Source organism: Microbacterium kyungheense, from assembly GCF_006783905.1.
GTDB classification, from domain to species: domain Bacteria; phylum Actinomycetota; class Actinomycetes; order Actinomycetales; family Microbacteriaceae; genus Microbacterium; species Microbacterium kyungheense.
In genome coordinates this window covers 1,090,833-1,477,500 of record NZ_VFPE01000001.1, presented here as the reverse complement: position 1 = coordinate 1,477,500, position 386,668 = coordinate 1,090,833, and the positions used below count along the sequence as shown (strand labels likewise).

The 386,668-nt window shown below is 70.8% G+C and carries 360 protein-coding genes, 1 tRNA gene, 3 rRNA genes and 1 pseudogene (1 of these 365 running past the window's edge); 102 read left to right on the top strand and 263 right to left on the bottom strand.

Annotation, left to right across the window (positions count from 1 at the left end; translation table 11 throughout):
* The coding region (locus tag FB391_RS06600) for an ATP-binding cassette domain-containing protein (protein WP_141893581.1) at positions 1–553 on the bottom strand (553 nt) is incomplete at its 3' end.
* Positions 554–715: 162 nt separating this feature from the next.
* Here FB391_RS06600 and FB391_RS06595 point away from each other — a divergent pair.
* The 6 genes from FB391_RS06595 to FB391_RS06570 all read left to right on the top strand — a co-directional run bounded on the left by FB391_RS06595 (position 716) and on the right by FB391_RS06570 (position 6,559).
* Positions 716–1,399 carry a DedA family protein gene (locus FB391_RS06595; protein WP_141893580.1) on the top strand — a complete coding sequence of 228 codons (684 nt, stop codon included), beginning with the start codon at positions 716–718 and terminating at the stop codon, positions 1,397–1,399.
* Entirely contained in the window at positions 1,396–2,697 is a 1,302-nt protein-coding gene (locus FB391_RS06590) for a sensor histidine kinase (RefSeq protein WP_141893579.1), read from the top strand. Before FB391_RS06595 ends, FB391_RS06590 begins: the two co-directional genes overlap by 4 nt.
* Positions 2,694–3,365 carry a response regulator gene (locus FB391_RS06585; protein WP_141893578.1) on the top strand — a complete coding sequence of 224 codons (672 nt, stop codon included), beginning with the start codon at positions 2,694–2,696 and terminating at the stop codon, positions 3,363–3,365. The genes FB391_RS06590 and FB391_RS06585 overlap by 4 nt, the downstream gene beginning before the upstream one ends.
* A gap of 109 nt (positions 3,366–3,474) precedes the next feature.
* Positions 3,475–4,818, top strand: coding sequence for an acyltransferase family protein (locus FB391_RS06580; RefSeq protein WP_141893577.1), 1,344 nt, complete (start codon positions 3,475–3,477; stop codon positions 4,816–4,818).
* Positions 4,819–4,827: 9 nt separating this feature from the next.
* A complete protein-coding gene (locus tag FB391_RS06575) occupies positions 4,828–5,475 on the top strand; it encodes a biotin transporter BioY (protein ID WP_141893576.1) in 648 nt (215 codons plus the stop codon).
* A 175-nt stretch (positions 5,476–5,650) separates the two neighbouring features.
* Positions 5,651–6,559 (top strand): siderophore-interacting protein, encoded by a 909-nt coding sequence (locus tag FB391_RS06570; RefSeq protein WP_141893575.1) that lies wholly within the window; start codon positions 5,651–5,653, stop codon positions 6,557–6,559.
* A gap of 28 nt (positions 6,560–6,587) precedes the next feature.
* On the opposite strand, the gene FB391_RS06565 is transcribed toward FB391_RS06570, so the two are convergent.
* From FB391_RS06565 to sufB, 8 genes are all read right to left on the bottom strand, one after another.
* On the bottom strand, positions 6,588–7,958 hold the full coding sequence (locus FB391_RS06565) for an MFS transporter (protein ID WP_141893574.1): 1,371 nt from the start codon (positions 7,956–7,958) through the stop codon (positions 6,588–6,590).
* Entirely contained in the window at positions 7,955–9,121 is a 1,167-nt protein-coding gene (locus FB391_RS06560) for a MalY/PatB family protein (protein WP_141893573.1), read from the bottom strand. Before FB391_RS06560 ends, FB391_RS06565 begins: the two co-directional genes overlap by 4 nt.
* Positions 9,122–9,164: 43 nt before the next feature.
* Complete coding sequence (locus FB391_RS06555) at positions 9,165–10,760, bottom strand: serine hydrolase (protein WP_141893572.1); 1,596 nt, start codon at positions 10,758–10,760, stop codon at positions 9,165–9,167.
* 61 nt (positions 10,761–10,821) lie between these two features.
* Positions 10,822–11,151, bottom strand: a complete 330-nt coding sequence (locus tag FB391_RS06550) for a metal-sulfur cluster assembly factor (protein ID WP_045298811.1) — start codon at positions 11,149–11,151, stop codon at positions 10,822–10,824.
* Between the two features lie 9 nt (positions 11,152–11,160).
* Positions 11,161–11,955 (bottom strand): Fe-S cluster assembly ATPase SufC, encoded by a 795-nt coding sequence (sufC, locus tag FB391_RS06545; protein WP_141893571.1) that lies wholly within the window; start codon positions 11,953–11,955, stop codon positions 11,161–11,163.
* Between the two features lie 15 nt (positions 11,956–11,970).
* Entirely contained in the window at positions 11,971–12,300 is a 330-nt protein-coding gene (locus FB391_RS06540; protein ID WP_141893570.1) for a non-heme iron oxygenase ferredoxin subunit, read from the bottom strand.
* Positions 12,297–13,484, bottom strand: coding sequence for a Fe-S cluster assembly protein SufD (sufD, locus tag FB391_RS06535; protein WP_141893569.1), 1,188 nt, complete (start codon positions 13,482–13,484; stop codon positions 12,297–12,299). The genes FB391_RS06540 and sufD overlap by 4 nt, the downstream gene beginning before the upstream one ends.
* Entirely contained in the window at positions 13,485–14,903 is a 1,419-nt protein-coding gene (gene sufB / locus FB391_RS06530) for a Fe-S cluster assembly protein SufB (RefSeq protein WP_141893688.1), read from the bottom strand.
* A gap of 277 nt (positions 14,904–15,180) precedes the next feature.
* Here sufB and FB391_RS06525 point away from each other — a divergent pair, with 277 nt between their 5' ends.
* Positions 15,181–16,125, top strand: coding sequence for a COX15/CtaA family protein (locus tag FB391_RS06525; protein WP_141893568.1), 945 nt, complete (start codon positions 15,181–15,183; stop codon positions 16,123–16,125).
* Positions 16,126–16,235: 110 nt separating this feature from the next.
* Positions 16,236–16,694, top strand: a complete 459-nt coding sequence (locus tag FB391_RS06520; RefSeq protein ID WP_141893567.1) for a dinucleotide-utilizing enzyme — start codon at positions 16,236–16,238, stop codon at positions 16,692–16,694.
* A 67-nt stretch (positions 16,695–16,761) separates the two neighbouring features.
* Here FB391_RS06520 and FB391_RS06515 read toward each other — a convergent pair whose 3' ends face one another.
* The 5 genes from FB391_RS06515 to FB391_RS06495 form a co-directional block, all read right to left on the bottom strand.
* Positions 16,762–17,352 (bottom strand): hypothetical protein, encoded by a 591-nt coding sequence (locus tag FB391_RS06515; RefSeq protein WP_141893566.1) that lies wholly within the window; start codon positions 17,350–17,352, stop codon positions 16,762–16,764.
* Between the two features lie 218 nt (positions 17,353–17,570).
* The gene (locus FB391_RS06510) at positions 17,571–18,095 is read right to left on the bottom strand and encodes a hypothetical protein (RefSeq protein WP_141893565.1); all 525 of its coding nucleotides are present in this window, start codon (positions 18,093–18,095) and stop codon (positions 17,571–17,573) included.
* Complete coding sequence (locus FB391_RS06505; protein ID WP_141893564.1) at positions 18,092–19,381, bottom strand: RNA polymerase sigma factor; 1,290 nt, start codon at positions 19,379–19,381, stop codon at positions 18,092–18,094. The genes FB391_RS06510 and FB391_RS06505 overlap by 4 nt, the downstream gene beginning before the upstream one ends.
* A gap of 3 nt (positions 19,382–19,384) precedes the next feature.
* Positions 19,385–19,738: a YciI family protein gene (locus tag FB391_RS06500; RefSeq protein ID WP_141893563.1), complete on the bottom strand. Its 354-nt coding sequence runs from the start codon at positions 19,736–19,738 to the stop codon at positions 19,385–19,387.
* A gap of 86 nt (positions 19,739–19,824) precedes the next feature.
* Positions 19,825–20,772 (bottom strand): heme o synthase, encoded by a 948-nt coding sequence (locus tag FB391_RS06495; RefSeq protein WP_141893562.1) that lies wholly within the window; start codon positions 20,770–20,772, stop codon positions 19,825–19,827.
* A gap of 334 nt (positions 20,773–21,106) precedes the next feature.
* Between FB391_RS06495 and tkt the strand changes: the two genes are divergently transcribed.
* The 6 genes from tkt to pgl are packed head-to-tail and all read left to right on the top strand — an operon-like array spanning position 21,107 to position 29,306.
* Positions 21,107–23,209 carry a transketolase gene (tkt, locus tag FB391_RS06490; RefSeq protein WP_141893561.1) on the top strand — a complete coding sequence of 701 codons (2,103 nt, stop codon included), beginning with the start codon at positions 21,107–21,109 and terminating at the stop codon, positions 23,207–23,209.
* 17 nt (positions 23,210–23,226) lie between these two features.
* Positions 23,227–24,348 carry a transaldolase gene (gene tal / locus FB391_RS06485; RefSeq protein ID WP_141893560.1) on the top strand — a complete coding sequence of 374 codons (1,122 nt, stop codon included), beginning with the start codon at positions 23,227–23,229 and terminating at the stop codon, positions 24,346–24,348.
* Positions 24,345–25,967, top strand: coding sequence for a glucose-6-phosphate isomerase (locus tag FB391_RS06480; protein ID WP_141893559.1), 1,623 nt, complete (start codon positions 24,345–24,347; stop codon positions 25,965–25,967). Before tal ends, FB391_RS06480 begins: the two co-directional genes overlap by 4 nt.
* Positions 25,968–25,983: 16 nt before the next feature.
* The gene (zwf, locus tag FB391_RS06475; protein WP_141893558.1) at positions 25,984–27,534 is read left to right on the top strand and encodes a glucose-6-phosphate dehydrogenase; all 1,551 of its coding nucleotides are present in this window, start codon (positions 25,984–25,986) and stop codon (positions 27,532–27,534) included.
* Positions 27,531–28,490 carry a glucose-6-phosphate dehydrogenase assembly protein OpcA gene (locus FB391_RS06470; RefSeq protein WP_141893557.1) on the top strand — a complete coding sequence of 320 codons (960 nt, stop codon included), beginning with the start codon at positions 27,531–27,533 and terminating at the stop codon, positions 28,488–28,490. The genes zwf and FB391_RS06470 overlap by 4 nt, the downstream gene beginning before the upstream one ends.
* Before the next feature lie 36 nt (positions 28,491–28,526).
* Positions 28,527–29,306, top strand: a complete 780-nt coding sequence (pgl, locus tag FB391_RS06465; RefSeq protein ID WP_141893556.1) for a 6-phosphogluconolactonase — start codon at positions 28,527–28,529, stop codon at positions 29,304–29,306.
* A 78-nt stretch (positions 29,307–29,384) separates the two neighbouring features.
* On the opposite strand, the gene FB391_RS06460 is transcribed toward pgl, so the two are convergent.
* The 17 genes from FB391_RS06460 to FB391_RS06380 all read right to left on the bottom strand — a co-directional run bounded on the left by FB391_RS06460 (position 29,385) and on the right by FB391_RS06380 (position 48,180).
* Entirely contained in the window at positions 29,385–29,741 is a 357-nt protein-coding gene (locus FB391_RS06460) for an RNA polymerase-binding protein RbpA (protein ID WP_141893555.1), read from the bottom strand.
* Positions 29,741–29,989 (bottom strand): preprotein translocase subunit SecG, encoded by a 249-nt coding sequence (gene secG / locus FB391_RS06455; protein WP_141893554.1) that lies wholly within the window; start codon positions 29,987–29,989, stop codon positions 29,741–29,743. Before secG ends, FB391_RS06460 begins: the two co-directional genes overlap by 1 nt.
* 106 nt (positions 29,990–30,095) lie before the next feature.
* Positions 30,096–30,908 (bottom strand): triose-phosphate isomerase, encoded by an 813-nt coding sequence (gene tpiA / locus FB391_RS06450; RefSeq protein WP_281286412.1) that lies wholly within the window; start codon positions 30,906–30,908, stop codon positions 30,096–30,098.
* On the bottom strand, positions 30,905–32,119 hold the full coding sequence (locus tag FB391_RS06445) for a phosphoglycerate kinase (RefSeq protein WP_141893552.1): 1,215 nt from the start codon (positions 32,117–32,119) through the stop codon (positions 30,905–30,907). Before FB391_RS06445 ends, tpiA begins: the two co-directional genes overlap by 4 nt.
* 9 nt (positions 32,120–32,128) lie before the next feature.
* Positions 32,129–33,139 carry a type I glyceraldehyde-3-phosphate dehydrogenase gene (gene gap, locus FB391_RS06440; RefSeq protein WP_141893551.1) on the bottom strand — a complete coding sequence of 337 codons (1,011 nt, stop codon included), beginning with the start codon at positions 33,137–33,139 and terminating at the stop codon, positions 32,129–32,131.
* Positions 33,140–33,241: 102 nt separating this feature from the next.
* Complete coding sequence (locus tag FB391_RS06435) at positions 33,242–33,868, bottom strand: superoxide dismutase (RefSeq protein ID WP_141893550.1); 627 nt, start codon at positions 33,866–33,868, stop codon at positions 33,242–33,244.
* A gap of 166 nt (positions 33,869–34,034) precedes the next feature.
* Positions 34,035–35,012 (bottom strand): DNA-binding protein WhiA, encoded by a 978-nt coding sequence (gene whiA, locus FB391_RS06430; RefSeq protein ID WP_141893549.1) that lies wholly within the window; start codon positions 35,010–35,012, stop codon positions 34,035–34,037.
* 73 nt (positions 35,013–35,085) lie between these two features.
* Complete coding sequence (rapZ, locus tag FB391_RS06425; RefSeq protein WP_141893548.1) at positions 35,086–35,970, bottom strand: RNase adapter RapZ; 885 nt, start codon at positions 35,968–35,970, stop codon at positions 35,086–35,088.
* Positions 35,971–35,995: 25 nt separating this feature from the next.
* Positions 35,996–37,933 carry an excinuclease ABC subunit UvrC gene (gene uvrC / locus FB391_RS06420; protein WP_141893547.1) on the bottom strand — a complete coding sequence of 646 codons (1,938 nt, stop codon included), beginning with the start codon at positions 37,931–37,933 and terminating at the stop codon, positions 35,996–35,998.
* 5 nt (positions 37,934–37,938) lie between these two features.
* Entirely contained in the window at positions 37,939–40,866 is a 2,928-nt protein-coding gene (uvrA, locus tag FB391_RS06415) for an excinuclease ABC subunit UvrA (protein WP_141893687.1), read from the bottom strand.
* Positions 40,867–40,908: 42 nt separating this feature from the next.
* Positions 40,909–41,490: a hypothetical protein gene (locus FB391_RS06410; RefSeq protein WP_141893546.1), complete on the bottom strand. Its 582-nt coding sequence runs from the start codon at positions 41,488–41,490 to the stop codon at positions 40,909–40,911.
* The gene (locus FB391_RS06405; protein ID WP_141893545.1) at positions 41,487–42,803 is read right to left on the bottom strand and encodes a DUF58 domain-containing protein; all 1,317 of its coding nucleotides are present in this window, start codon (positions 42,801–42,803) and stop codon (positions 41,487–41,489) included. The genes FB391_RS06410 and FB391_RS06405 overlap by 4 nt, the downstream gene beginning before the upstream one ends.
* On the bottom strand, positions 42,800–43,789 hold the full coding sequence (locus FB391_RS06400) for an AAA family ATPase (protein ID WP_141893544.1): 990 nt from the start codon (positions 43,787–43,789) through the stop codon (positions 42,800–42,802). Before FB391_RS06400 ends, FB391_RS06405 begins: the two co-directional genes overlap by 4 nt.
* Positions 43,789–44,259 (bottom strand): hypothetical protein, encoded by a 471-nt coding sequence (locus tag FB391_RS06395; protein ID WP_141893543.1) that lies wholly within the window; start codon positions 44,257–44,259, stop codon positions 43,789–43,791. Before FB391_RS06395 ends, FB391_RS06400 begins: the two co-directional genes overlap by 1 nt.
* Positions 44,256–44,996 (bottom strand): DUF4129 domain-containing protein, encoded by a 741-nt coding sequence (locus FB391_RS06390; RefSeq protein WP_141893542.1) that lies wholly within the window; start codon positions 44,994–44,996, stop codon positions 44,256–44,258. The genes FB391_RS06395 and FB391_RS06390 overlap by 4 nt, the downstream gene beginning before the upstream one ends.
* A 144-nt stretch (positions 44,997–45,140) precedes the next feature.
* Positions 45,141–47,567, bottom strand: a complete 2,427-nt coding sequence (locus FB391_RS06385) for a 5'-nucleotidase C-terminal domain-containing protein (RefSeq protein ID WP_141893541.1) — start codon at positions 47,565–47,567, stop codon at positions 45,141–45,143.
* 169 nt (positions 47,568–47,736) lie between these two features.
* Complete coding sequence (locus FB391_RS06380; protein WP_141893540.1) at positions 47,737–48,180, bottom strand: MarR family winged helix-turn-helix transcriptional regulator; 444 nt, start codon at positions 48,178–48,180, stop codon at positions 47,737–47,739.
* Positions 48,181–48,219: 39 nt separating this feature from the next.
* On the opposite strand from FB391_RS06380, the gene FB391_RS06375 reads away from it, so the two are divergent.
* Positions 48,220–48,480, top strand: a complete 261-nt coding sequence (locus FB391_RS06375; protein ID WP_141893539.1) for a hypothetical protein — start codon at positions 48,220–48,222, stop codon at positions 48,478–48,480.
* A 59-nt stretch (positions 48,481–48,539) separates the two neighbouring features.
* Here the strand turns inward: FB391_RS06375 and uvrB are convergent, their stop codons facing one another.
* The 3 genes from uvrB to coaE all read right to left on the bottom strand — a co-directional run bounded on the left by uvrB (position 48,540) and on the right by coaE (position 52,024).
* Complete coding sequence (gene uvrB / locus FB391_RS06370; RefSeq protein ID WP_141893538.1) at positions 48,540–50,621, bottom strand: excinuclease ABC subunit UvrB; 2,082 nt, start codon at positions 50,619–50,621, stop codon at positions 48,540–48,542.
* 72 nt (positions 50,622–50,693) lie between these two features.
* Positions 50,694–51,347, bottom strand: a complete 654-nt coding sequence (locus FB391_RS06365) for a hypothetical protein (protein WP_141893537.1) — start codon at positions 51,345–51,347, stop codon at positions 50,694–50,696.
* A gap of 53 nt (positions 51,348–51,400) precedes the next feature.
* A complete protein-coding gene (coaE, locus tag FB391_RS06360; RefSeq protein WP_141893536.1) occupies positions 51,401–52,024 on the bottom strand; it encodes a dephospho-CoA kinase in 624 nt (207 codons plus the stop codon).
* Positions 52,025–52,331: 307 nt separating this feature from the next.
* Here coaE and FB391_RS06355 point away from each other — a divergent pair, with 307 nt between their 5' ends.
* Positions 52,332–53,129, top strand: coding sequence for a response regulator transcription factor (locus tag FB391_RS06355; RefSeq protein WP_141893535.1), 798 nt, complete (start codon positions 52,332–52,334; stop codon positions 53,127–53,129).
* A gap of 32 nt (positions 53,130–53,161) precedes the next feature.
* On the opposite strand, the gene FB391_RS06350 is transcribed toward FB391_RS06355, so the two are convergent.
* The 16 genes from FB391_RS06350 to FB391_RS06280 all read right to left on the bottom strand — a co-directional run bounded on the left by FB391_RS06350 (position 53,162) and on the right by FB391_RS06280 (position 68,666).
* Complete coding sequence (locus FB391_RS06350; RefSeq protein ID WP_141893534.1) at positions 53,162–54,325, bottom strand: hypothetical protein; 1,164 nt, start codon at positions 54,323–54,325, stop codon at positions 53,162–53,164.
* On the bottom strand, positions 54,322–55,920 hold the full coding sequence (locus FB391_RS06345; RefSeq protein ID WP_246093375.1) for a sensor histidine kinase: 1,599 nt from the start codon (positions 55,918–55,920) through the stop codon (positions 54,322–54,324). Before FB391_RS06345 ends, FB391_RS06350 begins: the two co-directional genes overlap by 4 nt.
* 117 nt (positions 55,921–56,037) lie before the next feature.
* Entirely contained in the window at positions 56,038–56,571 is a 534-nt protein-coding gene (locus tag FB391_RS06340; protein ID WP_141893686.1) for a GIY-YIG nuclease family protein, read from the bottom strand.
* A 150-nt stretch (positions 56,572–56,721) separates the two neighbouring features.
* Positions 56,722–58,170, bottom strand: a complete 1,449-nt coding sequence (gene rpsA / locus FB391_RS06335; RefSeq protein WP_141893532.1) for a 30S ribosomal protein S1 — start codon at positions 58,168–58,170, stop codon at positions 56,722–56,724.
* A gap of 246 nt (positions 58,171–58,416) precedes the next feature.
* On the bottom strand, positions 58,417–59,184 hold the full coding sequence (locus FB391_RS06330; RefSeq protein ID WP_221886279.1) for a PH domain-containing protein: 768 nt from the start codon (positions 59,182–59,184) through the stop codon (positions 58,417–58,419).
* A gap of 2 nt (positions 59,185–59,186) precedes the next feature.
* Positions 59,187–59,354, bottom strand: a complete 168-nt coding sequence (locus FB391_RS19660; RefSeq protein ID WP_185842967.1) for a hypothetical protein — start codon at positions 59,352–59,354, stop codon at positions 59,187–59,189.
* A 115-nt stretch (positions 59,355–59,469) separates the two neighbouring features.
* Positions 59,470–60,519, bottom strand: coding sequence for a zinc-dependent alcohol dehydrogenase family protein (locus FB391_RS06325; RefSeq protein ID WP_141893530.1), 1,050 nt, complete (start codon positions 60,517–60,519; stop codon positions 59,470–59,472).
* Between the two features lie 27 nt (positions 60,520–60,546).
* Positions 60,547–61,188, bottom strand: a complete 642-nt coding sequence (locus FB391_RS06320; protein WP_141893529.1) for an SDR family oxidoreductase — start codon at positions 61,186–61,188, stop codon at positions 60,547–60,549.
* Between the two features lie 47 nt (positions 61,189–61,235).
* A complete protein-coding gene (locus tag FB391_RS06315; RefSeq protein ID WP_141893528.1) occupies positions 61,236–62,336 on the bottom strand; it encodes an NAD(P)-binding domain-containing protein in 1,101 nt (366 codons plus the stop codon).
* A gap of 59 nt (positions 62,337–62,395) precedes the next feature.
* Entirely contained in the window at positions 62,396–63,172 is a 777-nt protein-coding gene (locus FB391_RS06310; RefSeq protein ID WP_141893527.1) for an isocitrate lyase/PEP mutase family protein, read from the bottom strand.
* Between the two features lie 39 nt (positions 63,173–63,211).
* A complete protein-coding gene (locus tag FB391_RS06305) occupies positions 63,212–63,667 on the bottom strand; it encodes a YchJ family protein (protein WP_185842966.1) in 456 nt (151 codons plus the stop codon).
* The gene (locus FB391_RS06300) at positions 63,668–64,033 is read right to left on the bottom strand and encodes a TraR/DksA family transcriptional regulator (protein ID WP_185842965.1); all 366 of its coding nucleotides are present in this window, start codon (positions 64,031–64,033) and stop codon (positions 63,668–63,670) included.
* A gap of 259 nt (positions 64,034–64,292) precedes the next feature.
* Positions 64,293–65,657: a DUF6716 putative glycosyltransferase gene (locus tag FB391_RS06295; RefSeq protein WP_141893525.1), complete on the bottom strand. Its 1,365-nt coding sequence runs from the start codon at positions 65,655–65,657 to the stop codon at positions 64,293–64,295.
* Positions 65,654–66,526, bottom strand: a complete 873-nt coding sequence (locus tag FB391_RS06290) for an N-acetylneuraminate synthase family protein (RefSeq protein WP_141893524.1) — start codon at positions 66,524–66,526, stop codon at positions 65,654–65,656. Before FB391_RS06290 ends, FB391_RS06295 begins: the two co-directional genes overlap by 4 nt.
* Positions 66,523–67,731: an acylneuraminate cytidylyltransferase gene (locus FB391_RS06285; RefSeq protein ID WP_141893523.1), complete on the bottom strand. Its 1,209-nt coding sequence runs from the start codon at positions 67,729–67,731 to the stop codon at positions 66,523–66,525. The genes FB391_RS06290 and FB391_RS06285 overlap by 4 nt, the downstream gene beginning before the upstream one ends.
* Positions 67,728–68,666 carry a hypothetical protein gene (locus FB391_RS06280; RefSeq protein WP_141893522.1) on the bottom strand — a complete coding sequence of 313 codons (939 nt, stop codon included), beginning with the start codon at positions 68,664–68,666 and terminating at the stop codon, positions 67,728–67,730. The genes FB391_RS06285 and FB391_RS06280 overlap by 4 nt, the downstream gene beginning before the upstream one ends.
* Before the next feature lie 169 nt (positions 68,667–68,835).
* Between FB391_RS06280 and FB391_RS06275 the strand changes: the two genes are divergently transcribed.
* From FB391_RS06275 to FB391_RS06260, 4 genes are all read left to right on the top strand, one after another.
* Entirely contained in the window at positions 68,836–69,768 is a 933-nt protein-coding gene (locus tag FB391_RS06275; protein ID WP_246093374.1) for a 5'-3' exonuclease, read from the top strand.
* Positions 69,769–69,856: 88 nt separating this feature from the next.
* Positions 69,857–71,101 (top strand): sensor histidine kinase, encoded by a 1,245-nt coding sequence (locus FB391_RS06270; RefSeq protein WP_185842964.1) that lies wholly within the window; start codon positions 69,857–69,859, stop codon positions 71,099–71,101.
* The gene (locus FB391_RS06265; protein ID WP_141893683.1) at positions 71,098–71,751 is read left to right on the top strand and encodes a response regulator; all 654 of its coding nucleotides are present in this window, start codon (positions 71,098–71,100) and stop codon (positions 71,749–71,751) included. The genes FB391_RS06270 and FB391_RS06265 overlap by 4 nt, the downstream gene beginning before the upstream one ends.
* 156 nt (positions 71,752–71,907) lie before the next feature.
* Complete coding sequence (locus FB391_RS06260; RefSeq protein ID WP_141893520.1) at positions 71,908–72,201, top strand: SHOCT domain-containing protein; 294 nt, start codon at positions 71,908–71,910, stop codon at positions 72,199–72,201.
* 16 nt (positions 72,202–72,217) lie between these two features.
* On the opposite strand, the gene FB391_RS06255 is transcribed toward FB391_RS06260, so the two are convergent.
* From FB391_RS06255 to trpD, 3 genes are all read right to left on the bottom strand, one after another.
* Positions 72,218–73,225 carry a PHP domain-containing protein gene (locus FB391_RS06255; RefSeq protein WP_141893519.1) on the bottom strand — a complete coding sequence of 336 codons (1,008 nt, stop codon included), beginning with the start codon at positions 73,223–73,225 and terminating at the stop codon, positions 72,218–72,220.
* Positions 73,226–73,235: 10 nt separating this feature from the next.
* Positions 73,236–73,739 (bottom strand): aromatic ring-opening dioxygenase LigA, encoded by a 504-nt coding sequence (locus FB391_RS06250; RefSeq protein ID WP_141893518.1) that lies wholly within the window; start codon positions 73,737–73,739, stop codon positions 73,236–73,238.
* Positions 73,740–73,825: 86 nt separating this feature from the next.
* Positions 73,826–74,887: an anthranilate phosphoribosyltransferase gene (gene trpD / locus FB391_RS06245; RefSeq protein WP_141893517.1), complete on the bottom strand. Its 1,062-nt coding sequence runs from the start codon at positions 74,885–74,887 to the stop codon at positions 73,826–73,828.
* A 186-nt stretch (positions 74,888–75,073) separates the two neighbouring features.
* On the opposite strand from trpD, the gene ctaE reads away from it, so the two are divergent.
* From ctaE to FB391_RS06220, 5 genes are all read left to right on the top strand, one after another.
* Positions 75,074–75,715, top strand: coding sequence for an aa3-type cytochrome oxidase subunit III (ctaE, locus tag FB391_RS06240; RefSeq protein ID WP_141893516.1), 642 nt, complete (start codon positions 75,074–75,076; stop codon positions 75,713–75,715).
* Positions 75,716–75,735: 20 nt separating this feature from the next.
* Positions 75,736–76,539: a cytochrome bc1 complex diheme cytochrome c subunit gene (gene qcrC / locus FB391_RS06235; RefSeq protein ID WP_141893515.1), complete on the top strand. Its 804-nt coding sequence runs from the start codon at positions 75,736–75,738 to the stop codon at positions 76,537–76,539.
* Between the two features lie 40 nt (positions 76,540–76,579).
* The gene (gene qcrA, locus FB391_RS06230) at positions 76,580–77,659 is read left to right on the top strand and encodes a cytochrome bc1 complex Rieske iron-sulfur subunit (RefSeq protein WP_141893514.1); all 1,080 of its coding nucleotides are present in this window, start codon (positions 76,580–76,582) and stop codon (positions 77,657–77,659) included.
* On the top strand, positions 77,656–79,506 hold the full coding sequence (qcrB, locus tag FB391_RS06225; protein WP_141893513.1) for a cytochrome bc1 complex cytochrome b subunit: 1,851 nt from the start codon (positions 77,656–77,658) through the stop codon (positions 79,504–79,506). The genes qcrA and qcrB overlap by 4 nt, the downstream gene beginning before the upstream one ends.
* A gap of 170 nt (positions 79,507–79,676) precedes the next feature.
* Positions 79,677–80,096 carry a rhodanese-like domain-containing protein gene (locus tag FB391_RS06220; RefSeq protein WP_141893512.1) on the top strand — a complete coding sequence of 140 codons (420 nt, stop codon included), beginning with the start codon at positions 79,677–79,679 and terminating at the stop codon, positions 80,094–80,096.
* Positions 80,097–80,115: 19 nt separating this feature from the next.
* Here the strand turns inward: FB391_RS06220 and FB391_RS06215 are convergent, their stop codons facing one another.
* The 6 genes from FB391_RS06215 to FB391_RS06190 form a co-directional block, all read right to left on the bottom strand.
* Positions 80,116–80,922: a PP2C family protein-serine/threonine phosphatase gene (locus FB391_RS06215; protein ID WP_185842962.1), complete on the bottom strand. Its 807-nt coding sequence runs from the start codon at positions 80,920–80,922 to the stop codon at positions 80,116–80,118.
* 55 nt (positions 80,923–80,977) lie between these two features.
* Positions 80,978–81,412, bottom strand: coding sequence for a cytochrome c oxidase subunit 4 (locus FB391_RS06210; protein WP_141893511.1), 435 nt, complete (start codon positions 81,410–81,412; stop codon positions 80,978–80,980).
* Complete coding sequence (gene ctaD / locus FB391_RS06205; RefSeq protein WP_141893510.1) at positions 81,413–83,140, bottom strand: aa3-type cytochrome oxidase subunit I; 1,728 nt, start codon at positions 83,138–83,140, stop codon at positions 81,413–81,415.
* Positions 83,140–84,039 carry an aa3-type cytochrome oxidase subunit II gene (gene ctaC / locus FB391_RS06200; protein ID WP_141893509.1) on the bottom strand — a complete coding sequence of 300 codons (900 nt, stop codon included), beginning with the start codon at positions 84,037–84,039 and terminating at the stop codon, positions 83,140–83,142. The genes ctaD and ctaC overlap by 1 nt, the downstream gene beginning before the upstream one ends.
* Before the next feature lie 169 nt (positions 84,040–84,208).
* Entirely contained in the window at positions 84,209–84,574 is a 366-nt protein-coding gene (gene erpA, locus FB391_RS06195) for an iron-sulfur cluster insertion protein ErpA (protein ID WP_141893508.1), read from the bottom strand.
* A 103-nt stretch (positions 84,575–84,677) separates the two neighbouring features.
* A complete protein-coding gene (locus tag FB391_RS06190; RefSeq protein WP_141893507.1) occupies positions 84,678–86,078 on the bottom strand; it encodes a dipeptidase in 1,401 nt (466 codons plus the stop codon).
* Positions 86,079–86,127: 49 nt separating this feature from the next.
* Here FB391_RS06190 and FB391_RS06185 point away from each other — a divergent pair, with 49 nt between their 5' ends.
* Positions 86,128–86,727 (top strand): DUF3043 domain-containing protein, encoded by a 600-nt coding sequence (locus tag FB391_RS06185; protein ID WP_141893506.1) that lies wholly within the window; start codon positions 86,128–86,130, stop codon positions 86,725–86,727.
* A gap of 24 nt (positions 86,728–86,751) precedes the next feature.
* On the opposite strand, the gene FB391_RS06180 is transcribed toward FB391_RS06185, so the two are convergent.
* From FB391_RS06180 to FB391_RS06140, 9 genes are all read right to left on the bottom strand, one after another.
* Positions 86,752–87,777, bottom strand: coding sequence for a quinone-dependent dihydroorotate dehydrogenase (locus FB391_RS06180; RefSeq protein WP_141893505.1), 1,026 nt, complete (start codon positions 87,775–87,777; stop codon positions 86,752–86,754).
* Between the two features lie 27 nt (positions 87,778–87,804).
* Positions 87,805–88,299 (bottom strand): transcriptional regulator NrdR, encoded by a 495-nt coding sequence (gene nrdR / locus FB391_RS06175; protein ID WP_141893504.1) that lies wholly within the window; start codon positions 88,297–88,299, stop codon positions 87,805–87,807.
* A 12-nt stretch (positions 88,300–88,311) separates the two neighbouring features.
* On the bottom strand, positions 88,312–89,661 hold the full coding sequence (hisD, locus tag FB391_RS06170) for a histidinol dehydrogenase (protein ID WP_141893503.1): 1,350 nt from the start codon (positions 89,659–89,661) through the stop codon (positions 88,312–88,314).
* A gap of 30 nt (positions 89,662–89,691) precedes the next feature.
* Positions 89,692–90,918, bottom strand: coding sequence for a hypothetical protein (locus tag FB391_RS06165; protein ID WP_141893502.1), 1,227 nt, complete (start codon positions 90,916–90,918; stop codon positions 89,692–89,694).
* A gap of 113 nt (positions 90,919–91,031) precedes the next feature.
* Positions 91,032–94,502, bottom strand: coding sequence for a DNA polymerase III subunit alpha (gene dnaE, locus FB391_RS06160; protein WP_246093390.1), 3,471 nt, complete (start codon positions 94,500–94,502; stop codon positions 91,032–91,034).
* A 137-nt stretch (positions 94,503–94,639) separates the two neighbouring features.
* Positions 94,640–95,686 carry a hypothetical protein gene (locus FB391_RS06155; RefSeq protein WP_141893500.1) on the bottom strand — a complete coding sequence of 349 codons (1,047 nt, stop codon included), beginning with the start codon at positions 95,684–95,686 and terminating at the stop codon, positions 94,640–94,642.
* Between the two features lie 22 nt (positions 95,687–95,708).
* Complete coding sequence (locus FB391_RS06150; RefSeq protein WP_141893499.1) at positions 95,709–96,332, bottom strand: RNA polymerase sigma factor; 624 nt, start codon at positions 96,330–96,332, stop codon at positions 95,709–95,711.
* A gap of 57 nt (positions 96,333–96,389) precedes the next feature.
* Positions 96,390–96,839 (bottom strand): DinB family protein, encoded by a 450-nt coding sequence (locus FB391_RS06145; RefSeq protein WP_141893498.1) that lies wholly within the window; start codon positions 96,837–96,839, stop codon positions 96,390–96,392.
* 9 nt (positions 96,840–96,848) lie between these two features.
* A complete protein-coding gene (locus tag FB391_RS06140) occupies positions 96,849–97,418 on the bottom strand; it encodes a GNAT family N-acetyltransferase (RefSeq protein ID WP_141893497.1) in 570 nt (189 codons plus the stop codon).
* An 89-nt stretch (positions 97,419–97,507) separates the two neighbouring features.
* Between FB391_RS06140 and FB391_RS06135 the strand changes: the two genes are divergently transcribed.
* A complete protein-coding gene (locus FB391_RS06135; protein ID WP_141893496.1) occupies positions 97,508–97,981 on the top strand; it encodes an NUDIX hydrolase in 474 nt (157 codons plus the stop codon).
* A gap of 13 nt (positions 97,982–97,994) precedes the next feature.
* Here the strand turns inward: FB391_RS06135 and FB391_RS06130 are convergent, their stop codons facing one another.
* The 9 genes and pseudogenes from FB391_RS06130 to murC all read right to left on the bottom strand — a co-directional run bounded on the left by FB391_RS06130 (position 97,995) and on the right by murC (position 105,664).
* Positions 97,995–98,915, bottom strand: a complete 921-nt coding sequence (locus tag FB391_RS06130) for an RluA family pseudouridine synthase (protein WP_141893495.1) — start codon at positions 98,913–98,915, stop codon at positions 97,995–97,997.
* Between the two features lie 250 nt (positions 98,916–99,165).
* Positions 99,166–99,735 (bottom strand): annotated as a pseudogene (lspA, locus tag FB391_RS06125) (signal peptidase II); the annotation flags it as partial.
* A 3-nt stretch (positions 99,736–99,738) separates the two neighbouring features.
* Positions 99,739–100,311 (bottom strand): DivIVA domain-containing protein, encoded by a 573-nt coding sequence (locus FB391_RS06120; RefSeq protein ID WP_141893494.1) that lies wholly within the window; start codon positions 100,309–100,311, stop codon positions 99,739–99,741.
* A gap of 141 nt (positions 100,312–100,452) precedes the next feature.
* On the bottom strand, positions 100,453–100,752 hold the full coding sequence (locus tag FB391_RS06115; protein ID WP_141893493.1) for a YggT family protein: 300 nt from the start codon (positions 100,750–100,752) through the stop codon (positions 100,453–100,455).
* A gap of 9 nt (positions 100,753–100,761) precedes the next feature.
* Positions 100,762–101,226 (bottom strand): cell division protein SepF, encoded by a 465-nt coding sequence (locus FB391_RS06110; protein ID WP_141893681.1) that lies wholly within the window; start codon positions 101,224–101,226, stop codon positions 100,762–100,764.
* Between the two features lie 32 nt (positions 101,227–101,258).
* On the bottom strand, positions 101,259–101,942 hold the full coding sequence (locus FB391_RS06105; protein WP_141893492.1) for a YggS family pyridoxal phosphate-dependent enzyme: 684 nt from the start codon (positions 101,940–101,942) through the stop codon (positions 101,259–101,261).
* On the bottom strand, positions 101,943–103,094 hold the full coding sequence (gene ftsZ / locus FB391_RS06100) for a cell division protein FtsZ (protein ID WP_141893491.1): 1,152 nt from the start codon (positions 103,092–103,094) through the stop codon (positions 101,943–101,945). It abuts the gene before it with no gap.
* A gap of 157 nt (positions 103,095–103,251) precedes the next feature.
* A complete protein-coding gene (locus tag FB391_RS06095) occupies positions 103,252–104,232 on the bottom strand; it encodes an FtsQ-type POTRA domain-containing protein (RefSeq protein WP_141893490.1) in 981 nt (326 codons plus the stop codon).
* Positions 104,233–104,239: 7 nt separating this feature from the next.
* On the bottom strand, positions 104,240–105,664 hold the full coding sequence (gene murC, locus FB391_RS06090; protein ID WP_141893489.1) for a UDP-N-acetylmuramate--L-alanine ligase: 1,425 nt from the start codon (positions 105,662–105,664) through the stop codon (positions 104,240–104,242).
* Positions 105,665–105,781: 117 nt separating this feature from the next.
* Between murC and FB391_RS06085 the strand changes: the two genes are divergently transcribed.
* Entirely contained in the window at positions 105,782–106,705 is a 924-nt protein-coding gene (locus FB391_RS06085; protein WP_141893488.1) for a hypothetical protein, read from the top strand.
* On the top strand, positions 106,702–107,073 hold the full coding sequence (locus FB391_RS06080; protein ID WP_141893487.1) for a GntR family transcriptional regulator: 372 nt from the start codon (positions 106,702–106,704) through the stop codon (positions 107,071–107,073). Before FB391_RS06085 ends, FB391_RS06080 begins: the two co-directional genes overlap by 4 nt.
* 119 nt (positions 107,074–107,192) lie before the next feature.
* Here FB391_RS06080 and FB391_RS06075 read toward each other — a convergent pair whose 3' ends face one another.
* The 10 genes from FB391_RS06075 to FB391_RS06030 all read right to left on the bottom strand — a co-directional run bounded on the left by FB391_RS06075 (position 107,193) and on the right by FB391_RS06030 (position 118,336).
* Positions 107,193–108,278, bottom strand: coding sequence for a UDP-N-acetylglucosamine--N-acetylmuramyl-(pentapeptide) pyrophosphoryl-undecaprenol N-acetylglucosamine transferase (locus FB391_RS06075; RefSeq protein WP_141893486.1), 1,086 nt, complete (start codon positions 108,276–108,278; stop codon positions 107,193–107,195).
* Positions 108,279–108,390: 112 nt separating this feature from the next.
* On the bottom strand, positions 108,391–109,584 hold the full coding sequence (ftsW, locus tag FB391_RS06070) for a putative lipid II flippase FtsW (RefSeq protein ID WP_141893485.1): 1,194 nt from the start codon (positions 109,582–109,584) through the stop codon (positions 108,391–108,393).
* Between the two features lie 121 nt (positions 109,585–109,705).
* Entirely contained in the window at positions 109,706–111,277 is a 1,572-nt protein-coding gene (gene murD / locus FB391_RS06065; RefSeq protein WP_141893484.1) for a UDP-N-acetylmuramoyl-L-alanine--D-glutamate ligase, read from the bottom strand.
* Positions 111,274–112,386 carry a phospho-N-acetylmuramoyl-pentapeptide-transferase gene (mraY, locus tag FB391_RS06060; RefSeq protein WP_141893483.1) on the bottom strand — a complete coding sequence of 371 codons (1,113 nt, stop codon included), beginning with the start codon at positions 112,384–112,386 and terminating at the stop codon, positions 111,274–111,276. The genes murD and mraY overlap by 4 nt, the downstream gene beginning before the upstream one ends.
* The gene (locus tag FB391_RS06055) at positions 112,383–113,795 is read right to left on the bottom strand and encodes a UDP-N-acetylmuramoyl-tripeptide--D-alanyl-D-alanine ligase (RefSeq protein ID WP_141893482.1); all 1,413 of its coding nucleotides are present in this window, start codon (positions 113,793–113,795) and stop codon (positions 112,383–112,385) included. The genes mraY and FB391_RS06055 overlap by 4 nt, the downstream gene beginning before the upstream one ends.
* A 45-nt stretch (positions 113,796–113,840) precedes the next feature.
* Positions 113,841–115,625: a peptidoglycan D,D-transpeptidase FtsI family protein gene (locus tag FB391_RS06050; RefSeq protein WP_141893481.1), complete on the bottom strand. Its 1,785-nt coding sequence runs from the start codon at positions 115,623–115,625 to the stop codon at positions 113,841–113,843.
* 40 nt (positions 115,626–115,665) lie between these two features.
* A complete protein-coding gene (ftsL, locus tag FB391_RS06045) occupies positions 115,666–116,265 on the bottom strand; it encodes a cell division protein FtsL (protein ID WP_141893480.1) in 600 nt (199 codons plus the stop codon).
* Positions 116,262–117,215 carry a 16S rRNA (cytosine(1402)-N(4))-methyltransferase RsmH gene (gene rsmH / locus FB391_RS06040; RefSeq protein WP_141893479.1) on the bottom strand — a complete coding sequence of 318 codons (954 nt, stop codon included), beginning with the start codon at positions 117,213–117,215 and terminating at the stop codon, positions 116,262–116,264. Before rsmH ends, ftsL begins: the two co-directional genes overlap by 4 nt.
* Positions 117,216–117,327: 112 nt before the next feature.
* Positions 117,328–117,759, bottom strand: coding sequence for a division/cell wall cluster transcriptional repressor MraZ (mraZ, locus tag FB391_RS06035; RefSeq protein WP_141893478.1), 432 nt, complete (start codon positions 117,757–117,759; stop codon positions 117,328–117,330).
* Positions 117,760–117,970: 211 nt separating this feature from the next.
* Positions 117,971–118,336 (bottom strand): DUF3040 domain-containing protein, encoded by a 366-nt coding sequence (locus FB391_RS06030; RefSeq protein ID WP_141893477.1) that lies wholly within the window; start codon positions 118,334–118,336, stop codon positions 117,971–117,973.
* A 64-nt stretch (positions 118,337–118,400) separates the two neighbouring features.
* Between FB391_RS06030 and FB391_RS06025 the strand changes: the two genes are divergently transcribed.
* Entirely contained in the window at positions 118,401–119,495 is a 1,095-nt protein-coding gene (locus FB391_RS06025; RefSeq protein ID WP_141893476.1) for a polyprenyl synthetase family protein, read from the top strand.
* 54 nt (positions 119,496–119,549) lie between these two features.
* On the opposite strand, the gene FB391_RS06020 is transcribed toward FB391_RS06025, so the two are convergent.
* The gene (locus FB391_RS06020; RefSeq protein ID WP_185842961.1) at positions 119,550–119,909 is read right to left on the bottom strand and encodes an Rv2175c family DNA-binding protein; all 360 of its coding nucleotides are present in this window, start codon (positions 119,907–119,909) and stop codon (positions 119,550–119,552) included.
* A gap of 192 nt (positions 119,910–120,101) precedes the next feature.
* On the opposite strand from FB391_RS06020, the gene FB391_RS06015 reads away from it, so the two are divergent.
* Both FB391_RS06015 and pknB read left to right on the top strand, forming a co-directional pair.
* Complete coding sequence (locus tag FB391_RS06015) at positions 120,102–121,322, top strand: LysM peptidoglycan-binding domain-containing protein (protein ID WP_141893680.1); 1,221 nt, start codon at positions 120,102–120,104, stop codon at positions 121,320–121,322.
* Positions 121,323–121,430: 108 nt separating this feature from the next.
* Positions 121,431–123,386 carry a Stk1 family PASTA domain-containing Ser/Thr kinase gene (gene pknB / locus FB391_RS06010; protein WP_141893474.1) on the top strand — a complete coding sequence of 652 codons (1,956 nt, stop codon included), beginning with the start codon at positions 121,431–121,433 and terminating at the stop codon, positions 123,384–123,386.
* A 162-nt stretch (positions 123,387–123,548) separates the two neighbouring features.
* On the opposite strand, the gene FB391_RS06005 is transcribed toward pknB, so the two are convergent.
* From FB391_RS06005 to FB391_RS05995, 3 genes are all read right to left on the bottom strand, one after another.
* Positions 123,549–124,886 carry a class II 3-deoxy-7-phosphoheptulonate synthase gene (locus tag FB391_RS06005; RefSeq protein WP_141893473.1) on the bottom strand — a complete coding sequence of 446 codons (1,338 nt, stop codon included), beginning with the start codon at positions 124,884–124,886 and terminating at the stop codon, positions 123,549–123,551.
* A gap of 69 nt (positions 124,887–124,955) precedes the next feature.
* Positions 124,956–125,645, bottom strand: a complete 690-nt coding sequence (locus FB391_RS06000; RefSeq protein WP_141893472.1) for a lysophospholipid acyltransferase family protein — start codon at positions 125,643–125,645, stop codon at positions 124,956–124,958.
* A gap of 7 nt (positions 125,646–125,652) precedes the next feature.
* Entirely contained in the window at positions 125,653–126,588 is a 936-nt protein-coding gene (locus FB391_RS05995) for an ROK family glucokinase (RefSeq protein ID WP_141893471.1), read from the bottom strand.
* Positions 126,589–126,741: 153 nt separating this feature from the next.
* On the opposite strand from FB391_RS05995, the gene FB391_RS05990 reads away from it, so the two are divergent.
* The gene (locus FB391_RS05990; RefSeq protein ID WP_141893470.1) at positions 126,742–128,568 is read left to right on the top strand and encodes an AMP-dependent synthetase/ligase; all 1,827 of its coding nucleotides are present in this window, start codon (positions 126,742–126,744) and stop codon (positions 128,566–128,568) included.
* 69 nt (positions 128,569–128,637) lie between these two features.
* Here FB391_RS05990 and FB391_RS05985 read toward each other — a convergent pair whose 3' ends face one another.
* From FB391_RS05985 to FB391_RS05975, 3 genes are read right to left on the bottom strand one after another with little or no spacing between them, the layout of a single operon-like run.
* Positions 128,638–129,129 carry a peptide deformylase gene (locus FB391_RS05985; RefSeq protein WP_141893469.1) on the bottom strand — a complete coding sequence of 164 codons (492 nt, stop codon included), beginning with the start codon at positions 129,127–129,129 and terminating at the stop codon, positions 128,638–128,640.
* Positions 129,129–131,084 (bottom strand): nucleotide-binding protein, encoded by a 1,956-nt coding sequence (locus tag FB391_RS05980; RefSeq protein ID WP_141893468.1) that lies wholly within the window; start codon positions 131,082–131,084, stop codon positions 129,129–129,131. Before FB391_RS05980 ends, FB391_RS05985 begins: the two co-directional genes overlap by 1 nt.
* Positions 131,085–131,133: 49 nt before the next feature.
* On the bottom strand, positions 131,134–134,541 hold the full coding sequence (locus FB391_RS05975) for a pyruvate carboxylase (protein WP_141893467.1): 3,408 nt from the start codon (positions 134,539–134,541) through the stop codon (positions 131,134–131,136).
* A gap of 97 nt (positions 134,542–134,638) precedes the next feature.
* Between FB391_RS05975 and FB391_RS05970 the strand changes: the two genes are divergently transcribed.
* Together FB391_RS05970 and FB391_RS05965 are read left to right on the top strand one after the other, a co-directional pair.
* Positions 134,639–135,448, top strand: a complete 810-nt coding sequence (locus tag FB391_RS05970) for a ParA family protein (RefSeq protein WP_141893466.1) — start codon at positions 134,639–134,641, stop codon at positions 135,446–135,448.
* 137 nt (positions 135,449–135,585) lie between these two features.
* Positions 135,586–136,800: a trans-sulfuration enzyme family protein gene (locus FB391_RS05965; protein WP_141893465.1), complete on the top strand. Its 1,215-nt coding sequence runs from the start codon at positions 135,586–135,588 to the stop codon at positions 136,798–136,800.
* Between the two features lie 15 nt (positions 136,801–136,815).
* Here FB391_RS05965 and FB391_RS05960 read toward each other — a convergent pair whose 3' ends face one another.
* From FB391_RS05960 to FB391_RS05950, 3 genes are all read right to left on the bottom strand, one after another.
* Positions 136,816–137,358 carry a MerR family transcriptional regulator gene (locus tag FB391_RS05960; protein ID WP_141893464.1) on the bottom strand — a complete coding sequence of 181 codons (543 nt, stop codon included), beginning with the start codon at positions 137,356–137,358 and terminating at the stop codon, positions 136,816–136,818.
* Positions 137,359–137,478: 120 nt separating this feature from the next.
* Positions 137,479–138,171 carry a transcriptional regulator FtsR gene (ftsR, locus tag FB391_RS05955; RefSeq protein ID WP_141893463.1) on the bottom strand — a complete coding sequence of 231 codons (693 nt, stop codon included), beginning with the start codon at positions 138,169–138,171 and terminating at the stop codon, positions 137,479–137,481.
* Positions 138,171–138,674 carry an FHA domain-containing protein gene (locus tag FB391_RS05950; protein ID WP_018170535.1) on the bottom strand — a complete coding sequence of 168 codons (504 nt, stop codon included), beginning with the start codon at positions 138,672–138,674 and terminating at the stop codon, positions 138,171–138,173. The genes ftsR and FB391_RS05950 overlap by 1 nt, the downstream gene beginning before the upstream one ends.
* A 202-nt stretch (positions 138,675–138,876) precedes the next feature.
* Between FB391_RS05950 and FB391_RS05945 the strand changes: the two genes are divergently transcribed.
* On the top strand, positions 138,877–139,224 hold the full coding sequence (locus tag FB391_RS05945; protein ID WP_185842960.1) for a hypothetical protein: 348 nt from the start codon (positions 138,877–138,879) through the stop codon (positions 139,222–139,224).
* Positions 139,225–139,227: 3 nt separating this feature from the next.
* Here the strand turns inward: FB391_RS05945 and FB391_RS05940 are convergent, their stop codons facing one another.
* Positions 139,228–139,629, bottom strand: a complete 402-nt coding sequence (locus FB391_RS05940) for a four-helix bundle copper-binding protein (RefSeq protein WP_141893462.1) — start codon at positions 139,627–139,629, stop codon at positions 139,228–139,230.
* 154 nt (positions 139,630–139,783) lie between these two features.
* Here FB391_RS05940 and FB391_RS05935 point away from each other — a divergent pair, with 154 nt between their 5' ends.
* On the top strand, positions 139,784–140,437 hold the full coding sequence (locus tag FB391_RS05935; RefSeq protein ID WP_246093372.1) for a copper resistance CopC family protein: 654 nt from the start codon (positions 139,784–139,786) through the stop codon (positions 140,435–140,437).
* A 9-nt stretch (positions 140,438–140,446) separates the two neighbouring features.
* The gene (gene lpdA / locus FB391_RS05930; protein WP_141893461.1) at positions 140,447–141,847 is read left to right on the top strand and encodes a dihydrolipoyl dehydrogenase; all 1,401 of its coding nucleotides are present in this window, start codon (positions 140,447–140,449) and stop codon (positions 141,845–141,847) included.
* A gap of 58 nt (positions 141,848–141,905) precedes the next feature.
* Here lpdA and FB391_RS05925 read toward each other — a convergent pair whose 3' ends face one another.
* Both FB391_RS05925 and FB391_RS05920 read right to left on the bottom strand, forming a co-directional pair.
* Positions 141,906–142,556, bottom strand: a complete 651-nt coding sequence (locus tag FB391_RS05925; RefSeq protein WP_141893460.1) for a CYTH domain-containing protein — start codon at positions 142,554–142,556, stop codon at positions 141,906–141,908.
* Positions 142,546–142,773 carry a response regulator gene (locus tag FB391_RS05920; protein WP_141893459.1) on the bottom strand — a complete coding sequence of 76 codons (228 nt, stop codon included), beginning with the start codon at positions 142,771–142,773 and terminating at the stop codon, positions 142,546–142,548. Before FB391_RS05920 ends, FB391_RS05925 begins: the two co-directional genes overlap by 11 nt.
* 66 nt (positions 142,774–142,839) lie before the next feature.
* On the opposite strand from FB391_RS05920, the gene glgP reads away from it, so the two are divergent.
* The 3 genes from glgP (at position 142,840) to FB391_RS05905 (ending at position 148,920) form a co-directional block, all read left to right on the top strand.
* Complete coding sequence (gene glgP, locus FB391_RS05915) at positions 142,840–145,395, top strand: alpha-glucan family phosphorylase (RefSeq protein WP_141893458.1); 2,556 nt, start codon at positions 142,840–142,842, stop codon at positions 145,393–145,395.
* A gap of 164 nt (positions 145,396–145,559) precedes the next feature.
* Positions 145,560–148,112, top strand: a complete 2,553-nt coding sequence (locus tag FB391_RS05910; protein ID WP_141893457.1) for a rhamnogalacturonan lyase — start codon at positions 145,560–145,562, stop codon at positions 148,110–148,112.
* 76 nt (positions 148,113–148,188) lie between these two features.
* Positions 148,189–148,920: a glutamine amidotransferase gene (locus FB391_RS05905; protein ID WP_141893456.1), complete on the top strand. Its 732-nt coding sequence runs from the start codon at positions 148,189–148,191 to the stop codon at positions 148,918–148,920.
* Positions 148,921–148,972: 52 nt separating this feature from the next.
* On the opposite strand, the gene FB391_RS05900 is transcribed toward FB391_RS05905, so the two are convergent.
* The 4 genes from FB391_RS05900 to FB391_RS05885 all read right to left on the bottom strand — a co-directional run bounded on the left by FB391_RS05900 (position 148,973) and on the right by FB391_RS05885 (position 152,161).
* The gene (locus FB391_RS05900) at positions 148,973–149,734 is read right to left on the bottom strand and encodes an NAD(P)H-hydrate epimerase (RefSeq protein WP_141893455.1); all 762 of its coding nucleotides are present in this window, start codon (positions 149,732–149,734) and stop codon (positions 148,973–148,975) included.
* A complete protein-coding gene (locus FB391_RS05895) occupies positions 149,731–150,825 on the bottom strand; it encodes a YihY/virulence factor BrkB family protein (protein WP_141893454.1) in 1,095 nt (364 codons plus the stop codon). Before FB391_RS05895 ends, FB391_RS05900 begins: the two co-directional genes overlap by 4 nt.
* An 82-nt stretch (positions 150,826–150,907) precedes the next feature.
* Positions 150,908–151,654 carry a prepilin peptidase gene (locus FB391_RS05890; RefSeq protein ID WP_246093371.1) on the bottom strand — a complete coding sequence of 249 codons (747 nt, stop codon included), beginning with the start codon at positions 151,652–151,654 and terminating at the stop codon, positions 150,908–150,910.
* 81 nt (positions 151,655–151,735) lie between these two features.
* A complete protein-coding gene (locus tag FB391_RS05885; protein ID WP_185842958.1) occupies positions 151,736–152,161 on the bottom strand; it encodes a type IV pilin protein in 426 nt (141 codons plus the stop codon).
* Between the two features lie 275 nt (positions 152,162–152,436).
* Here FB391_RS05885 and FB391_RS05880 point away from each other — a divergent pair, with 275 nt between their 5' ends.
* Positions 152,437–153,711 (top strand): Fic family protein, encoded by a 1,275-nt coding sequence (locus FB391_RS05880; RefSeq protein WP_141893452.1) that lies wholly within the window; start codon positions 152,437–152,439, stop codon positions 153,709–153,711.
* A gap of 30 nt (positions 153,712–153,741) precedes the next feature.
* Here the strand turns inward: FB391_RS05880 and FB391_RS05875 are convergent, their stop codons facing one another.
* From FB391_RS05875 to FB391_RS05865, 3 genes are read right to left on the bottom strand one after another with little or no spacing between them, the layout of a single operon-like run.
* On the bottom strand, positions 153,742–154,038 hold the full coding sequence (locus FB391_RS05875; RefSeq protein ID WP_141893451.1) for a DUF1905 domain-containing protein: 297 nt from the start codon (positions 154,036–154,038) through the stop codon (positions 153,742–153,744).
* On the bottom strand, positions 154,035–154,466 hold the full coding sequence (locus tag FB391_RS05870; RefSeq protein ID WP_141893450.1) for an SRPBCC family protein: 432 nt from the start codon (positions 154,464–154,466) through the stop codon (positions 154,035–154,037). Before FB391_RS05870 ends, FB391_RS05875 begins: the two co-directional genes overlap by 4 nt.
* A 48-nt stretch (positions 154,467–154,514) precedes the next feature.
* Positions 154,515–155,324: a glycosyltransferase family 2 protein gene (locus FB391_RS05865; protein WP_246093370.1), complete on the bottom strand. Its 810-nt coding sequence runs from the start codon at positions 155,322–155,324 to the stop codon at positions 154,515–154,517.
* Between the two features lie 148 nt (positions 155,325–155,472).
* On the opposite strand from FB391_RS05865, the gene FB391_RS05860 reads away from it, so the two are divergent.
* The gene (locus FB391_RS05860; RefSeq protein WP_141893449.1) at positions 155,473–157,359 is read left to right on the top strand and encodes a pectate lyase family protein; all 1,887 of its coding nucleotides are present in this window, start codon (positions 155,473–155,475) and stop codon (positions 157,357–157,359) included.
* A gap of 125 nt (positions 157,360–157,484) precedes the next feature.
* On the opposite strand, the gene FB391_RS05855 is transcribed toward FB391_RS05860, so the two are convergent.
* Positions 157,485–158,489 carry an aldo/keto reductase gene (locus tag FB391_RS05855; protein WP_141893448.1) on the bottom strand — a complete coding sequence of 335 codons (1,005 nt, stop codon included), beginning with the start codon at positions 158,487–158,489 and terminating at the stop codon, positions 157,485–157,487.
* A gap of 145 nt (positions 158,490–158,634) precedes the next feature.
* Here FB391_RS05855 and FB391_RS05850 point away from each other — a divergent pair, with 145 nt between their 5' ends.
* The 3 genes from FB391_RS05850 (at position 158,635) to FB391_RS05840 (ending at position 161,601) form a co-directional block, all read left to right on the top strand.
* Positions 158,635–159,720 (top strand): FUSC family protein, encoded by a 1,086-nt coding sequence (locus FB391_RS05850; protein WP_246093368.1) that lies wholly within the window; start codon positions 158,635–158,637, stop codon positions 159,718–159,720.
* Positions 159,721–159,790: 70 nt separating this feature from the next.
* Positions 159,791–160,840, top strand: coding sequence for an LLM class flavin-dependent oxidoreductase (locus tag FB391_RS05845; RefSeq protein WP_141893447.1), 1,050 nt, complete (start codon positions 159,791–159,793; stop codon positions 160,838–160,840).
* Entirely contained in the window at positions 160,837–161,601 is a 765-nt protein-coding gene (locus FB391_RS05840) for an NADPH-dependent F420 reductase (RefSeq protein WP_246093366.1), read from the top strand. Before FB391_RS05845 ends, FB391_RS05840 begins: the two co-directional genes overlap by 4 nt.
* Here FB391_RS05840 and FB391_RS05835 read toward each other — a convergent pair.
* From FB391_RS05835 to FB391_RS05810, 6 genes are read right to left on the bottom strand one after another with little or no spacing between them, the layout of a single operon-like run.
* Positions 161,591–162,418, bottom strand: coding sequence for a L,D-transpeptidase (locus FB391_RS05835; protein WP_246093388.1), 828 nt, complete (start codon positions 162,416–162,418; stop codon positions 161,591–161,593). The genes FB391_RS05840 and FB391_RS05835 overlap by 11 nt on opposite strands.
* A complete protein-coding gene (locus FB391_RS19890) occupies positions 162,345–162,911 on the bottom strand; it encodes a ribosomal maturation YjgA family protein (protein WP_246093364.1) in 567 nt (188 codons plus the stop codon). Before FB391_RS19890 ends, FB391_RS05835 begins: the two co-directional genes overlap by 74 nt.
* A 40-nt stretch (positions 162,912–162,951) precedes the next feature.
* Positions 162,952–163,917, bottom strand: coding sequence for an agmatinase (gene speB / locus FB391_RS05825; RefSeq protein WP_141893445.1), 966 nt, complete (start codon positions 163,915–163,917; stop codon positions 162,952–162,954).
* Complete coding sequence (locus tag FB391_RS05820) at positions 163,914–165,566, bottom strand: thiamine pyrophosphate-binding protein (RefSeq protein WP_141893444.1); 1,653 nt, start codon at positions 165,564–165,566, stop codon at positions 163,914–163,916. Before FB391_RS05820 ends, speB begins: the two co-directional genes overlap by 4 nt.
* A gap of 13 nt (positions 165,567–165,579) precedes the next feature.
* Complete coding sequence (locus FB391_RS05815; protein WP_141893443.1) at positions 165,580–167,250, bottom strand: amidohydrolase; 1,671 nt, start codon at positions 167,248–167,250, stop codon at positions 165,580–165,582.
* 42 nt (positions 167,251–167,292) lie between these two features.
* Entirely contained in the window at positions 167,293–168,618 is a 1,326-nt protein-coding gene (locus FB391_RS05810) for an MFS transporter (RefSeq protein WP_141893442.1), read from the bottom strand.
* Between the two features lie 220 nt (positions 168,619–168,838).
* Between FB391_RS05810 and FB391_RS05805 the strand changes: the two genes are divergently transcribed.
* The gene (locus FB391_RS05805; RefSeq protein WP_141893441.1) at positions 168,839–169,765 is read left to right on the top strand and encodes an Lrp/AsnC family transcriptional regulator; all 927 of its coding nucleotides are present in this window, start codon (positions 168,839–168,841) and stop codon (positions 169,763–169,765) included.
* Between the two features lies 1 nt (position 169,766).
* On the opposite strand, the gene FB391_RS05800 is transcribed toward FB391_RS05805, so the two are convergent.
* Both FB391_RS05800 and FB391_RS05795 read right to left on the bottom strand, forming a co-directional pair.
* Entirely contained in the window at positions 169,767–171,323 is a 1,557-nt protein-coding gene (locus FB391_RS05800; protein ID WP_246093363.1) for a multicopper oxidase family protein, read from the bottom strand.
* On the bottom strand, positions 171,310–171,789 hold the full coding sequence (locus FB391_RS05795) for a hypothetical protein (protein ID WP_141893440.1): 480 nt from the start codon (positions 171,787–171,789) through the stop codon (positions 171,310–171,312). Before FB391_RS05795 ends, FB391_RS05800 begins: the two co-directional genes overlap by 14 nt.
* 82 nt (positions 171,790–171,871) lie before the next feature.
* On the opposite strand from FB391_RS05795, the gene FB391_RS05790 reads away from it, so the two are divergent.
* On the top strand, positions 171,872–173,143 hold the full coding sequence (locus FB391_RS05790; RefSeq protein WP_221886278.1) for an MFS transporter: 1,272 nt from the start codon (positions 171,872–171,874) through the stop codon (positions 173,141–173,143).
* A gap of 6 nt (positions 173,144–173,149) precedes the next feature.
* Here the strand turns inward: FB391_RS05790 and FB391_RS05785 are convergent, their stop codons facing one another.
* The 5 genes from FB391_RS05785 to pdxR all read right to left on the bottom strand — a co-directional run bounded on the left by FB391_RS05785 (position 173,150) and on the right by pdxR (position 180,796).
* A complete protein-coding gene (locus tag FB391_RS05785) occupies positions 173,150–176,500 on the bottom strand; it encodes an ATP-binding protein (protein WP_141893439.1) in 3,351 nt (1,116 codons plus the stop codon).
* The gene (locus FB391_RS05780) at positions 176,497–177,309 is read right to left on the bottom strand and encodes a DUF4194 domain-containing protein (RefSeq protein WP_141893438.1); all 813 of its coding nucleotides are present in this window, start codon (positions 177,307–177,309) and stop codon (positions 176,497–176,499) included. Before FB391_RS05780 ends, FB391_RS05785 begins: the two co-directional genes overlap by 4 nt.
* On the bottom strand, positions 177,302–178,774 hold the full coding sequence (locus FB391_RS05775) for a DUF3375 domain-containing protein (protein WP_141893437.1): 1,473 nt from the start codon (positions 178,772–178,774) through the stop codon (positions 177,302–177,304). The genes FB391_RS05780 and FB391_RS05775 overlap by 8 nt, the downstream gene beginning before the upstream one ends.
* Before the next feature lie 47 nt (positions 178,775–178,821).
* Complete coding sequence (locus FB391_RS05770) at positions 178,822–179,319, bottom strand: carboxymuconolactone decarboxylase family protein (RefSeq protein ID WP_141893436.1); 498 nt, start codon at positions 179,317–179,319, stop codon at positions 178,822–178,824.
* Between the two features lie 79 nt (positions 179,320–179,398).
* Positions 179,399–180,796, bottom strand: a complete 1,398-nt coding sequence (gene pdxR, locus FB391_RS05765) for a MocR-like pyridoxine biosynthesis transcription factor PdxR (RefSeq protein WP_141893435.1) — start codon at positions 180,794–180,796, stop codon at positions 179,399–179,401.
* A 64-nt stretch (positions 180,797–180,860) separates the two neighbouring features.
* Between pdxR and FB391_RS05760 the strand changes: the two genes are divergently transcribed.
* The gene (locus tag FB391_RS05760; RefSeq protein ID WP_141893434.1) at positions 180,861–181,358 is read left to right on the top strand and encodes a winged helix-turn-helix transcriptional regulator; all 498 of its coding nucleotides are present in this window, start codon (positions 180,861–180,863) and stop codon (positions 181,356–181,358) included.
* Between the two features lie 13 nt (positions 181,359–181,371).
* Here FB391_RS05760 and FB391_RS05755 read toward each other — a convergent pair whose 3' ends face one another.
* Complete coding sequence (locus FB391_RS05755) at positions 181,372–182,049, bottom strand: hypothetical protein (RefSeq protein WP_141893433.1); 678 nt, start codon at positions 182,047–182,049, stop codon at positions 181,372–181,374.
* A gap of 87 nt (positions 182,050–182,136) precedes the next feature.
* Between FB391_RS05755 and FB391_RS05750 the strand changes: the two genes are divergently transcribed.
* The gene (locus FB391_RS05750) at positions 182,137–182,730 is read left to right on the top strand and encodes a TetR/AcrR family transcriptional regulator (protein ID WP_141893432.1); all 594 of its coding nucleotides are present in this window, start codon (positions 182,137–182,139) and stop codon (positions 182,728–182,730) included.
* A gap of 34 nt (positions 182,731–182,764) precedes the next feature.
* Here the strand turns inward: FB391_RS05750 and FB391_RS05745 are convergent, their stop codons facing one another.
* Both FB391_RS05745 and FB391_RS05740 read right to left on the bottom strand, forming a co-directional pair.
* On the bottom strand, positions 182,765–183,556 hold the full coding sequence (locus tag FB391_RS05745; RefSeq protein WP_141893431.1) for an SDR family NAD(P)-dependent oxidoreductase: 792 nt from the start codon (positions 183,554–183,556) through the stop codon (positions 182,765–182,767).
* A 1-nt stretch (position 183,557) separates the two neighbouring features.
* On the bottom strand, positions 183,558–184,358 hold the full coding sequence (locus FB391_RS05740; protein WP_141893430.1) for an alpha/beta hydrolase: 801 nt from the start codon (positions 184,356–184,358) through the stop codon (positions 183,558–183,560).
* 139 nt (positions 184,359–184,497) lie between these two features.
* Here FB391_RS05740 and FB391_RS20075 point away from each other — a divergent pair, with 139 nt between their 5' ends.
* A complete protein-coding gene (locus FB391_RS20075) occupies positions 184,498–185,457 on the top strand; it encodes a LysR family transcriptional regulator (protein WP_141893429.1) in 960 nt (319 codons plus the stop codon).
* A 261-nt stretch (positions 185,458–185,718) separates the two neighbouring features.
* Here FB391_RS20075 and FB391_RS05725 read toward each other — a convergent pair whose 3' ends face one another.
* Positions 185,719–186,438, bottom strand: a complete 720-nt coding sequence (locus FB391_RS05725) for a PDDEXK-like family protein (protein ID WP_141893428.1) — start codon at positions 186,436–186,438, stop codon at positions 185,719–185,721.
* Between the two features lie 185 nt (positions 186,439–186,623).
* A tRNA-Pro gene (locus tag FB391_RS05720) sits at positions 186,624–186,697 on the bottom strand.
* Between the two features lie 153 nt (positions 186,698–186,850).
* Between FB391_RS05720 and FB391_RS05715 the strand changes: the two genes are divergently transcribed.
* A complete protein-coding gene (locus tag FB391_RS05715) occupies positions 186,851–187,435 on the top strand; it encodes a GNAT family N-acetyltransferase (protein WP_141893427.1) in 585 nt (194 codons plus the stop codon).
* On the opposite strand, the gene FB391_RS05710 is transcribed toward FB391_RS05715, so the two are convergent.
* On the bottom strand, positions 187,425–188,606 hold the full coding sequence (locus FB391_RS05710; RefSeq protein WP_185842957.1) for a low temperature requirement protein A: 1,182 nt from the start codon (positions 188,604–188,606) through the stop codon (positions 187,425–187,427). The two genes, FB391_RS05715 and FB391_RS05710, sit on opposite strands and share 11 nt — an antisense overlap.
* Before the next feature lie 37 nt (positions 188,607–188,643).
* Here FB391_RS05710 and FB391_RS05705 point away from each other — a divergent pair, with 37 nt between their 5' ends.
* From FB391_RS05705 to FB391_RS05695, 3 genes are all read left to right on the top strand, one after another.
* Positions 188,644–189,324: a lysoplasmalogenase family protein gene (locus tag FB391_RS05705; RefSeq protein WP_141893426.1), complete on the top strand. Its 681-nt coding sequence runs from the start codon at positions 188,644–188,646 to the stop codon at positions 189,322–189,324.
* Entirely contained in the window at positions 189,321–189,695 is a 375-nt protein-coding gene (locus tag FB391_RS05700; protein ID WP_141893425.1) for an RNA-binding S4 domain-containing protein, read from the top strand. The genes FB391_RS05705 and FB391_RS05700 overlap by 4 nt, the downstream gene beginning before the upstream one ends.
* 179 nt (positions 189,696–189,874) lie before the next feature.
* A complete protein-coding gene (locus FB391_RS05695) occupies positions 189,875–191,242 on the top strand; it encodes an N-acetylmuramoyl-L-alanine amidase (protein ID WP_141893424.1) in 1,368 nt (455 codons plus the stop codon).
* Positions 191,243–191,296: 54 nt separating this feature from the next.
* Here the strand turns inward: FB391_RS05695 and FB391_RS05690 are convergent, their stop codons facing one another.
* Positions 191,297–192,196: an NUDIX hydrolase gene (locus FB391_RS05690; RefSeq protein WP_141893423.1), complete on the bottom strand. Its 900-nt coding sequence runs from the start codon at positions 192,194–192,196 to the stop codon at positions 191,297–191,299.
* A gap of 83 nt (positions 192,197–192,279) precedes the next feature.
* Here FB391_RS05690 and FB391_RS05685 point away from each other — a divergent pair, with 83 nt between their 5' ends.
* Positions 192,280–192,708, top strand: a complete 429-nt coding sequence (locus FB391_RS05685; protein WP_141893421.1) for a GNAT family N-acetyltransferase — start codon at positions 192,280–192,282, stop codon at positions 192,706–192,708.
* A 6-nt stretch (positions 192,709–192,714) separates the two neighbouring features.
* Here FB391_RS05685 and der read toward each other — a convergent pair whose 3' ends face one another.
* The 31 genes from der to tyrS form a co-directional block, all read right to left on the bottom strand.
* Complete coding sequence (der, locus tag FB391_RS05680; protein WP_141893419.1) at positions 192,715–194,253, bottom strand: ribosome biogenesis GTPase Der; 1,539 nt, start codon at positions 194,251–194,253, stop codon at positions 192,715–192,717.
* A gap of 1 nt (position 194,254) precedes the next feature.
* Positions 194,255–194,995, bottom strand: a complete 741-nt coding sequence (cmk, locus tag FB391_RS05675) for a (d)CMP kinase (protein ID WP_141893417.1) — start codon at positions 194,993–194,995, stop codon at positions 194,255–194,257.
* On the bottom strand, positions 194,988–196,094 hold the full coding sequence (locus FB391_RS05670; RefSeq protein WP_141893415.1) for a prephenate dehydrogenase: 1,107 nt from the start codon (positions 196,092–196,094) through the stop codon (positions 194,988–194,990). The genes cmk and FB391_RS05670 overlap by 8 nt, the downstream gene beginning before the upstream one ends.
* Positions 196,087–196,899 carry a pseudouridine synthase gene (locus FB391_RS05665; protein ID WP_141893413.1) on the bottom strand — a complete coding sequence of 271 codons (813 nt, stop codon included), beginning with the start codon at positions 196,897–196,899 and terminating at the stop codon, positions 196,087–196,089. Before FB391_RS05665 ends, FB391_RS05670 begins: the two co-directional genes overlap by 8 nt.
* Positions 196,896–197,513, bottom strand: coding sequence for an SMC-Scp complex subunit ScpB (gene scpB, locus FB391_RS05660; RefSeq protein WP_141893411.1), 618 nt, complete (start codon positions 197,511–197,513; stop codon positions 196,896–196,898). Before scpB ends, FB391_RS05665 begins: the two co-directional genes overlap by 4 nt.
* Positions 197,503–198,351, bottom strand: a complete 849-nt coding sequence (locus FB391_RS05655; RefSeq protein WP_141893409.1) for a segregation and condensation protein A — start codon at positions 198,349–198,351, stop codon at positions 197,503–197,505. Before FB391_RS05655 ends, scpB begins: the two co-directional genes overlap by 11 nt.
* Positions 198,335–199,225, bottom strand: coding sequence for a ParA family protein (locus FB391_RS05650; protein WP_141893408.1), 891 nt, complete (start codon positions 199,223–199,225; stop codon positions 198,335–198,337). Before FB391_RS05650 ends, FB391_RS05655 begins: the two co-directional genes overlap by 17 nt.
* Positions 199,226–199,279: 54 nt before the next feature.
* Positions 199,280–200,185 (bottom strand): site-specific tyrosine recombinase XerD, encoded by a 906-nt coding sequence (gene xerD, locus FB391_RS05645; RefSeq protein WP_141893405.1) that lies wholly within the window; start codon positions 200,183–200,185, stop codon positions 199,280–199,282.
* A gap of 15 nt (positions 200,186–200,200) precedes the next feature.
* Complete coding sequence (locus FB391_RS05640; RefSeq protein WP_141893403.1) at positions 200,201–200,773, bottom strand: NUDIX domain-containing protein; 573 nt, start codon at positions 200,771–200,773, stop codon at positions 200,201–200,203.
* Entirely contained in the window at positions 200,773–202,488 is a 1,716-nt protein-coding gene (locus tag FB391_RS05635) for a CTP synthase (RefSeq protein ID WP_141893401.1), read from the bottom strand. Before FB391_RS05635 ends, FB391_RS05640 begins: the two co-directional genes overlap by 1 nt.
* 17 nt (positions 202,489–202,505) lie before the next feature.
* Entirely contained in the window at positions 202,506–204,197 is a 1,692-nt protein-coding gene (recN, locus tag FB391_RS05630) for a DNA repair protein RecN (protein ID WP_141893399.1), read from the bottom strand.
* Positions 204,194–205,165, bottom strand: coding sequence for an NAD kinase (locus FB391_RS05625; protein WP_141893397.1), 972 nt, complete (start codon positions 205,163–205,165; stop codon positions 204,194–204,196). The genes recN and FB391_RS05625 overlap by 4 nt, the downstream gene beginning before the upstream one ends.
* 182 nt (positions 205,166–205,347) lie before the next feature.
* Positions 205,348–206,451 carry a hypothetical protein gene (locus tag FB391_RS05620; RefSeq protein WP_141893395.1) on the bottom strand — a complete coding sequence of 368 codons (1,104 nt, stop codon included), beginning with the start codon at positions 206,449–206,451 and terminating at the stop codon, positions 205,348–205,350.
* Positions 206,448–207,485, bottom strand: coding sequence for a hypothetical protein (locus tag FB391_RS05615; RefSeq protein ID WP_141893394.1), 1,038 nt, complete (start codon positions 207,483–207,485; stop codon positions 206,448–206,450). Before FB391_RS05615 ends, FB391_RS05620 begins: the two co-directional genes overlap by 4 nt.
* A gap of 1 nt (position 207,486) precedes the next feature.
* Positions 207,487–208,545 (bottom strand): hypothetical protein, encoded by a 1,059-nt coding sequence (locus FB391_RS19655; protein ID WP_185842956.1) that lies wholly within the window; start codon positions 208,543–208,545, stop codon positions 207,487–207,489.
* A gap of 347 nt (positions 208,546–208,892) precedes the next feature.
* On the bottom strand, positions 208,893–210,572 hold the full coding sequence (locus FB391_RS19650; RefSeq protein ID WP_185842955.1) for a hypothetical protein: 1,680 nt from the start codon (positions 210,570–210,572) through the stop codon (positions 208,893–208,895).
* 15 nt (positions 210,573–210,587) lie between these two features.
* Positions 210,588–212,882 carry a hypothetical protein gene (locus FB391_RS05600; RefSeq protein ID WP_141893392.1) on the bottom strand — a complete coding sequence of 765 codons (2,295 nt, stop codon included), beginning with the start codon at positions 212,880–212,882 and terminating at the stop codon, positions 210,588–210,590.
* Between the two features lie 30 nt (positions 212,883–212,912).
* Positions 212,913–215,351, bottom strand: coding sequence for a hypothetical protein (locus FB391_RS19645; RefSeq protein ID WP_185842954.1), 2,439 nt, complete (start codon positions 215,349–215,351; stop codon positions 212,913–212,915).
* A 17-nt stretch (positions 215,352–215,368) separates the two neighbouring features.
* Positions 215,369–215,920 (bottom strand): hypothetical protein, encoded by a 552-nt coding sequence (locus FB391_RS19640; protein WP_185842953.1) that lies wholly within the window; start codon positions 215,918–215,920, stop codon positions 215,369–215,371.
* Positions 215,921–215,924: 4 nt separating this feature from the next.
* Positions 215,925–218,210 (bottom strand): hypothetical protein, encoded by a 2,286-nt coding sequence (locus tag FB391_RS19635; RefSeq protein WP_185842952.1) that lies wholly within the window; start codon positions 218,208–218,210, stop codon positions 215,925–215,927.
* Between the two features lie 9 nt (positions 218,211–218,219).
* Complete coding sequence (locus FB391_RS05580; RefSeq protein ID WP_141893390.1) at positions 218,220–220,538, bottom strand: hypothetical protein; 2,319 nt, start codon at positions 220,536–220,538, stop codon at positions 218,220–218,222.
* Positions 220,539–220,657: 119 nt separating this feature from the next.
* Positions 220,658–221,449, bottom strand: a complete 792-nt coding sequence (locus FB391_RS05575) for a TlyA family RNA methyltransferase (RefSeq protein WP_141893388.1) — start codon at positions 221,447–221,449, stop codon at positions 220,658–220,660.
* A complete protein-coding gene (locus FB391_RS19630) occupies positions 221,446–221,604 on the bottom strand; it encodes a hypothetical protein (RefSeq protein ID WP_185842951.1) in 159 nt (52 codons plus the stop codon). The genes FB391_RS05575 and FB391_RS19630 overlap by 4 nt, the downstream gene beginning before the upstream one ends.
* 51 nt (positions 221,605–221,655) lie before the next feature.
* On the bottom strand, positions 221,656–222,705 hold the full coding sequence (locus tag FB391_RS05570) for an HAD-IIA family hydrolase (RefSeq protein WP_141893386.1): 1,050 nt from the start codon (positions 222,703–222,705) through the stop codon (positions 221,656–221,658).
* On the bottom strand, positions 222,705–224,342 hold the full coding sequence (locus FB391_RS05565; protein WP_141893384.1) for a tetratricopeptide repeat protein: 1,638 nt from the start codon (positions 224,340–224,342) through the stop codon (positions 222,705–222,707). Before FB391_RS05565 ends, FB391_RS05570 begins: the two co-directional genes overlap by 1 nt.
* A 94-nt stretch (positions 224,343–224,436) precedes the next feature.
* Positions 224,437–224,553: ribosomal RNA gene (rrf, locus tag FB391_RS05560) — 5S ribosomal RNA — on the bottom strand.
* A gap of 125 nt (positions 224,554–224,678) precedes the next feature.
* Positions 224,679–227,783 (bottom strand): 23S ribosomal RNA (locus FB391_RS05555).
* Between the two features lie 423 nt (positions 227,784–228,206).
* Positions 228,207–229,728, bottom strand: a 16S ribosomal RNA gene (locus tag FB391_RS05550).
* Together the 16S, 23S and 5S rRNA genes form the textbook arrangement of a ribosomal RNA operon.
* A 540-nt stretch (positions 229,729–230,268) precedes the next feature.
* Positions 230,269–230,901, bottom strand: coding sequence for a UdgX family uracil-DNA binding protein (locus FB391_RS05545; protein WP_141893382.1), 633 nt, complete (start codon positions 230,899–230,901; stop codon positions 230,269–230,271).
* A gap of 87 nt (positions 230,902–230,988) precedes the next feature.
* Positions 230,989–231,822: a DUF4184 family protein gene (locus tag FB391_RS05540; RefSeq protein ID WP_141893380.1), complete on the bottom strand. Its 834-nt coding sequence runs from the start codon at positions 231,820–231,822 to the stop codon at positions 230,989–230,991.
* A gap of 9 nt (positions 231,823–231,831) precedes the next feature.
* Positions 231,832–233,154: a tyrosine--tRNA ligase gene (gene tyrS, locus FB391_RS05535; RefSeq protein ID WP_141893378.1), complete on the bottom strand. Its 1,323-nt coding sequence runs from the start codon at positions 233,152–233,154 to the stop codon at positions 231,832–231,834.
* Between the two features lie 92 nt (positions 233,155–233,246).
* Here tyrS and FB391_RS05530 point away from each other — a divergent pair, with 92 nt between their 5' ends.
* Positions 233,247–233,837: a hypothetical protein gene (locus tag FB391_RS05530; protein ID WP_141893376.1), complete on the top strand. Its 591-nt coding sequence runs from the start codon at positions 233,247–233,249 to the stop codon at positions 233,835–233,837.
* Positions 233,838–233,841: 4 nt separating this feature from the next.
* Here the strand turns inward: FB391_RS05530 and FB391_RS05525 are convergent, their stop codons facing one another.
* On the bottom strand, positions 233,842–234,477 hold the full coding sequence (locus FB391_RS05525) for a SatD family protein (protein WP_141893374.1): 636 nt from the start codon (positions 234,475–234,477) through the stop codon (positions 233,842–233,844).
* Positions 234,478–234,537: 60 nt separating this feature from the next.
* Positions 234,538–235,968 (bottom strand): argininosuccinate lyase, encoded by a 1,431-nt coding sequence (gene argH, locus FB391_RS05520; protein WP_141893372.1) that lies wholly within the window; start codon positions 235,966–235,968, stop codon positions 234,538–234,540.
* Between the two features lie 96 nt (positions 235,969–236,064).
* Between argH and FB391_RS05515 the strand changes: the two genes are divergently transcribed.
* Positions 236,065–237,705, top strand: a complete 1,641-nt coding sequence (locus tag FB391_RS05515; RefSeq protein ID WP_141893370.1) for a sulfite exporter TauE/SafE family protein — start codon at positions 236,065–236,067, stop codon at positions 237,703–237,705.
* Here the strand turns inward: FB391_RS05515 and FB391_RS05510 are convergent.
* Genes FB391_RS05510 through argC form a run of 6 tightly spaced genes read right to left on the bottom strand, consistent with a single transcriptional unit; the run spans position 237,696 to position 244,129 of the window.
* Positions 237,696–238,835 (bottom strand): DUF418 domain-containing protein, encoded by a 1,140-nt coding sequence (locus FB391_RS05510; RefSeq protein WP_141893368.1) that lies wholly within the window; start codon positions 238,833–238,835, stop codon positions 237,696–237,698. The two genes, FB391_RS05515 and FB391_RS05510, sit on opposite strands and share 10 nt — an antisense overlap.
* Positions 238,836–238,850: 15 nt before the next feature.
* The gene (gene argF, locus FB391_RS05505; protein WP_141893366.1) at positions 238,851–239,774 is read right to left on the bottom strand and encodes an ornithine carbamoyltransferase; all 924 of its coding nucleotides are present in this window, start codon (positions 239,772–239,774) and stop codon (positions 238,851–238,853) included.
* A complete protein-coding gene (locus tag FB391_RS05500) occupies positions 239,771–241,003 on the bottom strand; it encodes an acetylornithine transaminase (RefSeq protein WP_141893364.1) in 1,233 nt (410 codons plus the stop codon). Before FB391_RS05500 ends, argF begins: the two co-directional genes overlap by 4 nt.
* Positions 241,000–241,899: an acetylglutamate kinase gene (gene argB / locus FB391_RS05495; protein ID WP_141893362.1), complete on the bottom strand. Its 900-nt coding sequence runs from the start codon at positions 241,897–241,899 to the stop codon at positions 241,000–241,002. Before argB ends, FB391_RS05500 begins: the two co-directional genes overlap by 4 nt.
* Positions 241,896–243,053, bottom strand: coding sequence for a bifunctional glutamate N-acetyltransferase/amino-acid acetyltransferase ArgJ (gene argJ / locus FB391_RS05490; protein ID WP_141893360.1), 1,158 nt, complete (start codon positions 243,051–243,053; stop codon positions 241,896–241,898). Before argJ ends, argB begins: the two co-directional genes overlap by 4 nt.
* Positions 243,050–244,129 carry an N-acetyl-gamma-glutamyl-phosphate reductase gene (argC, locus tag FB391_RS05485; RefSeq protein WP_141893358.1) on the bottom strand — a complete coding sequence of 360 codons (1,080 nt, stop codon included), beginning with the start codon at positions 244,127–244,129 and terminating at the stop codon, positions 243,050–243,052. The genes argJ and argC overlap by 4 nt, the downstream gene beginning before the upstream one ends.
* Before the next feature lie 270 nt (positions 244,130–244,399).
* Between argC and FB391_RS05480 the strand changes: the two genes are divergently transcribed.
* Genes FB391_RS05480 through FB391_RS05465 form a run of 4 tightly spaced genes read left to right on the top strand, consistent with a single transcriptional unit; the run spans position 244,400 to position 246,987 of the window.
* Positions 244,400–245,059: a hypothetical protein gene (locus tag FB391_RS05480; RefSeq protein ID WP_141893356.1), complete on the top strand. Its 660-nt coding sequence runs from the start codon at positions 244,400–244,402 to the stop codon at positions 245,057–245,059.
* The gene (locus FB391_RS05475) at positions 245,052–245,351 is read left to right on the top strand and encodes a transcriptional regulator (RefSeq protein WP_141893354.1); all 300 of its coding nucleotides are present in this window, start codon (positions 245,052–245,054) and stop codon (positions 245,349–245,351) included. The genes FB391_RS05480 and FB391_RS05475 overlap by 8 nt, the downstream gene beginning before the upstream one ends.
* Positions 245,348–246,235, top strand: a complete 888-nt coding sequence (locus FB391_RS05470; RefSeq protein ID WP_141893352.1) for an ABC transporter ATP-binding protein — start codon at positions 245,348–245,350, stop codon at positions 246,233–246,235. Before FB391_RS05475 ends, FB391_RS05470 begins: the two co-directional genes overlap by 4 nt.
* Positions 246,235–246,987 (top strand): ABC transporter permease, encoded by a 753-nt coding sequence (locus FB391_RS05465; RefSeq protein WP_141893349.1) that lies wholly within the window; start codon positions 246,235–246,237, stop codon positions 246,985–246,987. Before FB391_RS05470 ends, FB391_RS05465 begins: the two co-directional genes overlap by 1 nt.
* On the opposite strand, the gene FB391_RS05460 is transcribed toward FB391_RS05465, so the two are convergent.
* The 11 genes from FB391_RS05460 to infC form a co-directional block, all read right to left on the bottom strand.
* A complete protein-coding gene (locus FB391_RS05460; protein ID WP_141893347.1) occupies positions 246,978–247,976 on the bottom strand; it encodes an NAD-dependent epimerase/dehydratase family protein in 999 nt (332 codons plus the stop codon). The genes FB391_RS05465 and FB391_RS05460 overlap by 10 nt on opposite strands.
* Before the next feature lie 77 nt (positions 247,977–248,053).
* Entirely contained in the window at positions 248,054–250,588 is a 2,535-nt protein-coding gene (gene pheT, locus FB391_RS05455) for a phenylalanine--tRNA ligase subunit beta (protein ID WP_141893345.1), read from the bottom strand.
* The gene (gene pheS / locus FB391_RS05450; RefSeq protein WP_141893343.1) at positions 250,588–251,637 is read right to left on the bottom strand and encodes a phenylalanine--tRNA ligase subunit alpha; all 1,050 of its coding nucleotides are present in this window, start codon (positions 251,635–251,637) and stop codon (positions 250,588–250,590) included. Before pheS ends, pheT begins: the two co-directional genes overlap by 1 nt.
* Before the next feature lie 70 nt (positions 251,638–251,707).
* Positions 251,708–252,619, bottom strand: coding sequence for an amino acid ABC transporter permease (locus FB391_RS05445; protein ID WP_141893341.1), 912 nt, complete (start codon positions 252,617–252,619; stop codon positions 251,708–251,710).
* Positions 252,616–253,263, bottom strand: a complete 648-nt coding sequence (locus FB391_RS05440) for an amino acid ABC transporter permease (RefSeq protein ID WP_141893339.1) — start codon at positions 253,261–253,263, stop codon at positions 252,616–252,618. The genes FB391_RS05445 and FB391_RS05440 overlap by 4 nt, the downstream gene beginning before the upstream one ends.
* Before the next feature lie 63 nt (positions 253,264–253,326).
* The gene (locus tag FB391_RS05435) at positions 253,327–254,244 is read right to left on the bottom strand and encodes a glutamate ABC transporter substrate-binding protein (RefSeq protein WP_141893337.1); all 918 of its coding nucleotides are present in this window, start codon (positions 254,242–254,244) and stop codon (positions 253,327–253,329) included.
* A gap of 61 nt (positions 254,245–254,305) precedes the next feature.
* Complete coding sequence (locus FB391_RS05430) at positions 254,306–255,109, bottom strand: amino acid ABC transporter ATP-binding protein (RefSeq protein ID WP_141893334.1); 804 nt, start codon at positions 255,107–255,109, stop codon at positions 254,306–254,308.
* 83 nt (positions 255,110–255,192) lie between these two features.
* Positions 255,193–255,993, bottom strand: a complete 801-nt coding sequence (locus tag FB391_RS05425; protein WP_141893332.1) for a TrmH family RNA methyltransferase — start codon at positions 255,991–255,993, stop codon at positions 255,193–255,195.
* Between the two features lie 72 nt (positions 255,994–256,065).
* Positions 256,066–256,449, bottom strand: coding sequence for a 50S ribosomal protein L20 (gene rplT, locus FB391_RS05420; protein ID WP_045297244.1), 384 nt, complete (start codon positions 256,447–256,449; stop codon positions 256,066–256,068).
* Positions 256,450–256,481: 32 nt separating this feature from the next.
* Positions 256,482–256,676 carry a 50S ribosomal protein L35 gene (gene rpmI / locus FB391_RS05415; RefSeq protein ID WP_045297246.1) on the bottom strand — a complete coding sequence of 65 codons (195 nt, stop codon included), beginning with the start codon at positions 256,674–256,676 and terminating at the stop codon, positions 256,482–256,484.
* 71 nt (positions 256,677–256,747) lie between these two features.
* Entirely contained in the window at positions 256,748–257,398 is a 651-nt protein-coding gene (infC, locus tag FB391_RS05410; protein WP_141893669.1) for a translation initiation factor IF-3, read from the bottom strand.
* A gap of 256 nt (positions 257,399–257,654) precedes the next feature.
* On the opposite strand from infC, the gene FB391_RS05405 reads away from it, so the two are divergent.
* The gene (locus FB391_RS05405) at positions 257,655–258,023 is read left to right on the top strand and encodes a DUF1844 domain-containing protein (protein WP_141893668.1); all 369 of its coding nucleotides are present in this window, start codon (positions 257,655–257,657) and stop codon (positions 258,021–258,023) included.
* 16 nt (positions 258,024–258,039) lie between these two features.
* On the opposite strand, the gene FB391_RS05400 is transcribed toward FB391_RS05405, so the two are convergent.
* The 7 genes from FB391_RS05400 to FB391_RS05370 all read right to left on the bottom strand — a co-directional run bounded on the left by FB391_RS05400 (position 258,040) and on the right by FB391_RS05370 (position 263,877).
* On the bottom strand, positions 258,040–259,425 hold the full coding sequence (locus FB391_RS05400) for a pyridoxal phosphate-dependent decarboxylase family protein (protein ID WP_141893330.1): 1,386 nt from the start codon (positions 259,423–259,425) through the stop codon (positions 258,040–258,042).
* 85 nt (positions 259,426–259,510) lie between these two features.
* Positions 259,511–260,302: an SseB family protein gene (locus FB391_RS05395; RefSeq protein WP_141893328.1), complete on the bottom strand. Its 792-nt coding sequence runs from the start codon at positions 260,300–260,302 to the stop codon at positions 259,511–259,513.
* Positions 260,286–261,032, bottom strand: coding sequence for a bifunctional 1-(5-phosphoribosyl)-5-((5-phosphoribosylamino)methylideneamino)imidazole-4-carboxamide isomerase/phosphoribosylanthranilate isomerase PriA (gene priA, locus FB391_RS05390; protein ID WP_141893326.1), 747 nt, complete (start codon positions 261,030–261,032; stop codon positions 260,286–260,288). Before priA ends, FB391_RS05395 begins: the two co-directional genes overlap by 17 nt.
* A gap of 76 nt (positions 261,033–261,108) precedes the next feature.
* Positions 261,109–261,765, bottom strand: a complete 657-nt coding sequence (hisH, locus tag FB391_RS05385; RefSeq protein ID WP_141893324.1) for an imidazole glycerol phosphate synthase subunit HisH — start codon at positions 261,763–261,765, stop codon at positions 261,109–261,111.
* Entirely contained in the window at positions 261,762–262,370 is a 609-nt protein-coding gene (gene hisB / locus FB391_RS05380; RefSeq protein WP_018172224.1) for an imidazoleglycerol-phosphate dehydratase HisB, read from the bottom strand. Before hisB ends, hisH begins: the two co-directional genes overlap by 4 nt.
* On the bottom strand, positions 262,367–263,461 hold the full coding sequence (locus FB391_RS05375; RefSeq protein WP_185842950.1) for a histidinol-phosphate transaminase: 1,095 nt from the start codon (positions 263,459–263,461) through the stop codon (positions 262,367–262,369). Before FB391_RS05375 ends, hisB begins: the two co-directional genes overlap by 4 nt.
* A gap of 44 nt (positions 263,462–263,505) precedes the next feature.
* Complete coding sequence (locus FB391_RS05370; protein WP_141893320.1) at positions 263,506–263,877, bottom strand: LysM peptidoglycan-binding domain-containing protein; 372 nt, start codon at positions 263,875–263,877, stop codon at positions 263,506–263,508.
* Positions 263,878–264,139: 262 nt separating this feature from the next.
* Here FB391_RS05370 and lexA point away from each other — a divergent pair, with 262 nt between their 5' ends.
* A complete protein-coding gene (lexA, locus tag FB391_RS05365) occupies positions 264,140–264,820 on the top strand; it encodes a transcriptional repressor LexA (protein WP_141893318.1) in 681 nt (226 codons plus the stop codon).
* A 110-nt stretch (positions 264,821–264,930) separates the two neighbouring features.
* Complete coding sequence (locus FB391_RS05360) at positions 264,931–266,487, top strand: hypothetical protein (protein ID WP_141893316.1); 1,557 nt, start codon at positions 264,931–264,933, stop codon at positions 266,485–266,487.
* A 62-nt stretch (positions 266,488–266,549) separates the two neighbouring features.
* Here the strand turns inward: FB391_RS05360 and metE are convergent, their stop codons facing one another.
* Both metE and FB391_RS05350 read right to left on the bottom strand, forming a co-directional pair.
* The gene (metE, locus tag FB391_RS05355) at positions 266,550–268,880 is read right to left on the bottom strand and encodes a 5-methyltetrahydropteroyltriglutamate--homocysteine S-methyltransferase (RefSeq protein WP_141893314.1); all 2,331 of its coding nucleotides are present in this window, start codon (positions 268,878–268,880) and stop codon (positions 266,550–266,552) included.
* Between the two features lie 85 nt (positions 268,881–268,965).
* Positions 268,966–269,928: a methylenetetrahydrofolate reductase gene (locus FB391_RS05350; protein WP_141893312.1), complete on the bottom strand. Its 963-nt coding sequence runs from the start codon at positions 269,926–269,928 to the stop codon at positions 268,966–268,968.
* Positions 269,929–270,194: 266 nt separating this feature from the next.
* Between FB391_RS05350 and FB391_RS05345 the strand changes: the two genes are divergently transcribed.
* Positions 270,195–272,108, top strand: coding sequence for a prolyl oligopeptidase family serine peptidase (locus FB391_RS05345; protein WP_141893310.1), 1,914 nt, complete (start codon positions 270,195–270,197; stop codon positions 272,106–272,108).
* A gap of 3 nt (positions 272,109–272,111) precedes the next feature.
* On the opposite strand, the gene hflX is transcribed toward FB391_RS05345, so the two are convergent.
* The gene (gene hflX, locus FB391_RS05340; protein WP_141893308.1) at positions 272,112–273,632 is read right to left on the bottom strand and encodes a GTPase HflX; all 1,521 of its coding nucleotides are present in this window, start codon (positions 273,630–273,632) and stop codon (positions 272,112–272,114) included.
* A gap of 119 nt (positions 273,633–273,751) precedes the next feature.
* On the opposite strand from hflX, the gene FB391_RS05335 reads away from it, so the two are divergent.
* Together FB391_RS05335 and FB391_RS05330 are read left to right on the top strand one after the other, a co-directional pair.
* Positions 273,752–274,396: a class I SAM-dependent methyltransferase gene (locus FB391_RS05335; protein WP_141893306.1), complete on the top strand. Its 645-nt coding sequence runs from the start codon at positions 273,752–273,754 to the stop codon at positions 274,394–274,396.
* Between the two features lie 15 nt (positions 274,397–274,411).
* Positions 274,412–275,365 (top strand): Dyp-type peroxidase, encoded by a 954-nt coding sequence (locus tag FB391_RS05330; RefSeq protein ID WP_141893304.1) that lies wholly within the window; start codon positions 274,412–274,414, stop codon positions 275,363–275,365.
* A gap of 7 nt (positions 275,366–275,372) precedes the next feature.
* Here the strand turns inward: FB391_RS05330 and dapF are convergent, their stop codons facing one another.
* From dapF to FB391_RS05235, 19 genes are all read right to left on the bottom strand, one after another.
* Entirely contained in the window at positions 275,373–276,245 is an 873-nt protein-coding gene (gene dapF / locus FB391_RS05325) for a diaminopimelate epimerase (RefSeq protein WP_141893302.1), read from the bottom strand.
* A 35-nt stretch (positions 276,246–276,280) separates the two neighbouring features.
* On the bottom strand, positions 276,281–276,703 hold the full coding sequence (locus tag FB391_RS05320; protein WP_141893300.1) for a GNAT family acetyltransferase: 423 nt from the start codon (positions 276,701–276,703) through the stop codon (positions 276,281–276,283).
* Positions 276,700–277,644 (bottom strand): tRNA (adenosine(37)-N6)-dimethylallyltransferase MiaA, encoded by a 945-nt coding sequence (gene miaA, locus FB391_RS05315; RefSeq protein WP_141893298.1) that lies wholly within the window; start codon positions 277,642–277,644, stop codon positions 276,700–276,702. Before miaA ends, FB391_RS05320 begins: the two co-directional genes overlap by 4 nt.
* A 7-nt stretch (positions 277,645–277,651) precedes the next feature.
* Entirely contained in the window at positions 277,652–279,202 is a 1,551-nt protein-coding gene (gene miaB, locus FB391_RS05310) for a tRNA (N6-isopentenyl adenosine(37)-C2)-methylthiotransferase MiaB (RefSeq protein WP_141893296.1), read from the bottom strand.
* Positions 279,203–279,264: 62 nt separating this feature from the next.
* Positions 279,265–280,257 (bottom strand): phosphotransferase family protein, encoded by a 993-nt coding sequence (locus FB391_RS05305; RefSeq protein ID WP_141893294.1) that lies wholly within the window; start codon positions 280,255–280,257, stop codon positions 279,265–279,267.
* A gap of 73 nt (positions 280,258–280,330) precedes the next feature.
* Positions 280,331–281,032, bottom strand: a complete 702-nt coding sequence (locus FB391_RS05300; protein WP_141893291.1) for a regulatory protein RecX — start codon at positions 281,030–281,032, stop codon at positions 280,331–280,333.
* A gap of 34 nt (positions 281,033–281,066) precedes the next feature.
* The gene (gene recA, locus FB391_RS05295; protein ID WP_141893289.1) at positions 281,067–282,125 is read right to left on the bottom strand and encodes a recombinase RecA; all 1,059 of its coding nucleotides are present in this window, start codon (positions 282,123–282,125) and stop codon (positions 281,067–281,069) included.
* Between the two features lie 245 nt (positions 282,126–282,370).
* Positions 282,371–282,595: a DUF3046 domain-containing protein gene (locus FB391_RS05290; RefSeq protein WP_141893287.1), complete on the bottom strand. Its 225-nt coding sequence runs from the start codon at positions 282,593–282,595 to the stop codon at positions 282,371–282,373.
* 31 nt (positions 282,596–282,626) lie between these two features.
* Complete coding sequence (locus FB391_RS05285) at positions 282,627–282,935, bottom strand: helix-turn-helix domain-containing protein (protein ID WP_018172206.1); 309 nt, start codon at positions 282,933–282,935, stop codon at positions 282,627–282,629.
* A gap of 166 nt (positions 282,936–283,101) precedes the next feature.
* Positions 283,102–283,599, bottom strand: coding sequence for a CinA family protein (locus FB391_RS05280; protein WP_141893285.1), 498 nt, complete (start codon positions 283,597–283,599; stop codon positions 283,102–283,104).
* On the bottom strand, positions 283,596–284,168 hold the full coding sequence (gene pgsA / locus FB391_RS05275; RefSeq protein ID WP_141893283.1) for a CDP-diacylglycerol--glycerol-3-phosphate 3-phosphatidyltransferase: 573 nt from the start codon (positions 284,166–284,168) through the stop codon (positions 283,596–283,598). The genes FB391_RS05280 and pgsA overlap by 4 nt, the downstream gene beginning before the upstream one ends.
* 26 nt (positions 284,169–284,194) lie before the next feature.
* Positions 284,195–286,918 (bottom strand): FtsK/SpoIIIE family DNA translocase, encoded by a 2,724-nt coding sequence (locus FB391_RS05270; protein ID WP_141893281.1) that lies wholly within the window; start codon positions 286,916–286,918, stop codon positions 284,195–284,197.
* 65 nt (positions 286,919–286,983) lie between these two features.
* Entirely contained in the window at positions 286,984–287,478 is a 495-nt protein-coding gene (locus FB391_RS05265; protein WP_141893279.1) for a GNAT family N-acetyltransferase, read from the bottom strand.
* An 87-nt stretch (positions 287,479–287,565) separates the two neighbouring features.
* On the bottom strand, positions 287,566–289,242 hold the full coding sequence (locus tag FB391_RS05260) for a ribonuclease J (RefSeq protein WP_141893277.1): 1,677 nt from the start codon (positions 289,240–289,242) through the stop codon (positions 287,566–287,568).
* 72 nt (positions 289,243–289,314) lie between these two features.
* Complete coding sequence (gene dapA, locus FB391_RS05255) at positions 289,315–290,292, bottom strand: 4-hydroxy-tetrahydrodipicolinate synthase (RefSeq protein WP_141893274.1); 978 nt, start codon at positions 290,290–290,292, stop codon at positions 289,315–289,317.
* A gap of 65 nt (positions 290,293–290,357) precedes the next feature.
* Positions 290,358–291,740, bottom strand: a complete 1,383-nt coding sequence (locus FB391_RS05250; protein WP_185842949.1) for a collagen-binding domain-containing protein — start codon at positions 291,738–291,740, stop codon at positions 290,358–290,360.
* 230 nt (positions 291,741–291,970) lie between these two features.
* Positions 291,971–292,735, bottom strand: coding sequence for an SDR family NAD(P)-dependent oxidoreductase (locus FB391_RS05245; RefSeq protein WP_141893270.1), 765 nt, complete (start codon positions 292,733–292,735; stop codon positions 291,971–291,973).
* A gap of 30 nt (positions 292,736–292,765) precedes the next feature.
* The gene (locus tag FB391_RS05240; protein WP_141893268.1) at positions 292,766–293,308 is read right to left on the bottom strand and encodes a dihydrofolate reductase; all 543 of its coding nucleotides are present in this window, start codon (positions 293,306–293,308) and stop codon (positions 292,766–292,768) included.
* Positions 293,305–294,114: a thymidylate synthase gene (locus FB391_RS05235; RefSeq protein WP_141893266.1), complete on the bottom strand. Its 810-nt coding sequence runs from the start codon at positions 294,112–294,114 to the stop codon at positions 293,305–293,307. Before FB391_RS05235 ends, FB391_RS05240 begins: the two co-directional genes overlap by 4 nt.
* Positions 294,115–294,242: 128 nt before the next feature.
* Between FB391_RS05235 and FB391_RS05230 the strand changes: the two genes are divergently transcribed.
* The 4 genes from FB391_RS05230 (at position 294,243) to FB391_RS05215 (ending at position 296,755) form a co-directional block, all read left to right on the top strand.
* A complete protein-coding gene (locus tag FB391_RS05230) occupies positions 294,243–294,680 on the top strand; it encodes a TlpA family protein disulfide reductase (RefSeq protein ID WP_141893264.1) in 438 nt (145 codons plus the stop codon).
* The gene (locus tag FB391_RS05225) at positions 294,673–295,293 is read left to right on the top strand and encodes a DUF4395 domain-containing protein (RefSeq protein WP_141893262.1); all 621 of its coding nucleotides are present in this window, start codon (positions 294,673–294,675) and stop codon (positions 295,291–295,293) included. Before FB391_RS05230 ends, FB391_RS05225 begins: the two co-directional genes overlap by 8 nt.
* A gap of 117 nt (positions 295,294–295,410) precedes the next feature.
* Positions 295,411–295,836, top strand: a complete 426-nt coding sequence (locus FB391_RS05220) for an OsmC family peroxiredoxin (protein WP_141893260.1) — start codon at positions 295,411–295,413, stop codon at positions 295,834–295,836.
* Positions 295,829–296,755: a TIGR01777 family oxidoreductase gene (locus FB391_RS05215; protein WP_141893258.1), complete on the top strand. Its 927-nt coding sequence runs from the start codon at positions 295,829–295,831 to the stop codon at positions 296,753–296,755. The genes FB391_RS05220 and FB391_RS05215 overlap by 8 nt, the downstream gene beginning before the upstream one ends.
* Positions 296,756–296,763: 8 nt before the next feature.
* Here FB391_RS05215 and FB391_RS05210 read toward each other — a convergent pair whose 3' ends face one another.
* Together FB391_RS05210 and dapB are read right to left on the bottom strand one after the other, a co-directional pair.
* Positions 296,764–297,213 (bottom strand): tetratricopeptide repeat protein, encoded by a 450-nt coding sequence (locus tag FB391_RS05210; RefSeq protein WP_141893256.1) that lies wholly within the window; start codon positions 297,211–297,213, stop codon positions 296,764–296,766.
* Positions 297,210–298,040, bottom strand: coding sequence for a 4-hydroxy-tetrahydrodipicolinate reductase (gene dapB / locus FB391_RS05205; protein WP_141893254.1), 831 nt, complete (start codon positions 298,038–298,040; stop codon positions 297,210–297,212). The genes FB391_RS05210 and dapB overlap by 4 nt, the downstream gene beginning before the upstream one ends.
* 96 nt (positions 298,041–298,136) lie before the next feature.
* Here dapB and FB391_RS05200 point away from each other — a divergent pair, with 96 nt between their 5' ends.
* Positions 298,137–298,610, top strand: coding sequence for a GNAT family N-acetyltransferase (locus tag FB391_RS05200; protein ID WP_141893251.1), 474 nt, complete (start codon positions 298,137–298,139; stop codon positions 298,608–298,610).
* A 12-nt stretch (positions 298,611–298,622) separates the two neighbouring features.
* Here the strand turns inward: FB391_RS05200 and FB391_RS05195 are convergent, their stop codons facing one another.
* The 3 genes from FB391_RS05195 to FB391_RS05185 all read right to left on the bottom strand — a co-directional run bounded on the left by FB391_RS05195 (position 298,623) and on the right by FB391_RS05185 (position 303,001).
* Positions 298,623–299,225 (bottom strand): histidine phosphatase family protein, encoded by a 603-nt coding sequence (locus tag FB391_RS05195; protein ID WP_141893248.1) that lies wholly within the window; start codon positions 299,223–299,225, stop codon positions 298,623–298,625.
* A gap of 136 nt (positions 299,226–299,361) precedes the next feature.
* The gene (locus FB391_RS05190) at positions 299,362–300,438 is read right to left on the bottom strand and encodes an aldo/keto reductase (RefSeq protein WP_425462937.1); all 1,077 of its coding nucleotides are present in this window, start codon (positions 300,436–300,438) and stop codon (positions 299,362–299,364) included.
* A 283-nt stretch (positions 300,439–300,721) separates the two neighbouring features.
* Positions 300,722–303,001, bottom strand: coding sequence for a polyribonucleotide nucleotidyltransferase (locus FB391_RS05185; protein ID WP_141893246.1), 2,280 nt, complete (start codon positions 302,999–303,001; stop codon positions 300,722–300,724).
* 309 nt (positions 303,002–303,310) lie between these two features.
* Between FB391_RS05185 and FB391_RS05180 the strand changes: the two genes are divergently transcribed.
* The 3 genes from FB391_RS05180 to FB391_RS05170 are packed head-to-tail and all read left to right on the top strand — an operon-like array spanning position 303,311 to position 304,409.
* A complete protein-coding gene (locus tag FB391_RS05180; RefSeq protein WP_018172185.1) occupies positions 303,311–303,493 on the top strand; it encodes a DUF5302 domain-containing protein in 183 nt (60 codons plus the stop codon).
* 17 nt (positions 303,494–303,510) lie between these two features.
* Complete coding sequence (locus FB391_RS05175; protein WP_141893244.1) at positions 303,511–303,696, top strand: hypothetical protein; 186 nt, start codon at positions 303,511–303,513, stop codon at positions 303,694–303,696.
* Between the two features lie 38 nt (positions 303,697–303,734).
* Positions 303,735–304,409, top strand: a complete 675-nt coding sequence (locus FB391_RS05170; RefSeq protein ID WP_246093361.1) for a YrhK family protein — start codon at positions 303,735–303,737, stop codon at positions 304,407–304,409.
* Here the strand turns inward: FB391_RS05170 and FB391_RS05165 are convergent, their stop codons facing one another.
* On the bottom strand, positions 304,410–306,410 hold the full coding sequence (locus FB391_RS05165) for a glycosyltransferase (RefSeq protein WP_141893242.1): 2,001 nt from the start codon (positions 306,408–306,410) through the stop codon (positions 304,410–304,412).
* Positions 306,411–306,549: 139 nt separating this feature from the next.
* Here FB391_RS05165 and FB391_RS05160 point away from each other — a divergent pair, with 139 nt between their 5' ends.
* Positions 306,550–307,152: a DedA family protein gene (locus FB391_RS05160; protein ID WP_141893240.1), complete on the top strand. Its 603-nt coding sequence runs from the start codon at positions 306,550–306,552 to the stop codon at positions 307,150–307,152.
* 35 nt (positions 307,153–307,187) lie between these two features.
* Positions 307,188–308,036, top strand: a complete 849-nt coding sequence (locus FB391_RS05155; protein WP_141893238.1) for a DNA/RNA non-specific endonuclease — start codon at positions 307,188–307,190, stop codon at positions 308,034–308,036.
* A gap of 3 nt (positions 308,037–308,039) precedes the next feature.
* On the opposite strand, the gene FB391_RS05150 is transcribed toward FB391_RS05155, so the two are convergent.
* The 5 genes from FB391_RS05150 to FB391_RS05130 form a co-directional block, all read right to left on the bottom strand.
* On the bottom strand, positions 308,040–308,711 hold the full coding sequence (locus tag FB391_RS05150; RefSeq protein WP_141893236.1) for an FMN reductase: 672 nt from the start codon (positions 308,709–308,711) through the stop codon (positions 308,040–308,042).
* 1 nt (position 308,712) lies between these two features.
* On the bottom strand, positions 308,713–309,918 hold the full coding sequence (locus FB391_RS05145) for an LLM class flavin-dependent oxidoreductase (protein WP_185842985.1): 1,206 nt from the start codon (positions 309,916–309,918) through the stop codon (positions 308,713–308,715).
* Positions 309,919–310,033: 115 nt separating this feature from the next.
* Complete coding sequence (locus tag FB391_RS05140) at positions 310,034–310,915, bottom strand: alpha/beta fold hydrolase (RefSeq protein WP_141893232.1); 882 nt, start codon at positions 310,913–310,915, stop codon at positions 310,034–310,036.
* Between the two features lie 13 nt (positions 310,916–310,928).
* Positions 310,929–312,425 (bottom strand): carboxylesterase/lipase family protein, encoded by a 1,497-nt coding sequence (locus FB391_RS05135; protein WP_141893230.1) that lies wholly within the window; start codon positions 312,423–312,425, stop codon positions 310,929–310,931.
* A 125-nt stretch (positions 312,426–312,550) separates the two neighbouring features.
* On the bottom strand, positions 312,551–313,663 hold the full coding sequence (locus tag FB391_RS05130; protein WP_141893228.1) for a hypothetical protein: 1,113 nt from the start codon (positions 313,661–313,663) through the stop codon (positions 312,551–312,553).
* 201 nt (positions 313,664–313,864) lie between these two features.
* Here FB391_RS05130 and FB391_RS05125 point away from each other — a divergent pair, with 201 nt between their 5' ends.
* Together FB391_RS05125 and FB391_RS05120 are read left to right on the top strand one after the other, a co-directional pair.
* Positions 313,865–315,058, top strand: coding sequence for an acyltransferase family protein (locus FB391_RS05125; protein WP_185842947.1), 1,194 nt, complete (start codon positions 313,865–313,867; stop codon positions 315,056–315,058).
* Positions 315,059–315,228: 170 nt separating this feature from the next.
* Positions 315,229–316,428 carry an oxygenase MpaB family protein gene (locus tag FB391_RS05120; protein ID WP_221886277.1) on the top strand — a complete coding sequence of 400 codons (1,200 nt, stop codon included), beginning with the start codon at positions 315,229–315,231 and terminating at the stop codon, positions 316,426–316,428.
* Between the two features lie 82 nt (positions 316,429–316,510).
* Here the strand turns inward: FB391_RS05120 and efeB are convergent, their stop codons facing one another.
* From efeB to FB391_RS05100, 4 genes are all read right to left on the bottom strand, one after another.
* On the bottom strand, positions 316,511–317,824 hold the full coding sequence (gene efeB / locus FB391_RS05115; RefSeq protein ID WP_141893224.1) for an iron uptake transporter deferrochelatase/peroxidase subunit: 1,314 nt from the start codon (positions 317,822–317,824) through the stop codon (positions 316,511–316,513).
* Positions 317,821–319,047 (bottom strand): iron uptake system protein EfeO, encoded by a 1,227-nt coding sequence (gene efeO, locus FB391_RS05110; protein ID WP_141893222.1) that lies wholly within the window; start codon positions 319,045–319,047, stop codon positions 317,821–317,823. The genes efeB and efeO overlap by 4 nt, the downstream gene beginning before the upstream one ends.
* Complete coding sequence (gene efeU, locus FB391_RS05105; RefSeq protein WP_141893220.1) at positions 319,044–320,042, bottom strand: iron uptake transporter permease EfeU; 999 nt, start codon at positions 320,040–320,042, stop codon at positions 319,044–319,046. Before efeU ends, efeO begins: the two co-directional genes overlap by 4 nt.
* A gap of 133 nt (positions 320,043–320,175) precedes the next feature.
* The gene (locus FB391_RS05100) at positions 320,176–321,126 is read right to left on the bottom strand and encodes a helix-turn-helix transcriptional regulator (RefSeq protein ID WP_141893218.1); all 951 of its coding nucleotides are present in this window, start codon (positions 321,124–321,126) and stop codon (positions 320,176–320,178) included.
* A gap of 71 nt (positions 321,127–321,197) precedes the next feature.
* Between FB391_RS05100 and FB391_RS05095 the strand changes: the two genes are divergently transcribed.
* The 4 genes from FB391_RS05095 (at position 321,198) to surE (ending at position 325,381) form a co-directional block, all read left to right on the top strand.
* Positions 321,198–322,340: an epoxide hydrolase family protein gene (locus tag FB391_RS05095; RefSeq protein WP_141893216.1), complete on the top strand. Its 1,143-nt coding sequence runs from the start codon at positions 321,198–321,200 to the stop codon at positions 322,338–322,340.
* A gap of 138 nt (positions 322,341–322,478) precedes the next feature.
* Positions 322,479–323,519: an isopenicillin N synthase family dioxygenase gene (locus tag FB391_RS05090; RefSeq protein WP_141893214.1), complete on the top strand. Its 1,041-nt coding sequence runs from the start codon at positions 322,479–322,481 to the stop codon at positions 323,517–323,519.
* A gap of 93 nt (positions 323,520–323,612) precedes the next feature.
* The gene (locus FB391_RS05085) at positions 323,613–324,620 is read left to right on the top strand and encodes a 1-phosphofructokinase family hexose kinase (RefSeq protein ID WP_141893212.1); all 1,008 of its coding nucleotides are present in this window, start codon (positions 323,613–323,615) and stop codon (positions 324,618–324,620) included.
* Positions 324,617–325,381, top strand: a complete 765-nt coding sequence (surE, locus tag FB391_RS05080; RefSeq protein ID WP_141893210.1) for a 5'/3'-nucleotidase SurE — start codon at positions 324,617–324,619, stop codon at positions 325,379–325,381. Before FB391_RS05085 ends, surE begins: the two co-directional genes overlap by 4 nt.
* 74 nt (positions 325,382–325,455) lie before the next feature.
* Here surE and rpsO read toward each other — a convergent pair whose 3' ends face one another.
* Entirely contained in the window at positions 325,456–325,725 is a 270-nt protein-coding gene (gene rpsO / locus FB391_RS05075) for a 30S ribosomal protein S15 (protein ID WP_005048780.1), read from the bottom strand.
* Between the two features lie 244 nt (positions 325,726–325,969).
* Between rpsO and FB391_RS05070 the strand changes: the two genes are divergently transcribed.
* Together FB391_RS05070 and FB391_RS05065 are read left to right on the top strand one after the other, a co-directional pair.
* Complete coding sequence (locus tag FB391_RS05070; RefSeq protein ID WP_246093386.1) at positions 325,970–327,208, top strand: MFS transporter; 1,239 nt, start codon at positions 325,970–325,972, stop codon at positions 327,206–327,208.
* Positions 327,209–327,316: 108 nt separating this feature from the next.
* Positions 327,317–328,261, top strand: a complete 945-nt coding sequence (locus FB391_RS05065; RefSeq protein ID WP_141893206.1) for a DMT family transporter — start codon at positions 327,317–327,319, stop codon at positions 328,259–328,261.
* Between the two features lie 110 nt (positions 328,262–328,371).
* Here the strand turns inward: FB391_RS05065 and FB391_RS05060 are convergent, their stop codons facing one another.
* Positions 328,372–328,935: a YceI family protein gene (locus FB391_RS05060; RefSeq protein WP_141893204.1), complete on the bottom strand. Its 564-nt coding sequence runs from the start codon at positions 328,933–328,935 to the stop codon at positions 328,372–328,374.
* A 110-nt stretch (positions 328,936–329,045) separates the two neighbouring features.
* Positions 329,046–329,993, bottom strand: a complete 948-nt coding sequence (locus tag FB391_RS05055; RefSeq protein WP_141893202.1) for an AraC family transcriptional regulator — start codon at positions 329,991–329,993, stop codon at positions 329,046–329,048.
* Positions 329,994–330,111: 118 nt separating this feature from the next.
* Here FB391_RS05055 and FB391_RS05050 point away from each other — a divergent pair, with 118 nt between their 5' ends.
* Complete coding sequence (locus FB391_RS05050) at positions 330,112–330,759, top strand: NAD(P)-dependent oxidoreductase (protein ID WP_141893200.1); 648 nt, start codon at positions 330,112–330,114, stop codon at positions 330,757–330,759.
* 81 nt (positions 330,760–330,840) lie between these two features.
* Here FB391_RS05050 and FB391_RS05045 read toward each other — a convergent pair whose 3' ends face one another.
* Entirely contained in the window at positions 330,841–331,209 is a 369-nt protein-coding gene (locus FB391_RS05045; RefSeq protein WP_141893198.1) for an FKBP-type peptidyl-prolyl cis-trans isomerase, read from the bottom strand.
* A 202-nt stretch (positions 331,210–331,411) separates the two neighbouring features.
* Complete coding sequence (locus FB391_RS05040; protein ID WP_141893196.1) at positions 331,412–332,635, bottom strand: PrsW family intramembrane metalloprotease; 1,224 nt, start codon at positions 332,633–332,635, stop codon at positions 331,412–331,414.
* 94 nt (positions 332,636–332,729) lie between these two features.
* Between FB391_RS05040 and FB391_RS05035 the strand changes: the two genes are divergently transcribed.
* Positions 332,730–333,593 (top strand): fumarylacetoacetate hydrolase family protein, encoded by an 864-nt coding sequence (locus FB391_RS05035; protein WP_141893194.1) that lies wholly within the window; start codon positions 332,730–332,732, stop codon positions 333,591–333,593.
* Between the two features lie 76 nt (positions 333,594–333,669).
* Here FB391_RS05035 and FB391_RS19625 read toward each other — a convergent pair whose 3' ends face one another.
* The 5 genes from FB391_RS19625 to FB391_RS05005 all read right to left on the bottom strand — a co-directional run bounded on the left by FB391_RS19625 (position 333,670) and on the right by FB391_RS05005 (position 338,702).
* Positions 333,670–334,332 (bottom strand): DUF4190 domain-containing protein, encoded by a 663-nt coding sequence (locus tag FB391_RS19625; RefSeq protein WP_185842946.1) that lies wholly within the window; start codon positions 334,330–334,332, stop codon positions 333,670–333,672.
* 104 nt (positions 334,333–334,436) lie between these two features.
* Positions 334,437–335,915, bottom strand: a complete 1,479-nt coding sequence (locus FB391_RS05020; protein WP_141893190.1) for an aspartate ammonia-lyase — start codon at positions 335,913–335,915, stop codon at positions 334,437–334,439.
* 137 nt (positions 335,916–336,052) lie between these two features.
* Positions 336,053–336,961: a metallophosphoesterase gene (locus FB391_RS05015; protein ID WP_141893188.1), complete on the bottom strand. Its 909-nt coding sequence runs from the start codon at positions 336,959–336,961 to the stop codon at positions 336,053–336,055.
* A 47-nt stretch (positions 336,962–337,008) separates the two neighbouring features.
* Complete coding sequence (locus FB391_RS05010; protein ID WP_141893186.1) at positions 337,009–337,341, bottom strand: peptidase; 333 nt, start codon at positions 337,339–337,341, stop codon at positions 337,009–337,011.
* On the bottom strand, positions 337,338–338,702 hold the full coding sequence (locus tag FB391_RS05005; RefSeq protein ID WP_141893185.1) for an inorganic phosphate transporter: 1,365 nt from the start codon (positions 338,700–338,702) through the stop codon (positions 337,338–337,340). Before FB391_RS05005 ends, FB391_RS05010 begins: the two co-directional genes overlap by 4 nt.
* Before the next feature lie 204 nt (positions 338,703–338,906).
* On the opposite strand from FB391_RS05005, the gene FB391_RS05000 reads away from it, so the two are divergent.
* Positions 338,907–341,003, top strand: coding sequence for a S9 family peptidase (locus FB391_RS05000; protein ID WP_141893664.1), 2,097 nt, complete (start codon positions 338,907–338,909; stop codon positions 341,001–341,003).
* 283 nt (positions 341,004–341,286) lie between these two features.
* On the opposite strand, the gene FB391_RS04995 is transcribed toward FB391_RS05000, so the two are convergent.
* From FB391_RS04995 to coaBC, 6 genes are all read right to left on the bottom strand, one after another.
* On the bottom strand, positions 341,287–342,315 hold the full coding sequence (locus FB391_RS04995) for an ATP-dependent 6-phosphofructokinase (RefSeq protein WP_141893183.1): 1,029 nt from the start codon (positions 342,313–342,315) through the stop codon (positions 341,287–341,289).
* A gap of 112 nt (positions 342,316–342,427) precedes the next feature.
* Positions 342,428–343,507, bottom strand: a complete 1,080-nt coding sequence (locus FB391_RS04990; protein WP_141893181.1) for a hypothetical protein — start codon at positions 343,505–343,507, stop codon at positions 342,428–342,430.
* An 84-nt stretch (positions 343,508–343,591) separates the two neighbouring features.
* Positions 343,592–345,745 (bottom strand): DEAD/DEAH box helicase, encoded by a 2,154-nt coding sequence (locus tag FB391_RS04985; protein ID WP_141893179.1) that lies wholly within the window; start codon positions 345,743–345,745, stop codon positions 343,592–343,594.
* 237 nt (positions 345,746–345,982) lie between these two features.
* On the bottom strand, positions 345,983–346,624 hold the full coding sequence (locus FB391_RS04980; protein WP_246093360.1) for a hypothetical protein: 642 nt from the start codon (positions 346,622–346,624) through the stop codon (positions 345,983–345,985).
* 103 nt (positions 346,625–346,727) lie between these two features.
* Complete coding sequence (locus FB391_RS04975; protein ID WP_141893175.1) at positions 346,728–347,624, bottom strand: glycerophosphodiester phosphodiesterase; 897 nt, start codon at positions 347,622–347,624, stop codon at positions 346,728–346,730.
* 80 nt (positions 347,625–347,704) lie between these two features.
* A complete protein-coding gene (gene coaBC, locus FB391_RS04970) occupies positions 347,705–348,943 on the bottom strand; it encodes a bifunctional phosphopantothenoylcysteine decarboxylase/phosphopantothenate--cysteine ligase CoaBC (RefSeq protein WP_141893173.1) in 1,239 nt (412 codons plus the stop codon).
* A 64-nt stretch (positions 348,944–349,007) separates the two neighbouring features.
* Here coaBC and FB391_RS04965 point away from each other — a divergent pair, with 64 nt between their 5' ends.
* Complete coding sequence (locus FB391_RS04965) at positions 349,008–349,724, top strand: NRDE family protein (RefSeq protein WP_141893171.1); 717 nt, start codon at positions 349,008–349,010, stop codon at positions 349,722–349,724.
* A 219-nt stretch (positions 349,725–349,943) separates the two neighbouring features.
* Positions 349,944–350,474 carry a hypothetical protein gene (locus FB391_RS04960; RefSeq protein ID WP_141893169.1) on the top strand — a complete coding sequence of 177 codons (531 nt, stop codon included), beginning with the start codon at positions 349,944–349,946 and terminating at the stop codon, positions 350,472–350,474.
* On the opposite strand, the gene FB391_RS04955 is transcribed toward FB391_RS04960, so the two are convergent.
* The 10 genes from FB391_RS04955 to FB391_RS04910 all read right to left on the bottom strand — a co-directional run bounded on the left by FB391_RS04955 (position 350,471) and on the right by FB391_RS04910 (position 358,924).
* Positions 350,471–351,334: an aldehyde dehydrogenase family protein gene (locus FB391_RS04955; protein WP_141893167.1), complete on the bottom strand. Its 864-nt coding sequence runs from the start codon at positions 351,332–351,334 to the stop codon at positions 350,471–350,473. The genes FB391_RS04960 and FB391_RS04955 overlap by 4 nt on opposite strands.
* Positions 351,331–352,848 carry an aldehyde dehydrogenase family protein gene (locus tag FB391_RS04950; RefSeq protein WP_246093359.1) on the bottom strand — a complete coding sequence of 506 codons (1,518 nt, stop codon included), beginning with the start codon at positions 352,846–352,848 and terminating at the stop codon, positions 351,331–351,333. Before FB391_RS04950 ends, FB391_RS04955 begins: the two co-directional genes overlap by 4 nt.
* Positions 352,849–352,862: 14 nt before the next feature.
* Positions 352,863–353,870 (bottom strand): deoxyribose-phosphate aldolase, encoded by a 1,008-nt coding sequence (gene deoC, locus FB391_RS04945; protein ID WP_141893165.1) that lies wholly within the window; start codon positions 353,868–353,870, stop codon positions 352,863–352,865.
* A 47-nt stretch (positions 353,871–353,917) separates the two neighbouring features.
* Entirely contained in the window at positions 353,918–354,862 is a 945-nt protein-coding gene (locus FB391_RS04940) for a sugar-binding transcriptional regulator (protein WP_141893163.1), read from the bottom strand.
* Positions 354,863–354,981: 119 nt separating this feature from the next.
* Positions 354,982–355,362, bottom strand: coding sequence for a hypothetical protein (locus tag FB391_RS04935; protein WP_141893161.1), 381 nt, complete (start codon positions 355,360–355,362; stop codon positions 354,982–354,984).
* A gap of 43 nt (positions 355,363–355,405) precedes the next feature.
* Positions 355,406–356,416: a bifunctional riboflavin kinase/FAD synthetase gene (locus FB391_RS04930; RefSeq protein WP_141893159.1), complete on the bottom strand. Its 1,011-nt coding sequence runs from the start codon at positions 356,414–356,416 to the stop codon at positions 355,406–355,408.
* Positions 356,413–356,856 carry a hypothetical protein gene (locus tag FB391_RS04925; RefSeq protein WP_141893157.1) on the bottom strand — a complete coding sequence of 148 codons (444 nt, stop codon included), beginning with the start codon at positions 356,854–356,856 and terminating at the stop codon, positions 356,413–356,415. Before FB391_RS04925 ends, FB391_RS04930 begins: the two co-directional genes overlap by 4 nt.
* A 123-nt stretch (positions 356,857–356,979) precedes the next feature.
* Positions 356,980–357,348 (bottom strand): hypothetical protein, encoded by a 369-nt coding sequence (locus FB391_RS04920; RefSeq protein ID WP_141893155.1) that lies wholly within the window; start codon positions 357,346–357,348, stop codon positions 356,980–356,982.
* Positions 357,345–358,250, bottom strand: a complete 906-nt coding sequence (truB, locus tag FB391_RS04915; RefSeq protein WP_141893153.1) for a tRNA pseudouridine(55) synthase TruB — start codon at positions 358,248–358,250, stop codon at positions 357,345–357,347. Before truB ends, FB391_RS04920 begins: the two co-directional genes overlap by 4 nt.
* Positions 358,250–358,924, bottom strand: a complete 675-nt coding sequence (locus FB391_RS04910) for a nucleoside/nucleotide kinase family protein (protein ID WP_141893151.1) — start codon at positions 358,922–358,924, stop codon at positions 358,250–358,252. Before FB391_RS04910 ends, truB begins: the two co-directional genes overlap by 1 nt.
* A gap of 117 nt (positions 358,925–359,041) precedes the next feature.
* Here FB391_RS04910 and FB391_RS04905 point away from each other — a divergent pair, with 117 nt between their 5' ends.
* Positions 359,042–359,929, top strand: coding sequence for an HhH-GPD family protein (locus FB391_RS04905; protein ID WP_185842945.1), 888 nt, complete (start codon positions 359,042–359,044; stop codon positions 359,927–359,929).
* 105 nt (positions 359,930–360,034) lie between these two features.
* Here the strand turns inward: FB391_RS04905 and rbfA are convergent, their stop codons facing one another.
* The 5 genes from rbfA to FB391_RS04880 all read right to left on the bottom strand — a co-directional run bounded on the left by rbfA (position 360,035) and on the right by FB391_RS04880 (position 366,806).
* Positions 360,035–360,469 (bottom strand): 30S ribosome-binding factor RbfA, encoded by a 435-nt coding sequence (gene rbfA, locus FB391_RS04900; protein WP_141893149.1) that lies wholly within the window; start codon positions 360,467–360,469, stop codon positions 360,035–360,037.
* A gap of 66 nt (positions 360,470–360,535) precedes the next feature.
* Positions 360,536–363,364, bottom strand: a complete 2,829-nt coding sequence (gene infB, locus FB391_RS04895) for a translation initiation factor IF-2 (RefSeq protein ID WP_246093357.1) — start codon at positions 363,362–363,364, stop codon at positions 360,536–360,538.
* A 92-nt stretch (positions 363,365–363,456) separates the two neighbouring features.
* Positions 363,457–363,708 (bottom strand): YlxR family protein, encoded by a 252-nt coding sequence (locus FB391_RS04890; protein WP_141893148.1) that lies wholly within the window; start codon positions 363,706–363,708, stop codon positions 363,457–363,459.
* A gap of 36 nt (positions 363,709–363,744) precedes the next feature.
* Entirely contained in the window at positions 363,745–364,734 is a 990-nt protein-coding gene (gene nusA, locus FB391_RS04885) for a transcription termination factor NusA (protein WP_141893146.1), read from the bottom strand.
* Between the two features lie 128 nt (positions 364,735–364,862).
* Positions 364,863–366,806: a lipase family protein gene (locus FB391_RS04880; RefSeq protein ID WP_141893143.1), complete on the bottom strand. Its 1,944-nt coding sequence runs from the start codon at positions 366,804–366,806 to the stop codon at positions 364,863–364,865.
* Between the two features lie 376 nt (positions 366,807–367,182).
* Between FB391_RS04880 and FB391_RS04875 the strand changes: the two genes are divergently transcribed.
* A complete protein-coding gene (locus FB391_RS04875; RefSeq protein ID WP_141893141.1) occupies positions 367,183–368,010 on the top strand; it encodes a DUF1206 domain-containing protein in 828 nt (275 codons plus the stop codon).
* A gap of 29 nt (positions 368,011–368,039) precedes the next feature.
* Here FB391_RS04875 and FB391_RS04870 read toward each other — a convergent pair whose 3' ends face one another.
* On the bottom strand, positions 368,040–369,089 hold the full coding sequence (locus FB391_RS04870) for an LOG family protein (RefSeq protein WP_141893139.1): 1,050 nt from the start codon (positions 369,087–369,089) through the stop codon (positions 368,040–368,042).
* 160 nt (positions 369,090–369,249) lie between these two features.
* Between FB391_RS04870 and FB391_RS04865 the strand changes: the two genes are divergently transcribed.
* Positions 369,250–369,891, top strand: coding sequence for an acetate uptake transporter family protein (locus FB391_RS04865; protein ID WP_185842944.1), 642 nt, complete (start codon positions 369,250–369,252; stop codon positions 369,889–369,891).
* A gap of 59 nt (positions 369,892–369,950) precedes the next feature.
* Positions 369,951–370,454 (top strand): pyridoxamine 5'-phosphate oxidase family protein, encoded by a 504-nt coding sequence (locus FB391_RS04860; protein WP_141893137.1) that lies wholly within the window; start codon positions 369,951–369,953, stop codon positions 370,452–370,454.
* A 33-nt stretch (positions 370,455–370,487) separates the two neighbouring features.
* On the opposite strand, the gene FB391_RS04855 is transcribed toward FB391_RS04860, so the two are convergent.
* The gene (locus tag FB391_RS04855) at positions 370,488–372,284 is read right to left on the bottom strand and encodes a proline--tRNA ligase (protein ID WP_141893135.1); all 1,797 of its coding nucleotides are present in this window, start codon (positions 372,282–372,284) and stop codon (positions 370,488–370,490) included.
* A gap of 37 nt (positions 372,285–372,321) precedes the next feature.
* On the opposite strand from FB391_RS04855, the gene FB391_RS04850 reads away from it, so the two are divergent.
* Positions 372,322–373,794: an RNB domain-containing ribonuclease gene (locus tag FB391_RS04850; RefSeq protein ID WP_141893134.1), complete on the top strand. Its 1,473-nt coding sequence runs from the start codon at positions 372,322–372,324 to the stop codon at positions 373,792–373,794.
* A gap of 9 nt (positions 373,795–373,803) precedes the next feature.
* Positions 373,804–374,436: a pyroglutamyl-peptidase I gene (pcp, locus tag FB391_RS04845; protein ID WP_141893131.1), complete on the top strand. Its 633-nt coding sequence runs from the start codon at positions 373,804–373,806 to the stop codon at positions 374,434–374,436.
* 10 nt (positions 374,437–374,446) lie between these two features.
* Here the strand turns inward: pcp and FB391_RS04840 are convergent, their stop codons facing one another.
* The gene (locus FB391_RS04840) at positions 374,447–375,049 is read right to left on the bottom strand and encodes a TetR/AcrR family transcriptional regulator (protein WP_141893129.1); all 603 of its coding nucleotides are present in this window, start codon (positions 375,047–375,049) and stop codon (positions 374,447–374,449) included.
* A 115-nt stretch (positions 375,050–375,164) separates the two neighbouring features.
* Between FB391_RS04840 and FB391_RS04835 the strand changes: the two genes are divergently transcribed.
* Positions 375,165–375,434 (top strand): putative antibiotic biosynthesis monooxygenase, encoded by a 270-nt coding sequence (locus FB391_RS04835; protein WP_141893127.1) that lies wholly within the window; start codon positions 375,165–375,167, stop codon positions 375,432–375,434.
* Positions 375,435–375,449: 15 nt separating this feature from the next.
* Here the strand turns inward: FB391_RS04835 and FB391_RS04830 are convergent, their stop codons facing one another.
* Both FB391_RS04830 and FB391_RS04825 read right to left on the bottom strand, forming a co-directional pair.
* Positions 375,450–376,667 (bottom strand): benzoate/H(+) symporter BenE family transporter, encoded by a 1,218-nt coding sequence (locus FB391_RS04830; RefSeq protein WP_141893125.1) that lies wholly within the window; start codon positions 376,665–376,667, stop codon positions 375,450–375,452.
* The gene (locus tag FB391_RS04825; protein ID WP_141893123.1) at positions 376,664–377,410 is read right to left on the bottom strand and encodes a metallophosphoesterase family protein; all 747 of its coding nucleotides are present in this window, start codon (positions 377,408–377,410) and stop codon (positions 376,664–376,666) included. Before FB391_RS04825 ends, FB391_RS04830 begins: the two co-directional genes overlap by 4 nt.
* Before the next feature lie 51 nt (positions 377,411–377,461).
* Between FB391_RS04825 and FB391_RS19620 the strand changes: the two genes are divergently transcribed.
* Positions 377,462–378,058 carry a YdcF family protein gene (locus FB391_RS19620; RefSeq protein ID WP_246093355.1) on the top strand — a complete coding sequence of 199 codons (597 nt, stop codon included), beginning with the start codon at positions 377,462–377,464 and terminating at the stop codon, positions 378,056–378,058.
* 168 nt (positions 378,059–378,226) lie between these two features.
* On the opposite strand, the gene FB391_RS04815 is transcribed toward FB391_RS19620, so the two are convergent.
* Both FB391_RS04815 and ispG read right to left on the bottom strand, forming a co-directional pair.
* The gene (locus FB391_RS04815) at positions 378,227–379,090 is read right to left on the bottom strand and encodes a phosphotransferase (RefSeq protein WP_246093354.1); all 864 of its coding nucleotides are present in this window, start codon (positions 379,088–379,090) and stop codon (positions 378,227–378,229) included.
* Positions 379,091–379,092: 2 nt separating this feature from the next.
* Positions 379,093–380,244, bottom strand: coding sequence for a flavodoxin-dependent (E)-4-hydroxy-3-methylbut-2-enyl-diphosphate synthase (gene ispG, locus FB391_RS04810; protein WP_185842942.1), 1,152 nt, complete (start codon positions 380,242–380,244; stop codon positions 379,093–379,095).
* Between the two features lie 206 nt (positions 380,245–380,450).
* On the opposite strand from ispG, the gene FB391_RS04805 reads away from it, so the two are divergent.
* Complete coding sequence (locus tag FB391_RS04805) at positions 380,451–382,421, top strand: anthranilate synthase family protein (protein ID WP_141893120.1); 1,971 nt, start codon at positions 380,451–380,453, stop codon at positions 382,419–382,421.
* A gap of 9 nt (positions 382,422–382,430) precedes the next feature.
* Here FB391_RS04805 and FB391_RS04800 read toward each other — a convergent pair whose 3' ends face one another.
* From FB391_RS04800 to FB391_RS04790, 3 genes are all read right to left on the bottom strand, one after another.
* Complete coding sequence (locus FB391_RS04800; RefSeq protein WP_141893118.1) at positions 382,431–383,654, bottom strand: RNA polymerase sigma factor; 1,224 nt, start codon at positions 383,652–383,654, stop codon at positions 382,431–382,433.
* Between the two features lie 63 nt (positions 383,655–383,717).
* Positions 383,718–384,086, bottom strand: a complete 369-nt coding sequence (locus tag FB391_RS04795; protein ID WP_141893116.1) for a YciI family protein — start codon at positions 384,084–384,086, stop codon at positions 383,718–383,720.
* Positions 384,087–384,177: 91 nt separating this feature from the next.
* On the bottom strand, positions 384,178–385,503 hold the full coding sequence (locus FB391_RS04790) for a M50 family metallopeptidase (RefSeq protein WP_141893114.1): 1,326 nt from the start codon (positions 385,501–385,503) through the stop codon (positions 384,178–384,180).
* A 91-nt stretch (positions 385,504–385,594) separates the two neighbouring features.
* On the opposite strand from FB391_RS04790, the gene FB391_RS04785 reads away from it, so the two are divergent.
* Both FB391_RS04785 and FB391_RS04780 read left to right on the top strand, forming a co-directional pair.
* Positions 385,595–386,191 carry a hypothetical protein gene (locus FB391_RS04785; protein WP_141893112.1) on the top strand — a complete coding sequence of 199 codons (597 nt, stop codon included), beginning with the start codon at positions 385,595–385,597 and terminating at the stop codon, positions 386,189–386,191.
* 98 nt (positions 386,192–386,289) lie between these two features.
* Positions 386,290–386,668 carry the 5' portion of a YcnI family protein gene (locus FB391_RS04780; RefSeq protein WP_141893110.1) on the top strand. 341 nt of this gene lie beyond the right edge of the window, so 379 of the gene's 720 nt are visible here — the first part of the coding sequence; its start codon is at positions 386,290–386,292; its stop codon lies off the right edge, out of view.

Genomic DNA, 386,668 nt, shown 5'->3' with positions numbered 1-386,668 from the left:
GCTCGTCGAGGATCATCGTCTGCGCGTCCGAGAACAGGATGCGCGCGAGCTCGATGCGACGCCGCTGACCGCCCGACAACGTCTTGAGCGGCTGATCGAGGATGCGGTCCGGCAGCGACAGGTTGTGCGCGATCGAGGCCGCCTCGGCCTCGGCCGCGTAGCCGCCCAGCGCCTCGAAGCGCTCGGTGAGGTTCGCGTATTTGCGCATGGCGCGGGCCGCGGCATCCACATTGTCCGAAGCCATCGCGAGGGATGCCTCGTGCATGCCGATCGCGAGCGAGCCCAGCCCGCGCGCGTCGAGGATGCGGGTGCGTGCCAGCATCTCGGGGTCGCCGGATCGCGGGTCCTGCGGCAGGTAACCCAGCTCTCCGGAACGCTCGACCTTGCCGTCCGCGGGGATGAGGTCGCCCGCGAGCACCTTGGTCAGCGTGGTCTTGCCGGCGCCGTTGCGACCGACGAGCCCGATCTTGTCGCCGTCGGACACGCGGAACGAGACGTCCGACATCAGTACGCGGGCGCCCACGCGGATCTCAAGGTCGTGCACGGCGAGCACAGCGGATGTCCGTTCCGTCGATGGTGAGAAGCGGCCGAATGGCCAGCCATCCAGTATACGGGCGCGGGGTGGCCGCCGGCGGCGCCAAATACCCCCGCAGAGGGATGCGGGTGGTACTTGAGGGCGATGTGCCCGATCGCACCGTGTTTCTACCGTCGCAGTGTGGACTTCCTCAACGAGCTCATCCTGCAGGCCGCCGCGTCGCCGTGGCTGCTCCTGGTCATGTTCGGCACCGCCGTGATCGACGGGTTCTTCCCGCCGATCCCGAGTGAGACGGTGCTCGTCGCCGCCGCGGCGGTGACCGCGTCGGCCGGCGTCGGGAACATCGTGCTGCTGTGCGCCGTCGCGGCGATCGGCGCCGTCATCGGCGACAACATCGCGTACGCGATCGGCCGGGCGGTCGGCGTCGGTCGGTGGGGCTGGATGCGGCGCCCGCGTGTCGCCGCCGCGGTGGAACGGGCGCAGCGGGCGCTGGAGCACCGGGGTGCGCCGCTCATCCTGGCCGCGCGCTACATCCCCGTGGGCAGGGTCGCGGTCAACATGACGGCCGGAGCGCTGCGGTACCCCTGGCGCCGGTTCCTTCCGCTGAGCGTCCTCGCCGGGATCACGTGGGCCGCGTACAGCGCGGCGATCGGCCTGCTGGCCGGCGCGTGGCTGGAGGGCCAGCCGCTGCTGAGCGCCGTCATCGGCATCGTCTTCGCCCTCGTGATCGGATTCGCGGTCGAGCGCATCGCAGCCGTGCGGCGGCGCCGCACGGCTGCCGCGACCGGGGCCGGCGAGACGGCCGCGCGCGAGACGGCCGCGCGCGAGGTGCCCGAGCCGTGCCCGGCCGAGGTGGCAGGATGACACCCGTGGCGGTGAAGGCGGAGCAGACCCGGTCGAAGCGGAAGCTGCGGGACGCGTGGCCGGCCGACCGGCGAGGTCGGATGATCGCGGTCCTCGCGCCGATCGCGCTGGTGCTGTTCAGCGTGCTCGTCCCCGTGCACGCTGCCGCGTACGGGACGCCGGTCGCCCTCGCGCTGCTGCTCGGCGCTGCGGCCGTGACGGCACCGCTCGCCGCGCTGTGGTACCCGAAGACGGCGATCGCGCTGTTCACCGCCGCCGCGGCCCTGCTCCCGCTGGTGGTCCCGCGCGACAGCGCCCTCTCGGCCCCGTGGCCGTGGTCGGTGCCGATGCTGATCGCGTTCGTGGTCATGGTGGCCGCCGTCACCCTCGAGTACGGCTGGCGCGTCGGGCTGGCGCAGTACGCGCTCGGCAGCGCCGCGGGCGTCGCTGCCGCCATCGTGTTCCCCGCCGTGCCGAGCGCCAACACCCTGATCGTCACCACGGCGGTGGTCGGTGGCGTCTACCTGCTCGCCGTGCTGCTGGCGGGCCGCATGCGGGTCGGCGCGGAGCTCACGCGCGAACGTGAGCTCACCGCGCTGGAGCAGTCCCGCCGGCTCGTGGTCGAGGAGCGCACGCGCATCGCGCGGGAGCTGCACGACGTCGTCGCGCACGGGATGTCGCTCATCCAGGTGCAGGCATCCACCGCGAAGTACCGCGTCCCCGGGCTGCCCGACGAGGCCGCCCGCGAGTTCGACGAGATCGCGCAGACGGCGCGCACCGGACTGGCCGAGATGCGGCGCCTGCTCGGTGTGCTGCGCACCGACGACCAGTCGGCCGACCTCGTGCCGCAGCAGGGGCTTCGCGACATCCCTGGCCTCGTCGAGACCGTCCGGCGCGCCGGTGCCGACCTCGACGCGACGATCGCCGTGCCGGACTCGCCGGTGCCCGGCGCCGTCGACATCGCGGCCTTCCGGATCGTGCAGGAGGCGCTGAGCAACGCCGTGCGCCACGCGCCCGGTGCGCCGATCGTCCTCCGCGTCGACGTGGATGCCGTCGCCGTGCGCCTGCTCGTGCGCAACGGGCCGTCACCCGATGGGGACGCCGCCTCCGCGCCGGCGTCCGCCGTCGCAGGACACGGGCTCGTCGGCATGGCCGAGCGCGCGGCGCTGGTGGGCGGTAGCGTGGACGCCGCGCCGGATGCCGACGGCGGCTGGACGGTGAGCGCGGTCCTTCCGGTGCCGCCACCCCCGCCGGAGCCTCCCCGCAACCCTCATCCCCGCGACAACCCTCATCCCCGCGACAACGGAGAGTCCACGTGACGATCAGCGTCCTCATCGCCGACGACCAGGCGATGGTGCGTGCCGGCTTCGCGGCGCTGCTGGACGCGCAGGACGACATCCGCGTCGTCGGTCAGGCGGCCGACGGCGCTCAGGCGGTCACGCTCGCCGCGCGCACAGACCCCGATGTCGTGCTGATGGACGTGCGGATGCCCGAGCTCGACGGCATCGCGGCGACACGGCGCATCCTCGGCCCGTCGTACCCGGCGGCGCATGTCCCGCGCATCCTCATGCTGACGACCTTCGACATCGACGACTACGTCTACGACGCGCTGGAGGCCGGCGCGAGCGGGTTCCTGCTGAAGGACGCGCTCCCCGAGGATCTCGTCCACGCCGTGCGCGTGGTGGCCGGGGGCGACGCCCTCCTCGCGCCGAGCGTCACCCGTCGCATGATCGAGCACTTCGCCGCGCGCCGGCCGCGCGCGAGCCGGGCCGCCGCCGGGCTGCACGAGCTCACCGAACGGGAGCGCGAGGTGCTGACCCTCATCGGGCGCGGCCGCTCCAACGGCGAGATCGCCACCGAGCTGTTCATCTCCGAGCAGACGGTGAAGACCCATGTGGGCAAGGTGCTCGCCAAGCTCGGCGCGCGCGATCGCGTGCAGGCCGTGATCTTCGCCTACGACGCGGGCCTCGTCGAGCCGGCCTCCTGACGGGCCGCGGCATCCCCCCACGGGGTGAGGCGACGACGGCACCACGGTGCGATGACGCGGCGGACACCGCCCGCTTAGCCTTCCGGGACCGACGTCCCGAGGAGGACCCATGACCGTCGCAACGGCCGCACCCGCGGCATCCGCTCTCCGCCCTCGCGGCCGGGACCGAGCCGTCGATCTCGTCCGGGCCGCCTGCATCCTCGGCGTGGTCGTGCTGCACGCCATGATGGTCGGCGTCGCCGTGCCGGACGGCGCCCCGTCCTTCGTCAACGCGAGCGACGGCACCTGGTGGATCGTGCCGCTCAGCTGGGTGCTCCAGGTGATGCCGCTGTTCTTCGTCATCGGAGGGTTCTCGGCCGCCACCGCCTACCGGCGGTCGCGCGAGCGGGGATCGGATGCCATCGCGTTCGTGGCGGGCCGCGTGCACCGGCTGCTGCGACCGGCGATCGTCACGATCGGGGTCGTCGGGCTGCTCCTGGCGGTCCTCGCCACCGCCGGGGTCCCGGCCGATCTCGTGTCGCTGGCAGGCTTCCGCTTCTCGCAGCCACTGTGGTTCCTGGGCGTGTTCCTCGTCTGCCAGGCACTCGTGCCGGCGCTGCTGCGGTGCCACGAGCGCGCGCCGCTGCTCACGATCGGGCTGCTCGCAGCGGCCGCGGCGGGCATCGACGCCGCCCGCCTGGTCTCGGGAGTCGACGCGCTCGGCTTCCTGAACCTCGCGTTCGTCTGGCTCGCGCTGCAGCAGCTGGGGTTCTTCCTCGCCGACGGCCGGATCGACGCGCTCTCGCGTCGCACCCGCGTCATCGCCGCCGTCGGAGCGGTCGCCGGCCTGGCGGCGTCGTTCGTGAGCGGCATCCACTCCCCCGATCTCGTCGCCAACATCAACCCGCCCACGACGGCTCTGCTGCTGGTCGGCGTCGCCCACACCGCTCTGTTCACGCTGCTCCGCGAGCCGATCGCCCGGTTCGCGGACCGGCGGGCAGTGAGCAGCTTCACCGACTTCGTGACGCCTCGTGCGATGACGGTGTACCTGTGGCACATGCCGGTGCTGCTGAGCCTGGCCGGGGTGACGGCGGTGTGGGGGCTCAGCACCGGCCTGCCGCTGCCCGCGATCGGCGGACCGGCCTGGTGGCTGACCCGGCCGGCATGGCTCGCCCTCGCGCTCGCGGCGACGGCGGCGGTCGCGATCACCGCCGCGCGCATCGAAGCGGCCGCGCCGCCGGCGCCGACCGGCTCGCCGCGCCGCGTCACCCTGGCCGTGCTCGCGGGAACCTCGGCGGTGGCGCTGCTGCTCGTCGTGGGCACGACCGTGGCCACCGCGGCGATCGCCGTCGCGCTGCTGGCGGGGGCACTGCGGATCGCCTCTCTCCCGGTCCCGGCGCGTGTAGGGGTCGGACAGCGGATCGGCGGATCATTCGTGGACGGCGTCCAAGTTCCCGCGCCGGTGGCCCCCTAGGCTGAGGCCATGTCATCCATCGCCGCCGCCCCGGCCGCCTCCGCCGGCACCCGTCGCGTGCTCGCCGACGTCATCGCCCGCCCCTCCTCGCGCGCTCGCGCGTTCGCCCTCGACGCCGGTCTCGTCATCGCCGGCGCCGCGATCGTCGCGCTCCTGGCGCAGGTCGAGATCCCCCTGTGGCCCGTCCCGATCACGGGCCAGACCCTCGGCGTCATCGTCGTAGGCGCGGCCCTCGGAGCCGGGCGCGGAGCCGCGGCTCTCACGACCTACATGCTCGTCGGCCTCGCCGGCCTGCCCGTGTTCGCCGGCTTCACCGGCACGGTGGCCGCTGTCGGCAAGCCGAGCTTCGGCTTCGTCATCGGATTCATCTTCTCGGCGTTCGTCGCCGGATGGTTCGCGGAGCGCGCCTGGGATCGCCGGCCGGCACTCGCCTTCGTCGGCTTCGCCCTCGCGAGCATCGTCCCCTTCCTCTTCGGCATCCCGTACATGGCGTTCATCCTCAACGTCGTGATGGGCCTCGACCTGTCGTTCGCCGAGATCCTGCAGGCGGGTCTGCTGCCCTTCATCGTGGGCGGGCTCATCAAGGCGGGCCTCGCCGCGGCGATCATCCCGGGCGCGTGGGCGCTCGTGCGCAAGGTCGACCAGACGAAGGACTGAACGGGATGCCGCGGCTCGCGGCATCCCCCTCACGAGAGCCCCGGTCATTCGGCCGGGGCTCTCGCCTTCACCGGGCCGGGATGCCGCGCCTGATTGGCGATCCGGCGCGGCGCTCGGTAACGTGGACTCTGCGCTCGATTAGGGCACCCTTACCTAACTTCTCCCGGAGTCCCCCATGGCTGAGACCGACGTGCCCTACCGCTTCTTCCGCGCACGCGTGACGGCCGTCACCGATGTCACGCCGAGCTTCCGCCGCTTCACGTTCGGCGGCGCCGACCTCGCAGAGTACGGCGACCCCGGACTCGACCAGCGCGTGAAGATCGTCTTCCCGGCGCCGGGCGCACCGCTGGACGCCATGCCCACCGACGACGACTGGTATGCGCAGTGGCGCGCGCTCCCCGAGGAGCGGCGCCCGCCGTTCCGCACCTACACCACCCGCTACGTGCGCAACCACGTCAGCGAGGTCGATGTCGACATGGTCTCGCACGATGTGATCGGGCCGGCCTCGGAGTGGATCGCCAACGCCCGCCCCGGCGACGAGGTGCTGATCCTCGCTCCCACGACCGGGCACCACGGCGTCAGCTTCGGCATCGACTTCGTGCCGCCGGCGCAGGTCGACGCGATCCTGCTCGCCGGCGACGAGACCGCAGCGCCCGCCATCGCCGCGATCCTCGAGCAGCTCCCGCGCGACGCGCGCGGCGTGGTCGCGGTCGAGCTGCCGCACCCGGACGACGCGGCGTATCTGCCGCGGCATCCCGGGTTCGAGTACCGCATCGGGGCGCGCACCGCCGGCGAGCGGCACGCGCACCTGATGGCTGCGGTCGAGGACGCCGCGGCCGCGCTGGCTCCGGCCGGCGCGGGAGCGGACGTCGAAGAGATCGACATCGACACCGACATCCTGTGGGAGGTCCCGCGCACCGCGAAGGGCGGGGCCGCGCTGAAGAGCGCGCGGCTCTACGCGTGGCTCGCGGGCGAGGCGGGCGCGATCAAGGCGCTGCGCCGCCACCTCGTCGCCGAGCACGGTGTCGACCGCCGCGCTGTCGCCTTCATGGGCTATTGGCGACTGGGGCGCGCCGAGAACTAGGTGCGCCGAGAACGGGGTGCACCCTGCGTCAGCGCACCGTGGCGGCCTCGTGCGCGTGCCCGAGCCGAAGCCCCGGCACGAGTGCCGCGAGCGCCAGCACGCCGGTGATGGCGAACACGGCCGGGAACCCGGCTCCGCTCCCCGCGAGCGCAGTGAACACGAGTCCCGCCACGGCGATCGCCGATGCGGACCCGACCGAGTCCGAGATCGACAGCGCAGACGAGTTGAAGCCCTGGTTCTGCGGCGTGGAGTACGCGAGAGTCAGCACCGTGAGGCGCGGATACATGAGACCCATGCCGGCGCCTGCGAGTCCCCACCCCGCGATCAGCACGGCCGGGTGCAGCCCCAGCAGCGCCGTCAGCAGGGCGAAGCCGAGCGCCGCCACGAGCAGCGCCGTGCCGATCAGGGTGATGCGGGTGTTGCCGATGCGGTCGCCGAACCGACCCTGCACGTCGGCGGCCGCCGCCCACGCCAGCGCGGCGGCGGTGAGTCCTAGGCCGGCGAACGTCGGCGAGAAGTCGTAGTCGTCGATCAGCAGGTACGGCACGTAGATCTCGGCGCCGAAGAGCGCGCCCGCGATGAGGCCGCGCATGAGCACGACGCTCGGCAGCCCGCGCGCGGCATGCAGCGTGCCCCGCGGCAGCAGGGGCCTCGCCGCCAGCGCGATGACGAGGATGGATGCCGCCACCCCCACCCACGCCCATGCCCCCAGCTCTCCCGCGAGGCTGAGTCCCAGAGCTCCGACGGCGACAGCGACAGCGCACGCCACGCGCGGCACGATGCGCCCGGTGGCCGGCTCGTCCGTGTGCAGCGGGAGGCCGTACAGGCGCGCGACCACCATCGCGAAGGCGATCACCGTGAGCCCGGCGACGCCCAGGAACACCCAGCGCCAGTGCAGGAACTCCGTCACCGCACCGGCGAGGAAGGGCCCGATGAGCGACGGGACGACCCACGCCGCCGAGAACGCCGCGAACACGCGACCGTGCAGCATCCCGGGATACACCCTGGCCACCACGACGTACAGCGCGACCGTCTGCCCGCCGGTGCCGAGGCCCTGCACGAGACGTCCGGCCACCAGCACGGGCATCGTCAGCGCGACGCCGGCGATGACGAGGCCGACGACGAACAGCGCCACGGCGGTGGTCAGCGGCGCGAGCACTCCTCCCCTGTCGCACCAGGCGCCGACCACCACCATGCCGATCACGCTCGTCGCGAGCGTGCCCGCGAACGCCACGGCGTAGAGCCGATCTCCGTTCAGATCAGCGCTCACCACGGGCATCACGGTCGTGACGGCGAGCGACTGGATCGCCGCGAGGAAGATCAGCGCGACGGCGCCGATCGTGACCCAGACGTAGCGGGCGTGCCAGATGCTGGGGGCGGGTTCGGATGCCGTCGTCACGAGCTCGCGAGCGCGCCGAGTCGCACGATCGCCTCGCGGAGGACTTCGGGAGAACAGCCGAAGTTGAGCCGGACGTGCCCCTTGCCCTCTTCGCCGAAGTGCGGCCCGAAGTGCAGGGCGACCTTCGCCTCCCGGAGGATCTTCGCAGCCGGGTTGTCGCCCCAGCCGAGTGCGCTCACGTCGATCCAGGCGAGGAACCCGGCATCGGGGATGCGGTAGCGGGCGCCGGGCACGTGCTCGGCGAGCAGTGCGGCGAGCAGCACGCGGTTCTCGTCGAGCGCCGCGAGCTGCGCGTCGAGCCAGGCATCGCTCTCGGGCGAGAAGGCCGCCACCGCCGCAAGGGCGCCGAAGAGGCCGGTGCGCCACTCGACCTCGGCCGGGAGCGCCCGGACGACGGCCGTGGTCGCGTCGTCGGCCGTCACCATGAGCGCGCACTTCAGGCCTGCGGTGTTGAACGCCTTGCTCGCGCTCGCGACGGCGTAGCCGACGCGGGCGGCGGCGGGCGAGGCATCCAGGAACGGCGTGAACACGACGCCGCGGTTCACGAGCGGTGCGTGGATCTCGTCGCTGATGACGACGGCCCCGTGGGCTTCGACGAGCTCGGCGAGGGCGGCGAGGCTCTCACGCGAGTGCGCGGTGCCGGTCGGGTTGTGCGGGTTGCACAGCAGCACGGCCCGTGCGCCCGCGCCGAGAGCCGCCTCGATGCCCTCGAGATCGAGCTCCCAGGCCGTGCCGGTGTCGCGCAGCGGCACGCGCTCCACGACGGCTCCAGCCTCGGGGATGCAGTCGTAGAACGGCGGGTAGACCGGCGGCGTGACGATCACCCGGGCACCGGGCTCGGTCACCTGCCGCAGCAGCTCGACGACGCCCATCATGACGTCGCACGTGGTGCGGATGCGGGCGGGATCGACCGTCCACCCGAAGCGCCGGTCCGCGAAGCCGACGTAGGCGTCGCGGATGCCCGGGTCCGGCGGCGTGTAGCCCGTGTCGCCGAGCTCGATCGCACGCGTCAGCGCGGCGGTCACCGTGGGCGCCGGCAGGAAGTCCGTCTCGGCCACGAACAGCGGCAGCACGTCCTCGGGGTACGTGCGCCACTTCGTGCTGGTGCGCTGCCGGAGCTGCTCGATCGGGAGGGCCTGCAGGGGGGTGACGGTGACGCTCACCGTTCGAGCCTACCGAGACGGCGGCCCGGGGTCGCCGAGTGAGTCAGCGTGTGAAGGTGCCGAGGCCGTGCTGGTCGAAGTACTCGAGCACGAGCGTGTCGCCGTCGAACGTCGCCTTCGAGATCGATCCCGGCGGTGCGTTCTCGCTGAACGGTCGGAAGACGAACTCGTCCCCCGTCCAGTGCTCGAGCGCCCATCGCCCGGCCGGGCCGAGCGAGAGCTCCAGCCCGCCGTCGACGACGGCCACCGTCGCCGCGCCGAAGTAGTCGTTGGCGTACGTCCCCGCATATGTGTCGAGTGCCTGTGCCGGGGCGGCGTCGGCAGGGGGCTTCTCTCCGACGAGCGTCCCGAAAGGCTCGGACTCCCCTTCGAACACGCCCATGAACAGCGGCAGCCAGTCGCGGCGCTGCGCCCCGTACTGCGCGATGTCGAGGAACCGCGCGGCGATGCTCTCGGGCACGCCGTTGGCGGAGGCGTTCGAGAGCACGACGATGCCGAGGCCCGCCTCGGGCAGCAGCTTGAACACCGTGCCGGTGCCGAGCAGGAACGCCCCGGAATGGTTGACGTCGACGAGGCCGCCCGCCGTCGTGCCCACGTTGAACCCGTAGCCGTAGTAGCCGGCGCGCGACCCGAACGAGGACGGCGGTGATCCGACGATCTGCGGCGACATCGCGGGCACGAGCAAGGATGCCTGGATGAAGGGCTCGCCGTCGTGCTCTCCTGCGGCGAGCAGCATCGAGAGCCACGTCGTGAGGTCGGTCACGTTCGAGCTCACCCCGCCCGCCGGGGACTGCTGGTCGGGCTGACGCTGGTCGGGCGTCACGACCCACTCGCCGTCCAGCTGCATGTGCCCCTTCGCGCGGTTGTCGCGGGACTCCAGGTCGGCGAACCGGGAGCTCGTCGAGGTCATGCCGAGCGGCTCGTACAGGAGTCGCTCGGAGAGGTCCGCCCAGTCCTCCCCCGCGGCCCGGGCGACCGACTCCCCCGCCGCGGTGATGTCGAAATTGCCGTACGCGTACGTCGACCGCCACGGCGCGAGCGGGATCAGCCGCAGCCGGTCGAGGATGGCGGCACGGTCGTACCCGATCTCTTCCAGCTCGTCACCCGCGTGCTTGGAGAGTCCCGATCGATGCGCGTACATGTCGGCGATCGTCACGTGCGCGCCGACGTACGGGTCCGACAGCGTGAAGCCGTCCAGGTGATCGGCGACCGGCGTGTCCCACGTCACGTAGCCCTCGTCGATGGCGCGGGCCACGACGCTCGCGCCGATCGACTTCGAGACCGACGCGAGGGCGAACACCGTGTCGGCGTCGACGGGCTCGCCGCTGTCGAGATCGCGCACGCCGAAGCCGTCGGCGTACAGCACTTCTCCCTGATAGACGACGCCGACCGCGATCCCCGGCGTGCCCGAGGCCTCCATCGCCGTCCACACCGACGCGGAGAGGTCGTCGACCGCCGCCTCCACCTGGGCGCGCGTGACCGTCGCGAGGGCGTCCGCGCCGGGGTCCGGATCGACGGTCGACGTGGGTGCAGCGGTCGGCTCGGTGGCGACGTCGGCGAACGTGCAGCCTGTCGCACCGGAGAGGATCAGGACGGCGACGCCGACCGCAGACACGACACGTCTCTTGTTCCCCGACATGTGCCGAGTGTGGCACACGCCCGCGGGGCCGCGTCAACGGACGCGAGGAGTCCGGAAAGTGTCAGATCGCGAAGCCGAGCGCGCGCATCATGTCGCGCCCGTCGTCGGTGATCCGCTCGGGTCCCCACGGCGGCATCCACACCCAGTTGATGCGGAACCGCTCCACGATGTCGTCGAGCGCCTGCGCCGTCTGCTCCTCGAGCACGTCGGTGAGCGGGCAGCCCGCCGACGTCAGCGTCATGTGGATGACGAGCGCGTCGTTCTCGTCGTCCCACGCGAGGTCGTAGATGAGGCCGAGGTCGACGACGTTGATCCCGAGTTCGGGGTCCATGACGTCCTTGAGCGCCTCGGTGACCTCGTCGTACTTCTCGGGCGTGAGAGTAGCGGTCATGGGAAGATCCTACGCTTCGCTGCCGACGGGGGCGTCGGCGGTGTCTTCCTCGCCCTCGGGCAGGAAGCGGTCGTAGCCCTCGTCCTCCAGGCGCTCGGCGAGCTCGGGGCCGCCCTCCTCGACGATGCGGCCCTTCACCATGACGTGCACGAAGTCGGGGTGGATGTAGCGGAGGATGCGGGTGTAGTGCGTGATGAGCAGCACACCGAGGTCGGTCTCGGCCTTGGCGCGGTTGACGCCCTCCGAGACGATCTTCAGCGCGTCGACGTCCAGGCCCGAGTCGGTCTCGTCGAGCACGGCGATCTGCGGCTTGAGCAGCTCGAGCTGGAGGATCTCGTGGCGCTTCTTCTCGCCGCCCGAGAAGCCCTCGTTGACGTTGCGCTGCGCGAACTTCGGGTCCATGCGCAGGTTCTTCATCGACGACTTGACGTCCTTCGTCCACGTGCGGATCGACGGCGCCTCGCCGTCGATCGCGGTCTTCGCGGTGCGCAGGAAGTTCGTGACGGTGACGCCGGGGATCTCGACCGGGTACTGCATGGCCAGGAACAGGCCGGCACGCGCGCGCTCGTCGACGGACATCGCGAGGACGTCCTCGCCGTCGAGCGTGATCTCGCCGCTGGTCACGTTGTACTTGGGGTGACCGGCGATCGTGTACGCGAGCGTCGACTTGCCCGAGCCGTTGGGGCCCATGATGGCGTGGGTCTCACCCGTGCGGATCGTGAGCGACAGGCCGTTGAGGATGGGCGTGGTGCCGGCATCCGTCTCGACCGTCACGTGGAGGTCGCGGATCTCGAGAACAGACATTCTTCGTTACCTTCTTCAGTTCACATCGAGCGTGACGGACGGATCGATGAGCACGTCATCGCCGTCGAGAGTGACCGCGTACACCGGGACCGGCTCGTACGCGGGGAGGTTGAGGGGCTTGCCGGTGCGCAGCGAGAACGCCGAGCCGTGCGCCCAGCACTCCAGCGAGTCGCCGTCGACGAAGCCCTCGGACAGCGAGATGTCGCCGTGCGTGCAGGTGTCGCCGATGGCGTGCACCTCGCCGTTGGAGTCGAGCACGACCGCCATCGGCACGCCGTCGATCTCGACCCGGCGCGCCTCGTCCTGGACGAGGTCGCTGAGGCCGCACGCGCGCTGGGCGGTCATGCCAGGTCCTCCTTGGCGAGCTCTTCCTCTATGGCGGCGAACAGCTCGGTCTCGAGGTCGGCCACGCCGATCTTCTGGACGATCTCGGCGAGGAAGCCGAGCACGACCAGGCGCCGCGCCTCGGCCTCGGGGATGCCGCGAGCCTGCAGGTAGAACAGCTGCTCGTCGTCGAAGCGACCCGTGGCGCTGGCGTGGCCGGCGCCGCGGATGTCGCCGGTCTCGATCTCGAGGTTCGGGATCGACTCGGCGCGCGCACCCTCGGTCAGCACCAGATTGCGGTTCGCCTCGTACGAGTCGGTCGCGACGGCATCCGGTCCGATGAGCACGTCGCCGATCCAGACGGTGCGCGCCGCGGCGCCCTGCAGCGCGCTCTTGTACAGCACGTCGCCGGTCGTCTCGGCGCCCTTGTGGTGCAGGTAGACCTGGCTCTCGAGGTGCTGCCCCGAGTCCGAGTAGCTGAGGCCGTAGAGCTCGGCGCGCGAGCCGGTGCCCGCGAGCTCGACGCTCGGGTTCACGCGAACGACACCGCCGCCGAAGCTGACGACCACGTGACGGAGGGTCGCGTCGCGCTCGACGCGGGCCTGGTGGGATGCCGCGTGCACCGCGTCGTCGTCCCAGCGCTGCACCGTCACGAGCTCGAGGTGTGCGCCCTCGCGGACGATGATCTCGACGTTCTGGGCGAACTGGGCGCTGCCCGCGTGGCGCAGGACGACGGTCGCGCGGCTGTGACGGGATGCCTCGACCACGACGTGGGAGTGCCCGACGAGGTCTGCTCCCCCGCCGGTCGCCTCGATCACGACGGGCTCGTCGAGCTCGGCCTCGGCCGGGATCGACACGTACAGCGCCTCGGCGGAACGGCTCCACGCCACGGCGGCGGGCAGATCCTCGGGGACGAACACCTCGCCGCGCGGCGCCTGGCCGGCGGTGAGACCTGCGGTCGCCACCGGGCCGGTGACGCTCAGCGAGACGGCGCCGGCGTCGCCGGCGGCGTCCGCGAACAGGCGCTGCAGGCGCTGCACGGGCGTGTGCTTCCAGTTGACCTCGCGACCCGTGGGCGCCTCGAAGGCGGCGGGATCGGTGGAGCGGAAGCGCTCGGAGCGAGTCTGAACCGGTACGAACGCACCGGCGCCATCGGTGTGGCCCTTCGCGCCGGGGACGGTGGGGGCCTCAGTCGTGGGGCTCATCTAGCCGACGGATCCTTCCATGCCCATCTCGATGAGCTTGTTGAGTTCGAGCGCGTACTCCATGGGCAGTTCGCGGGCGATCGGCTCGATGAAGCCGCGCACGATCATGGCCATGGCCTCGTCTTCGGGAAGACCGCGGCTCATCAGGTAGAACAGCTGCTCTTCGCTGACCTTCGACACCGTGGCCTCATGGCCGAGCTGCACGTCGTCGACGCGGATGTCGATGGCGGGGTACGTGTCGGAGCGCGAGATCGTGTCGACCAGCAGGGCGTCGCAGCGGACCGTGTTGGCCGAGTGGTGCGCGTTCGCGTCGACGCGGACCTCACCTCGGTAGCCGGCGCGGCCGCCCCCGCGGGCGATCGACTTCGAGACGATCGAGGACTGCGTGTACGGCGCCATGTGGATCATCTTCGCGCCGGCGTCCTGGTGCTGGCCGGGACCGGCGAAGGCGACCGACAGGGTCTCGCCCTTGGCGTGCTCGCCCATCAGGAAGATCGACGGGTACTTCATCGTGACCTTCGAGCCGATGTTGCCGTCGATCCACTCCATGGTCGCGCCCTCGTGCGCCACGGCGCGCTTGGTGACCAGGTTGTAGACGTTGTTCGACCAGTTCTGGATCGTCGTGTAGCGCACGCGGGCGTTCTTCTTCACGATGATCTCGACGACGGCCGAGTGCAGCGAGTCCGACTTGTAGATCGGGGCGGTGCAGCCCTCGATGTAGTGGACGTACGAGCCCTCGTCGGCGATGATGAGCGTCCGCTCGAACTGGCCCATGTTCTCGGTGTTGATGCGGAAGTAGGCCTGCAGCGGGATCTCGACGTGCACGCCCGGGGGCACGTAGACGAACGAGCCGCCCGACCACACCGCGGTGTTGAGCGCGGCGAACTTGTTGTCGCCGGCGGGGATCACGGTGCCGAAGTACTCCTCGAAGAACTCCGGGTGCTCGCGCAGCGCCGTGTCGGTGTCCATGAAGATGACACCCTGCTTCTCGAGCTCCTCGTTGATCTGGTGGTAGACCACTTCGGACTCGTACTGCGCCGCGACGCCGGCGACCAGGCGTGCGCGCTCGGCCTCGGGGATGCCGAGCTTCTCGTACGTGTTGCGGATGTCTTCGGGGAGGTCCTCCCACGACTGCGCCTGCTTCTCGGTCGAGCGCACGAAGTATTTGATGTTGTCGAAGTCGATCTCGCTGAGGTCGGCGCCCCACGTGGGCATCGGCTTGCGGTCGAATAGCTGCAGCCCCTTGAGGCGGGTCTTCAGCATCCACTCCGGCTCTACCTTGAGGGCCGAGATGTCGCGGACCACCGCGTCGCTCAGGCCGCGCTTGGCGCTGGCTCCGGCGGCATCGGGGTCGTGCCAGCCGAACTCGTAGACCCCCAGACCTTCCAGCTCGGGGCGATCGATCAGCACATCAGTCATCGTCACGTTCTCCTCCGGGTCCTGCGGTGTCATCCGCCCCGGCATTCCGGTTCCCCCGGTGGAGTTACCAGGGGTGGATGCCGCTCGTCGGGCCCTCTCAAAGCGGCGCAGAGATCGCGCCTAGACTGTCGGTGGTGCGCTGCGCCCCACATCTGTCATGAACAGACGTGAGCCGTTTGCGACCGACCCCTCGATTCTACAGGTTCCACCCCGTCACGGACGCGCGTCGTCCGTCACACGCGGCGTCCGGAGCCTCTCCCAGGAGGCGATCACCAGCATGTCCGCGGACCCGTCGACGACCACAGCACCCGGCGTGTGGCAGCGATTCCGGCAGTGGCTCCCCGACCACGTCGACGCCCGCGTGCGCGTGGCGGCGTGGATCTCGCTCATCCTCGAGATCGCGATCGTCGGCACGGGCGGTGCTGTGCGCCTGACGGATTCGGGACTCGGATGCGAGTGGCCGCTGTGCACCGCGGACTCGCTGTTCCCCACCGAGGCGCAGAGCTATCACAGCCTGATCGAGTTCGGGAACCGCGGTCTGTCGTTCTTCGTCGGCCTGGCCGCCGTCGCCGTCATCGTGTTCGTCTCGCGCATCCGTCACCAGCGACGCGACCTGTGGACCATGGCGTGGATCGTCTTCGCGGGCGTGCTCGTGCAGGCCGCGGTCGGCGGCATCCTGGTCCTGTTCGATCTGCACCCGAACCTGGTGTCGTTCCACTACATCGTGTCGCTCGTGCTCGTGGGCGTCTCGGCGGCGTTCGTCGCGCGCATGGGCCAGCCCGCCGGCCCGCGCGAGCTCGCGGTGCCGCGGTGGCTCGCCGTCGTCACGCACATCAGCTCGTTCGTGCTCGCCATCACCGTGCTGATCGGCGTGCTCACCACGGGAGCGGGCCCGCACTCGGGCGACCCCGAGGTCACGCTGCGCAACGGCTTCGATGCCACGGTGCTCGAGCACGTCCACTCGTGGCCCGCCTACGCGATGTTCGCCCTCACGCTGGTGATGGTGATCGGCGCGTGGGTCGTCGGCGCGACGAGGTTCCGCGGGTGGGCGATCGCGCTGCTCGCCGTCGAGCTCGTGCAGATCGCCGTGGGCCTGTACCAGGCGCGCAACGACCTGCCCCCGCTCGCGGTCGGCGTGCACATGGTGCTCGCCGCGATCGCCGTGGCGGTGATGACCGCCGTCGTCATGCACGTCAAGCGGCCCGTCGCGGCCGCCGCGTGATCCCTCCCCGCACAGGGAACGCATAGGGTTCGCATTGCGGGGCCACTGCCTCTGCTGTCAAGGTGGATGCCGCGACCACCCGGGTCGCGCCTTCGAGGAGTGATCGACACATGTCCACCCGTCCCCCTCTCGCCCGCAGCATCCCGTTCTGGGGTCTTCTCATCGTGTCGCTGGGCACCGCCGCCGGCGGCGCGTACCTGCTCACGTCCAAGCTGGGCTCCATGACGACCGTCCTCACGGACAACACCGCGACGCCGGTCGACGTCTACGTCGGGCAGTCCGTCGCCGTCGCGGGCGCCGTCCTGCTCGGCGCCGGCATCGTCGGCATCTTCCTGACCCTCGCTGTCGCCGCCCTCGCGACGCTGCGCCCCGAGCCGGCCGTCGAGGTCGTCGAGCCCGTCGCGGCGACGCCCGAGGCCGACGAGTTCCTTCCCGCCGCGGCGCCTGTCGTCCCGGCCGCGCCGGTCGCAGAGACTGCGCCGGTCGTCGAGGCCGCGCCCGTGGCCGAGGCCGCGCCCGTCGTCGAGGCCGCGCCGGCCGCCGAGACCGAGGACGGCCCCGCCCGCTGATCGGTACCCATCGAGGCCGCAGGGCTGAGCACGATCCGCTCACCCTGCGGCTTCGTCGTTCCCGGCGTCAGCAGCCCGGACCACGGGGGTCCTCCGCGCACGTGCGCTCCACGAGGGCGGTCCGCGCCTCGACGACCTGCACCGGGTAGTCGCCCGTCCGGGCCGTCACCACACCGTCGACCGCCCGCCATCCGGCGCCGAAGTTCACGGCCGCAGAGTACTCGGTCGCGACGCTCGACAGGTAGACGCCTCGCTCCTGGTACGCGTGACTCGTGTCGGTCGGCGTGAACTGCGGGCTGCCGGATGCCGCCCACGCGACGCCGCTCGACGCCGCCCGCAGCGACTGCCCGTCGCCGTACGAGAACACATAGGCGACCGGCGTGAACCGCACGGTCACCGGATACCCGAGCAGCACGCCGGGGATGTCCTGCGCAGAGGCCGTGGCCACGAAGTTCGTCGGCATGTGGACCACGCCGAACCCCGCCGGCTCACCGGTGAGCTGAGGCGTCGCCGGCCGGAACGACGCAAGATCCGCGAGCGTCACGGCGGGGAAGCCCGCGTCCACCGGCTCCGCCGCAGGATCCTTGCGAACGCATGACTCGTCGGACGAGTCGCAGGTCAGACCGGGTACGAACTCGTCGTAGATGATCTCGGGCACGTGACCATCCCCAGGAGGCGAGGCTGACGATGCTCCCGGTGAGCTCGGACCGCCGCCGTAGTCCTCTGAAGCACGAATGTCTACCTGCTGGCCGTTGTTGGTTGCGCTTCGACAGACTCCGGTCACGTAATCAGCTTCTGAGCAACTCACACTCGATGCGGCCATCGGTGTAGCAACGACGAACGACGTTCCAACCGCAAGCGCGAGAAGCACCGAGCTCAGCATGGGTCTCCTTCAACCGGCGACATCGACTCGATGATCTGCCGATCCCCCATGCGAACACTCTCGATGCTGATCATCACCGTGGCATCACGATCGGCTGGTGTGACATCCACTCCTGTTTTGTCGATTACCCGCGCGCCGCCCGAGTCGTAGCAAGCCTGAATCACAACATCACCTGTGGATACGTCCGCCGAGATGAAGCTCATATCCGTTACCGACGACGATCCGACAAGCTGAAGGCCGAGCTCCGCCAACTCGCGCCTCGAATCCACGTCGCGTTCCAGCGCATCGCCAACCAGAAAGCTCTGCGGATCGGGCTCGGAGTCAGGATCCTCACGCCTCGCGTTCGCGGCATCCACATACGCCCGGTACGTCTCCTCCGCGGCGGCGAACGCCTCGTCCTCGCTCGCGAACACCGCCGTGGGCGTGGGCGTGGGCTCCGGCGCCGGGGCGAGGCATCCACACAGCATCACGGCGGCCGCCGCAAACCCGAGGGTCACCGTCGTCGCACGCAGGATCATCCGTCAACCGTAACGGGACCCCCGGCACCGTCTTCCGAGTTATCCACAGCCGCGCGCGCCCGTGCGTCGGCGGTCTGGGCCTCCAGCCGTCCCCGTTCGGCGGCACTGCCGGCCAGGGCTGCGGCCGCCGCGTAGGCGTCCGCGGCCTCGTCCCACCGGCCGAGCTCGCCGAGGAACGCGGCGCGGGCCGCCGGCAGGTACGGGTAGCGGTCGAGGACCGGGTCTGTCGCCACCTCGTCCACCGCGGCGAGACCGGCGGCGGCGCCGTCGCGCATGCCGAGCGCGACGGCGCCGTTCAATGCGACGACGGGGCTCGGCCACGTGCGGTCGAGCAGGCCGTACAGCTCGACGATGCGGGCCCAGTCGGTATCGGGCCACGTCGGCGCCTGCGCGTGGACCGCGGCGATGGCGGCCGAGATCGCATACCTGTCGGCGGAGCCGGCGGTGGCCTCGGCGAGCAGGGCGAGACCCTCGTCGATGAGCGCACGATCCCAGCGGGCCCGGTCCTGGTCGGGCAGCAGGTCGTCGCGTGTGCCGCGGCGCGCATCGGTGAGCAGCATGAGGGCGAGGAGTCCCGTCACTGCACGGTTCTTCGGCAGCAGACCGTGCAGCATGCGGGTGAGCGCGATCGCCTCGTCCACGAGATCCGCGCGGACGACCGCATCCCCCGACGGCGGTGCGTGGCCGACCGTGAACACCAGGTACAGCACGTCGCACACGACGTCGACGCGCGCCGGCAGCTCCGCCGCGTCCGGGACCCGGAACGGGATGCGCGCGGCGGCGATCTTGCGCTTGGCCCGGGTGACCCGCGCCGCCATCGTGGGCTCGCTCACGAGGAAGGCGGCGGCGATGTCGCCGGTCGAGACGCCGCACACGAGCCGCAGCGTGAGCGCGACCTGCGCCTCCTTCGCGAGCGCCGGGTGGCAGCACGTGAAGACCAGCCGCAGCCGGTCATCGGCGTGCCAGGACGCCTCGTCGTCGGGCGGGTCCTCGCGCACGAGCAGTGGCAGCCGCCGGCGCAGCGCCGTCCGCCGCCGCAGCTCGTCGCGCGCCCGGTTCGCGGCGACCGTCGTCAGCCATGCACCGGGACGATCCGGGATGCCGCGCACCGGCCACACCTCGACGGCCCGCGCGAAGGCCTCCTGGGCGCTCTCCTCCGCGAGGTCGAGGTCTCCGGTCAGCCGCGCGGTCGTCGCCACGACCGCGGCCCACTCCTCGCGGTGCGCACGGCCGAGGGCGGCGTCGACGGCGTCAGCGGCCGGGCGCGGCGCGGTGGCGGCATCCATTCGTCAGCCGTGGTTCACGAGAGGCTGGACCTGAACGCCGGCGTGCCCTTCCGTGGTCTCGTGCAGGAGCGCGGCGAGGGCGAGGGCCTCATCGAGATCGGGCACGTCGACCAGGTAGAAGCCGCCGAGCACCTCCTTCGTCTCGAGGAACGGCCCGTCCGTGATCAGCGGCCGGTCCTTTCCGGCGCGCAGCGTCGTGGCGGTGCTGATGGGCTCGAGCTCGCCCGAGGCGAGGATCGCCTGCCCCGCCCGCTCGGTGAAGGCCCGATGGCCCGCATCGGTGGCACGCACGCCCTCGTCCGTGCGGGCGTCCCACTGCGCCTCGTCGCCGTAGATCAGGATCATGTACTGCGCCATCGTTCACTCCTTCGTCGTCGAGAGGCATTGTGCCCCTTCATCCTTCCGACGAACGAGCCCCCGCCGGAATCGACAGGGGCTCAGGATCAGAACGGCAGCAGCGGATCGATCGCGATCGCGACGAACAGCAGCGTCAGGTACGTGATCGAAGCGTGGAACACGCGCATGGGCCGCGGCTCGGTGCCACGGACGGCGCGGTTGTAGAGCACGTGCGACTCGTAAATGAACCATCCGCCGAAGACGACGGCCGAGACGGTGTAGACGAGGCCCATGTCGGCGACGGGGATCAGCAGCAGCGAGCACACGACGGTCGCCCACGCGTACAGGATCACCTGCAGGCCCACCTGCGAGCCGGCGCGCGTGGCGCCCAGCATCGGCACGTCCACGTTCTCGTACTGGTCCTTGTACTTCATCGACAGCGGCCAGTAGTGCGGCGGCGTCCACAGGAAGACCAGGGCGAACAGGATGACCGGCGGCCACGCGAGCGAACCGGTCACGGCCGTCCAGCCGATCAGCACCGGGAAGCACCCGGCAATGCCGCCCCACACGATGTTCTGCTCGGTGCGGCGCTTGAGGATCATCGTGTAGATCACGACGTAGAAGAAGATGGCGACGGCCGACAGCGTCGCGGCGAGCCAGTTCGTGGTGAGCCACAGCCACACCGTCGAGAACACCGCGAGCGACCACGCGAAGACGAGCGCGCCGCGCGGGGAGACCTCGCCGGTGACCAGCGGACGGTTCACGGTCCGCTGCATGTGCGCGTCGATGTCGCGGTCGAGGTACATGTTGAACGCCGCGGCGGAGCCTGCGCTCGCGGTGCCGCCGATGACGGTCGCGATGATGAGCCACAGGCTCGGGAACCCGCCCTGGGCGAGGATCATCACGGGCACGGTCGTCACGAGCAGCAGCTCGAGCACCCGCGGCTTCATCAGGGCGACGTACGCCTTGACGGTGCGGCCGATCCCCTGGCGAGCCGGGCGGGGTGCGTCGACGGAACTGGATGCCTCGTCCCCGGCCGTCCTGGTGATGTCCATGGCCCCCGCTATCGCCGCCTGCAGAATCTCCACAAGTCTAGGGCATAGGCCCGTGCCCACCCTGCCGGAGCCGGACGCCGCCGCGGCTGTTACCGATCACATCGGAGCGGACGAAGGAGTGAGCGGATCGTGACGAATGCGTCACCCGCCGGTGACCGTGGGCGCAATCGCGTCCGAAAGACTCTGTCACATTGACGGCTCGCATGGCCTGGGCGGCATACCGCTTCGCTATGCTGAACACACGCGCGCCCGCCGCCGATCTCCCCTTCTCCATCCGGACAAGGGCCGCGAATCGGCCATCTGCCGGGCGCACCTCCTCGAGAAAGGCGCCTGGGTGTCGGAACTGCGTTGGGAAGAGATCGATCGGCGCGCGGTGGACACCGCCCGCGTCCTCGCGGCGGACGCCGTGGAGAAGGTCGGCAACGGCCACCCGGGAACGGCGATGAGCCTGGCTCCCGCGGCATACCTCCTCTACCAGCGCGTGCTGCGCCACGACCCGGCGGACACCCACTGGGTGGGCCGTGACCGGTTCATCCTGTCGGCCGGGCACTCCTCGCTGACCCAGTACGTGCAGCTGTACCTCGGCGGCTTCGGGCTCGAGCTCGACGACCTCAAGGCGCTCCGCACGTGGGGCTCCCTCACCCCGGGCCACCCCGAGTACGGCCACACCAAGGGCGTCGAGATCACCACGGGACCGCTCGGCCAAGGCCTCGCGTCGTCGGTGGGCTTCGCATACGCCGCCCGCTACGAGCGCGGCCTGTTCGACCCGGACGCGGCGGCCGGGACGTCGCCGTTCGACCACTTCGTGTACGTCATCGCGGGCGACGGCGACCTGCAGGAGGGCGTGACCTCCGAGGCCTCGTCGCTCGCCGGCCACCAGGCACTGGGCAACCTGATCGCGATCTACGACTCGAACCAGATCTCGATCGAGGACGACACGAACGTCGCCTTCACCGAGGACGTCGCCAAGCGCTACGAGGCGTACGGCTGGCACGTGCAGGTGGTCGACTGGAAGAAGACCGGCCAGTACGTCGAGGACGTGGCCGAGCTCTACACCGCGCTCGAGGCTGCGAAGGGCGAGACGGCCAAGCCGTCGCTCATCATCCTCCGCACCATCATCGGCTGGCCCTCGCCCGGCAAGCAGAACACCGGCAAGATCCACGGCTCCGCCCTCGGCGCCGACGAGCTCGCCGCCACCAAGAAGGTGCTCGGCTTCGATCCCGAGCAGACCTTCGTCGTCGCCGAGGACGTCATCGCCCACACCCGCGCCCTCGCCGAGCGCGCCGCCGAGGACCGTGCCGTGTGGCAGGAGTCGTTCGACGCGTGGGCGGCCGCAAACCCCGAGCGCAAGGCGCTGTTCGACCGGCTCGAGGCGGGCGAGCTGCCTGCGGACCTGGCATCCGCCCTCCCCTCGTTCGAGGCGGGCAAGGACGTCTCCACGCGCGCCGCGTCGGGTGTCGTCATCAACGCGCTGGCCGCCGAGCTGCCCGAACTGTGGGGCGGATCGGCGGACCTCGCCGAGTCGAACCTGACGACGATCAAGGACGCGAAGTCGTTCATCCCGTCGGAGTGGTCCACGCACGAGTGGGCGGGCGACCCGTACGGGCGCGTGCTGCACTTCGGCATCCGCGAGCACGCGATGGGCGCGATCGTCAACGGCATCAAGCTGCACGGACCGACGCGTCCGTTCGGCGGCACCTTCCTGATCTTCAGCGACTACATGCGCCCGTCGGTGCGTCTGGCCGCCCTCATGGACATCCCGTCGGTCTTCGTGTGGACGCACGACTCCGTCGCCCTCGGCGAGGACGGCCCCACCCACCAGCCGGTCGAGCAGCTCGCGACGCTGCGCGCCATCCCCAACTTCACCGTCGTGCGCCCCGCGGACGCGAACGAGACTTCGGCCGCGTGGCTGGAGATCCTCCGACGCCAGGGCGGGCCCTCGGGCATCGCGCTGACGCGCCAGAACATCCCGGTGTTCGAGCGTGGCGACGGTGAGGCCTCCGGTGACGTGTTCGCCTCGACCGACGGCGTCGCCAAGGGCGCGTACATCCTCGCCGAGGCCCCGGGCGGCACGCCCGACGTGATCCTCATCGCGACCGGCTCCGAGGTGCAGCTCGCCGTCGCTGCGCGCGAGACCCTGGTCGCCGAGGGCGTGGGCGCCCGCGTCGTGTCGGCACCCTCGCTGGAGTGGTTCGCCGAGCAGGACGAGGCGTACCGCGAGAAGGTGCTGCCCGCCGGCGTCAAGGCACGCGTGTCGGTCGAGGCCGGCTCGGCGCTCACATGGCGCGGGATCGTCGGCGACGCCGGCCGCTCCGTCGCGATCGACCACTTCGGCGCGTCCGCCGACTACAAGACCCTGTTCCAGAAGTTCGGCATCACCGCCGAACACGTCGTCGAAGCCGCCCGCGAGACCATCGCGGCCGCGTCGGCCGAGTAACACGAGGAGAACGCAGCATGAGCACCCCCACTGAGAAGCTGGTCGCCGCGGGCGTGAGCATCTGGCTCGACGACCTGTCCCGAGAGCGCATCACGTCCGGCAACCTGACCGAGCTCATCTCGACGCGCAACGTCTCGGGCGTCACGACCAACCCGACGATCTTCCAGGGCGCGATCGGCGGCGGCGGACACTCGTACGCCGCCCAGATCGCCGAGCTCGCCGCCGCCGGCGCCTCCGTCGACGACGCGATCTTCGCAGCGACGACCGATGACGTGCGGGATGCCGCCGACATCTTCCGCCCCGTCTACGAGGCGACTGACGGCGTCGACGGCCGCGTGTCGATCGAGGTCTCGCCCGACCTCGCGCACGACACGGATGCGACCATCGCCCAGGCCAAGGAGCTGTGGGCCACGGTCGACCGCCCGAACGTGCACATCAAGATCCCCGCGACCAAGGCCGGCCTGCCCGCGATCACCGCCGTTCTCGCCGAGGGCATCTCGGTCAACGTCACGCTGATCTTCAGCCTGGAGCGCTACGCCGAGGTCATCGAGGCGTTCCTCGCCGGCATCGAGCAGGCCCAGGCGAACGGCCACGACATCTCGAAGATCCACTCGGTCGCCTCGTTCTTCGTGTCGCGCGTCGACACCGAGGTCGACAAGCGCCTCGCGGCGATCGGCACGGAGGAGGCCACCGCGCTGAAGTCGCTGGCGGGTGTCGCGAACGCACGTCTGGCGTATGAGCTGTTCGAGCAGCAGTTCGCCAGCGACCGCGCGAAGGCGCTGACGGACGCCGGGGCACACGCCCAGCGCCCGCTGTGGGCCTCGACGGGCGTCAAGGACCCCTCGCTGCCCGACACGCTGTACGTCACCGAGCTCATCGCCCCCGGCACCGTCAACACGATGCCTGAGAAGACGCTCGAGGCCACCTTCGACCACGGTCAGGTCGCCGGCGACGCCGTGACCGGCACCTACGCCGCTGCGCACGAGGTGTTCGACAGCCTGGCCGCGGTCGGCGTCGACTTCGCCGATGTCACCCAGGTGCTCGAGGACGAGGGCGTGTCCAAGTTCATCGCCTCGTGGCACGACCTGCAGGGCACCGTCAAAACGGCGCTCGAGGACGCCGTCCAGGCCGCGCGATGAGCTTCGAGATCCACCTCAGCGGACACGTCAAGTCCGTCGTCGACGCGACACTGCCCGGACTGGTGGCAAGCCTCGTCGCCTCCGGCATCACCGCCGGCGACGCCTCGCTGTGGGGCCCCGCGGCCGAGTCCGAGGCGTCTCAGCGCCTCGGATGGGTCGAGGCGGTCAGCGTCTCACGCCCGCTGGTGCCCGAGATCCTGGCGCTGCGCGAGCGCCTGCGCGCTCAGAACGTCACGCGGGTCGTGCTCGCGGGCATGGGCGGCTCGTCGCTCGCGCCCGAGGTGATCGCGCAGACGGCCGGCGTGCCGCTCGTGATCCTCGACTCGACCGCGCCCGGCCAGGTGCTGGCCGCGATCGACGGCGACGCCGAGAGCGGCGACCTCACGCGCACCGTGCTGGTCGTCTCGTCGAAGTCCGGGTCGACCGTCGAGACCGACTCGGCCAAGCGCGCGTTCGAGGCGGCGTTCCGCGACCTCGGCATCGACCCCGCCGAGCGCATCGTCGTCGTCACCGACCCCGGCTCGCCGCTGGACCAGTCCGCGCGCGCCGACGGCTACGCGGTGTTCAACGCCGACCCGACGGTGGGCGGGCGCTACTCGGCGCTCACGGCGTTCGGGCTCGTGCCCGCCGGCCTCGCCGGCGCCGACATCTCGGAGCTGCTCGACGAGGCCGAGGCGTCGCTCCTCGAGCTCGCGATCGACAGCCCCGACAATCCGGCGCTCGTGCTGGCGGCGGCGATCGCCGGCGGCGAGCCCCGCCGCGACAAGCTGGGTCTCATCACCGACGGCACGCACATCGTCGGCCTGCCGGACTGGATCGAGCAGCTCGTCGCGGAGTCGACGGGCAAGCAGGGCACCGGCATCCTTCCGGTCGGCCTGCTGCCGGTCTCGCCCGAGGTCGACGCGAAGCCCGCCGATCTGCAGATCGTCCGGTTCGTCGACGAGGCGAAGCAGTTCCACCTCTTCGAGCACCACGAGGGCGAGGTGCTCGTCAGCGGCTCGCTCGGCGCGCAGTTCGTGGTGTGGGAGTACGCGACGGCGATCGCGGGACGGATGCTGGGCATCAACCCGTTCGACCAGCCTGACGTCGAATCCGCCAAGGTCGCCGCCCGCGGGCTGCTCGATGCGCGCCCCGAGTCCACTCCCCCGGCGTTCGCCGTCGAGGGCGTCGAGGTGCGTGTCTCGGATCCTGCGCTGGCGGCATCCGGAACCGTCGCCGGCGTGCTCGACGCGCTGTGGGCGCGTCTTCCCGAGGACGGCTACGTCGCCATCCAGGCGTACGTGAACCGTCTGGAGCTGCCGCAGCTCGAGGGCCTGCGCGAACTGGTCGCCGCCGACTCCGGCCGGCCCGCCACGTTCGGCTGGGGCCCGCGCTTCCTGCACTCGACCGGCCAGTACCACAAGGGCGGTCCGGCGAACGGCGTGTTCCTGCAGATCCTCGAGCAGACCGACGTCGACCTCGAGATCCCCGACCGTCCGTTCACGTTCGGGCAGCTCATCCAGGCGCAGGCCGCGGGCGACGCGGCCGTGCTCGCCGACGGCCACGGCCGTCCCGTCGTGACCCTCACCCTGACCGACCCGCAGATCGAAGTGCTGTCGCTCTTCGAAGCGGCCCAGTAGGAGTTCAAGCCCCCTCATGACCGTCGAGATCACGCGCGGGCACAACCCGCTGCGCGACCCCGAAGACCGTCGCCTCAACCGCATCGCGGGTCCGAGTGCGCTCGTCATCTTCGGTGTCACGGGAGACCTCTCCCGCAAGAAGCTCATGCCCGCCGTCTACGACCTCGCCAACCGCGGTCTGCTGCCCCCGGGTTTCGCCCTGGTCGGGTTCGCACGCCGCGACTGGGAGGACCAGGACTTCGCGAAGGTCGTCTACGACGCCGTTCGCCAGCACGCGCGCACGGAGTTCCGCGACGAGACCTGGCAGCAGCTGCTCCAGGGCATCCGGTTCGTCTCGGGCGAGTTCGGCGACCCGGACGCGTTCCGCCGCCTGCGTGAGACCGTCGACCGGCTCGACACCGAGCGCGGCACGATGGGGAACCACGCGTTCTACCTGTCGATCCCGCCGAAGGACTTCGCGGTGGTCGCCGAGCAGCTGAAGTCTTCGGGCCTGGTCGACGACACCGCCGACCAGCCCGACCGCTGGCGCCGCGTCGTCATCGAGAAGCCGTTCGGTCACGACCTCGAGTCGGCCCGTGCGCTCAACGACGTGCTGCGCTCGACCTTCCCGACCGACTCGATCTTCCGCATCGACCACTACCTCGGCAAAGAGACGGTCCAGAACATCCTGGCGCTGCGCTTCGCGAACGAGCTGTACGAGCCGATCTGGAACCGCAACTACGTCGACCACGTGCAGATCACGATGGCCGAGGACATCGGCGTCGGCGGCCGTGCCGGGTACTACGACGGCGTCGGCGCGGCGCGCGACGTCATCCAGAACCACCTCCTGCAGCTGCTCGCGCTCACCGCGATGGAGGAGCCCATCTCGTTCGACGCGAAGGACCTGCGCGCCGAGAAGGAGAAGGTGCTCGCCGCCGTCACGCTCCCGGCCGACCTGGAGCGCTCGACCGCGCGCGGCCAGTATGCGGGCGGCTGGCAGGGCGGCGAGAAGGTGCTCGGCTTCCTCGAAGAGGACGGGATGAACCCGAAGTCGACGACCGAGACGTACGCCGCCGTCACGCTGGAGATCAACACCCGCCGCTGGGCGGGCGTCCCGTTCTACCTGCGCACCGGCAAGCGCCTCGGTCGCCGCGTGACCGAGATCGCGGTCGTCTTCAAGCGCGCACCCGAGATGCTCTTCCGTCAGGGGCAGACCGCGGGTCAGGGGCAGAACGCCCTTGTCATCCGCGTGCAGCCAGATGAGGGCGTCACGATCCGCTTCGGGTCGAAGGTGCCGGGCGCCGGCGCCCAGGTGCGCGACGTGACGATGGACTTCGGATACGGCCACGCGTTCACCGAAGCCAGCCCCGAGGCCTACGAGCGGCTCATCCTCGACGTGCTGCTCGGCGACCCGCCGCTGTTCCCTCGGCACGAAGAGGTCGAGCTGTCGTGGAAGATCCTCGACCCGATCGAGAAGTTCTGGGATGCCCAGGGCGGACCGCTCGAACAGTACTCGCCCGGGTCCTGGGGCCCGGACTCCGCGGACGAGATGCTCGCCCGCGACGGCCGTACCTGGAGGCGCCCGTGATCGTCGACCTGCCCGACACCACCGTCAGCAAGATCTCGCGCGCGCTCGTCAACGTGCGCGAAGAGGGCGGCGCCGTCGCGCTCGGCCGTGTGCTGACGCTCATCATCCTGACGCGCGAGGCCGCCGTCGAAGAGGTCATCGAGGCCGCCAATGACGCCTCGCGCGAGCACCCGATGCGGGTCATCGTGGTGATGCTGCAGGACGGCTACGACGAGGAGTCTCGCCTCGACGCGCAGATCCGCGTCGGCGGCGACGCCGGCGCGAGCGAGGTCGTGACGCTGCGCGCCTTCGGCGACGCCGGGCGCTCGAACCTCGAGAGCCTTGTCACCGGACTGCTGCTGCCCGACGCCCCCGTGGTGGTGTGGTGGCCGAACCGCACGCCCGAGAACATCTCGAAGACCTCGATCGGCCGCATCGCGCAGCGCCGGATCACGGATGCCGCGGCCCAGTCCGATCCGTCGGCCTTCGTCGCGGGCCTGGGCGCCCAGTACGCCCCCGGCGACACCGACCTCGCCTGGACCAGGCTGACCCGCTGGCGCGAGCAGCTGGCCGCGATCCTGGACCAGCCGCCGTACGAGCCCGTCCTGAGCGTGCGCGTGCGCGGAGCAGGAGACTCGCCGTCCACCGCGCTGCTGGCAGCCTGGCTGCGCCTCACGCTCGACGTGCCGGTGGACTGGGCATACCTGGACGACGACGAGTGGCCGCACGGCATCAAGTCGGTCGCCCTCGTGCGCGCCAGCGGAGAGGTGCTGCTGGAGCGTCCCACGCCGGGCGCCGCGATCCTCACGCAGCCGGGTCAGCCCAGCCACGAGCTCGCTTTCCCGCGGCGCACGCTGCGCGAGTGCCTGGCCGAGGAGCTCCGCCGGCTCGATCCGGACGTCCTGTATGGTCGAGTCATCACCGAGGGCTGGCAGCTCCTCGACTCGCCTTCGACGAAGGAGACGCAGGACCGATGAGCGCGGCGCAGGGCCTCGGGACACGGGTGGTCCGACATGGTTGAAGGCTGGGCCGAGAAACGTGTCGTCATCGCTCCGGACCCCGCGACCCTCGCCGATTCGGTCGCGGCCCGCTTCCTGAGCCGGGTCTCCAAGCGCGTCGACGAGGGCAAGCTCGCGCACATCTCGCTCACGGGCGGATCGATGGGCTCGCGCGTGCTGGCCTCGGCGGCGCGCAGTCCGCGCGCCGAGCGCATGGACTGGTCGCGCGTCCACTTCTGGTGGAGCGACGAGCGGTGGCTCCCCCGCGGTGACGCCGAACGCAACGACCGTCAGGCACGTGACGCGTTCCTGGACGGCATCGACATCCCCGCCGGCAACATCCACGCCACGCTCGCGAGCGACGACGGTGCCGATCTGGATGCCGCTGCCGCCGCGTACGCGCAGGAGCTCGCGGGGTTCCCCGGCGCCGAAGGCCCGTGGCCGTCGTTCGACGTCTGCTTCCTGGGTGTCGGCCCCGACGGGCACATCGCATCGCTGTTCCCCGACCGCGATGAGATCCAGATCACCGACCATTCCGTCGTCGGGGTGCGCGACTCGCCCAAGCCTCCGCCGGAGCGCATCACGATGACGCGGCCGGTCATCAACAGCTCGAAGCGCGTCTGGATGGTTCTGTCAGGACCCGACAAGGCCTCCGCGCTCGGCCTCGCCCTGGCGGGCGCCAGCTACGCGAGCGTGCCCGCCGCGGGCGCCAAGGGGCGCAAGCGCACGATCTTCTTCGTTGACGAGGCCGCCGCGGCACAGGTTCCGCCGGACCTCATCGACCGGGAGTACTGAACCCGGACGGCGTGCCGCCGAAATGACGAAGAGCGGATGCCGACGGCATCCGCTCTTCGTCTGTCTGTGTGACCCGGCTCAGTCCTGGCCGCGCCGCTCGCGCAGCTGCTGCAGCGCATCGTCGAGAAGCTGTTCGGCCTCTTCTTCGGTGCGGCGCTCCTTCACGTAGGCGAGGTGCGTCTTGTACGGCTCGGTCTTGGCGAGGGCCGGCGGGTTCTCTTTGTCACGACCGGCCGGCAGGCCCGAGTGGGGCGAGTCGATCGTGTCGGGGATCTCTTCTTCGGGGATGCCGGCCGCGAAGTAGCGGACGGTCTCGTTGCCGAGGGCGTCCCAGTACGAGACCGCCACGCGCTCGGCGTGGAAGCCGTGGTCCTGCTCGCCCATGGGTCCGGCACCGACGCGGGTGCCGCGGATCGCGTTGCCTCCGGTCGCCATCAGATGGCCTGGAACTTCGTGATGAGGCCGAGGGCCACGATCGCCGCGAACCACACCAGCGCGAGGATCACGGTGAACCGGTTGAGGTTGCGCTCCGCCAGTCCCGATGAGCCGAGCGCCGAGGTCATGCCGCCGCCGAACATGTCGGACAGGCCGCCGCCGCGCCCCTTGTGGAGCAGGATGAGGAGGGTCAGCAGGAGACTCGTGATGCCGAGAAGCACCTGCAGGACGAACTCGATGATCTGCACAGTCGTTGAAGCCTTTCGGTGCGATCATTCGCCGATCGCACAAGGGACAAGTATACGTGTAGGCCGGCGGGCGGCGAGGAATCCTCGCCGCCCGCCGGAAACGGCGTCAGACGCCGACGTGCTTCTGGTACCGGATGATCGCCGCGAACTCGTCCACGACGAGGCTCGCGCCGCCCACCAGGGCGCCGTCGACATCGGGCTCGCGCATGAAGCTGGCGATGTTCGCCGACTTCACCGAGCCGCCGTACAGCACGCGGGTGCGGGCCGCCGCGTCGGCGCCGAGCTTGGCGGCGATGACCTCACGGAGCGCGGCGCAGACCTCCTGGGCCTGCTCGGGCGACGCGACCTGACCGGTCCCGATCGCCCAGACCGGCTCGTACGCCACGACGATGTCGGCATCGGCGGCGACCCCCTCCAGGGCGACCTCCAGCTGACCGACCGACACCGCGGTGGGGCCGGACTCCTCACGCTGCTCCAGTGTCTCGCCCACGCAGATCACCGGCACAAGGCCGTGCTTGATCGCCGCCTTGACCTTCGACGCCACGACCTCGTCGGTCTCGGCGTGGTACTGCCGGCGCTCGGAGTGCCCGATGATGACGTAGCGTGCGTCGAGCTTCGCCAGGAACGCACCCGACACCTCGCCCGTGTAGGCACCGGAGTCGTGCGCCGACACGTCCTGCGCGCCCAGGGCGAACGGGATCTTGTCGGCGTCGAGGAGCGTCTGCACGGTGCGCAGGTCGGTGAACGGCGGGAAGACCGCCACCTCGACCGAGCCGTCCTCGTGCTTGGCGTCCTTCAGCGTCCAGTGCAGCTTCTGCACGAACGCGACCGCCTGGAGGTGGTCGAGGTTCATCTTCCAGTTGCCCGCGATGAGCGGGGTGCGCCTGCGGTGCTCCGCACTCGCTTCGGGCCTGCTCACTGCCATCCGAGGACCTCCAGTCCGGGGAGCTTCTTGCCCTCGAGGAACTCGAGGCTCGCGCCGCCGCCCGTCGAGATGTGACCGAACTGGTCGTCGGTGAACCCGAGCTGACGCACCGCCGCGGCCGAGTCGCCGCCGCCGACGACCGACAGGCCATCGACCGCCGTGAGGGCCTTGGCGACCGCCTTGGTGCCGGCAGCGAAGGCGGGCATCTCGAACACGCCCATCGGACCGTTCCAGAACACGGTGGTCGACGAGCGGATCGCCGCGGCGAACAGCTCGGCCGTCTGCGGGCCGATGTCGAGGCCGAGGCCGTCGGCGCCGAAGGCGGTGTCTTCGAGCGCGTCCGCCGGGGCGACGACGTGGTCGGCGTCCGCGGCGAATGCCGAGGCCATGACCGCGTCGACCGGGAGGATCAGCTCGACGCCGCGCTCGGCGGCATCCGCGATGTATCCCTTGACCGTGTCGATCTGATCGACCTCGAGGAGGCTCTTGCCCACCTTGTAGCCCTGCGCCGCGAGGAACGTGAACAGCATTCCGCCGCCCACGAGGATCTTGTCGGCGCGCGGGAGCAGGTGCGCGATGACGCCGAGCTTGTCACTGACCTTCGAGCCGCCGAGCACGACCGTGTACGGGCGCTCCGGGTTCTCGGTGAGGCGGTCGAGGACGTCGACCTCCTTCTCGATCAGGAATCCGGCGGCAGAAGGCAGGATCTCGGCAAGGTCGTAGACCGACGCCTGCTTGCGGTGCACGACGCCGAACCCGTCCGAGACGAGCACGTCGCCCAGAGCGGCGAGCTCCTGCGCGAACGCACGACGCGCGGCGTCGTCCTTGGCGGTCTCGCCGGGGTTGAAGCGGAGGTTCTCGATGACCGCGACATCGCCGTCTTCGAGGGCGGCGACGGCCTCCTGGGCCGACTCGCCCACCGTGTCGCGCGCGAACGCGACGGGCTTGCCGAGCAGCTCCGACAGTCGCTGCGCGACGGGCTCGAGGCTGTACTTCGGGTCGGGCGCGCCGTCGGGCCGCCCGAGGTGCGAGCAGACGATGACGCGGGCGCCCTGGTTGATCAGGGCGTTGAGCGTGGGGAGCGTGGCCCGCACACGGCCATCGTCCGTGATGACCGCGTCCTTGAGGGGGACGTTGAGGTCAGCACGGACGATGACACGCTTGCCGGCCAGCGGACCCAGGGTGCTGAGGGTGCGCAGAGCCATGGCGACGGGTTACAGGCGCTCGGCGACGTACTCGGTGAGGTCGACGAGGCGGTTCGAGTAGCCCCACTCGTTGTCGTACCACGCCGAGACCTTGACGAGGTTGCCGCTGACGTTCGTCAGCTCCGAGTCGAAGATCGACGAGTGCGGGTCGAGCTGGATGTCGCTCGAGACGATCGCGTCGGCGTTGTACTTGAGGTAGCCCTGGAGGCGCCCGTCTGCGGCGGCGGCCTCGTACGCGGCGTTGACCGTCTCCTTGGTGAGGCCCTCGGTGTTCGTGACGATCGTGAGGTCGACGATCGAGCCCGTGGGAACCGGGACGCGGTACGACGAGCCGCTCAGCTTGCCGTTGAGCTCGGGCAGCACGAGGCCGATGGCCTTGGCGGCACCGGTCGAGGCCGGGACGATGTTGATCGCGGCCGCGCGAGCGCGGTGCAGGTCGCTGTGCGGGCCGTCCTGCAGGTTCTGGTCGGCCGTGTAGGCGTGGGCGGTCATCATGAAGCCGCGCTCGATGCCGAACGCGTCGTTGAAGACCTTGGCCAGCGGGGCGAGGCAGTTCGTGGTGCACGACGCGTTCGAGATGATGTTCATCGTCTCGGCGTCGTACGTGTCCTCGTTCACGCCCATGACGAACGTGCCGTCGACGTCGGTGCCCGGTGCCGAGATGATGACCTTCTTGGCACCGCCCTCGATGTGCTTCTTGGCGTCCACGGCCTTCGTGAAGCGGCCGGTCGACTCGATCACGACGTCGACGCCCAGCTCGCCCCAGGGGAGGTTGGCGGGGTCGCGCTCTTCGAAGACCTTGATGGCCTTGCCGTTGACGGTGATCGAGTCCGCGTCGTACGAGACGTCGGCGTCGAGGCGGCCGCCGACCGAGTCGTACTTGAGCAGGTGCGCCAGAGTCTTGTTGTCGGTGAGGTCGTTCACCGCCACGATTTCGAGGTCCGCACCCTGCGCGAGAGCCGCGCGGAGGAAGTTGCGTCCGATCCGGCCGAAGCCGTTGATGCCGATCTTGACAGTCACGGAGTTTCTCCTGAGATGTGTCGTGCGCGAATGCGCGGTTGTTGCGATGCAGACAGAGACAACGGCGTCCCAGCGGGGCGGCCCGCTGGGACGCCGCGCTTGCTATGACAGTACCAGCAGGCCCGAGGTCTTCTCGCGGGCGGCATCGAGACGCTGCGCGACGTTCTGCCAGTTGGCGATGTTCCAGACGGCCTTGACGTAGTCCGCCTTGACGTTCAGGTAGTCCAGGTAGAAGGCGTGCTCCCACATGTCGAGCTGGAAGATCGGGATCGTGCCCTGCGCCGTGTTGGACTGCTGGTCGAAGAGCTGCTGGATGATCAGCTGCTCACCGATCGCGTCCCAGCTGAGCACGGCCCAGCCGGAGCCCTGGATGCCGGTCGCCGCGGCGGTGAAGTGCGCCTGGAACTTGGCGAAGTCGCCGAAGAACTCGTCGATGGCCGCCTTCAGCTCGCCCTCGGGCTCGCCGCCGCCCTCCGGCGACAGGTTGGTCCAGAAGATCGAGTGGTTCACGTGCCCGCCGAGGTTGAAGGCGAGGTCCTTCTCGAGCTTGTTGACGTTCGCGAGGTTGCCCGTCTCACGGGCCTCGGCGAGCTGCTCGAGGGCGGTGTTGGCCCCGGTGACGTACGCCTGGTGGTGCTTGTCGTGATGCAGCTGCATGATCTTGCCGCTGATGTGCGGCTCGAGCGCGGCGTAGTCGTAGGGGAGGTCGGGCAAGGTGTACTTCGCCATGTTCTCTTCTTCCTGTCGGCGCGCGCCGTGAAGACCTCGGCGCAGCGAGGGTGACGGATTCATCCTACTGAGCGGCAACGCCCGCGGGCGGGGGTTGCTTCCCACTGTGACGTGTGGAAAAGGGGATGCCGCGACTCGCGGCATCCCCTTCCAGACGGTCTCGGCGTCAGTCCTCGATGCCCGCCGGCACAGCGGACTCGGTTCCGGGCAGCCCCTCGGTCTCGGCCTTCTTGTCTGCCATCGCGAGCAGGCGGCGGATGCGGCCGGCCACGGCGTCCTTGGTGAGAGGCGGGTCGGCGTGGTGACCGAGCTCGTCCAGGCTCGCGTCACGGTGCGCGAGGCGCAGCTCGCCGGCCTGGCGGAGGTGTCCGGGGACGTCGTCGCCCAGGATCTCGAGCGCGCGCTCCACGCGCGCGCACGCGGCCACCGCGGCCTGCGCCGAGCGGCGCAGGTTGGCGTCGTCGAAGTTGACGAGCCGGTTGACGCCGGCGCGCACTTCGCGACGCTGACGCATCTGGTCCCAGTCGGCGGCGGCCTTGACGGCGCCCATCGCGGCGAGGGCCGCGCGGATCGCCTCTCCCTCGCGGACCACGACACGCGGGATGCCGCGCACCTCGCGCGCCTTGCCGGCGATGTCGAGGCGGTGTGCCGCGCCCACGAGCGCCATGGCGGCCTCGGACGACGGGCACGTGATCTCGAGTGCGGCCGAACGGCCCGGGTCGCTCAGCGTGCCGGCGGCGAGGAAGGCGCCGCGCCAGATGGCGGCGAGATCGCCGCGGGAGCCCGTGGTGAGCTTGTTCGGCAGGCCCCGGACGGGGCGACGGCGCTGGTCGAGCAGCCCGGTCTGGCGGGCCAGGGTCTCGCCGCCGTCGATCACGCGCACGGCGTAGTGACCGCCCGCACGGGCGCCGGACCCCTGCACGTGCACGAGCTCGGGCCGCACGCCGTACAGCTCGACGAGGTCGCGTGCGGTGCGCCGGGCGAGGACGCTGGAGTCCAGCTCCGCCTCGACCGCGACGCGGTTGGCGATGGAGTGCAGCCCGCCCGAGAACCGCAGCAGCGACGTGAGCTCGGCCACCCGCGCCGTCGGGCGCGGGTCGCGCACGGTGATCAGCTCGGCCTTCACGTCAGCGGTCAGCGACACGGGTCTCCTTCGGGTTGGTTCGGGAACGACGGTCCAGCCTACTCGGCCGGATCGCTCGGCGCCCCGCGTCGGGTCACTCGCGACCGAGGTCGCGGTCGCTCACGCGCACCGCGACACCGGGCACCGAGGCCAGCCGCTCGGCGAGCTCGCGGACCATGACGACCGATCGGTGCTTGCCCCCGGTGCAGCCGATGGCGACGACCGAGTGGCTCTTGTTCTCGCGCTGGTAGCCCTCCAGCACGGGCCGCAGCGCCTGCGTGTAGGCGTCCAGGAACTCGCGTGCGCCCTCCTGTGCGAGGACGTACTCGCGCACCTCGGCGTCCTCGCCGGTGAACGGCCGCAGGCGCTCGTCCCAGAACGGGTTCGGAAGGAACCGCATGTCGGCCACGAGGTCGGCGTCCGGCGGCAGCCCGTACTTGAACCCGAAGCTCAGCAGCGTCAGCGTGTGACGGGCGGCACCGGCCGCGGTGAACAGGTCCGTGACCTGCGTCGCGAGCTGGTGGATGTTGTACGCCGAGGTGTCGATGATGACGTCGGCGCTCTCGCGCACGGCCGCGAGGCGCGCACGCTCGAGACGGATGCCGTCCACCAGCGTCCCGCCGCCTTGCAGCGGGTGCGGGCGCCGCACGGCCTCGAAGCGACGCACGAGCACGTCGTCGGAGGCGTCGAGGAACATGAGCCGGATCTGCCGCCGCTCGCGCAGCGCGCGCATCGCCTCAGGGAGATCCGAGAAGAGGTCGCGCCCCCGCACGTCGACGACGACGGCGACCCGGGGCAGCACTCCCCCGGCCATCTCGGTGAGATCCAGCAGCGGCTTGAGCATCTGGGGCGGCAGGTTGTCGACCACGTACCACCCGAGGTCTTCGAGCGCATTCGCCGCGGTCGAGCGTCCTGCGCCCGACATCCCGGTCACGATCAGCACTTCACCGGCCGCCTCGTGACGCGTCCCCTCGCTCATGACCACCCCCGTCGTCGAGCCCAGCCTACCCATCTGCGGGCGCGGCGAGATGCGCGTGCACGGCGGCGGCGAGCTTCGGGCCCACCCCCGGCAGCTGCGCGATCTCGTCGGGCGTCGCCTGCTTGAGCGCCGAGACCGAGCCGAAATGCCGCAGCAGCGCCTTGATGCGCGCCTCGCCGAGGCCCGGCACCTCGGCCAGCACGCTCTGGATGTCGCGGCGACGGCGGCGACGCTGGTGCGTGATGGCGAACCGGTGCGCCTCGTCGCGCAGCCGCTGCAGCAGGTACAGCGCCTCGGACGTGCGCGGCAGGATCACCGGGTACTCCTCGTCCGGGAGCCACACCTCCTCCAGGCGCTTGGCGATGCCGCACAGGGCGACCTCTTCGTGACCGGCGTCGCGCAGGGCCCGCGCCGCGGCCGCCACCTGCGGCTGGCCGCCGTCGACGACGAGCAGCTGCGGCCGGTAGGCGAAGCGGGGCTTGCGGGGCGACACAACCGGTTCCTGAGCCCGCCGAAGGGCGCCGTCCGCGGTCGCGTCGGGTGCGGCATCCGCTTCGTTCTCTTCGGGACGATCGAGGTACGCGAGGCGCCGCATCAGCACCTGGTACAGGGAGTCGGTGTCATCGGTGGTCTCGGCGACGCCGAACGAGCGGTACTGGTCCTTGCGGGGCAGTCCGTCCTCGAAGACCACCATCGACGCCACCACGTTCGTGCCGCTCAGGTGCGAGACGTCGAAGCACTCGATGCGCAACGGCGCTTCGGCCAGGCCCAGGGCCTCCTGCAGGTCGGTCAGCGCCTGCGTGCGCGCCACGTAGTCGCTCGTGCGCCGGGTCTTGTGCAGCATGAGGGCCTGCTGCGCGTTGAGGCTCGCGGTGCGCATGAGGTCGGCCTTGGCGCCGCGCTGCGCGACCTGGATCGTGACGTTCTTGCCACGGCGCTCGCGCAGCCACTCTTCGAGGTCGGCGGCGTCGTCGGGCATCGCCGGCACCAGCACCTGCTTCGGGATGTCGGCGGCCGCGGCGTTGCCGTACGTGCGCTGCAGCACCTGATCGACGAGATCGCCGCCGGTGATGTCGATCTCTTTCTCGATCGTGGTCGCCCGCACGCCGCGGACACGCCCGCCGCGGATCACGAAGTGCTGCACGGTCGCGGCCAGCTCGTCCTCTGCGATGCCGAAGAGATCGGCGTCGGTGTCGGCCGCCAGTACGAGCGCGCTCTTGTTGAGCACCGCGTCGATCGACTGCAGCTTGTCGCGGTAGACCGCCGCCGCCTCGTAGTCCATGGCGGCGGATGCCTCCCGCATGCGCGCGGTCAGGGCCCGGGTGAACCGCTGGTCGCCGCCCGACATGAACGCGATGAAGTCCTCGACGATCGCGCGGTGCTCCTCGATCGTCACCTTCATCGAACACGGCCCGCCGCAGCGCCCGATCTGTCCGGGGAAGCAGGGCCGCCCGCTGGCCATCGCCTTCTTGTACGAGGAGTCGCTGCAGGTGCGGATCGGGAACACCTTGATCATCAGATCGATGGTGTCGTGCACCGCCCAGACCTTCGGGTACGGGCCGAAGTACTTTGCCCCGGGGATGCGGCGGTTTCGCGTCACGATCACGCGCGGCGCCTCGTCCGCGAGCGTGATCGCCATGAACGGGTACGACTTGTCGTCCTTGTAGCGGACGTTGAAGGGCGGGTCGAACTCCTTGATCCACTGGTACTCGAGCTGCAGCGAGTCGACATCGGTGGCGACGACCGTCCACTCCACGGACGCCGCCGTCGTCACCATGCGCCGCGTGCGCTCGTGCAGCGTGTGCAGCGGGGCGAAGTAGTTCGACAGCCGCGCCCGCAGGTTCTTCGCCTTGCCCACGTACAGCACGCGGCCATTCGCGTCGCGGAAGCGGTAGACCCCGGGATTGGTGGGGATCTCCCCCGGCTTCGGCTTGTACGGGACGGTCGGAGCGGATCGTGCCATGCCGCTCAGCCGGCCTTGCGGGCCCCGACGAGCTCGGGCACCGCGTGCGTCGGCGTGCTCAGGCCGAGCACCTCGGCGAGGAACGCGCCGGTGTGGCTTCCCTCGGCGCGTGCGACCTGCTCGGGCGTTCCGGTCGCGATGACCTGCCCACCGCCGGCGCCGCCCTCGGGACCGAGGTCGATGACCCAGTCGGACGACTTGATCACGTCGAGGTTGTGCTCGATCACGATGACGCTGTTGCCCTTGTCGACGAGCCCGTTGAGCACTTCGAGCAGCTTGCGGACGTCCTCGAAATGCAGACCCGTCGTCGGCTCGTCGAGCACGTAGATCGACCGGCCGTTCGTGCGGCGCTGCAGCTCGGTCGCGAGCTTGACGCGCTGCGCCTCGCCGCCCGAGAGTGTCGTCGCCGACTGGCCCAGGCGCACGTAGCCGAGTCCGACGTCGACCAGCGTCTTGAGGTAGCGGTGGATCGCCTGGATCGGCTCGAAGAACTCGGCCGCCTCGGCGATCGGCATCTCGAGCACCTCGGCGATGTTCTTGCCCTTGTAGTGCACGGCGAGGGTGTCGCGGTTGTACCGCTTGCCGTGGCACACCTCGCAGTCGACGTACACGTCGGGCAGGAAGTTCATCTCGATCTTGATCGTGCCGTCGCCCGAGCACGCCTCGCAGCGGCCGCCCTTGACGTTGAAGCTGAAGCGGCCCGGCTGGTAGCCGCGCACCTTCGCCTCCGGCGTCTCGCTGAAGAGGGTGCGGATGCGGTCGAACACGCCGGTGTAGGTGGCCGGGTTCGAGCGCGGGGTGCGGCCGATGGGCGCCTGGTCGACGTGCACGACCTTGTCGAGGTTCTCGAGGCCGGTCACGCGCGTGTGCTTGCCGGCGACGCGACGCGCGCCGTTGAGGCGCGTGGCGAGGACCTGATAGAGGATGCCGTTGACGAGCGACGACTTGCCCGAGCCGCTCACTCCCGTGACCGCCGTCAGCACCCCGAGCGGGAAGTCGACGGTGACGTTCTTGAGGTTGTTCTCGCGCGCGCCGACCACGGTCACCTGGCGCTTCTTGTCGATCTTGCGGCGCTTCTTGGGCGTCGCGATCGCGCGGCGGCCCGACAGGTAGTCGCCCGTGATCGAGTCGGTGTCGGCGAGGAGCTCGCCGATCGGGCCCGAATGCACGACCTCGCCGCCGTTGACGCCGGCGCCCGGTCCGATGTCGACGACCCAGTCGGCCGCGTGGATGGTCTCTTCGTCGTGCTCGACGACGATGAGCGTGTTGCCGAGGTCGCGCAGCGCCACGAGCGTCTCGATGAGGCGCCGGTTGTCGCGCTGGTGCAGACCGATCGACGGCTCGTCGAGCACGTACAGGACGCCCGTGAGGCCCGAGCCGATCTGCGTCGCGAGACGGATCCGCTGCGCCTCGCCGCCCGACAGGGTCGCCGCGGCGCGGCTCAGGCTGAGGTAGTCCAGCCCGACGCGGATGAGGAAGTCCAGGCGCAGCCGGATCTCGCGCAGGACGGCGGCCGCGATGGTCGCCTCGCGGTCGGTCAGCGTCAGCTTCGCGAAGTACTCGCGCGCCTCGCCGAGGCTCAGGCGCGAGGCATCCGCGATGGAATGCCCGTGGACGAGCACCGCCAGCACCTCGGGCTTCAGCCGGTCGCCGTCGCACACGGGGCACGGCACCTCGCGGAGGTACTCGGACCACCGCTGGCGCTGCGTGTCGGACTCGGCCTGCGTGTACTGGCGCTCGATGTAGGGCACCACGCCCTCGAAGCCCGACGAGTACCGCATCTCACGGCCGTAGCGGTTCTTCCACCGCACCGTGACCTTGTAGTTCTCCCCGCGCAGCACGGCCTCGCGCACCGCTTCGGGCAGCATGCGCCACGGCGTGTCGAGCGAGAAGCCGAGATCGCTCGCGAGTCCCTCAAGCAGTCGCTCGTAGTACTGGAAGAGGCCCTTGCCCTGCGTCGTCCACGGGATGATGACACCCTCGCGGATCGAGAGGTCCTCGTCGCCGAGCATCAGGTCGACGTCCACCGACATGCGCGTGCCGAGGCCCGAGCAGGCCGGGCACGCACCGAAGGGCGCGTTGAACGAGAAGGTGCGCGGCTCGATCTCGGTCAGCTGCAGAGGGTGGCCGTTCGGGCACGCGAGCTTCTCGGAGAACGACTGCCACGCGTCGTCGCCCTCTTCGTCGACGAAGTTGACCTGCATGACGCCACCCGCGAGCGACAGCGCCGTCTCGACCGAATCGGTGACGCGATCGAGGATGCCGGGCGCGGCGACGAGTCGGTCGACGACGACCGCGATGTCGTGCTTGTAGCTCTTCTTGAGCGCGGGCGGCTCGGCGAGCTGCACCAGCTCGCCGTCGACGATGGCACGTGCGTACCCCTTCGCGCCGAGCTCTTTGAAGAGGTCGACGAACTCGCCCTTCTTCTGCGTGACGACGGGGGCGACGATCTGATAGCGGGTGCGCTCAGGCAGGTCGATGAGCTGATCCGCGATCTGCTGCACCGTCTGGCGCTGGATCTCGGCGCCGCAATCCGGGCAGTGCGGCACGCCGATGCGGGCCCACAGCAGACGCATGTAGTCGTGGATCTCGGTGATCGTGCCGACCGTCGAGCGCGGGTTGCGGTTGGTCGACTTCTGGTCGATCGACACCGCCGGGCTGAGGCCCTCGATGAAGTCGACATCCGGCCGGTCGACCTGCCCGAGGAACTGGCGGGCGTACGCGCTCAAGGACTCGACGTAGCGCCGCTGGCCCTCGGCGAAGATCGTGTCGAACGCGAGGCTGGACTTGCCCGATCCCGACAGGCCGGTGAACACGACGAGCGAATCCCGGGGGATGTCGAGATCGACGTCCTTGAGGTTGTGCACGCGGGCACCGCGGACGCTGAGCTTTCCGCTGGTGCCGAGGGGGTTCGCAGACGGGCTGGCGGTCATGTTTCCGGGCAGGGCGACAGGGACGATGGGCACCCGTCAAGTCTAGGCGGGGCCTCCGACATCGGCTCCGGATCGTCCTGGCGGTGCGCTGTGAACCGCCGGAGCATCCGCATCCGCGCGGCGCAGCGCATGCAGCCCGAACGCCACGGCCACCACCAGGAGCGCCGCGCCGGCGAGCGCGGCCCACGCGATCCCGGTCCCCGTCTCGGGCGCCGCGAGCACCGCGACGCCGATGGCGAGGGGCTGTGCGATCAGCTGCACCGCGACGAACCGGCGCAGCGTGGGCACCAGCGCGCGCACCGAGATCCACGACGACGCCGGGACGATCCACGACAGCGAGGCGAGCACATGGATCGCATGCACGACCAGCACCCCGATGGCGGTGTGCGCCGGATCCGGATCGGCGAACAGCATCCCGAGCCCCACGCACGCCGCGCCGCCCCAGCCGGCGAGCGAGCGCGGCACGATCGCACCGACCACCGCCGCCGCGATCGCGACGCCGCGCCACAGCGGCACCGGGACGAGGACCATGGCGCCGGCCGCGGTGACGGTCACGAGGAGGACCCGCAGCAGCACGGCGGGCATGCCGGCGCGCACCCGGAGGGTGTGAGCGCGGCGCGTCATCGCCGCACCGCCCGCAGCCGGCGCTGGCCGCGCGCGGCGATCCGCAGCGCGGTGTCGGGTGACCCCGCGGCCCACGGCACGACGTCGATCCCCGTCGCGCGCAGCTCGGCGAACACGTCGTCCCGCTCGGCGAGGACGGTGCGCATCGCGAGCAGCTGCTCACGGCCGAGACGGTCCGCGTGCGGCACGGGCAGGACGTCCACGGCGACCACGGCATGACCGGCGGCTCGCCATCGCGTGGCGAGCTCGGCCGCGGCGCCGTCGAAGAACGTCGACAGCACGAACACGATGGAGCCATGCGCGATCACCGGCGTGCGTCGGTACCGGACCTCGACATCGCTCGCCCCCGTCGCCGCGATCACGTCGCGCAGGCGGGCCAGCTGGCGCGCGCCGGCGCCGGCGCGCACCGTGCGGCCGCCCGGCGCGAGCACGTGGTACGCGACGCGGTCGCCCGCCTGGACGGCGGAGGTCGCGATCGACAGCGCGGCCTGCCGCGCCAGGTCCAGCGACGTCACGCCGCTGTGCTCGGGGTCGTCGGTCCCCCAGGTCACGACCGCCTCGCCGAGGTCGTCGGCGGTGTCGATGGCGATGACGACGGTGCTGTCGCTCAGCGCCTGGGTGCGCCTGACCAGCAGGTCGCCCGGCCGCCGCGCCAGTCGCGCGGTCGCCCGCCAGTCGACGCGCCGCAGCTCGTCTCCGGGGGCGAACGGATGGATGTCGCGGAAGTCGCCGCCCTGTCCCGGACGCGCGCCCTCGTGCCCGCCGTGCAGCCCGGTGAGCCGCAGCGCCACCGGAAGCTGCTGCAGCGGCACCGTCTCGGGCACGGCGTTCCACGTGAGGGCCGTGCGCGGACTGGCCCCGGTGACCCACGCGCCGTCCAGGTCCACGCCGCGCGCGGTGAGCGCGGTCAGCTCGGTCGGCCCCGTGTGGCGCAGCCGGCTGCGCGTGCGCAGCCTGCCATCGCCCGGCTCGACGTCGGCGAGGCCCGTGCGCAGCCCGCCCTGATCGACGGCGAGCTGCACCCAGTCCGCCGCGAGTGCGGCATCCACCTCGCCCGCGACGACGCTCTCATGCGGGACGTCCGAGGCGGCGCGCGCCGACACCGCGAGGCGGAGGATGCCGGCGGCCGGGCGCCGCGCGAGCGCCCACGCCGTCGCGAGCCCGAGCGGAAGCGCGACGGCGACGAGGTCGGGGCGCGAGAACGCCACACCGGCCGCGGCCAGCAGCACCGCTCCGGCCAGGCCCAGCGCGGTGACCGGCGTCCGCTGCCAGCGCACCGGCACTTCGCTCGTCGCGCGGACGCCCTCGGTCATCGTGCGTGTGCGACGGTCGGCGGGACGGGCACCTGCGCGACGGCCGACGAGACGACCGACGCCGGATCGATGCCCTGCGCCCAGGCCTGCGGGGTCAGCGTGAGGCGGTGCGCGAGCACCGGGACGGCGAGGTGCTTGACGTCGTCGGGACGGACGTAGCCGCGCCCGTCGAGCGCGGCGAACGCGCGCCCCAGCAGCACGAGCGCCTGCGACCCGCGCGGCGACGCGCCCACGGCGACGTGCTGCGCCGTGCGGGTCGCCCGAGCGAGGTCGGTGCAGTAGCGTGCGATGTCGGGGTCGACGTGGATCGTCTCGACGGCACGCTGCAGGCGCAGGAGGCCTTCGGCGTCCAGGACCTGCTCGACGTCGGCATCCGGGCTCTGCCGGCGCACGCGGTCCAGGATGATCTGCGTCTCGCCCTCGGCCGTGGGATAGCCGACCGAGAGCCTCACCATGAAGCGGTCGAGCTGCGCTTCCGGCAGCGCGTAGGTGCCCTCGTACTCGATGGGGTTCGAGGTGGCGATGACGTGGAACGGCGCTGGAAGCGGGAACCTCACGCCCTCGACGGTCACCTGCCGCTCGGCCATCGCCTCGAGCATCGCGGACTGGGTCTTGGGCGTCGTGCGGTTGATCTCGTCCGCGAGGAGCAGCCCCGTGAAGATCGGCCCGGGACGGAAGCGGAACTCCCCCGTGTCGGGGGCGTACACGTAAGAGCCGGTGACATCGCCCGGGAGCATGTCGGGGGTGCACTGCAGCCGGCGGAAGTCCAGCCCGAGGGCCGCCGCGAGGCTGCGGGCGGCGAGCGTCTTGCCGAGCCCGGGGACGTCCTCGAACAGCACGTGCCCGCCGGCGAGCACGGCGGCGAGGGCGACCGTGAGCGGGTCGTCCATCCCGACGATCGCGGTGCGCACACTGGCGAGGACACGCCGACCGAGGTCGGCGATGTCGTCGGGGACGAGGTCGGGTCCAGAGGGTTCCGGATGCATCAGCGCTCCTGGTTCGTGGGGGTCGGAAGGCGGTCGATGGCCGTCATGACGCGCTCGAGGTCCGCGCGCGTCACCTCGGCGCGCGCGAAGGTGTCGCGGATGCCCGCGCCGAGGAGGTCGTCGACAGCGGAGGACTGATCGGGATCGTCCAGGTCGATGCCGAGTCGGGCGAGCCGGTGGCGCAGGACGCGTTCGACGCGCCGGACGATGAGGAAGCCCGCTTCACCGGTGCGGGAGTTGATGTTCCAGCTCAGGCGCGCGACCTCGGATCCGCGCGGCCGCCGTTCGGGACGCGCGGGTGGCCAGGAGCCGTCGTCGGGTAGTCCGGCGCGGCTCAGCAGCCCCACGGCGACGATGAGCAGCAGCCAGGCGGCGGCGAATTCGGCGGGCACGCCGACCCGGTCCAGGAGCACCACGATTCCGGCGCCGGCCGCGACGCCGACGAGGATGAGCAGCACGCGCTTCATCATGACCGCCACTCCTGCTCTATGCGTTCGAGCAGGCGCCGCGCCTCGGCTCGATCCGCCTCGGTCGCGGCGTAGCCGCCGAAGCGCACGCGTTCGTAGAGGACGAGCAGCAAGCGGGCGTCGGCGTCGATCGCCGAGCGCCGCGTGATGATCCGCACAGCGAACTCCCCCGGCGTCTCGCTGATCCCCCGCACGACACCCGAGTCGGCGGCGGCCTCTTCGACGCCGACCCAGGCGGCGATGATGGCGTCTCCGGGGACGGCCGGGAGGTCGATGCGCCGGAGCGCGGCCGCGATCCCCCGCTGGATGACCGCCGCGTCCGGCTGGGCCTCGACGGCGCCGGCACCGCTGGACGCCGCCGCCATCACGGCACCCTCGCGCTCGTCCAGCTCGCGGTTCTCCCACGCCCGCCGAAGGGCGCGGACGACCGCCACGACGAGCAGGGCCAGGAGGGCCGCAGCGACCAGCCCGAGGAGGATGAGGATCACGGTCCGCACGGCACCCGGGTCGGCGCCGGCGGGAAGTTCGGGGAGCGGTTCGCCCGTGGCGGTCGGCTCCGGCGGCTCAGGCTCGGCAGTCTGCGTGATCTGCGACGGCGGAACGGACCGGAATCGCGGCATGCCCTGGACGGCGGCCAGCAGCATCAGGAGCGCCGTCACCGTGGCGACTGCGCCGCCGGCGACGAGCCCGCGCCGCAGGCTCGCTCCCCGCTCTGTGTGTGAGCGGGCGGCGGGTGTCATGACCCCACCCTAGATCCCGCCCGGCATGCGGGCGGGGCTTGCGGCATCCGTGGATGCCCGACGCGGGATGTCACACGTGCAGACGGAACAGGGATGCCGCGAGGCATTGCCCCGCGGCATCCGCTGTCTCTTCTCAGACCCGAGTCACTTCACGATGACCGTCACCTTCGGGCTGGTGGACGACTCCACCGTGTCGCTGCCGCCGTAGGTCACTGACAGTTTGTGCGTTCCCTTGCCGAGCGCGGGCAGCTTGACCTTGACGATTCCGTGGTCCTTCGCCGTGATGGTAGCCGTCGCGATCGGCGTGTCGCCGTCGTAGATCGTCACCTCGCCGGTGACCTTGGTGAGCCGTTCGGCGACCACGATCGTCGTGAACTGGACGGCACCGTTGCCCTTGACGATCAGCTTGTTCGGGATGCCGATCGTCGTGCTGCGCGCCTTGTCGGTCGCGATCGGCACGACGACCGACGTGCCGGTCTGCGCCCCCGTGAGCGTCAACTGCGCCGTTCCGCCGAACGGCAGCGTCTTCGGCAGCGCCACCGAGACCGAAGCGGTGCCGTAGTCGTCGTAGACCGCCGTGCCGATCGTGTTGTCGACGGGGAACGAACCCAGCGCGACACCGTCGAGCGACACCGTGAGCTCGCTGTCCTTGACGTCTGCCGCCGTCGACATCGCCCACGACTTCACGCCGAACGAGACCGTGGCACCCGGGTCGTACGCGCTGGGCGCGCCGGCCGGGAAGCCGACCTCGACGGCGTGCTGGGCGTAGTCGACCGGCAGCGGCGTCGTCGCGGCGAAGGCGGCCATGTAGTCCACCATGGCGGCGAGGTCGGCCTTGCCGGTGTCGCGCTTGCTCGCGCCGTTGTTCAGCTCGAAGAAGTTGTCGCCTCCGGTGGCGAGGAACGAGTTCACGGTGACCGAGTAGGTCGCCGCGGGGTCGATCGCCTCGCCGTTCAGCCACATGCCCGTGACCGTGCCCTTGGGTGCGGTGTACGAGATGGACGATTCGTCGACGTCAGGCGTCTTCGGGTCGTCCTTCTGGAACTCGGTGACGTCCTTCTGCGTGTAGGTGTACGTGAACCCGTCCGACACTCCCAGGCGCAGGAAGGGACGCGTGGCCACCTTGTTGAGCGCATCGCGCTGCCACTGCTGCTCGAGCACCGTCTTGATCTGCGCGCCGGTGAGCTGCATATTGACGAGGGTGTTCGCGAAGGGCTGGACGACAGCGGCCTGCTGGTAGGTGAGCGTCGCCGGGTATCCGCCGGCGTTGCTTCCGACCATGTCCTGGCGGAGGCCGCCGGGGTTCATGAACGCGATCTCGGCGGAACCCGACTCCGGCTGCGCGGTGGCCCACCGCTGCACCTCGGCGACCAGGTTGCCGAGCGTCGACTCGCCGCCGCGGTTCTCGGTGGTGCCGTTGGCCAGCTTGGCGCGGTTGAACGGGCCGGCGATCTTGCCGAGTTCCACGGCGCCCAGCACTTCGGCCTGCTGCTTCGCGTCCGCCGCGATCGCCGCCACCTCGGGGTCGGCCGGGTAGTCCGCGACCCACGTGGTCGTGGTGCCGACGGTGACCGAGTGCTCCAGCGCGAGGATCTTCTGCGTCTTGGCCGCTACGTTGCCGGCGTCGTCGACGGAGAAGACCAGCTGGTTGAGGTTCGTGCCGTACTGGCCGGCCGAGACGACCGGCCGGTCCGTCACCGCACGCCCCTGCGACTGCCACGCCGAGACCGGGAAGGAGCAGTTGTAGGCGAGGTGGGTGTGGCCGGACACGATGGCGTCGACGTCGGGTGACACGCCGTTGACGATGTCGGCCCACGGGCCGGAGTCGTCCATCGTGGCGCAGTCCGTCGACGTCGCTCCCTCGTGGACGAGCATGACCACGATGTCGGCGCCCTCGGCGACGAGGTCTGCGGCCTCGGCGTTGACCGACGTCACGATGTCTTCGACGGTGATGTCGGCGATGCCGCCGGGGCTGACGAGCGTGGGCAGGTCCTCCGTGACCGCACCCACGAAGCCCACCTGAACGCCGCCCACGTCCTTGACCCACGTGGCGGGGACGGCGGGGTCGCCGGTCGTCTTCATCTTGAGGTTTGCGGCGATGTACTGCCACTGCGCGCCGCCGTACGGGTTCGTCGCTGCGTCGTACGGAGCCATGACGCGGTTCACGAGGTCGCCATAGCCCTGGTCGAGCTCGTGGTTGCCGACGGCCGACACCTCGAGCCCGGCGGCGTTGAGCGCGTCGATGGTGGGCTTGTCGTGCTGGATGAACGACTCGAAGGTGGAGGCGCCGATGAGGTCGCCGGCGGCGGCGAACACGGTGTTGGGGTTTGCCGCGCGCAGCTGCTCGACGGCGCCGGCGAGCACGGCCGCGCCGGCCTCGCCGTTGCTGGTGTTGTCGAGGATGCGGCCGTGGAAGTCGTTGGTCGCCAGGATCTGGACGTCGGTCGTCGCGGCGTAGGCGGCGGGGACGGCGAGGCCGCCGGTGGCGAGCGCGGCGACGGTGACGGCCGACGCGCCGAGCGCGACGCGGCGGCGGAGAGACGGGGGTGCGGAACGCGGACCAGAGCGCATGGGTGCTGCTTCTTTCTCGTATGCGATGCATGTCGGTGCGCCGGAGCCGGGCCGGGTTCGGGTAGACCACGTCGCGCCGATTCCGAGACTAAGAGAATCCTCGGCATTCGCCTAGAGGCACGATGAACGGTCCTGCAACGGTTCGGGAACGCCGCCGGAAGAGCTCGCCTCAGCGTGCGCCCGAGAACGGCCGCAGTGCGTCGCGCAGTGCCCGGAGCGCGGCCGCGTCGGTGCCGGCCGCCGCCATGACCCGGCCGGGCACGGCGAGGGCCCGCTCACGCAGGTCCCGCCCCGCTTCGGTGAGGCCCACGTCGAGGACGCGTTCGTCACCGTCACGCCGGGCGCGGGTGACGAGGTCCTGCGCCTCCAGCCGCTTGACCAGCGGCGACAGTGTCGCCGGTTCCAGCGCCAGCTCCTCCGCCAGCTCGCGCAGCGACCGCGGGGACCTCTCCCACAGCGCGAGCATGACGAGGTACTGCGGGTGCGTCAGTCCGAGCGGTTCCAGGATCGGCCGGTACAGACCTACGACGTTGCGCGCCGCGGTCACCAGGGCGAAGCACACCTGGTTGTCGAGCTTGAGCAGGTCGTCGGGGCTGAGGTCGGCGGCATCCATCACCCGCTGATCCTATCGGCACTAATCGTTAGTACACTAATGAACATGTCGCATTCGGATGCCGCCCCCGCCGATCCTCGCCCGCTCCGCGATCGGGTGCGAGAGGCCGGCGGCTGGTACTCGTGGTTCAACACCAAGCTGATCCGGCTGGCCGGTCCGGCGGCGGTCGGCCCCTACGAGACGACTCCCCCACCGACTGCGGCCGAGCGCGCCGAGCGCGCCTGCCCGCTGTGCGGCGCGCCGATCACGCAGCACACGTTCGACCGCTCCGGTCCGAAGCCGCTCATGCACTGCCCCTGACGCGCACGCACTGCGCCGGGGTCCCCGAGCGCCGTTCACCGCCTCAGTGACCCGAGGGATCAGGCGTGGCCGGCGCGCTCCATCGCCCGCAGCTCCTTCTTGAGGTCCTGGACCTCGTCGCGCAGTCGCGCGGCCAGCTCGAACTTGAGCTCGCCGGCAGCCGAGAGCATCTGCTGACTGAGGTCGGCGATCGTCGCTTCGAGCTGCTCGGCACCCTCGGCGCCGATGCCCTCGCGGCGCAGCTGCGGCGTCGGGCTCTTGCCCATGCCCGACTTCGTCTTGGCCGCCGCCTTGCCCCGCAGCATTCGATCCGTGTCGGAGGCCTCGCGCGCGAGCACCTCGGTGATGTCGGCGATCTTCTTGCGCAGCGGCTGGGGGTCGATGCCGTTGGCCTTGTTGTACGCGATCTGCTTCTCGCGGCGCCGATCGGTTTCTTCGATGGCCTTGGCCATCGAGTCCGTCATCGTGTCGGCGTACATGTGCACCTGACCCGACACGTTGCGCGCCGCGCGTCCGATCGTCTGGATGAGCGACGTGCCGCTGCGCAGGAACCCCTCTTTGTCGGCGTCGAGGATCGACACCAGCGAGACCTCGGGCAGGTCGAGGCCCTCGCGCAGCAGGTTGATGCCCACGAGGACGTCGTACACGCCCGCGCGCAGCTCGCTGAGCAGTTCGACGCGGCGCAGCGTGTCGACGTCGGAGTGCAGATAGCGGACGCGGACGCCGTGCTCGCCCAGGAAGTCGGTGAGTTCTTCGGCCATCTTCTTCGTGAGGGTCGTGACGAGCACGCGCTCGTCACGGGCGGCACGGATGCGGATCTCTTCGAGCAGGTCGTCGATCTGGCCCTTCGAGGGCTTCACCACGATCTCGGGGTCGACCAGCCCGGTCGGGCGGATGATCTGCTCGACCACGCCGTCCGCGATGCCCATCTCGTAGCGCCCGGGCGTGGCCGACAGATACACCGTCTGCCCGATGCGGTTCTTGAACTCGTCCCACCGCAGCGGACGGTTGTCCATCGCGCTCGGGAGCCGGAAGCCGTGCTCGACGAGCGTGCGCTTGCGGGAGGCATCCCCTTCGTACATCGCGCCGATCTGAGGGACCGTGACGTGCGACTCGTCGATGACCATGAGGAAGTCGTCGGGGAAGAAGTCGAGCAGCGTGTGGGGCGGTTCCCCCGCGGCGCGGCCGTCGAGATGCCGCGAGTAGTTCTCGATGCCCGAGCAGAAGCCGAGCTGCTGCAGCATCTCGAGGTCGAAGGTCGTGCGCATGCGCAGCCGCTGCGCCTCGAGGAGCTTGTTCTGCGACTCGAGTTCTCTCAGACGCTCGCCCAGCTCGTCCTCGATCGTGCCGATGGCGCGCTGGACCGTCTCGGTGCCTGCGGCGTAGTGCGTCGCCGGGAAGATCGGCACGCTCTCGAGCCGCTGCACGACGTCCCCGGTGAGGGGATGCAGCATGTACAGCGCCTCGATCTCGTCGCCGAACATCTCGATGCGGATGGCATACTCCTCGTACACCGGGATGATCTCGATCGTGTCGCCGCGCACGCGGAAGTTGCCGCGCGAGAAGTCCACGTCGTTGCGGTTGTACTGCATGCCGATGAACTTGCGGATCAGGGCGTCGCGGTCGTACACCTCGCCGACCTGCAGCGCGACCATCGCCCGCAGGTACTCCTCGGGCGAGCCGAGGCCGTAGATGCACGACACCGTGCTGACGACGATGACGTCGCGCCGGCTGAGCAGCGAGTTCGTCGTCGAGTGGCGCAGCCGCTCGACCTCGGCGTTGATCGAAGAGTCCTTCTCGATGAAGGTGTCGGTCTGCGGGACGTACGCCTCGGGCTGGTAGTAGTCGTAGTAGCTGACGAAGTACTCCACCGCGTTGTGGGGCATGAGCTCGCGGAACTCGTTGGCCAGCTGCGCGGCGAGCGTCTTGTTGTGCGCGAGCACGAGCGTCGGCCGCTGCACCGCCTCGACGAGCCAGGCCGTCGTCGCCGATTTGCCGGTGCCGGTCGCGCCGAGCAGCACGATGTCGGTCTCACCCGCGTTGACACGGGCGGCGAGCTCGGCGATCGCCTGCGGCTGGTCGCCCGACGGCGCGTATTCGCTCACGACCTCGAACGGCCGCACGGATCGAGTGGTCTGCACCGATCCAGCGTATGACGGCCCTCGGACATCGGGGCCGGGTTCGCGGTGAGCGGACCCTTCGCCCCGCGTCGTTCACCCGCCGAAGCCGCCCCCGCCGTCGAAGCCGCCACCGAAGCCGCCGTCGAACCCGCCGACGCCGCCGCCGTCGTACGAGCCGCCGTCGAGACCGCCGCCGAACCCGCCGGCATCTACGCCTGCCGCCCCGGAATCGTACGTCTCGCCGACCCATGCCGGCGCGGCGTCGAGCTGCAGCGAGCCCGCGCCCACCGTGTAGTACGCGGCGATCGAGCTCGACACCAGGAACTGGTCGGCCACGAGCACCATGACGCCGGCGTTCCGCAGCATCGACCGCACATCCACCCGGTCGCGCGGATCGTCCGCGACATCCACGGCGGTGACGGCGCCGCCGTCGGCGGCCGCGGCATCCCCCGCCCTCGCGGCGGCGCGCTGTGCGCGATGGTGCTCGGCGCGCCGGACGAGGCGTGCGATCACGGTCGGATCCTCGGCGGCGGCGTCGCGTTCGGACTCCGAGAGGAAGGGACGCAGCTGCTCGAACAGCTCACGGCGCCGTGCGGGCGGCAGATCGGCGAACGCGGTGGCGTGCGCGGATTCGATGACCGAGGCCGGGAGCGTGCCCAGCAGGTAGACGTAGCGCGCGATGCGCTCTTCGTCGGTCGCCGCACGGTAGGGGGTGCGGCCCCGCCGGAACTTCGAGAACACGCCCATGCGGCACCTCCCGTCGGTGTCCAGCGTATGCCCGGGCGTGCCCGTCCGCGCGGTCAGGCGCGCGCGGCCCGCCGGTCGAGGTGCTCGGTCAGGCGCTCCCACAGCTCGTCGACCTGCCGCAGCGTGTCGTCCACCGTCCCGTCGGTGTGGATCACGACGTCGGCGATGCGCAGCCGCGCCTCGTCGGGCACCTGCGACGCCAGGCGTGCGGCGGCCTCGGCCGCGGTGAGCCCGCGCAGTTCCACGAGCCGGCGCTCGCGGACCTCGGCCGGCGCGTGGGCGACGACGATGAGCTCCCACGGATCGTCGACGCGCGCTTCGACCAGCAGCGGCACGTCGTACACCACGACCGCACGGGGGTCGGCGGCGAACGCCTCCGCGAACCTCCGGGCGGACTCCGCCCGCACGGCCGGATGGACGATCGCGTTCAGCCGGGCGATGGCGGCGTCGTCGCCGAACACCTCGGCCCCGAGCGCCGCCCTGTCCAGCGAACCGTCGGGCCGCAGCATCCGCTCTCCGAACGCGCCGGCGATCGCGGCGAGCACCGGGGACCCGGCTGACTGGACGTCGCGCACGATGCGATCGGCGTCCACGATGACGGCGCCGTGCTCGGCCAGCCGCGCGGCGATGGTGGACTTGCCGGAGGCGATGCCTCCGGTGAGGGCGACGAGGGGCATGCTTCGAGGATGCCACGTCCGCCGCGATCCGCGCGGCCCGGGCGAGCCGCAACCCTGCGCGGTTCCTGAGGCGGCCTTGAGGCCGCACTGAGGCCCGCGCGGTAGCCTCGGTCCACCGAAGAGACGAGGAAGCGCCAGTGGTGGTACCCGTCTCCGGCTCGACGGTTCGGCGGTCGTGGGGGCTTCCGCCAGCCCCGTCGGTGCACCGAGGACGCGCGCGGGGCGGGATCTGGGGAGATCTCCCGCCCTCCGCGCGGCCTGCGGCGTTCCGCTGCGCTCTCGAACACGCCATCGGGGGTGGGATATCATGACCGACGTCCAGGAGTCGGCCGAATCTTCGCCGACGCCGGAAGGGGCATCGGTGGAGGAAGCACGCGTCGCCGTCGTCATCGAGGACGAGGACGACATCCGTTCCCTGCTCTCGGTCGTGCTGGCGCAGGCGGGGTTCGAGGTGCACGGCGCCGCGGACGGGGCCGCGGGCGTGGAGCTCGTGCGCGCGCACTCGCCGCTGGTGACGACCCTCGACGTCAACATGCCGGGCATGGACGGCTTCGAGACCGCCAAGCGCATCCGGGCCATCAGCTCGACGTACATCGTGATGCTCAGCGCCCGCACCGAAGAGATCGACGCCCTGCAGGGACTGGAGGCGGGGGCCGACGACTATGTCGCGAAGCCCTTCCGGCCACGTGAGCTGCGGGCGCGCATCGACGCGATGCTGCGCCGCCCGCGCCATCACCTGACGACGTCTCCCGCGTCCGCTCCGGGAGGGGACGAGCCGGCGGACTCGTGGCTCGAGCACCGCGGACTGCGGCTGAACGTCGGCACGCGCATCGTCGAGGTGGACGATGCGGGGATCGACCTCACGCGCAGCGAGTTCGATCTGCTCGCGGACCTGCTGGCCGCGGGCCGGCGCGTGCGCGCCAAGTCCGACCTCGCGCTGATGCTGCGCGGCGACCCGTTCGCGGGCAACTCGTACGTGTCCGACAGCGACGCCCGCGCGATCGAAGTGCACATGGCGAACCTCCGCCGCAAGCTCGGCGAGTCGCCCTCCCAGCCCCGCTGGATCGAGACCGTGCGCGGCGTCGGCTACCGCCTGACCGCCTGATCCCTCCGCGCCGCAGCGGATCCGGGATGCCGCTACTCGGGGTCGCCGACGAGCACCGAGGTGTCGACGTTCGCGGCCGCGCGGCTCGCCGCCTCTCGCGCGACCCTCAGCAGCGCTGCGGGGTCGTATCCGACGGTCTCGCTCAGCCCGACGCCCACACCCACGACGGGGATCACCCCGCCGCCGACGCGGCCCAGGTCGTCGAACAGACCGCGGTAGATCACGCCCGCCTGCCGTCGGGCCTCCTGCGGCGATGACACCACCAGCGCCACCGCGACCCCGGTCGGTCCGTCCTCGGCGACGAGCGCGTTCGTCGGTGCGTGGCGCCGCACGCCGGCGCGCCACGTCTCGGCGACGTTGCCGGCCACCTCGCTCCCGAACGCCGTCGAGATCTGGTCGAGGTCATCGACGCGCACGGCGGTGACCGCGACCGTCTCGGCCCGGCGGGCCGCGCGGCGGCAGAGGCTGTCGAGGGCGCGGGCGAACGCCTCGCCGGTGAGCACGCCGTCCTCCCCCGCGTCGTCGGTGCGCCGCACGTAGCCGCGCATGGGCGCGCGCGAGGCCCGCAGCACCGAGGTCACGACGACGGCGACGATCGTGAGCGTCACGGTGAGGTAGCTCGTCGTGATCGTGCCGAACGCCGTCTCGAACAGCGCGCTGTCCGGGCCGGACGTCACGAAGGCGGTCGTCCGAGACACGTAGTAGAGCGATTGGAACCCGAGCACGGCACCGAGCACCCACGCCGTGCGCGAGTCGCGCATGGCTCCGCGCAGGCACTCGACGGCGCCGGCTCCGGCGAAGACCAGGAGCGGGACGAACATCCACAGGGCGCCCGCCCAGTCCCCGCCGGCGTCGCCCTCCACCGCGACCGCGACCCCCGCGGCCACCACCGCAGCGGCCACGAGCGCCGACGACCACGACATGCGGCGCCCGTTGAAGCGACGGCATCCGAGCCACATGCACCCGGTCCCCGCGACGAAGGCGGCGTTCCCGACCGCCACCGACCACCAGGCGCCGTCGGTCTGCGCCCACACCGTGTACGCCAGCGTCGTGAGCATCGCCGCGAGGAACGCGACCGACCAGATGCGGCCGGCGCCCTCGTCGCGACGCAGCAGCGTCTCGAGGATGAACAGCACGCCGCTGACGTTCACGACGAGTGCGGTCACGACCATCACGCTGGCCAGGTCGAGGATCATGCCGGGCCTCCTTCCGGAGAGATCGCAGGCAGTTTCACGATGAAGGTCGACCCGACGCCGACGGCGCTGTGCAGGCCGAGCTCGCCGCCGTGAGCGCGCACGATGTCGCGCGTGATGGCGAGGCCGAGGCCCGTTCCGGCCCGCCGGTCGGCTCCCGCCTTGTAGTACCGCTCGAACACGCGGGAGCGGTCGGCCTCCGAGATGCCCACACCGGTGTCGCGCACCAGGATCCAGCTCGACGCACCGTCGCTGGTCGTCCCGACGTACACGGTGCCGCCGTCCCTGTTGTACGAGATCGCGTTCGAGACGAGGTTGTCGACCACCTGCCGCAGCCGCAGCGCGTCCGCCCACGCCGTCGCCGGCTCGAGCCCGCTCACGTCGATGGTGATGGCCCGGGCGGCGGCCCGCGTCACCGCGTCCGTCGCGGCGGAGCGCACGAGCAGCTGCAGGTCCAGCGACTGCGGGACCAGCGACGCCTCGACCGACGAGGGAGAAGAGCTCGAGGCGCTGAGGATGTCGGCGACGATGCGCAGCAGTCGCTCCGCATTGCGCTCGGCGACGTCGAGGCCCTCACGGACCGTCGCCGGCGTGTCGGGATCCTCGATCGCCAGGTCGAGGTACCCGAGGATCGAGGTCAGCGGGGTCCGCAGCTCGTGCGACACCGATGCCACGAGATCGTCCCGCGCGCGCAGCGCGGTCAGCTCGGCGGTGACATCCCGCGAGACCACGACGGCGCCCGCGTCCTCGCCGTCGGGGTCCGTGAGTCGCCGCGCCGCGATGGTGAGGGCGCGGCGCGGCCCCGGCTCCACGCCGAACCACACCACCTGGCCGTCGAACGTCTCGCCGCGGCGGGCGCGCTCCAGCGGCAGCTCCGCGCTCGGCAGCGGTGTCGTCCCGTCGTCGCGGAAGGCGGCGACCTCTGCCGTGTCATCGGGCTCCAGGCCCTGCTGCAGCCGGAAGTGCGCCTCGTTGGTCACCGCGAAGCGTCCGTCGGCAGTGATGCGCACCACGCCGAAGTCGACGGCGTCGAGCACCTCGGTGACGATCTGCTCCTGTCGCCTGGTGCGATCGAGGATGCTGCGCAGCAGCTGCGATTGCTTGGCCAGCAGCGTGCGCTGGGCATCGGAGCGGCGTGAGTTCAGGTGGCTGGTGGCCGCGACGGCGATGAGCACGAGCGGCAGCAGCAAGGTGCGGTAGGTGACCTCGGTGGCGTTCTGCACCGTGAGCACGCTGATGACGCCCGCGATCGCGACGATCACGCCGAACAGGCCGAGCGGGCCGAAGCCGCCGGCGAGCCAGGTCGTGGGGAAGATCCACAGCAGCCCGAGCACCGAGTCCGGTGCCGCGATCTGCATGATCGTGATGGCGAGGATGTCGACCGCGGGGATCACGGCCACCCAGCCGTAGGGCAGCTGGTTCCACGGCACCACGAGCGTCGCCGCCGTGACGATGACCACGACGACCAGGCCGACGAAGAACATCACGGTGTCGCCGGGGAACGGCCCGAGCACCACGAGCACGCCCAGCACGAACACGACCGCGGCCAGCAGCAGCTGGTTGAGCATGGCGGTCCGCCCGCGGGTGCGGTCCGCCACGTCGGGGGCCGCGTGGGCGCGCGACCGTGATCCGGGCCTCCCCGTTCCCCCCGGCGTCGCGGCGCTCACACTGTGAACGTAATGGATGCCGCGACCCACGGCATCCACCAATGCAGGTCACAGCCGCGACGCGACGGCCTCGCTGATCCAGCGGGCGTGCAGCGCCCAGGGGTCGTCGACCCCGACGGCCAGCACCGCGACGTGCGCGGCGAGCGGCTCGGAGATGCGGAACCACTCGGTTCCGGGATGCCGGTCGGCGGCGAACTGCGCATGCCGGGCCCGCTCGACCGCGCGTCCGCCGCGCTCGAACGCCAGCAGCTCGTCGTGCCAGATGGCGGCGAAGCGCTGACGAGGATTGCCCGTCGTGCCGATCTTGATGCGGTCGGCGTACCGAAGGTAGTAGACGACGTCGACGCGCGGCGGCGCGATCTCGGCGTCGGGGACCTCGCCATGGCGCCACTCGCAGACGGCGCACAGCCACCCCGACGGGTAGTGCACGCCGAGCCGCGACCCGCACAGCCGGCACGGAGACGGCAGCGTGTCGGTCACGCCATACGCCGCCTCGCCCCACTCGACGACGGCAGCGAGATGGCGCTCGCACAGCGGCACGGGCGCACCGGACGGCACCGGGCCGCGGCATCCCTCGTCCATCAGGCAGCGCGACGCGACAGGTCTCACAGGCACATCGCGACGGTACCCGGCCCCTCCGACATCGCGAGAACGCGGAAGGGGCCGCCGCCTTTCGGCGACGGCCCCTTCCGGACCAGACGGTTCAGCGAACCGCGAGCGTCAGCTCTTCGATCAGCGACCCGAGAGCTTCTCGCGCAGAGCGGCGAGGGCCTCGTCGTCCGCGAGCGTGCCCACGGGACCGCTGTCGGACGAGTACGAGGACGAGCCGGTCTCCACCGGAGCGGCGGCCTCGGCCTCGAGGGCCTTGACGACGGCAGCCTTGTGGGCCTCCCAGCGAGCGTGGGCGGCGGCGTACTCCTGCTCCCACTTCTCGCGCTGCTCGTCGAAGCCTTCCTTCCACTGGTTGGTCTCGGAGTCGAAGCCCTCGGGGTACTTGTACTCCCCGTTCTCGTCGTACTCGGTGACCATGCCGTAGAGGGCCGGGTCGAACTCGGTGCCGTAGGGGTCGACCGACTCGTTCGCCTGCTTGAGCGAGAGCGAGATGCGGCGACGCTCGAGGTCGATGTCGATGATCTTGACGAAGACCTCTTCGCCGACCGACACGACCTGCTCGGCGAGCTCGACGTGCTTGCCCGACAGCTCCGAGATGTGCACGAGGCCCTCGATGCCGTCCGCGACGCGCACGAACGCACCGAACGGAACGAGCTTGGTGACCTTGCCCGGCGCGACCTGACCGATCGCGTGGGTGCGGGCGAAGACCTGCCACGGGTCCTCCTGCGTCGCCTTCAGCGACAGCGAGACGCGCTCGCGGTCGAGGTCCACCTCGAGGATCTCGACGGTGACCTCCTGGCCGACCTCGACGACCTCGGACGCGTGCTCGATGTGCTTCCACGAGAGCTCCGAGACGTGGACGAGACCGTCGACGCCACCGAGGTCGACGAACGCACCGAAGTTGACGATCGACGAGACCGTGCCCTTGCGGACCTGGCCCTTGTGGAGGTTGTTGAGGAACGTGGTGCGCGACTCGGACTGCGTCTGCTCGAGCAGGGCGCGGCGCGAGAGCACGACGTTGTTGCGGTTCTTGTCGAGCTCGAGGATCTTCGCCTCGATCTCCTGGCCGAGGTACGGCGTGAGGTCGCGGACGCGGCGCAGCTCGATGAGCGAGGCCGGGAGGAAGCCACGGAGGCCGATGTCGACGATGAGGCCACCCTTGACGACCTCGATCACGGAACCGGTGACGACACCGTCGTTCTCCTTGATCTTCTCGACGTCGCCCCACGCGCGCTCGTACTGTGCGCGCTTCTTGGAGAGGATGAGGCGGCCTTCCTTGTCCTCCTTCTGGAGAACGAGGGCTTCGACCTCGTCGCCGACCTTGACGACCTCGTTGGGGTCGACGTCGTGCTTGATGGAGAGCTCGCGCGAGGGGATGACACCCTCGGTCTTGTAGCCCACGTCGAGGAGGACCTCGTCGCGGTCGATCTTCACCACGGTGCCTTCGATGAGGTCGCCGTCGTTGAAGAACTTGAGGGTCTTCTCGACCGCGGCCAGGAAGTCCTCAGCAGAGCCGATGTCATTGATCGCGACCTGCTTGGTGGCCGTGGCGGTCGTTGCGCTAGTCATGTAGTGGGTTGTCCTTGTTGGGTTGGGATGTCGGGCCCCGGTCCTCAGCGGCCTCCGACGCGCGGACGCGAACGGATGCCTCAGACCGAAGCGAAGCGGATTTCATTGCGATGCCCCTCATGCCCCGGAAAGGGTGCGTCCCAGGCCGTGATCGGCTCCAGGCGTGGCGAAACAGCCACACGAGTGACACTCCAGGGTATCAGAACGCGAGGGTCGCCCGCGATGTTCCCGAAAGGGCCTCAGACGTCACCGCGGCAGGTCGATCGGGGCGGTGTTCGTGCGGTCCGGATCGAACCGCGCGGGCCGGCCGGAGGGTTCGCCGCGCAGCTGCGCGAGCCGCTCGTCCTCGCGGCGCTGAGCGTCCGCGAGCCAGTCCCACCCCGTCGACGGACCGCCCGGCTCGAAGGCGGGCACGGGCGCGGTCACGTGGGTCTCGTCGTACGCCGGCTCAGCCCGGGATGCCGCCGCCTCTGCCGGCGGCGGCTGCACCGGCGACGGGATCATCGTCGGGTCGCCGCGGCCGGCTGCGCCGCGCAGGCCCGCCTGCGCGATCACGCGCTGGATGGTGAGTCCGCGGGAGTCGGGATCCCCCACGTAGCGGATCTCGCGGAGCCCCTGCTCCTGCGCAGCCGATTCGAACACGAAGTGGCCGTAGCCGAAGACGCGGCCGATGAGCGGCTTGTAGACCGAGATGTCGAGGATGCGGGCGAGCGGCATCGTCGCGATGCGCTGCGACAGGATCCCGTGGACGCGGAACACGCGCATATTGGTGATGACGAACCGGTCCATGCGCTGCTCGAAGATGCGCCAGATCGCGTGCACGCCGATCGCGGCACCCACGAGGGTGGGGAGCCACCAGACCTGCGGCATCACGAAGGCGAGCAGGAAGACGACGAAGCCGCCCAGCAGTTCGAGCACGGCCGAGACGGTGGCTGCCCAGTGCTTGCGCACCTCGTCGACGACGTACTCCCCCTGATCCGAGATCAGGTGCTTGTCGATCCGTGGATCGAACACGCTCACCCCGCGGCGAGAGCCACGAAGAAGTCGACGACGGCCATGACAGCGCCCACGACGGCGTTGATGGCGCCCTGCACCGCGTTGGCGGCATCCTGCGGACGGGTGATGAGGTAGAACGCCGCGAACGCGATGACGAGCACCAGAATGATGCGCTTGACGATCTTCACGGGGGTCCCTTCGACTTCTGCTGTTCTACCGCACACGCGGCCGCACACGCGCAGGCGCGCGGGCGCGTCGCCGATCGCCGCGGGATCCCGGGCCGAACGATGCCGCGGCAGCCGGTCAGGGCCGCAGCAGCACCTTGGTCGCGCGGCGCTCGTCCATCGCAGCATAGGCCTCTGCGGCATCGCGCAGCGGCAGTTCGAGGTCGAACACGCGGCCGGGGCGGATCGCGCCTGACCGCACATCGGGCAGCAGCTCCTCGATGTACCCGCGCACAGGGGCGACACCGCCGTTGACGCCGACGTTGCGATCGAACATCTGGCGCACCGGCAGCTCCGGGCCGCCGTTGGGCACGCCGACGTAGCCCACCATGCCGCCCGGGCGCGTCGAGCGCAGCGCCTGGTCCATGGACTCCTTCGTGCCGACGCACTCGAGCACGCGGTCGGCGCCGATGCCTCCGGTGAGCGCCCGCACCGCCTCGACCCCGGCGTCGCCGCGCTCCTCGACGACGTGCGTCGCGCCGAACTCGCGGGCGAGCGACTGCCGCTGCGGGTGCCGCGACATCGCGATGATCGTCGTCGCGCCCAGGCGCTTGGCCGCGATGATCGCGCACAGCCCCACGGCGCCGTCGCCGACGACCGCGACCGCGTCCCCTGGTGAAACGCCGGCCGAGACGGCCGCGTGGTGTCCCGTGCCCATGACGTCGCTGAGGGTCAGCAGGCCGGGGATCTCGTCTTCGGACACCGGCCCCGGCACGACCGCGAGCGTGCCGTCGGCCAGCGGGACGCGCACCCGCTCGCCCTGCCCGCCGTCGGCGAACCCGCCGAAGCGGTCGCCGCTCCCCCACCATCCGCCGTGCAGGCACGACGTGCTCACGCCGTTGCGGCAGTTCACGCACGTGCCGTCGCACACGTAGAACGGCGCGATCACGAAGTCGCCGGCATGCACCGACCGCACATCGGGGCCGACCGCTTCGACGACGCCCACGAACTCATGTCCGATGCGGTGCGGCTGCCTGGTCGGCGTCACACCGCGGTACGGCCACAGGTCGGAGCCGCAGACGCAGGCGGCGACGACGCGGACGATCGCGTCGGCGCCCGTCGACAGGACAGGGTCGGGCACGTCCTCGACGCGGATGTCACGGGCGGCGTGGATGACGGTGGCGAGCATGGTCCGAGCCTAGGCGTGTGAGCGCGGTCAGGCGATCGCGTGCCCGATGACCTCGTCCCCTCCGCCGAAGCGGATGGTGCGCGCGATCGTGGCGTCGTCCGCGATGGCGGCCGCGATGACCTCCGCGACGTCGGCACGCGGCACGGCGCCGCTGCCGGCGGGGTCCAGTGCGATGCGGCCGGTGGGCGGCTCGAACGTGAGGGTGCCCGGCGCCAGGATCGTCCAGTCGAGGTCGCTCGCCGCAAGGTGGGCGTCGGCCGCCCACTTCGCGTCGGCGTAGGGGAAGAACGCGTCGTCACGGTCGATGCCGTGCTCGGCGCGCGAGCCGATCCACGAGACCATGACGTACCGCAGGACCCCGGCGGCCGCCGCGGCGTCCATCGAGCGGATGGCCGCGTCGCGATCGACGGCGTACGTGCGGGCGGGGTCGCCGCCGCCGGCGCCCGCCGACCAGACGACCACGTCGTTGCCGGCCACGATGTTCTCGAGCTGGCCCACGTCGAGCCTCTCGACGTCGGCGACGAGGGGCTGTGCGCCGGTGGCGGCCACCTCGTCCTCGTGCGCGGCATTGCGGATCACGGCGGTGACCGTGTGTCCCTGCGCCACGAGCAGGGGCTCCAGGAGCAGGGCGATGCGGCCGTGTCCGCCGAAGATCAGGATGCGAGCCATGTCGTCCTCCGTCTTTCGTCACACGCTACGCGAGTCGGGTGCATTCGTCAGGCGACCAGCGCGCCGTCGACCGCGTCGTCCGCGACGATCGCGCGCACGGCGTCGCGTCCCGCTCGGTTGGCCCCCACCGTCGACTGCGACGGCCCGTATCCGATGAGGAACAGTCTCGGCTCGTCGATCGAGCGTCCGTTCTCGACCCGGAACCCGCCCTCCGGCGTCCGCAGGCGCAGCGGCGCCAGATGGTCGAGCGCAGGGCGGAAGCCGGTGGCCCACAGGATGACGTCGGCCGGCTCGAACGATCCGTCCGGCATCCGGACGCCGTCCTCCTCGATCGACGAGAACATGGGATGCCGCACCAGCACCCCCCGCGCCTGCGCGGCGCGCGCCCACGGCGTCCAGTGCATGCCGGTCACCGCGATGACACTGCCGGGCGGCAGGCCGCGGCGCACCCGGTCCTCGACCCCGGCGATGGCGGCCACGCGTGCCGGCACATCGAACTCGTCGTCCTGCCAGTCCGGCTCGCGGCGGGTCACCCAGAACGTGTCGGCGACGTGAGAGATCTCGTCGAGCAGCTGCACGGCAGAGATCCCCGCCCCGACGATCACGACGCGCCGGCCGGCGAACTCGTCGGCGGACACGTAGTCGGCGACGTGAAGCTGCCGCCCGCGGAAGCGCTCCTGGCCGGGATACCGCGGCCAGAACGGGCGGGTCCACGTGCCGGTGGCGTTGATCACATACCGAGCCGCCCACGCGCCGCTGTCCGACTCGACGAGCAGTCGCCCGCGCGGGTCGACGTCGGCACGACGCACCGCCGTGATCCGCACCGGGCGCCGGACATCCAGTCCGAACCGCTCCTCATAGTCGGCGAAGTACGCCGGCAGCACGTCGCGGCTGGCTGCGGCGGGGTCGGCCGGCGGCACGGCATGACCCGGCAGCTCGTGGATGCCGTTGACCGTCGCCATCCGCAGCGACGCCCAGCGGTGCTGCCAGGCTCCGCCCGGCGCCTCGTTCGCATCGAGCACGACATACGTCGATGCACCGCCTCCGGCCCGCAGCGGCGAGAATCCGCGGCGCTGCAGGTGGTACGCGGCCGACAGCCCCGCCTGCCCGGCCCCGATCACGACGACGTCGACGGGTACGGGCTCCATGTGTGCGACAACAGCGGCCGGCCCGCCGGGATTCCCCGCGGGCCGGCCGACGACGGGCCTCAGTTGAGGGCGCGGGTGCCGGCGGGAAGGACTCCCCCGGCGTACAGGTCGGCCGCGGCATCCTGCAGCGCGGTGAGCGCGACGCGCTGCGTCATGGGGCCGTACGAGATGCGGGCTGCACCGAGCGCCTCGTACTCCACCGACGACAGGGCGCCGGGCAGGCCGATCACGCTGATCTTGCGCTCGCCGATGCCCTCGACCAGGCGGCGCGTCACCTCGGCATCGAGGATGCCGGGCACGAACACCAGGTCGGCGCCCGCCGCGAGGTACGCACGGCCGCGCTCCACGGCATCCGCGATCGACTCCTCGACGGGGCGGTCACCGGCGCGGACGAACGCATCGGTGCGCGCGTTGAGGACGAACGGGACGCCCTCGGCGGCGCCTGCGGCCACGATGGCCTCGACGGCGGCGACCGCCTCGTCCAGCGGACGGAGGCGGTCCTCGACGTTGGCGCCGACCACGCCCTTGCCGATGGCCCGGCGGACGGTCTCGCCCGCGTCGCCGTAGCCTGCGTCGAGGTCGGCGCTGACCGGGAGGTCGCCGACCGCCTCGACGATGCGCCCGAGCATGTCGAGGGTCAGCTCCAGCGGGATCCCGCCGTCGGGGTAGCCGAACGACGCGGCGATCGAGTGTCCGGCAGTCGCGATCGCCCGCGTCTCGGGAAGCGCGGCGACGGTGCGCGCCGACACCGCATCCCACACGTTCACGACGCGGAGGATCTCGGGGGCGGCGTGGAGGCGCGCGAGGGTCTGTGCTTTGTCAGCCTGAGTCGTCATGGATCTCACGCTAGCGGCGGCCGGGTCCACGGGGGCCGGTCACTGCGGATCCAGCCGTCCGTCGAGGTACCACCAGCGTCCGCTCTGGCGCACGAAGCGGCTGCGCTCGTGCAGCACGCCCCGGTCGGCGCCGTGGCGCCATCCGGCCCGGAACTCGACGACGCCGCGGGTGTCGCCCTCAGTCCCGGCCTCGACGTCCAGGACCTGCAGGCCCGTCCACCGCTGCACGGGGTCGAGCTCGAGGTCGTCGGGACGAGTGCCCGGATGCCACGTCGCCGCGAGATACCGGTCGTCCCCGACGACGAACGCGGTGTACCGGGAGCGCATCAGCCTCTCGGCGGTCGGCGCGGGCGTCCCCCGCAGCAGCGGGTCGCAGCAGCCGTCGAAGCGCTCGCCGCTGTCGCACGGGCACGGATCGTCGGCCGCGGGCGACACGAACCGCCCTGATCGCGCGCCAGAAGCCGCGCCCGACGGCGCACCCGGGCCGAAGGACATTCAGGCGCCCGCCTTCTCGGCGCACGAGACGCAGCGGGTCGCGAACGGCCGCACGCGCAGCCGCGCGATCGGGATGCCCCGGCCGCAGTCGACGCACACGCCGTACGTCCCCGCCTCCCAGCGGGAGACCGCCTCGTCGATCTCGGCGAGCTCGCGTCGCTCGGCGTCGGCGAAGGCGACGGCACGCGACCACTCGCCCGACAGCGTGACGCCCTCGGGATCGTGCTCGTCGTCGGCGACGTCGGAGCCGCGATCGGCGCGCAGCTCGGCGAGGGTCTGCTCGTTGGCGGCGAGCCGCGCGGCGGCGGTCTCACGAAGCTCGTCGAGCAGTGCGCGCAGCTCGGTGCGGCCGGCGGCGGAGGTCATCGCACGAGACTACGCCCGCAACCGCCCCGACGGGACGCGCCGCCCCGCGTCGCACCGGCCGTGTGAGCGGTTCCAGGAGGTGCACGGCCGGCGTCGAGGCTTCATGTGGCGGCGCGATAGCGTTCTCACAGCGACGGTTGCGAGGGTGATCAGGACATCGCGGAGGGCGCCCCGGGCCCTCCGCGATTCCCCCCGCAGGGCGCCGCGTCGCCCGGGACCCCACCTCGTGCCCGACCCCCGGAGGGCACGAGGGGCGGTCTCAACGACCCGCCCGGAGCCGGCGATCCGCATCCCCCCGGACGAGATCGCCGGCTTCTTCCCTCCGCCCGGCCGTCGTGTTCGCGATCGCGCCTGTTCCAGCACCGGTGCCGCTCCACAGCGCGCGCCGCGCGCGGCTCGTGAACCGGACGGCCGCGCGGGCGGGCACACCGATCACCCACGCGATCGATCCGGCCGCCGACGTGTCGCTGCGCCCGAGCGCGACGCGCCGCTCCCAGGCGTCGCGCAGCGCCCCGCCCCGTCGTGCCAGCGGCGCGCGCGGCGGCAGCGTGCCCTCCGTGCGCCGGGCGACCAGACGGGTCACGGCGTCGATCCAGTCGTCGTCGGACGGCGGATGGAAGTAGTTCTCGTCCAGCCACTCCGGGTCGGGATGCCGGAACCGCCGCGCGATCACGTCGTCCTCGCCGGCGAGCAGGTCCGCGTCGGCGAGGGTCTCGTTGATCAGCCGCGCCGACACCCCGAACGTGTCGAGGGCGATCACCGGGATCCCGCGGGCGATCGCCTCGATCGCCGCCGTCGAACTGACCGTCACGAGTCCTTCGGCGCGGTCCAGCGCGCGTCCCATCGGCTCGGTCGAGGTCACGAGGTTCGCCGGCAGGGGGCCGAGCGTCGCCAGCAGCTCGGGGTACCCGTCCTGCTCGGCGTGGGTCTGGTGCTCGCCGGCCGCCGCGCGGAGCTTGACCACGACGCGCCGGGCCGGATCGGCCTCGGCCGCCGCCGCCAGCATCCGGGCGATCCGCAGCCGGTCCTCGCGACCGGCCGGGACCTTCGCCTGCGTCGCGAACAGCAGGTCCGTGCCGCGCGGCGTGGACGCCGCCGCCGCGCTCGAAGCCCCGCGCGCGAACGGCAGCGTCGCCAGCGCGTACCGGTGCGTGTACCCCGTCCGCGCCGACAGCGCGCCGAATTCGCGCACCTCTCGCCGCGAGTGGACCACGAACAGATCGCACTGCAGGCGGTACACGACGGCCTTGCGCGTGGCGGGGATCGAGATGCCCGGCAGCCCGGTGACGAGCACGGGTCTCGGGTCGAGTCCCGCGATCTCGCGCGCCAGCACGCGCACCAGCGGCCCACGAGCGCCGAGCAGCACGGCGTCGGGCCGCAGCTGCTCCAGCCGCTCCCTGAGCCCCGCGTACGCGACGCGTTCGACACGCGCACGGCCGAGCCCGCTGCCCGCGAGCGCCGCCGAGAGCTGCGTGTCGCTCACCACCAGAGGCGTCTCGAGGACCAGGAGCGCGGCATCCACCCCGCCGCCCTCGGCACCCAAGAGGGCGGCCGCCCATTTCACGTACGAGTCGGTGTCGGCGATCGCGACGATGCGGGGCGCGCGCCCGTTCGCCTCCGTCACGCGGGGACGCGGCGCAGCTTCGCCATGGGCGCGAGCTCGCCGGGGTACACGCGCTTGACGCCGTCGCCCAGGGCCGCCTCGATCACCCGGATGTCGCGCACGAGGTTCTTGAGGCCGGCCGGCTCCAGCGAGGCGGCGTGGTCGGAGCCCCACATCGTGCGGTCGAGCGTGATATGACGCTCGACCGCCACCGCGCCGAGCGCGACGGCGGCGATCGAGATCTGCAGACCGCGCTCGTGGCCCGAGTACCCCACGGGCACGCCGGGATAGCGATCGCGCAGCGCCGGGATCATCCGCAGGTTCGCCTCGTCGGGCTCCATCGGGTACGTCGAGGTCGCGTGCATGAGCACGAGCCGGTCGGTGCCGAGCAGCTCGATCGCGGCGTCGATCTGCTCGGTCGTCGACATCCCGGTCGACAGGATGACCGGCTTGCCGGTGACGCGCAGCGCCTCCAGCAGCTCGCGGTCGGTGAGCGAGGCCGACGCGACCTTGTGCGCCACCACGCCGAGGTCCTCGAGGAAGGCGACGCTCGGCACGTCCCACGGCGAGGCGAACCACTCCAGGCCGCGGAGCAGCGCGTGATCCGAGATCTCGATGTACTGGTCGCGGTCGAACTCCACACGGCGGCGGTAGTCGAGGTAGCTCATCGTCCCCCAGGGCGTCTCCCGCGGGATGTCGCGCATGTGCTCGGGGGTCGCGATCTCGGGCGTGCGCTTCTGGAACTTCACCGCGTCCGCGCCGGCGTCCGCCGCGACGTCGATGAGCTGCTTGGCGAGCTCCACGTCGCCGTTGTGGTTGAGGCCGATCTCGGCGATCACGTACGCGGGGCGTCCGCCTCCGACGACGCGGGATCCGATCGTGACGGTCATGATGCCTCCTGAGGGCTGGTGGGGTGTGGTGCGGTGAGCAGAGGGGATGCCGCATCCCGGCCGGCGAGCACGCGGTCGGCGAGGTCGCGCACGGCGCCCGCGCCGCCGGGGCGATCGAGGACGGTCCGCGCGGCGGAGAGGACGAGCGGGTGGGCGTCGGGGACCGCCACGGGCCACCCGACGAGTTCGAGGCACGGCAGGTCGTTGACGTCGTTGCCGAGGTAGGCGACGCGGGACAGCGCGATGCCATGGGCGTCCGCCCACCCGCGCAGCGCGGCCGCCTTGTCGGCCGACGCCTGGACGACGTCCACGCGGAGCTTGCGCGCCCGCGCGGCGACGACGGGGTTGACCTCCGTCGAGAGGATGAGGACCGGGATGCCGGCGGCCCGCAGCAGCGACACCCCCATGCCGTCCGAGCGGCTGACCACGACCGACTCGACGCCGTGCTCGTCGACGCGCACGGTGTCGTCGGTGTGGACGCCGTCGAAGTCCGTGACGACGGCATCCACCTCCATCCGCTCCGAGCGGTCCACGAGCGGCGCTATCGCGCGCGCAAGCTCGAGCTCGTCGAGCGTGTCGATCTCGATCGCGGTGCGGGCGGACACCTCGGCGATGCCGACGCTGCCGAAGAAGCGGTGGCGCGCGGCCCGGAAGCCGGCGGCGCGCATGACGTAGAAGGCCCCGGTCTCGAGATAGTGCGGGTCCCGGTCCTGCCGGCGCGGGCGGAACTCGAGGTCGTGGTTGACGGCGGCAGCGGCGCCCCCGATGCCCTTCTCCCACAGGAAGCCGTACGTCTCGACCGCCGAGAATACGCTGTCGCGTCGACGCGAGCGCACCAGGTGCACGGCGTCGGTGAGGGCGGCGACGTCGATGAACGGCGAGGTGGCCTGCAGGAATGCGACGACGCCGACGTCGATTCGCCGGCGCTCGAGCTCGTCGAGGGCGTGCAGCAGCGCTCCCTCGGAGGTCGCCTCGTCGCCGGCGAGCTCGGCCGGGCGCTCCACGATCTCGGCGCCCCATTCGGCGGCGACGGCAGCGATGTCAGGGTCGTCGGTGGTCACCACGACACGGCCGATCGCGGCGCTGCTGCGCGCGGCGGCGACGGCTCGCGCCACCAGCGGGACACCTCCGACGCGCTGGAGATTCTTTCGCGCCACGCCCTTGGATCCGCCGCGCGCGGGGATGACGGCGACCGCCTCGCTCATGCGACGGCCCCGTGCCCGCGGGTGCTCGGCTCCCGGTCGACGCGGCTGGACGTCGCCCGCACGGTGCGCACGACCGCGCCGGTGCCGGCGAGCACGAGCGGCAGCGTCGTGGTGGTGCTCGAGGGGAGCGTCAGCACCTCGAGGGGTTCGCGAGCGCCGGCGAGCACGAGCTCCACGGGGAGACCCGTCTCATGCACGCGCAGTCCGGGCACCGTCGCGACCGCGCCGAGCTGTTCCGCGCTCTCGCGACGGTGGGGCAGGTACACGGCGCCGTCCGCCGCGGCACGGCGGACCCAGCGCAGATAGTCGACGAGGAGCATGCGTCCGTCGACCGGCAGAGCGCTGCCGAGCACGATGCGGCGCCCGAGCTCCGGCGCGGCGGGTGCCGTCGACCGCGTCCACGAGAAGTCGTGGCACCGGACGCCGAAGCCCTGGTCGGCGAGGGCGTCGACGCGGTCGGCGCCGAGGTCGAACGCGGTGAACATCCCGGCACGGCGGGCGCCCGCACGTCGGTGCACCAGCTCCGCGGCGAACGGCGCCATGAGCGTCGTGAAACCCCGCTCCCGCACGTTCGGCCGCTCGTAGGGTCGGCGGCCGAGGAGCGTGTCGGCGTACGCGACGGCGTGGGCGCCGTCGTCGAGGAACGTCACGCTGCGCGGACGCAGCACCGCGGCGGCGAAGCGGAACTGCCCTGAGAAGCCGTCGCCGACGAGCCAGTGGCCGTGGCGCGCCAGCAGGCTCCACGGGATGCCGAGGTACGGTTCCAGCGCACCGAAGCACGCACCGCGCGCGACCAGCGCCTCAGCGGTGGCCGAGATCTGCGGCGTCAAGCGGCCCGCCACCGGCACGATCGCCGAGTGGGCAGCCGCCCACTCGGCGGCGCCGACGAGCTGCAGCGGCGACTCCACCCATGCCAGCACATCTTCCCGGCCCATGAACGCCCCCTCTCGCGGCTGTCTCCCCACGGTGGGCGGCGGACGTGAACGGTGCGGGTGCCGACGGGCGACCGGCATCCGTCGTGCAGGTGAACGACCGGTGTCTGCGCCGACAGGCGGGCACCGCCGCCGCGCGCGCCGCGTCGGACGTGCGTGCCAGGATGAACGCGTGACCGACCGCCTGATGCTGCTCGACTCCGCGTCCCTCTACTTCCGTGCGTTCTACGGGGTGCCCGACACCGTGCGCTCCCCCGACGGCACGCCGGTGAACGCGGTCCGCGGGTTCCTCGACATCATCACGAGGCTCGTGACGACGTACCGTCCGACCCACCTCGTCGCCTGCTGGGACGACGACTGGCGACCGCAGTGGCGCGTCGACCTGATCCCGACGTACAAGACGCACCGCGTGGCCGAGGTCGTCGCCGGCGGCCCCGATGTCGAAGAGGTCCCCGATCCGCTCGAGGTGCAGGTGCCGGTCATCCGCGAGGTGCTGGACGCCCTCGGCATCCGGATCGTCGGCGCCGCCGAGCACGAGGCCGACGACGTCATCGGCACCCTCGCCACGACGGCGCGCATGCCGGTCGACATCGTCACCGGCGACCGCGACCTGTTCCAGCTCGTCGACGACGCGCGAGAGGTCCGCGTGGTGTACACGGCGCGCGGCATGAGCAACCTCGAGGTGCTCACGGATGCCGCCGTCGTGGGCAAGTACGGCGTCCTGCCGTCGCAGTACGCCGACTTCGCGACGCTGCGCGGCGACTCGTCGGACGGCCTTCCCGGGGTGGCCGGCATCGGCGAGAAGACGGCTGCCGGCCTACTCGCGACGCACGGCGACCTGGCCGGCATCATCGCGGCCGCCGAGGCGGGCGAGGGCATGTCGGCGGGCGTGCGCACGAAGGTGCTCGCTGGTCTGCCGTATCTGGCGGTCGCCCCGCAGGTGGTGGCCGTCGTCCGCGACCTCCCGCTGCAGGTCCCCGACCACCGGCTGCGCCCCCTCGACGAGGCGGCGAAGGCGGATGCCGCCGCCCTGGCCGAGCGGTGGGCGCTCGGCACCGCGGTCACGCGCATCGTCGACGCGCTCGACTCCGTCGGCACCGCCTGACCCCACCCAGGCCGTACTCCCGCGGGAGTACGGCGCCCGCTCCCGCGGTCAGACTCCTCCCAGTGCGGCCCGGCGTAGCATCGAGCGCATGCTTGGCCCCGCGCGTTTCGGCTCGAGTGCGACCGCGCCCGCGGACCGCCTCGCCGACGGCGACGGCGCCGGTCTGCGCTTCCGTCCCCCGCCGGCCGTGGTGCTGCTGGTGCCGGTCGTCGTCTCGCTGCTCGTGCAGGTCCCGGGAACGATCGGGCTGTCATGGTGGCAGCGCGTGCCGCCGTGGGCGGCCGTCACCAGCATCCTGCTGGCCGCGGCATCCGCTCTCGCCCTTCTCGCCGCGCGGCGATGGCCCGGGCCGACCGTCGCCGTCGTCGCGGGGCTGACGCTCGTCGACCTGTTCGTCCCGCCCGTCGGCGGGCCGCCGCCCATCGCCCTCGTCTTCGCGATCATCGGCGCCGTCGTCCGCGGCGCTCGGGTGTGGGCGCTGGTCTCGGTCGGCATCGCCTGGATCATCGCCGTCGTGGGTCCCGAGCTCGCCGCCGGCCTCTTCGGCGCCGCGTCGCCGGTCGGCGCCGTGGAATGGCATCCGGCGCGCATCGCCCTGGCCACCGTCGGCCTGGCCGTCTGCTTCGCGATCGGCGAGGGGATGCGCGCCCGGCTGCGCGGCGCCCAGGAGCGCCGCACCCAGCTCGCGGCCCGGCGGCGCGCCGCCGAGCAGGAGGAGCGCACGCGCATCGCCCGTGAGCTGCATGACGTCCTCGCCCACTCGCTCAGCCAGATCGCCGTCCAGTCGGGGGTGGGACTGCATCTGTTCGACCGCGAGCCCGAACGCGCGCGCGAGGCCCTCGCGAACATCCGCGCGCTCAGCGCCACCGGCCTCGACGAGGTGCGCGGGGTCCTCGCCTTCCTGCGGGGCGACGAGCTCGCGTCGCCCGACACCGCACCGCTCACCCCGCAGCCGCAGCTCGCCCAGCTGCCAGGACTCGTCGCGGGCCGGTCCGGGCTCGGGCTCACGGTCGCGCTCGACGACCGCCTCACCGGTGACCTGCCGCCGAGCGCCGTGCAGACGACCGCCTACCGCATCGCGCAGGAGGCGCTCACGAACGTGGTGCGCCATTCCGCGGCCTCGCACGCGACGGTGACGGTGCAGCACGAGGCCGCGGAGCTGGTCGTCACGATCGCCGACGACGGCGCGGGCTTCCCGGCGTCGGCGCCCGAGCGGGGCGGGCTGCGCGGCATGCGCGAGCGCGCGGAGCTCGCGGGCGGGCGGCTCACGGTCGACAGCGGCGCACGAGGCACGTCCGTGATCGCGAGGCTGCCATGGACGGGGACGCCATGATCCGCGTCGCGCTGGCCGACGATCACCAGCTGGTGCGCGCCGGTTTCCGTGCCCTTCTCGACTCCGAGCCCGACATCGAGGTCGTGGCCGAGGCCTCCGGTGGCCAGGAGCTGCTGCGGACGCTCAGGCAGACGCCCGTCGACGTCGCGCTCGTCGACATCAGGATGCCGGACGGGGACGGACTCTGGGCCGCCGAGCAGATCTCCGCCGATGACTCGCTCGCGGGCGTGCGCGTGGTGATCGTGACGACCTTCGAGCTCGACGAGTACGTCGTGCGGGCGGTGCTCGCCGGGGCGAGCGGATTCCTCGTCAAAGACACCGAGCCCGCCGAGCTCATCCGCGCCGTGCGCGCGGTGGCCGACGGCGATGCCCTGCTGTCGCCCGGCGTGACCCGCACACTCATCGACCGCGCGGCGGCGGGGCTGCGTCACGCGCCCGATCCGCGGCTGCTGCAGACCCTCACCGAGCGCGAGGTCGACGTTCTGCGGCTGGTCGCCGAAGGCCTCACGAACGACGAGATCGGCGCCCGGCTGTACCTGTCCCCTCTCACCGCCAAGACGCACGTGTCGCGCATCATGCAGAAGCTCGCCGCGCGCGACCGCGTCCGCCTCGTGATCATCGCGTACGAATCTGGTCTCGTCGGCTCCTGAGCCGACGATCCCGCCTCCATCCGCATCCTCGCGGTACTCCACGCGGAGCAGTCGAGAAGACTCCGCCGGTCGGATTCGCGGATGCCTCAGCGCGCCTTGACTGGAGGCATCCGGTCGCCCATCCCCGGCGCGTCCGGCTCCGAGAGAGGATTGCTCATGTCCGCTGCACTCGCCACGGGAATCGTGGCCACCCATGTCGTCGGGCCCTGGGGGTTCGGCTGGTGGTTCCTGCTGATCCCGCTGTTCTGGATCGCGCTGTTCGCGGTGCTGTTCGCCGTGTTCGGCCGTCGCTGGCGCCGTGCGGCCGCTGATGGCGCCTACGGCCCGTACGGGCGCACGCCCGCCCGCCAGGCCGAGACCACGCTGGCCGAACGCTTCGCGAAGGGCGACATCGATGAGACCGAGTACCGCGCACGCCTGGAGGTGCTGCGCGCGAACGCTCCGCAGTGAGCGCCGCCGGGCGCGATCACGGCGACCCGCCGCGGTCGCGCCCGGTCCACTCGCGCAGCTGCTCCAGCGGCCACGTCGTGACGATCCGCTCAGGCGGCACGCCCAGGCGCTCCGCGCGCTCCGCGCCGTGGTCCAGCAGCGACAGCTGCCCCGGCGCATGCGCGTCGGAATCGATCGAGAAGAGGCATCCGATCTCGAGCGCGAGCGCGATGAGCTCGTCGGGCGGATCCTGCCGCTCAGGGCGCGAGTTGATCTCGACGGCCACCCCGTGCGCCTGGCACGCCTCGAACACCGGCCGCGCCTCGAAGGTCGACGGCGGCCGCGTGCCGCGGGATCCCTCGACGAGCCGTCCTGTGACGTGTCCCAGAACGTCGACGTGGGGATCGGATGCCGCCGCCACCAGTCGCCGCGTCATCGGGCCGCGTTCCATCCGCAGCTTGGAGTGCGCCGAGGCGACGACGACATCGAGCATCTCCAGCAGCTCGGGCTCCTGGTCGAGTGCGCCGTCATCGAGGATGTCGACCTCGATCCCCGACAAGAGGGTGAAGCCGTCGCCGCTCATGCCGGCGACCACCTCGAGCTGCGACCGCAGCCGCTCGGGCGACAGCCCGTTGGCCACCCGCAGCCGAGGCGAATGATCCGTCAGTGCCAGGTACTCGTGCCCCAGCGCCCGCGCCGCGTCGACCATCAGGTCGATCGAGGTGAGGCCGTCCGACCAGTCACTGTGGGAGTGCAGGTCGCCGCGCAGCCGCGCGCGCAGCGCCGAGGTGCGCTGCACCCCGGCGCGCTCGCGCAGGTCGACGAGATAGCCCGGGACCTCACCGGCCAGCGCCTGCTGGATGACCGCGAAGGTGGAGTCGCCGACGCCCTTGCGGCGGCGCAGGGACGCGGCGTCCCGCAGCTCCGCGTCGCTGAGCCCCTCGATCGCGTCGGCGGCCGCGCGGAACGCCTTCGACTTGTACCGCGACGACCGCTCGCGCTCGAGCAGCGTCGCGATCTCGGTGAGGGCGTCGTGCGGATTCACCGGCGGCCGATCAGGGCACGACCGTGGCGCGCCTGACCACCACCGGCGCGACGGCGAGTCGATGAAGCGCCCAGCCGAACAGGATCGAGAGGATGCCCATGCCGATCGCGAAGGCGGCGACGCCGAACGAGACCACCGACGTGAACAGCGACGCGCGCAGGAAGGACGCGTCCATGACGGTCGCGCGCACCGGGTCGTCCATCGGCAGCTCGGCGTACGTCTGGCCGTCCGCCATCTCCAGCGCGTGCTGCTGGATGACCTCTGCCTGCACGTACGCGGTGAACGGCCCCGCGACCTGCGCCCCCTGGAACGCCATCGCGTCGTCCGCCACGGTGATGTTCTCCTCCCGCAGCTGCGTCGACACGGCGATCCAGGCGACGATGCCGACGACGATCAGCAGGATGCCGGCGATGATGCCGAGTATGCCGACGACCTTCACGCCGCCGAGCTTGCGCGCGGGTGGCTCCACGGAGCCGTCGAGCGGTTCGGACGTGGCTGCGGTGTCATCGGTCATGGTGTCCTCCAGTCGTGACGTGGGCCTTGCGCTCACGCTAGCGGGAGGCGACGACGGCCCGGAAGACCCCGCGCCGTCGACAACCGTCAGGACGCGAGTGCGCGCGTCACGCCGACCCACCGGTCGAGCGTCGCCTCGGCCGCCCCGCTGTCGATCGCCGCGGCCGCGTCGTCGCGCGCCTCCGCCAGACGCTCGAGGATGGGGCGCTGCACCTGCGTCGCGTCACGGAACAGCCGGTAGGCCACGATGCCGGCGGCGGCGTTGAGCAGCACGATGTCGCGGACCGGCCCGGATTCGCCGCCCAGCACCCGTCGGACCACCTGCGCGTTGTGAGCGGGATCGCCGCCGAGCAGGTCGTCGATGTCGGCGAGCGGGATGCCCAGGTCGCGCGGGTCGAGGTCGTGCTCGTGGATGTCGCCGCGGCTGACCTCCCACAGCCTGCTGTGCCCGGTCGTCGTCAGCTCATCCAGGCCGTCGTCGCCGCGGAACACGAGGGCCGTCGCACCGCGGGTGCGGAAGACGCCGGTGATGAGTGGCACACGGTCGAGATGAGCGACGCCGACGGCGTTCGCCTCGGCGCGCGCGGGGTTGCACAGCGGTCCCAGGAAGTTGAAGACGGTGGGCACGCCCAGCTCGCTGCGGGTGGGCCCCGCGTGCTTGAAGCCGGGGTGGAACGCGGCGGCGAACGCGAACGTGATGCCCGCCTGCGACAGGGTCTCGGCCACCGCCTCCGGCGAGAGCGTCAGGTCGACGCCGAGCGCCGCCAGCACGTCGGAGGCCCCCGAGGACGAGCTCGCCGCCTTGTTGCCGTGCTTGACCACTGGAACCCCGGATGCCGCCGCCACGAGCGCCGACATGGTGGAGACGTTCACGGTGCCGAAGCGGTCGCCGCCGGTGCCCACGATGTCGAGCACGGCCGCGTCCACGGGAAGAGGCAGAGCGGCCTCGAGGATCGCATCGCGGAACCCCACGATCTCGTCGACCGTCTCCCCCTTCGCACGCAGCGCGATGAGGAAACCGGCCAGCTGCGACGGCGTCGCGGCTCCCGACATGATCTGCCGCATCCCCCACGTCGACTCCGAGACGCTGAGGTCGCGCCCCTCGAGCAGCGTGGTGAGGATTCCGGGCCAGGTGTACAGCTCCGCCATAACGCAGAAGCCTACCGGCGTGCGGGAATCGGAACCGATTCGTGACACGGGTCGCACCGCGTGCGATTCTGCGTCTTCACCACGTGTTCACGGCAGAGTCGCAGTGTTCTCTTAGGTCGCCCTAAGTTCCCATCGGGGCAAATCGATGGCCTCCGATGCGAAACTCGGCGCCGTGAATCGGCCATAATGGGGAGCGTGACGACCTCCACAGCGACCTACTCCCAGGCCATGCGGTCCGTCAAGCGGCCGGATCCGGTCGCTGTCGGCACCATCGTGTGGCTCGGCAGCGAGGTGATGTTCTTCGCGGGCCTGTTCGCGATCTACTTCACCTTGCGCAGCACCTCCCCCGAACTGTGGGCTGAGAGCACCGAGAAGCTCAACGTCCCCTACGCGACCGTCAACACGATCATCCTCGTGCTGTCCTCGGTGACGTGCCAGATGGGCGTGTTCGCGGCCGAACGGTTCCAGCCCTACTCCACGAAGAAGCGCGGCTGGCTCGGCTGGGGCATGGTCGAGTGGTTCTGGCTGACGTTCGCGCTCGGCGCGCTGTTCGTCTCGGGCCAGGTGTGGGAGTACGCCCAGCTCGTCACCGAGGGCCTCCCGATCTACGCCAACGCGTACGCATCCGCCTTCTACCTCACCACCGGCTTCCACGCCCTCCACGTCACCGGCGGCCTCATCGCCTTCCTCCTGGTGATCGGCCGCGCGTACGCCGTCAAGAACTTCGGGCGCAAAGAGATGACGTCCTCGATCGTCGTGTCGTACTACTGGCACTTCGTCGACGTCGTCTGGATCGCCCTGTTCCTCGTCATCTACTTCCTCAAGTGAGAGCGGAGCTGAAACCCGACATGGCACGAGAGACCACGCGCCGCTCGAAAGGCCGCCGCAGCCCCTGGGCTGCAGCCGCACTGATCGGCATCGGCCTGCTCATCACCGGCGGCGTCTATGCCGGCGCGTCCGCCGCGATGGCGGCGACCACGCCCGAGACGACCACCACGTCCGCGCTGACCGCGGAGGACGGCAAGAAGCTCTTCCAGGCCAACTGCGCCACGTGCCACGGCCTGGACGTGCAGGGCACCGAGGACGGTCCGTCCCTCTACGGTGTCGGCGAGCTGGCCGTGCACTTCCAGATGAGCACCGGCCGCATGCCGCTGCAGATGCAGGGCCCTCAGGCTCCGCAGAAGCCCGTCCAGTTCACCGATCAGCAGATCACAGCCATCGGCGAGTACATCCAGTCGATCGCACCCGGTCCGACCTTCCCCGATGAGGAAGTGCTGGACGGCGAGGGCCGCGCGGCAGAGGGCGGCGAGCTGTTCCGCATCAACTGCGCCATGTGCCACAACGTGGCCGGCGCGGGCGGTGCGCTCACCGAGGGCAAGTACGCGCCCAACCTCCACACCACCACCCCGCTGAACATGTACGCGGCGATGGTGACCGGTCCTCAGAACATGCCCGTGTTCAACGACATGACGCTGACGACCGAAGAGAAGCGCGACATCATCACCTACCTGCTCTACCTGCAGGACAACGAGTCGGCGGGCGGCTTCTCGCTCGGCTCGCTCGGCCCCGTCTCCGAGGGCCTCTTCATCTGGATCTTCGGGATCGGCTCGCTGATCGCCATCACCGTGTGGATCACGGCGAAGTCCAACTGATCGACGTTTCACAAAGACGCATTACCGACTGAGGAGCAGCATGGCCCACGAGGACGACCCGCTCGAGCACGAGAGGGCTTCCTGGAAGCCCTCCCCCGGGCTCGCCGTAGCGGTCAGCGACCCGGTGAGCAACCCTGGTCTCCCGCCGCACCGCGCGCGGGTCACCGACAAGGACCCGGCCGCCATGCAGCGGGCGGTCCGCACGGTCTACACCCTGTTCTACCTGTCGATCGCGGGCAGCATCTGGGCGGTCGCCGCCTACATGCTCTTCCCGATCGAGAGCGGCCGGATCGTCGACATCCGCAGCAACAACCTCTTCATCGGACTCGGCATCGCGCTCGCGCTGCTGGCCATCGGCATCGGCGCGATCCACTGGTCGAAGGCCGTCATGTCCGACAAGGAGTTCGTCGAGCCCCGCCACGCCACGCGTGGTCGCGACACGACGCGCGAGGCCGCGATCAAGGCCTTCTCCGACGCGAACGAGGAGTCCGGCTTCGGACGCCGCGTGATGATCCGCAACTCGCTCATCGCCGCTCTCGTCGCCTCGGTCGTCCCGGGTGTGGTGCTGTTCCGCGGCCTCGCGCCGTTCAACTCCCCCGAGCGTCCGCACGCCGGCGACCCGGTGTACCTCCTCGAGCACACCATGTGGAAGAAGGGCATGCGCCTCGCGCACGACCCGTCCGGAGAGCCGATCCGCGCCGCAGACCTCACGCTGGGCTCGGCCGTGCACGTGATCCCCGAGGAGCTGGCCAAGGTCTCGCACAGCGACGGCTACCTCGAGGAGAAGGCGAAGGCCATCGTCCTGCTGGTGCGCCTCCTGCCGGAGCAGCTCGTGGAGAGCGAAGAGCGCAAGGAATGGTCGTACAACGGCATCGTGGCCTACTCCAAGGTCTGCACGCACGTCGGCTGCCCCGTCGCGCTGTATGAGCAGCAGACCCACCACCTGCTGTGCCCCTGCCACCAGTCGCAGTTCGACGTGACCGATCACGCGAAGGTGATCTTCGGCCCGGCCGCCCGTCCGCTGCCGCAGCTGCCGATCACCGTGGACGACGAGGGCTACCTCGTCGCACGCAGCGACTTCAACGAACCCGTCGGCCCGAGCTTCTGGGAGCGTCATTGAGCACCGCAACCGTCACCGAGCAGCCTGAGGCTCCCGTGGCACCCGCGACAAACGGGCGCGACAAGCCTCTCGGCGGTCGCTTCATCGGCGCCACCGCGAACTACATCGACGAGCGCACGAGCCTCTCGGGCTTCGTCAAGGAGCTGGGCCGCAAGATCTTCCCCGACCACTGGTCGTTCATGCTCGGCGAGATCGCCCTGTGGGCCTTCGTCGTCGTCCTGCTGTCGGGTACGTTCCTGACGTTCTTCTTCCAGGCGTCCATGGTCGAGACCCACTACAACGGCGCCTTCCTGCCCATGCGCGGCATCGAGATGTCGGCGGCGATGTCGTCGACGCTCAACATCTCGTTCGACATCCGCGGCGGCCTCCTCGTGCGCCAGATGCACCACTGGGCGGCACTCGTGTTCGTCGCGGGCATCGGCGTGCACATGCTGCGCGTGTTCTTCACGGGCGCGTTCCGCAAGCCTCGCGAGCTGAACTGGGTGATCGGCTTCATCCTCTTCATCCTCGCGATGGCCGAGGGCTTCACGGGTTACTCGCTGCCCGACGACGTGCTGTCGGGCAACGGCCTGCGCATCATCGACGGCATGGTCAAGGGCATCCCGCTGATCGGCACGTGGACGTCGTTCCTGCTGTTCGGCGGCGAGTTCCCCGGAACCGCCATCGTCGGCCGCCTCTACACGCTGCACATCCTGCTGCTGCCGGCGATCCTCGTCGGACTGCTCGTGGTGCACCTCATGCTGATGGTGATCAACAAGCACACGCAGTTCGCGGGCGCCGGTCGCACCAACAGCGTGGTCGTGGGCTACCCGATGATGCCGGTGTACATGTCGAAGATGGGCGGCTTCCTGTTCATCACGTTCGGCGTCATCGTGCTCATCGCCTCGCTGTTCACGATCAACCCGATCTGGAACTACGGTCCCTACGACCCGTCCCCCGTCTCGGCCGGCACTCAGCCCGACTGGTACATCGGCTTCGCCGACGGCATGCTGCGACTGATCCCGCCGGGGTGGGAGGTCGTGTTCCTCGACCGCACCTGGTCGTTCAACATCCTCGTGCCCCTCGGCGTCATCGGGATCTTCATCATCCTGGTCCTGATCTACCCGTTCATCGAGGCGTGGGTCACGGGCGACAAGCGCGAGCACCACATCGCCCAGCGTCCGCGCAACGCGGCGACGCGCACGGCGATCGGCGCCGCGGGCGTGACGATGTACGCGGTCATGTGGGCGGCGGCGTCCTCCGACATCATCGCGACGCACTTCTGGCTGACGATGGAGGGTGTGATCCACACGCTCCAGGCGCTGCTGATCCTGGGCCCGATCATCGCCTACTTCGTCACGAAGCGGATCTGCATCGCGCTGCAGAAGAAGGATCGCGAGATCGCGCTGCACGGCTATGAGTCGGGTCGCATCGTCCGCCTCCCCGGGGGCGAGTACATCGAGGTCCACCAGCCGGTCGACGAGTACGAGCGCTTCAAGCTGGCCGACTTCGACACCTACGAGCCGCTGGTCGTGCGCCCGAACGCGAAGGGCCGCATCCCGTGGCACGAGAACTTCCGCGCGTCGATCTCGCGCTGGTTCTTCGAGGACCGTCTGACCCCCGTCACGCAGGGCGAGCTCGACGCGGCGCTGGCGCACCAGCACCACGACCTCGACCACATGGCCGCTGAGGAGGATCTCGAGCTGCAGGGCGCCCACGAGCGCGCCGGTGTCCCGGATGCCCCCCACAAGCCGATCGACGACGGTCACAACTCCGAGACGGCAGTCCGCCCCTCGAACGTGATCGTCCCCGAACCCGAGCCGGGTACGAAGGCGCCGAAGAACCGCGAGAAGGAGTCCGACCAGTAAGGTCGCTCCACCTCACCGACGGATGCCCCGGCACGATCGATCAGATCGTGCCGGGGCATCCGTCATCTGCGTGGACTCGACGACCCCTCCCCCCGAGGTCGGCAGGATTCCGGCGGTGTCTGTCACCGATTTCGCCTGGCGCCGTGTCTCGGCGGACATACGGTGGATCCATGATCGACGCACTCACCTACTTCTCCACGAAGCTCGCCCTCGAGACCGACGCCTCGGACGTGTACGCCGCTCAGAAGGCCGGTGAGGAGTTCGTCCTCGTCGACGTGCGCGGTGACGAGGCGTGGGCCCAGGGACGCGTTCAGGGCGCCGTGCACATGCCGTACCGCGAGATCGCGGAACGAGGGCCCCGCGAGATCCCCCAGGGAACGTCTGTGGTGGTCTACTGCTGGAGCCCGGGCTGCAACGCCGGCGCGAAGGGGGCCGTCGAGTTCGCGAAGCTCGGCTACGCCGTGCGCGAGATGATCGGCGGGTACGAGTACTGGGTGCGCGAGGGGCAGCCGACCGAGAATGACGAAGGGCCGCTCCCCCGCGTGTTCGACGCCCAGGTCATGGTCGTCCGTGCCCCGGTGGCCGGCTGACAGCTCGCGACCCGACAGATCAGGCGGAGTCCAGCTCCTCCATGAATCGTTCGGCGGCGGCGCCGTAGAACAACACCTGCGGGCGTCCGCCGCCGAGCGAGGTCGGGGCGACCACGTCGCAGACGACGGCCGTGACGTTGTCCCTCGTCCCGGCCTCCAACGCGAGGCCCACGCAGGCCGCCGCGGCTGCAGCAGGGTCATCATGCTCGCGCAGCCGGGCGCAGATGTCGTCCACGGGCACGTAGTCGGTGAGCCCGTCACTGCAGAGCAGCCAACGGTCGCCCACGACGGCCTCCTTCACGACGACGGTCGCGGCATCCCGCTCCGCACCGCTCAGCGACGCGGTGATGACGTTGCGACGCGGGTGCGCCGCGGCATCCTCGATCGTCACGATCCCCTGGTCGACGAGAGCCTGTACGAGCGAGTCATCGCGACTCTGCTGTTCCAGCAGCCCTTCGCGCAGACGGTACGCCCGTGAGTCGCCGGTGTGCGCGAGCAGCAGGTCGCCGTGGTCCGAGATGAACAGGCCCGTGAGCGTCGTCGCCATCCCGGTCAGAGAGGGATCGCGCTTGACGTGGGCTCCGAGATCCCAGTTCGCGAGACGGACGATCGTCTGCAGGTGCTCGGCCTCCACCCCGTCGGGACGGCTGGCGGCGATCGCATGCACGAGAGCGGCAGAGGCCAGATCCCCGGCCGGCCCTCCCCCGACACCGTCCGCCACTGCGGCACCCCACGGCGCCGTGAAGGCGGCGTCCTGATTGACAGACCGGTACGGGCCGACGTCCGAGTGCGCCGCCGCACGCAGACGAGCGCGGGGCCCCGTCACAGACGGGTCCCCGCGCTCGTGCGGCAAAAGGCCATGAAGGTCGGCGGCAGGCCGATCAGCGGGCGAAGTAGCCGCGGTAGTACTCGTACACCCAGCCGACGATGGCGACGACGAAGACGCCGATGCCGATGGGCATGAGCCACGTGCCGACAGCCAGGCCGATCATGCCGAGCGCCGCCGAGAAGGCGAGCACGATGGGCCACCACGACCACGGGCTGAACTCGCCCAGCTCGGGGTCGCCGTCATCGATGTCGGCGGTGAGGACGTCCTCGGGCAGCTCGCCGCCCTGCGCCTTGTGCACGCGTCCGATGTAGAACGCGATCAGGGCGCCCATGAAGGCGGTGAACAGCAGCGCCACGCTGCCGACCCATTCGATGGCGTGATACCACTCGCGATCGGGGTGGGCGATGATGTTCCAGATCGTGTACGTCGCCGCGACGAGAAGGAAGAACCCCGACAGCAGCCACCAGAGACCGGTGTTGGTGCGCACTTACTTGACCTCTCCCTCGGCCCCGACGAGAACCGGCGACTCTGCGGCCTCCGGGTGGTTCAGGTCGAACGCGGGCCGCTCGCTGCGGATGCGCGGGATCGACGTGAAGTTGTGACGCGGCGGCGGGCAGGAGGTCGCCCACTCGAGCGACGCACCGTAGCCCCACGGGTCGTTGACGGTGACCTTGGGCGCCTTGCGCGCCGTGATCCACACGTTGAACAGGAACGGGATCATCGACGCACCGAGGATGAACGCACCGATCGTCGAGACCTGGTTCTGCCACGTCCAGCCGTCCGCCTCCGAGTAGTCGGCATAGCGACGGACCATGCCGTCCACGCCCAGCCAGTGCTGGATGAGGAATGTCATGTGGAAGCCGATGAACAGCATCCAGAAGTGCACGTAGCCGAGGCGCTCGTTGAGCATGCGGCCGGTCCACTTGGGCCACCAGAAGTAGAAGCCGGCGAACATCGCGAAGACGACGGTTCCGAAGACCACGTAGTGGAAGTGCGCGACGACGAAGTACGAGTCCGACAGCGCGAAGTCCAGCGGCGGCGACGCGAGGATGACGCCGGTCAGACCACCGAAGACGAACGACACCAGGAAGCCGAGCGCGAACACCATCGGCGTCTCGAAGGTCACGGACCCTCGCCAGAGCGTGCCGATCCAGTTGAAGATCTTCACACCCGTCGGAACCGCGATGAGCATCGTCATGAGCGCGAAGAAGGGCAGCAGCACCGCGCCGGTCACGTACATGTGGTGGGCCCACACCGCCACCGACAGCGCGGCGATCGCGATGGTCGCGTACACGAGGGTCTTGTACCCGAAGATCGGCTTGCGGCTGAACACCGGGAAGATCTCGGAGACGATGCCGAAGAACGGCAGCGCGATGATGTACACCTCAGGGTGGCCGAAGAACCAGAAGAGGTGCTGCCACAGCAGGACGCCGCCGTTGGCCGGGTCGTAGATGTGCGCGCCGAGCACACGGTCGGCGGCGGCGGCGAGGATCGCGGCGGCGAGCACGGGGAACGCCATCAGGATCAGGATGCTCGTGATGAGCGTGTTCCACGAGAAGATCGGCATGCGCCACATCGTCATGCCGGGCGCGCGCATGGTGATGATCGTGGTGATGAAGTTCACCGCACCGAGGATCGTGCCGAAACCGCTCATGCCGAGGCCGAGCATCCAGAGGTTGCCGCCGGCGCCGGGCGAGAACGAGGCGTTCGCGAGCGGCTGATACGCGAACCAGCCGAACGAGGCCGCGCCCTGCGGGGTGAGGAAGCCGGCGACGGCGATCGTCGAGCCGAACAGGAAGAGCCAGAAGGCGAATGCGTTCAGACGCGGGAAAGCGACGTCGGGAGCACCGATCTGCAGGGGCAGGATCGCGTTGGCGAAGCCCGCGAACAGCGGGGTCGCGAACATGAGGAGCATGATCGTGCCGTGCATGGTGAAGAGCTGGTTGTACTGCTCTTTGGTCGGCACGATCTGCATGCCGGGCTCGAACAGCTCAGCACGGATGATGAGCGCCATGACTCCCCCGAGGAGGAAGAAGATCACGGACGCGATCAGGTACATGTAGCCGATCGTCTTGTGGTCGGTGGAGGTGATCCACTTGACGATGATGTTGCCCTTCTGCTCGACGCGCGTCGCGCTGAGCAGAGCCGCCTGCCGTGGCGGCAGGGTCGTCGGACGCCCCTGGGACGTCTCCTGGAGAGGGAGTGTCGTCGCCATCAGTGGTCCACCTCTTCCACGTTCTCATTTGCGGAGCCGCCCGTTCCGGGCAGGTTCTGCAGTCGGTCGTATGCGTCGTTGATGTCGCCCGTCTGGCCCGCGTCGCGCAGCGAGTCGAGGTAGTCCTCGTACTCGGCGTCGCTGACGACCTTGACGTTGAACAGCATCATCGAGTGGTAGTCGCCGCAGAGCTCGGCGCACTTGCCGGCGTACGTGCCCTCGCGGGTCGGCGTGAAGGACCAGAAGTTGTCCTTGCCGATGTACATGTCCTTCTTGTAGAGGAAGTCGATGATCCAGAACGAGTGGATGACGTCGCGAGAGGTGAGCTTGATCTTCACCGTCTTGTCGACCGGGAGGTAGAGCGTGGGCAGCTCGTTGATGATGTCGCCCCGCGCGTCCGTCTGCGCCTGCACGCCCATCGACCACACGGTCTCGTCGTCGGTGGCGCCGTCGTACTGGAAGTCCCAGGCCCACTGCTTGCCGATCGCGGTGATCTCGACGTCGGGGTCGTCGTACTGCGTCTCGAGGATCGTCTGATCGCGCGCCGTGAAGGCGAAGAACCCGACCACGAGGATCAGCGGCACGATCGTGTAGAAGATCTCGATCGGCATGTTGTACCGCAGCTGGACGGGCAGGCCGGTCTGGCCCTTGCGACGGCGGTACGCGATCGCCGCCCAGCCCATGAGGCCCCACGTGATGACGCCGACGATCAGCAGGACGATCCACGAGTTGACCCACAGACCGGCCACCATGTCGGTGTGGTTGGTGGCCGCCTGGCCGTCTTCGGTGAAGCCCGGGAGGAAGCCGTGCAGCTCGGTGGGGGTGCATCCGGCGAGGACTGCAGCCGTCGCGACCCCGATGGGGAGAACGGCCCAGCGGATACGGCGTTTCGAAGGCACGGTGCACCTTTCCGATCACGAACAGGACTCCCGCCAGTCTAGGGCAAGCGTCCAGGGGATTCAGGCCATCCGCCCAGGTTGTGCCGTGTCGGCGGACGCGAAAACGGCGGGCCCGGGCGCCATTCGAAGCGCTCGGACCCGCCGCAAAAGTGCTCGGATCGTTAGCCGATCAGTGGAAGCTGTCGCCGCAGGCGCACGAGCCCGCCGCGTTGGGGTTGTCGATCGTGAAACCCTGCTCCGAGATCGTGTCCTTGAAGTCGATCGTGGCGCCGTCGAGGTACGGGACGCTCATGTCGTCGACGATCACCTCGACGCCGTCGAAGTCGACGGTCTTGTCGCCGTCGAGGTAGCGCTCGTCGAAGTACAGCTGGTAGATCAGGCCGCTGCAGCCGCCGGGCTGGACGGCGACGCGCAGACGCAGGTCGTCGCGGCCCTCCTGCTCCAGCAGGTTCTTGACCTTGCCCGCGGCGGCGTCGGTCAGCAGAACGCCGTGGTCGCGAGCGGTCTGCTCGGTCGTCAGTGCGGTGTCGGTCATGGCACTCCTCCGGACGGGCCGCCTGGATCGTTCATCCACTGCCGGCGGCGGGATGCGTCGATTCTACGCGTGCCCGCCGCCGGAAGGCTCGGAACGAGCCGTATCAGGCTTCCGCGGCCCGCGCGTCGAGCTTCTCCAGGAGGAGCGCCTCCGACAGGACGGCGTTGCGGAAGGTCTCGAGGTGCAGCGACTCGTTCGGGCTGTGCGCTCGCGCGTGCGGGTCCTCCACGCCGGTGACGAGGATCTGCGCACCGGGGAACTCGCGCACGAGGTCCGCGATGAACGGGATCGATCCCCCGACCCCGATGTCGACGGACTCGACGCCGTACCCCTCGTGCAGCGCCTCCCGCGCCGCCTGCACGGCCCAGCCCGACGTGTCGACGAGGAACGGGTTGCCGTAGTCCTGGTCGCTGAACTCCAGCTGCGCCCCGAACGGCGCGTGCTCACGCAGGTGCGTCTCGATCGCGGCGTATGCCTCGCGGGCAGACTGACCCGGCGCCACGCGGGCGCTGATCACGACAGCGACCTCCGGGCTCAGGGTGTTGGAGGCGTTGACGACGCTCGGCGCGTCGATGCCGGTCACGGTGATCGAAGGCTTGTTCCAGATGCGGCTCAGGATCGTCCCGCTCCCGGCCGGCGAGACCCCTGCGGGGAGGCCGGCTTCGTCGCGCAGGGTCGCTTCGCTGTACTCGGGGGTCGCGGCATCCCGTTCGGTCATGCCGGAGACGGCGACGGCGCCGTCGTCGTCCCACAGCGTGGCGAGCAGCTTCACGGTGGCCATCATCGCGTCGGGCACCGCACCGCCGAACATGCCCGAGTGCGAGGCGTGCTCGAGCGTGCGCACGCGGAGCGTGAAGCGCGTGTTGCCGCGGAGCGAGACCGTCAGCGCGGGCGTCTTGTCGTCCCAGTTGCCTGAGTCCGCCACCACGATGACATCGGCGCGCAGCGCGTCCGCGTTGTCGGAGAGGAACTGCGCGAACGACCGCGAGCCCGCCTCCTCCTCGCCCTCGAAGAACAGCGCGACGCCGAGGTCGAAGTCCGCACCGACCGCTTCCTTCAGCGCGCGCAGCGCGGCGATGTGCGCCATGATGCCGGCCTTGTCGTCGGCCGCGCCACGGCCGTACAGGCGCCCGTCGCGGACCGTCGGCTCGAAGGGCGGCGAGTCCCACAGCGCCTCGTCGCCGACGGGCTGCACATCGTGGTGGGCGTACAGCAGGATCGTCGGCCGGCCGTTGCGGGCGGCACGCGTCGCGAGCACTGCGGGGTTGCCCTGCTCCCCCGTCTCGGGGATCGCGGCCGTGCGGATCTCGACGGTCTCGAACAGTCCCGTCTCACGCACCAGCTCGGCGACCGCCTCGGCGCTGCGCTGCACCTGCGACGGATCGAAGCCGGGGAAGGCGACCGACGGGATGCGCACCAGCGCACCGAGATCGGCGAGGGCGGAGGGGATGCCGGAGGCCGCGGCGTCGCGCACAGCCTCCTGTCGGGTGAGGTCAGAGGTCATGCGGGTAATCTTAAGGGGCACCCCTTCTTTCGCATCCCGAGGATCAGCCGTGGCCAAGAACTCCGCACCCGCGCCGAACGACGCCCCTTCCGAGGGCACCGTGCTCAATGGTGGGGGTGGGCTCAACGGCGCACCCGCCGGCAAGGGCCGCGCCACCCCGAGTCGAGCCGAGCAGGAGGCCGCCCGCAAGCGCCCTCTCGTGCCCGACACCAAGGAGGCCAAGGCGCGCGCCAAGGCCGACCTCGCCACCCAGCGCGAGAAGGCCCGCATCGGCATGGCCAACGGCGACCCGCGGTACCTGCCCGCCCGCGACCAGGGCGCGCAGCGCAAGTTCGCGCGTGACTGGGTCGACGCCGGCTGGCACCTCGGCGAGATCGTGATGCCGGCGATGGTGCTCGTGATCCTGGCGACCTTCGTCAACATCCCCGCGCTGCAGTTCTACGCGTTCGTGGGACTGTGGATCTTCATCGTCTTCGTCATCGTCGACATGGTCCTCACGTCGATCCTCGTGAAGCGCGCCGTGAAGAAGAAGTTCGGCGCCGACAAGATGGAGAAGGGCCTCGGCTGGTACGCGGCGATGCGCACCGTGCAGATGCGCTTCCTGCGCCTCCCGAAGCCCCAGGTCAAGCGCGGCCAGAAGCCCGCCTGAGCAAGCCCTCCCGCCGTCGCGGGCTCAGCGCCTCGCGCGGAGCCCGCGGTTGATCTGCCGCGCCCACAGCGGGCCGCGGTAGAGGAACGCCGTGTAGCCCTGCACGAGGTCGGCTCCGGCATCCACTCTCTCCTGGACGTCCGCGGCGGTCTCGATGCCGCCGACCGAGATGACGCAGAAGTCGGCGGGCACGCTCTCGCGCACCAGGCGCAGCACCTCGAGCGCGCGGGCCTTGAGGGGCGCACCCGAGAGTCCGCCCTCGCCCGCGGCCACGACCGTCGCGGCATCGGTCGACAGGCCCTCGCGCGAGATCGTGGTGTTCGTGGCGATGATGCCGGCCAGTCCCGCGTCGACGGCGAGCTGCGCGATCGCGGCGATCTCGTCGTCGGGCAGGTCGGGCGCGATCTTGACGAGGAGGGGCGTGGCCCCGGCCGCATCCCGCACGGCGTCCAGGAGCGGCCGCAGCGTCTCGACGGCCTGCAGCCCGCGCAGTCCCGGGGTGTTCGGGGACGAGACGTTGACGACGAGGTAGTCCGCCAGCGGGGCCAGCAGCGTCGCGCTGCGCACGTAATCCGCGGTGGCGTCCGCGACGTCGACGACACGGCTCTTGCCGATGTTGACCCCGAGGACGGCGCGACGCGACCGCTTGCGCAGCGCGCGCAGGCGGTCTGCCGCCGCCTCGGCGCCGCGGTTGTTGAAGCCCATCCGGTTGACGACCGCGCGGTCGGGGATCAGACGGAACAGGCGCGGACGGGGGTTGCCGTCCTGCGGGATCGCGGTGACGGTGCCCACCTCGACGTGGCCGAAGCCCAGCGCATACAGGCCCGCGGCTCCCTTGACGTCCTTGTCGAACCCGGCCGCGACACCGAAGGGCGAGTCGAACCGCAGACCGAGCGCGGTGGTCGCGAGCTCGGGAGCAGGTTTCGTCACGGCTCGGGCCGCCCACGAGAACGGCGGAACGCCGAGCACGCGGATGACCCGCATCGCGGCGTGGTGGGCGGACTCGGGATCCATGCGCGACAGCACGGTGCGGAAGAGAAGGGGATACATCCCCTCTAGGCTATCGGGCCGCGCGGGTCATGCTTCGGCGGACTCCGCCTGCGCGTCGGCGCCGACGGCCGCACGACCGTGGTCCAGGCGCAGCTGCTCGATCGCCGACTCGAAATCCTCCAGAGAGTCGAAGGCCTGGTACACGCTCGCGAACCGCAGGTACGCCACCTCGTCGAGGGCGCGCAGCGGCTTGAGGATCGCGAGGCCGATCTCGTTCGCGTCCAGCTGCGAGGCGCCTGTCTGCCGGATGCTCTCTTCGACGGTCTGCGCGAGCACGGCGAGGTCGGCCTCGGTCACCGGACGCCCCTGACAGGCCTTCCGCACGCCCGACATGACCTTCTCGCGGCTGAACGGCTCGATGACCCCCGACCGCTTGATCACGTTGAGGCTCGCCGTCTCGATCGTCGTGAACCGGCCGCCGCACTCGGGGCACTGCCGACGACGACGGATGCTGAGGCCGTCGTCGCTCGTGCGCGAGTCGATGACGCGCGAATCGGCGTGGCGGCAGAACGGGCAATGCATGACAGGGCCAGCCTACGCCGGGACTCCGGGCTCGGCGTCGGCACCCGCCGGAGAAGCGGATGCCGCGTCGAAACGCGCGGTGACGGCCTCTCCGTGCGCGGGCAGGGCTTCGGCCTCGGCGAGGGTCACGATCGCGTCGCGCACCTCGGCGAGGGCCGCCCGTTCGTACTCGATGACCTGCTGCGGGCGCAGGAAGGTCGCGGCGGACAGCCCCGACGAGTACCGCGCCTGGCCACCGGTGGGCAGCACGTGGTTGCTGCCGGCGAGGTAGTCGCCGAGGCTCACCGGCGAGTCCGGGCCGACGAAGACCGCGCCGGCGTGGACGAAGTCTTCGGCCCGCGGGTCTTCCAGGTGGAGTTCGAGGTGCTCGGGGGCGTAGGCGTTGCTGAACGCGGTCGCCGTCGCGAGATCGTCGACGAGCACGACCGCCGACTGCGGGCCCGCGAGGGCGGCGGCCACGCGTTCGGCGTGACGGGTCGCGGCGGCGCGCGGCCCGATCGCCGCGCGCACGTCCTCGGCCAGTCGCTCGGAGGTGGTGACGAGCACTGCGGAGGCCTGCTCGTCGTGCTCGGCCTGACTGATGAGGTCGGCGGCCACCAGTCGTGGGTCGGCGCTGTCGTCGGCGACGATGAGGATCTCGGTCGCGCCGGCCTCGGCATCCGTCCCCACGAGACCGGCCACGGCGCGCTTCGCGGCCGCGACGAAGTTGTTGCCGGGCCCGGTGACGACGTCGACCGGCGCGAGGCCGAGGTCCGGCACGCCGTGCGCGAGGGCGCCGATGGCGCCCGCTCCGCCCATCGCGTACACCTCGGTGACGCCGAGGAGCTTCGCCGCACCCAGGATGACGGGGTGCACGCGCCCGCCGAACTCGCGCTGCGGCGGCGAGGTGAGGGCGATCTCGGCGACGCCCGCCACCTGAGCCGGCACGACGTTCATGACGACGCTCGAGGGGTAGACGGCCTTGCCGCCGGGCACGTACAGGCCGACCCGGCGCACCGGCTGCCAGCGCTGCAGCACGCGCGCGCCCGGACTCAGCTCGGTGACGACCGGCGCCGGGACCTGCGCCGCGGAGGCCTCCCGCACGCGGGCGATCGCCTGCTCCAGAGCCGTGCGCACGGCCGGGTCCAGCGCCTCCAGCGCCTCATCGAGGTGCGACGCCGGCACACGGATGTCGTGACCGACGGCCCCGTCGAAGCGCTCGGCCTGCTCGCGGAGCGCCGCCTCGCCGCGCGCAGCCACGTCATCCACGATGTGTGCGGCGGTCGCGAAAGCCTCCTCCCGCGCCGCGGTGGCACGGGGAACGGTCGCGAGCAGTTCGGCGGGCGTCAGGGCGCGCCCGCGCAGGTCGATCGTCCGGAGCATCCGTCTACGGTACCGCGCGGGCGTGGCCGCTCAGCCTCGCGTGACGCCCGAGACGTCGTGCAGGTAGCCGATGCGGCCGTCCTCGTGACGCACCACGAACACCTCGCCCCGGTCTTCGATCACCAGCGCCCACGCGGTCGGGCCGATGCGGAACACCGGGATCCCGATCTCGTCGACGATGTCGCGCTCTTCGGGCACGAGAGCCCAGAACGCCTGGTGCTGGACGGCGACGGGCTCCGCCTGCGGCTCGGCGACGGGCTCCGCCGGCTCGGCGACCGGCTCGGCCTGCGGCTCGGCCTGCGGCTCGGCGGCCGCATCGACGAAGGGCTCGGCGACGGACGCAGATGCGGCGGGCTCCTGCTCGGCAGCGGCCGACTCCACAGCCGGAGCCGCCTCAGGCGTCGTGGTGCCGGCATCCGTCCCGGTGCGCGCCGCGACGACATCGCCGTCCGCGTCCCAGTACGGCGCAGCGTCGTCGGACGCAGGCTGCGACGCCGCTCCCGCGACGGCGTACGGGGCGGGCGCAGCGGCGTCCGTCACGTCGATGACGGTGGTGGCTTCAGCGTCGGCACCGGTGGGGGCGGCGTAGTCGGCGTACACCGGTGCCGCGGGCTCGGGCTCGGGCCTCGGGGCGACGGGGCGCGGCACGACAGGACGCGCGGGGCGTGCGGCACGGTGCGCCGGCACTTCGGTGCGCCCGACGAAGTCCTGGTTGAACGGCGGAATGAACGGCGCGAGCACGGTGAGGAACACGCCCGCCAGCATCATGATGAACTCGACCCACACGACCCATGTGCCGAGGAAGCCCACCTGGCCGAACATCGAGATGAAGGAGTTCCAGATGATGGCCAGCCACAGCACGGTCGCCACCGAGAACGCGACGGACGCGAACTGATCGATGCCGAGCGAGCCGACCCGGCGGATGCCCTGCGGCGAGAGACGGCGCAGCACGATGAGGAACACGGCGACGGTAGGCACCCCGATCGTGAGCACCCAGTCGATCCCGCTCCCCCAGACGGTGAGACCGCTGCCGATCTCGCCGCGGACCGGGAAGAACGAGGCGACGAAGGCGATCAGCCAGATGCCCGCGAGCGAAACCTCGCGGAGCGAGAACGGGCCGACTCCGTAGTGCGGCGCTTCGGCGGCGACCGTGCCCTCCGCGGCGATCGTGTCGTCCGTGGCGATCGTGTCGGCCTCGGCCGGCAGGGCGGCGTCCTCACGTCTGTTCTCGTCGGTGTAGTCGTCCGTCACGATCATCCCTTCCGGCAGGCTCCCGAGGCCCGCGTCGACCTGATATTACCCACGACGCATGAGACGCCGATGAGATCCGCTGCGGCGCGTGACGGTCTCGTCACGCGGATTCCGCGGCCTCAGCCGAGGCACTGCGGGCCCAGCAGGCCCTTGAGCTCGCCGTACAGATCAGGCGTGATGCGCACCGGATGTGGCACCTCGAAGACCTTGGCGACGGAGCCGCTGTGCAGCTTGAGCGACACTTCTGTGTCGCCGGCGTGGCGCTGCAGGGTCTGCAGCAGCTCGCCGATCACCGCCTCGCTCGCGCGCCGCTCGGGCATGAGAAGGACGAGCCCGCTGGACTCGTCCAACGCCCCCAGATCGGGGCTGAACGCCGATTGGGCGTGCAGGTTCATGCCGTCGTCGCGGCGCGACACGCGGCCGCGCACGACGAGGATCGAGTCCGCGGTGAGCATGTGCTGGAACTCTGTGTAGGTCTTGCCCATGTACATGACGGTGATCTCGCCGTCGAAGTCCTCGACCGTGATCATGCCGTACGGGTTGCCGCTCTGCTTCGCGACGCGATGCTGCACGCTGGTCACGAGCCCGGCGATCGTCACCATCTCGCCGTCGGCGATGTCCTCCGACGCCAGCAGGTCGTGGATGCTCGTCGAGGCGTGCTTGGCCAGCGGGATCTCGAGGCCCGCGAGCGGATGGTCCGACACGTACAGTCCGAGCATCTCGCGCTCGAAGGCGAGCTTGTCCTTCTTCGTCCACTCCGGCCGCTCGGGCACCTTGGCCGATTGCTGCGGCTCGTCGTCGCCCCACAGCGAGTCGAAGTCGAACCCGACCTCGCCGTTCGCCTCGCGGCGCTTGTCGAGCACCGCGGCTTCGGTGGCATCCTCGTGGATCTCCATGAGGGCGCGTCGCGTCGACCCGAGAGAGTCGAACGCGCCCGCCTTGATGAGCGATTCGACCGTCCGCTTGTTGGCGACGTGGACCGGCACCTTCGAGAGGAAGTCGTGGAAGCTCGTGAAGGTCGACTCGGCGCGCGCCGCGACGATGCCGTCGACGACGTTGGTGCCGACGTTGCGGACGGCGCCGAGGCCGAAGCGGATGTCTTCGCCGACGGCCGCGAAGTACCGGATCGACTGCCCGACGTCCGGCGGCAGCACCTTGATGCCCATGCGGCGGCACTCGTTGAGGTACACCGCCATCTTGTCCTTCGAGTCGCCGACGCTGGTGAGGAGCGCCGCCATGTACTCGGCGGGATAGTGCGCCTTGAGGTAGGCGGTCCAGTACGAGACGAGTCCGTATGCGGCGGAGTGCGCCTTGTTGAAGGCGTAGTCGGAGAAGGGCAGCAGGATGTCCCACAGCGCCTGGATCGCGGCATCCCCGAATCCGCGCTCCTTCATGCCGCCCGAGAAGCCCTCGTACTGCTTGTCGAGCTCGGACTTCTTCTTCTTGCCCATCGCGCGACGGAGGATGTCTGCCTGACCGAGCGAGAAGCCGGCGACCTTCTGCGCGATGGCCATGACCTGCTCCTGGTAGATGATCAGGCCGTAGCTGATGTCGAGGATGTCCTTCAGCGGCTCTTCCAGCTCCGGATGGATGGGCGTCACCGGTTGCAGGCCGTTCTTGCGCAGCGCGTAGTTGGTGTGCGAGTTCGCGCCCATGGGCCCCGGGCGGTACAGCGCGATGACAGCCGACACGTCTTCGAAGTTGTCAGGCTTCATGAGCCGCAGCAGCGAGCGCATCGGCCCGCCGTCGAGCTGGAACACGCCGAGCGTGTCGCCGCGGGTCAGCAGGTCGTAGGCGGGGCGGTCATCGAGCGCGAGGTGCTCGAGGTCGAGCTCTTCACCGCGGTTCAGGCGGATGTTGTCGAGGGCATCCGAGATGATCGTGAGGTTCCGCAGCCCCAGGAAGTCCATCTTGATGAGGCCGAGCGTCTCGCAGGACGGGTAGTCGAACTGCGTGACGATCTGGCCGTCCTGCTCGCGGCGCATGATGGGGATGATGTCGAGCAGCGGCTCGGACGACATGATGACGCCGGCGGCGTGCACGCCCCACTGGCGCTTCAGCCCCTCCAGGCCCAGCGCGCGGTCGAAGACCGTCTTCGCCTCGGGGTCCGTCTCGATGAGCGTCCGGAACTCGACGGCCTCTTTGTACCGCGGGTGCTGCGGGTCGAACATTCCGTCCAGCGGCATGTCCTTGCCCATCACGGCCGGCGGCATCGCCTTGGTGAGCCGCTCCCCCATGCTGAAGGGGAAGCCGAGCACGCGGCCCGCGTCCTTGAGTGCCTGCTTGGACTTGATCGTGCCGTACGTGACGATCTGCGCGACGCGCTCCGAGCCGTACTTCGCGGTGACGTAGTCGATCACCTCGCCACGGCGACGGTCGTCGAAGTCGACGTCGAAGTCGGGCATCGAGACGCGGTCGGGGTTCAGGAAGCGCTCGAAGATCAGACCGTGCTCGAGCGGATCGAGGTCGGTGATCTTCATCGCGTAGGCGACCATCGAACCCGCACCCGAGCCACGGCCGGGACCGACGCGGATCCCGTTGTCCTTCGCCCAGTTGATGAAGTCGGCGACGACGAGGAAGTAGCCCGGGAAGCCCATCTGCAGGATGATGCCGGTCTCGTACTCGGCCTGCTTGCGGACCTTGTCGGGGATGCCGCCGGGATACCGGTAGTGCAGGCCCCGCTCGACCTCTTTGATGAGCCAGCTGTCCTCGGTCTCGCCGTCGGGCACCGGGAAGCGCGGCATGTAGTTGGCCGACGTGTTGAACTCGACCTGGCAGCGCTCGGCGATGAGCAGCGTGTTGTCGCACGCCTCGGGGTGGTCGCGGAAGAGCTGCCGCATCTCTTGCGCGGTCTTGATGTAGTAGCCGTCGCCGTCGAACTTGAAGCGGTTCGGGTCGTCGAGCGTGGAGCCCGACTGCACGCACAGCAGCGCGGCGTGGGCGTCTGCCTCGTGCTGGTGCGTGTAGTGCGAGTCGTTGGTGGCCACGAGCGGGATGTCGAGATCCTTCGCGAGCCGCAGCAGGTCGGTCATGATCCGGCGCTCGATCGAGAGGCCGTGGTCCATGATCTCGGCGAAGTAGTTCTCTTTGCCGAAGATGTCCTGGAACTCGGCCGCCGCGGCGCGAGCCGCGTCGTACTGCCCCAGTCGCAGGCGGGTCTGCACCTCGCCCGAGGGGCAGCCGGTGGTGGCGATGAGCCCCTTGCCGTACGTCTGCAGCAGCTCGCGGTCCATGCGGGGCTTGAAGTAGTAGCCCTCCATGCTCGACAGCGAGCTCAGCCGGAAGAGGTTGTGCATGCCCCCGGTGTTCTCGCTCCACAGGGTCATGTGGGTGTAGGCGCCCGAGCCCGAGACGTCGTCGCTCTTCTGCTCGGGCGAGCCCCACGCCACGCGCGACTTGTCGCTGCGATGCGTGCCGGGCGTGACGTACGCCTCGAGGCCGATGATCGGGTTCACGCCTGCGGCCTGGGCGGCGCGATAGAACTCGAACGCCGCGAAGGTGTTGCCGTGGTCGGTGACCGCGATCGCCGGCATCCCGTACTCGGCGGCCGCCTGCGTCATCGCGCCGATCTTTGCCGCTCCGTCGAGCATCGAGTACTCGCTGTGCACGTGCAGATGGACGAAGGAATCGGATGCCACGCACCGAGTCTACGGACGACCGGGGACACGACGGCCGGCCCCGCCGGGTGTCGGCGGGACCGGCCGCTGAGGTCGGTTCACCCTCGAGTTCAGGGTGAAGGTGAGGGCGCGGAATCGACGACCGACACGGTCGAGACCGTCCGGGTCTGCCAGTCCGGCATGCCCTCGAACGCCACCGGCTCGTCGTACTCGCCCATCCCCCAGTGAGTCGACTGCAGGATGTAGCCGCGCGCGGTGTCGAGCACGAACTCGACGCGCGCAGCCCCTGCCTCGAAGTGCTGCTCGTACGAGAGCGTCGTGAGCGCACCGTCCGCCGACACCACCTCCACTCCCGGAAGCGACGCGAACGCCCGGAGCATTCCGGCCCGTGCGTCGGCGGACGCGAGGTTGAACGACATCAGATCGCCCAGGGTCTCGATGAAGAAGTGCGCGATGCCGTCCGACTCGCCTTCGGCGCCATACCGCTCCTCGAACCACTCGACGACGCCGTCCGGGTCGGCCGGCATGTCGGCGAAGGTCTCCCGTCCGTCGAGGTGGTATGTCACCGCGTCGCCGTCGCGCCCGCCCTCGACGATCCCGCCCGGGTAGCGCGTGACGCCCGCGAGCCCCGCTGTCGCGGGCGCCATCTCACGTTCCCACGCGCCGGTGGCCACGGACGACAGCGGGCCGGCGGCGTCTGCCACGCGGTACGGATCGCGCTCCCGTACCCAGTCGCCGCCGGAGTCGGCCGGCACGTACACGCTCGACTCGTCCTGGATCAGGAGCACGGCATCCGCGTCCTGACGGTGCGCGTTGTTGAACTCGGCACCGGCGGGCATCTGCTCGTCGTAGGTCGTGGCCCACGTGAATGCGGTCTCCACGCGGGTGTAGCTCCCGGCGGGCACGGGAGTCGCGGCGGCGCGGATGCCGGCGACCGCCGCCTTCTCCAGCACCGTCTGCGCCGCCGATGCCGTGGGCGCCGTCGCGGGCACCATCACCATGCCCACCACGAGCGCCGCGGCAACGCCGCCGGCCAGCGCGGAGCCGCCGATCCACCGGACCGTCCGGCGGCGCCGGGGGCCGGCATCCCTTCGCCCCTCGCGTGCGATCTCGCGCAGCAGGCCGACCCGCACGGCATCGATGCCGGAGTCGGGCACGGACGGGCCATCCGCCCCGATCTCACGCACTCGTTCCATAAGCTCCATCGGTCTCCTCCTTCGCGATCCATGTGAGCCGGACAGACGCGTGCGACCCCGGCGGCGCGAGCTTGCGCCGCACGCGGTTCAGGCGCGACCTCACGGTGCCGACGGGAACGCCGAGGGCGACGGCGATCTCGTCATAGGTGAGATCGGCCCACGCGTACAGCAGCAGGACGTCCCGGTCGCGCGACGCCAGCGCCGCGATGCGCGGCGCGAGGGCGCGGACGGACGCCGAAGCGTCCGCGCGATCGGCAACGGCATCGAGGGCGCCGTCGCTGCTGTGCTCGCCACGCGACGCAGAGGCCTGGAAGGAGCGCCATTGCCGGGCTTCGTCAGCACGGTGCTTCTTGATGACGCGCGAGGCGATCCCGAGCAGCCACGGCCGCGCGGACTCCCACGTCGCGTCGAAGTCGCGGCGGCGACGGAACGCGACGAGCATCGTCTCGCTCAGCACGTCCTCCGCAGCGTCGACGCCCACCCGACGGGCGGCGAACGCACCGACGACACGGGCGTGCCGCTCGAACACCTCCGCGAACGCGGCGGGCTCGACGGCGGAGCGGCGGATGATGTCGCTGTCGGTGCTGACTGGTGGTGTTCGGCTCACATCAGGTATTGCCGGATGCCCCGCCGACGGTTCACGGAATCTCAGACGTCGCTGCGCCTAGAAGTCCTCGTCGAGCGCGTACTGCTGCTGCCAGGTCTGCGGGCGGTCGATCCCCAGTCCGTACAGGTAGCGGATGAGCTGCCCCTGGTGCATCGTCTCGTGCTCCAGCAGCGCGAGGACGTATCGCAGCGAATCCTCGTCGGCGGGATCGATCCCGGCGACCCATTCGTCCACGTCGGCGCCTGTCTGGACGAACGCGGCCCGGACGGCCGCGGCATCCGACGACCCGTCCCGGTCGACGGGGCTTGAGAAGCCTTGCCACTCCCCCGCCCGCGCGGCCTTCGGAAAGCTCACCCGGGCGCCGAGCACGCACCACAGCTGGTGGCCGACGGCGTCGGACGGCAGACCGGGCAGACGCGAGCCCAGGTGCTCGGCGGGAATCGTGTCGACGAAGTCGAGGTACAGCGTATTGGCGCGCTCGAGGCGGCGGCGGAGGAGCTCGTTCACGCGTCCACGCTAGAGGTCGCGCCGCATGAGCACACGTGTGAATCCCGACAGCACCGACGTCGTGTCGACGGCCTTGGTGAAGCCGGCCTGCTCGAACAGGCGACGCGTGCCGACGTAGGCCATGGTCAGGTCGACCTTGGCGCCGTCGTTGTCGACCGGGTAGCCCTCGATCGCGGGTGCTCCCTGCTCGCGGGCGAACTCGACGGCGCCGTCGATGAGCGCATGCATCACGCCCTTCTTCCGGTGGCCGGGCCGGACGCGGAAGCACCACAGCGACCAGACATCCTGATCGTCCACGTGCGGGATCTTGCGGAACGTCGCGAAATGCGTGCGCGTGCGCGGCGCCACCGCCGCCCACCCCACGGGCTCATCGCCGTCGTATGCGAGCACGCCGATCGGTCCCTCCTCGTCCATGAGGCGGCGCACGCGCTCCGCCCGATCCGGACCGCGCAGCGCGTTCGCCTCTTTCGAGGGGATGCGGTAGCTCAGGCAGAAGCACACGCTGGATTGGGGGTTCTTCGGCCCGATCACCGCCGCGACGTCTTCGAACACGGTGGCGGGTCGCACATCGATCGTCATGCGCCCACTATGGCCGAGGCATCCGACACCACACGACAGGCAGACGCTGCGCGACGGCGACCACTCGGACCGGCGCCTAGGCTGACCCCATGGCCACCCCCGACTTCGTCCTCGAACTGCGCCGCCACGTCGGCACCACCGCCCTGCCGCTCGTCGGCGCGACCGCGGTCGTCCTGCGCGGCGACCGCATCCTGCTCGGCCGCCGCAGCGACAACGGAGCGCTCACGCCGATCACCGGCATCGTCGAGCCGGGCGAGGAGCCGGCCGACGCGGCGGTGCGCGAGACGCTCGAAGAGGCGGGCATCGTCTGCCGCGTCGAACGGCTCGCGTGGGTGCACCAGCTGCCGCGCGTCGTCTACCCGCACGGCGACGAGGTGGACTACCTCGACCTGGTGTTCCGCTGCGAGTGGGTGTCGGGCGAACCGTATCCGGCCGACCGCGAGATGGCGGAGGTCGGCTGGTACGACCTCGACGACCTGCCTCCTCTGGAGCTGCCGGACATGTACCGCCGGATCGAGTACGCGCGGGCCGAGGGGCGGGCGCGCTTCGAGGGCGGCCGCTGAGCCTCGGGCGTCGTCAGTCGCCGCGCAGCACGTCCAGCGCGTGGGCGAGATCCGCGGGGTAGTCCGACGTGAAGGTCACCCAGTCGCCGGTCGCCGGGTGCGCGAACGACAGCTCGTGCGCGTGCAGCCACTGGCGGATCAGCCCGAGCCGCGCCGACAGCGTGGGGTCGCCGCCGTAGAGCGGGTCGCCCACGCACGGGTGGCGGTGCGCCGCCATGTGCACCCGGATCTGGTGCGTCCGGCCGGTCTCGAGGTGGATCTCCAGCAGCGCCGCACCCGGGAACGCCTCGAGGGTCTCGTAGTGCGTCACCGAGTCCTTGCCGTCCGGCGTGACGGCGAACTTCCAGGAGTGCGACGGATGCCGGCCGATCGGCGCGTCGATCGTGCCGACGAGCGGGTCCGGGTGCCCCTGCACGACGGCGTGGTAGATCTTCTCGACCTCGCGCTCCTTGAAGGCGCGCTTGAGCGCCACGTACGCGCGCTCGGTCTTGGCGACCACCATGAGGCCGCTCGTGCCGACGTCCAGCCGGTGCACCACGCCCTGCCGCTCGGCAGCGCCGGTCGTCGCGATGCGGTACCCGCCGGCGGCGAGGGCGCCGAGCACCGTGGGGCCCTCCCAGCCGAGCGACGGGTGCGCGGCGACGCCCGAGGGCTTGTCGACCACGACGATGTCGTCGTCGTCGTACACGATGCCCAGGTCCGGCACCTCGACGGGGACGACGCGCGGCTCCTCCTTGGGCGACCACGACACGTCGAGCCACGCGCCGCCGCGCAGCTTGTCGGACTTCGCGAGCGTGCGCCCGTCCATCGTCACGCCGCCGGCGTCCGCGACTTCTGCCGCGAAGGTACGCGAGAACCCGAGCATCTTCGCGAGGGCGGCATCGACGCGGGTGCCGTCGAGCCCGTCCGGGACGGGGAGGCTGCGGGTCTCCACGTCAGAGCTGGGCGCCCGAGCCGGGCCGTCCGGGATCGCGGCCGGATTCCGGGTCCGCCTCGGCGCGCTCCGCCGCGACCTCGGCCTCCGCCTCGACCGCACGCTGCTCGGCGTCCGTCAGGGGCGGCAGCCCGCGCTCCTCGGCGGGGATTCCGGCATCCGGGTCCGCGACCGGGAACTCGTCGCCGAAGCCCTCGACGGCGCCGCCCGGCGCGAACTCGTCGCCGTCGGCGCCGAGGATCGTCTCCTCGCCGCGATCGGCGGTCTGGTCCTGATCGTTCTTGCGGTCACGGTCTCGCGAACCGTCCATGTGCACCCCCACGAGCACGAGTATGGCGACGCCGATCATCATCGTGACGATGAACATGTCGGCGATGTTGTAGATGCCGCCGGGCATCCCCGGGATGAACCACATCCACGGGGTGTCGATGAAGTCGACGACGTGACCGACGCCGAAGCCCGGGTCGCGGAACAGACGGTCGCCGAGGTTGCCGAGCACGCCGCCCAGCAGCAGCCCGAGTGCGACGGCCCACAGCCGGGAGCGCACGCGCCGCGCTGCCAGCCATGCGATCACGACGGCGACGGCCGCCAGCGCGATCGTGAAGATCCAGGTGGCCCCGGCGCCCAGCGAGAACGCCGCGCCGGAGTTGCGGGTCAGGTAGAAGATCAGGAAGTCGCCGATGACGCGCACCGGCTCCTGGTACGGCAGGTTCTGGAGAGCGAAGTGCTTCGCCAACTGGTCGGCGGCCAGCACCGTCAGCGCGAGGATCGCGATGATGGTGCCGGCCGCCGCCCGACGAAGGGGTGCTCGGCCCGACAAGGGTTAGAGGCCCAGCGACGACACCGGCTGAGCGCCGGAGCTCGTCGCCGTGGTCTCGAGGTCGCGCAGCTTGCCCTCGATGTAGCTGCGCAGCTGAGCGCGGTAGTCGCGCTCGAAGTTGCGGAGCTCGGTGATCTTGCTCTCCAGGCCGACACGCTCGCGGTCGAGCTTTGCAAGCTCTTCGCGCCCGCGGGTCTCGGCGTCCGAGACGATGCTGGCGGCCTGCGCCTTGGCCTCGGAGATGAGCTGGTCGCGCTGCGCGACACCCTCGGCGACGTGCTCGTCGTGCAGGCGCTGCGCCAGCTCGATGATGCCCGCGCTCGCGGCGGGGGCGGCACCGGTGACCGGGGCTGCCTCGACGACCGGTGCGGGGGCGGGCTCGGCCGCGCGCGCCGGCGCGGCACCCGACTCGTACGCCGCCAGCTTCGCCTTCAGCTCCTCGTTCTCGGCGAGGGCCTTGCGCCACTCGACGACGATCTCGTCGAGGAAGTCGTCCACCTCGTCGGGGTCGAAGCCCTCCTTGAAGCGGACGTGCTGGAACTGCTTGGTGACGACGTCATCGGGGGACAAAGCCATGGTGATTCCTCTTTCGAGCGTCTGGGCCGATGTCGGTAAGGCCGCCGGTCGGCGGCCTTTCGTATCAGCAAAGCATAGCCGCGGGTCCTGAGACTGTCGAAGGACGACCGCTCTCAGGCGACTCCCGGGGAAACGACCCGATCAGCCTGCGAGGGCCCTGGTGATGCTCAGCAGCACGAAGCACAGGAGCATCGTCAGGGCGAACCCGAAGTCGATCGCGATCGCGCCGATGCGCAGTGGCGGGATGAACCGGCGGAACAGCTTGATGGGCGGGTCGGTGACCGTGTAGACGATCTCGGCGGCGACGAGGCCGGCGCCGTGCGGTCGCCATTCACGGTTGAAGAACGGGATCCAGTCCAGGATCAGCCGCGCGAGCAGCACGAAGACGTACAGGAGCAGCGCGAGGTTGAGGATCGCTGCGATGAGTGAGACGACTGCCACGTAGCCAGATTACGGCTGCGCGAACGGAACCGAGTCCGGGTCGGCCTGTGCGACCGCCCCGTCACCCGACACCGCGACGTTCTCGGGCGACAGCAGGAACACCTTGCTGGTGACCCGCTCGATGCGTCCGTAGAGCCCGAGCGACAGCCCGCTGGCGAAGTCGATCAGGCGGCGCGCGTCGGCGTCGCTCATCTGCGAGAGGTTGATGATGACGGGGATGCCGTCACGGAAGTTCTCAGCGATGACCTGGGCATCCCGGTACTGCTTGGGGTGGACCGTCAGGATCTCGTTGATGGCCGCCGGGGCGGGCTGACGCACGACGGTGGGGCGATGGATCGGGGTCACGGGGGCTGCCGCCTTCTCTACGACCTTCTCGGAGGTGCGGGCACGGGGCTGGGGCGCCGGCTCTTCGTAGACTTCTTCCTCGTCGGCGAGGCCCAGGTACACCATGGTCTTCTTGAGCGGGTTCGACATCGCATCCTCCGTAGTGCTCATCTGTTCCGAGGTTAACCGCGTTCAGGCCGGGGCCCGGTGATTGCCGACCCGATGCGTAGGTGTGTCGCGCCGGCCGCGATGGCCTCCGCGAAGTCGGCGGTCATGCCCGCCGAGATCCACGACGCCGCCGGGACGACGCTCCGCAGCGCCTCCGAACAGCCCCGCAGGCGCGCGAACGCCGGCGCGGGAGGCTCGTCGAGCGGGGCGACCGCCATGACACCCCTCACCCGGAGCGACGAGAGCGCTGCGACGTGCTCGGCGAGGGACACGACCTGGTCGGGATCGACGCCGCCACGCCCGGGATCGTCGGTGAGGTTCACCTGCAGCAGCACGTCGAGGGCGGGATCGCCCGGTTCGGCGGCACCGTGCAGCGCGTCGGCGAGCCGGGCGCGGTCGAGCGAGTGGACGACGGATGCTGCCGACCGGATCGCGCGCGCCTTGTTGGTCTGCGCCTGCCCGATGAAGTGCCAGCGCAGGCCGGGGCTGTCGCCGATCTCGCCGACCTTGCGGCTGAGCTCCTGCTGGCGGTTCTCGCCGACGTCGCGCACGCCGAGGCCGTACAGCTCGTCGACGAGCGACGCCGGATGGAACTTGGTCACCACGATGCGGGTGAGCTCGGACGGATCGCGGCCGACCGCGCGTGCGGCATCCGCGATCCGCCCGTCCACCTCCGCGAGGCGGTCTGCGAGCGACACTTACTTCAGGAAGTCGGGGATGTCGAGGTCGTCGTCGCTGAACGCCGAGTCGTACGAGGACTCGGTGACGGCACCGACGCTCACCGGCACGGCCGGCTGCTCGACGACATCGCGGTCCTTGGCGGCCTCTTCGGCGGGCGTCACCGGAAGTGCGGGCGTCGAGACGACCCGCGCGGCCGTGATCGGCTCGATGCGGGCCTGCGGCTCGCCGCCGTCGAAGCCCGCCGCGATCACGGTGACGCGCACCTCGTCGCCGAGGGTGTCGTCGATGACCGTGCCGAAGATGATGTTCGCTTCGGGGTGCGCGGCCTCCTTGACGAGCTGCGCGGCGTCGTTGATCTCGAAGATGCCGAGGTTCGACCCGCCCTGGATCGACAGCAGCACGCCGTGCGCGCCCTCGATCGACGCCTCGAGCAGCGGCGACTCGACGGCGAGCTCGGCGGCCTTGATGGCGCGATCCGCCCCCCGTGCCGAGCCGATGCCCATGAGGGCGGAGCCCGCTCCCTGCATGACGGACTTGACGTCCGCGAAGTCGAGGTTGATGAGACCCGGCGTCGTGATGAGGTCCGTGATGCCCTGCACACCGGCGAGCAGCACCTGGTCGGCCGTGGCGAACGCCTCGATCATCGAGATGCCCCGGTCGCTGATCTCGAGCAGCCGGTCGTTCGGCACCACGATGAGAGTGTCGACCTCTTCCTTGAGGCGCGCGACGCCGGACTCCGCCTGCTGCTGGCGACGGCGGCCCTCGAACGAGAACGGCTTGGTCACGACACCGATGGTCAGCGCGCCGATCGACTTGGCGATCTTGGCGACCACTGGCGCGCCGCCCGTGCCGGTCCCGCCGCCTTCGCCCGCCGTGACGAAGACCATGTCGGCGCCGCGCAGCGCCTCTTCGATCTCTTCGGCGTGGTCCTCGGCGGCACGACGACCCACTTCGGGATCGGCGCCGGCGCCGAGCCCTCGGGTGAGCTCGCGTCCGACGTCGAGCTTGACGTCCGCATCGCTCATGAGCAGCGCCTGGGCATCGGTGTTGATCGCGATGAACTCGACGCCGCGCAGGCCGAGCTCGATCATGCGGTTCACCGCGTTGACACCGCCGCCGCCGACGCCGACGACCTTGATCACGGCGAGGTAGTTCTGGTTCTGGCTCATGCCGGCCCCCTGGCTTGTAAACCTTCAACCTCTAGTAGAGGTATAAAGAATTGCCCGGTATGCAATTCCGATGTCTCGAAAGTAAGCGGATGCCGCGCCGCAGCCTGCAACGAGTCGGCGTGTCGCGTCAACCTGTGCGCGAATTGCCCGCTGTGCGTCAGCGCACGACGACGGCTTCGGGCGACGACACGTCGTACGTGTAGACGTCGGCCGGCGGCTTTCCGGCCATCGTCTTCTGCAGCACCATCGCCTTCAGGGCCGACTGCTCGGCGCTCCCCCACACCACCTGGGTGTTCGTGCCGCCGAGCGTGAGCGTGACGTCGTCGGGGGTGGATGCCGACACCGCCGTCACCTGTGAACGGATGTCGTCGGGCAGAGACCTCATCACCTGGCCGGCCGCCGCGAACGCGTCGGAGTCCACGCCACCCGTGATGGTGAGGACGGGGACGCCGGCGGTCGGCGTGGCCGTCGTCGACAGCGCGACTCCCGCGGCGTCGACGAGCGTGTAGCCGGCACGCGTCTCGATGAGCCCGACCGGCGTCCGCTCCACGATGCGGATCACGAGCTCATGCGGCGGCCGCGCTTCGAGCGCGTACGTCTCCACGAGAGGGAACGCCACCAGCGCCTTCTTCACGGCGCTCTCGTCGACGAGCGGCAGCGGTGTGCCGAGCTGACCCGACAGGGCAGCGGCGACATCCGCCTCGTTCAGCTGCTGCGCCCCCACCACCGAGATCTTCTCCACGCCGAACAGCGGGCTGTACGCGGCGCCGATGGTGCCCAGAGCGAGCAGGAAGAGGGATGCCGCAGCCCCGAGCCACAGCGCGCGCCGCCGTCGCTGGCGCACCGTGAACCGGCGCACCTCGGCGCGCAGCGCCTTGCGGCGGGCGCGTGCGGCCTTGAGCACCTCGCGGAATCCCACCTCGTCGGCGACGCCGTCCGCCGTGTCGGGCCCGGAGGTCGCCGGGACGCCGTCGTCGCGTGTGCCCTCCTCGTCGCGCGCGCCGGGTGCGAGCGGGATGACGGTCCCAGCATCCCGATCGGCGACGGCGTCCGCCGGCCCCGACGCCGCGCGCGCACCGGTGGCCGCCCCGCCGCGCGGTGCGACGGGCGACTGCGGCAGCGGCGACGGACGACGCATGCGGCCCCTACTCCCCCGGCGCCGGCACCGCCGGCGCATCGGTGCGGGCGAGCGCGTCGAGCACCTGCGGGATGATGAGGTAGACGTTGCCGCAGCCGAGCGTGATGACGTAGTCGCCCTCGCGCGCGACGGTCGCGGTGTAGTCGGCGGCCTGCTGCCAGTCGGCGACGTAGTGCACGTGCGACGGATCGGCGAAGGCGCCGCTGACGAGCTCGCCAGTGACGCCGGGCACGGGGTCCTCACGCGCGCCGTAGACGTCGAGCATCACGGTGTGGTCGGCGTAGCGTTCGAGCACGTCCGCGAACTCGCGGTACATCTCCTGCGTGCGCGAGTAGGTGTGGGGCTGCTGGATCGCGATGATCCGGCCGTCGCCGACAACGGTGCGGGCGGCCGCGAGAGCGGCGGCGACCTCCGTCGGGTGGTGCGCGTAGTCGTCGAAGACGCTGACGCCGCGCTCGACGCCGTGCAGCTCGAAGCGGCGGATGGTGCCGGCGAACCCCTCGACCGCGCGGACGGCGGGCTCGAGGTCGTGGCCGAGCGTCAGCAGGACGGCGACGGCTCCCGCCGCGTTGATCGCGTTGTGCGCGCCCGGGATGGGCAGCCGCGCGCCGACGGTCACGCCCTGGTACGTCACCGAGAACGAGACCGGGCCGTCCGTGACGATGTCGCCCACGCGGACCACGGCGTCCGCGGCCTCGCCGAAGGTCACGACATGCGGATGGCTCAGCTGCTGGGCCACCCGCTGGGCGCCGGCGTCGTCGGACGAGATCACGACGGCTTCGCGCGCCTCGTTCGCGAACCGCGCGAACGCGTCGTAGAACGCGTCGCGCGTGCCCCAGTGGTCGAGATGGTCGGGGTCGACGTTCGTGATGAGGGCGATCGACGTGTCGTACAGCAGGAACGTGCCGTCGGACTCGTCGGCCTCGATGACGAACACGTCGTCCGAGCCGGTGCCGCTGGAGACGCCGAGCTGTGCGATCACGCCGCCGTTGACGAACGTCGGATCCACGCCGAGGTCCCTGAGCGCGGTGACCAGCATGCCGGTGGAGGTCGTCTTGCCGTGCGCGCCGGCCACCGACACCAGCCGGCGCCCGCCGATGAGCCAGTGCAGCGCCTGCGAACGGTGGATCACGTGGAGCCCGCGCTCCTTCGCCAGGACGAACTCGGGGTTCTCGGGCCAGATCGCACCGGTGTGGATCACGGTGTCGACGTCGTCGGCGAGGTTGGCGGCGTCGTGGCCGACGTGGACCGTCGCGCCGAGCGCTGCGAGGTCCCGCAGCGCGGCGCTGTCTGCGCGGTCGGAGCCCGACACGCGGACGCCGAGCTCGAGGAACATGCGGGCGAGCCCCGACATGCCGGATCCGCCGATCCCGATGAAGTGGGCGGCGGTGATGTCGTCGGGAATGGGAAGACTGAGATCGGGTCTGATCATGACCCGTCAATCCTAAGTTGGCGACGGGATGCCGCGGCCCCGGCACGCCCGGCGACCCCCGGTGGCGGCATCCATTCTGTATTGACACATTGGTACATAACGGGTACAAACGGGGTTGTGGACCGCACGACCCTCTCGTTCAACATCGCCTTCATGGCGATCAGCGCCGTCGTCCTGCTCGTGCTGCTCGCGGCGATGACCGGGCGCGCGTCGTCCTACCGACGGGCCGACGCCATGTCTCGACGCCTGCGGCTGCCCTACGGGACCGCCGCCACGCGCGACGTGATCGCCGCCCGGACCCGACGGGGCACCACGTGGTCCCTCGCGACGGCGCTCGTCGGACTGTGCGGGGCCGCACCCCTGCTGATGACGCCGCTCGGCACTGAGACCTACTTCCTCCTCATCGCGGTGGTGCCGTGCATCCTGCTGCCGACCGCTGCGGCGCACGTCTTCCTCAATCTGCGCGAGCGCCTCTTCCACCCCGCGCCGCATGTTCCGCGGATCGCCCGGCTCACCCGCATGCGCACCCGCGACTACCTCGGTCCCGCCGGGCTCCGCGCACCATGGGTGCTGGCGGCCCTCCTCGTCGTCACCGTGGTCGCCGACGTCGCCACGCGATCGACAGCGTCCGAGAGCGCCGCGCAGACGTCTGTCGTCGCATTCAGCGTGGTCGCAACAGTCGCCGTTGCGCTGCAGTGCGCTCGCCCGCTCCTCGATCGTCTCGTGCTCGACCGACCGCAGCCGGCGGCGGACACCCTGGAGCTCGCGTGGGACGACGCGTTCCGCACCGAGACCCTGCGCAGCCTGGCACTCGTGACCTGCCAGGTCACCGCTCTCGCGCTCAGTCTCGGCGTGATCATCCTGGCGAGCCCGGGCACGCTGTGGGCGGCGCTCGCGACGCAGCTTCCCACCTGGGCGGTGATCGCGCCGCAGTTCATCTACCTCGGATGGAACGGCCAGCGCCCCCTTCGGCCCGCACTCTATCCGGAGTGGCTGCGCACCCCGGTCCCGGCAGCCGATCCCGAAGGGAGCCCCGCATGATCGTCATCGACCCCGCCTCGCCCGTCCCGCCGTTCGAGCAGCTCCGTGCGGGGCTCGTGGATGCCGTCGCGTCGGGCGAGCTCGGCGCGGGCGAGCGGCTCCCCACGGTGCGCCGCCTCGCCGAGGACCTGGGCGTCGCGCCGGGGACCGTGGCGCGCGCCTATCGCGAGCTCGAGACCGCCGGCATCATCGAGACCCGCGGCCGCAACGGGACGTTCGTCGCCTTCGACGCCGACCCCGCGCGCCAGCAGCTCCAGCGTGCGGCCGCCGCCTTCGCGACACAGGTGCGCGATCTGCGGCTCGACACCGACGAGGCTCTGGCGATCGTCGCGGCCGCGCTGCGCTCATCCGGGACGGCGACCGCGTAGCGCGCAAGAGGTGGTCCTGGGCTCCATCGGCTGCCGAGATCAGGAGATCCGGCGAGGACAGGACGATTTCGCCGGGATTCGCCTGTTCTCGCCAGATCTCCTGATCTGGGAGAGCCCGATCAACTCCGCAGCGCCTCGTCGATCATGGCGACGACGTTGTCGGTGCCGTTCTTGATGCCGACGGATGCCGCGGCCTGCGCCATCGCGGCGCGCCGGGGCTCGTCGGCGAGCAGCGGGACGACCTCCGCGCGCACGAGCTCCGCCGTGAAGTCGGCGTCGGGAAGCAGCTGAGCGGCTCCGGCGCGGACCGCGGACGACGCGTTGAGCGCCTGCTCGCCGTTGCCCACGGCGTACGGCACGTACACCGTCGGGATGCCCAGGGCACTGATCTCGCTGACCGTCGCGGCGCCCGCCCGCGAGACCACCACGTCCGCCAGCGCGAACGCCAGGTCCATGCGGTCGAGGTAGCGGACCACGGCGTAGCCGGGCGCTCCGGGGTCGGGCAGGTCCGAACGCTCCCCCGTCGCGTGCAGCAGTTGCCAGCCGGCGTCGAGCACGTCGCGCCAGGCCGCACCGTGGCCCTCGCCGAACGCCTCGTTGAGGCGCTGAGCACCCAGGGAGCCGCCGAACACCAGCAGCACAGGCTTCGACGCGTCCAGGCCGAAGTAGGCGGCCGCCTCGGCGCGGAGCGCGGCACGGTCGAGCGTGACGATCTCGTCGCGCAGCGGCATCCCCACCACGCGCGAGCCCTTGAGCGGCGTCCCTTCGAATGCGACGCCGACACCCGCGGCGCGGCGCGCGCCCAGCACGTTCGCGAGTCCCGGGCGCGCGTTCGCCTCGTGCACGACGAACGGCACGCGCTCCCGGCGCGCGGCGACGTAGGCGGGAGCCGAGGCGTAGCCGCCGAAGCCGACGACGACGTCGACACGACGCTCCACGATGTGGCGACGGACCTGCCCGATCGCGCGCTGGAACCGCGAGGGGAACGCCGCGGCCGCACCGTTCGGGCGACGCGGAAAGGGCACCTTGTCGACGAACAGCAGCTCGTAGCCGCGCTCCGGTACCAGGCGGGCCTCGAGGCCCTCGCGCGTGCCGAGCACGAGCACGTCGGCCTCGGAGTCGCGGGCGCGCAGTGCGTCCGCAACGGCCAGCAGGGGGTTGACGTGGCCGGCGGTGCCACCGCCCGCGAGGAGATACGTCGTCACTCCCCGAGCCTACCGGGCGGGTCGCCCGGGTTCGGGGCGGGCGATGCCCGTTCGGGGCGTACCGCCTGTGCCGGACGCGCGACACGCGCCCGGACCGGGATGCGAATGCGGGTCAGCGGACCGCGCGCAGCTTCGCCCGTTCGCGCGCGGCGCGGGCCTCGGCGATCTTCGCCTCGCGGCGCGCGACGGATTCCGGCAGCGAACGCGCGAACGCGAGGAGCACACCGCACGCGACGAGCACGGACAGCAGCGACGTACCGCCCTGCGACATGAACGGCAGCGGGACGCCCAGCACCGGGAACACGCGCAGCACGACGCCGACGTTGATGAGCGCCTGGCCGACGATCCAGACCGTGATGCCGCCGGCCGCGATGCGCACGAACGGGTCGTCGGTCTTGCGGATGATGTGGAACGCACCCACCGCGAACAGGGCGAACAGCGCGAGCACCACCGCGCAGCCGATGAGGCCGAGCTCCTCACCGACGATCGCGAAGATGTAGTCGTTGGCGGCCGCGGGCAGCCAGTCGTACTTCTCGCGCGAGTTGCCGAGCCCCAGCCCGAACAGCCCGCCGCTCGCGAGGCCCCAGATGCCGTGCAACGGCTGGTAGCAGTCGTTGTAGTAGTCGGCGAGGCAGTTCGGGTTCAAGAAGCTCATGAACCGGCGCATGCGGTCGGGGCTGGTCACCGCCAGCACGGCGACCGCACCGGCGGCGAAGATCGCCGGGAGCACGAAGATGCGCAGCCTGACGCCCGAGAAGAACAGGGCGCCGAGCACGATGAGCACGAGGATCATCGCGGTGCCGAGGTCCTCGCCCGCGAGCACGGTGGCGATCGCGAACCCGGCCACTGGAACCAGCGGGATGAACACGTGCTGCCACTTCGTCAGCAGCGTCCGCTTGCGGAAGAGCACGTACGCCACCCAGAGGGCCAGCCCGAGCTTGAGGAACTCCGACGGCTGCGCCTGGAAGCCGGCGATCGTGATCCAGTTGCGGTTGCCGTCGGCGGAGTGACCGAGAGGCGTGAAGACGAGCAGCTGGAAGGCGACGCCGAAGATGAGTGCCGGCCACGCCATCTTCTTGAAGAACGAGATGGGCAGTCGGCTCGCGATGAACATGAGCGGAAGCGCGATCGCGGCGAACGCCGCCTGCTTGATCACGTCCTCCCAGGGCGCCTCACCGCGCGAAGCCGCGATCGCGGAGGTCGCCGACAGCACCATCACGAGGCCGAAGGCGGTCAGCAGCAGCGCCGTGGAGGCGATCAGCAGGAACTCGCTCGGCACCGGGGCGAACACCCGCCCGAGCGACACCCGTGCGGCGAGCCCGCGCTTGGCCGGCTTGTCCGCGGCCCCCTCCTCGGAGGCCTTCGCGGCCCTGGGCCGCCGCGGAGTGCTCTTAGACGGCGCCTCGACGGGTGTCGTCGGCGCCGTGTCAGTCCGCGTCCGGCTGGGCGGGGTCGGCCGGGTCGCCCGGACCCGAGGCGGCTCTGTCGTCGTCACCCGGGGCCTCCGTTCCGATCCGTTCCCTCACCGCCGCCGCGAATCGGCGACCGCGGTCCGCATACGATGCGAACTGATCGAAGGATGCCGCAGCGGGAGCGAGCAGAACCACGTCCCCGTCACGCGCCACCCCTGCCGCCAGCTCGACGACATGCGCCATGACCTCTTCAGTCTCGACGGCCTCGACCTCGAACACGGGCACCGCCGGCGCGTGTCGCTCGAACGCGGCGACCACGGCGGAGCGATCCGCGCCGATGACGATGGCGGCCTTGGCGGCTGCGCCGCGTCCGGCGACGAGCTCCGAGATGTCCACGCCCTTGAGCAGTCCGCCGACGACCCAGACCGCACCCGGGTAGGCGGCGAGAGATGAGGCGGCCGCGTGCGGGTTGGTGGCCTTGGAGTCGTCGACCCATGTGATGCCCTCGTGGCGCGCCACGATCTCGATGCGGTGCGGATCGAGGCGGAACCCGCGCAGCGCGTCGCGGATCGCCGCCGGGGGGACGTCGAGCGAGCGCGCGAGGGCAGCCGCGGCGAGGATGTTGGCGACGATGTGGGGCGCACCGAGCCCGAGGGAGGACAGCTCCTCGACGGTGGTGAGCTCCAGCGCGCTCTTGTGGCGGTCGTCCAGGAACGCCCGGTCGACGAGGATGCCCTCGACGACCCCGAGGTCGCTCGGCCCGGGGATCCCCAGATCGAAGCCGATGGCGCGTGCGCCCTCGACCACTTCAGCGTCCTCGACCATGGCCTGAGTGGCGGCATCGGCCTTGTTGTACACGCACGCGATCCGCGTGCTGTCGTACACGTGCGCCTTCGCCGCCCGGTACTCCTCGAACGATCCGTGCCATTCGAGGTGGTCGTCGGCGAGGTTGAGGCACACGGCGGCGTGCGGCGAGAGCGGCTCGGGCGAGTCCTGCAGTCCCAGGTACCAGAGCTGATGGCTCGACAGCTCGACGACGAGCGCGTCGAAGCCGGACGGGTCGCGCACCGCGTCGAGGACAGGCGTGCCGATGTTGCCGACGGGCGCCGCGCGCAGTCCGCCGGCGACGAGCATCGTCGCCGTCAGCCGCGTGGTCGTGGTCTTGCCGTTCGTGCCGGTGATGAGCACCCAGTCCGCGGGGGTGCCGTCGGCCCGGACGACCTTGTCGCGCACGCGCCACGCGAGCTCGACGTCACCCCACAGTGCGATGTCGCTCTCGCGCGCCCAGACGACGACGGGATGCCGCGGCGCGAACCCCGGCGAGGCCACGACGACCTCGGGGGCGAACTCGACGAGCTCGGCGGGCACGGCGTCCAGGGGGCCGGTCCACAGTCGCGCGCCGATGACCGGCAGCAGGCGTGCGTACTCCTCGTCGGCCTTCTCGGTTACGACGAGCACCTCCGCGCCCAGCTCCGTGAGCGTGTCGGCGACCGAGAACCCGGTGACAGACAGGCCGAGCACGGCGACTCGAAGGCCCTTCCAGTCGGCGTTCCAGCTGGTGAGGGCGCGCAGGCGGTCGGAGGTCATGTGCGGGAGAGCCATTCGACGTAGAAGAATCCGATGCCCGAGACGGCGAGGAGGCCGGCGATGATCCACATCCGTACGACGATCGTCACCTCGGACCAGCCGCGCATCTCGAGATGGTGGTGGAACGGGCTCATGAGGAACAGGCGCTTGCCGCGCGTGATCTTGAAGTAGAGCCGCTGCAGGATGACCGAGCCCGGGCCGATGATGAACACGCCTGCGACGAGCACCGCGAGCAGTTCGGTGCGGGTGAGGATCGCCATCGCGGCGATGACGCCGCCGATCGACATCGAGCCCACATCGCCCATGAAGACCTTCGCCTTGGGCGCGTTCCACCACAGGAATCCGACGAGGGCACCCACGAAGGACGCCGAGATGATCGCCAGGTCGAACGGGTCGCGCGTCGGGTAGCACGCCATCTGCGCGCCCGACGAGAGGTCGCTGCCACCCCAGCACGCCTGGTTGAACTGCCAGAACGCGATGAGGCTGTACGCCCCGGTGACGAAGATGCCCGAGCCGGCGGCGAGGCCGTCCAGGCCGTCGGTGACGTTGGTGCTGTTCGAGAACGCCACGCCGATGAACGACACCCACGCGAGGTAGAGCAGCCAGCCGAGCACGGCGCCGAGCGCCATGAACGACAGCGGCTGGATGTCGCGGAACATCGAGATGAAGGGCGACGCGGGCGTCTGCCCGTACAGGTTGGGGAAGTTCAGGGCGACGATGCCGAACGGCACGGTGACGATGATCTGCCCGACGACCTTGCGCCACCCGCTCAGGCCCATGAAGCGCTGCTGGCGCACCTTCATGTAGTCGTCGATGAATCCGACGACGCCGAGGCCCACCATCATCCAGATGACGAGCAGGCCAGAGATCGTAGGCGGGTTGTTGCCCGTGTAGCAGCCGACCAGATAGCCGACGATGGTGCCGACGATGAAGATCGTGCCGCCCATGGTCGGCGTGCCGCGCTTGGTCTGGTGATTGGGATTGCGGATGTCCTCGGGCGTGCGGATCACCTGCGCCCACCCCCACTTGCGGAACAGCCGCAGGAAGACGGGCGTGAGGAAGAGCGTGAAGGCCAGCGAGATCGCCGCCGCGGTCAGGAGAGATCTCACGAGAACGATTCTCCCAGACGATCGCCCAGGAACCGGAGCCCTGCGGAGTTCGAGGACTTGACCAGCACGCGGTCACCGTCGCGCAGCTCGCCCTGCAGGTAGTCGAACGCCTCGTCGGCGGTCGAGAAGAACACGGCCTCGTTGTCCCACGAACCCTGCGCGACCGCTTCGAGGTACATGCGGCGGGCGCCGTCTCCGACCACGACGATGCGCTGGATGCCCAGGCGCACCGCGAGCAGGCCGACGCGGTCGTGCTCCTCTTCGGAGTACTCGCCGAGTTCGCTCATCGCGCCGAGGACGGCGACGGTGCGCTCCTCGGGCGCGGTGATCTGAGCCAGCGTGCGCAGGGCGGCGGCCATGGAGTCAGGGCTCGCGTTGTACGCGTCGTTGATGATCCGCACCCGGTCCGATCCCAGCGGCTGCATGCGCCAGCGCTCGGCGATCTCGACCGTCTCCAGGCGCGCGACGGCGTCGGCGAGGCTCACGCCCAGCGTCGTCGCGGCGGCGATCGCGGCCAGCGCGTTCATGACGTGGTGCTCGCCGAGGACCTTGAGGCGGAGCGGGACGGACTCACCGTCGGCCGTGACGGTGAAGGACGTGCCGGATGCCGTCACGACGACATCGTCCGCGCGCACCTCGGCCTCCGGCCCGCGCCCGAACCACCGGACGCTCGCACCGTGCTCGCCCGCGATGGGCGCCATCGCGGCCACGCGGGCGTCGTCGGCGTTGAGCACCGCCACTCCCCCGGGTCGCAGCGCCTTGACCAGCTCGGACTTGGCGTGGAACGTCCCCTCGATGCCGCCGAATCCGCCGGCGTGGGCCATGCCCACCATCAGCACGACGCCGACGTCGGGGTCGACGAGCCCGGCGAGCCGGGCGATCGCGCCGGGCGCGCTGGCGCCGAACTCGCTCACGAGGAACCGCGTCGTGGCGGTGACCCGCAGCATCGTGAGCGGGGCGCCGACCTCGTTGTTGAACGACGCCTTCGGGGCGACGGTCTCGCCCTCGCCCTCGAGGATGCGCGCGAGGAGGTTCTTCGTGGTGGTCTTGCCGTTGGAACCGGTGATGCCGACCACGCGGAGGTCGCCGGCATCCCGCACCGTCTTCACGACCGCGCGCGCGAGGTCCGCGAGGGCCGCCACGGCGTCCTCGACGACGATCTGCGTGATGGATGCCACCACCCGGCGCTCGACGATCGCCACGGCTGCGCCGGCGGCGACGGCGGCGTCGACGAACAGGTGCCCGTCCGTGGCCTCGCCGGGCTTGGCGACGAAGATCCCGCCCGCGGCGATGAGCCGCGAGTCGGTGTCGACGGCGCCGGAGACGACGGTGTCGGGCGTGTCGTCCCCGGCGAGGAAGGCCTCGCCCGAGACGGCATGCGCAAGCTGTGCGATGGTGAGCGCGATCATGTGGCGGTACTCCGGGCCGTAGGCGGCTATCCAGTACTGGGGGAACTACCCGAACTTGGGCAGCAGCACCGGCGACGTCGTCGAGGGCATGACGCGGTAGGTCTTGAGAACCTGGGTCATGGCCTTCTGGAACGCGGTCGCGTTGGCCGCAGACGATGTTACCTTCGTCGGCTCGTCGAGCGTGACGACGACCACGTACTCGGGGTCGTCGGCGGGGGCGAAGCCGACCATCGTCGTGTAGTAGACGCCCTGCTTGTAGTGGCCGTTGCCGTCGCTCTTCTCGCCCGTGCCCGTCTTGCCGCCGATGCGGTAGCCGGGGATCTCGACCGCCTTGGCGTAGTTCGCCTGCAGGAAGACGTTCTCGAGCATCTGGCGCATCTGCGCCGACGTGCTCTCGCTGATGACGCGTTCCGGCTCGGCGACCTCGGGCTTCACCACGGTGCCGTCGGGCTTCGTGCACGACTCGACGATCTGCAGCGGCATCCTGACGCCGCCGTCGACGATCGCGCCGTACGCGCGGGCGAGCTCGGGCATGGTCGTCGTGACGCCCTGTCCGAACGCCGTGTTGTAGGTCGTCTGTGCGCCCCACTCGTCTGCGGGGTAGAGCAGACCGTTCGCCTCGAGCGGGTACCCGGTGCCGGTGCCCTCGCCGATGCCGAAGCGCTTGAAGTAGTCGTAGCGGGTCTGCTTGTCGACCTTCTCGCTGAACTTCGAGATGCCCGCGTTCGAAGAGTCGATGAGCACGCCGGTGAGCGTGTAGTCGTAGGCGGGGTGCTGGAACGAGTCGCGCACACGCACCCCCCCGGGGAAGTTCTCCAGGCCGGACGCCGTGACGGTCGACTCGGGCGTCTGGCCGCCGGCGTCGATCACCGTCGCCGCGGTGAGGCCCTTGAATGTGGAACCGGGTTCGAACGTGCCCCGCAGGATCTCGCTCGTGCGGTCCTCTTTGTCGGTCGCGTCCACGTTGTTGGGGTCGACGGTCGGGTACTCGGCTGCGGCCCGCACCTTGCCCGTCTTGACCTCGTAGACGAGGATCGCGCCGTGCTGGGCGACCATGTTCTGCGTCTGCTCCGCGATGAGCTGCTGCAGATACCACTGCAGGTCGCGATCGATGGTCAGCTGGAGCGTCCCGCCGTCGGTCGCCGCATCCTCTTTCTCGGTGCCGGGGATGATGACGCCGTCCTTGCCCTGCTCGTACGTCAGCTCGCCGTTCTCGGCCGCGAGGCAGGAGTTCTCGGACTGCTCCAGCCCTTCGAGCGCCTGGCCGTCTGTGCCCATGAAACCGAGCAGGTTGCCGGCCACCGCCCCGTCCGGGTACGTGCGAGCGGGGTGCTCCTGACAGTGCAGGTACGGAACCTTGAGGTCCGCGAGGGCGCGGAACTGCTCGGTCGAGAGGCCGTTCTTGAGCTTCGCGTACTGCGTCGTGGAGTTCTCGGCCAGCGCGTCGCCGACGATCTGGCGCACCTCTTCCGGCGTCTGGCCGGTGATGGCGGCGACGTCGTCCGACACGTCGGCCCACAGGCGCGCCTTTGACTTCTTCTCCAGCACCGCCGTGTCGATCTGCGTGATGAGGAGCGGGTCGACCTGGCAGTCGTACTGCAGGATGCTGCCCGCCAGGACCTGCCCGTTGGTGTCGACGATCGCGCCGCGCGTGCCGTACAGCTTCTCTTTGCCGGCGAACGCCACATTCAGCGAGTCCTGGACGTGCTCGTCGGCGTTGACGACCTGGATGTCGACGAGGCGGACGACGAACCCGGCGAGCACCGCGAGGACGACTCCGAGGGCCACGACAGTGCGGCGGCGGGGGCTTCTCGTGCTTCGTGTCGTCATCTGCTTCTCGTGCTTCGCGTCGTCTCAGTGTGTGCTCGGCCTAGTGTGTGCTCGGGGTCGGCAGTCCGTCGGTCATGGGCGGCGGTGTGTTGCCGACTCCGCCGTCGACCGGGTCGGCCACCTCGACCGGCAGACCGCCGATGGTCGCGTCGGGGACGGTGACCAGCGGCGTCTCGGTGATGAGCGCGTTGGCGACCGACCCGCGGCCGATCGCGTCGACCGACGACGCACCCATCGCGACCTCGGACGGGCCGAGGATCGCCCCGTCGCTGAGACGGAGATAGCTCGGAGCCTCGTTGATCACCATGCCCAGCGCCGCCGCGTTCGCGGCGAGGTACTGCGGCGAGCTGAGGCCCGCGACGTCGTCGTAGAGGATCTGCTTCTGGTACGTGAGGTCGCGCTGCTGCTGAGTGAGCGTCGACAGCTCATAGGTGCCCTGCGTCGTCATGAGCGAGAGCGACATCTGCGCGGCGGCGATGAGGAAGGCCCCTGCGACCGCGACGATGCCGTACAGCAGCTTCGGACGGCGCCGGCGGGCGGGCGCGTCGACGATCCGCAGGCGCCGGCGCGGGGCATCCGCCCGATCAGGCGCCGCAGTGCGCCGCGGCAGTCCCTGCGCGCTCAGCGCGGTGGTGCTCATACGTCCTCCCTCACCCGCTCGGCGGCGCGCAGCCGCACGGGCGTCGCACGCGGGTTGACCGCGCGCTCCTCGTCGCTGGCGAGCTCGGCTCCCTTGACGAGCAGTCGGAATCGGGGGGCGTGTTCGGGCAGCTCGACCGGCAGTCCGGCCGGAGCCGTCGACGCCGAGGCTTCGGCCAGGGCGCGCTTGACGAGCCGGTCTTCGAGCGACTGGTACGACAGCACGACGATGCGGCCGCCGACCGGAAGGATGCCGAGGGCCGAGGGCACCGCGCGGTCGAGGACCGACAGCTCGCGGTTGACCTCGATGCGCAGCGCCTGGAAGACGCGCTTGGCAGGGTGGCCCGTCCGCTGCGCGGCGGCGGGTGTCGCGGCCTGCAGGATCTCGACGAGGCGCCCGGAGCGCTCGATCGGCGCCTCGGCGCGCGCGGCGATGATGGCCCGTGCATAGCGCCCGGCGAGCTTCTCCTCGCCGTAGCGCTCGAAGATCCGCCGCAGGTCGCCCTCGCCGTAGGTGGCGAGGACGTCGGCGGCGGTCGTGCCTGCCGACTGGTCCATCCGCATGTCGAGGGGCGCATCCTGCGCGTAGGCGAAACCGCGGTCGGCGACGTCCAGCTGCAGGGACGAGACGCCGAGATCGAACAGGATGCCGTCGGCGTGCGCGAAGCCGGCCGACGTGACGGCATCCGCGATCCCGTCGTAGACGGTGTGGACGAGGGTCACGCGGTCACCGAAGGGCGCCAGACGCTCCCCCGCGATGCGCAGCGCGTCGGTGTCGCGGTCGAGCCCGACCAGACGCAGCCCCGGGAACCGCTGGAGGAACGCCTCTGAGTGGCCGCCCATGCCGAGCGTCGCGTCGACGAAGACGGCGCCCTCGCGCTGCAGGGCGGGAGCGAGCAGCTCGATGCAGCGCTCGAGCATGACCGGGGTGTGGATGTCGCGAAGGTTCATGATGTGCCGGTTCTGCTGTTCGTCGTCCCCCGGTCCTGATCCCCATCCGCTCTGACCTGGCACCGGGGAAGTGTGTCAGGGCGGGAGCGGCTGGGAGTCGGGGCCTGGGGCGTCAGAACAGTCCCGGGATCACCTCCTGCTCCAGCTCGGCGTAGCTCTCTTCGTTGGCCTCTGCGTAGGAGTTCCACGCGTCGGCGTTCCAGATCTCGGCGTGGGCGCCCACGCCGGTGACGACGAGTTCGCGTTCCAGGCCGGCGTAAGCGCGCAGCGGAGGGGGGATGGTGATGCGGTTCTGGCTGTCGGGCTTCTCGGCGCTCGCGCCCGAGAGGAACATGCGCAGGAAGTCCCGCGCCTGCTTGTTCGCGAGCGGCGCCTCGCGGATGCGCTCGTGCACCCGCTCGAACTCCGCCTCGCTGAAGACGTACAGGCAGCGATCCTGCCCGCGCGTCACGACGACACCCCCACCAAGGTCGTCGCGGAACTTCGCCGGGAGGATGACGCGACCTTTGTCATCGAGCTTGGGAGTGTGCGTGCCCAACAGCATCGGTACATCACACCCCCTTCATCCGGCCCCCCGGGTGCACGCCACTTTACTCCACTCTCCTCCACTTCACCATCGATTCGATGCTGAGCGCTCCCTGTGAGCTCCCTGAGGGCTCCTGTCGGCCGTGCGCGGGCAACAAAAAAGCACCGACCCGAAGGTCGGTGCTTCTGTGCCGTCGCAGACGGCGACGCTGGTCAGAGGACGGGGACGCTCAGCGCTCCTCCTGCCGCTTGTCCCAGCGGTCGTTCATGCGATCCATGAACGAAGAGGAATTGCCCTGCGGCTTCGAGGTCCGTTCGGGTTCGACGCGCGCCTTCGCGCCGCGTCCGGGGGTGATGGCGAGGATGACCCCGCCCAGCATCACGACGAAGCCGATGACGCCGACGGCGATGACCTGCAGCGAGACGCCCATGATCAGACCGCCGATGCCCAGCAGCACGAGGATGGTGCCGTAGACGATATTTCGATAGCTCAGCGTGCGCCCGCCCCGGGGCGCGCTCACGACGTCCGCGTCGTTGCGCATGAGATGGCGTTCCATCTCGTCCAGCAGGCGCTGCTCCTGTTCGGAGAGTGGCATGCATCCCCCTCTGTACTTCCGGTGGCTCGATTGTACGCGTGCCCTTCGTCACTAGGCTAGGCCCGTGTCCACCCCCGGAGAGCCGATCGAAGCCATTTCTCAGCGAGTCGACACATTCGTCACAGCGCAACGGGCGAGTGCGGCCGATGCCGGCTCCGATGCCGCCCTTTTCGCGGATGCCGCAGCCGATGCGGCGACCGGCGGCAAGCGCCTCCGCGGCCGCTTCTGCCTCGCCGGGTGGAGGGCTGTGGAGGAGGCGTCGGGAACCGCGGCCGACGCCCCCGGACCGGTGCTCTCCGCCGCGGCCGCGCTCGAGGTGTTCCACGCCGCGGCCCTCGTGCACGACGATCTCATCGACAACTCCGACACGCGTCGCGGGCGCCCGGCGACGCACCGGGCACTGGAGGCCCGGCACCGCAGCGCGGGATGGCACGGCGACGCCGAGGCGTTCGGCCGGTCAGGCGCCATCCTCGTCGGCGACCTGCTCGTGGCATGGAGCGACGACATCCTCGAGGAGGGGCTCGCCGAGGCTCCGTCCGCACGGGCGGCGGCAGCCCGACGCCAGTACGCGCTGATGCGGCGCGAGGTGACCCTGGGTCAGTTCCTCGACATCGCGGAGGAGTCCGCGTTCGTGACAGAGCCCGACGAGCGGCACGCCGAACGCGCGCTGCGGGTGGCCTCGTACAAGTCGGCGCGGTACAGCGTGCAGCAGCCGCTCGCGATCGGCGCGGCGCTCGCCGGCGCCGACGACGCGCAGGCCGCTGCCCTCGCCGCGTTCGGGCATCCCCTGGGCATGGCGTTCCAGCTCCGCGACGACGTGCTCGGTGTCTTCGGCGACGAACGGGCCACCGGCAAGCCGTCCGGCGACGACCTGCGCGAGGGGAAGCGCACCGTGCTCATCGCCTATACGCGTGAAGCGCTGGCCCCGACAGCCCGGCGGATCGTCGACGAGCTCGTCGGCGACCCGCAGCTCGACGCCGACCAGGTCGCCTCACTGCAGCGGACGATCGTCGACTCGGGCGCACTCGACCGTGTCGAGCGGCTCATCGCCGACTACGCCCATGAGGCCGACCGTGCGCTGTCGGGTGCACGCCTGGGGAATGCCGCGGTGGGCGAGCTGCGCGATCTGGCGCACGCCGCGACCGTGCGCACCACCTGACGGGCGCTGCTCACAGCGGCAGTCCTGCGGCGACGCCCCTGCGCGCGCGGGGACTCAGGCGAGCGCGCGCGCGACCCGGCGGACTTCGCTCTTGCGTCCCGCCAGCAGCGCCTCGATGGGTGCGACGCCGATGGTGTCATCGGGGGCGAGCAGCCAGTCGATCGCCTCGTCGTCCGAGAATCCGGCGTCGTGCAGAGCGAAGACCGTGCCCCGCAGCGACGGCAGCGGGTGGCCGTCGACGATGAACACCGCCGGCACCTTCAGCACCCCGTCGCGACGGGTCCCCACGAGGTGGAACTCGTCCAGGAGTCGGCGCACGCGCCCGAGAGGTTCGCCGAGCACCTCCACCAGTTCCGGCAGGGTGAGCCAGTCGGTCTCGTACAGCGAAACGTCGTCAGAGGTCACGAAATCCACTATCTCAGATCATCGACGACCCCGGCCGCACTCCCCTTTCGTCACATCCACCCCAGCGGTCACTTCTTATAACAGGCGTTGACACCTTTCATCATCCGTGACACGGTTCTCGGAGTCGACTGAGGGGGGAAACTCGTGCGACAGACCAGCAGCACCCGCATTCCACGCGGGTCCCGTGCGATCTTCACGGGTGTGCCCGTGGCCGTCGCCGGATCCATCGCCCTGACACTCACCGCCGCTCCGGCGCAGGCCGCGACCGCGGACTCCGCCCACCGCGCCGCGCTGGACGCGTCTGCCGCGACCCGCGGCGCGGCTGCGGAGCGGCCCCAGACGGTCCGCCCGCTCACCGCCGCTGCGGCGCAGACCGACGCGGCGACCGTCGCCGCGCTTCCTGCGGTGGCCGTCGTCGCGACGCAGGCGGCACCCGCGACCTACACGGTGGCGCGCGGCGACACGGTCAGCCGCATCGCCGCCCGCTTCGGGCTGCGCACCGCCGACGTGCTCGCCCTCAACGGGCTCGGCTGGTCGTCGGTCATCTACCCCGGCCAGGTCCTGAGGCTCACGGCTGCGGCGGCATCCGCACCGGCCACACCCGCAGCTCCCGCGGCTCCGTCGGGAGGCGCGGGCTCGTACACGGTCCAGCGAGGCGACACGGTCAGCTCGATCGCCCGACGCCACGGGGTCACCACGAATGCGGTGCTGTCGGCCAACGGCCTGGGCTGGTCGTCGATCATCTACCCCGGCCAGCGGATCGCGATCCCCGGCGCAGCCGCGCCCGCGGCCTCCGCTCCCGCCGCACCGGAGGCGCCCGCTCCGACGCCTCCGGCAGCACCGTCGGCAGGGGGCACGGCGTACACGATCGTCGCCGGTGACACCATCAGCGCGATCGCGAAGCGCCACGGAGTCAGCACCAACGCGGTGCTCGGCGCCAACGGCCTCAGCGCGTCGTCGATCATCTACCCCGGCCAGACGATCACCGTCCCGACCGCGCAGCCCTCGATCCCCGGTCTCACCGCCGAGCAGGTCGCCAACGCGCAGCTCATCGTCCGCATCGGGCGGGAGCTCGGTGTGCCCGATCGCGGCATCGCGATCGCGCTCGGCACCGCGATGCAGGAATCGTCGCTGCGCAACGTGACGTGGGGCGACCGCGACTCGCTGGGTCTCTTCCAGCAGCGACCCAGCTACGGCTGGGGCACCGAGGCGGAGGTGCAGGATGCCGCCCGCGCAACCCGCGTCTTCTACGGCGGTGCGGGCGACCCGAACGGCGCACGCACGCGCGGCCTGCTCGATGTCCCCGGCTGGCAGAACCTGACGTTCACGCAGGCGGCGCAGGCGGTCCAGATCTCGGCCTTCCCCGACGCGTACGCCAAGTGGGAGGCCCCGGCCGCGTCGTGGCTCGCGGCGCTCGGCTGAGACATCGCGTCCGACGCGGTGCCGGGCGGGCTGCCGGACCGTCACATTACGGTCTCGCGAGGTGAGGCGCTCCGCGGGCTCGCAGGTCGGGATCCGTAGACTCTCAGCGTGAGCACGAGTCAGCAGACCGACCCGCTGATCGGCCGTCTCGTCGACGGCCGGTACCGGGTGCGTGCTCGCATCGCCCGCGGAGGCATGGCGACGGTGTACGTCGCGACGGATCTGCGGCTGGAGCGCCGCGTCGCGCTCAAGGTGATGCACTCGCATCTGAGCGACGACTCCGTGTTCCAGAGCCGGTTCATCCAAGAGGCCCGTGCCGCCGCGCGCCTGGCCGACCCCAACGTCGTGAACGTGTTCGACCAGGGCCAGGACGGCGACATGGCGTACCTCGTCATGGAGTACCTGCCGGGCATCACGCTGCGCGAGCTGCTGCGCGAGCAGCGCCGGCTCACCGTGCCGCAGGCGATCTCGATCCTGGACGCCGTGCTGTCGGGCCTGGCCGCGGCGCACCGCGCCGGGATCGTGCACCGCGACGTCAAGCCCGAGAACGTGCTGCTCGCCGAGGACGGTCGCATCAAGATCGGCGACTTCGGCCTCGCGCGCGCGACGACGGCGAACACGGCATCCGGCGCGCAGCTCCTCGGCACGATCGCGTACCTCGCCCCCGAGCTCGTCACGCGCGGCACCGCCGACGCGCGCAGCGACATCTACGCCATCGGCATCATGCTGTATGAGATGCTCACCGGCGAGCAGCCCTACAAGGGCGAGCAGCCCATGCAGATCGCGTTCCAGCACGCCACGGACTCGGTGCCGCGCCCGAGCGTCAAGAACCCGGGCGTGCCCGAGCCGCTGGACGAGCTCGTGCTGTGGGCGACCGAGAAGTCGCCCGACGAGCGCCCCACCGACGCGCGCGAGATGCTGACCCGCCTGCGCGAGATCGAGCGCGAGCTCGGCGTCAGCCCCGTGGTCACGCGGACCGGGCCGATCGGCGTCGTCGGCGATGCCGCGACGCCCACGGGTGAGCTCACCGCAGTGCTCCCGAGCACCGCGACCGGGCCGGTGGCGACCCTCGACGAGGTCGACAACTCGGCGCGACTGCGCACCGCGACGCAGCGGCGCCGCACGCGCGGCGCGTGGCTGCTCGTGCTGGTGCTGCTGCTGGCCGCCCTCGCGGGCGGGATCGGCTGGTGGTTCGGCTCGGGGCCGGGCTCGATGGTGGTCGTCGCCGACGTGACGGGTCAGACGTACGAAGACGCCGCAGCCCGCCTGCAACAGGACACGCTCATCGCCGTCCGCGCCGAGGCCAACAGCCTGGATGTGCCGGCCGGCCAGGTCATGAGCACGAACCCCGAGCACGGCACGCGCGTCGATCGCGACACCGAGGTGACCCTCGTCGTGTCGCTGGGCCCGGCCGAGGCGACATTCCCATCGTTCTCGGGCATGACCGACGCCGACGCGCGTTCGGCCCTGACCGCGCAGTCCATCGACGTGCCCGGCGAGAGCGAGCAGCTCTTCACCCCGGCACCCGAAGGCGTCGTCGTGGGCGTCTTCGTCCGCGCTGCCGGTGCTCCGGATGACGGATCCCAGGACGTGCCGTGCATCGACGGCTGCACCGTCCATCAGGGCGACTCCGCCCGCCTCCAGGTGTCGCTCGGTCCGGTGCCGGACGTCTCGGGCATGACCGAGGGCAAGGCGCGGAGCACCCTCGAGGGCGTCGGTCTGGTCGCCGCCGACCCGAGCGGGTCCGAGCCGAGCGACACGGTCGATGAGGGCCGGGTGATCCGCGTGGACGGCATACCCGAGAACGGCTGGCTGGCGCCGAACAGCACGCTGACGCTGGTCGTGTCGACCGGCCCTCCGCTGTTCGCGGTCCCCGACCTGACCGGGATGACGCTCGCCGAAGCACGCGACGCGGTGACCGCGCTCGGGTTCACGCTCGAGTACGACGACCGGTGGGACTCGTTCCCCGACGCGTTCACGCAGGTGGAGTCGCAGTCCCCCAAGGCCGGGACGATGAAGCCGAAGGGCACCGAGGTGTCGGTGCGCATCGGCGCGACCCTCTAGCCCGCACGCCGCGCTGTCGAAATCGGCATCCGCGCTCGAAGTCTTCGTGCGCGAATGCCGATTTCGACAGCGCGAACGCACGTCACCTCGGCTGCGTCGACATGAGGATCCCGGATGCCTCGGGCCGAGGCATCCGGGATCTCCGACGTTCAGGCGGCCGCGTCAGCGCTTCTCGAGCTCCTCGGCCACGAGGAAGGCGAGTTCGAGCGACTGCATGTGGTTCAGGCGCGGGTCGCACAGCGACTCGTAGCGGGTCGCGAGCGTCGCCTCGTCGATCTGCTCGGAGCCGCCGAGGCACTCGGTGACGTCGTCGCCGGTGAGCTCTACGTGGATGCCGCCGGGGAACGTGCCGACCGCGCGGTGCGCCTCGAAGAAGCCGCGGACCTCGTCGACGACGTCGTCGAAGCGCCGCGTCTTGTAGCCGGTGGGCGTGGTGATGCCGTTGCCGTGCATGGGGTCGGTGACCCACAGCGGCGTCGCGCCCGAATCGCGCACGGCCTCCAGCAGGGGCGGGAGCGCGTCGCGGATCTTGCCCGCGCCCATGCGGGTGATGAACGTGAGGCGACCCGGCTCACGCTCGGGGTCGAGCTTGTCGATGAGCGCGAGAGCGGTCTCGGGCGTCGTGGTCGGGCCGAGCTTCACGCCGATCGGGTTGCGGATCTTCGAGAAGTAGTCGACGTGCGCGCCGTCGAGGTCGCGCGTGCGCTCCCCGATCCACAGGAAGTGGGCCGACGTGTTGTACGGCGTGCTGGTGCGCGAGTCGATCCGTGTCAGCGGCCGCTCGTAGTCCATGAGCAGACCCTCGTGGCCGGTGTAGAACTCGACTCGCGTCAGCTCCTCGAAGTCGGCGCCCGCGGCCTCCATGAACTTGATGGCACGGTCGATCTCGGTCGCGAGACGCTCGTACTGCTGGTTGGCGGGGTTCTGCGCGAAGCCCTTGTTCCACGAGTGCACCTCGCGCAGATCGGCGAAGCCACCGGTCGTGAACGCGCGGATGAGGTTGATGGTCGACGCGGCGGTGTGGTAGCCCTTCAGCAGACGCTGGGGGTCGGCCTGTCGCGAGCCCTCGGTGAAGTCGTAGCCGTTGACGATGTCGCCGCGGTATGCCGGCAGCGTCACCTCGCCGCGGGTCTCGGTGTCGCTAGAGCGCGGCTTGGCGAACTGTCCCGCCATGCGGCCCATCTTGACGATCGGCATCGACGCGCCGTATGTCAGCACGACCGCCATCTGGAGCACCGTCTTGATGCGGTTGCGGATCTGCTCGGCGGTGGCGCCCGCGAACGTCTCGGCGCAGTCGCCGCCCTGCAGAAGGAAGGCACGACCCGACGCGGCGCGCGCCAGCCGGTCGCGCAGGTTGTCGACCTCGCCCGCGAAGACCAGCGGGGGCAGCGTCGCGAGTTCGGCGGATGCCGCAGCCACGGCCTCGTCGTCATACCACTGCGGCTGCTGCTTGATCGGCAGGGTCCGCCAGTGGTCGAGTGCGTCGAGGTGCTGGAGCATCCCCCGATTCTAGCCGCGGGCGACCATGCCCCGGCGCCGCGTGACGCGGCCTCCGGCGCACCCGGGGCGTCAGGCCGCGGGCTTCTGCAGCCGGTCCTTGACTGTCGAGGCGTACACGTCCTCGTACTCCTGCTCGCCCAGCCGCTGCAGCGCGACCATGATCTCGTCGGTGACCGAGCGCAGGATGTAGCGGTCGCCCTCCATGCCCTGGAAGCGCGAGAAGTCCAGCGGCTCGCCGATCACGATGCCGACGCGCACGATCCGCGGGATGGTCCGGCCGATCGGCAGCATGGTGTCGGTGTCGACCATGACGACGGGGACGACCGGCACATGCGCCTCCAGCGCCATGCGGGCAAGGCCCGTCCGGCCGCGGTAGAGCTTGCCGTCGGGGCTGCGGGTGCCCTCGGGGTAGATGCCGAGGAGGTCGTCGCGGCCGAGCACCTGCAGGCCGGTGTTGAGAGAGGCCTCGGAGGCCTTGCCGCCGGATCGGTCGATGGGGATCTGTCCCGTGGCCTTCATGAAGACGCGGGTCGCCCAGCCCTTGATGCCCTTGCCCGTGAAGTAGTCGCTCTTGGCGAGGAACGACACCGGCCGGTCGATCATGAGGGGCAGGAAGATCGAGTCCATCACCGAGAGGTGGTTGCTGGCGAGGATCGCCGCTCCTTCGGCGGGGATGTTGCGCCGGCCGACGATCCACGGGCGCCAGATCGCCTTGACGATCGGACCGATCACCACGTACTTCATCAGCCAGTAGAACATCGGGCGTCTACCCCTCCGCCGTGGCCAGGTCCGCGGCGCCGATGAGCCCGGCGTCGTTGACCAGCTGCGCGATCGCGAACCGTGCGACCGGTCGGTCGCCATAGCCCGGGAGCGAGGTCTCGTAGGCGAGCCGCACGGGGGCGAGCAGATCCTCGCCGAGCTGCGCGACGCCGCCGCCGATGACGAACAGCTCCGGGTCGAGGACCGCCTGGAATCCGCCGCAGGCCTCGCCGAGCGCGGTCGCCACGCGGCGCAGCGCCTCGGTGGCGCCCGGGTCGCCGGCCAGCACGAGCCGCGAGACGGCCGGGCCCGAGATCGTCCCGGTCTCGGCGCGCAGCGCCGCGAGGGCCTCGCCGATCCCGCCGGCGTCGGCGATGTCGTGCGCCTCGCGCTGCAGCGCCCGACCGGACGCGTACTGCTCGAGACATCCGCTCTGTCCGCAGCCGCACAGCAGACCGCCGCGGATGAAGCGCAGGTGACCCAGCTCGGCGGCGATGCCGTGACCACCGCGGAAGAGCTGCCCGTCGAGGATGATCGCTCCCCCGACGCCCGTGCCCATCGTCAGCATCACCATGTGCTCGACGCCCTGCCCGGCTCCGAACCGGTACTCGGCCCAGCCCGCAGCGTTGGCGTCGTTCTCGATCGCGACGGGGAGCTGGATGCCGTCCTCCAGGCGCGCCTTGAGCGGCTCGTTGCGCCACGCGATATTGGGCGCGTGGATCACGATGGCCCGGTCGCGGTCGATGAACCCCGCGGCGGCGACGCCGACGGCCGACACCTCGTGGCCGGAGCGGAAGTGGCGCGCCATGTCGATGACGGCCTGGGCGAGCGCCCCGGTGTCGGTAGGCGTGTCGACGCGGACCTTCTCGATGATGCGTCCGTCGGCGTCGACGACGCCTCCCGCGATCTTCGTCCCGCCGATGTCGATGCCGACCTTGAGCACTGCACTTCCTTCCCGGCTCTCGCGCGCGCGACAGCGTCTTGCAGTCTAGTCAGCGCGTGCTCGTCCACACCCCCGACAGTGCTCATGTGACGGCCGATTAGACTCGAACCATCTACCCGAGATAATCCGTCGTCCGGTACCGAAGGAGCTGCCGTGGTCCAGTTCGAAGTCCCCGCGATCGTCCCCGCCGATCCGCAAGCAAACATCGCCGACCTGCTGGTCGAGCGCGTCAAGGCGACGCCGGACAGGGCGCTGTTCGCCGTTCCGGACGGCGAGGGGTGGCGCGACATCAGCGCCGCCGAGTTCCAGAAGCAGGTGATCGCCCTCGCGAAGGGCTTCGCCGCCGCCGGCATCGAGCCCGGCGACAAGGTGGGCTTCGTCGCCCGCACGACCTACCAGTGGTCGCTCGTCGACTTCGCGCTCTTCTACGCGGGCGCCGTCATGGTCCCGATCTACGAGACCAGCTCGGCCGCCCAGATCGCGTGGAACCTGTCGGACTCGGGCGCGATCGCGATCATCACCGAGCAGGCCGAGCACTCCGCACGGTTCGAAGAGGCCCGCGCCGACCTTCCGCTGGTCCGCTCGTCGTGGCAGATGCACGCGGGCGACCTCGACAAGCTCGTCGAGCAGGGCAAGGGCGTCGCGGACGACGAGATCGAGCGCCGCCGCGGCATCGCGGTGGGCGCCGACATCGCGACCCTCATCTACACGTCGGGATCCACCGGGCGGCCGAAGGGGTGCGTCCTGACGCACAGCAACTTCGTCGAGCTCGCCCGCAACTCGGCCAAGTCGCTCCACGAGGTCGTCGAGACCCCGGGCGCATCGACGCTGCTGTTCATCACGACGGCGCACGTCTTCGCCCGCTTCATCTCGATCCTCGCCGTGCACTCCGGCGTCAAGGTCGGCCACCAGCCCGACACCAAGCAGCTGCTGCCGGCACTCGGCTCGTTCAAGCCGACCTTCCTGCTCGCGGTCCCCCGCGTGTTCGAGAAGGTCTACAACTCGGCCGAGCAGAAGGCCGAGGCGGGCGGCAAGGGCAAGATCTTCCGCGCCGCCGCCAAGACCGCCGTCGAGCACTCGACGCTGCTGCAGGAGGGCAAGAAGATCCCGTTCGGCACGAAGATCAAGTTCGCGCTGTTCGACAAGCTCGTCTACTCGAAGCTCCGCCAGGCGATGGGTGGCCGCGTGACGTACGCCGTGTCGGGGTCGGCCCCGCTCGGCCCGCGCCTCGGGCACTTCTTCCACAGCCTGGGCGTCACGATCCTCGAGGGCTACGGCCTGACCGAGACGACCGCACCGGCGACGGTCAACATCCCGTCGAAGTCCAAGATCGGCACCGTCGGCCCCGTGCTGCCGGGCGTCGGCATCCGCCTCGCCGACGACGGCGAGATCCAGGTGCGCGGCATCAACGTCTTCAAGGAGTACTGGCGCAACGACGAGGCCACCGCGGCCGCGTTCGACGGCGACTGGTTCAAGACGGGCGACGTCGGCTCGTTCGACGACGAGGGCTTCCTCACGATCACCGGCCGCAAGAAAGAGATCATCGTCACCGCCGGTGGCAAGAACGTCTCGCCCGCCGCGCTCGAGGACCCGATCCGCGCCAACCCGATCGTCGGGCAGGTGGTGGTCGTCGGCGATCAGAAGCCGTTCATCGCCGCCCTCATCACCCTCGACCCCGAGATGCTGCCGGCGTGGCTCGCGAACAACGACCTGCCCCGCGACCTGTCGCTCGCGGACGCCGCGAAGAACCCCGCGGTGCGTGCCGAGGTGCAGCGTGCGATCGACGAGGCCAACAAGTACGTCTCACGCGCCGAGTCGATCCGCAAGTTCACGATCCTCCCGAGCGAGTGGACCGAAGACAGCGGCCACCTCACGCCGAAGATGAGCATCAAGCGCAACGTCATCCTCGCGGACTTCGCGGGCGACGTCGAAGAGATCTACGCGGTGCCGGTGAGCACCACGAACGTCTCGCTCTCGTAGCGCTATGCACAAAGGGATGCCGGCGGCCTCGGCCGCCGGCATCCCTTTCGCTTTCTCGGATCCGAGTGATCAGAACCAGTCGGACTCGCGGATCTCGCGCATGGCGACACGTCGCTCGTCGGGCGTGAGCCGGTCGAGGTAGAGCTTGCCGTCGAGGTGATCCGTCTCGTGCTGGAGCGCCTGGGCGAGCAGTCCGTCGCCCTCGATGACGAGCTCGTTGCCGTCGAGGTCGAGGCCGACGACCTTCGCGTGCGGGTAGCGGACCGCGTCGTGCCAGAGCCCCGGCACCGAGAGGCAGCCCTCGCCGATGGCTTCGGGCTCGCCCGACACCTCGACGAGCATGGGGTTCAGCACATACCCGATGTCGCCGTCGATGTTGTAGCTGAATGCGCGCAGTCCGACGCCGATCTGGTTGGCGGCGACGCCGGCACGGCCGGGGAGCTCGACGGTGTCGACGAGGTCGCGCACCAGAGCGCGCACGCCTTCGTCGATCTCGCCGATCGGGGCGCAGACCGACTTCAGGACGGGGTCGCCGAAGATGCGGATGGGCCGGACCGCCATCAGGCGGCCACCGCCGGCGTGCGCAGACCCTCGACGACGGTCGCCGCGAGCTCACGTGCCGCGTCCCGCGTCGCGGGCTGCAGCTCGCGGAACACGATGGCGCTGCCTGCGGCGATGTGCGCGTCGTACGGCACGCGCACCACGGCGCGCACGCGCGTGCGGAAGTGCGCCTCGAGCTCGTCGAGCTGCACGAGCGGGTGCCCGGGCTTGGCGTTGTTGAGCACCACGATGGCGCTGCGCACCTTGTCGGAGTATCCGTTGGTCTCGAGCCACGTCAGCGTCTCGGACGCGAGGCGCGCCTCGTCGACGCTGAGGCCGGCGACGATGACGATCTGGTCGGCGAGGTCGAGGGTCGCCCCCATGACCGAGTGCACGATGCCGGTGCCCGTGTCGGTGAGCACGACCGAGTAGTAGTGCGCGGCGAGGGCGGCGACGTCGCGGTAGTCGGCGTCGTTGAACGCCTCCGAGACGCGCGGGTCGGTGTCGGACGCCACGACGTCCAGGCGCGTCTCGTCGCGAGCGACGATGTTCGACAGGTCGTTGAATCCGACGACCTCGGGGCTGATGCGCACGAGGTCGCGGACGGTCTTGCCGCTGTCGCGCGAGATGCGCTCGGCGAGCGTCCCGCGGTCGGGGTTGGCGTCGACGGCGATCACGCGGTCGTCGCGGGCGTCGGCGAGGGCCATGCCGAGCAGCGTGGTGACCGTCGTCTTGCCGACGCCGCCCTTGCGCGACAGGACCGGCACGAAGCGCGCGCCACCGGTGAGAGGTGCTGCGATGCGACGGTCCATCTCTTTGCGGGCGCGGGCGCGCTTGCTGTCGCCGAGGTTGATGCGCTTGCCCGAGATCGAGTACACGAAGTGCTGCCACGTCCCCTCGGGTTCGGGCTTGACCACCTGGTGCGGGTCGAGCAGGCGGTCGGCGGTGAGCAGGTCGGAGGTCTCGCGGCCGGCCTCGAACTCGCCGAGGCGCTTCGAGGTCAGCGCCACACCGGGTCGCGGCGCGATGCGGTCCACGGCGCGCTCCGCCTGGCGCTCCACGACCGGCACGGCGCCGGTGTGCTGCGCCTCGCGCCGGGTGGCCGGAGCGGGCGCGGTCGCCGCCGCCGCTGCGGCGGCGGCCGCCGGGACCACCGGAGGCGCCGGAGCGTCGGTCGCTGCGGATCGGGATGCCGCGGCATCCGTCTCTTCGGGTTCCGGGGCGTGCGCAGTCATGGGATCCTCCGCGATCTCATCGGTCAACTCGAGGTCGAACTCGGTGCCGTCGAACTCGAAGTCGGACGTGTCGAAGTCTGCCGCCTCGAAGTCGACGCCGGCGAACTCGTCGGCCTCGTCCGCGAAGGCCCCGTCGGCCGCCTCGGGCTGAGCCTCGAGGGGCTCGTCGCCCGCAGAAGGCTCGACCGGCTCGGACGCCTCGGGTGCCGTCGCGGGCTCGACGGCGACATCGGTCGCTGGCTCGTCCTCGCTCGACTCGGGGGCGGGCTCCGGCGCCTCGGCGTCCGGGGACGCGAGCTCCGGCTCCGGCTCCGCCTCGGCGTCGGCGATCTCGTCCTCCGCGATCGCTTCGACGGCGATCTCGTCGCCCACGACTTCGTCCACCACCACCGCGTCCACGACAACGGCGTCCTCGATGACCTCGGCGTGCCCGTCATCGGCGAGCACCTCGTCCGCGAGCACCTCGTCCGCGTCGATCACGTCGTCGTCCGGCTCGGCGGGCACGAAGACCTCGACGATCGGCAGGTCGGCGTCGGCGGGGATCTCGATGACGAAGGGGACCTCGTCGTCGATCACGCCGTCGTCGTCACGGTCGTCGTCCGACTCCGTCGGCAGCTCGACGTTGACCTGCGCCGTCGCACCTCCGAGGATTCCGATGCCTGCGGTGTCGAGGCTTCCGGTGTCGGAGAGCACGCCGTTCACGGGCTCGTCGGGCGTATGGTCGGTGCGATCGGGCGTCACTGCGGAGTTCTCCAGGGCAGACGTATTCGGGCGGATGCCACCCTCCAGGCTACTGGGCCGGACGGATCACGACCAAAAGGTCTCCGGCATCGACTTGCGCGGTCTCGGCGATGGCGAGGCGTTCGACCACTCCGTCGACGGGCGCGGTGATCGCGGCTTCCATCTTCATCGCCTCGATCGAGGCGACCGGCTGGCCCGCCGTGACGGTGTCGCCGACGAGCGTCTTGAGCGTCACGACGCCCGAGAACGGCGCCGCGACCTGTCCCGGCCGGGTGGTGTCGGCCTTCTCTGCCTGTCGCGCCTCGACCTTGATGCTGCGGTCCCGCACGAACACGGGGCGCAGCTGGCCGTTGAGGGTGGTCATGACGGTGCGGATGCCCTTGTCGTCGGCCTCGCCGATCGCCTCGAGCCCGACGTACAGCTGCACGCCGCGCTCGATCTCGACGACGTGCTCCGCGCCGGCGGTGAGACCGTAGAGGTAGTCGACGGTGTCGAGCACGCTGAGGTCTCCGAACACCTCGCGCGTCTGCTGGAACGCGCGGGTCGGGCCGGGGAACAGCAGCTTGTTCAGCATCTCGCGCCGCGATGCGGCATCGGCGTCGAGCGCCGCGGACTCGGCATCCGTCAGCGGAGTGAGGTCGATGCTCACCTGGCGGCCCTGCAGCACCTTGGTGCGGAAGGGCTCCGGCCACCCGCCCGGCAGGTCGCCCAGCTCCCCCGCCATGAACCCCACGACCGAGTCGGGGATGTCGTAGTTCTGCGGGTTCTCGGCGAAGTCCTTCGGGTCCGCCTTGACGGCGGCCAGGTGCAGCGCCAGGTCGCCCACGACCTTCGACGACGGTGTGACCTTCGGCACGCGCCCGAGGATCTCGTTCGCGGCGGCGTACATGTCCTCGATGAGCTCGAAATCCTCGGCCAGGCCGAGCGCGATCGCCTGCTGACGCAGGTTCGACAGCTGGCCGCCGGGGATCTCGTGGTGGTACACGCGGCCGGTGGGGCCCGGCAGTCCCGACTCGAACGGCCGGTACAGGTGGCGCACCGCCTCCCAGTAGGGCTCGAGGTCGCTCACGGCGTCGAGCGAGATGCCGGTGTCGCGCTCGGTGTGCGACAGCGCGGCCACGAGGGCCGACAGCGACGGCTGGCTCGTGGTCCCCGACATCGGCGCAGCGGCCGCGTCGACGGCATCCGCCCCCGCCGCGCTCGCGGCGAGCAGCGTGGCGAGCTGTCCGCCGGCGGTGTCGTGCGTGTGCACGTGGACCGGGACGTCGAAGCGGTCGCGCAGCGCACTGACGAGACGGGATGCCGCCGCCGGGCGCAGCAGGCCGGCCATGTCCTTGATCGCCAGGACATGGGCGCCCGCGTCGACGATCTGCTCGGCCAGACGCAGGTAGTAGTCCAGCGTGTAGAGGTCTTCTGCGGGATTGAGCAGGTCGCCGGTGTAGCAGACGGCGACCTCGGCGATGGACGTGCCCGTGGCGAGCACCGCATCGATCGCGGGACGCATCTGCGCCACGTCGTTGAGCGCGTCGAAGATGCGGAAGATGTCGATGCCCGACGCGGCGGCCTCGCGCACGAACGCGTCGGTGACCTCGGTCGGGTACGGCGTGTAGCCCACGGTGTTGCGCCCGCGCAGCAGCATCTGGATCGCCACGTTGGGCAGCGCGGTCCGCAGGCGATCCAGGCGCTCCCACGGGTCCTCGCCGAGGAAGCGCAGCGCGACGTCGTAGGTCGCGCCGCCCCAGGCCTCGACCGACAGGAGCTGCGGGGTCAGGCGTGCCACGTACGGCGCGACGGTCACGAGGTCCTTCGTGCGCACACGCGTGGCCAGCAGCGACTGGTGCGCATCGCGGAACGTCGTCTCGGTGACCCCGAGCGCCGTCTGCTCGCGCAGCGCCTTCGCGAAGCCGGCCGGCCCCAGTTCGAGCAGCCGCTGGCGCGAACCGGCCGGCGGCTCCGTCGTGAGGTCGAGGGCCGGGAGCTTCAACCGCGGGTCGACGGTGACCGGGTTGTCGCCGTTCGGCTTGTTGACCGTCGTGTCGGTGAGCCAGTTCAGGATCTTGGTGCCGCGGTCCTTGGACTCGCGTCCCTTGAGCAGTCCCGGCCGCTCGTCGATGAACGAGGTGCTCACGTCGCCGGCGACGAACGACGGGTCGTCGAGCACCGCCTGCAGGAAGGGGATGTTCGTCGAGACGCCGCGGATGCGGAACTCCGCGAGGGCACGGCGCGCGCGCACGACCGCGGCGCCGAAGTCGCGGCCGCGGCACGTGAGCTTCGCCAGCATCGAGTCGAAGTGGGGGCTGATCTGCGCGCCGGCGGCGGTCGTGCCGCCGTCCAGGCGGATGCCGGCGCCACCCGGCGAGCGGTACGTCGTGATCTTGCCGGTGTCGGGGCGGAAGCCCTGGGTCGGGTCCTCCGTGGTGATGCGGCACTGCAGTGCGGCCCCGCGCAGGTGGATCTGGTCCTGCGTGAGGCCCAGGTCCGCGAGGCTCTGCCCCGCCGCGATGCGCATCTGCGACTGCACCAGGTCGACGTCGGTGACCTCTTCGGTGACGGTGTGCTCGACCTGGATGCGCGGGTTCATCTCGATGAAGACGACCTCGCCCGTGCGCGGGCCGGCCGTCTCGAGGAGGAACTCGACGGTGCCGGCGTTCTGGTAGCCGATCGAGCGTGCGAAGGCGACGGCGTAGCCGTGCAGCGCGTCGCGGACGGCCGCGTCGAGGTTGGGCGCCGGAGCGATCTCGATCACCTTCTGGTGGCGGCGCTGCACCGAGCAGTCGCGCTCGAACAGGTGCACCGTCTCGCCCGCCGCGTCCGCGAGGATCTGCACCTCGACGTGCCGCGGGCGCAGAACCGCCTGTTCGAGGAACACGCGGGCGTCGCCGAACGCGCTGCCCGCCTCGCGCATCGCCTCGGCGAGAGCCGGCGCGAGTTCTTCGGCACGCTCGACGCGCCGCATCCCTCGTCCGCCGCCGCCGGCGACCGCCTTCACGAAGATCGGGAATCCGATCGCTTCGGCCTGCGCCAGCAGCTCGTCGACGTCCTCCGACGCCTCGGTCGAGCGCAGGACCGGCACGCCGGCCGCGACCGCGTGCTGCTTGGCGGTGACCTTGTTCCCGGCCATCTCGAGCACGTTCGCGGGCGGGCCGATGAACGCGATGCCGTTCGCGGCCGCCTTCTCGGCGAGCTCGGGATTCTCGGACAGGAAGCCGTAGCCGGGATAGATCGCGTCGGCGCCCGCCTCCTTCGCGACGCGCACGATCTCGTCGACGTCGAGGTATGCGCGGACCGGATGCCCCACCTCGCCGATCTGGTAGGCCTCGTCGGCCTTCAGCCGATGCAGCGAGTTCCGGTCCTCGTAGGGGAACACCGCGACTGTGCGCGCCCCCAGCTCGTACGCGGCGCGGAAGGCGCGGATGGCGATCTCTCCGCGATTGGCGACCAGGATCTTGCGGAACATTCGACCTCCGTCAGCGGCGGTGCGCGCGGGTCGGGGATCTGCGCCCCGGATCCGGCTGAGTGTGCTCTCAGCCTAGGGGACGGTAACGTGGTGGCTTGTGCACGTCCTATCCGTCAGCTCGCTCAAGGGTGGCGTCGGCAAGACGACCGTGACTCTCGGACTCGCGTCGGCGGCTTTCGCCCGCGGTGTCCGCACGCTCGTCGTCGACCTCGACCCGCAGTCCGACGTCTCGACGGGAATGGACATCCAAGTCGCCGGTCGACTCAATGTCGCCGACGTCCTGGCCAATCCCAAGGAGAAGACGGTCCGTCAGGCCATCACCTCCAGCGGGTGGGCCAAGGTCCACCCCGGCACGATCGACGTCATGATCGGCAGCCCGTCGGCGATCAACTTCGACGGCCCGCACCCGAGCGTGCGCGACGTCTGGAAGATGGAAGAGGCGCTCGCCACCATCGAGGCCGACTACGACCTCGTGCTCATCGACTGCGCGCCCTCGCTCAACGCCCTGACGCGCACCGCGTGGGCGGCGTCGGACCGTGTGGTCGTGGTGACCGAGCCGGGCCTGTTCTCGGTGGCCGCCGCCGACCGCGCGCTGCGCGCGATCGAAGAGATCCGCCGCGGCCTCTCCCCCCGCCTGCAGCCGCTGGGCATCGTGGTCAACCGCGTGCGCCCGCAGTCGATCGAGCACCAGTTCCGCATCAAGGAGCTGCGCGACATGTTCGGTCCGCTCGTGCTCTCGCCGCAGCTGCCCGAGCGCACGTCGCTGCAGCAGGCGCAGGGCGCGGCCAAGCCGCTGCACATCTGGCCGGGTGACTCCGCCCAGGAGCTCGCCGCCGACTTCGACTCGCTGCTGGACCGCATCATGCGCACGGGCCGCATCCCGTCGCCCGACGACCCGCGTCCCTGACGGACGACCAGCGGATGCCGCATCCCGGCATCCCTCGGGCTCACCACTTTGCTCACCCAGTGAGCAGAATGAGCATCTTGTGCACGCGGGGGTGAACACGACTTGCCATCCGCGGCGAAATCGCTGACCATATCGCCATGGCACCGATGACGTTGCATCCCGACAGCATTGCCGTGCACGCCGGCCGCGAAGACCTCGCGAGCCTCGGCGTCCACGCCCTCCCCCTCGACCTCTCGTCGACCAACCCGCTGCCCGATCTGGAGGTCGGCGGCATGTCGTACGAGGTGCTCGCGACCGGCGGTCACCCGTTCGAGGGCGGCTCGAATGTGTACGCACGCCTGTGGAACCCCACGGTCGCCCGGTTCGAGGAGGCGCTCGCACGCCTCGAGCACGCCGAAGAGGCGGTCGCGTTCTCGTCGGGCATGGCGGCGATCACCGCGGTGCTGCTGGGGGTGTCGCATGAGTCGGGCAAGCGGCACGTCGTCGCGGTGCGCCCGCTGTACGGCGGCACCGATCACCTCCTCGCGTCCGGGCTGCTCGGGCTGGAGACCACCTTCTGCGCCCCCGACGGCGTGGCCGCCGCGGTTCGCGACGACACGGCGCTCGTCGTGCTCGAGACGCCCGCCAACCCCACGCTGGAGCTCGTCGACCTGCGCGCCGTCGTGGCCGCCGCGGGTGACGTGCCGGTCCTCGTCGACAACACCTTCGCCACGCCTGTCCTGCAGCAGCCGCTGGAGCTCGGCGCCGCCCTGTCGCTCCACAGCGCCACGAAGTACCTGGGAGGCCACGGCGACGTCGTCGGCGGAGTGGTGGCGTGCGACGCGCGTCTGGCGGCCGCCCTGCGGCGCACACGCGCCATCACCGGCGCGATCATGCATCCGCTCGCGGCGTACCTGCTGCATCGGGGCCTCGCGACGCTTCCGGTGCGGGTCCGGGCGCAGCAGGAGGGCGCACGCGTCGTCGCGGAGTGGCTCACGACGCGCCCCGAGGTGTCGCGCGTGCACTTCCCGGGCCTGCCCGGCTGCGACCCCGAAGGGCTCGTGGGCACCCAGCAGGCGGGTCCGGGCGCGATGATCGCCGTCGAGCTCGCCGGTGGTTACGAGGCCGCCGCCGCGCTCACCGCGCGCGTCGAGCTGTTCACGCACGCGGTGTCGCTCGGGAGCGTCGACTCGCTCATCCAGCACCCGGCCGCGCTCACGCACCGTCCGGTGGTGTCCGACGCGAAGCCGTCGGACGCGCTGGTGCGGCTGTCCATCGGGCTGGAGGATCCGCAGGACCTCATCGCCGACCTGGGCCAGGCGCTCACCGCGACGGCGCGCACGAACAGCGCGGCGATGTCGAACGCCGGCTGAGTCAGGAGGGGTGGGTCACGCCGTCCGCGCCGAGCGCCGGGCGGCGAGCTCGTCCAGCGGGTCGGGCTTCTCGACCTCGAACTCGACGAGCTCGGACTCGACCTCGCGCAGCACCTTGCCGACGGCGATGCCGAAGACGCCCTGACCCCGGCTGACGAGGTCGATGACCTCGTCGTTCGAGGTGCACAGGTACACCGATGCCCCGTCGCTCATGAGCGTGGTTCCCGCGAGGTCGCGGATGCCGGAGGCGCGCAGCTGGTCGACGGCGGTGCGGATCTGCTGCAGCGAGATGCCGGTGTCGAGCAGGCGCTTGACGAGCTTCAGCACGAGGATGTCGCGGAACCCGTACAGGCGCTGCGATCCCGAGCCGCTGGCGCCGCGGACGGTGGGGACGACGAGCTCGGTGCGCGCCCAGTAGTCCAGCTGGCGGTAGGTGATGCCGGCGGCGCGGGCGGCCACGGCGCCCCGGTAGCCCACTTCGTCGTCCATCGCCGGGAGTCCGTCGGTGAAGAGGAGTTCGGCGGAGAAAGGCTCGTTGTCAGCCATGTCGCGGGTCATGCCCGTCCCCCCTCCGAATCGGTATGTTCCACGCTAGATCAGCCAGGTGCCCGCGGCAACGACATCCGCCGTTCGGGCCTCGGCGTGTCGCGCGAAGGACCGGAATCGGATGCCGGCGGCTCAGGCCAGCAGCCGGTCCAGCGCCGTGCGCACGAAGATCGCGCGCACCTCGTCGAGGCGCTTGGCGAGCTCGGGTGCCACCTCGCCGGCCCGGCCGCGAGAGGCGGCGTCCGTCCGCCGCAGCAGCGGCGCGAGCGCCGATTCCACGAGCGCGACATCGCGTTCGGCGTTCTGGCGCAGTGCGCGCACGTGGCGCGGCTCGATGCCGTGCCGGTCGAGCGCGACCAGGGCCCGCAGCAACGCGACCTGCTGCTCGGTGTACGACTCCGCGCCGGTCATGACGCCGGTGCTGATGGCGTCGTTGAGCAGCTGCGGCGCGGCGCCGGCGGCCGCCAGCAGCTCGTCGCGGCGATAGCGGCGCGGCGCGGGGACGATCGACGGCGGCGGCACGGCCGACGGCGTCGCGGGGTCGCGACCGGCGTCGACGTCTTCGAGGTAGTCGCGGATGACCGACAGCGGCAGATAGTGGTCGCGCTGCAGCGTCAGCGCGAGACGCAGGCGCTCGAGATCGGCCTGCGAGAACTTGCGGTAGCCCGACTCGGTGCGCAGCGGCGTGACGATGCCCTGCACCTCCAGGAAGCGCAGCTTGCTCGACGTGAGTGCCGGGAATTCTGGCGACAGACGCGCCAGAACCTGACCGATGCTGAGAAGACCCGCGGGCGTCGCGTTTTCACGGACGGAGGCCGCGGGCATCAGGCGTCCGCCGCCCGCGCGAGGTCTGCCGGCGAGACGAAGAAGTTGAGGCGGAACTTGCCGATCCGCACCTCGGCGCCGTTGCTCAGCGTGGCGCGGTCGACGCGTTCGCCGTTGACGTAGGTGCCGTTCAGCGACCTCTGGTCGACGAGGTCGAACGTCGTTCCCGAGCGTGTGATCTCGGCGTGACGACGCGACACGGTGACATCGTCGAAGAAGATGTCGGCCTCGGGATGCCGCCCCACCGTGGTGACGTCGGCGTCCAGGAGGTAGCGCGCACCTGCCGTCGGGCCCGAGCGGACCAGCAGCAGCGCGGCGCCTGAGGGCAGCGCGTCGATCGCATCGAGCTCGGCTTCGCCCAGTTCGCTGCCGAACGGCACGAACGACAGGTCGGAGTCGTGACCGAAGGTCTGCGTCGTGTCGGCCGCACGGTCGGAATCGTGTGCGTCGGCCCCGGCTGCGCGGCGGATGTCGCCCTCATCGGGTCGGCGGTCGTGCTCCACGGTGTCCTCCTCTGTGGCGTTCAGCCTATCCGATCGACTGGGCCGCGGAAGAGGCCGAATCCGCGTGCCGGTCACGAATCGTCCATCCCGCGGACCTGATCGCGCAATGTTTCGTCCCGTGTCGCGCGAGATGCCGCCGATCCCGCACCCGTCTTAGCCTGGCTGCATCGATCCGAGCGGATCCGCAGAGAAGGAGCATCCCGTGACCAGCCCGTACAGCCGCATTCCCGCCCTCGAGGTGCGTGAGCGTGCGGTCTGCATGTGCGACCACGGTGACGCCTGCTCCTCGTTCGCCCCCGGGCACGCGCTGCACCTCATCCAGGCGCGCCTGGCCGCGGCGACGCCGTCGGACTGGGCGGACGCCATCGTCGCCGATGCCGACGCACGATCGGGGTTCGTCATCGTCCGCACGCTGGCGGGCGACGAGATCGCACTGTGGAACGGCACCGGCGCGGCGGAGGCCGCCGCACCTGGAACCCCCGTCGCCCTGCACGAGCGCTACCACGTGCTCGCCGTGGGCGCGCGGCGGTTCAACGTGCTTCGGGGCTGAGCGTCAGCTCATCGCCATCATCATGTCCTTGACGGCCATGCATGCCTCCATGCACGCCTTGCAGGACTGAGCGCACATCTTGCAGACCTCGCTGTGGTCGGCGTGCTCCATGCACTCGTCCATGCACAGCTGGCACATCGCCATGCAGGCGTCGAGCATCGAGATCATGACCGCGGGGGTCATGCCCTGCATCCGCATCATCGCCCGCATCATCGTGTTGCACATGTCGGCGCAGTTCATGCAGGCCGTCGCGCACGACATCATCTGCGTGGAGCACACCGTGCACGCCTGCTCGCAGGCCGAGCAGGCGTCCATACACGCCTGCATGACGGCCATGTCCATGCTCTCCATGCCGGGCATCGACGTCATGTCCTTCGACATGGCGCCCATCATCATCGCGTCCATCCGCCGCTTCCTTCCGTTGCCGGGCCGGCGGGCAGATCCCCCGCCTTGCGGCCATGCTAGACCTCGGCCGTCCCGGATCGAAGGGCCGATTAGGCTCGATCGCGTGATGTCACAAACTCTTCACACACCTCGCTCAGCGAAGCTGTCCGCGGCCGTGGCCGCCCTCGCCCTGGCGTTCGTCGCGGTGCTGGCGACGGCATCCCCCGCCTCCGCCCACGACGCGCTCATCGGCAGCGACCCGGCCGACGGAAGCACCGTCGCCGCCCTGCCTACGCAGGTCGCGCTCACGTTCAGCGCCGACATCGCGGACGACCCCGGCGCCTCCGAGGTGCAGGTGACCGACGCGTCGGGCGCCGACCTCGCCGACGGCGAGCCGACGGTGAGCGACAACGTGCTCACGCAGCCGGTCGCCGGCGACGCCTCCGGTGTCGTGACGGTGCTGTGGAAGGTGGTGTCGAGCGACGGGCACCCCACCTCGGGACAGTTCACGTTCACGGTCGAGGGCGCGCCCGAGCCGACGCCGACCGATTCGGCCACCCCCGTGCCGACCGAGACGGTCGCGCCGGCGCCCACGCCGACCGAGACGTTCACGCCCGGGCCGCCGATGGAGTCCGAGAGCACGGACGCGCCGGTGTGGCCGTGGGTGTTCATCGGCCTCCTGCTCGCGGGCGCCGCCGGAGCGATCATCTATCTGCTGGTCTCGCGTGCGCGGCGCAACAGCGCGCTGAATGAGCTGGCCGAAGACAGGGCTCGGGATGCCGGCGGCCAGGGTGCCGCGCCCGGCTCCGGGCCCGATTCCGACCACTAGGCTGGAAGCATGCCTCACTACGACGTCGCCATCCTCGGCGCGGGGCCCGGCGGGTACGTCGCGGCCGTCCGTGCTGCTCAGCTCGGCCTCACGGTCGCGGTCATCGAAGAGAAGTACTGGGGCGGTGTGTGCCTCAACGTCGGCTGCATCCCCTCGAAGGCACTGCTCAAGAACGCCGACCTCGCGCACACGTTCCACGACAAGGCCGAGCTGTTCGGCATCTCGGGCGACGTGCACTTCGACTTCGGAGTGGCGTGGGACCGCAGCCGCAAGGTGTCCGAGACGCACGTCAAGGGTATCCACTTCCTCATGAAGAAGAACAAGGTCGACGAGTACGACGGGCGCGGCACGTTCACCGGCCCGAACGCGATCAGCGTCGCCAAGAACGACGGCACGACCGCCGAGGTGACGTTCGACAACGCGATCATCTCGACCGGTTCGCGCGTGCGCCTGCTGCCGGGCGTGCAGCTGAGCGAGAACGTCGTGACGTACGAGGAGCAGATCCTCACGCGCGAGCTGCCGAAGTCGATCGTCATCGTCGGCGCCGGCGCGATCGGCATGGAGTTCGCCTTCGTCCTCACCCACTACGGCGTGAAGGTCACGATCATCGAGTTCCTCGACCGCGCGCTCCCGAACGAGGACGCCGACGTGTCGAAGGAGATCACGCGCCAGTACAAGAAGTACGGCGTCGACATCCTCACCTCGACGAAGGTCGAGACCGTGGTCGACCACGGCGACCGCGTGACGGTCACCTACACCCCGAACGCGGGCGGCGAGTCGCAGTCCATCGACGCCGACAAGGTGCTCATGTCGATCGGCTTCGCGCCGAACGTCGAGGGCTTCGGCCTCGAGGCCACGGGCGTGAAGCTCACCGAGCGCGGCGCCATCGACATCGACGACCACATGCGCACCAACGTGCCGCACATCTACGCGATCGGCGACGTGACCGCCAAGCTGCAGCTCGCCCACGTGGCCGAGGCACAGGGCGTCGTCGCCGCCGAGACCATCGGCAAGGCCGAGACCATGACGCTCGGCGACTACCGCATGATGCCGCGCGCGACGTTCTGCTCGCCGCAGGTCGCGTCGTTCGGCCTCACCGAGCAGCAGGCGCGCGACGCCGGCTATGACGTGAAGGTCGCGAAGTTCCCGTTCTCGGCGAACGGCAAGGCCAACGGCCTGGGCGAGCCCGTCGGCTTCGTGAAGGTGATCGCCGACGGCGAGCACCTGGAGCTCCTCGGCGCCCACCTGATCGGCCCGGACGTGTCGGAGCTGCTGCCCGAGCTGACCCTCGCGCAGAAGTGGGACCTCACCGCGCTCGAGGCGGCCCGCAACGTCCACACGCACCCGACGCTGTCGGAGGCCGTGCAGGAGGCCTTCCACGGCCTCGCCGGCCACATGATCAACCTCTGATCACGCGAACGCAGAAGGACGCCCGGAGCCGCAGGCTCCGGGCGTTTCTGTGTCGGGCTCAGGCGCCGAGCGCCCTCGCGAGCTTCGACGCGGATGCCGCCTCGCGGCCGCCCGCCGCGCGCACCGCGTCCTCGGCGGCCGCGAACAGGGCGGCTCGGGTGTCCGCCGAGGCAGGTGCCGCCGGGCCGAGCTCGAACTCCCACTCACGCCACGCGCGTCGGGTGCCGTCGCGCTCATCGGTCGCGACGACGTGGTCGTCGACGAACTCCGCCACCAGTCCGCCGTCAGCGTCCTGCAGCGCGTAGGCGGTGCGCTGGTTGCGGATGCGGGCGATCGGGGCGTAGTCCGTGGATGCCGCGACCGTCGCGAGCGCGGCGGCGACGGCATCCGGAACCGTCGTCCCTTCGGCGCCGAGCGGCCACTGCAGCTCGATGCGGCCGCCCTCGGCGTCGCGCGGGCCCTTGATGTGCCAGCCCTCGTCGGGGCCGCCGGTGCGTCGTCGCACGGCATACCCGGCGCGGGCGAGCGCGAGGTCGACGGTGTCGAGGTAGACGGCGTCGAGGTCGCGCACCTCGCCGGCGCCGAGCGACGTCACGCCCGGCAGGCCGGACCAGTCGGGCAGCGGAGTGTCGGCGTCGACGTCGAACTTCAGCTCGATCTCGACCGAGCGGGCCGGGTCGGGGTGATCCCCGCCCGGCTCAGTCGTCACGACCGTCGGGATTCGGGTCGATGTCTTCGGTGGCCTCGACGTAGACGAACCGGGTCTCGGTGGGTCCGTCGGCGTCGCCGGTGTTGGCGTCCTCGCCTTCGCGGCGGTAGACGAGCTGTCCCTCGCCGTAGGGGACGATGTACGAGTCGTCGATGGTCGGGTCGAGCGGGAGGATCTGCCCGTCGAGGGGTCCGCCGTGGAGTCGTGCGATGGCCATGACGCCAGCGTAGACCCCCGCACGCACGTGCAAGCGCTTCCAGCTTGGGCCCCTAGAATCGCGAGCGTGAAGGCCATCCGAACGTTCACCGTCCGTCCCGTCCTCGCTCCACCGCTCGCTCCCCTAGACCGGCTCGCCTCCAACTGGCGCTGGTCGTGGAGCCGGGCCACCCATTCCCTGTTCGCCTCGATGGATCCCGAGCTGTGGGACGACATCGGGTCGAACCCCGCCCGCATGCTCGGCGCCCTCGGGCAGGAGCGGCTCGATCAGCTCGCGCAGGACGACGCGTTCGTCGCCCGCGTGCGCGAGGAGGACGAGCGCCTGACCGCGTACCTCGACGGCGACCGCTGGTTCCAGCGCCTCGAGGGCGAGAAGCCCGTGCACATCGCCTACTTCTCACCCGAGTTCGGCGTCGACGGCTCGCTCCCCCAGTACTCGGGCGGTCTCGGCATCCTCGCCGGCGACCACCTGAAGAGCGCCTCGGACCTCGGCGTCCCGCTCACCGGTGTGGGTCTCTTCTACCGCGCCGGCTACTTCCGCCAGTCGATCGGCGACGACGGCTGGCAGCGCGAGAGCTATCCCCTGCTCGATCCGTACGGTCTCGGCCTGACGCTGCTGCGCGACCGGGACGGCGCCCCCGTCGAGATCGCGCTGCAGCTTCCGGGCGACCGCCGCCTGCACGCCCGCGTGTGGGTCGCCGACATCGGCCGCATCCCGCTGCTGCTGCTCGACTCCGAGACGCCGTCCAACACCGACGAGATGCGCCGCGTCACCGACCGGCTGTACGGCGGCGGCGGCGAGCACCGCCTGCTGCAGGAGCTGCTCCTCGGCGTCGGTGGCGTGCGCGCCGTCCGCGCGTTCAGCGACCTGACCGGACGCCCCGCCCCGGACGTGTACCACACGAACGAGGGCCACGCCGGGTTCCAGGGCCTGGAGCGCATGTCGGAGCTCATCACGCACGACGGGCTCTCGTTCGACGAGGCGCTGGCACAGGTCCGCGCCGGCACCGTCTTCACGACGCACACGCCCGTGCCCGCGGGCATCGACCGGTTCCCGCGCGACCTCATCGCCGACTTCCTGACGAACGGGCTCTTCCAGGGGCTCGACGCCGGCCGCGCGATCGCGCTCGGGCTGGAGACGTGGGAGGGCGGCGACCAGGGCGTGTTCAACATGGCGGTGCTGGGCCTGCACCTCGGTCAGCACGCCAACGGCGTCTCGCTCCTGCACGGCGAGGTCAGCCGCGGGATGTTCGGGATGCTGTGGCCCGGCGTCGACACCGACGAGGTGCCCATCACGTCCATCACGAACGGCGTGCACGCGCCGACGTGGGTCCACCCGGCACTCAAGTCGGTGAGCGAACGCGCGTGGGGCGACGCCTACACCGACACCCACGACTGGAACGACCGGAGCGTCGTGAGCGACGCCGAACTGTGGGGCGTCCGCCAGCAGATGAAGGGCGAGCTGGTGGCCGAGGCGCGACGCCGGGTGGCGGCATCCCTCGCCAACGGATCGAGCCACACGCCGGCCTGGGTGGACGACCTGCTCGATCCAGAGGTGCTCACCATCGGCTTCGCGCGCCGCGTGCCCACGTACAAGCGCCTGACGCTCATGCTGCGCGACCCCGAGCGGCTGACGCGGCTGCTCACCGATCCTGAGCGACCGGTGCAGATCGTGATCGGCGGCAAGTCGCACCCAGCGGACGACTCGGGCAAGATCCTCATCCAGCAGCTCGTGCGCTTCAGCCGCGACCCGAAGGTGCGGGGACGGATCGTGTTCCTGCCCGACTACGACATCACGCTGGCGAAGGACCTGTACCCCGGCTGCGACGTGTGGCTCAACAACCCGCTGCGTCCGCTGGAGGCGTGCGGCACGAGCGGCATGAAGGCCGCGCTCAACGGCGCACTCAACCTGTCGATCCTCGACGGCTGGTGGGACGAGTGGTACGACGGCGACAACGGCTGGGCGATCCCGACGGCCGACACCGCCTCGAACGACGAGGAGCGCGATGACGCCGAGGCGGCGGCCCTCTACGACCTCATCGAGCACCAGCTGGTGCCGAAGTTCTATGACCGCGAGGGCGGCATCCCGCACGCCTGGCTGGGAATGGTGCGCCACACCATGACCGACCTCGGCACGAAGGCGACGAGCGACCGCATGGTGCGCGACTACGTGCAGCGCCTGTACGTCCCGGCGGCGGCGCACGACGTGGCGCTGCGGGCGGACGGCTTCGCGCAGGCGCGAGAGGTCGCGGCGTTCACCGGCCGCGTGCGCGACGCGTGGAGCCGCGTGTCGATCGCGAGCGTCGAGGGCTCGGGCATCCCGCAGCAGGCGCAGGCCGGCGACACGCTGGAGGTCCGCGCGGACGTGCGGCTGGACGGCCTGTCGCCCGACGACGTCGCCGTCGAGCTGCTGTACGGCCGCACCGACGAGGACGACGCCCTCGCCCGCGACCACTCGGTCCACCAGCTGCTCCCGGGCGACGCCGTCGACGGCGTGACGCCGTTCCGCGCGGCCCTGCCCCTGTCGGTCACCGGCACCTTCGGCTACACCGTGCGCGTGCGCCCGGCGCACCCGCAGCTGGTGTCGCCTGTCGAGCTCGGTCTCGTCACCTACGCGTCGTAGACGAGAGGATGCCGGCGGCAGACGCCGCCGGCATCCTTACGTTAAATCGTTCCAATCTCCCTTGACCCGCTCTGGGCGCGCGGACTAGCCTCGGTGCGGAAAACGTATTCCCGGCATCTGACCCGGGTTTACAACGATGCACCAGACCGGGAGCGGTTTCGACGATGAATCCACGCAAGACACCTGTTCGCCTGCTCGTGGCCGGTACGGCCGCGTGCATACTCACGCTCGGGCTCGCGCAGCCCGCGCTGGCCGGGGCGCCTGCTGCTCCGGCATCCACGGGTCCCCAGCTCGAGTCCCTCGACCGCGGGCTGGTCGCCGTGTCGACCGACGAGGGGGTGTTCCTCAGCTGGCGCCTGCTCGGCACCGAGGCGGGACCTGCCACCGAGACTGGCGTGAGCGGACCGTCGTTCGCGGTGTTCCGCGACGGTGAGCGCATCGCGACGGTCGACGACAGCACGAACTACGCCGACACCGACGGCACCGCCGCGTCGGTCTACACGGTCGCGCCGGTCTGGCACGACGTCACCGGCGAGCAGTCCGCGCCCGTGGCCGTGTGGGGCGACGGGTTCTACGACCTGCCGCTGCAGAAGCCGGCCGACGGCGTGGCGCCCCAGAGCGTCGCCTTCCCCGATGGCGAGCCGTACACCTACTCGGCGAACGACGCCTCGGTGGCCGACGTCGACGGCGACGGCGCGTACGAATTCGTCGTCAAGTGGGATCCGTCGAACTCGAAGGACGTGTCGCAGAAGGGCTACACCGGCCCGGTCTACATCGACACCTACGAGCTGGACGGCACGCTGCTCAACCGCATCGACCTCGGCGTCAACATCCGCGCCGGTGCGCACTACACGCAGTTCATGGTCTACGACTTCGACGGCGACGGCCGCGCCGAGACCATGCTCAAGACTGCGCCGGGCACGAAGTCGATCCGCTACGACGCCGACGGCGGCGTCGCGTCCGAGTCGTACATCACGATGCTCGCCGACGACGTGGCCGCCGGCTACTCGAACGACGACGACTACCGGCTGAGCGCCGCGGACTACCGGCAGCACCTGATCGAGATGTTCGAGGGCTGGTCGTCGCACCCCGAGGTGGTCGCGGGGCACTGGCCGGCGACGCTGGAGCAGGCGTTCGGGATCCCGGTGACGCACGAGTACCCGCTGTCGGAGGCATCCGCCACCGAGCTCGTGGACTACTTCATCTCGACGTACGCGCCCTCGCGCAGCGCGCGCAACGACCTGACGACCTTCGAGGGCTTCATCGTCGACGGACCCGAGTACCTGACGGTGTTCGACTCGGCCACGGGCGACGAACTCGAGACCGTCCGCTACGAGCCCGGGCGCGACGACGACGGCCTGCTGTGGGGCGACTACGCGATGGCCCGCATCGAGCCGGGCAACCGCGTCGACCGCTTCCTCGCGGGCGTCGCGTACCTCGACGGGCAGCACCCGTCGGCGATCTTCGCACGCGGCTACTACACGCGCACGACGCTGCGCGCGTACGACTGGGACGGCGAGCACCTGTCCACGCGCTGGGCGGTCGACAGCGGGCACGTGCCCATGACGAACCCGTTCAACGACGGCCCGCACGGCCGCGACGGCACCGATCCGGTCTACGGCTCGATCACGACGCAGGGGTTCCATTCGCTGAGCGCGGCCGACGTCGACGGTGACGGCAAGCACGAGATCGTCTACGGCTCGGCCACCATCGACGACGACGGCGGACTGCTGTACAGCTCGTTCGACGTGCTGCCCGAGGGCAGCGCCGACCCGGGCGAGAACGTGCGCCTCGGCCACGGCGACGCGATGCACGTGACCGACATCGACCCGAACCGCCCCGGTCTGGAGATCTGGACCTCGCACGAGGGCGCCACCTTCGCCCCGTACGGCTCCGACCTGCGCGACGCCGCGACCGGCGAGGTCATCTTCGGCGCGTACTCGGGCCGCGACACCGGGCGCGCGATGATCGGCGACGTGCGACCGGACGTACCCGGTCTGGAGACGTGGGCGAGCATGCCCGGCGGCACCGAGGCGTCCGGTCTCATGAGCGCGACGGGTCAGATCCTCGGATCGGCGATCCCGGGCACGAACCAGTCCATCCACTGGGCCGCCGACATGACGACGCAGATCGTGAACGGCAGCGGCGACCAGGACGTCACGATCGACGACTGGACGCGCGGCACCGTGCTCGCAGCCACGGGGACCCGTGCGAACAACGGCACGAAGGGCAATGCGTCGCTCGTCGCCGACGTGCTCGGGGACTGGCGCGAGGAGCTGCTGGTGCGCACCACCGACTCGCACGCGCTGCGCATCTTCACGAGCACCGAGGTGACGACGCACAAGCTGCCGACGCTCATGAGCGACCTGCAGTACCGCGCCGAGGTGGCACGGCAGAACACGACGTACAACCAGCCGTCGTACACGAGCTACTACTTCGCGAGCGACATGGACTTCGCGAAGGTGCCCGTGCGCACGACGACGGCGACGCCGGGCGAGCCGAAGTTCGTCGATCCGAAGGGCTCGGGCTCGGACCACGTGGTCGTGACGCCTGACCCGGCGTTCGACTACTACGTCAACGGCGTCAAGGCCGACAAGCCCCTGGTGAAGGTTCCGGCCGGGTCGGCGGTGCAGGTGACGGCGGTGCCGAAGTCCGGGATCGCGGTGGCCGCCGGCGCGGCCTCGACCTGGACCCACCAGTTCGGCACCGACCGCTGAGACGAGTGGATGCCTCGGCCCGGCGATCCCGTCGGGCCGAGGCATCCGCGTCTCTCACGGAACCTAAGCTGGTCGGGTGAAGCCGTTCGTCCTGCTCGCGACGCGGGCCGAGGATCTGCCGGCCGATGAGGAGTACGGGCTGTTCCTGCGGTACGCGGGGCTGGAGCCCGATCAGCTGATCCGGGTTCGGCTGGAGTCCGAGCCGATGCCGCGGCTCGACCTCGACGCACTGTCGGGGATCTTCGTGGGCGGCGGGCCGTTCAACGCCTCGGACCCGCTCGAGAAGAAGTCGCCGGTGCAGCAGCGGGTCGAGGCGGAGTTCGCGCAGCTGCTCGACGAGGTGGTGGCACGGGACTTCCCGTTCCTCGGCGCCTGCTACGGCATCGGCACGCTGGGCTCGCACCAGGGCGCGGTCATCGACCGCCGGCATCCCGAGCCGATCAGCGTCGTGCCGGTCACCGTGACCGACGCGGGCGCCGCCGACCCGCTGCTGGCCGACATGCCCGCGACGTTCGACGCGTTCGTCGGGCACAAGGAGGCGATCTCGCAGCTGCCGGCCTCGGCGACGCTGCTGGCGTCGTCGCCGGCGTGCCCGGTGCAGATGTTCCGCGTGGGAGCGAACGTGTACGCCACGCAGTTCCACCCTGAGCTCGACGTCGAGGGCATCACGACCCGCATCCACGCCTACGCCGATCACGGATACTTCGCGTCCGACGAGCTGGAGCTGACCCTCGCCGCCGTTCGACGCGTCGCGGTGTCGCACCCGAGCCGCATCCTGCGCGCGTTCGTCGATCGCTACGCGCGCTGATCCAAGGGCTGGACGACGAGCCGTTGCCGTCCGATTCCGACGACTGACGCTCTCAGTCGCGGGCGTCGATGACGCGCGCGACCTCGACCTCACCCGCGGGTGCCACTGCGTCGAGGCCTGCGCTGAGTCCGATGTCGACGAGCACGAGCTCGCCGGCGAGTTCGGGGCCGCGGCCGGCGGCGAGCCCGGCCTTGACGGCGCCGAAGGTGACGGTGAGGGATGCCGCCAGCACGGCGTCGTCGGCGGCTCCGCTGTCGGGGTGCAGCCCGCTCGGCAGGTCCACGGCGATCACGCGCGGCATCCCCCGGCGCGTGTGCACGAGCGACCGCAGACTGAGGACGGCCTCGCGCGCGATCCCGTGAAGTGCGCTGTCGCGCGCCGCGCCGATGCCGAGGATGCCGTCGAGCACGAGGGCGTAGCGCGCATCCCGCAGTTCGGGCAGTTCCACGCGACGCGCGCCGGAGGCCGTCGCGGCGGCGAAGGCTCGTTCGTGGAAGCGGCTGCCCACGAGCAGCAGGTCCACGTCGGCGAGGCCGCCGACGGCGGCGGCGGCGTACAGTGCGTCGCCGCCGTTGTCTCCTGATCCGGCGAGCACGAGCACACGCGGTCGTCGACGGTCGGGGGCGTCCTGCAGCAGCGGCTCGAGGACGATCGACGAGGTGATGGGGGTCGCGGGGACGCCGCCGAGCTCGCCCCGCACGACGTCGGCCAGCGCGCCCGCGGCCCGCTGCATGAGCGGCTCCCCCGCGTCGAGCAGCGGCCGCTCGGCGGCGCGCACCTGCTCCGCCGAGTACGTCGGCACGCGGACGGTCACGAGGCATCCTCGGTCGCCCGCGCACGCTCCCGTCCGTCGTCCGGTCCGGGGCTGCTCCCGTGCTCGTCCTCGCGCTTGTCGTCGTCGCCCTTGGCGATGCGCTCGCGGCGCTCCCTGTCGGCCTCGGCACGGGCGTGCTCGAGCTCCTCGCTCGCCACGCGGACGGCATCCTCGGCCTGCCTCACCCGCCGCATCGCGAACGTGGGCGAGCCGTAGCGCTCCCGCACCCGGTCGACCTGCTCACGCTCGCTGACGATCACCCACGTCGAGGCGAGCAGGATCACCTGCGCCGACAGGTTGAGCCACAGCAGCAGGGCGATCAGCGCGGCGAACGAGGCGAGCAGCGGGTTCGCGCCGGCACCGCTCACGAACAGACCCGACAGCTGCTGCAGCACGGTGAGGCCGATCGCGCCGATGAACGCTCCCGCCCACAGCGCCCGAGGTCGCGCGTGCACGCCGCTCAAGGTGACGAAGGCGAGGGCGATGATCGCCATGTCGAGGGCGAAGACGACGACGAGCGAGACGCCGCGGGTCGCGATCCGGGCGAGGTCGCCGCCGATCCCGAGCCAATCGAGCACCGCGCCCACGAACGACGTGCCGACGAACGTGGCGCCCGCAGAGAGGACGAACCCGCCGCCGATCGCGGCGGCGAGCAGCAGGTTGCGCAGCAGCACCCAGAGGAAGAACACGTCGTCGTGCACCTTGTCGGCGAGCGTCCGCATCCCCACGCGCAGCGATCCGACGGCGCCGATCGCGGCGCCCACGAGACCCACGAGGGCGATGATCCCCGCCACGGTGAAGCCGGCCGGCGCGTCGATCTCGGTGACGTCGACCACGCCGCGCTTGCCCACCAGGCCCGGGATGGCGGCATCCACCGCCGACACCAGTGCCCGCAGCGCCTCGGGATTGCCGGCGAGCCAGACCGCGGCGACCGAGAACCCGAGCAGCACGCCGGCGAAGACCGAGAACAGGGCGCGGTACGTGACGCTGTCCGAGAGCATCGGCCCGCGGCGCTCGGAGTAGTGCAGCCAGACGCGCACCGGCCGGAGAGAGAGCGCCCAGGCCGTGACCTTCTTGATCCACTCCGCCATGCCCGCCACCATACCGAGCGACCAGGACGACGCGGTGAGGGGTTGACGCGGGGCGACAGACGCCCCATCTACCCGACCGCGGTCACGACCCGGTCAGAAATCCCAGGTACCAGTCCCAGACGGCCTCGCCGGCGAAGACACCGGTCCAGGCGCCGAGGATCATCCACGGACCGAACGGGATCGCGGTCTTGCGGCCTGCGCGCCGCAGCAGCAGCAGAGCGACGCCGAACAAGCCGCCGTATAGGAACGCTGCAGATGCGCCGACGGCGAGAGCTCCCCAGCCGACCCACCCGAGGTGGATGCCGATGACACCGGCGAGCTTGACGTCTCCGCCCCCCATGCCTCCCCTGCCGACCAGCCGCAGGACGAAGTAGAACGTGTACAACACCGTCATGCCGATCGCAGCACGCAGCAACGAGTCCCACTCCCGCTGCACCCCGGCCGCGATCGCGAAGAGGACGCCTGCGACAGCAAAGCTGGGCAGCACGATCCGGTTCGGCAATCGATGCGCGCCGACGTCGATCGCGGTCAGCGCGACGCTGATGGCCGCGAAGGAGAGGAACGCGACGGCGACGAGGGCGAGCGCGAGCGGCTCGCTCGACGAGACCCCCAACGTCGCCGGGCTCGTCAACGCCGTCCACGTGACGACCGCGAACGCCATGCCCGTGACGACGGCGACGACCGACGATCGTGCTGCAGTGCCGCCCCGACCGCGTGCGCTCCGGTCCACCGGAGCGGCGACGTCGACCATTGCCGTCATCGCCCATCCGACGAGCAGACCGAGTACGCCCGCGCTGACGGCGAGGAGGGGAGGGAGAGCCGTCGGCACTCCGGCAGGGTACCGGCTGATGACGCGGCGTCGGAACATCCAGCGCTTCGGCTGGCGCTTGTCCTGCAGGCCGAGGTCAACTCATCGCGCCGACGAGCAGGGCCCTGCCGTAATCTCCTCGGCGCCGCCGGCAAGGTGAAGGGCATCGACTCCGCCCCCCGAGATGATCCTCACACAGACGCTGCCGATGTCGCCGACGTCACCGGAGACCTGCAGTGCGAGCGGGGGGTCGACGTAGCGCGTGATCGCGGTCGTGTCGACATCGATCGGCGCAATCGAAGGGCGCTGCGCCATCTGGGCGGTGATCATGGCCGCCGCGTTCGCGGCGGCCGCCGCGGCGGCGTTGTTGCGAGCATGCTGCTGCAGGTTGAGGTACAGAGGTATGGCGATCGCCACCAGGATCGCGAAGATCACGACGACGATGATCAGCTCGACGAGCGTAAGACCCCGTTCCGCGTCCTCACGGGCTCGGCCGACTGAGAGATCGCCTGTCTGCACTGCACGCATGACGAGTCTCTCCCCGGATGAGATCGTCGACCGATATCCCGTGGGCGCGCCTCGCAGCCGCAGTCGGCGTCCCACGCCCACGGGGCGCGTCCCGCGCATGACCGAGCACGCGTCCCTCCCCTCTGTCGACAATGGCAAAGTGACGCAGACAAGACAACCCGCACAGCGCAGCTTTCACTCAGGACATACGCAAGAGGACCTGTCGAGACTCCATAATTAATTTTACGGGATTAACATTAATTTTGAGCTCCATCGGTACACATTTGGAGGTGTACATGCCCACCTTCGTCGAGCGACTCTGGGACGCCCGTGACGCCACCCACCTCGGCCGGCGTGATCGTGCGGCCGGGCGCTACCTCGCGTTCGTGCCGGACGAGCTCGGACGCACCCTCCCCGCCATAGGACCCGCAGCCCAGGCCGCCGCCGAGGACGCCCTCACCGTGCTCGCCCGCGCCGACGAGCGCATCGGCTCGCACGGCGCGTACCTCAACCACCTGCTGATCCGTTCCGAGAGCATCTCGTCGTCGTGGATCGAGGGCAACCGGATCACGCCGAAGCGCCTCGCGATCGCCGAGACCCTCGACACCGGTACCCGCGTCGCGCTCGACGTCATCGGCAACGTCCGTGCGACCGAGGCGGCCATCGCCGCCCTCGCGGACCGCGATCGCCCTGTGACAGCCGACGACATCGTCACCCTGCAGCACGTCATCGAGCCGTCTCTGCCGCCAGGCCTGCGCACCGAGCAGAACTGGGTCGGCGGCCCCGGCTGGAGTCCCCTGCGCGCCGACTTCGTCCCCCCGCCCGAGACGGAGGTGCGCCGGCTCGTCGACGACCTGGCCGCGTTCGTGACCGAGACGGCGGGCAACCCCGTCGTGCGCGCGGCCATCGCGCATGCGCAGTTCGAGACGATCCACCCGTTCATCGACGGCAACGGTCGCACCGGCCGCGCCCTCATCCACACCGTGCTGCACCGCACGGACGCACTGCGCGGCATCCTCATCCCCATCAGCACCGTCTTCGCCGGCGACACCGACGCCTACATCGCGGGACTCACGGCCTTCCGCGCCGACCCACCGCGGCTCGACGACTGGATCATCGGCTTCGCGCAGGCCACCGAACGCGCCGCAGCGAACGCCGTGCAGCTCGCCGCCGACGTCGTCCGGCTCGACGAGCAGACCCTCGCCGAACTCATCGCCTACCGCCGGAGCCGGGGACTCTCCCCCGCCGCGCCGCGCCGCGACGCGGTCGTGCTGCGCATCCTCGCCTCGCTCGCCGCCGACCCCGTCCCCACGATCGAGTCGGTCGCGCTCAAGCACGGCGTCTCGACGGTCGCCGCGCATCGGGCTCTCACCGAGCTGGCGGATGCCGGGATCCTCGGCCGCACCAAGGACCAGCGCGGCCGCCTCATCTGCTGGACCGCCGATCGCCACCTCGCACTCGTCGCCCTCACCGAACGCAGCAACCGCATCGGCGGCGGCGACACCGACCACCGTCGCCCCGCCGGCGGACCTGCCGTCCCCGACGCCGCACACGTCGGACGCCTGCGCTGATAACCGGCGGTCCGCACCGGCCTCGCCGGCTCAGCCGTCCAGGACCTCGAGCCGCACCGACACCGGGCCGCCGTCCACGAGCCGCTCGGCGGTGCGCACAGCCTTCTTGAGCGGCAGCACGTACTCCCCCGACGAACTCGGGAAGATCGACGTCCGCCATTCGCTCCCGCCGACGCGCGCATTCACGCGCACCGAGCCGAACCCGCGGAACGGCCGCGGGATCTCGCGGATCTCGGCGCTCAGCTCGGTCGGCACGGCGGTGAAGAACCATGCCGCATCGTCGCGCGCATCCCACCGGAACACGTCGCCGTCGAACTCGATGATCACGGCAGCCGCTCCCCCGGCGCCCCACCGTACCGGTCGACGAGACGCTGCAGGCAGTCCGCCCATCCCTCGACGTGATTCTGGCGTTCCGCGGCCGTCGCGAAGCCGCTGTGACGCACGATCACGCGCGTCGCGGAATCTGCGGCGGGCTCGAGCGTGATCCCGACGTCGGTGGCGGCGTCCTCTCCCTCCCACCGCCACTCCAGCCGCAGCGTTCGCGGGGCGTCGACGGCGAGCACGACGGCCTCGACCGCGATGCCCGCCGGCTCAGACCGGACCTGCCAGCGTCCCAGCTCGCGCAGCTCGACGAGTGCGGTCGGCTGCATCCGCGGCGGCCAGAACCACTCCGCCAGCGCACCCGAGCGGGTCAGATCCCGCCACACCTCGTCGGCGGATGCCGCGACCAGCGCCTCTTCGGTCAGCTCATGCATACCGTCAACCTACGCCGCGGCGCCGACACGCGCCCGCCGGCCACCGGACTACCCGCCGTACTCGGGCGTCCAGTCGTCGCCGTCGGCGATCCATTCGCCGCCGGCATCCGCCCGCCTGCGCTGCTCACCCTCGAGCCCGGCACGGCGCCAGGCCGCCCCCTCGGGCCAGCTCGCGGCGAACGTCGAGGCCACCTTGAACACGCGCCGCGACAGTCCGCCGACCGACTGCACGGGGCGCGCAGACACGGGCATGCGCAGCTGCGGGTCGTACCTGACGCCGTCCGAGGAGCGCAGTCGGATCGTGAGATCGAGATCGTCGTGGATGCGGGCGTTGCCGCGGTCGACCTGATCCCGCACGCGCTCCCACACGCGCGTGCGCATCGCGAAGTTCGACCCGAACACCAGCGGGATGCCCAGCCACTTGCGGATCCAGTAATGCCCCCCGCCGATGTACCACCGCTCGCCCAGGTAATTCTGCAGCGGCGACCCGCCGTAGAACTCGGCACCACCGGTCAGCACGCCGAGCGACGGGTCCGACACGAACGCACGCACCAGCCGCGCCACCCAGTCGGAGTGCGGTCGGGAATCGGCGTCCAGGCGGGCGATGATGTCGGCACCCTCCAGGGCCTCGTCATAGCCGCGTGCCGCGGCCGGCCAGATGCCGATCGCGGGCTCGGCGACGACCACGGCACCGAACCGCCGCGCGACCTCGGCCGAGGCATCCGTGCTGGCGTTGTCGACGACGACGACGAGGTCGGCCGGATGCGTCTGCGCCGCCAGCGCGGCGAGGCACGCCTGGAGGTACTCCGCATCGTTCCGGCATGGGATGACCACGGCGACGCGGGGAGCGAGGGGCACAGCGACACCCTACTCCCGAGCGCAACCGACCTCCGGGAGCAGCAAGCGCTCTCCGCGAAATGACCCTTGAGACCGCTCTCACGTTTGGTTACAGTCCGGTAAGTAAGCGGCACAGCCGCCGCCCCCACCTCGACGGAGAGGACAACTCATGCCCACCCCCGTTAGCCGCCGAACCGTGCGGCTCGGCGCCCTCGCCACCGGCGCCGCGCTCATCGCGAGCGCCCTGCTGGCCGCGCCGGCGGTCGCCGCGCCGCCGCGCACGGTCGACCCGTTCCACCCGGACTTCGGGCCGAACGTCACGATCTACAGCCCCGACACACCGCTCTCGCAGATCCGCGGCGAGCTCGACGCCCTGCACGCGCAGCAGGTCGACGCCGAGATGAGCACCGTCCGCAAGGCGGTGTACTTCCTGCCCGGCGAGTACGGCACGGCGGCCGACCCGCTGCAGGTGAAGGTCGGCTACTACACCGAGATCGCCGGCCTCGGCGCGTCGCCCGACGACGTCACCCTCAACGGCGGACTCGAGGTATACAACCGGTGCCTCGCCGACGGCGGTACCGGCAACTGCCTCGCACTCGTCAACTTCTGGCGCACGATCTCGAACCTGCACGTCGCGGTCGCCAAGGCCGGGCAGGACGGCTGCCGCCAGAGTGCGAACTTCTGGGCCGTGTCGCAGGCCGTCTCGATGCGCCGCCTGGACATCACCGGCGCCAACGTGTCGCTCATGGACTACTGCACCGCCGGCCCCCAGTACGCCAGCGGCGGATTCATCGCCGACTCGAAGCTGCCGTACGTCGTGAGCGGCTCGCAGCAGCAGTGGCTCACCCGCAACACCGAGGTCGCCGGCTGGTCGAACGGCGTGTGGAACCAGGTGTTCTCAGGCGTCGTCGGCGCACCGGACGACGCCGCCTTCCCCAACCCGCCCTACACGACGATCGACAAGACCCCGGTCAGCCGTGAGAAGCCCTACCTCTACGTCGACGCCGACGGTCGCTACAACGTCCGCGTGCCCGCCGCGCAGCGCGACAGCAGCGGCGTCAGCTGGGCCGACGGGCAGACCGCGGGCCGCAGCATCCCGATCACCGACTTCTTCATCGCGAAGCCCGGCGACTCGGTGCAGCAGATCAACAACGCCCTCTCGCGCGGGCAGAACCTCATCCTCACGCCCGGCGTGTACGACATCGCCCAGACCATCCAGGTCAAGCGCCCCGGCACCGTCGTGCTCGGACTCGGCCACGCGACGCTCACCGCGGTGGGCGGGGCCGTGCCGCTGGAGGTGAAGGACAACGACGGCATCGTGATCGCCGGCGTCACCATCGACGCGGGCACCGCCCTGTCGCCGGTCCTGCTGCGCGTCGGGAACGCGAACGGCGGCAAGAAGCTCGACCCGAACGACCCGATCACCCTCAGCGACGTGTACTTCCGCGTCGGCGGCCCCCACATCGGCAAGGCCACCACCGCGCTCGAGGTCAACGCCGATGACGTCCTCATCGACCACATCTGGGTGTGGCGCGGCGACCACGGCGTCGAGGGCTTCGACCCGAACGACGGGGTCAACGGCGACAACCAGCGCTGGGCGACCAACACCGGCACCAACGGCGTCATCGTGAACGGCGACGACGTGACGGCGACGGGCCTGTTCGTCGAGCACTTCCAGCAGTACAACACGCTGTGGAACGGCGAGAACGGCCGCGTCATCCTGTACCAGAACGAGCTGCCCTACGACCCGCCCACGCAGGCCGACTGGACCCGGCCAGACGGCACGCTCGGCTACCCGGGCTACAAGATCGCCGACGACGTCACGACCCACCGCCTCGACGGCGCCGGCGTGTACGTGTTCAACCAGAACAACCCGTCGATCCTCACCGCCAACGGGTTCGAGGCGCCCGAGACGCCGGGCGTGCAGCTGCACCACATCATGACCGTCAACCTGTCGGCCGGCACGATCCAGCACGTCGTGAACGGCGTCGGCGGCCAGGCCGACAACTCGAACACCGGCACGCCGCAGTTCGTCGTGAACTACCCGGCGCCGTAAGAGTCCACCGTTCGTTGAGCGGAGGGCGCTCCAGCGCCCGAAGACGAAACGCGCCTGACCTTGCGCAAGGTCAGGCGCGTTTCGTCTCGCTCGTTCCTCGCTCGCTCAACGACCGAAGGTGCCACTCACCAGAGCGGGTGGATCGCCTCCCGCAGATCGCGGTCGTAGACCTCGTGCACGACGCGGTCGAACGCGGCGACGTCGAAGTCCGTGCCGCCCGCGCCCGCGAGCAGGGCGGCGGCGGCCGCGTTCGACTCGGCCTGTCCGACGTTGCGCGCACCGGGGATGACACTCGTCACGCCCGGCTGCGACGCGATCCAGGCGAGCGCCACCGCCGGCAGCGAGACGCCCTCAGGGAGCGCAGCCGCGAGCTCTGCGGCCGCAGCGACGCCCACCTCGAAGTCCACGCCCGAGAACGTCTCGCCGCGGTCGAATGCCTCACCGTGCCGGTTGTACGTCCGGTGGTCGTCGGCGGCGAACGTCGTCTGCGCGGTGTACCTGCCCGACAGCAGCCCCGACGCGAGCGGCACGCGCGCGAAGATCGCGACGCCGGCCTCGGCGGCCGCGGGCAGCACGGCGTCGAGCGGCTTGAGGCGGAACGGGTTGAAGATGATCTGCACGTTGGTCACGTTCGGCCGGGCGATCGCGGCGAGCGCCTGCGCACACGTCTCGACCGAGACGCCGTACGCGGCGATGGCGCCGTCGGCCACGAGCGCGTCCAGCGCGTCGTAGGTCTCGTCTGCCTCGATCACGGCAGTCGGCGGGCAGTGCAGCTGCACGAGGTCGAGCGTGTCGACGCCGAGGTTGCGGCGCGAGCGGTCGGTCCAGGCGCGGAAGTTCTCGGGCGTGTAGTTCTCGGGCTCCTGCTCCCGGCGCCGGCCCATCTTCGTCGCGACGGTGATCCCGTGGCCCGGGCGGGCCGCGAGGAACCGGCCGATGAGCGACTCGCTGCGCCCGTCGCCGTAGACGTCGGCGGTGTCGAACAGGGTGACGCCGCGTTCGGTGGATGCCGCCAGCACCGCCTGCGCCTCGTCCTCGGTGACGGCGCCCCAGTCCGCGCCGAGCTGCCAGGTGCCGAGGCCGACCGCCGACACGGTGCGGCCGGTGCGGCCGAGTGCGCGCTGCTGCATGGGTTCCTCCGGAGGTCGGGGATGGGGTGTGCATCCCAGCATCCCACGGCGTGACAGGTGGCCGGATAACTCCGATCGCCCGCGACCGCAAGCCGTAGGGGCGGCGTCCGCCCGGCGGCTAGGTTGGGCCGCGAGGGGAGGAATCGTGACCGCTGAGAGCACTCCACGGCTGCGACGCGCCGTGTCGTACACGGCCCGCCTGGCCAACCAGCCCCGGCTGCTGCTGGCCGTCAAGACCTCGCTGGCGGCGGTGCTCGCCTGGTACCTCGCGCCTCTCATCCCCTTCACCGAGGACCAGTACTCGTACTACGCCCCGCTCGGGGCCCTCGTCACGATGCATCCCACGATCGCCCGCTCCGCACGCGTGGGCGGACAGGTGCTGATGGGACTCGCCCTCGGCATCGCGATCAGTCTGTGCGGCATCGGGGCGCTGCACCTGGGCGTCCCGGGCGGGGTCGTGCTCGGCGTGGTCATCGGCGTCGGCGTGCTCCTCGGCGGCCTGCGGTGGCTCGGAGCAGGCGGCGACTGGGTCGCCCTCGCGGCGCTGTTCGTGCTGCTGGCGGCCGGCGGAGACCCGGAGGGCTTCTCGATCTCGTACCTCGGGACGACGGCGTTCGGCGTGGTCGTGGGCATCGCCGTCAACCTCGTCATGGTGCCGCCGCTGTACCTGCGACGCGCGAGCGAGCGCCTATCGGCCCTGCGCGACACGGTCACGGAGGTCCTCACCGACCTCGCCGACGCGGTCGCGCACGACGAGATCGACGCCGACCGCGTGCACCGGTCGCTCGAGACGCTGAGCCGGACGGGAGAGGCCGTCGCCGGCGACGTCGACGAGGCCGAAGAGAGCGCCCGCGCCAACCCTCGGCGCCGGCGGCAGCAGGACGTGCGCGAGCAGAACGCGCAGCGCATGGCGGCGCTGGAGCGCGCCGCCTTCCTGACGAGGGATCTCATCGATCTGCTGCTGGAGCTCCAGGCGACCGACGACGGAACGCTCACCGCCGTGGTGCGGGACGACCTCGCGGACGCCATCCGCCGGGCCGCGGACCTCGTCGGCACGCCGGTCGGTGACGCACGAGCACCGGAACGGCTGCGCGCCGCCGACGAGGCGCTCTCGGCGTACCAGCGCGCACTGGGCGACCCCCGCCCGCGCCGGCGCGCCGATGTGGCCACCGGCGCCGCCGTCGAACTGTGCCTGCGACGCATCATCGACGTGACACGACCGTTCGTCTGACCGAACGCCGTGCATGCGGCATCCATTCATTCAAGGGAATGGATGCCGTCACGCCGCGGTTGAGGACGACATGAGCGACATCGAGTTCGGGCTGGACACCTTCGGCGACGTCCCCGAGGGCGACAACGGCACCCTGCTGACGTACGGCCAGGCGATCCGTCAGGTCGTGGACGAGGCCGTCCTCGCCGACGAGCTGGGCGTCGACGTGTTCCTCGTCGGTGAGCATCACCGCCCCGAGTTCGCCATCTCGGCCCCCGAGACGGTGCTGGCCGGCATCGCGACGAAGACCGAGCGCATCCGCCTCGGCTCCGGCGTCACCGTGCTGAGCTCGGACGACCCCGTGCGTGTGTTCCAGCGGTTCGCCACCGTCGACGGGCTGTCGAACGGACGCGCCGAGGTGATCCTCGGCCGCGGCTCGTTCACCGAGTCCTTCCCGCTGTTCGGCTACGATCTCGCCGACTACGACGTGCTCTTCGAGGAGAAGATCGAGCTGTTCGCCGAGCTGCTGAAGCAGCAGCCCGTGACCTGGCAGGGCACGACGCGCGCCTCGCTCGTCGACGCGGACGTGTTCCCCAAGACCGACTCCGGGCACCTCAGCACGTGGGTCGGCGTCGGCGGATCCCCCCAGTCGGTCGTGCGCACCGCGAAGTACGGCTTCCCCCTCATGCTGGCGATCATCGGCGGCGACCCGCGTCGATTCGCGCCGTACGTCGACCTGTACCGCCGCGCGTCGGAGCAGTTCGGGCACAGCCCGCTCCCCGTCGGCATGCACTCCCCCGGCTTCATCGCCGACACCGACGAAGAGGCGCGCGAGATCGTGTGGCCGCGCTACAAGGTCATGCACGACCGCATCGGCGCGCAGCGCGGCTGGCCTCCGCTGAGCCGCGGCCACTTCGACCAGGAGGTGCGCACCGGGTCGATGTATGTGGGGTCGCCCGAGACCGTCGCGCGAAAGATCGCCAAGGCCGTGAGCGCCCTCGACGTCGGCCGCTTCGACCTCATCTACACCTCGGGTTCCACTCCGGCGAGCGCTCGTCTGCGCTCGGTGGAGCTGTACGGCTCGAAGGTGGTGCCGATGGTGCGCGAGCTGCTGGCCGAGAAGGTCGAAGTGCCCGCGTGAGCCTCGATACGCTGGCCGGCGTGGATGCTGCCGCCTCGGACGAAGGGGATGCCGTCGTCCCCCGCATCGGGACGCTCGGGATCCTCGGCGCCGGCAAGGTGGGCACGATCCTCGCACGTCTCGCGGCGGCCGCGGGCTACCGCGTGCTCGTCGCCGGCTCGGGCGACCCCGCGCGCATCGCCCTGACGATCGAGGTGCTCGCGCCGGGGGCGACCGCCGCTGAGGCATCCGCCGTCGCCCGCGAGGCGGACGCCGTCCTGCTCGCCCTCCCCCTCGGCAAGCACCGGGCGCTGCCCGTCGACGAGCTGCGGGGCAAGCTCGTCATCGACGCCATGAACTACTGGTGGGAGGTCGACGGACTGCGCGACGACCTCAACGACCCCCGCACGTCGACGAGCGAGATCGTGCAGCGGTTCCTGCCGGATTCCCGCGTCGTGAAGGCCTTCAACCACATGGGGTACCACGACATCGACGAAGAGGCCCGCCCTGCCGGTGCGGCGGGCCGCAAGGCCATCGCGATCGCGGGCGACGACCCGGCCGACCTCGCTGTCGTCGCACGCCTGGTCGACGATCTCGGCTTCGACCCCGTGGTCGCCGGCGACCTCGCGGCCGGCATCATGCTCGAGCCCGGCGCCGAGGCGTTCGGCGCCGATGTCGACGTCGACGAGCTGCGCGCGATGCTCGACCGGTTCGCGACCTCTCAGCGCGGGATCGTCGTCGCACGGGCTCGCGCGGCGGACGACGGCGCCGCTAGGGGTTGATCATCACGGGCGTGCCCGGCGGCAGCTCCGCCAGCCGCGTGATCGTCTCGGCATCGACGCGGATGCACCCGTTCGACACGGGACCCGACCTCGTGTCGTGGTAGTGGAACGCCGCCGGCGCGACATCAGCGCCGTCGAACCCGTCGAGCGTGGGCGACTGCACGGCCCAGTACACGATCGGGTGACCTCGCGTGTAGGCGTACTCGGGCACGGCCCGCGTCGTCATGACGAACGTGCGGCCGAGGGGCGTGGGGGTTCGCTCGGCGCCCCAGGCGAAGTCGGTGGCGATGCGCTCGTGCGCGCCGTCGGCGTGCACGACGTCGATCGTGCGGTCGGCGATGCTCACGACGACGCTGCGTCCGGATGAGGCCGTGACGTCGACATCGGCGCTCCGCAGCCATCCGGTGACCTGGCCGGGGTCACCGGCAGAGGGCACCGCCTGACGTCCGGTCAGCAGCACCTTCACCCAGTGCGCCTGCTTCTCGACCACCGGCAGCACCGTCCCGCCGTACGGATAGTCGTGCGGCACGTAGGCGACCGGCTCCCCCGCCGGGTCGGCCCACACCGGCGCGCCGACGCCCCGGGCGACCGCGGTCTCGCCGAGCGGCATCGTGTACGGGTCGTCGTCGACCGGCAGCGCGGGGATCACCGCGAACACGTTCACCTGCGGCAGCGTCGTGACGTCGTAGCTCGCCGTGTTCGCCGCGAAGCCTTCCGCGGTCGGCGTCGGGCTCGGCTCGCGTTCAGCGGTCGGCGTCGGGGTCGGGGTCGGGGTCAGGGAGGGAGTGGATGCCGCCGGCTCCTGCTGCCGGCTCACCAGCGCCACTCCGATCCCGGCCACGACCAGCACCGCGGCGAGCGCGGCGACGAGCCATACCCACCGTCTGCGCTCCCCCATGTGTTCCATGGTCGGATGAGCCCGTGGATGCCGCAACCCTGGCCAGGCCGTGGACCGCCGTCAGCACCGCGATCGTCACGATGTACGCGACGAGGTCGCGGGCGTCGAACACGGTTCCGAGCACCAGCATCACCGGCGGGAGGCGCGCGCCCCACTCCAGCGGCAGCCCGGTGAGCTGGAAGAGCTCCACCGCCGCGCACCACGCGGCAGCGATGCCCCCGACGGCCGGTGCGGGCAGCCGCGGCGCGATGAGCACCACCGCCAGGTACGCCGCCGCGGCGTACAGCGCGTCACCCGCGATGTCAGTGGCCGCCGTGTCGGGCAGCGCGGCATGCACCGCCAGGCCGACGGCGACGACCGCCGCGAGCAGCACGGCCGCCGGCATCCGTCGACGAACCGCGGGCGCGAGCATCCCCTCAGTCTCGCCCATCGACACGAGTGCGCGCGGTGGGTCAGCTCACCGTGCCCCGCAGCTGCGCCGCCAAGAGCGAGACGAGCTCGTACACCACGTGACTCGCCGCGATGCCAGTCAGCTGCGCGTGATCGTACGCGGGCGACACCTCGACCACGTCCGCGCCCACGATGTTCCGATCGCCGAGGGCGCGCAGCATCCGGAGCAGCTCGCGGCTCGTCATACCGCCTGCTTCGGGCGTTCCGGTGCCCGGCGCATGCGCGGGGTCAAGGACGTCGATGTCGATCGAGACGTAGAGAGGCCGGTCGCCGATCCGGCGGCGCACGCGTTCGATCGCCGCCTCGATGCCGTCCACCTCGATGTCGACGCTCGAGACGATCGAGAAGCCCAATGTCTGGTCGTCGTCGAGGTCCTGCTTCGAGTACAGCGGGCCGCGCGTGCCGACGTGGCAGCTCGCCGTGAGGTCGATGAGCCCTTCCTCGCTCGCACGCCGGAACGGGGTGCCGTGCGTGATGGGAGCGCCGAAGTACGTGTCCCACGTGTCGAGGTGGGCGTCGAAGTGCAGCACCGCGACCGGTCCGTGCTTCTTGGCCACCGCCCGCAGCAGCGGCAGGGCGATCGTGTGGTCGCCGCCCACGGTGACGATGCGCTCGACGCGGTCGCCCAGCGCCGTCGCCGCCGTCTCGATCTCGGTCACCGCCGCCGTGATGTCGAACGGGTTCGCCGGGATGTCGCCGGCGTCGACGACCTGCACGGCGGCGAAGGGCGACACGTCCTGCGCCGGGTTGTACGGGCGCAGCAGGCGCGACGACTCCCGCACGTGCGACGGCCCGAACCGTGCGCCCGGACGGAAGCTCACACCGGAGTCGAACGGCACGCCGACGACGGCGATGTCGGCGCGTGGGACGTCCTCGATGCGCGGCAGCCGCGCGAACGTCGCGATGCCGGCGTAGCGGGGATGGATGGACGCGTCGACGGGGCCGACGGGCTCGTGCGTCTCGGTCATGATGCGCCTCTCGGGGTCGCGTCGGCGCTGTGCGCGCCGCGATTCTGCGGGATGTGGACGAGCTGCACGCCGCCTGCCGCGATCGCGGCGACGAGGGCGGGCTCGATGTCGTCGAGGGTCTCGGCCCTGCGCCCCGTCGCGCCGAACGCGTGGGCGAGGGCGACCCAGTCGGGCTGCACGAGGTCGACGCCGACAGGAGGGATGCCGCGGTCGACCTCGTTCTGCTTGATCTCGGCGTAGCCGCCGTTGTCGACGCAGACGACGGTGAGGTCGAGCCGCTGTTCGACGGCGGTCGCCAGCTCGTTGACGCAGAACATGAGCGCTCCGTCGCCGACCACCGCGATCACGGGCCGGCCCCCCTCCGGCTGGGCGACGCGGGCGCCGATCGCCGCGGGGAGCCCGTAGCCGAGCGTCGCGTACGTCGGGGTGTACAGCAGCGAGTGCGGACGGGACTGCCGCAGCACGTTGGCGAGCGCCATGTAGACGATCTGCGACGAGTCGCCTGCGACGATCGCGTCGTGGGGCAGCGCCGCCGCGATCACCTCCGCGAGCACGACCGTCTCGGGCAGGGTCGCGCTCGTCTCGGCGGCGATCGCCGCGCGCTCGTCCGTCAACTCGCGGGGCGGGCGCGGTTCGTCGGGAAGCGCGGCGAGCAGGTCTTCGGCGACGGCCTGGCAGTCCCCGGCGATGCCGACGGCGGCGTCGAGGTTCTTGCCGAGCTGTGCCGGCGAGATGTCGACGCGGATCACCGCGCCGCGCGCGTCGAGCCGCGGCGCCCACAGCTCGGCCTCGCCGAGCTTGGAGCCGAGCACGAGCAGCACTTCGGCATCCTCGGCGACCCGGCGTGCCGCGTCGAGACGCAGGTTGGACCCCAGGGACAGCGGGTGATGCTCGTCGAGCGTCGCTTTTCCGTTCAGCGTCGTCAGCACCGGCGCGCCGAGGCGCTCGGCGAGCGCCGTGACGGCGCGTCCCGCCCGCGTCGCCCCGCCTCCGGCGACGATCACGGGCCGCCGCGCCCCGGTGAGGAGCGCCGCCGCGTCGCGCACCGCGGCGGCGTCGCCGCGTGCGGGCTCGGGGACGGGGCGCGCAGCGCGGGCTGCGGCCGGCACGCCGGCGGGAGCTTCCAGGACGTCGAGCGGGATCTCGATGTGCACGGGACGCGGACGCCCGGTGCGGAACAGTTCGAACGCGTCATGCACCGCGTCGACGGCATCCGCCGCACTGGTCACGCGGCGCGACCACTCCGCGATGGCACCCACCATCGCCGTCGCGTCCTTCGTCTCGTGCAGCGTCCCGACATCGCGGAACTCCGCTCCGAGCGCCACGCCGGGCGAGATCACCAGGAGCGGCCGCGACTCGCAGAATGCCGTGCCGATGGCGCTCATGGCGTTCTGCAGACCGGGACCCGACGTGGTGATCACCACACCCGGCAGACCGGTCTGCTGCGCCCAGCCGTCGGCGCCGTAACCGGAGCCCTGCTCGTGGCGGTTCGTGACCGCGCGCATGCCGAGATCGGCGAGCGGCCGGTACAGCTCCAGATTGTGCGTGCCCGGGATGCCGAACACCGCGGTCACCCCGTAGTTGCGCACCGTCTCCAGCACCGCGCGACCGGCGGTGTCGGCGTAGGGTGCCGCGATGTCTGCGTTCATGTCGCCCCTCGATTCAGGTTGCCGCGTACCGGCGTTCGCCGCCGACCCACGTCTCGAGCACGGCGAGCTGCGAGATCGTCGCGGCATCGACGGCGAGCGGGTCGCCCGACAGGACCGCGAAGTCGGCGTACTTGCCCGCCTCGAGCGAACCCAGGTCGTCCTCGCGTCCGAGTGACACGGCGCCCTCGAAGGTGTGAGCGCGCAGCGCCGCATCGGCCGATACCCGGAGGCCGTCGGGCCCGAGGCGGCGACCGCGACGGGTCACCCGCGTGACGGCCGTCTGGATGGCCTCCAGCGGGATCGGCTCGGCCACCGGCGCATCGGACGAGATGGTGAACGGCACCCCCGCCGCCGCGAACTCGCCCAGCGGGTTGAACCGCTCCCCCGGCGTGCCGATGGCCTGCTCGACGCCCTCGCCCCAGTTGAAGTAGTGCTGCGTCTGATTCACGGGACGGATGCCGGACACGGCCATGCGGCGGATCTGCTCCGGTGTCGGCAGCCCGCAGTGCTCGATGCGGTGACGGGCGTCGTCGTCAGGACGCTCGGCGAGCGCCGCCTCGATGGCCGACACGACCATCTCGATGGCCGTCGGCGACTGCGCATGCGTCGCGGTCTGCAGCCCGGCGGCGTGCGCCCGCCGGATGAGCTCCGTGTACTCGGCGGGCTCGTGATACAGCTGGCCGGTGCGGCACGGATCGCCCACGTAGCCGTCCGGGAAGTACGCCGTCCAGCCTCCCAGCGTGCCGTCCGCGTACAGCTTGATGCCGGCGAAGCTCAGGTGGGCGTTGCCGAACTGGCCGACGAGCCCCATCTCGAGCGCCTCGTCGAGGAGGTGCGACAGCAGGTACATCGACACCCGCAGCTCGAGCCGCCCCGCCTCGGCGAGCCGGAGGTACATGTCGAACTCCCGCCGGGACACCTGCGCGTCGCCGATCGTGGTGACTCCCCCGGCGAGGAAGCGCTGGGTGGCGGCATCCAGCTGCCGCAGGTGCTCCTCCGGCTCGTCGGCCAGGTGGAAGTTCGGGCCGTGGTGCCCGATCTTCACGCCGTGCACGCCGGTGAGCATGTTGCACGCGGCATCCGAGATCTCGCCCGTCAGCTCGCCGCCGGCGTCGCGGAAGATCTCGCCGCCCTCGGGGTTCGGGGTGTCGCGGTCCACGCCGTTGAGGGTGAACGTGTACGAGTTGACGACACCGCCGTGGCCCGAGGCGTTCATCAGGTACACCTCGCGGTCCGTCGCGACCTCGTCGAGCTCGAACCGGGTCGGATGCCGCTGCTCGGCGAGATTGCGGTGCTCGTAGCCGTACCCGCGCACCGGCCGCCCCTCGGGCAGCTCGGCCGCAGCCGCCTTCAGCAGGGCCACGATCTCGGGGATGCTCCCCGCCTTCTCGGGTCCGCAGTCCACCCACGTCATCAGCTGGCCGTACATGAGCGGGTGTGCATGTGCGTCGACGAAGCCGGGGACGACGACGGCGTCGCCGAGGTCCACGACCTCGGGGTCGATGCCGGCCGCGCGCGCGGCATCCCGGCACTCCGCCACCGTGCCGACCGCGACGATCCGGCCACGATCGGTCAGCATCGCCGTCGCGGTCCGGCCGATCGCGTCGACCGTGTGGATCGCCCGGGCCGTCAGCAGGCGCGGGGTCTGCTGCGCAGAGCGGTCGAACGGGGCGAGCTTTCTCATGGTGTCCTCACGGTGGGGAGAGTCGGGATGCCGCAGCGGGCGTCAGACGGTGCGGGCGGCGGTCGTGTCGGTGCGCGGCGTGAACGAGTCGGTCACCGGCGCCTCGTCGGAGTGCTGCGGAGCGAGCCACGTGCAGAGTCCGGCGAGCAGCGCCATGCCGACGAACATCGCGATCACCGACCAGATGCTGCCGGTCCAGGCGATGAGCATCGTCGCGAACCACGGCGAGAATCCCGCCCAGATCGCCGCGCCGACGCCGTACGACAGCGCGATCGACGTGTAGCGGGCCTGCGGGCGGAACATCTGCGCGAGGATCGCGGCGATCGGCGCGTAGGTCGCGCTCATCGCGATGCGCACCAGCGAGGCCAGCAGGAAGATGACCGGCTCGATCTTGCCCGGCAGCACCAGCATGAAGGGGACGAACGTCAGCACCGAGGTCACCAGGCCGATGTACATGATGTTCTTGCGACCCCACTTGTCGCCGAGCCACGCGACCGGCAGCGTCACGACGAACTCGATGAACGAGGCGATCGTCATGGCGTCGAGGATCAGCTGCGGGCTCATGCTGATCGGCTCGCCCGTGGCGTACGAGGTCGCGAACGTGGTGGCGAGGTAGTAGCCGCCGGTCGAGATCGGCAGCAGGCCGATGCCGAGGAGGATCGGCTTCCAGTTGACCCGCAGCGCGAACGCGAGCGGCATCGTCTGCTTGCGGCCCTCGACCTTCTGCTCGAACACCGGCGACTCCTCGACGCGGTAGCGCACCCAGAACCCGACGGCCACGAGCACGATCGACAGCAGGAACGGGATGCGCCAGCCGCCGTTCATGATGAAGTCGTCGCCGAACCGCGACATGATCGCGAAGACGCCCGATGCCAGCAGTGCACCCGCCGGGTTGCCCAGCTGCGTGAAGCCGCCATAGAAGGTCTTCTTGCCGGCCGGGGCGTGCTCGACGCTCATGAGCACCGCGCCGCCCCACTCGCCGCCGACCGCCAGACCCTGCAGGGCGCGCAGCAGGATCAGCAGCACGGGCGCCATGAAGCCGATCGCGGCGTACGTCGGCAGGCAGCCGACGAGCACCGTCGAGACGCCCATCAGCAGCAGCGTGATCACCAGCGAGACGCGCCGGCCCAGCTTGTCGCCGATGTGCCCGAAGATGATCCCGCCGAGCGGACGCACCAGGAAGGCGACCGCGAACGTCGCGAACGCCGCCGCGGTCTCGGCCAGCGGGTCGCCGCTCGGGAAGAACAGCGGCCCGAACACGAGCGCCGCCGCCGTCGCGTAGACGTAGAAGTCGTACCACTCGATGGTGGTGCCCACGAACGCGGCGATGCCGGCGCGCCGCGCCCTCGCGGTGGTGGTGGAAGTCATGGCCGCTCCTTTGCGGAAATGTGTCGGGATGCGAAGGATGCTAGGAGCCTCGGATGCCCGGCGGCAAGGGCAGAACTCCAGCGTGCGCGAGGTTCGGCTGGTGTTCTGTCACCGTTCTTCGTCAGATGCATCCGTCGCGTCCTGTCCGCGGCATCGTAGACTCGTGTTCTGCGCACATGGACGTGCGTTCCCCGGGAAATCGACGGATTCGAGGATCGCGATGGATTTCGACGCCGAGCTCATCCGCGAGCTGCAGGTCGATGGGCGGGCCAGCATCCACGCGCTGGCGGGCAGGCTGGGCCAGACGCGCGCCGCCGTCTCGTCACGGCTCAACGCCATGCTCGGCGACGGCACCGTGCGCGTCATCGCCGCCGTCGACCCGGTGTTCCTCGGTCAGCACGTGCTCGCACACGTGTCGATCCGCACCCACGACGGCGTCGAGCCGGTCGCCCAGCATCTGCGGGGCCTCAGCGAGACCGTGCTGGTCTCCGCCGTCGGCGGTGCGTACGACCTCGTCACCGAGGTGCGACTCGGATCGATGCCCGCGCTGCACGAGCTGCTCGCGCAGATCCGCGCGCTGCCGGGCGTCGCGGACATCAACACGCTGATCTACACCGATGTGGTCAAGGGATTCTTCGTCTCGGAGTACCACGGCGACATCACCATCGACGGCATCGACACCGCACTCATCGAGCAGTTGCAGCGCGACGGCCGGATCAGCTACCGCGCGCTCGGCGAGGCGGTGCGGCTGTCGCCCTCCGCCGTGACCACGAGGGTGCAGCGGCTGATCGACGCCGGCGTGATCAAGATCAGCGCGGTCGAGGCGCGCGGCCTCGCGCACCGGCAGCTGTCGATGGGCGTCGGGCTCAACCTCGCCGGCACGGACGATCAGGTGGCAGAGGCATTGCGCACCTGGCGCGGCGTCGACTTCGCCGCCCGCACGCTCGGGCGCTTCGACGTCGTCACCACGCTCGTCGAGCCTTCCGCGGGAGCGCTCTACGCGAGCCTCGAGCGCCTCCGCGCGATCCCGGGGGTGGAGAGCCTCGAGGCGTGGTTCCACCTGGCCGTCCTCAAGGAGGACTACGCGCGCACGCTCCGCTCGCCGGGCGGCGGCATCCCGCAGCCCATCGGCTCCGCGCGCGGCTGAGCTACTCCGGGTCGTTGCCCGAGTCGCGGCCGAGCCGGAACGGCGTCGTCACCCCGCCGTACGCGAGATGGGTCATGAGGCCCTCCGCGGCGTGCGGAAGGTTGTGGCAGTGGTCCATCCAGATCCCCGGATTGTCGGCGACGAAGGCGACCTCGTACGTCTCGCCGTGCTCGACGTTCAGCGAGTCCACCCACCACGGCGACCCCGACGACGGAACGCCGTCGCGCGACAGCACCAGCAGATGGTGGCCGTGCAGGTGCATCGGATGCACCTCGCCGCTGTTGTTGGAGATGCTCATGACGACGACGTCGCCCTCCTGCACCATGTACATCGGAACCGCGGGGACGATGCCGCCGTTGATGGTCCACCAGTATCCCGGGGCGCCGTCGAGGAAGCCGGGCAGCCGCCCGATGTCATAGCGGAAGCGGCGGTCCGCCTGCGCCGCGTCGAACCCCGCGTCGGCCGGCTCGCCGTAGCTCAGCAGGTCTACCTGTTCGCGCGGAGCAGGAGAAGTGGATGCCTCGGCCCTGTCGGGCCCGATGACGAGCGACGCGCCGGGCACCTGGATGCGCACAGCGCCGGCCGAGGGGACCGTCACCTCGAGGTCGGCGCGGCCGCCGGCGGTGAGCGGGACCGCGCGGCCGTCGACGGACGTGGGGCCGTTGAGGTCGGTTCCGTCCGCCGCGAGCATGCGGAACGACGAGCCCGTGACCCAGGCCGAGGTCGGGGTGCTGTCGGTGTTGATGAGCCGCACGCGCACCGCGGCTCCCGGCTCCGCGGCCTGCCGTGCCTCCCCCGTCGCGCCGTTGATCGTGCGCTGCCCGCCCGGATAGGTATGGACCGCGACGATCGCGTCAGCGGCGGATGCGGCATCCGCCGGCTGCAGGATCAGCGCGCCGTAGAGCCCGCCGACCACCTGCGGATGAGATGCCTGGTGCGAGTGGTACCAGAACGTGCCCGCCTGTTCGGCGATGAAGCGGTAGGTGAAGCTCTCGCCGGGCGGCACGGCGTCCTGTGTGACGCCGGCCACGCCGTCCATCGCGTTGGGCACGTCGACCCCGTGCCAGTGCAGCGTGACGCCCGCGGGAACGTCCTCGTTGCGCAGCACGACCTCGACGAGCTGTCCCTGGGTGGCGCGGATGGTCGGCCCCGGGCTCTGCCCGTTGAGGGTGAAGCCGTCGAACGGCCGTCCGCCGGCTGGCGTCACGCGCTCCGCGCGCGCGGTGAGTTCGACGCGCACATCGGCCGGGCGATCGGGATCGACGGCGAGGTCGACGACGTTCGTCGCAACGGTGGCGGCGGCTCCGATCACGGCTGCGCCTTCGCCCGCGGCCGCCGCCGCGTGCGCACCGTGCCCGCTCGCAGCGTGCTCCGCGGCGCCGGGGCCGCCGCCGAAGTCCGGGGACCCCATGTCCATGACGGAATACGTCCCCGGCAGCACGCTGCCCCACCACGCCCAGCCCACCAGGGCCAGCGCGATCACGGCCGCCACGACGGCGAGCCGGCGGGCGAACCACGCCCACCGGCTCGACGCGGGCGCAGTCCTAGACGGCGGCACCGGCCGGAACCGACGGCGCCGAAACCGCCGCGGCGGCTGCCTCGACACGACGCTTCGACACGTTCAGGCCCGCCAGCAGGGCGGTCATGAACAGCAGCAGCGCGTTGATGCCGTGGAGGAACCCGAGCAGCGGGATGCTGTGCCCGAACAGGCCGAGCGTCACCTGCAGCGCCACGAGGGCGAGCACGCCGCCGGCGAACGCGACCGCCCGCGGCGCCTTCACGAAGAACGAGAAGATGAACAGCAGGATCGCCAGCGCCGGGATCACGAACATGCCGTTCATGCCGTGGATCATGAACCCGAGCGCCTCGGCGAACGGCGGCGGGCCCTCCTGGGCCGAGGCGTCGACGACGCCGCCCTCCGCGATGTACAGGCCGAGTCCGGCCGACGCCCACGCGTGCGAGGCGGCCTGCAGCGCGACGAGCGCGCAGATGGCGAACGAGAAGATGCGGTACGCGATGCGCATGTGTTGCTCCTTGGTGTGTGGTCGGCCACGCAGGCCGATGACACACCAGAGCGCCGTCACGCGGGGTTGATACATTGCCAGCGTGACCCGCCTGCGCCCGTGGCACTTCATCGTCGCCTTCGGGATCGTGAGCCTGCTGGCTGACATGGTGTACGAGGGCGCCCGCAGCATCATCGGCCCGTACCTCGCGACGCTCGGCGCGTCGGCATTCGTCGTCGGACTCGTGGCAGGGCTCGGAGAGTTCATCGGCTACGGCCTGCGCGTCGTGACCGGCTACGCGGTGGTGCGCACCAGGCACTACTGGACGTGGACGATCCTCGGCTACGCGCTCACCGTGCTGAGCGTGCCGCTCATCGGGGTGACCGGCGCCCTCGCTCCGGCGCTGCTGCTCTACGCGACCGAGCGGCTCGGCAAGGCCGTCCGCTCGCCCGCGAAAGACACGCTGCTGTCGTTCGCCTCGGCCACCACCGGTCGCGGCAGCGCCTTCGGCGTGCACCAGGCGCTCGACCAGACCGGGGCCGTGCTCGGTCCGCTGCTGCTGGCGGCCGTGCTCGGCTGGCGCGAGGGCGACTATGCCCTCGCGTTCGGCGTGCTCGCCGTCCCCGGCGTCCTCGTGCTCGTGCTGCTGTTCTGGCTGCGCCATCGGGTGCCCGACCCGCTCTCGTACGAGGAGCCCGAGCGCATCGAGACCCCGCAGCCGGTGTCGGCGGTGGAGCCGGTGGATGCCGGGCGACCGGCATCTGCGCCGAGCGAGGAACGGGACGAAGCCTCCGATCCGGTCAAGGCCGCGCGCCGCCTGCCGGCAGGGTTCTGGGTGTACGCGGCAGCCATCGCGGTGCTGTCGTGCGGCGTGGCGTCGTTCCCGCTCCTCGCCTATCACGCGCAGACGACCGGGCTCCTCACCGACGCTCAGGTGCCGATCCTGTTCGCCGTCGCGATGCTCGTCGACGGAGCCGCGGGGCTCGTCATGGGCCGCGTCTACGACCGTCTCGGCCCCTGGACCCTGCTCGCCGTGCCCGTCGCCGCCGCGGCCTCCGTCATCGCGTTCACCGACGACGTCGTGCTGGTGTGGGTCGGCGTCGCGATCTGGGGCGTCGTCAACGGCGTCCTCGACTCGACGGTCAAGGCCGTCGTCACCGAGCTCGTTCCCACCGGCTCGCGCCCGCCCGCGTTCGGCTGGCTCGCCTTCGTGCGCGGAGCCGGCCTGCTGATCGCGGGCGGCATCCTGGGCTACGTGTACGACATCAGCATGACCGCCGTGATCGCCACCGTCCTCGCCGCCAACGCGGTCGGATTCACGGTGCTGGTGCTCGCGCTGCGGCGGGTCAGCCCCGCGGCGCTGCCGCGGTGCTGACCCTCCCTACTCCCGCAGGCCCACCTTCGGCTTGGCCCACGAGCGTCCGCGGGTGTCCTTGAGGATGTCGTACTCGACGTCGACGTGCGGCTCGATCGCGCTGTACTTGTCGTTCGGCGCGCCGATCACGAGCTGGAATCCGAGGCCCCGCCACGCGCCGATCGCGCGCTTGGTGAAGTGCGCGTCGGCCTTGATCAGGGCCTCGTCCATGAACACCGGGGCGTAGCGCGGTCGCTCGGCGCCGGCATCCCCCAGCTGATAGCGCAGCGCCGCGCCCACGATGAACGCGATCAGCTCCTGCGACTCGCCGCCGGACTTCTCGCCGATGTGGTCGTACAGCGCGACGTGCTGCTTCGTGGTCGCCTCGACCCGCTCGGCGCTCACCCGCACGTGGTTGCGCACATCGACGAGGTCGCCGAAGTCGGGAGCCGTGCGGCGCATGCGCCCGATCAGGCGCGTCATCCGGCGATAGGCGTTCTCGCGCTCGTCGTCGGTGGACGCCGCCTCGATGAGCCCCCGCACCTCGCGCAGCTCACGACGGAATCGCTTGCGCGGCTCGGACTGGTTCTCGCGCGTCGTGATCTGCAGCCGGTGACCGTCGTCGTAGAACGGCAGGTCCTGCATGATCCGGTTGATCGGCTCGATGCGGTCGCGGATCTCGCGCAGCGACCGGCTCAGCGTCGCGTCGAGGTTCGTCAGGTCGTTGCCCGACAGCTTCAGCAGGCTGTCGCGCCAGTCCGCCTCGAGCTCATGCAGCCCGCTGGTCTGCAGCGCCAGCAGGATGGCCTCGAAGTCGTCGATGGACTCGTCGGGATCGGCGAGCAGGTTCGGGTTCGGCCAGCGCTCCAGGAATCCCGTCATGATGCGGCGCACCGCCTCGCGCTGCTCGGTGTGCGACGCGACCGCTGCGGCGTGGTCCTCTTCCAGACGCTGCGCGGCCGACGCGAGCGCGGCGTCGAACCGGGTCAGCACGACCGACGGATTCGCGGCGGCCGCCGACTCGCGCAGGGTGAACCGCGTGTCGAGGAACGCGCGCTGCCCGGCGTCCAGGGCACGCCCGGCGTCCTCGGCGGCGTCGATGATCGTCTGGGTCGCATCGACGTCGTCGATCACATCGGCCCAGCGCGCCTCGAGCTGCTCGCGCTCCAGTTCGGTGCGCCCGATCTCTTCCCGCAGCCGCGTGGCCGTGCCCTTGGCGGCGGCGATCTGCCCCTGCAGCCGCGCGATCTCGGGATTGGATGCCGTCACGTCGTCCTGCACGGCGGTCCAGCGATCCCGCTCAGCGGTGACCGCGTCCACGTCGATCTGCTCCCATGTCAGCTCGCCCAGCTTCGCGTACACGGCGAGCCTGGCGTCGACGGCATCCAGATCGGTCTCAGCGGTCTTCGCGATCTCGACGGCCCGCAGCACCCGAGCGCGAGCGGTGTCGAGCCGGTCGGCGAGCGAGAGCAGCCGGCGCTCGTTCGAGAAGCCCAGCACGTTCTCGCGGCCGTGGCCGCCGTGCGCGCCGCGGTTGCCGTCGGAGGTCTGGCCCGTGATGGTCAGGGCCTTGCGGTGACGCGACAGGTCTCGCGGCGCGTCCACGCACACGAAGCCGAACTGGCTGTCGAGGCGCTCCTGCAGCCAGCCCGTGAACGGCGATGCCTGGTAGTCCAGGCGTCCCGGCAGCGTGTCGACGTCGCGCCCGCCGTTGGCGTCGAGCCCGGTGTGCACGCCCTCGTAGCGCACGCGGACCGGCGTGCGGACCGCGTCGATCGCCGCGCGGAACGCCGGCAGGTGCGCCACGTCGATCAGCAGCGTCGTCGCGAAGCCGCCCAGCGCCAGGTTGAAGGCCTCCCGCCAGGGCTCGAACTCGGTGCGCACCTCGACGAGCTCGCCGACGAAGGGCAGCTCGTCGGGATCGAGTCCCGCCGCCTCGGCCAGCAGCTCGCGCGACTCGTGCAACGGCCGCGGGATGTTGCCGCGGCGACCCGTCACGCGGCGGATCTCGCCTTCGAGCTCACCGACCTCGCGCTCGGCGGCCTTGAGCTCGAGCGCCGCCTCCGAGAAGGCGTTGCGGGCCGTGCGCTTGGCGTCGGCGTCGGCGAGCCCGGCCCGTGCGCGCGCGACGAGCTCGTCGAACTCCGCCCGGGTGGATGCCGTCGCCCCGAGCCCGCGAACGTCCTCGTCGAAGCGCACGCGGTTCAGCTGCACGCTCGTGAGCCGGCGCTCGACCTCGCGCAGTTCGCGCTGCGCGGTCTCGAGCCGGTCGCCGCCGGACTGCCGCAGCACGTCGGCCAGGCCGTCGCGCTCGATCTCGGCGGCGTCGGCGAGCGCCCGCTTCTCGCGCAGCGTCACGTCGGCCTCGCGCTTGCGGTCGCGCAGCTCGGTCTCGACCTCGCGCAGCAGCTCGAGCCGCCGCCCCGCCCGCCACAGCGTCGCGAGGGAGTCCGGGTGCGAGAAGTCCCCGATCTCGTCGATGATGCGCACCCGGTCGGCCGCCGCGGCGATCCTCTCGCGCAGGTCGCGCAGGGGTTCGAGCGCGCTCACCTGCTGCCGCGCCATGAGCATGCGCGTGCGGGTGCCCTCGAGCTCGTCGAAGTGTGCGACGACCGCGTCGGCGGTCGTCATCGTCTCGGGCTCTTCGAGCACGAGCCTCTTGTACAGGTCGTCGACGGTCGTGATCTGCTGCCCCGCCTGGATGCGGGCGAGCAGGCTCATCGCCTTCGCGCCGGCGCCGGCCGCGCCGATGCCGAGCACCGCGTGCAGCCGGGCCGAGAACTCGCGGTCGGTGCCGACCGGGTCCAGTCCGACGGACTTCAGCGAGGTGTCGGTGAACCGCTGCGCCGCCGCCTGCTCCAGCGCGGGCAGGTCGAAGGCTGCGTCCGCGGTCGCCCGCACGCGCACGGTGTCTTCGAGCACGCGGGCACCGGCGGGGATGTACCAGGCGCGCACCGCGGTGAACCGCGACCCGTCGTGGTCGACCCACGTCATCGCCACGGCCGTCCAGGTGTCCTCGCCGTCGCCGCGCAGCACGCGCATCTTCGTGCCGTCCTCGGTGCGCGACTCGTCGAGCTTGCCCCGCGCGTACGACAGGATGTTGCGCTGCTCGTCGCCGCGCGGGCGACCGGTCACTCCCCCGTTGGAAGCGCCGTTGAACGGCGTCGTGTGCGGCATCATGAGCGCGATGTACGCATCCATGAGCGTCGACTTGCCCGACCCCGATCCGCCGCACAGCAGCGTCGCCTCGGGCGAGAAGCGCACGCGGTGCGCGCCGTCGTAGCCGCCCCAGTTGACGAGCTGCAGGTCTTCGGCCAGCCACTGCTGGCCGCGTGAGGCCGCCGGGATGAGCCCGAACAGCGTGTCGATCATGGTCACGGTGCCGCGTCCTCCACGGTGGTCTCGTCGTCGCCGGGCTCGTCGGGCGCGTCGGGTTCGTCGTCCAGCTCGTCGCCCGCGGCCTCGGGGTCGTCGAGGTCGGGCAGGGACTGCTGTGCGCGCAGCCAGTCGCGCAGCTCGCGCAGCTTCTCGGCGCTCAGCACGATCTCGACGAGCGGGCTGATGCGGAACCGGCCCGCCGACTCCTCGTCGACGATCCCGTCTCGATCGAGCCGGTCCAGCGCCTTGCGGATCGCCCGCTGCCGGCGCGCGGTGTCGCCGTCGGAGTCGGCGAAGTAGCTGAGCACGGTCTGCTCGACGTCTTCGATGTCCACGCGCGCCGACGGCTCGCCGGCCGCCGTCTCGCGCTGGTACACGGTGCGCAGATGCACGAGCACCAGTGTCTCGGCGCGCGAGTACGGCGAGTCGCGCAGCAGGATCGGCACGTCGAACTCGTCGGAGCGCACCTGCTGCTTGTACGCCACGCCGCGGTCGTGGTCGATGATCAGCCGCACGAACATGTCGTTCAGCCGCGACTCGATCAGCCCCTGGTTGTCGAGCAGCAGCGTCCACTGCTCGCGGTGGCGATCGGCGAGCAGGAAGCGGCGCTGCAGCACGTGCACGAGCACGCGGCGCACGTCCGCCTCCAGCACCCCGCGGTCGCCGGCGAACAGGTCGTCCGGATCGTCCTCCATCGCGACGGGGTCGATGAACGGCGGGATGCCGGCGGCCGGGCTTGCGGCACCTGCACTGAGCGAGGAACGAGTCGAAGTGTCCACCCCTTCGCTCACGGTGTCGAGGTCAGTCATCGTCGCTCTCCCTGAAGGTGCGGGCGGTCACGGCGCCGAAGGCGAAGCGGCGCGTCGTGCCGTCGGGGCGCACGGCCTCGACGACCGAGACGGTCTCACCCTCGGTCATGCCGTTGCGGTGGGCGATCTCGAGCAGACCCAGCAGGTCGACGGGCCGCCGCGTGTCATCGGCGCTGCCCTCGAAGGCGGAGCCCAGATCGAACTCGTCCCCGAGGCCGGCGACGTACTCCTCGAGCTCGGCGTACCTCGGGCCGCCCCACGCGCGCGTGTCGGCATCCAGGAACTCCGCGTCGTCCGCGGCGTCCGACAGCGGCGCGGGAGCCCCCGGCGGCCGGATGTCGCTCACCGACTGGCGGAGGTGCCCGACGGCAGCCATCGGCAGGCTGCGCACCGGGTCGACCGGCGCCTCGGCCGACGAGGTGCTGGTCCACGTCTGCAGCCCCGACATGACGTCGCGCAGCAGGTCGTCGACCTGGCGATCGCGTACCGGGTCGTGGGTGCGCACCTGGCCGGTGATCACGTGCGAGGCCCGGCGCTGGGCGGTCAGCACTTCGAGCACGCCGAGCTCCACCCGCCGCCCGATCGCGTCGAGCTCCTGGCGCTGATCGGCGTCCATGAGGCGCGCGAACGGCTGGGCGAGCACGGTGTGCAGCTGCTCGGCGAGGTCGTCGATGCGCTCGGGGTCGCCCAACAGCCGCAGCGCGCCCGCGAAGGCGCGGCCCTCGGGTGTCGACTGCATCACGTGCTGGCCGCGCTCGAGATACTCGCGCAGCACCTCGCCCGTCGGGCGCACGTCACGGCGCAGGTCGGCCACGACGTCACGCTGCATGGCCTTGATCGACTCTGCGACGCGCGCGAAGTCGGCCGGCAGCTCGCGGGCGAGGTGCAGCACGTTCTCGGCCTCTTCGAGCAGTTGCTCATCGTCGACCGGGGCCGTGCCCTCGGCCTGGATCCGCAGGATCTCGGCGTCCAGCGCGTCCCGCTCCGCGGTCAGCCGGGCGATGCGCGCCTGAGGGTCGGTCTCGGCGTCGGCAGCCAGGCGTTCGACTGCTTCGAGCAGCGTCCTCACTCGCGAGTTCGACACGCGCGTACGCCCGCCCCCGGTGCGGCCCGTGATCTCCAGCGCGCCGACCGCGTGCGCGGTCAGCCGGTACACCTCGATGTCGCCGTCGATCTGCGGCACCAGCCATCCCACGCGCACCCAGTGCCGGCAGATCTCGCGGGCCGTGCCCGAGGGCAGGGCGCGGTCGTCCTCGTCGTACCCGGCGGCGCGCAGCTCGTCGAGGATCTCGGCGATCTCGGCGTGCGCGTCCGCGACGGCCACAGCCGGGCGGTCCACCGTGAAGACGATCGACAGCACCGCGACCACGAACGGCGCGTAACGCCGGTGCAGCAGGTCGAGCGTGGGAGTCCGGAACGCCGCCACGGAGCGCAGATACGCCGCCTCGGCACGCGTGTTGGTCATCCCCACCAGCGTACTGGGCGCCGGGCGTCACGCCGTGCCGCCCGCGCTCAGTCCTCCGCGCGCGGCGCGACGCGCCACGGCCGCGCCGTCACGCCGATCGCGTTCCACACGTTGATGGCGATGATGAGCGAGATCAGCGCCGCCGCCCCCTCTTCACCGAACGCGTCGACGGCGCCGGTCACCGCCGCTTCAGGCACGTGCGTCTCGGAGAGCCGGGTGACCTCCTCGGTGAGTGCGAACGCCGACCGCTCCTCCTCGGTGAACAGGCCGGACTCGCGCCACACCGCGAGGGCGTCGACCCGCTGTGCGGTGACACCGTGCGTCCGCGCGGCGCGCGCGTGCATGTCGACGCAGTACGCGCAGCCGTTCAGCTGCGAGGCGCGCAGGCGCACGAGCTCGCGCAGCCCCGCATCGATCCCGGCGAGGTCGAGCTGGGCGGTCGCGGCGTCGTCGAGCTCACCCACCGCGCGCGAGAACACGGGCGCGAGGGCGTCGAAGTCGAGGCGGGAGGCAACGGGGACGAGGGTGCGGATCGCAGCGGTCATACGTCCACGGTAGGCCGGAGCGACCCAGCGGACACGGCCAATCGGATGCCGCAGGCGTGGGCCAATCATCACGCCGACGTCATTCCGCGGCCGTGGCCACCGCCTCGACGAAGAGCTCCAGCGCCCGCTCGGCGCGCGCGGGCGTCGGGGCGCCGTAGCCCACCACGATCCCGACCGGCTCGCCGTCCTCGGCCGCGCCGAACCGGTACTCCGAGAGTCCCAGGACGGCCACGCCGCGCCGGGCGGCGGCATCCACCACGTCCGCCTCGGCGACGCCCTCCGGCAGCCGCACCAGGCACTGCAGCCCCGCGGCCAGGCCGTGCAGCGACGCCGACGGCACGCGCTCGGCGAGCAGCCGCTCGAGCAGCTCGCGCCGCGCGCGGAACTCCGCGCGACGCCGCCGCACCGCCCGGTCGTACGCGAACGAGTCGATGAACCGCGCAAGGATGTGCTGGTGGATGCCGGCGGCCGCGGCTCCTCCGGCCTCGCGCTGCGCGAGCACGTCTTGCCACAGGGCGGTGGGAACGACCGCCCACGCCAGGCCGACGGCCGGGGCCAGCGCCTTGCTCGCGGTGCCGAGGTAGACCACGCGGTCGGGCGCGAGGGCCTGCAGCGCGCCGATGCTGCGACGGTCGTAGCGGAACTCGCCGTCGTAGTCGTCCTCCAGGACGAACGCCCCGCTGCGTCGCGCCCACTCGACGACGGCACGCCGGCGCGCGGCCGAGAGCGGCACCCCGGTCGGGAACTGATGGGCAGGCGTCAGCAGGGCGGCGGCGGCATCCAGATCTTCGAGTCCGTCCACGACGGCGCCGTCGCCGTCGACCGCGATCGGCACCGCCTCCAGACCCGCCGCGGCGATGATGCGCCGATGCCGGTCGTGCCCGTACTCCTCGACCGCGATGCGGCGGGCGCCGCGCTCGCGCAGCGCCCGGCACACGAGAGACAGCAGGTCGCCGAAACCCGTGCCCACCACGAGGTCGTCCGTCCCCACCGCGACCCCACGCGTGCGCGCGACGTACACGGCGAGACTCTGCCGCAGCGCGGCCGTGCCGGCGGCGGGCGGGTACGAGAACGCGGTGCCGGGCAGCTCGGCGAGCGCCTGCCGCGCGTGCGCGCTCCACGACGCGTACGCGAAGTCGCTCGCGTCCACGAGCCCGCCGCGCAGGTCGAACGGCGGCGGCGCGGCCGGACGACCGGCGACCGGGACGACGGCGGCCGGCGAGGCGGCGACCCATGTCCCCGCGCCCACCCGCGCTTCGAGCCACCCCTCTGCCGTCAGGCGGGCGTAGACGTCCGCGACCGTGTTGCGCGCGATCCCGAGGTCGGCGGCGAGCGCCCGCGCCGCCGGCAGCCGGGCGCCGACCGGCAGGGCGCCGGTCGACACGAGCGAGCGGATCGCGTCCTCCAGCGAGCGGGCCGGCCGCGTGCCCGAGAGCGGCAGATGCAGGTCGAGCCCGGTGATGCGTCCCTCGCTCATGCCGCTATCCCACCACGCGCGCCGCGGACTTGCTTGATGCAACCCCCGGATCTACCCTGAACGCATGCTCGGCAGGACGTACGAATCCCAGGTCTGCTCCATCTCGCGCACCCTCGAGGTGTTCGGCGAGCGCTGGACCTTCCTGATCCTGCGCAACGCGCTCTTCGCCGAGTCGACGAGGTTCTCGGAGTTCCAGAAGAGCCTCGGGATCGCCACCAACGTTCTGGCGTCGCGCCTGGACCACCTCGTGGACGAAGGCGTCCTGGAACGCGTGACGAACGACTCGGGCGACGGCGAGTACCGCCTCACCGAGCGCGGGCGCGACCTCGCCCCCGCGCTCATCGCTCTCACGGAATGGGGCGACCGCTGGGCGGCCCCGGACGGCGCACCGATCCTGTACCGTCACGGAAGCGACGAGCACCCCGTGCGGATGCGGCTCGTGTGCGACGTCTGCGGGCCGCTCGACGACGCGGCCGAGGTCGAGGCCCTCCCCGGCCCGGGCATGCCCGAGGAGCTCGCGGCCCGCGTGCTCGAACGCCACCGCCGGCGTCACGCCGGCTGACGCGCCCGCCGGATCACGGGATGTGCCGGCGCACCGCGTCGAGGAAGGCGGCGGGGTCGTCCGCCGACACGCGCAGCGCCGACACCGTCACGTCTCCCTGCGGCAGCCGCAGCGCCGTCGGGCGCTCCAGGGCGATCTCGATGTCGACGAAGTCCTGCACGACCTGGTTCAGCACCTGCGCCTCCCCCTCCCCGGTGAGGCTCAGCGCCGGCGCTCCCGAGAGTCCCACCCGGCGTCGTTCGACGGAGGCGACGACCTCCCACGGCAGGTCCACGTCGACCTCTCCCCCGTGGCGGATGCGGATGCCGGCAGGGCCGACCGCGTGCGGGCGGGTGACGTACCCGCACAGCATCCCGGCGACCGTGAGCACGCCCCACACGCCGAGCGCGAGCATCGGCCAGCGGACGGCGGGGATCCCGCGGAACAGCAGGTCCACGATCGGGATCTCGACGAGCGAGAGGACGGCGAAGACGACGAGCACCATGCGGACGGGCTTGTCGTACCCGATCGCGGTCGCGCCGCGCGGCACGCGCGGGCGCCGCACGAGCGCGCGACCGATGCTCCGCCACCCGGCCGCCTCGGTCGCCAGCGCGCGTCGCAGACCGTGCCGCACGCGGTCGACACCCTGACGTCGCTCGCCGATCCGGCGTGGGGCGGACCCCGTGCCGGCCTGCGCGAGTTGCTGCGGCATCCCCCATCCTCCGTTTACGTTGCAGTTGCAATGTAAACGACCGGACAACGGGTTGTCAATACGACTGCAATGCGAAAGGCTGGGCGCATGCCCAAGCTCGTGGACCACGACGAACGACGTCACCTCATCGCTGACGCCGTCTTCCGCGTCACCGCCAGGGATGGTCTGGATGCCGCGAGCCTCCGCCACGTCGCGACCGAAGCGGGCGTGACCGCGGGCATGGTGCAGCACTACTTCCCGTCGAAGGACGCGATGCTGCGCTATGCGATGGACGAGGCACGCGTCCGCTATGAACAGCGGATGACCGCCGCCATCGACGCCCTCGGCCCGGAGCCGTCGCCCCGCGCGGTGCTCGGCGCCATGCTGCAGAACTTCATCCCGCGCACCCGCGCCGAGATCGACGACGGCCGTGTCAGCCTGGCGTTCCAGGCCCACGCCGCGACGCACGAGGAACTGTCCGCCGCCCTCGCGGCCGACGATGCGCTGCTGGTGGAGCACCTCGCGCAGCTGGTCGCCGTCGCCACGCGCGCCGACCTGGCGGCGGCGGACGCGACGCTCGTCGCGACGGGCCTCATGGCGACCGCCGAAGGGCTCGGGCTGAAGGTGCTGAGCGCCGGCATGGACCCCGCCGTGGCCGCAGACGCCCTCGAGAGCCAGCTCGCGCGCGTCCTGGGCCTGTAACGCCACGGGTCACGGTGCGGCGACGCCCGCGGAATCACAACTCGGCGGTCAGCCCACCGTCGATCACGATGTCGGCACCGGTGAGGTTGCCCGCCACGAGATCGCTCGCGAGGAACGCCACGAGGGCGGCGACCTCGTCGGGCTTCGTGAACCTGCCGGTCACCATCGACGCCTCCGCGCCCGCCACCACGTCGGCGCGCACCGAACCCGCGGTGGCCGACAGCGTCGCGGCGACTCCGCCGTCCCCCAGCCAGAGGTCGGTGGCGACCGGCCCCGGGCTGACGGTGTTGATCCGGATGCCGGCCGGTCCGACCTCCTTCGACAGCGCCTTCGAGAAGCTCACCAGGGCCGCCTTGGCGGCGCTGTAGTCGATGACGAGCGGGTCAGGAAGCCGGGCGTTCACCGAAGCGACCGTGACGATGGCTCCTCCGCCGGCAGCGCGCAGCGCCGGAAGCGCAGCGCGCGTCATCCGGATCGCCGTCAGCGTGTCCAGCTGGAACGTGCCCATCCACTCCTCGTCCGTCACCGACGAGAATCCCCCGGTGCGCGGGCGCACACCTCCCACGTTGTTCACGAGCACCCGCAGCGGCCCGAGCTCCGACGCGTGAGCGACGAGCCGGTCGGCGACGGCGGAGTCGGTGAGGTCGGCGGCGACGGCCCGCACGGAGTCCCCGTTCTCGGCGACCTCCGACAGCGCGGGCGTGATGGTGCGGGATGCCGCGACCACGTGCGCGCCCTCCGCCACCAGCGTCCGGGTCACCGCGAGTCCGATCCCCCGCCCGGCGCCGGTGACGATCGCGACAGCTCCCTCCAGCCCCAGGTCCATGTCACAGCCCCTGCGCCCGCAGCCACTCCAGCACCGCGTCTGCGACGTCGCCCCAGCCGTGGTCGATCGTCAGAGAGTGGCCGCGGCCCTCGAACTGCCGCAGCTCGGTGACTGCCATCGAATCGCGGTACTGCTTGAGCGTCGAGCGGGTGACGACATCGGGGACGGTGTGGTCCGCCGTGCCCGAGATGAGCAACAGCGGGCCACGCGGCTCCCGCTTCGTATCGACGGCCGCGGGCGAGTGCATGACGAAGTTGGCCGCCGCCGCCTGGAACAGCGGCCGCGCCGGCGACGGGATCGTCCACTGCTCGTAGAGCGCGTCGGACTCGGCCTCGTCCACGGCATTGCCGAATCCGTAGCGGAACTGCGCGGCCGTCAGGGATACCGCGCGGTGAAGGTTCGCGGGGTTTCCGAGTGCGGGGAATCCCGACCGCAACTGCGCCAGCGGAAGCGGGAGCACGCCTTTGATCTGCGCCGGATCGATCGCGACGGCTCCTGCCCCGATGCCCTCACCGAGCAGCTTCTCGGCGAGCAGACCGCCGAACGAATGGCCGATCAGGACCGTGTCCTCGCCGAGCCCCTTCGCGATCTCGGCGAAATGCCCCGCGGCCTCGTCGATCCCGATGTTCGCGACGGCGTCGGGGTTCGCCCGCGCCTCGGCGACGCTCGCGGGCTCGTTCGGCCAGCCCGGCGCGACCGGCTCGTACCCGGCCGCCCGGAACCGCTCGACCCACGGCTCCCAGCTGGTGGCATGCAGCCAGAGACCATGGATGAAGACGACGGGACGGGGCGTCTCAGGCATACGACGTGCTCCTTGCGATCGGCGGACGTGATCAGCACACACCCGCGCGATCGGCGGCGTCCAAGACCTGTGCGCCACGGATCGATAACCGAACTTGCAACGATCGGCGCCACGCGCCACTCTTCGTACAGGAGGACAGGTGGACCTCGATCTTCGACTCGTGCGCTATTTCGTCGTCGTCGCCGACGAACTGCACTTCGGACGCGCCGCCGCACGCCTGCACATCAGCCAGCCGGCGCTGTCGAAGCAGATCCGCCGCCTGGAGAGCGACCTCGGATTCCGGCTTCTGACCCGGGACAGCCGCCACGTCGCCCTGACGCCGGACGGCGCTCGATTCCTCCGCGACGCCCGCGTGCTCATCGCCCACGCGACACGCATGACACGGGCCGAGGACGCCGGCATCCGCATCGCCCACATCTTCGACCTCGACACCAGCAGGCTCGTCGTCGACGCCTTCGCGGCGCGGTTCCCCGATGTCGCGGTCATCGCGAGCTCCATGGACAGCCAGCGTCAGCTGGATGCCCTCATGAACGGCCTGCTCGACGTCGCGATCCTGCGCGTCACTCCCGGCATGACCGCCGCGCATCCCGAGGGATGGCGGCATCGTCCGCTCCGCCTTGAGCCGTTCCGGCTGGTCGGCCGCCGCGGCGAGCGGGAGTGCGCCACGGTCTCGCTCAACGAGCGCCCGATCGAGGTCTTCGGCGATCCGCGCGGCTCGGCCCTGTTCAACGCCCATGGCGAGTACCTCAGCGCGTTCGAATCCGACGCCGCGCTCACCCTCAGCTGGCTGGGCAACCCCGGCACCTTCGATCAGTGTCTGGCGCGCATGGAGCGGGCGCCCGCCGGCGCGTACCTGCTCGAGTTCGACTCGTATGCGCAGCGGTACCGGCGGTTCGGGATGCCCCTGCACCATCCCGCCGAACTCCAGCCCGTGTACCCGTGGTCGATCGCGTGGCGCGACGAGCCTCTCTCCGCGGCCACCGCCGCTTTCCTCGCGGTGGCCGCGGACGTCGCCGCCGAGCGCCGCTGGCTGGAGCCCGACACGAGTGCGCCGCTCTGGCAGCCGCCTTCCGCCGAGGCCGTCAGGACGCTCCGCTGACGCCGATCCCGGCATCCTGCGCCTCTGCTCATACAGCATCGTCCCCCTTGCAAGCGCGCTCGGGCTGGTCGGCGCCGCGGGCCGCTCGGCATACGCCGCGAGCAAGGGCGCCGTCGTGCAGCCATGAAGGTCTGCAACGGCACGCGAGAAGAGCTCGCTGGGGTCGTCGGCTGACAAACGCCGCGCTGAGCCGCGTGTTCATCGTGATCGCCTGCCGCAGAGCCGACGAACGGCGCAGACATGCAGGTGGTGGGGTACGGGTTATACATCCGTGTCGCAGCCAGCAGCGGTGAAATCAGAGTCAGACTCGTGCAGGGCACACGCATTGGGCAGGGGCGCGAGTCGGTACTGGTCGTACGAAGCGAGATGAATCGCCTGAAGCCCTCCGACGGCCTCAATCGGAATGAGGTAATACCGCAGCAATCCGTCGATCACGAAGAAGTCATCGATCTCATCAGCGTCATACGTGCGCCGTCCTCGTCCAGAATTGGACAGATAGACCTTCCACGTGCCGCCGACTTGAACAGTCGTTGTCTTCACCTGCACACGCCGATGGGCATGCGTGGAATCGACGACGATCAGGTCGTACCGGCACGGCTCCAAAGGCCACGAGACGTCCTGTCCGGACAGCATGAACCAACCGGCCGCGAGCATGGCGCCCGCGCGCGCAAGGTTCACTGGTTCTGGAATTGGCCGCGTCACTGTCGGTGGCGGGATGGATGAACTCAGGTGACTCACCTCCAGCCCCAGCCGGATCGAGTGGCCCTTCGCCAAAGCGGTAGCCGAACGGCCTTCCAAGCCGAGGTCGGCGACGACTCCCGCCCAGGACGTGGATGTCGCGACGGCAGCTCGGACGCGGTCGTCAGTGAGGCGGCGACCGCGTGTGAAGTGCCCGTAGTCCGCCCCGATGGCGTCCGCCCGCGCACGCACGGATCGGATCGCACTCGCGGAAGTGGCACCAAGCTCGAGCGCGCGCAGCACGCCACGCCACGCCACGATCGCGCGCGGGCAACCGCGGCAACAAGCTGGTCATCGCTGTACGAACGTTCACGCGACATGGGGTGACGCTACCCACCGTCGCCGACATCCCCCCGGCGATCGGAGCGTCCCGCATCCACCGAACGACGAAGCCCTGATAGATCCTCAGACCTACCAGGGCTTTTCTGTCGGGATGACAGGATTTGAACCTGCGACCCCCTGACCCCCAGTCAGGTGCGCTACCAAGCTGCGCCACATCCCGATGTTCTGTTGTCGTGTCCCCGCCTGCGCGCGGACAACTCGACCATCCTACCCGGTCCGCGGAGGCCTCGCGAACACGGCGGACCCCGGGCGTGGCATCCGTTCGCTTGTCGATGTCGGCGGGCCGCACTACGGTCGCGACAGGAGGCATGACATGGCCCACATCACGATCGAACCCGCGACCGCAGACCGCTTCGACGATGCGCAGCACGCGCTGAGCGGGGGCGGGGACGGACGCGGCTGCCAGTGCCAGTGGTGGACGATCACCAACGCCGAGTTCAATCGCACGACACTCGACGAGCGCCGAGAGCTGCTGCGCGATGAGATGGCGACCGCTCCCCCGCCCGCCCTCATCGCCTATGTCGACGGCGAGGCCGCAGGGTGGGTCCGCGTCGGACCCCGCACACGTCAGGTGCGGCTCGCACGCACCCGCAGGTTCGCGGCGTCGGAAGAACCGTGGGACGACCCGGACGTGTGGGCGGTCAGCTGCTTCGTGGTGCGCAAAGAGCACCGCGAGCAGGGACTCAACGCGCGCCTGCTCGATGCGGCGCTCGACTTCGCCCGTGCCGGCGGCGCGCGCGTGGTCGAGGCGTACCCGATGGACCCGCACGCCGGCAAGAAGATTCCCGTCAACGACCTCTACCACGGCGTGCTGTCGACGTTCGAGGCTGCCGGCTTCCGCGAGGTCGCGCGCCCGCGCCCCGACCTCGCGATCGTGTCGCTCGACCTCAGCCGCTGACAGCGCGGGCGGACGGCCGCCCCCGGTCGACTTCGAGCACGATCACGACGGCCACCAGGAGCGCCGCGGCGACGACGTACTCGTTCGACGGCAGCAGGCCGCTCACGGCGATCAGCACGGCACCCGCGAGCACCGCGACCGACGCCCAGCGCGAAAGCGATGCCCGCAGCAGCACGAGCCACGCCCCTGCCACCACGATCGCGATCGGAAGCGTGAGCGCGAGGCCGGCGATCGCGGGAGACACCGCGGTGTGCCCCGTGATCTCATCGATCTCGACCTCGACCCCCGCCGACACCGCGCCGACCGCCGCGAAGATCCCGTAGTGCAGATACCCGAACCGGAAGGCGGATCTGCGTCCTTCGAGCCGGCCGTGCTGCTCCCTCGAGAAGTACACCCACCAGATCCCGGCCGTCACGACGATGCCCGAGATCGCCAGCGTCAGCAGCTCGGGCACGTGCTCGCCCTCGCCGAGGGCGTCGAAGATCGCGTTGGCCGAGGCGAGCAGGCTCTCGCCGAGCAGGAGCAGTGTGAACAGGCCGTAGCGCTCCGCGATGTGGTGCGGGTGCCACGGCGTGCGCCCGGCTGCCTCGCCCCACACGGGGACGAGCAGTTCCAGGGCCACGAGCACGAAGAACGTCCAGAACTGCGCCGTGTCGTCGAGCAGGTAGATGCGCGAGACCCACAGCACCTGCACCACCGACACGCCGAGCGCCATCCGCAGTGCCGTGTGCCGCAATGCCGGGTCGGATGCCGCTGCCCGCAGCCATTGGGCGACCATCGCCAGCCGCATGATGACGTAGCCCCACGTGACCACCACGTAGTCGAACGAGACCATCGCGTCGTGGACGCCGGCGGCGAGGACCAGCACACCGCCCATCTGCACGATCGTGAGCACGCGATACAGCCAGTCGTCGGTGTCGAACGCCGAGGCGAACCACGTGAAGTTCATCCAGGCCCACCAGATGGCGAAGAACACCATCAGGTACGACAGCACCGCCTGCCCGACGTGGTCGTCGCTGATGAGGTGATGGAGATTCTGGGATGCCTGCGACACGGCGACCACGAACACGAGGTCGAACAGCAGCTCGAGCGGCGTCGAGACCCGGTGCGGGGTGCCGGTGTCGCGGGCAGACATCCGGATGAGGCCCATCCGGGCGAGCACATCGGTCATGCGACGATTATGGTGGCCCTGCACATCGAGGAGGATCATGCGTCGGCTCTGGATCGCGTTCGCCCCGTTCATCGTGTTGTCGATCGTCCATGTCGCCGCACTCGCGGCTCACGCGGACGCGCTGGCGGCGCCCACGAAGCTGACGCTCATGCCATTGCTCGCCTTCGCCGTCGTGTGGGGCTCGCGGGGCACTCCGTGGACGACCCCGCTCACCCTCCTCGTCGTGGCGATCGGGCTGTCGTGGCTCGGCGACGGCGCCGGCACGTTCTTCCCGTTCGCGCCCGAGCTGCCGATGATGCTGCTGTTCTTCGGGCTGGCCCACCTCGTGTACATCTGGCTGTTCTGGCGCCGCCTGGCCGTGCACCGCGTGCCGCCGTGGGCGGCTGTCTACGCCGTGTGGTGGGTCGTGCTGCTGGCCGTGCTGTGGCCGCACCTCGGCAACCTGTCGATCGCGGTCGCCGTGTACGGCCTGGTGCTCGGAGGCACGGCGTTCGCGGCGTCCCGCTGTCATCCGCTCGTGGCGTGGGGCGGCGTGTTCTTCCTGACCTCGGACTCGGTGCTCGCCTTCCGGCTGTTCCTGCCCGACGCGATGCCCGCCTGGACGAGCCCGCTCGTCATGCTGACGTACTGCCTCGGTCAGGGCCTCATCGCCGCGGGCGTGCTCGTCGCGATTCGCGCCCGGCGCACGGCGGCCGCGAAGACCCCGGTGGCGGCATGACGGACGCTCCGACCCGTCTGGTGCGGGTGGATGCCTGGCTCTGGGCCGTCCGCATCTACAAGACCCGCTCGGCGGCGACCGCGGCGTGCCGCGCGGGGCACGTCCGCGTCGCCGGCGAACGGGCGAAGGCCGCGCAGACGCTCAAGCCCGGCGACGAAGTGCGCGTGCGCATCGACGGCTTCGATCGCCTGCTCGTCGTGCGGCAGACGATCTCGAAGCGGGTGGGCGCCCCCCTCGTCGCGGCAGCGATGGAGGACCGCACTCCCCCGCGCGACCCGACCCCCGTCATGGCGCAGCGCGACCGGGGCGCCGGGCGCCCGACCAAGCGCGAACGCCGAGAGATCGACCGCCTCCGGGGGCGCGAGGACTGACCCGCCGCCGCGAAAGACAGAGCGCGAGCAGGCTCGTCGACTTACGCGAACAATCTTCGGCGGCGAGCGCCAGGAAACCAGCTCGGTACAAACTTTCACAGGAATCTTACGTTTCGGATCTTCCCTCCGAGCGCACGCCGGTGTTGACTGTGCGCTGTTCACCTTCCGAATGGAGATCCATGAAGAGCTCACCTCCCCCGCCGTCGGCCCGACACAGGAAGACACGCAACCTCGCCACCGTCGCCCTCGCCGTCGTCGCAGGCATCGCGATCGTGACTGCGGCGGCGCCGGCATCGGCCGAGTCGCGTGCTCAGAAGCCCGTCAGCACCACCGACTGCCCCAGGTCGTTGGACTGCGAATGGCTCCCCGCTCCGTACGAATCGCTCAGCGACGACCCCGGAGACTACGGCAACCATGACCTCGGCGACCGGCCAAACGGTCCGTCGATCGACTACATCGTGATCCACGACACCGAGGGGTCGTACGACGGTACCGTCGGGCTCGTCACCGACCCGACGTACCTCGCGTGGAACTACACGATCCGCTCGTCCGACGGCCACGTCGCACAGCACCTGGATCCGAAGGACGTCGGCTGGCACGCCGGCAACTGGTACGTGAACATGCACGCCATCGGAATCGAGCACGAAGGCTATGCGGCAGACGGCGCCTGGTACACCGAGGAGATGTACGAGTCATCGGCGAAGCTCGTGAAGCACCTCGCGGCGGAGTACGGCATCCCGCTGGACCGCGCGCACATCATCGGTCACGACCAGGTCCCTGCACTGCGGGGCTCGAGCGTGCCCGCGATGCACTGGGATCCAGGCCCCTACTGGGACTGGGAGCACTTCTTCGACCTGCTCGGCGCGCCCCTGGAAAAGGGCACCACCGGCAACAAGCACGGCGACGTCGTCCGGATCCTTCCCGGGTTCGAGGGCAACACCCAGACGCTCACCGGCTGCGGTGACACCGCGTGCGACACCGACGACACGAACTTCGTCGCGTTGCACACCGAGCCGAGCGAGGACTCCCCGCTCGTTCCCGACCCGGGTCTGCATCCGGGCGCCGCGGCGAGCACCACCACCGTCTCCGACATCGGTCCGCGCGCGACCGCCGGTGTGGACTACGCGGTCGCGGAGCGCCGTGACGGCTGGACGGCGATCTGGTACCTCGGAGCGAAGGCCTGGTTCCGCGACCCCAGCGAGGCGCCCGTGTCGCGCTCGGTGAAGAACGGCCAGTGGATCACGCCCAAGGCGGGCCTCGCGAGCATCCCTGTTTACGGCACCGCCTATCCCGAGGCGTCCGCGTTCCCCGAGGGGATCAGCGTCGTCGCACAGACGCCGGTCTCGCCCTACGCGATCCTCGCCGGCCAACGCTACGCACTGGTGGATGCGGACGTCCCGACGGACTATTACAAGGCCGTCACCTTCTCGCCGGACACGCCGAACGACCACATCGATATCCCCGGTCAGGAGCAGTTCCTGCTGATCTCGTACGGGCACCGTCAGTACTACGTGAAGGCTGCCGACGTCGAGATCCACGGAGGCTGATCCGAGACGGATCCGCCCGTCGCCCAGCCGGGGCCGGGCGTCGGGCGGGTCCCCCTACGGCAGCTGATCGAGCAGCCAGCGCGCTCCGCGCACGGCGCCGCCGGCATCCTCCACCCGCTCCGCGAGTCCGCGATCGCTCGTGACGACGGTGACGGAGCGACCGGATGCCGCCAACCTGCGCACCTCGGCGACGATCGTGTCGTCGCCCTCGCCCTCCGCGCGCACCACGTCGATGCCGACGACCTCGTCGACCGAGCGCGCCTGCCCTTCGACGACCGCCGACCAGTCCGGGTACCAGACCTGCTCGGGAAGATCGAGAGCGGATGCCGCCACCCCGCCCGCCGCCAGCTCGGCGAGCCGCGAGAGCAGTCGGGACGCCGCCGCGGGCCGGTCGCGCCACCAGCCGTCGGGCACCGAGCCCATGACGTTCGCGACGTCGACGACGACGGCGGGACGCACGCCGATGAGGGACTGCAGCCGCTCCCACGACGCTGCGAACCCGGGGTGGAGCGGATAGTCGACCACCACCTCGACGGGAACCCACGCCAGCTCGCGGCTCTCGGGGTCGCTGATGATGGGCTCGAAGGGCTCGACGACATCGCCGACGACCGTGGTGTAGCTCCAGTAGCCGAGGTCGAAGACGCTCAGCACGCGGGGCCGGATCGCCGCATGCGGAACGCCTGCCTCTTCGGCGGCCTCCCGCAGAGCGCCGTCGCACGCCGACTCCCCCTCGTGGCGGGCGCCGCCGGGCAGCGCCCAGGTGTCGCCGAAGTGGCTCCACGAGACGCGATGCTGCAGCAGCACCCCGCGCTGCGCGTCGACGGCCAGCAGGCCGGCAGCGCCGAATCGGCCCCAGTAGCGTTCGCCCGTCGGAGCGACGACCCACGCGTCGCCCGGGTCGCGCGGACCGTGCGGGCGTCGCGGCTCACCGGGGGCGGGAGGCTCGATCGTCACCCGCCCAGCCTGTCACACCGGCAGGCCACCGGCTCGCGACCGGCACGGCGCACGTCACCGGAGGACTCGCCACAATGGACCGCATGCACGACGACCCCCGCACCGGCTACGACCTCGACGACGACCCCACGCGCATCCAGCCCGACGTGGTGTGGGGCTGGCTCTCGACCGAGGCGTACTGGGGCCGCTGGCGCTCACGCGCCGACGTCGAGACCCAGATCTCCAGGGCGTGGCGTGTGGTCGGCGCCTACCGGCGCGACACCGGCGAGCAGGTGGGTTTCGCGCGCGCCGTGTCGGACGGCATCGGCTTCGCCTACCTGGCCGACGTCTTCGTGCTCCCCGAGCACCGCGGTCACTCGCTCGGCAAGCGCCTCGTGCAGCTCATGATCGACGACGGGCCCGGCGCCGACATGCGGTGGATGCTGTTCACCGGCGACGCGCACGGTCTCTACCGGCGGTTCGGCTTCACCGAGCCCGACGCGACGGCCATGGTGCGCCCCTCGGCGCGCTGACGCGGGTCAGCGCTGACGGCGCTCCCGCACCCGCATGTTGACGACGATGGGCGTGCCCTCGAAGCCGTAGAGCTCGCGCAGTCGCCGCTGGATGAACCGGCGGTACCCCGGGTCCAGGAAGCCGGTGGTGAACAGCACGAACGTCGGCGGACGCGTCGACGCCTGCGTGCCGAACAGGATGCGCGGCTGCTTGCCGCCCCGCAGCGGGTGCGGGTGCTCGGCCACGAGCTCCGTGAGGAACGCGTTGAACTTGCCCGTCGGGATGCGCTGATCCCACGACTCGAGCGCGGTCTCCAGCGCCGGCACGAGCTTGTCGAGATGACGGCCCGTGCGCGCCGAGATGTTGACGCGCGGCGCCCATGCGACATGCGCCAGATCCTGCTCGATCTCGCGCTCGAGGTAGCGGCGACGATCCTGTCCGTCCATGTCGTCGTCGTTCAGGCGGTCCCACTTGTTGAACGCGAGCACGAGTGCGCGCCCCGACTCCAGCACCAGGTCGATGATGCGCACATCCTGCTCGCTGAGCGGCTGCGTGACGTCGAGCACCACGACCGCGACCTCGGCCTTCTCCAGCGCGGCCGACGTGCGCAGCGACGCGTAGAAGTCCGCGCCCTGCTGCAGGTGGACGCGACGGCGGATGCCGGCGGTGTCGACGAAGCGCCACAGCTTCCCCCCCACCTCGACGATCTCGTCGACAGGGTCGCGCGTGGTGCCGGCGAGCTCGTTGACGACCACGCGCTCCTCGCCGGCCGCCTTGTTGAGCAGCGACGACTTGCCCACGTTCGGGCGGCCGAGGATCGCGACGCGGCGCGGGCCGCCGATCTCGTGCTTGGCGACGGCCGAGACGTCCGGCAGCACCTTCATGATCTCGTCGAGCAGGTCGGCGACACCGCGACCGTGGATCGCCGAGACGGGGTGGGGCTCGCCGAGGCCGAGGTTCCACAGCGCGGCGGCCTCGGGCTCCTGGCGGGCGTCGTCGATCTTGTTCGCGACGAGGAACACGGGCTTGCCGGTCTTGCGCAGCAGGCGCACGACGTGCTCGTCGGTCGAGGTCGCCCCGACCATCGCATCGACGACGAACAGCACCACGTCGGAGAGGTCGATGGCGACCTCGGCCTGCAGCGCCACCGAGCGGTCGATGCCCCGCGCGTCGGGCTCCCAGCCGCCGGTGTCGACGAGGGTGAAGCGGCGGTCCATCCACTCGGCCTTGTAGGTGACGCGGTCGCGCGTCACACCCGGCGTGTCCTCGACGACGGCCTCACGGCGGCCGAGGATGCGGTTCACGAGGGCGGACTTGCCCACGTTCGGGCGGCCGACGATGGCGACGACGGGAAGCGCCGGCAGGAACTCGATGCCGTCCTCGCCCCGGATGACGCCCGCCAGCAGCTCGGCGTCCTCCGCGTCGAGCTCGTAGTCCTCGAGGCCCTGGCGCAGGGCGCTCGCCCGCTGTTCGACGAGCTCGTCGTCGAGGGCGGCCAGGTTCTCAGCGAGGCGGTCGTCTCCCGCCTCGAACTCGTCGAAGTCGGAACGGTTGTCAGCGGCCATCTCAGGCTCCCGTCTGTGCGGTGTCCGCCGTGGGGGCCGACAGCGCGGCCCGGATGACGCCGAGCACGGCGTCCACGGTCTGGTCGAAATCAAGGTGGGTCGAGTCGACGACCTCGACGCCGGGGGCGGCGGTGAGGAAGTCGACCACGGCCGAGTCGGATGCGTCGCGCTGGTGGAGCGCCGCGGCCACGGCCGCCGCATCGTGCGTCGTCAGCTCTGCGCTGCGGCGTGCGGCGCGCACCTCCGGCGCGGCGGTCAGCAGGATCCGCACCGGAGCGTCCGGCGCGACGACGGTCGTGATGTCACGGCCCTCCACGACGACGCCGGGGCGTCCCGACTGCGCCACGAGGGCGCGGAACAGGGCGTTCACCGACTCGCGGACCGCCGGAACGCGCGCGACGCCGCTCACGGCGTCCGAGACCCGCGGATCGCGGATGGCGTCGGTCACATCGGTCTGCCCGACGCGCACCCAGTACTGGTCGGGGTCGAGCGAGATCGCGTAGTCGAAGTCGCCCGACACGTCGAGCACGGCAGCCGCATCGGACGTGTCGATGCCGTGCTGCAGCGCGTGCCACGCCAGCGCCCGGTACGCGGCGCCGGTGTCGAGGTAGCCGAAGCCGAGCCGGCGGGCCGTCTGCTTCGAGACGCTCGACTTGCCGCTGCCGGCCGGGCCGTCGATCGCGACGACAACGGTCAGGTCTCCGGTCCCTGAGCCTGTCGAAGGGGTCGAAGGGTCAGTCATTGGTGGTGCTCGCAATCTTCCAGCCGCGCGCTTCGAGGCCGTCGACGGCGCGGCGCACCGCACTCGGGACGACGCTGATCTCGGCGAGGCCGAACTGGGCGCCGGGCGAGTGCTCCAGGCGCAGGTCTTCCACGTTCACGTCGAGCTCGCCGAGCTCGCCGAACAAGCGGCCCAGCTGGCCGGGGGTGTCGTCGACCATGACGACCACCTGCTCGAATCGGCGGTTCTGGCCGTGCTTGCCCGGCAGGCGCTCGACCCCGTCGTTGCCACGGCGGATGGTGTCGGCGACCGCGCGCCGGGCGCCCGGCGCATCGGGGTCGCGCAGCGCGTCGGCGACCGACGTGAGGTCCGCCGCGAGAAGGTCGAGCACGTCGACCACGGGCGCCGCATTGGCGCCGAGGATCTGCACCCACAGTTCGGGGGCGGATGCCGCTATCCGGGTCGTGTCGCGCACGCCCTGACCGGCGAGCCGCAGCGATCCGTCCGGCGCGTCGACGAAGCGGCCGGCGAGAAGACTCGCCACCAGCTGAGGGACGTGCGAGACCAGCGCGACGCCGCGGTCGTGGTCCTCTGGCGTCATCTCCAGCGGGGTCGCACCCAGCTCGAGCGCCAGGCCCTCGACCACTGCGAGGTCGGCCGCCGAGGTCTCGCCGTCGCGGCAGACCACCCACGGGCGCCCGACGAAGATGTCGGCGCGCGCCGAGATCGCTCCCCCGCGCTCGCGGCCGGCGAGCGGGTGCGAGCCGATGTAGTGCGTCAGGTCGACGCCGCGCTCGCGGAGCGTCCGCAGCGGCTCGAGCTTGACGCTCGCGACGTCGGTGACGACGGCGCGAGGAAAGCGGGCGAGCTCGCGCTCGATGACGTCGGCCGTCACATCGGGCGGCACCGCGACGACGACGAGCGTCGGATCGTCGGCGTCCGTCGCGCGTCGGCCTGCGCCGTAATCGACGGCCAGGCGCAGCTGCGACGGCGACGTGTCGTCGAGCGCGACGTCGACGCCGTGAGCCCGCAGCGCGTGTCCGATGCTCGCGCCGAGCAGTCCGGTGCCGACGATGCGCACCGTGCCGTGCACGCGCGACGCCAGGACAGGCTCACTCATCTGGCGTCTCCTCGTTGCCGGTATCGCGGCGCGCGAGAGTCAGCAGAGCGCCCTGCTCCACTTTAGTCAACTCGCGCGCGCGCCCGGCTGGCAGCGTTCCCAGGTGCAGCGGCCCGAACTGCCGGCGGACCAGCTCGACGACGGGGTGCCCCACCTCGGCCATCATGCGCCGCACGATCCGGTTCCGCCCCGAGTGCAGGGTGAGCTCCACCAGCGAGCCGGCGCCCTCCGCTCCAGTCACTGAGCCTGTCGACGTGGAGAGCAGCCGCGCCTTGTCGGCCGCGATCGGTCCGTCCTCCAGCTCGACGCCTCGCAGCAGGCGCTGGATCGTCTGGGGTGTGACCTTGCCGTCCACCTTGGCGATGTACACCTTCGTGACCCCGAACGAGGGATGGGCGAGCACGTGCGCCAGCTCGCCGTCGTTGGTGAGCACGAGCAGCCCGCTCGTCTCGGCATCCAGCCGCCCGACGTTGTACAGGCGCTCGTCCCAGTCCTTCGTGAACCGCCGCAGATCGGGGCGCCCGCGGTCATCCTTCATGGAGCTCACGACGCCGGTGGGCTTGTTGAGCATCACGTAGCGCTTGGACTGGTCGAACTGCACCGCGGTGCCGTCGACGTCGACGAGGTCCTTCTCGGGGTCGATGCGCGAGCCCAGCTCGTCCACGACCCGGCCGTTGACCCGGACCCGGCCCTCGACGATCATCTGCTCGGCCACGCGACGGGATGCCACTCCGGCGTTCGCGAGCGCCTTCTGCAGTCGCACGCCCTCGCCTTCCGCCGGTCCCTGAGCCTCTCGAAGGGTCATCGTCGTCCTCCTTCTTCGGCGCCCTCGGCGACCTCGTCGGCACCGTCCAGGAGCGGTGAGATGTGGGGCAGTTCGTCCAGCGAGTTGATGCCGAGGTGCGTCAGCAGCGCATCCGTCGTGCCGTAGTTGATGGCTCCGGTCTCGGCATCCGCGAACAGCTCGGTGACGAGCCCGCGCGCGAGCAGCGTGCGCACCACGGAGTCGACGTTGACGGCACGGATCGAGGCGACCTGGCTGCGGGTCACGGGCTGCTTGTAGGCGATGACGGCGAGCGTCTCCAGGGCGGCCTGCGACAGGCGCGACGGCGCCAGTCCGCCGACGTACTCGCTCACCAGGTCGTCGAACTCCTCGCGCACATACAGGCGCCAGCCGCCGCCGACCTCGCGCAGCTCGAAGCCGCGGGCGGGCCCGCCCGAGCGGCCGTCGTAGTCGTCGACGAGCGTCTCCAGGGCCTGGCGCACCGCGGGCACGGGCGCGGACACCGCGGCCGCGAGGCTCACGAGGCTCTGCGGCTCCTCGACGATCAGGAGGATCGCCTCCAGTCGTCGCGCGACGTCGTCGGTGTCGACGACCACCGGCTCCGCCTCGGTCGCGATGGTCGGGTCATTGGTCATAGTCGGCTCCCAGGGTGGCGAGGTTCTCGTCGCTCCAGCGGTGTGCGCTCCAGCGCAGGGTCAGCTCGCCGAGCGGCTCCAGCTGCTCGAACGACAGGGCGGCATGGCGGTACAGCTCCAGCACCGACAGGAACCGGGCGACCACGACGCCGGTCTGCGCCACGCCGGCGATGAGCTCGCGGAAGGTCAGCGAACCGGCATCCCGCAGCAGCGTCACCACGATCGCGGCCTGTTCCCGGATGCTCACCAGCGGGGCGTGCAGGTGGTCGAGGCCGACCGTCGGCAGCTCTTTGGGCGTCATCGCCAGGATTGCCAGCGCCGCGAAGTCCTCGGGGCTGAGCGACCACACGAGCTCGGGGACGGCGTTGCGGTACTTCTCGTCGAGGCGCACGGACCGGGTGTGGCGGCGCTCTTCGCGGCGCAGGCTGCGCTCGAACCACGCGGAGACCTCTTTGAACGCCCGGTACTGCAGCAGCCGTGCGAACAGCAGATCCCGCGCCTCCAGCAGCGCCACCGACTCGGCATCCACGAGCTCGCCCTGCGGCAGCAGCCCGGCGACCTTCATGTCGAGCAGCGTCGCGGCGACGACGAGGAACTCGGATGCCTCGTCCAGCTCCTCGTCGGGCCCCACCTCGCGCAGGTACGCGATGAACTCGTTCGTGACGAGCGAGAGCGACACCTCGGTGATGTCGAGCTCATGCTTCGAGATCAGGGTGAGCAGCAGGTCGAACGGGCCGTCGAAGTTCGACAGCGACACACGGAACCCGTCGCCGGGATCGGGGGCCGTCTCCGGCTCCCCGGTCGCTGAACCTGTCGAGGCGTCAGGCGACAGCACCACGGGCGACCAGCTCCCGCGCCAGTCGCAGGTAGGCCTGCGCCGCGGCGTGCTCGGGCGCGAACTCGGTGATCGGCATCCCCGACACGGAGGCGTCCGGGAACTTCACGGTGCGGCCGATGACGGTCTCGAGCACGTCGTCGCCGAACGCGTCGACGACACGCTCGAGCACCTCGCGCGAGTGCAGCGTGCGCGGGTCGTACATCGTCGCGAGCACGCCGTCGAGGGCGATCGTCGGGTTGAGGCGGTCTCGCACCTTGTCGATCGTCTCGATGAGCAGCGCGACGCCGCGCAGCGCGAAGAACTCGCACTCCAGCGGGATGACGACGCCGTGGCTGGCGGTGAGCGCGTTCACGGTGAGGAGGCCGAGCGACGGCTGGCAGTCGATGAGGATGACGTCGTAGTCGCCCTGCACCTTGCGCAGCACGCGCGAGAGCGTCTGCTCGCGGGCGACCTCGTTGACGAGATGCACCTCCGCGGCCGACAGGTCGATGTTGGCCGGCAGCACGTCGAGGTTGTCGACGCGCGTGTGCACGATGACCGAGTAGGGGTCGACCTTGCCGTCCAGCAGGAGGTCGTAGATCGTCGGGATCTCGTGGGTCTGGATGCCGAGGCCCGCCGACAGCGCGCCCTGCGGGTCGAAGTCGACGGCCAGCACCTTGCGGCCGTAGCCGGCGAGCGCCGCGGCGAGGTTGATGGTGGTCGTCGTCTTGCCGACGCCGCCCTTCTGGTTGCAGAGGGCGATGATGCGAGCGGGGCCGTGGCCGTCGAGCTTGGGCGGCGTCGGAAAACCCTGGTACGGACGGCCGGTCGGACCGATGGGGACGTCAGACTCCGCGACCTTCGCCGTCTTGGTCTTCGTCGTGCTGTCAGCCACCGTGCTCCCGCTTCCTCGTGCTCGCTCGATCCTAGTCGGCTCTAGGCGAATGCTTCATCGGGCACGCGGATGACTGGTGGCGTACACGTCGCGCAGCGCGTCGACCGACACGTGCGTGTAGATCTGCGTCGTGGCCACCGACGCATGGCCGAGCAGCTCCTGCACGACACGCACGTCGGCCCCGCCCTGCAGCAGGTGCGTCGCGAACGAGTGCCGCAGCGTGTGCGGCGACACATGCGCGGTGAGGTGTGCACGCTCGGCCGCCGACTGGATGATGAGCCAGGCGCTCTGGCGCGACAGGGGCGCTCCCCGGGCGCCGAGGAACAGCCGGGGCGTCGCGTGCCCCCGGCGCGACAGCTCGGGCCGCGACCGTGTCAGGTACGCGTCGACGGCCGCGCGCGCGTACGAGCCGACCGGCACGATGCGCTCCTTCGAGCCCTTGCCCCGCACGCGCAGCACATCGCCGTGGGCGAGATCGTCGACGTCGAGCTGCACGATCTCGGACACGCGTGCGCCCGTCGCGTACAGCATCTCCAGCAGGGCGCGGTCGCGCACGCCGAGAAGGTCGTCGGCGGGTCCGGCGGCCTCCAGCAGAGTCGACACCTGGTCGATCGTGAGTGCCTTCGGCAGTCGCCGCGGCTGCTTCGGAGGACGCAGGTGCGAGGTCGGATCGGCCGGCTCGATCCCCTCCCGCGCCAGGAACCGGTGGAGTCCCCGCACCGAGGACTGCAGTCGTGCCAGCGACGAGGCCGCCATGGGCGGCTGCCCCGCCGCGCGGTCGGCCACGAAGCTCGCGAGCATCACCGGGGTCACCTCGGCGGTGTCGTCGACGCCCTGCTCGCCGAGCCACATCGCGTAGCCGGCGAGATCGCGCCGGTACGCCGCGACGGTGTTCTCCGACAGCCCGCGCTCGATCGAGACGTGCCGCAGGTAGGACTGCACCGCACGCTCGATCTGCACGTCAGGCTCCCGTCGTCAGGCTCGCAGCCGTTCGGATGCGGCCAGCACGCCGGTCGTGAGGATCCCGTTGCGCATGCGTCCGGCGAACACCGCCGCCACGGCATCGGCCAGCGGCATCCACTCGATCCGGATGTCGGCCTCTTCGTCCTCGCGCGCGTGCACGGCGCTCGCGGCCGAGAGTCCGCGCGCGAGGAAGAGGTGGACGATCTCGTCGTTGCCACCGGGTGTCGTGAACACGCTCACGAGCGGCTCCCACGTCGAGGCGACCAGATCGGCCTCTTCGGCGAGCTCGCGCTGCGCCGTCTGCAGCGGGGTCTCGCCGTCGACGTCGAGGAGGCCGGCCGGCACCTCCCAGTCGCGCAGGCGGATGGGATGCCGGTACTGCTGGATCAGCAGCACGCGGTCGTGCTCGTCCAGAGCGACGACGGCCGCCGCCCCCGGGTGGTCGACATACTGCCGCACGATCTGCCCGTCGCCGTATGCGACGGTGTCGCTGCGGACGTCCCACACGCGGCCCTCGTAGACGAGGTCGCTGTGCAGGACTTGCGCGTCGACGGGCTCGTCGGCGAGAACCTGGTCCCCCGCCATCAGCGGCCCGCGAGCTCGTCGAACGGCTCGACCTCGAACAGCTCGCTGGAACGGTGGCGCTCCAGCGCCGCACCCACGAGTCCCCGGAACAGCGGGTTCGCGTTCGTCGGCCGCGAGCGCAGCTCGGGGTGCGCCTGCGTGGCGATGTAGTACGGGTGCACGTCGCGCGGCAGCTCCACGTACTCGACGAGGTCGAGGTCGGGGTTGATGCCGGAGAACACCAGGCCGGCCTCGGCGATCTGGTCGCGGTAGCGGTTGTTCACCTCGTAGCGGTGGCGGTGACGCTCCGACGCGCGGCTGCCGCCATAGACCTCGGCGGCGATCGACCCCTCGGCGAGATCGGCCGAATACAGGCCCAGGCGCATCGTGCCGCCGAGGTCGCCGTGGTCGAGGATGTCGACCTGCTCCTCCATCGTCGCGATGACGGGGTGCTTCGTGTCGGGGTCGAACTCGCTCGACGAGGCGTCCTCGATGCCGGCGACGTGACGTGCGTACTCGATCACGATGCACTGCAGGCCCAGGCAGATGCCGAGGGTCGGGATGCCCTGCTCGCGCGCGAACTTCAGCGCCCCGATCTTGCCCTCGATGCCGCGGATGCCGAAGCCGCCCGGGATGACGATGCCGTCCAGCGGGCTCAGCGCCTTGGCCGCGCCCTCGGGCGTCTCGCACTCGTCGGAGGGGATCCAGCGGATGTTGACGTGGGTCTCCTGCGCGAAGCCGCCGGCCTTGAGCGCCTCGGTGACCGAGAGGTACGCGTCCGGCAGGTCGATGTACTTGCCGACCAGGCCGATCGTGACCTCGTGCTTGGGGTTGTGCACAGCGTTGAGCACACGCTGCCAGCGCGACCAGTCGACGTCCTCCGCCTTGGCGAGACCGAGCGCACGCACGATGTACGCGTCGAGGCCCTGCTCGTTGAGCATCGAGGGGATGTCGTAGATGCTCGGCACGTCCACCGCGTTGACGACGGCATCCTCGTCGACGTCGCACATGAGCGCGATCTTGCGCTTGTTCGACTCGGTGACGGGGCGGTCGCTGCGCAGCACGAGCGCGTCGGGCTGGATGCCGATGGAGCGGAGCGTGGCGACGGAGTGCTGCGTGGGCTTGGTCTTCTGCTCGCCCGAGGCGCCCATGAACGGCACGAGCGACACGTGCACGAAGAACACGTTGTTGCGGCCGAGCTCGTGGCGGATCTGGCGCGCCGACTCGATGAACGGCTGCGACTCGATGTCGCCCACGGTGCCGCCGATCTCGGTGATGATGACGTCGGGGCGCGGCTCCTCGGTGGCCTGCAGCCGCATCCGGCGCTTGATCTCGTCGGTGATGTGCGGGATCACCTGCACGGTGTCGCCGAGGTACTCGCCCCGGCGCTCCTTGGCGATCACCTGCGAGTAGATCTGGCCGGTCGTGACGTTCGCGGCCTGGCTCAGCTCGATGTCGAGGAACCGCTCGTAGTGGCCGATGTCGAGGTCGGTCTCTGCACCGTCGTCGGTCACGAAGACCTCGCCGTGCTGGAACGGGTTCATGGTGCCCGGATCGACGTTCAGGTACGGGTCGAGCTTCTGCATCACGACGCGGAGGCCGCGCGCGGTGAGCAGGTTCCCGAGGCTGGCGGCGGTCAGACCCTTGCCCAGAGAAGAAACGACACCACCGGTCACGAAGATGTGCTTGGTGGTGTCGTTCGAAGAGTCGCCGCGGAGAGAATCAGAAGTCTGCATCACGGGCTTTTATCCTATCAGTCGACTTCGGTGCGAAGGCTGAGCAACTCGCGTGCGTGGGTGAGAGCCGCCTCTGAATCGGGCATGCCCGACAACAGACGAGCCATCTCGGCCTCACGGTCGGCGCCGTCGAGACGGCGCACGTCCGAGGCCGTGACCGAGCCGTCGTTCGCCTTGACGACGGTGAGGTGGTTGGCCGCGAACGCCGCGACCTGCGCCAGGTGGGTGACCGCGATGACCTGCGACGACTGCGCGAGGCGGGCGAGCCGGCGGCCCACCTCGATCGCGGCGGCCCCGCCGATCCCGGCATCCACCTCATCGAAGACGAACGTCGGCACCGGATCGACGCCGGCGATCACGACCTCGATCGCCAGCATCACCCGGCTGAGCTCGCCCCCGCTCGCGCCGCGCGAGACGGCGCGCGGTTCGGCACCGGGGTGCGGCGCCAGCAGGATCGCGACGTCGTCGCGTCCCGAGGCGGACTCGGTGCCGGGCGTGACCGCGACCTCGAGCCGGGCGTCCGGCATCGCGAGAGCGCGCAGCTCGGTCGTCACCGCCGCGCCCAGACGCCCCGCGGCCTCCGTGCGGGCCTCGGTCAGCGCGGCGGCCGCGTCGTCGAGAGCGGATGCCGCGGCATCCCGCTCGGCGACCAGCCGCTCGATGCGATCGGAGTCGTCGTCCAGCTCGGCCAGGCGCGACGAACCCGTGTCGAGCAGGTCGATCGCCGCGTCGAGGGTCCCGTGCGTGCGGACGAGACTGGCCAGCACCGCGCGGCGCTCCTCTACTGCGGCGAGCTCGTGCGGACCCGACTCGTCGAGGTCGGCGAGGTAGCCGGCCAGCGCGGCGGCGATGTCGGCGGTGCGATAGCCGAGCTCGGCCACCTGTCCGGCGAGCTCTTCGAGCACCGGGTCGTGCACGCGCTCGAGCGCGCGGCGGGCGTCCGACAGCAGGGCTCCGGCGTCCGGCCCGTCGGCCTCGCCCGAGAGCGCGTCGTGGGCGGTCGCGGCGGCCAGACGCAGCTCTTCGGCGTTCGCGAGGCGCTCGGCGCGGGTCGCGAGCTCGGCGTCCTCCCCCGGCTCCGGTGCGGCCTGCTCGATCTCGACGAGCTGTGCGCGCAGCTCCTCGGCCTCACGCGCTCGGGCGTCGCGATCGTCGGTGAGGCGCGACAGCTCGCGGTCGATGCCCCGCCAGTGCTCGTAGGCCCGGCGATACACGTCGCGCGCAGACTGCACCGGCTCGCCGCCGAAGCGATCGAGTGCGTCCCGCTGCGCAGCCGCGGACTTCAGCCGCAGCTGATCGGACTGGCCGTGCACCACCACGAGGTCGTCCGCGAGATCCGCGAGAACGCCCGCGGGCGCGGCACGGCCGCCCACCGACGCACGGCCCCGGCCCTCGCTGGAGATCGAGCGACCGACGTACAGCTCGGCGCGGCCGCCGCCGATCGGCTCGACGTCGCCACCCGCCTCGCGCACGCGTTCGGCCACGGCACCGTCCTCGGGGACGATCCACACGCCGTCCACGGTCGCCTGCGCGGCTCCGGCGCGCACGGCTCCCGAGTCGGCGCGCTGGCCGAGCAGCAGGCCGAGCCCCGTGACCACCATCGTCTTGCCGGCGCCCGTCTCGCCCGTGATGGCCGTGAAGCCCGGACCCATCGGCAGCGTCGCCTCGGCGATCACGCCGAGGTCGCGCAGGCGCATCTCTTCGATCACGGCGTCACTCCGCCCTGCCCGGCATCGCGCCCGAGACTGAGTGTGCCGGTGATCGCGGCGGGTCCGCGCCACCCTTCGACGGGAAGGTGGAACTTGCGCACGAGGCGGTCGGTGAACTGAGCGGGATGCAGCCGTGCCAGCCGAACCGGTCGGTCGGACCGGCGCACGACGACACGTGCTCCCGGGGGAAGGTCGTGCGAACGGCGCCCGTCGCACCACAGGATGCCGGTGCCGTTCGTGCGCTCGAGCACCTCGATCGCGACTGAGTGCTCGGGGCCCACCACGAGCGGCTTCGCGAACAGGGCGTGCGCCGACAGCGGCACGACGGCGATCGCCTCGACCGTCGGCCAGATCACGGGTCCGCCTGCGGAGAAGTTGTACGCCGTCGAACCGGTCGGGGTCGACACGACCATCCCGTCGCACCCGAACGACGACAGCGGTCGGCCATCGATCTCGACGACCACCTCGAGCAGGCGTTCGCGGCTCGCCTTCTCGACCGTCGCCTCGTTGAGCGCCCACGTCTCGTAGATCACCGAGTCGCCGGTGTCCTTCACGCGGACCTGGAGCGCCATGCGCTCTTCGACGTCGTAGTCGCGCGCGATGACGCGCCGGACAGCCTCGTCCATGTCGTCGCGCTCGATCTCGGCGAGGAAGCCCACGTGGCCCATGTTGATGCCGAGCACGGGCGCCGTGCCATCGCGCACAAGCTCCGCGGCACGCAGGATCGTCCCGTCACCGCCCAGCACGATCGCCAGCTCGATGTCGGTGACCGGCACGTCGACGCCCAGGATCGCGACGTCCAGGGGCGATCCTGCGGCAGCCAGCTCTTCGCGGTCGTCGGCGGCGAAGACCGGCCGCGCACCTGCCGCGCGCAGCGCCTCGACCACACGCTCGGCCGCCACGACGGTGTCGTCGCGATGCGCGTGTGCGACCACCAGGATGCTGCGCTCCGCGTCGACAGTGTTCATCGGCTCCCCGCCAGTTGCGTACATGTGCCTCCCCATTCTGTCGGATCGTCCGACACCGGGGGCAATCCGACCCGGCCTGGGGACGACCTCGTCGACCGTCGCCTGCCGCGCGCGCTGGGGAGGAGACGCCGCGGGCGCGCACGACGGCGGGCCGAGGCATCCGCCCCGGCCCGCCGTCCGCCTCAGAATCCCGTGACGATCCCGAACATGCAGTTCTCGAAGTGGTCCAGCGACAGGTCGAGGGGGTAGATGTTGCCCCACGAGTACACCGAGAACCTGATGCGCCCGCCGCTCTCGTCCAGGCCCCCGGCGTAGACGACCCAATGGTCGGGCCACGGCGGGACCATGCCGTCGGGCGGCGAGAACATGTCGGAGTGCAGCATGATGAACGCGCTGCCGCCGGACGACCACACCTGGTGGGCGTAGCGGATCGCGTCGAACTCGCCCCACACGAACGTCGTGCTGTTCGAGACCGTGGTCTTCAGCAGCAGCTCGCTGGTCCACCCCTCCATCTCCCACGGCGTCGTCATGCCCTCGATCTGGCTCGTGACGCCTGACGAGTCCGGCGAGACCCCGAAGATCGCATTCTCTTCATTGCGCATCGTGGCGATCAGCATCCAGTCTGCGGGCGACATGTTCTGACCGGCGTGCGTGTCGCGCAGCCCTTGCGGAGCATCGACGCGGTGCGTGCGCGACCAGAAACCACCCGTCTCGTACAGCTGCCGCACGAGGTCGACGTACCGGCGCGGCTGCGTGCGGGCCAGCTCGAACACGATCGACGTGGGGCCGCAGAAGTTCGAGTTCATCTGGTTGATGGTGGTCGGGTTGCCCCGGCGCGCACGCAGGTCGCGGATGATGTCGGCCTTCGACAGCTGCGGCCACACGCCCGGAGCGGTGGATGCCTCGAACTGATCGATCGCGAAGTTCGCGAGGTCGGTCTGCCCGATGTCGGGGCGGTCGACCACCGAGTAGGTGAGCGTGTAGTCCGCGTCGTCCTCGCGGAACGTCGCCGTCGCGTGCTGCACGTCGGCCGCGCCGATGTGCACGACGCCGAGTGCGTCGTCGTCGTCGCCGGGGAAGTCGCCGTCCTCGTCGAACAGACGCAGCATGCACGTGGTCGCGAACAGCAGCGACGCGTTGAGCGGCCAGTCCTGGTCGTCGTTGAGGTCCTGCCGGTAGGCGAAGTGGAGCTCGCCGTCGTTGTAGACCTCGAGGCGGCACTCGTCGGCGCCTGTCCAGTCCTCCGTGCCGGTGCAGTGGAGGTTCTCGAGGGTGATCTGCTTCATGATTCCTTCTCCTTCGTGGGTGTGGTGGTGGGGATGCGCGATGCGCCGCCGGGAGTCGCCGGCGGCGCGAGCCCGACGTGATGCTCGATCCCGCCCGCTGCGAGGGCGACGTCCGACAGCGCCGTGTGCACGGGGCGCCGCAGCGGCCGGGGAACGGCGAGCGGGGCGGATGCCGCGGCGTAGAGCCCGTGCGACGGCCACCCCTCGCGCGCCGCACGCTGCAGGACCGCTGCGCGCACGCGGTGGTCGCGGCGGTATCGGTGGTGGGCGAAGGTGAACCCCGCGACCGCGACCACGTCATCGCCCGCGAAGGTGGCGCTGAGGCAGTGGTTGGGACCGGCCAGTCCGTGCGGATCCCCCGCCGTCATGGCCGCGACCAGGCTCGGCGTCGCCTCGGGGATGCCTGCGCGGGAGAGCACCGCGGCGAGCAGCTCGGCATCCAGCCACGGCGGCCGCATGTAGACCTCCACGACGTCGCCGCCGTCGAGCGGAAGACCGACGAAGCGCACGACACCCGTGCCGCCGAGGACCTCTCGCGCGCGGGGCGCCAGGAGGTCCAGCATGCGCCACGCGTCCGGCTGATCGGGAGCCAGCTCGGCGTACAGCTTGTGCCGCGTCCCCGCCTCGGTGTGCCGGCTTCCGAGCCACGCCCCGAAGCGGAGGGCTCCGGCGGCATGGTGCGCGCGCAGCGCGGCGGTCGTCCTTCCTCGGGGGCGGATGGCGCCGAACCGCTCGGCCGTGTCGACGACGGCGTCGAACGCGCCGCGACGGTCGTCCTCCGGGGCGACGACGTCGACGACGGTGCGCAGCTCTGCTCGCGCCGAGGTGAAGGCCACCTCGACGGGGTACCGCGAAGGCGTCAGACAGCTGGCGTGCCACGCCGACTCGCCGATCGCCGATCCGCGGGTGGCCGAGAGGGTGTCGTCCAGCTCGGCTCGCGCGCGCTCCGAGATCTGTGGATGCCGCACCGCGACCCGCTCGAGCAGCTCGGTGAGCGCTCGTTCGGCCGTGGACTCGGCGACCGCCGCGTGCATGTCATGCTCCCGTGATCGTGCCGTCGGCGGCCACCGTGAGGAACTCGGCGTCGCCGGCGAAGGGGGCGCCGCGCACGACCTCTCCGTTCGGCCCGAGCAGCGTGGCACGCGCCGTGGTGGCACGCGCGGTCGGGTCGACGACGCCGATCTGCGCCCGCGCCGTCGCGGGTGCCGCGCCGTCGATCTCGACCCTGCGGTCGACGCGATATCCGCCCGCGTCGTACGACACGTCGACGATGATCGAGGTGAAGCGCCCGGCGGGCACGGCCACCTCGATCCGGCGCTCCAGGCGATCGGCGAACGGACCCGCGACGGCGTACGCGGATGCCGCGCTGTCGACGGCGTCGAGCACGATCGTGCCGCCGCCGACGAGGTGGTGCGTCGCCTGAACGGTGTAGCCGACCTCTTCGCGGTGCGCCGTGCGCACCCGCCACGTCTGCGGCGCGCCGGCGGGTGTCACCTCGAACGTGCGCCGCGCGCGCCAGCCGGTGGACGACGCGTGCTCCAGGACGACCGTGACGGACTCGACCTCCAGCGGGTCGAGCCGCTCGGGCCGGATCTCGACCTCGATGAACCCGACGTGCTGCGTGGGGTCGAGCTGCAGCGTGCGGTCCTCGATGCGACCGGGCTCGACCACGATCTCGTTGCGCTCGGCCTCCCACCCGCTCAGCGGGTCGAAGTGATACTCGATGCGCGGCACGTACCCCAGGTCGTACGTCTCGTCGATCGGCACGACCCAGTGCTGCGGCTGCGGACGCGCCGCGTCGAACACGAGGTCGGCGTGCCGGTGACGCTGCGGATGCGACGCGTCGCTGTAATCCAGCCCGACCGCCACCGACTGCAGGCCGATCGGCTCGAACGCCGTCGTCAGCGACACCTCGACATCCAGCGAGCGGAAGAACGGATCGTCGAGGTCGACTTCGAGGAAGTGCCCCGGCCCGGTGAGGTCATCCAGCAGCAGCCCGATGAGCGACTGCGGCGCGTACTGGCGCGTCACCGCCTGCTCGCGGTGGTACTCGAACACGAGCGTCTTGCGCTCGGTCTGCTGGATCGCCTTCATCGAGAACGTCAGGATGGCGCCGGAGCCCGGTGCTCCTCCGCCGGATGCCGGGGTACCCGGTGTCGCCGGTGCACCACCGGGCGACGCGGGGGTGCCCGGGGTGCCGGGTGTCGCCGGTCGGCCCGGAGCGGGCGGCGTCGGCGGGGTGGCGCCTCCAGGAGGGGACGGCGGCTTGGGCGGCGACGCCGGTCCTCCGCCCGGTGCAGGGGCCGGAGCCGGTGCCGGTGCAGGGGCCGGAGCCGGCGCCGGTGCAGGCGCAGGCGCACCGCCCCCGCCCGGGCTCGGCGGGGTCGGCGGTGCCGGCGGTGGAGTCGGACCGCCGCCTGCCGGCGGTGTGGGATTGCTCATCATGCACCTCCCGTGCTGGGGCCGAACCCGCCCGGCCATCCGGGCGTGATGAGTTCGAAGTCGTTCGTCCCGGCGACGCGCCGGCAGTCGTAGATTCCGGGCTGGAGCAGCTGGCCGCCGGGGAAGACCGCCGCCACGAGCGCGTCGGGCGAGGCCGCCGTGACGACCGTCTTCGTCACGGGCAGGCGCACGGTCGCCGAGATGTCGCCGCTCGCGGGCACGGCGATGCGCGTGACCGCGGCGCCCAGCGGCGCCTCGCGCTGCCCCGACGCCAGCACGCCCTCACCGGTGGTGACGTGGCGACGCAGCTGGTCGGCATCCGCCATCGTCAGCTCCGGCAGAGTGGATGCCGTCGCCATCAGTCCGCCGTCGGTCCAGTTCGCGGGCACCTCGATGTGCAACTGGCTCGCGGCGCCCGCCGGCGTCGTCGCCTCGCGGTCGGCCCCGTCCACCGCGTAGCCCACGGTGTAGCTGCCGTGGACGCCATGGCCGGAGCCTTCTTCGACGAAATGGACGAACAGGTCGCGCGTCGCGCCGGCCGGTGCTGGAGTGGGACCAGGGGCGGAGGCGGGTGCCGGAGCAGGTACCGGGATCGGCGTGGGCTCCGGAGTCGGGGTGGGTGCCGGAGCAGGCGCAGGAGTCGGTGCCGGGCCGGGTGTCCGCCCTCCGCCCGGAGCAGGAACAGGCGCAGGCGCAGGCGCAGGTGCAGGAGCCGGCGCAGGAGCAGGTGCCGGAGCAGGCGGGCGGGCGGGCGTACCGGAGGCGTCGGGGCGCGGAGTGCCGGGCTGCCCGGGCTTGCCCGAGTCGGCGCGGGGGCCGAACAGGCCCGCTCCCCCGCCGGCGCGCGGCGCGGTCGCCATGCCGCCCTGCAGTGTGCCCGGCGTGAGCGTGGGCGTGAACCAGCTCTGCAGCAGGTGCTGGGTGAAGAAGTCGATCGCCAGCTTCTCCTGCTCGTCCTTGTCGGCGTCGGTGGAGTAGTTCGTGACCTCGATCTTGATCGCGCCGTTCTGCACGAGCTCTTCGATGCCGACCTCGATGCCGATCTCGACGTAGTAGACGTTGGCGTTGAGCCCCGCGCTGAAGTGCTGGTAGATCCGCTCGAAGTCGGCGGTGATGCGCACGTCGAGCGACGGCTGCATGGCGGTGAACGTCAGCTGGTAGATGACGCCGATCGGGGCGGCCCCCTGCGCGAAGGCCGACTCCAGCAGCGTCGCGCCCTCGGCGCTGAGGGCGAGGCTGAAGACCGCCTGGTTCGCGCCGAACAGCGACGGCACGCGTGCCCCGAGGATCTGCTGGACGGCTGTGAACGTTCCGGCGTCGCTGACCGTCGCGGTCGTGCCGCCCGGCCCCTGCAGGTTCAGCGCGACGCATTCGACGGTGCCCGAGTCGAACGGCACGACGCTCAGCCGTGCGCCGCCGGGGATCGCAGCGCGGATCTCGCCCTCGATGTCGTCGGGCAGCGTGAGCTCGACGGTGAACATGAGGAATCCGCCGCCTTCGACGCCCTCGGCGCTCGCCTCCCGCTTGAACTTGATGAAGCTGAACTGGGGCCAGTCGTCCTCGGGCCTCCGCGCGATCGCGAGGTGGCCCGGGAGGTACCAGTACTGCTCCTCGTCGGCGTGATCCGGAAAGACGGTGACCCCGCGGATCGTCCGCATGCCGGTGCCCAGCTGAAGCATGTCGTTCTCCTCTGCTCAGTCGACCGTGGCCGCGACCCGGTCGGTGCTCGACGTGCGCCATCCGCTGTCGCGGGTCAGGCCGTTGTCGAGCGTGTGGATGACGCGGTAGGTGAAGGCGGGGTCGCCCTCGGCGAAGTCGTACTCGAACGTGTCGCTCGGATTCGCGGCGGTGATCGTCAGCGAATCGGCGAACCGCAGACCCAGAGCAGGCCGGTCGTACAGGGTCTCGACGGTCGCCTGGCGGATGCCGAGCCCGGCGAAGTCCAGTCCGTCCGCCACCACCTCGACCGTGCGATGGCCGCGCATCTGGGGCGTCACGATGACGCGGTCGAGCTCCGTGGTGGATTCGGGGATGTCGATGACGATCCCGTCGACGCGGAGCATCGACACGGTGTACGAGACGCGCCGGCGGGCGGGGTCGAGCAGTTCCACCGAGAACCGCTTGGTCGCGGAGTCGGCGGCGCTCAGCTCGAAGGACTGCCGCTTGTGGATGCCGTTGGCGTCGTCGTCGTAGCGCACGTCGACGAACACGCGGTCGAGCTGCGTGCCGAACAGGGACGCCGGCGCCACGATGTCGAGCACCCGGCGAGCGCCGAACGGATCGGTGATCCGGATCTGGTCGTCGTCGGTCGTCAGTTCTCCGCTGTCCCAGTCGCGGCCGTCCACGCCGTGGAGGATGGTGCGATAGCCGACGGTCCGGCGTCCGGGATCGAGCGCGAAGACCGGCCAGGCGCCCGTGCTGTGCTCCGCGGTGAGCGCGTATTGGTTCGAGATGCGGATGCTGTTCGCCTCGTCGACGTACGAGCAGTGCACCTCGATCGTGTCGTACAGTTCCCACGGGAAGTCGATCACAGTGAAGCTGATCCACCGCAGCTCGTAGCCGACGCCCTCGCGCGGCGCGATCTGGACGACGTCCCCCTCGATCCGCTGCACCGGCGCGCGCACCATGCGCGGCCGGCCGACGGCCCCCGTCGAGAAGAGCACGTCGTACGACACGTCCACCGGCGCCCGCATGCGGCCGTCTTCGAGCGAGCTCTGCCATTCGACGGACTGCTCGGCGGACGAGGCATCCATCACGACGTTCTTGACCGCCCCCGCATAGTCGAGCCTGACGTTGATCGACTCGATCTGGTCGGTGGCGAAGTCGGCGCGCGGGATCACGCGCACGCTGCGTCGGGCGAAGAACGGGTCCTCGAGCGACACCTCGGTGAGGAACCGCGTGAAGTCCAGACCCTGCGACTCGACGTCGCGGATGATCCCCCGCAGGTGCCCCTGCGGATGGATCTCGCGGATCACCGAGGTGCGCTCGCTCATGTCGATGTTGAGCTTCTTGCGGTCGATGCGGGTGATGTCGACCTCTTTGCGTTCCCACACGGACCCGAACCCGTGGGTCGTGATGGTCTGCAGCACGCGCCCGAAGTCGTCGATGCCGTCGTCGGTCTGACGCTCCATGGGCTCCAGGCTCGGCTGGAAGAAGTTCTCGAAGACGAGCTCGCGCACCTGGGCGAGCGCGGCGTCGTAGCGCCCGCCGGCGCCGCCCGTGTCGTCCTCGTCGGCCACCAGGTTCTCGGCCTCGATCTTGATGATCTGCTTCTCGACGAGCTCGTCGATCACCTTGTCGATCTGCGAAGAGGCGATGAACGGCACATTCACCGATTCGCTGGACTCGAAATGGTGCTGGACCCGATCCCAGTCGACGTCGACCTTCACCTTGTACGCCGGGCGCAACCCCACGTACTGCAGCGAGTACACGACGCCGATCGGCAGGATCTCGTCGCGCATCGCCTTGTCGAGGATGGTCACGCCCTCCTGGTCCAGCCGAACCGAGAAGGCCGCCTGGTTGTCGCCGTACAGCGACGGCTTCGCCGCGTGCACGATCTTCTGCACGAACGCCGGTCCCGGCAGCTCCTCCTCCTCGCGCCGACCAGGCAGGCCGGCATCCTCCTCCGGCGACTCGACGCCGAAGAGCATCATCCGGACAGAGCCTTCGATGAGCGGGACAGGGGCGAGTCGGGGCAGATCGGTGAGCCGCGCCTCGCCGCGCAGCTGCTCGGCGATCGCCGCGAGTCTGTCGGGCTCGATCCCGAGGTTCGTGTCGAAGTCCAGGAAGCCGCCCGACACCACGTCAGCGGCGGGAGTCGGCCGCCCGGAGTACTTGATCACCTGGATCTTCGGGATGCGCAGCCCGCCCTCGTCCATGACGCTCAGGTGCGGCGACATGGGCATGAAGTAGAACTGCAGCGGATCTTCGTGGTCGGGCATCAGCGTGACGCCGTCGATCACGTAGTACGGCGGGTTGAGGTACAGCATGGCTCCTCGCTCGGTTCTCGGTGTTCGACGTCAGGGGGTGGGCGCGCCGCCGGGGATCGGCGGCGGAGGCGGCGTGGCACCACCGGGGATCGGGGGTGCCGGCGCCGGTGTCGGTGCAGGAACCGGGGCCGGGGCGGGCGCCGGTGTCGGTGTCGGCGTTGGGACCGGCGTGGGCGCCGGGGTCGGCGTCGGGGTCGGCGTTGGGACCGGCGTCGGTGTCGGGGTCGGGGTCGGCGTTGGGACCGGCGTGGGTGTCGGAGTCGGTGTCGGCACCGCCGTCACCGGGGGCTGCAGCACGAGGGAGGGCGCCGTCGACGCCGTCATCGGCGTGCTCTGCTGCGTCCCGTCGGCGAGGAAGTACGTCGCACTCCAGCGGTATGCCGCATCCTCGCCGTCCTGCAGCGGCACTTCCCACGTCGCGGCCGCGGGGTTCTGGGGCGAGAAGATGAGGTCCTTCGCCTCCCCGCCGGCTTCAGGCCCGTGACGCAGGGCCACCTGCACGAGCCGCACCCGCGTCCAGTCGACGAGGTCCGGCACGACGGTCAGCGCGATCTTGCGCGACACCACGTCGCCGACCATGATCGTGCCGTCCGCGACGGCGGGCGGGATGGGCTTGACCGTGCCGTCCTTGTAGCGGATCGTGCCGCTGTAGCGCACCACTCCGCCGCCCTCACCGAGCACGGCGTACGGCTGCGAGACCGCCTCGCTGCCCGCCGACAGCACGACCGACTGCTCGACGGTGTACGCGTTGGCGGCGTCCTCGTAGACGAGGTCCAGGAAGATCTGCGAGATCCGACCCGTGAAGTCGCCGACCCCGCGCACCTCGAACTTCTGCGTGCGACCGAGCGGGTCGTTGACGAGGATCGGCGAGCGCTCGGTCTGCTGCTCAGGGGTGAGGATCCGGCGGCCGTCGACGAGGAAGTACTCGACCTGGTAGCGGACCGGATTGCGGCGAGGCTGGAACAGCACATGCTGGGCACGGTGCGACGGGGCGTCCTTGGTCAGTGCGAACTGCTCCTCGTACTTCTCGGTGCCGGCGTCCTCGTAGCGCACGGTGACCTGTGCCGAGGCGACCTTGGTGAAGTCGATGTCGCCTGCCTGCACCTCGACATCGAGCAGCCCGATGTCGTCGACGTTGACCGTGAGCACCGTGTCGGTCGTCGTCGTCGGCGGGGCGACGAAGGTGCGCGAGGAGCCGACGTAGTTGACCTGGTACGAATACGTGTACTCGCGCACCCCGGCGTCGATGAACGTCTGGAACTCGGCCGAGTCGTCGGCGCTCGCGAAGGCGTACTCCTCGATCTTGTGCTGGGTTCCGTGGTCGTACTCGAGCTTCACCTCGATCGAGTGGATCGGCAGCGCGCCGAAGTCGGCGTTGACGCCCACCTTCACGTGCAGCGTCTGGAAGAACGGGTCGTTCAGGTCCACCTCTGTGGCGTGGTCGGCCCAGCGCACCGGGTCGCCCGCCGCGTCGACCATGTTCGTGATGTTCGGCAGGGTGCCCTGCGGCACGATGTTCCACTCGATCGCCGAGTTCTCACGGTAGGTCTGCTCGAACGACGACACCTTCGAGGTCTCGAACGAGCGCTTCAGATGCTCGATGTCCTCCGGCATCCCCCGCTCGTCCATCGGGACCGCCTCGATGTCGGGGATCATCTTGCGCAGCACCGCGTCCTGCAGTGCGCGCTCCATCATCGTGCGGATCTTGTCCTTCAGCTTGCGGTCCGCCTCCGGGTCGGGCAGCACCGCGTCCAGGTGCAGGTCGATGCCCATGGTCTCGTGGTCGACGAACTCCTCGCGGATCCGGTCGACGTACTCGTCGTCGCCGTACATCTCCCAGTCGATGTCGATCGTCTGCTCGTACGAGTAGAACCGGTCGGCCTCGAACCACGCCCGCCCGCTGATCTCCGGCAGCTTCGCGACGAACGACAGGTCGTACACGACCTGCACGACGCCTCCCTTTCCCTGCAGCGCCTGCTCGAACAGGGTCGCGCCCTCGGGGGTGAACTCGACCATGAACGCGGCGATGTTGCGGCCGAACAGCGAAGGCTTTCCCGCCCCGCGGACGGCCTCGATGAGCGCACCGCCGTCTTCTTTGAGCAGCAGGTTCGCCGTCCCGCGCGTGTAGGTCATGGTGCCCAGATGCGCCTCCGGCGGTCCCGGGCGCGAGGCGCGGAACCCCGGTTGCCCCGCCATCGCCTGCACCTTCGCGTCCAGCGCCTCCTTCAGCTTCTCGAGCTGCGCCGGTGTGAAGGTGAACTCGGTGTCGAAGAAGGCGTACCCGCCTCCGCGCCTGCCGTCGGGGTGGTCGAGGGGATTCCGGTACTTCAGGTAGCGGAAGACCGGCGAGCCGTCGTCGTCGGTGCGGAACCGCGGCAGCTCGGGGACCGGGTAGAACACGTCGTCGAACGTGTCGTCGCCGAACACGGTGACGCCGTCGACGAGCTCCTGCTTGCTGATCTTCAACATCGCTCTCTCCTGCGTTCTCAGGCGCCGGACGGCGCCGGGTCGTGCCGCGGCACGGACGCCGGGTGCGGCATCCATTCCGCGAGATCTGCCGAGACGGGCGCGTCGGCGCCGTCACGCCGCACGCGGTACCGGATCTCGACGCGGCCGGAAGCGCCGCCCACGGCGGCGGCGAAGGCGTCGAGGTCGTCGCCCTCGGGCCGGAGCGAGAACACCGCGGTGTAGGGCGGGTAGCCGCTGCCGGCCGACGTGGCCGCGATCCGCTCCCCCGCGCCGGGTTCGAGCACCACGTCGATGCGCTCGACACCGTCGACCCCGCTCTCCAGGACGATGGATGCCGCCACCGCCGCCTCGACGGCGGCCCGGGCCCGTTCCAGCACGTCGCCGGGCGGGTCGAGCTGGACGCCGAGCTGAACCATGGCGATGGAGCCCGCGCGCAGCAGCGACACCAGCGGCGTCCCGTCCGGCCCGAGCTGCGGCCAGGGCGCGAGCGAGACGTAGCGCCAGCGCGCCCCTCCCACGCTCACGCACTCGACGCCGTGGGCGACGATGCGGGTGGGCGAGGCGGACACGGTGTCACATCCCCGTCGGCGACAGGAACAGCTGCCTGCCGGTGATCGATTCCCACGCCGACCAGTCGCCGCTCCCGGCGCCGGTCATGTTGCGACGGCGCCACTGGAACGCGGGCTGCTCGGGCCGGGCGCCGGCCATGATGTCGGCGAGCGTGAACCCGACCTGCACGCGGATCGAGGGCTGATCCCGCGTGAGGAACGCCGTGATCGGCTCCGCGGTCTCAGACCTGCGCAGCTGCACCTCCAGGCCGAACACGCCGGCAAGCTCGGTCGGAAGCACGTCCGGGTGCTCCAGCTGGTAGCAGCGCAGCTCGACCTCGCTCGAGACGGCACCCGACGAACCCGTGTCATAGGCCTTCGACAGCACCTGCTGCGGGTCGATATCGATGTCGACCCCCAGGAACGCGACCCCCACCGACCCGTACAGCGGCGGCTGGTCCGCCGCGGCCGGGGTGAGCACGAGGTCTATCGTCGACGGCTGCTCGCCCGCCGCCGGCAGTGTGAACGAGGCGGGCGCGGGCGCGGCATCCACCGCCCCGATGGGGCTGGGCAGCGTCGCGTCGACGACCAGCAGCTTCACCGACGCCTGCGACACCGTCACGGCGTACGGGAGCGGATTCGCCACGCGCAGCGTCGGGGGTCCGACCGGCATCGCGACCGGCGGGACCGCTGCCTCCGGCACGGGCTCAGCGGGCGCGTCGGCGGGTCCGGGCTCGGCCGGCGCCGGCACAGGCTCGGGCACGGGCGCCGGGATCAGTTCGGCCGACAGCACGTCGGAGGCAGGACGGTCCAGTCGCAGGCTGACCGGCACCCCGGCGGTGAGCGGCTGTTCTCCGTCCGAGACGAGCGTGACGGTCACCTCGGCGTCGACGCCGTCGGTCACCAGCAGATGCGACAGCGTGGAGTAGAACTCGCTGGTGCAGTCGAGCACGAGGTCGAAGCCCAGCGGATCGACGGCGACGCCCGCGTCGGCCGACCCGACGAGCGACGAGCCGAGCTCGTGCAGCACCGTCGACAGCTGGCAGGTCGCGCTGCGCGCACCGCCGATCAGCAGCCGCGGGTACGGGATGCCGGCGTGCTGCGCGATCTCGGCCCGCAGCCGTTCGCGGCGGGCCGGGTCGATCCACGGCACCACGCTGAAGCGCGTGCGCAGCGTGTACGACGCGCCGAAGGTCGTCGGCTCCGCCGAGCCCTCGGTGCGCCTGGGCGGCACCAGCAGCACCATCATCGACGGCGTCCTGGTCTCGGCGTCGAACGCGAGGCGGTACTCGTCGGGCAGGACGTAGAACTGGTCGGGCACCGGCGAGTCCATGAATCGACCGTTCGGGGACTCGACCCACTCCGACCAGGGCTCGCTGCCGAATCCGCTCGTGACCTGTGCGTAGATCGCACGGTTCTGCATCACCGACGGCGGGAAGCACGCGGCGACCCCGTCCCGGTCGGCGGCGCCGAGCGAGAGCCGGCTCGTCTGCTGCGTCCACGTGGTCGCCGGCGCGGGGTCGGCGACCACGGCGCCCACACCCGTGAGCACCGCCGTGTCGAATCGCACGCCCGCGAGCGCACGGGAGCGGACGAGCGCCGGCATCCGCTGCGGTCCGCCCACGCCGCGCAGCCCGCCGAACGGCACGCGCAGGGGTCCGGCGATCTTGATGTCGGTGGGATCGAACACCGGAGCAGGCGTCGCGGTCTGCCCCGTCGCATAGTGGACGTCGCCCTCGACGCGGAACACCGTGCCGTCGGACTGCAGCATCGTGACCGCGGTGTTCGGATCCACGACGGCTTCGCAGTACAGGCGTCCGATCACCTGGTCGGCGCCCTCCGCGGGCGGGAGCGAATCGCACCGGGTGAAGTCGATCCTCCCGCCGCTCGCGCTCAGCAGCGACACCGTGAACCCGTCGACCGGCAACGGCTGCGCCGGGGTCGGCAGGGACGGGTGGCGGACGAGGTCGAACCACACCTGCAGCGTCACGCCGCCGTCGCCCTTCGCGAGGAACACGTGCGGCGCCCGGGTGGCTCGCGACCTCTCAGCGATGCGGGCCTGCGGCACGAAGTACACGGTGCCGTCGGCGCCCGCGACGGCACGCTCGATCTGCCCGGGCGGGGCTGTCACGTGCGGGGCGTCGGTGAGCTGCGGCGTCAGGGCGAGGTCGTGCAGCAGCGCCAGGTTCAGGCGGCCGACGTCGAACGCGCGTGCGCGCAGCCTCGGCTGCTGGTCCACCTGGAGCTGCGCCAGCGTGGGCGTGAGGGCGGTGGCCAGGACCGCGGTCTGGAACGGCAGGGACTCGGGCACGATGGCTCCTCAGAACTCCAGCACCAGCAGGGGGTCGGTCGCCGGCGTGGGCTCGACGAGGTGTCGCTCGCCGGCGTTGCCGAAGGCCTGGATCTGATACGTGTAGCCGCGCCGAGCGGGGTCGGTGATGGGCACCGTCCACACCAGGTCGCCCGCTGCGGGCGGCGCGGCGGTCAGCTTCACGATGTGCTCGGCGGTCGTGCCGTCGCCCGCGTCGTAGGCGAGCCGCACGATGACGAGCTTCCACTTCGTCATGTCGACGAGGTCGGTGACGATCTCGACCTTCAGCATGTCGCGCGCGACGTCGCCGACGAGCACGGTGCCTTCGGCGCCCTCCTGCCACTCGCCGGTGCTCGACGAGCCGTCGGCATAGGTGACGTCCACGCGGTACTGGAACGTGCGCTTGGCCCGGTCGCGCAGATCGATACGCCACTCCCACACCTCGCCGGCCGCGGTGAAGGGATGCACGTCGCCGACCTCGTAGTCCCCGTCGACGTACTTCGTCGTGACGACGATGGACGCCACCGGCGGGAAGGTCCCCTGTGGCACGAAGGTGGCTGCCAGCTTGTCTTCGAAGGGCGCGTTGATGATCAGCCGCTGCGTCGACGCCTTCTGCGTCGGGAGGGCGATCCGCTGACCGTCCGCCATGAAGAACGTGACGTCGTACTCGTACTCGGGCGACGCGTTCTCTCCCGTGTACGTGAACCAGCTTCCCTGCGGCGCGTCGAGCCGCAGCACGACATCGGCGGTCGCCGACGGCAGCTGGACTCCCGGATACCGGAACGACACCTGCACCTGCTGCACGGCATCCGTGGGAATGGCACCCCAGTACACCGCGACATTGACGCAGTTCAGCTGGTCGTAGCCGATGATCAGGTTGCGGTCGTTCGTCGTGACCGGCGCCAGCTTCTCGGACGTCGCACTGGCCTTGTAGATGATCTCGCTGCGATACGTGTAGGTGTCTTTCGGCGTGCCGTCGGCGGCGCGCGCCATGACCGTGCGGAAGAAGTAGCGGTCCTCGTTCGCGTCGAACAGGAACTCCTCCACCTGACGCTTCCGACCGGCGCCCTTCTCGTCCTCGTGGTCGTACTCCAGGAAGACCTTGATGGCGGCGATCGGATCGCGATCGAAGTCCGCGGTGACCTGCACCGGCACGTCCAGCAGCGTGAAGTAGGGCTTGCTGAGATCGGCCTCGATGATCGACTTCTTCACCTGCTCCTTGCCCACCAGGGCGAACAGCTCCGAGTTGGGGTGCTTCTCGACGAGGAAGTTCGTGGATCCCGAGAACGTGAAGTCGATCTTCACGTCCATGCTCTGCTCGAAGTCCTTGAGCCACAGCTGGTTTCCGGCGGGCATCTTCTCACCGCCGCCGTGGGCGAGCGGATCGGTGCCGAGCTTCTCGGCCTTGAGGCCGGGTTCGAACCCGGGGCTCAGGAAGCGGGTCGTGATGAGCTGCTGCACCATCGTGAACACGACGTCCTCGAGCGCCTTCGTCGGGTCCTCCCCCTCGCCGCCGCCGCGGAAGTCTCCGACGTCGTACTCGATGTGCAGCGAGGTCGAGATGTCACGCAGCTCGTCCAGGCTCGACACCTGGGGGTACTGGTAGGTGCGCACCCGGTTGCCGCTGCGGTAGGTCTCGGTGACCGTGGTGTGGTCCTTGATCTCCTGGTAGACGTCGTGCGATTCGCCCCACACCTTCACCGACAGGCTCGGGATACGGGCCACGAACGACATGTCGTAGTTGATCGTGCCGGGGCTCCACCCGTCCTCGATCGAGCTGCGGATGAGCCGCAGTCCTTCCTGGCCGAGCAGCGCGGTGTACGAGGCCAGGTTGCTGGCGACGAGGGACGGCTTCTCGGACCCCTGCAGCGCCTTGACGAACGTGTCGCCGCCGGAGGGGAACAGGTGGAACGCCACCTTGCCGTCCACCCAGGTCGGATACGCGAGCTTGATGTCGCGCCCCACCGCCGCTCCTGGCCGCAGGAGGATCAGCCGACGGCCGCGCAGCGACGGACGCGGGATCCCGTCCATGCCGCCGGCGATGTACTCGCGGATCGTCTGCTGGTCGGCATCCGACACCTCCAGCGACGTCGTCAGCTGCAGCAGCCCGCCCTCGGTCTCGGCCGTCGGCAGCTGGCTGGCGCTGTCGGCCAGGAGCGTGAAGTCGCGCGCGAACGAGATCAGTGTGAACGACGGCGAGCCGTCGTCGCGGGTCAGCAGCGACGGCAGTTCGGGGACCGTGTAGTAGAGGTTCGGGTCCTGGTCGTCGTGGTACACCGTGACGTGGTCGACGCCGGGGACCGAGAAGTGGTTCAGGAAGTTGAGCACGATCGCTCCCGCCGCGCTTCGCGGACGTGGCGCTGCCCCGTTGACCTCGCGCCGGTGGTCCGATGCCACCTAAGAGGGGTGGCACGCCCCTCTGATACCGCCCGCCCGTGAGGGCGGGATCAGGCCGTCAGCCGCTCGACCTCGTCGCGCCACTGCTCGGGGATCGTGCCGCTCGCCGACAGGTGCACGACGTACTCGCGGTTGCCGTGCGTGCCCGCGATCGGCGACGCGATGAGCCCGCTCGTGCCGAGACCCAGGTCCCACGCGGTCCACAGCACGCCGGCGACCGCGTCCGCACGCAGCACCGGGTTGGTCACGAGCCCGCCCTTGACCGCGGTGCGCCCCACTTCGAACTGGGGCTTGATGAGCAGCACCAGATCGGCGTCCTGCGCTGCGACCTCGCGAGCCGCCGGCAGCACGTGCGCGAGCGAGATGAACGACAGGTCGCCGGTGATCACCGACGGCGGCCCCGCGACGCCGCTGGCCGCCGCGAGCGATTCGGGCGTCATGTAGCGGACGTTGAAGCCTTCGATCGAGATGACGCCCGAATCGAGGGCGATGGATGCCGCAAGCTGGCCGTGACCGACATCCACCGCGATCACGGGGTCTGCGCCCCGCTCCCGCAGCACCTGCGTGAATCCGCCGGTGGAGGCTCCCATGTCGAGTGCGACCCGCCCGCCGACATCGACGCCGAACGCGTCGAGGCCGGCGATGAGCTTGTGGGCCGCGCGGCTGACGTAGTGATCGGCGCCGGCGACGACGATCGCGGTGTCGTCGTCCACGGGCGCGGACGCCTTGACGACCGGGCGCCCGTCGACTGTCACCAGCCCCTCGGCGATGAGCGTCGCGGCGTGCGTGCGGGAGCGCGCGAGCCCGCGGGCCGCCAGCGCGGCGTCGAGCCGCTGGGTCATGCCGGTGCGCCCGGCGTCGCCTCGAGGCGACGCGACAGCGTGTCGTGGAGCGCGTCGTACGCCTCTGCACGCGTGGCGAGCGGCTGCGCCTCGATCACCTCGAGCGTCGACAGCAGGTCGCCGGTCTCGTCCTCGGATACGCGGGGCTCATCCATGTCACCCAGGATACGTCGGCCTCTGCGCGGCACCCCGGCTGACGCGGCGGTTCAGGGCCGGTGGAACGGGTCGGCGTACAGCTCCTCGGGCACCCGGAACCCGAAGATCGCGCGACCGGAATCCCAGATCGCCGCCGCGCCGGCGCGCACCAGATCGATCGGCCGGCCGCCGGCCGACAGGATCCGGATGTCGGGTCCGTCGATCGCCACCTTCGCGTCGCGCACCGTCGCCACGCCGTCCGAGACGTGCACCGACGGGTAGGGCTCGTGCAGTTCGCGCAGGTCGCCGAGGATGTAGGTCGGACGCGAGCCCTCAGGAGCCGCCAGCACGTGCTTGGGCCGGTCGACTCCCGTCAGCACGAGCGCCGACGCGATGCCAGCACGGTTCGCGCCGAGGATGTCGGTGTCGAGGCGGTCGCCGAGGAACAGCGGCTGCCGCGCACCGAACCGCGCGACGGCCTCCTGGAAGATCGGCACCTCGGGCTTGCCCGCGACCGTCGCCAGCCGTCCGACCGCCGTGTGCACCGCGGACACCAGCGTGCCGTTGCCGGGGGCGATCCCCCGGGACTGCGGGATCGTCCAGTCGGTGTTCGTCGCCACCCACGGAATGCCGCCCTCTTCTTCGGGCGTCTTCAGAGCGAACGCCGCCTCTGCCAGCTGCGTCCATCCGACCTCGGGCGCGAAGCCCTGGACGACAGCGGCCGGAGCGTCGTCCGCGCTCCGCGTCACGACGAAGCCGGCCTTCTCGACCTCGGTGACGAGGCCGTCGCCTCCGACGACGAGCACGGCGGAGCCCGGAGCGATCCGCTCCGCGAGCAGGCGCATCGCCGCCTGCGGGCTGGTGACGACGTCGCGCGGGGCGGTGTCGAGACCGAGGTCCGTCAGATGCGCGGCGACCGAGGCATCCGTGCGGGCGGCGTTGTTGGTGATGTAGCCGATGGTCCTCTGGTCGCGAGCCCGGTTGAGGCTCTCGACCGCGTGGGGCAGAGCGCCCGGCCCCGCGTACACGACACCGTCGAGGTCGGCGAGCACGACATCCACGCCGTCCAGCGGCGCGGGTGCGAGTCCTTCTGTCTGCGTGCGGCGCCCGAACAGCGCCATCAGGCCTGTGCCTCGTCCGCCGCGGACTCGTGCTCGTCGACACCCGCCTCGACGAGGATCTCGGCCACCTCGTCGGCGACCGACGGGTCCGCGTTCGCAGGCTCGTCGGCATCCGCATCGTCGGCGCCGTCGATGTCGTCGTCGTCCTCGTCGTCTTCCTCGAGGATCTCCTCGACGAGGATGGTCTCCAGATCACCGAAGCCGGATGCCGCATCCAGCGCCTCCGCGGCGACCACCGCGCGCTGCTGCCACTGCGCGGCCTCGTCGCTGCGGCCGAGCTCCTCGAGCACGGCGGCGCGCGCGGCGAACAGCCCGGGGCTCCACTCGAACGCGCGGTCCGGGTCGAGCTCGGGGATGTCGAGCTCCTGCAGCGCCCGCTCCGGCTCGCCGAGATCGAGGCGTGCGCCCGACATGGCGATGGCCAGCTCGACACGCTCGGCCGTCTCGAGCGTCGTGCGGTCCACGGACCGGCCGACCTCGAGCGCGCGGTCCGGACGACCGACACCGCGTTCGCTGTCGACCATCAGGGCGATCTGATCGTCGTTGCCGGAGATGCGGCGATAGGTGCGCAGTTCGCGCAGCGCCAGCGCGTAGTCGCCGGTCGCATAGGCGGTGATCGCGAGCGTCTCGCGGACGACCGCGATCCGGCCGGCACGGCGCGAGGCCGACAGCGCGTGCTGGTGCGCCAGCTCGGGGTCTTCGTCGATCAGCTGAGACGCCATCGCGAGGTGTCGCGCGACCTGGTCGGCGTTCTCCTTGCTGAGCGTCTTCAGCTCGTTGCGCGCTCCCGGTGGAAGGTCACGAGCTGTGACGTCCTCGGGCAGGACCGGATCGTCATGCCGCGCGCGGACGGGACGGATCTCACCCTCGCGCACCGCACGATCGGGGCGGTTCGCGCCGCCCCGGGTCGGACGAGCACTGCGCTCGGACGGCTTGCGGTCGCCGTCACGACGCTCGTAGGGCTTGCGGTCGTTGTCACGACGCTCGTAGGGCTTCTTGTCGCCATAGGGCTTCTTGTCGCCGTCACGCTTCACGTACGGACGGTCGCCGTCGCGACGCTCATACGGCTTGCGGTCACTGTCACGACGCTCGTACGGCTTCTTGTCGCCGTACGGCTTCGTGTCGCCGTACGGCTTCGTGTCGCCGTACGGCTTCGTGTCGCCGTACGGCTTCTTGTCACCGTCACGCTTCACGTACGGACGGTCGCCATCGCGACGCTCGTACGGCTTCTTGTCGCCGTAGGGCTTCTTGTCGCCATACGGCTTCTTGCCGCCATCGCGCTTGGCGTACGAACGGTCGCCATCGCGACGCTCGTACGGCTTCTTGTCGCCGTAGGGCTTCTTGTCGCCATACGGCTTCTTGTCGCCATACGGCTTCTTGTCGCCATACGGCTTCTTGTCGCCATACGGCTTCTTGTCGCCATCGCGCTTGGCATACGGGCGGTCGCCATCGCGACGTTCATACGGCTTGCGGTCATTGTCGCGGCGCTCGTACGGCTTGCGGTCGTTGTCTCGACGCTCGTACGGCTTGCGGTCGCCGTCGCGCTTCGCGTACGGCTTGCTGCCACCAGAGGTCCGCCCGCCTCCGGATCGCTGACGCGGCGCGCGTTCGTCGTCGCGCGGCTGCTGGTCTGCCATTGTTCGATCCTCCTGGATGCGGGCGGCGTCGGCAATCACCCGCGTTAACGCGGAATGGCCACCCAGGGTGTGGGTGGCCATTCCGTGAATGGGTGTCCGGCGGTGTCCTACTCTCCCACAGGGTCCCCCCTGCAGTACCATCGGCGCTGAGAGGCTTAGCTTCCGGGTTCGGAATGGGACCGGGCGTTTCCCTCTCGCTATGGCCGCCGAAACTCTTTCGATGTTTCAGGTTGTCACATAACAAAAGTCTGTGTTTTGTTGTGTTCCCGACCGTACATCGGGAACCACTCAGTGGACGCGAGCACTCTCAGAGCCCCACCAGTGGTGGGGGGAGTGTTTATCAAGTCGTCGGCTTATTAGTACCAGTCAGCTGCACACGTTGCCGTGCTTCCACATCTGGCCTATCAACCCAGTAGTCTGGCTGGGAGCCTCTCACCCGAAGGTATGGAAGTCTCATCTTGAGGCCGGCTTCCCGCTTAGATGCTTTCAGCGGTTATCCATCCCGAACGTAGCTAACCAGCGGTGCACTTGGCAGTACAACTGGCACACCAGAGGTTCGTCCAACCCGGTCCTCTCGTACTAGGGTCAGATCCTCTCAAACTTCCTACGCGCGCAGCGGATAGGGACCGAACTGTCTCACGACGTTCTAAACCCAGCTCGCGTACCGCTTTAATGGGCGAACAGCCCAACCCTTGGGACCTACTCCAGCCCCAGGATGCGACGAGCCGACATCGAGGTGCCAAACCATGCCGTCGATATGGACTCTTGGGCAAGATCAGCCTGTTATCCCCGAGGTACCTTTTATCCGTTGAGCGACAGCGCTTCCACAAGCCACTGCCGGATCACTAGTCCCGACTTTCGTCCCTGCTCGACCTGTCAGTCTCACAGTCAAGCTCCCTTGTGCACTTACACTCGCCACCTGATTGCCAACCAGGTTGAGGGAACCTTTGGGCGCCTCCGTTACTTTTTGGGAGGCAACCGCCCCAGTTAAACTACCCACCAGGCACTGTCCCTGAACCGGATCACGGTTCGAAGTTAGACATCCAGAGTGACCAGAGTGGTATTTCAACAACGACTCCACGAATACTGGCGTATCCGCTTCACAGTCTCCCACCTATCCTACACAAGCCACACCGAACACCAATACCAAGCTGTAGTAAAGGTCACGGGGTCTTTCCGTCCTGCTGCGCGTAACGAGCATCTTTACTCGTAATGCAATTTCGCCGAGTTCGCGGTTGAGACAGTTGGGAAGTCGTTACGCCATTCGTGCAGGTCGGAACTTACCCGACAAGGAATTTCGCTACCTTAGGATGGTTATAGTTACCACCGCCGTTTACTGGGGCTTAAATTCTCAGCTTCGCCTTGCGGCTAACCGGTCCTCTTAACCTTCCAGCACCGGGCAGGCGTCAGTCCGTATACATCGTCTTGCGACTTGGCACGGACCTGTGTTTTTAGTAAACAGTCGCTACCCACTAGTCTCTGCGGCCACCACACCCTTTTTGAGGCAAGCTCATATAAGTGGATGGCCCCCCTTCTCCCGAAGTTACGGGGGCATTTTGCCGAGTTCCTTAACCACGATTCTCTCGATCTCCTCGGTATTCTCTACCTGACCACCTGAGTCGGTTTGGGGTACGGGCGGCTAGAACCTCGCGTCGATGCTTTTCTTGGCAGCATAGGATCACCCACTTTTCATCCGCATCGTGTCTCAGCCTGTATGAGTCGCGGATTTGCCTACGACTCGGCCTACGCACTTGCCCCGGGACAACCATCGCCCGGGATGGGCTACCTTCCTGCGTCACACCTGTTAACACGCTAACCGCACCAGCATGGGGTCGTACGCTAGGCCCCACGCCATCGCCCGAAGGCTCCGGTCATGGGGATTCAGATACTTAGCACTACTGGGTTAGTTTGGGCGGTTCTTCGCCGGTACGGGAATATCAACCCGTTGTCCATCGACTACGCCTGTCGGCCTCGCCTTAGGTCCCGACTTACCCAGGGAAGATTAGCTTGACCCTGGAACCCTTGGTCTTTCGGAGGACGTGTTTCTCACACGTCTTTCGCTACTCATGCCTGCATTCTCACTCGTGTGGCGTCCACGGCTGGGTCACCCCGCCGCTTCACTCGCCACACGACGCTCTCCTACCCATCAACACGGCTGGACCACGAAGGCCTACCAATAATGTCAATGCCACAACTTCGGTGGCGTGCTTGAGCCCCGTTACATTGTCGGCGCGGAATCACTTGACCAGTGAGCTATTACGCACTCTTTCAAGGGTGGCTGCTTCTAAGCCAACCTCCTGGTTGTCTAAGCAACTCCACATCCTTTCCCACTTAGCACGCGCTTAGGGACCTTAGATGGTGGTCTGGGTTGTTTCCCTCTCGACTATGAAGCTTATCCCCCACAGTCTCACTGCTGCGCTCTCACTTACCGGCATTCGGAGTTTGGCTGACGTCAGTAACCTTGTAGGGCCCATCGGCCATCCAGTAGCTCTACCTCCGGCAAGAAACACGCAACGCTGCACCTAAATGCATTTCGGAGAGAACCAGCTATCACGAAGTTTGATTGGCCTTTCACCCCTATCCACAGCTCATCCCCTCAGTTTTCAACCTAAGTGGGTTCGGCCCTCCACGACGTCTTACCGTCGCTTCAGCCTGGCCATGGATAGATCACTTCGCTTCGGGTCTAGGACATGCGACTGAATCGCCCTATTCAGACTCGCTTTCGCTACGGCTACCCCACCCGGGTTAACCTCGCCACATATCGCTAACTCGCAGGCTCATTCTTCAAAAGGCACGCTGTCACCCCTACCAAGGAGGCTCCAACGGTTTGTAAGCAAACGGTTTCAGGTACTATTTCACTCCCCTCCCGGGGTACTTTTCACCTTTCCCTCACGGTACTTGTCCGCTATCGGTCATCTGGGAGTATTTAGGCTTATCAGGTGGTCCTGACAGATTCACACGGGATTTCTCGGGCCCCGTGCTACTTGGGATACTCTCCACGCCAGAACACGCATTTCGACTACGGGGCTGGCACCCACTCTGGCCCGCCTTTCAAGACGGTTCGTCTATACGCTTCTGTCACGTCGACCACTCGGCAGAATGATCAAGAAAGTCCCACAACCCCCAACATGCAACGCCTGCCGGCTCTCACACACGCTAGGTTTAGCCTCATCCGATTTCGCTCGCCACTACTCACGGAATCACGGTTGTTTTCTCTTCCTGCGGGTACTGAGATGTTTCACTTCCCCGCGTTCCCTCTACCCGCCCTATATATTCAGGCGGGAGTCACTAGGTCGGCACGCCGCCCAGCGGGGTTTCCCCATTCGGACACCCTCGGATCAAAACTTGCTTATCAGTTCCCCGAGGCTTATCGCAGATTGCTACGTCCTTCTTCGGCTCCAGATGCCAAGGCATCCACCGTTTGCTCTTAAAGACTTGAAAACATGAGAATCAAAACTCGGGCCACACCAAAAAGTGCGACCAGAAATTGACTAATGATCTTTAAGATCATCAACACAAAACAACCCCTCAAAGAGGAATCATCTTGCAAAGATGCTCGCGTCCACTGTGTAGTTCTCAAAGTACGGGCGGCACCCGACCCACCCACCAACCCACGGCCGGCAGCAGATCGAGCCCAGAAGAAATCGCACACCACCCACGGCGGCGTCCGGTCCCTCAGGACCCAACAGCGTGCAGGCACCCCGCTCCCCAACCCCCACCTTCCAACCACACCCCGAAGGATCTGGCGTACTAGCAGGAATCAGCCGCGCTGATGCCATGTCAAATGTTCCACCCACGAGCCCCCGCAGAGACGTTCGCTCTGCTGAGGTTCCTACAACCCCGAAGGGCTGAGGTGCTCCTTAGAAAGGAGGTGATCCAGCCGCACCTTCCGGTACGGCTACCTTGTTACGACTTAGTCCTAATTACCGATCCCACCTTCGACGGCTCCCTCCACAAGGGTTAGGCCACCGGCTTCAGGTGTTACCGACTTTCATGACTTGACGGGCGGTGTGTACAAGACCCGGGAACGTATTCACCGCAGCGTTGCTGATCTGCGATTACTAGCGACTCCGACTTCATGAGGTCGAGTTGCAGACCTCAATCCGAACTGGGACCGGCTTTTTGGGATTCGCTCCACCTCACGGTATTGCAGCCCTTTGTACCGGCCATTGTAGCATGCGTGAAGCCCAAGACATAAGGGGCATGATGATTTGACGTCATCCCCACCTTCCTCCGAGTTGACCCCGGCAGTATCCCATGAGTTCCCACCATTACGTGCTGGCAACATAGAACGAGGGTTGCGCTCGTTGCGGGACTTAACCCAACATCTCACGACACGAGCTGACGACAACCATGCACCACCTGTTCACCAGTGTCCAAAGAGTTGACCATTTCTGGCCCGTTCTGGTGTATGTCAAGCCTTGGTAAGGTTCTTCGCGTTGCATCGAATTAATCCGCATGCTCCGCCGCTTGTGCGGGTCCCCGTCAATTCCTTTGAGTTTTAGCCTTGCGGCCGTACTCCCCAGGCGGGGAACTTAATGCGTTAGCTGCGTCACGGAATCCGTGGAAAGGACCCCACAACTAGTTCCCAACGTTTACGGGGTGGACTACCAGGGTATCTAAGCCTGTTTGCTCCCCACCCTTTCGCTCCTCAGCGTCAGTTACGGCCCAGAGATCTGCCTTCGCCATCGGTGTTCCTCCTGATATCTGCGCATTCCACCGCTACACCAGGAATTCCAATCTCCCCTACCGCACTCTAGTCTGCCCGTACCCACTGCAGGCCCGAGGTTGAGCCTCGGGATTTCACAGCAGACGCGACAAACCGCCTACGAGCTCTTTACGCCCAATAATTCCGGATAACGCTTGCGCCCTACGTATTACCGCGGCTGCTGGCACGTAGTTAGCCGGCGCTTTTTCTGCAGGTACCGTCACTCACGCTTCTTCCCTGCTAAAAGAGGTTTACAACCCGAAGGCCGTCATCCCTCACGCGGCGTTGCTGCATCAGGCTTCCGCCCATTGTGCAATATTCCCCACTGCTGCCTCCCGTAGGAGTCTGGGCCGTGTCTCAGTCCCAGTGTGGCCGGTCACCCTCTCAGGCCGGCTACCCGTCGACGCCTTGGTGAGCCATTACCTCACCAACAAGCTGATAGGCCGCGAGCCCATCCCAGACCGAAAAATCTTTCCAACCCCCACCATGCGGCAGAAGCTCATATCCAGTATTAGACACCGTTTCCAGCGCTTATCCCAGAGTCCAGGGCAGGTTGCTCACGTGTTACTCACCCGTTCGCCACTAATCCACCCCACAAGTGAGGCTTCATCGTTCGACTTGCATGTGTTAAGCACGCCGCCAGCGTTCATCCTGAGCCAGGATCAAACTCTCCATAAAAAAATGATGCCAACCAGGATCGGGAAAAACGACCACCAGCCAGCGAGTTCAACCATGACCAAAAACGAATATCAAACTGACATCCATGAATTGATCCAAAAAAGACCCCCACCAACCGGAAAACCGGTCGACAGAGAAAAAAATTGGCATTTGACAAGTGCACGCTGTTGAGTTCTCAAAGATCAGACGCACCAACCCGCAACAGACCACAAGGCCCGCTACCCCGGCTGGGCAACTTCACTATCTTATCCTGCCCGATCCGTCTGTCAAACCGACACGCCGTGATGTTGACATCGGCCGGCTCGTCGGCGACCGCGGTCTCCGGGGCAGGAACCCTATCCTAGACCCGAGGGGTCTCACACTCCAACGAGTGAAGAGGAAGGGATCGTTCTCCGCTTGAGGGGGTCGAGGCCTTCAGCCTCTCCGCTTCCCTGTGGGGCGAACTCGAAATACTTTACGTGCCGCCCGCCCACGCGTCGAATCGACCATGCATCCCGGGCGTGTCGCGGCCCGCGCAGAGGCGTCGCTGCGGTCCGCCAGTCACGCCCGGTCTGCCGCTTCGCGCGCGCGGCGAAGGTCGGCGACCAGGCCGGCACGTGCCGCGTCGCGGTCGGCCGTGTCACGCGCGCGCAGGATCGCCGAGGGATGGATCGTCACGATCACAGGTGCCTGCGCCCCGTCGAGCGGGTGCCCCCGCTCCTCGCCGATCTTGACCGGACGGCCGAGCACCGATCGTGCCGCTGTCGCGCCGAGACAGACGATCGCCGCGGGCAGCACGGCCGCGAACTCGGCCTCCAGCCACGGCCGGCAGGCCGTGATGTTGCCCACATCGGGCCGCCGGTGGATTCGTCGCTTGCCGCGTTCCTCGAAGCGGAAGTGCTTGACGGCATTGGTCAGGTACACCTCGTCGCGCGCGATGCCCGCTTCCGCCAGCGCATCGTCGAGCACCCGTCCCGCCGGGCCGACGAATGGCTCGCCGTCGCGGTCCTCACGGTCGCCGGGCTGCTCCCCCACGAGCATGAGTCGAGCCGATGCCGTCCCTTCGCCGAACACGGCCTGGGTCGCGTCGCGCCACAGCTCGCAGCCGCGGCATCCCTGCACGGCGTCGCGCAGCTGCGTCACGTCCGCCGCCGGCGGCACCCAGGCCTCGGCACCTGGCCGTTCCTCGTCCATGCCGCGACCCTACGACTCCCCCGACTCGCGTCCACCGGCCTGGCGGCAGGGCGCAGCGACGAGTATCTTCCGCAGCCGGGCAGACACTCAGGCCTCCCGAGACACCCCGGCCGATCCCTCGCGGGAGCTCCGCGCACGCAGCACCTGCACCGCGACGCACAGCGCGACGGTCAGCGCACCCCACGTCGCACAGGCCGGCGGGAGCACCCGGTAGGCGAGATGAGCCGGCGTGAACGCGTCGTCGAACGGCCCGAAGGCCGCGAAGCCCGCTCCCCAGGCGACGACGAGCACGATCGGCAGCGAGAGCCACCACGCCGCCCGGATCCCGCGCGGCAGGACGCGGGCCGCGGATGCCGCCACCCGGCGTCGGATGAGCCACACCAGCATGAACGCGCCGAGGATCGCGAGCCCGAGTGCGCTCGACCCGTGCTGCAGCCACTTGTAGCCGGGCAACGGGCCCCATGACGCGGCCAGTCCCGGGAGCACGGACGAGCCCCAGCGCCCTTCGTGGGTGAACAGATCCCACACGATGTGGCTCACCACCCCGATCGCGAGCGACGCGACGAGCAGCAGCACGCCGATGACGCTCCTGCGCGCGCCTGGCCGCCCGGCGAGCGTCTCACCGAACGACGCGGACGCGCCGGCATCCCACTCCCCCGGCAGTCGTTCCGCGATCCATCGTGGCGAGAGCTCCCGCGCCGCCGGCCGCACCACGCACCGCCACAGCAGCAGCAGCGCGAAGGCGGCCGCCATCGTCACGGGCAGCCAGGCGAACGAGTGCGTGATCCCGTACGCCAGCGGCAGTCCGCGGACGAACAGCGGCAGATCGGGCGTCATGGCGCCGACGGCGATCGCCGCAGGCACGAGCGGCGTCCGGATGAACGGGAGCGCGACGACCGCGTGGCTCGGAGTGAACGGCATCCGCCCGGGTCAGCCGACGAACACGCCTGCGAGCGTCTTCTTGCCCCGGCGAAGCACCGAGACGCCACCGGGCAGGGAGCCCTGCACGGTCGCGGTGTCGTCGTCGACCTTGGCACCGTCCAGCGAGACCCCGCCCTGCGCGATCGCGCGACGCGCCTCGGACAGGCTCGCCACGAGTCCCGTGTCGACCAGCGCCTGCACCACCGGCGTCCCGAGCGCGACCGATGCGTTCGGCAGCTCCTCGAGCGCCTGACGCAGCGTCGACGCATCGAGCGCGGCGAGATCGCCCTGCCCGAACAGCGCCTCGGACGCCGCGATCACGGCGGCGGCGGCATCCGCACCGTGCACGAAGGTCGTGACCTCCAGCGCGAGGCGCTTCTGCGCGGCACGGCGGAACGGCTCATCGGCGACGAGGCGCTCGTAGTCCTCGATCTCGGCGCGCGTGAGGAACGTGAAGATCTTCAGTCGCTGGATGACGTCGGCGTCGTCGGTGTTGAGCCAGAACTGGTACATCCGGTACGGGCTGCACATCGCGGCATCCAGCCAGATCGCGTTGCCCTCGCTCTTTCCGAACTTCGTGCCGTCGCTGTTCGTGATCAGCGGCGTGCCGATCGCGTGCGCCGACACCCCCTCGACGCGGTGGATGAGGTCCGTGCCGCTGGTGAGGTTGCCCCACTGGTCGCTGCCGCCGGTCTGCAGCACGCAGCCGTACTGCCGGTGCAGCTCCAGGTAGTCCATGCCCTGCAGGATCTGGTAGCTGAACTCGGTGTAGCTGATGCCGGCGTCGGAGTTCAGTCGCGCGGCGACGGCATCCTTCTTGAGCATGGTGCCCACGCGGTAGTGCTTGCCGATCTCGCGCAGGAAGTCGATGGCGCTCATCGGTGCGGTCCAGTCGAGGTTGTTGACCATGCGCGCCGCGTTGTCGCCCTCGAAGCTCAGGAAGCGCTCGACCTGCGAGCGCAGGTAGCCGACCCACTCGGCCACCGTCTCCTTCGTGTTGAGTGTGCGCTCCGCAGACGGGCGCGGATCGCCGATCAGGCCCGTCGAGCCGCCGACGAGACCGAGCGGCTTGTGCCCCGCGAGCTGCAGGCGTCGCATCAGCAGCAGCTGCACCAGATTGCCGAGATGCAGACTGGGCGCCGTCGGGTCGAAACCGCAGTAGTACGTGATCGGGTCCCCGGCGAGCAGGGCGCGCAGCGCCTCCTGGTCGGTGGACACATGCACGAGCCCCCGCCACACGATCTCATCCCAGACGTTCTCGAACGTCGGGTCGTTGGCGGGTGCCAGTGCGCGCACGGACGGGTCCGCTGCGCTCACGATGGTTTCTGACACGCTGGCCAGGTTATCAGCGCAGGATGCCGCCTCCCGCCGCCGTACGGCCGGTCGGCGGGCCGGGGTCCGGGGTGCGTGCCAGACTTTCGCGCATGGCGCTGTTCCCTGACGCGATCCTCATCGCGATCCTGTCGATCTTCCTGTTCCTCGTGCTGTGCGGGGCGCTCGTGCTGATCGTGGTGAGCCTGCGGCGTCCGACCACGGTGCCCCTCGTGATCGCGGGCGCCCTCGTGACGCTCGGACTCGTGGTGGTGGCGATCTCGCCGGTGAAGATCCCCACGCTGATGGGACTCATGCTGGCCCTCCTCGGCATCGCCGTCGCCGTCCTCGGCGGCAACCCGGTCACCCGACGCGTGCTCGATGCCGCCACGGGCGGGCGCGTGCGCGAGACCGAGGACGGCGGCATCCTGCTGACCGTGCCCGCTGCCGAGGCCGGCGAGACCGAGGTGCGCACCCTCATGCGCGGCGGCACCGTGATCGGCTACCTGGAACGGGTGGCCGTCGTCATCGCGATCATCGCCGGCTATCCCGAGGCCGTCGCGGTGGTCGTGGCCGTCAAGGGCATCGGCCGCTTCTCGGAGCTCGCAGCCGCCGAGGCGCGGGAGCGCTTCATCATCGGCACCCTGGCGAGCCTGCTGTGGGCCGGCGTCGTCGGGGGTCTCGTGCGCCTCGCGATCTTCTGAGCCGCTACGGCTCGAGCAGCCGGAATCCCTCGACGACCGCGGCGGCGCCGGATGCCGTCAGCAGCTGCGACACGGCGGACTGGGTGATCCCCTCCTGCGCCGCCAGCTCACGCTGCGTCACTCCGAAGCAGCGCCCGTACGTCAGGCGACGAGTGCGCTCGGACATCGCGCCGATGAGCTGGTCGCGCGCGAGCAGGTAGGCATCGGCCCGCCGCGCGGCCTCGTGTGCGGCATCCGCCTCTTCATCATGGGCGACGACCCATGTGCGGGCGCTGGGCACCGTCCGCTGCTCCAGCGCGTGGACGTGATCGATCGCGGCACGCGCCGCCCACCATGCGGGCCCGTCCGGGATGTCGCCGGACGCGGAGGCCACGAGACGCGTCGCGCCGATGCCGAGTCCGAAGCGGCACTGGACGATGTCGGGCAGCGCGAGCTGCACCAGCAGGGTCGTGGCGAGCGCCGCGTCGAGGTCGGTGAACACCCCCTGCAGCTCATCCCCGACCGTCGGGCGCAGCGGGCGCTCGGCCACGGGGAGATCGCGCTCGACACGTACGATCGCGTCGTCGAGCGCGCGCTGTGCGGCGTCGCGATCGGGAAGGCGCCTCGATCCGACGATGTCGACCGTCATTGCCACCGGCATACGATCAGGATATCACTGATATTCCGGGAATATCAGTGATATACTTATCTTTGCGGGATATCAGAGTCCCAGCGCATGCGCGGCTGCCTGGACCCGCTGGACCAGTTCCGCCCGCTGCTCCGCCACCCTCACGGGCGCGGTGCCGCCGGCACCGGTGCGACTGGCGACCGAGCCTTCGACGCTCAGCACCTCGCGCACCTCGGGTGCGAGGTGCGACGAGACGGAGGCGAGCTGCTCGTCCGTGACCTCGTGGAGCTCGATGCCGCTCTCTTCGCACACGCGCACCAGGTGGCCCGAGATCTCGTGCGCGTCGCGGAACGGCACCCCGTGCTTGACCAGCCACTCGGCGACGTCGGTGGCCAGCGAGAAACCCTGCGGGGCCAGTTCGGCCATGCGCCCGGTGTGGAACCGCATCGTCGCGACCATGCCCGCGAACGCCGGCAGCAGCGTCTCGAGCGTGCGCACCGAATCGAAGACGGGCTCCTTGTCTTCCTGCAGGTCGCGGTTGTACGCGAGCGGCAGCGCCTTGAGGGTCGCCAGCAGGCCCGTCAGATTGCCGATGAGCCGGCCCGATTTGCCGCGCGCGAGTTCGGCGATGTCGGGATTCTTCTTCTGCGGCATGATGCTCGAGCCGGTCGAGTAGCCGTCGTCGAGGGTCGCGAAACCGAACTCGCGGGTGTTCCACACGATGATCTCTTCGGCGAAGCGCGACACGTCGATGCCGATCATCGCCGTGATGAACGCGAACTCGGCGACGACATCGCGCGACGCCGTGCCATCGAGGGAGTTCTCTGCCGGGCGCGCCAGCCCCAGTTCGCGCGCCACGAGCTGCGGGTCGAGGCCGAGCGTGGATCCGGCGAGCGCGCCGCCGCCGTAAGGCGACACCGAGGCGCGCACCGACCAGTCGCGGAGGCGCTCCAGATCGCGCACGAGCGGCCATGCGTGGGCCTGCAGATGGTGCGCGAGCAGCACGGGCTGCGCGTGCTGCAGGTGCGTGCGGCCGGGCATGATCGCGTCGGCGTTGGCCTCGGCCTGCGCGACCAGCGCGTCGACCAGACGCAGGATCTCGCGCGCGATCGTGCGCGAGTGGTCGAGCAGGTACATGCGCACCAGCGTCGCGATCTGGTCGTTGCGGCTGCGCCCCGCCCGCAGCTTGCCGCCGAGCTCGGCGCCGACGACGCCGATCAGCGCCTGCTCGAGCGCCCCGTGGACGTCCTCGTCGGATGCGGCCGGCCGCAGCGTCCCGTCGGTGACGCCCCGCGCGAGCACGTCGAGGCCGTCGTGCATGGCACGCTCCTCGTCAGCGGTGAGGTAGCCGGCCGCGGCCAGCGCCTTGGCGTGCGCGTGCGATCCGGCGATGTCGTAGAGCGCGAGGTCCCAGTCGAAATGGGTCGATCGGCTGAGCTCCGCCAGCTCGGGGGACGGCCCCGTCGCGAAACGGGCTCCCCACAGTGCGCCTTCGTTGGTGCCGTCGCCCTTCGATTCACTCACCCCGACAGCCTACCGAGGCCACGGCGTCGCCTCCGGTCGTCTCCCCGGTATCACCGACGCGGATCGACACCTCTACCGGCTCGGAGGAGGTGCATCGTGACCAGACAACGCCGTCAGGCGGTCGTCGTCGTCCATGGCATGGGCGAGCAGAGGCCCGTCGAGACCCTCAACGCGTTCAGCGAGGCCATCTGCCGGGAGGCGCCGTTCCACTCGCGGCCCGTGAAGTTCCAGGGCGACTTCGAGGGGCGGCTGCACATCGTCGAGGCCCGCAAGAAGGGCCGACCCGCGGCTGCCGACGAGGGATTCGACGTGCAGACGGACATCTACGAGTACCACTGGGCCCACCTCATGCAGGGCAACCGTCTGGACGACCTGTGGCCGACGTTCCGGCGGATCATGCTGCCGGCCACGACCATCCCGCAGCTGCTGGGAGCGGTGGCGCTGCTCGCGGTCGTGGTCGGTGCGGCGGGACTGCTGCTGTTCCCGCAGGAGTGGATGCCGGCCTGGTCGCCGTGGGCGCTGGCCGGGGTCGCGGCTGCGGGGTTCCTGGCCTTCTGTGCGACGCAGCTGCGGCGCGTGCCTCCCGGTCTGCGCGGGCTCTGGATCGTCATCTGGCTCGCGACCTTCGCGCTGGCGTGGGGTTTCGTGTCGATCCCCGGGTTCTCGAGCTGGTTCGGCGTCCCGCCCTGGGCGCAGATCGCGGCCGGCAGCGTCTCGGCCCTGGTGGTCGTCACGTATGCGATCAGCCGGCTGCTGCCCGGCTGGCTCGTGAAATACCTCGTGGACGTCGTCCGCTATCTCGACACATCGCCACGCTCGTTCGCGGCGCGACGCGAGATCCGCGCCGGCATCGTCGATCTGCTCCGCTCGCTGCAGGACAGCGGGGACTACGACCGCATCGTGGTCACCGGGCACAGCCTCGGCTCGTACATCGCGTACGACGCGATCTCGTACCTGTGGGCGACGACGGGCCACGGCCGGGCGTCGCTCAGCCCGCAGGATCTGGAGGACCTCGAGGCGGAGGCATCCGCTCTCGCCGCCGACACGACGCGGTCGCCGGAGGCGTACCGGCGCGCGCAGCGCGCGCTGTGGCTCGCGATGCGGGCGAAGGGGCATCCCTGGCTGATCTCGGATTTCGTGAGCTTCGGCAGTCCCATGAACTTCGCCGACCAGATCTACACCAAGGACACCGGCGAGTTCGAGGAGCGGAAGGCGCGGCGCGAACTGCAGTCGTGCCCGCCGCAGGGCGAGATCGTCGACGCCGACGACGAGCAGTGGCCGCCGGAGCACCGGCCGCAGGCGAACGGCCACCCGCAGTTCTTCTCGTACGTCACACACGACAAGCGGCGCCGAGACGACGGCAGCGAGTACGTGTGGCACACCCGTCGTCTGCACGAAGCGGCGGCGTTCGCGCCGGTCCGCTGGACGAACCTGTGGTACCCGGCGCACCTGCACTTCTTCGGCGACTGGTTCGGCGGTGGCCTGCGCAGACTGTACGGCCCGGGGATCTCCGACATCGCGCTCACCGGCGACACTCCGAGGTCGCGCATCCCGGGCTACGCGCACGGCGTCTACGTGACCACCCGCGACTACGACACGGACGGCGCGTTCGCCGCCGAATTCCGGCGTGCACTGGACCTGGAGTCCGGCGCCTGGCTTCCCCGGCCGCGCTCGACGCAGAGGACCGTGCCGACGGGCAACGGCCAGGCGGCGCCCGCGGTCCCGGTTCAGCCCTGACGGGATGCCGTGAGCGCCGGGCCGGAGCGCACGACGAGCCGCGCGACACGATCGACGACCCACTCCAGCGGACCGCGGCCGACCAGCAGCGCCCAGGCGGTGGCGAACGCGACGGTGCCGAGGGCGAACGGCCAGAACGGCGCGAGCTCACGGAAGCCGGCGAGGTCACGGGGGTCGCCGAGGAGCTGCGCCGCCAGGATCGCCCACACCCCGAGCTGCAGCGTGTACGCCGTGAGCGGCATCGCCCCCACCGCGCGCAGGGGAAGGACGACCCACCGCGCCGCGGTGCGGCACAGCAGCAGGCAGATGCCGATGACGGCGAGCGCGAACCCGCCGGACCCGATGATCTCCAGCAGGCCGGTCGAATGGGGTCGCGCGGTCCACACCGCTCCCCCGAACGACGACGCCTCCGCGTCAGGCGACGCGCCGGTGGCGGCATCCACCCCGTATCCGGCGATCGCGAGCACCGCACCCACCGTCACCAGCGACACCTGCACCCGCAGCCGGGTGATGCCGGCACGGGCGACGCCGAGGCCGGCGACCACGAAGGCGATCCACGTCGTGAACGGGTGGTGCCACCCGAGGACGAGGGACAGGTCGGAGCCGGTGCGCGTCTGCCAGAGCGGCAGCGCGTCGAGGACCACCTGGACGAACGGCATGACCACCGCAAGACCCGCCGCCACGGGCAGGAGCACTCGCGCGCTGAGAGCGGTCAACGGCACCGCGCACAGGAAGAGGATCGCGTAGGCGGGGAGGATCACATACACCGGCACGCCAGTGAGGATCAGCGCGGCACCCAGCAGCCAGAGCAGTCCCGCCCGCACCACGAGGCGCCGCCGGGCCGTGCGCATGGCCGCTCCGGTCAACGGTGCGGTGCCGCCCGTGACGAGCCCGATCGAGACGCCCGCGAGCGTCGCGAACAGGATCGACGACCGCCCCTGGAAGATCGCCGCCCAGGTGGAGGGCTCGGTCCACGAGAACGGCTCGGTGATCCACAGCAGGTGTGCCGCGAACATCCCGAGCACCGCGAGCCCGCGGGCGAGGTCGACACCGCCGACGCGCAGCGGGCCGTTGAGGCGCGACCAGCGCGTCGCGAGCCAGGGACCTCGCCCCCCGCCCGGCCCGCGCATCGGCTGACCCGGTTCTCAGCCCTGGCGCAGCAGCCAGACCAGCAGCGCCTTCTGGGCGTGCAGCCTGTTCTCGGCCTCGTCCCATACGACCGACTGCGGCCCGTCGATGACCTCGGCGTCCACCTCGTACCCCCGGTCGGCGGGCAGGCAGTGGATGAAGATCGCGTCGTCCTTCGCCAGGCCCATGGTCTCGCCGGTGACCTTGTAGGCGCCGAGATCGCGGAGCCGCTCGAGCTTCTCCTCCTCCTTGCCCATCGACACCCACGTGTCGGTGACGATGACGTCGGCGCCGGCGGCCGCTTCGAGCGGGTCGGTGTACAGCGTCACCGATCCGCCGGTCTCGGCCGCGCGACGATCGGCGTCGGCGATCACGTCGTCGCGCGGCGCATACGACTCCGGCGAGGCGACGCGGACGTGCATGCCCGCCGTGACGCCGGCGAGCACGTAGGAGTGCGCCATGTTCGACTTTCCGTCGCCGAAGAACGCGAGCGTGAGCCCGGCGAGCTCGCCCTTGTGCTCCTTGATCGTGAGCAGGTCGGCCAGCAGCTGGCACGGGTGGAAGTCGTCGCTCAGGGCGTTGACGACGGGCACGCGCGTGCCGGCCGCCATCTGCTCCAGACCCGACTGGGCGTAGGTGCGCCACACGATCGCGGCCACCTGCCGCTCGAGCACGCGGGCCGTGTCGGACGGCGTCTCTTTGCCGCCGAGCTGGCTGTTGGCGGTCGAGATGATGAGCGGCGACCCGCCGAGGTCGGCGATGCCGACGGCGAACGAGACGCGGGTGCGCGTCGAGGACTTGTCGAAGATCACGGCGACCGTCTGCGGACCCGCGAGCGCCTTGTTGGCCCACCGGTCCTTCTTGAGCTCGACCGCGAGGTCGAGGATCTCGGCCTGTTCGGCCTGCGTGAGGTCGTCGTCACGGAGCAGGTGGCGGGTCATGCGGGAACCTCCGTCGGGGTCTCGGGCACCAGGGCGTCCTCGACGGTGCGCAGCGCCGCCGTGAACAGGGTGATGAACTCGTCGATCTCGACGTCGCCGATCGTGAGCGCGGGCACGAGGCGGATCGACGTGTCAGTCGTCGCGTTGATGATGAGGCCGTGCTGCTGCGCCGCCGCGACGACGGCCTTGGCGACGGGATGCCGCAGCCCCACGCCGATGAGAAGCCCCAGGCCGCGGCATCCCTCGATCAACGGCGAGCCGATCCCCTCGATGGCGGCGCGCAGCTGGGCGCCCCGTTCGACGGCGTTCTGGAGGAGACCCGCGCGCTCGATCTCGCCGAGCACCGCGTCGGCGACGGCGGTGCCGAGCGCGTTGCCGCCGAACGTCGAGCCGTGCGTGCCCGGGTAGAACAGGTCGCTCGCCGCGCCGAACGTGATCATCGCCCCGATCGGGAATCCGCTGCCGATGCCCTTGGCGACGGTGATCGCGTCGGGCGTGATGCCCTCGTGCTGGAAGGCGAACCACTCCCCCGTACGGCCGGCGCCGGTCTGGATCTCGTCGACGATCAGCAGCGCGCCGTGGCGCTCGGTGATCTCGCGCGCCGCCTTCAGGTAGCCGTCAGGCAGCATCAGCACGCCGGCCTCGCCCTTGACGGGCTCGACGAACAGCGCGGCGACACGGTCGTCGATGGCCGCCTCGAGCGCCTCGACCGTCGAGTCGATGAACTCGACGCCCGGCGTCATCGGCAGGAACGGCTCCTGCATGTAGGGCTTGCCGGTCAGGGCGAGCGTTCCCATCGTGCGGCCGTGGAACGCGTCCTTCAGCGCGAGGATGCGGGGGCGGTCGGCGCCGTTCTCGCGGCTCTTGGCACCGTGCAGGCGGGCGAGCTTGAACGCCGCCTCGTTGGCCTCTGCGCCGGAGTTGCCGAAGTACACGCGACCGGCGTCGCCGGTGCCGGCCAGCCGCTTGAGCGTCGAGGCCAGCGCGAGCTGCGGCGGCGTCGCGAAGTAGTTCGACACCTGCACGAGCGTCGCCGCCTGGGTCGCCACCGCCTCGACGAACACCGGGTGGGCGTGACCGAGCGAGTCCACCGCGATGCCGGCGAGGAAGTCGAGGTACCGCTTGCCGTCCGCATCCCACAGGTAGGCGCCCTCGCCGCGCACGAACATCTGCATGCGAGCACCGAAGCTCTTCACGAGGTCGCGCGCCTCGTCGTCCTGCCACGTCATCCGAGCACCACCTCTGTTCCGATTCCCTTGCTGGTGAAGATCTCGACGAGCACCGAGTGCGGCACCCGCCCGTCGATGATGGCCGCGGTCTCGACGCCGCCCTCGACGGCCTCCAGGCACGCCGCCATCTTCGGGATCATGCCCGACTCCAGTCGCGGCAGCATCTCGCGCAGCTCGCCCGAGGTCAGGTGCGACACGAGCGAATCGCGGTTGGGCCAGTCCGCGTACAGCCCGGCGACGTCCGTGAGGACGACGAGCTTCGCCGCGCCGAGTGCGACGGCGAGCGCGGATGCCGCGGCATCCGCGTTCACGTTGAGCGAGTGGCCGGGGTTGTCGAGGTCGGGGGCGATGCTCGACACGACCGGGATCCGGCCCGCCTCGATCTGGTCGAGCACGGGCTGCGGGTCGACCTCGACGACATCGCCGACGCGACCGAGGTCGTGCTCGACCCCCTCGATGACGACACCCCGCCGACGGCCGCCGAACAGCCCGGCGTCCTCGCCGCTCAGCCCGGTCGCGACAGGACCGTGGGCGTTGATCTTCGACACCAGCTGCGGGTTGATCTGGCCCGTCAGCACCATGCGGACCACCGAGATGGCCTCGGTCGAGGTCACGCGGTAGCCGCCCTTGAACTCGCTCGGGATAGCGAGGCGGTCCAGCATCGACGAGATCTGGGGGCCGCCGCCGTGCACCACGACAGGCTTCACACCGACGTAGCGGAGGTACGCGATGTCGGCGGCGAAGGCGTCCTGCAGTTCCTCGGACACCATGGCGTTCCCGCCGTACTTGACCACGACGATCTGGTCGCGGAAGCGCTTGAGCCACGGCAGCGACTCGATGAGGGTCACCGCGCGGGCACTGGCCTCGCCGGGATCGGTCTCTTGAAGGTCGCTCATGAGGAGTACGCGCTGTTCTCGTGGACGTAGTCGTGGGTGAGGTCGTTGGTCAGGATCGTCGCCGATGCCGCGCCGACCTTCAGGTCGATGACGAGGTCGGTCGCCCGCGGCGTGAGGTCGACGTCCTCACGCGGCGCGTCGGGGCCGCCCTGCGAGCACACCCGCACGCCGTTCATCCAGACGTCGACGTCGTACGGATCGAAGGCGGCCTGCGTCGTGCCGATCGCGGCCAGCACGCGCCCCCAGTTCGGATCGTTGCCGAAGATCGCCGCCTTGAACAGGTTGTTGCGGGCCACCGAGCGGCCGACCTCGACGGCGTCCTCTTCGCTCGCCGCGTTCTGCACCAGGATCGTGATGTCGTGGCTCGCGCCCTCGGCGTCGCCCTGCAGCTGCTTCGCGAGGTCCTGACTGACCTCGGCGAGCGCGGACGCGAACGCGTCGAGGTCGGGCGTCACGCCGCTGGCGCCGCTGACCATGAGGGTCACCTGGTCGTTCGTCGACATGCAGCCGTCCGAGTCCAGCCGATCGAACGTGCGTCCCGTGGCCTGACGCAGCGCGGCGTCGGCCTGCGCTGCGGTGAGGACCGCGTCGGTCGTGATGACCACGAGCATGGTGGCGAGCCCGGGCGCCAGCATCCCGGCGCCCTTCGCCATGCCGCCGATCGTCCAGCCGTCGCCGGTGACCACCGAGCGCTTGGGGCGCGAGTCGGTCGTCATGATGGCGAGGGATGCCGCCTCGCCGCCGTCGGCCGACAGCTCGGCGATCCCCTGCTCGGTGCCGGCGAGCACCTTGGCGCGGAAGACCTCGTCGCCGGTGCCGATGAGGCCTGTGGAGCACACCAGCACGTCGCCGGCGCTCACCCCGAGCAGCTCGCCGGCCTTCTCGGCGGTCTGGTGGGTGGTCTGGAACCCGAACGAGCCCGTGAAGCAGTTCGCTCCGCCGGAGTTCAGGACGATCGCCTCGACGACGCCGTCCTGGATCACCCGCTGCGACCACATGATCGGGTTCGCCTTGGCGCGGTTGCTCGTGAAGACGGCGGCGCCGACCTTGAGCGGGCCCCGGTTGACGACGACGGCGACATCGGGCTTGCCCGTCGACTTGAGCCCGACGGCGACCCCCGCCGCTTCGAACCCCTGGGCTGCGGTGACGCTCACGGCGCGACTCCGTTCACTGTGAGCGCGGTGCCCTCGGGCAGACCCAGCGCGATGTTCATGGACTGCACAGCCGCTCCGGCCGTGCCCTTGACGAGGTTGTCGACGGCGGTGACGACGACCACACGGTTCGCCGCGCGGTCGATCGCGAGGCCGATGAGTGCGGTGTTGGCGCCGAGGACGTCCGCCGTGCGCGGGAACTGGCCCGCCGGCAGCAGCTGCACGAAGGTCTCGTCGCCGTAGGCGTCCTGCCATGCGGCGCGGATCTCGGCGTCGCTGACGCCCGGCGCGATCGGCGCGGTCGACGTCGCGAGGATCCCCCGTGCCATCGGCACGAGGACCGGCGTGAACGAGATGCGGATGCCCTCGTCCGGGGCGGACTCGGCACCATCGGTGCGCGCGCCCGCGCGTGCCGCGGCGAGCGCCTGCCGGATCTCGGGGATGTGCCGGTGGGTGCCCCCGACGGCGTACGGGTTCGCCGAGCCGAGGATCTCGCTGGCGAGGAGGTTGGGCTTCAGGCTCTTGCCGGCGCCGGAGGGACCGACGGCGAGCACGGTGACGATGTCGGAGGGATCGATGACCCCGGCCGCGACGCCCGGCGCGAGGCTCAGGCTCACCGTCGACGCGTTGCACCCGGGGGCGGCGATGCGCGACGCCCCGGCCAGCCGCTCCCGCTGCGTGGCCCCGGCGACGGGAAGCTCCGGCACGCCGTAGACCCAGGGTTCGTGGAAGTCCCCTCCGTAGAACGCGTCCCAGTCGGCGACCGACTCGAGGCGGTGATCGGCGCCCGCGTCGATGACGAGCGGGGTGCCGCCGAGCGCGTCGGTGTACTGGCCCGACTGGCCGTGCGGCAGCGCCAGGAAGACGATGTCATGGCCTGCGAGGATCTCGGGCGTCGTGTCCTGCAGCGTCAGATGGGCGAGCGAGCGCAGGTGGGGCTGGTGCTGGATGAGCGGCTGTCCCGCGTTCGAATGAGCGGTGACGGTGCGGATCTCGATATCGGGATGCGCGGCGAGGATCCGCAGGATCTCGCCGCCCGCATAGCCGGATGCGCCGCTGACGGCGACCGAATATGTCATGGATTCCACCTTAGAGTCTGGGTGCAGGGGCCGGAGACGGCGACGCCCGCTCGCAGACGTCCATGACGGACGGCGTGTGCGGGGTCGCCTAGAGTCGGCGCTGGCCCAGAGGGCGTCGGCGCGCGGGAGCGACGCTCGGGAAGAGCGTCGGGAGTCCCTGGGTCGCCGAAGGCATGCGCCGACGATAGCGGCTGCCCCGCCGCGGCGCCAAATCGACGGATTCACACGAAGGTCTTGACACAAAGTAGTTTGCGCTGCAAAGTACTTTGCATGAGCACCGACGATTCCGGGACCCGGGCCGACGCCGAGCGCATGTACGACCTCATGCAATCCCAGCGGCGCAGCACGCAGAGCCGCCTGCTGCGCGGGTACGCCGTGCTGCTGATCGTCTGGGCGGCAGCCTGGGCGATCGGCTTCGGCGCGCTGTGGTGCGGTCGCGACATCGGCGACGTGGACCTCCTGCCGACCGCCGTCGCCTGGATCGTGTTCGGAGCGTGCATGGTGATCGCGATCGTGTGGTCGATCGTCACCGGCGTCCGCAGCGGCGCGGGCATCCGCGGCCGGTCGCGCTTCCAGGGCATGCTGTACGGCTGGTCGTGGACGATCTCGATGGTCGGCACGTGGCTGCTGCTCGTGGGACTGCAGCGCGCGGGGCTGCCGGACGAGCTCGCAGCCCTGATCTACCCGGGCGCCTTCGCCCTCATCGTCGGAGTGCTGTACCTCGCCGGCGGTGCGCTGTGGCGCGCTCCCGTGCAGTATGCGCTGGGCATCGTCATCATCGCCGTCGCCGTCGCCGCGACGTTCGTGGGCACGCCGTACAACTTCCTCGTCTACGCGATCGCCGGTCCGTTCGCGATGATCGTCGTCGCCGTGCTGCTCGTGCGCGGACTGCTGCCCGTGGAGCCGCGCCGGGAGCAGGACCATGAGTGAGCTCGATCCGATCATCCACGCCCCCGCCCGTCTGCGGATCATGACGACGCTCGACGAAGCGCTGGCCGACGGCGACGAGATCGCGTTCCCCGCTCTCCAGAAGCTGCTCGACATGACGGCGGGCAACCTCACCACGCACCTCGCCAAACTCGAGGCCGCAGGCTACGTCGCGAGCACCAAGACGTTCGCCGGGCGACGGCCGGCGACTCTCGTGACCATCACCCCCGCGGGGCGCGCCGCCTTTCGCGCGTACCGCGTTCAGCTCCTCGATCTGCTCGGAGGCACCCGATGACCGTCCTCGTCCATGCTGAATCGCTCGTCAAGCGCTTCGGCGACGTGACCGCGCTCGACGGCGTGACCCTCGACATCCACGCCGGCGAGTGCGTGGGACTCCTCGGTCCCAACGGCGCCGGCAAGACCACGCTGCTCACACTGATCGAAGGGCTGCGGATCCCCACCTCGGGCACCGTGACGCTGTTCGGCGGAGATCCTCGGAATGCGGCATCCCGCATCCGGCTGGGCACCACGCCGCAGACCACCGCACTTCCGGAGGCGCTGAAGGCGCGCGAGGTGCTCGATCTGGTGGCGGCGCACTACCCGCGTCCGGCGCCGGCTGCCCGCATCATCGACGAGTTCGGCCTCGGCGACCTGCTGGCCAAGCAGTGCGGGGCGCTCTCGGGCGGGCAGCAGCGGCGGGTGGCCCTCGCACTCGCCTTCGTCGGCGACCCCGATGTCGTGCTCCTGGACGAGCCGACGACCGGCCTGGACGTCGACGCACGACGGCGGCTGTGGGATGCCGTCCGCGCCCGCAACGCGGCCGGCTGCGCGGTGGTCATGACCAGCCACCACCTCGAAGAGATCGAGCAGCTCGCCCAGCGCGTCGTCGTCATCGACGAGGGCGTCGTGCGCGCCGACGACACGCTCGCCGCGATCGTGTCCGGCGTCGCCCGTCGCCGGGTGACGCTCTCGGGACTCGACGCCGCACAGATCGAGTCGCTCGCGCCCGATGCGGCCGTGACGATCGACACCGAGGCCGGAACGGCCACCGCGGTGCTCGCGGACTCCGACGCGTTCGTCCGCCGGCTGGTCGCTTCCGATCTGCCCTTCTCGGGACTCGCCGTCCGCGGCGCCACGCTCGAAGAGGCGTTCCTCTCGCTCACGAAGGGAGCCGTGTGATGTCCGCGCTGACCCTCGCCGCCGTCCACACCAAGTACAGCCTGCTCGAGACCGCCCGCGTGCCGATCGCCGTGATCGGCTCGCTCGCCTTCCCCTCCCTCGCGTTCTGCCTGTTCGTGCTGCCGCAGCGGATGGTCGTCGACAACCCCGAGTTCGCGACCGCCGCCGTCGCGTCGATGGTGGTGTTCGCCTTCATGTCGGCGAGCCTGTTCTCGATCGGCATCGATCTCGCCGAACAGCGCGCGAAGCCGTGGGCGCCCTACCTGCGGACCCTCCCCGGCGCGCCGAGCGCCCGCATCGCGGGGCTCATGGCGTCGACGCTCATCGTCGCCGCGGCGGCCATGGTGCCGCTGCTCGTGATCGGGGCGCTGTTCACCGCCGCGGCACCGCAGCCGGCAGACCTGCTCGCCGCGATCGGCCTCGTCATCGTGACCGCCGTGCCGTCGGCGCTCATCGGCGTCATCATCGGCACCACGTGCGGCCCGAAGGCCGCGATCGCGGTGACGCAGGTCGCCATGTTCGTGCTCGCCTTCGGCGGCGGGCTGTTCCTCCCGCCGGTGATGTTCCCGGACTGGCTCGACGTCGTCTCGAAGCTCCTGCCCGTGCGGCAGGCGCGCGAGATCGTCGTGGGCGCAGCCCTCGGCACCGGCGCTCCGCTGTGGGCGCTGCTCGGGATCCTGGTGTGGACCGTCGTGCTCGGCGTCCTCGCCGTGTGGCTGTATCGCCGCGACGAGGGTCGCCGCTACCGCTGAGTCGACGAGGATGCGCCGAGCTCGCTCAGGAGCTCCAGCTCGTCGGACCGCGTGAGTCCCGCACGTCGCATCCGGTCGAGGCCGCGCGAGCGCTCGTCGGCGAGGGTGCGCTCCAGCGTGTCGCGCAGGGGTCGCAGTGATCCCCCGGCGAACCGGAAGACCTCGTTGCGGTGGCGCATGAATCCGGGCATGTCTGCCGGCAGCCACAGCGGCAGCGAGCGAGGGCCCGCCCAGTACGCGACGTCGTGATCGATGAGGAAGCCGTCCGATGCCGTCACCACAGCCCCGGAATGGCCGCCGACCTCCCGTGCCACCTCCAGCAGTCCGGCGAGGGTGCCGACGCCCCCCACGGCGTTCGCCGTGCCCGACCAGCGGTCGGCGCCGACGCGGATGACGAACTCGGCGACGTCGTCGACGTCGACCACCTGGGCATGGTGGCCGTCCGTCTCGGGTACGAGGACCGGTCCCGGCCCGGCGAGCGCGAACCGCGACACCCAGTAGCCGAACCGATCGGTGGGATCGCCCGGGCCGACGATGAGCCCAGGGCGCACGACCGCCGCACGGTCGCCGAGTCCGGCCCGCACCGCGTTCTCGGCCGCGACCTTGTCGCGGCCGTAGTCGGACTCGTCGCCCTGCGCCGTCGGCGGCAGCAGCTCGGCCGTCTCGTCCTGGCCCGGCGCATCCGCGCGCGCGTACGCCGACACGCTGGAGACGTAGGTCCAGTGAGCCGCCCGGGGTGCGAGCGCCCCGACGGCGGCCTGGACGTGCGCCGGGTTCGACGACACGTCGACGACCGCGTCCCAGTCCTGGTCCGCCACCGCGGCGTACGCGTCGGGCTCGTCCCGGTCCGCCACGACGAGCCTCGCGCCGTCGGGTGCGGCTCGTCCGCCCCGGGCGAGGCACGTGACGGCTGCTCCGGCATCCGTCCACGCCCGCGCCACCCGCCCGCTCAGCCAGCCCGTCCCGCCCAGGATCAGCACATCGGTCATGGCACCAGCCAACCAGGTGCGCACCGCGAAGGGCAGGCGTTCCGCCGTCGGCGGAACGCCTGCCCTCGCTCGGTGGATCAGTCGCGGATCGTGGCGCCGAAGCGCTCGGCGGCGACGGCGACACCCGCGAGCTTGGCCTCGGTCGCCTCCGCCGCGGTGAGCGTCCGGTCCGCAGCGCGGAAACGCAACGCGAACGTCAGGCTCTTCGCGCCGTCGGGAACGCCCTGGCCGCGGTAGTCGTCGACCAGTCGCACCGACTCCAGCAGGTCGCCGGCGCCCTCGGCGAGCGCTGCGCGCACGTCGGCGGCGGCGACATCCGCTCCGAGCACGAGCGAGACGTCCTGTGTGGCCGCCGGGAAGCCCGACAGCGACGCGGCGACGACCTTCTCGCCGGCGAGCGACAGCGCGAGGTCGAGATCGAGCTCCGCCACGACGACGCGTCCCGGAAGATCGGATGCCTCGGCCACTGCCGGCAGCAGCTCGCCGACGTAGCCCACCTCGGTGCCGGCGACGCTCAGCACCCCGGTGCGGCCCGGGTGCAGCGCGGCGCGCTCGCCCTGGGCCACTTCGATCGAGACGCCCGCGGCGGCGGCGATCGTGCGGACGGCGTCCAGCGCGTCGGCGAGCCCGGCCGACACCGGTGCCAGCCCGGGCTGCTTCGCGACGAGGTTGCCGGTCAGCAGCACGGCGACATGGCGGTGCTGCGGCGGGATCGAGGCATCCAGCTCCGCCAGCGTGGCGGCATCCGGACGCACCGCCAGCGGCGGCACGAACGACGTGCCGTACTGCACGCCGGGCTTGGGCAGGAAGACGAGGCCCGTCTCGAACAGCGCCAGGTCGGTCAGACCGCGCGACACGTTGCGATGCGCGACCTGCAGCAGCCCGGGGATCAGCGTGCGGCGCAGGAACGGAGCCTGGCCGTCGAGCGGGTTCGCGAGCTTCACGCTCGGCAGGTGCGCGCCGGAGGCGGAGCCGTGCAGATCGTTCTGCTCCTCGGTCGTGAAGCCGAACGACGGCGTCTCGACGTAGCCGGCCGCGGCGAGCGCGTTGGCGACGCGACGACGGCCGACCTGCAGCGACGTGAGCCCTCGGCCCGACGGCGGCAGCGGCAGGTGCGACGGGATGCGGTCGTACCCCTCGATGCGGGCGACCTCCTCGGCGAGCGTCCACTTGTCGGTGAGGTCGGGGCGCCACGACGGCGGGATGACCTGCCAGCCCTCGTCGTCCTCGGCTCCCACCACGTCGCAGCCGATGAGGCGCAGCGCCCCCTCGATCTCGCCCGGCGTGTAGTCGACGCCGATCAGGCGCTGCACGAACGTGGGCGGCAGGGCGATGCCCGGGATGAACACCTCCGCGAACAGCGCACCGCCGAGCTCGTCGTCGCTCGTCCCGCCGGCGTACTCGACCATGAGGTCGGCGACGCGGCGCGCGGCCACGAAGGGCACGAGCGGGTCCACGCCGCGCTCGAAGCGGCGCGACGCCTCGCTCGGCAGCTTGTGCCGCCGGGCGGTGCGCGCGATCGACACGGTGTCGAAGGTGGCGGCCTCGATGAGCACGTTGCGCGTGGTGTCGCTCATCTCTGTCGCACCGCCGCCCATGACGCCGGCCAGGCCGATCGGGCCGGACTCGTCCGTGATCAGGAGGTCCTCGGCGTCGAGCGTGCGCACCTTGCCGTCGAGAGTCTCGAGCTTCTCCCCCGCTGACGCGCGGCGCACGGTGATGCCGCCCTGCAGCTTGTCGAGGTCGTAGCCGTGGATCGGCTGGCCGAGCTCGACCATCACGTAGTTGGTGATGTCGATCAGGATGCCGAGGCTGCGGATGCCCGCGAGCGACAGCCGCGCGATCATCCAGGCCGGGGTCGGCTTGGTGGGATCGACGTCGCGGACCACGCGTGCCACGAACTCGGACGCCCCGACGCGACCGCGGATCGGCGCCTGGTCGTCGACGACGATCGGGAACCCGGAGCCGGGTGCGAGCTCTTCCCACGGCCGCTCGGCGGGGTCGCGGAAGGCGGCACCGGTCGAGTGCGAGTACTCGCGCGCGACGCCGCGGATGGACAGCGCGTATCCGCGGTCGGGCGTCACGTTGATGTCGACCGCGACGTCGTCGAGACCGAGCAGCGCGATCGCGTCGGTGCCGACGGGAGCGTCGATGCCGAGCTCGACCAGGCGCAGGATGCCGTTGTGCTCGTCGCCGAGCCCGAGCTCGCGCGCCGAGGCGATCATGCCGTCCGACACGTGGCCGTACGTCTTGCGCGCGGCGATGGGGAAGGGACCCGGCAGCACCGCGCCGGGAAGGGTCACCACGACTTTGTCGCCGGGGAAGAAGTTGTGCGCACCGCACACGATGCCGTGCACGGCATCGCCGCCGTCGGCCGCCGTCCCGCCGTCCGGCGCGACGCGCACCTGGCACCAGCGGATCGTCTTGCCGTTGGACTGCGGCTCCTCGACGAACTCGAGCACCTCGCCCACGACGATCGGACCCTGCAGCTCGAACCGGTGCACGTCCTCCTCTTCGAAGCCGACGCGCACGAGCGCCGCGAGGACGTCCTCGGGCGAGGCGTCAGCCGGGACGTCGGCGTACTCACGAAGCCATGAGAGCGGGACGCGCATCAGACCACCATTCCGAACTGCTCGCTGAAGCGGATATCGCCCTCGGCCATGTCGCGCATGTCCTGGACGTCGCTGCGGAACATGAGGGTCCGCTCGATGCCCATGCCGAACGCGAAGCCCGAGTACTCCTCCGGGTCGATCCCCGCCGCGCGCAGCACGTTCGGGTTGATCATTCCGCAGCCGCCCCACTCGATCCAGCGCGCGCCGCCCTTGAAGGTCGGGTGCCACAGGTCGAGCTCGGCCGACGGCTCGGTGAAGGGGAAGAAGTTCGCGCGGAAGCGGGTCTTCGCCTCGGCCCCGAACAGCACCTTCGCGGCGTGGTCGAGCGTGCCCTTCAGGTGCGCCATCGTGATGCCCTTGTCGACGACGATGCCCTCGAACTGGGTGAAGACGGGCAGGTGCGTCGCGTCGAACTCGTCGGTGCGGTAGACGCGGCCCGGGCACAGCACGTACAGCGGCAGGGCGCGCTCCAGCATCGAGCGCACCTGGACGGGGCTCGTGTGCGTGCGCATCACGAGGTGACGGTCCACCGGGTCGACGAAGAACGTGTCCTGCATCTGCCGCGCCGGGTGGTCGACGTCGAAGTTCAGGGCGTCGAAGTTGAACCACTCGTGCTCGAGCTCGGGGCCTTCGGCGATCTCCCACCCCATGCCGACGAAGATGTCGGCGATCTGCTCCTGCAGGAGCGAGATGGGATGCCGCGCACCCACGCGCGCGCGTGCCGCGAGCGCCGTGATGTCCACGCGCTCGGCTTCGAGCCGGGCGGCCGTCTCTGCGGCCGCGAGCTCGTCCTCCCGCGCCGCGAACGCCTGGTTGACGCGTCCGCGGGCCTGGCCGACGAGCTTGCCGAACTCGGCCTTCTTGTCGTTGGGCACGTCGCGCAGTCGCGCGTTGAGCTTCGCCAGCGGCGAGCCCTCGGCGGAGTGCGCGGACCGCGCCGCCTTCAGCGCCGCGGTGTCGGCGGCCGCCGCGATGGCCGCCAGCGCGTCGGTGACGGCGGCATCCACCGCCTCGGGCGTGATGTCGAGTGTTTCGGGAGCGTCGGACACGAGAGAAGAGTCTACCGACGGCACGGGTGGCCGCCGGCGCGTGCCGGCGGCGGACCCGTGTCGTCGCGACTCAGAACCCCTGGGCGTCGTACTTGCCGAAACCGCGCTGCGCGGCGATCGTCTCGGTGGCCGTCGTCGGCTCGCCGCCGTCGCCCATGTCGAGCGTCTGCACCTTCGGCGAGCGGCGGGTGCGCTTCTCGACGACGTAGGCCACGTACGAGAGGAGCAGACACATCGCGACGTAGATCGAGCCGCCGACGATCGCGGTCGGGATGAGCGGCGAGTGGTAGACCGCGTTCGACCCCAGGAGCTTGATGACGTAGAGCAGCTCGTGGTACGTGATGATGAACCCGAGCGCGGTGTCCTTCAGCGTCACGACGAGCTGCGCGATGATCACGGGCAGCATGGCGCGGATCGCCTGAGGCAGCACGACGAGACGCATCACCCCCGCCTTGCGCAGGCCGATCGCGTAGCCGGCCTCGCTCTGACCGCGGGGCAGCGACTCGACCCCGGCGCGGATGACCTCCGCGAGGACGGAGCCGTTGTAGGCGATGAGGGCGATCACGACCGCCCAGTACGGGGACATCTTGATGCCGACGACGGGAAGGCCGTAGTACAGCAGCATCATGAAGATGAGCACCGGGATGGCGCGGAGCACCTCGACGATCCAGCCGATCGGCACGCGCAGCCACGCGTGGTCGGACATCCGCCCGATCGCCAGAACGAAGCCCAGGATCAGTGCTCCCACAGCAGCCACCGCGAATGCGGCGAGCGTGTTCAGGACGCCCTCGCCGATCAGCACCCAGATCTGGCTGTAGGAGAAGATCTCCCACTTCTCGGGGCTGAACTGGCCCGTCGCGGCGAACCGCCAGATCACCCACGCGAACAGCGCGGCGACGACCAGGATCGTGACCGCACCCAGGATGCGGTTGCGGACGACCGCCCGAGGGCCGGGGACGTCGTAGAGAACAGAGCCGCTCATCGTGCGATCCTCCACTTGCGCTCGAGGATCCGTTGCAGCCACGCGAGCAGGAGCACCAGCGCCACGAAGATGACCATCACCCAGAGCAGGACGACGAGCTGGTTCTCACCCTGCTCGCTGAGCCAGGATCTGATGGAGCCCAGGTTCAGCACCGAGAAGCCCGCCGCGACCGTGGTGTTCTTCAAGAGAGCGATGAACACGCTCATCATGGGCGGGATGACCGACCGTGTCGCCTGCGGCAGGATCACGAACGACATGACCTGTCCGAAGCTCAGGCCCAGCGCACGCGCCGCCTCCGCCTGACCGACCGGGACCGTGTTGACGCCCGACCGGATCGTCTCGGCGACATAGGTGGCCGTGTAGATGCCCAGTGCGATCATCGGCAGGATGATGGGGTCGATGCGCTGGCGCAGCAGGATGGGCACGCAGAAGGCGAAGAAGAACATCACCAGCGTGAGCGGCGTGTTGCGGATCCAGTTGACGTACACCGCGCCGACCGCTCGCGCGATCGGGATGGGCGACACCCGCATCGCGCCCACGATGAACCCGAGCACCAGGGCGATCAGCCCGCCGCCGAAGAACAGCACGAGCGTGCCGCCGATGGCCTCGCCCCAGAGGTCGAGATGATCGGTGATGACGCCCATGTGGCTCCTTCCCATTCCTGCCGGAGGCGGTGACGGCGCCATCGCGCCGCCACCGCCGATCGATCAACCGACCGGGTCGACCTCGGGCTGCTCGGCCTTCACGCCCGACGCCCCGAGGTTGTTGTCGAAGATCTGCTGCCAGATGTCGTTGCCGTCGGTGAACATCGTGTTGATGAACTCCTGCATCGCCGTGTCGCCCTTGGCGAGGCCGACGCCGTAACGCTCCTCGCTGAAGACGTCGCCGACCACCTTGAGGTTGTCGGGGTCCTGCGCGGCGTAGCCGATGAGGATCGCCTCGTCGGTGGTGACCGCGTCGACCTGGCCGTTCTTCAGGTCCTCGACGCAGGCCGAGTACGTGTCGTACTCCTTGGTCTGCGCGGTGCCGAGGTCCTTGATGCGCTGGATCGAGGTGGAACCCGTCGCCGAGCACACCGTCATGTCGGACGTCAGCGAGTCGGGTCCGTCGATCGTGTCGTTGTCGGCGGCGACGAGCAGGCCCTGACCCGTGATGAAGTACGGGCCCGCGAACGAGATCTGCTCCTTGCGCTTGTCGGTGATCGAGTACGTGCCGACGTAGTAGTCGATGTCGCCGTTCACGATCGCCTGCTCGCGGTTCGCCGACGGGATGGCCGTGAACTCGATCTTGTCCTCGTCGTAACCCAGGGACGCCGCGATCCAGCGGGCGATGTCGATGTCGAAGCCGGTGCGCTCACCGCTCACCGGGTCGAGGTACCCGAGGCCGGGCTGGTCCTCCTTGACGCCCACCTTCACGCTCCCGCGCTCGGTGATGGCGTCGAAGGTCGGGCTGCCGTCGATGGAGACGTCCGTCGCGACCGTCCACGGAGTGCTCGACGTCTCTTCGTCGCCGCCGCCGTCCGTCGCATCCGGCTCCGCGCCGGGCGTGCCGCTGTTGCACGCCGTGAGGGCGAGGGCCGCGATCGCGATGCCCGCGAGCGCCCCGCCGATTCGTAGCTTGCGCATGTGATCCTCCAAGTCCGTTCCGTGTGTTCGTTCGTTCGTCGCGCCGGTGCGGGCGCGGACGTCAGTGGGTGAGCAGCTTGGAGAGGAAGTCCTTCGCCCTGCTGCTCTGCGGATTCGTGAAGAACTCCTCGGGCGTCGCCTGCTCGACGATCTGCCCGTCGGCCATGAAGACGACGCGGTCAGCCGCCTTGCGTGCGAACCCCATCTCGTGCGTGACGACGATCATCGTCATGCCGTCCTGGGCGAGGCCGACCATCACGTCGAGCACCTCGTTGATCATCTCGGGATCCAGCGCGCTCGTCGGCTCGTCGAACAGCATGACCTTGGGCTGCATCGCCAGGGCGCGGGCGATCGCCACGCGCTGCTGCTGACCGCCCGACAGCTGTGCCGGCAGCTTGGACGCCTGGTGGCCGACGCCGACGCGGTCGAGGAGCTGCTTGGCCAGCGCCTCGGCGTCGGCCTTCTTCGTCTTCTTGACCTTGATGGGCCCGAGAGTCACGTTCTCGAGGATCGTGAGGTGCGAGAAGAGGTTGAACGACTGGAACACCATGCCGACGTCGGCACGCAGCCCCGCCAGCGCCTTGCCCTCTTTGGGCAGCTCCTTGCCGTCGATCGTGATCGTCCCGCTCGTGATGGTCTCGAGGCGGTTGATCGTGCGGCACAGCGTCGACTTGCCCGAGCCGGACGGACCGATGACCACGACCACTTCGCCGCGGTTCACGGTGAGGTCGATGTCTTTCAGGGCTTGGAAGTCGCCGTAGTGCTTCTGGACATCCTTGATCACCACAAGGGGATCCCCGCGCCGCACCGAGATGTTGCTGGTCGGTGCCTGCTCAATACGCGGCGCGCTGTCGTCGGGCGTCATATCGCCACATTAGGGCCGGGTTCCGACCCGGTGCCAGAGCGCCACACGGGTCTTAACCGTGTTGTAACAGGCGCGCGGCGTCCTCAGCCCGCTGCGCGCTGCGCGAAAGCGGTCTCGTACAGGCACACGCTCGCCGCGGTGGCGAGGTTCAGCGACTCCGCCGCGCCGTAGATCGGCAGGCGCAGCGACAGGTCCGCGAGCGCCAGCGCGTCGTCTTCGAGCCCGCGCGCCTCGTTGCCGAAGAGCCAGGCCGTGGGCTGCGCGAGCAGCTCGCGCGACGCGAGGAAGTCGCCCCCGCCGACGTCGGCGGCGATCACCTGCACGCCGGCGGCGTGTGCCTTCTCGACAGCCGTGGCGAGGTCCACGCCCACGGCGACCGGGACGTGGAAGAGCGACCCGGTCGTGGCGCGCACGACCTTGGGGTTGTAGGGGTCGACCGTCCGGCCGGTCAGGACGACGGCATCCGCCCCCGCCGCGTCTGCGGCACGGATGATCGTGCCGAGGTTGCCCGGGTCGCGGACCTCTTCGCAGATCGCGACGAGCCGCGGAGACGCCGCGAACACCTCGCGCACGGACGTCGGCGCCTGTCGCGCGACCGCGACGATGCCCTGCGGCGTCACGGTGTCGGCCATCGCGTCGAGCACCGCCTCGGTCGTGTAGACGACCTCCAGTCCGGCATCCTTCGCGGCATCGCGCACGTCGGTGTGCTTGTCGAGGGCCGTCGGCGTCGCGAAGATCTCGACGAGGGTGTCGGGCCGGTACGCCAGCGCCTCGCGCGCCGCCTGCGGCCCCTCGAGCAGGAACAGCCCGGTCTCTTGGCGGGCACTGCGCTTGGTCAGCTTCGCGACGGCGCGGACACGCGGAGAGCGGGGGTTCTCGAGCACGGCATCAGTCTAGGGACAAGAAAGGGGCGCCCTCCGTGCGGAGGACGCCCCATTTCTGGACGGATGCCGGTGTCAGGCGCTCTTGGGAGCGTTGACGTTCTCGGGCAGAGCCTTCTTGGCGGTCTGGACGAGCGACGCGAACGTCTTGGGCTCGTTCACCGCGAGCTCGGCGAGCATGCGGCGGTCGACCTGCACACCCGCGAGGCCGAGGCCCTGGATGAACCGGTTGTACGTGATGCCGTTCTGACGGGCAGCGGCGTTGATGCGCTGGATCCACAGGCGGCGGAAGTCGCCCTTGCGCTTGCGACGGTCGCGGTACGCGTAGACGAGCGAGTGGGTGACCTGCTCCTTCGCCTTGCGGTACAGGCGCGAACGCTGACCACGGTAACCCGAGGCGCGCTCGAGGATGACGCGACGCTTCTTGTGGGCGTTGACGGCCCGCTTGACTCTAGCCATTTCGATTGATTCCTATTCGTGCGTCGGCGCGCTCAGCGACCGAGGAGCTTCTTGGCGACCTTGGCGTCACCGGGAGCGAGGACCTGCTCCTGCGACAGACGGCGGGTACGGCGGCTGGGCTTGCCCTCGAAGTTGTGGCGAAGGTTCGCCTGCTGCTTCATGAGCTTTCCGCTGCCGGTGACCTTGAAGCGCTTCTTGGCGCCCGAGTGGGTCTTCTGCTTCGGCATCTCTTCTTCCTTCGTTTCACTTCCCGCCCAGGCGGGAGTCTCATCCCGCCGGTGCGGGAGTCTGTGGGGGCCTATTCGGCCGGGGCCGCCTCGGCCTCAGCCGGGGCGTCGGCCGTCGGAGCACCGCCGCTGCGGGCGGACCGTGCGGCCTCTTTGTTCGCGGCGCGCTGAGCGTTCTGCTCGGTCTTCACCTCGGACTTGTTCTTGTGCGGTGCGATGACCATCACCATGTTGCGTCCGTCGATCGTGGGGTTGGACTCCACGGTGCCGAACTCTGCCACGTCCTCGGCGAACTTGCGGAGCAGGCGCACACCCTGCTCGGGACGCGACTGCTCGCGACCGCGGAACAGGATCATGGCCTTCACCTTGTCGCCGGACTGGAGGAAGCCCTCGGCGCGCTTGAGCTTGGTGATGTAGTCGTGAGCCTCGATCTTCAGACGGAACCGGACCTCCTTGAGGACGGTGTTCGCCTGATTGCGACGCGCTTCCTTGGCCTTCTGCGCGGCCTCGTACTTGAACTTGCCGTAGTCCATGATCTTGACCACTGGCGGCTTCGAGTTGGGGGCCACCTCGACGAGATCGAGGTCGGCTTCCTGAGCCAGGCGCAGCGCCACCTCGATGCGGACGACGCCGACCTGCTCTCCGTTCGGGCCGACGAGGCGGACCTCGGGCACCCGGATGCGGTCGTTGGTGCGGGGATCGCTGATGCGGAACTCCTTCATGCGGATGGATTCACGGAGAGTGTCACGCATTCCACCCGGCACGACGCGAGCGCCGGCTCTCGCACCCTGAACTACCCCTTCCGCGAACGGTCGGGGCGGAGTGCATGACCCGGTAGCCTGGAACGGCAAGCGCGGGTGGGATGTGATCCACTTTCCGATCCGGTGCAGAACGCACCGGAGACCGCAGCAGTCTATCAGAGAGAACGGCGTGGACACGATTCGAGACCAGGACGGCGACCAGACGAGTGCGGCAGCGGTGGATGCCGAGCGCCAGGCCCGCTGGGAGGAGCAGGAACGCGCGGCGGCCTCGGCCACCCGCGACATCGCGGATGTGCCCGCCGTCGAGGTGATCACGACGACCGCCGTGCACCTGCTGAGCGCGGCCGCCGTCAAGGTCGGCCTCGCTGACGATCCCGCCACTCAGACCGATCTCGACGAGGCCCGCAAGCTCATCAACGCCCTTGCCGGCCTCGTCACGGCCGGAGCCCCCGAGATCAGCGACATGCACGCCCGCTCGCTGCGCGACGGCCTGCGCTCGGTGCAGCTCGCGTTCCGCGAGGCGTCGGTCATCCCCGACCCGATCGGCAAGGGCCCCGGCGAGAAGTGGACCGGTCCGGTCAACTGACCGCCCCGATGCCCGCTCACACGCGGGCGAGCGCGGATGCCGCCGCCGTGAGCGTGCGCTCGACCTGACCGGCGTCGGTCCCCCAGTTGCTGACGGAGAACCTCAGCACGGAGCGCCCGTGCCAGTGCGACGACGAGGCGAACGCCACGCCATCCGCTCGCAGCGCGTCCGCCCACGCGTCGGTCGCGGTGTCGTCCGCGCACGCGACGCACACCTGGGTGAAGACGACGTCGTTCAGCACCTCGACGCCGGCGAGACGCGACAGCCCTGCGGCCAGGGCGGTCGCGGCATCCGTCAGCCGATCCACGAGCGCCGTGACGCCGTCCCGCCCCATCGCCCGCAGCGCCGCGTAGGTCGGCACCCCGCGCGCCCGCCGCGACAGCTCCGGCACGCGGTCGTGCGGGTCGGCGTGGTCGGTGCTCGCAGTGCGGCTCAGATAGGTCGCCGTCATGCCCATCGCCGCGCGCAGCGCCGCCGGGTCGGCGACGATCGCGATGCCGCAGTCGTAGGGCACGCTGAGCGTCTTGTGCGCGTCGGTCGCCCACGAATCCGCGCGCTCCACGTGAGCGACCAGCGGCCGCGAGCGAGGGGATGCCGCGGCCCACAGGCCGAACGCGCCGTCGACGTGCACCCACGCGCCGCCGAGATGCGCGAGGTCGATCGCCGCGCCGAAGTCGTCGAAGGCTCCGGAATGCAGATTGCCCGCCTGCAGCACGACGATCGTGGGGCCGTGGTCGACCGCGAGCTCCGCTTCCAGCGCGGCCACGTCGATCCGCCCCTGGTCGTCGGCCGGCACGACGACGGGCGCGCCGAGGCCCAGCATCCGCACGGCGTGGTCGACGGTGTCATGCCGCTCCGCCCCGACGATGACGCGCACGCGCGGTCCTCCCGCGAGGCCCTGGATGGACGAATCCCACCCGACGTCGCGGAGCACGGCGTCGCGCGCGGCGGCCAGACACGTGAAGTTGGCGACGGTGGCGCCGGTCACGAACCCGACGTCGGCGCCGGCCGGCAGCCCGAGGAGGTCGAGGATCCACTCCCCCGCCAGCTCCTCCGCGGCGATGACGCCGGGCGTCACTGCACGCAGAGCCGTGTTCTGGTCCCATGCCGACACGAGCCAGTCGGCGGCGAGCGCCGCCGGCTGCGTGCCGCCGATGACCCACCCGTAGAACCGGGCGCTCGGCATCCCCATGAGGCCGGGCTCCACCGCCGCCGCGAGCGCGCGGACGACGTCCTCCGGATCGGTCGCGTCATCCGCCAGTTCGCGGCCGAGGGCGTCCTTCACCTCATCCGCACCGGCGCGCGGCGGGATCGGACGGTCGTCGAGAGCTGCGAGCCAGGCGTTCGCGGACTCCGCTGCGGCGTCGAGCGCACGCGGGAACGCATCGGATTCGGGATGCATCGGTGCAACCTCCCTGCGGCCGGCTGACGTCGTGAGACAGGAGGACTCTATGCCCGGGACGCCGGGTCTGTCTCGGCCTCTCGCGTCAGACCCGGACGAGCTTCACGGTGAGCGAGTCCACGAGCACCGCGATGCGGTCGTCGGCTGCCCACCGCCTCGCCAGTCGCGCGAGGACGGCGTCGAGCTCGTCCTTCTCCAGACCCTGCATCAGCTGCAGCCGCACGATGAGCTCCGGCCCGCGCAGCCGCGCGTCAGGATCGCCCGACTCGACGACGAGGTCGATGACGGCGAGCTCGCCGCCGATGCTCTCGTGCAGGCCGGCCACGACCTCGGGCGACAGGAAGCTCGGCTCCCACGCGTGCCCCTGCCCGATCGCCCACACCGCGGGCCGGCGGATCACGAACTCCGTCTCGGAGCCGGGGTCCACCACGATCAGGTCGGTGTCGTCGGCGGCCGCCGCGAGCGCCGTGCGGACGCCGTCGGCCGGGACGGGCCGGGCCGCGGCATCCCACCGCCGCATGGTGTCGACCGAGGTGAACACGGGAAGCACACGACGGCCGTCGGGAGCCGCCACCGTCACGATCGACAGCTCCTGGGTCTTGTCGACCTCCAGACCGTGCGGTCCGATGCCGTGGTCGCCCTTGTCGGCGATCAGCGGGATGAGCAGGCGCGCGGAGCGATACGCCTCGACGACGTCGCGCTGCGTGCCCGCGCCCGTGCGGAACGCGGTGAGCGCGGCGAGCAGGGCCGAGTCGGCCGACCCGTCATCCGCCGCGTGGGGGTTGCTGTGGAAGCTGCGACCCTCCCACGGGACGCCGGCGGAGTCGGCGCCGTGGTGCGGGTGCGCACCGGCACCCGGGTCAGTGTCCGGCGACATCCAGCGCCTCGGCGAGCGTGAACGCACCGGCGTACAGCGCCTTGCCGACGATCGCTCCCTCGACGCCGAGCGGCACGAGGTCGCGGAGCGCCGCGATGTCGTCGAGGCTCGACACGCCGCCGGAGGCCACGACGGGCTTGGGCGTGCGGGTCGTCAGTTCGCGCAGCAGTTCGAGGTTCGGGCCCTTGAGCGTGCCGTCCTTGGTGACGTCGGTGACGACGTAGCGGCTGCAGCCCGCGGCCTCCAGGCGGTCCAGGACCGTCCACAGGTCGCCGCCCTCGCGCGTCCAGCCGCGCGCCGCCAGCGTGGTGCCGCGCACGTCGAGCCCCACGGCGATCGCGTCGCCGTACCGGCTGATGACGTCGGCCGCCCACTCGGGGTTCTCCAGCGCCGCGGTGCCGAGGTTGATGCGCGATGCGCCGCTCTCGAGCGCCGCCTCCAGCGTGCGGTCGTCGCGGATCCCGCCCGACAGTTCGACCTGCACGCCCTTGACCTGCTTGATCACACGGCGCAGCACACCGGCGTTGCTGCCCCGGCCGAAGGCGGCGTCCAGGTCCACGAGGTGGATCCACTGGGCACCCTGGCGGGCGAAGTCCAGCGCCGCGTCGACAGGGTCGCCGTAGCTCGTCTCGGTGCCCGCCTCACCCTGGGTGAGCCGCACCGCCTTGCCGTCGGCCACATCGACGGCGGGCAGAAGGACGAGCTTGGGCGTGGACGCGAAATCGTTCATGTTTTCCTGGCTGATCAAGTCTTGTGCGTGCGGACAGGGTCACGCGCGACGATCGCGGGCGCGGACGGGCACGAGTTCAGAGGGTAGCCGCGCTGAGGCCGTCGATCCAATTCGCCAGCAGCCGGATGCCGGCATCCCCCGACTTCTCGGGGTGGAACTGGGTGGCCGACAGCGGTCCGTTCTCGACGGCGGCGAGGAACGGCGTGCCGTAGTCGCACCACGTGAGCACCGGCTGCGGGAACGGCGGCTGCACGTCCAGCAGCCACTTCTGGGCGCCGAAGGAGTGCACGAAGTAGAAGCGCTCGTCCTCGATGCCGCGGAACAGCCGCGAGCCCTCGCCCGCCTGCACGGTGTTCCAGCCCATGTGCGGCAGCACGGGCGCGTCGAGCTCGGTGACGACGCCCGGCCACTCGCCCATGCCCTCGGTGTCGACGCCGCGTTCCACACCGCGCTCGAAGAAGATCTGCATGCCGACGCAGACGCCGATGACCGGCCGGCCGCCCGCGAGGCGCCGTTCGATGAGCTCGTCGCCGCGGCTCGCCCGCAGCGCCTCGGCGACGGCGCGAAAAGCGCCGACGCCCGGGACGAACAGGCCGTCGGCATCCATCACCAGGCCGCGGTCCGACGTGAGTCGCGCGTCGGCTCCCGCGGCGATGAGCGCCTTGACGGCGGAGTGGACGTTGCCCGACCCGTAGTCGAGGACGGCGACGACCGGCTTGCCGCTCTCGGTCACAGTGCGCCCTTCGTGCTCGGGATGCCGTCGACCAGCGGGTCGAGCGCCTTGGCCTGGCGGAACGCGCGGGCGAACGCCTTGTACTCGGCCTCGGCGATGTGGTGGGGATCGCGGCCGGCCAGCACGTTCACGTGGACGGTGAGCGCGGCGTTGAACGAGATCGCCTCGAACGTGTGGCGCACCAGGGAGCCGGTGAAGTGCCCGCCGATCAGGTGGTGCTCGAACCCGGCAGGCTCACCGGTGTGCACGAGGTACGGGCGCCCGCTGATGTCGACGACAGCCTGCGCCAGAGCCTCGTCGAGAGGGACGAGCGCGTCGCCGTAGCGCGAGATGCCAGACTTGTCGCCGAGGGCCTCACGGATCGCCTGGCCGAGGACGATCGAGATGTCTTCGACGGTGTGGTGCGCATCGATGTCGGTGTCGCCCGACGCGCGGACGGTGAGATCGGTCAGCGAGTGCTTCGCGAACGCCGTCAGCATGTGGTCGAAGAACGGCACGGTCGAGTCGATGCGGCTGCGGCCCGAGCCGTCGAGGTCGAGCTCGAGCTCGACGGTGGACTCGCTGGTCGCGCGCCGGAGCGAAGCGGTGCGGGGTGCGGCGCTCATGCCGCCGATCCTACCGAGGCGAGAGCGTCGAGGAACGCGGTGGTCTCGTCCGTCGTCCCGGCCGTGACGCGCAGGTGGTGCGGGATGCCGACGTCGCGGATCAGCACACCCTGGTCGTACAGCGCGCGCCAGGTCGTCGCCGGATCGTCGACGCCGCCGAACAGCACGAAGTTCGTCCACGACTCGTGCGCCGTGTAGCCGAGCGCCTCGACGGTCGCCGAGATGCGGTCTCGCTGCGTCACGATCTCGTCCACCATGCCGAGCATCACCGGCGCGTGGCGCAGCGCGGCGCTCGCGGCCGCCTGCGTGAGCGCGCTCAGGTGGTACGGCAGCCGCACGAGGCGCAAGGCGTCGACGAGTGCGGGGTCGGCCGCGAGATAGCCCACGCGAGCGCCGGCGAAGGCGAAGGCCTTGCTCATCGTTCGCGAGACGACGAGCCGCTCGCGTCCCGGCAGCAGCGTCAGCGCCGACCGCGCGTCGGCGGGGGCGAATTCGAAGTACGCCTCGTCGACGATCACGATGCCGTCCGTCGCGTCGTAGACCGCCTCGACGACGTCGAGCCCGAGCGGCGTGCCGGTCGGGTTGTTCGGGGCGCAGAGGAACACGACGTCGGGGGCGGCGTCGGCGACCTGCGCCGCGGCGTCCGACGCGCTCACGGTGTAGTCGTCGCCGCGGGTGCCCGACACCCATCGGGCGCCGGTGCCGCGCGTGAGGAGCGGGTACATCGAGTAGGTGGGCGAGAAGCCGAACGCCGTGCGGCCAGGCCCGGCGAACGCCTGCAGGATGTGCTGCAGCACTTCGTTCGACCCGTTGGCCGCCCACAGCTGCTCGCGGGTCAGCCCGTGACCGAGGTAGTCGGCGAAACCTTCGCGCAGCGCGGTGAACTCGCGATCGGGGTACCGGTTGACGTCACGCAGCGCACGGGCGATCGAGTCGAGGATGTCGTCCGCGACGTCCTGTGGAACAGGATGCGTGTTCTCGTTGACGTTCAGGGCGACCGGAAGGGCTGCCTGCGGCGCGCCGTACGGCGTCTGCCCGCGGAGGTCGGCGCGTAAAGGGAGGTCTTCGAGACGTGCACTCACCCCTCCCATGGTAGAGCGGCGCGGCGCCCGCACGGCCCCGCGTGACGAAGCGCTCAGCGGTCCTCGCTGTACTCCGCCGGAATGGCCAGCTCCTGGCCGACCTGGACCGAGACGCCGTTCAGCGCGTTCAGGCGCGCGATCTGATCCACGACGTCGCGCGGGTCGTGACCCGGCGCGACATCCTCCGCGATGGACCACAGCGTGTCGCCGGCGGACACCACGACCGATTCGAACGCACCCGCCGGCGCGCCGACGTCGAGGGAGGCGAGGGCGGCGCCGCTCCCCATGGCCATCGCGATGGCGAGGGCGATCAGCGCGGGAAGCGCGGCGAGGAGCGCCAGCACCCTGCGTCCGCGCACGGTCAGCCGCAGGCGCGTCGCGCGGGCCGGTGCCGGAACCGACGTCGGGAAGCTGATCGCGGTCATGCTCTTCTCCTCCTGCTGGGGAGAGATTCGCATTCCCCGCTCGGCCGGGAGCGGGGAATCCGAACCTCTTTTCCGAAGCTATCTTCGATTCTGAAGGTTGTCAACAGTCGTATCCGAACCCCGTCTCTCGAACGCGACACGCGGCCGGGTTGTTCCCTTCGGGCTGCGGATCCGGATACGGTTTCGATAGGAGAACCCCACCACGGGCCTCCGACATTCGAAGAAACAGCGCTCGACGACGCAGCGCAGGACGGAGCCGGACATGAGCGACGCGGCCGGGCGCGACAGGCCCCAGACCCGACGGCGCAAGAGCCTCAGCGACAAGCAGCTGGCGATCCTCGAGGTGATCCAGCGCTCGATCGCGCGTCACGGCTATCCGCCGAGCATGCGCGAGATCGGCGACGCCGTCGGCCTGAAGTCGCTGTCCAGCGTCACTCACCAGCTCAACCAGCTCGAGCTCAGCGGCTACCTGCGCCGTGACGCCGGCAAGACACGTGCCATGGAGGTCCTCATCGACCTGCCCGGCGCCTCCACCGAGAACCCCGCCGACACGGCGCCCGCTCTCGGCGACGCCGCGCTGGTCCCCCTCGTGGGGCGCATCGCGGCGGGCGTGCCGATCACCGCCGAGCAGCAGGTCGAAGAGATCTTCCCGCTCCCCCGCCAGCTCGTGGGCAAGGGCGACCTGTTCATGCTGAAGGTCTCGGGCGAGTCGATGATCGACGCCGCCATCTGCGACGGCGACTGGGTCGTCGTCCGCTCGCAGGCCACCGCCGACAACGGCGACATCGTCGCGGCGATGCTCGACGGCGAGGCCACCGTCAAGACGTTCCGCCAGCGCGACGGGCACACCTGGCTGCTGCCGCGCAACTCGGCGTTCGAGCCGATCCTGGGCGACGAGGCCGTCGTCCTCGGCAAGGTCGTGGCGGTGCTGCGCGCGGTCTGAGCGGTCCGCCGCGCCTCGTCGTCCCCGCGCCGGCGTCGCCCGTTCCGACGTTCGGCCGTACTGCGGTGCGGTGGTGGCGGGATGCCGCTTCCAGGCGCTATAAGGGGGGAATGACCGCCGATGCGCCCACCGCAGACGACACCGCCGAGCTTCGCGCGAGGCTCGACGCCCTGGAGGCCGAGAATGCCCGTCTGCGAGCAACCACCGTCACGGATGCGCCGGCCCCTCCGGACGAGCGCCTGAAGGGGTCGCGCTGGCGGGCCTTCTTCTCGGCCCTGTGCATCGTGATCGCGACGATCCTCGTACCGGTGTCGATCGTCGGAGCGTGGGCGCGCAGCGAGCTCGTCGACGAAGAGACGTTCGTCGCGACCCTGGCGCCGCTGGCCGAGGATCCCCACGTGCAGGACCTCATCATCTCGGAGGCGATGGACGCGGTCGACGCGCAGGTCGACTTCACCGAGCTCACCGGCAACGTCATCGACGGCATCTCCGATCTCGGTCTCGGCCCGCGTGCCGCCGCGGCGCTCAAGCTCCTGCAGCAGCCGGCGGCCGACGGCCTGCACAACCTGGTGCAGACGGGCGTCACGCGCGTCGTGGAGTCCGACGCGTTCGCGGATGTCTGGGCCACGGCCGTGCGCGGCGCGCACCGCGCGCTCGTGACCACCGCCACGTCGGACGGCGCAGGGGTGTTCGTGCTGACCGACGAGGGTCTCGGCATGAAGCTGGGGCCGATCATCGACCAGGTCAAGCAGAAGCTCGTCGACAGCGGCGTGGGGGTCGCCTCGCTCATCCCGGCCGTCGACAAGACGATCATCATCGGCGACGGGCAGGCGGTCAGTACGATCCGCACCGTGTACGCGATCGCGGACGTCGCCGGCTGGTGGCTGCCGTTCGTCACGATCGGGCTCTTCGTGGCCGGCATCCTGATCGCACGGCGCCGCCCCGTGGCCGTACTCGGCACAGGCATCGGCCTGTTCGTCGGCGGAGCAGCGCTCGCCTCGACGTTCTCGGTCGGATCGCTCATCGCGGGCAACGCCGCCGCCCAGCTCGACCTGTCGGTCTCGGCCGTCGACGTGATCTACGCGGCGCTCGTCGACGACATGCGCCGCACCGCGCTGGTCGTCGCACTGCTGGGCGTGCTGGTCGCGGTGATCGGCTGGGTCACTGGCCGCTGGAAGCCTGCCCGCCGCGTGCGCGGCCTGGTCGGGGGCCTCAACGCGAGCGCCCGCACCGCACTGGCCGCACGCGGCCTCGACACCGGCAGGTTCGGCAGCTGGCTGGGGCGCCAGCGCCTTCTCGTGCGCATCGTCGTGGTCGTCCTCGCAGTCATCTGGCTCATGGCGCTGCGCCCGCTCTCGGCCGGCGACGTCTTCCTCGTGGTGATCGTGGCGCTCGTCGTCGCCTGGCTGCTCGAACTGCTGCAGAAGCGGCCCGATGACGCGGCACGCGCCGCGGCCTCACACCGCGCGACAGACGAGGTCGAGGCGGATGCCGTCGCCCCGACGGTCGCCGGCTCCGACGCGGCCGCGGCCGAGGGCGCGGACGACACGCTGCCGCTGACGGCACCGGATGCCGAGACGCTGCCCCTGCCTGATCTGAAGCCCGCCGCGTCCGGCAGCGACGGCGGCGACGAGGGGACGGCGCCCCGCTCGCCCCGCAAGAAGTAGCTCCACGACGCGATGAAGGCCGGTGCGCCTGTCGCACCGGCCTTCATCGTCTCGGCTTCCGGTCAGGCGTTCAGACGCTCCCGCACGTCCGTCGTCGCCGCGACGAGGTTCCGCAGCGACGCGACGGTCTCGTCGTAGCCGCGGGTCTTGAGGCCGCAATCGGGGTTGACCCAGACGCGCCGCAGGGCGAGCTCGTCGACGGCGCGGTCGAGGAGTGCGCCGATCTCGGCGACGGCGGGCACGCGCGGCGAGTGGATGTCGTAGACGCCGGGCCCGATGCCGGCGGCGAATCCGGACGCCGCGATGTCGCCGATCACCTCGCCGCGACTGCGGGCCGCCTCGATCGAGGTGACGTCCGCGTCGAGCGCAGCGATGGCGTCGATGACGACGTCGAACTCGGAGTAGCAGAGGTGCGTGTGCACCTGCGTGGCGGGCGCCGCGCCGGCGGTCGCGAGGCGGAACGAGCCGACGGACCAGTCGAGGTAGGCGGGCTGGTCGGCCTGCTTGAGCGGAAGCAGCTCGCGCAGCGCCGGCTCGTCCACCTGGATCACGCGGATGCCGGCGGTCTCGAGGTCGGCGATCTCGTCCCGCAGCGCCAGGGCGACCTGGTTCGCCGTGTCGCCGAGCGGCTGGTCGTCGCGGACGAACGACCACGCCAGGATCGTGACCGGCCCGGTGAGCATCCCCTTCATGGGCTTGTCGGTGAGCGACTGGGCGAACACCGACCAGTCGACCGTGATCGGGGCGGGACGCGAGACGTCGCCCCACAGGATCGACGGCCGGGTCGCGCGCGAGCCGTACGACTGCACCCAGCCGTGCTGCGTGACCGCGAAGCCGTCGAGGTGCTCGGCGAAGTACTGCACCATGTCGTTGCGCTCGGGCTCGCCGTGCACGAGGACGTCCAGGCCGAGGTCCTCCTGCAGCGCGACGACGCGGGCGATCTCGTCGCGGAGGAACCCGTCGTACTCGGCGCCTGTCAGCTCGCCCCTGCCGTGGCGCGCGCGAGCACGGCGGATGTCCCCCGTCTGCGGGAACGAGCCGATCGTCGTGGTGGGCAGCAGGGGCAGCGCGAGCTCCTCGTCCTGTGCTGCGGCGCGCGCGTCGTAGTCGCCGCGGTCGAAGTCCGCGGCACCGAGCGCCGCGACGCGGGCGCGCACCGCGCCGTTGCGGACGCCCGGAGCGTCACGCCGGTCGGCGAGAGCGGCGGATGCCGCATCCACCGCCTCCGCGATGCTGTCGCGCCCGCGCACGAGCCCGTCGGCGAGAGTGACCACCTGGACCGTCTTCTGGTCCGCGAACGCGAGCCACGACGCGAGCCGCGGATCGAGCGCGGCTTCGTCCTCGACGTCGTGAGGCACGTGCTGCAGCGACGTCGACGTGCCCGCGCTCACCTGCGCGGCGTCGAGCCCGCGCAGCGCGTCGAGCCGCTGCCACGCGGCGGCGAGGTCGCCCCGCCACACGTTGCGGCCGTCCACGACTCCCCCGACGATCGTCTTGCCCGCAAGGCCGGGAGCCGCCGCCGGAACGCCGCCGCGCGTGAGGTCGATGGCGAGGGCTTCGACGGGTGCCGCGGCGAGCGCGGTCCACGCCTCGTGCGAGAGCTGCGCGTAACCGGCGGCCACGAGCACCTGCGGCCGGTCGGCGGCCGCCCCGAGCACCGCGTAGGCACGAGCCGCGGCATCCGCGAGCTCCTCCGCCGAGGCCGTCAGGCTCTCGCTCACGAGAGCCGGCTCGTCCAGCTGCACCCAGTCCGCTCCGGCTGCGCGCAGCGCGGCGAGCAGCGCGGCGTACACGGGCAGCAGGTCGTCGAGCCGGTCGAGCGGCGAGAAGCCCTCGGGTGCGCCGTCGGACGCCTTCGCCAGGGCGAGCAGCGTCACCGGGCCGACGACGACCGGCCGGGTGGTGTATCCGTCGGCCTTCGCTTCGGCGACCTGACGCGCGAAGCGGTCGCTCGACAGCGAGAACCGCGTCTCGGGGCCGATCTCGGGCACGAGGTAGTGGTAGTTCGTGTCGAACCACTTGGTCATCTCGAGGGCCGCGTCGTCCCCCGCGCCGCGGGCGGCGGTGAAGTACGCGCCGAGCCCGATGCGTCCGTCGGCGTCCCGCAGGGCCGCGAACCGCTCGGGCAGGGCGCCCACGGCGACGGCTGCATCGTGCACCTGGTCGTAGAACGAGAACGACTCGGGGATCGACGAGTCGTCGCGGCCGAGCCCCAGCTCGGCCAGGCGGGCGCGCGTGGCGCGGCGCAGTCCGGCGGCGGTGCGCTCGAGCTCCGCCTCGTCGAGCGCACCGGCCCAGTGGGCCTCGACGGCGCGCTTGAGCTCGCGGCGCCGTCCGATGCGGGGGTATCCGAGGATCGTGCCGTGGGGGAACGGGGTGCGGGAGTCGGTCATCGTGCTCTCTCTTCCGGTGTCGGTCGTGCGGTTTCAGGGGTCGCCGAAGAGACCCGTCGGACCCGACGGGATGCGGCGAGGCGGGTCAGGACACAGCGAGGCGCATTCGGGCGTCCGCGCTGAGGATGCCGGCGTCGCGGAGCACCGCGAGCACCGTCTCGTGGTTGTTGAAGGCGTAGAGATGGATGCCGGGCGCCCCACCGTCGAGCACGGCCTGGGCGAGGGCGGCGGCGTGGGCGATGCCGACGGCGCTCCTGGCCTCCGGGGTCTCTTCGGCCTCCAGCGCAGCGGCGAGCGCGTCGGGGCGAGGCACCTCGGTGAGCTCCAGCGTGCGCCGCAGGCGAGCCGGCGACGTGATCGGCATGATGCCCGGCAGGATCGGGATCGTCACCCCGGCCTCGCGCGATCGCTGCACGAAGCCCAGGTAGTCGTCGGCGTCGAAGAACAGCTGCGTGATGGCCAGCGTCGCGCCGGCCGCCTCCTTCGCCAGCAGCGCGTCGATGTGCTCGGTCGCGTGGCGCGAACGCGGGTGCCCGCTGGGGAACGCGGCCACCGCGATGTCGACGTCGGTGCGCCGGTCGACGCGCGCCGCACCCGGGACGCCGGGGATGGGCGCTTCGGCGTACGGCTCGCGCTCCGCCTGCACGCGGTCGATGAGCTGCACGAGCTGCGCCGCGCTCTCGAGGTCGCCGAGGAACGCCTCGTCTTCGGTGGCCCCGTCGGGCGGGTCGCCGCGGAGCGCGAGGAAGCTGGTGATGCCGGCATCCAGGAACTCCCGGATGAGGGCGTTGGCCCCCGCCCACGTGCTGCCGACGCAGGTGAGGTGGGCGAGCGGCTCGACGGTGGTCTCGCGACGGATGTGCGTGAGCAGTTCGAGCGAGCGGCCCCCGGTCGAGCCGCCGGCGCCGTACGTCACCGAGATGAAGCGAGGGTCGACGGATGCCAGGTGCCGGATGGTCTCGTGGAGCACCGGCCAGCCCGCCTCGGTGCGAGGCGGGTACACCTCGAACGAGACGGGCACGGGTGGGGTGCTCAGGTCGATGGACATCGTGTGCTCTCCGGCGGACGACTGCGGGACAGGGCTGAGCCGATACGGGAGAAGCCCGGTCGGCCGCGGCACCGCGCTCCATGCCGATGCCGTGAGGCGTCGGGCGGAGTGGTGTCATCGCGGGCGGGTGCCGGGCTCGGCTTTCGCTCCTGCCCGGTCACGACCGGGCGACGATGGGTCCACCGTAGCCGATGCGGTGACCGCCGCCGCGCCTGTGACGTTCTGTTTCGCCGCACGCGGGCGCGGGACGCCGTAGCGTGGGGGACGTGACATCACCCACCCCCACCCCGTACGGCAGCTGGAGCTCTCCCCTCACCGCGGCGGAGGTCTCGGCCGCATCGACCCGTATCGAGGGCGCCCGGTTCGTCGGCGACGACGTGTGGTGGGGCGAGTCCATCGCCGAAGAGGCGGGACGCTCCGGCGTGCGCAGGCGCGGGGACTCGGGCGGCGTCGTCGACGTGCTCCCGGCGCCCTGGAGCGCGCGCTCACGCGTCCACGAGTACGGAGGCGGCTCGTGGACCGCGTCCGACGACGGCACGCTGTACTTCGTCGAGAAGACGGATCAGCGCGTGTGGCGCCTGGAGCCGGGTGCGCAGTCCCCCGCCGCCCTCACCCCCGAGGCGGGCGATGTGCGGTACGGCGGGCTGTCTCTGCAGCACGGCCGCCTGCTGGCCGTGCGCGAGGATCACACGGCCGGTGGTGCGGTGCCGGCGCGCGACATCGTCGAGGTCGCGCTCGACGGCACGGGTGCCGCCTCGCTGGTCGCCGGAAGCGATTTCGTGGCCCACCCGGCTCTCTCCCCTGACGGCGCCCACCTCGCGTGGATCGCGTGGGACCACCCGCACATGGCGTGGGACACCGCCGAGCTGCGCGTCGGCGCGATCGACGGCGGGCGCGTCGTCGTGTGGCGCACGCTCGCCGGCGGACACACCTCACCGCTGCAGCCGGAGTGGATCGGCGACGACTCGGTCATGTTCGCCGACGACCCGAGCGGCCGCTGGAACCTGTGGCGCACCGACGTCGCCGGCGCGGGCCCGACGGCTGTCGCGCCGGCCGACGCCGACACCGGCGGTGCGCTGTGGGTGCTCGGCACGCGGTGGTACGCCGTGCTCGGCGACGGCCGCATCGTCGCGATCCGCACCGACGGGGCGGACGCGCTCGTCATGATCGATCCCGACGGCGCCGTCGCGGACCTCCCTGTCGAGCCGGTCGCGCAGCTGTCGATCGAGGATGCGCGCGGCACGCGTGTGCTGCTGTCAGGCGCCGGCCGGCGCGGCGTCGGACTGTGGCTCATCGACGTCGGCCGCGCCGGCGCCGCTGAGCTCATCGCCGGCGCCTCGTCCCCGTGGGCGGATGAATGGATGCCGCTCGCCCGCGCCGTCACCGCCTCGGGGCCGCACGGCCCCGTGCACGCGTTCGACTACCCGCCCACTCATCCCGATGCGACGGCTCCCGAGGGCGAGCGGCCGCCGTACGTGGTGTTCGTCCACGGCGGCCCGACGAGCCACGTCGGGGGCGCGGCATCCGGCAAGATCGCGTATCTCACGAGCCGGGGCATCGGCGTCCTCGACGTCAACTACGGAGGATCGACCGGCTACGGCCGCGCGTACCGGGAACGGCTGAACGGCCAGTGGGGCGTCGTGGACGTCGACGACGTCGTGGCCGCGGTGCGCGGACTCGCCGATGCGGGTGCGGCCGACCCCGAGCGTCTCGCGATCGCGGGCGGCTCCGCCGGCGGGTGGACCGTGCTGTGCGCGGTGACGAACTCGGACGCGTTCGGCGCCGGCATCAGCCGTTACGGCGTCGCCGATCTGCGCCTGCTCGCCGCAGACACCCACGACTTCGAGGCGCGGTACCTCGACGGCCTGGTCGGTCCGCTGCCCGAGGCCGAGGAGGTGTACGTGGAGCGGTCGCCGCTGTCGCACCTCGACCGGCTGCGCACGCCGCTGCTCATCGAGCAGGGCCTCGACGACCGTGTCGTGCCGCCGTCGCAGTCGGAGGCCGTCCGCGACGCTCTGGCCGCCAACGGCGTCGCGCACGCGTACCTGGCGTTCGAGGGCGAGGCCCATGGCTTCCGCCGTGCCGAGACGCTCGTGACGACGCTGGAGGCCGAGCTGGCGTTCCTCGGCCGTGTCTTCGGCTTCGACACGCCGGACGTGCCCGCGATCGACCTGGACTGACGGTCAGGTGCGGGCATACGGCGCGAGCCTCGCCGCCAGGTGCTCGCCGACGCGCGCGTGCACCAGGGTGCCGCCCTCCTCGTGCTCCTGCGACAGGATCATGCCGTGCTCGTGGATCGCCGACACGAGGTCTCCGCGGTCATAGGGCACCAGCACGTTCAGCTCGACCGCCGGGAGCGGAAGCGCGGCCTCGATCGCCGCGCGCAGCTCGTCGATGCCCTCACCCGTGCGCGACGATGCGAAGATCGCCTTCGGCTCCAGCCCGCGCAGCACGAGCCGCGTGTCGTCGTCGACGAGGTCGGCCTTGTTGAAGACCACGAGCTCGGGGATGTCCCGCGCGCCCACGTCGCCGATCACGTCCCGCACCGTCGCCAGCTGCGCCGCAGGGTCGGGGTGCGAGCCGTCCACGACGTGGATGATCACGTCCGATCCGCCCACCTCTTCGAGCGTCGAGCGGAACGCCTCCACCAGCTGGTGCGGCAGATTGCGCACGAAGCCGACGGTGTCGGTCAGCGTGTACACGCGGCCGTCGGTCGTCTCGGAACGCCGGACGGTGGCATCCAGCGTCGCGAACAGCGCATTCTCGACGAGCACGCCCGCGCTCGTGAGCCGGTTGAGCAGCGAGGACTTGCCGGCGTTGGTGTACCCGGCGATCGCCACCGACGGGATCGTGTTGCGCTTGCGCTCGGCGCGCTTGGCGTCGCGCGCCGGCGCGAAGTCGCGGATCTGCTTGCGCAGCTGCGCCATCTTGGTGCGGATGCGGCGACGGTCGAGCTCGATCTTCGTCTCACCAGGACCGCGCGAGCCCATGCCCGCGCCGCCGGCGCCGACCTGCCCACCGGCCTGGCGGCTCATCGACTCGCCCCAGCCGCGCAGGCGCGGCAGCAGGTACTCCAGCTGCGCGAGCTCGACCTGCGCCTTGCCCTCGCGGCTCTTGGCGTGCTGGCTGAAGATGTCGAGGATGACGGTCGTGCGATCGATGACCTTGACCTTCACCACGTCTTCGAGCGCGCGGCGCTGGCTGGGAGCGAGCTCCGTGTCGGCGATCACGGTGTCGGCGCCGACCGCCGCGACGATGTCGCGCAGCTCCTCCGCCTTGCCGCGGCCGATGTAGGTCGCAGGGTCGGGATGCGGGCGCCGCTGCAGCACCGCGTCGAGGACGACGGCGCCTGCTGTCTCGGCGAGTGCCGCGAGCTCGCGCAGCGAGTTCTCGGCCTCGTCGGCCTGACCCTGCGGGTGCACGCCCACGAGCACCACGTTCTCCAGCCGCAGCTGGCGGTACTCGACCTCGGTGACGTCTTCGAGCTCGGTGGAGAGCCCGGGCACGCGGCGCAGCGCAGCGCGCTCCTCGCGGTCCCACTGCTCGCCGTCGGTGTCGGCGCGTCCGATCGTGGCCTCGTCCTGCAGCGCCTGAGCGGCACCGAAGACGTGCACCCCGGACCGCGCTTCGGCGCGCGACAGCACCCGATCGACCGGGTCCACCGGCGTCTCGTCGGTGCTGCGGGGTGTCGTCGTGTCGGTCATGTGTTCCTTACGTGTGTCAGTGGACCCCTTTTCGACCGTGACCGGCCGCTTGAGGCATCCGTGAATTCTAGTCCTGCCCAGTGGGCACGCGCCGTGGTCCTCCGCTAGGCTCGTCAGCCATGGGCGGCGATCACTACTTCAGTGCAACCCCCGCCAGTCCCGAGAACCTCCGGCGCATCCGCGTCAGCCTCGCAGGTCGCGACCTGGACGTCACCACTGCGGGTGGCGTCTTCAGTCCCGACCATGTCGACTCGGGCACCGGCGTCCTGCTGGCTAACACGCCACCGCCGCCTGCCGGGGGTGACTTCCTCGATCTCGGCTGCGGGTGGGGTCCCATCTCGTTGAGCCTTGCGCTGGATGCGCCCCACGCCACCGTGTGGGCGGTCGACGTCAACGAGCGCGCCCTGGACCTCGTGCGCCGCAACGCCGAAGCCCTCGGGCTCGACAATGTCAACGCCTCGCTGCCCGACGATGTTCCCGACGACGTCGTGTTCCGCACGATCCGCTCGAACCCGCCGATCCGCGTCGGCAAGAACGAGCTGCACGGGATGCTCGAGCGCTGGATCCCGCGGCTGGACGAGCGATCGGATGCGTGGCTCGTGGTGCAGCGGAATCTCGGCGCCGACTCGCTCCAGCGCTGGCTGGCCGCCACGTTCGCGCACGGCTACAGCGTCCACCGCTCCGCGACCGCCCGCGGGTTCCGCGTGCTGAAGGTTCGTCGCCACGGCACCCCGCCGACAGAGGACATCCCCATCATCGACTGACCCGAGGAGCCGCACGTGTCGGAAGCCCGCCGCGTCCCCATCGAACCGCAGCGCGTCGATGCGCCCCTCACCCGCTCAGCGGTGTTCCTCGTGCTCACGGTGCACGACACCCCAGAAGCTCTCGCGACCGTGCGCGGGACGCTCGGCGATCTCGCCGACGTCACCAAGAACGTCGCGTTCCGCGACCTGGCCGCATCGCTCTCGTGCACCGTCGGGGTGGGCGCCGCACTCTGGCCCCGGGTGTTCGGGCCCGACCTGCCGCGCGAACTTCACGAGTTCCGCACGATCCAGGGCGCCGCGCACACCGCGATCAGCACGCCGGGCGACCTGCTGTTCCACATCCGCGCGGACCGGCGCGACCTGTGCTTCGAGCTGGAGCGCCAGCTCGTCGACCTGCTCGGCGATGCCGTGACGGTGGCCGACGAGACCGAGGGGTTCCGCTACTTCGACGCCCGCGACCTGCTCGGATTCGTCGACGGCACGGCCAATCCGGTCGGCGACTCGCTTCCCGAGGCGACGCTCGTCGGCCACGAGGATCCCGCGTTCGCGGGCGGCAGCTACGTCGTGGTGCAGAAGTACGTGCACCCGCTCGACGCGTGGCGGGCGCTCACCACCGAGCAGCAGGAGGCGGTGATGGGGCGCACCAAGCCGGACAGCATCGAGCTCGACGACGCGGCGCCCGCGGCGCAGAAGTCGCACAAGACGCTCGCCACGATCGTGGACGAGGCCGGCGACGAGCACGACATCCTGCGCGACAACATGCCCTTCGGCGCCCCGGCCCGCGGCGAGCTCGGCACGTACTTCATCGGCTACGCGCGGCGCCTGTGGGTGATCGAGCGGATGCTGGAACGCATGTTCATCGGAGACCCGCCGGGCCTGCACGACCGCCTGCTCGACTTCTCCACGCCGCTGACCGGCTCGGCGTTCTTCGCCCCTTCGGCGACCCTGCTCGAGTCGCTGGCGGACTGAGCGCCGTTCAGGCGAGCGTGACCTCGCCCGTGTACACCAGCGTCGCCGGGCCCGACAGCAGCACGTGACGCTCGCCGCCGACCTCCGGCATCCTCACTCCCAGGGTTCCGCCCGGAACGTCGACGACCCAGTGGTCGGGCGCTGCCGGACCGGCCCAGTGACGGACGGCGAGGGCCGCCGCCGCGACGCCGGTGCCGCAGCTCAAGGTCTCGCCGACACCGCGCTCGAAGACGCGCATGCGGATCGAGCCGACGCCCTCGTGCACCAGCGGGTCGCTGGGCACGACGAACTCGATGTTCGCGCCGTGCGGCGGCTCCGGGCTGAGAAGCGGCTGCACCGCCAGGTCCAGCCCTTCGAGCTCGGCCTCATCGGGCAGCGCGACGACCACGTGCGGGTTGCCGACGTCGATGCCCACACCCGGCCGTGGCGCTCCGCCGCCGCGCGTGCGCACCAGCACCTCCGACTCGTCGACCTGCCATGCTCCGAGATCGACCTCGTACCCGCGCTCGTTGCGGGTGACGGTCTTGACGCCCGCGCGCGTGCCGACCGCGAGCGGCCCGGCATCCAGGTCCACCCAGCCGACGTCGACGAGATAGCGCACGAACACGCGCACGCCGTTGCCGCACATCTCGGCCTTCGACCCGTCGGCGTTGCGGTAGTCCATGAACCACTCCGCGCCTGCTGCCGCAGCCTCAGCGCCCTCGGCGATCGCGGCTGCGCGCACGACGCGCAGGATGCCGTCGCCGCCGATGCCGAACCGCCGGTCGCACAGCACGGCGACCTGGTCGTCCGAGAGGTCGAGGGCGCCGTCAGGGTCGGGGACGATCACGAAGTCGTTTCCGGTGCCGTGGCCCTTGGTGAACGCGATCGTCTGCGGCATCGTCCCAGTCTAGAGGCGGCCCCGTGCCGCCCGGCTCAGTCGGCGATCAGGCGCTTGCCGGTCGTCCAGGTCTCGAACGGCTCGTAGCCCAGCTCGTCGTAGAAGCCGCGTGCGATGCCGTTGTCAGGGCGGACCATGAGCTGCACCTTCGGGCAGCCGAGCTCGAGCAGCAGCTCCTCGGCACGCTGGACGAGCAGCCTGCCGATCCCCTGGCCCCGGCGGTGCGGGTCGCTGGCGAGGTAGTACAGCCAGCCGCGGTGACCGTCGTAGCCGGCCATCACCGACCCGACGACGGCACCGCCGTCGACGGCGACGAGGAAGAGCTCCGGCTGCACGCGCAGCTTGCGGCTGATGTCCTGGTACGGGTTGTTCCAGGGGCGTGTCAACCCGGCCGCCTGCCAGAGCGAGACCACGGCCTCGGTGTCGGCGAGTTCGAAGGATCGGATCTCGGGCGTCATGTCCACGAGTCTGCCAGGGCTCCGGCATCCGCCCCCGCCGTCACCCAGCGTGCGTCCTCGTATCGCCGGAACCACGAGACCTGACGGCGTGCATAGCGGCGCGTGAGCGCCTGAGTCTCGGCGATCGCTTCGGGCTCGGTGAGATCGCCGGCCAGCTGGGCGAGCGCCTGCGCGTAGCCGATGGCGCGCCGCGCGGTGACGCCCGTCTCGAGCCCGTCGCCCTTCAGCCGCCGCACCTCGTCGAGGAGCCCGTCACGCCACATGCCCTCGACGCGCGCGTCCAGCCGGGCCACCAGTTCGTCGCGCGGTGCGCCCACCGCGACGATGCGCGTGTCGGGATGCCACAGCACGGGCGCCGCGGGGAGGGCCGCTCCGTGCGTCCGCTCCCCCAGCTCCAGGACCTCGAGCGCGCGCACGATGCGGCGCCCGTTGCGCGGATCGACCTTCTCGGCCGTGGCCGGGTCGGCCTCGCGCAGGCGCGCGTAGAGGGCGCCGGGCCCGTGCTCGTCCAGTTCCGCCTCCAGGCGTGCGCGCACCGCCTCGTCCCGCGGCGGGAAGCGGAAGTCGAACAGCACGCTCGACACGTACAGCCCGGACCCGCCGACGAGGATCGCGTCGGCGCCGCGATGATGGATGCCGCGCACGGCGTCGCGCGCGGCATCCTGATACCAGGCCACGGCCGCCTCGGCAGTCACGTCGAGCACGTCGAAGAGGTGGTGCGGGATGCCGCGCCGCTCGTCGACGGGGAGCTTCGCCGTCCCGATGTCCATGCCGCGATACAGCTGCATCGCGTCGGCGTTGACGATCTCGGCGGCTCGTCCTCGCGCCGCCAGCGCCTCGGCGAGCTCGAGCGACAGCGCCGTCTTGCCGGTGCCGGTCGCGCCGACGACGGCCCAGACCCGGGGCTCGGCGCCTGCCGCAGGCGTCGCGGGCCCGGTCACGGTGCGCTCAGACGCCGACACGCAGAGTCGGAAGGCCCAGCGACACGGCCCGCGGTGCGCCGGCGTCGCCGGAGGGGGCGGGGATCGCGCACGACTCCGCCTGCGCGCGGTCCCACGCGTCGCCCGAGCGGGTGCGGCGGATGCGCAGCGGTGCACCGTCGAGCGAATCGGCGAGCAGGTGGAACGGTGCGGCGTGGGTAACGACGACCGACACGACGTCGCCGGGACGCGGCGTGGCGGAGCCTTCCGGAACCTCGAAGTGCACGAGGCGGTTGTCTTCGGCGCGGCCGGTGAGGCGGTGGGTCGCGGCGTCCTTCTTGCCTTCGCCGGTCGACACGAGCACGTGCACCTCGCGGCCGACCTGCTTCTGGTTCTCTTCCAGCGAGATGCGCTCCTGCAGGGCGATCAGGCGGTCGTAGCGCTGCTGCACGACCTCCTTCGGCACCTGATCGGCCATCGTCGCGGCCGGCGTGCCCTCGCGGATCGAGTACTGGAACGTGAAGGCGCTCGCGAACCGCGCCTGCTCGACGACCCGCATGGTGTCTTCGAAGTCCTCGTCGGTCTCACCGGGGAAGCCGACGATGATGTCGGTCGAGATGGCGGCGTCGGGCATCTTGGCACGCACGCGGTCCAGGATGCCGAGGAACCGCTCGCTGCGGTACGACCGGCGCATGGCCTTGAGGATGCGGTCGCTGCCGGACTGCATCGGCATGTGCAGCTGCGGCATGACGGCAGGCGTCTCGGCCATGGCGTCGATGACGTCGTCGGTGAACGCCGCCGGGTGTGGGCTCGTGAAGCGGATCCGCTCGAGACCGTCGATCTCGCCGGCGGCGCGCAGCAGCTTGCCGAACGCCTGGCGGTCGCCGAACTCGACACCGTACGAGTTGACGTTCTGGCCGAGGAGGGTGACCTCCATCGCGCCGTCGTCGACGAGCAGGCGGATCTCGTTCAGGATGTCGCCGGGGCGGCGGTCCTTCTCTTTGCCGCGCAGGCTCGGCACGATGCAGAACGTGCAGGTGTTGTTGCAGCCGACCGAGATCGACACCCAGCCGCTGTAGACGCTGTCGCGCTTGGTGGGCAGCGTCGACGGGAAGATCTCGAGGGACTCGAGGATCTCGAGCTCAGCCTCGCCGTTGTGGCGCGCGCGCTCGAGCAGGCTCGGGAGCGACCCCATGTTGTGCGTGCCGAAGACCACGTCGACCCACGGCGCCTTCTGCTGGACGACGTCCTTGTCCATCTGGGCGAGGCAGCCGCCGACGGCGATCTGCATGCCCTCGTGCTTGTCCTTGCGGGACTTCAGGTGGCCGAGCGTGCCGTAGAGCTTGCCCGCGGCGTTGTCGCGCACGGCGCACGTGTTGATGACAACGACGTCGGCCTCTTCGCCGGCGTCGGCGCGGACGTAGCCGGCGCTCTCGAGCGAACCCGACAGGCGCTCGGAGTCGTGCACGTTCATCTGGCAGCCGAAGGTGCGCACCTCATAGGTGCGGGCGCGCCCGTCGGCGTCGTGCGACGCGGCCGACGGCGCGATGAGAGTCGGTGTGGCGGAAGGGGAAGACATGATCCCGCCATTCTACGAGCCCGCTCCCGGGCACAGGTCGGGAGCGGATGCCGCCGGCGCCGTCACTGGTGCGCCGCGGCGCCCTCCAGCCAGGCCAGCGCCCGCCCGATGTTGTCGCGGGCTGTCTGCTCGTACCCTGCCACCCAGTCGCCCTCGTAGCCGCGGACCACGGGCTCGCTGGAGAGGATCAGCGCGAAGTAGAGGCGCGACAGCTGAAGTCGCGCGGGTCCCGTCGGCGAAGCGAGCTCGTCCGCGAGGATGCCGCCGGCCGCGGTGTTGCCTGCGAGCAGGTCGGCATCGGGGTCGCCGTGCCCCTGCTGATCGGCGCCCGCGAGCTCGTGGAGCGGGTCGCCCCAGAGGGTCCGTTCGGTGTCGATGATGCCGACGATGTCGAGCGTCTCGGGGTCGAGGAAGACGTTCCCGGCCCACAGATCGGTGTGGACGACGACGGGATGCGTCACGGCGCTCAGAGCTGCGGCGTGCGCACCGACAGCCGCGCGCACCCGTTCCGCCGGAAGGTGGACGTGCCAGCGCTCGGCGTCGGCGAGGACGGCGTCCATCATGGCCCCGAACGCCTCACGCCACGTCGGGCCCGACAGGGCCGCGTCGGCGGCGGGATACCCGAACGTCGGCGCCGGCACGCGATGGAGATCGGCCATGACGGCGCCCAGACCGCGGCGCACGACCGCGTTCTGGGCGTCGTCGAGCTGCAGGTTGAGCCAGGGAACCCCCGGCAGGTGCTCGGCGACCACGACATCGGCGTCGACCGCGGACCGGCTGAAGTCGGTGTGAAGGACGCGCGGGACGGGCACGCCGCTGCCGCCCAGCATCTCGTAGGTGAGCGCCTCCGTGCCGAGCAGGCCGAGCTCGTACCGGTAGAGCCGTGAGGTGTCTGCGCCGACGATCTTCGCGACCGCGCGGCGTCCGTCCTCGAAGTGCACGCGGTAGGCCGTTGCGAACATGCCGCCTGACAGCGGCTCAGCGGAGGCGAGTCGCCCCACGGGGGCGACCAGGCGTGTCAGCTGCTCGTCTTCGAGCACGAACTTCGTGAGCATCCGCTCACCCTAGCGACGTGGCGCCCTCGCTCGGGACCGTATGTCGTCCGCCGGCCGCGGGCGCCCTCGGAGGTCACTCGAAGCGGACGCGGCCGACGGGACGACTCAGCTCATCCAGCGCCTGGCGCGTGGCGTTCATCGCCACCGGGCCGCCGTAGCCCCGACGTGCCAGCTGGCCGGCCAGCCGGCGCACGGCCACATCGCGCTCCAGGCCGCGCATCGCCGACGCCTTGCCGCGGGCGAACTCGAGGGCGCGTTCGAAGTCGTCGTCAGGAAGCTCCTCGAGCGCCGCGTCGGCGACCTCGCGGGACACCCCGCGCTTGGCGAGGGTCTGCGCGATCGCCTTGCGCCCCTGGCCCTTCCGGTCGGAGCCGGAATGCACCAGCTGCTCCGCCAGCCTGGCGTCGTCGAGGTAGCCGAGGCGTTCGAACGAAGCGACGACCTCGTCGATCGCCTCGTCATCGAGCTCATGATCGCGCAGGACGCCCCGCGCCTCGCGCACGGACAGCGAGCGAGCCCGGAGCTTCTTCAGGAGGCTCTTCTCGGCGTTCTCGCGTGCGTCGGCAGCCGCGGCCGCCGCGTCCGGGACGCGCAGGTGCGAGGTGTCATTGCCGAACCGGTCGTAGTCGTCGTCCGCCGACTCCGGGTCATCGGCCCAGGTCGCGTTCCATGCCGGCTCAGGTGAGGCTTCGAGCGGCGCCGTGGGTGCGGGACCGCCGAAGAGGGGGATGACGGGGGCGAGCCTCTCGTGCTCGCCCCCGTTCTCGGTCGTCATATGAGGTCCCTCGGTCGCTGCGCCTGCGTAGGCATCACGCCGGACGACGGGCCGCCAGCTCGTCAGCCGCCGAGCCTTCGGCGGCAGCGCCGCGCGGCTGGCCGATGCCCAGCTTGACCTTGATCTTCGACTCGATGTCTGCCGCCACGTCCTCGTTCTTGAGGAGGAAGTTGCGCGCGTTCTCTTTGCCCTGGCCCAGCTGCTCTCCGTCGTACGTGTACCACGCGCCCGACTTCTTGACGATGCCGTGCTCGACGCCGAAGTCGATGAGGCTGCCTTCGCGCGAGATGCCGACGCCGTAGAGGATGTCGAACTCCGCCTGCTTGAACGGCGGCGCCATCTTGTTCTTGACGACCTTGACGCGGGTGCGGTTGCCGACCGCGTCGGAGCCGTCCTTCAGCGTCTCGATGCGGCGGATGTCGAGTCGCACCGACGCGTAGAACTTCAGCGCTTTACCGCCGGCGGTGGTCTCGGGCGAGCCGAAGAACACGCCGATCTTCTCGCGCAGCTGGTTGATGAAGATCATCGTGGTGTTGGTCTGGTTGAGACCACCCGTGAGCTTGCGGAGCGCCTGCGACATGAGGCGCGCCTGCAGACCCACGTGCGAGTCGCCCATCTCGCCCTCGATCTCAGCCTTGGGAACGAGCGCCGCGACCGAGTCGATGACGATCAGGTCGATCGCGCCGGAGCGCACCAGCATGTCGGCGATCTCGAGCGCCTGCTCACCCGTGTCGGGCTGCGACACGAGCAGCGCGTCGATGTCGACGCCGAGCTTCTGGGCGTAGTCCGGGTCGAGCGCGTGCTCGGCGTCGATGAACGCGGCGATCCCGCCCGCGCGCTGCGCGTTGGCGATCGCGTGGAGGGTCAGCGTCGTCTTACCCGACGACTCCGGACCGTAGATCTCGATGATGCGGCCACGCGGGAGTCCGCCGATGCCGAGGGCGACGTCGAGGGCGATCGAGCCGGTGGGCACGACCTCGACGGGAGCGCGCTCGTCGCTGCCGAGCCGCATCACCGAGCCCTTCCCGAACTGCCGGTCGATCTGGGCGAGGGCCGATTCGAGGGCCTTCTCGCGGTCTGCGGGTGAGGGCATGTCGTGCTCCTTCGTGCTGGTGTTCCGTCGCCTGTAGGCTGTCGCGCTCCGCCCCGGTGGAACGGATGCTGCGACAAGGCGTGTGGTGTCGTTCGACGTGGATCACGTTAGGGGTGGGTTCCGACATCGGCCTTCGCCCGGCCCCGGTCCGTGCAAAACACGTCCTCGACACCTTCTGTGGAGGACACTACGCGGATCTCGAACAGATATTCGACGACACGCCGCGCGGCGACGACGGATGCGCGTCAGCTGCGACGGGGTTCGAGCCGCCCCACGCCGTATCGGCGCTCGGCCGGCACATCGAGCTCTTCGCACAGCGCGAGCCACACCTCACGCGGGTCCACGCCGGCGGCGATGGCATCCGCGGCCGTGCGGCCGCCCACGCGCGAGAGGACCAGATCGGTCACGACGGCGCTCGCGCGCCCGCCGAACTCGTCGTCGACGGCGCGACGGAACTCACTGCGGCGCATCTGGGTAGGCGATCCCTGAGCTTCGTGGAGGTCAGCGCAGCGACAGCTCGGCGTCGACCGAGGCCACCAGGTCGTCCGGGACGACATCGGGGAACGTCTGCAGTCCCTCCAGCACCGAGATGCGGTCACCGACCTCTCGCATGATGATCGAGATCGGGACGTCGAGCGCTTCGGCCACCGAGGCGAGGATCTCGCTCGAGGCCTCCTTCTGCCCGCGCTCGACCTCGCTCAGATAGCCGAGGGCGACGCTCGCGCGGCTCGCCACCTGCCGGAGGGTGCGCCCCTTCTGCTGGCGGAAATCACGAAGCACTTCGCCGATCTCTTGACGTACCAGGATCATCAGGGCCCCTCCTCACTTCTGATTCCACCGTCGTCCGGGTGGCCAACAGTACAGCACCGGATGATGCCAATCTAATCCCGAGAACTGGGCAATGGGTGGGAATCACCGAATGTAACCGAGACGCAACACGGTCTGTTCCCGGCCGACACGAAGAGCAGTGGATGCCTCACAGCACGTCGAGCGCCAGCTCGAGCACGCGCGTCACCGACGCCGTGCGGATCTCGTCGCGGGTCCCCGCCAGCGCGAGCTGAGCGGTCACCGCGGTCTCAGGAGTCACCACGGCGATGTGGACGGTGCCGACGGGCTTGCCGTCCTGCGCGTCCGGGCCGGCCACGCCGGTGGTGGCGAGCCCGACATCGGCACCCATCACGCGGCGCACTCCCCCGGCCATCGCGAGGGCCACCTCGGCGTCGACGGCACCGCGCTCGGCGAGCAGGCCCTCGTCGACGCCGAGCACCCGCGCCTTGAGGTCGGTCGCGTAGGCGACGATGCCTCCGCGCACGTGCGCGGAGGCGCCCGGAATGTCGACGAGCGCGGCGATGACGCGTCCGCCGGTGAGGGATTCCGCCGCGGCGATCGACCAGTCCCGCACGCCGAGGGCGCGGAGGACCGCCGCCGCCGCGCCCGCGCTGAGCGAGGAACGAGACGAAGGATCCTCCGTCACGACGACGTCCGCTTCTCGCGAGCCGCCCGCACCTCGCTCACGATGTAGTCGATGCCGCTCGCGATCGTGAGGACGACGGCGATCGTCATCGTCACGCCGTTGACCCAGAAGATCCACTCGCCGACGAGGGTCCACAGCGGCAGGAGCGCGAGCGACAGCGCGACCCCCTGCGCGAGGGTCTTGAGCTTGCCCATCCAGGCGGCGGCGAGCACGTGGTCGCTGACGACCATGAAGCGGTACACGGTGATGCCGATCTCGCGGATCAGCACGACGATCGTGACCCACCAGGGCAGCTCGCCGAGGATCGACAGCCCGATGAAGGCGAAGCCCGTGAGCACCTTGTCGGCGATCGGGTCGAGCAGCTTGCCGAGGTCGGTGACGATGTGGTGCTTGCGGGCGAGATAGCCGTCGATCCCGTCGGTCGCGATCGCGACGATGAACAGCGCCGCCGCCCACCACCGCAGCGCGCCGTCGGCGCCACCGTCCGCGAGGAGGAGCCACAGGAAGACCGGTGCGCAGAGAATGCGCACGATCGTGATCGTGTTCGGCAGCTGCCGCGGGATCTCCATGCGCCGAGCCTATCCGTCGGGACCGTTCAGTCGCGGCCGGTCAAGCCCCAGGCGTCCTCTGAGCCCTCGTCGCCGTCGACCTCCGGGTAGCCGTCGAACTGCGAGGCGACGGCATCCTTCCCGTACTGATCGGATGCCGCGGCCGCGGGCGCCGCATCCGGCACGTCCTCGCCGCGCAGGCGCGCGAGCACCGAGGGCAGCTGATCGGGCGTGACGAGCACGTCGCGGGCCTTCGAGCCCTCGGAGGGACCGACGATCTCGCGGGACTCCAGCAGGTCCATGAGACGGCCGGCCTTCGCGAATCCGACGCGCAGCTTGCGCTGCAGCATCGACGTCGAGCCGAACTGCGTCGAGATGATCTGCTCGGCGGCCGCCAGCAGCAGATCGAGGTCGTCACCGATGTCGGCGTCGATCTCTTTCTTCTCGGCGACGGCCTGCACGTCGGCGCGATACTCCGGCCGCGCCTGGTTGGTGACGTGCTTGACGACCTCTTCGATCTCTTTCTCGCTGACCCACGCTCCCTGGACGCGCAGCGCCTTCGAGGCGCCCATCGGCAGGAACAGCCCGTCGCCCTGGCCGATGAGCCGATCGGCGCCAGGCTGATCGAGGATGACGCGCGAGTCGGTGACGCTCGTCACCGCGAACGCCAGGCGCGACGGCACATTGGCCTTGATGAGGCCCGTCACGACATCGACGGACGGCCGCTGCGTGGCCAGCACGAGATGGATGCCCGAGGCGCGGGCGAGCTGCGTGATGCGGACGATCGAGTCCTCCACGTCGCGCGGCGCGACCATCATGAGGTCGGCGAGCTCGTCGACGACCACGAGCAGGTACGGGTAGGGCTTGAGCACGCGCTCGCTGCCCGGTGGCAGGGTGATCTCACCCGCGACGACGGCCTTGTTGAAGTCGTCGATGTGGCGGAAGCCGAACGACGCGAGGTCGTCGTACCGCATGTCCATCTCTTTCACGACCCACTGCAGCGCCTCTGCGGCCTTCTTGGGGTTCGTGATGATGGGCGTGATGAGGTGCGGAACACCGGCGTACGACGTGAGCTCGACCCGCTTGGGGTCGATCAGCACCATGCGCACGTCCGCCGGCTTGGCGCGCATGAGCAGGCTCGTGATCATCGAGTTCACGAAGCTCGACTTGCCCGAGCCGGTGGAGCCGGCCACGAGCAGGTGGGGCATCTTCGCCAGGTTCGCGACGACGTAGCCGCCGCCCACGTCCTTGCCGACGCCAATGGTCATCGGGTGCGTCTGGTTGGTGGCGGTCTGCGAGCGCAGCACGTCGCCGAGCGTGACGATCTCGCGATCGGTGTTGGGGATCTCGACGCCGATCGCACTCTTGCCGGGGATCGGCGCGAGGATGCGCACCTCGTTCGAGGCGACGGCATAGGCGATGTTGTTGGTCAGGGCGGTGATGCGTTCGACCTTGACGCCCGGGCCGAGCTCGATCTCGTACTGCGTGACTGTCGGACCGCGCGAGAACCCGGTCACGCGCGCGTCGACGGAGAACTGGTCGAGCACGCTCGTGATCGCCCGCACGGTGTCGTCGTTCGCCTGCGACCGCGCGACGTGCGGCGAGCCCGCCGCCAGCGCATTGACCGACGGGAGCCGGTACGGGGCCGTGGGCGCACCCGGCGCCGACGACGTCCCGATGCCGTCGAGCCCGGGCAGGAGCCCGTCGTCCTCGATGACCTCGGCGTCGTCGCGCAGCGACGTGCGCGACGACGTGGCGGCCTTCGCCGCCGACAGCACGGCGGGGTCGATCACCTCCGTGAGCGCGTCCGTCGCGGGAGCCGGAGGCGGCGTGACCGATGCCGCGATCGCCTGATCGAAACCGCCCTGCGACGATCCGGCAGGAAGCAGCTCGGTGAGGTCCTGCGAGCCCAGCCCGCCCTCGGGATCCTTCTCGCGGCCGGTCTTGTTGCGGCGCCAGAACGGCAGGGACGAGTCGCCCTCGTCGTCGGCCGAGGCGGCGGCCGCGGCATCCACCGGCTTCTCTTCACGGGGCTCGGCGCCGAACATCCACATGTACAGCTCGCCGAGGCGGCGGCCGATGCGGTTCGGCGGGGTCTTGGTGATGATCAGGACGCTCAGCAGCGACAGCAGCGACAGCGCGATGTACGCCCCGATGTCGGTCAGCACGAAGGCCAGCGGCTCGGCGAGCATCCAGCCGAACAGCCCCCCGGCCTCGCTGAGGGCCGGGAGCCCCTGGCTCGGCTGCGGGCGGCCGCCCGCGACATGGCAGAAGCCCGCGATCGTGACGATCAGCAGGCCGAACCCGATCCCGACGCGCCCGTTGTCATGCACGGACGAGGGATGCCGGAACATCCAGCCCGCGAGCATGAGCAGCAGCACCGGCAGCACGAACGCCTCGCGTCCGACCAGCATCCCGACCGTGTAGGCGCTGATCGTCTTCGCGACCTCGTTGCCGATGAAGAACCACTCGTTGACGGCACCGGCGATCGCCAGCAGCACGAGCAGGAACGGGAAGCCGTCGCGACGCTGCTCCTTCTCGAGGACCTCGGGCCCGAATGCCCGGAACAGTCCGCCGGTGGCGTGCGCGATGCCCATCCATGCGCGGACGACGACGGGCGGCCGGTCGGGCTCGCCCACGTAGCGCTTCGGCGCCGGTGCGGGTTTGGCCGCCGCCGGCTTCCGCGCGCTCGAAGACGTCGTCGAGCGCGTGCTCGACGACGCGTTCGAAGACGCGCGCGACCCCTTGGTCGGGCTTGTGCTCCTGGCCATCCCCCCACGGTAGGCCGGGCGCCCGACATTTCCGCGGAACCACGCCGCTCAGCGCCCTTCGCGGACTATCGCAGGCGCTTGACCATCGTGTCGCGCCCGTGCCCCGCCTCGACGACCGCGAACCCCTCGCTGCGGTACAGCGTCGCTGCGAAGTTGCCGCGCTCGACGCTGAGGCTCAGCCGCGCGAACCCGTCGGCGCGGGCCTTCTCGCACAGCCGCTGCAGCAGCGCGCGTCCGACGCCGTGCGCGCGCCACACCGGCCGCACGCCGATGATCAGCTCCGGCACGCCGGTGCCGACATACCCGAAGCCGGGGTCGGTCCGCGGCAGCATGCGATACCACGCGGCACCCACCGGGCCTCCGGCGGAATCCTCCGCCACGAATCCCGCATCGCCCGGCCGCTTCCACCCGGCGACATAGCGGCGGTGGTCGTCGCCGCCGATGATCTCGTGCCGCGGCCGCGCCGCGCCCTGGCGCCAGTTGGCCGCCTCGACCACCATGTCGCCGAGGAACGAGCCGTCGGACCCGACGGCCGGCCTGATGCGGAACGAAGACGCCACGGGCCGATCGTACGGCGCGCGTGTTACGACAGGATGACGCACCCCGCCGCCCACAACGGCATCGCCCCGCCCCGAGCAGCGATCTCGCTAGGCCTCGATCACGAGCGGCACGATCATCGGCCGGCGTCGCAGCGACTGGTTCACCCAGCGGCCGATGGTGCGCCGCACGACCTGCGAGAGGGCGTGCTGGTCGCGGACGCCGGACTGGGCGGCCTCGGCGAGCGCGGCGGCGATCTTCGGCTTGACGTCCTCGAACACGGCGTCGTCCTCGGCGAACCCGCGGGCGTGCACCTCGGGCCCCGAGATGACCTTGCCGGTGGTCGCGTCGACGACGACGATGACCGAGATGAAGCCCTCCTCGCCGAGGATCCGACGGTCCTTGAGGTCGGCGTCGGTGATCTCGCCCACCGTCGAGCCGTCGACGTAGACGAAGCCGAGGTCGAGCTGGCCGACCTCTTCGGCGATGCCGTCGCGCAGGTCGATGACCGTGCCGTTCTCGGCCAGCAGGGTGCGCTCGGCGGGGATGCCGGTGTCCTGCGCGAGACGGGCGTTGGCCATCAGGTGCCGGTACTCGCCGTGGACGGGCAGCACGTTGCGCGGCTTCAGGATGTTGTAGCAGTAGAGCAGCTCGCCCGCGGCGGCGTGGCCCGAGACGTGCACCTTGGCGTTGCCCTTGTGCACGACGTTGGCGCCGAGCTTGGTGAGCCCGTCGATCACGCGGTACACCGCGTTCTCGTTGCCGGGGATGAGGCTCGACGCGAGGATCACGGTGTCGCCGGGACCGGGCTCGATCGCGTGGTCGAGGTTCGCCATGCGGCTGAGCACCGCCATCGGCTCGCCCTGCGAGCCCGTCGACATGTAGACGATCTGGTCGTCCGGCAGGTCCCGCGCCTTCTTGTAGTCGATGAGGACGCCGTCCGGCACCTTCAGGTAGCCGAGGTCCTCGGCGATCGTCATGTTGCGGACCATGCTCCGGCCGAGGAACGCGACGCGACGGCCGTGGGCGGCCGCGGCATCCAGCACCTGCTGCACGCGGTGGACGTGGCTGGAGAAGCTGGCGACGACGACGCGGCGCGGCGCCTTGCCGATCACCTGGTCGAGCACCGGGCCGATCGAGCGCTCGGTGGGCGTGAAGCCGGGCACGTCGGCGTTGGTGGAGTCGACCAGGAAGAGGTCGACGCCCTCTTCGCCGAGCCGCGCGAACGAGCGCAGGTCGGTGATGCGGCCGTCCAGCGGCAGCTGGTCCATCTTGAAGTCGCCGGTCGCCAGCACGAGCCCCGCGGGCGTGCGGATCGCGACCGCGAGCGCGTCGGGGATCGAGTGGTTGACCGCGACGAACTCGAGCTCGAACGGCCCGAGGTTCTCGCGCTGGCCCTCGGCGACCGTCAGCGTGAACGGCTTGATGCGGTGCTCCTTGAGCTTCGCCTCGACGAGCGCGAGCGTCAGCCCCGACCCGATGAGGGGGATGTCGCTCTTGAGCTTGAGCAGGTACGGCACGGCGCCGATGTGGTCCTCGTGGCCGTGCGTGAGCACGACGCCGACGATGTCGTCGAGCCGCTGCTTGATCGGCTCGAAGTCCGGCAGGATCAGGTCGACGCCCGGCTGGTGCTCTTCGGGGAACAGCACGCCGCAGTCGACGACCAGCAGCTTGCCGCCGTACTCGAACACGGTCATGTTGCGGCCGACCTCGCCGAGGCCGCCGAGCGGGACGATCCGCAGGGTGCCGGCGGTGAGCTCAGGCGGGTCGTACAGGGTGGTGGGCATCGTGAGGCCTCCTCCGGATGCCGCGGCATCCGTTCATCTGTCCTGCCGTCGCGTCCGCGGCGGCAGGATCCGTCATCTCGTGGTGCCCGAGACCTTCGGCAGCGCACCGCCGGCGGCGGCGTTGCGGTCGGGGCGGAAGTTCGAGAAGTCCGCACCGGCGACGTCGGTCACCAGCGCCAGCTCGTCTTCGATCATCGCGGCCTCCCACTCCTCCGGGCCGACCAGCGGCAGCCGGACGCGGGGGCTGGAGATCCGGCCCAGGCCGTGCAGGACGTACTTGGTCGACACGGTGCCGGGAACGTGGGTCATGAGGGCGCGCACGAGCGGCTCGAGGCGCTTGTGCTCGGCGGTCGCGGCCGCGAGATCGCCGCGGTTGACGGCATCCACGATCACGCGGTACGGCTGGGCGGCGACGTTCGCCGTCACGCCGATGAGGCCGGTCGCGCCGATCGCGAGGTGCGGCAGCACGTTGGCGTCGTCGCCGGAGAAGTACATGAGGTCGGTCTGGTTGAGCACGCGGCTGACCTCGCTGAAGTCGCCCTTTGCGTCCTTGATCGCCAGGATGTTCGGGTGCTTGGCCAGGCGCAGGATCGTCTCGTACTTGATCGGCACGCCCGTGCGTGCGGGGATGTCGTACAGGATCACCGGCAGGTCGGTCGCATCGGCGACGAGGCGGAAGTGCGTGAGGATGCCCGCCTGCGTGGGCTTGTTGTAGTACGGCGTGACGATCATGATGCCGTCGGCGCCGGCCTTCTCGCTGGCCTTGTAGAGCTCGATCGCGTGCGCGGTCTCGTTGGAGCCGCCGCCCGTGATGATCTTCGCCCGTCCGGCCGAGACATCCTTGCCCACCTCGACCAGGCGGAGCTTCTCCGCGTCGGTGAGGGTCGACGTCTCACCCGTGGTGCCGGTGACGACGATGCCGTCGGCGCCCGCGGTGATGACGTCGTCGATGTGCTTCTCGACACCGGGCCAGTCGACTTCGCCGTCGGCCGTCATGGGGGTGACGAGCGCGACGAGGACCTGTCCGAAGGGATTGCCCGTATGCGTCATGAGTTCAGATTATCGGGATGCCGCGCCCGCCGCGTACGGCCGGGCGCGGCATCCCCGCCTCGAGGTCAGCCTCGCGCCCCGCGGCGGCTGCGCGTGCTGCGGCGGCGCGCGTAGTCCGCCAGGATGGCGCCGGCGCCGACTGCGGCCAGGCTCAGGGCGATGGGCAGGGTCGGATCGAAGGTGCCGCCGGTGGCGGGCAGCTCGCCACCCGGCGTGCTCCCGCTCGGCGTCGGGGCGACGGTCGGCGTCGGAGACGGCGTGACCGTCGGGGTCGGAGTGACCGTCGGGGTGGGCGTCGGGGTGATGGTCGGTGTCGGAGTGGGCGTGACCGTCGGGGTGGGCGTGGGCGCCGGACACGGGAGGACGCCGCGGAAGAAATACGCATGGGTCTCGCCGCTGCCGACGGTCACGTCCAGGTTGCGCGCCAGGATCTGACCGTCGATGGGTGCCGCGCTCACCGTCATGTCGGTCTCGGGTCCGTACAGCGAGCCCACGATGCGCCCTTGCGGGCCGGTCGCCGGCTGCACCGTCACGGCGCCCGTGACGTCGGTGAAGTCCCACATGACGTAGTGCGGAGCGCTCGCGCTCCCACCGAACGGCGCGTTGACCACCGTCGTCCCGGCGGGGACGACGACCACGAGCGGGTTGGCGGGGCCGAGCAGGGGCTCGCCGTCGGCGAACTGGACCTGCTGCGCACCCAGGGCGGCGTCGTACACGATCACGTTCGGGTGGTCGGCGGAGATGCCCGCGAGGACCACGCGGCCAGAGGTGTCCTCGACGACCGTCGGGAAGTTCGCGAGGTCGTTCACCGGATCCTCGACGGTGGCCAGGCACGAGGCCGCTTCGTCGTACGTCCAGGTCATGTCCGCCTCGACGTAATCCGCGGCGTCCGGCACCGCGGTGTAGATCTCGTCGGCCGCCGCATCGGCCGTCCCCGGCCAGGGCAGCGCGTTGACATCGATGAGGGGCGCGTCGTCGACGTCGGCGCCGGCGCGGATGTGCCGGGTGAAGCCGCCCCGCTCGGCGAACGTCCACGCGTCGCTCGGCGTGGCGACCTTCAGGATGCCCGTCGTCGCGGGGTCGACGGGGTCCTGGCCGGCGTTGGTGATCTCGATACGGCCGTCGCCCCCGTACTGCGATACGAGCACGCGCGTGGGATCGCCGTCGACCGTGGGAAGCACGTAGTCGCCGGCGCCGGCCACGAACTGGACTGCCGGGTAGTAGCCGCTGGTGCCGCGCACAGAGAGCGTGCCGCCCACGGCGATCGCACCCTCTGTCTCGGACCCGCCGAGGAACGCGTCCTCGCGGGCGTAGACGCTGTAGCCGCCCGCTGCCGTGAACGGGTTCCACTGGGCGGGGACGTCTGCCTGCGCGACCGCGCCGGCGACCATGACCCCGACAGCCGCCAGACCGACCACGACCACGCCGGCAGCGCTGCGACGGACCACCCGACGATCGCGTCGCGCGTCCCCGCGCAGCTTCTGAACACGTCCGCGATCGTTCCGCATATCCGCCCCTCCGCAGATGTGACGCGCGGGCCGGCCCGCGCCGCAGGGTCGCTCGGGGAGGGGCTGCGGTTCGCGGGCGTCGGGCCGCACGGCGAGTCTGCGAGAAAGTCTAACCAATCCGCTCTCTCGACCGGCGACCGTCGCACGGTCGACGGGTCGCACCGGACGGGTCAGCGGCCGCGTTCGCCGATGCGCGCTGCGACCGAGGGCGGCGCGAACCGCGCGAGGACGACCAGCACCTTGTATCGCAGGGACGGGATCGACACCGCGGACCCGTGCGTCACGTCGCGCAGCGACTGCGCCACGACGTCGCTCGCCTGCAGCCACATGAAGCCGGGCACGCCCTCTTCACCGGGATCGAGGCCCATGCGCTCGTGGAAGTCCGTGTGCGTATACCCGGGGCAGACCGCCGTCACCGTCACTCCGCGCGCCCGGTAGCGGCCGTTCGCCCAGCGGCTGAAGCTCACCAGCCACCCCTTGCACGCGCCGTACGTCGAGCGCGGGATGAACGCGGCCACCGAGGCGACGTTGATGATCCGGCCGTGCCCCCGCTCGAGCATCGCTCCGAGCGCGGCGTGCGTCAGCCGCATCGGCACCTCGACGTGCAGCCTCAGGTGGCGCACTTCGTCGTCGATGTCGTTGCCCTCGAACGCGAGCGGCAGCCCGAAGCCGGCGTTGTTCACCAGGACCTCGATGGGCCGGTCGGGGTCGGCCACGCGCGCCACGACCCTGTTGCGCTGGCGCCGCTTGACCAGGTCGGCCGCGAGCACCTCGACCTCGACGCCGTACGTCCTGCGCAGACGGCTCGCGAGCTCGTCGAGCGCTGTGCGATCGCGTGCGACGAGCACGAGGTCGGCACCCTTGGCCGCCAGCTGCCGCGCGTACTCGGCGCCGAGACCCGAGCTCGCGCCGGTGATGAGTGCCGTCTTGCCCATGCGCGCCAGCCTATTGCCGCACGCCGTGCCTCAGGACGCGGGACCGGGCACCAGCGAGAGGAACCTGTAGCGGATGCCGGATCCCGACGTCGCCCACTCCCCCGGTCCGCCCGCGGCCGGGATCCATCCCGAGCGGTCCGGGGCGCGGGTGTCGCCCGCGACGTCGAGGTCGAGCTCGGTGACCTCGAGCCGATCGGCCCACGGGAGCGCCTCGCTGTACAGCTGACCGCCGCCGATGACCCAGATCCATTCCGGGTCGCCTGCCGCGGCGAGGGTCAGCGCGGCCTCGAGCGACGCCGCACGCTCGGCGCCGGCATCCTGCCACTCCTGCTGACGGGTGACGACGATGTTGCGCCGCCCGGGGAGCGGGCGGAAGCGCGCCGGGAAGGACTCCCACGTGCGGCGGCCCATCACGACGGGGGCGCCGAGCGTCGTCGCCTTGAAGTGCGCGAGATCCTCGGGCACGTGCCACGGCATTCCGCCGTGCGCACCGATCACGCCGCCGTGCGCCTCGGCCCAGATGAGGCCGACGCTGCTGCGGCCGACCCTGCTCCGGCCGAGGCTCGAGCTCATACCGCGACCGCGGCGCGGATCGCGGGGTGGTGCTGGTAGTCCTCGACGATGAAGTCCTCGTAGCGGTAGTCGAAGATCGACTCGGGCTTCCGCGCGAACCGCAGCGTCGGATACGGGTAGGGATCGCGCGTGAGCTGCTCGCGCACCTGCTCGACATGGTTGTCGTAGACGTGGCAGTCGCCGCCGGTCCACACGAAGTCGCCCGGCTCCAGCCCCGCCTGCTGCGCGATCATCAGCGTCAGCAGCGCGTAGGACGCGATGTTGAACGGCACACCCAGGAACAGGTCGGCGCTGCGCTGATAGAGCTGGCACGACAGCTTGCCGTCGGCGACGTAGAACTGGAAGAGGGTGTGGCACGGCGCGAGCGCCATGTCGGGGATGTCGGCCGGGTTCCAGGCCGACACGATCAGCCGGCGGGAGTCGGGATTCGTCCTGATCTGCTCGACCACCTGCGAGATCTGGTCGATGTGACCGCCGGACGGCGTCGGCCACGAGCGCCACTGCACGCCGTAGACGGGGCCGAGCTCGCCCGAGGCGTCGGCCCACTCGTCCCAGATCGTGACGCCGTTCTGCTGCAGCCAGGCGACGTTCGACTCGCCGCGCAGGAACCACAGGAGCTCGTAGGCGATCGATTTGAAGTGCACGCGCTTGGTGGTGATGAGCGGGAACCCCTGAGACAGGTCGAACCGGATCTGCCGGCCGAACGCGCTCGTGGTGCCCGTTCCGGTGCGGTCGTCCTTGTGCGTGCCGTGCTCCAGCACGTCGCGCAGCAGGTCCTCATAAGGCGTGGGGATCGACGTCGTCACGGCTGCCACGATACCCGCGGCAGTGCCGCCGGAGGCGGACACCCGCCGGTCGACCGTGTGTGACATCCGGCGCGTCATATTCGCTCATCCCGTCCCGGCGCGCCCGAAAGGGGTTAGCCTGATCTGCTGTGACCCTCGTCGGTGCCGTCATCGCGCTCGTCCTGCTGCTGGCAGGCAGCGCAGCCCTCGGCGTCTTCGTGAACTGGCGCGCCGCGCGCCCGCGTCACGACGTCCAGCACGAGGTCGTCGAGCCGCACCGTCTCGGTGCCGACGGGCTGGGCGAGGTCGCCACCCTCCTGCAGTTCAGCACAGAGATGTGCGCCCGCTGCCCGGGCGTCCACCGCACGCTGTCGGCGATCGCCGACGACCATGACGGGGTGCGCCACCTCGACGTCGACCTCACCCATCGGCCCGACATCGCCAAGCACTTCCACGTGCTGCAGACGCCGACCACGCTCGTGCTCGACCGCCACGGCGTCGTGCAGACCCGCTTCGGCGGCACGCCCGGCCGCGACGTGCTGGAGCTCGAGCTCAAGCGCCTCATCGCTGAGGGCGCGAATGTCTGACCGCGCGGATGCCGCCGGCCGGGGCCCCCGCGCGCCCCGCGGCACGGTCGACCCGCGCGCTCCGCGCTTCGCAGCCGCCATCACCTCGGTGCTGCTGCTGATCACGGTGTTCTTCGGGCTCACGGGAATCTCGACGGCCCAGATGCCGGTGACGTTCGGCTGGTTCGCGTTCCAGCCGCTTTCGGATTTCGTCTACATCTCCAACGGCAGCACATGGGCGATCAGCTACACGACCGTGGCACAGCGGGTCCTGGACCCCGGCTTCCTCCTGCTGCTGCTCGCGGCGGTCCTCTTCCTGTGGGGCGTCGCCTGGCCGCGCACGGCCCCGTGGGGCGTCCTTTACCGCAGGGCGGTCGCACCGCGGCTGGCTGCGCCGACCGAGTGGGAGGACGCACGTCCCCCGCGGTTCGCGCAGGGCGTCGGCCTGTTCGTCTCGGTCATCGGCCTCGTGCTGCAGCTGTTCGCCGTGCCGTGGGCGCTGCCGATCGCGGCGGCGATGGCCTTCGTCGCGGCGTTCCTGAACGCCGTCTTCGGTCTGTGCCTCGGATGCCAGCTGTATCTGCTGCTGCAGCGCGCCGGCATCATCGGCCGCGCTCGTCCCGCCGCGGCCTGAACCGCCCCAGGCGCACCTCGCCCGCGCGCGACGGACCATCGCGCCGCGTCATCCCTCGCGGTTAGGCTGACGCGAGACGTCCCGAACCGCGGACGCGCCACGAGCGAGGAGGCCCTCATGACCGTCACCAGCGAAGCCAAGAGCACGTGGAGGGGAAGCCTGTTCGACGGCGCCGGCGAGGTCTCGCTCGCGTCGTCGGGCGCCGGCACGTTCGCGGTGAACTGGAAGGCGCGCAGCGAGGGCTCCACCAGCGTGACCACGCCCGAGGAGCTCATCGCCGCCGCGCACGCATCCTGCTTCAACATGGCGCTGTCGAACGCCCTCGCCGACAACGGCACGCCGCCCGAGCAGGTCGACACGACCGCGTCCGTGACGTTCAAGCCCGGCACCGGCATCACCGGCAGCCACCTCAACGTCAACGCGGTCGTCCCCGGCCTGTCGGCCGAGGACTTCGAGCGCATCGCGCAGGATGCGAAGGCAGGCTGCCCGGTCTCGCAAGCGCTCGCGGGCATCGAGATCACGCTCGAGGCCACGCTTGCCTGATCCCTCTCGTCACGCCGGCGGCGACCGTGTGGTCGTCGCCGGCGCGTCCGGGCTGATCGGCCGCACGCTCGTCGAGTGCCTGCGCGCCGACGGCGTGGAGGTGACGACGCTGGTTCGGCGCCCCGCGCAGGGCCCACACGAGGTCGAGTGGCTGACGTCCGGCGAGCCGCTCGACCCTGCCGTGCTCGACGGCGCCCGCGCCGTGGTCGGCCTTAACGGCGCGAGCATCGGCCGCTTCCCCTGGACCCCGTCGTACAAGAGCACGCTGCTGTGGTCGCGCATCACGCCGACCCGGGCCCTCGCGCGCGCCGTGCGCGAGCTCGGGGCGGATGCTCCGCAGCTCGTCTCGGCCTCCGCCGTCGGCTACTACGGATCGAGGCCCGGCGCCCGCCTGTCGGAGGACGCCCCGCGCGGCGAGACGTTCCTGGCCGACCTGTGCGGCGAATGGGAGCGCGCGGCCCTCGGCGCCGGCGAGGACGCCGCCGTCGCGGTCATCCGCACCGCTCCCGTCGTCCATGCCGAGGGGGTGCTCAAGCCGCTGCTGGCGCTCACGCGGCTCGGCGTCTCGGGGCCGATAGGCCGTGGCACCCAGGTGTGGCCGTGGATCTCGCTCGACGACGAGGTGCGCGCGATCCGGCACGTGATCGACGCGCGCCTCACCGGGCCGGTGAACCTCTCGGGTCCGACGCGGGCCACCGCGAACGACCTCGGCTTCGCGCTCGCGGTGCGCATGAACCGGCCGTACGCGCTGCGGGCGCCCGTGTGGGGCATGAAGCTCGTGCTCGGCCCCGATGCGACGGAGGCCCTGCTCACGACCGACGCGCACGTCGTGCCCGACGCGCTGACCGCCTCAGGCTTCACGTTCACGCACCCCACGGTCGAGGATGCCGTCGCGGCGGCGGTGCCGCCCGCATCCTGAACCGCTGCTCAGCGCGGGCGGTCGCCCTTCTCGAGCCGGATGGCGGTGCGCACGGCCTCGCGGGCCCGGCGGCGATCGCCGGCGGCGTCGTACGCGATGCCCAGGCGGTACCAGACGCGCCAGTCGTCGGGGTGCGTCTCGGCGGCGGACCGGTACGCCGAGAAGACGGCATCCGCGTCCTCGCGCAGCACGCGTCCGCTGGGACGCACCGTCACCGCGTCGTCGGGCAGAGCGCCCTCGGCTTCGAGCCGCCGGCCCAGCTGCTCGGCCCGCACCCCGAACCACAGCTCGCGCCCGAGCGCCCATGCCGCGATGAGCGGCAGCACCACGAGCGCGGCCCCCATGGCGACGCCGACCGCGTCGCGGCTCATGAGCAGCAGCCACGCCCGCTGCCCCACGAGCACGATGTACACCGCGAGCAGCACCGCCATGACGGCGACGCCGATGCGTGCGCTCATCGTCCGTCGGTGAAGGACTCGGTCGCGCGGGCGACCTGGCCCGGCACGCCGCCCTCGTCGACCGGCGCGACGTCCGCGGGAGCAGCGGGGCGTCCGATGCCGATGTCGATCAGGCTGTCGAGGCCGACGGTCACCCCCTTCGCGTCGCGAGCCGCCGCGAGGGCCAGGCGGATGCCGCCGGCATAGGCCTGGGCCGGCTCCACCGTGTCGTGCACGATCGTGAGAGACTCCCCCGCGCCGGCGAGGATCGTCTCCTGCCGGGCGACGACGCCGGGACGGCGCAGCGAGTGGATCGGCACGCTCGCGACCTGCTGCCCGCGAGCGCGCTGGTCGACGTGCGGCGACTCGACCGGGCCGACAGCATCTCGCGCGGCGGCGATGAGCTCGGCGGTGCGGACAGCCGTGCCGCTGGGAGAGTCGATCTTGGTCTCGCGGTGCGCCTCGACGATCTCGATCGAGGGGAAGAACGGTGCGGCCGCCGCCGCGAGGGCGGAGCCCAGCACCGAGCCGAGCGAGAAGTTGGGGATGAAGACCGCTCCCGTGCCGGCGGCCTCGACGAGAGGACGCACCAGAGCGATGCGCTCCGCCGACCACCCGGACGTTCCGATCAGGACGTTCACGCCGCGCTCGATCGCCGCGCGGACCACATCGATCGAGACCGCGGGCGTCGACGCATCGACGACGAGGTCGGCGCCCTCGAGCTCCGAGAGCTCGGAGCGCGAGGTCAGCACGGCGGCGACCTCGTAGCCGGGCTCCGCCTCGACGACATCGCGGATGATGCCTCCGAGCTTTCCGGTTCCGCCGACGATGGCCACGCGAGTCGTCATGACCTCCATCCTAGGCGGGGCGCGGGAACGCGGGACGTGCGCGACGGGCCCCCGGCACCGGCGGCACCGCTCCCCGTCAGCGCTTACGCTGGAGGCGTGGTGACCCTGCGCTCCTCCCCCGCCGACGCCCCCGACGCGCACCGGCTGCTCGACGAGTACTTCCGCTCACGCACCGCCGGCTTCGCCGAGCAGGGCGTCGCCTATCGCACGACGTTCCCCGATCCGGCCGCCTTCGTGCCGCCCGCCGGCGTGTTCGTCGTGCTGGACGACGACGAGGGAACGCCGATGGGCTGCGGCGGCATCCGGCTCATCGCACCGGGGCCTCTCGGCGTCCGCTACGAGCTCAAGCACCTGTACCTGCGCCCCGAGACGCGCGGTCGCGGATGGGGACGCCTGCTCGTCGAGGACCTCGTGGAACGTGCACGGGAGTCCGGCGCGGCCGAGCTCGTGCTCGACACCCACCACTCGCTCGAGGCGGCGGCGGCGCTGTACGCCCGCACCGGCTTCACGACGATCGAGCCGTACAACGACAACCCGAACGCCTCGCGCTGGTACGCCAAGACCCTCTGAGGCGACGCGTCGTCAGACCGGGTAGAGCTCGGGAAGCCCGGTGCGCAGCTCGACCGGCAGGTGCGACATGTCGTTGTGCGACAGCAGGGTCCACGGACGCCCCTGCTTCTGGGCGATCACCGTCAGGCCGCAGTGCGCCTGATTGAGGGTCATCCAGCGCCAGTCCGGAGCCTGCAGCACTTCGCGCACGAACCACGAGATCACGAAGTTGTGCGTGATGAGCAGCTCGTGCACCTCGCCGCGCTTGCGCACGAGGAACTCGCTCACCGCGTCCGACATCTGCGCGCGCCCGGCCTCGATCTCGGCCTCGGTGACTGATCCGAAGAAGGGCTCGAAGGCGGCAGGGGTCTCGTCGGTCATGCCCGTCGGCACGCAGTCGAACAGGAGCGACGACGGTTCGGGCTGCAGCGACGGCATCCTCTCGGCGACCGCGCGCGCCGTCTGACTGGCCCGCTCGAGGGGGGAATGCCACACGGCGTCGAACGGGACGCCCGACAGTCGGTCGGCCAGGAGCGACGCCTGGCGACGCCCGCGCGGTGAGAGGGGCCCGTCGGCGAGTCCGTGCTCGGCATCCTGGTGCTCGCCATGCCGCACGAGGTAGATGTAGTGCGTCACGCCGCTCACTTCGCCATCGAGGTACTTCGGGGGATCTTCGGCCCGGTGGGGCGGGCACGTCCTCCACATTACGTCACGCCCGGACGCGACGGGATGCCGCCACCCGGGGACTGTGGAGAACGACGGCGGGTGCGTCCTACTCGGCCGCGCGCGCGATGTCGGCCAGCTGGCTGCGGCTCAGGCGCACCCCGACGCCCTGCACGAGCTCTTCGACGTGCTGCGGCGCGTACGCGTTGACGATCGGCGCGGTGACGAGCTTCTGCGCCAGCAGCCACGCGACGGCGACGGCTGCATCCGGGACGCCGAGGTCGGCTCCCACGCCATCGAGTGCTCGCAGCGTGCGACCACCTCGGCGGTTGAGGTTGGCCGCCAGCTGCGCACCCCGCACCGACAGCGCCCCGCGCAGCTTGGAGCGCTGACGTCCGGCGAGGAAGCCGTGCTCGAGGGCGTGCGACGGCGTCACGGCCATGCCCTGCGCGCCGGCGACCAGGCGCAGGTCGGCGTCGAACTCGTGACGGCGGAGCACGTTGAACGGCACATCGAGCACCGTGATGCGCGGGTAGCCCGCGGACGCGAAGATGCGCGCCTCGACGAGCTGCGCCGCCGTGTACCCGATCGCGCCGATCGCACGGGCCTTGCCCGCCTCGACGAGCCATTCCGCCGTCGCGAGGGTGTCTTCGAGCGATGCGGTGCTGCCGCCGGTCGCGTCGAGGTAGAGCACGTCGATGCGATCCGTGCGCAGGCGCGTGAGCGACGCCTCGACGGCCCGCACGAGGTTCACGGGGTCGAGCCCGGGGTTGTCGGCGTGACCGCCGACGCGGACGCCCAGGACGATGTCGTCGCGCAGGCCGCGCGAGTGCAGCCACTGGCCGATGATGTGCTCGCTGCGGCCGCTGGCGAAGCTGTCGGAGGTGTGGACGGCGTTGCCGCCGAGCTCGACGTACGCGTCGAGGATCGCGTGGCTGGACTCGAGGTCGACGTTCCAGCCGAACTCGGCGCCGCCGAGGATCAGCGGGAAGACCTGCAGTCCGCCGTCACCGAGCGCCACGCGGACGCTGCTGCCGACTGCCGGCCCCTGCACCGGGATCGGGGCGGACGGGTGAGGTCCGCGCGCTACGGTGCCGTCGGACGGACCGGCACTGCCGGTCGGGACAGGGGCAGCGGCATCCGGGCCCGTCGAACCGAGCGCCGAGTCAACGCCGAAATAAGCCATGTGCCACCCCCTCACGATGGTCCTCACCCGGTGGCTCGGAGCTCTTCGTGATCACTTGTACGCACCCCCCGGCGCGTACTAAGAGGGTAGGCCAGTCCGGACAGCACTCCGTGCACTGAGGCGAACTGTCGATAAACATTACATAACGCTTTGGTCACAAAGGCCTGATATCCGGCGTTCTGTCCCCCTTTCGGTGGACAGATCCCGCGGAATCCGGACCGGACGACGGATGCCCGCCCCCTACCTGTGAGGAGGGAGCGGGCATCCGGGTGATACGACGGGATCAGCCTTCGGCCGGCGCCTCGGGACCCTCGCTGGCTGCAGCGCGACCCTCCTGGTCCGCCGCCTCCTCGAGCACGGGCTCGAGCGACAGCTTGCCGCGGTCGTCGATCTTGGTGATCTTGACGAGCAGCTTCTGGCCGACCGACAGGACGTCCTCGACGTTCTCGACACGCTTGCCACCGGCGAGCTTGCGGACCTCGCTGACGTGCAGCAGGCCGTCCTTGCCGGGCAGGAGCGAGATGAACGCGCCGAACGTCGCGATCTTCACGACGGTGCCGAGGAACTGCTCGCCGACCTCCGGGTTGGTGGGATTGGCGATCGCGTTCACCTGCGCACGAGCGGCCTCGGCCGAAGGGCCGTCGGTCGCGCCGATGTAGACGGTGCCGTCCTCCTCGATCGAGATCTGCGCGCCGGTCTCGTCCTGGATCGCGTTGATCGTCTTACCTTTCGGGCCGATCAGCTCGCCGATCTTGTCGACCGGGATCTGGACGCTGATGACGCGCGGAGCCGTCGGAGCCATCTCGTCCGGACCGTCGATGGCCGCGTTCAGCACACCGAGGATCGTCAGACGCGCATCCTTGGCCTGCGTCAGCGCCGCCGACAGCACCGACGACGGGATGCCGTCGAGCTTGGTGTCGAGCTGGATCGCGGTGACGAACTCGCTGGTGCCGGCGACCTTGAAGTCCATGTCGCCGAGGGCGTCCTCGGCACCGAGGATGTCGGTCAGCGCGGCGTAGCGCGTCTGGCCGTCGACCTCGTCGGACACCAGGCCCATCGCGATGCCGGCGACCGGGGCGCGCAGCGGCACACCGGCGTTGAGCAGCGACAGGGTCGACGCGCACACCGAGCCCATCGACGTCGAGCCGTTGGAGCCGAGAGCCTCGGACACCTGGCGGATCGCGTACGGGAACTCCTCGCGGCTGGGCAGCACCGGCACGAGCGCGCGCTCGGCCAGGAAGCCGTGCCCGATCTCGCGACGCTTCGGGCTGCCGACACGGCCGGTCTCACCGGTCGAGTAGGGCGGGAAGTTGTAGTGGTGCATGTAGCGCTTGCTCGTGACCGGCGACAGCGAATCGATCTGCTGCTCCATCTTGAGCATGTTGAGCGTCGTGACGCCGAGGATCTGCGTCTCGCCGCGCTGGAAGATCGCCGAGCCGTGGACGCGCGGGATGACCTGCACCTCGGCGTCGAGCGGACGGATGTCGGCCAGGCCGCGGCCGTCGATGCGGACGCCCTCGGCGAGGATGCGGCCACGGACGATCTTCTTGGTCACCGACTTGTAGGCGGCCGAGAACTCCAGGGTCGCCGCGGCGGGCAGCTCGTTCGCCTCGACGGCGGCGATCAGCTCGGCCTTGACGCGGTCCTTGATCGCGTCGTCGGCGTTCTGGCGCTCGATCTTGTCGGCGATCTGGTAGACGCCGACGAGCTCGTCGTACGAGCGGCCCGCGACGAAGTCGTAGACCTCCTGGCTGTACGCCGGGAAGACCGGGTACGGCTGGATCTCTTTGGCAGCGGTGTTCGCCACGACGTTCTGCGCCGCGACGAGCTCCTTGATGAAGGGCTTGGAGGCCTCGAGGCCCTGCGCGACGATCTCTTCGCTCGGCTTGGTGGCGCCGCCCTTGATGAGGTTCCACGAGTGCTCGGTGGCCTCGGCCTCGACCATCATGATCGCGACGTCGCCGTCGGGCAGCACGCGGCCCGCGACGATCAGGTCGAAGACGGCGTCCTCGAGCTGCGTCACGGTCGGGAAGGCGACCCACTGGTCGGCGTTCTCGCCGTGGCCGGGGATGAGCGCCAGGCGCACACCGGCGATCGGGCCCGAGAACGGCAGGCCCGAGATCTGGGTCGACAGCGAGGCGGCGTTGATCGCCAGCGCGTCGTAGAACTCGCCCGGCGCGATCGAGAGCACCGTCACGACGATCTGGACCTCGTTGCGCAGGCCGTCGACGAACGACGGGCGCAGCGGACGGTCGATCAGACGGCAGACCAGGATCGCCTCGGTCGACGGGCGGCCCTCACGACGGAAGAACGAGCCGGGGATCTTTCCGGCGGCGTACGAACGCTCTTCGACGTCGACGGTCAGCGGGAAGAAGTCGAAGCCTTCACGCGGGTGCTTGCCGGCGCTGGTGGCCGAGAGGAGCATCGTCTCCTCGTCGAGGTACGCGGCCACGGCACCCTGTGCCTGCTGCGCGAGTCGTCCGGTCTCGAACCGGACGGTGCGGGTGCCGAAGCGGCCGTTGTCGAGGACGGCTTCGGCGAAAGTGATTTCCGGACCTTCCAAGAGGTCCCTCCTTCTTTGTTTAGGCTCGCACGCGCGTTTCGCGCACGAGCTTGTGCGAAGGAGCAGGAACAGGCAGATCTCGGCGCGCGGCACTGCCGCGGGACTCGCCAGCACTGGTCACCAGTAGAAGACCACCCGCCGCGCTCGCGTCGGGGAACCCACCAATGGGGACCAGCTTCCTGCCGGCCTGCTCCGTAAGCTCATATGTAGTTGAGCGGATGCCACAGGGCAACCCGCACAAGCCTATCAGCGAGGACCGCATTCCCCCTCACCCTGGCGAGCGTCGGATGCCGCGCCTAGGGTGGGGGCATGAGCACCGACGAGAAGCCGGCGTCTGCGGCATCCGATGAGATGAAGCGCAAGTTCAAAGAAGCGCTCGACAAGAAGAACGCACAGCACCGCGAGGGCGAGTCGCACCTCGACGGCGACTCGGCCGTCCACGGCACCCATGGCGCAGTGACCAAGCGCGAGTTCCGCCGCAAGAGCGGGTAGGGCTCACGGGGTGTGACATGAGCGACTTCCGCGAGAGCATCCCGGACGACGAGCGCGACGTGCCGCTGGACGACGACACCGAGCTGGAGCTGCCGCCCGCGACGATCGATCCGCTCGAGGCCATCGAGGACGAGGTCGACGAGCAGGAGTTCGAAGAGCACGAGTCGGCGATCGAGGCCGGCGAGATCGACCCCGGCGACTGAGCGGTGGCGCCCGTCGAGCGATCCGCGGAGCCCGTCTCGTGACGGCCGGAACGGAGACGGCCGGGGTGCGGAGGCTGCGCCGGGAAGCATACGGCTTCGCCATCGGCTCGCTGTGCTTCTTCGCCGGCGCCCTTCCCGCGTACGCGACCTGGGCCGGCCTCGTCTGGACCGATGTCACCTTCTTCGTCGGGTCGATCTTCTTCACGCTGGCCGCCGCGATCCAGCTGCTCCTCAGCGGTCGTCGCCCGCCCCGCGAGCGCACCAACGCCCCCGACCGGGAGGACTGGTGGTCCGCGGCGATCCAGTTCGTCGGCACGCTCCTGTTCAACGTCTCCACCGCGGCCGCCCTGATCACGGCGGTGGCCGATCCGGAGGCCGTCGGCGCCGGCTGGCGCCCTGACGCCTGGGGATCCGCGGCGTTCCTGATCTCGAGCGGCCTCGCCGTCGCGGCGACGCGAGGCCGCGAGCGGCTGTGGGACGCCGACGCCAGGACGTGGCACGGCACCGGCCTCAACATGCTCGGGTCGATCGCGTTCGCGGTCTCGGCCGTCGCCGCCTTCGTCGTCCCCACCACCGGAGCGCCCGTGAGCGAGGAGTGGACCAACGTCGGCACGGCCATCGGCGCCGTGTGCTTCTTCGCGGCCGCGGTGCTCTCGCGCCGCACGATCCCACGCCGCGCGGTCGGGACGCGGGATCGCGGCGCGTCCTCGTGATCAGCGAGAGCGGACCTGTTCGCGCACGTCGCCGCGCCCTCCGATGAGCACGTAGCCGTCGTGCTTGGCCACCCTCCCGTCGCCCGCCGTGCGCCCCCGCAGACGCCGCCAGAGCCAGGGCAGTGCGTCGCGCCGCAGCCACGTGCCCTGCGCGACGGGATCGCCCTCGGCGTGCAGCGCGGCATCGAGGTCGCCGAGCGCCTCGGCGTCGGGCACCCCGAGCGCTTCGGCGGCGCGATACGCCAGGAACCGGTGGCCTCGCGAGCGCAGGTGCACCTTGTCGTCCGCCCACAGGTCGAGGTCGGCGATCGCAGGTCGCCCGTCAGCGTCGAGGAACACCGCGGTGTCGAGCAGGACGGCACCGGTCCCGTCCGCGATGCGACGCAGCTCCGAGGCGAACAGCGCGAAGCGGCGCGCGAAGATCGCGGTCGCGCGGCGCCGCGGGAGAAAAGGCGTCACGAGCAGCACATCGATGCCGGCATCTCTCAGCCGTCGCACGGCACCGGCGACCTCGGCGGCGACGGCGACGGGATCGACCCGCCGCGCGACGAGATCGTTCGCGCCGATCAGCACCGAGACGAGGTCGGGGCGCAGTGCGAGCGCGTGCGGCACCTGCTCGTCGACGAGTCCGCGCACGGTGCGGCTGCGCACGGCGAGGTTGGCGTAGCGGAACGATCCGTCGCTGCCGCGGGCGTGCGCGAGCAGCTGAGCGAGGCGATCCGCCCAGCCGCGGTACTCCCCTGACGGCATCCGCGACGCGTCGCACAGCCCCTCGGTGATCGAGTCGCCCAACGCGACGAAACGCGACCACGCCCGTGGCCCGGCCGGCGGCGCAGGCCGCGCCAGGGGCGCAGACGGGCGCCGCGCACTCCCTCTCGGCAGCGCGTCGTCGATCGGACGCAGCGTCCGCGCCTCGTCGTAGTACGCGACAAGCCGGCGGCAGACCGCCTCCCAGGTGCGCTCGCGCACGGACTCCCCCGCCGCGGCCGCGAACGCGCGGCGCTTGCCCTCGTCGCCGACGAGGTCGGCGACCCGCGCCCGCAGGTCGGCGAGATCACCGGGCCGGTAGAGCCAGCCGTCGACGCTCGACCGGACCAGGTCCACCGGTCCGCCCACCCCTGTCGCGACGACCGGCACGGCGCTGGCGAGCGCCTCCTGGATGGTCTGGCCGAAGGTCTCGCTCTCGCCCGGGTGCACGAACACGTCGAAGCTCGCGAGCGTCTCGGCCAGGACGTCGCCGGTGAGATGCCCCGTGAACACCGCGCCGGGGAGGAGCCGCTCAAGGGCCGCGCGCGCCGGACCGTCGCCGACGATCACGAGGCGGACGCCGTCGAGCCCGGCGAGTGCGGCCAGATCCTCGACCTGCTTCTCGGGGGCGAGCCGCCCCACGTAGCCGACGATGAGCTCGCCCGGCGCGACACGGGCGCGCCACGCGTCGCTGCGACGCTCCGGCCCGAAGCGCTCGGTGTCGACGCCGCGGCCCCAGCGACGGAGCCGGTCCACACCGAGGTCCTCCAGCTGGCGCAGCGACGCCGCGGACGGGGCGAGGGTGAGCGTCGCACGCCGGTGCAGGCGCGCGAGATGGCGGCCGGCGAGCGCCGAGGCCTGCGGCATCCCGTACTTCTCGGCGTACGCCACCACGTCGGTCTGGTAGACGGCGACCGTCGGCACGCGCAGCGCGTCGGCGGCCGCGACTCCCTGCCAGCCGAGGACGAACGGCGATGCGAGGTGCACGACATCGGGATCGAACTCGCGCAGGATCGCGGCCAGACGGGCCGCTCGCGCGAAGCCGACGCGCACGTCGGGATACGACGGCAGCGGCACCGACCGCAGCAGCTCGGTGCGCGCGCCGTGCAGGTCGGTGGTGATCTCGCCGGCGCGCGGCGCGATCACCAGGGTCTCGTGACCCTCGGCGGCGAGGTGGCGCAGGACGTGGAGCACCGACCCCGTCACCCCGTTCATGTGGGGCAGGAACGATTCGGCGAGAAGTGCGACTCTCACGCCCCCAGCGTGACGGCCCCACGACGACGGGATGCCGCGAACCGGCGCTCGCCCGGAAGTGTTCACCCGATGCACCGCGGCAGGTCACCGGACGTGCCCCGTTCGGTCGCCGTTCACCGCGCGCGCGTACAAAGGAGGGGTGGTCGACGACCTGCTGACAGAGGTGGCGCGCAGCGCCTGGGCGCTCCCGCTGCTGTTCGTCCTCGTCCTGGGCGACGCGTTCCTCGTCGTCATCCCCGGCGAGGCCGCCGTGACGGCGCTGGGTGCGCTCTCGGTGGCCCGGGGCGAGCCGCTGCTCGCGGCGATCGTGCTGGTGGCGGCCGGCGCCGCGTTCACCGGGGACGCGCTGTGCTATCTCGTGGGGCGCACCATCGGGCTGGAACGGTGGCGCTGGATGCGGGCGCCCCGGGCGCAGGCCGCCTTCGCCTGGGCGCGTGTGCGCCTGCAGCGGCGTGCGGCACTCGTGCTGTTCACGGCGCGCTTCATCCCGTTCGCACGGCTGGCCGTCAACCTGACGGCGGGTGCCGCGCGGCTGCCCGCGCCGCGCTACCTCGCGGTGGCCGGACTCGCCGCGCTCGCGTGGGCGCTGTACCAGGCGCTCGTCGGCGCCGTCGTGGCGACGATCGTGCCCGGCGGCCCGGTCGTGGCGGGCGTGGTGTCGGTCGTGTCCGCGGTGGGGCTCGGGCTGGCGGTCGACGCCGTGCTCGCCCGGCGTCTCGGCCCGGCGCGACCCCGCGGATGAGCGGGGATGTCTCGGGAAGCCGACAGGATGAGGGCATGACACAGGTGAGCACCACGGGTTATGACGACCGCTTCCTCGGCGCGGCTCCGGAAGTCGCGGTACCGCTGCCCGCACCCGCGGACGCGCGTTCGACGCGTGAGCTGACGTATCCGCGGTTCACCGTGCTGCTCGACCCGGCTCGACGCCTGGCGGCGGTCACCGGCGTGAACATCGACGGCGCGTCGCTGCTCGACCTTCCCCGCGCCGGGCAGTGGCGTCTCGACCCGCGCGTGCCCGCCGGCGAGCAGGCCGGTCCGGCGGTGTACGCCGACAACGACCTCGATCGCGGGCATCTGGTGCGTCGACGCGATCCGGGCTGGGGCACGCCCGCGCAGGCGCAGGCGGCCACCGCGGCGACGTTCGTCTACCCGAACGCGGCGCCGCAGGCGAGCGGCTTCAACCAGTCGAAGGAGCTGTGGCTCGGGCTGGAGGACCACGTGCTCGAGTTCGCGGATGCCACCGACCAGCGCCTCTCGGTCTTCACGGCGCCGGTGCTGGCCGACGAGGATCCGGCGTATCGGGGCATCCTGATCCCTCGGCGGTTCTTCAAGGTCGCGGCGTGGGCGACCGCGGACACGCAGGATCCGCGGTTGGCCGCGGCGGGCTTCGTGCTCGACCAGTCGGAGCTCATCGACGTCGTCGAGGGCGCTCTCGCCGTGCCGCGGCTGGGTGCCTTCCGCACCTTCCAGGCGCCGATCGCCGACATCGCGGCGCTGGCGCGCATCGACGTGGGTCCGCTCGTGGCCGCCGATGTCCTGCGCTCCGGGCCGCCAGGAGACGCCGAAGTGCGCGGAGAAGACGGGTGGCGTCTTCTCCGCGCACCGGCGGACGTGTACCTGGGCTGAGGGCTACTCCCCCGACAGGCCTCCGAGCAGGTGACCGAACGAGCGGCCCTCGCCGAGGTAGTTCGCCGGGTCGAACGGGTCGCTGTCCTTCGCGGGCTCGCGCCGCGCGATGGCCTCGGCGAGCTCACGCGCACCGCGGTCGACGCGCTCCGCGAGGGGAGCCACGTTGTCGGCGCTCGCGCCCCAGTCGCTTGACGCCGCGAACACGCCGGTCGAGACCGGCTCGGCGTGCAGGTACGTGAACAGCGGGCGGATCGCGTAGTCGATCGCGAGCGAGTGCCGCGCCGTGCCCGCGTTCGCGCCGATGAGCACCGGCTTGCCGGTCAGGGCGTCCGGGTCGAGCACGTCGATGAACGACTTGAACAGACCGGAGTAGCTCGTCGAGAAGATCGGCGTGACGACGATGAGCGCGTCGGCCGAGACGACCGCGTTGATCACCGATTCCAGCGCCGGCGGCGCGAAGCCCGTGAGCAGGTTGTTCGTGATGTCGTGCGCGTAGTCGCGCAGCTCGAAGACGTCGACCTCGATCTCGATGTCGCGCTCCGACAGCTGCTTGGCGGTGGCCGCGGCGAGGCGGTCGGCCAGCATGCGGGTCGACGACGGGTTGGACAGACCGGCCGAGACGACGGCGATGCGTCGCGCTCCGCGCGCCCCTCCGAAGGCAGCGGCGGTCATGTCACGCCTCCTTCCGGCCGAGGCCGAATGCGGCGCCCGCCGGGGCGACGGCGCCGGCGTCCTGGTAAGGCGAGCCGGCCGTCAGGTTGTCACCGCGGTTCGCGCCCGGCACCGCCTGGCGGGCAGGTCCGTCGCCGTACTTCGCCTTCACCAGGCCGGCGTGCGTGGGCGCGTCCGGAACCTCCGCCGGACGGTTCTTCTGCAGCTCCTTGCGCAGCACGGGCACGACCTCTCCACCCAGGATGTCGAGCTGCTCGAGCACCGTCTTCAGCGGCAGTCCGGCGTGGTCGACGAGGAACAGCTGGCGCTGGTAGTCGCCGAAGGTCTCGCGCATGCCGGCGTAGCGGTCGATGACCTGCTGCGGCGAACCGACGGTCAGCGGCGTCATCTCGGTGAAGTCCTCCATCGACGGGCCGTGGCCGTACACCGGGGCGTTGTCGAAGTACGGGCGGAACTGGTTCACCGCGTCCTGCGACTTCGCCGCCATGAACACCTGACCGCCGAGGCCGACGATCGCCTGCTCGGGGGTGCCGTGGCCGTAGTGGGCGTAGCGCTGCCGGTACAGCTGGATGAGGCGCTGGTAGTGCTCGGCGGGCCAGAAGATGTTGTTGGCGAAGAATCCGTCGCCGTAGTACGCGGCCTGCTCGGCGATCTCAGGCGTGCGGATCGAGCCGTGCCACACGAACGGGGCGACGCCGTCCAGCGGACGCGGGGTCGCGGTGAAGCCCTGCAGCGGCGTGCGGAACTGGCCCTCCCAGTCCACGACGTCCTCGCGCCACAGCCGGTGGAGCAGGTTGTAGCTCTCGATCGACAGCGGCAGGCCCTGGCGGATGTCCTTGCCGAACCACGGGTAGACCGGGCCGGTGTTGCCGCGGCCGAGCATGAGGTCCATGCGCCCGCCCGCCACGTGCTGGAGCATCGCGTAGTCCTCGGCGATCTTCACCGGGTCGTTCGTCGTGATCAGCGTGGTCGCGGTCGAGAGGATGAGTCGCTCGGTCTGACCGGCGATGTACGCCAGCGTGGTCGTGGGCGACGACGACCAGAACGGCGGGTTGTGGTGCTCGCCGATGGCGAAGACGTCCAGTCCGACCTCTTCGGCGTGCTTGGCCAGGGTCACCGCGTTGCGGATCTTCTCGGCCTCACTCGGGGTCTTGCCCGTCGTGGGGTCCTCGGTGATGTCGCTCACCGAGAAGATGCCGAACTGCATGCCCTGCCACGTGGTGCTCTCGCTCACGATCTCTTCCCGCTTCCCCTTTGTGAAGGTCTATGCAAATGAATGTATCTCGTGCAACGCGTGCGGTTCAAACTTATTCCCCGGCGCCTCACCGCGCGTCGGCGAAGAGGCGCAGCATGTCGCGCGCCAGCTGGTGGGGCGTCGTCTCGCACGGCGCGTGGCCGGTCGGGTAGGTCGCGACACGGGCCCCGATGCGGGCGGCGTACTCGTCGTGCTGCGCCTGCGGCCACAGATCCTGATCGCCGACCGCGATGAGCTTCGGGATGCCGGCTGCCGCGACCTCGTCCGTCATGTCGGGCGTCGTCATCATGAGGCCCACGACGTCGTCGATGCAGGCCCGCCCGGTGATGCCGAGACGCTCGCGCACGAAGGCGATGCGACCCGGAGGGGTGCGGTTGAGGTTGTAGCGGATGCCCCACAGGATGAGTCCGGCCGCACGGTGCGGCGACATGTCCGAGATCGGCCCGATGTGCTTGACGCCGCGGAACACCTGGCCCGTCGCCGGCGGCGCCGACATGAGCGTGAGGCTGCGGAACAGGTCGGGACGGGCGACCAGGGCGAGCTCGGTGACCACGCCGGCGAAGCTGTAGCCGAGCACGTGGGCGGGGCCCCCGTCCTCGAGGATCGCGACGAGGTCCTCCACGAACAGCGGGTAGTCGTAGTGCTCGCGCGGCGGGACGAGGTTGTGGGGACCGGCATCCACCGATCCGTAATGACCCGCGAGGTCGTAGGACTCCACCCGGTAGCCGGCCGCCGCGAACAGCGGGAACATCAGGACGAAGTCCTCCTTCGACCCGGCGACGCCCGGCACCAGCACGACGCGCGGCGCGTCCGGGTCACCGAGTCGCACGCGCGCGAGGCCGCCGCTCGGAGCCGCGAACACGTCTCGCTCGGTGCCCGCGGGGAACGCGTGCCAGTCGAAGTCGGGGAGGGCCTGGTCGCGCTGCAGCGCGTCGTCGATCGTCGTCATCGCGACTGCGACACTACCGCTCGGGCAGACCCTCCAGCTCATCCTGCCGCGGCGCGTAGTCGATGTGCCCGCCGTCGGCGTCGAACGCCTGCACGGGGCGCAAGGCGGACCACGGCGCCCAGCCCGGGTCGCCGTCGACGACGAACGACACCCACGCGCCGTGCATCGCGTCGGCAAGCGCCTGCGGCCCGTCGGGCCCGCCGATCCCGATCGCGTCGGGCTCCGAGAGCCGGTCGAACACGAAGCCGAGCTCCATGACGTGCGCCGCACCCAGGCGGTCGACAGGGCTCCTCCAGCGGAACTCGTACACCCACGTCGGCGCCGCGCCGGCGGCGGAGGCACGGCTGTCGGCGAACCGCGTGATCGGGCCGCGCAGCAGCATGTCGGTCATCACTTCGCCGAGCACCTCGCCCGGGAGCGCCCCCGGACGCCGCGCGCGGCGCGCGCGGACGATCCGCGCGGGCATCCGTGCCGCGAGGCGCGCGAGCGTCACCGTCGGCCACCCCGCCTTGTCGACGGCGCCTGACGGCACGAGCCACAGCCGGTACTCCTCGCTCGTCGAGCCGATGAGCACGGGGATGCCCCTCCCCTGCCCGTCGAGGAGCGCGTCGAGCGGGTTGCGCGGCACGGCCTCGCCGCCGATCGCCAGCGCGACCGTGGGGCCGCCGCCGAGGGGCGAGCCGCCGGCCGCCACCTGCGTCTGCTCCGCGACCAGCGCCTCGGGCGCCACGGCCGCGAAGCCCGCGCGCGTCGTCGCGATGCGCAGCCGCTTCGCGATCTCGCGGGTCATGCGGCCGGCCCGCTTCGGCGGCTGCGCGACGAGCGGCCCCGACTGCAGGATCGCCCTGTCGAACAGCTCCTTGGCGTGCGGCAGGGCGAGCAGCGCCGTGAGCGTGTTCGCGCCCGCCGAGTGCCCCATCACCGTCACGCGTGCGGGATCGCCCCCGAACGCCCCGATCTCGCGCCGCACCCAGCGCAGCGCCGCCTCCTGGTCGAGCACGCCGAGGTTGTGCGGCACATCGTCGAGCACCGCGAACCCCTCCTGCCCGAGTCGGTACTGGATCGACACGAACACGATGCCGTGGCGCGCGAAGCGCTCGCCGTCGTACGTGGGCAGCGCGGCCGCACCGCGCGTGAGCGCGCCGCCGTGCACGAACACGAGGACCGGCAGCGCCGCCTGCGGCGCTCGGTCGGCCGGTGTCCACACGTTGACGGTGAGGATGTCGTCGCCCGGCACCTCGACCGAGGCGAGGTAGCGCGCGATCGCCGGGGCGTACGGGCGCTGCGGAGCGGTCGGGCCGAAGGCCGCGGCATCCCGCTCCCCCTCCCAGGCCGCGGCGGGGGCGGGAGGGCGGAACCGCAGGTCGCCGACCGGCGGGGCCGCGTACGGGATGCCGAGGAACCGGTCCAGCGCGCCCTCGCGCGTGCCGCGCACGGCGCCACTCGAGAGGGTCACGACAGGTGGCGCGGCCGCGGCCGTCGCTCCGGTCCCCGTGGCGGCATCCGTCATGTCATCCCCTTCGCGCGGCACCCTCGGCACGCTCGCACTCAGAGTCGGTCAGGGTGGGACTCGGTGTCAAGCAGAACGCCGCACGGCCCGCGTCGGAGACACGGGCCGTGCGGCGGTCGCGGGTGTCAGGCCCGCGGCTCGGCGACGGGCGCGTCCTGCGGCGCGGACGCGACGACTGCAGGCGCATCCAGCGTCGCGGCAGGTGCCGCGGGGACGGGTACAGCGGTCGTCTCGGCGGCCGGAGCGGCCGGCGCGGCCGGCGCCGGCGCACCCGAGATGCCCGTCGCATCCACCGCCGGAGCCGCCGGTGCGCCGGCCGCAACAGGCGCGGCGTCCGCGGCGGCGTCGTCGGCGACGGGAAGCGGGGCGTTCGGGTCGTACAGGGGCGCGGAGCCCTCACGGCGTACGGTCGCGGCCGCGATGAAGTACTGCACGAGACCCACGATCGACAGGACGACGCCCGCGGCCAGCGGGTACCAGAACACGTTGTACGTGTACTCGCCGTTCTCGTCGGGCGTGGCGAAGGCGACCTGGAAGAACGGGATCGCGGCGCCGACCGCGAACACGCCGGCCCACAGCACGACCATCCAGCGGAGCCGCTTCAGCGAGGTCTGCTGCATGGCGCCCTTCTTGTCGGGCTTGGCGGGAAGCAGGCCCTGGTGCTTGCGGGTGACGAGCGCGAAGACCAGCGTCAGGATCAGGAAGACGACGGCGATGACCAGCACGGTCAGCCAGCCGACGAAGGCGGGGTCGGTCAACGGCGAGACGGGCACGGTGGCGAGGTAGTCGTTGTACGCGTCGGCACTCGCGGAGTACGCGTCCATGGCGGCGGACAGATCGGTCTCGGCCTGCGAGAGCGCGTCGGCGTCCTCGGTGCCGAACGCGCTGACGATGTCCCCCGCCGCGACAGCCATGTCGCCCGCCTCGTCCGAGAAGTCCCCCGCGTAGGCCGCGAGCTCCGTGTCGGTGGTCTCGTCGGCGATCGACTGGAACTCGGTCTGGGCGGACTCCGCGGACGTCTGGAAGGTCCCGGCGGCGGCCGCGGCATCCTCGTTCGACGCGCTCTGGTCCGAGTACACGGTCGCGAACGCGTCGACGGCCGCGCTCAGCGACGTGTCGACCGCGAGCAGATCGTCCATCGAGTCCGCCCACGCGGGCACGCTCGCGCCGACGGCGAGCAGCACTCCCGTCACCACAGCTGCCACGGTCACTCGCGCGCGAGTCGCGACTCCGGCCATCCTGCATCCTCCTCGAGCCGCATCCGCGGCACATGTCTCATGTCGCGACGGGTGCGCCGCGGACCGACCCTATGGGAAAGCTGAGAAAACGCCGAATCCGTGACGGCGGCGCGTCGAAGCCCTCCGTTCGGCGCGCCATGCGCCTCTTCGGCGACGACTCGGCGCGGCGTCGCCTAGTCTGGTCTGCGCCCGGAGGTGACGATGACCGGCAGCAGCGCCCGGACCCCGGCGGCCGCCCCCACGGGGCCGATCGCCCGCCCGCGTCGGCGCACGCCCTTCTGGGACAACGCCCGCTTCGCGTGCATCGTGCTCGTGGTGCTCGGGCACGCCGTGCAGCGGCTCACGTACGACTCCGACATCGCGCTGAGTCTCTACCTTGTCGTGTACGCGTTCCACATGCCGGCGTTCGCGATCATCTCGGGGTACTTCTCGAAGTCCGACGCGCCGACCAAGACCCAGATGGCGCGCGTGATCACCGACATCCTCGTGCCGTACCTCGTGTTCGAGGGGCTGTGGACGCTGACGAAGTGGCTCGTCGAAGGACAGGCGAACCCCAACATCACCGAGCCGTCCTGGACGCTGTGGTTCCTGCTGGCGCTCGGCATCTTCCGCGTCGTGCTGCCGTACCTGGCACTGCTGCGATGGCCGCTGCTGTGGACCGTCGTCATCTCGATCGGCGCCGGCTACCTGCCCAACATCGACTCCACGTTCTCGCTGTCGCGCACGCTGGGCCTCCTCCCGTTCTTCACGCTCGGCTGGTGGCTGAACGAGCATGACGTCGTGGCTCGGCTGCAGCTGCTCGTGCGCCGCCCGTGGTGGGTGTTCGCGACGGGCCTCGGCCTGTTCGCCGTCGCGGCGTGGGCCGCCTGGTTCTTCGTCGACCAATGGCGCGACATGAACCTGCGCGAGTGGCTGTTCTACGACGAGAACTACGCCTCGATCGGCGGCACGCAGTGGTGGGCCGGAGGGGTGCGCCTGGCGCTGATGGTCGTGGCGCTCGTCCTGGCGGCCGCGTTCTTCGCTCTCGTGCCGCGCAGCACGCACTGGTGGACGCACTTCGGCCAGTACACGATGTACGTCTACCTGCTGCACTCGTTCGTGCTCTACCCGTTCCGCGAGAACGGCCTGCTGCGCAACGCCGAACCCACGTGGCTGTGGCTCCCGCTGGTCATCGTCGGGTCGGTGCTCATCGCGCTGGGCCTGGCGACCAAGCCGGTGCGGCGCATCTTCCGGCCGCTCGTCGAGCCGCGTCCGACCTGGCTCTTCGCCGACCGCACGCTCGCCCGCCGCGAGGGGCGCCGCAGCGACCCCACCGGTTCGCGGCGTCCGCGCGAAGAGCCTCGCGCCGCACGCGGACCCGGGATGCCGCGGCCCGACCCGCGCCAGAACGGCTGAGGCACTCGCGACACGCCCCTGCGATCAGGGGTTGTGCGGCGTGCGCGTTGCCCATATGTTAACGGCGAATCACATTCGTCCTGGATGGATCGAAGGTGCGGGAGCGACGTCGAGGGTGTCGTCGCGGCGTGGTCCATCCCTGTCTGGAAGCAGGTTCCCCCATGCCTGAAATGAGCAGGCGCTCCGTCCTGACACTCGGAGCCGCACTCGGTCTCGCAGGTGTCGCCGTCCCCCGGGCGGCATGGTCATGGTCTCCCGTCGGTTCCGTGCTGGGCAGCGGCTCCGGCACCGATCCGCAGTGGGTGTGGGATGACGACATCGACCGCATCATGGCGAACGTCATCGACACCGGCCAGGTGCCGGCTGTGAACGCCGCGATCGGCTCGTGGGTGCACAACTGGCAGCCCCTCCCCTCGGGACTGCCGCCCGAGCTCGCCGGCTTCCTGCAGGGCAGCACCGCCATGCCGGCGTGGGCCGACATGGCCAAGCTCCGCCGCGCCGCCGACTTCAACCGCCGCAAGGACACGTACCTGTTCCTCATCTACGGCCTGGGCGGCGGCATCATGAGCACCGTCATCCCGCGCGAGGCGAAGTCGGTCTACTGGTCGAAGGGCGGCGCCGACATGCAGGACCGCGCCGCGAAGACGTTCTCGTTCGGCTACGACCTGAGCGACATCAACGCCTTCGAGAACAGCGGGCAGTTCAAGGTCACCTCGAACAAGACCCGCATGGTGCACGCCGCCGTGCGGCACCTGCTGCCGCAGTCGCCGTACTGGAAGGCCGTGGCCGACGAGACCATCCCGATCAGCAACCAGGACATCCTCGTCACCTTCCACAGCACGGGCACGTTCGCGCACAAGAAGCTCAAGGAGTGGAAGGTGCCGATGTCGTCCGCCGACGAAGAGGCGTTCCTGCACTCGTGGCAGGTCGCGCTGCACTTCCTCGGCGTCCGAGACGAGTACATCCCCGCCACGTGGGCGGCCGCCCACTCGCAGGCGGAGCAGATCCTCACCCCGAAGCTGGCGTGGACGCCCGAGGGTCAGGATCTCGCCGAGGTGCTCCTCGGGCTGACCGCGCAGGTCGACCTCGGGGTCACGCGAGGGTTCCTCAACGTGTTCGTGCGGTACCAGCTCGGCAACGACATCGGCGACTGGCTGGGCCTCAAGCGCGACTACGTCTCGGCGGCGACCATTCGCGCCGGCTGGCCGACCTACATCGCCTTCCGTGAGGGGCTGCTGCCGATCGCGCCGGTCGGCTTCTACATGTTCGACCAGCTCGTGCGGGCGATCGCGATGGCGTTCCTCAATCGCGGCGGCTCCGGCACGACCACGCCCATCACGATCCCCGACATCAACCGGCCGGGCCTCTGACGCGATGCGGTGCCGGGCGGGCTCTGCAGACCTCACCGCCCGGCACCGCGGCCGGCGGCATCCCGTCAGGCGGGCGGGTCGATCACGCGAACAGCGCGGCGCCGACGTACGAACCCTCCGCCGCACCGGCGGGCACCGCCCAGATGCCCGAACCGACGTGACGGATGTACTCGTTCATCGCGTCGGTCGACAGCGAGCGCTGCAGCGTGACGAACTGCTCGGGCGAGCGCTGGTACGACAGGAAGAAGAGCCCGGCATCCAGCCGGCCCAGCTCGTTGTTGCCGTCCACGAAGTTGTACCCGCGCCGCAGGATCTGGATCCCCTTGTTCGCGTCCGGGTGCGCGAGGCGCACGTGGCTCGTGACGGGGATCGCCGGCGTGCCGTCCTTCGCCGTCGCGTCGAAATCGGGCTCGGTGAACTCGTCACCGCCCGACAGCGGGGCACCCGCCCCCTTGTCGCGGCCGACGATCGCCTCCTGCTCGGTCAGGCGCACGCGGTCCCACGTCTCGATGAGCATCGCGATCTTGCGCGCGACGAGGTACGAGCCGCCGGCCATCCAGGACGGATCGTCGGATGCCGCCACCCACACGCTCTCGTCGAGCGCCGCGTCGTCGGTGGCGAGGATGTTCGCGGTGCCGTCCTTGAACCCGAACAGGTTGCGCGGGGTGGACTGCGCGGCCGTCGTGCGCGACGTGCGGCCGAAGCCCAGCTGCGACCAGCGCAGGCGCGCGCGGCCGAACGCGATGCGGCTGAGGTTGCGGATGGCGTGCACGGCGACCTGCGGGTCGTCGGCGCACGCCTGGATGCACAGGTCGCCGCCGGAGTGCTCGGGATCGAGGTCGTCGCCGAGGAACGCCGGCAGCTTCTGCAGCTGCGGCGGCCGCTGTGCCGCGATCCCGTACCGATCGCCTTCGTCGTTCTCGAACAGCGTCGGCCCGAAGCCGAACGTGATCGTCAGCCCGCTCGCCGCGAGCCCCTGGGCCTCGCCGGTGTCGTCCGGCGGAGCCTCGGGCGAGCCTCCGATGGCACCGGTGGCGCTGACGTCGAGACCTTGCGTCATGCGGGATGCGGCGTACGACCAATCCTGCAGCAGACTGACGAGGTCCTCGCGATCGGTGCGGGCCATCATGTCGAACGATGCGAAATGCAGGTGGTCCTGCACGGGTGTCGTGATGCCCGCCTGGTGCGTTCCGAAGAAGTCGTAGGCGGATGCCGCGTCCTGTGCCTGCTGCGCGCGCCCGACGGCGGCGGCGGTCGCCGCCCCCGCTCCGGCGCCGATCGCGAGGCCTGCGGCGCCGGCGCCCAGCGCCAGGCCCAGCAGCCCACGGCGCGAGACACCAGGACGCGGCGCTTCGACGGGCTCGGCGACCTGGTCTTCTCCCGGGGAGTCGGTCACGCCAGGACGGTGTTCGTGAGCTGCGCGAGCGGCTCGGCGAGTGCGTTGATGAGGTCGGTGAGGTCGCGCTTCTGGTCGTCCGACAGGTCGGTGTACGACACGAAGCCGGCATCGAGCGAGCCGTACTGCGCGAGCGCGGCCTCGAGGTCGGCGTAGCCGCCGTCGATCTCGTCGGCCAGGGCCGCACCGTCGTCGCCCTGCGCCTCGGCGAAGTCGCGGACGAGCGAGAACGCCATCTTCGAGCCCTCGACGTTGGCGGCGAAGTCCGACAGGTCGGTGTGCGACCACCAGTCCTCTTCGCCCTGGATCTTGCCGGTGGCGACCTCGTCGAGAAGGGCGATGGCGCCGTTGGAGATGCCCCCGATGCCCTGATCGGCGAGCGCGGCGGCGAAGTCGTCGCCGTGCACGTAGTCGTAGAGCTCCTGCACGTCGGCGATCAGCTGGTCGCCGTAGGCGGCACGCTCGTCGGACGTGGACGGCGCCCAGCCCTGCCAGGCGGGCGTCTCGCCGTCGGCGTTGAGCGCGTCGGCGGCGGGAACCCACAGATCCTTCTCGATGCGGTGGAAGCCGGTCCAGTCGAGACCTTCGGCGACGGCATCCACTTCGCGGTAGTCGATGCGCGGGTCGAGGTCGCCGAGCGCCTCGGCAACCGGCTCGATGCGCTCGTAGTAGGCGCGCACCTGCGGGAACTGCGTGCGGGCGGCCTCGTCGTCGCCCGACTCGTACGCGGCGACGAAGTCCGAGACGGCGGGCACGAGCTGCCCGACCTGGTCCTTCACGAACGCGGCGTAGAGGCCGACGGCCTGCTGCTTCTGCTCGGCGTCCTCACCGGTCAGAGCGACGGCATCCCCCGAGACGGTGAAGGCGGCGCGGCCCACGCCGTCGCCGGTCATGCCGGGCTTGCACACGGTGAAGTACTCGCCCGGCTGGGCGACGATCGTCAGCGTGCGCGAGGTGCCCGGCGCGATGTTCTCGACCTCGCCGACGATCCTCAGGCCGTCCTCGGCGAGCAGGTAGAACTCCGTCACGTCGTCGCCGTCGTTGCTCACGTCGAACGTGAGCGTGCCGCTCGTGGCCGCGTCGCCCGACACGTCGCACGCCGAGGCGGTCGACGACACGGTCAGGGCGTCGGTGGCGGCGGCGTCGGTCTTGGCGACACAGCCCGACAGCGCCAGAGCGCCGAGCGCGGTGACGGCGAGGGCCGGGATCAGGCGGACGGTCATGCTTCTCCTTGCGGGGACAGGACGGGAGCGGTCGAGGAGGCGGCGGGCGGCTCCGCCGCACCGGCGGGAGCCGTGGATGCCGGCGCCGTGGCGGGAGCGGTGGATGCCGTCGTCGCGGGCGTGCGCGGCGCGAACTGCCGGCGCGCCCAGACTGCGCCGACGATCGCGACATAGAGGATCCACGCGACGACCTGGATCCACGACATGCGCGGCATGAACCCGACGGTCGCCTGGAGCACGGTGGCGAGCACCGAGCCGGGCGGGATCGCGCCGGTCACGTCGAACGCCCAGCCGAACGGGAACGCGGCCCAGCCCACGAGGACGGCACCGGTGGCGGCGTCCACGGGGGCGGCCTCGGTGAACGGGCCGGGGAAGACACCGGCCTCCTGCAGGTCGTGGATCGCGTACGCGAGCACGCCGGCGGCCACGATGATGAGGAAGCCGCCGGTCCAGGCGAAGAAGCGACGCAGGTCGAGCTTGAGCATGCCGCGGGCGAGCAGCCAGCCGAGCACGACGGCGACGGCCAGCCCCAGCAGCGCACCGGTGAGCGCGGCCGGCGCGTCGCCGAACGACTGCACCATCGACCACAGCAGGAGCGTCGTCTCGACGCCTTCGCGGGCGACCGAGACGAAGCCGATCGCGACGAGCGCCCAGAGGCTCCCCACGGCGAGCGCGCGGTCGAGACCGCCTTCCAGCGACCGCTTCATGGTGCGGGCGGTCTTCTGCATCCAGAAGATCATCCAGGTGACCATCGCCACGGTCAGCAGCGACAAGGTGCCGCCCAGGATCTCCTGGCCCTGGAATGTCAGCGTGTACGACCCGAACGTGAGCGTCGCGCCGATGACGAGCGCGAGGGCGACGGCGAGTCCGATGCCGACCCACAGTCGCGGGAGCACGTCCCGGCGATCGAGCCGGGTCACGTACGCGACGAGGATGCCGACGACGAGCGCGGCTTCGAGGCCTTCACGCAGGCCGATGAGGAACGTGGCGAGCAAGGGGATCCCTGAGTTTCTTGGCGGACGAGCGGCGCTCCGTCGCACCCGGCGCACCTGGACGTCGATCGGGCGACATCAATCGTAAGGTGAGCCTTACCTTTGACGCTACTCGACCGCTCCGGGCGATGTCCACTCAGCCTGCGGCGCGCGTGTAACGCTCAGCGAGGCGCAGCAGGTGAGGCGCCAGCTCGGCGGGCGAATCGACGGTGAAGTCCATGCCGAGCATGCCGATGTAGGCCGCGATCGTCTCGAGGCTGTCGGCGCCCGTGACGAGCACCGAGGTCTCGGGATCGACGGCCTCGACCACGCCGACGGTGGGGTTGATGCGTGCGATCACCCGCTCGGCCGGTGCGGCGATGCGCAGCCGCGCGTGGACGTTCCAGCCGCCCGCCGCGATCGACCGGAGCGCGAAGGCCGTGAAGTCGCCGCCGGGGACGGCAACCGGCTCGAAGGGCCGGCGCGTGGGCATCCTCGGTTCGATCCAGTCGAGCCGGAACGTCTCCCACTCCGCGGTGTCGGGATCCCGCGCGACGAGGTACCACCGCCGCTGCCAGCTGAGCAGCCGATACGGCTCGACGCGCCGAGGAGTGCCGCGGTCGTCGAAGCGCAGCCACTCCCCCGCGCGCACCGCCTGGGCGACGGCACGGAGCACCGCGGGGTCGACCTCGGGATCGGGCGCATCGGTGCCGACGTTCTCGGGACCGCTGTCGACGGTCGCGGCGACCGCGTCGACGGTCGGGCGCAGCCGCTCGGGCAGCACCTGCAGCAGCTTCGCCAGTGCACGCGCACCGGCCTCGTCGACACCGGCCACGCCGCGCGCCACGCGCAGGCCGATCGCGACCGCCACGGCCTCCTCGTCGTCCAGGAGCAGGGGCGGCAGCTTGCCTCCGGCGGAGAGGCGATACGATCCCGCCCGGCCGCGCTCCGCCTCGACGGGGTATCCGAGCCCGCGCAGACGTTCGATGTCGTTGCGGATCGTGCGCACCGAGACGCCGAGCCGCGCCGCGAGCTCGGGCCCCGGCCAGTGCGGACGCCCCTGCAGCAGCGCCAGCAGCGCCAGCATGCGCGCCGAGGTGTCGGCCATTCACGATCTCCTCGTATGACGTCGGTATAACAGGAAGAGAACTTGCCTGATTGAACCGTAACGTCAGGGACATGAACACCGCAACCGCTCAGACCACCGGCATCCACCCGTTCCGCATCGCCGTGCCGCAGGCCGACGTCGACGACCTGACCGCGCGCCTCGCCCGCACGCGGCTCCCGCAGCCCGCGCCGGTCGACGACTGGGAGTCCGGAACCCCCAACAGCTTCCTGACCGAGGCCGTCGCCCGGTGGCGCGACGGATTCGACTGGCGTGCCGCCGAGGCGCGCATGAACGAGTTCCCCCACTTCACGACCGAGATCGACGGGCAGAACATCCACTTCGTGCACGTGCGCTCGCCGCACGAGGGCGCGACGCCGCTGCTCCTCGCCCACACGTACCCGGGGTCGTTCGTGGACTACCTCGACATGATCGGGCCTCTCGTGGATCCCGTGGCGCACGGGGGCCGCGCCGAGGACGCGTTCGACGTCGTCGTGCCCGACGCACCCGGGTTCGGATTCAGCCAGCCGGTGACCGAGGCGGGCTGGACGACGGCACGCGTGGCCGCGGCCTACGACGTGCTGATGCGACGCCTCGGCTACGACTCGTACGGTATCCACGGCAGCGACAACGGTGCGATGGTGGCGCGCGAGCTCGGCCTGCAGGATCCGGCGGGCTTCCTCGGGCTGCACGTGCTTCAGCTGTTCTCGTTCCCGTCGGGCGACCCGGCCGAGTTCGAGAAGCTGGAACCGCAGGATTACGCGGGCCTGGAGCACATGCAGTGGTTCCAGTCCGTGGGCGCGTACAACACGATGAACGCGTCGCGTCCGCAGACCATCGCCGCCGCGCTGTCGGACTCCCCCGTCGGCCACCTCGCCTACGCCGAGCTGTTCACGTCGTTCGGCAACGGCACCTCGCTCGTCCCGCTCGACACGATCCTGACCGAGGTGAGCGTCGCGTGGTTCGCCAACGCGTCGGCCGGCATGAGCCGCGCCTACCGCGAGAACGCGCTGGCGGATGCGGCACCGCAGGTGAGCACGGCGCGCACCGGCGTCGCGGTCTTCGCGGACGACTTCCAGACGATCCGGGTATTCGCCGAACGCGACAACGCGAACATCGTGCACTGGAGCCGCTTCGAGCGCGGCGGCCACTTCGCCGCCCTCGAGGTCCCCGACCTGTTGGTCGCCGACATCCGCTCGTTCTTCGCGAGCGCATAGCCGGCGCGCCGGGAGCAGCGAAGGGGGTGGATCGTCGCGGGCTGCGGCGATCCACCCCTTCGCCGTCGTCACCCACCGGCGCGGGTAACCGAGGGCAACAATCGGGCGGAGGACGCGGCATCCGCCTAGCCTCGCCTCATGACGGAGCTCAACCTGCCGATCCTCGACCTCTCCCGGCTCGACGCGGGACCCGAGGCCGCCGCGCGGTTCCGCGACGACCTGCGCGCCGCGACGCACGACGTCGGGTTCTTCTACCTCACCGGCACCGGCGTCTCGCCCGAGCTGGAGGCACGACTGCACCGGGCCGCGCGCGACTTCTTCGCCCTGCCCGACGCCGACAAGCTGGCGATCGAGAACATCAACAGCCCCCATTTCCGCGGCTACACGCGTGTCGGCGGCGAGCGCACGCAGGGCAAGGTCGATTGGCGGGAGCAGATCGACATCGGGCCCGAGCGCGAGGCGGTCACCGATCCCGCCGCACCCGACTTCTCGCGCCTCATCGGCCCCAACCTGTGGCCGCAGGCGCAGCCCGAGCTGCGTGAGGTCGTCTCGGAATGGCACGATCACCTGTCGGGCGTCGCCCGCAAGCTGCTGCGCGCGTGGGCGCTCTCGCTCGGCGCGCCCGAGAACTACTTCGACGAGCACTTCGGCGAGCCCTCGACCCTCATCAAGATCGTGCGCTACCCCGGCAAGGAGGATCCCACGCCCCAGCAGGGCGTCGGCGCCCACAAGGACTCCGGCGTGCTGACTCTGCTGTGGGTCGAGCCGGGCAAGGGAGGGCTCCGGGTCGAGCGGGAGGACACTGCCACCGGCGAGCGGCACTGGGTCGACGCTCCTCCGGTCGCCGGCGCCTTCGTCGTCAACATCGGCGAGCTGCTCGAGTACGCCACGCAGGGCTACCTGATCGCGACGAAGCACCGCGTGATCTCGCCGACGTTCCCCGACGACCGCATCTCGGTCCCGTTCTTCTTCAATCCCGCCCTCGACAAGCGCCTGCCGCTCATCGAGCTGCCGGCCGAGCTCGCGGCGCAGGCGCGCGGCGTCACGCAGGATCCTGCCAACCCGATCCACGCGCTCTACGGCGAGAACGCGCTGAAGTCTCGTCTGCGCGCCCACCCGGACGTCGCCGAGATCCACCACGCCGACCTCGTGGCCGCGCGCGCGACCCCGACGACCTGACCGCGCCCTTCCGTCCCCACCGGCGTCTTGCAGGCGCGGTGGGCGCCCGCAAGGGGGTCGCGACCGCCGGAGCACCGGCCTAGCGTCGCAGGCATGAGCGACGTCACGATCTTCGCACCGTCCCCGACGCTCACCGTCACCGTCGAGGAGCACGGCGGCGAGCCCGACATCCATCTGCACGCCGGCGGCCAGGGGGTCTGGCAGGCCCGCATGCTCCTGCGGCTCGGCGCATCGGTCACCATGTGCTGCTCGCTCACCGGCGAGATCGGGCGGATGCTGCGCCACCTGCTCGAAGACGAGGGCTTCACCGTCGTCGGGGTCGACCGCCCGGGCAAGGGCTCGGCCTACGTCCACGACCGCCGCGGCGGCGAGCGCCGCATCATCGCCGAGACCGAGGGCGAGCCGCTGGCCCGCCACGACCTGGACGAGCTGTACGGGGTGGCCCTGCGCGAGGGGCTGGCCTCGGGGATCGCGATCCTCAGTGGTCCCGCGGGCGACGAGACGCTGCCGGCCGACACCTACCGGCGCCTGTCCGCCGACCTTCGCAAGGGCGGCGCGACGGTCGTCGCGGACCTCGCGGGCAAACGGCTGGCCGCCGCGCTGGAGGGTGGCGTGGATGTGCTCAAGGTGAGCCACGAAGAGCTGGCCGACGATGGCCTGACCACGGACGACACCGCCGAGCAGCTCCTGCGCGCGATGCGCGAACTGCGCCGTCGAGGTGCCGGAGTGGTGATCGTCTCACGGTCCAGCGAGCCGCTGCTGATGCTGGACGGCGAAGGCTTCGTCGAGGTGGCGGCGCCGCGGATGGAGGTCGCCGACACGCGCGGAGCCGGCGACTCGCTGACGGCCGGAGTGGCTGCCGGCATCGCACGGGGCGAGCCGGTCCGCGAGGCGATCGTCACCGGTGCGGCGGCAGGAGCGCTCAACGTCACGCGCCACGGCCTCGGCACGGGCGACCCCGAGGCCATCGCGCTCCTTCGCGAGTCCGTCGCGGTGCGCGAGATCGTCGACGACTCCGCCGCCGGGGTCGATCAGTCCGTCACCGGCCATGTGAGCCCGGACGGGCTGGCGGCACTGGCCGACCCGGAGGAGGAGCGATGACGCGCACGCTCATCACCAACGACGACGGCATCGACGCCCCGGGCCTGCACGCGCTCGCTCGCGCGGCGCAGGCAGCCGGACTGGATGTGACGGTGGCGGCGCCGATGCGGCAGTCCAGTGGAACCAGCGCCTCGATCGTCGCCGCAGAGGAGGGCGGCCGCATCGCCATCGAGCGACGCGAGCTGCCGGGCCTCGACGGCGTCCCCGCGTTCGCGGTGCGCGGCGGTCCCGGGCTCGTGGCGCTCATCGCCGCGCACGGCGCGTTCGGCGAGCCGGCGGAGCTGGTGCTGTCGGGGGTCAACCACGGCGCCAACGTCGGCCGGGCCATCCTGCACTCCGGCACGGTCGGCGCAGCGCTCACGGGAGGCCTGAACGGCGCGTGGGGCGAGGCGGTCTCGCTGGACGTGGGCATGAACCCGGTGGAGTTCCACTGGGATGCCGCAGCCGCCGTCGCGATCGAGCTCCTGCCCTTCCTGCTCGGCCGCCCTCGCGGCACGGTCGTGAACCTCAATGTGCCGAACACGCCGTCGCATCGCGGTGTGGTCGAGGCGGCGCTGGCGCCCTTCGGCATCGTGCAGACCACGCTCACGGAGCGCGACGCCGGGCACATCCGCCTCGCCGTCGAGGACCTCCCCAACACGCCTGAACCCGGCAGCGACGCCGCCTATCTCGCGGAGGGCTGGGTGACGCTCACCGGCCTCGACCCCGTCTCGCATGTGCCGTTGGGGTTCGCCGAGCACGAGGCATCCCCGCGTCCGTAAACGACGAAGGCCTCCCCACACCGTGGGGAGGCCTTCTCAAGAATGTTTTGCGCGATTGAACGCTGGTCGGTGCCTTATCGACGGAGACCGAGGCGCTCGATGAGCGAGCGGTAACGGTTGATGTCGATGTCCTGGAGGTAGCCCAGGAGACGGCGGCGCTGACCCACGAGCAGGAACAGACCACGACGCGAGTGGTGGTCGTGCTTGTGCTCCTTCAGGTGCTCGGTGAGGTCCTTGATGCGCTGCGTCAGCATCGCGACCTGCACCTCGGGGGATCCGGTGTCACCGGGGTGCGTCGCGTACTCTTCGATGATCGCCTTCTTGACGTCTGCTTCCAGTGCCATAGGTGATCCCCTCTCTGCTTGTTGCGCGGTGCCCGTCACCCGATGTGCGAGCTCTCTTTCTCCGCGGCCGATCCAACGGCAACCTGAAGAGTCTACCAGCCCGCACGCGCACTGAGGGACCGCGGCTGCCGCGGCGAACTCCCCCTGCCGCAGCGCCGGTACGCTCGACAGAGTGCAGTCCGGAGCGCATCGCAGCCACTTCATCGACCTGCGGCCGTTCCGCACCAGCCCGGCCTTCGCACGCATGTGGATCGGCTCCACCCTCGCGGGCCTCGGCGGGCAGCTGACGATCGTCGCGATCATGCTGCAGATGTACGACCTCACCGGCTCCACGTTCGCGGTGTCGATGATCGCGGTCGCGGGGCTCGTGCCGATGATCATCGCGGGCATCTACGGCGGCATGCTCGCCGATGCCTTCGACCGCCGCAAGGTGGCGCTCATCGCCGCGACCGTGACGTTCGGCTCGACGGCCCTGCTCGCCGTGCTCGCCTGGACGCAGCTCGAGACGGTGTGGTGGCTGTACGCGCTCAGCGTCGTCAACTCCGCCGCCAACTCGATCGTGCTGGCGACGCGTCAGGCCATCGTGCCGCGGCTGCTCCCCCGCGAACTGCTCGCGGCGGCATCCGCCCTCGGCGGGATCACGGTCGGCATCATGGTGATGGCGGGGCCTGCGCTGGCCGGCGTGCTCGTCGCCTTCACCGGCTACGCGTGGACGTACACCCTCGACGTGCTGCTGATGACCTCGCTGTTCCTCGGGCTGTGGACGCTCCCCCGCCTGCGCCCCGAGGGCGTCATCGTGCGTCCCGGGCTGGAGTCGCTGCGGGACGGCTGGCGATTCCTGCGCCGCGCGTCGAACATCCGGCTGCAGTTCATCCTGGACATCACCGCGATGACCTTCGGCCAGCCGCTCTCGCTGTTCCCCGCGATCGGTGCCGTGCTGCTCGGTGGCGGCCCGATCACGACGGGCGTCCTCACGGCCTCGGTCGCCGCCGGCGCGTTCGCGTCGAGCCTGTTCTCGGGCCGCGTCGGCGCGGTACGGCGCCAGGGAGTGGGTATCGAGCGCGCGATCCTCGTCTACGGCGGAGCGATCGCCGCACTCGGGCTCGTCCTCGGTGCGGCGGCGCTCGGCTGGTTCGCTCCGAGCGGGGTCGACACCGATACGCCGAACCTCGTGCTGATCGCGGCAGCATGCGTCGTGCTCGCCGTCTCGGGCGCCGCCGACAACGTCAGTTCGATCTACCGCAACACGATGGTGCAGGCGGCCGTGCCCGACACCATCCGCGGCAGGCTGCAGGGCATCTTCATCGTGGTGGTGGCCGGCGGTCCGCGCCTCGGGGCCCTCTACGCCGGCACTCTCGCGACCCTCACGGCGCTGTGGTTCCCGCCGCTGCTCGGCGGATTCGTCATCATCGGGATCGTGGCCACGCTCGTGCGGCTCAGCCCGCGGTTCCGCGCCTACGACGCCGAGAACCCGGTGCCCTGACACGGGTGCGGTCGCGACACCGTAGCCGGGCGGTCGCACGTCGGCGGATTTCGGACGTCGCGCCCGCCCACCGCCACGCGCACCGCCGAGCGCGCGTACCGTGGCCCCGTGACCTCGACATCGACGACACCCGCAGCGTCGGCGACGCGCCTGCCCTCTCCGCGCTGGATCGCGGTCCAGTTCGTGCTGGCGGGGATCGTGTGGGGCTCGAGCTTCCTCTTCATGAAGGTCGCGCTCACCGGCATCTCGCCGGCACAGGTCGCGTGGACGCGCATCCTGCTGGGCACTCTGACGCTCGGCATCCTGGTCCTCGCGCGCCGTGAGCACCTCACCCGCAGCCTGCGCGTGTGGGCCCACCTGCTCGTGCTGGGACTGACCTTCTGCGTCATCCCGTTCCTGCTGTTCTCCTGGGCCCAGCAGCACGTCAGCTCGGGCGTCGCGAGCATCTTCAACGCGACGACGCCGATCATGACGGCGATCATGGCGTGGCTCGTCTTCCGCGTCGAGCGGCTCAAGGCGCTGCAGGTCGTCGGCATCGGCGTCGGCATCCTCGGCGTCGTCGTGATCATCGCGCCGTGGCAGGGCGTCTCGCTCGACGGAAGCCTCATCGCCGAGATCGCGATCCTCGGCGCGACGGCCAGCTACGGGTTCAGCTTCGCGTACATGCGCCGCTTCGTCTCGAACACCGGCATGTCGGCCCTCGCCTTCACCTTCGGCTACATCGCCATGGCGGGGCTCGTGATGGCCGTGCTCACGCCGTTCCTCGTCCTCACCCCGGTGCGGCTGGACGTGCCCATCATCGTGAGCCTGGTGCTGCTGGGGTGCCTGGGCACCGGCATCGCGTATGTGTGGAACCAGAACACCGTGCGCGCATGGGGCCCGACCCGCGCATCGACGGTCACCTACATCACCCCGGTCGTCGGCGTGGTCCTCGGCGTGCTGATCCTCGGCGAGACGGTCAGCTGGAACGAGCCGGTCGGCGCGCTCGTCGTCTTCCTCGGCATCCTGCTCGCCCAGGACCGCCTCCGCCGTCGTCGAGTCGCGCAGACATGAGAAGAGTGGATGCCTCGGGCCGAGGCTGGGCCCCCGCGCCCCGAGGCTCCGCGCAGCGCGAAGCGATGCGTGGAGGGGGCGTGGGGACCACTCTTCGAAGGTCCGCGCGATCAGGCGGGCTGGTGCGCGCCCTGCAGGTCGAGCGTGATCGTGATGTCCTTGCCGACGAGGACTCCGCCGGTCTCGAGCGCGGCGTTCCACGTGAGGCCGAACTCCTCGCGGTTCACGACGGTCTTGGCCGTCGCACCGGCCTTGTAGTTGCCCCACGGGTCGACGCCGAAGCCGCCGAACTCGAACTCGAACGTGACGGGCTTGGTGATGCCGCGGATGGTGAGGTCACCGTCGACGAGGAAGTCGCCGTCCTCGACGCGCGTGCCGGTGGAGCGGAACTCCATCGTCGGGTGGTTCTCGACGTCGAAGAAGTCGGCCGAGCGCAGGTGGTTGTCGCGCGCCTCGTCCTTCGTGTCGACCGAGGTCACATCGACGCTCGCCTCGACCTTGGCCTCCAGCGGGTTCTCGGGGGCGACGAGCGTCGCGCTCTTCATGCCGAACGTGCCGCGCACCTTCGAGATCATCATGTGGCGGACGCTGAAGGTCACCTCGCTGTGGGCGGGGTCCAGCACCCAGGTGCCGGTGCGGTAGCCGGGGATGTCGATCGTCGTGGCGTCGGTCATGGGTTCTTCCTTCGTGTCGTTGGGCGGCCGCCGCGGCGGCATTGCAGGGTGGAACGCGGCTGTCCGCGCATCTATTCCCATGAATAGAATACCGGCGACGCGGGTGCGGCTCACACGAGAGCGCGGCGCACGCGACCCGGCGTGAGCCCGGTGGTGCGTGTGAAGGCGCGGCTGAACGCCGCTTCGGACCCGTAGCCGTGCGCCGCGGCGACCGCGGCCACGGCCTCGCCCCTGGCCAGCATCGATCGCGCCGCCCGCATCCGTGCCGCCGTCACGTACGTCATCGCCGGCTCGCCGACCACTGCGGTGAACCGCGCCGCGAACACCGAACGCGACATGACGGCGCACCGCGCCAGCTCGGAGAGCGTCCAGGGGTGACCGGGATCCCGGTGGATGGCCGCGATGGCGCGTCCGAGCTGCGGGTCGCGCAGCGCGGCGAGCCAGCCGGTGGCATCCTCCGGCTCCTCGTCGAGCCACGCGCGCACCGTCTCGACCACGAGCACGTCGGCCAGACGCGTCGCGACAGCCTCGCCGCCGGGCCTCGGGTCCCTGAGCTCGCCCGCCAGCAGCGGGACGAGTGCCGCCATCATCGGATGCCGCGACGAGTCGACCCGCACCACGCGGGGCAGCACCGCGAGCATGTCCTGCACCGCGGGCGAGTCGAAGGCCATCACGCCGCAGAGCATGGCGACATCAGGCGCGTCGCCGTCCGCTCCGAGGGTGAGGACCGAGAAGGACTCGCCGAGCATCGTCTGCGGCAGCAGATCGGCGCGGCCGGCGACCGGGGCACCGGGGATTGTCGCCACACGATGGTCGATGCCGCGAGGAACGAGCGCGAGCTCGCCGGCGGCCAGCCGGATCGGCGGCTCGCCCTCGACCTCGAGGAACGCGGCCCCGCGCGCCACGATGTGGAAACTCAGGGTCTCGGGGAACTGCGGCATCGTGACGGCGACCTCACCCGACGCCTCGGTCCAGGAGTAGAACGCGCCGCGCATCCGGAGCTGGTACAGCGCGTCCGTGAGGGGCTCCGACTGCTCCCACGGCAAGACGGTCGTCACACAGGCCTCCCGGACGATCGATCATGGTTTCCGTATCCCTGACGATAGATCATCCTGGCGTGGCCTGCCAGTGTCGATCACACAGCGATCAGAGCGATCAGCGAAGCGAGGAGACATCATGAACATCCTGGTCATCGGCGCCACCGGCGGATCGGGCCGCGCCGCCTGCGAGGCCCTGCTGACGCGCGGTCACACCGTGACGGCGCTCGCGCGCCGCGCCACCGCGCTCCCTGCGGCCGCGGGTCTCGTGCGCATCGACGCAGACGCCACCGACCCCGCCACCGTCGAGCGGGTCCTGCCCGGTCACGATGCCGTCATCGTGATCCTCGGCATCTCGGAGCCGGCGCTGCGCGTCCGGCTGCGCGGACCCGTCGGAACACCGGCCGACGTGCGCTCGCGGGCGACGGCCGAGATCATCCGGGTGGCCCGGGCGCACGGCGTCCGCCGGGTCATCGTCCAGTCCTCCTACGGCGTCGGCGAGACGCGCGATCGTCTCGGCCTCGTCGACCGCATCCTGTTCGCTCTGCTGATCAAGCCGCAGATCTTCGACACCGAACTGCAGGAGAGCATGCTGCGAGGGTCGGAGCTCGACTGGACCTTCGTCCAGCCCGTCCACCTCACCGACGACGGGTCGGCGGAGCACTTCACGTCGACGGACGGCAGCACCAGGCGTCACAAGGTGACCCGCAAGGGCGTCGCGCAAGTCCACGCCGATCTGCTGGAGCGACCCGACCTCATCGGGCGGACGGTGTCCGTCTCGGGCTGAGCCCGCGGAACGCCGAAGGGAGTGGATGCCGCGCACGCGGCATCCACTCCCTTCAGGTCGATACGGGTCTGGCTTCTGAGTTCAGCCGACCTTGATGAGGTCGATGACGAAGATCAGCGTCTTGCCGCCGAGGAAGTGACCGCCGGCCGGGCCGTACGCCAGGTGCGGCGGGATGACGAGCTCACGACGGCCGCCCTCCTTCATGCCGGGGATGCCGTCCTGCCACCCCTGGATGAGTCCGCGCAGGGGGAACTGGATGCTCTCGCCGCGGTTCCACGACGAGTCGAACTCCTCGCCGGTCTCGTACTCGACGCCCACGTAGTGGACGGTCACGGTGTCGCCGGGCTTGGCCTCGGCGCCGTCGCCCACGACGATGTCGCGGACGACGAGCTCGGCGGGCGCGGGGCCCGCGGGTGCGTCGATCTCGGGCTTGGTGCGGTCGTCAGTCATGCCACCATCCAACCATCCCCCGACCGCGATCGCAGTGCGGGTTCGCCCTCAGGGGAACCGGACAAGGTCCCTTGACACCCGCGCCGGGCACCCGGCATCCTGGTGGCAGATCAGCTCAGCGCTCGGGAGTCACGCAGGCATCGCCGCGGCACCGAGCGCTGAGTTCGTCTGCGGGACGTGAGGGCGTCCGCGCGGACGGCACTCACGGCGCGAACATCGCCGCGCGCGTCGAGACGATCCGCTCGAGCAGATGATGCTCCTGCGCCGCCGCCTGCGGGTCACGGCCGGTGAGCGCCCGCTGACGCGTCGCGGCGAGCGCCGTGGCGTCGGAGATGAACGAGCGCATCATCGGCCGGCGGTCGCCGCGCAGCGTCGCGGCCCACGCCATGGCGCTCTTGCGCCCGGCGGACGTCGCGAGCATGTCGACCTCCTGCGGCGTGAACCAGCCTGCCGCCGCGTAGTCGCCCAGCCGGCGCCGGGTGAGCCGCGCTTCTTCGCGTCGCAGCGCGACGATGCCGAGGATGAACCCGACGAACAGCGGCACCTGCAGGGTCAGATACAGCACGAAGAAGTTGCCGAAGGCCGCCGAGCCGTTCCAGAACGCGTGCAAAGCGATCGCTCCGGCGAGCCCCACGAGCCACGGCCCGACCGCCTGGCCCGCCGTGAGTCCCCGCCGCGCCGCGAGGCCGAGCGCGAAGCCGGTCACGCTGGTGAACATGACGTGCGCGAACGGCGACAGGATGCCGCGCAGGAAGAACGTGGTCGAGGTCTCGACCGCGCCGCCCTCGATGAAGCTGACCGCGAAGTACTGGATGTTCTCGGTGAACGCGAAGCCGGCGCCGACGAGCGCACCGTAGACGACGCCGTCGACGGGGCCGTCGAACGAGCGCCGGGCGATCGCGAAGATGAGGAAGACGCCGAGGCCCTTCGCGAACTCCTCCACGACCGGTGCCTGCACGACGGTCTGCAGCACTTCGCCGACGCCGCTGCGCACGCCGAACAGCAGCGTGAGCACCCAGTCGACGCCCAGCGCGATGCCCACCGCCGCGATCGCGCCCCACCCCACGGCGAGCAGCAGCAGTCCGCGCGGTTCCGGCTCCCACCGGTCGACGAGACGCACGGCGAACCAGACCCCCACGAGCGGCACGACGGCGAGGATCATGCCCACCAGCGACGCGCCGGGCCCGAGCGCGTTGAGGAAGTAGCCGATGAGACCCACGAGCACGAGCACGAGAACGCCGACGACCCAGATCGTCGCCGTGCTCCCCCGCCGCGGAGCCTCGGCCGCCACCGGCACCGGAGCCGGCGAGGTCACCGGCGGGGTGATGGCGGCGGGTGCGGCGTAGTGCGGCTGCGCGAACGCCGAGGGGAACTCCGGGGGCGTGAGCGAGGGCCGCTGAGGAGCGGCACCGGGATCAAGCGTCATGCGCACAGCCTAGGGGCGGGCACGGACGACGGCGCACTCCGCGACGCGTCCTGTGGACGGCCCCGGCGCGGGGCGCTCCGAGTAGGTTGGGGGCATGCGCTTCGCCCACGTCGTCCCGCCCGGCAGCGCCCTGCCGCGGCTCGTCCTGGTGGACGGCGAGGACGCCGTGTTCGTCGACGAGCTGTTCGACGGCGCGCCCGGGACCCTCGAGCAGCTGATCGCCGGGGGCGACGGCCTGCTCGATCGGGTTCGGGATGCCGCCGACCGCGGCGTGCGGCATCCACTGGATTCCGCCCGGTTCGCGTCGGCGCTGCTGACGCCGCCGGTCATCCTGGCGATCGGCCTCAACTACGCCGCCCACTCCAGTGAGCTCGGGCTCAAGACCGACTCGACGCCGACGGTGTTCGTGCTGTGGCCCAACTCGCTCGCGGCCCACGACAGCACCACGAGCTGGCCGCGATCGCTCAGCGAATCCGTCGACTACGAGGCCGAGCTCGGCGTCATCATCGGCACGCCAGCGAAGGACGTCGACCCCGAGCACGCGCTCGAGCACGTGTGGGGGTACACCGTGGTCAACGACATCACGGCGCGCGACATCCAGTACTCCGAGGCGCAGTGGTCGCGCTGCAAGTCGTTCGACGGCTTCACGCCGACGGGGCCGTTCGTCGTCACGCGCGACGAGGTCCCCGACCCGCAGTCGCTGCACATCTGGACGGTGCTGGACGGCACGACGCTGCAGGACGCCACGACGGCGCAGATGGTCCGCCCCGTCGCGACCCTCGTGTCGCACCTGTCGCGATCGGCCACGCTGCTGCCCGGCACGCTCATCTCGACGGGCAGCCCCGGCGGTGCCGGCTATTCGCGCGACCCGCAGGTGTTCCTGCGCGACCGCTCCACCGTCACCGTCGGCATCGACGGGATCGGTGCGCTGACCACCCACTGCCGCATCCTCGATTGACGGATGCCGCGGCCACCGCGTCGCGGAACGACGAAGCCCCTCTCCGGACGGAGAGGGGCTTCGCGGCGTCAGCGGGTCAGTCGCAGGTGATCGTGCCGCCGGTGGAGAGCGGGTACGTGCCGGGCTCCATGCCGTCGCACAGCTGCTGCAGCGCGATGGCGCCGTTGACCACGACGATCGTGATGATGATCGTCGCGATGATGCTGAGGACGAGGAAGATCCAGCCCAGGATGATCGCAACCTTCGCGGGCGTGTTCGGGACGCCGGCCTTCTTGCTCTGCGAGCGGGCGACGTAGCCGAGGATCAGGCCGATGAGCGACGCGAAGAAGACGACCACGAGCGCGACGATGCCGAGGGTCTTGCCGGGAACCGGGGCGCCGGGCGCCGGGGCGCCGTACGGGGCGGGCGGAGCCGCGGCGTACGCGGGAGCGGCGGCGGGATCGGCCGGCGCGCCATAGGCAGGAGCGCCGTAGGCCGGCGGCGCGGGCGGCGCGGCGCCATACGCGGGGGCGGCGGCCTCCGCAGCGGGCGCGGCGGGCGCCTCGTACGCCGGAGCGGCAGGCTCGGCCGCGGGCGCGGCGGGCGCCTCGTACGCCGGAGCGGCAGGCTCGGCCGCGGGAGCAGCCGACGCCTCGGGTGCCTCGTAGGCCGGAGCCTCGGGCGCCGCCGGAGCGGCGTCGGCCGCGGGCGCCTCGGGCGGCTGCGGCGCCGGGTCGACGGGGTTCTGGGGGTCGCTCATGTGGGTTTCCTCTCGCATGTGACTCTGCATGACCGTAGCGGCAGTCACACACCCGGGGCAATCGGCCGCGCCGGGGATGATTCCCCATTGCGGCCGATCGGGCCTCAGCGCGAGAGGTTGTCGGACGAGACGATGTCTTCGGCGGCCTGCACCACCGGGATGGCGGCGGTCACCGTCTCCAGGCCCGACAGGCGGGCGGGCGACAGCTGCTTGGCCACCTCGTCGCTCGACATCAGCCCGGCCTCGACGACCAGGTCGGCGACGCTGCGCCCGGTCAGCAGGGCGGTCTTGGCGAGCGCCGCGGCGGCCGCGTACCCGATGAACGGGGTGAGCGCGGTGATGACCCCGACCGACGAGCCGACCATCGCGCCGAGGCGCTCGCGGTTCGCGGTGATGCCGTCGACGCAGTTGACGCGGAGCGTGTACATCGCCTGGCGCAGCCACGTGATGGACTGGAAGATCGAGTGCGCGATCACCGGCTCGAACGCGTTCAGCTGCAGCTGCCCGCCCTCGACCGCCATCGTCACCGTGAGGTCGGAGCCGGCCACGGCGAACGCGACCTGGTTGACGACCTCGGGGATCACCGGGTTCACCTTGCCCGGCATGATGCTGGAGCCGGCCTGACGCGCCGGGAGATTGATCTCACCGAGCCCCGCCTGCGGCCCGGAAGAGAGCAGACGCAGGTCGTTGCAGATCTTCGACAGCTTGATCGCGTTGCGCTTGAGCGAGGACGAGAACGACATGAACGATCCGGTGTCGCTCGTGGCCTCGACGAGGTCCGTGGCCGTCGCAAGGTCGAGCCCCGAGATCTCGCGCAGGTGCTTCAGCACCGCCGGGGCATAGCTCGGATGCGTCGTGATGCCGGTGCCGATGGCCGTCGCGCCCATGTTGACCTCGTACAGGAGGTAGGCGTTCTCGGTGAGCCGCTGGTGGTCGTAGCCGAGGGTGGTCGCGAAGCCGTGGAACTCCTGGCCGAGCGTCATGGGCACGGCGTCCTGCAGCTGCGTGCGGCCCACCTTCAGCACGTCGTGGAACTCGACCGCCTTGGCCAGGAACGACCGGCGCAGCAGGTCGAGCTCCTCCAGCAGGCTGGCGAGGTCCAGCCCGAGACCCACCTTGATCGCCGTCGGGTAGACGTCGTTCGTCGACTGGCTGCGGTTGGTGTCGTCGATGGGCGAGAGGAAGGCGTAGTCGCCCTTCTCGCGGCCGGCGAGCTCGAGCGCGATGTTGGTGATGACCTCGTTCGCGTTCATGTTGGTCGAGGTTCCGGCGCCGCCCTGGATGACGCCGACCACGAACTGGTCGTGGTGCTCGCCGTCGATGACCAGCTGCGCGGCGCGGTCGATGAGGTCGGCCTTCTCGGGGTCGAGCACGCCGATCTCGCGGTTGGCGCGCGCCGAGGCCTGCTTCACCATCGCGAGGCCGCGCACGAGGTCGGGGTACACCGAGATGGGGCGCTTCGAGATCGGGAAGTTCTCCAGCGCGCGGGCCGTGTGGATGCCCCAGTACGCGTCGGCGGGGATCTCCAGGGATCCCAGGGAATCGGTCTCGATGCGGGTTCGCGTCATTGCGTCCAGAGCCATGTGTGCAGTCCTCGTGGGTCGTTCACAGCGGTGTGCGGGGTTGCTTCGACCCTACCCGCGCGCGGACCGCCCAGGGCTGTACGCGGCGTACAGCGGGAGGTGCCCGAACGTACGCGGCGGAGGCCCCGGCTGCCGGTTCACCGGCGCTTGCGAGAGAACTCCTCGAGGCGCTGCTCAGGGGTCAGCCGCGCCATGTGCGCCACCCACTCCGGCGAGAAGAACTCCGCCGTGGACGCCTCGACCACCGGCACCACGGCGTGCGTGATGGTCTCGTCGTACACGTGGACGAGATGGAACGACTGACCGGCATCCATCCCGTTCACCTCGTCGGCGGGACGAGCGAGGTTCATCGTGTAGCACGTGGCCGCCGCGACGCTCACCGGCACGCCCGCGAACGTGCCGCTCGTCGAGTGATGCAGGTGCCCCGCGAGGATCGCGCGCACGTCGGTGCCTGCGATCACCTCGGCGAGGCGGCCCTGGTCGCGCAGCTCGAGGATGTCGAAGAACGGGATGTGCGACGGCAGCGGCGGGTGGTGCATGGCGAGGATCGTGCCGAGCGGCGCCGGCGTCGCCAGAACTTCGCGCAGCCACTCCAGCTGCGCGGTGTCGAGGTCGCCGTGGTGCCAGCCGGGCACGGTCGAGTCGAGCGCGATCAGGCGCAGGCCGCCGAGGTCCCACACGCCGGTCACCGGCTGCTCCGTCGGCGGCACATCCAGCAGCTCGCGACGCAGCGCAGGGCGCTCGTCGTGGTTGCCGGCGACCCACACCACCGGTGCGCCCAGCCGCTCCGCGAAGGGCTCGACCTCCGCGCGCAGCGCGCGATATGCCTCGGGCTCGCCCAGGTCGGTCAGGTCGCCGGTGAAGACGACCGCGTCAGGATGGATGCCGGTGGCCTCGGCCGCGGCGAGCGCCCGGCGCAGATTCGCGGCGGTGTCATAGCGTCCGCCGAGCGGCGGATTGCCGGCCAGCAGGTGCGTGTCGCTGATGTGCAGCAGCGTCCGCCGTGCGGGCGGATGCTGGCCGAACTGGACGGGAGCCGTGACCATGACCCCAGATTAGGCCGTGCGCCCGACACCCGTCGGCGGGGCGCCGGTCAGTGCCCGAAGATGATCAGCAGCAGTCCGCCCAGGACGGCGAGCCCGCACATCCCGAACGACGCGTAGGCGCCCACGAGCGCGAACCGCTTCTGCCCGTCGGTGAGCGGGGACTTCTTGGCCGCCTTCGCCGCAGCCTTCTCGGCACGGCGCGCCTCCTTCTCGGAGATGACGGTGATGGCGTCCGTGAACTCCGCGGGCGCGACAACAGGCACGCGTCCGGCGCGCACCAGCAGACGCACCGCGATGGCGTAGAAGCCGACGACGAGCAGCGACGCGATGAGCGCGGCCACGAATACCTGGACGAAGGCGAGCCAGTCGATCTCGATCACTTCTTGTCGCCTTCCCTGTTCGAGCGGGCCGCGGCCTTGCCGGCGGCATCCGCCTTCGAACGCTCCCCCGCGGCCTTGGCGTCGGCCTTCGCCTTCGCCTTCGCCGCGGCCTTGGCCTCGGCCTTCGCACGCGCCTCCTCCTCGGCGCGGACGCGGGCCTCTTCGCGTGCGATGCGGCGCTGGCGGCGCGTGGGCGGCGGGTTGCGCTTGACCTTGACGGCCAGGCCCGAGTCGGCCACCTCGCTCATGGCGTTGCTGGCGTTGACCTCGTCGCGACGCGACCGCAGGAACAGCCCGACGATGATGACGACGGCGAGGATCGCATCGATGAGGACGCCCCAGCCGCCGAGCCACGTGACGATGAGCGCCGCGACCGCACCCACGGCGCCGGCGGCGGGGAGCGTCAGGAGCCAGCCGATCGCGATGCGCCCCACCGTGCGCCAGCGCACCTTCGAGCCGCGGCGGCCGAGACCGGAGCCGATCACCGAGCCCGACGCGACCTGCGTGGTCGACAGCGCAAAGCCGAAGTAGCTGGAGGCGAGGATGGTCGAGGCCGTCGCCGTCTCGGCCGAGAAGCCCTGCGCCGGCTTGACGTCGGTGAGGCCCTTGCCGAGCGTGCGGATGATGCGCCAGCCGCCGACGTACGTGCCCAGGGCGATCGCGAACGCGCACGCGAAGATCACCCACGTGTACGGGTCCTCCTGCGACTGGCTCTGCCAGCCCGCCACGATGAGCGTCAGGGTGATGACGCCCATCGTCTTCTGGGCGTCGTTGGTGCCGTGCGCGAGCGCGACGAGAGACGACGTGAAGATCTGTCCCCAGCGGAAGCCGTCACGCCCGTCGGGCTTGCCGTCGTACCGCCGAGTGAGCAGGTACGCGAGGCGCGTCGCCGCGAAGGCGATGAGGCCGGCCGTGAAAGGCGCGATGACGGCCGGCAGCACGACCTTGCTCAGCACCTCGCCGAAGTTGATCGACGCGAGCGACATGGTGCCGACGATCGTCGCCCCGATGAGGCCGCCGAACAGCGCGTGCGAGGAGCTCGACGGAAGACCCAGCAGCCACGTCAGCATGTTCCAGGTGATGGCGCCGATGAGTCCCGCGAAGATGATCGGGAGCATCTCGGAACTCGTGATGGCGTCTTCGTTGATGATGCCGTGCGAGATCGTCTTGGACACCTCGGTCGACAGGAACGCGCCCACCAGGTTCAGGCAGGCTGCGAGCAGCACCGCCACCTTGGGCTTGAGCGCACCGGTCGCGATCGGCGTCGCCATCGCATTCGCGGTGTCGTGGAAGCCGTTCGTGAAGTCGAAGAAGAGCGCGAGAGCGATGACCAGAACGACGATCAGGGCTGCGGATTCCACCGTTCGCTTTCCGAGAGGGGGTGGGAGAAGGAAATGCCGACGGGATCGGCGCGACGAACGAAGAGTTCACCAGGACGTAAGGAACCGGCAACCGGCCACGAGAATCCTACAACGCGGAACTGCCGATCAACTCGACGCAGCGGTTAGCGTGGAACGGTGACTCTCTCAGGCTCCGCTTCCGCCCCGTCCACGCCTGACGACGGCATCCACCCTCCCGTCGCCGCGATCCGCGCGACTGTCCGTTCGCATCACGGCGACGACGTCGAAGACCGCTACGAATGGTTCCGCGCGAAGGAGGACGCGGAGGTCATCGCGCACCTCGAGGCCGAGAACGCGTACACGCAGCAGCGCACCGCCCACCTCGACGGCCTGCGCCAGCGCATCTTCGACGAGATCAAGGGCCGCACGCTCGAGACCGACCTCTCGGTGCCCACGCGCCGCGGGGACTGGTGGTACTACGGCCGCACGATCGAAGGCAAGCAGTACGGCATCCAGTGCCGTGCTCCACTGGCCTCGCCGGACGACTGGACGCCGCCCTCGCTGAGCGCCGACACCGAGGTGCCGGGCGAGCAGATCCTGCTCGACAGCAACGCCGAAGCCGAGGGCAGCGAGTTCTTCTCGCTGGGCAGCTTCGAGGTCTCGAACGATGCGCGGCTGATGCTCTACGGCGTCGACGTCGCGGGCGACGAGCGGTACACGGTGCGCGTGCGCGACCTCGAGACCGGCGCCGACCTCCCCGACGTGATCCCCGACACGTTCGCCGGTGCGACATTCTCGCCCGACGGCCGGTTCATCGTCTACACCACGGTCGACGACGCCTGGCGGCCCGACACCGTGTGGCTGCACGAGCTGGGCACGCCCGTCGAGGACGACGCGAAGCTCTTCCACGAGCCCGACGAGAAGTACTGGGTGGGCGCCGGATTCACCCGCAGCGACCGGTTCCTCGTGATCGGTCTCGGCTCGTCCATCACGAGCGAGGAATGGCTGCTGGACGCGTCTGATCTCCGAGGGCAGCCGCGCGTCGTCTGGCCGCGCGTCGAGGGCGTCGAGTACGACTCCGAGCACGCCGTCGTCGACGGCGAGGACGTGCTGTTCATCCTCCACAACGACGGAGCCCTGGACTTCGAGCTCGTCCGGGTGGCGGCATCCGACCCCTCCGGAGCACGCGAGGTCGTGATCCCCCACCGTCCCGGCGAGCGCCTGCTGGGCGTCTCGACGTTCCGCGACTGGGGCGTCGTGGGGTACCGGCGCGGCGGTCTCGCGCGGCTCGGCATGCTGTCGTACGCGGACGGCTCCGTCGACGAGATCGCGTTCGACGAGCCGCTGTACTCGGTGGGCACCGGCGGCAACCCCGAGTGGGCGCCTCCCCTGCTGCGCCTCGGCTACGGCTCCTTCGTCACCCCCGGCACCGTGTACGACCTCGACGTCGCGACACGCGAGCTGCACCTGCGCAAGCGCCAGCCGGTGCTCGGCGGCTACGACCCGTCCGCGTACGCGCAGGAGCGCGTGTGGGCGACCGCCCAGGACGGCACCCAGATCCCGATCTCGCTCGTCTACAAGCGGTCCTTCGGCGATGCCGGCGTCGCGCCGCGGCCCGTCCACCTCTACGGCTACGGCTCGTACGAGCACTCGATCGAGCCGGGCTTCTCGGTTCCGCGCCTGTCGGAGCTCGACCGCGGCGTCGTGTTCGCCGTCGCCCACGTGCGCGGCGGCGGCGAGATGGGACGCCAGTGGTACGAGGACGGCAAGCTCCTCGCCAAGCGCAACACGTTCACCGACTTCGTCGACAGCGCGCTGCACCTCATCGACCACGGGTACACGACGGCTTCGCAGCTGGTCGCCGAGGGCGGCTCCGCCGGGGGCCTGCTGATGGGCGCGGTCGCCAACCTCGCACCCGAGCTGTTCGCCGGCGTGCTCGCCGACGTGCCGTTCGTCGACGCGCTCACGACGATCCTCGACCCGTCGCTGCCGCTCACGGTGATCGAGTGGGACGAGTGGGGCGACCCGCTGCACGACCCCGAGGTGTACGCGTACATGAAGTCGTACTCGCCCTACGAGAACGTGCGTGCCGATGTTCAGTACCCGCGCATCCTCGCGGTGACCTCGCTCAACGACACGCGCGTGCTGTACGTCGAGCCCGCCAAGTGGGTCGCGCGCCTGCGCGAGGTGGGCGCCGACGCCCTGCTCAAGTGCGAGATGGTCGCCGGACACGGCGGCGTCTCGGGCCGCTACAACGCCTGGCGCGAGCGGGCGTTCGAGCTCGCCTGGCTGCTCGACGTCCTCGGCGTCGCGGACGCCTGAGCCCCGACTTCGGCCCGTGGATGCCTCGACGTGCCGGTGACGGCGGGCCGAGGCATCCACCACGGCGGGCCGAGGCATCCACTCGCCAGGGCTGGGGCAGGCAGAGCCGGCGCGGCGCGGGTGACGGCCGCTCTCTCCCAGATCAGGAGATCTGGCGTGGACAGGACGATTCCGCCAGAAACGTCCTGCGTCGGCGAGATCTCCTGATCTCGGACGGGCGGAACAGAACAGAGCCGAGAGAGTGGATGCCTCGGGGCGAGGCATCCACTCTCCACAGGCCGGATCAGCCGAAGAGGGCGGCGGCCTCTTCGTAGCGGTAGAGGGGCACCGTGTTGAGCTCGCCGAGCGCGTCGGCGAACGGGACGCGGACGATGTCGGTGCCGCGCATCGCGACCATCTGGCCCCACGCGCCGTCGACGACGGCGTCGGCGGCGTGGAGGCCCAGGCGCGTGGCGAGCACCCGGTCGAAGCCGGAGGGCGAGCCGCCGCGCTGGATGTGTCCGAGCACGGTGGAGCGGGTCTCGATGCCGGTCAGCCGCTCGATCTCAGGGGCGAGCACCTCGCCGATGCCGCCGAGGCGCGGGCGGTTGAAGGCGTCGAGGCCCTTGTCGCTGTACGCCTCGTCCATCCCGGTGAGCGTGAAGCCCTCGGACACGACGACCAGCGGCGCACGTCCGCGGTCGTGGGCCTTGGTGACGAGGTCGGCGATCTCGTCGATCGACATCGGGACCTCGGGGATGCAGATCGCGTGCGCGCCGGCGGCCATGCCGGCGTGCAGCGCGATCCAGCCGACGTGGCGGCCCATGACCTCGGCGACCATGCAGCGCTGGTGCGAGTCGCCGGTGGTGCGCAGACGGTCCATCGCGTCCGTCGCGATGTTGACGGCGGTGTCGAAGCCGAACGAGTAGTCGGTGGCGCGCAGGTCGTTGTCGATCGTCTTGGGCACGCCCAGCACGTTGATGCCGTCGTTCGCCAGGCGATTGGCGGCGGCCAGGGTGCCCTCGCCGCCGATCGCGATGATGCCGTCGATGCGGTGGCCGTACATCGTCTTGGCGATGTTCTCGGCGCCGCCGCGGGGGCCTTCGTAGGGGTTCGTGCGCGAGGTGCCGAGGATCGTGCCTCCGACCTTCGAGAGGCCCTTGACCTCGTGGCGGGTCAGCGGAAAGAAGTCGCCGTCGACGACACCGCGCCAGCCGTCGCGGATGCCGACGAACTCGAGGTCATATGTGGTCGTGCCCTTGAGCACGACTCCGCGGATCACCGCGTTGAGTCCGGGGCAATCGCCGCCGCTCGTCAGGATGCCGATCTTCATAGCTGTGTTCCTCGCTGTCGGGAGAAGAGGGACGGCGACGCTGCCTCCCCCGACATTAGTGCCGGATGCCGCGGCCTGCCACACGGCGGGTCACGGCCTCCTCGCGCGGGGTTCAGGAGCCGCGACGCCACGCGTCGTCGACGAGATGCCAGCGCACGGCGTCGGCCGGACGCGCCGCCACGCCGCGGAACCAGTACGTCTCGTCGGGGTTCCAGCCGCCGAGGACCGACGCCGCCCCGTCGCCGACGTCGATGAGACGCGTGGCCGCCGTCAGGTAGCCGCGCACGGTGAGGTGCACGCCGTCCGCCTCGACGGCGACTGCGCTCCAGTCCGGCACGACCCAGCGTCCGTCGCGGCCCGTGACCCGGAACCAGTCGTGCCGTCGCGACGCGGTGACCTCGAGGGGATGCCGCCGGCACAGGTCCGCCCAGTCCTCGGGGCCGTCGAGCTCGATGACACGTGCGGGGTACGCGTCCACCGGCGTCGCGACCGCGGCGTTGCGCCCGAGGGAGTCCTCGACCCACCACAGACCCGCGGGCCCGTCGGGCCCGAGCGACCGCGTCGTCCGGACGAGCTCATGCGGCGGCACCGACCACCACGTGCCGCTCCAGTTCGCGGTGGGATCGGACGGACGCTCCGCCGCCGACCGCGCCTCGTCCGCGAGGGTCGCCGCGCGCCAGGCCGCGAGCGTCTCTCCCGCGTCGACGGCGCAGGCCGTGCCCTCCCACGGCGTCGTCCACTGATCCGCCAGGTCGACGGGGCCTCTCCACCACGACGCGGCGGGTGCGGTCGCGATCAGCCCGGCGATCCGCCGCAGCGGTGCGGTGAGCTCGTCCTGGGCGACGAGGACGTCGCGCCCGTCGGCGGGCTGCCAGTACTTGGCGGCATCCACCGAACGCTGGAGGGCCTCGCGGAGCAGCGCCTCGGTCGGTGCGTCCGGCTCGATCGTGTCGAGGGCGGCGGCCGCTTCTGCCGCGCCCACTGTCGGGGGCGCGGGCGGCTCGTGTCCGCCCTCGCTGAAGGAGACCAGCGTCACGGCGCCCGTCTCGAGAGCCAGCGCGGCCCAGTACAGGGCGGTCGCGGCATCCTGCCCCCGCCCCGTCGTATCGACCACGCTTCCGGCCAGGGCGTACTCCAGGCACAGCCGGCGTCCGCGGGGTCCCGACAGCAGCGCGTCGGCGTCGATGGTCATCCCGACACCCTAGCGAGCGCCTGAGACGGGTGAGGGATGCCGCGACCTGCCGATCCGGCACGTCGCGGCATCCCTCCGCAGGGCTTACGCGGCGCCGAGCGCCTGACGCAGCAGGTGCATGAGCGCCGACAGCTGCACCGAGTCGCTCGACTGCGGGTCGACGGCCTCGCCGTCGAGCGCACGGGCGGCGAGGCCCTGCTTCGAGTCGATGAGCTCGGCGATCTTGGTGTCGATCGTGTGGGCGGCGATGATGCGCCAGGCCGTGACGGGTTCGTCCTGGCCGATGCGGTGCACGCGGTCGATGGCCTGCGTCTGCTCGGCGGCCGTCCACGACAGCTCGGCGAGCACGACGTTCGACGAGGCCTGCATGTTGACGCCGACACCGGCGGCGGTCAGCGAGCAGACCGCGATGCCGACATCGGGGTCGTTATTGAACGCGTCGATGGCCTGCTGGCGGGCCGCTGTCGCCTGGTCGCCGCGCAGCGATACCGTCTTCAGGCCCGCCGCGGCGAAGTGCGCCTCGGCGGCGTCCATGACGTCGATGTGCTTCGCGAAGAAGACGACCTTGCCGACCGAGCGCTGCAGCTGCGCGGCGTAGTCGGCGGCGAGCACCGCCTTGGCCTGGCCGATCTTGCGGACCATCGTGAACACGTTCTCGGAGCCTGTGCCGGCGGCCTTGGACTCTTCGAGCTCGTTGTGGGCCACCAGGCGCACGATGTCGTCGTCGATCTCGCCCGGGGCGAGACCGCGATCGCCGCGCGCCTCGATGATGCGGCGGTACTTGGCGGCCAGGCGCTCACCGAGCTCACGCTCGGCCTGGCGGATCGAGCGGCCGAACTCGTCGTCCAGCTCGACCGGCAGGTCGGCGATGAGCTTGTCGGGAAGATCGGTCGCGACGTCCTTCTTGCGGCGCCGGACGATGCCCATCGAGATGACCGCGTCGCGCGCCTCGGGGTAGAACGACTTGTCGGCGGGGGTCAACCCCGTCTCGTCGAGCTTCTCCATCAGCACCGGGCCGGGCTTCTCGCCGTTGGTCCACCCGAGGAAGCGCCAGATCGCGTCGAAGTCCTCGACGTCGTTGATGAGCGGCGTTCCGGTGAGGGCCAGCAGCAGCGGGTTCGGCACCTGCTCGCGGACCCGGTTCGCGAGCGCCAGGACGTTCTGCGAGCGCTGCGACGTGAGGTTCTTGATGAAGTGCGCCTCGTCGACGACGATGCCCTTGAGGCCGATCGAGCTCAGCCACGACAGGTGGCGGTCGAGGATCTCGTAGTTGACGATGAAGACGTCGGCGAACGCGTCGATGGCCTCGCCGTCGCCCTGGATGACGGTGGCGCGACGCTGCGGCGTCCACCGCTCGACCTCGCGCGCCCAGTTCATCTTGACGACGTTGGGCACCACGGCCAGCAGCGGGTAGGCGTTCGCGACGGATGCCGCCAGCACCGACTCGGCCGTCTTGCCGAGGCCCGGCTCATCGGCCAGCAGGAACGTGCGATGCCCGGCGCGCACGGCTTCGAGGAAGCGCGACTGGTGGGGCATGACCTCCAGGCCGCGCGGCGACAGGCGGTCGAACTCCGGCACGGGCGGCAGGTCCATGGTGGCGCTGCCACCGCCGGCACCGGTCTCGAACGCCTTGTACAGCGGGCCCATGAGCTCCCAGCTGTCGAGCCGTCGGCGCGGCGTCTGCGTGGACGCACGCATCGTCAGGTCGGGCGCGAGGAACGGGTTGGCCTCGCGGCGCGCCTCGACCTGCGGCGGGATGACCTGGCGCTCGGCGAGGGCGGCGGGCACTACGGTGGCGGCGACGGGCGCGACGTCGGTGATGATGAGCTCGTCCGGCGGCAGTTCGGCGCCGGACTCGAGCAGCCAGTCGCGGCGCATGCGGCGCGCGACGGGCGACGTGGCCTGGTCGACCTCGAGCAGCTGGATGAGCGACGTGTCGCGTGCGGCGGTCTTCGCCAGGATCGTCGCGACGCCGTCGAGGCGCTTGAGCAGTTCGGCGCGGGCGGCGTCGGTGAGCGAGGTGTCGCTCTTGACGCGGGCGCGCTCCTCGCGCACCAGGAACGCGATGACCTGGAACTTGACGCGGTTGGTCGGCCCGAGCTTGCCGCGCTGGGCCTTCGCCTCGACCTCGCGCACCTTGCGGGCGAGGATCGGGATGATGGGGGCCTCGTCGTCGCGGCGCGCGGACGAGGACTTGCGGCGACGCTGCGCCGTCTGGGCGGGTGCCGTGGTCGGCATGCTCCTCCTGAGCGTGAGTGCCGGAATCGACCGGCGATGATCGGATGACACCGATGGTGCTGCGTGCTCCCGCGGGCGGCGCGAACGCCGTCGCGAACGCGGGATCAGAGATGGGTCCGGGCGGTCGCGGGCACTCGCTTCTGCGAGCTGCGACGGTCGCCTCAGACCTTCCCCGCTGTCCATTCTAGGGGAAAACGCCGCTCCGGCGTGAGGACAGGCCGTACAGCTCCTGCCGATTCAGCCCCAGAGCTTCGCCACGATGTCTTCGGTGTACCCGTCGGGGGCGAAGTTGATCCATGCTGTCGTGACGAGCGCGTCACCGGCGATGTAGTGCGTCTCGCCGCGGGTGTACTCGTTGTCGTCGAGGGTGACGCCCTTCTGCTCGATGCGGCAGACGGTTCCCTCGCCCATCGCCTCGCAGCCGAAGCCGGCGGCTTCGAGCACCGACGCCAGGCCCCCGGCCTGTTCGGCGTCGACGGCGGTGACATTCGTCGCGAGTCCGTACTCGCTGGGCTTGCCCCACGAGCAGCGCAGCGTCGGCACGCCGCTGTGGATGATCTCGAGCAGGTCGGCGTTCTCGGTCGAGAGCATCGTGACGCCCGGATCGTTGAGCGGCGGGTTCGCTGCCTGCAACTGGGCGAGCATCGCCGCCGAGTAGATGTCCTCGCAGGCCGCCGGCATCTCGAACCCGGCCTGCGGCTTGTCGGTCTCGATGGGCGTGACCGAAGGTCCGGGCGTCGGATCCTTGACGGTGATCGAGGGCGTGCTCGACGGCGTCGGCCCAGGAGTGCCCTCCGGCCTGCACCCCGTCGCGACGGCGGCGACCAGCACGAGCGCCGTCGCACCCACCACGAGCCGCGGAATCCCGTTCCGTCCCATCATCCTGCTTTCGCTCCACCGATCACGATCCGAGACTAACGACCCCGATCGAGGGATGCCGCGGGCCACGCCGTGCGCCCTGCCCGACGCGCGCGGCCTGCGGTCACGGACCGGCGTACGCGCTCTGCCACTCCGACAGGGTGCGCGGATCGTCGGTCACGATGCCGTCGACGCCGAGAGCGGTGACGGCGTCCCACTGCGAGTCGTGGTTGAGCGTGTAGACGACCACCCGGGCTCCGGCCGCGTGCAGCTCATCCACGATGCCCGGACGCGCCAGCACGGCCTTGCGACTGACGACGACACCCCGCGCGCCGGCCTCGGTCACGGCGCTCACGACGTCGGCGGGCAACTGCTTGAGGATCAGCAGCCGAGACAGCACCGGAGATCCGCTGGCGGCCAGCGCGAGGGTGCGGGCGTCGAAGCTCGCGAGCACCACCCTGCTCTCGAGGTCGCGTGCGGTGATCTCGGCGATGGCCGCATCGAGGGCTGCGGCATCCCATCGTCCCTTGAGCTCGACGATCGCGCGCCCCTGCGCACCGGCGAGGGTGTCGAGGAACTCGGTGAGCGTGGGCACCGGCGTGCCCGCGAAGGCGACGTCGAACCACGCGCCGGCGTCGAGCCGCCGCACCTCGGCGAGCGTGAGCGCGGCGAGCCGGCCGTGCCCGTCGGTCGTGCGGTCCACTGTCGCGTCGTGCATGAGGACCGGCACGCGGTCCGCGGTGAGCGCCACGTCGACCTCGACGTAGTCGAACCCGCTGTCAAGCGCTGCGGCGATGGCCGGGAGCGTGTTCTCAGGCGCGCTGGCCGCTCCCCCGCGGTGACTGGCGATGAACGCGGCATCACCGGGCGTGCGGGCGGCGCCGAGCAGTTCGCGTGAGCTGACGCGCGCGGGCGTCGCGCCGAGGAACGCGATGACGATGCTCGCGACAGCGAGCACGCACATGACGGACAGGGCGTGGATCCGGTCGCGGGCGCGATCGGACACCGCGGAATCGGGCATCGGGCATGTCCTCCGAGGGTCTTCCGCCACGTCCTCTTCGACGTGGTGCGGACCACTCTACATGCGCCGTTACCTTTTCGTTACTTTAGATTCGCTTGGCTTTGCCGCACCACCAGGACGGCGTCCCACAGCGCGTCCGCGACGTCGCGCTTGCTGCCACGACGCGCCGCGACGACCTCTCCCGCCGCGTCGATCACGGTCACGGCGTTGTCGGCCGACTCGAAGCCCCGCGTCCAGCCCACCTCGTTGACCGCGAGCAGGTCGGTGCCCTTGCGCGCCGCCTTGCGGCGACCTCGATCGAGGAGCGTCCCGCCCTCGCCGGGCGTCTCGGCCGCGAAGCCGACGATGGTCTGTCCCTCGCGACGCTGGCGCACCAGCCCCGCCAGGATGTCGGCGTTCTCGACGAGGTCGAGCGTGATGCCGCCCTGGGGCGCCGCCTCTTTCGAGCGCTTGAGCGTCGACACCTCGGCGACCCGGTAGTCGGCGACGGCCGCGGCCATCACGACGACATCGGCGGCGTCCGTCTCGGTCTCGACGGCCGCGCCGAGCTCGGCGGCGGTCCCCGCGCCCACGACCCGTACCGCGGGATGGGTGGATGCCTCGGCCAGCACGCCTTCGTCGACATGCGCCGCGACGAGCACGACCTCGGCCCCGCGGTCGGCGGCGGCCAGCGCCACGGCCACGCCCTGACGCCCGCTGGAGCGGTTGCCGATGAACCGCACCGGGTCGATCGGCTCGCGCGTGCCGCCCGCGCTCACGACGACCCGCAGGCCGGCGAGGTCGCCCGGAACGTCGACGGTGACGGCAGCCAGCGCCGCCTCGAGGATCGCCTCTGGCTCGGTCATGCGCCCCGGCCCGCTGTCGCCGCCGGTGAGCTCCCCCTCTTCCGGCCCGACAACGATGACGCCGCGCTCCTGCAGCACCGCCATGTTGTGGACGGTGGCGGGGTGTCGCCACATCTCGGTGTGCATCGCCGGCGCGACGACGACCGGCGCCGTGGTGGCGAGTAGGGTCGTTCCGAGGAGGTCGTCCGCGATGCCCGCGGTCATCTTCGCCAGCGTGTTCGCCGTCGCGGGCGCCACGATCACGAGGTCGGCCGACTGGCCGAGCGAGACGTGACGCACGCGTGCGACGTCGTCGTGGACGGAGGTCGTCACGGGGTGGCGGCTGATCGCCTCCCACGTCGGAAGACCCACGAACCGCAGCGCGTCGTCCGTCGGGACGACGTGGACGTCGTGACCCGCCTTCACCAGCAGGCGCACGAGCTGCACCGTCTTGTAGGCGGCGATCCCGCCCGTGACTCCGACCACGACGAACACCCTCCGATCTTGGCACGACCGCACGACGCGCGGACGGCCACCCGAACACCCAGGAGCTCCCCGCATGTGCACCGTCGTCATCCGCGTCCCCGAGTCGCCCGACCAGCCGACGCGCGTGCTCGCGGTGCGGGACGAGGATCCGGCGCGGCCGTGGAACCCGCTCGGTCGGTGGTGGCCCGAGGCGCACGACGGCGTCGTGGGCGTGCGCGACGTGCGCGCCGGCGGCGCGTGGCTCGCGGCCGATCCCGCGGCCGGACGCCTGGCGGTGCTGCTGAACAGGGCGGACGTGTCGCAGCGCCCCGAGTCCGAGCTCGTCTCGCGCGGCGGGCTCGTCCTCGACGCCGTCGCGGGCCGCTCCCCCGAAGGCGAGCCGCCCACGCACGGCTTCAACCTGGTCGAGGTCGACGGGGGACGGGCGCGAGTGCTCATGTGGGACGGCGATTCGCTGCGCACCGTCGATCTCGCACCCGGCACGCACATGGTCGCCCACGACGACGTCGACGACCCCGCCACGCCGCGCATCGCCCGCTGGCTCGGCGAGTTCCAGGAGGCGCCGCCCGCTGCCGAAGGTGACTGGTGGATGCCGTGGGTCCAGGTGCTCGCGCGCTCGGCCGAGCTCCCCCCGACGGACGACGACGCGATCATCCGCGACAACCGCCCGTACGGCTACCCGACGCTCTCGCTGCTCGCGTGCGTCGCCTCCGTCTCGGCGCACGATGTCGACGTGCACTACGGCGAGCTGACCGAGCCCGGCCAATGGGGAGGACTGGAGCTGGACTGAGCGACCGGCCCGGCTCGGTCTGCCGATCGCACGGGCCGCGCCCTCGCCCGCCCGCACCTACAATCGGATCCGCGTATGCGGACCGCCGGGTCGACGCGCCGCCGCCGGCCCCTCAGCACCGGCGAGTCGCGCGGCGCATCCGCGTGCGCGGATCCGATTCTGCGTAGCGCCGGGCTCCAGACTGGTCACCGCGCACAGGCGGGCGATAGGTTCACCCTGATGAAACCCGCGGCCAAGATCACGACCGGCATCGCCGGCGTCGCCGTCGCCGGGCTCGTCGCACTCGCGGTTCCCGCGTTCATCGCCATCGGCCACACCGCCGGCGGTGTAGCACAGGGGCTCGGAAACACCATGGACACGCTCGAGCCGAGCGTGGAACCGACTCCCGAGCCGACTCCTGAGCCGACGCGGCAGCCGACCCCGCACGACGCGAAGCAGGCCGCCGCGTGGGAGATCGGCTGTGACGACTTCGTGACCGTCGGCGACTACGTGAACGGTGAGAGGCCGCCGCGCCCCGACCGCGGCGCATCCGAATACGCGTCTGGCACGGCCACCTACCGCGAGGACGGCAGTGTCGCGACCTACACGGTCGCGGCGGGCGACTCAGGCATGAGCATCGGTGAGCGATTCTGCGTCGACTACATCACGCTCTACATCTTCAACCGCGTGCCGCAGGGAACGCTCCAGCCTGACATGGTCCTCAAGATCAACCCCGAGCCGCCCCCTCGTCCTCAGGCGTCGGAGGACTAGACCAGGCTCTTCGTGTGCCAGACCGTCTTCGTCTCGGTGAACGCGGAGATGCGCGCGAGGCTCGGGGCGGCGGCATCCACTCCGTTCTCAGGAGGGAGCACACGCGTGAGGGTCTCTGCCGCGGCGATCTGCAGATCGATCCAGTCGAGCTCACCGGCACCGACGAGGTCGAGCGCGTGCACATCGGGGTGCGACGCGAGCCACGGCGCGATCTCGGCGGGTGACCCGGTGAGGATGTTGACGACTCCCCCGGGAACGTCGCTGGTCGCCAGCACCTCGGCGAGGCTGATCGCCGAAAGCGGGTACCGCTGCGACGCCACCACGACCACCGCGTTGCCGGTGACGAGAGCCGGCGCCATCGCCGACACCAGGCCGACGAGCGCCGTGTCCTGCGGGGCGACGACACCCACGACGCCGGTCGGCTCGGGCACCGAGATGTTGAAGTACGGACCGGCGACCGGGTTGCCGTTGCCGGCCACCTGGCCGAACTTGTCGCACCAGCCGGCGTACCAGACCCAGCGGTCGATCGCCTCGTCGACCTCGGCACCCGCGACAGCGGCGGACACGCCCGTCTGCTGCATGATCTCGTCCACGAACTGGGCGCGACGGCCCTCGAGGATCTCGGCGACCCGGTACAGGACCTGTCCGCGGTTGTAGGCCGTGGCTCCGGACCAGCCCTTGACCGACCCGCGCGCGGCGACGACGGCATCCCTCGCGTCCTTGCGCGACGCAAGCGCGGCATTCGCGAGGAACTCGCCCTTCCGCGAGACGACCTCGTACGTGCGGCCGGACTCGCTGCGCGGGAAGGCGCCGCCGATGTAGAGCTTGTACGTCTTGGGGACGGTGAGGCGCTTGCTCACTTGCCCACCTCCTTCTTCGCGGCACGGGCTTCGCGTTTGGTCTCGCTCGTTCCTCGCTCGCTCAACGACCGGGGGGCATGCGCGCCCTTCAGGTAGGCGGCCAGGCCGTGGCGGCCGCCCTCGCGGCCGTAGCCCGACTCCTTGTAGCCGCCGAACGGCGACGACGGGTCGAACCTGTTGAAGGTGTTCGCCCACACGACGCCCGCCCGCAGACGGTCGGCGACGGCGAGGATGCGCGAGCCCTTGTCGGACCACACGCCTGCCGACAGCCCGTAGGGAGTGTTGTTCGCCTTCTCGATCGCCTCGGCAGGCGTGCGGAAGGTGAGCACCGACAGCACCGGACCGAAGATCTCGTCGCGGGCGATGCGGTGCGACGCCTGCACGTTGGTGAAGATCGTCGGGGCGAACCAGAACCCGTTGTCGGGGATGACGCAGTCGGCGCTCCAGCGCTCGGCGCCCTCTTCTTCGCCGACCTTGCTGAGCTCGCGGATGCGGTCCAGCTGCTCGCGCGAGTTGATGGCGCCGATGTCGGTGTTCTTGTCGAGCGGATCGCCGAGGCGCAGCGTCGAAAGACGGCTCTTCAGCCTGTCCACGACCTCGTCGTGGATCGACTCCTGCACGAGCAGGCGGCTGCCCGCGCAGCACACGTGCCCCTGGTTGAAGAAGATGCCGTTGACGATGCCCTCGATCGCCTGGTCGATGGGCGCGTCCTCGAACACGATGTTCGCGGCCTTGCCGCCGAGCTCCAGCGTCAGCTTCTTGTCGGTGCCGGCGACGGCCTTCGCGATCTCGCGGCCGACGGCGGTCGAGCCGGTGAACGCCACCTTGTTCACATCGGGATGCCGCACCAGGGCCCCACCCGTCGCCCCGGCTCCGGTGACGATGTTGACGACGCCGGGCGGAAGGTCGGCCTGCTGCAGGATCTCGGCGAAGATCAGCGCCGACAGCGGCGTCGTCTCGGCCGGCTTCAGCACGACGGTGTTGCCCGCCGCGAGCGCGGGCGCGATCTTCCACGCGAGCATCAGCAGCGGGAAGTTCCACGGGATCACCTGGCCGGCGACCCCGAGCGGGCGGGGGTCGGCGCCGAGGCCGGCGTAGTCGAGCTTGTCGGCCCAACCGGCGTAGTAGAAGAACCACGCGGCGACCAGCGGGACGTCCACGTCGCGGGACTCCTTGATCGGCTTGCCGTTGTCGAGGCTCTCGGCGACGGCGAGCTCGCGCGCCCGCTCCTGGACGAGGCGGGCGATGCGGAACAGGTACTTGCCGCGGTCGCGCCCGCTCATCTTCGACCAGGTGCGGTCGTAGGCACGGCGCGCGGCGGCGACCGCCGCGTCGACGTCGGCCTCGGTGGCCGTCGAGATCGTCGCGATGTGCGACTCGTCGGCCGGCGAGATCGTGACGAACGGATCGCCCGAGCCCGGGCGGAAGTCCCCGTCGATGAAGAGCCCGTACTCGGGCTTGAGGCTGAGGATCGCCCGCGACTCGGGGGCGGGCGCGTATTCGAGGAAGCTCATGTCGGTGTCCCGGTTCAGTCGATCGTCACGTAGTCGGCGCCGGAGTAGTGCCCGGTCTTCAGCTTCTGCCGCTGCAGCAGAACGTCGTTGAGGAGGCTCGACGCGCCGTAGCGGAAGAGGTGCGGCTGCAGCCATTCCTCGCCCACCGTCTCGGCGACGGTGACGAGGTACTTGATCGCGTCCTTCGACGTGCGGATGCCGCCCGCCGGCTTGACGCCGACCTTCTCGCCGGTCGCGCGATGCCAGTCCCGGACGACCTCCAGCATCAGGAGCGTCACGGGCAGCGTCGCCGCGGGCGACACCTTGCCGGTCGACGTCTTGATGAAGTCGCCTCCGGCGAGGATCGCCAGCCACGAGGCGCGCTTGATGTTGTCGTACGTGTTGAGCTCGCCCGTCTCGAGGATCACCTTGAGGGACGCGTACGTGCCGTCCTCGCGGCGGCAGGCCTGCTTGACGCGCGCGATCTGGTCGAACACCTGCCCGTAACGTCCGGAGAGGAAGGCGCCGCGGTCGATCACCATGTCGATCTCGTCGGCGCCGTGTGCGACGGCTTCGGCCGTGTCGGCGAGCTTGATGTCGAGCGAGGCGCGTCCACTCGGGAACGCCGTCGCGACGGCGGCGACGCTGACGCCGCCCTCGTCGGGGTCGCCGTGCGCCGAGCCGAGCGCCTCGACGGCGTACGGCACCATGTCGCCGTAGACGCAGACCGCTGCGACGCGCGGTGTGGTCTGGTCGGAAGCATCCGGATTCAGCGCCTTCGCGACCAGCGACCGCACCTTGCCGGGGGTGTCGGCGCCCTCGAGCGTCGTCAGGTCTATGAGCTGGATGATCCGGTCGAGCGCCCAGGCCTTGGACGAGGTCTTGATGGACCTCGTGCCGAGCGCGGCCGCGCGCTGCTCGAGGCCGACCGCGTCGACGCCCGGCAGACCGTGCAGATAGCGGCGCAGCGTCGTGTCGTCGGGTTGGCCGCCGAGGAGCTCTACGGCCCGCTCGGGCAGCGTCACGATGGAGGTGCCGGACATGTCGGGATTGCCTTTCATGGAGTGCGCGGGGCGCGGGGACGAGGGGGTCAGCCGTCGAGCAGCTGGAGGGCGGTGGACTCGTCGGTGACGAGCACGGTGCACAGACCCGAGGCGACGACCGCCGCGGCGACGGCGCGCTTTGCCGCCCCGGCGATGGCGGCGATCGCGACGCGGGCGTCGCGCAGCTCGTCGAGCGACAGGCCCACGGTGCGGGCGTCGAGGTCGGCGTCGACGATCCGCCCGTCGGCGTCGATGTAGCGTCCGACGACGTCACCCACTGCGCCGGCGGCCACGAGACGATCGATATCGGACGCGGACAGGTAACCGCTGTCGACGTGCACCGAGCCGTGGTCGGCGGCGCCGGCGCTGAACAGGTACGCGTCGGCGGAGCGAGCGAGCTCTCGCACGCGGGCCACGACGCGGTCGGCCTCGATCGCGTCCTTCGTGGCCCGATGTTCGAGGATCGCGGGGCTCGGCAGCAGCGCAGCGCTGCCGCCGCCCTTCTGAGCGATGCCGACGGCGGTGGCCGCCGCCGTGCCCGGCCGCGGGCTCATGCTGACGCCGCCGTTGATCTGCACGACATCGGTGTGCGAGGACCAGCCGTCGCGCAGGTGGTGCGCGACCTCGGTCAGGGTCCGGCCCCAGCTGACCCCCAGCACGCGCGGGCTCGGCCGCAGCGAGGTCAGGTGGTCGGCGGCGGCCTGGGCGACCCGCTGCTGCAGCTCGTCCTCGCTGCGCACGCCGGCGCGCGAGACCACGACGGCGTCGGCGAGCCCGCGCTCGTCGCGCAGACGGCGTTCGAGCTGCGGGCGGCGCGCCCGCGAGTGGAGGATCTCGATGCGCACGAAGCCGGCATCCTTCGCCTGGGTCAGCAGGCGCCCCACCTTCCAGCGGGTGATCTGCAGGCTCTTGCCGATCTCTTCCTGCGTGAGGTTCTCTTCGTAGTAGAGCTCGGCGGCACGGATCGAGAGGAGTTCGTCGACGGCGTCCACGATCCTCCCTTCGTCGTCACCTCCAGGCTGACACACGCGCGCACAAGGGAGCAACATCTGCACAGAACTTGCTCACATGAGCACGCTGGCCGCCCCGCCGAGCAGTCAGTCGGGATGCCTCAGCCGCCCGCAGTGGCCGCTGCCGGCCGCGCCGCCACGACCTTCGCGTGGCGCAGCAGCACGACGACGCCGATGCCGACGACCACGACGAACGCGATCGTCAGGCTGGTGAACGCGAACCAGTTCCCGTCCAGCGCCAGCACGATCGCCGCGGCCACCACGGCGATGGCCGCCGCGGCGAGCTTCGAGGCGAACTTCAGCCCGACCCCCGGTGTCAGCCGCCCCGCGGGGGCGTCGCCCCTCGCGAGGATCAGGTCGGCGAAGGCGTCGAGCGTCGCCAGCAGCGAGGCCGAGTACGCGACGGCGCAGCCCAGCGCGCCCCACAGGTTGACAGAATTCCCGGCCGCGGCTTCGGCGGCCCACACCCCCAGTGCGTACACGCCTCGATGCTAGGGCGGTCGCAGCCGCAGGTCTACGCCCCGGTCAGGAGAGCGACCGTCGGACCCGCACGATGTCGTCGGTCATCTGGGTGATGAGCGCGTCGACGTCGTCGAAGGCCACCATGCCCCGGATGCGCGCGACGAACTCCACCTCGATCGTGTGGCCGTACAGGTCGAGATCCGTCTCGTCGAGCACGTACGCCTCGACCTGGCGGACGTCGATGTCGTCGAACGTGGGGTTCGTCCCGATGCTGATCGCCGCCGGGTACCGCACGCTGCTGCGAGGGGAGGATGCCTCGTCCTCCGGCGTCCCCTCGTCCACCAGCCATCCGGCGTACACGCCCTCGGCGGGGACGAAGCCCTCGAGGTCGGCCGACAGGTTGGCGGTCGGGAAGCCGAGTTCGCGGCCGCGCTTGAGACCGTGCACGACCTCGCCGCGCACGGCGTGCGGACGACCCAGCAGGCGGGCAGCGCCCGCGACGTCGCCCGCGTCCAGCAACTCGCGCACCCACGTCGACGACACGCGGCGTCCGGCGTCGATCGCACGCACGTCGTCGACGACGTGCACCTCGAAGCCGAACTCGGGTCCGAGTTCGCGCAGCAGGTCGGGATTGCCCGCGCCGCCGCGGCCGAAGCGGAAGTCGGCGCCCACCATGACGATCCGCACGCCGAGCGCGCCCACGAGCACGTGCTCGACGAACTCGCGCGCGCCGAGGTCCGCGAGCGCGCGGTCGAACGTCAGCATGAGCGTGGCGTCGGCTCCGGCGTCAGCCAGCAGCCGCAGCTTCTGCTCCACGCCGACGAGGCTCTGCGGGCAGATCTCGGGACGCAGCAGGGCCAGCGGGTTGCGGTCGAACGTCACGGCGACGACGCGCGCGCCGGCGTCCGCGTCGGTCGCCGACCGAGAAGCGTCATCGACGAGACGAAGGGCATCCACTCTCGCGCGATCGATGACGGCGCGGTGGCCGGAGTGCACGCCGTCGAACTTGCCGATCGCCACGACCGACGGGCCGAAGCCGGCCGGCACTTCGCTCGGGTCGCGGAAGACGATCACGAGGCCACCGCCGCGGTGTCGGGCGTCGTCTGCCGGGCTGCGGGGCGGTGCGTGGCGAGCCACCAGAGGCCTAGGAACGGCAGCACCAGCGGCACGAAGAGGTATCCGCGCCCGTAGAACGACCACACGGAGTCGTGCGCGAACAGCTCGGGCGCGACGAGGCTCAGCGTGCCCACGACCAGCACGCCCACCAATTCGAAGACGATGGCCACCCACGCCACGACGTACCAGCCGCGGCGGCCGGCGAACACGAGTGCGAGCGTCGCGACGATGTACACGACGGCAGAGGCGGCCGACAGCGTGTAAGCGAGGGGGGCCTCGTCGAAGCGCTCGACGATCTGCACGAAGGACCTACCGGTGGCGCCGAGGGCCATGATCGCGTAGACGATCACGAGCACACGGCCGATGCCGGTCATACGGGGGCGGGCGGGCGACGACATAACCACCTGAGTTTAGTCGGTGCGCCCGAGGGCGGGAGCCGGATGCACGTCGACTCGTCGCTGACGCTCCTCGCTCAGCAACCGCCGCGACCCGCCGGCGCCGCAGACGCGCGCTGCGACGCATCAGGCGGGCTGGAGGGTCCAGATCACGTGCATGCGCCACACCATGACGGCGATCGACAGCGCAGCCACCCCCATGATGACGGTGCTCCAGCGACTGCGCTCGAGGAGCGCCCAGGCGACCGCGGCGAACGGCAGGAGCACCGCCGAGACGAGGTAGACCCAGAACTCGAGAAGGCTTCCGGTCGGCGGGTTGCCGGCGAACGGCGAGACGATCGCGATGACGACCTGCGCGACGAGCAGCAGTTCCACCAGCGCCAGCGATCCGACGGTCCAGTCGCTGGGGCGGCGCCCGGCCAGACCCGCGATGATGCAGAACAGGCCGGCCGCGACGGCGACCACCACCTGCACGATCGTGAACCACAGGATCATCGGGCCGCCTCCTCGGGCATATTCATGGCGCTCTTGACGTCGGCGCCGCGGCGCTCGACGATGCCGACCAGCACGCCGTCGGGGTCGACGGCGGCGGTGGGGCTCGCGCTGAGCCGCGCGGCCGCGCCGGTCAGCCGCTTGCCGTGGCGCAGGTCGCGCGCCTCGTCGGCGGTGACGTCGAAGCGCCCGAGGACGGCGGCGGCCGCGTCGGCCGGTGGGACCTGCGGCGCCTCGGCGAGGGCGTCGACGGCTGCCGCCCGTGTCACATCGAACGGCCCGATACGGATGCGTCGCAGAGCGGTGAGGTGCCCGCCGACGCCGAGCGCGGCGCCGAGGTCCCGAGCGAGCGAGCGGATGTAGGTGCCGCTGGAGCAGTCCACGACGACGTCGAGATCGACGACGCCTTCGGTCCCTGAGCCGGTCGAAGGACGGCGCTCCGCGATCACGTCGAACCGCGACACGGTCACCTCCCGTGCCTTGAGCTGCACGTCCTCGCCCGCGCGCGCGAGGTCGTAGGCGCGGCGCCCGTCGACCTTGATGGCCGAGAACGTGCTCGGCACCTGCGAGATGCGGCCCGTCAGCGGCGCGACGGCCTCGGCGATGCGGGCGGAGTCGAGGAACGAGGCATCCACCGTCGCGACGATCTGCCCGTCGGCGTCGTCGGTGTCGGTCGAGACGCCCAGGCGGATCGTCGCCTCATAGGTCTTGTCGAGACCGACGACGAACGTCAGCAGCCGCGTCGCGCCCTCGACGCCCAGCACGAGCAGTCCCGTCGCCATCGGGTCGAGGGTGCCGGCATGCCCGATCTTGCGGGTGCCGAGCGCGCGCCGCGCACGGGCGACGACGTCGTGACTCGTGATCCCCTGCGGCTTGTCGACCAGCAGGATGCCCGGCGCGGCCATCAGCCGGCGATCCGGGGGTGCGCGAGGTCGGCGTTGTCGACGACGACGTCCGCGGCCTCACGCGGGTGCGCCTCGTCGAGGTACAGCTGCTGACCCTGCCGGTAGCGCGCGTTGGAGGGCGCATCCGGGTCGGGGTCGCTGCCGTCGCGGAGCGCCATGCGGGCGTAGGTGACGGTGAACGGTGCGTCCAGCCAGATCGACCAGTCCCACAGGTCCTGCAGCTCGGGGCGGTGGAGGAAGATCCCGTCGACGACGAGCACCGCGTCGCGCGGCGCGGTCACCCACTGGGACTCGACGGGAGCGTCGCGGGCGACATCGAACGCCGCGAGCTGGAACCCGGTCGTCCCCGCGGTCTGCGCGCCGTCCCGGAACGGGTCCAGCAGCACGCGGCGGAAGGTGGCGTAGTCGTACGAATCGCGGTAGAACCCCTCGGGGCTGCGGCGTCCGAGCGCGTACCGCTCGGCGCGCGGCCGGTGGAACCCGTCGATCCCCGCCCGGAACACCGCGTCGCCGGCCTCGGCGAATACCTCGGCCAGCCCGTCGGCGAACACCGTCTTGCCCGCACCGTCCAGGCCGTCGACCGCGACCACGACGCGTCCCGCGGGGTACCGTCGCCGCACCCGGTCGCGCAGTTCGCGCCACAGCGTCGTGGGGGGCGTGATGGGCAGGCGCATGTCTCCAGCCTACGGCGCGGCGATGGGCCGCCCGTCCCCGGCGGGCGGCCCCGAGGGGCGGCCCCGTCCCGGCCATCGGCGCATCCCGGCGTTTCGCGAGCGCATACGCTGGAGCGCGTGCCCGTGACGACCGCTGCGCGACCCGATCTCGCGACGCCTCTCGTGGCGTGGTACCGCGAGAACGCGCGGGACCTCCCGTGGCGGCATCCGGAGTTCGGGGCATGGGGCGTGCTGGTCAGCGAGTTCATGCTGCAGCAGACCCCGGTGAACCGGGTCATCCCGCACCTGGAGGCGTGGCTGCAGCGCTGGCCCGCTCCCACCGATCTCGCCGCGGCGGCGCCGGCCGACGCGGTGCGGCAGTGGGCGAACCTCGGCTATCCGCGCCGCGCGCTGTGGCTGCACCGCGCGGCCGTCGAGATCCGCGACCGTCATGACGGCGTCGTGCCGCGCGACGTCGACGCGCTGCTCGCCCTCACCGGGATCGGCGACTACACCGCGCGCGCCGTGGCCGTCTTCGCGTACGGCGACCGGCATCCCGTCGTCGACACGAACACGCGGCGAGTCCTCGCGCGCGCGATCGACGGGCGCTCGCAGCCGGGGCCGCCGTCGCGCCGCGACCTCGAAGCGATGGCGGCGATCCTGCCCGCGGACGTGGCGACCTCAGCGGTCGTGAACGCCGCCGCCATGGAGCTCGGCGCCATCGTGTGCACGGCGCGGTCGCCGCGGTGCGAGATCTGCCCACTGCGTGACCGCTGCGCGTGGCTCGCCGCGGGGCGACCCGACACCGGGGACGACCGCCGCAAACAGGCGCGCTATGAGGGCAGCGACCGTCAGGCGCGGGGCGCGGTGCTGAAGACGCTGAGGGATGCCGCCGCCCACGCCGTCCCGCTGGCAGAGGTCGTACCGGACTGGCCCGACGCGCTGCAGCGCGACCGCGCGATCGACTCGCTCATCACGGACGGGCTGGCCGAAGCATCCGACGAGATGCTACGGCTCCCCCGCTGAACCGGCTCACAGACTTCGCAGATCCTGACGTCCTGCGCAGAAACGCGCGGGAATCCTGCGATTCCCACGCGTTTCTGCGAAGTCTGTGAGCCCGAGGGCCGGGACTCAGTCCTCGTCGCCGAGCTCGCGGGGCTTCAGGTACGGGTCGGCCTCGCCGGCGTACGTGGCACCGGCCGCGAGACCCGCGACGGACTGGTCGCGCTCGCGCGCCTCGCGCAGCAGATCCTCGATGTGCACGGCGTTCTCGGGGATCGCATCCGCGATGAACTCCAGGCTCGGCGTGAGGCGCACGTTGAGGTGCTTGCCGACCTCGGACCGCAGCATCCCGGTCGCCGACTTCAGCGCCTGGGCCGAAGCCTCGCGCTCCTCGGCGGTGCCGAGCACGGTGTAGAACACCGACGCGTGCTGCAGGTCACCGGTCACGCGGACGTCGGTGATGGTCACGAAGCCGAGTCGCGGGTCGCGCAGACCCTTCTCCAGCCGCTCGGCGAGGATCACGCGGATGCGGTCGCCCAGGCGGGCCTGACGTTCGCTGGCCATGATTGTGCTCCTTAAGGGGGTGATTCCGGATGCCTCCGAGGAGGCATCCGGAATCAGAACGCGGACTCAGCCGCGCGGCTTCTCGACCATCTCGGTGGTCTCGATCTCGTCGCCCACCTGGATGTCGTTGTACTTGCCGAGGCCGATACCGGCTTCGTAGTCGGTGCGCACCTCGGTGACGTCGTCCTTGAAGCGGCGCAGCGACTCGATCGCCAGGCCGTCGGCGATGACCACGCCGTCGCGGATGACGCGCGCCTTGGCGTTGCGCGTGATCGTGCCCGAGCGGACGATGACACCGGCGATGTTTCCGAACTTCGAGGAGCGGAACACCTCGCGGATCTCGGCCACGCCCGACTGGACCTCTTCGTACTCCGGCTTGAGCAGGCCCTTGAGCGACTGCTCGACGTCGTCGATCGCGTTGTAGATGACCGAGTAGAACCGGACGTCCACACCCTCGCGGGCGGCGCGCTCGCGCGCCTTCGTGTCGGGACGGACGTTGAAGCCGATGACGATCGCGTTGTCGATCGTCGCCAGGTTGATGTCGGACTCGGTGATCGCACCGACGCCGCGGTGGATGATCCGCAGCTGCACCGAGTCGTCGACCTCGATCTTGAGGAGCGACTCCTCGAGCGCCTCGACGGCACCCGACACGTCGCCCTTGATGATGAGGTTGAGCGACTCGACCTTGCCCTCTTCGAGAGCGCGGGTGAAGTCCTCGAGCGAGATGCGCTTGCGAGCCTTGGCCAGCTGGGCGTTGCGCTCGGCCGCCTCACGCTTCTCAGCGATCTGGCGGGCCGTGCGGTCCTCTTCCGTGACGATGAACGTGTCGCCGGCGCGGGGCACGGAGTTCAGACCCTGCACCTGGACCGGACGCGACGGGTAGGCCTCTTCGACCGGGTCGCCGTTCTCGTCGATCATGGCGCGCACGCGGCCGTAGGCCGTGCCCGCGACGATCGCGTCGCCGACGCGCAGCGTTCCGGACTGGATGAGCACCGTGGCGACCGAACCGCGACCCTTGTCGAGCTTCGCCTCGATCGCGACACCGCGCGCATCCTTGTTCGGGTTGGCCGTGAGGTCCAGGCCGGCGTCCGCGGTGAGCAGCACGGCGTCCAGGAGCTCCTGGATGCCGGTGTTCTGGCGGGCCGACACGTCGACGAACATGACGTCGCCGCCGTACTCCTCGGCGACCAGGCCGTACTCGGTCAGCTGCTGGCGCACCTTGGCCGGGTTGGCCTCGGGCTTGTCGACCTTGTTCACCGCGACCACGATCGGCACATTGGCCGCCTGGGCGTGGTTCAGGGCCTCCACCGTCTGCGGCATGATGCCGTCGTCGGCCGCGACCACGAGGATCGCGATGTCGGTGACCTGCGCACCACGGGCACGCATGGCGGTGAACGCCTCGTGACCGGGGGTGTCGATGAAGGTGATCGCGCGCTCGATGCCGTCGTGCTCGGTCCAGACCTGGTACGCACCGATGTGCTGCGTGATGCCGCCGGCCTCGCCCGCGACCACGTTGGTCTGGCGGATGGCGTCGAGCAGTCGCGTCTTACCGTGGTCGACGTGGCCCATGACGGTCACCACCGGAGGACGGATCTCGAGGTCTTCCTCGTTCTCCGCCTCCAGCTCGGCCTCGAGGTCGAGACCGAAGCCCTCGAGGAGCTCCTTGTCCTCGTCCTCGGGCGAGACCATCTGGATCTTGTAGCCCAGCTCGGCACCGAGCACCTCGAACGTCGCCTCGTCCAGCGACTCGGTGGCCGTGGCCATCTCGCCGAGGTTGAAGAGGATCGTCACGAGCGTGCCGGGCTGCACGGTGTACCCGCGCAGGGCTTCGAGCTTGTCGGCGAAGTCCGCGATCGACGCACCGCGGCGCATGCGGATGATCTCGCCGTTGCCCTTCTGGACGTTGACGCCGCCGACGACCGGCGCCGACCGCATCTCGAACTCCTGCCGCTTCGCCCGACGCGACTTGCGCTGCTTGGACTTGCCGCCGCCCTTGCCGAAGGCACCTGCGGTGCCGCCGCCGGGACCACGGCCACGACCGCCGCCACCGCCGGGACGACCGGCGAAGCCGCCGGGCGCACCCGCACCGGGAGCGCCGCCCGGGCGCTGGAAGCCACCGGCGCCGCCGGGACGACCGGGACCGCCGGGACGCTGCTGGAAGGGGGCGCCGGGACGACCGCCACCGCCGGGACGACCCGCACCGCCCGGACGCGGGGCGCCGGGACGCGGGGCGCCGGGGCGCGGAGCCTGCGGACGCGGGATGTTGCCGGGCGTCGGACGCTGGCCCATGCCCTGCGCCGACGCGAACGGGTTGTTGCCCGGACGCGGACCGGCGGGACGCTGGCCCATGCCCTGCGAGGACGCGAAGGGGTTGTTGCCGGGGCGCGGCGTGCCGCCCGGGCGCGGTGCCTGCGGCGTCGCGCCGGCGGGGCCGGGCTTCGGCGCGCCCGGCTTGGCACCGGGAGCAGGTGCCGCGGAGGCGGCGGGCGCCGCGGGCGCGGCAGCAGCCGGAGCGGCGGGGGCCTCGGCGGCCTGAGCCGCCTTCGCCGCAGGGGCAGCGGGAGCGGCCGGAGCCGCGGGCGCAGCCGGACGCGCCGGACCGGGCTTTGCGGCCGGACCGGGCTTGACCGCGGGCCCGGGCTTGGCAGCCGGGGCGCCGGGCGTCGCGGCGGGGCGCGCCGCACCGGGCTTGGCAGCCGCGGGGGCGGGAGCCGCGTCGGACTTGGCCGAGCCCTCGGCTTCGAGCGCGGCGCGAAGCTTTCGCGCCACGGGGGGTTCGATGGTGGACGAGGGGCTCTTGACGTATTCGCCGAGCTCCTTCAGCTTCTCGAGCGCGACTTTGCTGTCGACGCCGAGCTCGGAAGCGATCTCGTGCACGCGTGGTTTGGCAGCCACAAATTCTCCTGTCTGGGGTCTGCCCAGACAGGGCAGACCGTTATCGGCGGACGGGTCTCATTTCGAGCCGTTCACTTTGTTTCCATAGCCGTTCAGCCTTTTCGCTGGATGTGCTCTTCGATGGTCTGCGTGTCAAGCGGGCCTGACACACGCAATGCCCGCACGAAGGCGCGGCGCCGGATGGCGGCATCCACGCACTCGGGCGTCTCGTGCACCCACGCGCCTCGTCCGGGCATCGACGCGCGCTCGTCGATGACGAGGGCGGAATCGATGGAGACCACCCTGAGGAGGGCGGACCGGGGAGCACGCGTGCGGCATCCGACGCACGTTCGTACGGCCTCCATCCTACACCGACTCGCTGAGCGGCAGCGCCGCGGGGCTCAGCTGTCCTCGAGGATCGAGTCGGGCTGGATGTCGATCTTGGCGCCGGTGAGCTTGGCGGCCAGGCGCGCGTTCTGCCCCTCTTTGCCGATCGCGAGCGACAGCTGGTAGTCGGGCACGAGCGCGCGGACGGCCTTGTTCGAGGCATCCAGGATGAAGCTCGACGTCACCTTCGCCGGCGACAGCGCGTTCGCGACGAACTTCGCCAGCTCGGGGTCGTAGTCCACGATGTCGATCTTCTCGCCGCCGAGCTCCTCAGTGACCGCGCGCACGCGGCGGCCGAGCTCGCCGATGCACGCGCCCTTGGCGTTGATCGAGGGGTCGTTGGCCTTGACGGCGATCTTGGTGCGGTGTCCGGCCTCTCGCGCGAGCGAGACGATCTCGACGAGCCCCGCGGGGATCTCGGGCACCTCGAGGGCGAACAGCTTGCGGACGAGCCCGGGGTGGGTGCGCGAGACCGTGATCTGCGGGCCCTTCGTGCCCTTGGCCACCGACGTCACGTACACGCGCAGGCGCGCGCCGTGGGCGTAGTCCTCGCTGGGCACCTGCTCCTCAGGAGGCAGGATCGCCTCGACCGAGCCGAGGTCGACGTGCACCATGCGCGGGTTCGGGCCCTGCTGGACGATGCCGGCGACGATGTCGCCCTCCTTGCCGCGGAACTCTCCCAGCACGGCGTCGTCGGCGATGTCGCGCAGTCGCTGGCTGATGACCTGCTTCGCGGCGAACGCGGCGATGCGGCCGAAGTCCTCGGGGGTCGACTCCTCTTCGCCGACGACCGCGCCCTCTTCGTCGAGCAGCGGGATGAACACCGCGACGTGACCGGTCTTGCGGTCGAGCTCGGCACGTGCGCCCTCGGGCAGCTCGCCGGTGGGCGAGGTGTGCTTGGCGTAGGCGGTCAGGATCGCCTGTTCGATGATGTGCACGAGCTCGTCGAAGGGGATCTCCTTCTCGCGCTCGACGGTCCGCAGAAGTCCGAGATCGATGTCCACAACAGCCTCCGTATTCAGCTCTCACCGGCCCGCCTGCGCGCGCCGGAACCCTACAACGTTACCCGATGCCGGAGCCCGCCGCCCTGGGAGTCGCCTGACGCCTCTTGTCCACCGGTCGCGGCGGTGCTTCACCGGCCGCAGTCGTCCACGTGGGTGTCGGCGTGGCGGAAGCGCGCATCGGTCCAGCTGATGAGCACCGGGATGAAGTGCGAGCCCGGAAGCAGCGTGCGCAGGTGGTCGTAGCCCAGGTACTCGAGACTGCGCACCTGCTCGCCCTGCGCGCACAGCGTGGCGACGAACTCCCGCTGCAGACGCGGCGGGATGACCTCGTCCTCACTCCCCCACGCGATAAGGATCGGGGTGCCCCAGGGGCCCTTGGGGGTGTTGTCTTCGAGGCGCTTGCCGAGGGCGCCCGCAGTCAGGTCGCCGACGTACAGCGGGCGGTCCTCCGAGACGCCCAGCGCCGTGGCGACCGACACGATCACACCCGGCTCGGTCGGGCATCGCTGCGTCATCTCGCGGACGATGGACTCCGACCCGGGCGCGATGTAGTCGGCGAGGTCGATCTCGGCATAGGTGTCGGCGTACGGCACGAGCACCCACGAGACGAGGATCGACAGCATCGCGTTGGCATCGCCCGACAGCAGCTCCTGCGCGAGCTTGACAGGCTCGGCGGCCGGCGCCAGCACCGCCGTTCCGCGGATGTCGAGGTCGGGGGCGTAGTCCGGCGCGATCTGGGTGGTCCACAGTGCGGCGTGGCCGCCCTGTGAGTGCCCCCACACGACCGTGTGCGCCGACAGCGTCAGTCCCTCGAGCTCGCGCGCGGCGATCACGGCGTCGAGCGACGAGCGCGCTTCGCCACGGCCGATGAGGTACGGGAACTCGCCGGGCGCGCCCTGCCCCGAGTAGTCCGAGGCGATGACGACCCACCCCTTCGCCATGGCTTCGTCGAGCCCGGGGATCGCCCACTTCGTCGCAGACGCATCGCGAAGGCTCGGTGCGCAGCCCCGCGCGACGCCGGTCGTGCCGTGGTTCCAGATGACGACGGGACGCGGACCGGGCGGCGGGTCGTGCGGCACGATGACCAGGCCGCTGGCGACGGCGGGTTGGCCGTTGGCGTCGCGGGTCGTGTACAGGATGCGCGACACGTCGGCGTCGGGGGGCTTCTGCCCGGCGAACTCGTCCGAGCGGATGAGCTTGCCGTGCCCGTACGGCACCACCGCCGGCGGGTCGTAGAACGCGTCGACCACCTGCGCGCCGTCCTCGAACCACGAGTTCGCCCACCAGCCGCCCGCGGCGAGCACGACCAGCAGCACCGACAGCGCATATCGTCCGGCGGCCAGCCATGCGGCACGGGCGCGCGTGGGGCGGGGGACGTCGGCGGATGCGGGCGGCCGCCGGTCGGCGGCATCCCCCTCTGCTGCGCCGTCGCGCGACACCCCGGCGTCCTCCGCGGCCGGCTCCCCCTCGGCGCCGGGCGCCGGCTGGGCCGTGCCGGGAACCGACCGGCGGCCCTCGACGAAGGCCCGCACCGCGCGGAACAGCAGGGTCGCACCGAACACGATCGTGCGGAGCCCGAAGATGAGCGCGACGATGAGCACGGTGACGTCGGGCCACGCGTACGACAGCACGCCGAACGCGATCTGAGCGCCGCCCCAGACGGCCGACAGCACACGCCGGCTCACGCGTCCGCGGGTGAGCGCGTCGTAGAGCGACGCGAGCCCGCCGAGCACGAGCAGGATCGCGATCAGCTCGGGCAGGAGCTCGAGCGTCCGCCCGAATCCGACGAGGACCGCGAGGCCCACCGCGATCCACAGGGCACCGAATGTCACGCGCGACCACAGCGGCGTCTCGGGCGCCGCGAGCATGCGCGCCACTCCCGAGAGGATGGCGCTGATGCCGACGTAGATCGTGAGCACGAGCAGCGACGTCAGCGGACGCGTGACGATGAGCAGCCCGACCAGGAGCGAGAGCGCACCGACGACGACGAGCACGACCGGCGGGGCGCCGCGCACCAGTCGCGGCACGATGCTCCATCCGGTCGCGGGCCGATGCGTGCCCTCGCGGATCATCCGCCCCATGTTAGGCGGGGTTCCCGAGCGTCCGGTCACAGCGGGCGGCGTGTGCGCCGGGCATCGTCCGCCCTCGACGTACCACGGACGCACGGGAGGGTGGATGCCGCGGCATCCACCCTCCCGTCTCTGGCGCGTGCCGCGATCAGGCGCGGAACACCTGCACCACCGCCGGCCGCGGCGCCGACGGCACGTCGCCGGGCGCCGCGCTGCCGTAGTCGGGGAAGAGCGACGTCGGCGCGGCGAACGTGCCACCCTCGCCGACGCCTGCGTCACACGACGCCGCGCGCCGTGGCCGCGCCTGCCGCACAGCACAGCGCACCGCGCCCGCGCAAGCCCCCGCGCCCGCTCGGGGGTGCGGAATACCGTGGACGCCATGTCATCTGGGGCAGGGGCCAGGGCGCGCGCGGAGGTGCGCACAGCCGCCCATCACGCAGAAGCGAATCCCGTGTTCGAGACGCTCGCCCGGGCGGGCTTCGTCGCCGACGGCATCGTCCACGTGCTCATCGGCGTCCTCGCGATCGTGGTGGCCTTCGGCGGAGACGGCGAGACCGATCAGTCCGGCGCCCTGCTGGCGATCGCCGGCGCGCCGCTCGGGTTCGTCGTCCTGTGGCTGGCAGCCCTTGCGCTCGCGGCGCTCGGCGTCTGGCAGATCCTCGACGGGATCCTGGTGCGCCGCGACTCACAGCCCCGCAAGTGGGGAGCGCGACTGATCGAGTGGGCGAAGGCCGCGGTGTTCTTCGCACTCGCGATCTTCGCCGCCGCTGTCGCCGTCGGCGCACGCCCCGACCCCGACGGCAGCGTGCAGGACGCCAGCCGCGGCGTGCTGTTCGTCCCCGGCGGACCCCTCGTGCTCGGCCTCGTGGGTGTGGCCATCGGCGCCGGCGGGATCGGGTTCGCCGTCATCGGCCTCGCCCGCCGGTTCGTCCGGCTGCTCGACCTGCCCTCGGGGCGCGCGGGGACCGTCGTGACGGTCCTCGCGGTCGTGGGCTACGTCGCGAAGGGGCTCGCGCTGCTCACCGTGGGCGTGCTGCTGGTCGTGGCGGCGATCAAGGTCGATCCCGGTGACGCGGGCGGGCTCGACGCGGCCCTCGACGGCCTCATCGCCCTCCCGCTCGGGCCCTTCGTCTGCGGTGGGATCGGCGTGGGGCTCATCGCCTACGGCGTGTTCCTGGCGCTGTCGGCGCGGTACCGCCGGCTCTGACGACCGGCACGGGGTGCGGCATCCCGCCCTCACTCCTGCGGAGCGGACTCCAGGGCGTTGACGGCGCGGATGAGGCGATACAGCTCCCCCACCCGGAACTGATCCAGCCGCAGCACCAGACGTGGCAGGTCCACCACGTCGTCGTCCTCGCGCTCGACGTGGAGCGCGTCTCGTCGCTCGATGCGGCCCTCGGCGACCAGGCCCGCGAACTGCTCGTTGAGCGTTTCGACCTCGGCGTCTGTGGGCTCCGCCTTCAGCCGCAGCACGAGTCGCTTGCCGACCCATCGCAGCGAGTCGTAGTTGCGGTAGAACCCGGTGAGCTCCGCGACCGCCGCCTCGACCGAGTCGGTGACCAGCACGCGGTCGAAGTCGCCCGGAGAGATGACGCCCGACGGCAGCAGGTGCTCGTCCACGAAGCGCTGGAGCCCCGCCCAGAACGTGCCGCCCGGCGCGTCCAGCAGCACGATCGGGGTCGGGTCTGCCTTGCCGGTCTGCTGCAGCGTCAGCAGCTCGAACATCTCGTCGAGCGTCCCGAAGCCGCCCGGGACGCACACGAACCCGCGCGACTCCTTGACGAGCATCAGCTTGCGCGTGAAGAAGTACTTCATCGCGACGTTGCGCGCATTGCCGCCCACGATCGCGTTCGGCTTCTCTTCGAACGGCAGCCGGATCGACACGCCCAGCGACTGCAGCGGACCGGCGCCCGCGGCGGCCGCCTCCATGATCCCGGGACCGGCACCGGTCACGACCATCCAGCCCTGTTCGGCGAGCGCGGCCGCGGTCTCGGACGCCTGACGGTACAGCTCGTCCTCGGACCGCGTGCGGGCCGAGCCGAAGATGGTGACCTTGGGGATGCCGCGATACGGCGCGAACAGCCGGAACGCCTGTCGCATCTCGCTGAGCGCCGACGACGTGATCTTGAGGTCCAGCCGGTCGGTGTCGTCGAGTCCGAGCCCGATGCCGGTGGCGAGGATGCGCGCGATCAGATCGGCGTCGTGCGTGATGCCGGCCGCCGCCATGGTGGCACGCAGCTCTTCGGTGACGGGGTGCGGGATGGTTCCGGTGTCGCTCTGGCCCATGACGCCAGCGTGCCACGTCCTGTCGTCGCGCGGTGGCCGGAACGTGAACAGCGGATGCCAGCGGATGCCGTCGACCGCCGTCCGCGATGGCAGCGCAGGGCGCCCACTGGGCATACTGGGCGAGGACGACGCGGGCGGGCACGGCGCACGGGAGGCTCACATGACCGACGGCACCACCAACATCGCGATCACCGATGCGATCCGCGTCCCGCGCACCGGCGGGCTGCGCGTCGCCGACCCCGGACTCATCGGCCTCCTCGGCTTCGTGATCGCCACGGTGACCGCGCAGCTCGCGCATCTTGGGCTGCAGGACGACGCGCCGGTCTTCTGGATCGGCGCCGCGTTCGGCGGCGTCGTTCAGGTGACGGCGGGCATGCTGTCGTACTTCGCCGGCGACAACTTCCACTTCATCGTCTACAACGCCTTCGGCTGGTACTGGATCGTCGTGCCCGGGTTCCTCCTCGGCGAAGAGCTCGGGTTCCTGGAGGTGACGGCGTCGGCGCGCGGCCTTTTCACGCTGATCTTCGCGATCCTGGCCCTGCTGTTCGTCCCCGCCGGCGCCGCGCACAACACCGTGCTGCCGATCACGCTGCTGTGCGTGTCGTTCGGCCTCGGGTTCCAGGCGGCCGGCGCCTTCACCGGCGCCGAGGGGTTCGCGATCGTCGGCTCGGTCCTCCTCATCGCGGCCTCGGCGCTTGCCGCGTACCTGCTGGTCGAGAAGTTCTACTGGCGGACGATCGGCCGGCGCGTCGTGCCGCTCGGCCCGCCGTGGCTGGACTCGGACCCGAACCCGGAGTCCTGACCCGGACGCACGGTGTCAATCCCCTGGCCCCGCGGCCGTCCGTGCGGCAGCCTCGGGACATGACAGAGATGACAGGACCCGAGGCGCTGGACCGCGTGAAGGAACTCGTCGAGGACATCGACTTCACGATGCTCACGACGATCGACAGCGAGGGGCGGCTCGTGAGCCGGCCGATGAGCACGAGGCAGATGGACGAGAACGGCCGCATCTGGTTCTTCACGGCGGAAGACACCAAGAAGGTCGACGAGGCGAAGGCGGATCGCGACGTGGGACTGTCGTACTGCGACGCGAAGGGGATGCGCTACGTCTCGATCGCGGGGCGCGCACGCATCGTCCACGACGACGCGAAGATGAACGAGCTCTACACGCCGTCTCTCGACATCTGGTTCGAGGACGGGCTGCAGACCCCCGGGATCGCGCTGCTCGAGGTGACACCGGCCGAGACCGAGTTCTGGGAGCCCGCACACGGCAAGCTGGTGATGGCCGCCGGCATGCTGAAGTCGCTGTTCACGAAGGACACGCCGGACGACGACACCGTGATCCACGGTCACGTCAGCTGCTGACCGTGCCCGTCCGCCGGCGGCGGTGCGGATTCCTCAGCCGCGCAGGCGCGCGACCACCTCGCCCACCGGCACGACCTCGCGGTCGCCGCTGCGGCGGTCCCACAGCTCGACCTGACCGTCGGCGGCGCCGCGGCCCACGATCACGATCTTCGGGACGCCCACCAGTTCGGCGTCGCCGAACTTGACGCCGGGCGAGACCTTGGGGCGATCGTCGTAGAGCACGTCGAGCCCCGCGGCTTCGAGGTCCGCCGACAGCTGCGCCGCGACCTCGAACGCGGCGGCGTCGCGGCCCGCGGCCACCACGTGCACGTCGAACGGAGCCACGGCGGCCGGCCACACGAGCCCCTTGTCGTCGTTGTTGAGCTCGGCGAGGTTCGCGAGGATGCGGGTGACGCCGATGCCGTACGAACCCATCGTGACCGTCACGAGCTTGCCGTTCTCATCGAGCACCTTGAGGCCGAGGGTCTCGGCGAAGAAGCGGCCGAGCTGGAAGACGTGTCCGATCTCCATGCCGCGCGCGAGCTCGACCGGACCTGATCCGTCGGGAGCAGGGTCGCCGGGGCGCACGTTCGCGACCTCGACGAACCCGTCGCCCGCGAAGTCGCGGCCCGCAACGAGGGTGTGCACGTGCTTCTGGTCGATATTGGCGCCGGTGACCCACGCCGTGCCGTCCACGACGCGGGGGTCGAGCAGGTAACGGATGCCGGTGGCAGATTCCTCGCCGAGGATCGCGCCGGTCTCGGACCACGGCCCGATGTACCCCTTCACCAACAGCGGGTTCGCCGCGAAGTCCTCCGCCGTCGCGGCCTCGACAGCGGCGGGCGCGAACGCCACCTCGGCGCGCTTGTCGTCGACGTCGCGGTCGCCGGGGATGCCGACGATCACGAGTTCGCGCGTGCCGTCGAGGTGCGTGAGGGCGAGAACGACGTTCTTGAGCGTGTGCGCCGCGGTCCACTCGCCCGCGCCGTCGGTCGCGGGACCGGCGATGCCCGGCGCCGGGGCGTCGAGGTGCGCGTTGGAGTGATCGACGAGCGTCTGGATCGTGGGCGTGTCGGGCGAGTCGAAGATCACCGGGGCGCCGAGACCGTCGAACGGGAGGGCCTCAGGGACGACGGTCGTGAACGCCTCGACGTTGGCGGCGTAGCCGCCGGCCGAGCGCACAAAGGTGTCCTCGCCGACGGAGGTCGGGTGCAGGAACTCCTCGCTGCGGGCGCCGCCCATGAGGCCGTTGTCGGCCGCGACGATGACGTACTCGAGCCCGAGGCGCTGGTAGATGCGCTCGTAGGCGTCGCGCTGCGCCTGGTAGGACGCATCCTGCCCCTCGTCCGTGTAGTCGAACGAATAGGCGTCCTTCATGGTGAACTCGCGACCGCGCAGGAGGCCGGCACGGGGGCGAGCCTCGTCGCGGTACTTGTCCTGGATCTGGTAGATCGTCAGCGGCAGGTCCTTGTACGACGAGTAGAGGTCCTTGACGAGGAGCGTGAACATCTCCTCGTGCGTCGGCGCCAGGAGGTAGTCGGCGCCGCGGCGGTCCTGCAGGCGGAAGATGCCGTCGCCGTACGAGGTCCAGCGGCCGGACTGCTCGTAGGGGTCGCGGGGCAGCAATGCCGGGAAGTGCACCTCGAACGCGCCCGCGTTCGCCATCTCGTCGCGGATGATCGCCTCGATCTTCGCCTTGACCTTCAGCCCCAGTGGCAGCCACGTGAAGATTCCCGGCGCGGCGCGGCGGATGTAGCCGGCGCGCACGAGCAGCTTGTGGCTCGTGACTTCGGCGTCGGCGGGGTCTTCACGGAGGGTGCGGAGGAAGAAGTTCGACAGACGGGTGACCACGATCGTCAAGTCTAGGGCCCGTGCCTACACTGATCGGGTGCCCGCCCGCCGCCCCCGACTCGCCCCTGCCCGTGCGCACGACGAGCTGATCGAGTCGCTGGCGCAGCTGCGCGTCGACCTCGAGCTGCCGACCGCCTTCCCGGCAGAAGTGGATGCCGCCGCCGCGAGCGCCGCCCGGTCCGTGCCGACCGACCCCGCCGTCGCGGGACTCGACGACCTGCGCCACCTCGAGTTCCTCACGATCGACCCGGCGGGATCGACCGATCTCGATCAGGCCATGCATCTGGAGCTGACCCTGTCGCCGGAGGGAACGCCGGCCGGCGGCATCCTGCACTACGCCATCGCCGATGTGCCCGCGTACGTCGAACCCGGCGGGGTGATCGACGCGGAGGCGCGCGAGCGCGGGCAGACGCTGTACGCGGCGGACGGCCGCATCCCGCTGCACCCCGTCGCGATCAGCGAGGACGCCGCGTCGCTTCTCCCCGACCGCGACCGCCGCGCGTACGTGTGGCGGTTCGAGCTCGACGACGGCGCGCGCCCGCTCACCACGACGGTGCGGCGCGCGGTGATCCGCTCGAGGCGGCAGTGGACGTACGTGGACGCGCAGGCTGCCGTCGACGCGGGCACCGCGCCGCCGACGCTGCAGGCGCTGGCGTGGTTCGGTGCGCAGCGTCTGGAGCGGGAGTCCGAGCGGGGCGGCGCGAGCCTCAACGTGCCCGAGGCGCGCGTGGTGCCCGACGACGGGGGCTACCGCCTCGAGCGCGATGCGCCCCTGCCGGTGGAGGACTGGAACGCCCAGGTGTCGCTGCTGACCGGCATGTCGGCCGCCGAGCTCATGCTCCGCGGCGGTGTGGGCATCCTGCGCACGATGCCGGCGCCGGCGCCCGACGACACGGCGGCGTTCCGCGCGCAGACGGTCGCGCTCGGGCAGCCCTGGCGCACCGAGGTCGCGTACGGCGACTACCTGCGGGGCCTCGACCGCGACGATCCGTCGGCGCTCGCGATCCTGGATGCCGCAACCGGCCTCTTCCGAGGCGCCGGGTACGTCGCCTTCGACGGCACGCCGCCCGCCGATCCGCTCCAGTCCGCCATCGGCGCGCCGTACGCGCACACCACCGCGCCGCTGCGCCGGCTCGTCGACCGCTGGTCCCTCGTCGTGTGCGAGGCGATCGCGAACGGTCGCGACGTCCCGCGGTGGGCACGCGAGAGCCTGCGCTCGCTGCCGAAGATCATGGGACGCAGCGACGGTCTCGCGAACCGGCTCGAGGCCGGCACGCTCGATCGGGTGGAGGCGGCCCAGCTCTCGGGCAAAGAGGGACGGGCGTTCGATGCGGTCGTGCTGGGCCGCCGCAACGGCAGCGCGCGCGTGCAGCTGATCGAGCCGCCCGTCGCCGCGAGAGTCGAGGGGCTCGAGGCGGCCGCGGGGACCACCGTGCGTCTGCGCCTCACCTCGGCCGACATCGCGACCGGCGAGATCGTCCTGGAGCCCGCACTCCCGGCGCGTGCATAGCCTGGAGTCATGACGACCGTCCTGCTCACCGGGTTCGAACCTTTCGGCGGCGACGCCGCCAATCCGTCCGGCGAGGCCGTGCACCTGGTCGCGTCCCGGTGGGAGGGTCCCGAGCTGCTGGTGACCGCAGTGCTGCCGGTGACGTTCGCCGGCGCCGCGACGCGCCTGCGCGAGCTCATCGCCGAGCATCGGCCGGACGTCGTCATCGCGGCCGGCCTCGCGGGCGGACGCGCCGCGATCGGCGTGGAGCGGGTCGCGGTGAACCTCGTCGACGCACGCATCCCCGACAATGACGGCGCGCAGCCCGTCGACGTGCCGAGCGTCCCGGGTGCTCCGGCCGCGCACTTCGCGACCCTGCCCGTGAAAGAGATCGTCAGCAGGGTCACGACGGCCGGGATCCCCGCCGAGGTGTCGTACTCGGCCGGCACCTTCGTGTGCAATCACGTGTTCTTCACGGCACTGGAGGCAGCGGCGGCCCCGGTGCGCGCCGGGTTCGTGCACGTGCCGTGGTCGACCGAGCACGCCCCGGCCGGTGCGGTGTCGCTGCCGCTGCGCGACATCGCCGACGCACTGGAGATCGCGGTGCGCACGAGCATCGAGGTGACCGAGGACGCGGTCGTGCCCGGCGGCACGCTGCACTGAACCGCTCGATTCAGACCGCCGCAGACTCCATCGCCGCGGCGGCTGCCGCCGTGACTGTCGCGATGATCGCCGCACGCCGTGCGATCACGCGCGCGCCTCGGTCGCCGGCGTCGGGGATGATCAGCGCGTCCAGCTGCGGCAGGACGGGCCACGCGTTGACCAGGCTCACGAGGGTGAGCAGCAGCTCCCCCGCCTCGATGCGCCCGATGCCCGGGAGCATGCGCTGCATGCGGTCGACCTTCTCGGCATGGAAGGCCGCGCGCACCGGGCTGTCGGCCGCGAGCAGACCCCGCTCGAGACCTTCCCAATACACCAGCCGCGGAATCTCGGGGTGCGCGATGTGGTGGTCGAAGAGGCGGGCCGCGTAGTCGCCGACGGCGTCGGGCCCGGTGCCCTCGGCGTTGACGGCCTGCAGGGCCGCCTGCAGCGCCTCGGCGAGCACCGTCGCGAACAGGTCGTCCTTCTTCCCGAAGTACTGGTAGATGCGCTCCTTGTTGACGCCGGCGGCGGAGGCGATGCGGTCCACGCGCGCCCCGGCGAGTCCGTGCTCGCTGAACTCCGCCGTGGCGGCGTCGAGGAGCAGCCTCTTGGTGCGATCGGTGTCCCACGCCATGCATCCATGCTACTCGCCGATTCCAACTGGATGGTTGCGGAATAGAGCGCGGGGTGCTTCACTTACAACCAACCAGTTGCAACCATTCGGTTGGATTCTTGGAAGGATGCCGCACATGTCCACGTCGACCGCCCCTGTTCCCGTCACCGACGCCCCCGCACCTGTTGTCCCCTCCGTCCACGTCCGCGCGGCGATCACGTGGCTCGCGATCTTCCCGCTCGTCTCGATCGGGATGCTGCTGCTCGCCCCGATCTCGGAGTCGTGGCACCCCATCCTGCGCGCGCTGGTCCTGACCGCGGTCGTGGTCCCGCTCGCGGTGTACGTCGTCGTCCCGCGGCTGCTGCGACTGCACGCCGCGATGGTGCGCCGGCGCGCGGCCCGCTGACGGCAGCGCCGCTTCTCAGGTCCGGCGGCGCCCGACGTGCAGCACCTCGCGCACGACGAGCCCGGCCGCGAGTGCCCAGAAGGCGGCGCTGACGCCGGCGATCGCCACGCCGGAGGCTGCCACGAGGAAGGTCACGACAGCGGGCAGCCGCTCCCCCGGATCGTCGATCGCCTGCTGGACGGCCGATCCGAACGCCGCGAACAGCGCGATGCCGGCGACCGCCGGGATGACGGCCTCCGGCGCCACCACAACGAGCGCCACGAGAGCCGCCGACAGGCCGCCCAGCACGATGCCCGAGGCGCCCGTCGAGACGCCCGCGACCCACCGGCGCCTCGCGTCGGGATCGGCATCGGGGGCGGCGGCGAGCGCGGCGCTGATGGCCGCGAGGTTGATCGCGTGCCCGCCGGCGGTCGCACCCAGGGCCGTGCCGACACCGGTCACGAGCATCGCGGGGCGCCAGGGCACCTCGTAGCCGAAGCTGCGCATGATCGCCACGCCGGGCACGTTCTGCGACGCCATCGTCACGAGGAACAGCGGCAGCGCAAGGCCGACCACGGCGCCGAGCGTGAGCGTGGGCACCGTGAAGTCGAGTCGCGGGATCAGCACTCCCGGGTCGATCGAGGCGCCCGTGGTCACGACATGCACGCCGACCACGACGGCGGCCGCCACGAACGCCAGCGGCACGGCCCAGCGGGGCGCGAACCGCACTCCGAGGAGCCACACGATCACGACGGGCGCCACTGCCCACGGGTCGGCGACGATCCCGGTGACCGGCGCCAGGCACAGCGGCAGGAGCACCCCGGCGAGCATCGCCTGCGCGATGGACGGCGGGATGCGGGCGATCAGCCGACCGAGCTGCGGCCACAGCGCGGTGAGCAGGATCAGGCCCGCCGTCACGAGGAACGCGCCGACCGCCGCCGGCCAGCCTCCCTCGACGGAGCCGGTCGCCGCGAGCACTGCGGCACCGGGCGTCGACCACGCGACCGTGATCGGCATCCGGTAGCGCCAGGCGATGAGGATGGACGCCGCCCCCATCGTCAGGCACAGCGCCAGCAGTCCGCTCGCCGCCTGCGCGGGCGTCGCACCGACCGCGTCCAGTCCGGTGAGCACGACGGCGAACGAGCTGGTGACGCCGACGAGCGCCGTGACGATGCCGGCAACGATCGGGCGCGACAGCGGCGCGCGGGGTTCCGTGGCCCCGGCGTCCGGCGGGGAGTCGGCGGCGTCGCTCATGCGTTCTGCCGTCCCCGGTACACGGCGGTGCGCAGCTCGACGGCCCAGACGTCGGCCTGCGGCATCCCGACCCTCTCGGCGACCGCGATCTCGGCCTCGACGTCGTACGGGACGCGCACGAAGCGCACCTCGAACGGCGCCGCGTCCGCGGTGTCGGGCACGCCCTCGAGGATCACGTAGCTCGGCATCGGCTCGTCCAGCGGATTGCCGACGCTGCCCACGTTGAAGAGAGTGCGCCCGTCGCGGGACTCGAGGTAGGCGTCATGGATGTCGCCGTACCCGACGACCGTCGGCGCGGGGCCGTCGCCGGTCATCTCGGTCGTCAGGAACATGCCGTCGAACTGCTCGTCGGTGTGACGGAAGCGCACCCGCACGTGAGGGCTCTCCGCCGACGCGTGGAACAGCCGCACGCGCCGGCCGCTGAGTGCCAGGTCGTGGCTCAGCGGCAGGGTGCGCAGCCACCGTCGCTGCGACGCCGACAGCTCGTCGCGCCACCACCGCATCTCTTCGGGCTCGTCATCGGTGATGCCGTCGAGGAAGTCGTCCCAGTTTCCACGGAGGTTCACCTCGCACACCTCGCGGACCCGGTCGACCACGGCGCCGCCGCGCGGCCCCTTGCCGGCGTTGTCGCCGAGATTGATGATGCGATGGATGCCGCGCCGGGCGATGTCCGCCAGCACGGCGTCGAGAGCCGTCAGATTGCCGTGGATGTCAGAGATGAGGGCGATCCGTTCGAGGGGCACGCTCGTGATCCTGCCACGTCGGGCGACGCGGATGCCTCTAGGGTCGGGGGTGTGCGTCGCCTCCTGCTGATCCTGGCCGGCGTGACGGCCGCCGCGGCCGCCGCCCTCCTCTCGTGGGCGGAGGCGGTGCACTGGCGCACGTCCCGTCAGGCGCTCGGCGACTCCGGGGTGCCCGGAGGCCGCGAGGCGGTCGTCGTGCTGGGGTACCGCAACACGGGAACACGCGCCAACTTCGTCAACCGCCACCGCGTGCGGGCGGGCCTGCGCTCGCAGGACCCGGCGGCGTCCGAGAGCGTCCTGGTGCTGTGCGGCGGCGCGGTCGGCGGCGATGTGCCCGAGGCCGAGCTCATGGCCCGGTACGCGCGCGAGCGCGGCTACACCGGCCCGATCCGCCTCGACACGCAGAGTCGCACGACCGCCGAGAACATCCGGTTCGCCGTCCCGCTCGTCGAGGACGCCGACACCATCAAGATCGTCTCGCACGCGCCCCACGCCGTCGTCGGCCGCGAGTACCTGTGGGCCGTGCGTCCGGACCTCGCCGCGCGTCTGGTGCGGGGCGACGACCACCGCGTCGGCGAAGCGCCGATCCTCACCGTCGCCGCCGCGATCATCGCGTGGCAGCACCAGGCTCGACGCGGGCGTGCGTGACCCGGGCGTGTGCGCTCGCGCTGTCGTTTCCGGCATCCGCTGTTGAAAGAAGCTGGCGCGCGTGCCGATTTCGACAGCGCGGACAATCGGGGTGGGAAGAGAACGACAGCGCGTGCCGATTTCGACCGCGTGAGGATGCCGCCGCGCGAAGTCGCAGCGAGGTCCGGCTCAGCGGTCGTCGAACTCGGCCAGCGCGTCGGCGATCATGCGATGGCCCTGCGCCTCGAACGCGACGTCACCCACCTGATGGGCCCAGCACGCCGTCCCGATCGCCTCGCGCAGTCGCATGAGCAGCCAGTGATCGGGATGCCGCGGGTCGGCGCCGTAGCCGTCGAAGAAAGCCGCTTCGCACGCGGGCTCCGCACGCCACTCCTGGGCCGACAGGCGCACGAAGTCGCTCGCCGCGGGCCGGAACGCGAAGCGGCCGAAGTCGATGACGCGCACCGCGTCGCCGTCGACGAGCCAGTTGCGCGGCTGCCAGTCGCCGTGCGTCGGCACGAGGTCGGCCTCGATGGGTCCCAGCGCGGCGAGCGCGTCACGCAGCCGTGCCTCGACCGCCGGCGCGACGGCGTGGGGTGCATCCAGCCAGGCCAGCGCTCGGGCGGTGGCCGCGGCATCCGTCCCCTCCGACGGACGCACCGCCTGCGCGTGGAACTCGCGCAGCAGCGACCCCGCACGCCGGTGCACGCCGGGATCGATGCCCCATGGGGTGCGGTAGGCCAGCTCGCCCGGCAGCCAGGCCGTGACGAGCACCCGAGCCTCACGGTCGTGGTGGCGCAGCACGGGCGCTCGGCCCGCGCCCGCCCAGACCGACAGCAGTCCGCCGAGGTGCGCGTCGAGCTCGCGGCCGAAATGGCGCACGTCGGGGCCGGCGGCCTTCACGACGAACTCGGCGTCGCCCTGGCGCACGCGCAGGACGATCGTCTCGACCTGGTTCCAGCTCAGGTCGGCGACCACCTCGGCTGCCGGCATCCACTCGTCGACACGAGCGCGCTGCGCCGCGGACAGCCGGCCGAAGCCCGCAGCGCCCACGACTACGAGGTGACGACCTGCGCGGTGCCGACGGGGGCCTCAGGGCCCATCTCGTCGGCGATGCGGTTGGCCTCCTCGATGAGGGTGGCGACGATCTCGGACTCGGGCACGGTCTTGATGACCTGGCCCTTCACGAAGATCTGGCCCTTGCCGTTGCCTGACGCGACGCCGAGGTCGGCCTCACGGGCCTCACCCGGACCGTTCACGACACAGCCCATCACCGCGACGCGCAGCGGCACGGTCATGTCCTTCAGGCCCTCGGTCACGTTGTCGGCCAGCGTGTAGACGTCGACCTGCGCGCGCCCGCACGACGGGCACGACACGATCTCGAGCTTGCGCTCACGGAGGTTCAGCGACTGCAGGATCTGGTGGCCGACCTTGACCTCTTCGGCCGGCGGCGCCGACAGCGAGACGCGGATCGTGTCGCCGATGCCCTCTGCCAGCAGGATGCCGAACGCCGTCGCGGATTTGATCGTGCCCTGGAAGGCGGGCCCGGCCTCGGTCACGCCGAGGTGGAGGGGCCAGTCGCCCCGCTCTGCGAGCAGCCGGTAGGCCTTCACCATGACGATCGGGTCGTTGTGCTTGACCGAGATCTTGAAGTCGTGGAAGTCGTGCTCCTCGAAGAGGGATGCCTCCCACACGGCGCTCTCGACGAGCGCCTCGGGGGTCGCCTTGCCGTACTTCTCCAGCAGGCGCCGATCGAGCGACCCGGCGTTCACGCCGATGCGCAGCGACACGCCCGCGGCCTTCGCGGCTGCGGCGATCGCGCCGACCTGGTCGTCGAACTTGCGGATGTTGCCGGGGTTCACGCGCACCGCGCCGCAGCCGGCGTCGATGGCCTGGAACACGTACTTCGGCTGGAAGTGGATGTCGGCGATCACCGGGATCTGGCTCTTGGCCGCGATGATGTGCAGCACGTCGGCGTCGTCCTGCGACGGCACGGCGACGCGCACGATCTCGCAGCCCGAGGCGGTGAGCTCCGCGATCTGCTGCAGGGTCGCGTTGATGTTCGTCGTGGGCGTCGTCGTCATCGACTGCACGCTCACGGGGGCGTCGCCTCCGACCAGCACCTTGCCCACCTTGATCTGGCGGCTCTTGCGGCGGGGGGCGAGCGTTTCGGGGACCTTGGGCATCCCGAGATTCACGGCTGGCACCTCCCCAGCCTACGCGCGTGACGACATCGTGGCGTCGGTAACGAGGCCGGGCGCGGCATCCACTCTCTGCTATCGTGACCGCATGTCCGCGCGACTTCTCTGGTGGCCCACCGCATAGGCGGTGGGTTCGCGCGACCGACGACCGCCCCCGGGGCGGTCTTCTTTTTCGTAAGGGAAGCCTCCCCCACGACGAAAGAACTGCAGCCATGACCGGCCTCGCCCACCGCTCCCTCCGCGAGATCGCCCAGAGCGGCCTTCCCTTCGCCCTCATCGCCCGCGACGGCGCCACCGTCGAGGTGCTCGCCGGCGACATCGTCGACGTCGACCTGCTGGGCGACATCCCGCTCACCGACGCCGCGGGCGCTCCGCGCGAGGTGCTCGCGCTCGTGCCGTTCCGGCAGGTGCGCGAACGCGGCTTCGAATGCCATGACGACGACGCCCCGCTGCGCTGCCTCGTCGTGACCGAGCGCGCCGCGATCCCCCGCGAAGACGCCCTGGCGCAGCTGCCCGCCGAGCCGATCGCCCTCGACGAGCCCGGCTTCGACATCGCCGACGAGGACTACGCCGACATCGTGCGCCGGGTCATCGCCGATGAGATCGGCCGCGGCGAGGGGGCCAACTTCGTCATCCGCCGCGACTTCACCGCGGGAGTGTCGACGGATGCCGCCACCGCCGCCCTCACGTGGTTCCGTGCGCTGCTCGAGCACGAGCGAGGCGCGTACTGGACCTTCGCGGTCGTCACCCCCGGCCACGTGGCGGTCGGGGCGAGCCCCGAGGCGCACGTGAGCGCCCGCGACGGCGTGGTGACCATGAACCCCATCTCGGGCACCTTCCGCCACCCGGCCGGAGGGGCGACCGTCGAGACGCTCACCGAGTTCCTGCGGTCGACCAAAGAGACCGAGGAGCTCTTCATGGTCGTCGACGAGGAGCTCAAGATGATGAGCGCGGTCTGCTCGGACGGCGGCCGCATCACCGGCCCGCACCTCAAAGAGATGTCGCGCCTCACCCACACCGAGTACGTGCTGCGCGGGCGCAGCAAGCTGGACCCCCGCGACATCCTGCGCGAGACGATGTTCGCGCCGACGGTGACGGGCTCGCCGATGCAGAACGCCTGCACGGTCATCACCCGCCACGAGACGACCCCCCGCGGCTACTACTCGGGGGTGGCCGCATTGTTCACGCCCCATGAGACGCTGCTCGCCGACGAGCCGACCCACGACCTCGACGCGCCGATCCTGATCCGCACCGCGTACCTGCAGGACGGACGCCTGCGCGTCCCCGTGGGCGCGACGCTCGTGCGCCACTCCGACCCGTACGGCGAGGTCGGCGAGACGCACGGCAAGGCGGCCGGCGTGCTGGGTGCCATCGGCGCGGTGCCCCGCGACGTGGCCGCCGAGCAGGCGGCCGGCGACGCCCCCGAGGCGGGCGGCGCAGCCGTGCTCGACGCCGTCGCAGGCGGCGCGACCGAGATCGACGAGGACGCCCCGGCCGCCGCCCCGCGGCGCCTGGCCGACGACCCGGCGATCGCCCAGCTGCTCGCCTCGCGCAACGCACGGCTCGCCGAGTTCTGGCTGAACCCGCAGGGCACGTCGGGCCCGGCGCCGTTCGCCGGGCGCTCGGCCCTCGTCGTGGACGCCGAGGACCGCTTCACGAGGATGCTCGCGCACCAGCTGCGCCACCTCGGCCTCGCGGTCGAGATCGCACCCTGGAACGAGGTCACCGACGCGCAGGTCGACGCCGCGGAGCTGCTCGTGTCGGGCCCGGGACCGGGCGATCCGCGGGATGCCGGCAACCCTCGCATCCGCCGCATGCGCGAGGTCGTCGCGCGCCGCCGTGACGCCGCCACTCCCCTGCTCGCGGTCTGCCTCAGCCACCAGATCCTGGCCGATTCGTTCGGGATCGAGCTCGCTCCGCTGGATGCCCCGCACCAGGGTCTGCAGAAGACCGTGGACGTGTTCGGGATGCCGGCCTCGATCGGGTTCTACAACACCTTCACCGCGCGCGTCCCGGCCGGGACGACGGAGGTGGCCGGTGCCGAGGTGGCCGCCGACGACGCCGGGGACGTCTATGCGCTGCGCGGCCCCGCCTTCGCGTCGGTGCAGGGGCACCTCGAGTCGATCCTGTCGCGCGACGGCATGACCACGCTGCAGCGACTGGTCGAGCAGGCCTTCGCCTGACCCCGTCGCTCAGCGGCCGGCACCACCCGTGCGGGCTGCGAGCAGACGGCGCTCGGCCTCGTTCGCGGTGAGCTCCAGGGCGCGCAGGTCGGCGGCGAGCGCCTCGTCGTCGCGTCCGGCCTCGCGCAGCAGCGATGCCCGGACGGCGTGCCAGAGGTGCGAACGGGCGAGCGCGTCGGCGAGCGCGTCGACCTCGTCGAGAGCGGCGTCCGCGCCCTCGACGCGTGCGAGCGCGACGGCGCGGTTCAGGCGCACGACCGGGGTCCGGTCGTAGGCGAGCAGCATGTCGTAGAGGGTGAGGACCTGGAGCCAATCCGTGGAGGCGGCATCCGAGGCGTCCGCGTGGCACGCGGCGATCGCCGCGTGGAGCTGCCAGCGTCCGGGCCGGCGCAGGCGCGCCGCGCGTTCGAGCTCGTCGCGGGCGCCCGCGATCAGACCGGCGTCCCAGCGTGAGCGGTCCTGGTCGGCGAGCAGCACCAGCTCGCCGTCCACCGACCGCGCCGACTCGCGGGCGCGGTGGAACCGCAGGAGAGCCAGGAGGCCGTGCGCCTCCGCTGCCCGCGGCAGGGCGTCGGCGATCACCTCGGCCAGCCACAGCGCGTCGTCGGCCGGATCGCGGTCGGCGGCGGCATCCGCTCCCGCGACGAAGTGCGCCTCGCTGTACGTCACCGACACGACCGTGAGCACGAGGTCGAGGCGGGCGGCGGCGTCCGGCCCGGACGGCACGCGCAACGGGATGCCGCTGTCGGCGATCTTGCGCTTGGCCCGCGAGATGCGCTGGCCGGTGGCCGGTTCGGTCGAGAATGTGGCCCGCGCGATCTGCGCCGTGGTCAGGCCGCACACCGCCCGCAGCGTCAGGGCGAGCTGCGCGTCGGGCGCGAGCGCCGGGTGGCAGCAGCCGAACAGCAGCGGCAGGCGCTCGTCGGCGGGCGCCGAAGCTCCGGCCGGGAGAGGTTCCGGCAGCAGGGCGACCTTGTCGCGCAGCACCCGCGCACGCCTCACGCGATCGAGGGCGTTGTGGCGCGCCGCCTGCATCAGCCACGCGCCGGGCTTCGGCGGGATCCCGCGGCGCCGCCACTCGCGCAGCGCCTCCTCGACGGCCTCGGCGACGGCTTCCTCGGCGACATCGAAGCTGCCGAACGACGCCGTCAGTGCCGCGGTGATGCGGGCGGACTCCTCGCGGACGACGACGCCGAGGAGCCGGTCGGATGCCGCGGCCCTTCCCGATTCCACGGCCCCGTGCCGGCCGGAGTCTTCGGACGGGCCGCGGGCCGCGGGCCGCGGCATCCGGTTCGCTCACTGCTCGAACTGGCTGTAGTCGGTGACCATGGGGCGGATCTCGATCGCGATGCCCGGCAGCGCCAGCGACGGCCAGGTCTTGACGAGCTCGATGGCGGCGTCGAGGTCGGGGACGTCGATCACGCTGAATCCGCCGACGACCTCCTTCGCCTCCGAGAACGGGCCGTCGACGACGACGGGGCCGTCCGGCCCGTGCTTGACGGTGGTGGCCGTCGTGACCGGCAGCAGCTCTGCGCCGCCGTCGGCGATCTGATCGCCATGGGTCTGGAACCAGTCCCAGATGCGCCCGTAGACCTCCTTGGCGCGCTCCTCGGGCACAGCCGCGTCGAGCTCCGGGGTCGAGGTGAACATGATGACGTACTTCATGGCCCGTGTCCTTTCGTCAGGGGAACCGTTTCATCCCCACAGCGAACGGGCAAGGCAGTTTTCGACAGCCGCGTCGAAGATCCCTCGGGGATCAGCCGAGTGTGACCGGGTTGAAGATGTCGGCCAGCACGAGCACCGCGCCCATGACGATGAGGGCGATCACGACGATGAATGTGAGCGGGACGAGCTTCGTGGCGTCGACGGGCTTCGGGGGCGGGCGACGGAAGACCTTCGCCCACACGCGCTTGATGCCCTCCCACAGCGCGACGGCGATGTGGCCGCCGTCCAGCGGCAGCAGCGGGATCAGGTTGAAGACGAACAGCGCGATGTTCAGCGAGGCCAGGAGCGAGAGGAACCCGGCGACGCGGTTGAGCACCGGCGCGTCGGCTGCGGCGACCTCGCCCGACAGCCGGCCCGCGCCGACGATGCTGAGCGGACCGTTCGGGTCGCGCGGCTCGCCCGTCACCAGGTCTGCCGCGGTGTTCCACACCTTCGCGGGCAGCTGCCAGATGATGCCCGCGACAGCGCCGACCTGTTGCACCGCCGCCTCGGGACCCGCCCAGATCGGCTGCTTCACGTACTCGACGGTCGGGCCGATGCCGACGAAGCCGACCTCCTCGGTCGTCGTCGAGCCGTCGGCCGCCGTCACCGTGGTCTCGACGGTGGCGGGCGTCACCTGGACCGTGTGCTGCTCTCCGTCGCGGTCGATGACGAACCGCAGCTGCTCGCCGGGAGACGAGCGGATGATGGCCGTCGCCTCTGTGAAGTCCGCGACCGGCTCCCCGTCGATGGACACGATCGTGTCGCCGGGCTCGATGCCGGCCGCAGCGGCAGGCGCCGTGGGGTCCGACGCGGTGCACTCGCTCGTGGTCGAGGTGCTCGTCGTGGCCGGCACGCACTCCGACAGCCGCGCGACCGTCGTGGTGGCGGTCTGCAGGCCGATGGCCGAGAACAGCACGGTGAACAGGACGACCGCGAAGAGGAAGTTCATCAGCGGCCCGCCGAGCATCACGATGATGCGCTTGTGGATCGGCAGCCGGTAGAAGACCCGCGTGTCCTCCTCGCCCTGCATCGTCTCGTCGTTGGCGACGCGGGCGTCCTGCACCATCGTCGCGAAGAAGCCGCCCGCCGCGCGTCCGGCCCGGCCGCCGGCTGCCTGAGCCTGCTGAAGAGCCGGTGACGGCGGGTACATCCCCGCCATCGAGATGTAGCCGCCGAGCGGTATCGCCTTGAATCCGTACTGCGTCTCGCCGCGCCGGCGCGACCACAGCGTCGGGCCGAATCCGATCATGTACTGGCCCACGCGCACGCCGAACTTCTTCGCCGGCCACAGGTGCCCCAGCTCGTGGAGCGCGATCGACACCGCCAGGCCCACGACCATGAGCGCGACACCGACGACGAAGGCGAGGATCTCCACACGATCACGGTACCCGCGCCTGCCTTTGAGTTGGGTGTGACGGTGTCGCGTAGGCTCGTCCCGGGGCACCGGTCGACGGAAGCGAGGAGTCGTGACGCCACGCCACGCCCGCGCTCTGCGCGGCACCGCCGCTGCGGCCGTCGCGACGCTCGTCGCCGCAACAGCCCACACCCTCGCCGGCGGCGGCCCGCCCGCGCCTGCGCTCGTCGCCGCGGTCGGTGTGCTCGCCGCCCCGTTCGGGGTCGCCATGGTGGGACGCAGGCTGTCGGCGTGGCGCATCGCCGTGAGCGTGCTCGCCAGCCAGGTGCTGTTCCACCTCGCCTTCGCGCTCACCGCGGGCGCCGACCCGTCGGCGCCGCACGCCCACCACGTCACTGTCCTCGTGGGCGGTGGCGGACCGGCGGGCGCCGAACGCTTCGCCGCCATCGCCCTCCCCGACACGGCGATGCTCCTCGCGCACGTGCTCGCCGCGGTCGCCACCGTCGCCGGGCTGTACGGCGGCGAGCGGATGCTGCGGGCCCTGGGCCGCGGCATCCGGTCGCTGCTCGCCCGCGTCCGCGTCGCACCGCCGCCGCCCTCGCCCGCACTGGTCGCCGCCCAGGGCGAGCGCAGGATCCGCCCGGCACGGACCGCGCTGTCGGGGGTCTCCCGGCGCGGACCGCCGGCTTTCGTCACCGCGACGCCCTGAGCGCCGCATCCGCACCGTTCGAGCATCCGGCTCGGTCGGTGACCTCAGCCGTGCGAGCGGCCGCTGCGCCGCGCGCCGAAGACGAAAGACGACAACCCATGAACGACACCACGACCACTCGCTCCGCTCGCCGCGCCCTCGCCGTCGGCGCGGTCGCCCTCGGCGCGGGCCTCGCCCTGGCGCTCGGCGCGCCGCTCGCCGCATCTGCGCACGTGCACGTCGACCCTGACGCCGCCTCGGCCGGCGCGACCGAGACCCTCACCTTCTCGTTCGCGCACGGCTGCGACGACTCCCCGACGACCGCGCTCGCCATCGACATCCCCGAGGGCGTCGCCAATGCGACCCCCGTCGTGCAGGGCGGCTGGACCATCACGCGCGAACTCGGTTCCAACGGCGTGCCGACGCGCGTCGTCTACACCGCCGACAACCCGGTAGAGAGCGGCCTGAAGGCCTCCGTCGCGATGGACGTGCTGTTCG

Coding starts and splice junctions, on each gene's coding strand:
- FB391_RS05705 (WP_141893426.1), top strand. CDS start 188,644: ATGCGTCGGCTCTGGATCGCGTTCGCCCCGTTCATCGTGTTGTCGATC.
- FB391_RS05470 (WP_141893352.1), top strand. CDS start 245,348: ATGACCGTCCTCGTCCATGCTGAATCGCTCGTCAAGCGCTTCGGCGAC.
- FB391_RS04975 (WP_141893175.1), bottom strand. CDS start 347,624: ATGCCCGATTCCGCGGTGTCCGATCGCGCCCGCGACCGGATCCACGCC.
- FB391_RS05360 (WP_141893316.1), top strand. CDS start 264,931: ATGACCGCCGATGCGCCCACCGCAGACGACACCGCCGAGCTTCGCGCG.
- FB391_RS06320 (WP_141893529.1), bottom strand. CDS start 61,188: ATGGCTCGCATCCTGATCTTCGGCGGACACGGCCGCATCGCCCTGCTC.
- deoC (WP_141893165.1), bottom strand. CDS start 353,870: ATGTCCGGCACCTCCATCGTGACGCTGCCCGAGCGGGCCGTAGAGCTC.
- FB391_RS05135 (WP_141893230.1), bottom strand. CDS start 312,425: ATGACGGATGCCGCCACGGGGACCGGAGCGACGGCCGCGGCCGCGCCA.
- sufD (WP_141893569.1), bottom strand. CDS start 13,484: ATGAGCCCCACGACTGAGGCCCCCACCGTCCCCGGCGCGAAGGGCCAC.
- dapA (WP_141893274.1), bottom strand. CDS start 290,292: ATGACGCATACGGGCAATCCCTTCGGACAGGTCCTCGTCGCGCTCGTC.
- nrdR (WP_141893504.1), bottom strand. CDS start 88,299: ATGCATTGCCCGTTCTGCCGCCACGCCGATTCGCGCGTCATCGACTCG.
- speB (WP_141893445.1), bottom strand. CDS start 163,917: ATGACCGAGACGCACGAGCCCGTCGGCCCCGTCGACGCGTCCATCCAT.
- sufC (WP_141893571.1), bottom strand. CDS start 11,955: ATGTCTGTTCTCGAGATCCGCGACCTCCACGTGACGGTCGAGACGGAT.
- FB391_RS05545 (WP_141893382.1), bottom strand. CDS start 230,901: ATGGACGAGGAACGGCCAGGTGCCGAGGCCTGGGTGCCGCCGGCGGCG.
- FB391_RS05060 (WP_141893204.1), bottom strand. CDS start 328,935: ATGACCGACGCCACGACGATCGACATCCCCGGCTACCGCACCGGCACC.
- FB391_RS05525 (WP_141893374.1), bottom strand. CDS start 234,477: ATGCCGGTGGCAATGACGGTCGACATCGTCGGATCGAGGCGCCTTCCC.
- FB391_RS06550 (WP_045298811.1), bottom strand. CDS start 11,151: ATGACCGCTACTCTCACGCCCGAGAAGTACGACGAGGTCACCGAGGCG.
- FB391_RS05370 (WP_141893320.1), bottom strand. CDS start 263,877: ATGACCGCGATCAGCTTCCCGACGTCGGTTCCGGCACCGGCCCGCGCG.
- FB391_RS06480 (WP_141893559.1), top strand. CDS start 24,345: ATGAGCTTCGAGATCCACCTCAGCGGACACGTCAAGTCCGTCGTCGAC.
- FB391_RS05210 (WP_141893256.1), bottom strand. CDS start 297,213: ATGAGCGCACGCATCGGCGTCGCCGTCATGGCGGTGCTGCTCGCGGTG.
- FB391_RS05960 (WP_141893464.1), bottom strand. CDS start 137,358: ATGACCCGCGACATGGCTGACAACGAGCCTTTCTCCGCCGAACTCCTC.
- FB391_RS06525 (WP_141893568.1), top strand. CDS start 15,181: ATGTCCGCGGACCCGTCGACGACCACAGCACCCGGCGTGTGGCAGCGA.
- FB391_RS05530 (WP_141893376.1), top strand. CDS start 233,247: ATGGCGCTGTTCCCTGACGCGATCCTCATCGCGATCCTGTCGATCTTC.
- pcp (WP_141893131.1), top strand. CDS start 373,804: ATGACGACCGTCCTGCTCACCGGGTTCGAACCTTTCGGCGGCGACGCC.
- murC (WP_141893489.1), bottom strand. CDS start 105,664: ATGATCAGACCCGATCTCAGTCTTCCCATTCCCGACGACATCACCGCC.
- FB391_RS06190 (WP_141893507.1), bottom strand. CDS start 86,078: ATGACCTCTGACCTCACCCGACAGGAGGCTGTGCGCGACGCCGCGGCC.
- ctaD (WP_141893510.1), bottom strand. CDS start 83,140: ATGGCGACGACACTCCCTCTCCAGGAGACGTCCCAGGGGCGTCCGACG.
- FB391_RS05625 (WP_141893397.1), bottom strand. CDS start 205,165: ATGAACACTGTCGACGCGGAGCGCAGCATCCTGGTGGTCGCACACGCG.
- recA (WP_141893289.1), bottom strand. CDS start 282,125: ATGCCCTCACCCGCAGACCGCGAGAAGGCCCTCGAATCGGCCCTCGCC.
- FB391_RS05695 (WP_141893424.1), top strand. CDS start 189,875: ATGAAGAGCTCACCTCCCCCGCCGTCGGCCCGACACAGGAAGACACGC.
- FB391_RS06520 (WP_141893567.1), top strand. CDS start 16,236: ATGTCCACCCGTCCCCCTCTCGCCCGCAGCATCCCGTTCTGGGGTCTT.
- FB391_RS05885 (WP_185842958.1), bottom strand. CDS start 152,161: ATGCGTGCAGTGCAGACAGGCGATCTCTCAGTCGGCCGAGCCCGTGAG.
- FB391_RS06400 (WP_141893544.1), bottom strand. CDS start 43,789: ATGCATCCGGAACCCTCTGGACCCGACCTCGTCCCCGACGACATCGCC.
- FB391_RS05845 (WP_141893447.1), top strand. CDS start 159,791: ATGAGCGACATCGAGTTCGGGCTGGACACCTTCGGCGACGTCCCCGAG.
- erpA (WP_141893508.1), bottom strand. CDS start 84,574: ATGACCGACACCGCACTGACGACCGAGCAGACCGCTCGCGACCACGGC.
- FB391_RS05575 (WP_141893388.1), bottom strand. CDS start 221,449: ATGACCCAGCGGCTCGACGCCGCGCTGGCGGCCCGCGGGCTCGCGCGC.
- FB391_RS05035 (WP_141893194.1), top strand. CDS start 332,730: ATGCGCTTCGCCCACGTCGTCCCGCCCGGCAGCGCCCTGCCGCGGCTC.
- FB391_RS05145 (WP_185842985.1), bottom strand. CDS start 309,918: ATGCAGTTCGGCATCTTCTCGGTGAGCGACATCACCGAGGACCCCACG.
- FB391_RS05220 (WP_141893260.1), top strand. CDS start 295,411: ATGACCGTCACCAGCGAAGCCAAGAGCACGTGGAGGGGAAGCCTGTTC.
- FB391_RS05965 (WP_141893465.1), top strand. CDS start 135,586: ATGGCACCGATGACGTTGCATCCCGACAGCATTGCCGTGCACGCCGGC.
- hisD (WP_141893503.1), bottom strand. CDS start 89,661: ATGCTCCGGACGATCGACCTGCGCGGGCGCGCCCTGACGCCCGCCGAA.
- scpB (WP_141893411.1), bottom strand. CDS start 197,513: ATGACCAATGACCCGACCATCGCGACCGAGGCGGAGCCGGTGGTCGTC.
- FB391_RS04860 (WP_141893137.1), top strand. CDS start 369,951: ATGACAGAGATGACAGGACCCGAGGCGCTGGACCGCGTGAAGGAACTC.
- FB391_RS05270 (WP_141893281.1), bottom strand. CDS start 286,918: ATGGCCAGGAGCACAAGCCCGACCAAGGGGTCGCGCGCGTCTTCGAAC.
- FB391_RS05120 (WP_221886277.1), top strand. CDS start 315,229: ATGAGCAGGCGCTCCGTCCTGACACTCGGAGCCGCACTCGGTCTCGCA.
- FB391_RS06285 (WP_141893523.1), bottom strand. CDS start 67,731: ATGAGCGAGGCGGTCGCCGTCATCCCCGCGCGCGGCGGATCCAAGGGC.
- FB391_RS04870 (WP_141893139.1), bottom strand. CDS start 369,089: ATGGGCCAGAGCGACACCGGAACCATCCCGCACCCCGTCACCGAAGAG.
- FB391_RS05745 (WP_141893431.1), bottom strand. CDS start 183,556: ATGGACCTGGGGCTGGAGGGAGCTGTCGCGATCGTCACCGGCGCCGGG.
- FB391_RS06395 (WP_141893543.1), bottom strand. CDS start 44,259: ATGATGAAGCGCGTGCTGCTCATCCTCGTCGGCGTCGCGGCCGGCGCC.
- FB391_RS05335 (WP_141893306.1), top strand. CDS start 273,752: ATGGGCGGCGATCACTACTTCAGTGCAACCCCCGCCAGTCCCGAGAAC.
- FB391_RS06350 (WP_141893534.1), bottom strand. CDS start 54,325: ATGATCCTCGACCTGGCCAGCGTGATGGTCGTGACCGCACTCGTCGTG.
- FB391_RS05445 (WP_141893341.1), bottom strand. CDS start 252,619: ATGAGCGGCTCTGTTCTCTACGACGTCCCCGGCCCTCGGGCGGTCGTC.
- miaB (WP_141893296.1), bottom strand. CDS start 279,202: ATGTCTTCCCCTTCCGCCACACCGACTCTCATCGCGCCGTCGGCCGCG.
- FB391_RS19650 (WP_185842955.1), bottom strand. CDS start 210,572: ATGCTTCAGCTGGGCACCGGCATGCGGACGATCCGCGGGGTCACCGTC.
- lpdA (WP_141893461.1), top strand. CDS start 140,447: ATGCCTCACTACGACGTCGCCATCCTCGGCGCGGGGCCCGGCGGGTAC.
- FB391_RS06165 (WP_141893502.1), bottom strand. CDS start 90,918: ATGATCGTGACGGACGACTACACCGACGAGAACAGACGTGAGGACGCC.
- FB391_RS04830 (WP_141893125.1), bottom strand. CDS start 376,667: ATGAGCGACGCCGCCGACTCCCCGCCGGACGCCGGGGCCACGGAACCC.
- FB391_RS05910 (WP_141893457.1), top strand. CDS start 145,560: ATGAATCCACGCAAGACACCTGTTCGCCTGCTCGTGGCCGGTACGGCC.
- FB391_RS05070 (WP_246093386.1), top strand. CDS start 325,970: ATGTGGATCGGCTCCACCCTCGCGGGCCTCGGCGGGCAGCTGACGATC.
- FB391_RS04805 (WP_141893120.1), top strand. CDS start 380,451: ATGACCGGCCTCGCCCACCGCTCCCTCCGCGAGATCGCCCAGAGCGGC.
- surE (WP_141893210.1), top strand. CDS start 324,617: ATGACGCGCACGCTCATCACCAACGACGACGGCATCGACGCCCCGGGC.
- FB391_RS05285 (WP_018172206.1), bottom strand. CDS start 282,935: ATGATCCTGGTACGTCAAGAGATCGGCGAAGTGCTTCGTGATTTCCGC.
- FB391_RS06580 (WP_141893577.1), top strand. CDS start 3,475: ATGACCGTCGCAACGGCCGCACCCGCGGCATCCGCTCTCCGCCCTCGC.
- FB391_RS04965 (WP_141893171.1), top strand. CDS start 349,008: ATGTGCACCGTCGTCATCCGCGTCCCCGAGTCGCCCGACCAGCCGACG.
- FB391_RS06460 (WP_141893555.1), bottom strand. CDS start 29,741: ATGGCGACCGGAGGCAACGCGATCCGCGGCACCCGCGTCGGTGCCGGA.
- FB391_RS05565 (WP_141893384.1), bottom strand. CDS start 224,342: ATGGCAGACCAGCAGCCGCGCGACGACGAACGCGCGCCGCGTCAGCGA.
- FB391_RS05855 (WP_141893448.1), bottom strand. CDS start 158,489: ATGCAGCAGCGCGCACTCGGCCGCACCGGCCGCACCGTGTCGGCGGTC.
- FB391_RS04910 (WP_141893151.1), bottom strand. CDS start 358,924: ATGCGCCTGCCCATCACGCCCCCCACGACGCTGTGGCGCGAACTGCGC.
- FB391_RS06310 (WP_141893527.1), bottom strand. CDS start 63,172: ATGACGACTCAGGCTGACAAAGCACAGACCCTCGCGCGCCTCCACGCC.
- mraZ (WP_141893478.1), bottom strand. CDS start 117,759: ATGCTGTTGGGCACGCACACTCCCAAGCTCGATGACAAAGGTCGCGTC.
- pheT (WP_141893345.1), bottom strand. CDS start 250,588: ATGCGCGTCCCGCTCTCATGGCTTCGTGAGTACGCCGACGTCCCGGCT.
- FB391_RS05140 (WP_141893232.1), bottom strand. CDS start 310,915: ATGACGACGATCGACGACGCGCTGCAGCGCGACCAGGCCCTCCCCGAC.
- FB391_RS06380 (WP_141893540.1), bottom strand. CDS start 48,180: ATGGATGCCGCCGACCTCAGCCCCGACGACCTGCTCAAGCTCGACAAC.
- FB391_RS05180 (WP_018172185.1), top strand. CDS start 303,311: ATGAGCACCGACGAGAAGCCGGCGTCTGCGGCATCCGATGAGATGAAG.
- FB391_RS05710 (WP_185842957.1), bottom strand. CDS start 188,606: ATGACCGATGTGCTCGCCCGGATGGGCCTCATCCGGATGTCTGCCCGC.
- FB391_RS06180 (WP_141893505.1), bottom strand. CDS start 87,777: ATGTATCCCCTTCTCTTCCGCACCGTGCTGTCGCGCATGGATCCCGAG.
- rpsO (WP_005048780.1), bottom strand. CDS start 325,725: ATGGCACTGGAAGCAGACGTCAAGAAGGCGATCATCGAAGAGTACGCG.
- der (WP_141893419.1), bottom strand. CDS start 194,253: ATGGCCGCTGACAACCGTTCCGACTTCGACGAGTTCGAGGCGGGAGAC.
- FB391_RS06055 (WP_141893482.1), bottom strand. CDS start 113,795: ATGATCGCGCTCACCATCGCACAGCTTGCGCATGCCGTCTCGGGCGAG.
- rpsA (WP_141893532.1), bottom strand. CDS start 58,170: ATGACTAGCGCAACGACCGCCACGGCCACCAAGCAGGTCGCGATCAAT.
- FB391_RS05475 (WP_141893354.1), top strand. CDS start 245,052: ATGAGTGAGCTCGATCCGATCATCCACGCCCCCGCCCGTCTGCGGATC.
- hflX (WP_141893308.1), bottom strand. CDS start 273,632: ATGACCGACACGACGACACCCCGCAGCACCGACGAGACGCCGGTGGAC.
- argB (WP_141893362.1), bottom strand. CDS start 241,899: ATGAGCGACCTTCAAGAGACCGATCCCGGCGAGGCCAGTGCCCGCGCG.
- FB391_RS05150 (WP_141893236.1), bottom strand. CDS start 308,711: ATGACCGCCGCTGCCTTCGGAGGGGCGCGCGGAGCGCGACGCATCGCC.
- infC (WP_141893669.1), bottom strand. CDS start 257,398: ATGAAGGAGTTCCGCATCAGCGATCCCCGCACCAACGACCGCATCCGG.
- FB391_RS04890 (WP_141893148.1), bottom strand. CDS start 363,708: ATGGAGGCCGTACGAACGTGCGTCGGATGCCGCACGCGTGCTCCCCGG.
- FB391_RS05715 (WP_141893427.1), top strand. CDS start 186,851: ATGGCCCACATCACGATCGAACCCGCGACCGCAGACCGCTTCGACGAT.
- FB391_RS06340 (WP_141893686.1), bottom strand. CDS start 56,571: ATGGACGAGGGATGCCGCGGCCCGGTGCCGTCCGGTGCGCCCGTGCCG.
- murD (WP_141893484.1), bottom strand. CDS start 111,277: ATGACCTCCGACCGCCTGCGCGCCCTCACCAGCTGGAACGCCGACTGG.
- FB391_RS05430 (WP_141893334.1), bottom strand. CDS start 255,109: ATGACGCCCGACGACAGCGCGCCGCGTATTGAGCAGGCACCGACCAGC.
- FB391_RS05095 (WP_141893216.1), top strand. CDS start 321,198: ATGAACACCGCAACCGCTCAGACCACCGGCATCCACCCGTTCCGCATC.
- zwf (WP_141893558.1), top strand. CDS start 25,984: ATGACCGTCGAGATCACGCGCGGGCACAACCCGCTGCGCGACCCCGAA.
- ftsR (WP_141893463.1), bottom strand. CDS start 138,171: ATGCCCGCGGCCTCCGTCCGTGAAAACGCGACGCCCGCGGGTCTTCTC.
- FB391_RS06495 (WP_141893562.1), bottom strand. CDS start 20,772: ATGGACATCACCAGGACGGCCGGGGACGAGGCATCCAGTTCCGTCGAC.
- FB391_RS05375 (WP_185842950.1), bottom strand. CDS start 263,461: ATGGGAGGGGTGAGTGCACGTCTCGAAGACCTCCCTTTACGCGCCGAC.
- FB391_RS05805 (WP_141893441.1), top strand. CDS start 168,839: ATGGATTTCGACGCCGAGCTCATCCGCGAGCTGCAGGTCGATGGGCGG.
- FB391_RS06570 (WP_141893575.1), top strand. CDS start 5,651: ATGGCTGAGACCGACGTGCCCTACCGCTTCTTCCGCGCACGCGTGACG.
- FB391_RS06510 (WP_141893565.1), bottom strand. CDS start 18,095: ATGATCCTGCGTGCGACGACGGTGACCCTCGGGTTTGCGGCGGCCGCC.
- tal (WP_141893560.1), top strand. CDS start 23,227: ATGAGCACCCCCACTGAGAAGCTGGTCGCCGCGGGCGTGAGCATCTGG.
- FB391_RS06355 (WP_141893535.1), top strand. CDS start 52,332: ATGACCGACGTCCAGGAGTCGGCCGAATCTTCGCCGACGCCGGAAGGG.
- FB391_RS06135 (WP_141893496.1), top strand. CDS start 97,508: ATGGCCACCCCCGACTTCGTCCTCGAACTGCGCCGCCACGTCGGCACC.
- FB391_RS05670 (WP_141893415.1), bottom strand. CDS start 196,094: ATGAGTGAGCCTGTCCTGGCGTCGCGCGTGCACGGCACGGTGCGCATC.
- qcrC (WP_141893515.1), top strand. CDS start 75,736: ATGGCACGAGAGACCACGCGCCGCTCGAAAGGCCGCCGCAGCCCCTGG.
- FB391_RS06000 (WP_141893472.1), bottom strand. CDS start 125,645: ATGTTCTACTGGCTGATGAAGTACGTGGTGATCGGTCCGATCGTCAAG.
- FB391_RS04980 (WP_246093360.1), bottom strand. CDS start 346,624: ATGGGACGGAACGGGATTCCGCGGCTCGTGGTGGGTGCGACGGCGCTC.
- FB391_RS05175 (WP_141893244.1), top strand. CDS start 303,511: ATGAGCGACTTCCGCGAGAGCATCCCGGACGACGAGCGCGACGTGCCG.
- FB391_RS06385 (WP_141893541.1), bottom strand. CDS start 47,567: ATGCGCTCTGGTCCGCGTTCCGCACCCCCGTCTCTCCGCCGCCGCGTC.
- FB391_RS06250 (WP_141893518.1), bottom strand. CDS start 73,739: ATGACCGATGACACCGCAGCCACGTCCGAACCGCTCGACGGCTCCGTG.
- efeO (WP_141893222.1), bottom strand. CDS start 319,047: ATGACCGTCCGCCTGATCCCGGCCCTCGCCGTCACCGCGCTCGGCGCT.
- dapF (WP_141893302.1), bottom strand. CDS start 276,245: ATGCCGCAGACGATCGCGTTCACCAAGGGCCACGGCACCGGAAACGAC.
- FB391_RS05760 (WP_141893434.1), top strand. CDS start 180,861: ATGCTCGGCAGGACGTACGAATCCCAGGTCTGCTCCATCTCGCGCACC.
- FB391_RS04865 (WP_185842944.1), top strand. CDS start 369,250: ATGACCGACGGCACCACCAACATCGCGATCACCGATGCGATCCGCGTC.
- FB391_RS06405 (WP_141893545.1), bottom strand. CDS start 42,803: ATGACCGAGGGCGTCCGCGCGACGAGCGAAGTGCCGGTGCGCTGGCAG.
- FB391_RS05810 (WP_141893442.1), bottom strand. CDS start 168,618: ATGACTTCCACCACCACCGCGAGGGCGCGGCGCGCCGGCATCGCCGCG.
- FB391_RS06005 (WP_141893473.1), bottom strand. CDS start 124,886: ATGCTCCAGCACCTCGACGCACTCGACCACTGGCGGACCCTGCCGATC.
- FB391_RS05620 (WP_141893395.1), bottom strand. CDS start 206,451: ATGAAGCAGATCACCCTCGAGAACCTCCACTGCACCGGCACGGAGGAC.
- FB391_RS05100 (WP_141893218.1), bottom strand. CDS start 321,126: ATGGCCGACACCTCGGCGCGCATGCTGGCGCTGCTGGCGCTGCTGCAG.
- FB391_RS06435 (WP_141893550.1), bottom strand. CDS start 33,868: ATGGCGAAGTACACCTTGCCCGACCTCCCCTACGACTACGCCGCGCTC.
- FB391_RS06315 (WP_141893528.1), bottom strand. CDS start 62,336: ATGGAGCCCGTACCCGTCGACGTCGTCGTGATCGGGGCCGGGCAGGCG.
- FB391_RS05615 (WP_141893394.1), bottom strand. CDS start 207,485: ATGCACGCGGCGGTCGCCGAGTCCACGGCCGAACGAGCGCTCACCGAG.
- FB391_RS05040 (WP_141893196.1), bottom strand. CDS start 332,635: ATGACGCTTGATCCCGGTGCCGCTCCTCAGCGGCCCTCGCTCACGCCC.
- FB391_RS05090 (WP_141893214.1), top strand. CDS start 322,479: ATGACGGAGCTCAACCTGCCGATCCTCGACCTCTCCCGGCTCGACGCG.
- FB391_RS06260 (WP_141893520.1), top strand. CDS start 71,908: ATGTCCGCTGCACTCGCCACGGGAATCGTGGCCACCCATGTCGTCGGG.
- pgsA (WP_141893283.1), bottom strand. CDS start 284,168: ATGGAGATCCCGCGGCAGCTGCCGAACACGATCACGATCGTGCGCATT.
- FB391_RS05155 (WP_141893238.1), top strand. CDS start 307,188: ATGACACAGGTGAGCACCACGGGTTATGACGACCGCTTCCTCGGCGCG.
- FB391_RS05600 (WP_141893392.1), bottom strand. CDS start 212,882: ATGCTGTACCTCAACCCGCCGTACTACGTGATCGACGGCGTCACGCTG.
- FB391_RS06305 (WP_185842966.1), bottom strand. CDS start 63,667: ATGTCCTTCGGCCCGGGTGCGCCGTCGGGCGCGGCTTCTGGCGCGCGA.
- FB391_RS06095 (WP_141893490.1), bottom strand. CDS start 104,232: ATGCGTCGTCCGTCGCCGCTGCCGCAGTCGCCCGTCGCACCGCGCGGC.
- FB391_RS05940 (WP_141893462.1), bottom strand. CDS start 139,629: ATGGACGCGATGATGATGGGCGCCATGTCGAAGGACATGACGTCGATG.
- FB391_RS05190 (WP_425462937.1), bottom strand. CDS start 300,438: ATGGCTTATTTCGGCGTTGACTCGGCGCTCGGTTCGACGGGCCCGGAT.
- FB391_RS06300 (WP_185842965.1), bottom strand. CDS start 64,033: ATGACCTCCGCCGCCGGCCGCACCGAGCTGCGCGCACTGCTCGACGAG.
- FB391_RS05300 (WP_141893291.1), bottom strand. CDS start 281,032: ATGACGACCGAGAACGGGGGCGAGCACGAGAGGCTCGCCCCCGTCATC.
- FB391_RS05685 (WP_141893421.1), top strand. CDS start 192,280: ATGCACGACGACCCCCGCACCGGCTACGACCTCGACGACGACCCCACG.
- FB391_RS05305 (WP_141893294.1), bottom strand. CDS start 280,257: ATGCTCACGAAGTTCGTGCTCGAAGACGAGCAGCTGACACGCCTGGTC.
- cmk (WP_141893417.1), bottom strand. CDS start 194,995: ATGACTGACCCTTCGACCCCTTCGACAGGCTCAGGGACCGGAGACCTG.
- FB391_RS04990 (WP_141893181.1), bottom strand. CDS start 343,507: ATGACCATCGACGCCGACGCGCTGCTGTCGGGACCCCGCGGACGCCGG.
- FB391_RS05500 (WP_141893364.1), bottom strand. CDS start 241,003: ATGACGTGGCAGGACGACGAGGCGCGCGACCTCGTGAAGAGCTTCGGT.
- FB391_RS06270 (WP_185842964.1), top strand. CDS start 69,857: ATGCTTGGCCCCGCGCGTTTCGGCTCGAGTGCGACCGCGCCCGCGGAC.
- FB391_RS05700 (WP_141893425.1), top strand. CDS start 189,321: ATGACGGACGCTCCGACCCGTCTGGTGCGGGTGGATGCCTGGCTCTGG.
- FB391_RS04995 (WP_141893183.1), bottom strand. CDS start 342,315: ATGAAGATCGGCATCCTGACGAGCGGCGGCGATTGCCCCGGACTCAAC.
- FB391_RS05860 (WP_141893449.1), top strand. CDS start 155,473: ATGCCCACCCCCGTTAGCCGCCGAACCGTGCGGCTCGGCGCCCTCGCC.
- FB391_RS05780 (WP_141893438.1), bottom strand. CDS start 177,309: ATGACTGACCTCGACACCGTGAGCGAAGGGGTGGACACTTCGACTCGT.
- FB391_RS05570 (WP_141893386.1), bottom strand. CDS start 222,705: ATGGCGCTGTTCGGGCGCCGCACGCAGACAGAAGGACTCGCACCCGCG.
- FB391_RS06555 (WP_141893572.1), bottom strand. CDS start 10,760: ATGTCGGGGAACAAGAGACGTGTCGTGTCTGCGGTCGGCGTCGCCGTC.
- FB391_RS04960 (WP_141893169.1), top strand. CDS start 349,944: ATGAAACCCGCGGCCAAGATCACGACCGGCATCGCCGGCGTCGCCGTC.
- rplT (WP_045297244.1), bottom strand. CDS start 256,449: ATGGCTAGAGTCAAGCGGGCCGTCAACGCCCACAAGAAGCGTCGCGTC.
- FB391_RS19625 (WP_185842946.1), bottom strand. CDS start 334,332: ATGAGCGACCCCCAGAACCCCGTCGACCCGGCGCCGCAGCCGCCCGAG.
- FB391_RS06080 (WP_141893487.1), top strand. CDS start 106,702: ATGATCGTCATCGACCCCGCCTCGCCCGTCCCGCCGTTCGAGCAGCTC.
- FB391_RS05870 (WP_141893450.1), bottom strand. CDS start 154,466: ATGCATGAGCTGACCGAAGAGGCGCTGGTCGCGGCATCCGCCGACGAG.
- FB391_RS04875 (WP_141893141.1), top strand. CDS start 367,183: ATGTCATCTGGGGCAGGGGCCAGGGCGCGCGCGGAGGTGCGCACAGCC.
- FB391_RS05815 (WP_141893443.1), bottom strand. CDS start 167,250: ATGAGAAAGCTCGCCCCGTTCGACCGCTCTGCGCAGCAGACCCCGCGC.
- lexA (WP_141893318.1), top strand. CDS start 264,140: ATGAGCGACGCGGCCGGGCGCGACAGGCCCCAGACCCGACGGCGCAAG.
- FB391_RS06290 (WP_141893524.1), bottom strand. CDS start 66,526: ATGACCGTCACGATCGGATCCCGCGTCGTCGGAGGCGGACGCCCCGCG.
- FB391_RS06390 (WP_141893542.1), bottom strand. CDS start 44,996: ATGACACCCGCCGCCCGCTCACACACAGAGCGGGGAGCGAGCCTGCGG.
- coaE (WP_141893536.1), bottom strand. CDS start 52,024: ATGCCCCTCGTCGCCCTCACCGGAGGCATCGCCTCCGGCAAGTCCACC.
- FB391_RS06325 (WP_141893530.1), bottom strand. CDS start 60,519: ATGCTCGCCACCGTCATCCACGCCGCCCGTGACATCCGCGTCGAGGAC.
- FB391_RS05320 (WP_141893300.1), bottom strand. CDS start 276,703: ATGACGCCCGAGATCCGATCCTTCGAACTCGCCGACACCGAGGCCGTG.
- FB391_RS04920 (WP_141893155.1), bottom strand. CDS start 357,348: ATGATCCTGTGGTTCACGATCGTGCAGGTGGTGGTCGCCGTCGCGGCC.
- FB391_RS06220 (WP_141893512.1), top strand. CDS start 79,677: ATGATCGACGCACTCACCTACTTCTCCACGAAGCTCGCCCTCGAGACC.
- FB391_RS06540 (WP_141893570.1), bottom strand. CDS start 12,300: ATGACCGCCCAGCGCGCGTGCGGCCTCAGCGACCTCGTCCAGGACGAG.
- FB391_RS05350 (WP_141893312.1), bottom strand. CDS start 269,928: ATGTCCATCGACCTGAGCACCCCACCCGTGCCCGTCTCGTTCGAGGTG.
- FB391_RS05985 (WP_141893469.1), bottom strand. CDS start 129,129: ATGGCGGTCCGGCCCATCCGCATCTTCGGCGACCCCGTCCTGAAGTCG.
- FB391_RS06505 (WP_141893564.1), bottom strand. CDS start 19,381: ATGGATGCCGCCACCGCGCCGCGCCCGGCCGCTGACGCCGTCGACGCC.
- FB391_RS05775 (WP_141893437.1), bottom strand. CDS start 178,774: ATGACCAACACGCGTGCCGAGGCGGCGTATCTGCGCTCCGTGGCGGCG.
- FB391_RS06410 (WP_141893546.1), bottom strand. CDS start 41,490: ATGACGCGCCGCGCTCACACCCTCCGGGTGCGCGCCGGCATGCCCGCC.
- trpD (WP_141893517.1), bottom strand. CDS start 74,887: ATGGCGGAGCTGTACACCTGGCCCGGAATCCTCACCACGCTGCTCGAG.
- FB391_RS06030 (WP_141893477.1), bottom strand. CDS start 118,336: ATGCCACTCTCCGAACAGGAGCAGCGCCTGCTGGACGAGATGGAACGC.
- FB391_RS05260 (WP_141893277.1), bottom strand. CDS start 289,242: ATGCCCACCACCCTGTACGACCCGCCTGAGCTCACCGCCGGCACCCTG.
- FB391_RS05130 (WP_141893228.1), bottom strand. CDS start 313,663: ATGGCCGGAGTCGCGACTCGCGCGCGAGTGACCGTGGCAGCTGTGGTG.
- FB391_RS06365 (WP_141893537.1), bottom strand. CDS start 51,347: ATGGGCGTGTTCTCGAAGTTCCGGCGGGGCCGCACCCCCTACCGTGCG.
- FB391_RS05085 (WP_141893212.1), top strand. CDS start 323,613: ATGAGCGACGTCACGATCTTCGCACCGTCCCCGACGCTCACCGTCACC.
- FB391_RS05665 (WP_141893413.1), bottom strand. CDS start 196,899: ATGACCCTTCGAGAGGCTCAGGGACCGGCGGAAGGCGAGGGCGTGCGA.
- FB391_RS06575 (WP_141893576.1), top strand. CDS start 4,828: ATGTCATCCATCGCCGCCGCCCCGGCCGCCTCCGCCGGCACCCGTCGC.
- FB391_RS06120 (WP_141893494.1), bottom strand. CDS start 100,311: ATGGCTTTGTCCCCCGATGACGTCGTCACCAAGCAGTTCCAGCACGTC.
- FB391_RS05820 (WP_141893444.1), bottom strand. CDS start 165,566: ATGAACGCAGACATCGCGGCACCCTACGCCGACACCGCCGGTCGCGCG.
- ctaE (WP_141893516.1), top strand. CDS start 75,074: ATGGGGAGCGTGACGACCTCCACAGCGACCTACTCCCAGGCCATGCGG.
- FB391_RS05635 (WP_141893401.1), bottom strand. CDS start 202,488: ATGCAGACTTCTGATTCTCTCCGCGGCGACTCTTCGAACGACACCACC.
- rsmH (WP_141893479.1), bottom strand. CDS start 117,215: ATGAACCTTCGCGACATCCACACCCCGGTCATGCTCGAGCGCTGCATC.
- FB391_RS19890 (WP_246093364.1), bottom strand. CDS start 162,911: ATGCTCGCGCCCGCGGTTCGTCGACGGATGCCGGCGGCCGTGCTGCTC.
- argC (WP_141893358.1), bottom strand. CDS start 244,129: ATGACATATTCGGTCGCCGTCAGCGGCGCATCCGGCTATGCGGGCGGC.
- FB391_RS05755 (WP_141893433.1), bottom strand. CDS start 182,049: ATGCCGCAGCAACTCGCGCAGGCCGGCACGGGGTCCGCCCCACGCCGG.
- FB391_RS06140 (WP_141893497.1), bottom strand. CDS start 97,418: ATGACGATCGATGTGCGACCCGCCACCGTGTTCGAAGACGTCGCGGCG.
- uvrA (WP_141893687.1), bottom strand. CDS start 40,866: ATGACCGCCAGCCCGTCTGCGAACCCCCTCGGCACCAGCGGAAAGCTC.
- sufB (WP_141893688.1), bottom strand. CDS start 14,903: ATGACTGATGTGCTGATCGATCGCCCCGAGCTGGAAGGTCTGGGGGTC.
- FB391_RS05465 (WP_141893349.1), top strand. CDS start 246,235: ATGTCCGCGCTGACCCTCGCCGCCGTCCACACCAAGTACAGCCTGCTC.
- FB391_RS05015 (WP_141893188.1), bottom strand. CDS start 336,961: ATGGTCACGGCTCCCGTCCAGTTCGGCCAGCATCCGCCCGCACGGCGG.
- FB391_RS05435 (WP_141893337.1), bottom strand. CDS start 254,244: ATGCGCAAGCTACGAATCGGCGGGGCGCTCGCGGGCATCGCGATCGCG.
- FB391_RS05290 (WP_141893287.1), bottom strand. CDS start 282,595: ATGCGCCGCAGTGAGTTCCGTCGCGCCGTCGACGACGAGTTCGGCGGG.
- FB391_RS19630 (WP_185842951.1), bottom strand. CDS start 221,604: ATGGATGAGCCCCGCGTATCCGAGGACGAGACCGGCGACCTGCTGTCG.
- ftsZ (WP_141893491.1), bottom strand. CDS start 103,094: ATGAGCCAGAACCAGAACTACCTCGCCGTGATCAAGGTCGTCGGCGTC.
- FB391_RS19655 (WP_185842956.1), bottom strand. CDS start 208,545: ATGAAGGCGATCCAGCAGACCGAGCGCAAGACGCTCGTGTTCGAGTAC.
- FB391_RS05460 (WP_141893347.1), bottom strand. CDS start 247,976: ATGACCGATGTGCTGATCCTGGGCGGGACGGGCTGGCTGAGCGGGCGG.
- FB391_RS04795 (WP_141893116.1), bottom strand. CDS start 384,086: ATGAAGTACGTCATCATGTTCACCTCGACCCCGGAGCTCGACGCGGCT.
- dnaE (WP_246093390.1), bottom strand. CDS start 94,502: ATGCTCGACGGAGCGGCAAAGATCGGCGCGATGACGCAGGCGGCCGCC.
- FB391_RS05020 (WP_141893190.1), bottom strand. CDS start 335,915: ATGGCTCTGGACGCAATGACGCGAACCCGCATCGAGACCGATTCCCTG.
- FB391_RS06110 (WP_141893681.1), bottom strand. CDS start 101,226: ATGTCGAACCCGCTCAAGAAGACCATGGTGTACCTGGGCCTCGCCGAC.
- FB391_RS04925 (WP_141893157.1), bottom strand. CDS start 356,856: ATGTCGTCGCCCGCCCGCCCCCGTATGACCGGCATCGGCCGTGTGCTC.
- ftsL (WP_141893480.1), bottom strand. CDS start 116,265: ATGAGCACCACCGCGCTGAGCGCGCAGGGACTGCCGCGGCGCACTGCG.
- FB391_RS05400 (WP_141893330.1), bottom strand. CDS start 259,425: ATGCATCCCGAATCCGATGCGTTCCCGCGTGCGCTCGACGCCGCAGCG.
- FB391_RS04880 (WP_141893143.1), bottom strand. CDS start 366,806: ATGATCCGCGAGGGCACGCATCGGCCCGCGACCGGATGGAGCATCGTG.
- FB391_RS05045 (WP_141893198.1), bottom strand. CDS start 331,209: ATGACTGACGACCGCACCAAGCCCGAGATCGACGCACCCGCGGGCCCC.
- metE (WP_141893314.1), bottom strand. CDS start 268,880: ATGACCGACTCCCGCACCCCGTTCCCCCACGGCACGATCCTCGGATAC.
- FB391_RS19645 (WP_185842954.1), bottom strand. CDS start 215,351: ATGTTGAAGATCAGCAAGCAGGAGCTCGTCGACGGCGTCACCGTGTTC.
- dapB (WP_141893254.1), bottom strand. CDS start 298,040: ATGACGACTCGCGTGGCCATCGTCGGCGGAACCGGAAAGCTCGGAGGC.
- FB391_RS05395 (WP_141893328.1), bottom strand. CDS start 260,302: ATGTCGCCGGACACTGACCCGGGTGCCGGTGCGCACCCGCACCACGGC.
- FB391_RS05125 (WP_185842947.1), top strand. CDS start 313,865: ATGACCGGCAGCAGCGCCCGGACCCCGGCGGCCGCCCCCACGGGGCCG.
- FB391_RS05480 (WP_141893356.1), top strand. CDS start 244,400: ATGAGCACCGACGATTCCGGGACCCGGGCCGACGCCGAGCGCATGTAC.
- rbfA (WP_141893149.1), bottom strand. CDS start 360,469: ATGGCCAGCGAACGTCAGGCCCGCCTGGGCGACCGCATCCGCGTGATC.
- FB391_RS05895 (WP_141893454.1), bottom strand. CDS start 150,825: ATGGCGGAGTGGATCAAGAAGGTCACGGCCTGGGCGCTCTCTCTCCGG.
- FB391_RS04840 (WP_141893129.1), bottom strand. CDS start 375,049: ATGGCGTGGGACACCGATCGCACCAAGAGGCTGCTCCTCGACGCCGCC.
- rapZ (WP_141893548.1), bottom strand. CDS start 35,970: ATGAGCGAGGGGACGCGTCACGAGGCGGCCGGTGAAGTGCTGATCGTG.
- FB391_RS06500 (WP_141893563.1), bottom strand. CDS start 19,738: ATGGCGCAGTACATGATCCTGATCTACGGCGACGAGGCGCAGTGGGAC.
- truB (WP_141893153.1), bottom strand. CDS start 358,250: ATGGCCGCGCCGGGCATCCTGCTGGTCGACAAGCCGCAGGGGATCACG.
- FB391_RS06445 (WP_141893552.1), bottom strand. CDS start 32,119: ATGGCTCTGCGCACCCTCAGCACCCTGGGTCCGCTGGCCGGCAAGCGT.
- FB391_RS06590 (WP_141893579.1), top strand. CDS start 1,396: ATGACACCCGTGGCGGTGAAGGCGGAGCAGACCCGGTCGAAGCGGAAG.
- FB391_RS05880 (WP_141893452.1), top strand. CDS start 152,437: ATGCCCACCTTCGTCGAGCGACTCTGGGACGCCCGTGACGCCACCCAC.
- FB391_RS05540 (WP_141893380.1), bottom strand. CDS start 231,822: ATGCCGTTCACTCCGAGCCACGCGGTCGTCGCGCTCCCGTTCATCCGG.
- priA (WP_141893326.1), bottom strand. CDS start 261,032: ATGAACGATTTCGCGTCCACGCCCAAGCTCGTCCTTCTGCCCGCCGTC.
- hisB (WP_018172224.1), bottom strand. CDS start 262,370: ATGAGCGCCGCACCCCGCACCGCTTCGCTCCGGCGCGCGACCAGCGAG.
- FB391_RS06050 (WP_141893481.1), bottom strand. CDS start 115,625: ATGACGACACGAAGCACGAGAAGCCCCCGCCGCCGCACTGTCGTGGCC.
- FB391_RS06280 (WP_141893522.1), bottom strand. CDS start 68,666: ATGGGCCGGGAAGATGTGCTGGCATGGGTGGAGTCGCCGCTGCAGCTC.
- FB391_RS05640 (WP_141893403.1), bottom strand. CDS start 200,773: ATGGCGGGGGACCAGGTTCTCGCCGACGAGCCCGTCGACGCGCAAGTC.
- FB391_RS05795 (WP_141893440.1), bottom strand. CDS start 171,789: ATGCGCATCGCGTACCGCATCTTCTCGTTCGCCATCTGCGCGCTCGTC.
- FB391_RS05510 (WP_141893368.1), bottom strand. CDS start 238,835: ATGCGCGGGCCGGGCGGGGGGCGAGGTCCCTGGCTCGCGACGCGCTGG.
- uvrC (WP_141893547.1), bottom strand. CDS start 37,933: ATGGCACGATCCGCTCCGACCGTCCCGTACAAGCCGAAGCCGGGGGAG.
- FB391_RS05770 (WP_141893436.1), bottom strand. CDS start 179,319: ATGACCGCTGCGATCCGCACCCTCGTCCCCGTTGCCTCCCGCCTCGAC.
- FB391_RS05975 (WP_141893467.1), bottom strand. CDS start 134,541: ATGTTCCGCAAGATCCTGGTCGCCAATCGCGGAGAGATCGCCATCCGC.
- FB391_RS05440 (WP_141893339.1), bottom strand. CDS start 253,263: ATGGGCGTCATCACCGATCATCTCGACCTCTGGGGCGAGGCCATCGGC.
- FB391_RS06375 (WP_141893539.1), top strand. CDS start 48,220: ATGAACATGTCGCATTCGGATGCCGCCCCCGCCGATCCTCGCCCGCTC.
- FB391_RS04985 (WP_141893179.1), bottom strand. CDS start 345,745: ATGCCGACCACGGCACCCGCCCAGACGGCGCAGCGTCGCCGCAAGTCC.
- FB391_RS05740 (WP_141893430.1), bottom strand. CDS start 184,358: ATGCCTGAGACGCCCCGTCCCGTCGTCTTCATCCATGGTCTCTGGCTG.
- qcrA (WP_141893514.1), top strand. CDS start 76,580: ATGGCCCACGAGGACGACCCGCTCGAGCACGAGAGGGCTTCCTGGAAG.
- FB391_RS05225 (WP_141893262.1), top strand. CDS start 294,673: ATGTCTGACCGCGCGGATGCCGCCGGCCGGGGCCCCCGCGCGCCCCGC.
- pgl (WP_141893556.1), top strand. CDS start 28,527: ATGGTTGAAGGCTGGGCCGAGAAACGTGTCGTCATCGCTCCGGACCCC.
- FB391_RS05750 (WP_141893432.1), top strand. CDS start 182,137: ATGCCCAAGCTCGTGGACCACGACGAACGACGTCACCTCATCGCTGAC.
- FB391_RS04835 (WP_141893127.1), top strand. CDS start 375,165: ATGTCCACGTCGACCGCCCCTGTTCCCGTCACCGACGCCCCCGCACCT.
- rpmI (WP_045297246.1), bottom strand. CDS start 256,676: ATGCCGAAGCAGAAGACCCACTCGGGCGCCAAGAAGCGCTTCAAGGTC.
- argF (WP_141893366.1), bottom strand. CDS start 239,774: ATGACCCGCCACCTGCTCCGTGACGACGACCTCACGCAGGCCGAACAG.
- FB391_RS05245 (WP_141893270.1), bottom strand. CDS start 292,735: ATGGGCAAGACGGCACTCATCACCGGCGCGAGCTCGGGTCTCGGCGCC.
- pdxR (WP_141893435.1), bottom strand. CDS start 180,796: ATGAGCGAGGGACGCATCACCGGGCTCGACCTGCATCTGCCGCTCTCG.
- FB391_RS06265 (WP_141893683.1), top strand. CDS start 71,098: ATGATCCGCGTCGCGCTGGCCGACGATCACCAGCTGGTGCGCGCCGGT.
- FB391_RS04950 (WP_246093359.1), bottom strand. CDS start 352,848: ATGAGCTTCCTCGAATACGCGCCCGCCCCCGAGTCGCGGGCGATCCTC.
- FB391_RS05050 (WP_141893200.1), top strand. CDS start 330,112: ATGAACATCCTGGTCATCGGCGCCACCGGCGGATCGGGCCGCGCCGCC.
- FB391_RS05920 (WP_141893459.1), bottom strand. CDS start 142,773: ATGGCCATCGCACGACTCCACGGCGGACCCCTCGACGGGCAGATCCTC.
- FB391_RS05240 (WP_141893268.1), bottom strand. CDS start 293,308: ATGAGCTCGAGCCTCGGCCGGAGCAGGGTCGGCCGCAGCAGCGTCGGC.